The sequence below is a fragment of the Dyadobacter ginsengisoli DSM 21015 genome (assembly GCF_059568735.1).
In genome coordinates, this window is sequence record NZ_JCANTY010000001.1 from 605,016 (window position 1) to 1,066,388 (window position 461,373).

Consider the following 461,373-nt stretch of genomic DNA (forward strand, 5'->3'; position numbering starts at 1 on the left):
AAACTAAAATCCGTTGCATATGATGAATTCTTAATATTAGCATTCAATGAATAGACTGGATGCCGGGCACAAGGATTTGGATAAGCAAAAAAGCGCTGCCGAAGAGAACCCGGCAGCGCAAAGTGCAGTGTAGTAATATAATAGGAGATCGGTCCCGACGCTATTTTGTCTTTTCCAAACGCAGAATGTAGTCGATGCCATCGATAAACTCGGCACCGTGAGTCAGCTTGTCGGAAGTAGGGTCGTATTCCCAGATGTAGTCCTTCTCGGCCGCATTGACAGCAATGTACGCTTTGCCATCTTCCACCACCACAGCCTGCACCATCCGCTCGCCCTGGTCGGCCGGCAAGTCTAACTTTTTGATGAATGCCCCGTTTTTAACATCGATCACAGAAAATGAGTGCACTGCGTCAATCGACTTACCGGCTACGCGGGTCCGCACGATCGCTTTCCCGTTTCCGATGTACCACATCGCGGCGCCCATTCCGTTGCTGACCTTCGAAGAAAAATCGAAGTAGTAAGTCGGATCGAGGGTTGTAGCACCATTTTTGATGCGGTAAACAACCGAGGGAGATTTGTAGTCATACCCGCTTACAGGATCACTGATGAAATAAATGTCGCCGTTCTCATCCTTGAACGATGCGGGTGCATACACGATGGGCCCGCCCGCCGTTGTAGTACGCGCGTCGGTAATGGTACTTTCCACTTTCATCGACGGATAGTTCACAACTGCTACATTGAAGTCGGGATTAACCGGCAGCGGTTCCTTCCAGTCGGAGAACGAATAGCCGTAGCCGACGAAGAGTTTGCCGTCGCGGTATTCTGCGAACCCGAAACTGTAACCGGTGAAGCCGGCCGGTTTTGCTTTCAGGTCGAGTTTGCCATTGGTAATGGTCATATCCGCCGTTTTGATGATCGCATAGCGGCCTTCGCCTTCGGCTTCACCAAAGATCACGAGCGTCTGATCGTCCACCCATGCATAGGAACTCCAGTTCAGGTAAGTAAAAGGTACTTCCTTGTCGGTTACGAGTGCGCCGTTCTGGACATGGTACTTCCCGAGGCGGCCGCTGCCGAAGTTGGCGTGGTAGTAGAATCCGTCCTTCTGGATAATATCCTGCGCATATACTTTGCCCGTCATTTCGGCCCCGTTGCCTTTGAGGCTGATGGTTCCGCTGGTCAGGGAAGGCACATCGGCAATGTAATAGGCAGTATTGGGCCACGCGCCTACGCACAGAACGGCCGAATATTTGCCTTCTTCTTTCACGGGCTCGTTGCCGTTGGTATCGTCGTCGCTGCAACCGTTGAGGGTGAACGCGGTAAGCGCAATCAGGATCGCTTTCGCCGGGTAGCTTAAAAACTTGTGCATTTTGAGATTTGTATTTAAAATTTGAGGTTGTTTTTAGTGCAGAAAATACCGGAGTTTCAGAGAGAAAGAGCGACCTGGTTTTTGCAGGCGGAAGTTGTCATAAGCCAGGTCGTCGGTCAGGTTGCGGCATTCGGCCGACACATTGTAACGGCCGTCGTGGAACGAGTAGCTCAGTGTTGCATTGTGGATTACCTGGCTCGGGATCGTCGATTTGCCATTTACATTCCCGAATGCTTCCCAGGTCAGGTAGAACCAGTGGACATACTGGGTGTACCAACTGAACTGCAGACGTGAACCTTTGGTGAACACATCGCTTTTGCCGATGCCCAGGTTGGCATTACCAAAAAACCAGGGCTGGTTCGGGATCTTGTTCTTGTAAGTAGCTTCGGGCACATTGGATGTGGTACTGCCGAATTTGGTCATGTTAACCGCACTCTGGTAAGTCGCATTCACGTTGAACGACAGCAGGTCGGCATAGTCGTAGCGCAGTTCCGCCTCGAATCCGGTAACACGCACGCTCGATTTGTTTTCGTTTTTCAATGCTTTGGAGCGCTGGTCGGCTACCGGGTAAATAAAGTCTTTTGCATCGCGGTAAAAACCAGCGGCTTCGGCGAAGAAGCGGTTTTTGCCGGTTTTGAAACCGTAATACGCACCGAGGTTGACATTATCACTGCTCTCGGGTTTCAGGTCGGGGTTAGGTTGCACATTCAGGCCGTCACCGAATACTTCTTCCACTTCCTGCAAGCGGTAGGTATGTTCCAGGGAGAGTTTCACGCCCAGGTCGGCCAATATTTTGTAACGGGTAGCTGCCCCGTAGCCGTAATTCGGAAAGTTGGTGTCGAGTACCTGGTAAGCATTTTCAACCCATTTTTTGCGTTCCAGGCCCAGCCCGTAGTATTTGACAAAAAAAGTGTTCGTCCACTTCTTGTCAAGCAGTTCCTGCTGATAGGCCAACCCTACGATCTGCTTGGTGAGCACGCCCGGCATATCGTCATCCGGCACGATCAATGCATTGTAGCTTTCGTTTTTCAGCCGGTCGAAGGTATAGTTCAGGTTGAATGAATGCTGCTCGTTGAGCGTGTAGCTGACGTTCGCCCGTGTGAATGCACGCGGACGGATGATGTGCGAGAGGGATTTGATGCCCCCCATTTCGGTAGCGCCTTTGGTAGTCCAGGAGCCATCCCAGTAATATTGCCGGAGCAGGGTATCGGCGGTCACATATTTGTCACGGGAGAGCGAAGCGAATACATTCACATCGAGCCCGTTGACGAACAGGTTGCTTTTTTTGTACCGCAGCGTTCCGGTGGAAGACTTGCTTTTTCTCACGACATTGCCATACACAATGGCCTGCTCAAAACCCGTTTGGAGATCCTGACTTCCCTCCGAGTATCCAAATCCCGCATACAGCACATCCGCCCAGCTTTTGTTGGTAATGCCGGCCTCGATCTGTCCCATGCCCGAGCGGTAGTGATCGTGGAAGCGTTTTACATCGGTGGTCACGAAAGTGGCGCCGTTCAGGTCCACGATCTGCTTCCCGTTCCGGATGCCGCCTTCGAGGATCTCGACGCCCTTCATTTTGTAGTTGTTGTCCGAATAGTTGAAGAACCCGCTCGCTTTAATTGTAATGCCTGTCGGTTTGTGGACGTACTGGGTTGTCAATGCCGAACGGTGCGTGTTAAACGATCCGAAGCTGTGGCTCAGGTCGAGGTAATTGGTCTGCTTCTGGTTGGTGATCACATTTACCGCGCCACCCATGGCATCCGAACCCAGTTGCACGGGCACCACTCCTTTGTACACTTCGATCCGTTCCGAAAGATTGACCGGGATATTGTTCAGCGACATCGCGCTGCCCATGACTTCCATCGGGACGCCGTCGATAAAGTACTTTACGGCTTTACCTGAAAGCCCATTGATGGAAAAATTGAAGTTGGACCCCAATCCGCCCTGCTCGCGGATACGGACGCCGGCGCTGCGGTTGAGGACCTGGTTCAGGTCGGCCGTCGTGTTGGCAAACTGTTTCGTCTCGATCGCATTGACCGTAAAGGGTTGTTCCTTGATCTCCTGCGTTTTGGTTTTCCCAAAAACGGAGACCTCCCTGAGGTTTTGCTGGTTTTCCTGTAACTGAAAAGAAAGCGAGAGCAGTTTACCGGATTGGATGTGAATGCTCTGAGAAAATGCTTTGTAACCCATCAGGGAGACCTGGATGGTATATGTCCCTGGCTTAGGGGCTGTCAATGTAAAAGAACCGTCGGCATCGGTGGTAGTTCCGATGGCCGTTTTGACTAATGAAACAGTGGCTCCCGGAAGTGCCTCTCCGGCTTCGGTTTTGACGAAACCCGATACAACGGGCGACTTTTGGGCGACAACGGCAAAGCCACCGATCGCGCATGTAATCAGGAGAAATAAACGTAGGAGTATACTGCGTGGCATGAGGTAACAGATGGTATATCACCTCTTAGTAGCAAAGCACGAATAGAACCGAAGGTCGGCCTTTAAAAAAATAAAATTTAATAAGGCTCAGTCGTAAAAGCCGCAGCGTTTCTTGATTTTCATTTTTAATAGCGGATCGGTGTGATCATTCAAATTTTGCGGACTGTATAAGCTGATAATCTTCGATATACTTCACCATAAGGTTATCAGCGCCTCCCGCTTTGGCGATCGCGATGAGGTCTATCTCCTTATCCCGTGCGGTTTCGTTCCAGGCGGCGTCATGCGACTTCTCCGTAAGTGCGTTGAAACTGAGGTTTTGATTTTCGAGTACCGACTCTTCGATGCATTTGATTTCCGATTCGGAAAGATGGTCCGTATCGAGATCCGCAAAATGTCTTAGCCATCAAAATACATCTTTTTCTCCGGGATTTATGCAGCCCGTCCATAATTCCCGCCCATCATTTCTTAACACTTTCATAAACTGTGGCCATGCGCTGCCTCAGTAATTTTGCCGCTCCTGTTGCTTGTACATGAAATAACCACCGAATACTAAACCCATGGATTCAAGAAGAGAATTTCTCAAAAAGGCGGCGATGCTCGCCGGCGGCACTGGTCTCGCAAGTTTTCTGCCTGAGTCGGTGCAGCGTGCGATGGCGATCAGCCCCGACCCCAACACCACTTACCTGGACGCAGAGCACGTAGTGATCCTGATGCAGGAAAACCGCTCGTTCGATCACAGCTACGGCAAATTGAAAGGTGTGCGCGGCTTCAACGATCCCCGGGCCATTGATTTACCTAATAAGAACAAAGTATGGTTGCAAACCGACCTGAAAGGCGATACGTATGCGCCATTCCGCCTGGACATTAAAAATACCAAGGCCACCTGGATGCATGACCTGCCGCACTCCCGCGAATCGCAGGTAGACGCTTATAATGGCGGGAAATATGATAAATGGCTTACTTCCAAGCGCTCAGGGCACAAGGAATATGCCGAAATGCCGCTGACGCTCGGCTATTACGACCGCGAGGATCTTCCATTCTACTATGCCCTGGCGGACGCTTTCACGATCTGTGACCAGAATTTCTGCTCGTCTATGACGCCGACGCACCCGAACCGCTATTATCTCTGGTCGGGCACCATCCGCGAAAGACCGGACATGGATTCGCTGGCGGTAGTGCGGAACAGCTACTATTCCATCAATAAACCGGTGAAATGGAAGACTTTTCCCGAGCGTATGCAGGAGGCCGGTATCAACTGGAAGTTTTATCAGAACGAAGTCGGTGCGGTGGTGCAGTTCCATCCCGGAGTGGGTTCCTGGCTGAGCAACTTCGGATGTAATCCATTGGAGCGTTACGCGCAGTATGGTGTGAAATATTCGAAGGATTTCATCCATTATGCGCAGCTGGAGGTGGAAAAGATTAAAACAGATTTGCCTGCCTTGAAAGGAAAGATCGAAGCGGCGACGGGGGCGGAGAAAGACAAGCTGACCAAGTCCTTGGACCAGCGCAATGCATTGCTGGAAAGGCTGGAAACGGACCTGGCCGAACACAGTGAAGAGAATTTCAGGAAGCTCTCGGTATTCCGGCAGGAACTTCACCATAACGCATTCGTGACGAACCGCAACGACCCGGATTACCTTAAAATCACGTCGTTGACCTATGAGGAGGGCGGAGAGAAACGTAAAATGGACATGCCGAAGAGCGATATCTTCTACCAGTTCCGCAAGGATGTCAATGAAGGCAAACTGCCGGCGGTTTCCTACCTGGCAGCACCTCAGAATTTTTCGGACCACCCGTCAGCCCCATGGTATGGTGCCTGGTACATTTCGGAAACGCTGGATATCCTGACGAAAAACCCGGAAGTCTGGAAAAAGACCATTTTTATCCTTTGTTACGACGAAAACGACGGTTACTGCGACCATATCCCGCCATTTTCGATTCCGAACCCGTTCAAGCCGAACTCCGGGAAAGTATCGGAAGGCATCGATATTAAAGCCGAATACGTAACGCTGGAACAGGACGAAAGCCAGGTGCCCAAAGCGAATGCGCGCGGCGGTGCGATCGGGCTCGGTTTCCGTGTACCGCTGGTGGTGGCCTCGCCCTGGTCGAGGGGAGGGAAGGTGTGCTCGCAGGTTTTTGACCATACCTCCATCATCCAGTTTCTGGAAGAATTTACAAGTCATAAGTCCAGAAAGCAGGTCCGCGAAACCAACATTACCGAATGGCGCCGGACGATCTGCGGCAATATAAGTACGGTCTTCCAGCCCTACGATCCGTCGGTCTACAAGAAACCGACCCCGGTGAACCGCGAAGAGATCCTGACGACCATTCACAAAGCCCAGTTCAAAGAGGTTCCGGCGAATTTCAAAGCATTGTCAACCAGTGAAATCAGCAGGATCAATGCGAATGCTGCGGGATCGGGGCTTTTGCCCAGGCAGGAACCGGGCACACGACCTTCCTGCGCCATTCCATACGAATTGTATGTAGACGGTAATCTTTCGGCAGATAGGGCCACTTTCGAAATCCGTATGCATGCAGGTAATAAAGTATTCGGCCGGAAATCAGCCGGGGCTCCTTTTATTATCTACGCCATGAATCCCCACGAAGGTGAGGTACTCCGGGTTTGGAATTACGCGGTCAAGGCAGGTGATACACTGACCGAGACCTTTAAACTGGCTGATTTCGAAGACGGGAAATACCATTTGCGGATTTACGGCCCCAACGGCTATTTCCGTGAATTTGCCGGAAATGCACAAGAGCCTGGTGTAGCGGTAAGTTGTAAATATGTTTTGGATCAGAAAGGAAAGCCAACGGGCGACCTGGAACTGATCGCCATCAACCTGGGAAAGAAGGTGCTGACGCTTCAGGTAACCGATAATGCTTATCAGCAGAAAAATGTCGAAGTAAAACTACCTATTGAGGGAACGGTAAAAACGCTCATTCCGGCAGCCAAAAGCCATCAATGGTATGATTTCAATGTACAAAGCGGATCGAAGGAAACTGTAAGACGCTTTGCAGGACGGGTTGAGACGGGTAGGGAGGGTGTTACCGACCCTTTTATGGCTCGGTAACCGTTTGGCTATCAGAGGTAGACATTTCTCAACACCACCTGTCCATTATTCATGAAAACAGCATCCCATACCGTGCATTTCTCGGCTTCCCCGGGAAATGGCACGCAGGTCAATCTTGCGCTCGTCAAAGTGTTTGGTATAACGACGGATTCACCGCAACTGATTGCGGAAACGGAAGTGAATTCCTCTGCATTTGACCTCGATATTCCTGCGAACGATTCCGGGTTTTACTACATTGTATTGACTGTGAAGTCATATAGTATGAACAACACCTCATACGAAATAGGTAGCCGAAACATATCTTTGCTGGCGGTTTTTGATGAGTCGGTTGATGTTGTTTCTGTTGGAGCACATTCCACAATCGCCTGTGCGTATGCATTTGCGCGGTTTACCGGCGTGGACGATCAGGGCATGTTGGAAATCAAGGGAGAAACACGCCGTCTGCGCATTGCGTACGGGATGAAGAATAATTTTGTTTACACAGAGGGGACGATCTCGAAGGTGATCTCTTCATCGCCTAATGGACTGGAAACCAATAGTTACGCACTGTTTAATTTTCTGTCTAACCTCTTGTATTACAGCCTTACGGAATCGGCTGTATATCAGCAGTTTCTGGCATTGGCATCACCGGACAGCATCGCCAAGTCGTTTCTGAGTGCATTGATGCATTTGGTATACAAACCTTTCAGCAATGTCCAGCCTATTTATGAACTGATCAGTTCGCAGACGCAGGTATTCGAACCATCATTACCCGGCCTGGACCTGCCGTCGCACAAAACACCGATCCCCGACCAATGGACGCTGACTGTCAAATGCAATGACTCGGGCGCGCAGAATTTTCTTCCGAGCGGATTAGCCTTCGTGGTTTTTGATAAGGAGGATAAGGCATGGATCACCAACAATTTTCGTGCAGGAACGGCTTTTTCGGGCACACACGCGCTGGTACTCAATTCGGACGGCTCGCCGAATGCGCTCTCACCGTTGTTCGGGGGCGGTATCCTGGGTTCGGGATTTGGTGCGGCCATACATCCTTCACTGGAAACGATCGCGATCGGCAACTTCGGCTGGGGGCCTTCCGACTTCAATCCTGAAACCGGCAGCGTTTCGGTGTTTTCGTATGACGGAAAGGCGCAATGCCCGACCAATGGCTTCACAAACGGTATTTGCCGGATACAGGGTCTGACTTACGACAACCAGGGCAACCTCTGGATGGGCTCCATCGGTAATCAAAAGCCTTTCGCACCGGCACCCGATGGCCTTTACAGCTTCCCGAATCAGAATAGCGCGGTAGTCGTATACCTGGGTGGCGATCCCAACCGCATGATTTCGTTCGATAATTTCCTGGGCAAACCCAGCCCATATCACAACACGTTCGACGTCGTGATCGACAACGAGGGAAATGGCATCGTGTCGAACATCGGCAACGACGATTATGGGTTACAGTCCTCGGTTTACAAATTCAAAATTGAAAATGACGAGCTGGTGTGCCTCGGCTACTGGGTGAGCGATTATGTGAACGCCCGCAACCCGGCGTCGGTGGGTTATGAGCAGCTCAGACAGGTGACCGTGAATGCGCAGAACGAGATTTTCGTGGGAGGTGTCACCAGCAGCCGGGTAGTCAAGCTCGATCCGACCCTTAAAAACGTGCTGAAAGTGTTTACAAAAAATGTTCACGCCGCCTGGGGCGTGCGGATGGACAAGGCAGGCGTGCTCTACATCGCCAATTTTGCGCAGGAAACAGGCCGCAGCAGCGCAATAGACAGCCTGGATATGCACGGGCCATTCGGTGTGACGGTGATTTATAATGAGGATGAAAATACTTCGCAGATGATGACCCTGCCCACGGGCGGCGCGGGGGTGACCCTTGCGAATGGCCAACCGCTTTACGGCAGCCAGGCGGGCCCGCTGGGACGTGCCTTCAAGCCCTGCTATGAGCCGATTATGCGATTAACTTCAACCAATGTGGATGGGGCCGGCAATGTCTGGGCGATGAATAACTGGAAACCGTCTATTTATGAGGATATCAAAGACAATCCGGGCGGGGACGGAGTGGTGATTTTTGTGGGTGTGGCGGAACCGTCGTGAAGGATAGGAGGTAATTGAATGAATGAACGAATGGGTGGCCCGTTCCAGGGCGGCTCGTTCCACGGAGGCTCATTAAACCATTGACACTTCCATGATCCAAAAACTGTTTCTGTTAAGCGCCGTACTGATCTGTCAGAATGTTGTGGCGCAAAAAGGTACTGATAATATTTATGCCCGGCAGAACCTTATTGCCTGGTGCATTGTGCCGTTCGATTCGAAAGAACGGAACCCTGAGCAACGTGCCGAAATGCTGAACAAACTCGGATTTACGATGCTCGCGTACGACTGGCGGGAAAAGCATATTCCGGAATTCGACGCCGAGCTGGAGGCGTTGAAAAAGCATCGAATCAAGTTGCAGGCATTCTGGCTCTACTCCGGGCCCCACCCCGAGAATGACAAAAACCTGCCCATTATCCTCGATTTGCTGAAACGGCACAATGTCAGGACGGAGATCTGGTGCATGATCGGCGGGATCAGGGATCTGGATAAAATGACGCAGCAGCAGAAGGTGGAAGCGGTAGCGAAACCGGTTGCCTACATTGCCGACAAAGCCGCCGAAATTGGTTGCACGGTAGGTTTGTACAACCACGGCGGTTGGTATGGGATGCCAGAAAACCAACTGGAAGTGATGAGCTATTTAAAAAGACCAAATATCGGGATAGTCTATAACCTGCATCATGCGGAAGAAGATATCGGGCGGTTTCAGGAGTTTTTTCCGAAAATCCTGCCGCACCTGATGGCCGTTAATCTGATGGGGCTTAAAAAAGGCAATCCGGTGAAAGTGGTACCGATTGGTGAGGGAGACGCCGAGGCTGAGATGATCCGCGTGATCCGCGAGAGCAACTACCGCGGCCCGATCGGCATTATCAACGAAGAAACTGCGCCCGACGCGGAAGTCGGACTTACGATGAATGTCGATGGTTTGAAAAAGATACTCAAAGAGCAGGGCGACCATGCTGCCCTGAAAACTTTTAAATAGGGAGAAGGGAGGAGGGAGGGGGAAGAGTTATTGCTGCATTTCTCTTACTTCGGCGTAGCCGTCGAATTCGTAGATGGGACAACCTGCGGCAATGGTCGTGGCTTCGTCGAGGTCTTCGGCTTTGAGGAGCAGAAATCCGCCGATAATTTCAGTACCGGTCTGATGAATGCCCTCGCTGGTCTGCCCATCCTTGATAATGCGGCCGTTGAGCGTCAGTCCGCTGCCGCCCGCGAGCTTGCCTTTCGCCCCCCATTCGGCAAACCATTTCGACCAGTTTTCACGATGTGCTGCGATCGCTTCGTCGGTGTGGGTGCCCTGGCGACCGTCGGGTTCACGGAAAATGACAATGTAATTCTTCATAGTTTTCGGATTGAAGTGAATAACCCAAAAATAGCGCCTCTCCGCAATCGGTGCGTACGTAGCAAGCTGAATTTAATCACTATTTAATACCCTGTCACCTGGCCCTGTTCTGTTCGCTTTCCCCTGTCGATCTGCTGTTGAATGTAATTTTTCCGGACCGCCCGAACCGGTAGTTGGCACTGACGCCAAAGTATGCGGTAGAGTAGGTACGGTGGTAATAAATGTTGGTCTGCCCCACGCTGTATTTTCCATGGACGTGGCTTTGGTGGAATATGTCATTGGCGGTCAACCGGATTTTGAGTGCATTCTTGAAAAAATCCTTTTCCAGGCCCACCGTGATGGTGGAACGGCTAAAATCATTGTATAGTCCCTGTGACCTTTTGCTGAGGTACCACGCCACCAGTTGAATCTTAAACAGATGGTTTACATCCAACGTATTGTTGGTATAGGCGTAGACCTGCGGTCTGGGTTTGAGGACCCCGAATCCGTATTGGTTATCAACCAGGTTGTTCCGGCTCACCGTCACGGTGTTTGTCGTACTCCACCAGTTGAGATTGAATGTGGCTGAGGCGGTCAGGAAAAAAGAATGTTCCCTGGCCAGATTGATGCCTTTCAGCACATAGCTGTTCGGCCCGTCGCCCCGTAATGCGGCGCCGCTGAGCCTGTCTTTCGTATAGGTGTAGCCCCCGCGCAGATCGAGCTGCCTGAACTGGAAACCGGTCTCGAACGTATGGATCTTTTCCGGTTTGAGATTGGGGTTACCCTCGATGGTCGTGAACGGATCCTGATAGATCACAAAAGGGTTAAGGGCCTGATAGCGCGGACGGGTAATCTTGGAAATATAGGAAATGCGGCTTTGCAGCCCATTCGTGAAGTTTTTACTGATAAAAAGGTTTGGGAATACATTAAAATAACGGTCACCGATGTCTTGTCCTCCCCGCGCGGTGGTGTTAAGGGCGTAGCTTGTCCATTCGCCACGTGCTCCGGCACCAAACCGCACATGGCCCTTCAAACTGCCCTGATAATTAAGATAAGCGGCAGGCACCTTTTCAACATAACGGAAATGGCTGCTCAGGCCCGGATCCGGTGCGAATGGGCCGTCTTCCACGGAAACCAGGAAATCGGTGCCCGAACCATTGTCCGCATAGCTGAATTTTGCTCCGGTTTCCAGCCTGCCGCCGTGGCGAAGTGCTTTGGTATAATCAGCCTGTGTGCTCGAAATGTTGATGCGTATCCGTACATCGTTGAGCAGGTGCCGAACGGACGTGCTGTCGCTGACGAGGCTGGTTTCGCCGATCCGGTCATGCTGGTCGGTCCGGAAGCGGGCATACTGGCTTCCGATAAACCATGCCGAGCCCAATGTGTCCAATGCCTGTTGGAAATTGAGGGTAATGGCGTGGTTCCAGCGTTTTTCATCCTTCGCGATCCGGCTTTGGTAGAAACTGGTACCCGAAACATCCGTAAGCGCATTGCTGCTGTTCTGGCTGCCACCCTGACTGTTCAGATTCCCTTTGTAAGTCAATGATACATAGCTGTTTTCTTTTAAGTTAAGCTGGGCACCGATGCCGAAGTTGGAATAGTTGCGCATTTTGCGTTGCCAATCGGTGGTGAGGTCAGAATGCAGATATTCGGTCGGAGAAGGCCGGGTACGTGTGGTATGGAGCACTTCGCGGTCGTTGCCGGTTTCGTCCGCATAATTGGCTTGCAGGGAGAGCCTGTTGTGCATGTATTGCAGATCGGCCAGCGTGTTGAGCTCGCTTCCCGCGAATTTGGTATAGGCATATTGCTGGGTTAGCGAACCGGTCGTGCCACTAACGTTAACGGATTTGGTGATGATGTTAATCACCGCTTTGCCTTCCGCATCGTAACGGGCCGAGGGGTTTGGGATCACTTCCACCCGGGCGATCCGGCTCACGGGAATGGCCGCCATCTGTTCGTAGGGGATGGCCTGTCCATTCAGGAAAATCATTGCTTCACCCCGGCCCACGACGCCCACCCGCCCTTCGGCGAACGTAATGCCGGGCGATCGTTCCAGCAGCTCGGTGGCCGAGGTGCTGGCTGCCAGAATGCTGCCGGATACCTGTATTTCGGTGGTGCCGTTTGCGCCCGGCGTCACGAGCGGTGCCTGCCCGCGCACGGTTACGCCCGCGAGCGCCTGCACCTGTTCACGCATGACGATCGTGCCAAGGTCGATCTGCACACGGCCTTCCCGGTGAATGATGATGGTTGTATCGGACAGGCCGACGCTACTTAGCCGCAATGCGACGGAATTCTCACTGATGCCGGTGAAAGTGATGCGGCCGTCTTCGAACGGGGCGCCCTGCAAAAGCGTAGAATCGGGCAGTGCGAGCAGGCGGCCATAAACCGCTATGGATTGCTGGTTTGCATTGGCGGTGCGGCCGGAAACCGAGTAGTGGTTCTGGGCAAGCGAGATTTGGGAAAGCAGGAGTGCAATAGAGATAATGACGCCGGAAAATTTCATGGCTGTTGACAATGGATTTGGTTTGAAGCAAAAATCCAAAGCCTGCCGTTTCCGGAGGTGTGTAAAAGGTGAATCAGGAGTACGGATTTATAAATTCGTACTCCGGCTAGTCGGTAATGGCTTGATTGACCGTTTGTTGGTAGCCTGACGGCGTCACGCCCTTCACCTTCTTGAATGCTGCAAAAAATGTTGATTTGGAATTGAATCCCACCTCATAGCCAATCGCTTCAAGGGTGAGATGCTGGTCGGTGGTGATCATTTTACAGGCTTCTGCAATCCGCCATTCGTTGACATACGTCGTGAAATTCTTGCCGAGATGGTCATTCAGCAGCGCCGAAAGCTGGTGGCCGGAAGCTTGTATCTCCCGTGACAGGTCGTGTAATTTCAGATCGGGATTTTTGTAAATGGCCTTCTCGGTCATCACCTTTTCGAGTTTGTTCAGCCATATTTCTGCATCGCTTTCATTGAGTTTTTTGGTGACGGGTTTATCGGGCAACAGCAAAAAAAGCTCGTCGGTCTTCTTTTTGTAAATCACGAGCGTCACCATCAGATAGAGGATCAGTGAGAAGGCAATAGAACCGCTGATGTATGAAGCAAACGGGGCGTTCACCAATGAGGAAAAATACAGGAGGAATATCAGCACATTACCCATGAAAATCATCGAAATCCAGGTTTCAGCCGGTTTCATGTTATAGGACCGGCTGAACAGTTTTTGAAGCAGCCCGCGAATCAGAATGCCGGACCAAAGCAGGAACACGAACCATTGCAGGTAGATGACCCGGGCTATTACTTTATTCCACAATACCGGGTACTCCGAATAGGGGAAGCCGATCCCGACAACCAGCGTGAGGGCCGCCAGCACAACGAGCGTCCAAACCCAGCTTCTGGGCATTTTTTCTATCGGTGTAATAGCGGAACGAACGAAATAGTACAGGAACGGACCAATGAAGAAGCAGGCCGACAATCCGATCTGGAGGTATATTTTGGGCAGCTTCCCGTCGAAATACAGGCATACCGATTTGGCAATACGGACGCTCGATGCGAGGAGCAATGCGCCCAGGAAGTCATTGGCGAGGTATTTCTTTTGGGTAAAAAACAGGAGGAATAAACCGAGTAGTAGCCCGTTGAACGCGCCGAGTGCACTGAAAAAGAACAGAATCTCTTTGCCGATATCCATATAACAGAACAGATTATACTCCAAATGTAACTGATAGGCAACCGGTTTTCAAACAGGAATGGCGCCTTGTCCGCTTTGAAAGTATGAATGTTCAAAATCGGACATTAATCCGGGTTCGCTGACCGCCCAAACCGGTCCAGCGTGGCTGAATACATTTTTTTTAATTTGGCATGGCATTTGCCCGACATTATCGGAATAAATCATTGTTGCCATGAAAAGAACATTTCTGGGTGAGCTGGAAGAGGTGGTCCTGCTGACGGTCGCGATATTGGACGAAGAAGCCTACGCGGTAACCGTTGCACAGGAGCTCGATCAAAAAACCGGCCGCTCCCTTGGGTTCAGCACCGTACATACCACCTTGCAGCGGTTGGAAGAAAAAGGCTATCTGTCGTCCGAAATGGGCGGAGCCACTGCCGAGCGCGGAGGTCGTCGCAAACGTTTTTTTCGTGTGACCGCATTCGGTCGCAGGGCATTACGCGAAGCGAAAGAGGCGAGGGAAGCATTGTGGAATGCCATGTCGCCGCAGACACTTCAGTTGATGGCGAATTGATATGAAGCAAAAATCACACGCCGCCGTAAAACCGCCGCGCTGGGCCGATTGGCTGATCGCGCGCTGGTCGCATCCCGACGCCCGCGAGGAATTGCAGGGAGATATGCTCGAAATGCACGCCTACTGGGTCGAAAGCCACGGTAAAAGAGTTGCCAACCAGAAATACATCCTTAGCGCCATCCGGTTGATGAGACCATTTGCGCGCCCCCAAAGGACAAAAAACTATTCCGAAACCTATTCATTCAGTCCGGCCATGATCCAGAATTATTTCAAAATCGCGTTCCGTAACCTGCTCAAAAGCAAGTCATTTTCGGCCATCAACGTCCTTGGTCTCGCTTTGGGAATGGCATGCAGTCTCATCATCATGCTCTGGATCCGCGACGAGCTGGCTGTTGACGGTTTCCATGCCAACAAGGATCAGTTGTACCGTATTTATATGCGCGAATATTTCAGCGGCAAGGTACAGGGCGTGATCTGGACCCCGGGACCGCTCGCCGACGAGCTGAAAAAGTCGGTGCCCGAAATCGAGATGACCACGCCATTTTCCTGGCCCGGGCAGCAAACCTTCTCGGTGGGTAACACCATCCACAAGCAGGAGACGAATTGGGCAAGCGGTGATTTCTTTAAAATGTTCAGTTATCAACTCCTGCAGGGTACACCCGAAGCCGCATTGCGCGACCGCAACAGCATAGCCATTTCAAGGAATATGGCTGAGGCGTTTTTTCACAGCCCCGAGGCAGCAATGGGAAAGGCCATCCGGTTCGATAACCGCAAGGAAATGACGGTCACCGCCGTTTTCGAAAATATCGGAGCCAACAGCACATTGAAATTCGACTGTCTTATGACCTGGGACGCCTACACGGATGACAACGGCTGGGCAAAAGAATGGGGTAACACCGATCCGGTGACCTTTTTCAAACTGCGAAAAGATGCCGACCCGGCAAAGGTGGAAGCGAAACTGCTCCATTTGCTCGATAAAACCAACCGCGACGCCGGCAAGCCTTTCAAGACACAGCTCGCCATGCAGCCCTTTCATGACTATTACCTGAACAGCAATATCAAGGACGCCAAAATGGATGGCGGACGCATCGAATACATCCGTCTGTTCAGTTTTGTAGCGGTGTTTATCCTGCTGATTGCCTGTATCAATTTCATGAATCTCGCTACCGCACGTTCCGCATGTCGCGCGAAGGAAGTGGGTGTACGCAAGGTAGTTGGCGCAATGCGTTCGATGCTGGCGGGGCAGTTTATGGGGGAGGCGTTCCTGATTGCGCTCCTGTCCATCGCGCTGGCGGTGGTGCTGGTTGCATTACTGCTGCCCGCATTCAACAATCTTACCGGCAAACATATGATATTGCCCGTTTCAGAACCATCATTCTGGGGCATTATCGCCGGCCTGCTGGCCGTTACCGGATTGCTGGCGGGCAGTTACCCGGCGTTGTTTCTGTCCTCGCTCAACCCGGTACGCATTCTCAAAGGAACCTTGAAATTCGACTCCGGGTCGGTTTGGGTACGGCAGGGGCTGGTGGTGTTTCAGTTTGGGTTGTCAGTGATCTTGATCGTCGGCATGATCATTATTTACCGGCAGGTAGGTTTTGTTCAAAGTAAAAACCTGGGTTTTGACAGGGACAATCTGGCCTATTTCCCTATCGAAGGGGAATTATTCAAAAAATATGATCTCCTGAAAGAAGAGCTGTCGCAGATTCCGGGTGTTAGGGATGTAACGCACATGACTGCGACACCGGCCTCTAATGGTAACGGTACTGAAGGCATTTCCTGGCCGGGCAGCGATCCAAACGCGCAGGTAAGGTTTACACCACTTGGCGTAGGTTACGGGTTTGCCCAAACGATGAAACTGCAAATCGTGCAGGGCCGCGATTTCTCCAAGGCTTTCGCTACGGATTCGACAGGCTTTGTCATTAACGAAACGGCATGGAAGGCAATGGGCTTCAAAGACCCGATCGGGCAGCCGATCAAATGGGGAAATGCAAAAGGAACGATCATTGGCGTGCTGAAAGATTTTCACTTCCAGTCGCTGCACACGGCCATCCGGCCCATGATCGCCTACCTGGGTGCCCGGCAACCGCAGGGTAGTGTCGTGATACGGATCGAGGCGGGTAAAACGCCCGAAACGCTGGCATCGGTAGATCAGGTGTGCAAAAAACTCAACCCGAATGTGCCGTTCACCTATGCATTCACGGACCAGGAATACGCCAGGCAATACCAAAGCGAGCAGGTCGTAGGCAAGCTGGCAGGGTACTTTGCTTTTCTGGCGATCTTCATCTCATGCCTCGGATTGTTCGGTCTGGCGGCATTCACTGCCGAGCAACGTACGAAGGAGATCGGCGTCCGGAAGGTGCTGGGTGCTTCGGTAACGGGCATTGTCGGATTGCTTTCCAAAGATTTTCTGAAACTGGTCCTCATGGCGATTGTGCTGGCATCGCCCGTGGCTTGGTATATTATGAGGCAATGGCTGCAAGGTTTCGCCTATCAGATCGATATCGAGTGGTGGATGTTCGCATTGGCAGGCATCATATCGGTGCTGATCGCGGTGTTCACAATCAGTTTTCAGTCGGTCAGGGCAGCGATGATGAATCCGGTGAAGAGTTTGAAGAGTGAGTAGGAGAGTCGGTATACTTTTGGATACTGCCTTCCGTCCTGATTTCGGAATCTAAGTGTTGATTTGCTGGTTTATCTTATTGAATGCGGATATTTAGAATGCCACGAAGGTGCAGGGATGGTGACGAATTTGGAACTGTACATTTGCGTTAATTCGGGGCAGGCAAAAGCCGCAGGAAAGTTAATCAGCATTATCAAACATCATGGAAATAGGAATCAGTATGTTCGGGGATTTGGCTTTTAACAATGCCACCCGTTCTTTTCAGTCGCCTCAGGAGCGCTTGCAGGACATGTTGGAAGAAATTAAGCTGGCCGATGAGGTCGGGTTGGACGTATTCGGGATCGGTGAACACCACCGGCCGGACTTCGCCGTATCAACACCTGAGATCATCCTCGCTGCGGCGGCTTCGATTACGAAAAATATCAAACTTACCAGTTCGGTAACCGTTCTGAGCTCTTCCGATCCGGTGCGGGTTTATCAGAATTTTTCGACCGTCGACCTGATTTCGGGAGGCCGTGCCGAGATTACAGTCGGCCGGGGAAGTTTCATCGAGTCATTCCCGCTTTTTGGTTATAATCTGGATGATTACAATGGGCTGTTTTCCGAAAAGCTGCAATTGCTAAAAGAGATCAATGAGAACGACGTCGTTACCTGGAAAGGCAAGTTCCGCGCCACGCTCGACCGCCAGGAAGTATTGCCAAGGGCGGTGGATAATCGGCTCGATATCTGGATTGCTGTCGGAGGTACGCCTCAGTCGGTGGTAAGGGCGGCACGGATGGGTTATCCGCTGATCATCGCGATCATCGGCGGTATGCCTTCCCAGTTCAAACCATTTTTTGAATTATACAAAACGGAATACCTGGAAGCAGGCCATGACCCTGCCAAAATGCAGCTGGCTACCCATTCACACGGCCTGGTAGGATTAGATGGTCATGCATTGTCCGACCTGTATTTCCCTTCCTACGCCAGTCAGATGGACCGGGTAGGGAAGAGCAGGGGATGGGCCCCGTACACCCGTGCACAGTTCGAAGGCGGACAGAGCCGTGAAGGCGCGTTGTTTGTAGGCGAACCCAACGAGGTGGTCGATAAAATACTTTATCATCAGGAGATGTTCGGGCTGACCCGCTTTCTCATGCATACGGACGTGGGGGCGCCTGCGCACAAAGACCTGATGAAGTCCATTGAACTGCTCGGAACGCATGTTGCACCGGCAGTTAAAAAGGCTTTGGCTGTAAAATAACGGAGGTTTTGAAACGGGTGACGCAAACGCACCCGTTTTTTGTCGCAACGGGCATCGTTCCGTCTCCCGTAAACCTGGCAACTTTGTAACATCAATCAATCACTAAAAAACACAAAGGAAATGGAAACGACAACACAACCTGTAACCATCGAAGCTACAATCAACGCACCTATCGGACAAGTGTGGGAGCAATTCAACGGTCCGGAACACATTACCCAGTGGTGTGCCGCCTCAGACGACTGGCATGCGCCCTATTCTGAAAACGACCTGCGCGTAGACGGAACCTTCAAAACCACTATGGCCGCCAAAGACGGCAGTTTCAGCTTCGATTTCGGCGGTGTGTATACCAGAGTGGAGGACCAACGCCACATCGCCTATACGATGGGTGATGGCCGGAAGGTAACGGTGTTATTCGAAAAGGATGGCGATGCCACGAAAGTGGTCGAAACATTTGATCCTGAAAATACCCACCCGGTCGATTTCCAGCAGGCAGGCTGGCAGGCGATACTGGATAACTTTAAGAAATACGCGGAAGCGAATTAAAAAGGGGTTTAAACTGTGAAAGCCGGGCTGATCTGTCGAGATCGGTCCGGCTTTTTTTGCGCTATAATAAAGGCTACGACGCTCGCCAGGGCATTGTACCGACAGCCTGAGACTACACACAATATCTCCGGACCATTTCCAGATCATATCGCTTCCGGCGGGCAAGCTGATATAAAAACGGCAGAAATGGATTGATCAACGCCTGTTTGCCGCAAAGCCGCATGTCGCTGATTGTGAGGATGACGGAGGCTTTCAGAAGGTCGTTCCAGCTTTTCATTTCTGCTTTCCCTTCGTTGGCCAGACCGTAGAGCATGCGTAACGAATACTCGAAGCCTTCGTGCCCGGGTTCGATGACGCACCGGAACCGGACCGGCTTTCTTCCCGGATTGGAGAAATTGTGCGGCATTCCAATGGGTACCGTAAAGGCTTCACCGGGTTCGAGGAGCAGTTTGTTTTTGCCCGCGGTGACTTCGAGCGCGCCTTCGAGGGGAATGAATGTTTCGGTAAAATTCCGGTGCGTATGCAGGTCGTTGCCGCCGCCGGGCCTCAGTTCCACCTCCAGCTCGGTGATCTTGTACCCGCTCTCACGCGCTGTGGTCAGGAATGTGACCGTGTAGTCCGGATTGGAGATCACCGTGGGGAGGGTACCCGTTAGGTTCTGTTCGATAAAAGTTTCCATGGCTGTTTTGAATGGTTTGAATGGATGGTACAAAATAACCGGATGAGCTACGGAAAGACGATGGCACTTTACGCCAGGTATGTGGCACTTCACGCCATTTTTACCGACTTTGCGTAAGATAAAGACTTGTGTTCTGACGGTCGTTTCGCTCGCCGTTCCCATGTACACGGGAAGGTCCATCATGACCCGCTTAAGAACTTTTCCTTTTTTTAGCCTGCGTTTGCTGTTAGTTTCCATGGCTGTTTTTAATAGACTTTGACCACGCAGCAAAGTAACCGGTCCGGCGGGCGGAAGCCGTTGCTGTTTTGCACCATGAAATTGTAGTTCACGTCATTTTTTAGGGATATGTATGCAACAGTCCGCGTTCTAAGGAATATCATATACGCCGCTGTGGCGAAGGGGGGCAATCTCACGCGCCTATGTGCCATGTTGGGCATTACGCAGGCCGATTTAAATGATGCCGACAGGCGGATCGAAGGATTGAAGCCGGTGGTGGATCTCTGGAATGAGGTGGTATCCGGCACCGGCGACAGGGCATTCGGGTTGCATATGGGGCAGGGGAACAACCCGTCGATCCTGGGGGTGCTGGGGTACCTCATGCAAAGCTGCCGCACGATGAAGGAAACTTATGCAGAGATCGTCCGGTATCAGCAGACTGTGTCCGGCTGGATCTCGTATGACTATCTTTCAGGCAAACATTTCGAGCTCGTTTTTAGAGTAAACCCGCTTTGGGAGCATGCCTCGCCGGAAACCGCGCGACAGGCCATTGAAATGGCAGCAAGTGGCGCACCGAACTACATCTATATCTTCACCGGCAGGCGGATTTACCCCGAGCGCGTCGAATTCGCCCACAAGAGTCCGGTACCGGCGGGGGAGTATGAACAGATATTCAAATGCCCGGTCGCTTTTGGCAGAGAACAAAACCGGTTGATCTTCGGGCCTGGCCTGGGCGACATGCCGCTGATCAGCGCGGACGAGTCGTTGCACGCTTCTTTTGCCCAGATTCTCCGAGATAAATGCGCTGCCAGCGGCCGGTCGAGTCGGTTCAGCGAACAGGTCCGGACCGTCGTTACCCGTGATTTCGCCGGGAAAACTCCCTCGCTCGAAGTCATCGCCGCGCACATGAATGTCAGCGAGCGCTCATTCCAGCGGTATCTGCGGCAGGACGGGGAAAGTTACCGGTCGCTGGGTGCCAAGATCAAGAAAGAGCTGGCGTTCAATCTGCTGAAAAATACAGATGCCACCGTGCTTGCGATCTCCGAGGTGCTCGGCTACACCGAACCCAGCGCGTTTCATCGGGCGTTCAGGAACTGGACCCAGACCAGCCCCGTCCGTAAAAAGCAGACCCTTCACTGAGCAGAAAAAAGTAGATCGCCATTCGCAGGACTTTATTTATTTTTGAAGGCTGTATTCAAAAGTAAATGCAATCCCGTACCACTTTCCCTCTGACAAACCGACAGAAGTGGCAGCTCGGCCTCGGTCTTGCGGCCATTTACGTGCCGATACGTATCTATATGAACGTATTGCAGATCGACATACCTGGTCTGCTGCACCGGTTGCCGTTGTGGATGGTGGAACTGCTGTTCAGCGTCGCGTTTTTTACGCTTTGGATCAATGTGGTCGAATGGCTGCAATATTATACTTCCAAGTTTTTCGGGGAAGACTTCCTGGAGCGTTTCGGTCTGCTGAACCAGTTGCTTACCTTGTTTTTTGCCATTGCTTTGGCTATGATTTTTAACCACTGGTACCGGTATCTCTGGCACTTCATGGAAGCGGTTTGGGATAAAGAGAGCCTGCATGTGCTTCCGATCATATTGAATGAATCACCGGTCCAGAAAATCCGGGCCAATACCAGCATTACGGTTCTGGCGCTGATGGCGGCCTATTATCTGGCGGCAAACCGGCGCGTGTACGAGCGCCTGCAGCAGGCGGTCATTAACGAGGAGCGACTGGAAAAGGAGAATGCCAAGGCCCATTTCAATGCATTGAAAAACCAGGTCAGCCCGCATTTCCTGTTCAATAATTTCAGCGTGCTGACGACGCTCGTGGAAACGGATCAGGAGCTCTCGGTACAGTTCATCAACCAGCTTTCGAAGGCTTACCGCTATATCCTGGAAAAATCAGAATATGATTCGATCAAGCTGGCTACGGAAATGGAATTTTTGGAAACTTATATGTTCCTGCTGATGATCCGGTTCGAGAACAAGCTGAATCTCGATGTGCAGATTTCGTGTCAGGAGAAAGAGAAATATTCGATCGCCCCGCTTACATTGCAGTTGCTGGTAGAAAATGCAGTGAAGCACAACCGGATGTCGGCCAGCAGTCCGCTGCTGATCACGATCCGGGTCGACGATGAATACCTGGTGGTCAGCAATCCCATGCAGGTGCGCGACCTCCCGGAAGTATCGACGCGTCTGGGCCTTCAAAATATTGTAAACCGGTACAAATTGCTGATCAATAAACCCGTCATGGTCGAAAAGGACCGGGGCTGTTTTACCGTGAAAGTGCCCTTGATTTCATGAATGTCCTGATTATAGAAGATGAGCCGCTGAGTGCTAACCGTCTGGAAAGCCTGGTCAATAAGTACGATCCCAAGATCCGCGTCATGGCGAAGCTCGCCTCGGTGCGAGAAAGTATCCAGTGGCTGGAAGACGAGGCCAACACCCGGCCCGACCTGATTTTCATGGATCTGCACCTGGAAGATGATCTGGCATTCAAGATCATCGATGAGCTGAACCTGACGATCCCGATCATTTTCACTACTGCGTACAGCGAGTATACCCTCAAAGCATTCAAGGCCAACAGCATCGACTATCTGCTCAAACCCGTGGACAAGTCGGAGCTGGCTGCGGCGATTGACAAATACACCGCATTGCATGCCAAAACGCAGCCTGTGCCGGACTTCGCGGCACTGATCGCGATGTATCAGGCGTCCGGAGAAGAGGGACATAAGGAGCGGTTCCTGGCATCAGCGGGATCCAAATTGTTCAGCATCCGGACCAGCGATATCGCGTATTTCACCATTGAGCAAAAAGCCACGTTTCTCCGGACTTATGACGGTCAGCATCTGGCGATGGATTACAGCCTCGACAAGTTGATCCAACTGCTCGATCCCAAGGAGTTTTTCAGGATCAACCGCTCGCTGATCATTGCATTGAACAGCATCCGCTCCATCTACACCCTATCGGCCGGCAGGCTGAAACTGGATTTGAATCCGCCGATGTCTCAGGAGGTATTCGTGAGCGGCGATCGCATGACCGATTTCAAACAGTGGCTGGGTAAATAACCGTACCTCCTTTTTTCTTTCTTCCAGATTATGCGGGCATTCGGCGCGGGAAAACTGTCATTGGGCTTCTTTTGTTTCGTTGTTTAACTGTTGGGGAACATATTTGATTTGCAGACCTCCGACCTGCGCTGCGCTGTGGCAACCTGGCCATCGTTACGACCCGTCGGAATCTGTCAGAAACCGAACTATTCCTAAATCCTCAACCAACGTGAAAGAATTCCATATAGATCAAACCCTGACCCTCGTCAGTTGCGAGGCGCAGGAGCTCGAACTCACCACCCGCTTCGGGGGCCAGTTTGGTATCATCATGATTATGGAAGGTGAAGGGGTCTTTTACGCTGGGGGCGAATCCTGGCATTATGAGAACCACCGTGTTTTCCTCTTTTCACCCGGGCAGAACTGCCATTTCACCGCGTTTTATAAAACTACCCTGCTGACGATCTTCTTCGACCCGTTCCGTATTGCAGGCGCGGGGGACCCGGCGAATGGCCTGAACGGACTATTCAGAAACGTGCAGGATATTTTTTCAACCCTCCATTTGCCTCATTACAAAGAATTTCAGGATGACCTGGACCGGGTTTCTTTGACACAGCTTTCCCTGCTGATAGAGCATGAACTGATCCATTCCAGGGAAGCGAGCCGTGACCTGCTGGTGAGCAGTGTGTCGGTGATTGTCGGTCTGATGGCGAGAAACCTGGGGCGCTCGGCACATTCGGAAAACTTATTGCACTACAATGATGATACCAGCCGGGTTCTGGCGTACGTGCGCACCCGGCTTCGCGAGTACGAGCACCTGACGATCCAGGAAATTGCCGTGGAGCTGAAAATCTCTCAATACAATCTCAATAAACTGATCATTAAAGGTACCGGCGAAACTTTACGTGCCATTATTGCGCGCTACCGTACAGAGCTATTGAAGGGCCCGCAATTTGAATTACAATGACAGTGGACCAGGCCACCGTTTTTCGCAACTGATCAGGCGATAAGCCGAACATTTTCTTGAAGGCAGTTTTTCCATGAGCCATTTGCCGGGCGATGTACCGAATGTTTTCCGGAAATCTTGCTTGAAGAAAGTTAGGCTTCGGCCGGCCGGGTAGCTGAACCTTTGGAGACTTACATTGCGGTTCATAAACTCGGCCATGGAACACGAATGAGTGGTCAGGCTTTTGCTGTGGATGTGATGTTTGGGGACTCTTGTTCCATCAGGGTTTGGCCGTAGCGGATGAGCTGGTCGATGGCGGGAAGGGCCTGGCGGGCTCTTTCGGTGAGTTCGTATTCTACTCTTGGCGGCTTTTCCCTGTAAATGTGCCGGACTACCATTTGTTTCTTTTCAAGATCGCGGAGATGCGTATTAAGCATTTTGTCGGTAACGTGCGGGATGGCGTTTTTCAGGTCGCCATAGCGTAACGGGCCGTTGCGAAGTGCCAGGATTACCGGAATTTTCCAGGTACCACCAATGTAGGCCATTGCGAATTCGACCGGGCTGTAATAGATCCGTTTGTCGTGGATGAAATCTTGCATAGGCCAAAATAAGTGAATTGTCGGATAGCATATCGCGGCCTGTTCCTTTATCGTCAAAAAAGTATATAAAGGGAATCGTAAAATGCATTCTGCTAGGTTTGCGGTTCGAACCAAAATCAAAATTATGAACGACAAAAACTGGATCACCACGCCGGTGCTTCCCTGCAAGGCGATTGGGGAAACGCTCTTATTTTGGGAAAATCTCGGTTTCAGGACCACTTACCGGCAGGACCGGCCCTATCAGTACGGGGTGGTTGAACGCGGTGGACATGAACTGCATTTTGTGAGGGTGAAGGGGACTGAGGCGGGGTATACCGGGTGTCTCATCATGGTTCGCGATGTGGCGGAAGTCCACACCGCATTTTGTGCAAGCCTGAAAAAACAACTTGGACGTGTGCCACTGACCGGCATTCCGCGTATTTCGAGGATGAAGCCCGGGCAGAGCCGCTTCACGATCACCGACGTTTCAGGGAATGGTGTGATTTGCATTCAAATCGGAGAGCTGGACCAAACGGCGTATGAAACGACGGATCAAACAGCGGTGACGGCCCTGCAAAAAGTTATGGCGCTTGCATTGCGGTTGAGAGACTTTAAAGAGGATCACCTGGCTGCCGCAAAAGTACTGGACACCGCTTTCGGAAAACTGGAAGACGGTGCGTCCGTAAGTGATCAGGCAGAGGCATTGGTGATCAGGAGCGAGCTGGCGAGGGTACTGGAAGAACCCGACCGGCAGACTGAATGCGAAACGCTTATTGCCGGGCTCGGTATCGCGGATGATGATTTACAGCAGTTGCGGCAAAAGCACTGCTGGGGCGAATGATGTTGTTGGTGATAACACCAACAACACCAGCAATGGCCTCGATGTTGTTGGTGTTATCACCAGCAACGTCGCCGCTGTGTATTCCGGTTAAAATCAGTCAATAAATGATTAAAACCAGAAACGTACACACTGGATTTTTCGGGTAATTTTGGTAAAATCCATTTTTATCATCCTGAATCCTATGAACTATATGTACGTGACGCAAGCGCGTTGGGCGATTTTTCTTTTATGCTGGTCGATAGCACCCGGTGTACTGGCCCAAAACTCCAAAGAAAAATTTAACCTATATGAACAAACCAGCGAGGTAGCTGGACTGGTCATCCAATACGCGCAGGATATACGCGCGATCAAATATTTTTACGGCCCCATGCCCACCGGAGGGCGGGGCCCCATGGGTGGGGCTCAGGTGTTGGATTCGCCGGAGCAGCGCAAAAGACTACGGGAGGTCGATCAGGACTATCTCGGGAAACTGTCGAAACTGGACTTTGGCGCCATGAGCACCTATGGAAAAGTGGACTACATTCTGCTCAAACGCAATATTGACGATCATTTACTTACACTTGCGCAGGAGGAAAAAGAATATGGAGGGATCGAAAAGTACATTCCATTCGCTACCGGCATTTACGCCCTGGAAAAGGGGCGCCGACGCGGCGCCACTGTCGATGGTCAGGTGGTGGCCGGTCAACTGAACCAGCTTCTGAACGAAGTAAAAATGGCCGGAGAGGTGTTTCGAAAAGTGGAGTCGCTGGATATGCCTCTGGCACAAATGGGTACCGATGCGGTAAACGGGTTAGAAGCACGTTTGAAAAGTACGTTCGATTTTTATAACGGTTATGACCCCATGTTTACCTGGTGGGTACCGAAACCTTACAAAGCGCTGGACAGCACATTGCTGGCTTACGGAAAGCTGATCCGGAGCAAGGGCAAGCTCAATACAACCCAGAAAGAGGACGCAAGCGGAATCAAAGGAGTTCCTATTGGGCGGGAAGAGCTGATCCGCCAGTTGAAAACGGAGATGATCAGCTACACGCCGGACGAGCTGATCGAACTTGCCAACAGGGAATTTGCATGGTGCGATCAGGAGCTTTTAAAAGCATCGGCTGAAATGGGTTTTGGCAAAGAATGGAAAAAGGCGCAGGAAAAGGTGAAGAACAGCTACGTGCCCGCCGGAACCCAGCCCGAACTGATCATGAAGCTTTACAATGATGCCAAGGAATTTATTCTGAAGAACAACCTCATCGATTATCCCGGGATAGCGGACGAAACCTGGGGAATGCAGATGATGACCCCCGAAAGGCAGCTGGTCAATCCTTTCTTCCTGGGTGGCAGGGATATTATCATTTCCTATCCTACCAATACCATGGCGCATGAGGATAAGCTGATGAGTATGAGAGGGAACAATCCTTATTTCTCACGGTCGACCGTGCATCACGAGCTCGTGCCGGGGCATCATCTGCAGTATTACATGAACAGCCGCTACAAGTCGTATCGCAGCGATTTCCGCACTCCGTTCTGGACGGAGGGATGGGCGTTGTACTGGGAATTGTTGTTGTATGACAAAGGTTTTGCCAAAACACCCGAAGAGCGGATCGGGATGCTGTTCTGGCGGATGCACAGGTGTGCCCGTATTATCTTCTCCCTGAACTACCACCTTGGTAAATGGACGCCGCAGGAATGCATCGATTTCCTTGTGGATCGTGTGGGGCACGAGCGTGCGAATGCGGAAGGTGAAGTCAGGAGGTCATTTGAAGGGAATTACAGCCCATTGTATCAGGTTGCCTACCTGATCGGAGGCTTGCAGTTGTTTAGTTTGAAAAAAGAGCTGGTGGATAGCGGCAAAATGACTTTCAAACAATTTCATGACGCGGTGATGAAGGAAAACAACATGCCTATCGAGATGGTCCGGGCGACATTGATCAACCAGCCGCTCAAACCCGATTTCAAAACCCAGTGGAAGTTCTATTCATTTCAATAATCCTTCTTTTTTAAATGTCAGGAATTGCTCAAAGTTTACTGGGGTTGCTGTTGTTGATGGGCGCAGCGTCATCGGCAAAGGCTCAGAAAGACCAACCTATACGCTTCACCGTTTCGATGGACAATCCGTCCAGCCATACTTTTCATGTCATCATGGAATGGAGCACCAACGGAGCCGACAGCACGTTGCTCAAAATCCCGGACTGGACGCCGGGCTATTATCAACTGATGGATTATGCTTCGAACATCGACCATTTTGTCGTAAAAGACGAAAAAGACAAAGTGAGGCGCTGGAGGCGGTCGGGCAAAACGGGTTGGCTGGTCGGGACGAAGGGGGCAGGGAGCCTCCGCGCGGAGTATGACGTTAAAACTACCCGTAAATTCGTGGCGACGAGTTATCTCGATGAGGAGCACGGCTACATTACGCCCGCCAGTATGTTTATGCATGAGGCAGGCAAGATCGCAGTGCCCTCCGAAATCACTATCCGCCCCTACGACGGCTGGAAACGTGTCGTCACGGGCCTCGATTCCGTTGCAGCGGAAAGGTTCAAGTATATCGCCCCGAATTTTGACATCCTGTACGACAGCCCGTTTCTGATTGGTAACCTGGAAGAGCTGCCCGGATTTCTGGTCAAGGGCATTCCGCACCGTTTCATCGGCTACAAACTGGGTAATTTCGATAAGGCAAAGCTGATGGGCGACATTCAGAAGATCGTCGAGAAAGCATCGTCACTGATCGGAGACATACCTTATCAGCAATATACTTTCATAGCAATCGGGCCCGGGCAGGGCGGCATCGAGCATTTGAACTCGACTACGATCAGTTTCAGCGGCGACCAGTTGAACTCGCGCGGGTGGAACGGAATGCTGGGTTTTATCACCCATGAGTATTTCCATCATTACAATGTCAAGCGCATCCGCCCCATTGAGCTCGGGCCATTCGATTACGACAATGGCAGCAAAACCAATATGCTATGGATATCGGAGGGTCTTACTGTTTATTACGAGCCATTGATCATGCGTGAAGCTGGGCTGATGGGTGAGGAAGCGTTTCTGGATTTTTTCAAAAGGCATATCAGCGATGTAGAAACCAAACCCGGCAGGCTATTTCAAACCCTTGCGCAGGCTAGCGCCGAGACCTGGTCCGACGGGCCTTTTGGCCGTACCGGCGACGCGGTGAATAAAACCATTTCCTACTATCAGAAAGGCCCTGTGGTAGGTATGCTCTTCGACCTGGCGATCCGGCACGAAACAAAGAACAAACGCTCCCTAGACGACGTGATGCGGAAATTGTACCAGGATTTTTACATTAAGAAGAACCGGGGATTCACCGAGGAGGAGCTCCGAGCGACTATCGAAGCTGTCGCCGGTAAAAAGCTGGACGAGCTATTCAGCTACATCTACACCACCGCCGGGCCGGATTACAAAAAGTACCTCGGCTACGTCGGGCTGGAAATCGATGTGACGACTGAGAAGCATTACGGGACGTTTGAGATTACGAAGAAGTCGTCGCCCGATGCTTTGCAGCGGGAGATATTCAGGAGTTGGAGTCGGGGGAAGTAAGATGTCGTAGTTTTAAATTAACTCCAATGAAGTGATTCTTTCAAAATGCCTCTTGTTTAAGGTTGCAAGAGGCATTTTGTTCAAAACAGCGGTCGCGGCAATCAGAAGGTCCGGAATGGCGATTTGTTTTCTTTCACGTTTAAGTGTTGCATTAATGCAAATCGCCAAGTCTACTGAAATTTCCAAAGCCGGTATAACTTCTATATTTGCGAAAATCGAATCCCAAAGTTCAAGCTGCTGATCTGTTGCTCCTGAATAGATTTCCTACTTAGCTATGACAGATGTTGCAAACTTGAACTTTTGATCAGTCAGCTTCATCCATTCCGTTCGATCTTTATTAGTTTTTCGAAAGTAGTCGATCAGAATAGAGCTGTCCGCCAAGACTTTTTTTACCTCCATTTTGACAACACTTTCCTGTTATGTTCAATGGCTTTTGTCTGCTCTTTTGTGGCAGTAGGTCCATTTCTTAACAGGGTAGCAAAGTCTGTGTTGGGTTGTTGAGTCTTCGTCTCGTTTTCAATGATTGCTTTTAGTCGCTTCAATTGACTCGCAGGTAATTTTTTAACGACGTCAACAAGCTGATCGAAAGTCACGTCTATTTGTGCTTGCATAGTGCTGTTGTTGAAAGTGTTATTTGATCAGTAGCTCAAATTTACGACATTTTCTGCGGAGCACTACCCCCGCAACGCCTCCACTCCCTCCACACTTTTCACCAGCTCTTTACCCAGCACCCGGTTACCCGTTTCAGTTATCAAAAGGTTATCCTCAATGCGAATGCCGGTAAAATCACGGAACATTTCCAGTTTGTCATAGTCAATAAATTGTGCCAGTTTTTTCTCGGCCTTCCAGCGGTCGATCAGGGTGGGGATGAGGTACAGTCCGGGTTCGACAGTGACGACGAAGCCGGGTTCCAGGGCGCGGCCCAGGCGGAGGGATTTCCAGCCGAATGTTGTGCCTTTTTTCAGGTCGTCGGTGTAGCCCACGTATTGCTCTCCCAGGTTTTCCATGTCATGCACGTCGAGGCCCATCATGTGGCCGAGACCGCATTGGAAGAACAAGGTATGTACATCATGCTCCACGGCTTCGGCGGGGTCGCCTTTGACAACGCCCATTTGCTTCATGCCTTCCAGGAGTTTGGTAGAAGCCAGCTTGTGTACGTCCTTGAACAAAACCCCCGGTTTGCAGGCCGCAATGGCTGCTTCCTGCGCATTAAGAACGATTTCGTACATTTCCTTCTGAATGGTCGTGAACGCCTTCCCGACCGGAATCGTCCGCGTGAGGTCGCCGCAATAATGCATCGCAGTTTCGGCCCCGGCGTCGCACAGGGCCATTTGGCCTTCGCGGAGCGCGAGGTCGCGGGCGTGGGTGTGCAGGATTTCGCCGTTTACCGTCAGGATAACCGGGTAGGAGATATCGCCGCCTTGTCCGATGGCCATGCTTTGCAGTTTGCCTGCGATTTCCTTTTCGGTCATGCCTGCGCGGGTGTTGCGCATGAAGGATAAATGCATGTCAACGGAAGTGTTGACGGCCTTTTCGATTTCCGCCACTTCTTCTTCCGATTTATATGAACGCATCGACACGATCGCCTTGATAAGGTTCACGGATGCCTTTTGTGTCGCCTCGGAAGGATTAATATGCAGCCATTCCTGCAATTTCAGGTAATGCTCGCCGCGGTATGGCGGCAGGAAATGAATTGTTTGCCGGCGGGATAATGCGTCTTTCAGAAAACTTCCGACGGCGGAGGCCGGTTTCACTTCGGTAACGCCCACTTTGGCAGCTTTTTCCGAAATCGCTTCTTTTGGCCCGGTCCACACGATGTCGTCGATCGTGAGTTCGTCGCCGAAAATGATTTCCCGGTCGTTATCGAGGTCGATGACGGCAGTGAGCGACGCCTGGTCGATGCCGAAATAATAAAGGAACGTGCTGTCCTGACGGAATGGATATACGTTGTCCCGGTAGTTCATCCCGCTTTCCTCGTTGCCGAGAAGCAGGATCAGGCCGCTGCCGAGTTTTGATTTAAGTGTCTGTCTGCGGTTTAAGTATGTTGATTTAGAAAACATGGGATAAAATGGTTTTGGAATACAACAAAAAATTTGCCCACCGAAGCAAATATACTTTGTCCGGTGAGCAAAACAGAAATACCTAACCCAAATTAATAGCTGTATCAGTAACCCGGATTCTGTTTCAGGTTCGGGTTTTTGTCGATTTCATTCTGCGGGATCGGGAAGAGCGCGCGCTGCACCGTTTGCGGACGGTGGTTGAACCATTTTTTGGTTTCGTAAGCCCCAAAACGAATCAGGTCCTGGCGGCGGTGCGCTTCGGCAGCAAATTCCCAACCCAGCTCGTCGAGGAATCGGCCGAACTGGATGTCGTCGCCTCCCTGGCGCTCGGTAATAGTGCCGTCCGTTGCCTGGTAGCCATAGTTATACCGGCTGCCCTTCGCCAGATCGGCCGCGGTAACCGTCGCTTTGGCGGGAGTGCCTTTGAATGCACGCTGGCGCACCTGTGTAACCAGTTCCGCTGCCTCGGCGGCTTTGCCCGTGCGAAGCAGACCTTCGGCCTTGATCATCAGCACATCGGCGTAGCGCAGGAACGGGAAGTCATTGTCGAGGCTGCCGGTTGCATTCGGCTTGATTTTGTATTTACCAATGCGGTAGCCATCCGTTGAAGCTGTTTTTTCCATGCCGGGGACAGTCTTGTTGTACGTAATGACCACGGCGCCGGTTGCGGCACTTTTCTGGGGGCCCATGATCCAGGTATCGGCCAGGCGGCTATCCGCGGCGTCGTAGGTGTCGATAAATTGCGGAACGGCGCAGTTTCCACCCCACGGGCCGGCGTTCATCGGGTATACCGATCGGCTCAATGGGTCGAGGGTTTTCATGTGGATCTGATTGCCTGTTCCGTAGATTTCGTCATAGGGAATAGCAAATATGATTTCCTTGGAGTTGAAGTTGGTCCAGGTGAAAACATCGGAATAGTTGGCGTCCAGCACATATTTGCCGCTTTTGATCACATCATCGGCTTCCTGGATCGCCTTCGCCCATTCGGCTGTGCCCGTGTAGACCTGCGCATTGAGATATATTTTGGCCAAAAGCGTTTTTGCGCCCCATTTGTTCATCTGGCCATAAGTAGTGGTCGCATTCTCGCTCAGGTTTGGCAGCGATTCCGTCAGTTCTTTTACCACAAAATTATAAACCTCTTTGCGCGTGCTTTGCTTGGGCAGTGTGACGTCTTTAAAATCAGTTACAATAGGCACATTGCCATGATTATCCAGCAAAAGGTAATAGGCAAATGCACGCACGGCGCGGAGTTCAGCGATGGTAGCTTCTTTGCCGTTGGCAATAGGCAAGTCGCCGTCCTCGATCTGGGAAAGCACGCGGTTCACCGTGGTAATGCTGGCAAAAGCCTGGCGCCAGGCATTTTCGGGCTGCCATTGGAGCGAGGTCCAGGCGTGCTGGTGCATGCGGCGATAGGTGCCGCCATCGTCCCAGCCGTTGGGCCGCACGGGCGTGATGATCGCGTCGGCGGCTTCTTCCTGCAAGTCGAAATAGCCCTGCCAGCCGAGCATCAGCGAGCGTAACGACGAATAAACGGGTGCTACGATGGCCGGAAGATCCTTCTCTGTTGGCTGGTAACTGCTTCCAAGTACTTCCGAATACACTTGTTCGTCGAGGTCGGTGCAGGAGTAGAGCGGCGCCCCGGCGAGCAATGCGGCGAGGACCGCGTATCTTATATTTTTATTTTTCATTGTTTGCGAGAGTTGAATGATCAGAATGTGACGCTCAGGCCGGCAGTGAATGTCCGGGTGGTCGGGTACTTGTCGCGATAATCGCTGCCCGGTGCGAAACCTGTGAAACTTACCCCTTCCGGATCGATACCGGTGTAGCCGGTAATGGTCGCCAGGTTGAGGCCCGATACGAAAATACGCGCGTTCCTGACGCCTTTGATGGTGTTGGCAGGCAATGTATAGCCGAAGGTCACGTTGTCGATTTTCCAGTAGTCGCCTTTCTCGATATAATGCGACACATACACGAGGTCGCTGGTCAAAACCTTACCGTCGATGGGGTCGTAGGCGGATTTGAGCATGTTGTAAGCCTTGTTGCGCGGGTTACCGTAGAACATGCCCTGGAAGTTCAGGATATCGAACCCGAATGCACCGCGCATGTTCACAGCGAGGTCAAACTGCTTGTAGCGGATGTTGTTGTTCCAACCCACAATGTGTTTTGGAATACCATTGCCATAATACTGGCGATCCTCCGGCGTCGCGTCGGCAATAGGGATCACTTCGCCATCCTTGTTTTCAACGAGCCAAGCACCCTTGTCGTCAACACCTACGCTCTTCCAAACGAAGAAACGGCCGATCGGTTCGCCGACTTTCACGCGGTGTGTGCTGACCTGGATCGGTTCGCCCGTGTAACCCGCGTCGAAAAAGTCGTTCGCTGCCTGGAACTGGTCGTTCGAAAGGCTCACGAGCTTGTTGCGGTTGGTAGAGTAGGTGAATCCGGTATTCCACTGGAAATTACCGGTCTGGACCGGCACGATGTTCAGTAACACCTCAACCCCCTTGTTCTGCATTACTCCGGCATTGATGAACATGCTGCCCGTCAGGTAAGGCGGCACAGGGACCGGGAAGTTATAGAGCAAATCTTTCACCTTCCGGCTGTAAAAGTCGATCGAACCGTTAATGCGGTTTTTCATGAAACCGAAGTCTACACCAGCATTATATTCCTCTTTTTTCTCCCAGCGCAGGTCGGGGTTGAAGTTACGGGCAGGCACGAAGCCCGGTACCCATTTGCCGCCAATGAACGCACCCTGTCCGCGATCGAAATTATAGCTGATCTGCGACATGTACGGGTTGTTCGCGATCGTACCCGTTACACCAATACCCGCGCGAAGCTTGATATCGGAAGACGCGCCAAGCCCGCCCATAAAGCGTTCCTTGCTGATGCGCCAGCCGATAGATGCCGCCGGGAATGTTCCCCATTGGTTATTTACCCCAAAGCGTGACGAGCCTTCGCGGCGCACGCTGGCCATGAAGAGGTATTTGTCGTTCAGGCTGTACGTTACCCGGCCGAAGAAACCTGCGAGTTGCCATTTGTTTTTAGTACTGCTCATGCCGGCCTGCCCTTTTTGCAATGCACCGCCTGCACCGAGGTTGTTCCAGTCGTAGGCATCAGTCGGGAAATCCCAGTTGTTGGCCGCGAATGCTTCATAGGTAGCCTCCTGCCAGCTGTATCCGCCAAGGACCGAGAAACGGTGTTTACCAATTGTTTTGGAATAATTTCCTGTGAATTCGAGCAGGTTTTCGTTGTTGGCGTAAGTATTGCGGAATGCCGTCGCATTCTGGTTGCTCAGGCGCGTGGCCGTGTGGTTAAATGTGGTTGAGCCGCCTTCGAGGTTGCTGTTCTGAACATTAGACACCAGCAGCTTGAAGTTCAGGTCGTCGATAGGCGCGTAATCCAGGCTACCGGACATCCGCATTTCCTTGAACGAGCTTTCAAAGTTCGATTCGTTGAGCAGCGATACGGGGTTTTCGTAGAAGTAACCGTCACGCTCCTGCCACTTACCGGCATCGGTGCGCACGCGGTCGGTAGGGTTGCGGATAATGGCCTGGCGGTAGGCATAGCCGTAGGCAGCGTCGTCGTTCGCGGGGGAAACCGCCCCATTCGAACGGGTAATGCGGTTGATGATCTGTAAATTGGTTTTCAGCTTGTTTTTGAACATGGCATGGTTCACGTCGGCGCGACCGGTGAAACGGTTCTGGCCCGATCTCAGGAATATCCCTTCCCAGTTGCGGTAATTGACCGACCCGGTAAAATTAGTCGTGCTGTTGCCGCCGAAGAATGTGAGGTTATGGTTGTGGCTCACGGGTTTTTGCATAATCTCTGAAAGCCAGTCGGTATTACCGCCGTAGTCGGTGTAATCGATGCCTTCTTTAATCTTCTGGCGGTAATCGTCGCCGGTAAGCAGCTCGGGGCGGCGGGCGATCGACTGGATGTTCACATAATTGGAATATTCCACCGTAGCACGTGAATTCGCCCGGTTTTTACGGGTTGTAATCAAAATAACCCCGCCGGTGGCGCGTGTACCGTAAATAGCCGCTGCCGAGCCGTCTTTCAGCACGTCCACCGATTCGATGTCTTCCGGTGCCACGGTATTAAGTCCGCCCGGAATACCGTCGATCAGGATCAGCGGATTGGTCGCACCCTCAATGGAGTTGATACCCCGCAAATTGATCTGCGTATTGGCGGTAGGAGAGCCGCTGGGCGTCGTAATGCGTAACCCGGCCACTTTTCCCTGCACGAGCTGAGCAGCGTCCCGCACGGTTCCCTGTACGAAATCCTCCCGTTTGATACTGGCCACGGAGCTCGTCACATCGCCCTTTTTCTGGGTACCATACCCGATCACCACCACTTCCTGCAATTGTTTCTGGTCGGGCGCCAGTTCCACATTGAACTCGCTCTGGTTGCCCACGGCCACTTCCTGGCTCACGTAACCAATATAGCTCAGGATCAGCACGGCGTCCTCAGGCACGCTCAGCTTGAACTTCCCGTCTGTGTCGGTGGCAGTACCGACGGTGTTTTTTCCCTTCACGATGATGGTCACACCGGGCAGCGGGTTCTGGTCCTCGGCGGACACCACTTTGCCGGAAATCTGTCGGTCGGCGGTGAGCGCCAGGGCATTTTCGCTCAGGAAACAGGCGACCGCCGCCGCGAGGAGGCAAAAGCGGTGCAGTTCCCGGATCAGGCGGGATAATGGTCTTTTCATACAATTGGAGTTAGATGGTGAAACTTATTTTGAGGGTAACTACTGCACTTTCATCATGCCGTTCATGATCCGCCAATGGCCGGGTACCGTACACAGAAACGGGTAATCGCCGGGCTTGTCGGGTGCGATGAACACCAGCGTCGCATTGCCTTCCGGGCTTACAAGTTCTGTCGCGTGCAGTACTTCGGGTATTTTGGGTACATAGTTGAGCGCGATCGCATTGGACTCCCGCGCCAGCAGGTCGGCTGCATTGCCTACTTTTTCCAATGTTCCGGGTTTAATAATGAGCAGGTTATGCTGCATAAAATCCGGATTCGTAAACTGAATCGTCACTTTCTGGCCAGGCTTTACAGTAAATGTTTTCTGGTCAAACTTCATTTCATGCTCGATCACTTTGAGCTTCACGGTAACCGGTGTGCCTTTGCCTTTTGGTATTTCCAAAGGCGCTTCCGGATTGGTGTGCGAAACTTTTCTTTCTTCCTTGTTATGGACCACCTGGTTGAGCTGCAATGTGCTCTTAATGTCCAGCCAGCCTTTCAATCTTGCATTATCCGCATATTCACCCACCTGGTTTCCATCGCGTAAATCGCGTCCCAGCCTGATGTCGTCGGGCGTGAAGGGTTGGTGGAAAAGGCCGGCGGCATTGCCCGTTACCGGTGTTTCATCCTCGATCGCGAGCGTCATTTTGCCGCCTTCCGAGAGTGTTGCAATGGCATTGAAGCGCTCGTCGGGCAGTTTTCTGGTAGAAGTGATTTGATATGATTTCCCGTCCTGCCGTACGAGCCAATGCAATTTTCCGTCCTGCATATATAGGCTATACCCATTCTGCCGATTGCCTTGTGACACTGCCACGCCGGAGAGTTCTTCTTGTGCCTTGGTAATGATCGCTTTGATTTTGAGTTCTTTATGCGAAACGTCGGGCGGGTAAATAGGCGGGGACCAGAGATTCAGCACATAGGTCTCTTCGATCAGTCCGCGCTCGATCCTCGCTGTTAATGTCGAATCTTTCAGCTTTGCAGCCGCTGCTTTGAAACCGTTTTCATGTTTAATAACCCCTGAAAAAATAGCTTGTGCAAGGTATTCATCAGCTGCATTCTGAGAATCCTGACCAGCGAGGTAAAGCATTCGGCCAATTTCTTCCGAAGCGGGCAGGTCAGTCAATGCCTGCACGGTGGCGAGCCTTACTTTCAGATCCGGATCGCTCAATGAATTGGTCCATTTCAATGCGGAAAGCGTTTTGTCGTTGCGTGGCAGCAGTTTTACCGCTGTTTTCCGTACGCCCGCCGCCGGGTGGCGCATGGCTCGCACCAGCGTGTGATAAGCTTCTTCATTAGGACCCGTGAAGGCGTCCAGGCCGTCCAGCGTCCATAATGCGTGTACGGCAGGACTGTTCAACCCGATCTCATCCATCGACTGGCCGTTCACCAGTTTGATCAGATCCGGTATCACTGCCGTATTTTTCGATTCTACGATCAGCCGCTGCGCCGTGGTGCGCCAGAACATGTTGTCGTTTTTCAAACCAGCCACCAGGCTCATCGCATCGTTCTTATCCAGTTTGGGGTAGGGATTCGTTTTGGCATTTTTCCAAACGACCCTATATATACGTCCGTGCTGATTGTCGCGCAGCGGATTGATGTACGCATTGCCTTTACCATTTTCGAAACCGCGCGGGGTAGGGTTGTGCTGAATGATGAAACTGTACCAATCGGCTACCCACACCGCACCATCCGGGCCCACTTCCGCGTGTACGGGTGAGAACCATTCGTCGGCGCTTGCCAGCAGGTTAAAGCCGTTCTTTTCTTTAAAACCCGCACCTTTCGGTTTCAGCAATGCCTGGTAGAGCAAACGCCCGGTTGGTTCGCAGACGAACGCAGTCGAGTTCCAGTACGATTTCGGGAAGTTGCGGGCCGTATAAAGGTTATGCCCTGCCGCAGCCGTAAACCCGCCGTGAAAATCCACCTGGCGTAATGCAGGCGTCAGGTAATTCATTTCGTAATGCGAATCCAGTTTGTAAACCGTATTGCCGGAACCGTCTGCTACTGAGCGCTTCACGTATTCGAGTGGCATGGCGAAATGCCCGCTGTAATTGCCATTGGCGGTTGAAATAAATACTTCAAAATCCTCGGAAAAACCCAACCCCCAGGTATTATTGGAAGTGCGGCCAATGTATTCCAGATTTTTGCCATCATTGTCGAAGCGGTAGATGCCCTGACTGAAATTCAGCTGCTTATCGCTATTCGTTCCGCGGAAACCCGCGTAGCCAAGCACGCCCCAGATCTTGTTGTCCAAACCATATTTGAGATTCGACGGCCCTGCGTGCGTGTCGCTTTTGCCCCAGCCGGAAATGATGTTTTCGCGGATATCGGCCTTGTCGTCGCCGTTGGTGTCTTTCAGGAAAACGAAATGCGGTGCCTGCGCCACGATGATGCCCCCATTGGCGAATACGAGGCTGGTCGGGATGTTGAGGTTATCGGCGAAAACCGTGAATTTGTCCGCCTTGCCGTCCCCGTCGGTGTCTTCGCAGATTTTAATGCGGTCCTTACCCATGCCGTCCTGATCGCGGACTTCGTTAGGATAGTCCTGTGTTTCAGCGACAAACAGCCGGCCGCGCTCGTCCCATGCCATGGCGATGGGTTTTACAATGTCGGGCTCGGAGGCGAACAGTTTCAGCTCGAAATCGACCGGTACCTGTGTCAGTTTCTGTGATTCTGCCGGGCTTAGCGGCTGCTGGAATTTCGGGGCCGGGTCGCGCTTTTCGTAGTTGGGAACGTTGGCGTCGGTGTAGGTAGGTTTGGTTAAATTAAATTTCTTTAAACGCTCCCTCGCATCGTCGCTGACGGCCCACATAATGCCGTTTGCCACCAGTTCTTGGAATGCAGGCTGCTTCCACGTGCGCTCGTCGTGGCCGTAAGCGGTGTAGAACACGCGGCCTTTGCCTTGCGTACGCACCCAGGTCCACGGCTCGTGATGATCACCCTCGACGCGTTCTTGCAGTACGATAATGTCCGGGTTCAGCTTGCTATGCACATAAGTTTCGTCCCAGGTTTCGAACGTTTTCCAGCCCTGCATAACCGGGTGGTCGGCCTTCACGATGGGCGCCGTAAATGTTCCGTACTTGTGCGAGCTGAACTGCCCGCCCACCGCTTTGATATACCAATCCGAGTTCTGGAAGCAGAAAGAAGCCGCGTGGAGCGGGATAAGCGCTCTGCCGCTTTCGACAAATGTCTTCAATGCAGCCTCCTGAGCGGGGGTAATGGTGTTATGGTTGGCGTAAATCACCACGCCGTCGTAATGGGCGAGGTTTTCGGTGTTCAGCGCATTCGGGTCGGACGTGTAAGTGAGGTTAATGCCTTTCTGGAACAATGGCAGCGATAGCATTGGAAAGTATTTTTCCGAGAAATGATGACGGCTGTCGTGGCCAAGGAAAAGGAGTTCTATCCGACGCGCTTCGGTCGGTTCTGCCGTGGCGGCAGCCCGCCCAGCAGGCCCGCGCTTCTGCGCACAGCCTGCGAAAAGCATTTGAAGAACGGCGAGAAGAAGTAATGTTTTTTTCATGGATGACAATATGCTTTAAGCTGTAAGCACTATGCTTTAAGCTGTTTTTTTCAATGGACTATAGTGTGTTTTGTATTATTTTAAACAAATCTCTCCAAGCTGGCAGCAGGCCGCCATTGCTGATTATCCCTTCATAACCGTAAGCCAAAAGCCTATCGCTTATAGCCTATAGCCTAAAGCCTATCACTTACACCCACTACCGCCCCAGCGTCGCTGACTCGGCGACGATTTGCCTGTTTCTGCTCGGAGGATTTACACCTAAAAGTTTTTGTACAAAAAAGTCCCTTTTCTTCCGCCGTCCGTAAGGCCCGCCGTCGCTGTGGCCCATACCGGGTATTACCAGCAAGTCGAACTCCTTATTCGCTTTGATTAATGCATCAGCTACGCGGTAGGTGCTTTCTGGCGGCACGTTGGTGTCCACCTCGCCCACGATCAGCAGCAGGTCGCCCTGCAATTTCGTCGCATTGGTCACATTCGATTGCTCGTCGTAATGCTTTTCAACCGGGTAGCCCATCCATTGCTCATTCCACCATTGCTTGTCGACACGGTTGTCGTGGCAGCCGCATGCCGAAACCGCCGCGTCGTAGAAGCCCGGGTGGAAGAGCAATGCACCCAGCGAGTTTTGCCCGCCGGCAGAGGTCCCGTACACGCCTACCCGGGTTGAGTCCACCTGAGGATATTTTTCGGCCAGCGCTTTCATCCACGCAATGCGGTCGGGGAAGCCGGCATCGGCCAGGTTCTTCCAGCATACGTCGTGGAATGCCTTGGAGCGGTTGTAAGTACCCATTCCATCCATTTGGACCACGATAAAGCCCAGCTCGGCCATACTCTGCATTTCGCCGTAATGCCTGAATGCCTTCGGGACAAAAGAGTCTTGCGGCCCGGCGTAAATGTTTTCGACGATCGGATATTTCTTTTTCGGGTCGAAGTTGCTCGGACGGTACACGATGCCCCAGATGTCGGTCTTGCCGTCGCGGCCTTTGGCTTTGAATATCTCGGGAAGTTTGAAACCCAGTGTGAGGTATTGAGAAATATCGGCTGTTTCCAGCTTCATCACTAAGGAGCCGTCGATGGTTTTGCGCAGCTCGGACACCGGCGCGCTCGTCATGGTCGAGTACGTGTCTACGTAATAAGTGCGATCTGGTGAAAAGGTGAGCTGGTGGGTTGCCTTCGCGTGGTCGGTGAGTTTCACCAGGCCTGTTCCATCGAACTTAATGCGGTAATAATGAATGTGGTAGGGGTCTTCGTTCGCATTCATTCCGCTGGCTTTGAACCACACTTCGCGTTTCTGCGTATCGACGCTGTCGATGTCGCGCACCACCCATTCGCCTTTCGTAACCGGATTTTTGATCTTGCCCGTCTGCTCGTCGACAAGGTAAATGTGCCGCCAGCCATCTTTTTCCGAAACCCATATAATTTCATGATTGTCAGGCTGGTAATGCGTGTAAATCATGTTCTGGTAAATGAATGTATCGGTCTTTTCGTCGATGATATGCTTTGTAGCGCCGTTAGTAGCATCCACTTCGATTACCCGGAAGCGCTGGTGCCCGCGGTCCACTTTTTCATAGGTGAAATGCGTCGCGTCACCCTTGCGCCAGCGGATCACCGGCGCATTAAAAAAGTCGATCACTTCGGATTGAACCTTCACGGCCTTGCCGCTCTGCGCATCGATCACGTGCATTTCATAGCTCGTGAATTCGTCGCCGGGCTGTGCATAACCCCTCGTTTTTACCTCTCCGCGCGTGGTATTGGGTAATGATGAAAAAATAATGCTGACCTGGCGCTCGTCCCGCGGATCAATGCGGTAGCAAACGATGTAGCGGCCGTCGGGCGACCAGCTGATCTCGCCATAAGGTTTGAGCGGATTGCCGTCGTAAGTCAGTTGCTTGCCTTCTCTTCCATCTTTTTTACCTAAATAAATATTGCCATTTCTTACAAATGCCTTCGTCTGCTTGTCGGGTGAAACGCTGTCGGCCCGGAAACGCCCCCAGCGGCTGAGTTGTTTGGTCCAGCCGGTTTCTTTGGGTTTGGGCAGGTTGGGCTTGTCGATCTTTTGAGCCGTATGGGTTTCCGTGTCGTAAGAGAACCATTTGCCTTTGGTTTGCAGGATCAGTGCATGCTTTTCAGGATCCGGATGGATTTCCTGGATCCAAAGTTTTGTTGCCGAAAATGTCGAATCGTATGCTTTTGTTAATGCAGCGGCCACCCGGGCATTATCGAATAAGGGCATTCTTTTGCTTTCGCCGGGCCGGACGATCAGATATTCGGTTAAACTGTCCTTTAGTACATTCCGGTACCAGAACGATTGTCCGTCGGCCAGCCAGTTGGGCTGCACCGAAGCTTTGAGCACACTTCCTTTGGTCAGCGAGTCCATGAGTGCCATCCTTTTATAGGAAGCTGCAATCTCGGCAGGAGCAGGATGGTAAGCGGGCAATGATCTCTGGGCCTGCGCGGGCATTCCCAGGCATGCCGCAGCAAGGGTGTAAGGGTAGAATCGTTTACTAAAGGCCAGTTTCAGGTTTTTCATTGCTGATTATGTGGTATTTACGAAATATTCCCGGGCACTATAGAGCTGTCTGCTGCATGATGTGCGGCAGTATCCTATCGGTTTCGGGGATATTATGTATTTGTAAAATTAGCGGGTCGGAAAACCAAAAACTTGATGTGAATTAGCGGCTTTTTTACCGATATTAACTTATTTCTGTCAGTAATTCCGCAAATCTGTGAATTTGGGTGATTTTATTTGGTTTTTCTTCAAAAATGGCGAATAAAGGGTGGTTTGCTTTTTTTTGACTTAGGTCAATGTTTGCGAGGTCTGGTCGTAGGAGCTTTGCAAAATCATTTATCTAAATACTACTTCATGAAGAAGAAACATTTCAAGTACATCAACACCCTCTTCGTCGTCATACCCATGACACTCATTATGGCATTTGTCGGGCTCATGCGTAACTATGGTTTCGGGGAAGACTGGTTTTTAAAATTCCTCAAAGCATGGAGCGTCATGCTGCCGGTCGCGTATGCGGCTGCTTTCCTGATCATTCCCAATGCACGCAAACTGGCTGAGAAAGTAGCCTCAAAGTCTTAATTTAGCGGTTCCAATTTTTTGCCGCATATGTACGACCAGCTTGCACGCTATATTCAGAACCAGATTGACATCGGAGCCGACGACCTGCAGACCATCCTTTGCTATTTCAAACCGCTGAAACTGGCCAAGAATGAGCTGCTGCTACGACAAGGCGAGCCCAGCCAGCGGACATTCTTCGTTGGCAAGGGCTGTTTAAGGGTTTACTTCAACAACGCGGAAGGACAGGAGGCTACCCGATACCTGGCCTTTGAAAACCAGTTCGCTACGGCACTCGTGAGCTTTATCAGCGAAGAACCTTCAGCGGAATACATCCAGGCCGTCGAAAAAACGGAGGTGCTCTGCATTACCCATAAAGACTTCTACCATTTAATGACCGTCGTGCCGGGTTGGGATCGGTTTTACCGGAATTACCTCGAACATGCCTATGTGATCAATACCCGGCGTCTGATGTCGTTCATTACCCTCGATGCACGGGAACGGTACCGGCAGCTGCTTGAACAGAGCCCGAAGGTGGTACAAAGGTTGCCCAACAAACTCATCGCATCTTACCTCAATATTTCGCAGGAAACTCTGAGCAGGCTGAAAACTAAAATCTGAATACGATGGACGCAACATTTTTGCTTGAAATAACCGGATGGGTCGGGGTTGCATCCTATGTACTCGCCTATTTGTTGCTGACGATCGGCGTATTGAAGCCAAGCGGATATCCCTTCCATTTGCTGAACATGGTAGGCGCGGCCAGCCTAATCGCCTACTCGCTCGAATATGGCGATAAGCCTAATGTCGCCGTCAATGTGATCTGGCTGATGATCGGGATGGGTGCCGTGATCCGGAAACTGGCCCGGAGGTCATTCCGCAATCACTGAGGTTTCTGTCAGGCGGAGGATCGATAATGCCTGCTGCCGGTATTTGCCCAGTCGCACCTCGTATTCCTGCTTGTCGGAAACGAGGCTCAGGTAAAAGTAAGCCCCGTCGATGAGGACGAAGATATTGTCTGCCGCCGTTTCCACATCTTCGACATCCAGTACGCCATCCTGCCTGCATTGCTCAATATGCCCGGTCAGCAGTTCCCTGAGCGAATCCAGCAGCTTTTTATAAAGGTCCCGCACTTTGGGGTCGTGGAATGTCATGGCATAGCATCCATAAAACAGCCCGTCGTCGAACAGTGCATTCCATTTTTTGGAGAAAATATTGCTGATGATCTCCAGTAGCGCCTTTTTGGGGTCGTCGGCATTGGCTGCGCTGACCTTATAGATCAGTTTGTACTTGTCGAGGATATAATCTATCAGCCCGTACACCAGATCTTCCCGCGTCTGGAAATAGTGGATAATGAGGCTGGGGTTTATTTCCATTTTCGCCGCGATCTTGGCAATGGAGGTATTCTCCAGGCCATTCTTCCTGGCCAGGTTGTAAAATACTTTAATGATCTCCTTCTTCCTTACTTCTTTAAGACTCTTTCTGCCCATGCTGATCCGGGGTATAACGGATTGCCAATATACGGATTTTTGCGGAATACGGAAGTTTGGCGATTGTTTAAAAATTAATTGAACATTCATTCAATTTATGATCACAATCAGGTAACTATTTTTTAATATTAGCGTAACTTTTGATTAGGACATTTGCATTCCGAAAATGGCCCAAAAGATCATTAAACGTAAATATTATTGATGATGAAAAGTGTACCTAAACCTTATTGCGCAAGGCTGCTGCAAAGCCTGCGAATGGTGGTGATTTTTGCGCTCGGCTGCGTGATACCCGCATCCGCGCAAACGACCCTCAACGCCGGAGCTCACGGTAAAATCTCCGGAACCGTGACCGACGGCAAGGATCTCCTGCCGGGTGTGAATGTGGTGATCAAAGGCTCCCAGAAAGGGACCATCACCGATCAGAACGGCCAGTACAAGATCGATGGTGTTTCCGGTAACGACGTCCTCGTTTTCTCTTACATCGGCTACAAAACGCAGGAAGAGCTTGTTAAAGGAAGAAGCGAGATCTTCGTGACGATGCAGGCCGACCTGGGCAATCTCGAAGAAGTGGTGGTGATCGGTTATGGCACGGAGAAAAAGGTGAATATCACCGGTGCCGTGGACCAGATCTCCGGCAAGCAGTTCGAAGCACGGCCGGTCGCTAACGTGATGCAGGGCCTGCAGGGTGTAAGCCCCGGACTAAACATTACGTATCAGAGCGGCACGCCCGGGACCGTCCCTAACTTCAACATCCGCGGCTTTACCTCCATCAATGGCGGTGAGCCGCTGTTTGTGATCGATGGCATCGCGGCGGCGAGCAGCCAGGATCTGCTCCGCCTGAACCCTTCCGATATCGCCACCTTCTCGGTGCTGCGCGATGCGGCTTCGGCGGCCATTTACGGTGCACGTGCTGCATTTGGTGTGGTGCTGATCACGACCAAGCAGGGGGGAAGGGGTAAACAGTCCATTACCTATAACAACTTCTTCTCCTGGGGACAGCCTACAGTGCTGCCCAAGCCGGTAACCGATCCTTATATTTATTCCCGGGTATTGGAAACTTCGACGGACAATACGCCCTGGGATTATGTCAACTATTCGGATGAATATTATGCCTGGGCCAAGCAGCGCTCCGACGATCCTTCCGTGCCCGACACGCGCATTGACCCGAGCGATCCCACCAAATGGGCCTACATGGGCAACAACAACTGGTACGACTACTTTTTCAACAAAAGAAGCTTTTCCCAAAACCACAGCATCGCATTTACAGGCAGTGCCAAAACGGCCAACGAACGCACAGTAGGCTACTACATTTCAGCTGATTATAACCGGGAGGGCGGGCTGAACAAACTTACCGACGACTACTGGAACCGTTACTCTTCCCGCGCAAGACTCGATTTTGCACCTTTGAAATGGTTGAAACTGGATAATAACCTCTCCATTTACCGCACCGAACGCGCTGTGCCCACAGCCGACATTACGGATATTTACTATTTGCAGCCCACGCAGGTAGCGGTCAACCCGGATGGTACCTGGGCGAACACAGCCGCGGGTAATCTCGCGGGACGCCTCACCGACGGTGGTAAAAAGGGCGAGGATATGTTTGGTTTTCAGAACATTTTCCGTGGTATCGTAACCGCGCTGAATGGCGACCTGCAAGTGACAGGGTCGGCGAGTTTCAAGCGCGAGCAGTGGAAGTACCACGAAGATGCCCTCGTCTACGAGATCGGTTATGGCCCGGGGGACGTCAGGAAAAGCGTCGGTACAGGCTACGTGATGGACAAAAGTGGTACGCTGGTCAATAATGTGCTCGACCTGTTCGGAAATTATACCAAAACCCTGGGATCGCACCGGATCAACCTTTTGGCCGGATATAACCAGGAATCCTACGGCTACAACACGACCCAGGCGCGCAAAACGGGTGTGATCTCGCCCACCTTGCCGTATCTCAGCATCACCAGCGGTAGTGCAACGGCTTTCGGCGGAGATAGCAGCTATGCGACGCGCAGCTATTTCGGCCGGATCAACTATACTTTCAAAGACCGCTATATTATCGAGGCGAATGGTCGCTACGATGGCTCTTCCCGGTTCCCGTCCAGCAATCGCTGGGGCTTTTTCCCGTCGATATCGGGCGCGTGGATCGCAAGTTCCGAGTCTTTTGTAAAAAATGCGATGCCGTTCTTCCCGACCTTGAAATTGCGGGCCTCGTATGGTGACCTCGGCAACCAGAATGTGGCCTACTACGGATTCCGTCAGGTTTTGCCTACTGGACTGTCGGGCTACCTGATCGATGGCGAAAGGCAGCCTGTCATTGCAGGGGCACCTCAGCTGAATATCGATCCTGCCAACTATACCTGGGAGCGCGTATCGACCCTGAATTTCGGGGCTGATCTGGGTGTGCTGAAAGATCGTGTGACACTGGGCTTCGATTACTATATCCGTAATACCAAAGACATGCTTACGGGTGGACAGGAGTTGCCCGGTACGCTCGGAACCGTGGTCCCCAAGCAAAATGCGGCCGACCTGCAAACCAAGGGCTGGGAACTTACACTGGGCTTCAACGATTCCTACACCGTCGGTGCGAAACCATTGAATCTCAATGCAAAACTGATCCTGTCCGACTCCCGCTCTTTTATTACGCGTTTCAAGAACGACCAGGAATCGTTTTCCGCGAATTACCGCAAAGGTCAGGAGGTCGGCGAGGTCTGGGGGCTTACCAACGATGGCCTTTTCAAGAACACGGACGAGATCGCGAAGCTGAACGAAAACGACATTGTTCCCTGGGGAGCGCTTGAAATTGTCCCTGGCTGGCCGAAATACAAAGATCTTGACGGCGACGGACGCATCACGCGCGGGCTGTCGGCAAAAGACCCGAAAGACTTATCGGTCATCGGAAATACTACGCCACGCTTGCGCATCGGTTTCAACCTAAGCGCCGACTGGAACGGATTTGACTTCTCGGCCGTGCTGCAAGGTGTTTTAAAAGGCGATTATTACCCGCAACATTACCTTTATTGGGGACCCTACCAACAGCCTTATGCCAATGTTTATCCCTGGAACCTGGATTACTACCGCGGCCAGGCCGACTCGGAGCAGCAGCGTGCGAAGCATTCGAAATCCTACATCGATGCCGGTCTCGCGGATGCCAATACCGATGCAAGCTTACCAGTGCTGCAATCGTGGCTGGCGGATAACAACTTTGGAGCGGGCCTCGACATTCCGCAGACCAAGTACCTGCTGAGTGCCGCTTACCTGCGTGTGAAAAACCTGACCATCGGCTATTCCCTGCCTGCCTCGTTGCTCCAAAAGCGCAATATTGGTCGGGTGCGGGTGTTTGCGAGCGGGGAGAACATCTTCGAGTTCTCGCAGCTCAAAAAGTACTTCGATCCGGAAGTGATCACGGGTAGTGATACATTCAAAAGTTCGAAAGGCTTTTCTTATCCGTTCCAGCGCAAATTCGCATTCGGTGTCAACGTCGAGTTCTGATCTATACCTTAATCCGTATTACAATGAAAAAACATATTTTACTACTGTCGCTGCTCATCGGGGCCAGTGCATGCAACGACGACTTTCTGGACAAATATTCGCAGACCAGGATTTCCCCGGAAGTATTTTTTAACAACGAGCAAGACCTGTCGCTGTACATTAACGGGTTGCTGAGTATGCCTGGTGCAGGTTCCTACCTCAATGACCAGGCTACCGACAACGCGACCACCACCGGCGCGGTAGAAATGAAGGTGATTATGACGGGCTCGCCAAGCTCGCAGACGATCACCGGCGGCTGGGACTGGAGCCGGCTGCGGAACATCAACTATTTCCTCGACAATTACCAGAAAGCGCAGGTAGCTGCCGATATAAAAGCACATTATGCCGGTCTGGCGCGGTATTACCGGGCGCAGTTTTACCTGGATAAAGTTGCGCGCTTTTCGGATGTACCCTGGTTTTCAAAGACATTGAGCCCTGATAACACGGACCTCTACAAACCGCAGGACCCGCGTGCGACCGTCATGGATAGCGTCATGGCCGATCTTGCCTATGCGGCGGCGAATGTCAGGGACGAAGAGCTGGTGCCCACAGGGACACCAGGCAAATGGGCGGTGATGGCCCAATATGCGCGTACGGCTCTTTTTGAAGGCACTTATCGTAAATATCATCCCGAACTCAACTTACAGGCGACAGCCGGCAAGTTTCTGGAAACGGCAGCGGGCGTATCGGCGGACATTATTGCTTCCGGGAAATTCGCGATCCACAATACGGGTAAACCCAATGCCGATTATGCCGCGCTGTTCAACAGCCAGGACCTGACTCAAAACAAGGAGGTGATTTTACTTAATGCCTACGATCAGGGAAAACAGGCAGGAGGTAACGTCAACAGCACCGTTTTCGGCGACTACGAGCAGGCACCCTCGCGCGACCTGGTGCAAACCTACCTGATGAAAGACGGTTCGCGCTTTACGGATATTCAGGGTTACCAGCAATTCGGCTTCGTAAAGGAATTTGAAAACCGCGACCCGCGCCTGGGTCAGACGCTTGTGTACCCGGGCTGGGTGCGGGTGCCGGATGCGGCGCCGTACATTCAGCGTTTGAACAAGAACTTCACCGGTTACCACCAGTTGAAGGGTTATATGAATACGACCGACAACAATACGCTCAATGGTGCCGATTTCCCGGTGTACCGTTATGCAGAGGTGTTGCTGACCAACGCGGAAGCGAAGGCCGAACTCGGGACGCTTACGCAGGAAGACCTGGGAAAATCGGTAAACCTGCTGCGTAAGCGGGTGGGCTTGCCCGATTTGCAACTGGCAGCGGCCAATGCGAAACCCGACGCTTTTCTGGCAGAGAAATATCCCAACGTGACCGGCGCAAACCGCGGAGTGATCCTCGAAATACGCCGTGAAAGACGTGTGGAATTTGCATTCGAAAATTTGCGGTTCAACGATGTGATGCGCTGGCAGGCAGGTAAGCTGCTTACCAGGATCCCGGAAGGAATGTATTTTGCCGGGCTGGGTAAATACGACATGACCGGCGACGGTGTTGAAGATATTATCCTGATCGACAAGAGCAAGACGATTCCTGACGAAAAGGATAAGGAAAAGAACAAGCTGGGTGTTGCATTGATCTATTACCGCGCAGGAGCCATTGGTGAGGACGTGACGGTGTATCTCAAAAACGGCACCGGAGGCGGGACCATGGTGACCGAAACGGCTGTGCGCAAATTCGAGGATCCCAAGTACTATTACCGCCCGATCCCGCAGAAGGAAATGCTGCTGAACCCGAAATTGAAGCAGCTGTTTGGATGGAATTAATTTAAAATTTGAATACCAATACAATGAACAGACGTTCCTGGATCCGGGATACCGGACTATTGACGGCTGCTTCGCTGACAGGCCCGGCTGCAAAGTCCGGGCTTGTTGCCGATAAGCCGGTACTGAAAATCGCGCACATCACCGACGTGCACATCCGCGAAGGCGACGACGCGCCGAACCGTTTCAAAAAGTGCCTTGCCGACGTTTTGAAACACAAACCCAATTTCTTCCTCAATGGCGGGGATTCCATTCACGCGGCCGACTATAAAGACGTTACCCGCGAAACCATGCTTGGTTACTGGAAGCTTTGGGACGAATGCACGGCGAACCTCAAAGGTTACGAGATCCATAGCTGCATCGGGAACCACGATCCCTGGTGGGCGGCCCCTTCCAGAGACGATGAAATGTATGGCAAGAATTATGTGGTGAAGCGGCTCAAAACACCGGGGCGCTATTATAGTTTTACCAAAAAGAACTGGCACTTCGTGATCCTGGACGGCAACAACGACCATACCGCGCTCGATGACGAGCAGTACCAATGGCTCGAAGCGGACCTGGCTAAGCTTGCACCGGGTACTTTCGTGCTCCTGATGTCGCATTACCCCATCCTGGGCACAACGCCGATGCTTGCGGGTGGCGGCGGGCATTCGGATTACAAGAAATTGAAAAATCTGTTTTACAAACACCGCGGCAAAGTGCGGATCTGCCTGAGCGGGCACCAGCATTTGCAGGACCATACCGAATATAATGGCGTGCAATATTGCTGTAATGGTGCTATGAGCGGTTTCTGGTGGGGGAAAGGAGATGCCGAGTCGGTTGCACCTTATTATTACCAGGAAACACCTCCCGGTTTCGCGGTGCTGGAACTCTTTGCCGATGGCCGGGTGGTCAATACCTACCATCCGCACGCTTACTGAGGTTGTTGCGCTTTAAAAAAGCCTGTCGTTGTTCCGCGGTATCTCACCGTGAGAACGGCGATAGGCTTCTTTTTTGCAGAAAGTGTTTCAATTTTGACCTAATTTGCATTTTCGTTCAACTGTTCCTAACCCATGTCCTTTCCGGTCCGATTTTATTTCCTGCTGCTCACCGGCATCCTGCTATCTACTTTTTCCCGCTCTCAAAGCATTTCCGTTGCCGACGCCGGCATTCGCGCCGATACTTACGAGAATGTGACCGCCCGCGTCCAGAAATTGATCGACGAAGCGATCCGGGGCGGGCAGAAAACTTTGGTGTTTCCCAAAGGCCGGTATGATTTCTGGCCGGATGGCGCCATTCGGGCCCGGTATTTTATTTCCAATACTGCCACGGAGGCGGAGGATTCGCTTAAAATCAGGACGATCGGCATGCTTTTCAAAAACGCCCGTAACCTGACTTTGGAAGGGAATGGCGCGCTATTTGTTTTCCATGGCAAAATGACGACGATCCTGCTGGACGGGTGTGAAAATGTGACTTTGCAAAACATCCACGTCGATTTCGAACGTCCGAGCATGTCGGAAATGCGGTATGCGCGTGTTTCGGACGGATCTGTTGAACTGGACATTCACCGCGACGCCCGCTATGCTATTCGCGACGGGCGCCTGGAATGGTTTGGAGAAGGCTGGAAAACGACGCATTTCCACGCCGTCGAGTTTGATACGACACTGAAAACCATGCGGTACAGTGATTGGAAAACTTTCAACAACAGCAAAGCGACGGAAATTGCACCTTACCGGGTCCGTTTTGAAACACCCAAAAACTTCAAACCCAAACAAGGCAATGTGCTCACCGTCCGCGATATTATCCGCGACCAGGTAGGCATGCTGATCCTGGAAAGCAAAAATGTGACATTGCAGGACGTAGGTATGCATTATATGCACGGACTGGGCATTGTGAGCCAGTACACCGAGAATGTCACCATGCGAAGGGTAACCTGCGCGCCTCGGGCCGAAACGGGGAGGATCGTCGCTTCGTCTGCAGATTTTATGCACTTCTCGGGTTGCCGGGGAAAAGTTACTGTGGAAGATTGCCGTTTCTCCGGCGCGCACGATGATCCCATTAATGTACATGGCACCAATCTGAGGATTGTAGCAAAACCGGACGCCAACCGGCTCAGGGTGCGTTTTATGCACGGACAGAGCTATGGTTTCAATGCTTTTTTTGCGGGTGACACGGTCGCATTCGTTCATGCGGCTACCATGCAGCGGTTTGCCAATGGCCGGGTGAAATCCGTCGAGCGCGTAACCGATCGTGAGGTGATGCTGACATTTGAAAAGCCGGTACCCGCCGGGCTGGAAGACCACGATTGCGTGGAGAACATGACCTGGACGCCGGAAGTGCTTATTCGCGGCAACCATTTCACCCGTACCAATACCCGTGGCCTGCTGCTCACAACCCCGCGTAAAGCCATTGTCGAAAACAATGTGTTCTTCCGGACGGGCATGAGCGCTGTGCTCATCGAAGCAGATGCGGAGGGTTGGTATGAGTCGGGGCCGGTGCGTGATGTGACGATCCGGAACAACGAGTTTATCGACTGTGCCTATCAGGGCGGCCCGGGCAATGCGGTCATCGCCATTCATCCGTCCAACAAAGTCGCCGATGTGAAGCAGCCCGTACATTTCAATATCCGCATTGAAAACAATGTCTTCCGAACATTCGACTACCCGGTTTTATATGCCAAAAGCACGCAGGGGCTTATGTTTAAAGACAATACGGTGGTCCGGACACAGGCGTTAAGCCCGCAGACGGAACACAAACGGATGTTTTATTTCAATGGCTGCTCGGATGTGGAGATCAGTAATCTGAAACTCTCGGGAGAAGTATTAGGCAAAAATGTGAAGCTTGAAAACATGCCGGTCAGTCAATTGAAAATCACGGGCACTACCCAACTCGCAATAGAATAGGTGACAGCCGGCCGGTTCATGCCTCGTTTTTTTATTCAATTGCCGCCCCTAATTTTACCATTATTTACAAAACCGATATGATGAAGCCTTTTTCCAGACTCATTTTACTAATGCTCCTCATTGTTACTTCTCCGTCAATCGGCCAGAAAAACGCCAGACCACTGGTGCTTTGGTACGATAGCCCGGCCAAAGAATGGATGACCCAGGCGTTGCCGGTCGGCAATGGCCATGTAGGGATGATGTTTTTTGGTGGTCCGTCGGAAGAGCGCCTGCAATTCTCGGAAGGCAGTCTTTGGGCTGGGGGTAAGGGTGCCAACGAGGCTTATAATTTTGGTTTGAAAAAGAATGCGCATCAATATCTGCCGAAGGTGCGGGAGTTGCTTGCGGCCGGTAAAATGAAGGAGGCGCATGAGCTCGCCAACAAGGAACTGACGGGTGTTATCCATGAAAAAAAGGAGAACACGCCATCCAGCGATTTTGGCGCACAACAAACGGTGGGTGATATCTACGTAAAAGTTTCCTCCAAAGGAGCAGCTGAAAATTATCGCCGCGAGCTGAACATCTCGGATGCAACCGGCAAAGTAACTTACGACGCCGGCGGCAGCCATTTTGAAAGGATATTTTTTGGAAATTATCCTTCCAGGGTGATGGTTTACAAATTTAGCTCCTCAACCCCCGAAACATACTCCGTGCGTTTTGAAACGCCGCATCAGAAAGATTATGAGCGGTTTGACAAAAAGCAGTACACTTTTGGCGGTCACCTGAAAGACAACCACCAGGAGTTTGAAACCGTCTACCGCATTGATACCGATGGCAAAACGGCATTCAGCAATGGCGTGCTGACCGTCACACAGGCAAAATCCGTTGTCCTGATCCATACCGTAGCGACGGACTATGTGATGAAGTTTCCGGATTACAAGGGCCACGATTACAAAAAAGCCAATGCGGCGACAATGGCCAAAATAGCCGGCAAGATCTATGCCGCATTATTCGCTGAGCAGCAAAGGGATTACCACAGCCTTTTCGATCGGGTGGCACTGAACCTCGGTGGAGCGCAGCCACAAAATATCCCCACCGACCAGCGTCAGCGCGCATATGCCAAGGGCCAGGCCGACAATGCATTGGAAGAATTGTACTTCCAGTACGGCCGCTACCTGATGATCTCGTCCACCCGCCCGGGCACCATGCCGATGAGCCTGCAAGGCAAATGGAACGACAGCACCAATCCGCCCTGGGCGAACGATTATCACACCAATATCAACGTGCAGATGCTTTACTGGCCGGCCGAGGTGACCAATCTTTCGGAATGTCATTTGCCTTTGATGGATTTCACGCAATCGATTGTGGAGCCGGGCAGGCTCGCTGCCAGGGAATTTTTCAATGCGAAAGGCTGGATCGTCAATACCATGCTGAATGCGTACGGCTACACTTCGCCGGGCTGGGATTTCCCGTGGGGTTTTTTCCCGGGAGGCGCGGCATGGCTTTGCCAGCATTTGTGGGAGCATTATGCATTTACCCAGGACAAAACATTCCTAAAAAATACAGCATACCCGGTTATGAAGGAGGCTTCCGAGTTTTGGATGGATTACCTGACTAATGATGGAAAGGGCCGTTTGGTATCCTCACCTTCCTATTCTCCTGAACACGGCGGCATTTCCACCGGCGCGACCATGGACCACGAAATGGCCTGGGACGTGCTCAACAACACCGCCGAAGCTGCGGCTGTTCTGGGTATAGATGCCGATTTCGCACAAAAAGCGCGTGCTACACGCGATAAGATATTGCCCTTGCAGATTGGTCGCTGGAAACAGTTGCAGGAATGGCGCGAAGATGTGGACGATTCCACCAATCATCACCGCCACGTGTCGCACCTGTACGCATTGCACCCGGGCAAGCAGATTTCGATCACCCAAACCCCGGCGGAAGCAGAAGCGGCCCGCGTCAGTTTGAATGCCCGTGGTGACGACGGTACGGGCTGGTCGCTTGCCTGGAAGGTCAATTTCTGGGCGCGTTTGCAGGATGGCAACCGGGCTCATAAACTCTTCAAAAGCGTATTACGGCCCGTCGCCGACCAGGGTACCAACATGGCCGACGGTGGTGGGTCCTATGCCAACCTCCTCTGCGCACACCCGCCCTTTCAGCTCGATGGTAACATGGGCTCCACAGCAGGTGTGGCCGAAATGCTGCTGCAATCGCAGGCTGGCGTGATCGAACTGCTCCCTGCATTACCAGACGTCTGGCCGGCCGGTTCGGTCAAAGGTTTGAAAGCCCGCGGCAATGTGACGGTGGATGAGGTTTGGGAGAATGGGAAACTGAAGTCGGTGACGCTAACGTCCGGTATCACGCAAAAGCGTGTTTTGAAATACGGTAGCAGAACGGTCGACGCTGAGATCACCGCAGGCAAATCCAAAGTATGGAATGCGGCCGATTTCAAGTAAGTCTCATAGAACCGTGAAAATCGCTTAGCGATGCGACATCGGTAACAATCATGGTGCCGGATATTTTAGGAAATCCGTCGGGTATGTAACAGCAATGTATTGTTGTCGCATGCCCGACGGCTTTTTTTGGAATTACAGATTACTTCGATTTTGCCGACACCCCGCTGCGTTCAACCGGTAAACTTGGTCGTAAAATCGCTTTTACCACCATATTCACCGAAACTCCTGCACGCATGACTCCTGACGATCAAGAACCGTCGTCTGACGCTGCCCATGAAGACCGTCGTTTTTTTCTGAAACAATCCATGGCGATCGCCGGACTTTCGATCGCACCGCCGGGGTTGTTACAAACTACATTCGGACACGAAGAGGTGCCCATTGGCAATGCCGAAAAGGTAAAGTTAGCGCTGACAATTAACGGAAAACGCAAACAGCTTACTATCGATCCCCGGGTTACCCTGCTGGACCTGCTCCGCGAAAACCTTGACCTGACAGGTACGAAAAAGGGTTGCGATTTCGGGCAATGCGGCGCCTGTACGGTCCATGTCGACGGGCGCAGGACATTATCGTGCCTCACATTTGCGGTGATGCAGCACGGCAGGAAGATCACAACCGTGGAAGGGCTGGCCAATGGGGAGCAACTGCATCCGTTGCAGGAAGCCTTTATCAAACATGATGGGTTTCAATGCGGATACTGCACACCGGGGCAGCTGATGTCGGGCATTTCCTGCATCCGTGAAGGCCATGCGGGAAATGCGGACGACGTCCGTGAATACATGAGCGGCAACTTGTGCCGCTGCGGTGCCTACCCGAACATCGTCGATGCGATCCTGGACGTTAAACAGAAAGGAGCGAAGGTATGAAGCCATTTCAGTATCTGCGTCCCAAAAGTGTGCAGGAGGCAATCCAAATGGCCGCTTCCGAGCCAGACGCGCAATATATCGCGGGAGGTACGAACCTGATCGACCTCATGAAGCGGGGTATTACCACACCCGGAACGCTCATCGATATCAATCACCTTCCCTTAAAGAAAATAGAACACCAGACAGACCGGTTACGCATCGGTGCATTGGCTTTAAACAGCGATGTGGCACAAAACAGGCTCGTGGCAACCCGGCAGCCGCTTCTGGCGCAGGCATTGTTGGCAGGGGCATCCGGGCAGCTGCGCAATATGGCGACGATAGGCGGGAACCTCTTGCAACGTACGCGTTGCAGCTATTTCTACGACCTCGCATTACCTTGCAACAAACGGCAGCCGGGTTCGGGCTGCGGAGCGGTTGGCGGCATTGATCGTACCCACGCAATTTTTTTCGGCAGCAATGAATCTCCTTCCTGCATAGCCGTACACCCTAGCGATATGTGCGTAGCATTGGCCGCTTTGGATGCAGTGGTGGTTGTCGCTGGCCGAAACGGAGAGCGAAAGGTTCCGATGCGTACTTTTCATCGGATGGCTGGTGACCATCCGGAAATCGATACGGAACTTGAACAGGGAGAGCTGGTAACCGCTGTCGAGGTCATAGACAATGTACTGGAGCAGACCTATTATTTGAAGGTGCGCGACCGGGCTTCTTATGCTTTCGCGCTCGTATCGGTAGGGGTAGGACTGAAGATCGTCAATGGCCAGATCCAGGATTCGCGGATTGCATTGGGCGGCGTCGCACATAAACCCTGGCGTTTATTGGGAGTTGAGCTTATGATAAGAGGAAAACTGGCGTCGGAAGAATTGTTCAGGCAGGCGGCAGAGCATGCGGTGTTTTACGCGCAGCCGGGGGAACATAATGCATATAAAATCAAACTCACTTCCAATGCGATCGTAACCGCATTAAAAACCGCCGCGGGCATTTCCTGATTGTAGCTATGGAAAACAGGTTTTTTGATCAGGCAGATCCTTCGCTCGACCGTGTCGACGGCAGGGTGAAGGTAACGGGAGCCGCCGCATATTCGGCCGAATATGCGGTGCCCAACCTCGCACATGCGATACTGGTCACCAGTACCATTGCCAAAGGAAGCATCATAGCCATTGATTCCCGTGAGGCCGAAGCCGCGCCGGGAGTGCTGGCGGCGATCAGCCATCTCAACAATCCGGGTGTGCCGGGCTGGCCTGCGACCAAACAGCCGCCTGAGCGGGCGCCGGTCGGTACCGCGTTCCGGGTGTTTTACGACTCCCTGATTTATTTCGACGGCCAGCCGGTGGCGATGGTCGTTGCGGGTACGAGGGAGCAGGCGGTGCATGCGGCGTCACTTGTACGGGTGACGTATCAGAAAGAAGATCATCAAACTCATTTTGAACAAAACCGGGATCGCGCGGCGGTGCCCCTTAACGTGCAGCGGAGCAAAAATTCGCCTTTTGCAGATTATGAAAGGGGAGATAACAATGCCTGGCAAAACGCTGAAACTAAAATTGAAGCAGCATATACCATTCCTACTCAGCACCATCAGCCGATGGAGCCGCATGCGATCATTGCAATCTGGGAAACGGACGACAAGCTCACGGTTTATGATAAAAACCAGGGAGTGAAGTCTGCTCAGGGACAACTGGCACAGGCTTTCAAGCTGCCAAGGGAAAATGTGCAGGTAATTTCGACCTTTATCGGCGGGGCGTTTGGGTCGGGTATCCGCGTCTGGCCGCATACCATTGCCGCGGTGCTGGCGGCTAAGGCAGTGAAGCGTCCGGTTAAACTGGTGCTGGGCCGGGAGCAGATGTTCACTTCCGTCGGATACCGGCCTTATACCCTGCAAAAAATGAAAATGGGGGCCGATAAAAGCGGTAAACTCACTGCCATGGTCCATGAAGGGACTGGGCAGACGTCGACCTACGAGGAACACCTCGAACGTACGGTGCTGGGCACACGCGTCATGTACGCCTGTCCGGCCGTGCAAACGCGCTATCGCCTGCTCAATCTGGACGTAAGCACACCTACGTGGATGCGTGGCCCGGGGGATGCCACGGGTATGTTCGCGCTGGAGTCGGCCATGGATGAGCTGGCATTTGAACTGAAAATTGATCCGCTGGAATTCCGGATGCGGAATTATGCCGAATCGGACCCCGAACGGAACTTGCCCTGGTCGGCGAAGTCGCTGAGAGAATGCTATGAATGGGGTGCGGAAAAATTCGGCTGGAAAAAACGGCGTTTGGAGCCGGGTTCGATGACCGAAAATGGGATGCTCGTCGGCTATGGAATGGCTTCGAGCCTGTATGGCTTTCACCGGCACCCGTCCAAAGCCCGGGCCATCATGCGGGCGGATGGTTCGGTGATCGCCCAGAGCGCAACGATGGACATCGGGCCAGGTACCGGCACAGCCATGGTGCGGATCGCAGCGAAAGTATTGGGCATCAGTCCAAAGAAGGTCCGGTTCGATCTGGGACATTCTAACCTGCCCGATGCACCGGGGCAAAACGGTTCCTCGACGATCCCGAGTGTAGGTTCGGCGGTGTACACGGCCTGTATGTCGTTGAAACAGAAGTTGGTGGCGTTGGCCGGCAGGATGTCGGCAGACTTCAAGTCGGGCGACCAGGTGGTAGCCAGAAACGGAAGGCTATATGCATCTGCTGCGGACACGACCGGAATCACCTATGCCGATATTCTTAAATACCACAAACTCACCGAGCTTGATGTAATGGAAGAATCGAAATCAGGTACCGAACGCGACCAGTATTCGATGTATTCATTTGGCTGTCACTTTGTGGAGGTACAGGTGCAGCCGCTCACCGGCGCTGTGCGCGTCACGCGCGTAGTGACCTGCGCGGATGTAGGCACGGTCATCAATTATAAAACCGCAAGGAGTCAATCGATCGGCGGTGTTGTGGGCGGTATCGGAATGGCTTTGATGGAAGCATCCGTGATGGATCACCGGTTCGGACGCTACGTGACGACTGATTTTGCGGGCTATCACATACCCGTACACGCGGATATTCCGGCTATTGAAGTATATTACACCGACAAACCGGATCAGCATGTCAACCCGATTGGGTCCAAGGGACTGGGTGAAATCGCGATAGTAGGTGTAGCCGCAGCGGTTGCGAATGCGGTTTTCAATGCCACCGGCAAACGTGTCCGGGAGCTGCCCATCACACCCGACAAGCTAATCTGAACCATTCAACGATATTCTTATGAAAAAGCATTTTCCTTCTGTCTTCGTCATTATCAGCCTTATTACCATTGCGCTCTATGGTTTTCAGCAGCGTGGCCCCGGCGGCGGTCTCAAATGGAAGCCCGGCGTTGCGTTATATTCATTCAACAAATTCTCGTTCAAAGAAGCCCTTGACAAAGCCGACAGTATCAACGCAAACTATGTAGAAGGATTCTTCTTCCACAAGTTGGGTGAGGAGTTCAACGGTCACGCTATTCCGGCGTTGACAGACGAGGAAGTAAAAAAAATGAAAGGAATGCTGGACAAGCGGGGGTTGAAAATGAAATCGCTCTATGCCGACGGGAAAACGGAGGACGACTGGAGGGCGAATTTTGTGTTTGCCAAAAAAATGGGGCTGGAATTTCTGAACGGAGAGCCGCAAAAAAAGCATTGGGACGCGATTGAAAAACTGGCCGCCGAATACAAGGTCAAGGTGGCCATTCATGAGCATGCCAAAGGGTCCAGCTACTACTGGCATCCCGACTCGGTGGTGCTGGCCATGAAAGGACGCCCGCATTTCTACGCCTGTGCCGACATCGGCCATTGGGTGAGAAGCGGCCTGGATCCCGTGAAATGTCTGCAAACGTTGCAAGGCAAAATCATTTGCCTGCATATCAAAGACCTGGATGCAGCCGGTAACCTCAAAGCCAACGACGTCATGGTCGGTACGGGCGTGGTGGATTACCCGGCTGTTGTTGCCGAGCTGAAACGTCAGCGTTTTGACGGCTATGTGTACATCGAGCGGGAAGGGAATTGGGATAAAAATATCACCGACGTGGACCACGCGCTCAAATACCTCGACCGATTGAACCGGTAACGGTCGTCAACCCCTGATCCATTTCAGGATCAGGTTCACCACAAAGAGCATCTGAATCGTCGCCAGCGCTACGAGCGCCATGGCAAAGCGTGCATTGGAGTCCTGCCAGGCGCGGTATTCCGGGATGGACATTGGGATGCCGGTATCGGCATTGCTGCCGGTGAGCTGTCCGGCGGTACAGGTCAGGTAAATGACGATCCCGATCGTGCCGAGTACATGCGCCGAAGTAAGCTGGGGGAGACCTGTACGTTGTCTTGTCAACCAGTAAAGCAGGCTGGCAAGCAGCAAAATCCCAATGAAAATCCCTGCGAGCAACCCCATTGAGATAACCAGATAAGTATCATACACTTGTAGTTCGGCAGTATTGTTCTGGCGGATCCGGGCGATCAATCCAAGGATCGGGGCGGTGAGCAGAAGGGGGATGTGGGGTTGCGTTTGGATGATGCTTTTGCGCATGTTCGTTTTTTTTGAGGGCGCAAATTAAAAAATGAAAGTTTTTTGAATGCAGAACTAGGGTATACTTTCAAAATTTTGTCCTGAATACGAAGCCCTGAACCGAACCTGAACGCTGTGATCCCCGAACCATTTGACCCACAACCGGACGAGGACCCGAACCTCGGAAAAACTGCCGAGCCGGGTGGGGCGGAGCGTCTGCACAGCTTGCCGGACAAGGAGTTTTTTATCAGGAAAACCTTTGAAACAGACCCAAAGAAAGGCTATGAATTGCTTTTCAGGACCTATTACATGCCGCTGTGCAGTCATGCCGTGCGGTTTGTTTACAACAAGGAGGTAGCCGAGGATCTGGTGACGGAGATATTTCTCAATTTCTGGAAGAAAAGCGTACACACTTCCGTGACGACGACCTTCCGCGCCTACCTGTTCACGTCAGTCCGTAATAAATGCTTCACCTACCTGCGCTGGGAGTTTCAGAAAATCAGGCAGGAGGAGCTGGACGACAATTTCCTTTCCGACATGCTATCGCCGGATCATATTATGGAAATGGACGAGCTCTATATGCACGTAGAGCGGGTAATCCGGACATTACCGCCGCAGTGTCAGAAGGTATTCGTTTTGAGTCGGTTTGAAGGGAAATCCTACCAGGAAATCGCCGCCAAACTGGATGTTTCGGTGAAGGCCGTGGAAGGACACATCAGCAAGGCATTGAATGTGCTGCGCAGGTCTTTGAAAAAAAATTAACGCAGCGGATCCGATCCGGATAGCAACCTGGAAACCGGTCCCTGACACACAGCATACAGTATCGAATGAAACCGCCATTGTCAAAAGAAGTATTCTTCATTTATTTTTCGGGCCAGGCCACGGTACTGCAAAAGCAGCTGATCGAGGAATGGCTGGCGGATCCCGGTCATGTGGAGACCTATTTCGAATGGTTGCAGGAATGGGAAAACAGCTATCCCCAATTCCTCCCGGATGTAGAGCACGCCTTTGAAAAAGTGCAGGGAATACTCGAAAATGAAGCCGTGCAACCGGAAACGGACGTTCGGCTAGTGCAGCGAACCCACCGTCGGGCAGCATTATGGCGTTGGGCGGCAGCAGTGGTCCTCGTTTCGGGTTTTGCGACCTATTTCTATCGCGACAACGTCTTTTACCAGGAATACCGGACCGGTTACGCTGAAAGCCGCAACCTCAGGCTTCCGGATGGCAGCACCGTCGCGTTGCATCCCAGCACCGGCCTGAAAATGTTGCGCTGGGGTTTCGGATGGTTCAACCGTGAAGTGCTTCTGGATGGCGAGGCGGGGTTTGTAGTCACGCATCAGATCGATCACCAGCCGTTTATCGTCCACACGCCCGATCAGGGCAAGGTAACCGTATTGGGTACCGAATTTTTTGTGTATTCCCGCGAAAAGGGCACGCAGGTAGTGCTGAGCAAGGGGAAAGTACAGATCTCTTCGCCCGGCATGGTCGCGCCGATGAATATGAAGCCCGGAGAAAAGGCTTCGATCCGCACTTCGGGTACCATCGATATTCAGCCACTGACCCTTGTGGAACGCACCAATCCTTCCGCTTGGCAGGAGCACCAGTTCCGGTTTGATCATACCAGTCTGCTCGACGTTACCCGGGAGCTGCATGCGGTATTCGGCTTGCAGGCAGTGGTCGGCGACCAATCGCTCGCCGCGCGGGAAGTAACCGGCACATTCAGGGCGCGACAGGCCGACGAACTGCTGTCGGTACTGGCTGAAATGCTGGATATGACCGTGCAGGTCCGTAACGACGAGGTTTACCTTTTGCCCGATTCACTTGACACCAATTAGAACCCTTTAATTAATTCAATACATCCATGAACCCACATGTACCTCTGACAAAGGCCGTTGGCCTTTATGTCATGCTCAACCTGTTACCGTCGCCGGGGTTCGGACAGCTGCTCGCTTCGGCCCGGCAGATTCCGACCGAAAACCGGCAGGGCCAACCTGTGAAGCTGCGTGATGCACTGCTCAAACTCAAGGAAAGCTATGGCGCCGATATTCTGTTCGAGGAAAAGCTGCTCGACGACCTGAAAGTCCCGGCACAGGCGATCAATCCCACCAAGACGCTCGAACAGAACCTCGATGCATTGCTGGCGTCTACCGGTTTGAAATACAAGAAAATCAAGGACAACACGTATGTGCTCCTCGGTACCCGTGAGCGCAGGAAGAAGGAACCGGCAGTGCCGGTCCGCGAAACTTCGGCATTGCCGGTGGAAAGCCCGGTTGCGTCGCTGGGAACTGCTGCCGCAGGGCAGATGGTGGTCAGCGAAACGACCGTGAAAGGAACGGTCCTTGACACGAAGGGGGAGCCGTTGATCGGCGTGAGCGTGCTCGTGAAAGGCACCACGCGCGGCACGGCCACCGACGTGAACGGAAAGTATGAGCTCGCGGTGGACGATGGGGCGGCGACACTGGTATTCTCATTCGTGGGGTATGTGCGGAAAGAGGTGGTGGTAGGCAGCCAGTCGGAGATCAATGTGACGCTGGCTGAGGACACACAGAACCTGTCCGAAGTGGTGGTGACCGCATTGGGTATCAAACGCGATAAGCGTGCACTAGGCTATTCGGTGCAGGAAATCGGAGGGGAGGCTATTTCTACCGCGAAAGAGGCCAATCTGGCGACGACATTGGCCGGTAAAATGGCCGGTGTACAGGTAACACGCTCTGCTAATGGCGCAGGCGGTTCGTCGCGCGTGGTGATCCGGGGTTCCAACTCGCTTGTTGGGAACAGCCAGCCCTTGTATGTGATCGACGGGATCCCGATGGACAATAGCAATCCCAATTCGCCTTCTTCTACGGGTGGTATCGATTATGGGGATGGAATTTCAAATATCAATCCCGAGGATGTCGAATCGATCTCGGTTCTGAAAGGACCTAATGCGGCCGCCCTATACGGACAGCGTGGCAGCAACGGGGTCGTGCTGATCACCACTAAATCCGGCAAATCCAGAAAAGGGATCGGAATCAAGTACGGTGTCGATTACTCGGTGGGCGATGCATTGGTATTGCCTGATTTTCAGGATGAGTACGGCCAGGGGCTGGATGGTAACTTCACGCATTTTCGCGGCAATGACGGCAAAATTTACACCTGGGCGGCAGCGCAGGCCGGAAATATCCAGGGGATGCCCAAGGTCAGTGGTGGGCGCGACCGGTTTACCCGCGCGAGCTGGGGGGCGCCCATGAACGGGCAGCAATATGAAGACCAATGGGGTAATGTCCTCAATTTCACCCCGCAGCCCAATACATTTCAGACTTTTTTCAGAAAGGAAAAACAACTGGTCAATAATCTGAGCCTGGAAGGTGGAAATGACAACATCAACTACCGGTTGTCGTACGGCAACACGAATATCGACGGCTATACGCCCGGTAACACCCTGAAACGCAACAATGTAAACCTGCGGACGGTGGCGAAAATCACGCCGAAGCTCGAACTGGACGTGAAAGCCAATTATATCGGACAAAAGGGAGCTAACCGGCCTACGGTTTCGGACGCGAGTGACAACCCGGCTTACCTGTTCATCAGCCAGCCCAGAAGTATTCCGATGAGCGTTCTTGCGAATTCGGCCTGGACGGCGGAGGATGTTGCCAAACAACTGGGGTACGGCACAGTGCCGTTTGTGGGAATGGAAAAGACCTACGCGACCAACTCGTCGACCGCCAACCCCTACTGGACCGTGGACCATACCCGTAACGCCGATGACCGTCAGCGTCTGCTGGGGATGATCCGGCTCAGCTACCAGTTCAACGACTGGATCCGGCTGACTGCCAAAACCGGTACCGACTTTTACACGGACCAGCGCCTGCGCTACCGTGAAAAAGGAACCTACCAGAGCGCCAATCGCAATGGTGACATTTCGGAGCAGGTGACGCGCGTGCGGGAGGACAATAGCGACATTTTGCTGTCACTCACGCCGCAACTGTCCAAAGACATCTCGCTCGGCCTGAACCTCGGCGCCAACCACCAGAAATTCTATTCCCGCACCACTGGCAATACCGGTAACGAATTCATCGTGCCCGGCCTGTACGCGATCAACAACACACTGATCAATTCCTATGTGTTTGGGTTGACCGAATCGTCCATTAACTCGGTGTACCTCTCGGGGCAGGTAGGGTACAAGGAATTCCTGTTCCTCGATTTCTCGGCCCGTAACGACTGGTCTTCAACGCTTTCACCGGCCAACAACTCGTTCTTCTATCCGGCAGTGAGCGCGAGCTTCGTGCTGACCGACGCATTCAATATTCAAAGCAATACATTGAGTTTCCTGAAATTGCGGGCATCGGTGGCGCAGGCGGGCAGTTCGGGATCGCCTTACCAGCTCACCGGTACCTATTCGCTGGATCAGGTGGCCCACGGCGGTGTTCCCCTGGCGTCGTTTGCATCCACCATTCCTGATCCTAACCTGAAAAATGAGCTGACGACTTCGATGGAATTCGGCGTGGAAGCGAGGTTTTTCAAGAACCGCGCAGGCCTGGCACTGGCCTATTATAGTGCATCTACCAAAAACCAGATCCTGGACGTACCGCTGCCGCCTGCCAGCACATTCGCTTCCCGGCGGATCAATGCGGGAGAGATCCGCAACCGGGGTGTAGAACTCACGCTGAACGGTACGCCGGTTAAAACTGCCGGCGGTTTTACCTGGGACGCGACTTTCAATTTTTCAAGAAACCGCAATCAGGTGGTATCGCTGGCTGAGGGCGTGGATACTTATGTGCTCGGGGCCGACCGCGGTGTGAACGTCGTAGCCGAACCGGGCAAACCCTTCGGCACCCTGATCGGAAACGGCTTTCAATGGCTGCGCGACGACAGTGGCAACCGGCTGATCGACCCGACGACCGGATTGCCATTGAAATCCAACTCTAAGATCCTCTATGAACTGGGTAACGCATTGCCAAACTGGATCGGTGGTTTTAATAACTCGTTCCGTTACAAAGGCATCACGCTGTCGGGGCTGTTCGATATCAGTCAGGGTGGTAAGATCTACTCCCAGAGTCTCCGGGAAGAGCTTATTTACGGGACCATCAAAAAGACATTGCCCGGCCGCGACGGTACTTATGTGGCGGATGGGGTAGTGGCTTCCAAATCCGACAATGGCACCTGGACCGGAACCGGACAGGCAAATACCAAACAGGTGAAAGCGCAGGATTACTGGAATGTGGTGGCACCGGACAAGGACAATGTAATCCCCGAGGAAATGCTCAATGACGCGAGCTACATCATGTTCCGGGAGCTGACATTGAATTACCAGCTGCCCAACGCATTGATCAGCCGCACACCGTTCAAGAGCATCCGCGCGGGTATTTACGGACGCAACCTGTTTTATGTGCAACGGAAAACAGAAGGTTTCGCACCCGAGGCATCGTCATTCAACGTCAACAACTCGTCGCTCGGCCTGGAATCGACGGCATTACCGTTGTTGCGCTATTTTGGGGTAAGCCTGAATGTGGAGTTGTAATTGTCAAAACCGGAAATTCTTTGAAAAGATGAAAAATATAGTTCAAACGATCCTACTGACCGGCGCGATCTGTCTTACACAGGCCTGTACCGGCGATTTTGAGGAAATCAATACCCCACCTACTTCGGTCACGACCGTCGATCCGGGGCTGGTGCTGTCCAAAGTGCAAAAAGATGCGGCTTTTGCCGAAGGCTACGAGGTGCCCAACAGCCAGTTCGGTTCCTGGGTCCAGCACTGGGCAGGCGGCGTACTGGTATCGAGCTCGCGCTACATCGAGCAGAGCGATAACAACACCTGGGATGCGCATTACACGCTCATCCGCAATATCAGCCAGGTCCGCAACGAGATCCTGAAAGGCAAGGAAAGCGACCCCGCAAGCCGGAGCAAGCTCGCTATTGCCCGCATTGTCGAGATTGCCGTGTGGCAGCGCCTCACCGACCTTTTCGGGGATGTGCCTTATTCCCAAACCGCGCAGGGACCGGAAAATGTGAACACCAAGCCATCCTTTGATACCCAGGAGTCGATCTACAAGTCGCTGATCAACGACCTGAATGCCGCTATTTCGCAACTGACCCCGGGGGATGCGAGTTACGGCAGTGCGGATTTTTATTACAAGGGGGATATTAATAAGTGGAAGAAGTATGCCAATTCGCTGAAACTGAGGCTGGGTATGCGCATCCGCTATGCCGACCCCGCATTGGCGCAGAAAACCGTGACCGAAGCCATGGGGCAACCATTGCTGGCGAGCAGCGCCGACGATGCCACCGTGCCCACTTACAACAATGCCACCAACGCCAATGTACACCCGGTACTCAACCAGTTTTTGGCGGGAAGCCCGGATTTAAAATACCTGGCCGATGGCCTGGTAACCCAGCTTGTGTCGACGGCCGACCCGCGCCTGCCGCGCATTGCCCAGCCGAGCGTGAACTCCGTGAAGGCGGGCACGCCTGCGTACAAGGGCATCGGCGTCGCATTGACGGACGATATCCTGAAGACCATCATTAAGGACGATTACAGCACCGTATCGACGGCCACTTTCTTCAACCGCGATTACAGTCCGGCGATCCCGTGCATGGTGATGTCATTTGCAGATGTTTCGTTTTATAAGGCAGAAGCCGCATTGGAAGGTTGGGGCGGAACGGCGGCGGAAGCAGAAAAGTACTATCAGGATGGCGTGAAAGCCGCATTGGCACAGGCCCCCTATAATGTCACGACGATTCCTGCCGCATTTGAGAAAGAACTCTCCTGGACGGGCCTGACCAAGGAGCAAAAGCTGGAAAAGATCGGTACGCAGAAATGGATCCAGCTTTTCGGCCGTTCCTACGAGGCGTTCATTGAGTGGCGGAGGATGGGATACCCTGCATTGAAACCCGGCCCGTTCCAGGGATCGACCGGGGGCACCATTCCAAGAAGGACCATTTACTCGTCACGCGAGGCGCTTTTGAACAAAACCAATTACGAACAGGCGGTAAGCCGGTTGTCGAATGGTGATTCGTATGTTTCGAAAGTCTGGTGGGACAAAAGATAACATTGTTTCAAACAGGTTAATAAGCGAATAATGAAGCCCGGGATGGATAAATTCCCGGGCTTCCTGCTTTTAAAGACATTGATCCACATTCCCAAATGCATCACCATGAAAAACCACCTGTTTGCAACGGGCCTCGCCCTCTGTTTTGGATTTTTTGGCGGTAGTACCGCTGCGAACGCGCAGAGCGCCCCCGACCAAATGGATCTCTATCTCCTGATCGGCCAATCCAATATGGCAGGCCGCGGACAGACTGACGAGGCTTCCCGCCCGAATTCAGATCAAATATGGGCGATCGACCGACAGAACCAATGGAAAAAGGCTTCCGATCCGCTGCATTCCGACAAACCTGCCGTGGTAGGCGTCGGTCCGGGGCTCACCTTCGCGCAGAAAATCCTCGCCAAAAAACCTGCTCGTCCTATCGGGCTCATTCCCTGCGCGGTAGGAGGCAGCGGCATGGACGACTGGCAACCCGGTGTCAGACATGAGCAAACCGGCATTTATGCTTACGATGAAATGCTGGCAAGGGTAAAGGAAGCGCAAAACCACGGCACTATTAAAGGCATTATCTGGCATCAGGGAGAGTCCGACAGCTCGCCGGAGAAGGTGAAAGCCTATGCAGCCAGGCTTGAAGCCTTTTTTGTAAGATTAAGGAAAGACACGCACACGGAGAATGTGCCGCTGGTAGTAGGAACACTCGGCGATTTCTACGTGGCGGGGCACGTGGAAGCGGCAACCGTGAACCAGATCATTAAAGATTATGCCAAAACCCATCCGCATACATACCTGGCTTCTGCTGCCGGTTTGGTACACAAGGGGGACGACACTCATTTCGACACTGCCTCTGCGAGGGAATTAGGAAAAAGATACGCGGAAGCGTTTTTGAAGGGCAGGGAGTGAATGTATATATGAACACGACAAAAAACGGCGCGCAGCACCTTTGACATGGCAAAGATGCTGTGTCAAACAGGTGCGGCGCAACGCAATACACTTCCGGCTCATTCAAACTCACGCCACGGGTTCCCATCCCTTCGCGTACTCCCGCGACCACAATTTCTCCGCTTCCTTATCCCCGATAATATGCCCGTTTTTCGGGTCGATTTTCAGGTCCCGGCCCACGCGCCAGGCGATATTGCCGAGCTGCATCGCTACTACGCTCTTGAAACCGAGCTCGACGTCGCAGTTGGGTTTGCGGTTATTGCGGATCGCGTCGAGGAAGTCGGCGACGTGCAGGTTGTCCATGCCCAGGCTGGGGCTGGCAAGGTTGCGGCCCTGCATTCCGGCTTCCTCGGTGGGCGAGTTTACTTCTTTTATTAACTTCCCGTCGAGGTCGTACACCTTGTAACTGTCACCGCCGGTGTCGAGACTACCATTTTCCCCGTAGAAAATGATTCCGCGGTCCTGGCCTTCGATCTTGCGGCCATTGGAACTTCTCGACTCCCAGATCAGTGAAATACGGCCCGGATAGTCCATCGCGATCACCTGGGTGTCGGGCGTTTCCCAATCATCCTTGAACTCGTACCGTCCGCCGATCGAGCTGACACGGGTGGGGAAGTCTACTCCCAAGCCCCAGCGCGCCACATCCACCTCATGCGTGCCGTTGTTGAGTGCTTCCCCCGTCCCCCAGTGCCAGAACCAGTGCCAGTCGTAGTGGATCAGGCCGTCCTTGTAGGGCATACGCGGGGCTGGCCCCTGCCATAGCTCATAATCAAGCCAGGACGGAACGGTCCCCGGTTTCAGGAAAGTGGCCTTGCGCTTGTTGGTATACCAGGTTTTGGCCAGGTACACACGACCAATAATGCCCTGATGTAATTGCTTGATGCCTTCTGTGAGCACCGGTGCCGACCTGCGCTGAGCACCCATCTGCACGATGCGCTTGTACTTGCGCGCCGCCTCGATCGCGAGTTCGCCCTCGCGCGGATTGTGGCTCAATGGCTTTTCGACGTACACATGCTTGCCCGCCTGGCAGCCCATGATCGTAAGCGGGGCATGCCAGTGGTCGGGTGTCGCAATGTATATAGCGTCAATGGATTTGTCTTCGAGTACCTTGCGGCAGTCTTTTTCGGATTTGGGTTTGGCGGTCTGTTTCGCCTCCATTACCGCCTGAATGGCCTTGGGAATCGCCCTTTCATCCACGTCGCACACGACACCGACTTCCGCGTTTTTCTGACCGGCGAAAGTCCCGCTCATGCTTTTACCGCGGCTGTTGACCCCGATCGTCGCTACGCGGATCAGGTCGTTGGCGCCGATAATGCGGTTGTAGCTCTTTGCGCTGAAACCCAGCGCCGTGCCGCCGATGGCAATACCCAGCGATCCTGCGGCGGTCGTTTTCAAAAATTCACGTCTGTTTGCCATGACTTATAATGCTTTGATTTTGATGTTTTTGAATGAAACCTCGGCCCCGTGTTCCTGCAACAGGATATGCCCTTTTGCTACCGATCCGAATGCGGGAACAGCCTTATTGAATTTACTAAGTGCCACAGCATCAGTATATACCTTTCCATTTTGGGTAAATTCCAGGATTTTTACGCCATTGAGATAATGCTGCACGTTTTTACCTTTTGCCACAATGCGCAGGGTGTTCCATTGGCCAGGGGCGTTCATTTTCTTTTTGGTTTCGTCAGGCTGCATTACATCGTAGAAAGAACCCGTGAGGTGGTTGGCTTTCTTGTTATCCTCGGCTCGCTTGTCGTCCAGGATCTGGTATTCGAAGCCCAGGTTACCACCCTGTTCATATCGGGTAAAGAAGTATTTGAGGCCGCTGTTGCCTTCAGGCGCAATGTTGAAATCGGCTTGCAGATCGAAGTCGGAGAACTCGCCATCGCTGACGATATCGCCTCCTTTGCCTCCTTTTTGTGTTGACAACGTACCCTTTTTAACCTCCCAGCCAGCAGGTACGGGCTTTCCGGCGGTGGTTTTCCAGCCCTGGGTAGAGGTGCCGTCGAACAGGAGCACCCAGCCTTCTTTCTTTTCTTTCGGAGTGAGCGTGTTGTCTTTCTGGGCGAAAACTGCCGGGACGAGCATCCAGGCCAGCATTCCACCCACGATCACGCGTAATGTTTTGGATTGCATTGACATTAGTAACCAGGGTTTTGTTTGATTTTTTCAGGATTAGACTGGATCACCTGCAACGGGATCGGGAACAGCAGCATGTTGTCGCTCCATGTGGCCGGATTGAAGCCGTTCTGCTCTTTTTGCTCCTGGCTCATGACCACCTTCGCGCGCTCGGTACGCACGAGGTCGAACCAGCGGTGGTTTTCGAATGCCAGTTCCACACGACGTTCTTTTTCGATGGCCAGCAGAAAGTCGGTATCCGAGGAAAATGCCGTGTAGTCGGGCAATGTACCTGCCGCGGTGCCTGTACTGTTGCGCGCCCTTTGGCGGATCTTGTTCAGATAGAGCAGTGCAGTGCTTTGCTGTTTGCCCTGACGCACAAGCGCTTCGGCATAAAGCAGGTAAATGTCCGCCAGGCGCAGCTCGGGCCAGTTGTTATCGTTGTCGGGCGCGACAGAAAACGACACGTCGTAGTATTTCTTAACATACTTTTCGTTGATCTGCTGCCCGCCCGGATCGGACACATAGCCGTCGGCCATCGAAATGGCTTTTCTCGGGTCCCCTTTCTCATAAGCAGCCGATATCGAAGGGGTAGGGGCATTGAAACCCGATTTGTCACCCACCGGAATCACTTCCTTATTGGAAAAGCGGGGAGCGAAATCATTGCTCCACGGGCTGCCCGTCACGATGGGAGCGGGGCCTCCTTTTTTGTACTGTACTTCAAAAAGCGATTCGGCATTGTTTTCGTTTTTTACATCAAAAACTGCCTTGTAATCCGGCAAAAGCGCGTATTGCTGGTCATTGATCACTTCCAGCGACTTGGCTTCCGCCAATGCATAATGCGATACACCCTTTTTGAGCGGATAGCCCGCCATAAACATGTATACCTTTGCCAGCACCCCTTTGGCTCCGCCCATCGTCACGCGGCCGCGGTCGGCGGTGGCGTAGGTAGCGGGCAGGTTAGCCTCTGCGAATTTAAGGTCTTCGACAATGAAGTTGTAAATCTCTTCGGCAGGTGCGCGACTGATGGTGTAGGCCTCCTGAACGGAAATCTGCTTATCGACTTTTGGAACGTCCCCATAGATCCGGACCAGCCAGAAATATACCAATGCGCGCAGGAAACGTGCTTCTGCCTTGTATTGGTTTTTCAACTTCTCGTCCCGGAAGGTAACGGCGTCGATCTTGTCGAGCACCGTGTTGCTGCGCAGGATGGTAATGTAGCTGCGGTTCCAGAGGTTGAGGATGTTCTGGTTGTCCGAAAGCAGTACGTCCCCGAAATTGTCGATGGAAGTCATGTCCTTCGAGCTGCCCGGTACCCAGGAGAATGTCGTATTGTCGGAGCGGATCTCGCCGGTGTAAATGTAAAGCTGATTGTATAGGTCGCGGAGTGAAGCGTATGGCGACATGACCGCCTGGTTCATATCCTGCTCGGTTTTGTAAAAATTCCCCGCATTCATATCGGATATGGGTTGCAGGTCGATAAAGCTTTCCTTGCACGACAGCGACGTCGCGACAAGGAATGCGGCTAGAATATATCTTTTCATTTGAATGGATTTAGCAGGAATGATCAGAATGTTACATTAAGCCCCGCGATGACGGTTCGTGCAGCCGGATAACCCAGGTAATCGCCGCCGCGGGAAAGGCCATTGCCTTCGCTGCTCGTTTCGGGATCGAAACCGGGGTATTTGGTGAACGTGTACAGGTTCTGGCCAGTCACATACAACCGTAGTGAGCGCACTTTAATCCGTTGCAGCAACTCACTGTCGAAAGTATAGCCCAGCGACACGTTGCGGATCCGCAGGAATGATCCATTCTCTACCCAATAGCTCGAAGGCTCTTTCTGCAAGCCTTTCGGATCCCGGTTAGCCCGCAGGATTTCGCCCGAGCCGGGTTCTTCTTCCGACCGCCACCGGTCTTTCAGTTTAGAACGGCCATTGCGGTCGCCGTGGTAAATGCCGATCATGCGGTTAAAAAAGCTGAACAGCTTCGCGCCATGTGAGCCGGTCAGCTGCACATTCAGGTCAAAGCGTTTATAGGAAAAGTCATTTCCAAAACCATAAATGAACTTCGGCTGGTTGCTGCCGAGGAAGGTTTTGTCGGCGGCGGTGATCTGGCCGTCTTTGTTCACATCGATATAGCGCGGATCGCCGGGACGGTCGTTCACGAGGTGCGGTGCAGCGTCGAGCTCAGCCTGGTTTTTGAAAACACCATCATATTGGTAACCAAAATAGGTGGCAATGGGCTGGCCCACAGTGGTAATGAAAGTATTGTTCGCGTTGGGTGCTCCCGCGTAGATGGGGCGCGCATCCGGGCCGAGCGCGAGTACTTTATTGCGGTTAAAGGAAATATTGAAATCGGTCGACCATTTAAATGCACCCACCGTGTTGCGGGTACGGACGAGGTATTCCATCCCCTTGTTCTGTACTTTTCCGATGTTTTGAAGCTGCGTTGCATAGCCGCTGATGGTCGGAACGGGTACGTCCAGGAGCAGGTCGACGGATTTACTGTTATAGAAATCAGCTTCTAGCCGCACCCGGTCGCGGAACAAACCCAGTTCAAGGCCCAGGTTCCATTGCATCGTTTTTTCCCAGCCAAGGAACGGGTTAGGATAATTCAAAGGATTTACCGCATTCACGAGCGTGTTGTTCAGTGGGTAGTAATTCACGACAGTCCGCGCAATGGCGTCGTAATTGCCGATCTTGTTGTTCCCCACCAGACCCCAGCTGCCCCGGATTTTAAGATCGGAGATCTGGCTCACATGCTGCATGAATGCCTCGTTGCTTACCCGCCAGCCGACGGATGCCGACGGGAATGTCCCCCATTTATTTTCCGAACCGAAGCGTGAAGAGCCGTCGCGGCGGATGCTGGCCGAGAACAGGTATTTGTCGTCGTAGGAATAGGTCAGGCGGCTCAGATAGGAGATCAGCGAGTTACGGTATTCGGTACTGGTGCCGCCTACGATCTGTCCGGCGCTCAATGTCCGCACAGCGTCGTTCGGGAAGTTCTGGGCGCGGAGCTGGTTGTATTCACCAAATGATTTTTGGGCCGTGTAACCCGCGAGCAGATTGAGGTTATGTTTTTCGGCCAGTGTTTTGGACCAGGTCAATGTATGCTCATTGAGCCAGTTACCACCCAGCCAGGTCTCGCTGCGCGCATTCGCAATGCGGGGCGCACGGGAGCCGTCGGTATCCACAAATGAAGGCTGGTAGTATTTCAACCGCCGGTTTTCAAGATTGGCGTTCAAGCTGATGCGGTATTTCAGTCCGGGAATGATCTCGTATTCTGCATAAACGGAACCGATCACGGCATTCTTCTTGGTGAAATTCGTCACATTCTCCGCAATGCTAACCGGGTTGGCCACGTCGCCCGCCCAGATTTCCGGGTTGCGTACCTGTGAACCGTAGGTGCCGTCAGCATTGCGCAACGGGTAAATCGGGGGCAGGTACAATGCATACGCCAGCGGACTGTCTTTTCCGTTGGCGAGGTCGTTGTTTTCCGAGTAATAGGAGCTCATCGCCACGCCCACTTCCAGCTTTTTGGTCACGTTGGTCGTGATGTTGGCGCGTATGTTATATCTTTTAAAATCGGTGTTGATCAGAATCCCCTGCTGGTTGGTATAACTTCCCGAAACGGCATATCGTACTTTTTCGGAACCACCGTTTACTGAAAGTTCATGTTTCTGGGTAGATGCATTGCGGAAGATCTCGTCCTGCCAGTTGATGTCCGGAAATTTGGAAGGATCATTAAATGCCTCAGGAATCATGTAAAAGTTGGAATTGGTGTATTTGGACCGCATTTCATTGCTGTCATGGATCGTATGCGCCGGATCGCCGGGCATCGGTGTGCGGTCGAGCCAGGCTTGGTTGTGACCGTCTTTGAAGAACTCGATGTACTCCCTGGTATTCATCATATCGATCTTCCGGGCTACCTGCTGCATGCCGAAGAATGTGCTGAACGAAACGGTAGGGGCACCTGCGCTCCCTTTTTTGGTCGTAATGATCACTACCCCGTTGGCACCTCTCGATCCGTAAATGGCTGTGGACGATGCATCTTTGAGTACCTGAATGCTTTCAATGTCGGAACTGTTCACGAGCGAGAATGCGCTGCTGTCGATCGGGTAGCCGTCGATCACATAAAGTGGCGAGCTGCTGGCTGAAATGGAGCCGGTACCGCGGATGCGGATGCTGAGGCCTTCGCCACCGGGTGCGCCGTTGGTTTGCTGCACCTGTACACCGGCCATTTGTCCCACCAGTGCCTCGCCATAGGAAACAGAAGCTTTGCCTTTCAGTTTATCCGCCGAAATGGTCGCGACGGCGCCCGTCAGGTCGCCTTTTTTTAGCGCACCATAACCGATCACAACCACCTCGTTCAGGGCTTTGCTATCAACTTTCATCGAAACGTCGATGACGCTCTGGTTGCCGACGGTAATCTCCTGAGATACGTACCCGACAAACGACAGGACGAGCACCGACTGGGTATTGCCGACTTCAATGGAAAATTTACCTTCAATATCCGTCACGGTGCCGCGCTGCGTACCTTTTTCCACCACACTTACACCCGGTAGTCCGGCCCCTTTTTCATCGGTAACCCGGCCTGACACCGGCAGGTCCGCCTTTGGGGCCGCTTCCGACCCCGGGCCGTTTCCCGATTGCAGCAGGATTTGCCCGCCTACGAGCCGGTACGAAATGTTGTACGGGCGCAAAACCAGGTTCAGAACCTCGGAAAGTTTGCGGTCGGTGGCCGAAATGCTCACTTTCCGCTCGGCCTGGATGGTGTTGGAACTGTATACGAATTTGACGCTCGCAATATGCTCGATCCGGTCGAGCACCTTCCGGAGCTCCTGGTTCTCAGCCTTGATCGAAATGGCATGATCGAGCAGGTCCTGTGTGCGTACCTCGCGCGCGAATCCGACCGAGATGGCCACACCCATTAATAGCGAATGAAGTAGGGTTATCCTCATAATATGTCGCAGGAGAGGATGAAGAAGTATCGGTTTTTTCATTAAGTTTGGGCGTTTTGTTAAGGTTTTCAGAAAATTCTGGCAAAACCTCTCCCGTTCATCTTCGCAGATGAGGACCCGGCCAGGTTCAGAGAGGGAATCGGAGTCGAAGGTGGTACCAACACATTCGGCTCTTTTTCTTTTTCAGGGAAGTAGTTCAATGCATAGGCAGGTAGTTTGCGTTAAAAAGTTCAGGGTTTTGGAGTCAAGCGTTTGTAAGGATTTAGGAATATCGTTTCGGTTTTAGTTCAAAGCGTTTTACGGGCAGCCTTTGCCGCTCAGGTAAATGCGGGTACCTTTGATGGTGTACGTGGCATTCACCGATGCCGCCATCAGCGCGAGCTGGGTGAACATCGGCTGTTTGTTGATATCGGCGGTAAAAAGGCAGTTTTTCAGCCTGTCGTTGGTTAAAACAATATCGATTCCGTAGGCTTTTTCGAATGTCCTAGCTACTTCGGTGAGCCGCGCATCATCGAAAACGAATGCATTTTTGTAGCTGTCCTCCATGATCGGACGTTTCACGAGCATCGCCATGAAGGTCTTGCTCCCGGGAGTATATTTCACACTCTGGTTGCGGCTCAGGATCACGCCACTGGTAAGGTCTCCCGATGTTGCTTCTTTTTCCTTATCTTTTTGGAATACAGATACCTTTCCGGTAACTACCGACACTTCGACTCCTCTATCGGCGGGTGTCTGGTTCACCCAGAAACTGGTTCCCAATACTTTTGTCGTGATTTCCCCGGAGTATACCAGGAATGGCTTTCGTTCATCCCGCGCAACTTCGAAGAAAGCTTTGCCTCTGAGATATATTTCGCGTTTAGTATTTTGGAAATCAGCCGGATATTCAATCGTGCTTTTCGGCTGCAGGCTCACGCGTGATCCGTCCGGAAGTGGGACCCACATAGGTGCCGCTGTGGCGTTGACCCTGGTAACCAGCTGGCTGGACGCCTCTCCGGTCACGCGATCGCCGGCGTCTCCCGCATTTTTGCGGCTCCACTGATAACCGCCCCAGGCAGCCAGCACGAACATAGCCGCAGCAACCCACCGCCATCTGAAAAAGAAATGCAGCGGTTTGCGTTCCGTGGCCGCTGGGTGTTGTGGCTCAGTCAGGGAGCCCGTTCGTGAGCGGATCGCCCGCCAGAGCCTTTCCTCGGTTTCCTCCGACTGTCGATCGGTCAGGTCCGCTCCGTCGCCATCGATCAATGCGAACCATTGATCCACCAGCCGGGCTTCCCGTTCCGTGCATGCTCCGGAGCGGTAGCGGGTCAGTAACTGATGAAAATGACGTTTGTTCATAGGGCAGGAATGATTTGGATAGAAGACTGAAAAAGTAACCGGTACCGCAAAATAGAAAACTATTTATTCGAATAATTATATCAAATGACTGTATTTTGCCTGAAAATTCTTTAAAATTTACCAGTCGCCAGAAAGGCGAGGATGATGAAGATAAATTCTTTGAGGAGCATTTTGAGCGTCCGCAATGCCTGGGTGATGTGGTATTCGACGGTCCGTTCGGGCATTCCGAGCTGGGAGGATATCTGGCGCACTGTGTTGCCTTCAAAGCGGTTGAGTACGAAGATCCTGCGCGTTTTTTCAGGTAACTGGCCCACAGCCTCCTGCATAGCCTGTTCCAGCTCGTCGAGAAAAAGAGGGTAATCGGGTTCGCTGGGAGAATCTGCGTCGTCGAGCGCGTCGAAGGTTTTGTCCTTGTAATGATCGATAACGCGATTACGGACTGCCGTGAAAAGATAGCTTTGGAGATTTTTAACTTGAAGAGAATTCCTTTTTTCCCAGAGGTTTACAAAGAGATCCTGGACAATTTCGCCGGCGGTGTCTGCATCGCGGGTTTTGGCATACGCAAAGTCGTACAGCCGTTTCCAGTAACGACGGTAAATGTCTTCAAAAGCATGGGGATCGTCACTTCCGAGGCGGTTCAGGAGTTGCGGATCGTCCGGAAGTTGCGGCTGCATGGGTAATCGTACAAAGTGGTTTCGGTTTTTTAACGGACTATATTTTCGGAAGTCCGCGTTTAATAAGCGCGTTTCTGAAAATTCATACTTAAAACGGAAGTCAGGCAGGGTGACACGGCATTTGGTTCGTCAAAGCAGAATAGAGAGGCCGACCGGCACCGTGCCGGTTCCATTCTTTTGATCAGGAAAACTTAAATCATCATCCGTTTCTTATGAGAATCAGACATTTGACGCTCCTTGCTGCACTGGCCTGCGGATCCGCCTCCTTCGCACAAAAAGGGAAGCCGCTTTTCCCCGAGCAACCGGGTATGGTATCCTATACTTTCCGTGCGAGTTTTTCCAAAGACGCCGCCGCCACACTCGATACCCTGAAAGCACTTAAGATCAAGGACATGGAATTTTCAAGCCTGTTTGGTAAAACGGCTGCTGACCTCCGCAAGCTGCTCGATGAACGCGGGATGAAATGCTCGTCTTTCGGGGTAGGGTACGCCGACGCGCTCAACAAGACGCAGGAAGTGGGGAATAATGCCAAAACGCTGGGCGCGAGCTACGTGCGCGTCGCGTGGGTACCGCACAACGGGCCGTTCACCCTCGAAATGGCGGAAAAGACCGTTGCGGATTTTAACAAGATCGGTAAGCAGTTGAAAGATGAGTTCGGCCTGACGTTCTGCTACCACAACCACGGCTATGAATTTGAGAAGCACGGTGACGGCACGTTGATGGACTACATCATCCGCAACACCGATCCGAAATATGTGAGCTTCGAGATGGATTTGCTCTGGACCTATTTCCCCGGTCAGGACCCTGCCGCACTGATCAGCAAGTACCCCGACCGTTTCCGGCTGATGCACATGAAGGACCTCAAAAAAGGAATTGCCGGAAACCTTTCCGGCGGCACCCCCGTGGAAAACGATGTTGCGCTCGGTACCGGGCAGATCGACATTCCCGCTGTGCTGAAAGCAGCGAAGAAATCGGGTATCAAACATTACTATATCGAAGACGAAAGTCCCAGCTATGGCAAGCAGGTGCCGCAGTCCATTGCTTATCTTAGAAGCCTTACTTACTGAACAAAGCCGCGAGACAGAGCCCCTTCCGCTCCAACGCCTGTAACTATACGCATACTTGTTTTTCGGGACTTTCGATTCCGGAAACAGGTATGCGTTTTTGTTATTTGAGAGGTCTTTGAAAACATATACCGGTAAATAAGTGAAAATGACTTTTTAATAATTCAGAGAAATTATTGTATACATTTGGCTCAGGTAATCAACTGCACTTCTTAAATACACGGTCAACGTGTCAGGGCTATGTTAGACAGCTGCCTCAAAGAAATTGTTACCCGCTTCAACGATTTTGTGATGTTACCCAAGACGGTCCTCAACGGGGGTATTTCGGGCGTGTCCGAAGTGCTGGTACTGGCCGACATCGCACGCCACGAAAAGCAGCAGGAAAGCGACGACCTCATGCAGGATAAGCTGATCCTCACACTGATCAGTCTGGAAGAAGAAAACAGCCTTAAAAACAACTACCCTGTCAGGCAGGAACAATCGGTAACCATTATCCAGAAGCCCACCCTTTATCTGAACCTGCATTTATTATTCTCCTCTAACTTCAAGTTGTACACCGAAGCATTGAAGCATCTGAGTCTGGTCTTACAGTTTTTCCAGGCCAATCAGAACATTATTTACACGGACGAGTTCAGCAACACTTATAAGCTGACCTTTTCCATGCATAACATCGGATTTGAGAATTTGCACAATTTGTGGACCGTACTCGGCGGGCATTCGATGCCGTCCGTTATTTACAAGGCTCGTTTACTATTTGTACAGCAGTCACCGCTTGCCGGGGCTGATGTGATCACTAATATCCATTCAAAGGAATATCTCGACCAATAGGACAAAAGATTGCTAATTTTCTTGTTGTATGCTAAGCATTGAATACCGGAAGCTGTGTTCAATCCTGTTTAAGCACGCTTATTATCAAAACAAACGCAGCAGCGACTTCACGCTGGTGCCGACGGTCACGTGCAGGCAGCATTTGGAACAGTATGGACTGATCGTCAGGAAGATCGGCGACAGGGCCGTGATCTTACAGCAAATGAATGGCGCCGCGCCGGAGTATCCGCTCACGGCGCCGGTATGCCTCTCGTTTCTGGTGTACCTGGATAACCCGCTCGTCTGGAACATTACCCAGGTACCAGCGGCAGGACAGGCATTGCGGCAGTTTTATCTGACCAACCTGAAAGAGGATGGTACCTTGCAGGACCAGTTGACGATGCAGGCAAGATTGTCACCGGATGACGCATTGCCCGGATTGAAACCCTCGCGGTTCACCATGGATCTGCCCAAAGGCGCGACCAGCGAGATCCGGATCAGGAGGCTTGTGGCCCCGGACGGGTGGAAGCCCTTCAAAAAAATAGCGGTGGCAGCGGAACAGGAAACCGTGGAGATAGCTTTGCGGGAAGCGGGGTGTTATGAAATTACTAAGGGTTTAGCCGGAGAGACACCCACCGAAATCCTGGTCAGCGAAGATGCCCTGGCTGCCGGCCCGTTCTTCGCTGTCCTGGATTTATGGGTCGATGCGAGTATCCCAGCGGACACAGAACGGATTGCGTATATAGATAATCGTTTGCTTGAATGGCATTATGTGCTGATCGACATCAAAAGCAGGAAAATCCAGTACGGGAATCCCTCCGATATCACCATCAGCTACACACGACACAGCGGGGACTCGGAGTCGCCCGCCGCAGTGAATTTTGCGATGGTGGCCGAAGGCGATATGGACGACAAGCTCAAACAGCTGGTGTCGCAGATCCGTGAGGGAAGCCCGGATTCCGTAGAGAATGTATTTGTATTCAAAAGCGACGTACCAGTGCCGCTGATGGAGCATAGGCCGCCCACGGTCAGGCTGGGGATGAACGGGGTCGCCAATTTCGCAAGCCTGCCCGTGCCCGACATCAGCACGATCCGTATCCGCGGAAACAGTTCCCTGGTTTACTACAACATATAAATCCTGAAACAACTAAATGAATTGACTATGGCTGCATTACCTGATACCCGGATGCCAGGCGTGATCACGCAGGAAATTCCGACGTTACCGCCGTCGATCGGCGCTGTGCCCAGTGCGGTGCCCTGTTTCATTGGCTATACCGAAAAGGCCAGCAAGGAGGGGGAGGACGTGACGCTCAAACCGGTGCGCGTACGCAATATGCGTGAGTATGAGGAGTGGTTTGGGCAAGCTCCGAACCAGCCGATTACGGTAGATCTCGATGAGGCAGTCGATGAAAGCGACCCTGCGAATCCCAGGACAACGCGCGTGGATGTAAGGGCTGTTTCCATCACCGATTTCAAGTTTCGGATGCATTATGCTATGCAGTTGTACTATGCCAACGGCGGCGGGCCCTCGTTTGTGATCTCCGCGGGCAGTCAGGGCGACGGTACCGTGGATCCCAATCAGCTCGTTGCGGGCATCGATGCTGCTAAAAAAGCGAAACAGATCACAATCCTTTCCTTTCCGGATGCCGTTAAAAACCTCAGCGGAAACAATTATTACAGTACTGTGGCCGCGGCTGCATTGCAGCATTGCGACAAAATGAAAAACCGGGTGCTGATCCTCGACGTGAATGACGCCGAGAATGATAACGCTAAAGTGACCGCCAATTTCCGGTCGAAAGTGCCGCAGAGCATCAACCAGAAATATGCGGCAGCCTATTACCCGATGCTGTCGACCACGCTGGATTATAAATTTGAGGATAAGGGCGTTACCGTGCGTTTTCACCGCAAAAACGGAAGTCTCACACCCGATCTTAAAAAAATCAGCGACGCCCTGAATGAGTTCAATGCTGCCGATACCAAGGCCAGGGCATCCACCGAAAAAAGCGGGATGCTGGATCTTGTCAAAACGACCGTCGGACAAATGATTGCGGAGGATGCTGCGGTCCTTCCGGCCAAATTATCGGAGGAAACGCTGAAGGTGGTGAAAAAGAAGTATGACATCAACGGTTGGCCCAAGGAGCTCTCGGATGCCTTTGCGCTTGCCGATGCCAATGCTGTCAAGACAGAAGTGGATACTTTGGTGGCAGCCGCATCGGGAGAAGCAGGAACAGATCAGACCGACGTTACGACCAAGAAAAAGGCTTACACCGACCTGGTTGACCTCGAAAAAGCGAAGCCTTTGAACGAAGGATACTCGTTCAAGCAACTGGATGCGGTAAAGCTGCATAACAACCTGTTTTACAACCGTATCCGCGAAGGTGTGCGTGATATACCCGTGGTGATGCCACCGAGCCCTGCCATTGCGGGTCTGATGGTGCAGACCGACGCCATCCAGGGTGTCTGGAAAGCCCCGGCAAATGCAGGCCTGGCCGCGGTGATCTCGCCGACGGTGGATGTGGACGACGACTTCCACGCCGACCTGAATGTGGATGCCGGCTCTGGCAAGTCGGTGAATGCGATACGGGCTTACGAAGGCAAGGGCATCCTGGTTTTTGGTGCACGGACGCTGGCGGGCAACGACCTGGAATGGCGTTACATTTCGGTGCGGCGCACGTTCTGTTTTATAGAGGACTCGATCGGCCAGGCTATGCAGGACTTTGTTTTTGCCCCCAATACCCGGGACACCTGGATTAAAGTGAAAGCCATGATCAGTAATTTCCTCATCGAGATCTGGAAAGCGGGAGGGCTGTTTGGGAATACGACCAACGAGGCTTTCCAGGTGAATGTAGGTTTGCCTGAAACGATGACAGACGTCGATATCCTCGAAGGGCGGATGATTGTCGAGATCAAACTGCGGGTATCGCGTCCGGCTGAGTTTATCATCCTGCGCTACGAGCACAAATTCCAGGCCAATGCGGCTTAATGTTTTGTTATATCCAGTTTAAAATCAAATTGTTATGGCAGATACCATTTTTTTTCCGATACCGAAATTCCGTTTCAAGGTAAAATGGGATGGCCTCTCGAAGGAGGCAGAGATCGGTTTTACCGAGGTAACCGGCCTGGATTATCAGATCGACCCGATCGAGTACCGCGATGGCATGGATATCAACCTGTCGAAAAGGAAAATGCCGGGCATCCGGAAATTCAGCAATGTCACCCTGAAAAGAGGGGTTTTCAAAGGGTTGAGCGATTTCTACGACTGGATCGATGGCGGTGAAAAAGCAAACGACAAGGCTGTGGTCAAACGTAAAACTTACCGGCGCACCGTCACCGTGACGCTCATGGACGAAGCTGCCACCGAGGTGGTATCATGGACTTTGCAGAACGCTTTCCCGATCAAGGTGCATTTCAGCGACCTCAAAGCCGACGGGAACGAGGTGGCGATCGATACGATCGAGCTCGCACATGAGGGACTGTCGGTCAACTATATCTGACACTGTTTATGGCATTTTATCCCCCGACAGGTTTCCTGTTCAAGGTAAGCATTCAAGGCATACCCGATGCCGAGGCTGATTTTCAGGAGGTGTCAGGGCTGTCGATGACGCTGGAAACGCTGGCGTTGAAGGAAGGCGGCCAAAACCGGTTTATACATCAGCTGCCTGTTCGTACGACGTCGGACAAGCTGGTGCTGAAACGCGGCCTCAAAGCCACATCGTCGCTGCTGACCTGGTGCCGGGAGGCCATCGAGGAATTCTCGTTCAGCCCGAAGGATTTGGATATTTCCCTGCTGGACCCAGGTATCGACGATTCGCTGAGCAATCCGCTGGTTTCGTGGCATTTGTCGCACGCATACCCGGTCAAATGGTCGCTCTCACCCTTCAACGCGATGAACAGCGAACTGGCGATCGAGACGATCGAGATCCAGTACCGTTTTTTCACGAAGACGTTTCCGGAGTAGCCATTGCCGGTGTTATCACCGGCAATCCGATAAAATTCAGTGGCGATCCGATATCAAAATTCAGTGGCGATCCGATATCAAAATTCAGTAGCGAAATCCGATATCAAAATTCAGTAGCGACGTAACATATTATCACCAATGGTCGAAATCAAGGAACTGGTCATTCGTGCCAATTTTAGTGAGCACCCGAAAAGCGATGGCGCCAAAAAGGATAAATCCGGGAAGGACTGTGCGCAGTCCGACACGACAGAGGGCGCCAACGAAGACATCATCGAAGCCTGCGTGCGACAGGTACTGGCCATTCTCGAACGACGAACCGATCGCTGATCATGGAAACACCTTATGTCAACAAGCTCCGGATTGCTTCCGTGCACCTGGACGCCGGCTCGCCGCTGGCGGTCGCGAGTTCGGTGCTGCAATCGCTGGCGGGCGGCATTTTCGAACTGCCCATTAATCCGGAGCAGTACCAACGGACATTTAAGATCAAGCATATTTGCCCGCCGGAGCTTGGGGCCAGCGACCAGGGTAAAGTTTCCCAGTTCAGCCAGGTGGAACCTGAGGTGCTGGACCTGAAATTCACAATCGACGGCACAGGCGTAGTACCGGTGGAGCAACCGGCTATCGACGCAGTGTCGCAGGCATTTATCGCAGGAGGGCCCGATGCGCAGATCGCATTTGTAACGGCAAAGCTCGCCCAGCTGCAGCTCGTCGTGTATGGCATCCAGAGTGACGCGCACAGGCCGCCGTTTATCGTGGTAAACTGGGGAAAGCTCGTTTTTATGGGCGTTTTGCAGGATATGACACAGACTTTCACCCTATTTCACCGCTCGGGACTACCATTACGGGTGGAGGTGAACCTGAAACTCCTCGAATTCAAAATGCCCAACATTGCCGCAGCGGCGATGTCGCTGTTATCACCCGACCTCACGAAAGAGCGGACGGTGAAAGCGAGTGATAACCTCCTCACGCTGTGTGAAGAAATTTACGAGACACCGGATTATTATCTCGAAGTAGCGAAAGCCAACCGGCTGACGAATTTCCGGAAAATCAAGGCGGGCACCGAACTGATTTTTCCGCCCCTGGCGGACTGACTTTTACTTCAACCATTAAAAAACGCACTCCGATGAGCTTAGTAGATGCAGCAAAATCGGCTATTGGGAAGGCCGCGGGAGAGCCCACACATACCGTCAGCATTACCGTGCTGATGGACGGTAAAAATGTGACACAGAAACCCGGCGGCCTGTCATCACTTTCCATTTATAATGAAGTAAACCGCATTCCGACCGCAAAGCTGGTCATTACGGATGGCGATGTGGCGAAAGGCACATTCAGAAAAAGCGGTTCGGCGGATTTTGTACCGGGTAAAAAAGCCGACATCCGGCTGGGTTATCAGAATAAAACCGAAACCATTTTCAAAGGTATTGTCATCCGTCATTCGATCAATGCCTACCCGGGTAAAGCGTCTGTAATGGAGCTGGAATGTAAAGACCCGGCGGTGCGGATGACGATGGTGCGCCAGAGCCGCTATTACCCCGGGAAAAAAGACAAAGATATATTCCGGGAGTTGATTGAAAACTATAAAGACAGCGATATCAAGGTTGGGAAACTGGCAGATACTGATTTTGAGCACCCCGGGCTGGTCCAATACAATTGCACGGATTGGGATTTCCTCGTGTTGCGGGCGGAAGCCAATGGCCTCGTAGTTGTGGTCGACAATGGTACTATCAATGTCATCAAGCCTGAAAAAGCCCCGAAAGCGGACCATACCGTAACCTGGGGGCAGGAAATCATCAATTTTGAAGCCGAAATGGATAGCCGTACCCATTACCCCGATGTCACCACTGCGACCTGGGACCATACCCAGCAAAAAGTGGTGAAGGAAGAAGGTTCCGGCAACTCGGGGGCATCGGGTGGACTGGGAGGGCTGGGAGGCGCGGTTGCCGGAGCGGTCTCAGCCGTAGCTGACGCCGTGGGGCTCGATCTGGGCCTGGAAGACGATAAGCATCATTTCCCGGATGTACTTTTTAAAAAACAAAAACCAGTATTCTTTCACGGTGGTGCGGTGGAAGGCAAAGTGCTGAGCGCCTGGGCCAAGGCGTATAAGGCGCGCGCCGAGCTTTCACAGGTGCGGGGACGTGTGCGTGTGCGCGGAAAGAATTTCAAAACGGCCCAGACCATGGAATTGAAAAAGGCTGCGAGCCGGTTCAATGGTGCGCATTTCATGACCGGGATCGTTCACCAGGTTTTTGCCGGCACCTGGCAGACAGACATTCAGTTCGGCCTGTCGGTAAAAATGCTGGGCGAAACTGCACAGCACCTGACGGCCCCCCAGGCGGGCGGATTGTATGCAGCAGTACAAGGCTTGCAGATCGGGACAGTGACCAAGCTCGAAAGCGACGAGCAGCCCGGAGAAGGCCGGGTGAAAGTGCAGATCCCCTGGGTAGGAGAACAAAAAGGAAGTAGCAAAGAGGGAATTTGGGCGCGGCTGGCAGTGCCAACGGCAGGTAAGGAGCGCGGGTTCATATTCCGGCCGGAGGTAAACGACGAGGTCATACTGGGCTTTGTCAACAATGATCCTAATGATGCAGTCATTCTCGGATCAGCTTACAGTTCCAATAATAAGTCGCCTGTTGCGGCTACCAAAGACAATTTTAAAAAGGGGATTTTCGCCAAAAACGGGATGAAAGTCGTTTTCGACGACGATCAGAAAAGTATTGAAATGACCACCAGGGAAGGCTATTCGGTAAAAGTAAATGAAAAGGACGGTCAGGTGGAAATCCGGCACAAGCAGCAGCAGACTTTCATCAAGCTGACTTCCTCGGGTATCGAATTCGGCAGCGCAGGAGATATTATCATCAAGGCTGCCGGAAAAGTGAAGATAAAAGGCGCCGAAGTCAGACTCAATGACCCGGTTTAACATTTAAAACCCAATCAGGAAATGCCAGCAAATCCGGCCGCACGTCTGAACGATATGCACCAATGCCCGGCACCGATGGAGTCGGGAACGGGGACGCACGTGGGTGGTACCATTGTGGTAACCGGCCTGCGAACAGTGTTTGTCAACGGCTTGCAGGCAGCCACAGCCCAGGACCAGTGCGTTTGCCCCGGGAGTCCGAATATGATCGCGAAAGGGTCGGGGACAGTCTTTTTCAATGGCAAACCGGCTGCCCGGCAGACGGACAGTACCGCGCACGGCGGGAAGATCGCTTCCGGTTCGCCCAATGTATTTATCGGAGATTGAAAACATATGTTATATGGAAACCAATGCATTATACGTCCCGCCTGAGCGAAAGAGCTTTCTGGGTACCGGCTGGGCCTTTCCGCCCGAATTTTCAAAAGAAGGATGCGGGGCATTAACCGTATCCGACGAGGTGGATGTCTGGCAAAGCCTGGAAATCCTTTTCAGTACCAGCCTGCGGGAGCGGCGTATCACGCCGGACTATGGTTGCAGTCTGGAAAACTTCGTATTCGCGGCTATCAACACTTCGTTGCTTTCGCTGCTGGAAGAAATGCTGAAAGAAGCCATCCAGGTCCACGAACCACGGATCAAACTCGAACGGCTGGACATTACGGTCAATGAATCGGAAGGCAGGCTGGATATCCTGGTGAGCTACACCATCCGGAGTACGAATACCCGCTTTAATAAAGTTTATCCTTACTATTACCAGGAGGGTACCAATGTTGATCTTTAAATAATAAGGCCATGGGCATAACCGATCATTCCATCCATCCGCTCGAACGAAATGGCACCACCCAGCGGGAGCGGCTATTGAAAGCCCTCATTCCAGGGTCGCTCGTGCTCGACGATCGCAATATGGCGGATTTGCTGGCCTTTTCGGGGGCTTATGCCAAACAAATCCGCTTCTGGGACGCTGGTAATCAAGCCGCCGGTGATTGGGCCTGTTTCTGGACAGCCGATGCCACCTCGCTGCTCGCGATGATTGCCGCGACGGACCTGGATCAATACCGCATCGGATATCGCCATGGAGAACTGGCATTCATCCGGGCGTGCAAGGCCGAGAAACAGGCGGAGGAAAAGACTATCTGCGGAAAGGCACCGGCGCATTACCTGCCTTACCTTACGGTGAAAATCCATGATTTGGCGGTCAGGATCGCCGGGATATGCGATGCACTGCCCGATTCCCATCCCTTGAAAACGGAAACCAGGTCGATGATCCGTGAAAAACTGGGATTCAATGGGCAACTCAATGCAGGCAGCCCGCTGGAAACCCTGATCAGGTACCATAAGACAGCCAATGAGGTTTTGAAAAAAAATCAAAAGGCGGCAGGAGATCGGAAACCCGATGGTATGCAGGAGATACAGCTACCCGAACCGCTGGCAGAGCTGATCGATGGCTACGGGTTCTGCTTTGCGGACACATCCTGCGGCAAGGCATGGGAGCTCACCGTCGATGATTTCAACTGTATCGATTTTCATCCCGAGCTCACGGCAGATGACCGCGACGCGCTCTGGCAGCTTTTTCTTACATTCTTCAAAATACTTACACTGATAGTCACCAGGGCAAAGAAGGCATTCCAGCAGGCTCTGAACGGCCGCAGCGATCACCCGCCGCATATCGCGCTGTTCCTGGCGTTCGCATTGCTGTTCCGCCGCTACCACCAGGCGGATATGAATGCTATGGCCGACCGGCACCTTGTTTATTATTATCGCGACGTGTTGCGTTTACAGGAGCGCGGCGCCATCCCCGACAAAGTACACATCGTGTTTGAACTGGCGGGCAATGCGGAAGCTTACCGCCTCGAAAATAACACGTTGCTGTCCGCAGGTAAGGATGCAAAAGGGCTTGATCTGCTGTATGCCCTGAGCGGCGAGATGGTCGTCAACAGGGCCTCGCTGGTCGAAAAACAGAGCCTGTATTTTCTCAGATCAGGCGAAAAAGTGATCCCGGTCGCATTGCCTGCTGCGGATCGCAAAGACGGTCTTAAAATAGCCTATGAAAAAGGAAGTAAGGCCTGGCACCCGCTGTCGGGAAAAAGCCTGTTTCGGAAACTGGCCATCCGGGACCGCTTGCTGCGTATGACGGCAAAGCGGGACGAGCGGGTGGAGGACGAGGTGCGAAAAGCAGCTGATAACCTGGAAGCGATCGTCGCGAATCCGGGACTTATCATTTCCACCCCGGAATTGTGGCTGGGAAAAGGAGGGAGACGGAGGATCATGATCACCATTCACGATTGTGATGATCCCGACATACTCTCCCATTTCTATACCGAGATCAGTACGGGAGAAGGAATCTTGCGACTGCATAACCGCCGGTCGTCCAACCTGCGTTTTGATGAAAAGGAGAACAGTTCGGAATACCGTACCAGTCCCAACAAGCCCATCGAATGGCAGATCAGCATGCTCGAATCGGAGGCTTCCATTGCCCCTCTTCCAGGGGACACGGATCCCGAACTCGGGAAGCAGCCATTCGTCCGCCTGCGACTGATCGATGGGGAAGACTACGAAAAAGTTGCTCGGACCACCTATTCCGGCATTCAGGTACAAACATTCAATTCCGGCCTGCGCGACCTGACGTTGCAATTGGGAAGCACGCAGTACCTCCCGTCGTCGGAGATCCCGCTCATCGGCTCGACCATTGCGCAAGAATTTTCGCTTTACATTACGTCTCCGGAAATCTCTCTTAAGAGTTTCTCAGGAGCCGATGCCTTCACATTGAACGGTCTGGAAAACAACGAGCGCAGGCATGGTCCGATCACATTCGGAGCACACGATTTTCTGAAAAAGAAAAAACTCGATACACCCGCGGATGCAGGAGACTTGTTTTACTCGCCGACGTCAAAATTCTCGTTCCTCAGAACAAAAATCACAGTTCCGGAATCGAACAATGAAAGAAAGCCGATTATCATCTATAAGCTTCCCGGCGAGGATATTACATTGTCCTACACATCCGCCGGGATTGAGCTGAAACCACGTGGGGGAAGAAAATCGGGACTATATCATCAGGACTTTTTCGGAGGATATGCGCCGGTGAGAGACCATGCGTTTTTGCCCGGGCATCCGATGCCCGAGCCGGACCCGGTGATCAGTATCGATGCACGCAGAGGCGGTGCGGCAAGTCCGGCAGCCCAGCGGGCCGATGCGGACGGAAATCTGCGGCTGGGCCTTGAAAACCTGGCGCCGGGACAATCCGTTTCCATGCTTTTTCAATGCACGGAAGGGACCGGTAATCCCGACCACATCGCGCCGGAAGAGATCGTATGGTCGTACCTGCGATCGAACGAATGGGTACGCATTCCGGCCACGTTCATCCTGGCAGACGAAACCCTCGGTCTCCGGCAAACCGGTATCATCCGTATACAGGTTCCTTCCGATATCAACAACGGGAATACGCTGGCCGTCGGGCAGGATGGCCGGACCGATCTGTACTGGCTGATGGCCTCGGCTGCCGAAGATCCGGTACGCAATGTTTTTGTAGACGCCCTTCCGATGCTGACCGACATTTATGTGCAGGCCGCGACGGCGGTGTTTCAGAACGACTCCGGTAATGACCTGATCCATTTGGAAAAAGGACTACCCGAGGAATCCATCACGCAGCTGCGGTTCCGTGATCCGGCGATCTCGACCGTCGTACAGCCTCAGGCATCGTTTGGGGGCCGTTTTGCCGAGTCGGGCGACGCCCGGAGCTACTACCGGCGTATCCACGAACGGCTGCGGCACAAGCAGCGGGCAGTTACCGTCTGGGACTATGAGCGGCTTGTGCTGGAACAGTTTCCCAAAATTGCCCTGGCCAAATGCCTCCCGCATACCCGCGACACGAACATCCGCAGGCCCGGGTATGTGACCATGGGTGTGATCCCGTACCCGGGTAACATGACGGGCGACCGGATCTATTACCCGACGTTCAATGCAGGCGACCTCGAATCCTATGAGCGATATCTGAACCGCCATAATTCATTTTTCGTAAGCGGGCAGGGAGGTGGTGTGGAATGCTGCTGTGCAGGTGGCGACGGCTGCGGATGCCACGGCGATGGTACATTGCTGGTAAGCAATGCGATTTTTGAGCCTGTCAGACTACGCGTTTGTGTGCGGTTCAGGGCGGGGCGGGATATTGCCTGGTATAAAAAGCAGTTGAATGAAGACCTCAAAGCATTTCTGGCACCCTGGGCCGTCGACGCTGAACGCCCGATCACTTTTGGTGCCAGGGTGGAGGCAATGGAGCTGCTGCGCTTCCTGGAAAATCTGGACTATGTGGATGTGATCATGGAACTGAAATTCAAGCATTTCCCAGGCCGGGCTGTCTCCGAGGTGGCGGAAGCCGCGATTGATTTTGAAGAAGCCGGGATCATCGAGCCATTTACTTCACGCTCCGTGCTCACGACCTATCTCGATATACTCAATGAAGACAATCCCAATGTCACAGACCATGATATTCAGGTTGTGGAGGATGACGCCTGTTGTGCAGGCTGTAATTAACAATGAACCAAAGACATGGCTAATTCTCTGACCATTCCCCCCAAACTCAGCTATCCGCCCGTGATGGACTACGGTCTGTTACGGCGTGAAGGCTTACGGCACCTCGAACGGCTTGGCTCCGCGATCTGGACGGACTTTAACAGCCACGACCCGGGCGTGACCATTCTGGAAGTGCTTTGTTACGCACTTACCGATCTGGGGTATCGTTCGCAGTTACCTGCCTCGGACCTGTTTGCTCCGGCAGGTGCCGCACGCAGACCGTTTTATACCGCCGCGGAGATATTGACGAATGCGCCCGTCACCGCGCACGACTTCCGCAAGCTGCTGATCGATATCGACGGTGTCAAAAATGCCTGGCTCGAAGCGGATAAAACCAAAACGCCTGTTTTTCAATATGATCTGAACAATGTAGCGTCGCTGGACATTGCCGCCCTTTCCGGATTTTCGGAATACCTGCAGAACTTCACCGATGCAGCCCCGGCCACTATCGATATAGCTTGGTCGGCGAATACCAAAAATCTCTGGAATGCGATTGAACTGGCGGTGAAGGCTAAGGCGAAAAAGGAGGAGATACGCGTCCTGACCGACCAATTCAATGCGGGATGCTGTATGGAGATCGCGACCGCAAAGTTGCCTGATTCGAATAGCGCGTACAGCAAGTCGCTGATCATTTTCCTGGTAGCAACCCGCTTTGAGGAGATCCGTTCCGGTGTGTTGGCCCGGGTGAATGCCGAAGACCCCGATGTGCAGCAGGAGGCGTTCAGTCTGCTGGCAGCTTTGGCTCAGCTCAGGAAAGCACTGCTGACGTTCCGGGAAAACGGTGACAAAACCAGTATCGATCATGTCTATCCCCAGGTAGCGACGCATTCCGGATGGATCGACGGCGTGATAGCTTCGTTCGTGACTTCGGTGTTGCTGAAAGACCGTCTGGTCGCGGTACCGGTAGGGGTAACGGATGTTAAACACCCGGTTTTCAATCCCAGGGGCATTTACAAGATTTTTTTACAGTTGGAAGAAGGCAGAGCAGCCGATCGGGACAGAATACGAAAGGAAGCCTGGCAGCGCCTGCATGCCAATCGTGCATTTTGTGAAGATTTTGGCAGAGTGAAGATCATTGAGAACGTAGGAATCGGCGTGCAGACGACGATCGATATCGCGACCGACGCGGATGTGACCGAGGTTTTTGCCAACATATTGTTTGCTATCGAAACTTTCCTTTCGCCCGCTGTGCAAATGTACAGTTTGCAGGAAATGATGGACCGTTATGCGCAGTTCACATTCAGCACCGACGATCTGATCAGTTTAAGTGAGGCGGGAATGGCCGACGAGCTGGTGCTTGCGCTGGAGCCATTGATCGGGAAAAACATAAAAGGTAAAAAGCAGTGGGAGCAGGCCCTGGAGGTATCCATTGGGGCGGAAGCAGTTTCGGACTATGCGTCGTTGCTGTTCCTGAATGTCGGCAAGCGGTATGAGTCGCATCCGGTGTTTCAAGGGCCGGTGCTGACGCACGGATTCATCGATGACGCCGAGCTGGAAGCGGCTTCCTGGCGACGGACGGTTTACCGCTCGGATCTTTTCAGGGAAATTTCCGGGGTTAGCAATGTGGTGAAGGTGAGGGAACTGAAAGTTCGCAAATGTCCTGCCGACGATGAAAACCCGACGACGGTGGAAAGCGAATGGTGCCTGTCGTTCGATTGTGAATGCCAGCCCGCGTTGGAACTGGATTTTCTGACCGGTTCGGAGAATGGTTGCTCGGAATTTCAATTTACAAAAAACGGAAACCCGCTGGTACTGACCGATTCCATGAAATACGAGGTTTACGACCGGCTGATCCGCCTGCGCGGGCAGTACGCGAAAATCGATCGGAGCGGTCGCCTGGATCTTCCTGTGCCCACGGGCACGCTCTACGATGACCTGGCCGAATATACCAGTATCCAGGAAGAGTTTCCGAGGACCTATCATGTCGGGAGGGAAGGTATTTCCCGTTCGGAAACACCCCGGCGCCAGGCCCAGGCGAAACAAATGAAAGCGTATCTGATGTTTTTTGACCAGATACTTGCGAATTATCTCAAACAGCTCGACCAGGTTCGCGAATTGCTGGCTCTTGATGGTGACCTGTCGCAACCTGCACTCTATCAGCCCCTTTATGACGTACCCCACGCACAGGCATTGTTCCAGGCACTCAGCCCGGGCGGAGACTGGGATGCATTTACAGGTAATGCGGATAATGGCTATCTGCAAGCACTCAAAGCTTTGACGGAGGGTAGCCCTAGCACCATGTCAATGCGCAAGAATCTGATAATGGATCACCTGCTGGCCCGTTTCGGAGAGCAGTTCAATGACTATGTGCTGGAACTATTCCGCATCGAACGGCCCATTGATGACCTGAGCGACGACAGCAGCGAAACCGGTGACTGGCTGGAAGACAAGCAACGTTTGCTGCAAAATCTGCCATTGCTGGGCAGCCGGCGCGGTTGCGCTTTCAATTACCGTGCCGAAGCGCAGGAAGACAACCGCCATTTCTGGGATTCGGTAAATGTGGAAGGCTTCAAACGGCGCGTCATGGCCCAATCAGGAGTGGCCGACTGGTCAAGAAGGACGATCTCCGGCTCCCCGCAGTTTACGGTGGAAGTGAGAAGTGAAATGTTTGAAAAAACGCGGCGCTACCGTTTTGGTGTCAAGCCGGAGGAAGGCGGGGGAGGCCTGCTGTTCAGCAAGGCCAGTTACAGCCAGGCATCCGCGGCCCAAAAGGCAGGCAATGCATTTCTGAACATCTCGGCCTATGCCGAACTATACGACATTTTTGATAACGACAGGGGATTATGGTTTGTAGGTTTCTGGGGCGAGGATGCCGGAAGCGATCGGAATATGGACAATGCGCGGCTGATATCCGAACCGTTCCGTTCCAGTGAAGATGCCCGGAAGCGGCTCGCGGAGATTCTCAGACTTGTGAACCGGGAGCGCCAGAATGACAGTTTTCATGTAGTGGAGCACATTCTGCTGAGGCCGGACGACGAATTTTACCACCTGTTGAAGCCCCATACTTACGGGCCGATGCCCCTGGCCGCGGACATTTACTCATTCCAGTGTACGATTGCTGTGCCCGCCTGGGGCGATCGCTTCAACGAGGAAACGCGTTACCACCGCTTTCAGCAGATCGTCAGGACGGAGCTGCCTGCTCACATTCTCCCCCGGTTCGTGCCGTTGGATCGCAAGCAGATGCTGGATTTTGAAAGTGTCTATTACCAATGGCTGGCCGAAAAAACGAAGGAAACCCCCGACCTTTTCGACCTGCGAAAATCCAGCAACGATCTCATTGATCTTTTGAACCAATATTAACCATCGGCGCCATGCAAACGCAACTACCACCATCGGAAAAGGTCAATGTGTGCATTCACGGTCATGGTATCGTGTGCGGGCTGGCCGCGCAGGTAGGAGAGAACTGCGATGTGATCGTTACTGCCGGAACCGCCATCACGCCGGACGGCACGGTCGTAGGGGTGGGTGCGCACCGGTTCAGGTATTATCTCAAACAGCCTTCGAAAGCCGTACTGGAATACTTTCCGCATCGGTCGGACTCTGGCGGACGTATAAACCGAACCGTTCTTGAACTGTGCGACAGCGGCCGGTTTGATATCAAAACCATGGACCCGCTCAAACCCCAAAGTCCGGAAGACCTGCCAACCTACGATCTGCTGAATGACAAGATACTGGTGATCCTCATTCCCGAATCGGACGGAAAGCAATATTTTGTGTTGGTGGACCCATCGGAACTATTGAGAAAAGAGGAAACGCTCCTGAAACAGGTGGAGTATCTTGCCAGGGAAGAGGCCATTGATCAGACGCAGGGCATATTCGGAAAACCGAAGGAGGCGGTGCATTACCCGCCGGATGTGCTCGAAGCCGTACTGCGGCCTTATTTGCAGCTCAACGAAGTGATCGTACCTCGTTTTGGCTATAAAAAACTGGCGACGATCAGTACCGGGCAGCCATTCGGGCCGGCCAATTTTCAGAATCCGTTTTTGAGGATAAATGCGTTTTCCGACATCTTTCACGAATACAAAGCCATTCTGGATGATCTGCTACCGGAACTACGCGACGCATTGGAAAAATTGCACGCATTATACGGTGCCCGCCTGTCGCACAAGGGCGCAGCTTACTGGGATAAATACCGGAAGATCCTGGTCCGTAAATGGCAAGCATTCCTCGAAGAAGGGGAGCATCTGTATTATATCCAATATTTCTACGACTGGCTTACCGATCTCGTAAAAGCTTATGATGAACTGCGGTTGCATTTGTCGGCGTTCAACGCGGGATGCCATTGTGAAGTGGAAGAACACAAGGGGAACCCGTTCACATTGCTTCGGTTGGGCCCTGTGCTGGGCGCTCAAAGCAGCTACACGCCCGTGCCATTCCGCAACTATTTTCAACCTCCGCTCATCGACGGCGGGAATGCGGAGCGCTGGAACGAGATCCGTTTCCTGCATTGGCGGCTGATGATGATGATCTGGACGTTCGATCTGCCTTTCCTGCGGCTCGATGAGAACGTCCTCCGCCGTGAGCGGTACCTCGTGCCCGCGCAGGAGTTTGAGGATTCCACTGATTACCTGGAAACGAGCAATACCGTCGACCTGCCGGGGGAAGATCCGGGTACGGTCAATTTCGCAGACTTGCCCGTCAAATTCACACCAGGGCAGACGCCCGATTCGGATTTGGGGCGACAGGCGATACCCTACTATTATCCCCTGGATGCCGACAGCCCTTTTTCACTGCATTTGTACTGGAACTACCGCGTTACACAAATGAGGCAAATGCGTCACTTGCATTCTTACAATGCATTCAAGACCAATGATTCGTATGTTTCTCAGGGCGCGGGTAGATATCATACGGACGCCTTGTATCCATTGGCATTCCATCTGCGGGAATATCCGTTCCTGAGGGCGGAGGGACATGTCGGAAAACTTTTCGACGCGGCCAATACCGTGAAAGACATCACCGCAACGATGCAGCGCGATCATATTGTATTCGGGGTGGTGGCAATATCAACGGCGGAGGTCAATGATTTTGTTAATAAAAAGCCAACCAATGCAGCCCGCCCGCCGGGCCTGGGCATGGAGCATGTGGGTGGGTTGGAGCAGGGGCAGACCCTCGTGCTCGTGTATGCGGAAGCCGATGAGCAGATCGAGCTTGTGGAATGTAAAAAAGACACGGCACCTGAGATCGCCGCTAAAACCATCGTGGCGGATTTTACGATTCCCTACCTAGCCCGGAGATAAGCCGTTATGCATGTGATACAACACCTTCGGATCGAGGCGATTGTGCCGGACAGGCCTTCTGTGCAGACCATACAGGATGACCTGGGACGCTGGTGCCGTTCGGAAGCATTCTGGCAACGGTTGTCTGACCGGCTCGACGAGCTGGTACCTGATGATGTTGTATTGTATTTGCCGAAGATCGAAATGGAGATCATGGTCAAAGACCGGGAACATTTTCTGGCCCACCTGTTTGAACAGCTGATCAGCGAGGTGACCAGGGCGATCACGGAACAGGTACCGGTTTCCACTAAGGCACATGGGTACCGGATCACATTATTTTTTCTGATCCACGGGTATCTGCCCGCAGGCAACAGTTATTCGAACGAGCCTCATGTGAGGGCGTTGCTTGAAAACCTCGCCGACCACAACGACCCGGTATTTCAATCGATGCTCTTTGATACGTTGCCGGGAAAACCGCAAATGATTACGCGGTTGCAACAGCATTGGGGGGCCGGTAAGGTCAGGAGGTTTTTGCTTTCATGCCTGCTCGACCGGCAGGATATCGAAGAGCCTCTCAAGTACATTGAAAAATTTTTCACAGCAAACGCTCAGGCCCTGCAAGCGTCTGGCGAGATGGCGGCAAGGTTTGAAAGCCTGGTCTGGGAATATCTCGTAAAACACAGCTTAGGAGATGCCTTGGCCAATCAGGCAGCTTTGGTTGAAACACTAAAACACGTTGCGCATTCGCCAAACCTGGAAGACAGAGCCGGTAAAACAAACGATGAATCTTCCGGACAAGGTAATCAGACACTGTTCTACGTCCGAAATGCCGGCATTGTGGTGCTCGCTCCTTTCTTTCCGCAGCTTTTCAGAGCGCTGAACTGGGTGGAGCACGATACCTGGCGAAATGAAATAGCAATGAGCCAGGCGGTAAGGTTGATCGGGTACGTCTGTTCCGGGAGCCAAGAAGGCTGGGAGCAGGATTGGGTGCTTGCCAAGATCCTGTGCGGCGTGCCGCCCGAAACGGTGATCGATATCGATCTGCCGTTGCCCCGGGAGGCCATCGACTTGTCGGTACAAATGATGGAAGCGGCCATTGATCAATGGAAAGTACTGAAATCGACAACGCCCGATGGGCTGCGAGAATTATTCATCCGTCGGGAGGGTAAGCTGAGCGCCGACGAAGAAGGCACCGGCTGGCGGCTCAGGGTTGAGAAAAAAAGCCAGGATGTGCTGCTGGAACGGCTGCCTTGGGGGATTTCGGTGATCCGGCTCCCGTGGATGGAAACAATGCTGCTAGTAGAATGGTAAATTTTAAACGATACGATCATGCCAGACAACAACAATCCTGCCACCTACACTTACCGGAATGGTAAGAAGGTCGATTTGTATAAAAAGAGCGACGAATTTGTCGTGAGAACGCCCATTGCGGGTGGCCTCCCCGGTACAGACGCGGTCGCTACGGAGCGCGTATCACCCGCCAGTACGCGCATGAACGTGCCTGCGGGCGGGCTCGAAAGGGCGATGACCGAAAGCCGCACCCTTGCGCCTACCCATCATGCCTATTACCAGACCAAAACAGACCAGTCGTTTGACATTACCGACCGCATTCTGGTCACATTCCGGACGTCCCCTTCGGATACAATCCTGGATGCGTTTATTAACCGTTACGCGCTCCGGCAGCTAGCCCGGTACAGCGATACCGAATTTCTGTTCCAGCTCACCAATGACACGGGGATCAATCCGGTGAAGCTTGTGGTGAAACTGACAGAGGATGAGTCGGATATCGCATTTGCCGAGCACGACCTGAACATGAAAATGAACAAGTATGCCATTACATTGCCGATAGACCCGAATTATATTCAGCAATGGCACCTGCATTCCCACACCGCCGTCAGCCCCGATTTCGATCCACGCAGTTCGTCACGGTGCGAGGAAGCATGGCAGCTGCTCGACAGCTATGGGCGTCCCGAGGTGGTGATCGGGCTGTCCGATGATGGCTGCAAGCTCGATCACCCGGATTTCGACTCGCCGGGCAAGTTTGCCGGCTGGGGCTATTTTCAGGGGAACAGGCTGGTCAAGAACATTGATGCAGACGCGAATCCCGCACAGATGCACATTACAGGGGCAAATCACGGTACGTCTTGCGCCGGTGTTATCGGAGGCGAATGCGACGGGGTCCTCACAGTCGGGGCTGCACCAGGTTGTAAGTTGCTGCCGATCAAATGGGAGTCGGACGGGCCTTCATTGTTTATCAGCGACAGTAAGCTTTTTTCGGCATTGAACTATGTTAAAGACAAGGTGGACGTGTTTTCGAATTCCTGGGGTATGTCGCCGGAATCCAACCACGCGATACAGGTGGTCAACTTTATCGACCAGCTTTCCAAAACGGGCGGCCGCCGCGGCAAAGGCATTGTGTTTCTGTGGGCTGCCGGCAATGAAAACTGCCCGGTGGTGCATTCTGGTACCGACGATGTGCCGTTTAACGACGGCTGGGCCTTTATCGCCAATGCATGGCGATGGGTCGGGGTGGAAACGAGCCGGGTATTCGAGCATAACCTGGCCTTACTTCCGGGAGTCATGTACATTGCGGCCCTGGCCGGCAACGCCCAGCGGAGCCATTATTCCAACTACGGTACCAGCATTGCCTTATGCGCTCCCAGCAGTAACAGCCATGCTTATTTCCGGATGCAGGTGCGCGGAAAGGGCATTGTTACGGCCGACGGGGAAAATCCTTTCCTGACCATGGACTTCGGCGGTACGTCCAGTGCCACACCGCTTACAGCCGGAATTGCAGGTCTCGTCATTTCAGCTAACCCGAACTTGACGGCCGCAGAGGTGATCTCCATTTTGAAGCAAACGGCTTCCAAAGACCTTAATTTCAGTGATTATGCCAAAACCCCGCCTGCCAGCTTCGATGCCGACACCAGCTGGGATATTTCGCCGGTAGCGCCCTTTCAGAACGGCGCATTTGCGAACGTGGGCAGTGGAGACGGTACATGGAGTCCCTGGTTTGGGTTCGGGAAAGTCGATGCGCTTAAAGCGGTGCAGAGAGCGATCGGGTCAATCGTCGGGACACTGTCGGTGCGGATACAGTCTGCATTGATCAATCCGAATGGCGTCGACGACGGCAAAGAGGAGGTTACGCTCAAAAATACGGGCGCACAGGACGTCTCTGTCGCCGGTTGGCGTCTGGTGAACCAATCGGCCGGCATGCAGTCCCTGGTAGGTAGCATACCGGCCGGAGGGGTGATGGTGATCCGTTTGGAAAGCAACGACCTTGTGCTAAGAAACAGCGGCGGTACATTGGTGCTGCTGGATGACCAGGGTTTGGAAAAACACAAAGTATCCTATACGGGTCAGCAAGTAAAAAAGGGAGTAGTCACTCTGTTCTGATTGCGGGTTATGCGGCAATTTGTCTCCAAAAACGGAAAGCGGGAAAACACGAAGGCGGCCTCGAAAGCAGCCAGGCCGTTTTTTCAGTCCGGCCCGATCATCAACGAGCCGGGTGACCATTATGAACAGGAGGCAGATTCGCTTGCCGACCGCGTGATGCGGGGGCAGACCGTTCGGCCCGGGCATGGTTTCCGGCATGTTCCGGCCCGGGTCGTGCAATCCAAATGTGCTTCATGCGGGAAGCATCTGGAAGATGAAAGGAGCGGGCAGATCTGCGCCGAATGCGAACATGAACGGATAGCAGGCCACCACGAGCAGCGAGAGAACGCGATACAGGCACCTGAAATAGTGATGGATGTGGCGGAAAGGCCCGGTAAATCCCTCACGCCGGCTTTACGGCATTGGATGGAGAACCGGCTATCCGACGATTTCCGGGACGTAGTCGTTCACGCCGATCCGATGTCGGCCGAAGCGGCGGCGGCGATTCACGCGAGGGCCTATACCCTGGGCAATCACATTGTTTTCGCAGACGGTGAGTACCAGCCCGACACGGAGGCCGGAAAATGGCTGGTGGCGCATGAACTGGTACATGTCAGTCAGCAAAGGGTCATCGGGAAGAGCGTCCAGACACGGGCGGCGAGCGTGGTCGACAAGTTGCGCGACGATAAGGTCGTGAAGGGCGTCGGTACCCTCGATACGATCCTGGAAACGCATACCAGCGCCAATCCTGACAAGGCAGAAGTAAAAAAACTGGCAGCGGGGATCGCCAAAATGAACAAGGGGACCACCGATGACGAGAAACAGGCATTCATTACCGCATTACTGACTGTTGCAAAAGATGTAAAGTCGCCGGAAGAGCTTGATCTGGTGACTGACGTGCTTAAAGTGTCCGGTCGGTATGCCGAAGCCGCGACATTGGCCGTCGAAAAAAAGCATACCCCGGGAAAAACCGCATTTTATGACCTCGACTTTTATGAACAAAATCTAAAAGACGGCCTTTCATGGCTGTCGGACAGTTATCCCGGTATCCGGAAGTTCCTGGACAGCTGGCTCGGGACCTTTGATCTCTACATTTATGGTCCGCTGATCCAGATACAGACTTTATATGCGGGAAAAGACTTCGAAAAGGTTTACAAAAAAACCGTCGAGGATGCCAATAAGCCCGGCGTTTTGAAGGAAAATGAAAGGCTGCTCATCGCACTGGAAGCATTTCGGGGGCTCGATCATGCCAGAAAAGGTTTGCTGGCACAGCTGAGCAAGATCATATCGTCCAAAGAGAACATCGCCGAGGCATTCGCCGATGACCAAAAGAAATCCATCCTTTTGAAATGGTCCGACGAAGTGCTGTCTCCTGAAACCGGTCACCTTTTCCGGGCCATGTTGCCGCGACTCACCGCGGTGATGAAAAAGGCATCGGCATACTGGAAGGGTGTTGGCACGGAGTACAGCCTGATTTTTAGCAACAAGATGTATTTCAAGCTCTATCAGGACCAGTTCAAACAGCATCACGCGCTTTTTGCCAAATACGAGAAACCACTACACGCCATCATGCTGGCTGCATTGCAGCTCGGCGGCAAAGGGGACTTGCCCGATCTTAAGACATATGCCCGGCTCAGAAAGACCGCTTCGGGCAGGCTTTTTAACCTGATTAACGACATCAGCATCGATTTTCGGCAAAAGAGCAGGGAAAAGGGAGACAAGGCGGGTCTGATGGATCTGTACGGGATCTTTCTTAAAACATGGGTTGAAACCCGTTCCGCCCTGACCGTGAATATGGGATCTGACCCGGCGAAAATGGTGGACCGCCAGATTAAGGAAAGGCTGACCCTGGGCAATAATCTCTGGCAAATCGGCGACCTCACGGGCCTGGAAACCATTCGGCAGCTGGGCATCGAAGTGCTCTTTCCAAAAGAGAAGATCGTTTTCGGGGCCAGGCAAACCCGGTCATTTCTAAGCTATGACGAGCCGTTGCAGTGGACCCGGGAGGAGTCCGGAGTGGCCGAAATGATCTCCCAGTTTGTCAAGGAAACCTCGAAAGTCGACGGTTCTCAGGACCTGGCTGTGCTGATGCATTACTACTATAAATCGGTACTGCTTCAGGAAGAAGAAACCATTCTGGTGCGCCTGCTCCGGGAACAGGGCGGCGTCACCGATCATAAAGCTGACCTGGGAGCTTACAAGCCGATCCTCGAACAGGAGAAAAAGCTGCTGAACGAGCAAATGCTGAATAATTTCCAGCAATCCCTCGTTCCGCTCCGGTATGTGGTCAAGGGCATCCGGTTTTCGGTGATCCCAAAGGATGCCGCCGAGTTCAACGAACTGGTCAACAACGATCAGCGGATTCAGAAATCCAAGGAGGATCACTTCAAGGGGCTGGGGCCCGACCATATTACCCTTATATCGCCCGACGTGAACGACCATCTCGCCGCCGGCGGTATTGTGATCTGGATATTCCCTAATCCGGGCGCCTTTACAGGCCGGATGGAGCAGATCCTGCCGGGGCTGGTACCGCCTCCCAACACACCACTCGAATACATCGGTAAGCTGGCCGCTTTCCTGAAAAAGGCGCGGGCCGACAAACATCCGCACGACCTGACGGCAGCAAAAAGAATGCTGGAAACTGAACCGGAAATACGCGTCAGGAAACTGCGACGGCTTGCATTCTCGCATCACCGCAGGGTGGTAGTGGAGAGCAAAATAAGGGACTTGTGGAAGGATTTTGAAGACAACATCGACACCTGGTCAAATCCGCTGACGGCCATCGGTGAAATGACATTCCTTGCCATTCAGGCACCCAAAGAAGACATACAGCTGCAAATGGCGTGTATCATGCTGGAACTGGCCCCGGATATCCATAAGGTGTTGCTGAACCAATCGGTGGCTATGGGAGTCCTGTCCCGCGATACCGACCGCATTGATGTGATCAGGCGCCTGTTGCCCCATGCAGCCGGCGCCGTATCGATGGAAGATGAAGTAAGGCTTCACCGCGACGAGCTGATGCTCGATTATCCGTCCAGCTGGCATCCCGCCCGGGTGGCGGCACTTCGCGAATTGCAAAAGCGCCTGGTACCCCGCTTGCGGGCTGTTTACAGCAACGAATGGATGGAAGCCAGCGTGGACGAACAGACCCTGCGACATACGCGTAGCCGGCGACCGTTTACCACCAAACTCAGCATTCCTTATGAAGGCAAAGTGTACCGCATCGAGAAGGTGTCCCGGAGTTTCTGGTTCAGTCCGGCCTCAGAGCTCGATCCGGGGATGATTGCCTGGGATCAGGGAATGGTCAGGGATATCAACCCAAGTACATTTATCCGGAAAAATGGCGCGGATGAAACCCCTGTGCCGTGGCGGGAGCGAAAAGGAGAGGAGCTGTTTGTATACCTGATCGTGGACCGGTCGGCCAATGTGGAGCGGGTTGTAGTCAAAGATAATGACGATAAAAACATCCATTTCATTCAGAACATCATCGCGATCCATAATAACATGGAAAATCTCCGTGAACTGGGTGAAATCCTGGAAACCGGGGCCGAATGGATGATGGTAGTGGTGTATCTGATACCGGGCGCCGGACAGGCCGTAATGGCCGGTGAGCTCGTGGTGGGCGTGCTGCAGTTTTTGGCCATGGGCGAATTCGACGATATAAAAAAACTCCTTGGCGGCGACGGTGTCAAAATGCTGAGAAGCGGCTATGACAAGATTTCAGGGGTGTTTGAAGCCGACAAACTCTGGGACTTGCTCATCGATGATCAGATTACGCTTCCGCCGGTCAAAACCGAAGCGGCCCCACCTTCAATGTCGGGCGGCATGCACAAGGAGGGTAAGCTGAGGAAGTTTGTTAAAAGACTCAAAAAAATTGGCAAGTACATTTACAGCGGCTTGGAACGTCTTAAAAACTCGTTCAATTTTTTGCTGAAACGCCTGCGGCTCTTTGTACTGAAACACCCGACTCTGCATTCGCTGATCGGCATGATCGGGCAATATATCGAGATCATCAGGGCGAAGGTGAAAATGACCGCTAATATGTTTGGTGACGACGATAAGCCGGAACCCGGTAGTGTCACCGACTTTGGCGCCCAGGCCAGCCAGATGATCGGCCATTTGCAGACATTGGAAGTACCCCACAACATCATTCCGCTGGATGGTATCGTGGATGTGGTGATCACCCTGGTGTTGAAAAAGATCGCAAAAGGACCTAAGAAGATTATCGTCAAAGGAGTACGTGAAGTGTTGGAGCAACTGGGAATCTATGCCAAAATCACCGGGCACATAGCGAAGTACCTGGAGGGAACGTATGTGGACCCCAATAATATCCTTAACGAAATCATTGACAATGAGATCCAGCCCGCAGTACGGAATGCAGGTAACGAGTTTGCCACCACGGCGATGGGCATTCTGAAAGAGATCCCCGGACTGGAAGGGGTGAAGATCGATGCCCCCAAAGGCCCTGCCATAACCAGAGTGGATGCACCGGAAGAATCGGAAGACGAAGACGATATGCCTGATATGCAACCCTACCTATCTTCGCAGGTCCCTAACCGCGAACAAACGGGAGCGTCGTATCCGATGATCAGGGCTTCGCACGGGCAGCGTATGGACAAAGCTGTTGAATCGGATCTTACGCTGCGTTTCGGACAGGATTTCTCACACGTGCGCATCCACACCAACACGCGTATGGACGAGGAGATGGAATCGATCGGAGCCGAGGCACTTACTTCGGGAAGCCATGTCTACCTGAAATCCAACCTGCATATCAACCAGGAACCGGGGCGGAGCATATTCTACCACGAATTGGCGCACGTGATCCAGCAAACGGGCTCCCGTCCCGCTTCGGCACAGCATACCGATTTCCCCGTCAGCGGTAAGCCCGAAGGGGGCATCCGGTCCGAACCGCAGAGCGAGCGTGAAGCGGAAGTATTTGCCCGGGCGGGAAAAGAGGGCGGGGCGGTACCTGCTCTTCAGAAGACATCGCTGCAGGGATATCAGCCCAAAATCGGCGATGTGGTGATGTTTAAGTTTTTCAGGTCAATATCCGATTATCCCAAACTGACCGAAAGTAAACTGACCGAAGTGGTCAAACCGAATGTGTTTGTGGCTTCATTGGGAGCAAGGCTTAGCCAGCCGGAAACAGCGTTTGCCGAACACCTCAATACCGAGCTCAAAGGCAAATTCGGTGCATTGGAATTCACACCGGCGATGAAAGATGGCGCCGACGAGATCAAAAGCCTTTTACAGGGTAAAGACTGGGCAACTTACCAGAAACTTTTCCTGGACATTGTCCGCCGCAGCAAAGTCAAGAAGAAAACAGACAAGAACGATCCATCCAAAGAAGAATGGGAGGTGAATATGGTGCGGGTGAAGGCTGGCCTGGAAGAGGCAATCGCGATTCAGACGGGTATTGTGCTGGATATAGAATTTCCGAAATCTGCGACGATGGCCACGCAATCCCTGGGGAAAGTGAAGGTCCGTAGCCTAATCCTGGACCAGATCAGCCTGAATGCAGGCCTTTGGGAAAAACTCGTCAGGAACACCTTTGTTGTGCGAAAGAGCACGCTGGGTTTCAAAACGAAATATACCGATGCATTGCTGAAAGAATACAAGGACGGGGCCAAATACCTGATCGAGAAACTGGAACCGATCCGGATTTTTACCGGAAAAGGTTTCGGTTTCACCAACAACCTCGCCCGCAACATTGAAAACCACGTTTTTCCAGACATTACGGAACTCGCCACGGGTTCACAGTCCGACCCAATCCCGATATATTGGTACAAGCATATCAAGGATTATCCGCAAAGCATCAAGCTGGCGGGTGTGAATTATAGCATGCGCAGTCTTGCTCGGATTACTTACAACGGTGAAAAAATACAGATCGGGGTGAGTGAAAAATACATTACCAAAGCTGCGGGAGGGGTAAACTCCAAACAAAATGCTACGGTACTCAAACGCAGGACGACCAGCAGCCGTGACCCGGCGATGACCAAGACATTCCGGCTCGCACTGGAAAACCTCGGCTATCCATGGAAAAACGAGGATGTCGACCACGTGAAGGATCTCGGGTTTGGCGGAGACGACGTATACCAGAATTTCTGGCCGCTGAATAGCTTCATTAACCGAACCCCATTCAGGGAACAATGGCTCGTGCGCTATAAAGTGGAATACAAAGAGGGTAAGGACCATAAGGTCGACAGTCTGAAAGAGCTGAAAGACAAGTGGTTTATCATCAAAGGGTATCGCTTGCTGCCCGAATCGCCGGGCGGCCGATGGAGACAAAAGTAGGAATGGATATGAAGGTAAAGCACATACAGGAAGGGGTGATCAGGGCCGTTGCGTGCTCATCCGACGGCCGGTTCGTTGCAGTTGCAGGCAGTGAAGGAGTGACTTTGCTAGCCGGTGATACGATGGATACTGTGAATACTTTTCCAATATCCGGAACCGTGGAATGCGTGGCTTTTTCGCCGGATGGTAGCCGCATTTGCGCGGGCCTGAAAGCGGGGAAAGTGATGATTATGGACGTGGATAACGGTCCGGTGAAAACGATCACGACACAGGCGCCGGGATTTGGCACCGCTGCCTGGTCGCCCGATGGAAAGCGTATATGCCTCGGCCAGTATGAACCTACCCTGACGCTCATCGACACGGGAAGTTGGAAAAGCCAGACACTCGACCCTGATGTGTACGACGATAGCGGTCGGACGGCCGTGCGTTTCACGGCAGACGGCGAAGCGATCCTGAGCACTGCGGGAAGCCAGCTGATGCGATGGCAGAAAACGAGTGCCCGGTATGTAGCCGAGGTCGTTCTCCATGCTGCACAGGCGGGGCGATTTACGGATCTCGTGCCCGGGCTGGATGGTGCATTTGCTGCTTTGGAAGATGCAGAGCCGAAATGCTACCTGCACAAATGGGATTCTGACACGGGAGAGAAAACAAAAGCAGTACAGTTGCCCGACTACTTCTCAAAACTGGGGTGGGGGGAAAATGACCAATGCTTCGTAGCAGGTGAACTGGCCGGTAGCCGCCTGGTGTACCGCACTGCGACCTGGCTGGCCGAAGCATCGCGCGCACCCAAAGATATCGGTCCTTATGCCATTTCCTGTATGGAAGCATTTCCTCTCAGCGGGTTCCTGCTGATCGGCACACGCGAAGGTTTTCTATTGTATTAAAATTGATGAGATGGCTTCTGCACTGAACAACCTCCGAAACTGGCTTGGTATGAAAGACGAAGAAACGGAACCGGAAACACCTCCGGCACTCGCACCGGCGCCGGAAGATCAGCCGAGCATGACCCTGGCCGATACCGGCAGGACTCAATCCAACCTTACCCTTGGCCTGGCGCAGGTAAGGCAGGTGCTGGAAGGCAGGCTGCGGGAGCATTTTGGTAAAGGAGCCTTCAAAATGGCCGATATGCAGCTTTATGACGACGATTCACCTTTGTTCAACAAACTAAGCGAATGGGAATTGTCGGTAGAGGAGTACCTGACGCTCATGATCGCGCTGGCACCGCATTTGCACCCCAACTTTTATGATGCCATCATCCGGCAATTCGTACCCAAAGACAGCGAGTTTCCCGAATTTGGAGGAACCAGGGGCGAGGCGTACCGCGGTATGCTGCCTACCGGCGATACGGTGCTGTTTATGCTCGCCGGGCCGGATCTGCCTGCGAGGATGGCGGTAAGGCGGCACATTCTGGATAGGCAGAACGTGCTGTTCAAAGAGCAGGTGCTGGTGATGGAGGAACCGCCCGCTGGCGAGCCCGACACGAGCGGACGACTGATTATCTCCCGTGATTACATCGAACTTTTTACCACCGGGCAGAAATGGAGACCGAGATTTGGCCCCGGATTTCCGGCGCAACTGATTTCGACGGCTATGGAGTGGCCGGAGCTGGTGTTGTCTGAGCCGCTGCGCGGGGAGTTGGAGCAGATTTATAACTGGTTGAAATACAATACAAAACTAATGGAGGATCCGGCGCTGCAGGCCCGGCTGAAACCCGGTTACCGTGCCTTGTTCTATGGGCCGTCGGGTACGGGCAAGACGCTGGCGGCAACGCTGCTGGGTAAACGCCTGGACCTGGACGTGTACCGGATCGATCTTTCGCAGGTGGTTTCCAAGTACATTGGCGAAACCGAGAAAAACCTCCAGACTCTTTTTGAAACAGCCGCGAACAAGCAATGGATCCTGTTTTTTGATGAAGCGGATGCATTGTTTGGCAAACGGACGGCCGTAGCAAGCTCCCACGACCGGTATGCCAACCAGGAGGTTTCTTACCTGCTGCAACGTATCGAGGACTATCCGGGGCTGGTAATCCTGGCTTCTAATTTCCGTAACAACATGGACGCCGCATTTACCCGGCGTTTTCAGGCCATGATCAATTTTGTAATGCCCACGCCGCACGAACGTACCCTGCTCTGGCGGCAGACTTTACCCTCCACGATCGAGATAACCCCGGATCTGTCGGTAGAGGAACTGGGTGCAAACTTCGAACTCACAGGCGCTTCCATTCTGAATGTGGTCCAGCTTGCGGCAATCCAGGCGTTATCTGCCGGACAGCCGTTGAGCAAAACACTACTGGTGCAGGAGATCCGGAAGGAATATGCCAAGGAGGGCAGAACTTTGTGACTTCACCTCACTCATAATGGATAGAACAGGCCGGTTAAGGACCCCATGATCAGGAAAGTAACCACGATACCTGTCCCGAATATCAGCATGCCCTCTTTTTGAAACCGTATCAGTAACAGATCGTTATCGGAAACCTGCGCAAGCTCCGTACGGCGAGCATAATGCGCACAGGCCAGGTGCAGGAAGGCGCATAGTACCGACAAGGTGTAGTAGGGAATGAAAAATAACTTTTCGGGGTAATGGACTGCCACACCGGCCGCAAAGTAAAAGTCGGTTTCGATGTGCCATTTATAGCGCGCCATCATTACGGCAGCTACATGATTGATCAGAAATAGCGAAAGGTAAATGCCGCTCAAAGTTTGCGCAATCACGTAAAATGGCTGTTTTCGGAAGCCTTTCCTGGCAACAAGCCTTAACCCGCTTGGAATCTGGAAGGCGATGCTGGTGAGCAGGAGTACCTCTACCAGTGGAAATCGGTACACCAGTCTGAAATATTTCATGACCGTGATGTGTAATGCGGGACCACCCAGGGCGAAGAGGTGGTTGGTGAGATGTAAAAGCAGGAACACGGCAATCAGGACACCGCTGATTCGATGGAGCTTTTTGGTATTGGGAAACATGCAGTTGGGGTAAGGGATAAAGATCCGTGTTTTGCGGGCCAACCAGGCCCGGTTGAGTGGCGGGGAGTGGAATGCTAATTTTTGGATGTTTTCGCGGGGTATTCGGGAGTGTAACCGCTCCGGCCGTCTTTGATCAGGAAGAGGAGCAGGACACGGGATGGTTTGTCTTTCAGGTTGTTGGCGGCGAGGGAATGAATGATATTCCTTTTTTCAAAAAACATCTGTCCGGTCTTGAAGATTTCCGGTGCTTTGTGGTCCAGTCCGATCTGCACTTCGCCTTCCAGCACATAGCCAAAGAGGTCGCAGTCGTGCCGGTGGCTTACGGTATCCTTTGCACCGGGGGCTATGGTGAGTACCGAAGATTCGAGTTTGTATCCTTTCAGGTCCGGATCGGTGAGCCATTCGTTTCGAACCGTTTCAAAGGACAGCGGTTCTTTCGCTGTGGCGGGTTGGGCGGGGCTATGGTTGTGCTGAGCGAATGCCGCCGATGCGAAGAAAGAACTAAAAGCAATCATTGAAAATTTCATACGAAGTCCGATTTAAGTGATACAGGTCAAATATACTTGCTGAAAGCGCATCGGAGGTAGACCATTCGTTAATAAACCGGATAGTCCAGCCGGAAAAATGTATTGAATTAAGAAATGCTGACGGCCGGATGTATCGCGAATGCCTTCGTTCAGAAGAATATATTATTGAATTTTTACCACCATTAATTATTATGACATTAATAATATCAATCATTAATAATTACGAAAGCAATTATTAAACGGGAAGCGTATTGGTAAAATGTTTTGCTACTTTTAGCGAAAATGAAATGGATAGAATAAGAAATTGAATCTGTTTCATTACTCCTCTCCCTCCTTGAAAGTACTAATACACGATTATAGGTTTAATTAAGACAAAAGCAAGCGCGGATTGCTTCAATAGTATTTTGATTGAAGAAAAGCGGTCCGGATTTGCGGTTCTATTTATCAATGAATGGATAAATAAACAGTAATAATTAATGTAAACACTAATCCTGTATTGACGATGCTCAACGCAAATGGCAGCCTTGCTTCAGGTCTCTGGACTTACCGGAGCCTGCTCAACAATCCCGATCTCTCGGTTGATTTCAATTCACTGGAATTCGGAAGGGGAAACCTCCTTATCGAAACGACCCCGGCCGGCCGGTTGACCGGAAAGATCTATGATACCGGTTGGGAACTGGAACTGAAAGGTTCTATCCAGTCCGGAAGCCCAGCCACACTCTGGTTTCAGGGCTCCGGAGTCGTCAGCGGCGCGCCCTGGGTTTACGACTACCTGTGCTATCTTGTGCCGTATATACCTAATGGCGTAAAGCAGGTACCCGCGCTGGTGGGTAGCGTCACGCGCGCCATTCCCCATCCCGACGGGCAGGGCGGAACGAGCCCGGCAGGCGTGGTTTGCTCTTTTTACGCGGTGCTGCAACCACCTGTTTCCTGATCCTGGTTTCTTTTCGAAATGGAAAAGAAAGCAGGAGCGGTATCCTGTAACTGCGGGAGTGCAGTACAGGACCAGCATGTCCCGTCTACCGCGGGGAAAGTGACGACTACCGCGAAAGCAGTGCCATCGATTTTAATGAGTGTCCTGATCGCATTCTTTCCGAAGTGCCCGTTTTGCTGGGCGGTTTACATGAGTATGTTCGGAAGTGTAGGGCTTGCAAAACTCCCCTATATGGGTTGGTTGCTGCCTGCATTGATGGTTCTGCTTGCATTTCACCTCGTGATGTTATGGAAAAGAACAGCCCGGCATGGCTACGTGCCTTTTGTATTGAGTTTGCTCGGGTCATTATCGATTGTCGTAGGTCGCACTTACTTTCCGTTGCAGGAATGGGTACTGATTGCCGGAATTGCCTGCATTGTTTCCGGTTCATTATTGAATAGCTTTTTTCAAATCCGTTTTATTAAAGTATAAATCAAATCTCAACAAAATGATGTCAAACCAACCTAATCTTCGTGTAAGACGCTCGCTTGTCGAATTGGAAAATGAATATGCAAATGGAAATAAAAAACCGCTGGAAGATCTGATGCGTGCCTGGAAGGGAATCAAAGCGCTTCCGCCGGATGATGAGAAGTCATTTTTTAAACTTGGCGGCTTCCATGGTGAGCCGTTTCGCGGTGCGGGCTGGGGTAGCAGTGCCTATTGGGGAGGCTATTGCAACCACGGCAACGTCCTGTTCCCGACCTGGCACCGCGTGTACCTCGTGAAACTGGAAGAGGCATTACAGAGCATCGCCGGATGCGAAGAAGTGATGCTGCCTTTCTGGGACGAAACCAGTGACGAATCGATCAATAACGGGATACCCTGGTCGCTGACGGCTGAGAATTTCGAACTGGATGGCCAGACGATCCCCAACCCGCTGCGCTCGTTTATTTTTCCAAAGAATATTACGGATTCCATCAATGGCGATAATCCCAATTACTCCAAACCGTTGGGGTATGAGACGGTTCGCTATCCATTGTCGGGACTGGTAGGGACCGCACAAGACATTGCGAATACCAAAGCGCACAATGCCCAGTTTCCGGACTACACCACCAACGTCGGCATTCTGAATCAAAACGTCAAAAACTGGTTGGGGTCACATATTACGGTAGATGGCAAGATGATCCCGACCAATGTTGCCAAGAAATTCAAGGACTGCCTTGACGCGCCTAATTACACTGTTTTTTCCAATACGACTTCGGCCGGGCAATGGAACTCCGACCGTCAGACGATCGATCCGAACACCGGGCAACCCATTAAAAATGACCCCTATAAGATCGTTGTTCCCCTGGAATCGCCTCATAACAGCATCCACCTGGCCGTGGGCGGTTGCGATGTTCCGGGTTACGACCGTTCGCCGATCGACGGTTCCAATGGTGATATGGGTGAAAACGACACCGCCGGGCTGGACCCGATCTTCTATTTCCACCATTGCAACGTCGACCGCGTTTTCTGGCTTTGGCAGAAGAAACACGGTTTTACCGATCATCTTGAAATTATACCGGAATATCCCGGAACCAACACGGTCGACAGCCAGGGACCGACGCCGGGGATGGCCCCCAACTCCTGGCTCTCGCTGGAAAGCCCGTTGGCTCCATTCAGGAAAGTAGAAAACGGAGTGGAACGGACCTTTACCTCTCTGGACTGTATCAACATTGAAACCCAGTTTGGCTTTACCTATGGTCCGGGCTCGCTCGATAGCCATGCGAAGGTCAATGCACTGGCGGTAACGCCTGCTATTCCGGCCCGCACCATCAAGGTGAGCCGTATCAACCGGGCACCGATCCGCGGATCATTCATGGTTTCCGCATTCCTGACCTACAAAGGTGAACGCCTGCATTTGGGTACCGAGGCTGTTTTGAGCCGGTGGGATGTACAGTATTGTGCCAACTGCCAGACCCATCTGGAAGTAAAGGCATTTTTCCAGCTTCCGCATCCGGAGGGCGAACTGAGCAAAAGCTTGCTCGATGCCGATTACAAAAACGTGGAGATCGAGATCAGAGGAAGAGATGGCGTCATTGCAGGTAGCAATCAGGCCCCGAAGATGCTTAGTGAAACACGGCCAGTGACGGGTTTCCATTTGGAAATTGTTTAGGAAACAGGTTCAAGCCACGCTCGGCGAAGCACGCTGTTTGGAACAAAGCGTGGGTGAATAATGCATTTGGCACCGCAGGTGCCTCCTCACGAGCAAGGAGGCACCTGCGGTGCCAAATGCATTATTGGAGATCGGTCGTTTTTATAAACAGGAAGCCGCCCTGCGGCTGTTAATCAACAGCCTTTTCTGACAAAACCCGTTCACAAAATGCCCTGGATGTTATAAAAACCGCATTTTGCGTGAATAAATTTTGAATAAGCCTGTCCAGTTTAGCCGCCAGCCGCGCACCATCGGGCTTTTTGACATACCCGGGCAACTGATACCCGCCTATGTCGGCAAACTCCCACGGGTGAAAATAAAGCATCAGGTTTTTCCTCTTTTTCAGAGTAAAGCGGCACAATGCGTTGTACCACGCGGTTGGCAGGTTCTTGAACGATAGCCAGAATAAGGGAAACCGGAGATAAGGCGTCGTGGAGCAGGGAAGTTCGATCAGCCCGTTTTCGATGCCTGGCAGTGGATTTCTGCCGAGGAGGTTGTAACGACCTGGCAGCCAGGTGGGATTAATGGACGAGTCATACAGAAATCCCCATTGCCTTAACGCATAGACATCGAATGGCCGTAAACGGGGCATCCGGAAGCCGGAAATGGTTTGACCGCTCACGGCTTCGAGTATTTTTTTGGATTCCAGAATATCCGTAATCCGAAACTCGTGGCCGGGGGAATGATAGAGTGCGTGCGAGGCAATTTCATGTTTTTGAGCCAGATAGCGGACCAGCTCCGGGTTTCTGCGGGCGAAATGGCCGGTCGTAAAAAAAGTTGCAGGTACCTGATGTTTGTCCAGAACAGCCATAACCCGTTCCATGCCTGCAAGGGTCACCTGCATCTGGTCGTGATCCGAAACTTTTTGCCCATACTCTTCCGGAATGTCAAATTCTTCCAGGTCAAAGGTCAGCATTACGAAAGATCGCTCCATATTGCGCTCATGATTGTGATCCGTGCAAAGCTGACGGCTTCTCTGAAAAGTACCTTCATGCTGAAATCAGTAAATACGATGGTCGATTTGGGACAGACCTCTACTTTTTCGATGCCGATGCCCTTCCTGATCAGCTTGCGGATCAGTTCTACTTCAAAGACAAATGTATTGGTTTTGGTTCCCTGGATTTCAGGGAGTATTTCACGCCGCATGCCCTTGATACCCGCCTGAGTGTCGGTAATGTGCCGGTTCAGCAGCAGTCGGTTCATCCATTGCAGTCCCTTTGAAAATAGTCGCCGCTTTAAGGGCAGTTTTTTGAAATACGCACTACTGCGGTTGCCATATACAAACCAGCATTCGGGGTTCCGGTTGAATATCTCCACCATTTCGACGACGGGCTGGGTACCGAACGGGAAATCGATATCGGTGTAGATAATAAAGCGCCCGCCGGCGCGCACTGTTCCCTTGCGGATTGCCGAGCCCTTGCCTTCGTTGACAGGGTTGTCGAGGAACACGACATTCGGTATCAGGTCCAGGCTCGCGAGTTCGGCGCGGTCGAGTCGGGTAGAGCCGTCATTGGAAATAATGTACTCGATGGTGGTTCCGGGCAGTTTTTCGCCAAGCTCGCTGATGCACGCCTGAAGCGTCTCGCACCATCCGGGCGCGGGATTGTAGCAGGGAAGCACGATGCTGATTCCCGGCAGTTCATGGGTTTTCATGTTGTTGATGAAGTAGTAATTGTATTTGAAGAACGACCCAGACGAGCACGCATGGGATCACTTTGATCAGGTAGGGCTCGAAGAAGTTCCGCCGCAGCGCGGGCGGGTATATGTCTGTCGGCGCCAGAATGCAAAACACAAACACGAGCACGATCAACACCGTCGACCATGGCGCCATACGCTGTCGGTTCACGATGTGGAAGAGCACCACGCCCGGAATGGCGATCACATAAGTAGGCGATTCGGCGGCGTGGTTGAACACGATTACCCAGAGCGATGCATAGGCCAACAGCAGCAAACGTTGCTCTAAGGTCCGGTACTGGTTGCGGATAAAGGCCAGGAGCCACGTTATGCCGAACAGTACGAGTCCTGCCAGTTGTACTTTCGTCACGTCGTCGGGCGAAAAGGCTGGGAATCCGATCTTGATCAGTCCCATGATCGAGAAACCGTAGTTTACCTGGTGGTCTTCGACGAGAATGGTGTACCAGTCCTTATAGATCTGGGTAAAATAATCCAGCCCGGTCAAAGGAAGCGGGAGCACGGCAAGGACCACACCCCAAAGCAAAGACCAGGCGATGTAACGGCTTTTGTTGGGATAAAATAGAAACAAACCGGCGTAAATCAGTCCGTAGCCTTTGATGCAGAATGCCAGCAAAGGGAATAGCGCGGCCCATTTTAGTTTGTCTTTTTCAAAAAAAGTAAATGTGAACAGACCCAGCGCAGCAATGAGCGGGTTGGTTTGCTGGCCGTGCAGCGACGTGACGAGTTCAAACAATATGTACCACCAAAAGAAAACCTTTTGCGGGTAGGTGATCGGAAGGCTGCGGACTGCGTAGAATAATGCGGCTGCGCAGCACATCAGCCAGAGTATGAGGCTTATGGGTGTAGGCAGCAGGGAAAACGGCGCGAAAAAGACGCAGAACGAGGGATTATACAAAAAAAGGTCGAAATACTCGTCGGGGTAGCCGAGGTGCAGGTTTTTGTGCCCGATGAGATGCCAGAGCGCCGCCCGGAAAATCTGGAAATTGTTGTATTTGAGAGGGCCTCCGGCGTAATGCTGAACACCGATAATGACGCTGAGCAGGAGGTACACGCCGAGGATTATGTTCTCGCGGGAGAAGAAACCGGAGAGTCGTTTCATTCAAAATAATTTGTTAGAGCGTGGGTTTTGGTCCAAATATATAGGGTGGCAGACCAATGAAAAATGCAAAACCGGGCTGTTGGCATATTCTAATTTTTTCCTAATATTCTGTAATCAAGAGGACGTTGCAGGAAGACGGCAAATCGACCAGGCTTCCGGGAATGGATGCAGAAGGGGGATTAAAGGTTGTAACCTTTACCGAAAATTGATAAACTATTGCACTATTTTGATCATAAAGCACTGCCGATGAACGCTTGGGACTGCGGAATCCCGGGATAATGGGCAAATGTGCAGATTGTCCAGCTAAACCGGCAAATTGTGTAAGCAGAACTGTGGTAGAGGGCCTACTTTTGTGCCACTATTTAGAATGAGTCTATTTATTAATAAAAATAGGCCAAGAAGTTGTAAGAAAAGTCCTGTTCGGTTGACTGGTCCGTTACGCTACTATCAGTCTACAATAACGTACAAACCCTCAAAAAGAAACGAAGTATGATCTGACATTCTCCCACATCCCACCGATATAAAATTGAAGTAAAAAGCCGGATGGCTGGAACCCACCCGGCTTGCTGCGCCAGGGCGCATTACTTGTAAACGCTGAAACATTTAAAGCAATGCAAATTAGCAAAATTCTGCATACAGGGCTTCTTTGTGCCTTGTCATTCGTCGCCTTTGCCCAGCAGGCGGATGTTACATTATCGGGGCACGTCAGGGCGGAGGATGGCGAAACGCTTCCCGGTGCCTCGGTGAGTCTGAAAGGGACATCGCACGGCACATTCACCAACCCCGATGGCAAGTACACCCTCGAACACCTCCATCCCGGCTCGTATCAGTTGCTGATCTCTTTTATGGGTTATCAGACGCAGTCCCGGCAGATCAGCCTGAAAGCGGGGGAACATGCCAAACTCAATTTCAGGCTTGTGTCCGAAACCCGGGAGCTGGAATCGGTATCGGTAATCGGCCGCACCGAAACGAAGGAGATCAACCGGCAGGCCTACAATGTCACGGCGATTGATGCCAAAAAGCTGCAAAACTCGACGCTGGACCTTTCCCATGCCCTCGACCGCGTGTCGGGTGTGCGTGTACGGGAGAGCGGCGGAGTAGGGTCGAATATGAATTTTTCGCTTAATGGCTTCACCGGTCGGCAGGTAAAATTCTTCCTGGACGGTGTGCCAATGGACAATTTTGGCTCCTCATTCCAGCTGAACAACATACCGATCAACCTTGCGGAGCGCGTGGAGGTGTATAAGGGCGTAGTGCCGATCTGGCTCGGGTCTGACGCTTTGGGCGGGGCCGTGAACATCGTGACCAACACCCGGCAGAACAGCTACCTGGATGCTTCCTACTCTTACGGTTCGTTCAACACGCACCGGACGGCGATCAATGCGGGTTTTACCGGTAAATCGGGCTTTACGGCGCAAGTGAATGCTTTTCAGAACTATTCAGACAACAATTACTGGATCAATGTAGACGTCGCGGATGTGCATACCGGCGAGTATTTCCGGAACCAGCGGCTGAGACGTTTCCACGATACCTATCACAATGAGACGGTGATCGCCCAGGTGGGCGTAGTGGGTAAAAAGTTTGCCGACCGCCTGCTGGTGGGTATTACCCTCGGCAAGAACAAGGCCGAAATCCAGACCGGTGCGCGGATGGTGAGCGTCTTCGGACAATGGCACCGCAAAGGCAATATCGTAATGCCGAGTTTGAAATACCAGAAGAAGGACTTGTTTGTGAAAGGCTTGAATGTCAATGTATCTGCCAATTACAACCTGGGCCAGGAACAGAATGTGGATACGGTGTACCGCCGTTACAACTGGTTTCAGCAGTTCAAACAATATGAAGGCAAAGGAAGCGAGCGCGAACGGTCGCTGTACAAATTCCGCAACAACAACGGTCTGGCCACGGCCAATGTGACCTACCAGCTTGATCCCCGGCATTCGGTGACCATCAACAATGTCTACAATACCTTCAACCGGAGAGGGGAGGACGAGCTGTTTCCGGACGCCGCCAAGTATGAGCAACCGCGGATTAATGCCAAAAATGTATTGGGATTAGGTTATAAATTCGATTACAGCGAACGATGGAATACCTCTGCATTCATCAAACATTTCTCTCAGCGCAACAAATATTCCGTCTCCTACAACCCGACCGGCAACTGGGGCGACGAAGCCTTTCTCGTGCAGAAAAACAGTTTCAAAAAGCTGGGCTACGGCATTGCTTCTACGTACTTCTTGTTTAAGAATTTTCAGTTAAAAGGCTCATTTGAAAAAAGTTACCGTTTGCCGGAAACCGATGAGCTCTTTGGTGATCTGCTGAACCTGGAAGGGAACATCAATCTGAACCCTGAAACGAGTAACAACTATAACCTCGGTTTCAGTTACCAGGGTCATATCAACCGGATCCACCGGTTCAGCGTCGATGCCAATGTGCTGTACCGCGATGCGCAGGGTTTTATCCGCCCTAAGTTAAATGCAAACCAGACCAAGCAGGTGATGGACAATCTGGCCGATGTGACCAACTTCGGGGTGGATGGGGAAGTACGCTATTCGTTCCGACAGCTGCTGACCGCCGGCGTAAACCTGACCTACCAGGACCTGCGCAACAATACGCGGTTTGAAGACGGCTACACGACCGAAAGCCCGCTCTACCGGGACCGCATTCCCAACATGCCGTTCATGTTCGGTAATGCCGATGCGGCGGTATTTCTCAAAGACCTGGGCAGGAAAGGCAACACCCTGACATTCGGCTACAACCTGCTTTACGTACACGCCTACTACCTCTACTGGCCGAGCCTGGGCAGCGACAAGCTCGACATTCCGCAGCAGCTGAGCCATGATGTGAATGTGGTATATGCAATGGCCGATGGGAAATATAACGTCTCGCTGGAATGCAAAAACCTGTTCGACTCGAAACTCTATGACAATTTCAGTTTGCAAAAGCCTAGCAGGGGTTTCTATGTCAAATTACGCTATTTCATCAGTAAATAATTCTTATCAATTCAATAATCCAATCAAAATCAGAAAATGAAAAAGTCATATTTGAAGTGGTTTTTAGTAGTGGGAATGGGTGTAGCCCTGGGTGCGTGCAGCAGCGACGACGATAACAATACGCCAACCCCTGAACCGGGTACCGGCACACAGTCGCGGTATGTAGTCGCATCGGCACCGGTAGGCTCACAAGGCGTAGCGGATTACCTGCTCACTACCAGCGATCTTAGCCAGGGAACGATCAGCACCGTGGGCCAGGGTATCGAACAGGATGGTTCCTATCGCTACTACCTGACGCACAAAGGCAAGTTTTTCAGCCTGTTGTACGGCCAGGGCAACCCCGGTGCGGTTACGACCTATGCATTGGATGAAAAAGGCGGACTGGTCAAAACTTCCGACTTCCAGAGCGAAACCGTGCAGGTTTTTGCACCGTCGGGCGACGATATCCTCACTATCAAGGTGCCTAGAAGCGGTAATGAGAGCGCTTCCTGGTTCCGGATCAATGCCGACCAGTCTAAAATCGTAGCGGAAGGGCAGGTCAACATCGTGAAACTCGCGGGCAATGGCGAGCGTGCCCACTTTACCTGGGCTACGCAGGTGGGTGACAAGGTTTTTGCTCCCTACATGAGCATCAAAGGTGCCGCACCGGATGTATTCGGGACCGCTTATCCCGATAGCAGCTGGATCGCTGTTTTTTCCTATCCGTCCATGACACTTGAAAAAGTGATTAAAGACAACCGTACCAGCTTCATCGGAGCCTATTTCAACAATGGTTTGTCGGTGGACGAAAACGGCGATGTATACGCTTTCTCGCCTGCATCGGCTACCAACAGCGGCGTTGCTACCACTACCAAACCTTCCGCATTTGTCCGCATCAAAAAAGGAACTACCGAGTTCGATCAGAGCTATTTCTTCAATGTTCAGGAAAAATCGGGGGGGTATAAAATTGCCAACCAGACCTATCTGGGCGGCGGCAAATTCCTCCTGTACATGTTCGGAACCGTCAATACGGCAACGGGTGCGAAGAAGCTGGCTATCGCAGATGCTTACAATCAGACATTCGCATGGGTAACCGGCGTTCCGGACGTGATCGCGTCCTCGTCGGCATCTTATAACAACAATACGATCAGCGATGACAAAAAGAGTGTTTTTGTAGGTGTAAACACCGACGCCGGAAGCTGGGTCTACACAGTGGATATCGCCACAGCCGTAGCCAGGCAGGGTTTGAAAGTCGAAGGCGGGGCAATTACCGCTATTGTTAAGGTCAAATAGTTTGGGTTTAGAAGTACTACAAACCCCGCCGCCCATCAACGGGCCGAGCGGGGATTTGTTTTGAAACAGCGTCCTATGTCAAGTTTTAGAAAAATTAACAACTGGCTGCATCTCTGGCTGGGCCTTATTTCGGGGATTATTGTTTTCATCGTTTGCGTGACCGGCTGTATCTGGGTTTTCAACGAGGAGATCACCGCGATGCTCGAACCTGCAACGCGCATCGAGAGGCAGAACAAGCCGGTGATCATGCCTTCCCAACTGATGCAGATCGCGGAAGCGGAATACCCGGGAATGAAAGTTTCTTATGCGACCTATCAGCAGGGCAGGGCGATTTATGTGGGGCTGGGAGAACGCCGCGGCCCGAGCGCAACCATTAAAGTGAACCCCTATACGGGTGATGTGGTCAGTAGAAAGATCCATCAAAAAGGCGAAACCGACTTTTTTCGGTGGGTACTCAATGGCCACCGGTTCTTATGGATGCCATTTGAAATCGGCCGGCCGATCGTCAATTACGGCACGCTCGTGTTTGTGGTGTTGCTTATTACCGGACTGGTTTGGTGGTACCCGAAAAAATGGAGCCGAAGCACTGTCGATAAGAGCTTCAAAATTAAATGGAATGGCTCTTTCAAGCGGGTCAACCTGGATCTGCACAATGTACTCGGCTTTTATTCGCTTCTTTTGCTGCTCGCCATTGCCATGACCGGCATGGTGTACGGGATCAAATGGTACAGCGAGGGGCTTTACTGGGTAACATCCGGTGGTGACCCGCTGCCGGGCCGCAACCGGGAAGCGGGATCGGATTCGCTGATGGCCGGAAAATTCTTCTCTCCGGAGCAGGCCATCGACAAAGCCTGGAACAAGGTGATCACCCGGCATCCGAAATCGGAGGGTTTCTATTACTCCTTTCCTGATGTTAAAAAGGCGTCTTCACCCATTTTCGTAACTGTTTATCCCAACAGCGGACAATTTTATAACAATATCGGCTACACATTCGACCAGCATACTGTGAAAGAGCTGCCGCGCGATAAAGTGTACGGCGCGCGTTTCGGCCAGGCAGGATTCGGGACAAAGCTCCGAAAGATGAACTACGATATCCACGTGGGTAGTATTTTGGGTTTCCCCGGAAAGGTACTCGCATTTCTCGCCAGCCTCATAGGTGCGAGCCTGCCCGTGACCGGTTTCCTGGTTTGGTGGGGACGCAAAGGTTTTGGCAAGAAAAAGGGGCGGCAGGGCAAAACCGGGAAATCCGTTGGCAGAGCGGTTTCGACGGGGACAACACCCAGGCAGAAGTTTCAGCCATCGGCGGCTAAAAAAGCCCCGGTTACGGAACAATAGCGGCCCGGCGATTGTCGATAATAGACGCGGCACAGGCGAGCTGAGAATGACAAGAGATATGGAGTACAGAAGTAGCAGATCAAAACAGGAACAACCGCGTGAAATGCAGGCGAACGATTTTCCGCTGCACGACATGGGGGATGCCTTTTTTGCTGTGACGACGATCGAAGATGGCGATGAACATTTTTTTAACGGTGTTCATCGCCACGATTTTTATGAGGTGCTGTGGTTTACCCAGGTCAAACCCAGGCAGTCGCATTACATCGATTTCAATAAATACCCCATTGCCGGCAACCAGGTCTTTCTGCTGCTGCCCGACCAGGTGCACAGCATGGACCAGCGCGACAAACACGGTTTCCTGATGGCGCTTTCAAAGGACTTTTTCGAGCGGCTGATCGGCAATGATATTTTCAAGCTTTTTCAATATTCCACCAGTTTTTCAGTCACCGTTCCCGACTGCCGCATTCCCGTCCTGAATACACTCATGGACCTGATCCGCATTGAATATTTGGAAGCGCAGCGGCCGGCGATACTGGAATCCTACCTGCGGAGCTGGTTTTTGCATTGCATAGAGCTGCAAAAGGAAACCGGCGATATTTCCCCGCGCGATCCGCGCATGCAAATGCTCGTCGAATCCATCGAAACCAATTACCGCAGGCAGCGCAAGGCGGATTTTTATGCCAATGAGCTCTCATTGAGTGCCAAACGCCTGAATGAGCTCACGCGGGAGTCCTTCGGGAAAACCATCAGTCAGATGATCAACGACCGCCTTGTGCTCGAAGCCAAGCGTGAAATAGGATACTTCGGCAAACCCATCAAAGAAATCAGCTATGAACTCGGTTTCTCGGAACCGGCATATTTCACCCGTTTCTTCGGTAAACAAACCGGCTACGCACCGGAGGATTTCCGGAAACGTATGGCGGCGCTTTATGAGTGATGCCAATCATTCAAAACCAGAAAAGAATCCATCCACCTCGTGCTGATTCTCGGGGAAGTTGTACACCTCGGTGATTCGTCCGTCCTCTATTTTCCAAAGCAGGCATGACATTCCCTTGAATGCGGGGTAATCCGGGTTGGTGCTCCAATTGAGGTGGCAATCTATAACGTAATGCTCGTTGGCGCCCATCACGATCGGGCTGGCCCGGAATTCGGCTTTTCCAAGCTGTGCAAAGTATTCCAGTACTTCCGGAATGCCTTTCTTGACCCCGCTGAGCGGATGCCGGCCGGGGATCGACCAGCGAATATCAGGAGAAAGGATGTTTCCGATAGCGGCATGGTCCTCGCTGGCGTAGGCTTCGAAAAAGTGGTGGATCAATGCGATGTTCTGTTCAAATGATTGCATCATGGTATAATTAGTTTTGGAGGCAAAATTAGATGTGCCTATTTTGGGAAAATTATCCTAACAGGACTAATATTTGCTCCAAACGGCCATGCCCCGACAATTTGTAAGCTGTTCTTCTCTCACCGCAAATCCGGAGGAGCCATTTGTGATATACCACCAGGAATTGGGCCGCTTCCATACCGACTGGCATTCTCATGCATACGGTGAGCTGGTGTATGCGGAGCAGGGCTGCATCCATTTGAACGCTGCGGGCAGGAAGTTACTCGTTCCTGGCCGCTATGCCGTGTGGATCCCTCCTGGGACGTTGCACGAAATGTGGTCGGACAGCCCGCATCTGCAAATGCGTGCGGTTTGTTTTCCTCCGGTATGGTCACCCGATTTGAAAGATGAACTGGCGGTATTTCCCGTATCGGGCCTCATGCGCGAAATGATCCGGCATACCGGACAATGGCATCTGGCCGGGCAGGACCGCCGCGAAGTGCACACTTTTCTGCAAGCCATGCAGGATCTGCTGCCATCGGAGCTGTCGCAACGCATTCCGGCTTTCCTGCCATCGACCGCCCACAACAGGCTGGCACCGGTGTTGGACAGCATTCAAAAACGTTTACACAAAAAAGTATCCATTCAGGAGCTTGCACGGGATCATGGCATGTCCGTGCGGACTCTGACACGGCTGTTTACCCAAAATCTGCGTGTGTCTTTTTCAGTCTACTGCAAGATTGCCAGGATCATGAAGGCACTTGAACACATCGAAGAAGGGACATACAATGTCTCCGACCTGGCGATGGCGACGGGCTACGAGAGTCTGGCGGCTTTCAGCAACTCCTTCCTGGAAGTGTGCGGGACGCGACCACTTCAGTATATGAAAAGCCGTTTGCCGGAAACATATTTGTCAGACCCTATCTCAAGATAAAGTGATGGTGGGGCGCCGCTCGCCCACCTGTTGCCGCCATATGGAATAGTAGAGTCCTTTCTGTTCCAGCAATTGCTGATGCGAGCCGGATTCGGAGATTTTGCCTTTTTCCAGTACATAAATGATATCCGCGTGCATGATCGTGGAGAGGCGGTGGGCAATGAGGATGGTCATTTGCTGCCGGTTGGCCGAAATGTCCCGGATTGTAGCGGTAATTTCCTCTTCGGTAAGGGAGTCGAGCGCGGAGGTCGCCTCGTCGAAAATCAGAAGCTGCGGCTGCCGGAGCAATGCGCGGGCAATGGACAGGCGCTGCTTTTCGCCGCCGGAGAGTTTCATGCCGTTTTCACCCAGCACCGTGTCCAGTCCGTGAGAAGCTTTCGCGACCAGGCCCAGCGCTGACGCTTTGCGCAATGCCTCCGTCAGCTCGTCCTCCGTAGCTCCGGGCTTGACGAGCAGCAGATTGTCGCGGATCGTGCCTGCATAGAGCTGTGTGTCCTGCGTTACAAATCCGATCTGCCTCCGCAATGGATTATAGCGAATTTGCGTGGCCGGGGTTTCGTTGAAGTAAATATCCCCGCTTACGGGCGTGTACAGGCCCACGAGCAGTTTCACGAGCGTCGATTTGCCCGAACCCGAAGGACCCGCGAACGCGATCGTTTGTCCGATCTGTACCTGGAAGGAGATGTCGTCGATGGCATTGTACCCCGCTGTTTTATGCCTGAAAATAATGTGGCGGAAACGCAGGCTTTCCAGTTTTCCCAGTTCAATGGAGTCCTCCGGCCGCTTTTCGACCGGCTTCTGCATCAGGAGGTCGAAAGTTTTCAGCGAAGCATCGGCCTCCCTGTAGAGGATGATCATATTACCGAGTTCCTGCAAAGGCGTGAAGATGGCCGTTGAGATAAACTGCATCGCAATGAGCTCGCCGGTACTCAATACTTTACGAAAAATCAGCCAGAGCAGAATAAAAAGGATCGATTGTTTCAGCAGGTTGAGCATATTTCCTTGCAGGAACGACAGCATGCTGACCTTTCGCGCTTTCTGCATTTCCAGCTCGAAAATCCCGGCAGTCAGCGCATTGAGGCGCCTGATCTCGGGAAATGTGAGCCCGAGGCTTTTCACAAGCTCGATGTTCCGGAGACTTTCGGTGATCACACCCGCCTGTCGCTCGGTTTGCCGGTTGATAGACCGCTGAATGCCTTTGATGCGCTTCGAAACCAGGCCCGTCAGCGATCCCAGCAGCAGCACACCGACAAAAAATACCGGCACCAGCAGCCAGTTGCGGTTGATACTGTACCACACCAGGAACCCGACACCCACCAGCGAAGTAAACAGCACATTGATGAAGGAGTTGATAAACCGCTCCGCATCCGTCTTTACTTTTTGCAGCACCGAAAGTGTAGTCCCACTGCGGCTCTCCTCAAACTCCTGGAACGAGAGCCGCAACGTTTGTTTCAAACCATCATTGAAAATAAACATTCCGAACCGTGCCACGGCCTTCCGCATCACATAATCCTGCCCCGCCTTGCAGAGGCGCGCCAGCACCGAAATGCCCAACGCCAACAACAGCCATTTCAGTACACCGTGGATTAGTTCCTGCTCCGTGAGCTGTTGCCGGTTTACGCCATACTGATCGATGATCTTGCCGAAGATCACCGGATCGATCAGCGTTAGCAGCTGGGAGATTCCCGCCAGCACCAATGCGAAGGCAATGAGCGGGTAGTGGGGGCGGAGGTATTTGAGGAGTAAGCGCATGGATTATCTGAATATTTGTGTGCGGGCGTTCAGGTAAGTGGGCACGCAATCTTGCATTCACCTCATCCTCAGCCCGAAATCAAACCGCTTATCGACAATCCTCCGCAAAATCCCGATCTGTCCGCAGTGGTACATGGTGTGTTTGGTGTTCCAGTCGATGGCTTCGAACTTGGTTTTGGCAATGGGGTGCGGAGTAGGGGTTGGTTCCAATGGGTTATTGAGTTCCGCGGGTGTGAGGGTCGCCAGGATGGAGAGTGACTTCTGTTGTATCGTTTTCAGGTCGGCCAGCAGTTGCGGCGGGTTGAATTTTCCCACAGACTGTTCGGCGAAGGAGATAGTGAACAGGTCGCTGTAATCCTTAATGGGCATTTGCCGGAGCATGTCCATCTGATGCCCGCGGATGACCATAATGGAATGGAAGTAATGACTGACGATCAAATGCCCGACTTGCCAGGCTATGCTCGACTCCACAGTGTCGGGGATGATCTCCCATTTTTCGAACGGGATAGTTTCGACCAGTTTGTTGGTCCATTCGTAAGCGTTGGCGTTTTGGTGAATAAGGAGTTCGAGTCCGGTCATAAAATATAGGTAAAGAATTGGTTTGGGTACGTTGAGCGGAATGGCAGACGCTATTTGCATTGGGTGTAAATTGTCTATTTTTGGGGACATCTCAAACGGAATATGAAAGCATTGCGATTGGATAGCACGCATTGCGAGGATATCGACGACTTGCTGGCGGCCATAGAACAGGAATTCAATATCCGGTTTGAAGACGCAGAGTTTTTAAATATGACCACATTAGGTGAAGTCTTCGATCACGTGACATGGAGAATTCCGCTTGAGCACGATGGTTTCTGTACAACGCAAAGCGCTTTTTATAAACTTCGTGCTGCCATTGCCGACATGGGTTACCAGGGTATTGTTACACTCCGGACTGAATTGGAGGATATCATTCCGCATGAGCACAGAATTTCAAAATTCGCTCAGTTTGAAGCAAATCTTGGACTGAAACTGGACGTGCTACGCCCACCGTTTGTCGTTGAGGCCGGGCTCACGTTGATTAGCGTGTTTTCACTGATCGGCGTGTTTGTCGAATGGAAGCTGTTCGGTCCGTTGTTTTTGGTGAGCATATTCGTGTACCAGCTCGCGTGGAAATTCGGAAAGAAATTGCAAATGAAAACGGTCGGTGATCTGGCCAGGACCATGGCTGCTAATCACTACTTTAAGCTCAGACCGGATTGTAAGGCGATCAACCGCAATGAGTTCAGGGAAATCCTGATCAGCAGATTGAACCAGAACTACCTCGGGGAATCGAATTGGGTGACAGCGGAAAGTCGCTTCTAAGCCATTCGGGATAAGCATTCGCCCTGGCTGCGGTTTCCACAACGTGAGACAAGCCGATCTTGTAATGATCAGGCTCGTTAGGTCGTCGTTGTCCTCAATCAGCAAATTTCTCGTTCCGAATCAGAGCAATGAAAATTTCCAGGATCAATTACACCCATTAGGTTAATGCGTAATCTACTAATTCTTACAACATTGTTACTTCATGCCACAAGCTGCCAACGTTTGCGACCGGCCGGTTTTTGGGGGGGCTTCATGCCTCAATTTTGTCTGGCAAACGTTTCCGATGCAGGTCCTTTTGGTGGGACTACTGCGATGTACTGGAAATTGACCGGGGGGTCGGTATTCTCGGAAAAGGATTTGTTCGCATTTGCATCCCAAAATGGTTGGAAATATGTAGATGCAATCAAAGTTCCCGCCGATACGGTCAGTACGTGGGTTTCAGGTGAACCAGTCTTCCCATTTGCCTACACGGATTTTACGGATGATGACATTACCTTAACTGCCTTTCCAAGATGGATCGAATCGGAAATTGTGGTTCACAGATTCAAAACAAATTGGATCGCGGTGGAGCCAGGTAACGTGCGTGAGACAAGGGTTAACGGCTACATCGTGCTCAGTTCAGATAAAAAACAATTATCCGTGTATCACCTCTGGGGTGAATAAGAGATAGACCCCTTTGTGCGTTGGACTTCGCTATCAGAACGTAATTAAAACCGATAATTTATCATGGATAATATCATTAAATTATAGAAGTCTTTCGCTTTTGCGGGTATATTTCTGGGAAACATTTCATCAAGATCAGTACATCCGTGAACCACCTTTACAGCAGCTATTCCGAGGAAGCATTGATGACGTTGATCTGTGAAAACAACGAGGAGCTGGCGTTCAGGGAGTTGTACCGACGGCATGTGCGGATCCTGGTGCATACCGCCATCCGGAAAACAGGCCTGAAAACGGTAGCGGAAGACCTGGTACAGGAAACTTTCGTGAAATTCTGGCTGGGCAGGCATAAATTCGACATCCACAAAAATATCCAGGCCTACCTGCATGGCACCCTCCGTCATTGCATTATCAATTACTATCATCAGGAGCAAAGAAAACAAATTTCGACGCTGGGAGAGGAGGATTTTCTGCCGGATAATGACACCAGCGAGCACCTCGACTTCAACACGCTCCACGAGTTCTATGAACAATCCCTCCTGAAACTCCCCGAAAAATGCCGGGAAGTGTTTACCCTCAGCCGCAAAGGTTACAGCCTGAAAGAAATCGCTGCCCAAATGGAGATTTCAGAAAAAACGGTGGAGGCGCACATCAGCAAAGCATTGAAAATCCTGCGGGTTGAAATGAAGGATTATATCGCGCTCGCGTTGATTTTTCTCCCTTTACTTTGACATATCCTATTTTTTGAAAAAAAATTTCTATTGGACTAAGGGTTCGGTGCCGGTTTTCCGGACTGTATTGTTAGTTGCGCAAATAAGTGTTAAAAATACACCTAAAACCCATGACCCCTGAAACCCTTAAAAGGTACCTCACCAACCAATGCACCGAGGAAGAGCGCAAGCAGGTAAATGAATGGTATCAGCAGCTGGATTTTCCAGCGGAGGAGCCTTTTGCTGACGCCGACGAAAACCGGCTGTATCGCAGCATCCGCTCAGAACTGGAAAGAAACGAACCACAGGTTCCGGTGTGCCCAACCGTGAGCATCTGGAATTACGTAGGCCGCATTGCGGCCGTCTTGCTACTGGGGATGGGTATTTTGTATTGGATGTATCGAAAGCCGGTCAGTGTAGCGCTTGAAACGCCCGGGGCCGTGCCCGGGGAAGTCTCCTTCGCAAACCGGCAGGCGAAGATTATTCCCTATCTGCTGCCCGACAGCACAGTGGTCTGGTTGCATCCCGGCGCGGAGTTGCGTTATGCCCAGACATTTGTGAAGCGGGCTGTGCGGTTTTCCGGCGAGGCCTTTTTCGACGTCAGACGTGACCCGGCGCACCCGTTCATGATCAGCTCGGGCGACATGCGGACGAAGGTGCTCGGGACGAGCTTTAATGTGCGTGCCCTCAAAGGGGACCCTACCTTCAAAATCTCCGTTGTGACGGGCAGTGTGCAGGTGAGCGACGCGAAGAAGCAAAAGGTAGTCGTGCTAAAACCAGCCGAGGAGGTGGTTTTCGAAACAAAATCAAAGCAGCTCACGGTCAGGCAGGTAAAAGAGACAGAGGCAGACAAGGAACTTTGGCAGTCGGCTTCGCTGGTATTCGATGAAACCCCGATGACGGAAGTTGCCGGGCGGCTCATGCATACCTTTCATGTGAAGATCGATTTCGCTGACCCGCATCTGGCCCAATGCCGCCTGAAAGTGGATTTCTCGCAACAACGCCTGCCCGAAATCCTGGACATGATCGATACGCTGCTGGGCAGCACGTACCGGTTGGAAGGGGACCGGATAACGTTCAGCGGGGATGGTTGCCGGTAGGTGTGGCTGTGCCTGGGTGACGCCGGGAATTGAGATCGTACTATTAAACCGTAAATCAATAATCTATGAAAACATAATTACCACCAACCTCTACATTTTGGTCAAAAAAATCAGGAGTGATTGCGACACTCCTGATGGTAACTGACTAAAAACCTCCCTCGAACGTGTGGTTCACAGGCTTGCCGGACGGCAGGCCTGGCGGGATTGTTATTTTCTAACATTTCACCCAGTCAATGTAAAATTATGAAAAAACCTTTTCATCCCTGGCATGGATTGCTACTCCGGATCATGCGCCTGACTTTCTACCAGTTATTATTAATCAGCTTCTGTTCGGTGATGGCGCTGGCCAGTCATGCGCCCGCACAGGAACTGCTGAACCGTGATGTGACCTTAGAGCTGAAAAATGTGACGCTCAACGAAGTATTGAGCCGCCTGGAACAGGATACCAAGGTAAAGTTTGCGTATAGCAGCAACCTTGTCGGCCTGAACCGGGCGGTAACCATCGAGGCACGGCAGGAAAAGCTTTCCATTGTACTCGACCGGCTCCTGGCGCCTCTGGATATCAGTTACCGGGTGCGGAGCAATCAGATCCTGCTCTCACGGGCGCAACGCAAAACCGGCGCACTGCCGGAACCTGCGGCTGTCCCGGGCATCGCTATTGCCGACCGCACCGTGAAGGGCACTGTGACCACCCCCGAAACCAACGAGCCGCTCCCGGGTGTGAGTATCATCCTCAAAGGCACGCAGCGCGGCACCACGACCGACGTAAACGGCAAGTTTCAGCTCGATGTGCCGGATGAGAACGCGACCCTGATCTTTTCTTTTGTGGGTTATTTGTCGCAGGAAATCGCTGTGGGCAACCGCACCGACCTGTCGGTCGCATTGGCGCTCGACACGAAGGCGCTGGACGAGATCGTGGTTGTGGGTTATGGTACCCAAAAGAAATCGACATTAACCGGCGCCATTGCCGCCGTAAAAGGCAGTGACATTGCCGAAAACCCTGTGCCGAACATTTCCAATTCCATTGCCGGCCGCGTGGCGGGTGTGAGCATGCGCCCCAACGGCGGGCAGCCCGGCTCGGATTCGCCGGAGATCCATATTAGGGGTATCGGTACCACGGGTAACAACAAGCCACTGGTGGTGGTCGACGGGGTGATCCGCGACAATATCAACCAGATCGACCCGGGTTCGATTGAGACGGTTACAGTTTTGAAGGACGCTGCCGCCGTGGCACCCTACGGCTTGGGTGGTGCCAACGGCGTGCTTTTGATCACTACTAAAAGAGGGGCTGCCGGAGCACCCACATTGAGTTTCAATGCCTATTATGGCTCGCAAACGCCGACCTACTACCCCAAGCTGCTAGGCGCCCAGGATTATATGCGGCTTAAAAACGAAGCCTATCTCAATGAAAATCCCACCGGGACCCAGCTCCCTTTCGCGACTGACCTGGTGGAAAACTACGTGAACCTGAATCGTGAAGATCCGGACAAATACCCGATCAGCAACACCAAGGAGCTTGTAAACATGAATGCGCCCATGCAGAACTATGCCTTGCAGCTCAGCGGGGGCTCGGAGCGCATCAAGTACCAGACCGGATTGGGCTTTCTGAAACAAAACGGGATGTTCGATCCGGTGAAGTACATGCGTTACAGCTACAACATGAACCTCACCGCGGAGGCGACCAAAACAACGACGGTATCGTTATCGCTGATCGGTTCGGTGGAGCGTATTTCGTCGGTGGACACCGCGGTGTCGGCCGGGAACTTGTTTCGCAACGGATTTAAGTACATTCCGATACGTTCATTGTATTACAGCAATGGTCTCTGGGGGGAATTTGCGGGTAACTCACCGGTGGGTGTGCTGAATGCGGGTTATACCAAAAACGGAAACAACACGCTGCTGACTACGATCGCGATCGAACAGCGCCTGCCGTTTATCAAAGGATTGAGTATTAAAGGGACATTCAGTTACGACCCCAGCCAACGGACCAAGAAAGGGTACCACAAACCATTCTACTACTATACCCAGGACCTGACCACAACGCCATACACCTACAAACGCGAGATCTCCACAGCGGAAGGCGGCGCGGCGGCATTCTCCTGGCTGGCGCAGCAGTTTATCAAAACACAGACATTTACTTACCAGGGATATCTCAATTACCACAACACGTTTGGCAAACACGACTTCACCGGCTTGCTCGTGGCCGAGGCACGGAACAACACTTATGAATTGTTCTCCGCACGCCGCAACAATTTCGCCGTGGATGTGGACGAGCTGAATATGGGTAGTTCCAATAAAAATGATTTCGACAACGGAGGAACCTCTTCAACCGGCAGTCAGATCGGCTACGTGTACCGTGTAGGGTATGCGTACGCGGGCAAGTACCTGCTCGAAGCGTCGGGCCGGTATGACGGGCATTACTATTTCGCACCCGGCAAACGTTGGGGATACTTCCCGGCATTCTCGGTGGGGTGGGTAATTTCCGAAGAGAATTTTCTGAAAAATGGCTTTAACTGGGTCGATAACCTGAAAATACGCGGTTCATGGGGGAAATCCGGGAACCTGGCGGGAACGGCATTTCAATACCTGACGGGTTATAACCTCAATGGTAATGCCTATGCATTCGGTCCGGGAGCCATGGTGCAGGGGGCGGTAGTGCCCAATGAGGCCAACAAAAACATTACCTGGGAGATTTCCAATAAAACGGATATCGGTCTGGAAGCGTCATTATGGAGGGGTTTGCTCACGATCGAGGCCGACTATTTCCACGAAAAACGGACTGGAATGCTGTTGCCACCCGCAGTGAGCGTGCCGGTTGAATATGGTCTTGCGCTCGCCGATGAAAATGGCGGCACTATGGAAAACAAAGGGATAGAGCTGAGCCTGGGGACGAATTACCGGTTTCAGAACGACCTGCGGCTGGGGATCAATGGCAATATCAGTTTTGCCAAAAACAAGATGATCAAGGTCTTCGAAACCGCCGCGACGCGCAACAATCCGAACCGCAGGCGCACAGGCCGGGCACTGGGCACGCAGTTTGGTTATAAAACCGACGGGCTGTTCAGCACCGGGGACGACAAGAACGACGACGGCCTCATCAACGCGGCGGATGGCTATAATGTGACCCAGTTCGGGGTTTTGCGCCCCGGCGATATCCGGTATGTGGACGTAAGCGGCCCCCAGGGTGTACCGGATGGCAAGATCGATTCGAACGACGAAGTCGTGATCGGCAAGCCGGTGTATCCGCTGCTGACCTACGGTTTGAATGCGACCGCCGATTGGAAAGGCTTCGATCTGAACTTGTTTTTCCAGGGCTCATCCCTGGCCAGCCTCGATATCCGTCAGTTTCAGACGATTCCGTTCAATAATAACAATAGCAATTCCAGTTACGAGTATTACGATAACCGCTGGACCCCGCAGACGCAGGACGCACGTTATCCGCGGGCAACCCAGGCACCCTATGCGAACAACACGCAGCTGTCGGATTTCTGGATGACCAGCACGGTGCATTTACGGCTCAAAAACGCCATCATTGGTTACACGATCCCGAAAAACATCGTGAAAGCATTGCGCATCCAGAATGTCCGGGTCTATGCGTCGGGACAAAACTTGCTCACGATGAGTAAGCTGAAATTCATGGATCCCGAGGTGGGTTACACGGACCGTGAAACGGCCTACCCGAACCAGAAGACTTACGTGTTTGGGCTTAATGTGACATTTTGATTTAACAAACAATGATTTGCAAATCAAAGAACCCGACGTTGCTGTCATCCTGAGTGAAACGGCCGTCGCCGCGGTCGAAGGGCCGTGCGATCGTGCCCTTACCCTTCGACGACGCTCGGAAGACAATCCGACAAAATCATAGGAAAATATCAGAACCAATGAAAAAAATAAAACATATCGCCTTACTGGCCCTACTGGGCGTAAGCATTTGCTCCACGTCCTGCGAGGAGGATTTCCTCGACAATGCGAACAAAAGCCGTTTGACCGACGAAATGCAATGGACATCGGAAGGCAATGCGGACCTGTTCCTGAACGACATCTACACGTCGCTGTCCAACAAATGGAACTCGCCGGATAACCTCGACAATTTTACCGACGACAACGATGCCGGTTTCTACTGGAAATCGTACAGCTGGCGGCAGGGGATCGTGGATCCGGCGGTGAACAATGGTACGCCGATGGATCATGCCAATGCCAATGCTACCGATTATGCTTCCTGGGCGGCAGGTTTTCAGAAAATCCGGAAATGCAACCTGTACATCCAGAGAGTGACTGAAAACGCCGCCAACTTTTCGGAAGCCTATCGCAAAAAGCGGATTGACGAGGTCCGTTTCCTGCGCGCCTATTATTACAGCGAGCTTTTCATGCACCTGGGCGGCCTGCCGATCATTACCGAAGTGCTGGACCGCACGACTATGGGTGAGGAAGAACTTTACAGGCCGAGGAACACATTTGAAGAAACCTTTGAATTTATTACCAAAGAACTGGGGGAGATCGTAGCCAACAAACAATTGCCTGTGAAGTACAACAATGGCGATGCCGACGCTGGTCGCGCCACACTCGGTGCGGCCCTGGCGCTGAAAGGCTGGCTCGAACTGTATGCCGCAAGTCCGGCGTTCAATGCAGCGACGCCCGCAGCGGGAGCTGATCCCAACAAACTGGTTGGCTTCGGTAATTTCGATGCCAAACGCTGGGAGCGGGCCGCAGCGACCAATAAGCAGTTTATGGACACTTATGGCGGCAATTATGCGCTTTTTGCCGACCTGAATGCATTCTGGTGGGAGAAAAACGAGTACAATTCGGAAGTGATCTGGGATCGGCAGGTCGTGTCGGTGATCATGGGATCGAACTACGAACAATACGGCGGGCCGGTCTGGATCGACGGGGTGTATTATACCTGGGGTAATTACTGCCCGACGCAGGAGTTGGTAGACCAGTTTGCGATGGCGAACGGCAAGGCCATTACAGACCCCGCATCCGGTTACGACCCTCAAAAGCCATACGTCAACCGTGAAAAGCGTTTCTACGACTTCATTGTGTACGACGGCGCGCCTTACAAGCAGGACTGGATGGCTAAAACCGACACCATTTACACCCGGATCGATAAAGTAAAGCCCTCCAAAAACCAGATCGATTTTGGTACCGATGACGTAGGGAATACGGGTTACTATTTCAAAAAGAAAATCAACCCGCTGAAGCCACGCGGCGGGGCTGCGAGCGGTCAGAACTTTGTGTACTACCGTTATGCGGAGGTTTTGCTGAACTACGCCGAAGCACAGAATGAAGCGGCAGGACCGGATGCATCGGTGTATGTGGCCGTAAATGCGATCCGCAAGCGTTCCAATCTTTCCGAGTTGCCGGCCGGCCTGACGAAGGAGGCCATGCGCCAGGCCATTCGCCGCGAGCGCCGTGTCGAGCTTTGTTTCGAAACAAAACGGTTTTACGACATTGTGCGCTGGGTAATTGCCGAAGACGTCATGAACAAGGATTTCCACGGAATGAAAATCACGAACACCTCGCCGAATGACAACAAGGGCAAATGGGTGTACGAGGTGGTAGGGCTCAACCACCCGCATGTTTTTACCAAAAAAATGTACATGAACCCGGTGCCGCAACCGGTCGTGGACCAGAACAAAAAGATCGTTCAGAATCCCGGATATTAGTAGTACAGGTCAGCCCCGGCCTCATTGAGTAAGTCGGGGCTGATTTTTAGTGATTGCGGATTATATTGCGCCTAACTGGCTTTCAAACCAGGCCGGTGAATCGTTTATATGGCTATAATTTGCGATACGCTTCTGATTATCAATGCATTGATTTTTATCCTGCTGTCGCTCCTGCATGTGTACTGGGCAATGGGCGGGAAGTGGGCAGCAGCGCAGGTACTCCCGCAAGTCCCCGGTGCGGAAGGCGCAAGGGTTTTTATGCCGGGCAAAGGCATGACGCTCGTGGTCGCTGCCGGTTTAATGGGCTTTGCATTGATCCAGATCGGGAATGTCTATAACAATCTGGAAAGCAGGTTGCTGCTGAATGGGTTGCTGGGCACCGGCATTGTTTTTGGTGCGCGGGTGATCGGTGATTTCCGGTATGTGGGCATTACCAAGCGGGTCAGGGATACGACCTTTGCCAGAAACGATAACCGCATCTTTATTCCCCTTTGCCTCTACATCGCTTTGTCGAACCTTTTTGTGTTTTTCTTCTGCGACAACTGACCCGTTTAATAACCAGCTAGGCGTATAGTCATTAGAGAAACACCTGTCGCTACTTTGTTATTCTGTCTGTAACCAGACATGATTTCATTGTAGTTTTTGAAAAAAGAGGAGTGCCTGCTCCTCTTTTTCTTTAAGATCGGGGTCAAAGGAATGTCACCATTAGTATTAATTCCGTAGATTCCGGCAGTTATTTCTTCATTATTTACCAATTCAACGGACCTGACTACACTGTTTTATGATTTTCAAAATTTCCCGGACTTTCGGTAAAACCACTCTTTTGTCCATTCTGAGCGCCACTGCCCTGATGGCCCAATCTCCCGAGAAACATTACCTCATTAAAGCGGGTCAGCTGTATGACTCGGAGAAAAACATTTTTATCAGGAACCAGCAGATTCTGGTGCGTGGAAAAAAGATCGTGAAAGTGGGGGTTAAACTGGAAACGCCGCCGAATACCGAGGTACTGGATTTCAGCAGCGGGACGGTGACTCCCGGGCTGGTGGACGCCCATACCCATTTGCTCACCAATCAGGGATTACAGGAAACGTTAGCGGTGGATGCGGTCATGCGATCGTCGGAAGAGCGGATTCTGCGCGCGGCAGGTTTTGCCAAAAGTTACCTGGCGGCCGGTTTTACAAGCATCCGGGATGTGGGTAACTCGGGCCAGTATCTGGATGTGGAAATGCGCAGGGCCATCGAAAAGAGATATATCAGCGGGCCGCGTATGTTCGTTTCCGGCCCGATCATCGGCTCAATGGACGGCCAGCTTTCGGCGGGTATCCCTATCAAGGAGTTTGATCACATTGCCCGGTCGGAGCAAACGCTGGTAAGTGGGGTGGAAGAAGCCCGGAAGGCCGTCAGGGAGCATATTGCGCGCGGCGTCGATGTGATCAAGATCCTCGCAGTGGGTGACAGGCTCGCACTGGGCCTGGACGAAATGAAGGTGATCGTGGAAACCGCACACCGGGAGCGGGTGAAAGTCACCGCGCATTGTGACCGCGACTGGGCCGTGCACGCCGCCATCGAAGCAGGGGTGGACGGCGTGGAGCACCTCTACGGCTTCAAGGATGCCACGTTGGAAAAGATGGCCCAGAAAGGGATTTATGCTGTGCCTACTTATGCTACCCCCGAACTTCGTGCTCAATACATGGACCACATGCATATCGAATACAAAATGGAGGACCTGAGAAAAGATTTTGAAGGAAGCTTCGGGAAATGGGTAGGGCAGATCAGGAAGGCCGGGGTGATGATCGTGGCAGGGTCCGATGCCTATCTGGACGGCGGTACCAGCCGGGGAGAGAGTGCAAAAGAAACGATCGACGCTTACCGGCAGTCGGGGATGCCGGTAGAGGATGTGATCAAAACAGCAACCGCCAATGCAGCGAAGATATTGGGTATGGAAGGGCAGATCGGTGTGATCAGGGAAAATGCTTATGCGGATATCGCGGTATTTAATGGTGACCTGACCGGGGATTTCCGTAAGTCTCTTTTCGACGTCGAATTCGTCATGAAGGAAGGCGGAATCGAATTCCGAAAACCCAAGCCATAACTAACGCCGGATTTGCAATGCCCCCAAAAAGCGGAACACTTCTTGGGGGCATTTTCACGACGTCTGACAGGAATTTATGCAACTAATACTTGCGTTGTTTCCGGAATTCGACCACCTGCCTGGCTATTTTTCCAAACTGTCTTTCAGTCCTTTTGCGCTCCATGGCATTGCCCTGGTAATGCGCCTGCTCACGCCCGAGTTTCAGATAGCTTTCGTACACCGTCCGCGGCAGCGCTCCGCTTCTGACAGCCGCCGCAACGGCGCAGCCTGGTTCGTGCTGGTGACTGCAATCATCAAACCGACATTCCGAAGCGAGCGTGCCGAGCAAAGGATGGAGCTGGATGCCGTTGTCACCGGCTTCCAGCGTTAATCCGAATTCCCGCATACCAGGCGAATCGATCAGCATAGCGCCGGAAGGCAGGAGCACCAGGTTCCGGGAAACGGTGGTGTGCTTCCCTTTCCGGTTGGCATCGCTTACGGCGCCAGCTTCCTGCAAATCGTAACCGAGTAATGCATTGAGCAGGGTGCTTTTGCCTACACCGGACGAGCCCAGCAACGCGTAGGTCAGGCCCGGCAACAGGTGTTCCGACGCCCATTGCGTGAGACCGGTCTCGTCAACGGCACTGAGCAGCAGTACAGGGCAGTCGTAGCCAAGGCCCATCACTTCCTTCTGGTACTGTTCGGGATCGGGGACGAGGTCTTTCTTGTTCAGCACAACAACCGGCCTGATGCCGCATTGGGTCACCTGTAAAAGGTAGCGTTGCAGCCGCATCAGGTTAAAATCCCGATCAAGACCCTGCACGATCCATACAAAGTCGATATTGACGGCGATCACCTGCTTTTCGGAGGTGCGGCCGGGTGTTTTCCGGCTGAGTTCGTTTTGTCTGGGGAGTACGCCTGTAATAATCCCTTCGTCACCGTACGATTTGAAGGCAACCCAGTCGCCAACCTTCGGGAGGTCCCAGTTGTCGAGGCTATTCAGCAATGTGCCCGCCAGCAATGCATCGATTGTGCCGGTGGCTGTGACCAGCCTGTGTTTGAACCCTTCGATGGCCGTGACACGCCCTGCGTCGAGGCCTTGGGTTGAGTATGAGGCAAAATGATTTTCAAAATGGGTATTCCACCCATAAGATGATAATGATGTCATGTTTGTAAAGTCTGAGCTATGGGCAAAACATCGCCTGTCCGCGCATAGCAGGGGATAAAATGATCAAAGCAGTGGAGAAACGCGGGCCATTCCCGATGTAACAGAGAAAAGACCGGCGTCAGGCCGCAATGTCAGACGATGGGCGATATGTAGTTTCAGACCATGACATAAGGCTGTAAAGATAGCGCTTTATTTTTGGTATTTTCTTCGCATTTCCTCGGTAAAGCTGATGGGAAGATTGTATTTGAAGCGGGAAAATGTGCCTCTTTGGTAAAGGACGGGCCAATCAGGAATAAGCTTTACCACGCGCACTGCTTCCTGGTTCAAAACCGGATCCAGGCCTCTCAGAATTTCGGCCTGGTCGACAATACCCTGATCGTTAGCAGAAAATGCAATGGATACCCGGCCTTCCCTGCCGGCGAGCGGAGGCAGGTTGTTCCAATTAATGGTGGAGTAAACGAAATTTACAAGCAAGGTGGGGTTAGTGAAGAAGACCGACGTTCGTGACTTGGAATTATTAAATTGCTCGATGCGGGCCAGTCTCCCGTTACGAAAATCAACCTCCCATTCTTTTTCAAAGATGAAAAACATATCCAGGCCACGGCAAATAGCCCGTCCGCTTATACCATGCAGGTCCCGATCTGACAAATGCACGGGGAAGGGTCCGTTATCCAGATTTTTGCCGAATAGGATAACAAGCTCCTCGTCGATCTGGCTTTTGCTGGCTTGCCCGCTGTGGACAGCCATGAGTTTGACCTGCTCTCCGACAATTTTCCAGTAGATCCGTTCCCGGTTGTCATTATAATGTTTTCCCAAATGGCGTAGCCGATACTCCTGGCCCTGGGCGTAGGATTCAAACAAATGTTCTCTCAGCGAAATGGTATCTTTTCCGTAAATCAGGTAATCGCTGATCACCATGCAATCAAAGCATTGCCCGTATCCCCGCAGCATACCGGACAAAATGTACAGGATCAGACAAATCCGCAAGCAGCGATTCCGTTGGTCATTGTGCTCTTCCTGCGGGTAAATTTCCTTTTGATATTCAACTTTAATCATGGAAGTTCATAAAGTTTGTTTTTTAGTTTTGTAAATATATATTTAAGAAAATTAAATATAAAAATAACTATGAAAAGTCTCGCGTTTTGCATTCTGATAGTACTTGCAGCCGCTTGTACCCAAAAACCTGCCGATAAGAATGTTGCAATGGAGGTGGATCTCGGAAAACCAATAGATGTCGTCGAGGAGCCCGCGCAGGCTCCCCCGAAAACGATTACGGTTACCATGCCCCGTAAGCTCATCAAAAATGGTCGCGTAGCATTTGAAACGGACGACCCCGCGGGCGTTAGAAAACAAATCGTGGATGCTGCCAGGGCTTTCAACGGATACATTTCATCGGAAAATGAGGAAAAGCGAAGTGACGAAACCAGCTACCAGATAGTGGTCCGGGTGCCGACAGACCGTTTCGATCAGTTTCTTGCTTCGGCGACGAAAGGCGTTTCCGACTTCCGTGAACGATCCATCGAAATCGAGGACGTTACCGAGGACTTCCTGGATCATGAGGCGAGGGTTAAATCTAAAAAAGAAATCGAAGCCCGGTATCGTCAGTTGCTGAACAAGGCATCGACCGTGAAAGACATACTGGAAATCGAGAAGGAAATGGGCGAGATCCGGACAGAAATAGAGGCCAGCGAGGGCCGGTTGAAATACCTGAACGACCAGGTTCAATTTTCGACGCTACGCATCACTTTTTACAAGTCAACGCCTTCCACTTCCTCATTTTCACATGAGATCAGCAAGGCATTCTCCAATGGATGGCAAAGCTTGCGGGTATTTGCCGTGATCCTCGTTACGATCTGGCCATTTGTATTGCTGGCCATTCTGGCGGCGTTTGCAGTGAGATACTTCCGAAAAAAGGTAAGGAGGGATAAGCAGCCTGCCATGGAAACCGGCCCGGAATCGGGGGTGCATTAAGGATGTCCGACACCGTTGCGGCGACCACTACCGGGGGCATATTTTCTCCTCGTTTCATCGCTGAAATCAATAGGATAATTGAATATTTGCCGGTCATGCTTGCCGTGGCGGTATATCACATACCACTCCGGGATCTTTTTAATTACCCGTACCGCTTCTCTGTTGAGCATCGGATTGATGCCCTTTAAGACCGTCAGACTGTCGATCCTGCCCAATTTATTTGCAGAAAACCGGACAAAGACTTTGGTTTGCTGGCCCGAGGGGAAAGGCATCTCGTCCCACCTGATGTTTGTATAGATGAAATCAGTCAGTTTTCTGGTTTCCCGGGCGTATGGAGAGTCCTTCGACTTTGAATTATCATGCGCTACCACCTTTTGCTGCCGGCCTTCGGAGAAAATATACTCTAATTCATTTTCAAAAACCGGATATGGTGCCCAGTTAATGGGAATAATAGGTCCTTTTAATGCAAAAATCGTCCCGCTGAACCAGTCCGCCTTTACTTTGCCATGCTGATATCGGGCACCGAAAATTTTGGTCAGGCCGTTGCGGACTTGTTGCTCGTTAGAACAATCGGAAGATACTTTTACCAGATAAAGCGTTTTGCCCTGAACCTCCCAGTAGGTACGTATCGGCGAATAGCATTTGGTACCGTCACTCCTGTTGCGTCCGCCTAGCAAATTGGATAGCTCGTTGCTGTTCGGAATTAGTTCCCCCTTTTCGGAATGGATCGGTAACGTGTCTTTCTGATAGACCAGAAAATCGACCGGCCAAAATGTCGAGAAAGCAGACAGATCGAATGGAAAGATCACTGTCGCGAAGCAAATCAGCACTGAGACGATTAATACCTGCTGCTTTTTCATAATCAAAAGGGTTGATTTTACATAATTTAAATTAATATAAAAGAAAATTACATAAAAATATACCCTTTTGATTTTTTTGCACAGACACTCTTAAAAATTCCCATCAAACGCCGCTTTTCCCTTCGCATCTTTTAACTCCACCGATTCCACTGCTCCGATACCGGCAAATTTCACGCTTAACCCGTAAATACGTTGTAAAGGCCGGTTGTACGTGGTTTCAAAAACCTTTTTTGTGTTGACAAACAACTGCGCGTGCCGGTTTTTTACCCTCAGTTCGATGGTTCCGCCGTGGGTGAGGTCCGCACCAAGGAAATCGAGGGCGCTGGTGGAGCCGTTGCGGTGGACGTCGGAGAACTGCATCCTGGTCCAGTGTACGCAGCCGGGTTTCATGATCACGATCTGGTGGTAGGTTTCTTCGCCCCCAATTGTGATGCGTACCTCCGAGCAACGCACGCCCGGACGCGGGAGCGAGGTTTTCAGCCGGAGTTTCAGATGGAAATCGTCCCCGCTGATGGCAGTAGGCCGGCTATTGATGAAATCGACGAAGAAGGTTCGGTTTGTATCTACGCCCGCGCGGGATACCTCCTTGGCGCTGACGCCGTAGGTCCCGTTCCGGAACAGAGCCGGCACGTCAACCGGGTACACCCGCGTGGTGTCGTGCATCATGTTGGCGGTGGCCGTCCAGCCATCCGTGTGCAGGTAAACCGTGGCGCTGTCGATCGTGGTACCGTGGTTCCGGAGCGTGGCGAAATAGCGGCCCGGCACCTCATAATAATGCGAATAGATGCTGTCCTCGCCATTCAGCTTTACTTTCCGGCCATCGCCGAAATCGATCAGGAAATCCCCGGCCAGGTCGGCAACGTCTTCAAAACTCCTCAATACAAACACAGCCGAATGCGGGTTTTCTCCGACAGGGTTTTTACAAATCAGCTTAATGTCCGGAGCAGCCGGCTCCTGCCATTTTTTCAATAAAACTACCGCCACTGCGATCAGAACAATGCCGAACGTGACGAGCAGCCATTTACGGTCAATCCTTCTGTTCGCCAGGACCGGAGTTTCAGGCATGGTCCTGCCAGGTACAAGTTGGGGCAATGCCAGCGCAGGTATTACCGTTTCCGCATGCAGTGCCAGCGCATGCTTTTCTACGAATGTATCCCAATCGGGAAAGCCGACGTAAAGGGCCATCGCGTCGCGCGTCGCCTTCTGCGGATAGTAACGGTCGCCGGTTTTTATTTTGCCGAAAATGCGTTTCAGCGTGTTCGGACTAATCTGTACGTGGGTTCTTTTGAAGAGGATATGGCTCAGCCTGACGAAGTCGCTGTTGGTCCATTCCGTGCTGTTGGGCTTGCCATAGGCTTCGCTCACACGTTGGCAGCATTCATCTAGAGGGTCTGAAATGCAGGCCCGGCCTTGTCCATTCTGGGTTGTGTTCATACAATAATGTACTGTATGTCAATGTCTTAAGTTGTCCATAATTCTGAATAACGAACTGGTCAGGTTGATTTAATAATCTCCGTATTGTGCAATTTTATATTTGCTAACTCAAATTTTTAGTCTGCGGCGGACCAGCACGCTTTCCGGCGCAAAACCCTAAATTTTAACAAATATGCGACAAAAAATTCTACTTGGCTTTGCCTTGTTGCTGGGATCGTTGTGCCCGTTGCTTGCCCAATCGAGGCAGGTATCGGGCAAGGTCACCGACGAGGCCTCGCAAGGTCTGCCCGGTGTCAGCATCGTGATCAAAGGCACACAACGCGGAACGGTCACAGACGCGAACGGCGATTACCAGCTGGCGCTGCCCGATCAGGGCTCCGCGATCATGACTTTTTCTTTCGTCGGCTACGAGAGCCAGGATGTCGATCCGGGCAGCCAGTCGGTGCTCAATGTGACCTTGAAACCGGGATACAATGCATTGGCTGAGGTGGTTGTGGTCGGATATGGTACCCAGAAGAAGAAGGACCTCACAGGCGCCATTTCCAGTATCGGCTCTAAAGACGTAGGCGGTCGCCAGACGTTACAGGTATCCGACGCATTGCAGGGCAGCGTTGCCGGCGTATCGGTAACGCGCAGCAGCGGCGCGCCCGGTTCCGGGTCCAGCATTTTGATACGCGGTATCACCACGATCGGCACCAACAGCCCGCTCGTGATCGTGGACGGTGTGCCGGTGAGCAGTATCGACAATGTGAACCCCGGCGACGTAGAGAATATCACCGTTCTTAAAGACGCTGCTTCGGCAGCCATTTATGGCTCGCGGGGAGCGGCAGGGGTGATCCTGGTGACGACCAAACGGGCGAAAAGCGGGCAGGGGGGCCTGGAATACACCTACGAGTACGGCGTGCAGCGCGCCACCGCGACGCCCGGATATGTGGGCGTGCAGGACTATATGCGGTATTTCAACGAACAGGCGGTGAACGACGGAGCAAGTACCGGAGCTTTTCCGGACGCTTTGATAGCTTCCTATGCCGACAGTAACCGCGTCAATCCCGATCGTTTCCCCAACACCGACTGGCAGAAGTCCATCCTGACCCGGCGAAACGCCCCACGTCAGCGGCATGATGTCGTTTTTACAATGGGTTCCGGAAAAATCAAAACCAAGGCCTCTCTGGGCTATGCGAGTGCTGGTGCGTTTTACGACAACCGTTCTTACGACCGGTACCTGTTCCGGGTGAACAATGATATGCAGGTGAATGACAAACTAAGCGTTAACCTGGATGTGTTCTACAAGCGGACGCGCAACGAGGGCAATGCAAACGAGCTGTCGCCTACGCGCTATAACCCTATTTACGAAGCACGTGTCATGCCGCCGATTTATGACGACGTGTATGAGAATGGTCAGCTGGCGGTCGGGAAGGACGGACGTAACCCGTTGGCGCAAGTTCGGAACGGCGGTTTTACCCGGCAGCTATACAACCAGATCGGCGGCAGGATACAGCTTAATTTTAAACCTGTTGAAGGGCTGACACTCACCGCATTGGTAGCGCCCGTCTTTGATCTGGACAAAACCAAGTACTTCACCAAACAGATCCGCTTCGCCAATCCCGACGGTACGCCCGGGACAGTCGTGAACCAGGCGCGCACCGTGCTCTCAGAAGGCCGCTCGGAAGGGGTAAACATCAATGGACAGCTGTTAGCCAATTATGCAAGGGAATTTAACGGCGGGCATTCGCTGGATATCCTGGCGGGTTTTGAAGAAAACTATCGGTCCAGGGATACGCTGGGTGCGTCGCGGAGCGGTTTCGCCCTGACTGATTTTCCTTACCTCAATTCCGGCTCCACCGAGTTACGCGACAATTCGGGCAGCGCTAATGAATCGGGACTGCATTCTTTCTTCGGGCGATTACAGTACAATTTCAAAAGCCGGTATTTCATACAGGGCAACTTGCGCTCGGACATGTCGTCGCGATTTGCCTCGCAGTACCGGCGGGCAGTTTATCCTTCCGTATCGGCCGGGTGGACCCTTTCCGAGGAGAATTTCATGAAAAGCAGCAAATGGCTCTCATTTCTGAAACTCCGGGGCTCCTGGGGAATGGCGGGCAACGAGCGGCTGCTGGATAAGGACGGCAATCCTGCCTATTATCCCTACATGGCGACTATCGACTTTTCCAGCGCATTGTTTTACCAGAATGGCAGTGTCGTGCCCCTGACGGGCGGAGGCCAGCAGGTTTATGCAGTTCAAAATATTACCTGGGAAACCAGCCGGACCGCCGACATCGGTCTTGATGCGGCATTCCTCAACGACCGCCTTACCCTGGCGGCCGATTATTACAAAAAAACGACGACAGATATTCTCCTGCCGCTCGATATTCCGCTATATCTCGGGTATGACAAACCCAACCAGAATGCCGGTACCCTGAATGTGCGCGGCTGGGAGCTGGAAGCGGGCTGGAAAGACCATTTGGGCAAAGTTAACTACTCCGTAGCCGCTAACCTTTCCGATGCCAGGTCCACCGTGGGCGACCTGAAAGGCACCGAGTTTCGCGGGGATCAGATCATCCGCAATGGGAGCCAGTACAACGAATGGTTCGGCTATATTTCCAACGGACTTTTCCAGACCCAGGACGAGATCAATGGCGCGCCTGTCCTGAACGTAACCACCAAGCCCGGCGACGTCCGTTACGTGGATGTGAACAAGGATGGCAAGATCACCACCGACGACAAGGTACTGCTGGGAGGCGCATTGCCCCGTTACCTGTACGGCGGCAACCTCCGCGCCGAGTACGCGGGCATCGATTTCGGGGTCACGTTCCAGGGGATCGCCAAAAAGCTGTCCAGGCTGAGCAGCGAGGTAACCCAGCCGTTTGCCGAAGCGTTCGGTAATATGCCTTCGGATATGGTAGGTAAGTTCTGGAGTAATAACAACACACCGGAGCAGAATCGTGGAGCCTCTTATCCCAGGCTCTCCCGGACCTCGAACAGCGCCAATTATGCCCTTTCGGATTATTGGCTGCTTAATGGCGCTTATTTCCGGCTGAAAAACCTGACGGTGGGCTATACATTGCGCCAGGAACTCGTGAAGCGGGTGGGTGTTCAGTCCTTGCGGCTTTACCTGTCAGCGAGCGACGTTTTCTCGCTCAGTAAATTTCCGAAATACCTCGATCCCGAGTCGGCGAGCTATTCCTATCCCATTGTAAGCACGTTTATGGCCGGAGCGACGATCCGGTTCTGATGACTATTCCTTCCCCACTTTGATTTTAACCAATATGAAAAAAATTGCGGCATTACTCCTCCTGGCAGGCATGAGCGGCTGCCATACCCTGGACCTGGCACCGCTTTCAGAGGCCTCGACCGGTACTTTCTATTCCAACCAGACCGAGCTGGAACTGGCCGTGAATGACCTCTACCGGCTTGCGTTCTGGGGAAATGACAACGAACTGTTCAGCGACAATGAGTGGCACAGAGGCCAGCTGACCAATGCCGTGATCGGCGGCACCATGACCGCTGATGACGCCAACGTGCAGACCTACTGGCTGAATTCCTATAGGGCCATCGCGAGGACCAATTCCTTCCTGGCCAACAAAGACCGTGCTGCGGCCGTGACGCCCGCGGTGGTCATGACGCGGCTGGAAGCAGAGATGCGGCTCATCAGAGCTTACCAATACGCGAGGCTCATCACGCATTTCGGTGACGTCCCTTTTCTCACCGACCCGGTAACGCTGGAAGAATCCTACGACATTGCGCGGACCAGTCAGGACAAAATCCTCGAATTCGTATTCAGTGAACTGGATTTTGCGGCAGCAAACCTGCCCGCAACCTATGCAGCGGCAGAAACCAAAAGGCTCACAAAAGGCGCGGCATTGGCGGTCAAAGCCCGTACCGCCTTGTATTTAGGTAAATGGGCGCTGGCGCGTGATGCCGCGAAGGCCATCATGGATCTGAAAGAGGCCAGCTACGCTTTGCACAGCAGCTATTCCCAGTTGTTTCTGAAAGCCGGCGAAACCAGCAGGGAGCTGATCATCAGCATTCCGCGCGACGAAAAGCAGCAGGTTTTCAATGGGGCTGGCTATGTGCAGGACAATATCTCCCGCAATGCAGGCGGCTACGGCGCCCAGCTGCCCACGCGTGACATGATGGACGCCTACGAATGCACCGATGGAAAGCCTATAGACGAATCGGCATTGTATGATCCCAAAAATCCATTCAAAAACCGCGACCCCAGGCTAAACGCCACCATCGTGGAGTTCAATACGCAATGGCTGGGCTACAACTACATGCCGCACCCCGATTCACTGACCGTATTCAGTTCGAAGGAAAACCGGAGGGTTCCCAACAAAGACAGCCGTGCGGTGGCATCATTTGCCAGTTTTACCGGATTTTTATGGAAAAAGGGCATCGATCAGACCTGGCCCGACCGGCTCGTGGAAGACAATGACGCGATGATCATCCGTTACGCGGAAATCCTGCTGACCTATGCCGAGGCCAAAATCGAACTGGGCGAGATCGATGGGAGCGTCCTCAACGCGATCAATCAGGTGCGGGCGAGGGCCTACGGAGTGGGTGTGGAGCAAACCAACGCCTATCCGGCTATCACTTCCACGCAAGCAACCGCGCTCCGGACCATCCTGCGCAGAGAAAGAAGGGTAGAATTTCCGCGGGAAGGACTCCGGTATATGGACCTCATCCGTTGGAAGCTTGCCGAGAAAATTTTGACAAAACCAGTGGTCGGACTGCCTGATCCGGCGGCCCAGAACCGCACCAAATGGCCGTTTCCCGGCATTACGCCCATCGATGAGGATGGTGTTGCCGATTACACGGGCTTTGGCGCGGATGTCAAATCGATAGCCCAGCGCAGTTTTGACAAAACACGTCAGTACCTCTGGCCCATCCCGGCCGTCGAGCGTCGTGTAAATCCGAATGTAACCCAGAATACCGGATACTGATTTAAACTTTCCCGCACTGGCAGGAAATTCATAGTGCTGATTTTTAACTTAATTATTTTTTGAATGAAGAAGAACCTGATAGGAGTTGCGCTGGCGTTTTTATGGCTGTTTGATACACCAATCACCCAGGCACAGGTCCCGCGCGCTTTCAGTGGCATTTACCCGCATCTGGCTATGTATAACAATGAAGGAGAATGTGGTACGGGCGCCGTGGTGCCCTGGGCGGGCAAGCTCTGGGCGATCACCTATGGTCCGCATTTGCCCTTCGGATCGTCGGATAAACTTTACGAGATCTCGGCGGACCTGAAACAAACCATCAGACCGGAAAGCATAGGCGGTACACCCGCAAACCGGATGATCCATTCCGAAAGCAATCAGCTTTTTATTGGTCCTTACGCCATTGACAAGCAGGGAAATGTACGTGCTATTCCATACAAAGCCATGCCCGGCAGACATACTGGCAACGCCCGGCACCTGACCGATCCGGCAAAAAAGATTCTCTATGGTACGATGGAAGAGGGTTTTTATGAAGTAGACGTGAAAACCCTGGCGCCGAAGATGCTGTACGAAGATGGTAATATCGAAAAAGACAAGGAGACGGGCAAAGCGACTTACCAGACGAAAGGACTGCTGCCAGGCACACACGGGAAGGGTTTCTACTCCGGACAGGGCGTGGCAGTATATTCCAATAATGGCGAACCCGGACGCAAGGCCGAAATACAGTTTGATATCGAATCGGGTTCACTTTCCGAATGGGATGGGAAGACCTGGAAGGTAGTCCGCCGCAATCAGTTTGTGGAGGTAACGGGTCCGGGGGGCATTTACGGCAACAAAAATCCCGAAACCGATCCGATCTGGGCCACGGGCTGGGACCACAAGTCGGTGCTGTTGGGCGTGCGTGATCATGGGAAATGGACGTTTTTCAGGTTGCCTAAAGCCAGTCATAGCTACGACGGTGCCCACGGCTGGAACACCGAGTGGCCGCGCATCCGCAACGTAGGTACGGCGCAGAAGCCTGATTACCTGATGACAATGCACGGCATGTTCTGGAAATTTCCCGCGCAATTTACCTCGCGGCGCAATGCGGGTATCCGCCCGAGGTCTGCTTATCTGAAAGTGATCGGTGATTTTACCCGATGGAACGACGGACTCGTTTTCGGATGTGACGATTCGGCCCAGCGCGAGTTTTTGAACAAAAGAAAAGCGAAAGGCGGGATTGAAGGGCCTGGTCAATCCAATTCCAACCTCTGGTTTACTTCCCTGAGCCAACCCGACCAGCTCGGACCTGATCATGCCGAAGGTTCGGTTTGGATTAATGAGGCAATAAAGGCCGGTGAAAGCTCGGAGCCATTCCTTTTCGCCGGCTGGAAACACCGCGCGGCGTGGATCCGGAATGATGGTAACAACGACGTCCGGTTTGTGTTTGAGGCGGACAAAACAGGAAATGGTCAATGGACTGTACTTAAAACGGTTAGCGTCAAGTCGCAAAGCGCGCTGCGGACGGAGTTTGCCGCAACGGAAGCCGGAGAATGGATCCGGGTCAGGCCCGAACAGCCGACCACCGCGACCGCGCATTTTTCGTACGCATCGGACGATGCCCGGGGTGCGGTCTCAGACCCTATTTTCAAAGGGTTGGGTGCAGTGAACGCGTCGCAGGTGAGCGGTGGCCTTTTATACGGATTGGGTGAAAACCGTCGGGTGCTGGGCCTGGCAGCCGTGAATTTCAACGATGCGCAATCTTCCGCCGTCGGCTATTATGAATTGGGTGGCGACATGAAGCTGGTACCCAAAGAGGATTCAAAAATGCAGACATTCATTCAAAGCAAGTTTGCCATTCCGCAAAAAGTCGTTCGTGTAGAGGCATCTTCGGTGCTGGTTGTGGACGATAAGGGCCGCCGCTGGAGGTTGCCGCTGGGCAACAATGCATTCACGGGCTTAACAGACCAGGGCGCATTGCGCATTTGCCGCGAAGTTGCCACCGAGCGCGACCTGTTCAACTGCCACGGAACATTCTATGAGCTTCCGGCTGAGAATGCGGACGGTTATGCCAAAATTCGCCCGGTATCTTCCCACAACCTGCGGATCCACGACTATGCATCTTACCGCGGCTTGCTGGTGATGACGGGGATCGAGCCCAAAGCCATGCAGAACAGCGGGCACATCGTGGTATCCGACGACCGGAAAGCAGCGGTGTGGGCCGGTGCCATCGATGATCTCTGGAAACTGGGTAAGCCGGTAGGGAATGGCGGCCCGTGGAAGAATACGGTCGTCAAGGCGGGCCAGTTATCGGATCCATACCTGATCGGGTTTTATGACCGGAAGAACCTGAAACTTTCGACGCAATCGAAAGATCCGGTGACAGTTACAATGGAAGTCGATCCCGTCGGAAATGGTCCCTGGATGACGTACAAGACTTTCAGTGTGAAGCCCGGACAGACTGTTTCGTTTGACTTTCTCCAGGGTCTCTCCGCACGCTGGGTCCGCTTCAAAACCGACAAGGATTGCGTGGCGACGGCCTGGTTGGAATATCGGTAATGTCGCCGCGTCGTAGGTACGGAATATGCAGTATCTTTCGGCATTAAAATACCAACGATGGATGCCAGGCAGATTCTTAAAGACCATATTACCAGGACCGTCGAACTGACCGATGCGCAGTTCGACGGTTTTTATGCATGTTTCAAGCATGAATCGCTCCGGAAAGGGCAGATGCTCATCCGGGAGGGAGACCTCGTGACCCGTGAATATTTTGTACTGGACGGATGCCTGAAAACCTATTTTCTGAACGATCAGCTCAAAATGTCGATCCTGCAATTTGCAATGCCTACCTGGTGGGCGTCGGATTATGATGCATTGTACAACCACCATCCGGCCGCGGTGAACGTGGATTGTGTGACGAATGTCGAACTACTCTCCATTTCCGCGGAAGACCGGGAGAAGGTTTGCGCTGAGCTACCTGCAATCAATCACTTCTTTCGCTGGCGGACCAACCGGGGGTACGCGGCTGCCCAGCGGAGATTGCTGTGCCTGATGAACAATGATGCCAAAAAACGCTATGAAACCTTGCTGGCACAATATCCGATGTTGTACCAGCTCGTACCTAAGCAGCTGATCGCCGCGTACCTGGGCGTATCACGCGAGACACTCAGCCGTTTGTACCAATCGGAACGGCAAGCCTGAAATTGTGACCCATATCACACCAAATCACCGGCTTCGACCATTTAATTTGTAACGCGGACATTCACTTCCGGTCCGCGGTGTTTTTTATGTGGAACCAAACCCAAGTTTCCCGCACGCTGGGAATCCAATATCCGATCCTGCAAGGCCCTTTCGGGGGTAATTTATCATCCGTCAAACTGGTTTCGACCGTTTCGAACCTGGGCGGCATGGGTGGATACGGCGCTTACATGCTCCAACCGGAGGAAATCATTACCCTGGATCAGGAGCTGAAACAAGCCACCGGCAAACCCTACAATATCAACCTCTGGGTCTCCGACTCGGATTGGCCGTCCGGGGAGGTTAGCGACGAAGCATTTGAGAAGGCCAAAGCCCTGGTGAAACCGTTCTTTGACGAACTCGGCGCTCCGTTGCCAGCCAAACCCGCCGCCTATCCATCCCGTTTCGAAAACCAGGTAGAAGCATTGCTCACCACCCGGCCACCTGTTTTCAGTTTCATTTTCGGAATCCCGTCCCAGACCATTCTCGACGAATTCCGTAAAAAGAATATCAAACTCATCGGGAATGCCACCACGCTCGATGAAGCCATTGCGCTGGAAAACGCAGGAGTAGACGTGATCATCGCATCCGGTTTTGAAGCGGGCGGCCACCGCCCCTCATTCCTGGAATCGCCCGAAGCCTCTCTGACAGGCACATTCGTGCTTGTACAGCAGATCCGTGACAAAGTCAAAACGCCGGTGGTAGCGGCGGGCGGTATCGCCGACGCGCGCGGCGTTGCGGCTGCGCTGACATTAGGGGCGGAAGGCGTGCAGATCGGGACCGCATTCCTGGCTACCGAAGAGTCGGGTGCCACTGCCTATCACCGCGGTCTGCTGCATTCGGACGCGGCCCGCTACACCACATTGACGCGGGTTTCTACCGGTCGCCTGGGCCGCGGCATTCGCAGCCGCTACACCGAAACACTGGCCGGGCAGAAGGACCTGCTTCCGTTCCCGTTGCAAAACCAGTTTATCGTGCCGCTCCGCAAAGCAGCGACCGAGCAGCAGCAATGGGACCTGATCATGTTCTGGGGTGGCCAGATCGCGCCGGTTTTGAAACATACCAGCGCGAAAAAGCTCTTTGAATCGATCGTCGATGAAGTGCCGGGGTATTTAAAGTAAATCCTGCTTACTCATTCCAGGGCGAGTGCAGAATGCAATCGCAGAAGTTCTTACGCCCGAAATTCGGGATCATATAGGTGCATACATCGGCCTTGATGTTGCCAAACGTCGTGTCGGTTTTGTGCGCGAAACCTGAAAAGAACGTCGGGATGATCTTGTTTTTGAAGTTGTTGCGGGGAAACGCCGCGATGATCTCCTCGCGGTGTGGTGTGCTCAGGTGCTCGTAGCCTTCGCCCATGACATCGAGGCCCACGCCGGAGTAGAGCAACGCAACCTCGGGCTCCTTGTACTCGGCCACACCGATGGTAGTGTGCAGCGCAATGGCATCCCATACCAGTTGGAGGGATTCCTTAGGTAAACCATTGCTTTTTAAAAAGTCGCGCGCGGCGTCGGCACCATCCACTTCGAAACGCTTGTCGGGGCTGCTATAATGCTTCGTCAGGCCGAGGTCATGGAACACGGCGCTGATATACAGCAGTTCGGGGTCGTAGGTCCGCTGTTCGCGGTTGCCGTTCAGCGATGCGAAAAGGAAGACACGTAATGAGTGGTTGTAAATAAACTCGGTGCCATGTTCGAGCAGGAGGTCGGTGGCATCGTTGGCGAGCTGGCTGTCGGGGATGCGGATACCCGCAATAGTATGCAATGACTTGGCAGACATGATTTTATCGATTTTTGTTTCGACAAAATTAGGTGCTCCGGGAAGGCCGGGGAATGTCAGATTTTACGGATCACCTGCCAAAATTGACGAAACGTGTACGATAGTCCTGGGGCGACATGGCTGCATTCTTCTTGAAAAAATGGCTGAACTGCTCGGGTGTGCTGAAATGCAGCAGGTAGGCAATCTCCTTCACGGGCTGGGACGAAAATTGCAGCGAACGTTTAGCCTCGGCAATGAGCTGCCCGTTGATGATCTCCTTAGCACCCTTGCCACCACAACGTTTGCAAATGTCGGTCAGGCGGCGGGCCGGGATGTTCAGTTCACCGGCATATTCCGCCACTTCATGCACCGACTGGTATTTCCGGCTCACCAGATCGATAAACCGCCGGTAGACCTGTTTTTCATACTTGTCAAAACCCGTGCCGGCTTCCGCATGGATATTGGCGATCTTGATCATGATGATTTTGAGGTAGGCAGCCAGCGCGTCCAGCTTGTTATTGTAATCGCTGGCTTCGAACTCATTGTGAAGTGTTTCAAACAGAAAATTCAATTCCTGCAAACTTGCGTCATTTACCGGAAGGCATTGGTTTTCGGCAGCATTATTAAACAAAACGGCCTTGCAGTTACTGGCGCTGTCCGGAGTTTTTTCCCAGAAACAGTCCCCGAAACTCAGCTCGTAGCCGGTCACAACGGAAGATGTAGTATACCGGCAAAGCTGCCCTTTTGAAAGGAGGAAGAGCTTTTTGCCCGTCAATGGAAATGCAACGCCATCGATCTCGATGGTCCCATTGGCCTCGGCAATAAATATAATTCGGTGATAGCCAAGCCTTTCAGGGACAGATGAGGAGCGTTCCGCATTTTCGAGCCGGGTGACTGAAAAGGAATTTTTGATGTCTTGTTCGAAGCGAAAATCCATGTACAAATGCGTGCTATTGCAGAGGTAATCCCAGAAGGGCGTTTAAAGTTCAATGGTCTCTGGCTTCCCATAAATGGCCCGAAGCGGCAATAGGTTCTGTATCCAGGCTATTTCAATTGTTCCAATGAGAAAAATAAACGCATTGAACTTGCTGGCTGGCTGTTATCGTTGGTTAGGAAATGTCACTCCTTCATATCGATGTCGCTGATCATCTTTTTGCCACTTGCCGGGTTACCGGTCGCCCTGTTCCTGTACCTCTACCGCTGGAATATTTTTCATCCTTTAAAAAAAGGCCGGGTTGTGGTCGGAGGACTCGAACGGAGCTTCCTTTATCACCTTCCGCGCCGCCTGAAACCGCATTCGAAACTGGTTGTTGTTTACCACGGCAGCGGGCTGACGGCATGGATGATGCAGATCCTTACAGGTCATGAGTTCGATCTGCTGGCCGACCGGGACCAGGACGCGATCATCGTGTATCCGCAGGGTTTTAAAGGAAACTGGAACGACTGTCGTAAAAACGCGCCGTTTCCCGCCAGACAGGCGGATATCGACGACATCGGCTTCACCCGCCAGCTGATCGATTTTTTCATCCACGACTACGCCGTCGATCCGGAGGAAATTTATGCCGCCGGCTTTTCAAATGGCGGACAAATGGTGATCAGGCTGGCTAATGCGCAACCCGGTTGGTTCAAGGGCTTTGCCGTTATCAGCGCCAATTTACCGACAGAGGACAATAATCAATGCAAAAATATCCAGCAGCCGGTTTCTCTCATTTATTTCAGTGGTATGGCCGATCCCATTATCCCGTATAATGGCGGTGAACTGTTGCTGAATGGGCAAAGTACCGGATCCGTGGAGGGTACCGTCCGGAGCCTCGAACACTGGCTGGAAGCTGCCCAGTGCGACCCGATCCCTCATTCGGTGCGCAAATACCCGGAAAGCCGGATGAAGGGCGCCGCTACGGCCATCCGTGAAAACTACCATTCAGAAAAAACAGGTAAACAGGTTAGTTTTGTCAGGATAACGGACGGTGGTCACACGATTCCTAATGCGAACTTCCGCATTCCGATCCGTTCCATGGGCCATATGAACCGCGATATCGACGCGCTTGCCGTGATCTGGGAGTTTTTTAAGGGGTTGGACGCAATTCACACACACCACCATCATCACCATTCGCATTGAGGACACAACTCATCGGGTCGAGCACGGCAAACGAAGGTTTTCTGTCGGTCGTGACGTGAATGATGGTTTCCGGTTTTGTAAAATGGTATTTGCGTAAGTACAGCGGCTTTGTCTGCGGGTTCCACGCGGAAGGCCGCGTTTCGAAAATGCCGATTTCAAAATCGTCATCTGCCGGAAGTAACCGTGTATGCCCGTCGGTTTCATCCAATTTCTGCACGTGAATTTGTAAAACGATCTCAAACCGGCCATCGGGCAATGACTTGCACGACAATGCTTTCATGCGGTTTTGGTAGATAATCACCCGATTGAAATGACCGTCGATCAGTCTCACCTGTGCGGGTGTGGCGCTATGTACAAGTGCCTGCACGAGATCGGCAGGTAATGGCTTGTGATTTGGATAGCCATATTGATGAAGCAGGGCTTTAAGTGCTTGGTTCACATAGCTTTCTCCCAGTATTTCTTTTAAGTTATAGAATGCCAGGCCACCTTTCTGGTAATGTACAAAAGGCTGATCGTACGTTTGCACCAATGGTAATTCCCGTTCTCCTGCGGCTCCACGAAACGCGAAATAGAGCTGGTTGTCGGCACGCAGGTATTGCTGGAGCAGCATTTTGCCGAAACGTTTTTCAGTGACCATGGCCTCGGTGTACTTCGCCAGCGCTTCTGTGAGCAATGCATCGCCGGGCCCGTAGGTAGGGGAGAGGCGGTTAGCCCACCATTGGTGCGCGGTTTCGTGCGCAATGGTGGCATAGGCATGGTTGAACCGGCTGCTGTCCCGGAAATCACCCATGAAATTGATCCTTTCCTGACTGTAAATAACACCCGGATAAGCTGTTGCCGAGCCGGGATAATGCGGTATTTCGGCCAATGTTAGCTCCGGCAACGGGTATTGGCCGAAATGCATATTCCCGTAGTCGACGGCATCCCGCATGGCCTGCATCATGGCCGGGACATTGCCGGTGTGCATGGGCTGGTGACAAATGCGGAATGTAACACCTTTGTAATATTGATCGATGACGCGGTACCGGGCCGAGGACAATGCAAACATAGGACGCATAGGCTGCGAAGATTTGTAATAAAAATAGCTTCGCTCCTTCTCACGCCAGGTGCTTTCCAACCTCCCCGGCGATACCACATACTGGTCGACGGCTGTCGAGATAAGGTTCTCAAAATCAACAAAATGATAGCTGCGAACGGTCGAGGTGCGGATTGCTCTTTTTGGGAGACCATTCTTTTGCCTGATCTCCGGATTACTGACCTCAAAATCAGCCTGGTAACCCAGGTAGGGTACGTACTTTTCGAGCTCGATATAGGTGCCGTTGGCAATGACGGAGTGCTCGCTGTTAAATGCCGCGAAAGCCGGTCGGGTTACCTGCATCGTAAAATCCAGGCCGATCGTATCCCCGGGCAGCAGCGGTTTTGGCAGGTCATAGGCATAACGCTTGAAGGGTTCATCGAATGCAGCTGCGCGCGCGTCACGAATCTTGAAACGAACTACATCCACCTCAGGATCGGAACCGATCAGCAGACGACTGATCGGGCGGTCCGATTGGTTTTGAAGCAGGTAGCGGCCGCGTACGGCGTATTTGTTTTCATCCGAAAAAAGGTCGGTTCGGAGGCGGATGGCTTTTATCACGGGCTGGGCAGCATTTTCGACGGATTTGTACTTCCGCTCATAGGCGATTTGCCATTGCTCATTGGCCGAGCCGGTTCGTTCGCTGGCTGTGGAAGTGGTTTGGGATTGAATGTAAAATCCGGCAGCTGCGAACAACGCCATACATACCGCACAAGCCAAAACGGAAAGCCGGCCCCATCCCGACAGGCCTGCAAGCAGGCGCGTCCGCCAGGTAGCCTGCCCGCTATCCATCCCCAGGTGCATGCCCGCGATGGCCAGCACGCAGGCACAGAGGAACCAGTATAACATGTAGCCGTGAAAGGATGTGCCATGGACTCCCCAGCCATTAAAATCGGAATATCGCATGCCTGGCGTAATGGCAAACCGGAACAGATAACTCTCCATTCCTAGCCTCCGGGCAAAAATGAAAATGGCGATCAGCAGCCCGCTGACGAGCATTCCCAGGTATTTGTTTGAAAAAATAGTTTGAATAAAAAGGACGAGCACGGCAAAGAGGGTCAGCGGCATTCCGCAGTAATAATATAAAGAGAGGTAAATGCCCCAATCGAAGGAATCGGCACCGGCAAACCATTGCACTGCGGCACCGGTGGCGATATGGACTGTGATCAGTGAGAAGATCAGCGTGGTGAGCACCGCCAGTTTGGAAAGAAAGATGGTCGCGGTGCGCACCGGAGTCGAGAAAATCAATGCCTGCATGCCAAAAGTTTTTTCCCGGTGCATGAGCTCCGCCCCGTAAAAAATAATGAGCAGGAGCGCAGGCCGCACCGCCAGCAGTTGTTCTGCGATGATACCGGTTGTGGCATGGCTACGGATGCCGTAAACCCCGTTGCTCAGGTTTTCGTACAATTCGACGGCGTTGAAAAACACCCAAAGCGCCATCAGCACCGGCCATAACACGTGACCGAAAATGCTACGGACATCGAGCTTCCATTGGGAACGCCAGGTCGCAAGCGGGTAGGTGAGGGTATCGATGCGGGTTCGAACAGGTGAATAACGGGCCGGTATTGGCATGACTGCTTTTTCTTTGTTTCGCTTTTTTGAGCTTTTGGGGTTGGTGATCTCAAATTTGAAACGGATATAGGCCAGACCCAGCAGCACGGCCGACAGACCCATCCACAGCAGACGGTTCAGGAGAAAAGGCGCGGAAAGCGGAAACAATGAGGTATTGCGCATTGCCGTTGACCAATTTCTGGTTTCGCCGAAGAAAGCTGTAAAGCCAAAGGGATCGATCAGAATAGATAAGAAATCCGGGCCGCCCGGTTTCAGCGTCGCACCGGCCAACATAGGTGAGTTCCCAAGGATGGAGCCCACGAAATAAAGGATGAACAGCAGTACACCAGCCGCGTAAACAAAGCGGGCATTGCGCGTGAGCACGGCGGTGACAAATAGGATGGCACTGCAAAAGAAGATGTTTGGAATGCCGAAGGTAAGCAGCGGGTATATAAAGTGACTGATCCTGAAGGGCCCCTGGTGCTCTGCTGCCACATTCGGCATGGCAAGGCCTATACCGGCAAGGGCCAGGACGAGGATGACGCTCATCGCGAGTAAAAGCCCTGTGAGCCGTACCAGAAAATAGGTCGGTTTGCGCAGTCCGGTGGCAAAAATCAGCGGTTCCATATGGTAATGCCCATCGCGCAGCACCACCGATGCACAGGCGAGCGTGACGGTAAAAATGCTGAACAGGGAAAGCAGGCACACGATCATCTGGATTACGTAAGGCGCATTCTGGTGTACGTCGGGCCCGCCGAAGCTGCCGTAGGTCATCAGCATACCCAGCCCGAAGAAAAGTACGGCACCCAGGCGAAAGGTGATCTGGCCAAAATGATATCGCAATTCAAAGCGAAGCAGTTCAGCGAACATGTCGCACCTCCTTTCCTGCGTCGTGGAGCGTGGCGAAATAGACTTCTTCCAATTCGGGTTTCAATGCTTCGAAACCGGAGTCCGGGCGGTGGTCGGAGAGGATATGGGCCTGGATCCGGCCGGCAATGCGGCGGGTTGAAATGACGCGGAAGGCCGCCTGCAACAACAGCAGTTCTTCTTTGACGACCATTTTTCGCCAGACCCGTCCCTGCAACGCATGGGTGAGCGACGCCGGTTTTCCCTGCCATACCACGCGTCCGTCTGCGAGCACGGCCATTTCGGGGCAGAGGTCATGGACATCTTCCACGATGTGTGTCGACAGGATCACGACGATCTGCTCGCCGACCTCGCTCAGCAGGTCATGGAAGCGGTTCCTTTCCGACGGGTCAAGGCCCGCGGTAGGTTCGTCCACGATCACCAGTTGCGGATTGCCAAGCAATGCCTGCGCGACGCCGAACCGTTGCCGCATTCCACCAGAGAAAGTGCTTACAGCCTGCTTGCGCTGGGCATACAGGTTGGTGAGCTGCAACAATGCCGCCACTTGTTCGCCGCGCTGCTTTTTGTCCGCTATTCCTTTTAGCACGGCCAGGTGATCGAGCAAAGATGCGGCTGAAATACCCGGGTAAACGCCGAAATCCTGCGGCAGGTAACCCAGCCGGGAGCGGAGCCAGTGCGGATGGGAATGAATATCCAGATCATCGAACGCCACATTACCGCTGTCGGGCAATGCGAGCGTCGCCAGGATGCGCATCAATGTGGATTTACCGGAGCCGTTGGGGCCCAGCAGGCCGAACAGGCCGTTGGGAATGTCCAGCGAGACTTTGTCGAGGGCCCGTATGCCACCGGGATAGGTCTTGGAGAGGTTGGAGATTTTCAATCGCATGGGATCTGTTTTGAATCATGGAACTCAAAAATCCATACGATTGCCGGGGACGCCAATTAATAATGAAGAGGGAGGACGATCCGGTGACGAACGTCCTGAAACCGGTCATTTCCGCATTGTTGAACCTATGTCACCGGAATCGCGACGGTTGTCATTATTTTTTGGAAGCGACTGCCGCTGCCGGTTTCTTTGCGTCAAACCAATCGGAATCCTATGTTCAGGACACTCACACGCCGGCAGGACAGCCTGCTCTATCTCGGAACCCTTTGCTGGTTATCCATAGCCAACGTCTGGGGGGGCGAGGGCAGTCAATGGCAGGCATACTGGAATGCGCTGTCTGTATCGGTGCTGTTCTGGTTTCCCGGCTTCTGGCTGGCCTGGCAGCGGGAAAGCAAGGCCGAAGGCCGTTTCGAGGGGCGCAGCCGATTTTACTGGCGGCTTTTTTGGGGCTGTTATCTGCCGGTTGTCATGGTCCTTTCAGGAAGTTTGATGCGTCCCGGCGTACAGATGTGGTCGGTCGTTTTTGAGGGAGGGATCTGTCTTGCGGTATTGGAATGCGTGCTCATCCTGACCGGCCAGTACCTGAGTAACCTGCCTGCATTCAAATGGATTCACGCGATAAGCCTCGAAAAGGCGGTGCTGCTTACGATTACCGCATGGGCGATGATACTGGGCGGAATGGCTGTTTCCAGCGTAGATAACCCTGTTTATCACACGAAAGACCAGCTGTTGATTGGTTTCGAGCTCGATCTGTTTAGGATCGTGCGTAGGTTTCCCACGTTCCTGGGTTACACGGCACAGTTGCTGCTGATGTACCTCGCAGGCTTTTTCTTCTTTTACATAAACAGTAAATGGCTGGTGCCGCAGGTCCTGAAAGAGCACGGGGCCTTGCGGTACATGCTTTGCGGGTTAGCCGTCGTAGGGTTTTTCTACCCATTTTTAGGCGTACTGCTGGCAAACCTGCCGCTTAGTAAATTATTGGGCGGCGTATTTTCGTCGTATCCTTTCGATGGAGAAAATGCATTCGGGGCGGTTCTTATTCTCGGGATCAGTCTCCCCGTGCTGCTTGCTATTCAATGGACGCGTCAGAATAATCAGATCAGCGCATTGGAAAAGGAAAAATCCCAGGCCGAGCTCGACTTGCTGAAACAGCAGCTCAACCCGCATTTTTTCTTCAATACCCTTAATAACCTGTACGCGTTGAGCCTGCAACGCTCGGAGCAGACATCCGAGAGCATTCTGCAACTGTCGGACCTGATGCGGTACGTGATCTATAAAGCCAAAGAACCGCTCGTCAGCATTGGCGAGGAAGTACGTTACCTGGAAGACTATCTGCAATTGCAACAGATCCGCCTCCGCAAACACCTCGACCTGCGCTTTGAAAAGGATATTAAGGAAGATGCCGTCAGTATCGCGCCGCTTTTACTGATTGTTTTTGTGGAGAATGCGTTCAAACATGGTATCGAGCAGGCCGAGGGCGATGCATTCCTGCATTTATCGCTGCGGATCGATAGTACATCCCTGTTTTTTGTATGTAAAAATTCAATTGAACCGCAGGCCGACGCACAGGGAGGGATCGGATTGAGTAACTTGCGGAAACGTCTGGCATTGCTCTACCCCGGAAAGTACCGAATGGTCGCCGGAGGCGATGGGCAGACTTTCACCGCCGAACTCGAATTACAATTCGTATGAACCTGCGTTGCCTGATCGTGGACGATGAGCCGCTGGCGCACGACATCATCCTGCGCTACATGGAGGATGTGCCCTTTCTGGAAAAGGCCGGGCAATGCTACCTCGCTACGGAGGCATTCGCATTTCTGAGCAACCATGCCGTAGACCTGATTTTCCTCGATATCCGGATGCCTAAGCTTACCGGCCTCGATTTTCTGCGTACGCTGCGTCAACCCCCGCTTGTGGTCATCGCGTCCGCATACGAGGAGCACGCGCTCGAAAGCTTCGAACTGGAAGTGGTGGATTACCTGCTGAAACCCTTCCGGTTCGACCGTTTCCTGAAAGCCGCCAACCGTGCCCTGGAATTGCATACCCTGCGGAAACAAGGGGCGGCGTCAGCAGCAGTACCCGCGGCATCTGAAATTCCCCTGCAACCCGCCGAGAGCGGGCAGATCTACATCAAATCGGACAAGAAGCTGGTGCAAATGCCGCTGGAAGAGGTTTGTTATCTCGAAAGTCTGGGTAACTATGTCAAGGTTTGGGGGCAGCAGGATTTTTTGCTGACGCAACGCACATTGAGTAGTTTTGAGGAGCAGTTGCCGGGTGAGACATTCATACGCATTCACAAGTCATTTATACTCAATAAAAAATTTGTCCATTACATCGAGGGGAATGTGATCCGCATGCGAAACGGCAAGGAATTACCGCTGGGAAAAACGTTTAAGCATGTCATCAGGATGTTTCCGGGCTAATGATCGGACGGATGTTTTGGTAATATGCTGAGAATAAATAGGGGTGATTTAATAAACTGCGTTTCGAACGGTTGCCAAGGCTCAGGAAGCGTAGTCAAAGCCTTGAAATTTTAACGCGGGCTGGATATATTTGTTTCTACACCTAGTTCCGAAACTGCACCGCCAACTGAATGGAGTCACTCGAATACTTACGTAACGAGATCAAAACCTATTTTCCCGAATCAAAGGAATTACAGCTGTCCGCGGCCTATGACGGTCAGCCACGGTTTAATTTTTACTTCGAAATCGCACCGGAACAGCGCTATCTGCTTTATCTGAACTGGGACGGCGATGGCGACGGCTTCACTTTAAAATGCCTCGAATTTCCCGATGTTGTGACGCTGTGCGAATTGGCCGATGCCTACACAGACAAAGGCTCTAAAATGTTCAATATCGGCCGGCCCGTGGCCACACTCTCATTCGTTTACCGGGGAGCCGACCACCTTTCCGTGACGGGTTTCAGAGGCAGGAACAATCCTGATTCCCGCGAAATCACCGGCCGCCAGATGATGTACACCGTCAATCCGTTCGAGTAGGACATATGTACTATGATGTTCATACACATCAGTCGGCTGATTCAGAGGAGCTAATCCGGGTTCGAAATCTGCACAACGACTTTGAACAAGTACTGAATGGCCGCGTCAGTATGGGTTTGCATCCGTGGTATCTCCATGCGGAAACCCTGCATACGGACCTTCAATCACTGTCTGAACACGCTTCCCGATCCGAAGTGCTGGCGATTGGCGAGTGCGGGCTGGATAAACTGACAGCCACTCCATGGGCATTGCAGGTCGATGCTTTTGAGCCGCAGATCCGGATAGCGGAGGAGCTGGGGAAGCCGCTGATCATCCATTGCGTGAAGGCGTTCCAGGAGACTTTGCATTGCCTGCGTGATGTGAAGGTGCCAGTGATTTTCCATGGCGTCAACAACAAGCTTTCGATTTTGGAACCCGTGATCCGAGCCGGGCACTACCTTTCATTCGGTAAAGTATTGTTGCATATGGACGGAAACATGCACAGAACGTTCATTTCGACACCCATCGAAAAGCTCCTTCTGGAAACCGATGACACCGGCGCCGAAATCCGGGTCATTTATAAATTGGCCGCTCACATCAGGCGGATTCCGGAAAAAGACCTTGTTTTGCAGCTCGAACGGAATTTTAACAAGATTTTTAACATCGGATAATGCAGGATTTTAGCTGGCTTTCGCGGACGGAATTGTTGACAGGAAGGGATAATCTGGTCAAACTGAGTCAGTCACACGTACTGGTGATCGGTTTGGGCGGAGTCGGGTCGTTTGCGGCGGAGTTTATTTGCCGGGGTGGGGTAGGTACCATGACGATTGTGGATGGAGACGTGGTGGATCCCACGAACCGGAACCGACAGTTGCCCGCATTGGCCACTAATCACGGCGAGAGCAAGGCCGATATCATGGCCGGACGCCTCAAAGCGATCAACCCGGAGCTGACGCTGCACGTCGTCAAGACATTCATTACCCCCGACGCAGTGGATCAGATCCTTTCGGCGCATCCCTACGACTATATCGTGGATGCGATCGACAGCGTAACGCCCAAACTGACATTCCTGACCCAGGCATACGAACGCAACATGCGCATCGTGAGCTCCATGGGCGCAGGGGGTAAAATGGACCCGACGAAGCTCCGCGTGGTAGATATTTCGAAGACATTCAACTGCCCGTTTGCCCAGCAGGTCCGGAAAAACCTTAAAAAGGCCCGTATTTACAAAGGGATCAAAGCCGTATTCTCCACCGAGGAACAGATCCGGGAATCACTGATCCTGACCGACGGCAGCAACTACAAAAAGTCGGCTTACGGCACTATGTCATACCTTCCGGCCACCTTCGGCGCCACCTGCGCTTCGGTGGTGCTGAGAGAGCTCATTGGCGAGGAAGTGAAGTGCTAGCGGTGTCAGGACGAATGCCTCTCTTATAGTGATGAACGCCCATGGGTGCGCAAATACTTCGCTTGCCGGCATAGAGCTGGCTCTACCAGGGTATATTGGGTGTTGCGGCACCTGTTCTCCATCGTACAACGGTGTTCGCAAACGAACACTTCAACAACTGTCAGCTTTCTGAAAGGAGCGTTCTGCTCATTTCAGCCCCTTTTGAGACATTGGAAAGCCATTTGCTATACAAATGAGTAGGATAAAACTATTGTGCGATGAAAGGCTCGCAACTGGGAGAATTTGAAGAGATCGTATTATTGACTATCGCGCTGCTTTACGATGATGCTTACAGCGCAGCCGTCGTGGAGGAGCTCAGTCAGCGGCTTGACCGGCCGATGAGTCTGGGCGCCGTAAACGCCTTTTCACGGTAACTGCCGCAGGTGAACAGGCTTTGCATGAAACACGTAAAATTCGAAATGACCTGTGGGCCGGTATTCGTAAAACCGCTTTCGGAGGGAGTTTGGCATGAACGAGAAGAAAAGAGAGCCGGGTAACATTAAAGTGTCCCAACCGCCGCGATGGGCCAGACACTGGCTGGCGCGGACCGCCGCCCCTCATCTGCGGGAAGAGCTCTTGGGTGACATGGATGAATTGTTCCACAAACGTGCGCAACGATATGGTTACGTCAGGGCGCGGCGCATGTATGTATGGGACTTGGCCTTGCTGCTGCATCCGAGGCTATGGAGGCAGGAACCTGCTGCCCAAGCTCATCGCAGCCTTTATAATGACGTTCCCAAGTCGGATCTCCGGACTATATCCATCTTTCACCCGATCATGATAAACTCATATTTTAAACTTGCTTTTCGTAACCTGGCCAGGTACAAGGGATATTCATTCATCAACATCGCGGGCCTGGCCGTAGGGATGGCCGTCGCCATGCTGATTGGTATTTGGATACAGGATGAACTATCGGTCAATAAGCACCATAAAAATTACAGTACGCTTTATCAGGTGAAATTGAACCAAACCTTCGACGGTCGCCGGGGAACACAGGACGTGCTGCCATTTCCGTTGGGTGAGGAGCTTAGGTCTGAATACCCGGATTTCAAGGGAGTGGCGATGTACAAGAACGAAGAGAACCGCTCGCTGATTTTTGGAGACCGGAAATTCATTCGGAGCGGAATGTTCATTGGAGAAGATGCGATTGAGATGTTCTCACTGAACATCCTGAACGGGAAACGGAACCCCTTAAAAGAACCGTATTCAATTGTACTGACAGATGAAATGGCCGGTGCTATTTTCGGCAGGCAGGATCCGATCGGCAAGATCCTTAAACTGGAAAACAAAACCGATTTAAAGGTAAACGCCGTGGTTGCCAAACAGCCGAAGAATGCGACGCTGCAATTTGACTTTTTGCTTCCCTGGCACTTGCAGCACAGCCTGTACGATTGGGTCGAAAAATATGCAAAAACGGATTGGAAAAATAACGACTGGCGCTTGTTCGTCCAACTGAACGACGGTATGAGTCCGGCGCAAACCAACGCTAAAATTAAAGATGTTGTGCTCGATCATCAGGCCGATGATCCTAATGTCAGGAAGTTGGTGAAGCCAGAGATCTTTTTGCACCCGATGGCAAAGTGGCGGCTCTATTCGGATTTTGAAGAAGGGAAAAACACGGGTGGATTTATCCGGTATGTACGGTTATTTGGCGTTTTTGGCTTGTTTATTCTGGTCATTGCCTGCATTAATTTCATGAATCTATCTACGGCGCGATCCGAAAAACGCGCGAAGGAAGTGGGAGTGCGCAAAGCCGTTGGTTCGGGGCGGGAACAGCTGATCGGACAGTTCCTGAGCGAGTCGATCCTGATTGCTTGTATAGCCCTCGTGCTGGCCCTGGGCATTTCCCTGATCTCCTTGCCCTACTTCAACCGACTCACAGAAAAAGCCATGTCCATCGATTTCGGGAACCCTGTTTTTTGGGGCATCACGGCCGCTTTCACCTTGTTTACCGGATTGCTGGCCGGGAGTTATCCCGCGCTGTATTTATCTTCGTTCAACCCCGTAAAGATTATCAAGGGCAATGTGCATGTGGGAAAAGGTGCGTCACTGCCCCGAAAAATCCTCGTTGTCGTTCAGTTCACATTTTCCGTTGCCCTGATGATCGGTACCATTATTATTTACCAGCAGATTCAGCATGGCAAGAACCGGCCGGTTGGCTTCACGAAGGAAGGGCTCATTTCCGTCAATTCCTCCAAAGATCTCCTTGATCATTTTGAAGCGCTGCGCGCAGATCTGCTAGCCACCGGAGCCGTAGCCTCCCTGTGCAAGACCAACTCTCCCCCAACCCAATGGTGGAGCAGTAACAGTGGTTGGGAATGGAAAGGTGCTACCCCGGAAGATAAATCCGTCATTTTTACGACCCTGGCCACGAGCTACGACTACATGAAGACCATGGGTATCAGGCCCAAAGAAGGGCGGGATTTTTCGCGTGACTTTGCCACGGATTCCACTGGTGTCATTTTGAACGAAACGGCCGTCAAACGCATGGGGCTGCAAAATCCAATTGGTGAGACCCTGAAATGGGCAGGCAGGAATTGGACGGTCGTCGGAGTGATCCCCGATATTGTTGTGGAATGGTCGGCCTACCGTGCGGCGGCGCCGATGACGATTATATTTGATAAAAACTGGGTCAGTTTTATTGACGTGCGGATCAATCCCGCAGTGCCTACATCCGTTGCCATTGAAAAGATTGCCCCGATTTTTGATAAATATAATCCGATATATCCGTTCGACTATCAGTTTGCCGATATCGAATATGCCAAAAAATTCAGTTACGAAGAGCTGATCGGCAACCTTTCCGCCATCGTTTCGACGCTTGCTATATTTATTTCCTGTCTGGGTTTGTTCGGACTGGCGTTGTTCATGGCCGAACAGCGGGTCAAAGAAATTGGCATCCGTAAAGTTTTGGGTGCCAGCATAGCCAATGTGTGTGGGTTGCTGTCAAAAGAATTTCTTCAACTGGTCATAACGGCCTGCCTGATCGCATCGCCCATTGCGTGGTATGCCATGAATCAATGGTTGAAAAGCTATACCTACAAATAACGATCGGTGCTGGCGTATTCCTGGCTGTGCTGGCAGTGGCATTACTCATCACCTTTTTGACGGTTGGCTTCCAGGCCCTGAGAGCCGCCTTGCAGAACCCAGTGAAGAGTTTACGAAGTGAATAGGGTGACAAGCTTTTCCCTTCGCGTCGCAAATTGGTGTTAGGGGTGATTTTTAGATTGTCGCGGCCAGATTCTCTTGAGTCCCGGAATGGGTTTTCTGATGATGAGGACCGCTATGTTTTTAATGAAAAGCAACAGAAATGTGATGGCAAATACGGCCATCAGAACGAGATCGATATCCTCAGTCAACCAGCTCATACTATGTAAATGATTTCCTGAATAAAGTTACATACCGGGATGTGTTTTGCAAATTATTTTTACAGTTTTTATTGGAATAATGAAGAAAAACCGCTGTGGTGCAGCTATGGTATGCTTTGTGCATGTAAATGCGGAATCGTGCATGTCGTGCTGACAGACATTCCTTTTACCCGCAATGCGTGTTAAATTTGTGACCGGCACCCGGTTAGAACCGCGGGTAACCGGCATTTTAACAACAGTGACCAGATCAGCCATTTAGCCATGACCATAAAGAATGTAGCGATCATTGTGCCCATCGGGGGCGTTTTGTCCGGGATCGAGATGGTCCGGCACCTTTTTAACGAAGCCAATGATTACCTGGTCACCCTTGGCCGGGAACAGCTTTTCCGGGTGAAACTGACAGGTGCCACGCGCCACGTTTCGTTGAACGACGGGCTTTTTTCAGTGAGAATGGACGCGACGATCGACGAATCCGGACCGGTAGACCTGATCATCATTCCGGCATTGTATATGGACGTGGAAACGCATTTGAGCCAGAATGAGGCACTTATCGGCTGGGTTGCAGAGCAGTACGCGCGCGGAGCCGAGGTTGCGAGCCTGTGTGTCGGCGCATTCCTGCTTGCGAAGACAGGCCTGCTCGATGGCCGTCAATGCACCACGCATTGGAAAGCCGCCCATCATTTTAAAAGAATGTTTCCTGGCATTGCGCTGGTGAAGGAGAAGATCATTACGGATGAGCAGGGTATTTATTCCAGCGGCGGCGGGTTGTCGATGCTCAATCTGATGATTTACCTGGTCGAAAAACATGCGGGCAGGGAAGTTGCGATCTATTGCGCCAAATTCTTCCAGGTCGATATCGAACGAAGCACACAAACGCCCTTTATTATCTTCCAGGGCCAGAAGGAGCACAGCGACGAGCAGATCAAAAAAGCCCAGACATACATCGAAAGTAATTTTGCGGGTCGTATTTCGGTCGATCAGTTGGCAGAGATGCTCGCATTAGGTCGTCGCAGCCTGGAACGGCGTTTCAAGAAAGCCACGTCTAACACATTGAACGAGTACATTCAGCGGGTTAAGATAGAAGCGGCCAAGAAGCACCTTGAATCCGGAGAAAGGAAGATCAACGACATCATGTCTGAGGTTGGGTACTCCGACACCAAGGCTTTCCGGAGCTCGTTTAAATCGATAACGGGCCTGCTTCCCGCGCAATACCGGACGAAGTACAACAAACGGGCGGTGGGTTTGTGATCGGGCCCCACAAGCTTGGTACGGTCGTCAGGCGCGGCCGGATATCACTCATAATTTTCGAAGTACCGGATAAAGTGTGTGGAAGACCGGGCGGGCGGTCTCCGGGTATCCTTTATTCCGGGAATTCCATTTCTGTCTCGGAGAAATGGCACAGGCCGTCCAGCATTTCGCTCAGTTTAAAACCGACTTCCGACAAACTGTATTCCACCCGGCTGGGCACCTCGCGGAAATTGTCGTTGCGAATGATGAGTTTATGCTGTTCGAGCAGCTTCAAACGGTCTGCTAAAATGTTGTCGCTGATGTATTTAAGGTCTTCTTTCAGGCTCGAAAAGCGGGTGTTGCCCTCCTCGATGCTGAACATGACTTCGGTCAGCCACCGTTTGCTGAGCAGGTTGATCAGTTCATTCAACCTGCATTTTTCTTCCAGGAACGTTTGATTGTAGTAATTGGTCGACGTAAGTTTTCTCATATGTTTCGGCTCATTTATATAGGAGTTACTCACAATTTACGGAGATATTGATCGCTTGTCAACCCGGCTCCTTTTTTGCGGGCGTTTTCGGGGAGAGCGGCATCGCTACGCTTCATTCGGGTGAACTGCCGAACTTCCCGGGAAAATAGTATTACTAAACCCGGGTATTATTTAATGGAGGAACTGACAATTTTTGAATTGAATGCGATGTACGAAATGGTGAGCCACAAACTCGAAGCGGTTTTGTTGAATGAACACCATATCACCTGGGAACACTGGGTGCTGAAATGTGCCAACCTGAGCAACGAAACCAAGATATCCTGCTTCCTGCAGGCCGGTACCAGAATTCTACACATTCTTATGCCTCAATAATGCTGCTGCTGGCATAGCGACCGTGTGCGTTGCCTGAGTTGGGGCAGCGTGTTGGATTTTGTGATAGTATTGTGCATTATTTTTATAAAAAAGATGAAAATAGTGGGGTATATATGTCAAAAATGAGTCTCATCTAGAAAAAGTGACAGCTAACACGAGATGAGACCACGCATTACTCCCGATGAAGCTCAGAAACTTTGGAATGACTACCAGTCCGGTGACATGTACGCACTGGCCAACATCATGCAGGGCTATTATTCCGATCTGTTCCATTGGGGTTTGAGGTTGCACGGCGAGCGGGAGTTCGTAAAGGATTGTATTCAGGATACGTTCGTCAATCTCTGGAAAACACACCAGTCGGTTGCACGGGTTGTGAATGTGCGGTCCTATTTGCTGGTGGTATTGAAGACACGCATTCTCCGTGAGCTGTCCAGAAAACATGTCACCCACCAATCGATGCTGTCCGATGAATATTCTTTCTCGGTAGAATTCTCTTCCGACCTGCGGCTGATTGACGAGGAACATGAGGTTTACCAGGTCCGGAAGCTGGAAGGCGTGCTGAACAATCTGTCGGGCCGGCAGAAAGAGCTGATCTACCTCCGTTTCTACCAGAGCCTGAGTTTCGAGCAGATCGCCGAAGTTATGAACCTGAGCCGCCAGTCGGTATATAACCTCCTGCAGAAGTCACTGGGGAATCTCCGAAAGCACTACGACCTCTCTTCCTGAAGCGGGATCTGGCGTATAATGTATAACGTAATTGAAAAACTAAAACCGGAATGAAGCCTTACGAATCGTATACCGTGGAAGATTTTCTGGAAGACGAGAGTTTTCGGCAATGGGTGCGGGGCCAGGGCACGCAAGAGGTTTTCTGGCTGTCTTTTCTGGAAACCTATCCTGCCCAACGCACCGCTTTCCGGGAGGCCGAACACCTCATCCGTGCTGTAAACGTGGATTCTGACCCGATCGGCGAGAAGGAAATACGTGCAGAGGTGGAGCGGTTTATCGCAAAGGCAAGCCGCGAAACCGCCGAAACCGGGTCCTGGCTGAACGACGACGAGGAGGGCGGGTTAATTGTACAATGGAAACGCTGGCTGATGGCCGCGGCGGCAGTTTTTGTACTGGGCGCGGGAATAGGCTGGTATTACTATCACGGTGGTGCCGGCAGGCCCCGGATCGCGTCCGCCAACATCAGTCCTCCAAATTTGGTGAAAACGAGTAATGACACCGGCAAGCCATTGAAAATCATTCTGAGTGACGGTTCGGAGGTAGTCCTCAGCCCCAAATCCTATCTGAATTATCCGTCGGAGTTTGCTGATAGCGCCCGGGTGGTGTACCTGACCGGCGAAGCGGTTTTCTCGGTTAAAAAACAGGGACAAGCCTTTATGGTCTATACAGGTAAAGTCATCACGAAAGTACTCGGTACGCGGTTTCTGGTGAGCGCATTCGACGATGACAAGAATATTACGGTGCAGGTGCAGACGGGCAAAGTGTCGGTGTATGTCGACAAACCTTCGCAAAAAGAGGTGAAAGGATTGATTATCACCGCAAACCAGGCTGCTGTTTTTGAGAAGAATGTCAATCAGCTTTCCAAAACGCTGGTCGAAAACCCCGAAAAGCTCACCCGCGAACCGGTGGAGAGTATTCTGAAATATGATGAGGTGCCGTTGCCGGTAATTCTGCGGGATATTGAAAGATCTTACGGAATACCGGTCCAGTTTGATGTGGAAAGTTTCTGGACATGTAAAATAACGGTGGCTTTCTCGGATGAAAGCATGTATGACAAGTTGAGTACACTTTGTAAAACGGTTTCTGCCAACTATGAAGTTGTCGACGGGCAGATCATCGTCAGCGGAAAAGGCTGCAAATAATGTAATAAAAATGGCAGTGTCAGCCACTGCCATCAGGTTGGAGTATCGAGCGTCCACTCGCCAAAGTTACGCGCCCGGTACCTGCAAGTTCCCGGTTAAAAGAACCATTAACCCTAATCAAAAGTATGAAAAAACGCATTACCAGAAAATTCTGGCTGAAACTTATGAGGTTTTCAATCACACAGAGTTTGGTCATGTTATTGCTCGCGGGCGTTGTATACGCACACACGGGCAGAGCACAGGAATACCTGAACCGCAAACTGACGGTCCAGGTGGAAAACCGCGCCATCAAACAGGTGCTGGCACACATCGAAAAGGAGACGGACGTGCAGTTTGTGTACAGCTCCAATGTGCTGGAAGCGTCGCGGAAAGTGACTATCAAAGTAGTGAATACCCCATTGGAGGAGGTATTGAACAAGCTTTTGAAGCCATTGAAGATCAAATATGAACTGGCGGGGCGAAAGATCATCCTTTCGGCGGGAGACCTTCCGGCAGGCGACAGCGGTCAGCTGCTGCCGGATGCCGGTTTGCTGAACGCTCCCCCCCTGAAAAGCCTGTCCGGAAAAGTTACCGATGAAAAAGGAGCCGCATTGCCGGGCGTGAATATTATCGTCAAAGGCACCCAGCGCGGAACGACAACGAATTCGGAAGGCACATTTCAAATCGAATTGCAGGAGGGGGATGCCGCACTGCTGTTTAGTTTTGTTGGCTACCAGTCCAAAGAAGTGATCCTCGGAAACCAGACGAGCCTGGTGGTGTCGCTTGTCCCCGAAAGCAAGGCACTGGAAGAGGTAGTGGTAACGGCATTGGGTATCAAAAAGGCAGCAAAAAGCTTGGGTTATGCAACAGCCAGCGTGGCCACGGAGGAAATGACGGTGAACCGGACCGCCAATTTCATGAACGCATTGCAGGGTAAAATGGCAGGTGTTAACATCACTTCGCTGGGTTCGGGCCCGGCAGGTACGAGCAAGATCAGGATTCGCGGCCAGTCGTCGTTTGGGGGCAACAATTCGCCGCTGATCGTGGTCAATGGCGTACCGATCGACAATAGTAATTTTGGTGCGCGCGGCGATGGGGCCGATAAGGGCGCGAACCGCACTTCCGACAGCGGGGACGGGCTCAGCAGCATTAATCCCGACAATATAGAATCCATGACCATCCTGAAAGGGGCGGCCGCTTCGGCATTGTATGGCTCCCGCGCCAAAGACGGGGTGATCATGATCACCACGAAAACCCGCGGGGCGGGCATTGGCATCGGTATCGAATTCAATTCCAATTTCACCACCGAAACGCCCTTGGATTACACCGATTACCAATACGAATATGGCCAGGGAGAGAATGGCAAACGGCCGACCACACCCAATCCGACGTCGGGACAGTGGAGTTTCGGTGAGAAGTTTCAGCCGGGCATGACGCAGGTCCTGTTCGACGGCGTGGAAGTGCCCTATGTCCCTCAAAAGCATCAGATTACCGACTATTATCGCCGGGGCAGCACATTCACCAACACCATTACCGTGTCGTCCGGCGGAGAATTCGGCGGTTTTAGCCTTTCGCTTTCGAACCTGGACAACAAAACGATCCTGCCGGGCTCGGGCTATCACCGCAAGACCGTTAACCTGGGTTTCACGCAAACGATGGCCAAAAAACTGACGGTTTCGGGTAATATCAACTATTCCAACGAAGATCGTAAAAACCCGCCCAACATCGCCGAACAGGATTACAGCCCGGTGGTGCTCTACAATATGGCGAACTCCATGCCGCTCGATCTGTTGGAAAAATATGCCACCGATGCGAACGGAAACGAGTACGTCTGGTCGCGTTTTACGAACCGGACAAACCCTTACTTTGCATTGAAACGGTTCGAAAACGTGGAAAAGGACCGCATTTTCGGGAACCTGTCGGTACGCTACAACTTTACCGACTGGCTGTATGCCCAGGTGCGGGTAGGGCAGGATTATTTTGCCCGCGAGCAGGACTACAACCTGCCCACCGGAAGTCAGCGGCAGGCGGCCGCACCGCAGGGGTTCGTCAACGGGCAATATGTGCAGGATACCCGTTCGGTGCGCGAGATGAACACCGACTTTTTGATTTCAGCTAATAAGACATTCGGGCGCATTGGTCTCAATATCAATGCCGGAGGCAATCAGATGTATCGCAAACTGAGCCGACATAATGTGTTTGTGCAGGACTTCTATGTGCGCGACCTGTATACGATCGGCAATGGCCGCCAGCGCGATGCGACTTATGAGTTTTCCAAACGGCAGGTCAACTCTCTGTACGGTGCCGCGGAGATTTCCTACAACGACTTCCTTTTCCTGAACGGAACCCTTCGAAACGACTGGTTTTCGACCTTGTCACCTGCCAACCGGAGCATTGTGTACCCGTCCGTGACCGCCAGTTTTGTGTTTTCGCAGGCATTCACCGCCTCGCTGCCCGCATGGATCTCGTTTGGTAAAGTCCGTGTGGCCTATGCCGAGGTCGGAAGCGACACCGATGTGCAGCCTTATGCCAACAACCTGTTTTACAACATTAATCCACAGCAATTCCCCAATCCCAACGGGGCAGGGCAACCGCTTGCCACGATCAACGGCTCCACCGTTCCGAATGCGGACCTGCGACCGATGCGGGTTTCGGAAAAGGAGGTGGGTTTGGAGCTGAAACTGTTTGAAAACCGGCTCGGACTTGATTTTACATATTACGATAAACTGTCCTCAGACCAGATTTTGCAGGCCCAAACCTCCGATGCCTCGGGTTATCTCACTCAGCTCATCAATGTCGGAAAGGGACGCAACCGCGGACTGGAAATGATGGTGAACGTGACACCCTACCAAACCAAAAATTTTACCTGGAACCTCAATGTCAATGCCGCTTACAATGTCACCAAGACACTCGACCTGGGCGGGAATATCAGCGACGCGATGATCACTGTCGGCACCGGCGATTTTACGGGTGAGCTCCGGCAGGTGGTAGGAAAGCCGATGGGGCAGCTTTATGGCTTCGGCTACCTTCGTGACGACCAGGGACGCCAGGTTTTCGACGCCGGAAACGGCCGTCCGCTACGGACGCCGACGCAGATCGCGTTCGGAAGCGCATTGCCGAAATGGGTAGGAGGGATTACCAACAGTTTTAATTACAAAAGCTTTTCCGCCTCTGTTCTGATCGATTTCAAACTGGGGCATAAGATGATATCTGGGACGAATCACAATGCGTGGCGGCACGGTTTGCTTAAAGAAACGCTACCCGGTCGGGCCGAGGGATTTGTCATTGGTGACGGCGTGAACCCGAATGGGGAAGTGAACCAGACAAAATCGGTGGTACAGGCTTACTATGAAACCGTCCGTTCACAGAATATCGCCGAACAGTTTGTGTACAATGCGGGCTTGTGGCAATTGCGGCAGATTACTTTCGGATACGATTTTTCCCGGCTGCTGCCGAAGAATGTGCCGTTTATCAAAGGAGCCCGGCTGAGTATTGTCTCGAACAATGTGGCTGTGATCAAGAAATGGGTTCCTACCATTCATCCTGACCAGTTTGGTTTTCCTTCGGACAACCTGATCGGCCTGGAAGCGACCGGGCTGCCCATTACCCGGAGTACCGGTTTCAATCTCAACCTGAAATTCTAAGCCAATACCAACCATTGACCATGAAAAAGGCTATTCAAATATTGATCAGCGGGCTGAGCATCACAATGATGCTTTCCTGCGACAGTGGTTTTGATAAAATGAATATCAATCCCATCGCCCTCACCGCCGTAGATCCTGCCTACCAGCTCAATACGACGATCGTCAACAGTGCGCCGGTGTACGGCAATCTCAGCTACGAAACAACGATCGTGAAGCAGATGATCACGCCATTCAGCGGGCAGGGGTCGGCTGCAAACTTTAATCAGGACAACCGGGGAGTGACCTCCGGCAACTGGAACACGTTTTATCGGACCATCATTAAAGAACTGGCGGACGTGACGGGCAAAACAAAGGATGACGCCAGCCGCAGCAACCTGTACAATATGGCGCGGATCTGGAAAGCCTACGCATTCATGATCCTGACCGATACGTACGGAAATGTACCTTATAACGAGGCCGGATTGGGTTTCCTGGCGGGCAACACCAAACCCGCCTATGATAACCAGGAAGCGATTTACAACGATATTCTGAATGAACTCGACGCCGCTTCAAAGGGTCTGGATGCTTCCAAACCGGCGGTAGCCAGCGACGTACTGTATGGCGGCGACCTATCGAAATGGAAAAAACTCGGCCATTCGCTGCTGCTCCGGGCTGCCATGCGGCTTTCGAAAGTAAACCCGACCAAAGCCGCTGAATACGTAGCCAAGGCAGTGGCCGGCGGCGTTATGGCGTCCAGCCAGGACAATGCGGTGATCCGCCACACGGCCAGTTTCAGTAACCCGGTGGGTAGTTCGCTGAATGGAGGACAGTCGGCATTCTATTACCTGGACGAAGAATTTGTAACCTATCTGACGGCCAACAACGATCCGCGGCTGGCGTCTATCGCCGTTCGTTATGTGGGTGCCCAAAGCGGGGCGGACCAGGTGGAAGCCAAAGCCAACCGCGCAGTAAGCGTGCAGATCGGGATGCCGCAAGGGTATGATAATACGACGATCAGCACGGATGTGGCAGCCAAGAAACTGGCAAGTCTTTGGGATTACAGTCAGCTAGACAGGACCCGCATGGCGGCCTTGAACGCACCGAGTTTCCTGGTCACCCATGCACAAACCCAGTTACTGCTGGCGGAGGCAGTTGTCCGCAAATGGGCGACCGGGGACGCGGCAGCGCTCTACGCCGAGGGGATCAGGGCGCATATGCAGCAGTTCGCGATGTATGGCGCAGCGACCGCCATTGGGGAGGCGGCGATGAACGCCTACCTGGCCGCGCACCCTTTGCATGCGGGTAAGGAGCTGGAAGAGATCAACACGCAGTATTGGGTAGCCTCTTTCCTGATCGGCCCGGAAGCGTTCGCCAATTTCCGCCGCAGCGGCTTCCCGGTTCTGAAACCCAATCCATATCCCGGCAGCGATCTTAAAAACGAACCATTTATCCGCAGGCTTACCTACACCGACGCCGAGCTGAACGTGAACCACGACAATGTCCAGAAGGCCATTGCCACACAAGGTCCCGACCTGCTCGATACCCGGGTATGGTGGGACAAGAAATAGCCTTATCGTATCAACCATTGAATTTGGAATGAAAAACCTGAAAAAAAGACTGCAAAACGGGGAAACCCTGCACGGCTGCTGGCTCAACACCGGAAGCTCCCTCACCGCGGAGATCGTCGGCCTCGCCGGCTTCGACTGGGTGCTGATCGACCTGGAACATGGTGCGGGCTCCGAAAAGGACGTGCTGTACCAGTTACAAGCACTCGAACACACCCCTACGGCTGCCATTGTGCGCGTGGAGAGTTCGGAGAGTCAGCGTATTCACCGGGTGCTGGATATGGGGGCAGAGGGCGTGATGTGCCCGAAGATCCTCAATCCTGCCGGGGCACAGAAGCTCGTGCAGGGTTTGCATTACCCGCCGTTTGGCGGCCGGGGCGTGGCCAAAATGGTGCGCGCAACCGGTTTCGGCCAGCATTTTCAGGATTATTATGATAATTCCCGCGCCAACATACTCGGCATTGCGCAGATCGAAACGGTGGAAGTGCTGAACCATCTGGATGACGTGGCGGGCATCGACGGGGTAGACGTCCTTTTCATCGGGCCGGCAGACCTTTCCATGGAGCTCGGTATTTTCGGGCAGTTCGACCACCCGCGATTCAAAGACGCGGTGCGTGAAACCGTAGAAGCGGCCCGGAAAGCAGGCAAAGCGACTGGTATCCTGTTTTTCAATACCAATGAATACGCGGCCTACCACGACCTCGGAATCCGGTTTATCGCATGCGGCTCAGATGCCACTTTTGTGGCCGAAGGCGCACGCACCATGGCCAAAAAACTGAACGACCTTCGCCCATCCTAAATCTGACGTTTCATGACCCTGACTGTTTTTTTGTTCAGCGACCCGTTGTTTATTCTCCTGATTGGTGTGATTATTGTGGTAGGCGGAATCATTTTTCTACAATTGCACCCGTTCCTGGCACTGATCCTGGCCGCATTCGCGGTGGCATTGCTGACGCCCGCGGCGTCCATCGAGGCATTTGCCCTTGCGAAAGGTTCCGCCCCGGCGGCGGCGAAAGCACTGGCAGGCAAAAGTATCGGCGAACGCATTGCGACGGAGTTTGGCAGTACCTGCGGTAAAATAGGTATTCTGATCGCTATGGCCGCCATTATAGGCAAAAGTATGCTGGAAAGCGGTGCTGCGGAGCGCATTGTACGCTCAATGCTGGCGGTTACCGGGGTGCGCAATGCGCCGTTCGCATTCCTGGTGAGCAGTTTTTTCCTGGGCGTGCCGGTATTTTTCGACATCGTAATTTTCCTCATGATCCCACTCGCCAAGGCGGTGAGTATGCGCATCGGCAAAAACTACCTGCTGCTGGTGCTTGCCATTACCGGCGGTGCGGCCATGGCCAATTCCTTCGTTCCCCCGGCACCAGGGCCATTGTTTCTGATCGGGGAGATGAACATTCCTATTGGCATGATGATGGCGGGCGGCACTTTGCTGGGGCTGATCACCATCACTTCCGGGTTTCTTTTCGCCAAATGGGCCAATGCCAAATGGCCGGTGGAATTGCGGGATTCGCTGGATGCCCGCCTGGACGACATCCGTTCGCTGGCCGAACGCGACGACAGTGAGCTGCCACCGCTTTGGTTTTCGTTGCTGCCCGTGCTTTTCCCGCTGGTGCTGATCTGCCTGGACAATATCCTGAAATCGGTCATCAAATCGGGGACGTATGTTCCGGAGTCGGGGCTGGCGCATTTTCTGGTGGATTTTGTGGCCCTTTTTGGAGACAAAAACATCGCATTGGTTACCGGAGGGCTCATCGCATTGGTACTGCTGGCCGTTAGAAAGAAAGGCAGCAAGGACGGTGTTACAACCTTTGTACAGGCTGCCCTGATGAGCGGGGGAGGCATTATCCTCATTACCGCAGCGGGCGGTGCGTTCGGTGGTATTTTACAGCAAACCGGCATCAGTTCCCGTATTGCCGCACTCACGGCGGATTACCAGATGACCCTGATCCCGCTCGCTTTTGTAATCAGCGCAGTCGTACGTACCGCGCAGGGATCCGCGACGGTGGCATTGATCACGGCTTCCGGTATCCTGTCCGGGATGGCTACCAGCGCCCATCTCGAATACCATCCGCTGTATCTCGGGCTGGCGATCGGCTGTGGTTCCAAACTGGTGCCGTGGATGAACGACGCCGGTTTCTGGATCATCGTGAAGATCAGCAACCTCACTGAAAGAGAAGCATTGAAGACATTCTCGCCCATGCTGGTGGTGATGGGATGCGTCGGTTTGATCGTACTGATGATCGCGGCGCGGGTATTTCCTTTGGTTTAATCGATTTAAAACAGATAGTTAATTGAATATGGAGAAAATTGGTTTTATAGGGTTGGGTATCATGGGTAAGCCTATGGCGCTTAATCTGCTGAAAGCGGGCTTTCCGGTGGGTGTGTTGGCAAGCAGCCAGGCATCGGATGCATTGAGAGAGGCCGGGGCCTCGGTATGGCCCGATGCGGCAGCGTTGGCCGCTCATAGCGACGTGATCATTACGATGCTGCCGGATTCGCCGCAGGTAGAACAGGTCGTAAACAGTGGTGTCCTGGTCGGCATCCGCGAAGGAAGCCTTTTTATTGACATGTCTACGATCGCGCCGTCTGTCGCGCGGAATCTTTACAACACCATGCGGGAAAAAGGAGTGGAGGCACTGGATGCACCGGTTTCGGGTGGGCAGGTGGGTGCGGAAGGAGCTACATTGTCCATTATGGTCGGAGGGGAGGCAGGTGCATTCGGACGTGCATTGCCGGTGTTTCAGGCTATGGGTAAAAATATTGTGCATATCGGAGAACCGGGAGCGGGCCAGACGACCAAGGCCTGTAACCAGATGATCGTCGGACAGACGATCCAGGCAGTAGCGGAGGCGTTTACGCTAGCGGGAAAAGCGGGTGTGGATCTTGCCAAAATGCGCGAAGTATTGCTGGGTGGTTTTGCCCAAAGCCGCATTCTGGACCTGCATGGCCAGCGGGTCATCGATCAGAATTTCAAGCCCGGTTTTAAAATCAAACTGCATCAGAAAGACATCAACATCGCATTGCAGACAAGCGAGGAACTTGGCCTCACTTTGCCTGGTACCGAAACTGTGGCAGCGCAAATGCAGGTAGCCATGGAGCAGGGCAGCGGGGAGCTGGACCATAGCGCGCTGTTTCTGGCATTGAAGAAATAAACACTGGTTTTGATTATTCCACCTTAACCAATTCTAAGCATGAAAAGACATCAGTTTGTAAAAGCGCTGGCGGCTGGCTCGGTGGGAGCGGCTGTCATGGGCGAAAGGGAGGCACGCGCCGCTGCGAAGGCCGAACCTAAAAAGGTTTTGATGAAAGTAGGCTGCCAGTCGGGTGGTACAAGTACCGAAAACCTCGAATTCAAGGCGCGGCACGGTGTGTACAATATCGACGGCGGTGCCCCGAAGATCATTCCGGGCAAAGGTTGGGATCTGGATGATTCGATGAAAAAGCGCGAGGCTTGCGAAAAGTACGGAATCAGCCTGGATGCTTACCACTGGCCGCTGGCGTCGTCGGGGATCGATAAAGCAGTGTTTCCCCATGTTATGCTTGGAAAAAGCCCTGAGCGTGACCGTGAAATCGAGCAGTTACAGCAAATGATCATGGTGGCCGGCAAAACGGGTGTTCCGCTTTTGAACTATAATACCACGATATTGCCGGTGTTGCGCACCGGCCGTACCGTCGATCCGAAGCGGGGCAATGCGATTTACAGCACCTGGAACTACGAGGAGGCATTGAAAAAAAACGATCCGAAAACGATCGCCGGAGACGTTTCCGTCGATATGATATTCGAACGCATTACCTACCTGCTCGACCGCTGCCTGCCTGTGGCGAAAGAATACAAAGTGAAACTGGGCAACCACATCGCCGATCCGCCGACACCCGCAGGCTATCGTGGCATTACCCGCTGGAATAGTCCCGATGTTTTTGCGGGAATCAAACGTTTCGCGCAGCTTTATGACAATCCTTATCACGGTTTCAATTTCTGTATCGGCTCCATTGCAGAGGGGCTAAAAGATCCCAAAACCGAAATCCTGCCGATCATCAAATGGGTAGGCGACCGTAAGCAGATCTTCAATATCCATTTACGCAACATCAAAGGGGGCTGGAACAATTTCCAGGAGGTGTATCCCGATAATGGCGATATGAACTTCCTGCAAGTCGTGCGTGCACTGCGTGACGTAGGCTTCGACGGCATGGTGATGCCCGACCACGTCCCGCATCATGAAGCACCGGGCTCGACCAATGAAGCATTTGCGTTCAGTTATGGCTATATCAAGGGGCTCATACAAGCGGCCTCCGACGAAGCCAGAACCTGAAAAGCAGGGTGAAGATCGTCCCGTTTCGTCCTTAACATACAGCGTATTGCATTAGCTTAAAGCACAAACCATGTCCATTATCCACGATATCCGCATTACCCCCATCGCCATCGTTGACCCGCCATTATTGAACGCAGCTGGCCTGCATGCACCCTATGCACTCCGGACCGTCGTCGAGATCGTTACCGACGATCGTATTTCCGGAATCAGCGAAATACCAGGCAACAGTGATATCGACGCTGCCCTGGAAGAAGCCAAATCGCTGCTGATCGGCAGAGATCCCTTCAACCTGAACGCGGTCCGTCAGATACTGACCGGTCATTTTGGTACCGAATCAGCGGCATCGCGAGGAGATGCGCCCTGGGACCAGCGGAAACTGGTACACATTTTCAGTGCGGTGGAAGTGGCTTGCCTGGACATCATCGGCAAGATCACCGACCGGCCTGTGGTGGATTTGCTGGGTGGTAAAATGCGCGATCGTGTGCCATTTTCGGCTTATTTGTTTTATAAATACGAAGGAGCTGGCGGCAAGCTCGAATTCGGCACGGATCCTGCTGCGACGGGCTGGGCAGCTGCCCGGCAGGCCGCGGCACTCGACCCCGCGGGCATTGTGGCGCAGGCGCAGGCGATGTGTAAGGAATTTGGTTTTCAATCCATCAAATTAAAAGGCGGGGCATTCGAGCCACGGGTGGAGGTGGATTCGATGCTGGCCCTGCACAAAGCGTTTGGCTCCGGCGTTCCCTTGCGCATCGACCCGAATGCGATCTGGGAAGTCGAAACCGCTATCCGCTATGGCCAGGAACTGAAAGGTATTCTGGAATACCTCGAAGATCCCGTGCGCGGGCAGGAAAATATGGCGAAAGTGCGTAAAGAACTAGGCATTCCATTGGCCACCAATATGTGTACAACGTCATTTGGAGATATTCCCCGCGCTGTTGAACTGGGTTCGGAGGACATTATCCTGAGCGACCACCATTTCTGGGGCGGGCTGCGGGCCTCCATGACACTCTCGGGCATATGCGAAACCTTCGGTCGCGGGCTTTCCATGCACTCCAACAGCCATTTGGGGATTTCCCTGGCCGCTATGGTGCATCTTGGAGCCGCATTGCCGGAAGTCCCTTATGCGCTCGATACGCATTACCCCTGGCAAAGCGATGAGGTCATCCTCGGTGGTCGCATTCAGTTTGACGAAGGTAGCGTGGCCGTGCCGGCCGGGCCGGGCCTGGGCGTCGAGCTCGACCGGGGGGCATTACAGAAACTGCATGAAAATTACCTCGCCTGCGGCCTGAAAAAACGCGACGATGAAATCGAAATGCAGAAAAAGGTGCCGGGCTGGAAATTCAAGGCCGTGCGCTGGTAATGCGGGTTAGAATTTCGCCATCATCCGGTCAAAGACCTGGCGTTGGTCTTTCATCGCTTTGATCTTGTCATCCGGGTTGGTGTGGCATTCGAGCAGTACCCATCCTTTGTAATCCATTTTGGCAAGATTATCGATGAGCTCGGGATAAGGATAATCGGTTCGGTCGAGCTCGCGCACGTGGCAGGTATCACCAAAATACTTTTTGACCAGATCGAAGTTATATTGAAAGCCCTGTCCGTTCAGATCCTGTTTGTTACAGTTCCAGCAGATTTTGGCGTTGCGGTGATCCGCATAGTCCATGATCTTGCGGATATTGGGCAGCGCCTGGGTTTCCTCGCCATGCACTTCCAGGCGTAGCTGCTGTCCGAAATCCGCCGCATAGCCCGCCAATCCGCGTAGCGCGAGGCCGATCTGTTCCAGGGTTTTCTCGGTGGGTACTTCCCGATGTAGCGCATTGGGTTTGACTTTCACGCCTGTACCGCCCACGTCGGCACTCAGGCGAATAAATTCTTTTGTCCGTTCGATGGATGCTTTCAGTTTGTCCTGATCCGGATAGTCGTATTGCTGGTTGGTGCCCAGTCCTACAACATCGACCGGGCTGTCGTCAAACTGTTTCCGGACTTCTTTTCGCTGTGCGGGCGTGAGGTCGGGCATAACCTTATGCGCATGTTCTACGCGTAGTTCGATGCCGGTAATCTGTGTATCCGTGCAGTTTTTAATAAGGGTAGGTATATCCCAGTCTTTCCCCCAGAGATAAGTCACGAGCCCGAGTTTCATTTTCGGTTTTTTCCAAAAAAGAGAATCGGCTTGTACAAAATCCGGGAGCAGCATGGCTCCGGCTGAAAGGGAGAGGCTTTGAAGAAACGTTTTTCGGTCGATACGCATGGAAGCCGGCTTGGTTTGAATGGTTACAAACGCTCTAAGCCGGCTTTGTTCCAATTCTACCGTTTGGCCGCTTGTTCGATTAAGAAATCCAATGCAGGCTGCTCGGTTAGCGGTCCTGCTTTTACCTCATCACCCAGCAACATCATCTGAGGTGCATTCGGGTTGAATACCGGCCATTGCGCTAAGCCGGTACCATTGGGGTTACCCGTTTTGATGAAATTGACCCAGTAAGCTGCCATTACGTGAGCCAACTGGGCGTCCGTTGCGTCGAGCGGACGTAGTGAGCGGTCGATAAAACGGATGTTATCATACGCATAGGCTACTTCGCCTGTGTGGAATGCACCATAATGCGCGTAAATGCCGGTTGCCGGGAGTTTACGTGTGAACCGGTATACATATGCTGCTTTGTTCTGCCGTGCCTGCGCCACTGCCCAGGAATAGTTCTGCATTCCAAAACTTGCGTCGCGGGCCAGCTCGTTCTGTGAATGAGCTGCTTGTTCGTCGGTTTGGGCAGGGTAATGCTGAAAGAATGTTTGCGCGACAGGTCCAAACATCTGGTTATGCACCGACTGAAATTCCTGGGCGGTTTTCGGTTTCTCCACCGCGTTTTCGTTCTGGTTCCAGCCGGTCAGCAGCGCCACCGGATTTTGTTTTCCTGACTCATAAATGGCCGCAACAGACTCTGGTAGAACAAAGCCGTCGGTGACAGGTCCGCGGAAAGTAAATACGTTCTTCAGGATTTCCCCGGAGGGTACTTTTCGCAATGCGGCGAGGGAGGTCGCGTTCAGCTTTTCCCCGGCTTTCAAACCCCCTTCTTCGGCCTGTTTCAGGGATGGATAATTTCTGCCAAAACCTGCGCCGCTTTCCGCAATCGCTTTATTGAACAATCCTTTTGCCTGCGGGCTCACTACGAGGCAGTTGACACTCATCGAGCCGGCCGACTGCCCGGCAATCGTCACATTATTGGGGTCGCCTCCAAATTGGGCGATGTTCTTCTTTACCCATTTCAAGGCAGCGATCTGATCCATCAGTCCATAATTGCCCGACGCATTTTTGCCGGATTCCCTGGTCAGTTCGGGGTGTGCAAAAAAACCGAATGCACCCACCCGGTAATTGATACTCACGAAAACAACACCTTTCCGCGCGGTAGCCTCACCATCATAAATGGCGCATCCTGCGCCGCCGCTTACAAACCCACCGCCATAAATCCAAACCACTACCGGCTTTTTCAGAGTACTTTCCCCCTGTTTCTCCGTCCATACATTCAGGTAGAGGCAGTCCTCGCTGATCGGTGTTTTCGGAATCAGAAACTCGGCGCTCCACATGCTGAATGGTGCCGGCTCGCTCTGCATCGGACTCGGCCCGAATGCGGCACATGCCCTGATCCCTTTCCAAGGCTTTACCGCCTGGGGGGCTTTCCAACGCAAGTCGTCTACCGGCGGCGCTGCAAACGGAATACCTTTGTAGATGCGTATCTGGCCGTCGGCACTGGTGGTGCCGGATATCTTTCCGCCTTCGACGCGCAGCGTATCGGAGGCGTGCAACGACCATTGCAAGCTGCAAAAGATCAAGGTAAGCAGCAGAAAAGCAGGGTTTGGCGCGTAAGGTTTCATTCGTACAGGAATAGTTTATAGCGCAAGTTCGATTTTATTTTTGACATGCTTGCTTTCTTCCTCGCGCATCGATTCATTCCGCATCAGGTCGTCCTCCTTTGACTTTTGCAGCAATCTGAACCACCACGAAGCTGGTATCAGCCCGTTGGAATGCAATTCCAGACGAACCAGGAATTTCTCCGGCGGTATGCGGTGACCATTCAGGTATTGGCTCAAAACCTCCGGCTTTACATCCACATCATCAGCGAATTCCCTGTCTTTTTTTCCTGAATGCGGATGTACCCATTGAGGAAATAGCGGAAGTCCCAATGCGCTTCATAATCGTTGTCGTCGATCCTGCTGCGGATCTGATATTTGATTTGAAGCATTTTACCATATTTTTCTCCCTCAGGCGTTCGGTTTGCGATTTGTCTGCGGCGCATGGCATGGAACTCGGCCAGATCCTTTTCTGCCTGTTCGAGATCATCGGGACGAATAGGGAAGACAAATGCATCCGCCAGTTCTTCCAATGTATGTTGTTCAAATAATCTCTTGATGGTCTTCAATTCCTTCTTTGTCGCTACTCTCATGATACGCATGGATTAGAATCTTAGAATTGATTGTATCTGTAAATATGCAAGTGCCGGTATTTCTGAAACCGTACTTTCGCCGGTAGTGATTGACCAGATGGGTCTTTGTGGTCAGATATACATAACCCTCGAATCTGGCTTTGATAAGATCTGGCCGACAGGAATTTTCGAACGGAGACTTGAAGCTGATTACGGGAATGTAAAATTCAGGTTGAGCGGGAGTCTGCGTCATTAAAATACGCGCTGGTCGGCCTTTTCAGAGCATAACCTAATTTTAATCATGAAGGAAATCGATCGTCGGGAGTTCATTAAAATGTCTGCGGGAGCAGCCGGGGCAGGAGCTGCATTGAATTTGCTGCCGCCATTGATACGAAAAGCATTGGCCGTTAAGGCATACAACCCTACGAAAACCATCCAGGACGTGCAGCACGTGGTGATCCTGATGCAGGAAAACCGGTCATTCGATCATTACTTCGGGGCGATGCGCGGTGTGCGGGGCTTCGGAGACCGCTTCCCGATCCCGCTGGAAAGCGGTAAAAGGGCATTTGTCCAGTCGGATGGTAAGCGCGAATACACCCCTTATCGGGCCGATAAAAAGACGGTCAACGCCGCACTGGTGAATGGTACCCCGCATGATTTCCCGGATACACAGGCTGCATGGAACCAGGGTAAATACGGCTTCTGGCCGATGTTTAAAACACCATACTCGATGGCGTACTATACGCGGGAAGAGATTCCTTTCCAGTACGCGCTGGCGGAGTCTTTTACAGTATGCGACGCTTATCATTGCTCGATCGCCACGGGGACGGGTCCAAATCGCATTGTGTTCTGGTCCGGGTCGAACTTTGATCCGAAAAAGCGTGCAGCTGGTATCAACTGCACGGATGCGGATTCGGAGCCGGTGAACCTGCGTTGCTGGGTAGAAGGCAGGATGCCGGATCCCGGATACACGTATCGCGGCAATGCATTCCAATGGGACACGATTCCGGATGTATTGCAAAAAGCGGATATCAGCTGGCGCATTTACCAGGATCCGAACGATAACTGGACTGGCGCCATGCACGGCTGCCTGGCTTTTGAAAGTTTCCGCAATGCCAAACCTGGCTCGCCGATCTATGAGAACGGGATGAAACACTGGTCGATCGCTGACCTGACAGACCATGTCAAAAACAATACATTGCCGCAGGTAAGCTGGATACTGCCCTCGCAAAGCAATTCCGAACACCCGAGCGGTCCTTCGAGCCCCAATCGCGGAGGAGATTTTACGCATCAGGTACTGACTGCTATTACTTCCAATCCAGAGGTATGGAGTAAAACTGTATTTTTTCTCACGTTCGACGAAAACGACGGGTTGTTCGATCATTTGCCGGCCCCGGCGGTGCCCTCCTTGAATACAGACGGCACGCTGGCCGGGAAATCGACGATCGATTTGGCCGGGATGTACTTCCATAACGATAAAGGGACCTCGGAATTCCCGAATCCATTTCATGAAGCAAGTATGAAAAAGGGGGGACCCGTGCGCAACCGGATTTACCAGGACAAACGCGACACCATTACCGGCAGCATCCGTCCGTGGGGAATGGGACCGCGTGTGCCGATGTACGTTATTTCGCCGTGGAGCAAAGGTGGCTGGGTAAATTCCGAAGTGGCTGACCATACCTCGGTAGGCCAGTTTCTTGAAAAGCGGTTCAAAGTAAAGATCCCGGCGATCAGTCCATGGCACCGGGCCGTGAGCAGCGACCTGACGTCGGCTTTCGACTTTGTAACACCAAACGATCCCGTGTTTCCGGCACTGCCCGCAACGTCCGACTACGCCGGCATCGAAGAAGCGTCCAGGCAACTGCCCAAAGCCACTGCCCCCGAGATTCCCGGCCCTTTATTCCAGGAAAAGGGAACGCGTTTCTCCCGTGCGCTTCCGTATATCTTGCATACACACGCGAAAGTGCGTGCGAATGCCATTGTGCTGCAATTTACAAATGCAGGTACGGCGGGCGTGGTGTTTCATGTGTATGACCTCAAACACCTCGACCGCATCCCACGGCGCTATACCGTTGAGGCGGGAAAATCGCTGACGGACGAGTGGAACCTGAGCGCGGATTCGGGTGCTTACGCACTGGAAGTTTTCGGTCCGAACGGTTTTTTCAGGAGTTTTGCCGGCAATAGTCATGCAAATGGGCCTGAAATCAGGGCAGTTTATGACGAGAAGAAAGGTAAGATCCTTCTTCAACTGGAAAATCCGGGTTCTTCGGCAGTGGAAGCGATGATCAGCTCCAATGCGTATGAAAAAGGGAAGTCCTGGACTCTCAAATTACCCGCTGGGGGCAAGGCAAAACATGAACAGCCGAGTGCCGCTCATGGCAACTGGTACGATTTGACTATCAGCGTTAAATCAACCGGCCATTATCAGCGGCGAATGGCCGGACGGATCGAAACGGGAAGGCCGGGCATCAGCGACCCGGCCATGGGGACTGAACTTTAACGGGGGTTCAATTAAATGGTTGTCCGGTGCATAAGTCCGCACCGGACAACCTTTTTTTGAGATACTACAAAAAACACTGTAGCGTTCCGGCGGCGACGCACGTCATGTGATTGAAACCAAAATACTCAATCCATGAAAAATATCCTGAAATGCCTGCCTGTAACACTTTTCGTAGCATCACTTCTCGCGATTGTTTCCTGTAATCACAAAAACGAAAAAGTTAATCCTAACCCCGATGACGGCGGGAAGGGAGCGTCCCTGGAATACCAGCGCCTCATGAATGCCCGCGGGAATTCCGATGGCGTCCGGTTTGAAATTTTGGATGTGAAGCTGGAACAGAATGATTTGTATATCAAAGTGAAGGGCGGCTGCTCGGCGAACGACTATAAAACGGTATGGAACGGACTGATATTTGAATCCTATCCGCAGCAGATCCACCTGGTGGTGGCCAACGAAAGCGGGAACGATTCCTGTGACCCCAAAGGTGAGTATACTTTGAAAGTGGATCTGAAAGCATTGCTTGGCGATACATTCAATCCAACCGACTTTGTCGTAACGGTGTCAAACGGATCAAAGGTTCAGGACAAACTCGTAGATGAAGACGGGGTTGTTTCGAGCAAATAAAATCTAACAGACACTGACCAACGCCGCCACACTCGTTCGCGAGTGTGGCGGTCAGACATTCGCCGACTTTGGACTTTCTGACCTCATCATCATTGCTGGAACCGGAACTTATTGAAGGCTGCCGCCGGGGCGATGCGCGTAGCCAGGAAAAGCTGTTCCGTCACTTTTACGGGTTTGTGATGGGGATTTGCCTGCGTTACGCCAGCTCCCGCCAGCAGGCACAGGAAATGCTGAACGACAGTTTTCTCAAAGTGTTCGAAAAAATCATCGAGACTACCGACATCCAGGTCTTTCGGGCCTGGCTTCGGCGTATCGCGGTCAATACCGCGCTGGATCATTACAGAAAAGAAAAAAGACGCACTGAGCGGTTGGAAACCGGCGTAGATGAAACGGATCTGGCAGTGAACGGGGATGTGATCGACCGCATGTCGGCAGAGGATATTATCGCATTGCTGCAGGAAATTCCGGAGACCTATCGTCTGGTTTTCAACCTGTATGAGATCGAGGGGTACAGTCACCAGGAAATCGGACAAATGCTGTCGCTGCCGGCTGCTACCAGCAGGACGTACCTCACACGGGCGAAACAGCGTATGCAGTGGCTATTAAGACAAAGAAATACGTAGCACACGATGGAAAAGGACGATTTTACCCGCAAACTGAAAGACCGTCTCACTGGTTTCGAGTCCGGTATTCCTCCTGGCGCCTGGGCGGCCTTTGAAGAGCACAGGCGTCAAAAGGAAGATAAAAGACCCATTGCAGGATGGTGGTTGCTAGCGGTCGTCGTGCTCCTTATTGGCGGGATCGGCATAGGTGTCTGGCGTGGATACCATGTCAAAAACAATGCGCATTCGCTGTCCGGGTTGGCTGTAAAAGCGCAGCCAGTACCGCGGGCGCCGAATGAGGCAGAAGGAACCGGGAGAGCAGCGGTTCGAGACACGGGCCTGAAAAATATGGCTGATCGGAGGGTGGGCGGGCGAAAAGCACCGCATAGCAGCACCACGCCATTGCCGTTGCTTTCAGATACATTGTCGGTGATTCTCCCGCCTGAGGCCGGCAGGTCGCCCGGTTTTTTGGAACCATTACCTTTTAGTAACCAGCATGTTAGTCTGCGGTTGCCTGATATTACAATACCCGGTACGCCGGAAGCCGAGGCACGCCGCAAATACGCTGTGGTGTGGGGCGGAGGCTTTTCGTTTCAAACCAACTTTACCAGGGCATCACAGAACCGGTCCTTCCCGGGCCTGATGCTCACCGCCGGATTCCCGGTGACACAAAAGCTGATGATCCGGGCAGGTCTTTCAGCAGGACAATCGGCAGCGGTGGTTGAAAACAAGCTGCCGCAGCTGGGAGGGAGCGGTGTGAAATGGCTCAACAAAGGCGTTTACCGGTGGTGGAATGTGGATGTTCCGTTGGAAGTGCAATATAACTTTGTAAGGAAGCCGAGCTCCGCTTGGTATGCTGCCATTGGCCTCACTTCCTCAGTCAATTGGAGGGAACATTACGAAGAACAATATCGCGACGACCGCACCATCCTTACTACGGTTGTGCTTGAAAACGGTGAAATCAGGGAAGTGGAGAGCCTTGTAACGGAAGTCGAAAACCGGACAGGCAATTCGAATGAAGGGCCTCGATGGCAGCCACTCACCTTCGTCAATGCGTCCGTAGGCATTCAACGCCGGTTTTCTCCCCGAATGCTCATTCTGGCGGAGCCCTTCGTCCGATATCCGGTTACCGGCGTTACAAGCAGGCATTTGAAATTCACATCACTCGGTGTACAGCTGAAAGTGTCTTTTCAACGTCCCTGAGCGGGCGTCGCTTAGCCGTTGCATTCGTGATGCGGCAAAAAGCGCCTTCGTGCGTAGCAAAGTAAAAGGGCTGCCTCCCTACAAGACAGCCCCGGTCGTTTAGCGTGTGTGACAATATTCAGAATCTAGGAATAGTCATCGTTGAGGTTCGAAGAGCAGGGGGAAAAACTGTCCCTGAAGTTTCTCTCCTTTGGGAACGACAGGCACGCCGTCCAGCAGCGGATTGTCCGTATCGGAGGCGGTACCATCGGCAAAAACATTGATCACAAATGCGCGCCTCGATCTTTCAGACTTATTCTCATAGGAGCCGTGAACCATCAGCGGGTGGTGGAATGTACCGTAGCCCCGTTTCATTTCAATGGGGACCGGTTTGAACTCCGCCTTTTGGTCTTCGGTAAGGTATTGCATCAGTCCTTCCATATCGCCGGCCAGTTCGGGCTTGTCGAGCAGGCCCCAGCGATGGCTTTTGGGTACATAGTAAAGGCATCCGTTTTCGATCAGCGAATCATCGAGGCCGGTCCAGCAGGTAAGGTGCTGCATCGGAACTGAGCGTGTCCAGTAGGAATAATCCTGGTGCCAGGCCACTACGCCGCCGTGGCGTGCAGGTTTGCAAAACAGCTGGTCGTGCCAGAACCGCACGGCTTTGCCGCCCAGCAACTGGCTGGCTGCCATCACGAATGCAGGATTCCAAAGCACATCGTGAAACCCATCCGTGACGCGCCAGGCGCCTAACGCGTGCAGAAGTACTGCATTCGGATCCAATGATTCATTGGAGTGAAATTCATAATATAAATGATGTCCGGGGTGCGTCGGATCTGTGGCAATGGCCAGTTCTTCATTCAGGATGTCGACCTGCCGGTCATTAAGTAATTTGATATTCGACAAATAGCCGTTTTCGTGATAAAATGCTACTTGCTCATCGCTAAGGCGGTACTGCTCCCATTCTTCGGGGGTGGAGGGTTGTCTGAAAAGGTCGGACACCAGTTCGTGATATCTGGAAAGGTCCCGGGTTGCTACTTCCATTGTGTATGGTTTGTGATAGTGTCGAATGCAAATATGGCCGAACGAATCGGCTTTCAGATTTGCTGATCTTGATCAATAAATAACTTATTTTGTAATATTATCGGTGAGTTGGCTGAGTGAGGTGCCTAAATAGGTTATAATTGATTCGTCAGAAGGAATGAAAGCGCAGTTTGAAGTATTTACGCCGCTACCCGAATCTTCCTTCCGGATCTTCGGATACGAGGTCGAGGAGTTCGATGCCCCCTGGCATTATCATCCGGAGTATGAGCTTACAGTCATCCTGCAAAGCCGTGGGATCCGCTACGTGGGCAATAGTATGGAGAGTTTCGAAGCCGGCGACCTGGTATTGCTTGGCCCAAACCTGCCGCATTGCTGGAAAAACACGCCGGACAACGCCGGTACCGCAAGTTCGATCGTGGTGCAATGGCCTGAACAACTCCTGGGCGACAAATGGCTCGATGTACCCGAGCTGAAGTCTATAAAGCGGTTGCTGCAATTGGCCGCGCAGGGTATTCGGTTCGATCAGGAGGTATCGGTGCGCGTAAAGCCCGTGCTGGCCGAAATGCTGGAAATGCAGCCTTTTGCCCGGTTGATGAAGTTTATGGAAGTACTGGAACTGCTGGCTGGTGTTAAAAACGTCCATTTTCTGTGCGAGCAGGGGTTCGCCTATCCGCTTAACTACGAAGACAACCAGCGCATTAATACGGTTTACAACTACATACGCGAGCACTACGCAGAACGCATTACGCTCGCGATGGTCTCGGCCTTAGTGCATATGAATGAAGAGGCATTCTCGCGCTTTTTCAGCAGGATCATGCAAAAACCATTGTTCACTTTTCTCAATGAATACCGCATTAATATGGCCTCGAAAATGCTGATCGAGACCGACCTGCAGGTTGCGGAGATCAGCTACGCCTGCGGATACGAGAGCCTGCCGTTCTTTTTCAGGCAATTCCGTAAGTTCGGCGGGGTCACGCCGGCAACCTACCGGAAGCAGTTCCGCTCGACGGAAGCGGTCAATGCTTGATCATTGACCGCGGTGCGAGGTTACCTTGCTTTCGTGAAGGCTTTGAGCTGTTTTGTATCGAAAGTTACTTCCACGATGGCTCCTCCCGCGCCCGACTGGTCGAATCGCAACGTTCCCGCGAGGTGATCCGGCGTGTCGGTCGTGAGCGTCAGCGCGTCGTTTTGCGCTGTGCCGGAGTACTGGACGAGCTGCTTGTTGAGGCTAATCCAGTAAAGCAGGCGGGGAGCGGCGTCCAGATCTACCTGCAGGCCTTCTATGTATTGATCAACACAGTTCATGGCATTGCATGATTTGATCTTATCATCAAGGCTTGTGGCGGTAAAGATCAGTCGCCGGATTTTCTTTTTGTCGTCGAATGCATCTGGCCCGGTAATGAAGTGCGCGAATTTGAGGTCTGTTTCCAAAGACTTGCTGCCGGTTTTGTAGGTCAGTTTTCCTTTTGACGGCTCCGTGCCGGTGACGAATGCAAACAGACACCATGCAAGCGCCCAAAGGGACAGTCGGACTGCGGACAGTCGGCGACTGAGGTAGTGGTTCATTGTTTTCATCGGGATTTCGTTTAGGTTAGGATATTGGATTTATATGTAAAAGGTATAGAAAAATCTTTTTATAGTTCTATTGTCAAACAGGTTGAACGGATTTTTTACTTCGGCGGAACATTTGAGCCAAATCAGCTGTGCGGTCAAAAAAGTTTCTTGGTGTACAGTTCCGAAAAGACTGGATCGTCCGGATTGAAACGCTTACGGATAATGGGTTGGTTTGCTCGTCCAAAAGCGGGTTTTACGGCACGATTGCGATATTTCGAGTAAATAATTAAAAAAAAGTGCTTAGCCGAGTAGTAAACTTCGGGTAAGTACCTGTAATCTGTATATCCATTTCCTAAATCAAAAAATCACGTACATGGAAAAAAAGAATACCGTTAAAGAACAGTCTTCTTCTTCGCGAAGGGATTTCATTAAAGCGGCCGCGGGTACCGCCGCAGGTTTTATGATCGTTCCCCGCCACGTGCTGGGCAAAGGATACGTGGCACCCAGCGATAAGCTGACTGTTGCAGGGGTAGGTGTGGGTGGAAAAGGAACGTCCGACCTCGCCAATTTCTTCAAAAGCGGTAAGGCGGATATCGCCTATCTGTGCGATGTGGATGACAGGCGTGCAGTCACCTCAGTTAAGAATTTTCCCCTGGCCAAATACTACAAGGATTGGCGGGAAATGTTTGAGAAAGAATCCAAGAACTTCGACGCGGTTTCGGTTTCAACACCTGATCATACGCACGCGGTCGTAGCAATGGCAGCGATGCAGCTCGGCAAGCACGTGTATGTACAGAAGCCGATGACGCACGATATTTACGAGGCGCGCATGCTCACGGAGGCGGCCGAGAAACACAAGGTGGTAACCCAGATGGGTAACCAGGGTTCATCAGGTGACGGTGTGCGTCAGCTGCATGAATGGTACGATGCCGGCATTATCGGCGACGTGCATACCGTTTATATCTGGACCAACCGGCCCATCTGGCCTCAGGGTATTCCCTGGCCGACAGACAAGCCTGCTGTTCCCAAAGAGCTCGACTGGAATTTGTGGCTGGGGACGGCTCCTTACAAAGATTACGTGGAAAATCTCATTCCGGGTAGCTGGCGCGGATGGTGGGATTATGGAACAGGTGCACTCGGTGACCTGGGCTGCCACCTGATGGAAGCGCCGTTCCGTGTACTCGACTTGAAATATGCGGTCGATATGCAGGCAAGCGTAGGAAGTGTTTTTACCGCTTTTGGTAAGAGAGGTATTTTCCCCGATAGCTGCCCGCCATCGAGCCACGCCACACTCACGTTCCCGAAAACGAAAAAAACGAAAGGACAGGTAACCATGCACTGGATGGACGGCGGTATCAAGCCCGAACGTCCGGTGGAGCTCGGCCCGAATGAATTGTTTGGCGATGGCAACAGCGGTATTTTGTTCGTAGGTACCAAAGGTAAAATGATGGCCAGTGAATATGCGGCCAATCCGCGCCTGTTGCCGCTCTCGCGTATGGAGGAAGTGAAAGTGAAACAAAAGTTTGCACGTGTTCCGGGATCTGCGGACGGCCACTATGCACAGTGGGTCGAAGGCTGTATTGCCGGCTACGGTAAAATGGACCTCAGCTCGCCGTTCGAACGGGCAGGTCCGCTTACAGAGGCGATCCTGATGGCAAACCTCGCAATCCGCGGGGCCGATCTGCCGAAACCGCGCGCAACCGGTAACGGATTCGACTATCCGGGGTCGAACCTGAAAATGCTTTGGGATTACAAAAACATGAAGGTGACCAACTACGACGAAGTGAACCAATGGGTACGTCGTAATTACCGCGAAGGTTGGAGTTTGGGAGTTTAAAAATAAGTGCGAAGTGTATAGAAAAGCCCTCCGGTTCATTTCGGAGGGCTTTTTTGCATTATAACCTGAAAAGTTTCTTTGCATTCTCATACAGGATCTTCCGCTCCATGGCTTTCGATGCGGAGAGCTTCCGGATTTCCAGGATCGTTTGAGAGCCCTGGCATTTTTCGCCGGAACCAATGTGGTCGTCGCAATCGCTGCCGTAGAGCAGTTTGTCCTGATGTCTTTTGAGGAAATCGCGGGCGTGGTCCTCGTCCCGGGTCATGGAAAGTAACCCCGACCCGGCCGACATATCGCCGTACATGTTGGGATAGTCGCTGAGCAGCCGGTCGGTAAGGCCGCCGGGTGTGACCTTGGTTTTGGGGTAAAGAACGCTCTGGTCGCCGTGATTTTTATCAATATTGGCCCACCACGTCTGTGCGTGGCCGATGAAATTCACTTTGGGATATTTTTCGAGCATTTTCGGGAAACGTTCGAAATTATAGTTGAACATCTGGAATTGCCAGTGCATCAAAACAGGTACCTGGTAGTCTTCGGCCAGCTGGTAGATCAGCTGCATTTCCCTGCTGTCACAATCGAGCCCGAATTTGAGTTCGCCGATCACCACGCCGCCCATTTTGAGGTACTTTTCGATTTCCTTCACGGCATCCGGGAGGTCGGGTACTTCATTGGCGCCAAAGGTAAATTCACCCGGGTGTTTTCGGGCAATGGCATAGCACACATCGTTACCGGTGCATTTCGCCTGTAATCCATTCGTCTTTCCCATATGCGTAGACATGCCGAATGCGGGCGTGCCTGCCGGAAGCAGGATCGTTTGGGTAATGCCCATTGCCCGCTGGTGCGCGATCAGTACGTCGTGAGGGCGTCCGGCATAGTCGGTATGCTGGTGAATATCGATAATGGGTTCTTCCGGTGCGAAGGCCGAAGCCATCGTGCTACCCAGCAGCAGGGCCCCGGTTCCTGCGAAAAATTCACGCCTCGACAGGTGGGCGGTATTACGATCCATGGTCATGCTATTTTGAAAACGGTTGCGGACGGTTGTGCTCCGGCAGGCGGTCGAAGCACGGTTTGATGACTTGCCATGCATTCTCTGCCAGGATTTTCTTTTTCACGGCGAGGGGAAGTGTGGAAAATACCAGCCAACCGAGCTGCTGGCGGGGATCCCGCATCGGGAGGTCGGAGCCGTAGAGAATGCGGTCTTCCCCCGCACCGGCCGCAAGGTATTCGATCACGCCGAGGGGCACCGGTGTAAGCGTGATTTCCGCGAAAACATTCGGATATTTTTTCATTGCCGCAATGGCCATATCCGCCATTTTATAACTCCCGCCGGCATGGGCGATCACCCAGCGTACATCGGGGTACTTTTTCGCCAGCGTCTCCACTTCAAGCAGGTCTGACCGAGAATTATGGATCAGGCCGTAAAATTTGTTTTGATTACCATATTCCCACCAAACGTCATAAACCGGGTCATGAAATTCAAAACCATAGAACTGGTAAGGTTTCATGCCGATAAACCGCTTGTCGGCATACACCCCGGCGATCATCTTCTGGAGTTCTTCCTGGCTGTAATGGCTGGGATCGAATGTCGCCAGCCCCCAATATCCCTTGGGGGCGGCATCGAGCGCCTCGGCGGTGCAGGGGTTACCGGCAATCGCATTCTGGCTTACCACGCCGTTCCAGCTCATGATCCCGCCGCCCTGGTATCCGAGGCGCTTAGCCATTCCGAAAATACCCTTAGGGCCGCCGTTTTCCATTCGGTAGGTCCATCCGCCGCTATTGATGCCCTCGTGCAGCATGTGCATATGCATATCGATCACAGGCACAGGCACGGGCGAGCCCGCCCGTACCGCGCGCATGAGGATATCTTCATTCGGGTTTTCGCGCAATGCAGGTTTTTGACTGAGCTTCAACAGGCGCATCAGGTTGCTTCCCGCCACTTTGGCGCGGTCGGCTTCCGGGATGGCTGCATAGTCAACATAGGTACGGTGCGCTCCGGCAGACATGGTGGGGCTGTTCGAAGCAAAAATCAGCTGATCGGTACAGCCCGTACGGTGCAGGTATTCGATCCCCTCGTTGATCTGGAAATTATCGAAGCTGATGTGCAGGTTTTTGTATTGCTGTACCAATGGCAGCACGTAGCGCTGCTCGTTCCAGACGGCACCGGTGAGCAGGATCGGTAGCGTCGGGTAACGGTTCAGGAATTCCTCCACGTCTTCCCAGGTACCCAGTTCGCCGCCGGTCGTGATGGTCAGTATTTTGTTTTTACTCAAATACGCAAACAATGGCGCGCAATGCCGTGCTTTCCAATTCCATGCATTTGTTTTCGGGTGAATACTTACGGCCCGGATATTGTGTTCCGCCATGCGTTTACCCAATTCGGCGGGCTCAGGGAACTCGCCGGTCTGATGCGGCATCACATTCCAGAGCGCGAACAAATGCGGATGGGGCTCGATCATCCGGCTCAGTTCGAGATTGGAATACATCAGATCATAATTGACCGACTGGGTATAAGCGACCAGCGCGGCAGATATCGAGCATTGATCCATGTCTTTCAGCAGGTCGTCCAGCCTCCATTGCTCTGCCGGATGCTTGTATTTGCGCGGGCCAATACGTGTAAACCCGTCAAAATAAATACGGCCCTGAGCAGGCTGTTCAGGACTTAAACCTGCCTCCCGGCCATCCCCGACAAACCCGGACAAAACAGTTGAACCAAGCCCCATCGCGGCATTGGCTTTCAGGAAATCGCGGCGGCTGAATGGCTGATCTGGCATATTGCTATTTGTTAAACCTGTGGTGCCCAGTACGTACAATGCCCCCCGGGATTGACAGGGCCGGTAAACAACAGGCAGCCGCCACATGCCTGGCCTTCTTTGGCGGGAACCCATAGTTTGCAGTTATCGCATTGGCTGTCGGGCAGCGGTGACTGGTTCGTATACCCCAGCGACTTCCGCTTCTCGACGTCCGTTGGAATCACGCCGGTCAGGTCGCTACATGGGTCGGCCTGGGCGGTGACCGCTTTGGCTGGGGGTACTTTTTTCGAACTCGTGCATTGCGCCAGTATACCGGTGGTGGCAAATGCACCAGCCGACAAGCAGCTTCGCAGAAAACCCCGCCGGTTGGAAATCGTACTCATACAGATATGGTGTTCTTGGTGAATCAAGTTTGGGTACGTCAGCAGTCGCTTACTCGATATTCAGCGTTTTTCTAAGTTCCGCTGCCTGCCGTTTTACGTTTTCGGAACCCTGGCTTTCCAGTTTCCGGAGGTTTTTGGCCACCGCTTTTTCCGGTTCGCGCTTATTGGGCGACTTTCGGGCGCCTCTGTTCAATCCGGATAGCACGGCTATGGACCATTCGTTGCCTGGTACCTGGGTATTAAGCAATTCCAATATTCCCGCTATTTCGTTCTTTCCGTTTCTGGCCGCGGCGATGTAGGCATAGTCGTCCAGAAATTTCAATTTCCCGGGAGAAGCGGTATTGAAAAAGTGCTTCCTTTCTGCAAGCATACGGATCAGTTCAGGGGATGCGCCTGTGTTGGAGCTCAGCACGGCCAGTCTCCACGATGCATTCTCCGCATTGTTTTCCGCGCAAACCGCCAATGCCGTCAGCGCTTCTTTTCCGGTAAACTGGCCGGTGCTGAGGCATGCCTGATAAGCAACCTGCGGTGCCGTGTCGCCGGTGAGCCGGATGATTTCAGGGAGGAAGGTCGGATATTTTTCGGCGAGGATCACCGCATGCTCTCGTACACCCGGGTGCGTATCGTTCAATGCTTTTTTGACCACCGATTCCTCCAAGGCGTCTAATGCATCCAGCGTGTACATTGCATGCAGGCGCGTGCGCGGGTCACTGTGATCGACGGCCATTTTTTTAAGTATTGTAACCAACGATTTATCCTGCTTTTCAACGAGCACGCGCTGCGCATTCAGTCGCCACCATTGGTTGGGATGTTCGAGCAAGGTTACCAGTTCGACCGGGTTTTTGTTACTTAGGTCGGGTAATGCTGGCGCCCGTTTCGGGCCTTCTTTGGGGAAAATGCGCCAAATACGGCCATACTGTTCGCCCTTGGCAAAGTCCATGTCTTTTTTGAGGTCCTCGGGAATGGAAACCGGCGTTTCGATGTGCTGGCGGTACATATCCACGATGTAGAGATAGCCATCGGGGCCCAAGGTGAGGTTGGCGGGACGGAACCATGGGTCGGTGGCCACCAGGAACTCCCGGTCCTTTTCTCCGGCATCACGACTGGCAGTGAATGCAGGGTTGCCGTTCACGCTCGTCATGACGTCGCGGTGGACGAGGTTACCCGCTACTTCACCGGTGAAAACCGACCCCTGAAAGGCTTTGGGAAAACCGTCGCCCCCATAAAAGGTGCCGCCGGAAGCACCTGTGAAATGATCCCGGGCGTATTCGGTGTAGCCGCTTTTCAGCGAGTCGTATTTAGCCTGGCGGCGGTCGCTGCGTTGCTGGCGCCAATAGGGTGTTTGAGATTTCTGAAACATTGCCAGCTCGTGGTCCGAGATATTTACGTCGCTTCGGAAAGAAGGGAGGTAGTCGTGCCGGTGCAGGTAGCGCCAGGCAATGGGCGATTGCTGAATGTGCAGGGTGTTCTGGGTATAAAATCGATGGCCCCATTCATCCATAGCTAGCCCAAATTGCCCGTTGCCGGACTCTACCTCAAATAACTTTTTGTCGAGCCGGAACCTGAAATTACCGCCCGCTACATTCAGCGGCGGAACGTCGGGCCGGAGCGGGGAGGTGATCATGCCGCTCTGGCCGCTGTTGTTGGCGTAGATCCAGTTATCGATGCCGTACCGCATGCTGGTGATCTGGGCTTCGGAATTTTTTGCAAAAAAACCGGTGAAAAGCACCTCCCGGGTATCTGCCTTGAAATCATGGTTGGTATCGCGCAGCAGCAGGATATCCGGTGCAGCGCAAACGATCAGCCCGTCTTTATAGGGTAGGGCGCTGGTCGCGCTCGGCAATCCATCGGCGAACACATAGGAGTGGTCCGGCTTTCCGTCACCGTTGGTATCTTTCAGCAAACGGATGCGTCCTTTGAAACGGCCGGGTTGCGCGTCATAAGGGTAATCGCCCATTTCGATCACAAATGCATTGCCCGCAGCGTCGAATACAAGGTCAACAGGGGACAGGACGTCCGGCTCGGTGGCGAATGGTTCGATGTCGAACTCCTCCCGGAGCTGAAACGTTTTTGCCGATTCAGCCGGTGAGAGGGCGTCGCTATACCGCTTCTGGGCCACGGACTGAAATGAAAACAGGGCCAGACCCGCTACTGCTATTGTTTTCAGTTGCATCATTGCTCAAAGGTTTAGGATAAAGTGGCGCGTGTACGTACCCGAATCCGGATCGAAATAAGGACAATCGGGTTGCAGGCAAATCTATTAAATTGAAGAGTAGGAAAAGAATATTTTGACATAAAAAGTTTACGAAAATAAAATATTTTAGTTTACAAAAAATTGCATCAAATTTGTTCTGTTACGCTATTTGTCAGGAAGGAGGATTTTACGGGGAATGCAAGTGGTATAAATAGCAAGGGTCGATACATTCCTTTTTCAGATACTGATATTTGTGTTTAATTTCTTGTTAACAAAAACATGGACCTGAATTCTATCGGACGCAGTTTTCGGAAAAGTATCCCGCCAGGTATCACAAAGACAATGAGGTATGCGTATTTACTATGCTTTTTTGTATGCCTGCATCGCCATGCAACAGGGCAAATATCAACCCGGGATGGGCTCGTAATCCCGCTCTATGTGCCTGTCCCCGAGCGCACGCCGCATTTTCCGCTCAAAACGGCACGGACGATCTTTCACGAAACCGACATCATGAAAGCCCGGACCAACCTGCTGCGGTACGCCGGGGCACGAAAAGTCCGGGACGAAATACTCAAATCCGCCGATCCCTGGCTGGCCAGATCCGATTCCGCCATTATCGCATTAATGCCTGACGCACGGGTCCCCCGCGCTTTCGATCTGAACCCGAAAGGCAGTCCTGTACATGGCGACCGGGTTTTCAAGGTGGGAGGCACCTACCCCTGGATCGTCGACCCCGATCATCCATTGCAGGTAAAGTCACCGGTCGACGGCCAGGTATTTCCTTCCAACGATTACCTGGCTTATTACCAGAGCGATTTTAAAGACAAAAAGGGCCTGGAAAACGCTTATGCCGACGATGGCTGGGGCTGGCTGGCGCCCGACGGCGAGCGTTACTGGTTTGTTGCTTATGCCAATCAATGGATGTGGAAGGCGCATATCGAGCCGGCTTTTGCGAATCTCGCACACGCGTACATCCTCACGGGCGACAAGCGGTATGCGCATAAGGCAGCGGTGATGTTATACAGGCTGGGGGAGGTATACCCATCGATGGACCATGCCAACCAGTCGCGGTATGGACTAATGGAGAAGATGAAAGGGCATACTTACAATGGCAAGATCCTGAACCTGATCTGGGAAACGAGCCTGATCCAGAATGCGGCCGAGGCTTACGACGCCGTTTGGGATAGCATCGACGAGGATGTTGCGTTGCAAAAGGCGGTCGGGAAAAGTGGAGAACAGATCCGCTCATTCATCGAAGCCAATGTGCTGGAAGATGCATTGGACGCATACATGCAACGAAAAATCCAGGGTAACTACGGCATGCATCAGATCGCACTGCTCTATATCCTGCTCGCCAGGCAAAACATGGATACCGGGAAATACCTGCACATGATCGTAGAGGAGCCGGGCGAAAGCCGTGTGCAGGCGGGGCTGCGGTACGCGCTGTACAACATGATTTTCAGGGATGGGCAGCCGCTGGAGGCGCCGCATTACAATATGCTGACCGTGGAGAAAATCACGAAGTTTGCCGACATGCTGCGCGCGAACGGAATGGACCTTTTTGGTGAGGCAAGGGTAAAGGCATTGCTGAACAGCCCGTTGGAAATGGTGGCGATCGGCAAATTTACGCCGGGCATCGGTGACAGCGATTCAGTGCTGGGGTCGCTGGTAGGGCAGGACCCGGATGTGTACCAGGTAGGCTATGGCACCTACCGAGATCCGAGGTACCTGACCTGGTTGTCGGCAGTGGGTAAAGCAGGTGAACATTCGTTTTCCACCTTCGGGTCACTGTTCCGGGATGTATTGCCGGAAGCAGCCCCATTGGCGGGAGGGAAAGCATTGCCGGCACGACCGTCGCATTTGCTAGCCGGTTATGGCATGGGAATCCTGAGTAACCGCGCGGATGCCGCCGCTTCGACATTCAACTATGGCTTCAAAGGCACGCATTATCATTGGGACTTCCTGAACTTTGAGCTCTTTGCCAACGACCAGAAAATGATCCCTGACATCGGATATCCGGATGCGATGAACGAATACGTGAAAGAGGTGTATACCTGGTCGTTCAACACCATATCCCACAATACCGTGGTCGTGGACGCCCAGCGGCAGGTTAACAATGTTCAGGGAGTTTTACACGATTTTAGTTCTTCGCCATTTGCGAGGAGTATGGACGCATCTTCGGCTACGTATCCGCAGACGAACGCCTACCGCCGCCACCTCATGATGGTTGATGTGGATAGCGCGCGAAGCTATATAGTAGATTTTTTCAGGGTTTCCGGTGGCAGGCAGCACGATTATACATTGCATGGGCCACCCGGGACATTGTCGATGGAAGGCCATTGGAGCGAAAAGCAGCCGGGCACGCTGGCTGGCGCGGATGTTCCTTTCGGCGAGATTTACGATAATCCGCGCATGGGTGCGAAAGCGTACACGGGAAGTTACTGGAATTATAAAGGCTCTGGTTATCAATACCTTTTCGGTGTTCAAAAATTGAATGCCGGTAATGCCTCGCTGACGTACAGCCATGTTTTGGATCCGGGAGCGAAGATAGATGTTCATATTCTTCCGCAACCAGGCCAGGAGGTTCTGGTTGCCGACGGCTGGGACAAGCCGCGTGCGAAGAGCCATCTCCTGAAATTTGTGATCGCAAGACGGAAATCAGCCAATGACGCTCCTTTGCAGAGCATATTTACAGGTATTATAGCGCCTTACCGGGGAAGCCGGGTGGTTAGTTCGGTCCGCACGTTGCTCACGGCCCGGGGTGCTGCGGTAGAGGTGAGACGGGCCGGGGGCAGCGATGTGGTGATCAGTGACACGACTAATGCCAGAAAGACGATCCCTGCATTCGGAATCGAGACCGATGCACATGCCGCAGTTGTGAGTTTCGACAGCAAAGGCGCATTAGAGCGGGTGTTTTTCAGCAAAGGGAGTTATTTGAAAGTCAGGGGAAGGTTGTTCAATGCCACAGCAGTCGAAGGGACGGTGACAGCCATTGATTTGAAAAACCGCAAAGTGACCGTTTCTTTGAAAGGGAAAACCCCGGCAGTGATACCGGACGGCACGATTGCTCATTTTACCAACTCGTGGAGAAGCACAGTACATCCTGTTCATTCGGCCAGGATGAATGGGAATATTCTTTCTTTTGAAACAGAGGATGACCTGCTGATAGGCCGTGCCCATACGGTCCGCAATACCGGAGACTCGTTGGTTACGGATACCAACCTGCCTTTTGCTCCACTATACACAGGAGCATCGCTGCTGGACCGTGACCTTTCGCCCCTGGCAATCCTGAAAACTGTGGAGCGAAACCTGCTCATTCCGGCCGGTAAGATGCTGCGTGTTCCGCAGTCGGGCGAAGACGTCTGGATTGCTAATCTCGGTGTGGGAGACCGCGTCAGGATCAACAGCCATTTTCATTGGCAACGTTAATAATTTGTTAAAACAAACCCCTGGAATGTGCCCCTGCGCCGATGATTCTGTATTATTAGGCCCGACATCTTCATTTTGTTTATTTCTGGTAGTATTTCAAGTAAAAAAGTCAGTATACCATGTTAATCCCGTGCTTCATGAAGATGTCCGCCACATCCGGAAGTGCATTTCCGTAACGTTCCAAAACCACCGATCCCATTGAAAGAGGCTAATTCCGATATGCTGTTGTGGAGCGCCTTTCAGCATGGCGATCAGGAAGCATTTGCCTCGATTTACCAGAAATACATTGACGAACTGCTCAGCTATGGTTATCGCGTTACCTCCGACCGTCAGCTGATCCGCGACAGCATTCAGGATCTCTTCCTGAATATCTGGCAGCGGCGGGAACATCTGGCGACGACCGATTCTATCAAGTTTTACCTTTTCCGCTCGCTGCGGAACCGCATTGTCAGGAATCTTGAAAAATATCCGGAACGGTTGCATGCCGACATTGGCCTGGTGGCCGATCTGGCCGGGGAACGCAGCGATTTTGATGGAGGCATGCTAAGCGATGAAGGACCTGCCGACAGCTTTGAAAAGCTTGCGGAAGCGTTGAACCGTCTTTCACCCCGTCAGCGGGAAGTTATCCAGCTTCGTTACCTTCACGGATTTTCTCTCGAAGAGGTGTCCGAAATGATGCATATGAATAATCAGTCGGTCCGCAACCTGCTGCACCGCGCCATTACCCATCTGAGGCTGTATTTCGAGACGGCCGGAGGATTGCTGGTATTTCTTTCGCATTGGACTGCATAAATTATTCCGATCACTGAGTACAAACCCGCATGCTGCCGGTTTAGGGTAGCGAAAGGTTTTTACCATGACAGAAAAATACCAGACCTACACATTAGCCGACTTTATGCAGGACGATGCGTTCATCCAATGGGTGAAATCGCCTGACGTTACCCGAGATGCATTCTGGCAGGGCGTCACGGATGCATATCCCCATCAGAAAGAAGTGATTGCCCAGGCCAGGCAAACCATCCTGGATCTTGCGAAATTGTCGAAGCCGGGCTATGATGCCCGGGAAGCCGGTCTCATCTGGGAGCAAATCCGGCAGCAAATGGACGGCACGCCGGTTGTGCGGCCCGTGTACCGCTTGCGCTGGTTCCGGTATGCGGCTGCCGCGGTGGTGGTATTGGCGACAGGTTGGGCCGTGCAGCGATGGAACCGTACTGCTGAATCGGCCTATGTACAGCGCACCGAAATACTGGAAAGCCAGCGGGAAGAGGTCAATGAAACCGGTTCTCCCCGGACGGTAGCATTACCGGATGGTAGCCAGGTAACCCTCGCGCCAGGCAGCCGGATCAGCTTTACGAGCCATCTGAACGGGGCGAAACGCGAGGTGTATCTCTCGGGAGAAGCATTCTTTGATGTTCAAAAAGACCCTTCGAAGCCATTTTTTGTCTACGCGGACGAGCTCACAACCCGCGTTCTGGGGACAAGCTTTACAGTGAGAGCATTTGAAGAGGAAAATACGGCCACCGTTCAGGTGCGGACGGGGAGTGTGTCCGTTGTGGCACGGGCAACACGCAAGATGCAGTCGGTCGTGCTTTCTCCGAATCAGCAGGCTTCTTTTTTCAGGAAAGAAGCAAGGCTGAGCATGGGACTGGTGAGCGCACCGCAACCGGTGATCTCCCAGGCAGCATTGGCCAGGTTTACATTCAACAATGCACCCGTGAGCGTCATTTTCGATTCGCTGGGCAAAGCCTACGGCATCGATATCGTGTATGACCGGGAAGCGGTAGCTGCTTGCCGGCTCACGTCGTCGGTGCAGGAAGAATCGCTTTTTGAGATGCTGGGCGTAATCTGTGAAGCCATTGAGGCCGATTACCAGGTAGTGGGCGGGAAGATCCGCATTTCAGAACCGAATTGCAATTGACCATCCTATATGAACCCGAACCTAAACCCGAATCCGTCTATGACAGAATAGCCATTACACCATAAAAAAGCCGGCAACGGTTCCGACGTTACCGGCTCAGGCTCCTTACCGAATGCGCTGTGTACATCCAATTCCTTTTGGGTGCAAGGAGTGTTATTGTCTCTTTTCAAAAACAAGAACCGGTTTAAACGTAATGAAAAAAAAGCTATTTAACTATCAAATACTCCACGAACTGATGCGCTTTTCCCTGATGCAGCTCTGTATTGCAGTGAGTATAGCAACCGTTTCGATAGCGGGTAAGGCGGGCGCGCAGGACCTGCTGAGCCGCCGTATCAGCCTTAACGTTCAGAATCAGAGCGTCGTGCAGATACTGACTTCCATCGAGAAGCAGGCACAGGTGCGCTTTACCTACCGCCCGGAGCTGATCACCGAAACCAGGAAGTACTCGTTTGAAGTGAATGATGAGAAACTGGCGAAGGTACTGACGGAAATCCTGGACCCGATGCGGCTGAAATACAAGGTAATGGGCAAACAGATCGTCCTGACGCCGGTGAAAGGCGGAGGGACATCATCTCTGGACGGTGAAATTACCCCCGGGCTTCGCTCAGCCCCTGCGCGGACGGTTACCGGCAAGGTTACTTCCGCCAAAGACGGCGCGCCGCTACCGGGTGTCAACGTTCTCGTGAAGGGAACCCAGACAGGCACTTCCACGGATGTGGCGGGTAATTTTTCCATTGAAATAACCGACCAAGGCGCGGAGCTGATCTTTTCCTACATCGGTTTCAACAGTCAGAGCGTGGAAGTAGGCAGCCAGAGCGTGATCAGCGTCAGTTTGCAGGAGAGTGTGGAGACGTTGAAGGAGGCGGTGGTAACCGCGATGGGCATTACCCGCGACAAGCGCTCGCTCGGCTATTCCGTCGGTAATGTGCAAGGCGAGGCATTAACGCAGACACCTCAGAACAATGTGTTGAACGCACTGTCGGGCAAGGTGGCCGGGGTACAGATCTCGCAGATGGACGGTACAGCCGGGTCGACGGTGAACGTCGTGATCCGGGGAGCGAATTCGCTCAACAGCGATAACCAGCCGCTTTTTGTAATCGATGGCGTGCCGGTGGCCAACAAACTGGACAACGGCTTTGCGGGCGCGGATATGGGCAATGCCATTTCAGACATCAACCCGAACGACATCGCCAATATTTCGGTCCTGAAAGGTCCCAGCGCGGCGGCCTTGTATGGCTCGCGTGCAGGCAACGGGGTTATTTTGATCACAACTAAGTCGGGCCGGGGTGCGAAGAAAGGCCTGGGCGTCTCTTTCAATACGGCGATGGTATTGGAAGTTCCGCTGAAATACGTGCCGGTGCAAAACAAATTCGGGTCTGGAAAAACCGGCGCGCACATTCTCGAAGAGCAGGAGAACGAAAGCTGGGGGCCTCGCCTGGATGCGGGGGAGCAATGGGTGCAATGGAACAGCAACGGGCAGAAAGTGCCGCTGGTTTCCTATCCCAATCGTTTCAAGGACTTTTTCCGGACCGGTACCACGAATACCAATAATGTCTCTGTTAACGGAAACTACGACAAGGGGAACTTCCGCCTTTCGGTGGGTAATATGAAAAACAAGGGGGTCGTGCCGAACACCGACCTTTCGAGGCTCACTTTGGCATTGAACACGACCTACAATCTGACCGACAAGCTGCGTGCGCAGGCCAATTTCAACATATCCGAATCGGGTTCAGACAACCGTCCGCTCATCGACGCCAGCCGTAATTCGCCGGTGCGGAGCATTTACGAAATGGGAGCGCAGGTGAACATCCTGGATCTCGAAGATTACTGGGTACCGGGGCAGGAGGGAATCCAGCAGCGTGTGTACAAGTCGAAGCAGAATAACCCCTATTTCATTGCCTATGAAAACCCCACGGGCTTCAAACGCAACCGGACGGTGAGCAAATTGCAGCTCGACTACGACATTACCAGCGAGTTTTCGCTCATGGGGCGCTTCTCGCGTGACGCGTACGAGGAAAAGCTCGAAGCCAAAAAAGCATATAGCAATTTCGAAGCCACCAAGGGCGGGTATGAGGTGGAAATGAACGACCGGAAGGAAACCAACCTCGATTTTATTGCCAGCTGGAAGAAGAATTTCACTGAAATATGGAGCCTGAATGTGCTCGCAGGGGCGAACCGGTTGGAACAGCGCTCCAACTTCATCAATAATGCCACCACGGAGCTCGTAACACCAGGGTTATACACCATTGCGAATGGCGCGCCGGGGACCATCATATACAATAGTGAATGGACACGCAAATTGCTTTACGGGGTTTACAGTTCTGCGTCCATCGGCTTTCGGAACGTCGCTTTTCTGGATCTGACCGCGCGCAATGACTGGTCGAGCACATTGCCCAAAAACAACCGTTCGTACTTCTACCCTTCGGCTTCGCTGAGCGTCATTCTCTCGGATGTGTTCACATTACCATCGTGGATCTCCCTGGCGAAATTCCGTGCCGGGTCCGCCCAGGTGGGTAATGATGTGGGTCCTTACAGCCTTAGGCAAACTTACCTGGCAGATACCGACTGGGGCCCGTCGAAGCGGATGTATCAGAACGATATCCTTAAAAACAATAACCTGAAACCCGAAATATCCAGCGCGAACGAGATCGGGCTTGACTTGAAATTCCTCAAAAACAGGCTGGGTGTGGAGGGGACATATTATATGCGGAATAACAAAAACCAGGTGCTGACGATCGGGATACCTATTGAGTCCGGTTCGAGCAGCAAGCTGATTAATGCGGGACTCGTGCAGAGCCGGGGTTTTGAACTCGGGATCCACGCGACGCCGGTGGAAAGCGGCAATTTTACCTGGGACATCAATCTCTCGTTCACGCGCAACCGCACGCGCATCAAGCGTCTGGCCGAGGGTATTACCTACTTCTCGTTCAACTCGTACAGCGGCGCGGAAGTGCGTACGTACGTGGGCGGGGACGTGGGGGACATTTACCAGCAACCTATGCTGAAAGTGACGGATCAGAACTCGCCGTATTATGGTTACCCGGTACTTACCAGCGGTGGTTTGTACCAGACCGATACGGATATCAACCATATTCAGAAAATCGGGAACTACAATCATGACTTCCTGATGGGGATCCAGCAGACGTTCCGTTATAAAAATTTCAGCCTGTTTGCCAATATAGACTGGCGTCAGGGCGGGTCGTTCTATTCTAACACCATGATGTTCCTGGGTAACAACGGCCAGTTGGAAGAGTCGCTTACCGGCGTACCGTACGACAGGAACGTTCCGATCGACCAGCAGATCAAAGCCAATCCGGAGGCATTCCTGGGCAAATGGGTGGGTGGCCGCAATGCCGAATATGGCGGTTTCGATGCCTGGACGGGCACCAAAAAGGATACCCGTGTGCAGGATGCCAGCTTCAATGTGGGTGTAAGGTCGTCCAAAGATGCGGAAGGTAACACCACTTACGTCGAGAACATGGGTGGGGCCGGTACCGTCTGGCTCGATCCATTCAGTGCCTATCGGTATTCTACACGGCCATTCCCGAGCGAAAACATGTACAGCGCCACGTATGTAAAATTGCGCGAGATCGCCATTACCTATCATTTGCCTAAAAGCCTGGCCGAAAAGCTCAGATTACAGAATGCATCGGTTTCCGTTGTAGGTAACAACCTGTACGAATGGACCGCCGCCGGAGTGGGGATCGACCCGGAGCGGGCTTTCCGCCAGAGTGGTTCGGCGTGGATGCAGGGTGTGGAGTATTATAATGTAATGCCCTGGACGGGTTCTGTGGGATTGAAGCTGAATGTGGATTTTTAAACGATTGTCATGATGAAAATTTCTAGAATCAAATATATGCTGACAGCCGTTTTCGCGCTGTTGTTATCGAGCTGTGAAGATCTGAGTAAAGTGAATGAGAATCCGAATAGCCCGGAGGAGGTTTCACCCAGCTACATTCTGAGCTACGTGCTGACACACTCGTCGAGGGCCTACTATTCGCTGGGCGCAGAAGGTTCCGACCTCTCCGGTGCCATGCAGTATATTCAGATGGGAACGAATGAAGGTGCTACGAAAATAAACCAGTACGGCTGGTCGGCTTCGAGCTGGTCGGAATATTATAACATTCTGAAAAACAACGACCTGATGTACCAGTATGCGGTGCGGGACAACAATCGTTTCTTTCAGGCGATAGCCCTTACGATGAAATCGTTCGTATTTGGATTAATGACGGACCTATTTGGCGACATTCCCTATTCGGAAGCGCTTAAAGCGGCCAGCGAACAGTACTATCCGCAATACGACAACCAGATCGACGTGTACAAAGGCATTCTCACCGACCTGAAACAAGCATCGGCCCTGCTCGGCAGCCTCGGTACTACCGACGTGGTAAGTGCAGGATCGGACGTTTTGTATGGCGGGAAGGCGGCCAGCTGGCGGAAGTTCGCGAATGCATTGCGGATGCGCTATGCCATGCGGCTGTCGGCCCGGAAGGCGGAACTGGCTGCCGCGGGGATAGACATTACCGCGGAGTTTAAAGATGCAGCCGGAACGACTTTCACCGCCAATGCGGATGACGCTTCTTTGGCATTCCTGGGTACGAACCGGGATAATTCAGCAGCGGGCGGGCTTTTGAATGCGAGTAACCCGTTGTATTACATCAAGCCGTCGAAACCTTTTATTGAGAAACTCTCGGCAATAGGCGACCCGCGCCGCGACCGGTGGTTTCAGCCGGTACTGAACAAATGGGACGTGAATGTGACGACTGCGGTGGATAAGACGGTAACGAATGCATTCGGCGAACCCTACACCGTGAAATACATGCCCGCCAAGCCGGCGCAGAATGTGGACACATCCTTGTACGTCGGCCTGCCGGTTGGATTGGCGGTGGTGGATGCCGCTTCCTACAACAAGGGCAGCGACGGAACCGCTTATAACCCGGAACGGAGCCCTTACATTTCGTTCCTGCATAACCGCTACCGGGCCAACAGCGAGGCCTATATTAAAATGAACCTGATCACTTATGCCGAGGTGGAGTTTATGCTTGCGGAAGCTGCGTTGGAAGGCTGGGGCGTATCCGGAACGGCGGAAGACCATTACAAAAGCGCTATCAAAGCCTCCATGGACAAATACGGCGCCCAAATGGCCACCGGTTTTAGTTTTGACAAATATTATACGCAAACCGGCGTCAGTCTGGCCGCAGCTGTCAATAAGCTGGAAAGAATTTCGGAACAGAAATGGATTGCTGGCTGGCTGAGCATCGAACCGTGGTTCAATTGGCGGAGAACGGGATATCCCGCCCTGAAAACCGGCCCGGCAGCCCAGTTTGGGGCGGCAATCCCGGTGCGGTTCGTGTATCCGATCGCCAATGCGGACGTCAAGTACCTGGTCAATTACAATGCAGCGGTGGAAAAGCTCGAAACGACGAGCTTCGTACCCACGGGGCAGAGCAAGGACCATCAATATTCAAAAATGTGGCTGCTGAAAGGAACGTCGGCGCCCTGGTAAAATGCGGCTCAGGCCGGTTTAATAGTATGTATTTTAAAAAATCAATTTCAAAATTCCTCATCTCGGGTGCTCTGGCGGCGGGAGCGTTAAGCGCGGTTTTGGCACAAAACGCAGATTTGTATGCACCTTCCTCCATGCCGGATCGCATTGTACTCAATGTCACCGCAGACCCGTCTGCCTCTATGGCCGTCAACTGGCGAACCTCGGAAGCCGTACCGGAGGGCTTCGCCGAAATCGCTGTCGCAGAAGCCGATCCCCGCTTCGTTGAAAAGGCAAAGCGGGTGAAAGCCACAACCGAGCGGCTGGCCTGGGAAGGTACACCGACAGCCAACTATCATTCCGTCATTTTCGAAAACCTGCAACCCGGTACCAAATACGCGTACCGGGTCGGCGGGGAGCAGGGATGGAGCGAATGGATCCATTTCATGACGGCCGGTGCCCGCAACCAGAAGCTTTCATTTATCTACTACGGCGATGTGCAGGTGAATATCTCTTCGTTGTGGTCGCGCGTGGCGCGTGAGGCCTACGCCAAGGCGCCGGACGCGCGTCTGGCCATTTACGCGGGTGACCTCATCAACAAGGCGAACCGCGATGTCGAATGGGGCGACTGGTTCCGGGGAGGCGGCTTCATCCACGCCATGATCCCCGCATTCCCGACGCCGGGTAATCACGACCATTTCGACACGCCGGAAGGGATTAACACCACTTCGGTGTTTTGGCGACCTCAGTTTACATTGCCCGAGAACGGCCCGAAAGGGTTGGAAGAAACCTGCTACTATGCAGATGTTCAGGGGGTAAGGTTCATTTCGTTAAACTCAGACCAGGTGGATGTTTCGGAGAAATGGACGGAGATTCAGAAAGTCTGGCTGGAAGGGATTCTGAAAAACAATCCGAACCGCTGGACGGTCATTACTTTTCATCACCCGATTTTTTCACCCAAAACTACCCGCGACAACAAGCGCATGCGTGAAACCTTCAAGCCATTGTTCGATCAGTACCGGGTGGATCTGGTGTTGCAGGGGCACGATCATACGTATGCGAGGGGCATGGCACGCATCCCGATGGCTGAAAAAGGGAAGCAGTCGGGTACGATGTACGTCGTGTCCGTGAGCGGGCCCAAAATGACTGACTCGAATGTCGAACGTGCGGCGTGGATGGACCGGTCGGCTATTTACACCCAGCTTTTTCACGTAGTAAATGTATCGGCCGATAAGCTTTCCTTTGATACCTATACCGCGACCGGCGAGCTCTATGATGCTTTTGACCTGTTGAAACAAAAAGGGAAGATCAATCGCATAGTGGACCGCATTCCTGTGGGCGTAGCCGAAAAAAGATAAATTTAATCCAGACACAAACTCCTGATGAAGCGCATTTCCTTTTTTGCATTGCTCGGTGTGTTATCGGCATCCGTTTTACTTGCGTTGCGACCGCCTGTTGAGGAGGAGTTTCCGGCCGAGATCGTGAAGTTCAGGGCAGGCGCCGGCAATCCGTTGTTCAAAGGAACCGGCGACGTGAAAACCTGGGACGAAAAGATCCGCGAGCGTGGTTATATCCTGCATGAAGGCGGAAAGTACTATATGTGGTACACCGGGTACACCAAAGCAACAGGCGAGGATATGAAGTACCTCGGCCTTGCTACCTCTGATGACGGACTGAAATGGGCCCGATATGCCAACAATCCGATCCACACCACATTATGGGTGGAAGACATGTGCGTGCTGAAAGATGGTAATACCTATTACATGTTTGCCGAAAGCAAGGATGATATCGCGCATTTGCTCACGTCGACGGACCGCATTCACTGGAAAGACCAGGGGGCCATTGACATCCGGATGAAAAACGGGCAGCCGATCAGCAAAGGCGCGTACGGAACACCGGCAGTCTGGAAAGAAAAGGGTATCTGGTATCTTTTCTATGAACGCAACGACGCCGCCGTATGGCTGGCGACGAGCAAGGACCTGAAAATATGGACACACGTACAGGACGAGCCCGTGCTGAATGCAGGTCCTGAGCAATACGACGCGTTCGCGGTGGCGATGAACAAGATCATTCAGTACAAAGGGCTTTACTACGGCTACTACCATGCCTCCGCATTCAAGGATTGGCGGGAATGGTCGATGAACGTGGCGGTGTCGAAGGACCTGATCCATTGGAAAAAGTACGAAGGCAACCCGATCATCGGCAACGATGCGTCCAGCGGCTTCCCGGTTTTTGACGGAAAGCAGTATCGTTTTTATACGATGCACCCTGATGTGCGGGTGTATTTTCCGGAAAAATAAGGGTAAACCATTGGTTTTTTTCAAAGCATTGCAACCTGATAAACAAAGGTTTGCAGTGCTTTTTTTGTTTTGAAATGAAAAAATACCATTCAAATCGCCACGCTCCCGACGGACGCGAGTGTCTTTGTATCTGGAACCGCAAAACGCTTAACCGTTCACCTGCCTGACACCTTTTATGAAGAAGCTTTTATCAATCGGCTGTTTACTAATGCTCATCGTGTGGCATTTTGGTTGTTCCAAACAGGAGGTGCCAAAACAGGATCCCAAACCTGTGCCTGTAAAGCTCAACAGGGATTCAGTGGAGTACGCGCTTTACAAGCCACTGTATGTAGCAGAGGCTTATCGGTTTATCGGTAAAGATTCCGTGGATTTGTTCAAACTGGATACACTTTACAATTTTTACAGAAGAGCAATTTATCTGCAATTCCACATGGATACCGGTTACATCAATTTTTGGAGTGGTAATCCCGTTCCCAACACGTCGATGCCTGGAAATTCCCTTACGTTCAGCGTCAGGATCCGCGTCCAGCTGCCCACGGGCCTGCGCGCATATTGGGACGAGGAAAAAGGTACTGTCAGGGTAGAGAGCGAGAGAGCCGAGCGCACATTTCCAATGATCGTCCTCGGGAAAAAAGGCTATCTCGAAACATCTTCCTTGGTGAACTATCTGCATTGGGAGCAAGCCGCGGCGGCGAAAGTGAAACCCCGGATGGTATTTATATACGAAAATGAAGATCCAAGGCTGGGCAAGGTAACTTATAAGCTTATTCTTAAGCCCATGTATGAGTACTACCGCGAACCGCTTCAACAAGCGTATGCAAGCTTTGTTGTATTCTGAACTTACTTATACCATGAAAAAGCTGATTCTATTGACCTTTTTGGTGACCGCGGGGCTGGCACAATTTAGCTGCTCAAATGATGGAAAAGACCAGCCCGATCCCAAACCGGAACCTGTCCGGCTTGATCGTGATACGGTTTCCATGTGGCTTGGCAGGCGGTCGTTCTATGTAACGGATTCATGGCGTTTCGTGGGGAAGGATTCGGTCGATATGTTTAAGGAAGATACTTTACTGCGGGCCTACACGAATGCGGCCTACCTGAATTTTTTCGTCGAAAAGGGAAAGGGGCAGCTGATGTTTCATGGTGGACATCCTATTCCCAACACGGAAATGCCGGGTAATGCGCTTACTTTTAGTCTGAATATCCGGATCTATCTCCCGACGCAAATGAGCTTACAATGGGATGATGAAAAAGGGACGCTGGGTGTTGAAACCATAGGGACGACCAGTTACCTGCCTATGATTGTGCCAGGCAAGAAAGGATATCTGGACCCGTCCAGTTTCAATGTTCGCATGTCGCTCGAAGAAGCGAAAAAGGCAACCGTCAAGCCGAGTATGCGGTTTATCTTCGAAGATGATGATCCCAGGCTGGGCAAGGTTACTTACAAGGTTACGCTGAAACCGATGTACGAATATTACCGGGCACCCATGCAGCAAAGCAATGCGAAGTTTGTGGTGTTTCCTTAAAATGAATTGTTTGATTACGAAGTACTAGTCTCTTTTTTGGGTAAATTTCTGAATATGAAGCCCCTCGCTCTTATAACCGCTCTTGCACTGGCTATTTGCAGTTGTAATAACCTTAATGATCTTCGGCCGACTGACCCGGGCAAGGAGATTCCTGAGGCGGCCGTGAAGGTGGTCAAAGACAAATTCCCGAAAGCGGAAGAGCTCGTTTTCAAGCCGATCCTTCAAGACAAAATATGGGAAGTGAAGTTGAAATCGGAGTCCGATCGCTATTCCTCTCTGGTGGATTATGGCAAAATGTGGGAGACTTTCAAAGTGTCGGTGGATGGCGTGCCGGCCGTGTTGCAGGAATCGTTGCAAAAAACAGCGTTCGGTAATGGTACGTTGTCGGCGTATACGACCGCTTTTTTCGCCGCGTCTGCCAAAAATAAACTGATGTACCATTTTAACGGCGAAAATTACTCGTTCGAATGGGCCGGGGTGAATCCGTCAAGCAACAGTTGGGCTTCATTCGACCCGGCATTGTATCGGATCACCACTTACGAAAGAGCTGACCTCCCCGCATTTGTATCGGACACCATCAGGGGCATACCCAATATGAACTTCGTCACAGCGCAGACCTGGGTCAGGCTGGATTACTCCAAGCTCTACTATGTCATCGGTTCGAATAACACTCAATCAGAACGGGTATCGATGCTGTTTGATGAAAAAGGGAAGTTGCGATGGAGCAGCACCGCCTTCACTGAACCCGGTGTTACCGGCGTACCATCAAACCTGGAAACAGTTCCCGCCCCAATCCAGCAATATGTAGCGAGCCTTCCGGAACTTGCCGGATTTGCATACGAAAGAAAACTGGTAAGCAATTACCGCGGGCTCACCAGTTATTACATCACCTTAACAGCCAATACCGGGCGGTGCGAGTTGTACTTCGATCAGGATTTCAATGTGTTGAACAAAAAATATGCTGTAATATTATACTAAAAAATAGTAATTAATTAAGTTTAGTCAAGTTCCTGAGCCAACGTTCCTAATGAAATTCTTTCTCTCAAAAAAATACGACAGCGTAGCCAGCCTCGTGAAAGCCTGCCAGAAACAGGAGCCGAGGGCGCAGACTGTATTTTATGAGCGATACAAAGCCAGGATGACGGGTATCTGTCGTCGTTACGCGCGGACAGTGGCGGAGGCCGACGATATTTTCCAGGACGCATTTGTGAAGATATTCAACAATATCGGCGACCTGAAAGACCCGGATGCGGTGGATAGCTGGGTAAAAGTGACGGTGATCCGGACAGCGATCAATTACTATAACCGCACCACGCGGCAGGAGGAGCTGCACAGTACGATCGACGGGATGGAATGGCAGATCGAATCGGACGACTACATCCGGATGATCGATCAGATGAATATGAGGGACCTTGTCGAAGTCATCAACGAGCTTCCTGATAAATACAGAACGGTGATCAACCTGCATTTGATTGACGGCTATACACACACCGATATCGGTGAAATGCTGGGTATTTCGGACGCGACTGCACGGTCGCAGTTTATGAGAGGACGTAACCTGCTGATGAAAAAACTGGAACTAAAAGGAATAGTACATCATGAAAACTGCTGAGGACAAATTTAACGAAGCCCTGCGCGACGTCCTCAAACGAAAGTTTGATGACTATGAAGAGCAGCCCAATCCGGGTGCTTACGCACGCATACGTGCGCGTTTGAAACCGTCACGGGGCTGGAAATACTGGTGGCTGACAGGTCCGCTGTTGCTGATCACCCTGTCGGGATTGTTGATGAACTGGTACCTGAACGAAAGTAATGCGCCATTCAGCGTATCAAACGATAAAAAAGCCCCTGTAACGTCGCCCGTGAACGAGGCCCCCGAACGCGTGACTGCCCATGAGCGTGCAGCAGCTATGGAATCGGACCGCGGCATCGCATCCGTGGAAACGCATTCCGAGGCGGCATCGCGGATCAACGCCGCATCACGGCACAAGGCGCCCGGGCGCAAAGAACTTCCGGTGCCGGTCACAGATAAAAAAGTAAACGTTTTTGGTAAAAGACCTGATCGGAAGCCGGCAACGGGTAGCATAACAGGGGTTGACAGGAAGGTCGAAGGCGCTGCGATTAGCCAAAGCCGCATTAGCAGCGCCAGGCGCTACGACCGTGCCGAAGGCCCGCAGCAGGGCATTTTGGACTATGATATAATGAGCGCTGCACTGCCGGAGACCATTCCTGAGGCTGTGGATTCTGCCGAGAACGCGTTTCTACTGAACGAACTCGCAGGAATGCCGTTAACGGAGGCACCCATACCGCTTCACCTGCGTAATGTGGTGTCCCCCACGTATAAGCCTGCGAAAGCGATCGTGACCAATCCGGCCAGAATTGCCTGGCTTTTCAATGTATCGGCATTGCATTCGTACCAGATCCTGACGGTGCCGTCCTCGGCGGCGAAGGATTTTCAGAATTTCAGCTTTCCGTCATTGTTTACAGCCCGGTCCATGGGCTATAAATTCAGCGGCGGGGCAGAGCGAAAGGGGATTCAGGTGCAGCTGCATTACAGTCATTTCAGGCAAACGTATTCGTACGAAATCGCCAATAACAATTACCTCGTCAAACCCGACGAAAAGGGTGAGTACCACACGGTACGCCAGGGCGACAGAATGGAGGAGGACAGGAGATTTTCCATGCTCGGCATTGGTATCGCAAGGCAATTACGCTGGGGCCATTCACCGGTCAGCCGGTTCTACGCGGCTTTCGGTCTGGAATATTCACATGCTTTGAACACCAGGCAGAGCCTGGGGTGGGTGAGCCTGGGATTAGGAAAACAATTTGCCGTCAGTCGGAACACGGCATTCAGCATCGGCCCTTATGCAGAATTTAGTCCGGTTAAGGTCAAAGGTTTCGCAAACCCGTTCTACTATCAGCCGTACCGTGTGGGGATCTCTGCCGGGCTTCGTTTTGTAAAGCCCTGATCCGCTCCGGCTTGGTCCCGGCAACGCCTTGCCGGGACCTTTTTTATTTCTAAAAAAATCCCGGGAAGCAATTCATGATCTGAACAAAAAATAACTACATTTACGGGCACGTGCCCGTAACGTTTCTAAACCTATTCTGACCCATGATCCAATCATCTACTTCACGAAGAGATTTTATTGCCACCGGTCTTGCCGCTATGGCGGGCGCCGGGCTCACCAGTGCCCTTTCACCAGCCTGGGGAAAGCCCGTCCGGCCTGCCGACAAAATCAGGCTGGGCATGATCGGTACGGGTTCCAGGGGAGCCGGCCTGGCGACGCTGATCAAAGAAATGCCTGACTTCGAGTTGGTTGCCTGCTGTGACATTATCCCTGAAAATTTACAAAAAGGGCTCAGCCTTGCCGCCAAAAGCGCAAAGGGTTACACCGATTACCGCAAGCTCCTGGACGACAAGGGCATCGACGCGGTCGTAATTGCAACACCGCTTTACCTGCATTATCCAATGGCAGTAGCCGCACTGCAGGCCGGGAAGCATATATACCTGGAAAAATCGATGACTTACGACATACCGCAGGCCATCGACCTGGTCAAAAAGGTGAAGACTTCGGGCCTCGTTTTCCAGATCGGGTACCAGTACCGCTATTACGGGCTTTACCATCGGGTGAAGGAAATCATCAGGGAGAACTGGTTGGGCAGGATCACGCATTTCGAATGCCAGTACAACCGCAATTCCAACTGGCGATTTCCCGTAAAAGATCCAAAAATGGAGCGGGCGGTCAACTGGCGGATGTACCGCGAGTACTGCGGAGGGCCGCTTTCGGAACTTTGCGCGCATGAGATCGACGTGGTGAACTACCTCGTGGACAGTCATCCGGTGAAGGTGGTGGGCCTGGGAGGGATCAATTACTGGAAAGATGGGAGGGATACCTATGACAATATTCGCACCGTTTACGATTATCCCAACGGCATTAAGGCCAGTGTCACTTCTGTTTTGTCCAATGCTTATAATGGATACAGTATCAGGATATTAGGTGATAAAGCTACCGCCGAGATCCTGCGGGACAAGGCACTCATTTATCCGGAAACGACCAATCATGCCAAAGGCGTTGTTGACGGTGTCACCGGTGCCACCATAGCCGTCACCACCCAAGGCACGGGTGTGGAACTGAAATTCGGGAAGCCCGGAGAAGAACAGCTTGAACCGACGGTTTTCGCATTGAAGGATTTTGCCGAATGCGTAAGAACAAAAAAGCAACCGATGTCAAACGTCGAAACGGGCCGGGACGGCTCGATCGCGATACACATGGGCAATGCGGCTGCTGACACGGAGTCGGTTCAATACTGGAAGCCGGAATATTCAGCCTGATAGCGAATGGGCGACATCACCACATCGGACAAAACGTGGAAGGGCCGACGCAAGGGGCTTTCACGGAAGCCGAAGCCATTGTTGGTGTTATCACCGAAGCCGTTGTTGGTGTTATCACCAACAACATCGGCCCTGGCCATGCTACTTCTATTTTTCTGCATCGCATCCCGCCCGCATTCCGGCACGTTCCGGATCACCGGTCAGGCACAGGGTACCACATACGGCATTACCTATTTTGCCGAAAAAGCATGTGTCAGGCAGGAGGAAATCGACAGCATATTTAAAACCCTCGACACCTCCCTTTCCATTTACAAACCAGGCTCGCTGATCAACCGGTTCAACGAATCGGAACATGGGGTTATCATGGATACCCATTTCGAGCGGGTCATCCGGAAATCTCTGGACGTTTTTAGGATCACCGGTGGTGCATTCGATGTCACAGTGTACCCGCTTGTGCGGATGTGGGGCTTTGGAACGAAGGAAATCAATGCACTACCCGACAGCACGGCCGTCCGATCGGCATTGGCCTGTGTAGGGTCCGGGAAGCTGGCTTTCAAAAACGGCAAGCTGGTTAAAAAGCTGCCTTGCGTAAAAATCGATGTCAACGGCATCGCCCAGGGTTATTCAGTGGACGTGGTGGCTGGTTTTCTGGAATCGCGGGGTACCGTCAATTACATTGTGGAAGTCGGCGGTGAAATCCGTGTCAGGGGTAAAAAATATCCTGAAAACGAGGCCATGACAATCGGGATCGAAACACCGTCGGCCAACGAATTTGAGCAGGCAGGCATTCGCGAGATCATCAGGATAGGCGAGGGCGCCGTTACCACCTCGGGCAGTTACAGAAAGTTCCGGGAGGCCGGCGGCAAACGCCTGTCACACATTATCGACGCCTCGACGGGCTATCCTTCCCAAAGCGAAATTATCAGCGCGACGGTCGTCGCGCCGGATGCCATTACCGCCGACGGCTTCGACAATGCATTGCTCGCAGCGGGCCTTACGCGCGCATTCGCGATTCTGCGTGAAGCGCCGCGTGTGGAGGCATATCTGATTTACAAAAAGCCGGATGGAACCGTGGCCGACACGATGTCCGCGGGCTTCCGGCAATACCTCGTTCGGTAGCGTATCATAAAACATCCATTTCCCTCCTCATAATCAGCATAATCGGTTTTCGAGAACGTTATCGGTACTATTTTTGCCGATTTGCGTGGATGCCGATCGATTTACTTGTAACATTGCTATAAGCCGAAATTAAATACTGCCTGATGCTGAAAATGCATTAGAAATGACTTCGTAAGCTGCATTGCGAAGCTGGATGTATTGTGCCTGAGATTTTAACCGGTGACTTCTGATAACCCATTTTTCAAATCCTAAACACAATTTCTATGCATGTAAGACTACCGATCCCGAAATGGGCCCGTATCCTCGTTTTTGTTGTATGGCTGAGCCCGCTGGCCGTGCTTGGACAAAATCTGAAAGACGTGACGGGCGTAATTACCGACAGTTTGAATAACCAGGGACTTCCCGGCGTGACCGTCGTCGTGAAAGGAACCCAGCGGGGTACCACCACCGATGCAGAAGGCCGTTACAGCGTACAGGCCGCGACCACCGACGTGCTTTCATTCAGCTATGTGGGTTATGTGATGAAGGAGGTGCAGGTAGGCAACCAGTCTGTCATCACGGTCAGCCTGAAACCCAGTACCAATGCGCTCGACGAACTGGTAGTGGTAGGTTATGGCACGATGAAGAAAAGCGATCTGACCGGCGCCGTAATCCGGATCGATTCCAAAACATTCAAAAACCAGCCGATGACCCAGCTTACGGATATGCTCACGGGGACGGTGGCGGGTTTCAATGCGAACCAGGCGACCACGGCCGCGGGAGGAAGTTCGCTGCAAATCAGGGGGCCGAAGTCGCTTACCGCCAATTCCAGTCCGATGGTCGTCATGGACGGGGTGATTTTCAATGGCAGTATCGCAGACATCAACCCGGCGGACATTGAAACCATGGACATTCTGAAAGATGCCAGCTCGGCGGCGGTTTTCGGTGCAAGGGCAGCAGGCGGCGTCATCTTGATCACTACCAAAAAGGGAACCACGGGCAAGCCGGTCATCCAGGTGTCTGCGAACGTGGGTACGGCCCAAACCGCGAACGACTTCCGGCCTTTCGATGCGCAGGGGTATCTTTCGTTCCGTCGCGACCTGCTTCGGGCCACCAATCCCGATCGTCCTGGTTTTTATTATGACAACCCGGGTACGCTACCGGCAGGTGTTTCGCTGGAACAATGGCGGAACGCGAGCAATAACCCGCAGGCGGATAATACCCAGGAGTGGCTCAGCCGTCTGCGCTTTTTCCCGGTCGAGACGGAGAATTACCTGGCGGGGAAGACGGTAGATTGGTACAAGGAAGTGATCCGTACCGGCCTACGCCAGAACTACGACGTCAGCATAGGAGGCGGCTCCCAGAACGTGACTTATTACTGGTCTTTGGGCTACCAGAACAACGAGGGAATATTACGGGGCGACAAATTTTCGACCATTCGTTCCCGTCTCAATGTAGATTTCAAGGTCACCGACTGGCTGAATGTGGGTGTCAACAGCCAGTTTGCCGACCGGGACGAGAGTACCGTGCCTGCCAACCTCGGGCAGATGTTCATCATGAGCCCTTACGGATCGATGTTCGATGCCAATGGCGACGTCTCGTGGTATCCGAATAGTTTCGCGGTGGCCAATCCGCTGATCAACTACTACGGGCAGGAAAGGTTAAAAAAAGTGAATACCCTGTTTGCATCGCTGTACGGGAAGATTAAGCTGCCTTTTGGTTTGGATTACAAAATATCCTTTCAGCCCCGCTATGAGACATCCAAAGATTACAACTTCTGGTCTTCCAAAACGCTGGACGGTGGCTCCACGCGTTCGGGAGGATACGGAACCCGCGCCGATGCTTCAACCTACGAATACATCCTCGATAACCTGCTGCATTGGAACAAGCAGTTTGGTGTTCACCAGTTCGATGTCACATTACTTTACAGTGCCGAGCGGAACCGTGGCTGGTACTCCAAAATCGCCAACCAGACCTTTGTGCCGAATGAGAACCTGGGTTTTCACGGATTGCAATATGGCACCAGCCCGGCCCTGGAAACGAACGATACCCAGATCACCGGGGACGCAGCGATGGCGCGGATCAACTACACCTTGCTGGACAAATACCTGATCACCGCGTCCGTGCGTCGCGATGGCTTTTCGGCATTTGGTACCAAGCAGCCGAGAGCCGTTTTTCCGGCAGCCGCGTTGGCGTGGAAGATATCCGAAGAGAAGTTTTTTAACATCGGATTTGTCAGCCAGGCGAAGCTGAGACTGTCCTGGGGTGTGAATGGTAACCGGGATATCGGTGCCTATTCTGCCTTGGCGCAGCTGCTGTCGGCCATGTATTATGACGGTACCAATGTGCAGGTAGGCGTTTACAACACCTCGCTGGCGAACCCGAATCTGGTTTGGGAAAAAACAAAATCGATCAACATGGGGCTGGACGCCAGTTTATTGAAAAACAGGATCGACATGAGCGTGGAATATTATGACATGACCACCACCGACCTGCTCATGAAACGCCTGCTGCCCGAAATCACCGGTTTCAAGGACATTACAACCAACCTGGGCTTGCTGGGGAACAGGGGTTTCGAAATGACAATCAACACCATCAATACCGAGAAGGCCAATTTCTCGTGGCGCAGCGGACTGGTTTTTTCGTTCAACCGCAACAAGATCAAGCGTTTGTTCGGCGATTACAAGGAAGAAACTGTCAATGGTAAAACGGTACGGAGTGAACTTCCCGACTATTCCAATGAATGGTTTCCCGGCCAGGCGATCGATCGGGTATGGAATTACAACGTGACGGGTATCTGGCAAACGGCCGAAAAGGATGCTGCGGCCGTGTACAAATTGCAGCCCGGCGATTTCAAAGCGACGGACGTCGATGGCAATGGCAAGTACGAGGCCTTGATGGACAAGCAGTTTATCGGTTACCGTCAGCCGCGGTTCCGGATCGGTTTGCGGAATGAATTTACTTTCTGGAAAAATTTTACAGCCAGCATTTTTCTGCGGAGCGAGCTCGGGCACATTGCGCCGTTTGCCGAAGGGTTGCGTATGGGAGGATCCGATACTTACGACCGGCGGAATACCAATGATTTTCCCTACTGGACACCTGAGAACCAGATCAACGACTACGCGAGGCTTAATACAAACACCAATGTGTTCGGCGGCGGGATCAAGGTTTACAAGAAGCTTTCGTTCCTGCGCGTGCAGGACGTTAATGTGGGCTATTCTTTGCCAACGGAACTTGCTAAAAAGCTGAAAGTGAACAATGTCCGTATTTTCGCATCCGCCCGCAATCTGCTGACCTTCACCAAATGGCCGGGATGGGATCCTGAAGCGTGGGATCCAGACGGTTTCAATATACCGATGCCGAAGAATTTTACGGTTGGACTTAATCTCTCATTGTAACCAGCATTAACCCAGACATTATGAAAATCCGTATCCAGACATACCTGATCCTTTTTGTTTTGCTGCTCGGACAGTCTTCCTGCGATAAAGACTGGCTGAAACCGGAGCCTTTGTCGTTTTTCAGTCCCGAAAATGTGTTCGTTGACAAAGCGGGCATGGAGGCATTACTAATTACCATGCGCAAGGACCTCAAAAACGAGTGCACCGGCACCATGCCGAACCTGACAATGGAGTTTGCCGCTTCCGATCTCGCGTCGCCCTGGTCTCAGCTTGATTTCTATAACCTCACGCCCAACACTGATCAATACTACCGGTTTTTGAAGATGTTTACCGAGATCTATTCCTCCATCAAAAATTGTAATGTTCTGATTAGCCGCATTGACGAGATCAAATGGCAATCGGACCAGGACCGGAACGCCATTCTGGCCGAAGCGCTCTGGCACCGGGCTTACTGGTATTACCGGCTTGTTAACTCCTACGGCGATGTGCCGTTCCTGGGTGGGGAAATCCAGGAAGCAAAACTCGATTTTCAGACGCACAGCCGGTGGACGATTCTTTCCAAGATCCAATCCGATTTGGAGTATGCCGCCGAATGGCTTCCTGTAACGGCCAAGCCCGGCGTGATCACAAAAGGGGCCGCCAATCACCTGCTGACGAAAGTTTATCTGGCCAACCTGGAATACGATAAGGCCATTGAAATCGCGAACAAGGTCATTAACGGTCCTTATGCATTGATGACCCAGCGTTTTGGCGTCGATGCGGCAAAGGGCAGTCGGAACCTGATCTGGGACCTGCACAGGGCCAAGAATTTCAGCATTGCGCAAAACACCGAAACCATCCTGGCAGCGATCGACCGCTACGAAGCCCCACCGGCCGCCCGTTCGGTTGGTTTGTACACAATGCGGCTCTACAATTGCCAGTGGTTCCAGCCGCAGGTGCTTGACAGCCAGGGCAAGCCCGGCATGGTGGCCAGCGGACCGATGTACGATTCACTGGGCCGCGGGAATGCCAATATCAGGCTTACGGGTCATTATCAGTATAATATCTGGTCGTACAAAGGCGATAACTGGCGTACGACACCCGATTTGCGGCGGGCTGATATCAACTGGGTGGACATTCACGAGCTGAAATACAACAATCCGGCGTCTGTGGATTTTGGAAAACCTATCAATACCAAATTCCTCGCCGCGCAGGTGGATACCTTCAAGCATGTGTATGCGATGCCGCATTACATCATGTTTAACCCGCAGGACGATGCCAAGGCGACACCCATGGGAGGGAACGGGGACTGGTATATTTTCAGGTTGGCCGAAACTTACCTGCTAAGGGCCGAGGCATATTATTGGAAGAACCAGTTTGCATTGGCTGCCGACGATATCAACAAGGTAAGACAGCGGGCCAAAGCGCTGCCGATCTCTGCGGGAGAAGTAACGATCGATTTCATCCTGCACGAGCGTGCACGGGAGCTTTTTGCCGAGGAACCTCGCCATTCGGAACTGGTACGCATTTCCTACATCATGGCCAAAGCGGGTTTGAATGGGTATAGCCTGAATAATTTCAGTGAAAAGAACTTCTATTTCGACCGCGTGATGCGTTACAACAATACCTATGAAAAGAAAATACAATTGTTGGGCAACACGGCGAACATGGCGCCTTTTCACGCATTATGGCCTATTCCTTCACTCGTCATTACGGCGAACACCAAAGGGGTGATCAATCAGAATGCAGGGTATGACGGTGCGGATAGGAATGTACCGCCGCTTACAAGTATTGAATGACCCTCCGTGGAACGGCCCCGTGGAACTGCCGCAGTGGAACTGAAACTAGTAATGTTTCACTGCGGCTCATTCAGTTATTCGTCATTCAAAAAAGGATCGGGTGTTTTGAGACGTAGACGGTGCCGTTGGGATCGTTGCAGTATTTGAAATCCTCTCCTTCGCCGCAAATCGGGGCAGAACCGGTCACGTATAGCCGTGATTGGGGATCGAAATAGACATTGATAAGCTGATGATGAGCGGGCAGGGAAATCCTTCGGCCGCTTTCCGATTTGATACCAACCGTCTGGATATAGCTTCCGGTTTGTATGATATCGATACCAAATACAATGCCGTTTCCGGAGTAGGCATAGTTGATAGGCACTTTCCAGGCATCCATGGCGGCCCTTCTACGCACCTGCCGCCAGGTGAGGCCATGATCGGCGCTGTACCAGGAAGGTTGGCCTGCGAATGAATTACCAAGGACGGTGCTACTGCCGTATTGGCTCTCCAAAACAAAAAGCGTGTCTTGCTGTTCCATAAAACCGAAAAGACCTACCTGCGCATTGTAATTGGTCGTCGTCCAGTTTTTACCCTTGTCGGTGGTAAGGTAAATTTTAAAGCCGGTCGTGATCACGAGGGTATCGTCGATATTGCCGTGAACAGCCTTGATATCGCGGTTATCCGGAGCCCTCAGGACATACCAGTCTGGGTTTTCCGGATCAGGGGCCGGACTGTCTTCTTTTTTACAAGAAATAAGAAATATAAATGCTGCGAGGATGAGTAATGCATGCTTCATGGCCGGTAAAACAGTTTTGTACTAGTGTAGGTGATCGGTTACAAGTTAGCCATTAATCGCTTTTGTTTCGGAGGTGGTTGTGAAAAAATGTAACGGCTGCCGGTCAGAATATCTTCTCAGAATCTTATGCAGTAACCATCCATGCAACATCTGGCGGGGAGAGTTGTCTTTGTAACCGTTATCTGAAATCGAAAAGAATTTTCTGAAATCAAAACGTGCGGCCTTCATATGCTCAAACCCTTTACAGTATTTTCGCGTCTTTTTCTTCTCGGGCTGATCCTGAATACTCAGTTAGTTCACAATGGCTTAGCACAGTCAAGTAGTCCCGAACTCGACAGCATGGGATTTAATATGGGTAAAGAAAACTGGAAGGCAGCTATGCATTGGGCGCTGAAAGCGGGTGAAGCCAACCCTAAGGAAAAAAGCTGGCGATACCTGAATGCCGCCGACTTCGCCAGCCGGGACAGGAATAGGGAGTTAGCCCTTCATTACGCCGGGCTGGTGGTGAATTCCGAGATTGCCACCAAGGCGGGTTTTGGCAAAAGTTTTGACTGGTTGCGGGACGATCTGCAATGGCAGGCACTTATGAGCCAGGTGAGTGCCCTCAGAGAGCAGGAGCGGCAGGAAAAGATCAAGGCGAGTTTGCCCTTTCGCAGCTATCAGCAGGAGCTTGGTTTACAAGCCAACCGGCACGTTGATTCTCTATCTCAGATCAAGTCGGCGGCTGCGCTGTACAAAGCCATCCAGGAAGGCCGTCCGAAACATCATTACACCCGGAATGGAAGGTATGTATATGCGTGGGCGAAATTGGCGGACAGCCTTGAATTTTCTTACCTGATCCAGCTGCCACTGAATTTCGATCCGGGTCGCCCGCATCCCCTGTTGGTAGTGCTTCACGGTGCCGTAGGGCGGCAGTCGCGCATCCCGGATGTGTCGGATAGTACTACGGCTTTTGTTCCCTTTGGCAGGATGTTTATGCAAAAGGCAAGTGAATCAGGCTTTATCGCCGTTTTCCCGAATAGCAGCGCGCGTTACAACTGGATGATGCCCGACGATGGCTTTGAGCTGGTGCCGGAGCTGGTCCGGCAGGTGAAGCATTTGTATGCCATCGACGATAGCCGGGTTTATGTTACCGGCCACTCCAACGGGGCCACCGGCGCATTCTCTTACCTGATGAAACAGCCGGGCTTGTTTGCGGCCTTTTCGGGGTTGAACAACCGTCCGCAGGTGCGTACCGGCGGTACATTTTTCAGGAATGCATTAAACCGTTCTTTTTATAATGTCGCCACCGACTATGACTATTATTTTCCACTGGAAGGGCATAGAGCGGTAACCGGCCTGGCGCAAAAATTGGGGATTGACTGGCGAAACCAGGAAATCAGCGGGCACCGGTCTCACGGATATCTGATCAATACAAAAGATAGTTTAGCGCATCAGGTATACGGACCGCTTTTTGATTATATGTCGGGTCAAACACGTAACCCTTTCAAAAGCAATTTGTATTGGGAATGCGATGATACGAAACACGGCCGCTGTGATTGGCTTGAAATAGCTAAGCTGGACACTGCAAGACGTGCTGCCGTATGGCAAAGCCCTGTTAATGTTGCTGCTACCGGCTGGCGCGATATGATGAACCCCGCAGTTTTGCTGGATAGTACCTCTCAGGCATTTGAATTACCAAGACAATCCGGGGCGGTACAGGCAACGTATGCCCGGAACCGTTTTGACTTGAAAACATCCCGTGTCGGGAAGGTCAGGATCTATTTGTCACCGGAAATGGTTGATTTGAAGCAAAATGTTAAGGTCGCTATCAATGGCCGGACCGTATTTGACGGCCCGGTCGACATGGACCGTTCCTTTATGCTCAATCAATACCGGCGGGAAATGGACCGGCAGGCGGTTTGGGTCAATTCATTGGAATTGACGGTTCCATAATACTTGGTTTCAAAAGACTTAAATCACGCTATTCCGAAGTCAGCCTTTGCAAGTCCGAAACTGAAAGCCGGTAGTTAAGCTGGGCGGCAAGCAAATCGGCCTCGGCCTTTGCGAGCAGCGACCGGGTGTTCAGAATATCCGCTTGCAGGTTCAGGCCGGAGGTTTGCTTGTCGTTCTGCACTTTCAGTTCTTCGGTGCGGTAATGCACCGCCTTCTCGGCAACGGCGATTAATGCTGCGGCCTGGCTTAGTTTGCGGTGTGCTTTGGAGACATCGTTTTTAACCTGGTCCTGCGTATGGGCTACATGCTCACGAGCCTGCTGGCGAAGCAGTTCCCGCTGCCGGATCACCTGCTTGTTGGCGATCAGGTCCTGTATGTTCCATTTGAACTGCGCACCTACGAACGGGTTGTTGGTCGGGTAGAGTAGGTTACCGGTCTGGTAGGAGTAACCTGCCACGAGTCCGATGTCCGGCCGATTGCTTTGTGAAGCGGCTTTGATCGCCTGTTCTGTTTTCAGTACGGTCAGGTTGGCGATCTGGATGTCGGGGTTTCCGGCAGATGCATTGGCCAGATAGGTGTCGAGCGCAGCGGGCGCGGTGGTTAAGGCGGCAATAGGTGATAGGGAAAGGCTATCGGCCTGAATCCCCGTAAGCTGTTTGAGATCGGCGGAATAATCTTCCGTCTGAATGTTTAGCTTCAAAAGGTTTTGTTCTTCGTCGGCGATGTTGGCCTGTAAGCCGGCCTTGTTCACGTCTATCGTTTTGCCAGACAGCAATGCGCTTTCGACGTCATAAAGGCGCATCTGGGCGAACTGTATTTTGGCACGGGCCTCTTCTTTCTGTTTTTCGGCAATCAGCAATCCATAGTATAATTTTTCGATGCCCTGCCGGATTTGCAGCGACGCTTTGAGCTGCTCTTTCCGCGCAAGTTCAGCATCGGTAGTGGCGATGGCGATGCCGGTATTGATCTTTCCCAATTGAGTGATGGGCTGATAAACCGTCACACCGGCATTGAAATTGTGGTGCTTACCCAATGCGAATGTCTTTTCCTCATTAGGTAGTTCAACGGACGTCCCGCCGAGCGGCAACGCGCCAAACGAGCCCTGAGGGATCACCAGCGAACCGAGGTTGGGATTGTATTGATAGGCCGAATTGACGGTTGCGATAGGGTATCTCTTGATTTTATCCTCGGCGATTTTCGCTTCCTTTTCCGTAACCTGAAGTTTTCTCACATTCAGCAGATGATTGTTCTGTAATGCAAGATCTACTGCCTGTTCGAGCGTGAGCGGCTGCGCCTGTTGTGCGTATGCGGGCATCGCGGCGGCGAGCAGGACTAATATGGGGAGCAATGACTTAGTTTTCATGGTGTTCAGCAACAGGTGTTACCATCAGATCTTTTTTATCGTGCGGCTTGATCATCGCAATGTACAGCACCGGGACGGTCAGCAGGGCCATCACCATCGACCAGATCACGCCTACGGCGATCACACTCGCCAGGGGGCTCCACATCGGTGAGCCTGAGAGGATCATCGGCAGCACGCCGATTGCCGCCGCCATGGCCGTCAGGAAAATCGGTCGCAATCGCCGTTTTCCCGATTCGATCGCCGCTGTACGGATATCCATCCCGTGTCCCAATAGCTCGTTGGTATGGTCGACGAGGATAATGGCGTTCCGTACCACGATGCCTGAAAGGCTGATCAATCCCACGAATGCCGTGAAACCGAAGTTGTTGTGGGTAATATAAAGCCCGATCAATGCGCCGAAAAGGCTGAGCGGAATCGTGAGCATCACGAGTGCGGCTTCTTTCAGGCTGCGGAACTGGAACAGCAGGATGAAGAAAATGAGTACCAAACTGATGGCCAGCACCACGATCATCTGGCTGAACGTCTCATTCTTGTTGAATTGCTCACCGCCGTACTCGATCCGGTATCCGGCAGGTAGGGGTATTTCGGCTATTTTGGGGCTTATCTCTTTTACCAGATCGGCAGGAAGCACATCGCCTTCCGTTTCACTGAGGATCGTGAGCGTCCTGACTCCGTTGCGGTGCATGATCTTGCCCGTTTGCCATTGCGGTTTCAGCTCGGCGATCTGGCGCAGGGGAACACTCGCGTCCGTTACGGGCGATGCCAGATAGATGTTTTCAAGATTGTCGGACGACTGCCGGTTGCGCTCGTCGAGCCTGAAAACAATATCGAGCGGGTTGTTGCCTTCATACATCGTCGAAATGGGCGCACCGTTGAAGCCGGTGTACACCATTTGGGAAATGCTGCCGGTCGTGAACCCGAGCCGGTTGGCCTCGTCTTTGAGCTGAATGCTGATCCCGTAGTAATCTTCCCGGAAATCGGGGCGGACCATCGCACTGCCTTCTGCATTTTTAAGAATCTCCTGAACCTGCGTACCGATGGCTTTCAGGCGACTGATATCGTCACCCACGATGCGTACTTCGACGGGCGATTTGTAGGGCGAGCCCTGCTGCATCAGTTTCACCTGCGGTGAGCCTTCGGGGATCAGGGCCGCTACTTTCTTTTCCAGCTCGTGTGCAAATTCTTCAGCAGTCTTGTCGTCCGTCGTATTGATCAGGATCTGGGCATAGTTGGTGACGGGCACTTCCGGTGAAAAGTTGTAGTAAAAACGTGGGGCACTGGTACCGGTAAACGTGGCATAGGAAGTCACCCGCGCGTCGCCTTTGACGAGCTTTTCAGCTTTGAGGATCGCCTGGCTGGTTTTGTCCAGTTTGGTACCGGTGGGCATCCAGAGCTCTACGACAAACTGGTTACGTTCGGCAGCCGGAAAGAACTTCTGTTTAATACCCTGGTACACAAATAGTGAAAGCACGATGGTCAGCAGACTGACGCCTATCGTCACGGCCGAATGCCTGACACACCATTCCAATGCGCTGTTGTAACCATTCTGCATGCGGTCGAGAAGCGATATGCGTTTCTTTTTGTCGGTTTCCCCAGCACTGTGATCGTGAAGGCCTTTTTTGATAAAAGTGTAGCAAAGCAATGGGGTAAGGATCATCGCGACGATGAATGAGGCTGCCAATGCGATGGCTACCGTTACCGGCAATGCATGAATGAATTCGCCGACCGAGCCGGTAAGGATCACCATGGGCATAAAAGAGGCAATAATGGTCACGGTAGCAGCCAGTACCGGCACGACCAGGTCGGTGGCGCTACGCCAGGCCGCGGTCCAACGCTCCACCCCCTCATCGAGCAGCTCCACGTAGTTGTCGGCGATGACAATGGCGTCGTCGACGACCATTCCTAACACGACGATCAATGCGGCCAGGGAAACCTGGTGCAGCTCGATGCCAAATGCATTCAGCAATGCGAACGTTACCGCGATGGTCATGGGAATGGCCATGGCAGCTACGGCGGCAATGCGGATCGGGAGTAGCAGGATCACTACGATGACAACAGAGAAGATGGCCAGGAAGAATTCGCGGATGAAGTGGCTGATGTTTTCGTCCACCAGTTTGGGCTGGTTCACGACGGTTGTCAGCGTCACGTCCGACGGAAGCAGGCGTGCCGTTTCAGCTAGTTTAGCGGTCACTTCTTCTCCGAATTTTACAATGTTGTTTCCCTCCTGCATCTGGATGGCGAGCATCATGGCATTGTTCCCATTCACCGTGGTTTTGCTCGTGGGTTCGGCGTACTGGCGTTTCACTTCGGCAATGTCGCCCAGTCGCACCAGTTCACCCGTTTTGGATGCTCCCACAATCTGGTTGGCAATTTCATTTTCCGTGTTGTAGTACCCCGACGTGTAAAGCGGTGTCTGGCTGGTCGCCGTTTTGATATCGCCGGTCGGGCTGATGACGTTCTGCGATTGCAGCAGCTGCACCACCTGCGAGAGTTTTACGTTGTACTGTGACAATTTTTCCGAACTGGAAGTAACGGTGATCTGCTCTTTCTGTTCGCCGATCCGTTTGATCTTCGACACCGATTTCACGGTGCGCAGGTTATCTTCCAGTTTCTGGGTATAGTCTTTTAGCTGGGCATAAGTGGCTGTATTGCTTTCAATACCGATCACCAGGGCCTCTGTATCACCGAAATCGGAGTTGACGACGGGGCCGCGGACGCCTTTGGGGAAATCTACCGTTTTGGCCACCAGCAGCTGGTGCCGGAGCTTGCTCCAGAACACGTCCGGATTTTTGACATTCTCTCCCAGCTCCACATTCACGACGACCATGCCATCCTGGGTGGTAGAGTAGGTTTTGTCCTTACGGATTTCTTCAAACTGGAAAAGATACTGTTCCAGCTTTTTGGTGACCTGGTCTTCTACCTGGGCGGAGTTGGCCCCTGGGAAATAGGCAATGACCAGGCCTTGTCTGACGGTGATTTTCGGGTCTTCCCGGCGCGGCATATTCAGCAGCGAATAAACGCCTGTCGCAAAGACCAGCAGCAATACCGACAGCGTCACCTGCGGATATTTCAGGGATGATTTGACAAAGTTCATAGCGCGGCTTATTGGGTGATGGAAATAGGCGTACCGTCAGTCAATTTGTTCTGGCCACCGGTTACAACGCGGTCGCCTTCGGTGATGCCTGAAGTTATTTCGATCTGGTTATCGGTCAGCTGGCCGATACTAACCTTTCTTTTCAACGCGATCTTGCGCCCGGGATCGGCTACGAAAACGTAACTCTGGTTATCCTGGTCATGCAAAACGGCTTCGGTAGGCAGTACTAATGCTTTTTTAGACTGGTTGGAAGCAAGAGTCACTTCGGCGATCATCCCCGGACGGATCAGTAATTTCGGATTATTAAGAGAAATCTTGATGGTAAATGCCCGGGAGGCGGCATCGGCAGCAGAACCGACTTCGGTCACCTTTCCTGTGAAAGTCTCGCTCAACGAGGAAACCAGCACTTTGGCTTCCTGACCCAGCTTGATATTATGCAACTCACTTTCCGGGATATACGCATTCACTTTTACTGTACGGATGTCTGAAACTACGAACAAGGGTGTCCCTGTGCCGACGATCTCGCCGACCTCGGTCAGTTTTTTGAGCATGACACCGCTGATGGGCGCATATAGTTTGGTGTCGGAGAGATTTTTGGCGTGCAGCTTCTCCTGTGCCCGGGCCTGCCGCAACCCGAAACCAACTTTGGCAAAGTCGCTTTCGCTCAGGCTGCGACGGTCGTGCATGACTTTCAGGCGGTCGTATTCGTCCTGAACCTGGGCAACCTGCACATCAGCGATTTCCTTGGCGATGCTGTAACTGGCCGGATCGAGGCTTGATAGCAGCTGGCCTTGCTTAACGAGCTGCCCTTCCGATGCGGAAATGTAATTGATCTTACCAGCCACCATAAAGCCCAGCCGGACGGTTTTGTTGCCTTCGACGTTGCCGCTGACCGAGATGCGGTTATTGGCGGAAATGTTCTGCGCCTGTTGGGTGATCACCGGAACCGGTTTTTCAACCGATTTGGCCTGGTCTTTTGGTTTGCTGCAGCCGGTAACAACGGCGAGAGGAAGAAAAAGATAGATGAGATTGCTTTTCATAATGGACGACCGTTAGGTTAAAATCCTGGCGCAAAATTGGCGCCGTTTGATGGCAATGCTTTTGATCTAGATCAAAAAGTAACCTAAGATCGAAATTTTTATCAAACTTTTCCTGCCCGGATCCGGCTCAGCGTTTCCTGTGTGATGCCCAGGTAGGAAGCGATGTGGCCGAGCGGTACACGGAGCATGATATCCGGAAATTTTTCCAGCATGGAGTTATAGCGTTCCTGCGCCGACTGGAACTGGATCGAGTAGAGTTTGTCCGAGAAAGTTTTCACGGCATTGATCATCACGATCCGGCTTAATTTCTGTAACGCATTAGACTCGTCGATGAATTTTTCCAGATCCTGATAGAGAATCGTCCTGACCGTGGCGTTTTCCATGATTTCGGCTCCGTAAGGGGACGGGTTGTTGAAAAAGACACTCTCGATCGAAAGAAAAAATGCGCCGCCGGGGATGAACGAGTGGGTGATATCCTTGCCGTCTTTGATATAGTAAGTGCGCGCGATGCCTTTTTCAATGTAAAATACTTTTTGCGAGAAGTTGTCGGGCGAGAGCAGCCTGTGCCCTTTGGATAGTTCCTCGTTTTTAAAAGCCATCAGGACTTTCGCTTCCAGGTCCGGGGAAAGTGATATATACTGTTTTACAAATTGAAGCAGTTCCATATGCGTACGTACTTGACTCCTCCATGCGGGCGGCGCTCCTAACATAACTATTTCTGGGCAAATACCTGTGCGCTGTTGCCGGATTTAGCCCCGCTTTCACCGCGTTTAAAGTCAAACCGTCCTCACGTATAGTAGGTTAATTGCCAGGGAGCTGATTCCATTAGTTTTGAAGTGTCAAACGACTTCTACACAATTTCTTAAAAACATCAGTTCATGAAAACTTTTAGATTATCGAGCATCCTGTTTATCCTGTGCCTCACTATCCTGACCGCATGCAGCAAAAAGAGCGACGACGTAGATCCTGACCAGGGATCATCTGCCGCGGGCTTCAAAGTGAAAGTAGACGGGAAGGAGTATGCGCCGGATTATTCTTACGCCCTGGCTTCTTTCCCCGGAAAGGACGGGTACTATGCTATCTATGGAATGAATAGTAAAACAAGCGACATCGTCGCGATTGCATTGCCAAACACGGTAAGTGAAGGTACTTTTCCGATCAATGCAGTGAATTTTGCCATGATGACACTGGATAAGCAGGACTTCTCGACCATCAATGGCGGCGACGGCAGCATTACGATTACTAAGAAAACAGCCAGCAACCTTCAGGGAACATTCAGCTTCACCGCCGTGGACGCTACCGGCACACTTAAGCGCACACTGACGGAAGGTAGTTTCAATGTCGGCGTCCGTTGATATCGTCTCCTTCCGTTACAATCATTTCGCAGTTGGTCTCATCAATACAGCCTTATCAATCATATTATGAATGCTTTTATAGGATTGGGCCGACAGGATCGCTCAGATGCCGCCGTTCGCCCGGCACATATTTCGGTGCATCACATGGGCCGGACCGTCAGCATTGGTATCGATCACATTACATTATTCGAGGGGGACGGCAATTATACCTACCTATATACGCATACGGGAACAAAGTATCTGATATGCAAAACGCTCAAATCCCTGGCAGTCAGTCTGGATAATAATTTTATTCGCGTGCATAAGTCATTCCTGATCAATTCGGATTATGTCGTGGGTTATGCAGCGGATGGCCGGGCACTCAAAATGCGATGCGGAAATGAGGCGGTTGTGAGCAGGCGAAAAACGAAGGAGATCATCGAGCTGTTCCGCGCACGACTTCCGATGATCCGCGCATAGTTTTGATGCAGGAGGGGAAGGGCGACTAGGAGCTTTGGCGGTGCCGAAACTCCCGGTTTTGTTTGTTAATGGGCTAATGCACCAATTTGCGGTCACGGATCACGCGCACCAGCGCTTCTGAAATTTTGGCGTGGCCGGAAGCATTGATGTGGCCGTCGATCGGATAGTAGTCTTTCGCCGACAACAGGTTGTGAACCGGAAGAAAAAACAAATGCGGATCACCGGTTCTGCCCGCCTCCGCCTCAAATGCTTCTATGATTTCGGGTTGAATGGGGAGGCCGTCCAGGTGCGTCACGACGATATTCCCCTGATAAAACTTCCTGATCTTCGCCAGCGACCTGAAAAAGTACTCCGTATGGATTTTGATCTCAGCCAGTGTTTTTTTCGCGGGCGGAGCTCCCTGCGGAAACGGTTTTCCATTGATCCACGCATGCAATGCTCCCCCAATTTCACGGACGACTGCCACGGGGCTGGTCCAGATACGCTTCAAGAGACCTTTTTCCCGTACAAAAAAATAGCTGAACCGCATGGGGTAGTACGTTTCGTTGATCCGGTTAAAAATGGTGGTGTTTTCGAACTTTTCCGGGGTCAGCAACTGGCCCTGTGCATTTGGCTCGTTGCGCGCCTCATTCTCCTCCCGGTCGTTCTCACAATACTGCAGTACCACCAGCTGGCAGGAATCCCTTTTTATTTTAGAGAAAAGAACCATTTCCCGGAATGTGCCATAGGAAGAAATACCCGCATTTAATGTCCGGACACCCAGTTTTTTCTCCGTAAGGGCAGCATAGGTCTGTTCCTGCTCGACGCCCCAGCCCATCGTGAACGAGTCGCCAAGGAAAACGAGCCCGGGGTTATCGAGTGAACTTTCGTCGTCGCGCACCCCGAGGCTGTTGATCCGGTATAAATTGCTGTATTCAAGACCTGCATGTATATTTTCGCTGCCGGGGCGGAGCACATACCCAAGCTCGGGCGAATAGCTGCTGAAATGGCGGTTGAACTGGATCACGTCCCTATAGTTGACCCACTGGCCGAGGATACCGGTCTCATGATAATCCGCAGCGCCATTGACCTTCATGGTATGCCGGATGTAGCAAAAGGAGAGCAGTTCCATCAGGAGCGGTATCAGGAATGCGGACCAGAGCGGAAGTTTCAAAAGACGCGCCACACCCAGAAAGAGCAGGACGAAGGCAATGGGGACTATCGCTTTAAAGATCAGGATGGTGAAAACGTAGTGTGTGAAAAGTTGCCATCGGTAAATGGTAATGGCCAGCAGGAGATAACCCGAGAAAACGGTTATCAGCCCGATTTGTCTTTGCGTCATAGAGTAGGTGTATGGTTTACGTGGCGAATTTAGCCTGTTGCCTACAAACACGACACATGACAGAGTGACTATTTTCTTAATATTGTTTAATTTTTTATTAAATTTTTATAATTAATTGATTATCTGAGGGATAGCTGCTCATTAAAGTAAAAAGCAGGTTACACTTGCGTATAACCTGCTCCGGCATATGTGTTGGAAAGCTATTTCAGCGCCTGACGGATCGCGGCACCTGCTTGCAATAATGCTCCTTGTACGGCGGGAACGGCAGCAAGTGGGTTGAGTAAACCGTAATCGTGAATGAGTCCCTGGTACCTCACCAGCGTGGTTTTAACGCCGGCTGCTTCGAGTTTGCGGGCGTACGCTTCGCCTTCGTCACGCAGTACATCGTTTTCTGCGGTTTGGACCAGAGCGGGAGGCAGGTCTTTCAATTGCTCAGTAGTGGCTTGCAACGGCGATGCATACCGGTGTTTTCTGTCTGCGGGATTGGTGGTGTAGTTGTCCCAGAACCATTTCATCATGTTTTTGGTCAGGAAGCGACCCTCGGCAAACTGGTTGTACGACGTAGTTTCGAAGTTGGCGTCGGTTACCGGCCACAACAGCACCTGCAGTTTGATTGCGGGACCTTGTTTGTCTTTGGCCATCAGCGCAGTTACCGCGGCCATATCGCCACCGACGCTGTTACCGGCTACGGCCAGTCTGCTTCCGTCGACATTGATCTCGTCGCCATGCGCGGCTACCCATTTGGTGGCGGCGTAAATTTCGTTGATCGCTACGGGGTATTGCGCTTCGGGTGATGGAGTATAGTTCACGAAAACCGCCGCTGCGCCTGAATAGACGACCAGATCGCGGACAATGCGTTTGTGGGTAGGAAAATCACCGAGTACCCAACCACCGCCGTGGATGAAAATGAACACAGGTAGTTTTTCGGTGGCGCCAGCGGGTTTTACAATATCGAGTTTGACGGTGATGCCGTCCTGGGTGATGGTTTTTTCACTGGTTTCAATCCCCGACAAATCTACTTCGACCGAATTCTGCGCGCCCACCAGCACGTTACGGGCGTCAGCGAGGGAGAGTTGTTCCAGCGGAGTACCGCCGCCTGAATTCAATGCATACAGAAATGTTTTTACATCTTCAAAAATGGCAGGGTCGTTGGCTGGGTCGATGATATTCAGAGTTTCCATGATCTAAAAAGGTTTTGAGATTTGAATATTTGTTTCGTTTCGTCTTGTTGTGCTTGATTTGATAGGACAAAACTAGGCCAGCGGGAGACCGGAAACATTAACCTAGGTTAAGAAAAGTGGAAAATGAGGAAAAAATTTTGAGGGCGACTTTTAAATTAAAAACGGAGCCTCGACAATCCTGTCCAGAAATATTCGGAGGCTTCCGGGATGAAAGATAAGCATGTACGCCAGTCCGAAAAGCGCACCGTACAAATGCGCGTCGTGACCAATGTTACTATCGCCTTTTTTGCTTTGATAATAGGAGTAACCCAAATAACCGAAAGCGAAAAGGATAAAATAAATCGGGATAATGAATTTTAGATAAATCACCGACCACGGCTGAAACAGAACCATGACAAACATGATCGCTGACACCGCACCACTAGCCCCGACGGCGGCGTACTGTGGATTGGCCTTGTTTTTTTGATATGAAGGTAGTGACGAAAAGAGAATTGCCATGAGGTAGAACACTACAAATTCGGTGGGCGAGAGAATGCCCTTTTCGACTTCACTCCCGAAGAAAAATAACGTGAGCATATTGAAAAGAAGGTGGCCGACATCGGCGTGGATAAACGCGTGACTGACGAGCCTGTACGCTTGGGACTTGTCCTGCTGCATCTGGTAGGGGACCAGCGTAAGACGGTCGAAACTCTCCCTGTTGGAAAAGCATAACAGGGAGAGAATGACGGTTAATGCAATTATACCTAATGTGATCAACTTTCTGGCGTAGGTTCAGTGTCGGAATTGCTTGACTCGGCCATTTCAGGCTCGCTTTGCGGTTTCTTTTTCCCGAACAGACCTGCGATTTTGTTCCGGATAGCGCCGAAAAACAAGCCAATTCCTAATATTACAAGTTTGATGTTTTTAAGTACTAGGGCGAGGATGCCTGCTTTTGCGAGCAGTTTGCCCGCAACCAAGCCCCCGATCGTATACGCAGCTACCTCATCCACCTCGGGATCGAAGTCAATGTAACGACTTCCCTCGTTGAATTTTGCGATGTGAATAATGTCAGGAATGTGTTGTTTGATGTCCGAAATCTGACCGATCGTACCTACCGCGTTAAGGCTCAGAATCCCTCTGCGACCAAGGATTCGTACGTCATAGTTTAGTGTTGTATCGATAGCGTCACCGAAAACCATTGACTTTGCCCAGTGCAGGATATTGTTTCCCTTGTCGTAGTAGGGCTTGGAGGCCCAGCCGATCATATGTATTGGACCAAATCCCTGTTTTTGACGCTCATCGTTTTCCGCTGCTTCGCTTTCCTTCATTTCATCCATCATTTCGTCGTAATCCATGTCTGCAGCGTCTTCATCCTTCACAAACCCGGATTTTTCATAGGAGACAATGAACGCCCAGGCGGCAGGATCGGCGATGGAATAATCCTGTTTGACAACCATACCGAGTAAATCGTCTCGCCGCGGATTACCCCAAAAGTCGAATACGACAAACTCCGCGTCCGATTTAGGCATAAACTTATAACCAGCCGGTATGGTAAGCTTTACTTCGGAACTGACTTCTACCGAGCCTGTTTGATACTTTATTTGTTTGTCGCGCTCGATCACTTTTTGAAGTTCGGCCTGCATGTTAGCCTGAGAAGTGTCGGCAAGAGAAGAATCCGTCTGGGCTCTTAGTGATGGTAAAGAGAGCAGGACAACAAAAAACACTGATAGAAATCTGATCATAGGAAGGATAAGTTGATAAGTATTTTGCGAAAATAATGGAAATTTCCGCGACTCCGAACTCCCATGTAACCGATTGAATAAAAAAAATCAGGAGGATATTGCTACTCCAACCGCTTCACAATCCACGGTAGCGTCAGGCCCTGGCCTATTAATGTAAACAACACAACGGCCACCGAGATAAAGATAATCGCATCGCGCATGGGAAAAGGTGTGCCGTCGTGCAGGTGCGTGGGGAGACCGATGGCGATGGCCAGCGAAACGATGCCGCGCATGCCTGACCAACTGATAATGAGGCTGTTTTTGAAATCGAGTAATGCGTTTTCACTGATCCTGCCACGACCGCTTTCGAAGCCTTTTTGCAGGTTGGCCCGCTGCCAGAAAACCCGGATCATGCGCAGGACGAGCGCTATGATCGTAATAATGAGCGCGTAACCAATGTAGGGAAGGAGCTGATCGCTGCTGATATTCTTGATCACGTACGGGAATTGCAGCCCTATTAATATAAATATGAGGCCGTTGAGCAGGAATATGATGATATCCCAAATGCTTTTGGATTGCTGTTTGAGGCGATCGGGGAATATTTTCTTGCTGAAATCGGCAATGCCCAGGCCGAGGATCACGACGGCGATCACCCCGGAGACTTCCAGTTCTTCCGCCACCCGGTAGGCGACGAACGGCATCAGGAGCATCATCCCGATGGTAGCCTGCGCATTGTGGTGGATTCGCATGATGATAGCGCCCAGGACGCGCGCGATGACCAGCCCGACAATCGCCCCACCGAGGAGAAGGACGGCGAATTCTGCGGAGGCTTTCCAGAATATGAATGCCGAGCCGGTCACCGCCGCTACCGAAAACCGGTAAGCGACCAGTGCAGATGCGTCGTTGACCAGGCTTTCACCTTCCAGAATCGTATTGGTTTTGGAAGAAAGTCCAAGGCCCTTGGTAATGCTCATGGCGGCAACGGCGTCGGTAGCCGACAATATGGAGCCGAGAACGAACGCCAGCGGCCAGGTCATGCCTGGAATAAGATAGTAGGCGACGGCCGCGATACCGGACGCGGTGATGAATACCAGCGAAATGGCAAGGGTGCCGATGGTATTGATATTGGTCCTGAAATCCTGGAAGTTGATATTGAACGCGGCGTCGTAGAGCAGCGGCGGCAGGAAGATCAGGAAAACTACTTCGGGATTGAGCTCGATGACGGGCAGGGTAGGGATGAAACCAATGGCGATTCCGGCGGTGATGAGCAGGACAGGGTAGGGTATTTTGACGCTGTCGGCCATGGCGGAAAGGCCGATCATGATGGTCATAATAAAGATAACGATACTGTAATTCTCCATAATACTGATATGCATATCCGGGCGTGTGACCAAATCTAAGGATGATTGTGAAAAAAAGGGTTTCCATGCCTGAAAATCGGGCGTGACGGTTTTGTTCTATTTTGAGGGACGGGTGGCTTCTAGTTTTGCCTTAAACAAAAACAAATAAAACAATGATAGCCATTACAGGAGCAAACGGAAATCTTGGGAAAGCCACCCTTTCCTTTTTATTGAAAAAGACATTACCCCAAAACATCGTCGCTATCGTGCGTGACGCTGAAAAGCTCGCAGAGTACGCGGGTTCGGGCATACACATCCGTACGGCCGACTACGAAGATCAAGAGTCGCTGGAAAAGGCGCTGACAGGGGTGGACAGGTTGTTGCAAATCTCTGCTTCGGCCACGGGTGTGCGTGCATTGGCGCAGGAGACGCGCGTCGTGCATGCAGCGGCGAAATGCGGCGTGCAGGAAATTGTTTACACGAGCACGCTTTTCCCGCATGAGTCGGCGCATTTCCATGCGGCCCACGTTTGTCGGAATACCGAGGGACTAATCCGTCAGAGCGGCATGCGATACGTCTTTTTCCGCAACAGCATGTACCACGAAACGATCCCCCTGTTTATCGGTGAAGCCATGGGCGATGGCCGGATCTTCTATCCGTCGGGTAGCGGACGTGTGAGCTTCGCGTCGCGGAAGGACATTGCCGAGGCGCTGTCCAATGTGCTTACCGGGCCTGCATTCGACAATGCTACGCACGACATTACAGGGGCGGAAACTTTTAGTTTTGCCGACATTGCATTGACTTTGAAGGATATAGCAGGTTATCAGGAGGCCGGGCATACCGATATTTCCGCAGAGGATTACCGCAAGGGGCTGCTCGGCTTTGGCCTGGGGGAAGAAGAGGCGGGCTTTTACGCAAGCATGGCCGACAGCATCCGGGCCGGGGAGTTCGAAAAGACGCACCACTCGCTGGAAGGCTTCCTGGGCCGCAAACCGGTTGGTGTTCAGGAGTATCTGAAAGAATTGTTTTAAGAAAATCGGTAACTTGCCGTATCAGTATATCAGCCATGAAATATCATCAGATCCAGCCGCCACCCCATTTGCAAGACTACGTCCGGTACTACTGGGCACTGGAAAGCTCGGGCCGGCCCGATGAGCAGATTCATTTCGTGACCATCGCCGACGGTTCACCCGGCATAGTTTTCCAGCAATTCGAGGGCGCGTCGTTTCAGGAGGGGAAACAACTTTCGCCTGTGTATATGTACGGGCAATCGACCGCGCATACCCGCATCGTTTCACCGGCCACTTTCAGCACAATAGGAGTTTACTTTTATCCGCATGCCCTGAAATCCGTATTCGGAATGGATTCCCACGAGCTGACCAACGATTGCCTCGATCTGGACCTGTTCCTGAATGGGAAGCGGCTCATCGAGCGGCTGAGAAGCACCTCCGATGTGGAAGAAAAGGCCAATATCCTTTCTGAATGTCTTTGGGAGCAGATTTGTAGCAATGACCATACCCTGCAAGCCGCGACGCGTTATGCATTACAGCGGATCATTCAGTCGCAGGGTAATATTTCGATGAAGGACCTGCGGCAGGAGTTGCAGATCTCGGAGCGCACCCTGGAAAGGCGTTTTCAGGAAGGTATCGGGCTATCACCGATGCTGTTCGCGCGCATATGCCGCTTTCAGGCATCGCTCAACCAGCTCCGCAGCCAGTCGTACGATAAACTTTCCGACATCGCCTTCGAGCAGGAATATGCCGATCAGTCGCATTTTATCCGCAATTTCAAAGAGTTCACAGGGCTTACGCCGTTTCAGTTCAGGAAGAGCATGCAGGAAACTGTCGAAAATTTCCCGGTACTGGTTCAGTCATAGGCAATTACATTATTCAGGATTTTCCATTCAAACCGGGCCGAAACAGGGTGGTGGTCCGATAGCGGCAACCCTTTTGCGTTGGTGAACATAGCCTTCTCCAATGCATAGGCGGCCGGTTTGAGCTGAATGAATGCACTGCTGCGGAAAAGTATCTTGTCGATCGTCTCACATGAATCGGTCAGGCTGAGGATGTCGCTGGCAGGAATGGCGTCGCTGCGGAACGGCAGCTGGTTCTTGCAATGAAAGCTAATCCAGGGGTCCGCGAGGCCATTCTCCTTCAACAACCAATCCACATTATCCCGGCCGAAGCTGTAACGGCCATTCAGATCGCCCATAACGATCACCGCATCGCCGGTTGAATGGAGCCGGATGTAAGTCGATAGCTGCTCCATATTGCGGCGTCGCGCCAATGCGGCGCGCGGATGGTTGTAGGCGTTGGCGTGCACGTTGTAAAAGTCGATGAAGTGGCCAGGGGCGATTTCAATGCGTGTATAGGTGAAACCTTTGGGGGTGAAACAGTCGGCGCCGGTGCAGTCGGTCCACGCGATGCGGCGGAGATCTTTGACCGGGAATCTGGAAAGGGTATTGAGGCCGTCGCCGGTCATGACGGCCCCCTTGCTAAGGGTGCGGAAGGGGTGGTTGTTGCCAGCATTATACAGGTATTGGTTGTAATTGAAATCCTCCTGCACATGCGCGATATCGAAACGGTTGAGCAGGCGGCCGACAGCGGAAATGCTCTCTTTTCTCGGGGTGACGGCGCTGCAAATGAGTTGGGGAAGGCCGGCAATGTTGTAAGTGATGACGGAAAAGCGGCCTGCATACAGGGAATCGGGGGGCAGTTGCGTTGGATTGTAACCGGATTTCCCGGTGTGTTCGCGGGCTGCGGGAGTGGCTTCGGAAAGAAAGAGAAGGATAAGCAGCCAGGAAACGGATTTGAAGAACCTGTTTTTGTCAAGAAGTAAAGGTGACCACATAACATGCCGGTTGGTATGCCCAAAACTACCAGCATATTATGGCCCGGATGATTCCAAATTGTTAACATTACATTATTTTTAGGGAACTACCATGGCAGCCGCCGTTCGCGGATGTACAGGTCCGCCCTCCGTTTGGTTCATGTTAACAAATTGGTAAATATCTCCGATGGCCGGAAATATCGCCTCGGGGCATTTAATTTTGCAAATGGAGCATACTTTCTACTTGCGTCGACAGCTGTGAAAAACGCCTCGGACAGTCATATTTTCGGAATGATCATCAGCGAAGGCAGCTTATCCGCCTTTGCCGAACTTTTTGAGCGTTACTGGCAACGGCTCTATGTGAGGGCCTATGCACGCCTCGAAAACGAGGCTGATGCGAAGGATTGCGTCCAGGAGGTTTTCATGACGATCTGGACGAGGCGTGAGTCACTTACCATGCCGGTTTCCGTGGCCGGCTACCTCCATACCGCAGTCAAAAACAGAATCTTCAACCTCTTTCACGCGCGGCTTACCGACGAGAAACACCTCCTCGCGTATGCGCACGAAACGCAGTTTCATGATGAACCCGATCATCATTCGGCCGGATTCGAAGAGCTCGCATTGCTGATTGAAAAGGAGATCGCCTACATGCCCGAACAAATGCGCAGGATCTATCTTCTGAGCCGCGAGCAACACATGACCGGCGTCCAGATTGCCGAACACCTCGCATTATCCCACCAAACCGTCCGCAATCAGATCAGTAATGCGTTACGGCGGATCAAGGAACGCGTTGAGCGTTACCGTAATTCCTGAATTTTTTTCAAAAACATCTGGTACAACCGCCGTTCCGGTTTGTCTTGGCATAAACAAGGCACAAAAATGAACAGGCAACGACTGGCATTTTTATTGGATAAACAAAGAACCGGGACCTGCACGACGGATGAACTCGCCGAGCTGGATGCCTGGTACCACTCCTTTTCCCCGAGGGAGCGGGACATTGAAATGGAACTCGAAAACGAACCCGGTACCGCTGCCCGGATCGGCAGGGATATTCGAGACGCATTGCCCGGTTTTCCCGAGGCCAATGATAGGTTGCCCGAAACCGAAGCGACGCGTGTCATACCGGTACGCTGGGGACGCGTGGCGGCAGCCGTGTTCCTCGCATTGCTGATCGCCGGCGGTATCTGGTGGAAACAGAGACCTTCCGGCGAGGAATATGCAGTGGTATCCACCAAAGATCAACTTACGAAAGTGCTATTGCCCGACAGTTCGGTGGTATGGGTCAAGCCGGGCTCGACACTGAGATATGAGAGGGATTTGAATGGCGACACACGCAACGTGTACCTGAACGGCGAAGCATTCTTCGACGTGTCGCACGATGCATCGAAACCCTTTATTGTGCATACCACCGATTTGAAAATCAGGGTGCTGGGTACGACATTCAATGTGAAGTCGTACCCGTCGGATAAAACGGTGGAAGCGACATTAGTACGTGGGAAAGTGATGGTCGAAAAAAACCAGGCGCCCGAACCAGCCCCCGTTATCCTTGCCCCGAATCAACGCGCCGTGTACTCGCGGGAAGCCGGAACCGTGACCGTCAGCCTGGTTGGCGATGTTCGGGAGATCAGGGTGCTGGATCTCGCGGCGCGTGAGCAACAGAGCATGGTTTTCGAAGCGGTGCCATTCAAAGAAGTGCTGTCCCGGCTCGAAAGCCGTTTTCAGGTCAAAATCCATATCGACAACCGGCAGGGCCTCAGCTGCCTCTTCACGGCGGATTTCGAAAAGGAGAGCCTGGGCGAGATTCTGGACCTCATTGCGCTTTCACATAACGTAGCTTACCATATCAAGGGAAATGAAGTTTTTATCAATGGCAGTATCTGTACAAATGAAGTAAACCCGGACCCGCTTATGAAGCACTGAAACGATCCATAAAAAAACGCCGGAAGTGGTGCGAACACTCCTGGCGTTACAAAGCGATGCCGGGAGTGGCAAGCGCTTCTTGAGATGTTTTATCAAAAAACTTTTGAAAGTATGAAAAAAACTCGACACCCGAGCGAGCGGGGCTTGTATTGCCCGGCATTTCCGGGATGCAACGTCCTACAAAACCTGTTACGCCTGTCCATGGTGACATTAATGCTTCTCTTTTTTGGTTCGCTTTTCCAGGTCCAGGCCGGCCCCGGAAGCGCCCAGCCACAGATATCTATCCTGAAAAGCGGCGTTGCGATCAAAGACCTCCTGAAACAGGTCGAAGCGCAAAGCCAGTACCGCTTCTTTTACAATCATGCCCGGGTCGATGTCTCCGAGAAGGTCAATGTGAATATCAAAGGCGCATCGGTAACGCGGGCGCTGGATGAAATTTTCCGGAGTACCGACATCGGCTATAAAATTACCGGCAGGCAGATCCTGCTTTACAGGCGGATGCATATCCGGCTGGATTCCGTTTCCCTCGATCATCACCGTGATATCCGCAGTGACGTGATCGCGGCGGTCTTCGCCGTCTCCGGAAAGGTAACGGGTAGTGGCGGGGAGCCGATTCCCGGCGTGAACGTAGTTTTGAAAGGTACAACTACGGGCACGTCCACCAATGTCGAAGGTAATTTTTCACTGACGATCCCAAGCGGCAGCGGTACATTGATTTTCTCCTTCATCGGCTATGATACCCAAGAGGTTCCGGTGAATGACCGTGCGGTGCTGGATGTCGTTTTAAAAGAAAATAACCAGGCGTTGAACGAGGTCGTGGTGGTAGGTTACGGTACCCAGAAAAAGGTCAACCTGACCGGTGCACTGTCGACACTGGATATGAAAACGAAGGAAAATACCCCGGTGACGAACACCAGCCAGGCATTGCACGGCGTGTCGGGATTGTGGGTTAACCAGGCGGGTTCCAAACCCGGTGCCGACAATGCGACGATACGGATTCGGGGAGTGGGGACGACCAACAACAGCAATCCGCTGGTGCTCGTGAATGGGGTGGAGTACGATATGAATATGGTCAACCCGAATGATATCGAGACGATCACCGTCTTGAAAGACGCCTCTGCGGCCATCTACGGTTCCCGGGCGGCGAATGGCGTGATCCTGATCACTACCAAGGCAGGAAAGGAAGGCAAAACGCAGATCAACTACAATTTTTCCTATGGCTTCCAGACTCCTACCCGTATGCCCGACGTGGTGTGGGACCCGATCCAGTATATGCAGCTCAAAAACCAGGCATTGCGGAACGAAGGTAAGACAGTCGTGGATTACAGCGACGCGCAAATCGACCAGTACCAGAAGGGAATGGCTACCAATCCTTATGCCTATCCGAACATCAACTGGTTCGATCAGGTCATGCGGAAAGGGAAGCTCAACCAGCACCATTTGCAGTTTTCAGGCGGAAGCGACAAGCTGACTTACAGCCTCGCATTGGGCTATATGAACCAGCAAGGCGTATTGATCGACAATGACAAGGCCGACCGTTACTCCCTGGATCTGAATCTTTCAGCCAAAGTCACTAAAAATCTGCGGGTAGGAGCCAACCTCATCGGCAGTTACCGCCACTCGCAGGAGCCGGTGGACGGTACTTCTTCCTATTTCGGGGCGCTGATGCGCGTGTTGCCGATTTTTACTCCTTACGTACAGGACGGCCGCTATGGTAATGTCGCATTCAGAACGCCGGGGCGGAATTCCATCGAAAATCCGATGAAGCTTGTGAAGGAAGGCCAGCGTACTTACGGCGTGCAGCGCCTTCTCACCAAACTCTACGCCGACTATCAGCTGCCACATAATCTGAAATACAGTATCAATTTCGGTTTCGACAAGCTGGATAGTCTGGAAAGAAGGTTCAACTCGCGGGTGAACACGTACGATCCGCTCACGCTTGCCCCGATGACCTACGGAAATCCAGTGGCCTATAATGCCACTGGGGATAATCTCAACCTGACCTTCTACCAGACGCTTTCCTGGGAACAGACACTGGGCGGCAGCCACAACGTTTCGGCGATGATCGGGCAGAGCTACAACGACTTCGACCGGGGTAAATTTAGTTCCAGCGTCGAAAGCACCCCGGGCAGCACATTGACCGACATCGGCGCCGGTTCCCTGAACCCTGCCGTGGGCGGTGCCGTCACGCGCGACAGGCTAGCGTCCTACTTCGGAAGGATCAATTACGCATTCAAGGAAAAATACCTGCTCGAAGCGGTACTGCGTTACGATGGCTCGTCCCGTTTTGCGCTCGGCAAGCGCTGGGGGCTTTTTCCGGGGATCTCGGGTGGCTGGCGGATCGATCAGGAGGATTTCTTCCGTTTGAAATTCATCAACCTGCTGAAACTACGCGCTTCCTGGGGCAAGCTGGGTAACCAATCGGTGCCGTTGTACAGCTACCTCAATGTGGTTTCACTCGGGGGCGACTACTCTTTCGGAGGGGTGATCCAGCCCGGTGCCGCCACCACCGCCTACAACGACCCGGGTATTTCGTGGGAAACGACCGCGAACTACAATGCGGGGATCGATCTGGAAGCATGGTCGGGCAAGCTGGGAGCGGAGTTTGATATTTTTACACGCAAAACAACCGGTATCCTACGTCAGGTAGCGATCCCTTCGCAGGTAGGCGCCCTTGCGGGGCCTTCGCGCAACATCGGGGCTGTGAACAACGCCGGTTTTGAACTTTCGCTGAGCCACCGTAACCGCATTCAGGATTTTCGGTATGAGCTGCGGGCTGGTTTGAGTTATGTCAAAAATGAAGTGAAAGACCTGCGCGGAGAAACGGTAATCGATGGCCGCCGGATCCTTAAAGAAGGCGCGCCTATCGACGCATATTACCTCTATCAGGCCGACGGGATCTACCAGACGCAGGATGAAATCAAAAACAGTGCGACCGTCAGTAGCGCCGTTAAACCGGGTTATCTCAAATACAGGGATGTTAATAACGATGGGAAGATCAATGGCGACGACCGCATGGTAACCGGCTCATCGATTCCGAAGTGGAATTACAGCTTTATGATCAACCTGTCGTACAAACGGTTCAGCCTGAATACCTTCCTGCAAGGTGTGCAGGGTATCAGCATTTATCCGACGGCCAACCTCGCCTACCCGGTTAACAACGGTGCCGGCCTCACCAGGGAATGGGCCACCGACTCGTGGACCCCCCAGAACACCGGGGCACGCCTGCCGATCCTGACCACGCCGCAGGGTGCTTCCGAAAACTACCAGAACTCGACATTCTGGCTTCGCGACGCTTCTTACTTGCGGGTACAGAACGTTCAGCTGAACTATGCATTCCCGGAACAATGGCTTGGCAAGGCTAAAATCAGCAAGCTGAACGTGTTCTTCAATCTTCAAAACTTTTTCACTTTCTCGAAGTACAAAGACTCTGACCCCGAACGAAACATCAGGCAGGATACCCTGTATGATTATCCATTGCTGAAAACAGTGAGTTTTGGTCTGAGCGCTTCATTCTGATATGCCTATGAAAACCTTGAAAAATATACTCTGCATTGCATTAAGCGGGTTGCTGATGACCGGCTGCGGCAACGATATCCTCGATACCGATCCCAATGACCGTTATTCGAAAGAAACCTTCTGGACCACCGAAGCGAATGCGGCGATGGGATTGAATGCCTGCTACTCGGTGTTGCGCACAACGGGCGCATACGGCGGGACTGCCACACCCCTCTGGGAAGAAACAGCCACCCCCAATGCCTATAACTACGATAATTCGGGCGGGTGGAACGTGATCGCTGCCGGTACGCAGACTGCCACCAACTCTGGCATCGTGGGCTCCCGCTGGGACGACAGCTACCGTGGGATAGGTCGCTGCAACACCCTGCTTGCCCGGATCGATCCCATTCAGATGGCGGACGCAACGAAAGACCGTATGAAAGCGGAAGCCATGTTTTTGCGTGCGCTTTTTTATACCAACCTGGAAATGTACTATGGCGGCGTGCCGCTGATCCTCGGCGAGCCCGACCCGAACGAGCAGGCCTCACTCCCGCGTAACACGCGCAATGAAATCGTGCAGCAGATCCTGAAAGACCTCGACGCCGCAGCGGCCACATTACCTGTCAAATATACGGTGGCGGGAGACGTCGGCCGCGCCACAAAAGGTGCTGCGATGGCGTTAAAAGCACGGGTACTGCTTTTTGAAGCGAGCCCGTTGAACAACGTTTCCGGCGATAAAGCCAAATGGAAACAGGCAGCCGACGCCGCGAAGGCGGTTATGGATCTGGCCGGTACTGGCTATGCTTTGTTCCCGGACTACCGCAAACTGTTTTTGCCCCAGAACGACAACAGCGTAGAGTCGGTTTTTGATGTGCAGTTCATCACGCCGCAACAAGGAAGTTCATTCGATCTGATTGGTCGTCAGTATAATACGAATGCGCCTGTTCGCGACCTCATCGACGCCTACCTCATGAAAGACGGTTTACCACATTCCGCGTCGCCCCTGTACAATGCCGCGAAGCCTTACGAAAACCGCGATCCGCGCCTGTACCAGACGATCGTATACCCCGGTGACACCTTCCAGGGGGAACTTGTCACACCGGCGCGTTTTGTGGTGACGGGCTATGGTACCAAGAAGTATACCGTGTATGACAAAGAACCCAACAGTAACAACATCCAGGGCGATCGCTCGGAGATCAATTACATGGTGATCCGTTTTGCGGATGTGCTGCTGATGTACGCCGAAGCTCAGAATGAAGCGGCAGGCCCGGACGCCGCCGTCTATTCGGCTTTGAACCAGATTCGTACCCGTGCCGGAATGCCTCAGGTAGCCGGTGGGAAAACACAAGCCGAGTTGCGTGAGATCATCCGCCTTGAACGCAGGATCGAGCTCGCGCAGGAGGGTTTCTACTACAATGACATCCGCCGCTGGAAGACGGCGGAGAAGGTTTTGAATGCTCCCGTCCTGACCTATGACAACAAAACCATCATGACCCGTACCTTCAACCCGGCACGCGACTACTGGTGGCCGATCCCCGACGTCCAGCGCGACCGTAATCCAAGCCTGGAACAGAACGCAGGATATTAATAGCATAAATGGCCGGAAATGCAGCTGCTTTCCGGCTGTTTTGTTGATTTTTATTGAAAAGAAATTGCCTTATTTAAAACTGACCAATAACCCTTATGACAAATTTTAAAACAGGCCGAACGCTCGTATTCCTGTTGTTTTCCCTGAACCCGGTATTCTCCCAATCGAAGAAATCGTTCCTCGTCTGCGGCGACAGCAAGGTGCTGATGGTGGACTACAACCAGTCTAAAGACAGCATTCCTTCGGTGGCGTGGTCATGGGACGCGCACGCAGCGATGGATCTGCCCGAGCAATTCCGCACGAAAATGTTCAACACCATGGATGACTGTAAACCCATCCGGGGCGGTAAGCAATTGCTGGTATCGTCTTCCGGCGGGGCGATAGCCATTGTCAATGTATCCGACAAAAAAGTGGTCTTCCACGCGGCTGTCCCTAACGCGCATTCAATCGCACTGCTGCCCGATAACCTCATTGCCGCTGCGGCTTCTACCCACAAAACAGGTAACAAAATCATGCTTTTCAGCGCCGGTCAGCCCGATAAGCCGTTGTATACCGACAGCCTGTATTCCGCACATGGCCTTGTCTGGAACGAAAAGCGGAAAAGTCTTTTTGCATTGGGTTACGATGTGTTGCGCGAATACAAGATTATCTCTAAAAACAGTCTGAAAATGGTAGCCCACTGGAAAATACCAGGCATAGGCGGCCATGAACTGCAGCCCGCGGGCGACAACGGCGATCTCTTCGTGACCGAACACCATGGAACGTGGCGCTTTGAACTGGTAACGGGGCAATTCAAAAAGATTGAAAGCTTCCCGGACGGGGAAAATATCAAGAGCCTGGGCCGTAACCGGGCAGGACAGTACATTTACACAGTCCCGGAAGAAAGCTGGTGGACGTTTCATGTCCGGTTTCACAACCCGGCGCGCGTATTCGCATTCCCGGACCTGCATGTGTACAAGGCGCGGTGGTTTAGCGAGTAAGCGATGCGGTATGCTGTCCGCGTTTTAAATTATTGTTATGATCAGGGCATTATGCGACTGCCGAACGTCATTTAAACGGATATTTGCGGCATTCGCCGGTCACAACCATCCAATCAGCCTGCCGGCAACGCATTTTTTATGAAAAAGTTTTTCCGACCATTACTTCCCCTTTTTGCACTTTTACCTTGTGCCGCTTCTGCCCAGACCAATACCGAAAACCCGCTGAATCGCGCGCATTCGCATAATGATTACATGCAGGCCGCGCCATTCGCGCTGGCTTATCAGAATCAGTTTGGTTCGGTGGAAGCCGATGTGCATTTGCGTAACGACACCCTGTTTGTCGCGCACGACGCGAAGGACATCAGCGCCGACCGCACTTTTGATAAGCTCTATTTGCAGCAGATTGCAAAGCAGGTCGGTAAAAATCAGGGCAGCATTTATCAAGACAAAAGTCGGGTAATGACGCTGCTTGTCGATCTGAAAACGGCTTCACAACCGACTTTGCTGGCATTAGTCAGGGCATTAAGCCCCTATCAGGAACTACTGCTCCCGAAAGGCACTGTCAAAGTGGTCGTGAGTGGCGATACACCTGCCCCCGGACAGTTTGAGCAATATCCTGCATTCATCTTTTTCGACGGTAGGCCGGGCATTACCTACACCCCCGCGCAGGCACAGCGCCTGGGCATGATCAGTCAGGATTTTCATCGTTATTCGCAATGGAATGGCAAGGGTATCCCGGTAGAAAAGGACCGGAAAGCCATTCAGGATGTGATCGCCGCGGCTCATGCCTTGGGTAAGCCGTTCCGTTTCTGGGCGAGCCCGGATAATATCAATGCCTGGAAGATCCTGATGAGCCTGGGAGTAGATTACGTCAATACCGACCATGTGGCCGAGCTGGGAGCCTTCCTGGCTAACCGAAAAAATGCGGAGTACCAAGGTAAGGAAGCTTACCAGCCCTACCAGCCGACGTATAAGAACAATGATGCCATGGGCAAGGTGAAAAACATTATATTGCTGATAGGGGATGGGATGGGGCTGGCGCAGATCCATTCCGGGCTCACGGCGAACCGCGGACAGCTGAACCTGGGCCGTTTCCTGAATATCGGTTTTTCGAAGACGGCATCTTCCGACAATTACATTACCGATTCCGCCGCAGGGGCCACCGCATTTGCAACGGGTAACAAGACCCGCAACCGGGCCATTGGGGTAGACTCGAACCTCGTTGCCGTTCCTTCGATCATCCGGCAGGTAAAGGCATCGGGCCGGAAGGCCGCGCTGATCTCGGCGGGCGACATTACCGATGCAACACCGGCCTGCTTCTACGCCCATCGTCCCGAACGCAGCATGATGGACGAGATCGCAACGGATTATCTGAAAGAGCCGGTGGACGTGCTCATCGGTGGCGGGTATAGCCATTTTGCCAAAACCAAAACAGCTGATTCGCTGAAAGCACGCGGCTTCCAGGTCTCCAATGACTGGAAAGAGCTTGCTGGTATGAAGGCCCCGTTCGTTTTGCTGGATGACAAGCATGTCGTTTCCATGCTTCATGGCCGGGGGGATTTTCTGAAAGATTCATTTCAAAAAGCACTGCAATCCCTTCAATCGAACCCCAAAGGCTTTTTTATGATGGCTGAGGGCGCACAGGTGGATTACGGCGGCCATGCCAACATAGTTCCGTACGTAGTGACGGAAATGCTGGATTTCGACAAACTGGTAGGCGAGGCGCTGCGTTTTGCAGATTCCAATGGCGAAACACTGGTGATCGTCACCGCAGATCACGAGACGGGTGGTCTCACATTGCTGGATGGCAACCTGAAATCGGGCTATGTCGACGGGCACTTCAGTACAGGCGACCACACGGGCATTATGGTGCCGGTGTTTGCGTATGGTCCCCATTCGCTGGATTTTCGCGGCGTTTACGAGAATACCGAGATTTACCACAAAATGAAGAAGTTGCTTACCAAATAAGTTGAAATAACGTCAGAGGTTGGTGAAAACACCAACACATGCTACTCCGGGCTGCGGGGCTTCCAGAATTTCAGGAAGTGCCCGCAGCCCATTTTTTATGCACAAGTGACTTTTCGTGCAACGTCCGCTTTTAAAATATTGACATTTTATAGTTATATTTTTATATTCTCGCCGTTTATCTACTAGTTTTGCCGGATCTTTTCTGAAAACCATTGAAAATCGAAGCGTTACATAACGAGGCGGAGCTTCTGACCCAAATCGCGGCCGGTAGCGATACGGCGTTTGCCGCGCTGTTTCATTGGTATCGCGACAAAATTTATTCGGTAGCATTACGTCTTACGCATTCCACATTCCAGGCCGAGGAGGTTGTTCAGGATATTTTTTTGAAGCTGTGGGTCAAAAGGGAAAGCCTTGTCGCAATCGCCTGCTTTGAAGATTACCTGTTCATCATGACCCGTAACCATGTTTTTTCGACTCTGAAAAGAATGGCGCGGCAACAGCAGCTCGTGGACGACCTGCAACTGGAACTTCCCTCCGCCGAGGACACGACCTATAACCGGATGATGGACCTGGAAATCGAAGAGATTCTGCACCAGGCTGTGGAACTGCTTCCCGCGCAGCAGAAACAGATCTACCTGATGAGCAAGGAGCAGGAACTGAAGCGTGAGGAGATTGCCAAAACGCTGCGTATTTCGTCAGAAACCGTCAAAACACATCTCGCCCGCGCATTGCGCCACATCCGTGCTTACAGCAAGCTGAGGCTGGACCTCACCATTTCCTGGCTGCTGTTTTTCCTGTTAAATTAAATTAAAAACTTTTTTTTGTCTCATTGTCCCCCGTAAGTCGCTGGCAGGAGTCTTTATGGTTGAAGCACCGGTACTGCGCGGCCGTAATCCTGACTATCTATGCAAAATCAACGCCTGGACGATTTGTTTTTCCGGTATTGTGAGAAAAAAATAACCGACGACGAACGGGAAGAGCTCATGACCATGTTGCTGGCGGACGAGAACCGGGAGCAGATCAACGGCCTGATCGACCAATTCATACGCAGCGACGATTCGGGACAAAAGCTGTCTGCCGAAACGGCGGACGATATTCTCAGCTCCATTTTCTCGGCGACGTCGCAACCCGCTCCGCCCGACACCCGAGAGGCGGAACAGGACGAAACCCGGGTGCGTCCGATGTGGCTTTTCAGGCTTGCAGCGGCGTCGGTGGCGTTGCTGCTCCTGTATGGCGGATACAAATGGTCCAACGTTCCCAAAGCGGTGGCACCGGTGGCAACGCTGAGCAGCGTGTATGGCGACGACGTGCCGGCAGGCGGCAACAAGGCAAGCCTGACCCTTGCCGACGGGCATACCTACGACCTGACCACCATTACCGAGGGCAATCTTTCGGGCCAGCCCGGCACGAAGATCAATAAATCGAAAGGGGAGATCACCTACGGGCAATCGTCGGGCAAAGATGCGACCATAGCATTCAATGTATTGAAAACGCCTCTCGGCGGTCAATATAAAATCGTGCTGCCAGACGGGTCGCGAGCCTGGCTTAATGCCGGATCGAGCCTGAAATATCCGACTGCATTTTCAGGACCGCACCGCGATGTAGAAATGACAGGTGAAGTGTACTTCGAGATAGAACCTGATAAAAGCAAACCTTTCCAGGTGCGTGTCACGGATCGGGAGCGAAATGGAAAGGATATGGAAATCACAGTATTGGGCACGCATTTCAACATCAGCTCCTACGGTGACGAGCCCACGATGCAAACCACCTTACTGGAAGGTTCAGTACGTGTGAAGAAGAATGAGGTAACGAAAGTGCTGGCGCCCGGTCAGCAGGCGAGAGTGGCTACGGGTGAGTCGGTGCCGGATATCGCAGTGAAAACCGTCGACGCAGAAAGCGTGGTAGCCTGGAAAGAAGGCCGTTTTGAGTTTAATGGCAACATTCGGGAAATCATGAGGCAGATTTCGCGGTGGTACGACCTGGACGTGAAATACGAGGGGAATGTCGAAAGAAAATCATTTGCCGGAACGATCTCCCGGAAAAACAATGTGTCGGAAGTGCTCAAAATGCTCGAACTGACGGGCGGCATCCAGTTTCGGATTGACGACCGGCGAATAACCGTGAGAAATACAGACTGATCAATACCTTCAACTTAACCCTGATATACCATGAAATCCCTGAATTCTTCCTGACGACAGTTGAGAAGGGTTGATCTGAAAAGACCGGATGCGTTGCGACCGCACCCGGCCTGACCTGATTAGTCCTGAGATCATTGGACAACGATACATTCACTTTAATCAAGCATACAAAACTATGAAATTTGTATACAAGGGCAAAACTGCCTCTTGGGTGGCGTATATACTTATGCGTTATAGAGAGAGAGCGTGCGCCGTCAAACAACGAATCGACTTTGGTAAAGTCCTCCTGACGATGAAATTGACCGTATTCATATTATTGATTGGTACGTTACAGGTGCTCGCAGAAGATACCTTCGCCCAGCAGGTGTCCTTTAAAAAGAAGGATGCGACGCTGTTGGAGGTGCTCAAAACCGTGCGGAAGCAGACGGGCTACCTCTTTATCTGCGACCTGGATATGCTCGGCCAGGCCGACAAGGTCAGCATTAACGTCACCAACGCCCCTTTGAAGGAAGTGCTGGACGCCTGTTTTGCCGGGCAGCCATTGACCTACAACATTGTGGACAAGACCATTATCGTTAAAAGGAAGAAGGAGCAACCCCGCAAAACCAGGGAGCAGGCGAGCCTCCGGGAGCCCTTCGCATTTATGTCCGACCCGGTATTGAAAGACCGCATGACGGAACTGATGCGTAAAAAGGTAAACCTTCAGACCATCTTCGACATCAGCGTCAGTGGAAAGGTGACCGACGAAAAAGGCGAGCCGCTGGCGGGGGTGAATGTGATCCAGAAAGGTACTCAGCGCGGGACTTCCACCGACGAGAAAGGAACTTTCAATATCGATATTACCGATGCAGACGCCGTGCTGACGTTCTCGTTCGTAGGCTTTACTTCCCAGGAACTGATCGTCGGAAGACGGAGCCAGATTGACGTCACTTTGAAGATCGATAACAAGGCACTGGAAGAAGTGGTGGTAGTGGGCTATGGCACCCAGAAGCGCTCCGACCTCACCGGATCGGTATCGTCTGTGAAGGCGGAGGATATCAAAAGCCTTCCCGTACGCAGCGTGAATGAGGCGTTGCAGGGGCGTGCGGCGGGTGTGCAGGTGACCCGTACCGACGGTTCGCCGGGCGGAGGTGCCGATATCGTGATCCGCGGGGTAGGCTCCATCGGCGGAATGGCGCCGCTCTACATCGTGGACGGAATCCGGATGTCGGCAGGTAACAACTTCAATTTGCAGGACGTCGAATCGATTGAAATACTGAAAGATGCCAGTGCGGCGGCCATTTATGGTGCGCAGGCGGCGGGTGGTGTGGTGCTCGTGACCACGAAACGAGGCGTCGCTGGTTCTGATAAAATGAATATCAATTTCAATGCCTATTATGGTGTACGCCAGCCCCGCAACCTTTACAGCATGCTCAATACGCCGGATTACATCAAAGCCAAGGCGGCTTCGGGGGTAAATACCAGCGGTTGGGGCGATCCGGCGACTTTGCCTGACAATGACTGGGCGGATCAGATCTACCGCAATGGCAGCGATCAGAGCTATTCGCTCTCCCTTTCCGGGGCAACTGCCAAAACCAACTATTACCTCTCCGCCAACTACCAGCGCGAAGGCGGTACCATCATCGACAACTGGTTCGAGCGGTATGGCATCCGTTCCAATGCGGATTTCAAGATCAACAACCGCCTGAAAGTAGGAGAAACGCTGTATGGCTGGCGCACAGGCAACAATCCGGTGCAAACCAGCACATTTCCGTTCCGTTCGGCGCCATTAATACCGGTGTACGACCCTACCAACCCCGTAGGCGGCTGGGCCAAGACCGGTACTTTTTTCACCGGCCCCAACCTCGTGGGAAACGAGTATATCAACCACGCCAAGAATATCCAGTATGCATTGGAAGGGAATATCTATGCAGACTGGGAAATCGTGAAAGGCTTGAATTTCAGGTCGACTTTCGGGGCGTCGATTTACAGTGCGGCGAACTATAAGTTTACCGAAGCCTATGATTTTGGCACGCTCAAAAACCTCAATGCATTCCTGAGCCGCGACCTCAATAATTCCCGCAACCTGACCGCAAACTTCGTTTTGACCTACAACAAAATGTTCGGCCGTCACGAGATCAAGGCCATGGCCGGTTACGAAGCCTACCAATCGGATCTGAGCAATCTGCACGGCGAAGCACAGGGTTTTCAGGTAATTACTTACAACCTCGGGATGACGACCAATCCAAGTACTTACAAGGCAAGCGGTGGGGAATTCCCGCAGACCAGACTGCTGTCTCAATTCGGGCGTATCAATTATACGTTTGCGGACCGGTACCTGTTTACTGCCAACGTCCGCCGAGACGGTTCCGATCGCTTTGGGCCCGCGAACAAATGGGGGGTGTTCCCCTCATTCTCCGTTGGCTGGAAAATGAGCGAGGAAGCATTCGTGAGGGATAATTTCTCCCAGGTTTCGAACCTGAAACTACGTGCCAGCTATGGGAAGCTCGGCAGTACCAGCAGCATTCCGCAATACACCTACCAGTCTTCTTTCGGAGGGAGTGGCGGGACCAACATCCTCGGGCTTCCGGATGGCAGCCGGTCCAAAGGGTATGCATTGACGGCCCAGTTGCCGAATCAGAATATCAAATGGGAGCAGGTGAACCAGACGGACATCGGCCTGGACCTGGGCTTGTTCAAGAATGCATTGAACATCACCGCCGACTGGTACAGCCGCCAGACCCAGGACATGATCTACCAGGTTCCTGTGCCGGTCTCGGCGGGCTTCTATGGAACCAGCGGCGTGTTTACAAACATTGGTCAGATGAGCAACAAGGGGCTTGAACTGGCTGTGGACTACCGCGGCAAGGTCAAAGACTTTACCTATTCCATCAGCGCCAATGCGGCATTCAACCGCAACCTTGTGAAACAGCTGAGCGGCACGAACAATAATCCGATCAACGACGGTGCCGCGGGTGATTACCTGGAAAGTACCGTAACGCGCACGCAGGCGGGTAAGCCGTTGAGCCAGTTTTACGGCTATATCGTCGAAGGCCTCTTCCGAAACGATGCCGACGTAGCCTCGCTGAACCAGAAAGCACAGGAAGCCGCCGCAGCCGCCGGCAAACCTACCACCGGCGTTTTCTATCAGAATGCGGGTACCGGCGCGGGTGACCTCCGGTTCCGCGATGTGAATGGTGATGGCCGCATTACCATCGATGACAAGACTTACATTGGTAACCCCTGGCCGAAAATGACCTACGGCTTCTCCCTCAATCTCGGCTGGAAAGGCATTGATTTACAGGCGATGTTCCAGGGTGTTCAGGGTGTGGACGTATTTAACGGAAACAAATACTACACCCAGTTCTTTGTAGGAGATTATAACACGACCAGGGATATTTTCAATACTTCCTTTTTCAATGGAAATGGCCTTACAGACCAACCAAGAGTAGGAACGACCGACGCATCGGGCAACTACGTGCGCGACCCGAATTCGAACTATACCCGTATTTCCTCATTCGTGGTGGAGAATGGCTCTTTCCTGAAACTGCGGAACCTTCAGGTAGGGTATACCTTGCCATCCGCGCTGGTGAAGCAATGGAAAATGAGCGGTTTGCGGATCTATTTCCAGGGGCAGAACCTGCTGACATTCACAAAGTATTCCGGATTGGACCCCGAAGTGCTGGGACGCAATGGCACTACGGCACGCGGACTGGATACCATTTATTCCTATCCACGCACGAGACTCATTTCAATGGGTATCGATCTGAATTTCTAAACGATTTTAACAGCTAGCAAGGCTATGAAAATATTTCAAAAACTTCTCCTGCTCTTTGTGCTGACCGGAATGGCGTCATGCAGCGACGACTTTGTAAATGTCGAAAATCCGGGAGCACTTGCACCGTCGCAATACCCGGCATCGGTGGCGGATCTTGAACAGTTGCTGACAGGCGTTTACGCTACCCAGCATGCTACGGGCTTGTTTGGTCACACGATGCTGGCGAAAAATGCCTTCCTCTGGGATCATACCACCGATCTGAGCTGGCAGGGAACGCCCACCTGGATCCAGATGGGGCAGAACAATTCGCAGCCCAACGATAGCTTCCTCTACGACAACTGGCGCGAACTGTGGCGCGGTGTTCAGCGTGCGAACACATTGCTGGCCGGTGCCGAAGCCTACCGCCAGAAGGCACCTCAGGATGGCGCGACAGTCGATCTGATCAAGGGGCAGGCATTATTCCTTCGGGCGTGGTATTATTTCTATCTGATCACTACCTGGGGAGAAGGTTTTAATGCGGGTACGGATGGGGCCAAAATGGGGATTCCGATCATTACCGAGGTGGCTTCCGGGTTGGATGAGACACAAGTGCCGCGCAAGACGGTGAAGGAAGGCTGGGACTTCATTATCGGGGATCTCAAACAAGCGGAGACACTCCTCAAAGGTGCGAACTGGACCGGTGCGACTGACAAATACAAAGTTTCCGGTTGGGCTGTAAAAGGCTTTTTAGGTAAAATATACGCCTATCAGGCGGATTGGACCAATGCGAAGACGTATCTCGGCGATGTGGTAACCAACAGCGGCAAGTCACTGGTTTCGTTCGATGTTTATAAAGACATGTTCAATGGTAAAAACGAGTTTACCTCCGAATCGCTTTTCGAGATCAACCTGAATGTAGACATGACCGCCCGGGGAGGTGACGACCAGTCGATGGGATCGAGCATCGGGATGGTGATCGCGCCGACCTATGTAAGCGACAATGGCGGACAAGCGGCTTCGGCATGGTCCAATGTGTTTCCGCATGCCAAAAATATCGCACGGTTCGGGTTCAATGAAGGGCATTATTTCAAACCCGGAACGACGAGCGCGAACATTGCGAATGTAGATCCCGCTTACATTACCCGTTCTGTGGAAGCCCGGAAGAAACAAACCGTGGACCCGCGCCTGTGGGTGGCCTGTTACCAGCCATATGTGGATTCGATGATCGTTAGTGGTAAAAAACGCCCGATTTCGCACTATCTGGACATTAGTGAACTGGACATGGAGGCATGGAGCTTTCGGAAATTTACCAATCCGACCGGTACTGAAGCGGAGATCAATATGTCGAGCGGAGCCAATATTCCCTGGCTGAGGCTGGCCGATATTTATTTGCTCTACGCGGAAACGCTGGCGAAGTCGGGAGATAACGCCATGGCTTTGGAATACATCAACAAGGTGAAGCGGCGAGCTTACGGGCTGCCGGTCAATGCACCGTCGGCGGTGGATTACAAAAGTCTCACCGACCAGACGAAAGCGAGCGACGCCGTCCTGAAAAACGACCCGCTCAAATATGAGCGCTGGGCAGAACTCTTTGCCGAGGGGCATTGGTGGCTCGATGTCCGTCGCTGGCAGATCGGCGACAAGGAAGCGGCTTATTACCAGCGTATTCGCGGCGGAACCATTCAATGGGATCCGACCGACTATGCCCAGCCGATCCCGATCAATGAAATCACGTCGAATGTAAACATGCGGCAGAACCCGGGGTATTGATGGCGGCAGTCTAAGGGGGCATTGGCGGATGCTTGAAGCGATATGTGATAACGTTGAAGTAGATCATTCTGAACGAATGTCGACCTGAGGGTTAAATAGCATGCCTAAAAAATCAATACCTCCTGAGGTTTTTGCTTTATCACAGCAGGTTACTACGGTGCGCTGCACTCCCTGTTTTCATTGCTGAATTATCGACCAATATTACGGTGCTCCGCGGCCTTACAGTTGAGGCGCGGAACGTCGCAATATTGGTAATACTGACATTTAGGTCTGTTTTACCTAAACCAAAATTGCTATTTCATGAATGCCAACCAACACGAAAGTGCCGGGCCGTATGCGCGGTTTTGGCATTGGCTGGGTATTTGCGTGGTGCTTGTCACGCTGGCGGGCACGCGGTCGGGCGAGGACGGCCGCAATACAGATTGGGTCGCTTATGGAGGGAACAAGGCGGGTAATCGCTATTCGCCATTAACGCAGATCAATCTGAACAATGTGAAACAACTCCGGGTAGCCTGGGAATATGATGCCTCGAAGCTTCCGGAAGGTGTTGCGGCCCCGCGGCGGCCGATGGAAATCCAGTGCCAGCCGATTATTGTAAAAGGTATCCTGTACGGAACGACGCCGCATTTGAGCCTTTTTGCATTGCGGGCGGATACCGGTGAGGAGCTTTGGCGGTTCGATCCCTTCAAGGATGGTACGCCGCGTTTCCATGTGAGCCGGGGTGTTATGTACTGGGAAAGCGGACAAGATAAGCGCATACTCTACACGGCAGGGAACCAGCTGTTTGCGGTGGATGCTGCGGGCGGGCGGCTGGTGGAAACATTTGGAAACGGTGGGAAGGTGGATCTGAGCGAGGGAGTCACCGGTCGTCCCGGGCGTGGGAGCGATAAACTTTCGGTCGATGCGACGTCGCCGGGCGTGATTTACAAAGACATCCTGGTGATTGGCTCGCGCGTATCCGAGTATGGGGATGCGGCGCCTGGCCATATCCGCGCATTCGATATCCGTACCGGGAAGCTCAAATGGACTTTTCATACTGTGCCGGAACCCGGTGAACCCGGACATGATACGTGGCCGGAAAATGCCTGGAAACGTATTGGAGGTGCCAACAACTGGGCTGGCATGGTGCTGGATGAAAAACGAGGTGCGGTGTATTTCGGTACGGGTTCACCATCGGTGGATTTTTACGGGGCCGACCGGGCGGGGAAGAATTTGTATGCCAATTGCGTGATTTCCCTGAATGCAGAAACCGGCAGGATGAACTGGTACTATCAAACGGTACACCATGATCTCTGGGACCGGGACATTTCATGCCAGCCTAACCTTATCACGGTCAAACGCAAGGGCAAGAAGGTCGATGCGGTAGCGCAGGCGACAAAGGATGGGTTGCTCTTTTTGCTGGACCGGGATACCGGTACACCATTGTTTCCGGTAGAAGAACGCTCAGCTTGGGCAGATTACCAACTTCCCGGGGAGCGTCCCTGGCCCACACAGCCTTACCCGTTGAAACCCGCACCTTTTGCCCGTCAGGTTTTTACTTTGGACGAAATCACCGACCGTACGCCCGAGGCGCATGCATTTGTGAAAGAGAAATTTGCCCAGACCCGTTCGTGTAACAAATACATGCCGCCGAGCAAGGAAGGAAGTCTTTACCTGGGCATTGGGGGTGGTGCCGAATGGGGTGGCAATGCGGCCGATCCGGATGGGATCCTTTACCAGAATTCGAACGAGATGGTGTGGGACCTCAAAATGATGGATTACAGCGGTCCGCGGAAAGCAGGGGCATCGCCCGGCCAGCTCGTGTACATGCGCAACTGCGCGGCGTGCCATCGTGCCGACCGGCAGGGGAGCGGACAGGAGTACCCCAGCCTCGCGCAGGTAAGCAGCAAGCTGAGCCGCGATGAGATCGGCAACATCATCAAAAGCGGGCGGGGGCGGATGCCTTCATTCCAGCATGTTTCGGAGAAGGAGAGGCAGGAACTGGTCGACTTTCTTTTGAATAAGGAAAATAAGACCATGGCTGTTCTGAAAATCATGGTTCAGGCGAAGCGCCGGTTACCAGGCCGCAGAGTGATTTTCCGTACATACCGCCTTACATCAACAATGGCTGGACGCGTTTCTTCGATCCCGATGGCTATCCGGCGATCAAACCGCCCTGGGGAACGCTCAACGCCATCGACCTCAACACCGGCGAATACCTCTGGCGTGTGCCATTGGGTGAGTTCCCTGAGTTAACTAAAAAGGGCATACCCATTACAGGAACTGAAAATTACGGCGGACCAATTGTTACAGCTGGTGGATTGGTATTTATCGCAGCAACTAAAGATGAGCGCATTCGCGCATTTGACCGAAAAACGGGGAAGACAATATGGGAGTATCAGCTGCCCGCGGGCGGCTTCGCAACGCCGGCTACTTACATGGTCAATGGGAAACAATATGTGGTGATAGCGGCAGGCGGTGCAAAAAACGGCCATAAGCCAGGAGGAAAATACATGGCATTTGCGTTGCCCTGATCATGTGCCCCAAACCTGTAGTTTTTCAAAATGCGGAATGTTTTCGGAGGTGATTTCAGTGAGCGCTTTCCCCCATGAAAAACGATGTGCGATTGGACTTATTGTTAGTGGTAAAATATATATTAAAATATTGATTTACAGGTAATTAGTAGATTTTTGTTCGCATATATTCGTGCCCGAATTAACCTTAAACTATCATGATGAAAGAAGAAAAAGCCCTTCGTGCAGGTCCATCAAAAATTGAAATCGTGTATCAGCGAATGGGTTCGCCGCGTGATCCTGCCGTTTTCCTGATCATGGGCAGTGGGGGGCAGCTGATCGCCTGGCCGGATGGCTTTTGTGCTGAACTGGTCCGCCGGGCGGAGGCAGCGGTCTCCTGAAACCGATTATTGAATCATTAACCGTATTGAATGACTATTCCTGACCCATAACCATTTCCTGACCTTTTAACCAATTGAATCCTAATCCAAAAACTCATGAAGAAAAATAGCTTTGAGCCTGATGAAAGCCGCCGTAATGCATTGAAAATGCTCAGTGCCGGATCGGCCGCCGGAATACTGGGTTTCCTTGGCGCGGCCGACCGTGCTTACGCCCGGGGTGGAGACCCACGCGAGCATTATATGACACCCGCGTATGCGAAGGGATTGGCCCCCGTGAAAATCAAAAGCGTGAAAGCCATCGCCACCGCGCCCCAGGGATCGAACCTTATTGTGGTAAAGGTGGAAACGACCGAGCCCGGGTTGTACGGTCTTGGCTGCGCCACATTTACCCAGCGTGCCGTGGCGGTGGTGACGGCCATCGATACGTATCTTAACGAATTCTGCGTCGGCAAGGACGTCGATAATATCGAGGACATGTGGCAGTCGACGTACGTGAGTTCCTACTGGCGGAACGGTCCGGTACTGAACAATGCATTGAGCGGGCTGGACGAGGCACTATGGGACATCAAAGGCAAGCGCGCCGGAATGCCGGTATACCAGTTGCTGGGAGGTAAGGCGCGTTTCGCGATCCCGTGTTACACCCACGCCAACGGCAATACGCCGGAGACTGTGGCAGAAGATGTACAACGCATTATGGACCGCGGTTTCAAATACATCCGCATTCAGCAGGGTGGATACGGTGCTGTGGGGGCCACAGAGCAGAAGCCGGATTTCAAGGCGGCGGGCTTCGGCGGTGCTACTGACAATTACATGAACGAAAGGGCCTATCTGAAATCGGTACCCAGGCTATTTGAAGCGGTGCGTAAGAAATGTGGAGAGGAAATAGAATTGCTTCATGATATTCATGAGCGCGTGCAGCCGATGGATGCCATCAATATGATCCGTGCGTTGGAAGAATACCGCCCCTTCTTTATAGAGGATCCGTTTTCACCCGAAAATATGGGCTGGTTCAAACAGCTGCGGCAGAGCACCACGGTACCCATCGCAATGGGCGAACTTTTCAACAACATCAATGAATTCCGTGATCCGATGGCGAACCAGTGGTTCGACTACATCCGTTGCCATGTGTCACAGATCGGCGGCATTACACCGGCGATGAAGGTGGCGCGACTGGGGGAATGGTTCAATATCAAAACGGCCTGGCATGGGCCGGGGGATGTTTCTCCCGTGGGTCACGCGGCGCACGCGCACGTCGACCTCGCGGTCTGGAATTTCGGTATTCAGGAAGCCGTGAGTTTCAATGATAAAACGCAGGCTATTTTCAAGGGCTGTCCCACGATGAAGGACGGCTATATGTCGGTAAATGAAGTACCGGGACTGGGCGTGGATATCGACGAAAAAGAAGCGGCTAAATATCCGATAGGCACAAAATCAAACTGGCAGGTTCGTAAATTTGACGGGACGATCATCCGGCCTTAGAGCACCGGAAAGCGGTCGGCCATACAACATCATCAATCGCGCGAATGAACCATAAACGCCAGTTTCTTTTTAAGATCATTGCCGTGTTAATGCCCTTTCTGGTGCTGATCGTACTGGAAGGGGCATTGCGACTGTTTGGCTTCGGCCACGATTTAAGTGTATTTGCCGCTGACCCAGGCCGGAAAGGTTATCTGGTCTTGAACCAACACGCGTCCAAGCGCTATTTCTCAAATCAAAAGAATGCGACTTTCGGCAATTCCGAGTCCTTTCCGGCAAAGAAGTCTCCCGGCACCATGCGCATTTTCGTATTGGGCGAGTCGACGACTATTGGCTATCCCTACATGAACAACGGCTCGTTCCACCGCTGGTTGCAATACCGGCTCATGCATACTTATCCCGAGCGGGATTTTGAGGTCATCAATCTCTCCCTCACAGCCGTCAACTCGTACACCGTGCTGGATTTTGGCAAAGCGGTCCTCGACTATGAGCCGGACGCCGTGCTGGTTTACACGGGGCACAACGAATATTACGGTGCAATGGGCGTAGCAGCCACGAAGGGTATTGGTCACAACCGCTTTCTGGCACGCCTGCTCATGCATTTGCGGGAATACAGGATTACCCAGCTGCTTGCATCGGCTATGGATGCCGCCGGAGAGATGGTAGCTGGACAAAAGACCGACCTGCGCGAAAACCTGATGAAACGCATGGCGGCCGACCAGCAGATCGCCTTCGGCTCGGAAGCTTATCAGGCCGGGGTCGTCCAATTCAGGGCGAATATAGACGAACTGGCGAAGGTCATGAGCGAGAGGCACGTACCGTTGCTGATCAGCAATCTGGTTAGTAATGAAAAAGACCTGAAACCCTTTGTCAGCATTTCCGGGAAGGACGGAGATTCGGCAGATGAGCATTATAAGGCCGGTATGGAAAAATACAATAAGGGCGATTCTATTGCTGCCAAAACGGAACTGGTAACGGCCAGGGAACTGGACGCATTGCGTTTCCGCGCCCCGGAAGCTTTGAATGGGGCGATCGGGGAAATAGCAGGCCGGTATAAGGGTGTTACTGTTATCGATTCCAAGGCAGTTTTTGAAAAACATTCTGTTCAAAACATTCTTGGAAAAGAAACGCTGCTGGAACATGTGCATCCTAATCTGTTCGGTTATGCGTTGCTGTCCGAAGCATTTTATAATGGGTTGAAACACGCAGGCCTGCTCCCGCATCCATCACGGGAGATCTCTTTTTCAGATTTGCGAAAACAAATGCCGGTTACGGCTGTGGACTCACTGAAAGGAGAGTATGAAGTGATGATCCTCCGGGAAGGCTGGCCGTTCAATATCCCGATGCCTGCGGAAGAAAAGCGGGAAAAAACGGAGGAAGAAAAGCTCGCAGGGGCGCTGGTAGTCAAACAAATATCGTGGCGTGATGCCATGGCACGGCTGCAAAAGCATTACGCTGCCTCAAAGGACACAGCAGGAATACTCCGTGTAGCGGAAGCACTGGCCCTCGATGATCCGTTGAATCCGATGCATTTCGAACAGGCCGGTAAACTGAGCGCGGTGCTCGATCTGAACGGCCGGGCCGTTAGCTACCTGGCAAAGGCGTTCCGCATGGAAAGCAGTTTCGAGCGTGCGCGAATGCTTTTTGTATTACTTCTGAAACTGGACAAACCGGCAGAGGCATTGCCTTATGTAGCCTACGCAGCGGCCCATAACAGTGCGGGGTTTAGTCTTAACGAGTTACATAGCTTTGTGCAGCAGCTGGTTGAAATGAAAAGGAGATTTGGGACGGATAGTAATAATGTAATACTGAGCAACCAGCTCGCAGAAGGCTACCTCAAATTCGCCAATGTGGCGGCGGCGGAAAAGTATATTATGAAAACATTGCGGATGGATCCCGACAATGCGGTTGCATTGGGTTTACTGAAAGAGACTAAGCGCATTGGGAAGTAGATCCCGGAAGGCTTACAAGCAGGAGGCATCGTCGAGCGTCCTGGCACACGTGACACAAAAACTCGGCCCGGAGGTGATTGCTCCCGGGCCGTTTGTTCGCTGATGAAGAGGTGATTCCACCGGATGTTATGATCCCTGCTATTTGCCGATGTTCCTGAAAAACGATACTTCCCCATCGGTTTTGACCATCAGCACATTTGCCTCCTTGCCTTTGGAAACGGTCACGAAATAGTGATCTGCGTCGTCGAACTGGGTGCCGTAGAGGAGCATGTTGGTGTCATTGTTCTGATTGTCTTTGTATTCCACCACCGCGCCGATCGCATAACCTTTGAAGTGCTTGCGGATATCTTGCTGGGCCTTAGCAGGAATGTCGGCGAATTTTTTGTCGGCCGTGGTGCCCACCAGCATGAAGCGGCCATCATAATAGGCAGTTTGTTTTTGTCCGTCTTTGGTGAATGTCGCTTCGTCGAACTGCGGGCCTCTTACCCATTGCACGTCGGACGGCTGACCGAAGTCGGCATAAAAACTGTCTTTGGAGCGTGAACTTACATTGCCGCGATTTTCAGCGTGGGCTTCCACCCGGGCCTCTTTTCTTTCTGCTTTGTGTTCTTTTTTGGCGTCTTTGGCAAGGGTTTGAGCCTGAGTTTGGACGCCTGCGACAGCCATTGCGGCGATGATAGCGGATGTGATGAAAGTTTTCATTGTGATGCTATGTTTTGGTGATTGATGCGTTTGAATGACCCAAAACTATCGGGTGAGCCCAAGCCTGGAAACAGGGAGTAGGCAGAAGGGCAGAAAGAGTCGGTGAAAGCCGGTAAAGTGTCTTTGCAATATCTTTTTTTCCTTACATTGGTTTCCGTTTCCTCCAATCTAACCGCCTGTTCCCATGAATTGCCTGGTCATCGACGATAACATCATCGCACGTACCACTTTGAAGCAACTTGTCAAACAAGATCGTGACCTGGTACTCACAGGCGAATGCGAAAATGCGATGGATGCTTACCGGAAGATCATGGATGAACCGGTGGACCTGCTGCTGCTCGATATTGAAATGGAAGGCATGACGGGTATCGAACTCGTGAAAAGCCTTGGAAGCAAAAATCCGGTAATCATTTTCACCACTTCCAAAAAGGAGTATGCCGCCGAAGCCTTCGAACTCAATGTGGCTGACTACATCACCAAACCGGTAACGCCAGCACGATTTTTGCAGGCGGTGGAAAAGGCAAAGGAAATTTTCAGGAGTAAGAAGCAGGAAGTGAAAATAGAGGAAGATGCATTCCTTTTTATCCGGGATTCCAGCATTGTACGAAGGTTGAAGATCGATGATGTCCTGTATGCCGAAGCGATGGGGGACTATGTGAAACTCTATACCGCGGAGAAGTTCTATTCCGTGCATTCCTCTCTCAAAGAAGTGGAAGGCAAACTGCCGGAGTCGAAGTTCCTGCGCGTGCACCGTTCGTTCGTCGTGCAGGTAGGGAAGATCGATACCATGGAGGGCGGCACGCTGATCATCAACCGGAAGATGGTGCCCGTCGCTGACACGTACCGTGCGGCGTTGAACCGGCGGTTGAATATTTTGTGAAGTTGTGGGGATGGTGTGATCGATGCTCGATGTGTAATGGCGGCTACCGATGCAAAACTGCTCCCTGCCGACTTAAAACGGTATTCCGGCGACCGTCTCTTGAAGAAGACTACTGCATCAGCTAAATTGAATCTCCATTCAAAGGAATCGATTCTATGAGAGTCAGGACGCTTGTTATATACATTACCATCGGGTTTGTGGTCGCGGTGCTGGCGCTGATCGGGGCGCAGTATGTGATGCGGGGGAATGTGAGGGAGCTGATCCGCGGAAATGAGAATCTCCTGAATGAGTACCGCCTTAGCAACGTACTGGTGGGCCTGCAAAAGGACCTGTTGCTCATGGATAATCATATGAAGACGGCGATCAGCACAGGAGATTCGGGTAAGCTGATGGAGTTTGAAAAGGACGCAGCAAAGGTCAGGCAGGACCTCGGTGCCCTGCAAAGAAAAGGGACCCCCGCCGCCTCGGTAAAATACCTCCCCGAACTGGGTTCGCTGGTCGACCGGAAAATCGAATACAGCCACGAGCTTATCGACAGTTTCTACCACGCAGGCAAGCCCGTACCCGAGCACCTGATCGCAGGCAGCCGCGCCATCCGTCTTTCAGAACAGATCAGCCGGTTTACCCACCGCATTGACACCAGCGGGCGCGTCGCTTTGGCGGAGCGGGTCAAGTCGGTCGACCAGAGCGGAAAACGCGTATTGCATTGGAATTTGTATGTCATTGTGCTCGTGCTCGTTGTACTGACCGCCGTTTTTGTCGTAATCATCGACCGGATGAAAAAGCAGGCGGAGCTGATCGGCCAGCTCAATACCAGCGAGAAGAAGTTGAAACAGGCGGTACTGGTCAAAGAAAACTTTCTCGCCAATATGAGCCATGAGATACGCACGCCGCTGAATGCGATATTAGGCTACACGAATCTGCTGCAAAAGAAAAAACTCGACGATGATACGCGGCTCCATCTCCACACGGTACAGCAGTCGGGAGAAACGTTGCTTTCGATTGTGAACGACATTCTCGATCTCTCTAAAATCGAATCGGGGATGATGCGGATCGAGTACGTGCCGTTCAGTCCCGAGGCACTGGTGCATTCGGTGACGACCCTTTTTCACCACCGTTCGGTCGAAAAGCACGTGCCACTGGTGGCCTCGTTCGACCCGTCCGTTCCCGAAATGCTGAGCGGAGATCCCACTCGGCTCACCCAGATACTTGTCAATCTGGTCGGAAATGCATTCAAGTTCACAGCCCACGGCGAAATCAACCTGCGGGTAGCTGCCGTGCCGGACGGCGAAGAGCAGGTAATGGTTTCTTTTGAAGTGAGCGACACCGGCATCGGGATCGGACCTGAGCAACTGGAAACTATTTTCGAGCGGTTCCGGCAGGCGGAGGACTCGACTACGCGGCAGTATGGCGGCACGGGACTCGGGTTGTCGATCGTCAGGGACCTGGTATACTTGCAGGAAGGGAATATTGCCGTAACCAGCGAAGAGGGGAAAGGCACGTCGGTAACCGTGACGATTCCCTATCGCGTCGCGCATGGCGCGGAAACAGGCGTCACCGGCATTCCGGACGCGGAGGCGCATCCGCAGCAAACGGGCCTGCGGGTACTTATCGCCGAAGACCACGAGATCAACCAGGGCCTGATGACACGCCTCATGCAGGAGCGCGGAATTGAAAGCAGGATTGCCGGCAATGGAAAGGAAGCCATCGACATTCTTCAAAACGAATCCTTTGATCTCGTATTTATGGATATTCAAATGCCTGTCATGGACGGTTATGCTGCTGCACGGGCCATCCGGGACGATTTAAAGCTGGATATGCCGGTCATCGCCATGACTGCCCATGCCATGGAAGGGGAGCGGGAAAAATGCCTGAGCTTCGGGATGAACGACCATATTTCGAAACCCGTACGTGAAAGCGAACTCGATCGAGTGTTCAGGCGCTATGGTACGCCGGTCGTCAATGGGAATTCGCAACCGAACGGCACTCCGCGAGGCAATTTCAAAGTCATCGACCTAGGTTACATGAGGGAGATCAGCAACGGCGACAGTATTTATGAGAAACTAGTAACCGAACAGTTTCTCCACCTCATGCCCCGCGAACTGGAAGCATTGTCGGCCGCGGCGGCCAAAAGAGACCTGCGGGAGGTCCGGCGCATCGCGCACGGCATGAAAACGACCATTTCGATCATGGGTTTAAATCCGCTGTTGGACGACGATCTGGATGCATTGGAAAATGAACAGCTGAACAATAATGGTACCGGCGACCGGCTGAATAAGGTACTGGCAATTTGTAAAAGTGCATTGGGTGAAGCCGGCGTGCTTTACGGTCGGCTTCAAAAGGACTAAGGCAGGTTGGCTGCGACGCAGCGGCAATAGTATTTAGCTTGTCAAAGTAATTGGATAAGTGATTTATGGTTTACTTTGTTGCGATTTCAATCCAATGACTTTGAGAATGTTCAGTAATAAGTTGCTGTGTGCTTTTGTCCTGCTATTCATATCTGCTTTTGCCCATGCACAAATACGCTTTGAAAAAGGGTTTTTTATCAGTAACGATAACATCAAAACAGTTTGTAGCATCCGGAACGTGGATTGGGATAACAGTCCTTCATCGTTCCGATACCAGTTGCCGGGTAGTAACGAAGTGCTCGAAGGCACGTTACAGGAGGTCCGGGCCTTCGGGATAGACCGGGATTACTCGTATGTGCGCGCCCTTGCGAAGGTGGATCACAGTTCGACCGATGTAAACCGGCTTTCCAATGGCCGCAATCCTGAATGGCATGAGGAACTGGTGTTCCTGAAAATACTCGTGGAAGGAGAGGCGAAGCTGTTGCAATATAAGCGGAGCGAGATCAGCCAGTTTTACTACCAGAAAGCCGACTCTTTGTATATTCCGCTGGTATTCAGGCGGTATATTGATGGTGAGGGCAAACCGGCGACTAATTTCGGTTTTCGCCAGCAACTACTGAACGACTTTCCCTGCCAGGGCATTACACAGCTGCAAATTGAACGGACTACTTACCGCGACAGCGATCTGATACGCTTTTTCGAGCGTTACAATGCCTGCCACAGTCCCGGGGCTGCAACGACCGTGGTAAGGGCAAAAAGAAATGTTTTCAATGTGAAAATTACTTCAGGGGCAGATCTGACGATGCTTTCGACCCGGAACTTTACATTTACTGACAACGGTCAACGAGAGAAAAGTGCGGTTTCGGCGCGGATCGGTGTGGAAGGCGAGTATTTTGCACCGTTTCATAAAAACAAATGGTCGCTTCTGGCTGAACCGAGTTTTCAGTATTATAAATTTCCATTAGCGCTGCCGGCAACCGCACCGGCATTTAATTTCGATGTCAGCTTCTGGACCCTGGAAGTGCCGATCGGCATCCGTCACCATTTTTATTTTACCGACAAAACCAAACTTTTTGTAAATGTGCTTTATGCATGGACTGTGAAGGAGCAAGCCACAGGCAAGGAGGATGATAATGTCGATCATCGGGTCATTGCCGGCTCCAATTTTGCAGGAGGGGCGGGAATCGGCAGCGGCCGTTTCAGCCTCGAAGCGCGCTACTATTTCGAGCGCAGCCTGTACGCATACCGCGCACGGATTGATCTGGATTATGCCAAAGCATCGCTCATTCTCGGTTACAGGCTCTTCGGGAAGTAGTTTCCGGTTACCCGATGGTAGAACCGCCGTGCAATTGGGTTTTAATGCATATCATTTCCTGAATCCTGCATGAAGCCGCAACTCGCACAGGTACGCTGGTACCGGATTATCCCCGTTGTTTTTGTCACATACAGCCTTGCTTACCTCGATCGCGCCAATTTCGGATTCGCCGTCGCAGGCGGGATGGCCGACGACCTGGACATCGATCCCAACACCTCGACCTTACTGAGCTCGCTGTTCTTCCTGGGCTACTTCTTTTTCCAGATCCCCGGCGCGCATTATGCCGCCACCCGTACGGCCAAGAAGTTGATATTCATCTCGTTGATCCTCTGGGGAGGGTTAGCCGCGGCGACCGGGATGGTCAACAATACCACAGTACTCATTGTGATCCGCTTCATGCTCGGTGTGGTGGAGAGCGCTGTAATGCCTGCGATGCTGATATTGCTTAGTCAATGGTTTACCAAAGAAGAACGCTCCCGCGCCAACACATTCCTGATCCTCGGGAATCCCGTGACGGTGTTATGGATGTCGGTGCTCTCGGGTTACCTCATCGACTCGATGGGCTGGCGGTGGATGTTCATTTTACAGGGCGCACCGGGCATTGTCTGGGCATTTATCTGGTGGAAACTCATCGACGAGCGGCCCATGAATGCAAAGTGGCTGACGGAGGAAGAAAAAGTGGCCGTAGAAGAGAAACTGAAAGCCGAGCAGGCGGGTATCAAACCGGTCAAAAACTATGCGGAAGCATTCAAATCGACCAAAGTGATCCTGCTGTGCCTGCAATACCTGCTATGGAGCGTGGGTGTTTACGGCTTTGTGATGTGGTTGCCTTCGATCATCAAGGCGGCCCCGAATATGAATATGGTCACCACGGGCTGGCTGGCGGCGGTACCTTATGTGTTTGCGGTGATCGGGATGCTGGCCGCGTCCTATTTTTCGGATAAAACGGGCAACCGGAAGGTATTCATCTGGCCGTTTCTGCTTGTTGCAGCGGTATGCCTTTATGCGGGGGTCTGGATCGGTGCGGAACAGTTCTGGCTCGCCTATGTGCTGCTTGTGATAGCCGGCGGGGCATTATACACCCCTTATGGTCCCTTCTTTGCGGCCATTGCCGACATATTGTCCAAAAATGTGATCGGTGGGGCGATCGGGCTGATCAACAGTCTGGGCGCCCTGGGCTCTTTTGCGGGATCTTACCTGGTGGGTTATCTCAACAGTGAAACGGGTAATTTCAACGCATCCTACACATTAATGGCGGTGGCGCTGTTGCTGGCAACGATCATTACGATGCTTGTCATCCCGTCGCCGGTTGTCAGTTACAAAGTGCCGGAAGAGGTGTGATATTCCTATTTTTAATAGTACAGTACGGTTAAGTTCCGCTACTTCGGGTCTTTGTATCCTAGTAATTACTCTGCTTAAACACTTAACTCAAAGTAAATGAGAAGAATGAAGGTGCCGGTACTGCCGGTTTATGTGTTCCTGTTGTTTTTAGCCCTCGTCTACGGACCCACCATCGCACAAAACAAAAGCCCGGTCGGCAATACAGCATTCACGCTGAAAGATGGCGACCGCGTGGTTTTCCTCGGGAATTCCATTTTTGAGAACGATTTCCAGTATGGTTATCTCGAACTCGCATTGACTACCCGTTTCGCCGACAAGGGAATTACCTTTCGGAACCTCGGCTGGACCGGCGACAATGTTTGGGGAGAAGCGCGCAGCACGTACACCAATCCGCCGACACCCTACGAGCACCTCATGGAGGACATTACCAAGGCGGCCCCAACCGTCGTTTTCCTAGCATACGGAGGCGTGGAGGCGCAGGAGGGACAAGCAGGTGTAGTGCATTTCAAAGAAGGCCTCATCAAGCTGATCGACAAGATCGACGCGCTGGGGGCGAAAACGGTGCTGCTTTCCACCATTCCGGTCGTTTCCAGCGATACCGCGCAGCATATCAACCATCGCAATGCCGATCTTGAATTGTATTCCAAAGCGATTTCCGATGTGGCCTCCCAGCGCGGCAAGCAGTTTATCGATATTTACAATCCGGTGCTGAATACTGGCAAAAAAGCCGATATCATCGAAAACACCGTCCATTTGAACGAAGCAGGCTACTATTACCTCGCAGATGTGCTCGAAAAGGCATTAGGCCTGCCCGGCGACCGCGAGACTTCGACGATTACCATTGCCAAACCGACGCCCTATTCTTCGAACGTCAAAATCCTGACCGACAGCAAGGATAATAATGTGATTGCGCGCTTTGTGGCAGCGGACAAATACTTACCATTGCCGTTTCCACAGGCCAGCAGCTGGGTAGGCAACGATGCCAATGTGGTCCGGATCGTCGGTTTGAAAAAAGGATACTACACGCTCACAGCCGCTAACGAGCAGGTGGCCACCGCCTCCGCGAAAGAGTGGGAGAAAGGTGTGGAGATCAAACAAGGCCCGCAATTCGAGCAATCGGCGCGGATCAGGGAGATGATTATTCGTAAAAACGAGCTGCATTTCTTCCAGTACCGGCCATTGAACCAGACCTACATCATCGGTTTCCGCAAATACGAGCAAGGCCGCCATGTGCAAGGCCTGGAAGAGCAGAACATTCTCATCAAATGGCTGGAAGGGCAGATCATTCTGAACTCCGAACCGAAGGAAGTGGTGTACGAGTTGCGGAAGTTGGAATGAGGGACTTCGGCTGTCAGTAGTCGGCTATTGGCAGCCGGTTTCAATGCTCGTGACACAAAAAAAGGTGCAGCGCACCGCAAAATTTGTAACAAACCGAAAGCCGAAGACTGACAGCCTTTAAAGAAACGTAAAAAAGGTGCAGCGCACCGCAAAATTTGTAACAAAGCCGAAAGCTGATAGCCGACGGCCGACAGCCCAAATATGAGAAAACTACTATACGGAGCATTGCTCCTGCCTATGGTCCTGCTAACCTCCTCGACGGAGCCTGAGCAGCATCCATTCAACCTCGACCCTGATGTAGAGAAGGAGCAGAAATCCTTCAAAGTGGCCGATGGTTTCGAAGTAACCCTTTTCGCAGCCGACCCGATGGTAGCGAAGCCCATCCAGATGAACTGGGACAATGAAGGCCGCCTCTGGGTGGTCAGCAGCACGGTGTACCCGCATTTGAAAACCGGGGAGTCGGCCAATGACAAGATATTTGTACTGGAAGATACCGATGGAGACGGAAAAGCCGACAAATCGACCATTTTCGCCGAAGGGCTGATCCAGCCGACGGGTATCCTTCCTGGTGACGGCGGGTGCTATGTCGCCAACTCCACCGAAATTCTGCATTTCGCAGATACCGATGGCGATGGCAAGGCCGATAAAAAGCGCCGCATCCTGAATGGTTTCGGAACCGGCGACACACACCACCTGATCCACACTTTCCGCTGGGGACCCGAGGGACGGATGTATTTTAACCAGTCCATTTACATTTACAGCCACGTCGAAACGCCGTTCGGCATCAAGCGCCTGGAAGGGGGCGGGGTGTGGCAGCTCAACACGCGTAACCTGGACATGGATGTGTACGCACGCGGGCTCGTAAATCCGTGGGGGTTGCAGTTTGACCGGTGGGGGCAATCCTTTCTGACGGACGGGGCAGGCGGAGAAGGTATTAACTATGCGTTTCCGGGTGCTACTTTCGTGACTGCACCAGGTGCTGCACGCCTGCTGCGCGGGCTAAACCCGGGGCAACCGAAGCATAGCGGCCTGGATGTGGTTTCCGGCAGGCATTTGCCCGATGCCTGGCAGGGGCGGATGATCACCAACGATTTCCGCGCTAACCGTATCAACAGTTTCAAACTGGAAGAGCAGGGAAGCGGCTACGTTTCCAAGCAGACCGACGACCTGATGTGGTCCGACAACGTTGCGTTCCGTCCGGTGGACATCAATGTGGGGCCGGATGGCGCCATTTACGTAGCCGACTGGTATAACCCCATAATTCAACACGGAGAAGTGGATTTTCACGATCCGCGCCGCGACCAGCAGCACGGCCGTATCTGGCGGATCGTAGCCAAGAACCGTCCGCTCGTGAAGAAACCGGAACTCGCCAAAGCGGGTGTTTCAGAATTGCTGGAATCATTGAAGCTTCCCGAAGAATGGACGCGCCTGCAAGCTAAACAGACATTGAAAGCAAAAGGAGCCAAAGAAGTGATCCCGGCGTTGCAGAAATGGGTTGAGGGATTGGATAAAAACGATGCGCAATATGAGCACAACCTGCTCGAAGCGCTTTGGGTTTATCAGACCATGGAAACCATTAACGAACCGGTCCTGCTGAATTTGCTGAATGCCAAAAGTCACAATGCCCGGGCGGCCGCTTTGCGTGCAATGGCGCTATGGTACCCTAAGGTATCCAACGTCCCGGCGTTGCTGGCTAAAGCCGTAACCGACAACCATCCACAGGTCCGCCTGGAAGCGGTGATCGCATTGCGTAAGACCAGGACGGCCACCGCAGCGAAAACCGCATTGACGGTACTTGACGCGCAAATGGATGAATTCCTGGATTTCGCATTGTGGCAAACCGTCCGTGAACTGGAACCGGTGTGGGTATCCAAACTGAAATCCGACGCCAACCTTTTGGGAGACGCCAAAAAGACATCCTACGCCTTGAAATCCGCGACCAGCCCTGAAGCTGCTGCATTACTTACCGGATTGTACCAGAAAGGTCAGGTGCCGGAAGAATATCAGAAAGACGTACTTGCGTCCATTGCACGTTTGGGCCAGCCAGCCGACCTGAACATGCTGCTCGATCTGGCCGTTCAGAATAACAACAAAAATACCGCAGCACAGCTGGCTGCACTGGAAGAAGCCGGAAGCCAGCGCCACGTGGCCCCCAACAAAAATCCCGAGCGCATTGCCTCGCTGATCACCAGCGATGACGAAGCGGTAAGCCTGAGCGCGATCCGTTTGATCGGGCTGTGGAAGTTAGCATCATTGAACGACCGTCTCACAGGGCTGGTCCAGAATGGCAATCCGGCTACGAAAAAGGCGGCGCTGGGTGCTTTGGGGGCTATTGACAAACCCAAAGCCCTGCAACTCGTCACCGATCTGACTGGTCCGAAAAATACACCGGAAGTGCGCATTATCGCGGCCGCTCAATTGGCGGACCTGGATGCGAAAGAAGGAGCCCGCGTGAGCGCAGAGTTGATGCGGACTTTGCCGGAAGGCACCGATATGTCGGATCTGTTCCTGGCATTTATTCCTTCAAATCCCGGTTCAGCGGCATTGGCCGATGCCATCGCTGCCAGGAAGATCCCGGAAGCCGTGGCTAAAAGAGGTCGCGTGCTGGTGCAGCAGCGTGCCGGCTGGACGCGTCAGAGTATCGACGAAATTGCTGCATTGAAAAAGGCATTGGAAGCATCAGGCGGGTCGATACCGGCCCCGAAAATGCCGCAGGACCTGGATGATAAAGCCATCGAAGGCCTTGCCAAACTGGCCAGGGAAAAAGGGGATGCCGCCAAGGGAGAACTGATTTTCCGTAAAACGGAGTCGAGCTGTACGACTTGCCATGCCATTGGGGGCGCGGGAGGGCTGATCGGCCCGGATCTGAGCAGCCTTGGTACCAGTTCGCCGGCGGAAACCATTATCCGTTCGATCCTCTATCCGAGCACATCCATCAAGGAAGGCTACGACCTGAAGCGCGTCGTGAAAAAGGACGGCTCAGAACTGATGGGTTATCTGGCGTCTGACGGGGCCAATGAAATCGTCATCCGCGATGTGACCGGAAAGGAAGTGTCGATTGCCAAAAGCCAGGTGCAGGTCATGGAGAAAGTTCCTGGTTCATTGATGCCTCCGGGCCTCACCGCCAGCCTAGACCGTGACCAGTTCGTAAACCTCATCGCATTTCTTACCAAATTGGGCGAGCCTGGCGATTTCCGTGTGCCTAACACGCGTTTTGTACGCAGATGGGAAAATGTCACGCTAAGCAAAGACCTCGCCGGCAAATTCTCAATGGAAGGCTCCGTCATCGCAGGCAAAGGCGCAAAGGTGATCACGGCACCGATGTACAGCAAAGTCTCCGGTGAACTGCCGGTCGAAGACCTGTCCGAAATGCAGAACAGCACAGGAAAGCCATTCAGTATCGTCCGTTTTGAGATAGAAGCATTGACGAAAGGGCCGGTTACCTTTGGTCTGAGCAGCGCCAGCGGTATCACGGTGTATAACGGCAACAAGCTTGCCAGGATTACTGGAGGTACGATCACTACCGATCTTGCGCAGGGCATTCAGCCTATTACACTCGTGATCGACCGGAGCATCGTGAAAGAGGGTGGTTTGAAAGTAGAGTTGAAGGATGTTAATGGCGGCGCGCAGACGCGGTTGAAAATGGGGAGGTAATGACATTAGCATAGTCTAGCTGACAAAACAGTTTGACTATGCTAACTTCCTTCAATATTTACAGCTTGTTGAATACACTTTTTGTGGAGAGCCTTATAATATCCCAAATTACTCAGTTGGTAATCGGTCATCAAAAAAGTAAAATTTTAGACTGATTTTTACGTACATACGGGAACTATAAGGTCCAATTCAGGAAGGTGTGTTCAATGATGTTCGAAAATGATAAAATGGAGCAGGAGACTTGGAGTGAGTCGGTGGAACGATTTCGAAAGGTCTTTACTTTTACGATTGAGCGAGTAAAGGAGATAGAACTCGAAGGTTATGGATCCTTTGAATTTAGTAAACCTGAAAGCATAGAATCGTTGCAGGCGCTGGAAGTTTATATCGGCTTTAGTATACCAAATTCGCTAAAAGACTTTTGGTTAACTCAGGGCTCTCTTCGAATTGGCACTAGAGGACATAGAACTGCATTTGAGGTCTATTGTGTCAGAAATGGTCAATCCATGACTTTTAAGAAATTTTGGGAGCTTATTGATGTAGAATTAACAAGTTTGCTGGGCGAGTTCCTCTCTATATCTGAAATTGCTGAGTTAAACCAAAATTACTTCGTTTTTGGCGAAATATTTCTGGGTGACAGCAATCGTGAGTATCTATACTTCACTAAATACGGGTCGTTCGGAACATTAGTAATTTATCATGATGACGATAGTGGGCTGATTGGCCTTAGACAGATGATCGCCGGGAAAGGAAATTTTTTTACTAGCCTTGATGAACTATTTTCATACTGCATGAATCTGAAAATTGATAGGATTTACGAATGGATGAAGGATCATGACGCTTTATAAAATACTTAAATCATTAATTCAGGCTAACACAATGGCATCCAGTTTGAATGCGTAAATAATACGGTCTTATGATTTTCCGACAATGCTTTTGGAAAAGAAATGGACAGATTTTTGACGTTTGCCCTCCAATGGAACGGACCTTCAAGCCCCAAATGTCGTTCAAATACATATAGAAGGTGGCCTGTTCAAATTTTCAAACGCTCCGAATGTTCACCGCCTTCCGCAAGTAAATTTCTTCCCACATTTGTTTTAGTACTAATTACATCATTAATCAATTTCCAAAACATCATGTTCAAAAAATTACTGGCCCTGGCTCTGGTGATCGGAAGCGCGGTTACGGCGCATGCACAGCAGTTCAAGGCGTTGCTCTTTACTAAAACTGCTGGTTTTCACCACGTTTCTATCCACGAAGGCGTGGCCGGGATCAGGAACCTGGCATCGAGGCATAATTTCTCGGTCGACTGGCAGGAAAATGCCGATGTTTTCAATGATAAAAGTCTGGCTAACTACTCGGTAGTGATCTTTCTGAACACGACAGGCGATATCCTCAACGACGCTCAGCAGGCGGCACTCGAAAAGTATATTAAAAGCGGAAAAGGCTGGGTAGGCATTCACGCTGCGGCGGATACGGAATATGACTGGCCTTGGTATGGCAAGTTGTGTGGCGCGTATTTCAAAACCCACCCGGCGCAGCAAACGGCCTTCCTGGACGTTAAAGACAGCAACTTCCCGGGCCTGGAACGCTTTCCCAAACGCATGATGTGGACCGACGAATGGTATGAATACAAAAAACCGTTGAATGCCGACGACCTGAAAGTGCTCATCACGATCGATGAAAAGACTTATGATCCTAAGACCAGCCAGGGAACCGGCATGGGAGACCACCCGATCGCCTGGTATCACAACTTCGACGGCGGCCGCGCATTCTACACCGGCCTGGGCCACATCGGTCTGGTTTATTCCGACCAGTCATTCCTGGATCACCTTTATGGCGGCATTTACTGGGCGGCGACAGGTAAAGGACTGAAATAATGTAGCGCTATGGCGGTCATACCCGAAAGGTTTAGCTGGGCAGCAGAACTTATGGACATCCGCCCGGATGTCCATATTCTTGAAATCGGCTGCGGGACGGGCATTCTGGCCGAATGTATATGCAAGAGAATGCATCAGGGCAGTTTCCTGGCCATCGACCAATCGGCGCCTTCGGTCGAGAAGGCCGTGAAGCGAAACAGACAGTTTGTCGATGAGGGGCTGGCCGAATTCAGAGCTGAACCGGTTATGGATGCTGGCTTGCCTCCCCGGCATTTTGACCTGATCGCCGCGTTCAATGTCAATATTTTTTGGCAAGGGCGCGGAAAAGGGGCACATGACGAAGAGCTGGCCATGATCCGGGAGACATTAAAACCGGGTGGCCAGCTTTTCGTTTTTTACCAAAGCCCTTTCGACCTCACGCTCGTGGACGCGGAGCCCATTCGCGCCAGTCTACGTGGCAGTGGGTTTCTTGTGAAAAGGGAATATATTAAGAAACTGTCGCCTACTTCGGCGGTTTGTCTGGTTGCTACTCGCTAAACAACTTCACCGTGTAATCCAGCAAAGCCGTGTCGCCAATTTTTCCGTGACCGGGTATCACTACTTTTGCATCGGGATATTTTTCCTTGATCTTCGTCACGGTGGCGGGCCAGGCTTTTACGTTGGCATCTGCCAGGTTGCCTTTGGTCGCATCGAGTTCCTTGATGAGGCATCCGCCGAACATGATCTTTTCGTCGGGGAAATAGCCGATAATGTTGTCGCGCGTATGTCCTTCACCGTAAAATGCTGCAAGCACTTTCTTTTTGCCAACTTTCAGGTCGAGCCGATCGTCAAAACCTTTTTGAGGAACGGGAAATTTCCGCTCCTTGTCGAATGCAATTGTCTTATTCGTCGCATATGATGGGATTCCGTGCTCGTGAAATGCCTTCAACCCACCTACGCAATCCTCATGAAAATGTGTCGCGATGACGGCCTTTACTTTGCAATGCAGGCTGTCCTCGACCCAGCGTATTACCCTTTCGGAAGTGGCGTCATCCGCCGGTGTATCAAAAATCACCGCCTCGCCGCCATCGAATACAATGAGGCCGTTGCAGGGCACTTTGCCGAAGCTTTCGGTTTGGAGATAGGTTAGGTGCGTGTAGGCGTGGTCGCTTACTTTTTGAAGGACCAGGTCGTCGGTCTCGAAGCCGTTGACAGGTGTTTGCGCGTAGGTGATGGTGGAAAGTAAAATGAGGAAAATCGAAAGTAGGTACTTGGGTGTCATGGTAATTGTAATGAAAGAGTGAAAGAATTTGCCAAAAGGCAAGATAATCGGAATCAACGATTATTCAACGACGTGATTTAGAAGTTACTCATTCGGGGGATTTTTTAAATTTATAATAAAAACTATGAGCTTCTCAGAACGACATATCGTTGAAACCTATTCGGGACTGTTTGAAGGCCAGAGCTCTTCGAGTAAGATGGAGCTGATCGGGAAACTCACGAGATCGCTCAAAACGGAAGAATCTGTGCGTGAAACTCTTTTTTTGAGTCTTTAGTGCATTTAGCGCTGAAAAATCAGCAGAGGAGGTCGTCACAAATATCAAATAGAGCAGCGCTGGACGCATTTATAGCCGGGCTTACTATCATCCCGATATTTGGCTCAATACCGCTCTATGTAAAAAGAGAAAGTACGGTTGAGAAAAATGGGTAAGCCGATCAATGATGAATTCGATTTACTTATAGGGGTTACCGCGATACAGCATGAGTTAGTTTTAGTTATTGATAATGAAAAAGACTTTACGCTCCTGAACGGGATTCACATGGAGAACTGGTTTCTGCGGATGTGATTGGTATAGCAGCATCGTCCGATCCTTTTTACTACATTACCATTAAAAACGGATCTATGCAAACACTCTCCACCATCCTCGTCGCCCTCGTCGCGCTCGAACATCTTTACATTCTCTACATTGAAATGTTTGCCTGGGAAACGAAGGGCAAGGAAACCTTCAAAGGCTCGCTCGCGCCGGAGCTATTTAAACCCACCAAAACCCTGGCCGCCAACCAGGGCCTGTACAACGGCTTCCTCGCCGCCGGCCTCGTCTGGTCGCTTTTTATCACCGATCACCACTGGAAGCTCTACGTCGGCGTTTTCTTCCTTACGTGCGTGATCGTCGCGGGTGTGTACGGGGCGCTGACGGCCAGCAAGAAGATATTTTTTGTGCAGGCATTGCCGGCGATCGTGGCTTTGGTGGTGTTACATTTGTGAGCGGTGAAGGTCGGGGCATTGTCTGTTGTCCTCGCATGAGTCGCTGTCCAAAATTTGAATTCAATACATCATGGCAGTCAATTTGGAACCTACGGCAGAAATGCTCGATGAAGATCTTTATTGGGACATCGTCGCAAGATCACTTGAAAATAGCTCGGATGAGGAAGAACAGGAGGAATTTCTAATCGATGAAATCGGCAAACTGACCCCGAAGGAAATGGTGGGTTTTCGCTTGCGGACGGACTGCTGTACAAAAGCTATACTTCCGAAATGTGGTGCGCTGGCTACATCATGAATGGTGGCGCTTCGGATGATGGTTTTGAGTATTTCAGGAACTGGGTTATTTCCAGAGGAAGGGATGTCTATTACAAAGCCAAGAAAAACCCCGATTCGCTGATCACGGAAGTAAGCGACGACATCGAATTTTATGAGTTTGAAACTTTCTGGTATGTTGCACTCGAAGCATTCCAGCAGCAGACCGATGAGGATTTGTACGATTACATAGATCACGATCATTTTCACACTTCCGAAGGGAGTTATCCTCCTATTGAATTTAATTGGAGTGATGAAGATCCGGGGGTATGAAGGCGATTTGCCCGGCGCTGTATGAGCGGTTCGAAGGGTAGGTGACAAGGAATTGAACTATGTTGCCAAGATCTCCGTGAGGTGAAAGCTGAATACGCCCAATGCAGCAGAAATAATGTAGAACAACTACCCAAGGCTCTCCTTGAAATTGCGGATATCCAAAAGGCGACATCAATCTACTCTGCCGATGGATAGACGAACATAGCCGGCCGCTTTCTCTTATTAATTAGCTTCTACAAATGGTATAATATTGATTTTAACATAGCCCGTTCGGGATGCATCTGACCTGTTTCAGGCAGATCCGCACTGACAATGGCATGTATGGCCAGGGGTTTATTTTAAAATCAAATTGACTATACACATGAGATTAAGCGGTTATTCTGTTCCCAATGTAAAATCCGGACCTGATGAAAATGAATGGATTGCCAGTCTGGATCCGCTCCATGCCGACGATGTGATTGCAATGCTTCCGGACCTGAATGAGAAGCGGGATATTAGTGGAATTATCTCCATGGCCAGGCTGATCATACCCGCTGAACCGGATTTGCAGGGCTTCGGTTACCATGAAGCCAATGCGGCTACCCGTGATATCGGCATTTTACTGGGTTCCCTTAAAAGGCACGGGGTAGAGCCTCAAAGCGTCATAGAGAACCTGGCAGGTAAAATGCAATGGCTGGCGGGGAAAACATTTCTGCCTCCACGGGACACGCTGCTGCATTACACCGTTTGGAATCCCGCCGATCGCAGAAGACGGACTTACACCGGTACCGCTGATGAGATGTATCTCATAGACAGTGTAGTGATGGCCATGGATCCGCTGGCTTGTGCGATCCGATTGCTGAGAAAATTGCACTATACTTCCATGCGCTCCGCGGCTTTTAAAGAGATCTGTGAAAATGTAATGAGTTGTTTTCAGAAAGTAATTGAGGGCATCGTGCTGGCCCGCCGGAAAGTATCCCTTTCGTATTTCTCTTCGGAGCTACGCCTTTATTTTGACCCCATTACGCTGGCCGGTCAGCAATACCTCGGACCCGGTGCGGTGGAGATGCCGATGTTTGTGTATGATCATTTACTCTGGAGCAGCGATTGCAAAGACCCTGAATACACGATTTTCAAAAGAACCTACCTGCCCTATGTGCATCCTGAAATGCGTGGGATCTGCCATGAATTCGAAAGCAGGGACAGTTTGTTGGGCAAGTGTTTCAAAAATATAGTCCATGACCATATCGGCTTCGATCCGTTTGTCCTTGAATCGATGCAGGCGCTTCGTTTATGTTTCCAGCAATTGAAAAGTTTTCGAATGCCGCACAGGAAAGTGGCCGAGGAGGCGTACCATCATGTAAACGAGGATGGCAATGCCGCCGAATGTGTAGAAACAGGGCACCACGAATATCGCAGTAACGGCAGCGGAGGGTATTCCCCTGGCATCCTTTCCCACATCGTCGAATTGACTAATTCCAAAATTGCGAAACTGGATGCTTACATAGCGTTTTATCAACTGAAGTTGAAGCCTGTTGCTTATCCGGGGTAAAAATTTATTCGATAATCTTTAACCCAAATCCATAAACCTCCTCGTCGCCCCGGGCGATTTTAGGATTGTTAGTAATGATGAATACCGAATTGGCGATGGCCAGTAAGGCAACGAGACTGATAACGATCCCCGGGCTGCTCCAGAGGCCGAGAATGCCCGTAAACGTGCCGACGAAAACTACCCCATACCAAATCAGCGACCAGGTGATCTGAAAATTCAAAATGCGTTTGCCCAGTTCGTTGGCACCGGTAATGCTGTTTCTTTTGTACATCCAAAGCGCAAACGGGACGAGCATATTGCCCAGCGGAATAAACCAGAACGACAATGCGGAGAGGTTCATGAGTTTGAGAAATCCCTGGTCTTCATACATGGTTGCGGGTACCTCCGTCGTCGCTGCTGAAAGTTCTTCTACGGGTACATCCAACGCCTGTGCGAGCAGGCGCAACGTTTCTCCGCGCGGTATCACATTCCCGCTCTCGATGCGCTGCAAGGTCCGCAGATTGATCCCCGCGTGTTCGGCAAGGCTTTCCTGCGAGAGGCCCTTCGCCTTCCGTAAAGTCCGTATTCGTTCGGAGATGGTCTGATTGTTCATATTGAAGTTGTTTTGGGTAAATTTAAGGGTTTTGGATAAGGAATGATAGCGGCATTTTTACGGCTTTTACATTTAACGGAGCTGTTTAGATCTTTTAGTTTCGGTCCTGTGACCCTGAGCGAAGCGGCCGGCGCTGACACCTCGTTCGAGATTCCTTTTACAATGCGTAACATTCCGGCATTCAGCCAATACCTTCAGATCATCCCACCGATCTTCAATAATCTCCTCCTTCTTTTTCCGGCTCCAACCTTTCACCTGTTTTTCAAAAGCAATCGCCTGTCGTACATCCTTGAATTCGTACGAAAACACAATTTCAACAGGACGTCGCGTGAAAGTATACGATCCGGAATCCTTACCCGAGTTATGCTCCGCCAGCCGCCGTTCCAGATCATTAGTGACGCCGGTATAGTAACTGTCATCCGCACATTTGGCAATGTAGACGTAGTACGATTTCATAGGATAGTGTGTTAGGTTGTTGTTTTGTAAAGGATTAGGTGTGGGGTAATCTAATGATGATCAGGTTGAAAATGCGAAATGCTGCTGTTTTGTGGTGGTATGGACTGTCTTCGGCGCTCAGGCTGACATTTCTTATATGTTCGTTTTTAAAAACAATATGTAAAACGGTAATGTCATGCTGAGCGCAGTCGAAGCATATTGTCGCGATGCCCAAGAAACATGTTGCGGTATGGACTGCCTTCGACCGCCCGGCGGCCCGGTCCGCTCAGGCTGCCATTCCTCCACAGTGGCACATTCTCCTTAAATCTTCCCCATTCTTCCCATCCATTCATTATATTTAACCATCACCAAAAAACCTTTTCACTCCGTTCCCATGCGACACCTTTTCAAAAAGACATTCATTCCCATATTATTCTCAACCCTCGCCGTAGTGCCATCGGAAGCCCAGCAACTCATGGGCTTCGGGACGGAGGCGGCGAAGAAGGAATTGGACCTCGAAACAACTTTCGACAAGCACCTCCAAGCCAACAACCTCCGCGACTGGATGAAGCGGATGACAGCCTATCCGCATCAGCTCGGTTCGGCATATGGCCTTAATAATGCCCTTTTCCTGCGTGATAAGCTCGCTTCCTGGGGTTTTGATGCACGGCTCGATACGGTGCACGTGCTTTTCCCGACGCCCAAAGTGCGCGTTCTAGAACTCACCGAGCCGACCAAATTCAAAGCCGCATTAACCGAAAAACCATTAAAAGAAGACGGTACTTCCGCGCAGACGAAGGACGTGTTGCCGCCTTACCATGCCTTTTCGGCCAATGGCGATGTGACGGCCGAGCTCGTGTTTGTGAATTATGGCGTGCCCGATGATTATGAGGAGCTCGCCAAACTTGGCGTGGATGTGAAAGGCAAGATCGTGATCGCCAAATATGGCGGGTCGTGGCGTGGTATCAAACCCAAAGTGGCTTACGAGCATGGGGCGATTGGCTGCATTATTTATTCGGATCCGAAGGAAGATGGCTATTTCCAGGGCGACGTATATCCCAAAGGGGCATTTAAAAATGAGTCGGGCGTGCAGCGTGGGTCGGTGGTGGACTTGCCGCTCGCGCCGGGTGATCCGCTGACGAACGGTTTTGTGGCCGATGCTGAGCATAAGCGGCTGTCGGTGGAAGAGGCGCCGGCGATGATGAAGATCCCCGTACTGCCGATTTCGTATGGCGATGCATTGCCGTTGCTCAAAGCGTTGGGCGGTCAGGTGGCGCCTGCGACGTGGCGGGGCGCGTTGCCGATCACGTACCACGTCGGTCCGGGGCCGGCGAAGGTGCATTTGAAACTGGAATTCAATTTCGATATCGTGCCCTGTTACAATGTGATCGCGACGCTGAAAGGCAGCGAGTTTCCCGATCAATGGGTGATCCGCGGTAACCACCACGACGCCTGGGTGTTTGGCGCGGCCGATCCTGTGAGTGGGGCCGTGGCCGAGCTCGAAGAGGCGCGGGCATTGGGCGAATTGGTGAAAACTGGCTGGAAACCAAAGCGTACCATCGTCTATTGCTGGTGGGACGGCGAGGAGCCGGGTTTGCTGGGCTCGACGGAATGGGTGGAAAAATACCAGTCTATTTTAAAGGAAAAAGCGGTTGTTTACCTCAATTCCGATGGTAATGGCCGCGGATACCTGGGCGCAGGCGGGTCGCATACGCTCGAAAAATTTGTGAACCAGGTGGGCCGCGACGTCACCGATCCCGAGAAAGGCACGAGTGTGATCGACCGCCTGCGCTCGCGCACGATCCTGAACGGCAGTCCGACCGCCAAACAGGAGGCCCGTACCCGCGCCGACCTTCGCATTGGCGCACTCGGTTCCGGTTCCGACTATACGCCGTTTATCCAGCACCTCGGCATCGCCTCGCTCAACATCGGTTATGGCGGCGAAGATGCCGGCGGCGATTACCATTCCATTTTCGATTCGTACGACCATTACACCCGCTTCAAGGACGGTGAATTTGTGTATGGCGTAGCGCTCGCCAAAACCATGGGCCGCTCCGTACTCCGTTTCGCCAATGCGGATGTGCTGCCATTCGATTTCAGCAACTTCGCCAATACGGTGCAGGTTTATGCTTCCGAAGTAAAAAAGGAGCTCGAAGCCGCCCGCACGAAGGCCGAAGACCACAACAAAACCCTCGCCGAAGGCCGCTTCGAAGCCGCCGCCGACCCGAAAGACCCATTCGTGAAGCCAACCCCGATGTCGGTAGCCCCATACCTCAACTTCGCGCCGCTGGATAATGCATTGGTGGCATTGGAACAAAGCGCCAAAGCCTACGCCTCGGCTTTTGCAAAACTCGCTTTGCTTCCTGCGGATAAGTTGAAGGAGTTGAATGAGATTTTGTATAAAACTGAAAGGAAGCTGATCCATGCGGATGGGTTGCCGCGTCGGCCGTGGTATAGGCATCAGATTTATGCTCCGGGGTTTTATACGGGGTATGGGGTGAAGACGTTGCCGATGATCCGGGAGGCGATTGAGCAGAAGAATTGGAAGGAGGCTGAGGAGGGGATTTTGCGGGTGGCTGGCGTCTTGGAGGGGTTTGTGGGGGAGGTTGAGCGGGCTGTGGGGGTGGGGAGGTGATATTCATTAGTGATGCTTCGTCGAATTAACATTGTTGTAATTATTTTGGTTGTCTCTTGTTTTTCAACTTTGAACACACAAATGCTCCATAATCATTACCAATGAATTACTGGTTTAACCGAATAATAATTGCATGACTATTGTTGAGTAGAGATTAATATCTAAACACTTCTCGCCTTAGTAATAGAGTGATTTTACCCCTCGCCAGTGATTATATTATGTTTATCAAAAGCATTGACATTAAGAAGTTTCGTGGATTCCAGGATTTATCCTTCGGCTTAGGAAAAAACATAACTGTAATAGCCGGACAAAATGGTACTCAGAAAACTACCTTACTGGGGATATTGAGCCAACCATTTACGATTACTGATAAAGATAACCCATTGTCTGGCGAAAAGCCGCTTTGTGGAGGAAACTATAAGTCATTATTCAGTGAGAAATTTAAACTTTCAGAAGAGTTTGACATTCCACAGGGACACGAGTGGACACTTAAGCTAGAAAACGAGCTTGAACCTGAATTTACCGTTGAAAGTATAAGGCGGGACGCTAAGAAACCAGGCATTAGATTCTGGAAGAAGGGTGATCGGTCGAAAGGTTCAGGTTATATACAGTTGCCTGTGATTTATCTAAGTCTTTCTAGGCTCTTTCCGATTGGAGAAGACGCAAGCATTGGTTCCAGCGACGAAATAACCTTATCCCAACAGGAATTTGAATTTTATCAAGAGTGGCATAACAAAATCTTGCTCATTCCTGATGTTGAGATGATGCGCGTTGACTACCTTGCTAGCAAGCAGAAAAATACGCTAGGTGCCAATACTAGTTTTTACGATTGGAGATTGAACTCAGCCGGGCAGGATAATATTGGTAAGATCCTGTTGGCTATATTATCATTCCGACGTTTACAGGAAAAGCATAGAGAAGTATACAAAGGCGGAATATTGGCAATAGATGAGTTAGATGCAACTCTTTATCCCGCATCACAGATTAAACTCGTCGAAGCTCTGAGAGTGTTTTCTTCGCGTTACAGAATCCAGATAGTGTTTACAACTCACTCATTATCAATTCTAGAAAAGTTATGTGGACTACAAGCAGACAAGAAAATCTCAGGACAAGTAAACGTTATCTATTTGCAAAAGGTTAATTCAAGCGTTGTGGCCGTTGAAAGTATTTCCTATGAAAGTATTAAGAATAGGCTTAACGTTGTGTTATCAGAAAACCCAAAAAGCATAAGAGTTCCCATTTTTTCGGAAGACGAAGAAGCACGAATCTTTTGTAAAGCCCTACTCAAAAGACGTTCGAGGGATCTAGCCTACTTGGAGTGCAAATTGGGCTGTGAAAATCTTCTTGAACTGGCTAGGAAACAGATAGTTGGATTCCGATTCCCTGAGTCTCTCATAATTTTGGATGGTGACGTCAGGGGATCTGCTGCTAAAATGAGGTCTATGTCTCAACACAAAAATTTCTTAATATTACCAGGCGAAAAATCGCCTGAGAGGCTCATTGCGGAGTTTTTGTACTCATTACCAGATGATTCCGAAATTTGGCGAAGTATCAACCCTGACTATTCAAAGCAATTCGTCTTCAAAAATTTCTCTCGCGGCGAAATAGAGTCAAGTAGGGAAAAGGCAAAGGAGTGGTTTAGCCAGCAGAAGGATTATTGGGGCAAGAACTGCACGAAAATTATTAATCCCTGGATTGAACGAAATTCTGGTATTGTCGACTCTTTCCTTGAAGAATTTGATGACATCATGTTTAACATACGAAAATCCTTCTCATAGCAAGTAATATGGATCAAAAGGTGATTTCCATTGATATAAGTAAACTTGTCTTGTGGACTGAAAATCCACGCGATCCTATTGATGCAGATGCAAGCGATCAGGATATTGTTGATAGGGCACTGGAAGACAGGTCATTAAAGTGGACGTTACCTAAGTTGGCAAAGGAAATGGGTGACTATTTCGATTTTAGCGAACTGCCCACGGTTGTCTATCATGGTGACCGCCCAGTTGTCTATGATGGGAATCGGAGAATAATTCTTGGAAAAATAAAACATGGACTGGTTACCGTTCCAAAGGGCACCGCTCTTAATATTCCAGATTTTCCAAAAGAAATCCCATGTAATGTTTGTATTGAGAAAATTGCACTGAACAATGTACTAAGGAAGCATAGTGAATCTGGATCTTGGCAACCGTTGGAGCGAGACATCTTCCTGTATAAGTTCATGGGCAGAGAGAAGACACCTTTCCTAATTTTAGAAGAAGATACTGGAATTATCAGCGCAAATAAGCACTTGAATCAACGATTTGTTAAAGAAGAGATTTTCAGGGAAGACACTTTGAAATCACTGGGTTTTGCCATCTCTAATGGACACCTTCATAGCGTTCATGCCGATGACGAAGGCAAGTCCATATTAGCGGATATCTCTAGAAAGATTCAAAGCGACACAATCAGTACGAGAAAGAATAGAGGGAAGGTATTGGAGGTTCTCGACCTAGCGTCGCAACAGTTAATCGACCAAAACAGAACTAAGAAGGTACATTTGTCCAAGTTTAAGTTCTCTGCTGAGTCGAAAAAAACTAATCCGAGGTTAACCAAGCGGACGGAAACTAAGGCTATTGAGCTCTTTGGTGGGAAGTTATATTTAAAGATTGGTGAAGTAAGTAATCTATATAGAGATATATGTGACTTGTATTCGTTTTATATCTCAAAAAGGGTTGAATTGTCTCAATCATTCCCGAGCTTAATAAGAATGTCCCTCCGCCTTTTGTGTGAAACGGCGTCAAAGGATAAAAAGAAAAAGTTGGAGGACTACGTTAAGGAACATGCTGAACTTGCTAAAAGTCAACTGAATCAAGACTTGAAAACAACATTGGCAAATCAAAATGTGAGACCTGAAAGTCTAGTTCAATTGCTACATACCGGGGCACATAATTATCAATCCAGTGCTAATATGGATCAAACGATAGCGATGTCTATCTTGATAGGCGCCATTCTAAATATTACTCATGGAAAAACGGAATAAGGCAACAATTCATTATTCGCCGCTAAGGTATCCAGGCGGAAAAAATTGCATATTTCCTTTTGTTGCAAAGCTCTTTTATGAGAACGATATGGTGGGGGCGAGCTACGCAGAGCCATATGCTGGTGGTTCTGGTCTAGCGCTCCGCTTACTTTTTGAAGGTTATGTGAATCATGTGTATATCAATGATTTAGATCGATCAATTTATTCTTTTTGGGTAAGTATTCTTAATAGGTCGGTAGAGTTTTGCGAGTGGCTGATGGAAGTTGACGTGTCGATTGATAATTGGGGTAAATACAAGGAAATACAACAGAATTCCGAAACGACAGACTCTTTCGAACTGGCTAAATCAACTTTCTTTTTGAATCGGACAAATGTGTCGGGGGTAATAAAGGGCGGAGTTATAGGCGGTCGGGAACAAAAAGGAAAATATAAAATTGATGCTAGATTCAATAAAATAGATTTGTGCGAAAGGATTCGTAAGATAGCTGAAATGAGCGATCATATTACTGTGTCGAATAATGACGGCTTAGAATTCATAAATCAAATGAATCGATTGAGGAAGGAAGTGTTTATTTATTTAGACCCTCCATATTATCAAAAAGGAGCTGATTTGTATATGAACTTTTACGCTGCGGACGATCATAAGCGGTTATCTCATCACGTACGCAAAATGAGAAAGCGGTGGATGGTCTCCTATGATAATCACGACTTCATTTTAAATTTATACAGCAATTTGAATAAGATCTCATACAGCCTTTCGCAGGCGGCTTCAAATCGGGTTGGCGAGGAAATTTTGGTATTCTCGGAAGGTCTTCATTACATGGATTCAATAAGAAAATTAAAAACACCAGTAATGCTCTAAACGTGGGATACTTTGGTGTGTGGGCAGTTATGAGAACTGGCAGGAGATTTTCCTCTTCAGCTATCAATATTTATATAACTGGGCTTCTAAGTTGTGAAAGTAATTGATTTTCACGTTGAGTAGCGAACTTGCCTGAGTTGGTTCAAGGCTGCCGCCACGAAAAGCGTCCAGAACGGTTTGAGTAAATAATCGACTGTTTTTCTGAATTTGTAATAAATAGTAGTTTGGTCCGCTAGCGCTCTCTTTTTGTTTGGCCTTTTTCTCTTCGTGTTTGAGAAGAAAAGCCTTGAACTCCGCGTCTGCCACCATTTTCAAAGTCTTGTATTGATCAAGTGAAATCAGGTTCAAATTCAATGCACGAACGAGCAATGCAAATGAGCTTACGCCGAATGTTTTTGCGACACTGAAAACTTGCGATGCAGATAGAAAGATGTGGCTGCCTAGATTTGTTATCAATCGGCTAGGAATCAATGCGTTCGCTGCTACTTCATTACAGAACAATTCTACCGGATGCAGGCGGTCCGCCTTTTGGAAACCTGGCTCAACATCGGCAGAGATTCCCGTAGCCGCAATCCAGATGTGTGCGAGCTCGTGAACAAGCGTAAATAGCTGAGGCGCAGCCCAATCTTCGGAATTGATGAAAACAAAAGGCGCATGAGGATCGGCGATTGCAAATCCTTGCAGTTCATCACTGTCTAAGGTCAGATGGGAGTTTATAAAGCTGGTTCTCGAAATGAAAATTCCTTTCGCTTCTGCTTTGTCGATCCATTCCTTTATCGGATTTCCAGTGACGTATTTGCCCGGAGAAATGGAAAGCGTGTTCAGAATGTCTTGCGCGACGTCCGCAGGATTATCTTTGATGGTAAAGCGACCGACAAAAGGAAATTTTGCTTCGCTGTTTTCTCTGTTGGTCTCGCTGATCCAGGCTTGTTTCTGCTGAATTTCGCGAATCATGAAAACGGAACCGGTGCTTAGTGATTTCGAATCGCTTCGGCGGAAGTCTTGCAATGGTTGAAAGTCCCGTGGAATGTCGGGGAGAAAGAATAATGCGAATGGCCTTTTGTAAGCTTTTGCCAAAGTTTGGGCCTGTTTGATTGTTGGTTGGCTTGCTCCTGCCTCCCATTCCAACAATCTTTCTGCCGGAACATTGACCTTCAATGCTGCTGTTTCAGCTGTCATTTTCGCGGATTCGCGGGCCCACTTAAAAACGATAGGTGTGATGTATGCCTTGTCTGCCATGAAGTTTGAGGAAGGTATTTTAATGTTGTTAAGGCAGTTAGAGCTGGTGTCTACTCTTTTGTAGAAACCAACAACTCCCGAATATCCACCTTCAAATACACCGAAATCTCATAAAGTGTCTCCAAAGTTGGTTGTACCTCATTCTTAGACCAGCGCGAGACAGTAGTTTCAGTTTTTCCTAAATGCCGGGCTAAGTCTTTGCCAGATCTTTCTTTTTCAACTAGCACCAATTTGATTCGATTTAAGCGCAATTTTGCCACGAGATGCTCATTTATGGTCATTTCGTGTAAATAAAATATAAAATTTCCGCAAAGATAAAACCATTCATTTTGTAAATAAATTAAAGTTTTATGTTGATTTACTTTGTAATTAGTACAATATATCATAGTATTGAACTAAAAATTGAAGCTATGACACACGAAAAAAAACCTTCAAACCCTGCCGAGCGGCAGCTAACCGTCTACCGAAAATACGTCCCGCGCGCATGGTACAAGTACGCGGTCATGCCCGAGATCAGGCTCTGCGGTAAATGGCTGCATGAAGCAGGTTTTGAATGCGGCGACGAAGTGACGGTGCGGTGTTTTGGGAATAAATTGGAGATTACGTTGAACCCGGAAGAGGAGGCTGAGCCTGCGCCGGTTCGGAAGCGATGACGCGGAAATTACGGTCGCGGCACATCGGCAAATGAATATTTAATGGTATTATGCGGAAAAATCGGTGTCGCTTTATGAAGGTTTTTCTGCCTCTTGTTTTCTGCATGATCGTTTTTTCGGTGAGCGGTCAGTCCTTGCCTCAGGGCGATTTAAAAGTGTTTTCCAAAAACGATTTCAAAATTTCCTATCCTTCGGCATGGCGCGTCGATACGTCCGGTACCATGAACTCGAAGGTGTTTTTCTTTTCGCCGCTGGACGGTCCCGAAGATAAATTCAGCGAAAATCTGAATGTGATGGTCCAGAATCTGGCCGGGCAGCCGATTGATATTCAGAAATATAAGGAAATTTCGGAGCAGCAGATCAAGGTGATGTTCAGCGATGGTAAAATGGAGGAGTCGGAAGTGGTGAACGCCAATGGCCGTGAAGAATACCATCTGGCCTACGAGTTTTCGCAGGGGATATTTAGATTGAAGGTATTGGCGATATGCTTTATCCAAAACGACAATGCTTACCTGGCAACCTTTACCAGTGAAGCGTCCAAATTTGATCGTTACCGGGCGACTGCGGAGAAGATGCTGGGAGCGTTTGCGTTGAAGTGAGAGGCGAAAGGCCTTCGATTGCCCGCCTTCGACTACGCTCAGGCTGACAGCGTGCAAAATGTCAGCCTGAGCGGAGTCGAAGGCGGGCCCTACCGAAAAAAAACCTACATAATCAGGCTGACAGCGTGCAAAATGTCAGCCTGAGCGAAGTCGAAGGCGGGCCCTACCGAAAAAAACTACCTAATCAGGCTGACAGCGTGCAAAATGTCAGCCTGAGCGTAGTCGAAGGCGAGCCCTACCGAAAGAACCCCTACTTAATCTTAAACAACTCAATCGCATTATCCCTCAGCAGCCTCCGCGCGATATCTATCGCCTCGGCCTCCGTCAGATAAGCGTCGCGGACCTTTTCACTCAACACTTTTGAGACGATAGCCCTAGCGATGAGCGAATGTGCGTACGTGCCTTCGACGTTGTGGTAATCGCCGCCGAATGCCATGATTTTGTTCGCGGGGACGGTTTCGAGCCATTCGTGGAGGTAGCGCTCACTGTATGAGGGCGAGATGATGGCCGACCAGCACATGTCGATGTAGACGTTGCGGAATGCCTTCGCCTGCGTGGAGAGGATGCCGCCGTACGGGAAGCCGCCGTGGAAGAGGACGAATTTCACATCGCGGTATTGGAGGAAGAGGTTGGCGAGGTGCGACGGGTTGGCATTGTCGATGATGTTGCCGTCGCCGGATTGCAGGCCGGTATGGAACTGAAACGGAATGTTGTTCTTGCGGACGAGCTGGATGATCTGGTGCATGACGTAGTCCTGGAATGGTTTTACGTCGTTGAATGCGAAGGTTTTATCGCCCGGACTGTTCATGAGTCTCGCGAAAACGCTGTCGGCGACGGACTTGGGCGTGTCTTCGTACTTCAACGTCCGGTGGTAGGCCAATGCCGATTTGACGCCGATAATGCCCCGGCCCATCGCCTCCTGAAACGCCCCGGCGAGGATCGCAATGTAGGAATCGAGGTCGGAAACGGGCGCATTGTACTCCTTACCGAGCGCGAGCACTTCCTGTTTGGAATGAATGCGGATGAAGGCATCGAACTTCTCCACATACCTGAACATCGGGTTCGCCGAGCGGCTTTTCTCGACGTCCTGGATCGCATATTTGATCTTCGCACGGTTTTTCAGCACATAATCGTACCATTTGCCATTGTAAGATTCGCGCAGCTTTTGCGAAAGCAGCAACACCGTCGAATCGTTGAGGTCCTTCATGCCATAAAGCCTGTCGATCGCCAGCAGTACGGTACGGTTATACGCGGTGTTTTTGGATGCTTCGAAAAACGGCTTGATCCGCTTCCATTTCTCGATCACGGTGTATTTGTCGGTCAGCAGCTCGGCGAATTCCGGCTTGCCCATTCCGGCGGATTTAATATCGTCATCGGCATAATGAAAAAGCAAATGCATAAAGTCGATCGGCCCTTCTTTCGGCACGTCGGCTTCTTCCATCAAATGCTCGTGGGTATCGACGATTTCGAGATGATCGACGTAGGTTTTAATGCGGGTTTCAAAGCCGGGTTTCGGTTTCGGGCGCAGGGCGATTTGGGAGAAGGTTACGAAGGGCAGGAGGGTTAGTAATGCGACGTTGCGTGTTGTTCGGAAAATGTTCATTGGGAAAGTGTCAGGATAATTTGCAGTGAAATGATTGCTTGACACTATTACCGATGGTTTTGTGATTGATACCACTGGGAAATGAAAAATCCCTTCGAAGGTCAAAGATGGAGCTCGACATCCATGCTCACATGAAGAATGCGGATAATTTCGATGACGTAATCCGAGGACTTTCGGAAGAAGATATTATGCTTGACACAAAGGGTTTTATAATACCCTTTGCGAATCGCGTCGATTGGTTTGGCCTTCGCTTTGCCGTCCGCAATGGCTTGGAAGCAACTGAATAATCCGTCAAGATACTTTTCCGCCTGCTCCACCGACCAAGTGTTTTCGGTATAATCCCAAATATCCTCTAAGTCTGATTCGGCTCGACGAGCCAGGCGATATAATCCCATTTACGATTTTCTTTTTGCCCGCATTCTGGCTTTAAATTCCTCCGGGTCGAAGTCTTCCGCCCAGCCGCTTTGCTCGCCTTCTGCTAATGCCTGTCTCAAAAGCTTCAATTTTTCTTCTTCTCTTTCAAGCAAGCGCAGACCAGCCCTTACAACCTCACTCGTGGAGGCATAACGGCCGGTTTCAATTTGATTTTGAATGAATGTGTCAAAATGAGGACCGATGGAAATGGATGTGTTCTTCGTCATGATAAATCGTGCTGAGTCGCTGATTTAATAAAAGTACCAAAAATTGGTAACATTTACGCACAAAAAAATCCCTTCGGAGATTGGAGGGAGGGGGCGTTGTTCGGTATGGACTGTCTTCGACCGCCGGGCGGCCCTGTTCGCTCAGGCTGACATTACGCACATTGTCAGCCTGAGCGGAGTCGAAGGCGGGCGGTCGAAGCGCATACCCAATGTCACTTCACCGTATACCAATCCCTAACCCGCACATCAATCTTGCTATCCTTCTCATTCACCAATTTCTTAAATGCCTCGGTGTCGCTAAAACCATTCTGCCCGCGATAATGGTAAGGATAAACCACCTTCGGTTTGAATGCCAAAACGGTAGTGGCAGCCTCGTTAATATCCATCGTATAAGGCAAATTCATGCAAACAAACGCCACATCAATATTTTTCAAGGCTTTGATTTCCGGGATGCCCGATGTGTCGCCGCTGAGGTAAACCGATTTGCCGCCCAATTTGAGGATATAGCCGTTACCGCGGCCTTTGGTGTGGCGTGAATCTGCGGTTTCGGGGAGGTTGTACATTGGGACGGCGGTGATGCTAATGCCGAGCTTTTCCGTGGTTTGGCCATTGGCGAGGACGGTGGTTTTGGCTTTCAATGCGTCGGACATTTTATCGACTACGGCTTGTGGGGCCACGATGATGGTGTTCGCCAAGTCGAGGGCGTCGAGCGAGGTTGGGTCGAAATGGTCGCCGTGGATGTCGGTGATCACGATCAGGTCGGGTTTGGCGATGCCTTTGAAGGTCTTATCACCCTGGTACGGGTCGGCGTAAATGGTTTTGCCGTTCCAGGTCAATGCGAGCGTGGCGTGGTTGAGCGGCTGGATTTTGAGCGGACCATTGGAGGTCGGAATATCGTCAGGTTTGGGAAGTTGGGCCCAGCAAAGCGAGGCCGCGAACAGGAGTAAAAGTGTGAACGTAGTTTTCATCAGGTGTTTCATTTTTGGTTGATCAAATTTAGGGTTTGCCGGACGTCAATCAAGCTTTGCGATAATTTTTCATTGCTTTTTAATCGCGAAGTGAAAGAACTGGCTAGCTTGCAAGTCGATCGGTTACAGCTTACTCAAATGACTGGATATTGTAAAGTGGCGCCGCGATGGGCGCGGTTTGTGTTCTGTTTTATATCAATACTAATAACTAGTCGTGCCCACCAGGCGCTGGCCCAGGAGTTTGTTGTAGCACCGTTTAATTTTAATATCCAAAATGGCTCCTACACGCCTGCAAGCACGAATGCGAAGGCGCTTGCGGAAGTGAAAACGGAAATACCGCCTCAGACTTTCATGCAAAGGCCTGATCCGAATTTATCGCTTCTATATCCGCAGTCGGGCGGTATTTTGCTTTTTAAGTCAAAGAATTTGAAAGACTTAACTAATGTAGCCGGTAGACTGACCAATCCGTCTATGGCTGTGGTTGACACCATTTTTCACAATCAGGTTTATCGGCAAAAAGTCGATGGCGTCGAAAAGTATTCTTTTGATATGTGCTATGCCTTGCTGATTGACGGCAAGCGCTACTATACCGATTTCCGGCCTCATACCGTCGATTACCGATATCCGCTGGTGTATCACAAACAACTTTTCATGGTAGCTTCGCAAGAAATGGGCTACGAAATGTACGCCGACAAAGGCTATCCCGAACATTTCCACATCGCCGTTTTCGACCTGCAAAATGGCGGGATCAAAACGCGTTTCGTGAGCGAGGAATTACCATTTCATTATGGTTACGAATTTCTTGATGAAAGCGACAATGCCATTAAGTCGGAGTACAAAGTCGCAGATCAGAGTTTTTGGATTGAAATTCAGGGACTTAATGAGACTTATAAGGGTGTTTGGAATGGAAAGGAGTTAAAGCATTTGAAATAATAATGGCGACTATCCATTTGACCACATCGATCCATGCTCCTATAAATGCGTGTTTTGACGCCGCACGGAGCGTAGATGCGCATTTGTCATCAGCAATAGGTACGAATGAGAAGGTGATTGCCGGGAGAATGACCGGGTTATTCGAAGCGGGCGATATCGTCACATGGGAGGCGCGGCACCTCGGTATCAGGCAGCGGCTTACCGTGGAAATCAGCAGAATGATCGAACCGACATTTTTTGAAGACAAAATGCTGAAAGGCGCTTTCAAAAGCATGCGTCATGAACATCATTTTGCCGAGGGAAATGGCTTTACGATGATGACCGACCTATTTCAATACGAGACACCGTTTGGTATTTTAGGTGCGCTTTTTGATAAGTTATATTTGGAGAGTTACATGAGAAGATTCTTGCAGAAGAGGAATTTGCATTTGAAACGGGTGCTTGAACGAGCTTAACTATTTTCCAAAAGTCACTTTTTAACGCAATCCGTCTATCTTCGCGCCCTATTTTTAACTCCAAACAACACCAATGAAGTATTTTTCCCGGATTACCTTTTTACTCCTGTTTCTGATACCAGTGCTGACCACCGCGCAGCAGACCGAGGAGGTGAAAGTCAAAAACACATTTAACGCTTATAAATCCGGACAAAGGTGGGGAAGCTGTCGAACAGGTTGATACGAAGACGATAGCCTACTATGGCAGTATTCTGGAAATGGTGAAAACAGCGGATTCGTTGCAGGTCGATAAGTCTTCTTTGATGGATAAACTGATGATCCTGATCATTCGCCACCGCATTTCGAAAGAGGAGATTATGACCACAAACGGCAAGCAGTTGCTGGTAACGGCCATTAAAATGGGTATGGTAGGGAAGAGTTCTGTGATGAACAATGAGGTGGGTGTCGTGAAAGTGAATGGGAATTTCGCTTCGGGAGAACTTTTGGTGCGTGGGCAGAAAACGCCGCTCGCATTTGAGTTTCATAAAGAAAGCGGCGCATGGAAGCTGGACCTCACGGCAATTTTCCCGGCGGGCGAGGCGGCGTTTCGTCAAATGGTGAAGCAAAGCGGCGAGCCTGAAAATGAATATTTGTTGTCGCTGATCGAACTGACAACGGGCAAGGAGCCAGGGGCGGAGGTTTGGGTGCCCACCAAGCAGCGATAATGTCATAATGCCTCCCAACCTTTCAAAGTATCTTCACCGAAGCCAAAATCTCCAAAATTACATCCTCGTTTTTGCTCCGGCCATAAATGCTGAGTTTCCGGAAATCATCGACTTTCATATACAGGCCGATCAATCCTTTTCCGGGTGTTTTTGGTCTGACGGTGAGGGTTTTATAGCCGCTTTGGATGGATTCGGTGCGGTAATGGGTCGCATCGGTTTCTTTGGTGAAAGGGTAGGAGTACATGCCCATGTCGTACCGGAGCGTGTCTTTTCCGTTGGTAATGCCGCCTACTTTGGAATCGTAGCCCTGCGCCTCGAATTTCTTCCAGCTGGATGGTGCTACAAATGAAAAATCGTCGAAGGACATGGGCGTTGGTTCGTCCTTTTTGCAACCCAGGATCAGAAGAAGCGCGAGAATCGGTAGAGAGGTCTTCATAGCTTTAAGAGGGAGAATGTGAGGTAGTTCGAAGACCAAAATGCGTGGAACTTGGTTGGAAGCCGCGCCGCATTGCCCCGTGAAATGCATTCAAGGCACTGTCATGCAAGTACCTTGAATGCTGAGAAATTTTACGCAATCGGCGCTTCTTCTTCCGGAACCGGCGGTTGAACGGTTGCTCCTTCGAGTTGTTTCAAAACGTGCGATACAACAGGCCTGCAACTGAAAAGGTATGCGTGGTGCTTCATCAGAAAATCCTTCTCCCAGAAGGTTTTGAGCAGGTTAATGCTGCTGTAATCGCCAGTCCTTGCTTTCATCATCGCCTCGTCGTCGTTGTCCAGGAAACCGTAATACAGGGGATCCGGCGCGGGATCGGTGCTTTCGTTAATGATATCCAGCACATTATGGAAATTAAAACCTTCTTCGAGTTTTAGATTAGGATCTTGTTTGAAGATTTCGTCGCCGTAAGAGCCCAGGTTACGAAAATCGGCCGTCAGGCCTTCGGCATCGGGACGAGGATCAAAGCTGGCGGTGTTTTCGTTCAGGTTAAACTGTTTGGAGCTCACATACAGCAGGTAGTCGCTCGGGTCGTAATAAATGTGCACGTGCTTGCCGAGCTGTTTCAGCGGCGTGTAATTGTAATGAAAATGCGGGCCTTTGAATTTTCTCCGCATATTTCTCAGCTGCACGCCTCCCTGCTGCACGGCCAGGTGCGTCACGTCCGGGGCCATGAGGAAGATGTTCTCGAAAATGCCTGTCGGAATGGTATGGCCGTCGCCCGGATTGATCATGCCGTTCAGCAATTGATGGCCGAATGAATGCACGACAAGGTTCAGCGTTTTGCCTGCTTCTTTCAGCTTTCGTGAGAGCACTTCAAAATATTCAAACAATCCATTTCGCGTAAACTGCTCGCCGTAACCGATCGAGCGGTCGTCGGCTTTTTTGCGCCAGCCGTAGGACGGCCAGCCGAAGTAAAGCACATTCGCCACGCTATTTTTGGGGTGTGCGAGGTAGCTTTGGACGAATTGGGGCACAAGTTCCAGTTTGAGGCCTGGTTCCCAGTCGAACCCGTGAATGTAAACAAAAACGTGTTTTCTCGATTCCGGCAACCTGCTCACAGCCTGTGTCACGCCCGTAGCCCATACCTCCGGGAACAGTTCTGTGACCCGGAAATCGCGGTTCGGGGAAGGAGGGAGGTTGGCGAAAAAGAGCTTGTTCGGCGCATCGGCCATATCGATGATCGGGATGCCTGCATTGTGGGCGCGGTAGCAAATGAAAAAGTTGGATTTGTCAAGGTCCGAAAGGCCCGAATACGCATTCAGTTCCACTTTGTTGCCAATCACCTTGTTGCCGTCGTCGGCGATATACCACAATATGCGATTTTGATATTCTGCACCGACGATGCGTACCCTGGTGCCCTTTGTGTAAAAAGGCTGGGAGTTGTTTTGGCCGCGGCGCTGCGATTGCTGGTTCAGGTCGTCGTTAATAATTCCTTCCATAAAGAGGTGGTTGGTTCGGTGTCAAGCTATTTCTACAATTTAGGAAGGAATTCAAAGGCCCTCAATGGTTTATTATTAAGCGGTAGCGTGGGCTGAAGATTTATTAAAAAGCCCTTCCTACCGACACCGTTGGCCACGGGATCAACACATTCTGAATTTTGTAAGATCTACTCCAACTGATTCTTTTGGAATCATAGGCAACGGGGAAGAGCGCATTGATCCGTACCAGCCATTTACCGTTCACAGGCTGGTGGCGGTAGCCGACACGCAGGGCAGTGTACCAGGAGGCCGATTTGCCGACCAGCTTCTGATCGTTGTAATGATGGACACTGCGCTTGTCCTGCAACATCACCTGAGTTCCCGCTTCCCAGTGATGCTTTTCTCCAAGGCTGACAGTCCCGAAATCGAGAATGGCAACTTTTTGGGTGCTATTTCCCAGGGGCTGCCACATCCCGCCGACGTTCATGTTCCACGCCAGGTGACGTCCCTGGAAAAGGATCCTTTCGTATTGAATAGAAAGCGGTACAAAGAAATCCTCCCTGCCACCAGTCGAGAGCTGAATGCTGTTGCGTTTTTGAAAAGAATAATCCGCATTTTGTGCCCTAACGGCGTAAGAAACCAAGGCAATGGCGATGAGAAGAGCAGACTTTTTCATGGTTGACAGCGGTTGGTGAAACGTGATGTGCTATTTGGTTACTTAAAGCGGATTGTTTGCGATAATATACTCATTGTTATTAGGTTATGACGTGTCCCGGTGTCGGCATGTTCTTTTTTGCAGATTAAGAGCCTGGAAATTGTCAGGTTGGCACGGTTTTGGCTCATCACCGAACAGAACCATCCAACACCAAAGATGAAAGTGATTATTTCAATGTTACTCGCTGCCTCGATTCTGACAGCCTGTAACTCGCACTCCGACAAACAGGAAGCGTTACTGAAATCACAGCAAAAGACCATCGATTCCATGCGTGTAGCCATGGAGAAGCAGGCGATCATAGACTCTATGAATACCCTTCAGGCGCAACGAGAGGAGGCCGAAAAGTGGGAAGAAAATGAGAAAAATGAGGCAACAAGCCACAACCAGGCGGCTGTGAGTGCCGCGGCACCTGCACCGGCCAAAAAGAAATGGAGCCACACCGCCAAGGGCGCGGTGGTAGGAGCAGGTACCGGGGCGATTACCGGAGCGATCGTCAATAAGAAACGTGCCGAAGGCGCATTGATCGGTAGTCTGATCGGTGCGGGCGTAGGGGCGGGTACCGGCGCGATCGTCGATCATTCGAAAAAGAAACGTCAGGGGCAGTAATGCCATAATTAATTAAAGCATGCCGTAGCCAGCATATTCACGGGCTACGGCATGTTCATTTACCAGTTTCCAGTACGCCTTAGCTGGTGTTATCACCAGCCAATTCGGTCATTTACGTCTACGCCTTAGCTGGTGTTATCACCAGCGAATATGGTCATTTGACCAGTTACGATTATTGCGCCTTAGCTGGTATTGTCAGCAGCCAATACGGTCATTACGCCTTAGCTGGTGTTATCACCAGCTAATACGGTCATTTGACCAGTTCAGGCGTAAGCATTTCTTCCCTTCCACTCCGCGGCAATCTGAAAACATCCCCATTCGCATTGGTTATGTAAATATGCGATTCTGACGGCTTGCGCCCGTGGCCATCGGCCCAGATCGCGTAAAAATCGGGTTGCGCTTGCATGGGCTTGCGTACGTAGGAATGGTTCATCGGGCTATTCCGGGTAAGCTGTTTTTCCAAACGCCATTGTTTGCCGCCGTTATTGCTCCGCCACATGGCTACCTCGCCTCCGGGATTGTAAGCCTGCGGGCCATCGACACTCGGGCCGATCACACGGAAAACGTTTTTCGGTTCTGCATAAACAGAGCCCATGTCATAGTTATTGTCGGATGTGGTGACGACGTTCCCTTCCCAGCCTTTTCTTCCAGGCCGGTACAATGTCCATTCTCGCGGACCGTTGGCAGGGCCGGCTTCATAACCTTTGCTTGAAATGATGAGGATGGCGGGTTTCCCTTTCCGGTCGAAAGTGATGTCCAGCAGGTAGCAATTCTTTTTCTCGCTCGCATAGTCATGCACCCTCGCGGGGTTTTGCGGATCGGTTAGCGGTAATTGGGCGATTTCACCGTCGATGGTCTTCCAGGTCTGGCCAAAATCGGCAGTTTCGAGATAATGCAGGTTCGTACGGTAGTTCAGTCCTTTGCCTTTGGGGTGATAGTCGAATGCCACACCGATTTTTCCGTTTTGCTCCGCGCTGATCTGGTAATGTCCTTCCTCGATGTGTGCCAGTACTTTCCATTCACTCCATTGTACACCGTCGCGGGTTGTGTTGAAGCCGATCACTCGCTGTCCTTTCTGATTGTATTTGGTAAACAATGCAATAAAGCCCTTGCCTTTGACGGGATACACCTGGAAATAGGAGAAATTGTTGAAAGGCTTCCCCGTTCCGTTCACGAGTTCGGTTGCACGGACCGTCTCAAAGCCGCTGATATCAAAAGGCTTTTTGCTTTTATGAATGTAGGACGGACGCGAAATGCCGTGCGAGGTCGAGAATATCCAGACATAACCCTGGTCGTCGAGCGAAATGACCGGGTTGTCGTGCGCGTCCGTCGTTTTTTTGTCGAGAATGGTCAGCGGATTAGCAACTTTTCCGGTTTTATGGTCGAAGTAAGATACGTTGTGGAGCAAAGTGGAATTGGTACTGTCGGTGCCGCCAAAACAGAAGAATGTTTTGTCAACAGCTTTGGCGTAGACCGCAAATGGCCGGTGATTGGCGGGATAAACGGCTAAGCCGCCCGAATATTTGTAAACATACTCGTCATTCGAAGGCTGATTCATATACCAGATACCCCTGAAACCATCGGCTTTTTTCATGACCAGCGTGGCTTCGGCGTATTGATTGTCGGCGTGTTGGGCATGTGAGGCGATGCAAATGAGGAATGCAAGAGCGCTAAGCCAGCAGTGGGCACTTATTTTAACCATCATCAATAAGTATACAGTTGATTACATATATTTAAAAGGCAGTCTTGAACGGCCAGCTACTGGTAACAAGCCGGATCCTGCCGCAAATGACCCTTGCAGTATACCTTGTAAGTCTGACAACCGGTGTTAGATTTACAAGGCGAATTTTGTCTGAAAACCTATCAAATCATAGCAGAATGGCCTGGAATCCAAATATCTATAATCAATTCAAAACAGAACGTTCCGCCCCGTTTTTTGACTTGCTGGCAATGCTGGAACGCAAATCCGTTTCCGATGCGGTCGATCTGGGCTGCGGCACCGGCGAACTGACGCAGCATCTGGCGGCGGCGTTGCCGGGTGCTCATGTTTTGGGCGTGGATTCTTCCCGGGAAATGCTGGAAAAATCGGCAGTGTTAGCGACCGAACGGCTGCGGTTCGAATGCATTTCGATAGACGGTTTGCTGGCCAGCGGACAGCCATGGGATGTCATCTTCTCGAATGCGGCGATTCAATGGGTGCCCGACCACGCGTCGTTGTTTCCGAAACTGATTGCCGCTATCCGTCCGGGCGGGCAGTTGCTGATTCAGATGCCGAACCAGCACCGCAATATTTCGAACCGCCTACTGCATGAATTGGCCGAGCGGGAACGATATACAACAATGCTGCAGGGCTGGGACCGATTGTCACCAGTGCTGGGGATTGAAGATTATTCGGAGTTGCTTTTCGAAAACGACGCTAAATCGATCCATGTGTTTGAGAAAGTGTACCCATTGGTGCTTCCGGATGTAAATGCCCTGCTGGAATGGGTATCCGGTACGGCTTTGATCCCTTACCTGGAAAGGTTGGGCGAGGAAATACGGGACCGTTTTGTGCAGGATTATAGAGATCTGCTGCGTCAACATTTCATCAAAACTCCTGTCTTTTACCCGTTCAGGAGAATTTTGATGGCGGCGACATTTTGAGTAAAGGCGCAGCTACACTACCTGGGTTTTCGCTATATTTAAGCAGTGGACACCATGGTAATCAACATATTAAACCCGAAAGCTGCCAAGTTTTTGCAAGACTTGGAAGACATGGATCTTATTTCTATTCAGAAACCGAAAGAATCCGGTTTCATTTCTACCATGAACAAGCTTCATTCTCAATCTGACTCAACCCCGACTTTGGAAGAAATTACTGCCGAGGTTGAACTGGAAAGAGCGAAGCGATATGTCGGATAGTCCTGCAAAGGTCATCATCGATACAAACCTTTTGGATTAGTTTCTTGGCGATCGATTCCCAGGCCGATGCACTCATAACGGGCGACGCGGATTTGTTGGAATTGGTGCATTTTGGCAATACCAAAATCGTCACGATGACCAGTTTTATAAACAATATTTGAAAAGCGCGGCCGCTAATCCGACCGCACTCTTCAAATTGTCAACTCGCTGCATACGCCCCTGCAAACCGCTTTGCGAAATCTTCGAGTTTGAAGGTGCTGGTGATTTCAGGCCGTTTTTTCCAGTAATCTTCCTGCATCGTGCCGTTGCGTAGCGCCTGGCCCATTTCCATGTAGAGACGTGCGAAGACATCATTCAAGCCTGCCTGTACCATGCCATTATACGCATCCTCATCAGAGAAAGTAATCCACGGAGTTCCTTCTTTACCCACGGATGCACCTAACACCGACGCAATTTCCGACGGATCGCGTTCGTCGCTGGCGATATAAATGATGGTTTCGGTCTCGGTAAATGGTGTTAATAACGCTTCTGTGGCCGCTTTGGCAATGTCGTCGGTGTCGGTGAGGACCAGTTTTTCGCCCGTGTTCCCAAAATTGCTTCCGGCAATGCCCGCGTTTTTGATCAGTCCGATCTGGCTGTAAAGGTTACTGAAGAAGTAAGAAGGACGAAGGATTTTCAGCTGCAAATCCGGAATGCCGGCGAGCTTTTCTTCGAGATAACCCAATGCATCGATCGGTCCCGCACCCTTACGCAGGTGTGAGCCGATGCTGCTCAGGAGTACGATGCGCCTGATACCTGCCGATTGAACCGCCTGTACGTACTTATCCGCAACTTCAAGCTGGAATGCGCCATAGTCGGCCAGTGCAAAATCGCTGGGTATCATCAGGTAAGCGATGTCACCGCCTTTGAATGCGGATTCCAGGAACGCGGTATCCCGCACAGATCCGATGGCTGCCTCTGCACCCAGACTTTCTATCTGTTCTTTTTTACCCGCATTGCTGCTGATGACGAGTACTTCGTGACCGGCTTTGATCAAATTCTGTGTAACGGGCAGACTGATGTTGCCCAAAGATCCTGTGATGATATATTTCATGTCCTATAATTGTTTTTTGATGCAGCAAAATTATATTTGTACTTACTTTTTGACAAGTACTTACCCGAAAGTATGTATGACTAAGATCAAGGAAAATTCAACCTATAATGCCAATCGTGAAATCGTGATGCAGGAATGTCCCGTCACCTATGTCATGAACAAGATCGGTGGCCACTGGAAACCCATTATTCTGTACCACCTCCTTGCCGGCAGCAAGCGATATAGTGAGATTAAGAAAGCGATGCCGCATATTACCGAAAAAATGCTGATTCAGCATTTAAAACAGTTGGAAAATGATCGGTTACTGATCCGGGAGGCAAAACCGGTAGTGCCGCCGTATGTTACCTATACGCTCACCGACGGTGGTCGGGAGCTTGAAACGGTGATCAATGCAATGGCAGAATGGGCGTACAAGGATATGCGCCGGGTGCAGGACTTTGCGGAGGCTGAAATGGTTGCGTAACTGTCCGGGCAACCTGTTTGACCAAAATAATGAACCCTGCTGACATAAGGTTGTCACCAGGGTGCTTATTTTGCGTTTCAAAAAACGGATTTGAAATGAAAGTACACACCACCAACTACGAAAACACATTCGTCGAAGTGGCCGACGACTGTCCGGCTTCATCCGGGGAAGTGCCGCCAATGAAAGGCGATGGCAAGACGATTGCGGGCATCCAGTACGATATGATCAGCAAAAATCCCTATAAGTTCACATCTGATGACGTGCTATTCCAGGTTTTTGCCGAGCGAAAAGACTTGACGGCAAGCGAACTGGAAGAGGCAAGAAAGCAGTTCTTCTCCAAAGGACAGGCTTGCATGCGCGCATCCCCGCTTACGAAACGCTACGGCTGGGGCGTTCACAACAACGAAGAAGGGAAGATAGCGATTTATGGCTGTGATACGCCTGAATACAAGCAATTTGTGAAGGACGAAGAAATGAAAACTGTCAAAGCCATGAAGTCGAGTCGGTAGGCCGGTTTGGTAAAAAACATGAATGCCGGGCATGAGCGTTGATATTGTGGGTTAAAGGCGCTTAAATTTGGATGTTTTCAACCTCATCGCTTTTATCGCATCCAGCTCATATGCCTGTTCATTTCCCAGTACGCTTCCTCGTAATTGTTTTTGTATTCCAATGCGCTTTTGCAACGCGTGCTTTTGCCCAAAAATCGGATAGAAGCCAATCTGTCAAACTGGATACATTAACCTGGATGGACACATCGCGTCACCGTCCCATACCGGTGGCCTTCTTTACTCTTCAGAGGGAAGCGCCGGTCGCAAAACAAAGGGTAGTGATCCTCAATCATGGTTACGGACAGAATATGGGTGGTGGCTATATTGCTTATTCATCCGTTGCGAATAAACTGGCGACTGAAGGCTATTTCGTCGCCAGTATTCAGCACGAACTTCCTACCGACAGTCTGCTGCCGATGAAAGGCGTACCGCAGGTTGTCCGGCGGCCATTCTGGGACAGGGGCGCGGATAACATCCTTTTTGTCATCAACCAACTCAGAGCGAACTATCCGACTTTGGATTTTAAACATATCACCTTGATCGGACATTCCAACGGCGGCGATATGGTTGCATTATTTCCACAAAAATATCCGGGTATTGCGGGCAAGGTAATTACGCTGGATAACCGCCGGATGGCGCTCCCCCGGGGCACGAAGCCACGCATTTATTCACTCCGTTCGAGCGACCAGCCTGCCGACGAGGGTGTTCTCCCGACAGAAGCGGAGGTGAAGGTAAACAAGATCACGATCGTCAAACTACCCAATACCAATCACAATGATATGGACGACAGCGGCACGGAGAGCCAGAAGAAGGAGATCAATGATTACTTGCTGAGATTTTTAGCAGAGTAACGGGCATTGAAGAGCACTTGTTCACCAGGCTTTTGGAGAAACAGCGAACAGGTTGGAGCAGAGTTTTTTATATTTACATCACTCCTCGTCCACTGCCGCCATGAAACAATCTGTTTACATTACCACCCTGTTATTTGCAGCCGTGTCCTGTTGCCTGGCGCAGCCGGCGATGGTAATCGAGCCGGTTGCATCCGGATTTATAAGACCGGTAAAAGTCACTCATGCAGGCGACAGCCGGCTCTTTGTGGCGGAGATCGGCGGGAAAATCAAGATCATCCAAAACGACAATATTCTTTCACCGCCGTTCCTCGATATCGGGGCCAAGGTCAACAACCCCGATTGGGCAGGAATTTTCAGCATCGCTTTTGACCCCGCATACCAGTCAAACGGCTATTTCTACGTCATGTACGTCGTGAAGGACCTTTTCGAGGTGCAGGTATCACGTTTCACCCGCTCCGCAGGCAACGCTGACGTTGCCGACGCCAGTTCGGAGCAGAAGGTGATTACGGTCCCGTATACCGATGTCCTCGGCGGCCACCGGGGCGGGGATATGGTTTTTGGGAGAGATGGCTTTCTATATGTTTCAACGGGGGATAATGGTCCTGGCTCTCGGGGAGTGACCGGTGATCCTGAAAATAATGCCCAAAATACCACCCGCCTGTTTGGTAAACTCTTGAAGATCGACGTCCATACTGCTTTGCCCGTCACACCAACCCCGGACAAAATTTTAGCAGTGGGTCTTCGCAACCCATGGCGGTTCAGTATCGACCGGTTGAACGGCGACTTCTGGATCGGCGACAATGGTCAGGACGGCTGGGAGGAAATCAACTATCTGAAATATCCTTTTGAGATAATAGCCCCTAACTTCGGTTGGAGCTGCCTGGAAGGCAATCAAAGCTATACGGCATCCCATTGCGCACCAGGCACCACCTACCAGGCGCCGAAGGTGACGTATCCCGGTTTTACCAACAACGGTGGACTCGACGCGTCGGTCATGGGTGGTTATGTGTACCGAGGAAGCCGCTATCCTTCACTGAAAGGTTACTATTTCTTTGGAGACTATGCGTCAGGGAAAATAGGGTTTGTGAATCCGTCTGGTGTTGCAACCGTAAATTCGGGCCTCAGCTATTCTTCATTGATTTCCTTCGGAGAAAATCAAGTGGGTGAGTTGTATCTGCTGTCGTTTCTGAACGGGACGCTGGCGCGTATGACGAGCCCGGACGATCCTTTGCCGGTAAAGCTTACATTTTTCCGGCTCCAGTGGCACGAGCGGTCCTTTGTGTTGGAATGGAAGACCTCATTTGAAAGCAATTTCGCCCACTTCGATCTGGAACGGAGCGACGACGGGCGTCATTTCAAATTACTGGAACGCATTACGCCGTTGGGAGCAGGCCGGACCTATTCATTCCCGGATCATACGTCGACAGCGAAAACCAGCTACTACCGGCTCAAAATGACCGATATGGACGGTAGTTACTCATATAGCAAGATGGTCGCAGGGATTAGCGGGCGGGCTGCGGGGCTTTTTGTATATCCAAACCCGGTTTTAAACCGGTTTCAAATTGAAGGCGTTCGCAAGGATTCGCGCATCGGGCTGTACAATGCGGCAGGCGATATGCTCTGGTCGGGAAATTCGGGGGCCGACGGGCGTATGCCCCTGGATCTGAGTGGCCGGGCGGCGGGGATTTACACGGTGACCGTCGATGAAGATGCTGCGGGCCTTCAGAAGAGTATTAAAATCATAAAAAAATGAGTGTGAATACGCTACGAATCACCATTTTTGATTCGAAATCACTCTAAGCCCTGAAAGTCCTGAAACCGGGCAAAGCCTGACCAACCCCCGGGCCTTTTCAATAATATTTAGCGTATTTTTGTCGATATCCACATCCTTTGCAGCATTTTATGAAAAAATTGGGTCTCGTAGGTGGTATGAGCTGGGTTTCTACCATTGATTACTATCGTTTTATCAATGAGGAGGTAAACGCCAGATTAGGCGGTATCCATTCCGCGGAATGCATAATTTATTCGGTGAATTTCAATGACTTTGTAACCAATAATACAGCCGGCCTGTGGGACCGCACTTTTGATTTACTGCTGACCGCCTGTCAGAATTTGCAAAAAAGCGGTGCCGAGGCAATTGTGCTTTGTGCTAATACAGCGCACGCTGTGGCCGACCGGCTGGAGCAACACATAGAGTTGCCCATTATTCATATTGTTACTGCGACGGCAGAAGCGATCCATCAAAAAGGTATGAAGAAAGTAGGCTTATTGGGGACAAAATTTACGATGGAAATGGATTTTTACAAGGATAAGATTCGGAGCCTGGGTATTGAACCGATGATCCCGGAGAACCAGGAAAAGCGGGACTACATCCAAGAAACATTGCGAGACGAGTTGGGGAAGGGGATCATCAAAGACGAAACCCGCCGGGAATACCTGAAAATTATCCACGGACTCATCGCTCAAGGCGCAGAGGGTATCATCCTGGGTTGCACCGAAATTCCGATGATCATCAGCCAGGAAGATGTGGAAGTGCCGGTCTTTGACACCACCAAAATTCATTCAAATGCGGCGGTTACATTTGCATTAAGCGCGCAATGACATAAATTGGGGGAAAATCAGCAGCAAGGAAGTAATATGGCATGAGAAAAATTATTCTGGACCTGGCCGTTTCACTCGACGGTTTCATTGAAGGGCCCAACGGAGAGATCGACTGGATCGTGATGGATGACAGCCTGGGAAATGGCCTGGTCGATTTCCTGAAAGAGATCGATACAATCTTTTACGGACGCGTAAGCTATGATCTCTGGGGACAGTACCAACCGGACGAAAATGCCTCGGAGTCAGAAAAAAAGCTCTGGGCAGCGGTTCACGAAAAGGAAAAGTATGTTTTCTCTCATCATCCGAATTTGGACGAAAAAGCGAAGTTCATCAGTACGGATATCGTTTCAGAAGTAGAGGGGATCAGGCAGCAGCCGGGTAAAGACATCTGGTTGTACGGCGGCGGTTCGCTGATCACTACCTTCATCAATCATGACCTGATTGATGTGTACCGGTTGGCGGTGTACCCTGTGATCCTAGGAGAGGGTAAACCGGTGTTCAGCGGGATCCGGAACCGGGTGGGCCTGAAACTGGAAGTCGTAAAATCCAGTCCGATAGGAGTGACAATGCTGCAATACTCAAGAGATCGCGCGGGCTGACCTTTGTTTGGTTGCCGGGAAAACTGGGTTCCTGTACCCGGGCTGATCCGGATTTGGGAACAATGAGACAGCTCAGCAGTGATATGAAATACCGAAAGGGGCCGCATTTAGCAGGAGAGTTTTTGTTTTGAAGTTGGATTTTATTTTTTATTGAAGAAAGGGGCCTTCCAATCACGAGTAATCCAAGTCCGGGATTCGTTTATTGATGGATTGGCCAACAAACTACACCTGCGTTAGGGCTTGTTGAATTGGAGAATTTGTAGTCATAAAACGGACCCGTCCGAAAGATAAGCGGCCACTGCCGGGGGCTGTTGAGGAATAGGGAGTGGTGAGACTTATTTTAAACCGTTTTATGACGGCTATGAGCAAAGACAACATACATCGAGCCTGGCGGGTCTAAAACCCGAGTTAGTAACACATGATTACCTTCCAAAAATCAAAGTTTATTAGTACAATCTTCTTTTTTATTCTGGTAGCGGCCATTTCCGGCCTTTACATATTCTATTTCCATTATTTCAGAGTGAATTATCCCCTCCATGAGGACAGTCTCATGGCTACATTTGTCCGTGAATGGGATTCGAGTTCTTGGGCGAAACGGCTGGACAACTGGGGTAAATTCACTTTCGGCCATCGGTATTACTATGCAAGGGCAGTTTCTTTGATTTCGGCCAAATTGAATGACGGAAAATTGGATCTTACCAGTACGATGACCGGCGGGATCTTGATGTCTTTTTTCTATCTGATAACATTTGCGTGGCTGTTTGTAAAATGCAGAATTCAAGTCATGTATCTGCTGCCCGCGGCGTTTTTGTTGTTTAATCCACAGCTGAGGTGTTATATTTTTTGGGCATTGACTAACCAATTGTACCTGCCTTCGCTCCTTTTTTCCATTATTGCTATTATGCTCGCAGCAGGAAAAGGTATGATCCGCTTCTTTCTGGCAGTTCTGAGCGCTTTAATAGCTGTTGGCAGTTTTTCCAGCGGCCTTTTGGCATTACCCGCTGTTTTAGTGGTTTTGTTGCTTCAAAGAAAATACATCCAGGCGGGTGTGTGGATGGCTATCGCTGTCGCGGTGTATGGACTGTACTTCCGAAACTATAACAATGTAGGCTGGGGGACCCCTACCATTCACGTTTGGGACCCGGGATTCACCTATTTGTACCGGATTCTCTATCTCCTGGCATGTACAGGGAACACGATTGCATTCGATACCGGGAATGTGCTGTCCGAGACGATCCTGAAAACAAAATTCTGGCCGCCCATCCTGTTTGGTGCGCTCTGCTGGGCGACATTAGGCTACGGAATATTTGTTGCGTGGTTTGGCTCTCTGATGCCGCAAACTTTGGTCGGCCGCCGCTTTCCGTCCTGGGCCAGTACTTCCCGGAACCAACAGGAATGGTTCGCAAAGAACCCGGAGATAAGACTATTTTTTACAGTTGTTACAGGTTTGCTGCTTGCGACGACATACCTGATCGTGATTGGCCGTACCAACATGAAGGACGGGAATCATATTTTTGAAGCGAGGTTAAAGATCTACCCCATTGTTACCCAAATTACCGCCTATTGTATGGCGTTAATGTTAGTACACCGCAGCAGGCGGGTACGCAAATGGTTTTTTGCAGTTGCGTTAATAGGGGCGACAGGTGTCTGGGCTTATAGCTATTATTTCTTGATCGCTGTTACCAACTATGAATCAAAGAACTTGTGGGCGCAAACGTTTAATTACCGACACAACAAGGATTCCTATCTGGCCGATTTTGGGACCTGGGGCGGAAGGACTCAGCAGGAGGCGAAAAGGCATTATGAACCAGCCCTTGCTGCCGGGGCGTTGGATCTTGATTTTTATGATTTTTTGAAAAATGCAAAACCGACCTCGGATACCGTCAGCATGCCGTCTGTGCGAGTGATACCCGACACGTCAGGAAACTATACGTTTATCCTGCAACCTTCTAATAGCGAGGGGCTTAATAAATACTACGTTTTGTTGCGAAACCAGAATTATGAGTTCGTCCTCGCTCTGAATCCATCCCGAAACTCGATCAGGGAGTTTTTACAGACTGGAATTTACTATGAGGGCGAACCTGCTGCTGGTATAAACAGGATCGGCCTGCCGCAGGGCACTTTCCAGGTTGGCGTTTTACATGACGGTGCCCAGCCCAGCTATCGCTATCAAGCCGACAGTATTTCATTTGTGAGACGTCAGAACGACTATTGGTAATCCATCACCATTTTAACACCATTAAAAGATTCATGAAAAATACAGTTGTCCAATGGGTTACGGTCGCATTTTTTGTTGCGCTGCTGATTATCGGATTTGTCATTCATCTCGATTACGGCAACGGAATAGATGACTCTATGGAGCGGGGCTCGGGACTGATAGGCCTGCGGTACATCGATCAAAGGCTGGGCCAGCCTCTCGGAATACCGCAAGGTCATTTGCCCGAATTATTGGAGTATGTTGAAAAGGACCATATCAATGTCATGCAACACTTTATTACGGCTATTCAAATTATAGCCGAGACCAGTGTTACAGGCAAATCGTGGGAGCAGGTCGTGCTTGGGATGCAGCATAACATCGGCAATCCGTTGGGTATGTCTGTCACGCATTTATCATGCTTCCTGATGTTTTTTGCGGGTCTTTTCAGCTTCTACCACATAGTCCTCGACCGTTGGAAAAGCCAGTGGATGGCATTGTGGGGCGTACTACTGCTGGGACTGTATCCCCGCATCTTTGCAGATGCATTCTACAATGTTAAAGATATCAGCCTGCTGTTTCTTTTTTTAGTTGGTTATCGGGTGTTGATGAAGGTGATAGACCAACCGGGATATAAGCATATCGGCTTGCTCGTTGTGCTGAGCGGTCTGGCTGTTGGGTGCCGGATCTTAGGTTTTTTCCTTCCGTTGGTGTCGGCTATTGTATTGTTTCTGATGATACTCGGAGGTTATCTGGGCACGCTTGAAAAATGGCTGCCCAAATTGTTGGTGTTTGGTTTGGGTACCTTGCTGGCGATCTATTTGTTCTGGCCGTTTTTATGGGAAGATCCAATCGGGCATATGATTTATTCGATTAACCGGATGAAGGATTTCCCATGGCGCGGACAGAATCTTTATCGCGGGGAGTTTTTGCCGGCGGGCAAGTTGCCTTGGCATTATTTGCTGGTTTGGATAATCATCACTACGCCACCGGTCTCTCTGCTGCTGATCATTATCGGTTTGGCTATCACAGGCGTGATGTTGTTGCGTCAATTCTTTTCGTTACGCAGCTCCGGTATTTCACAGGTGTTCTTGAAGGATCTTTCCGCATTTTGTCTTGGCATCCTTCCGCTCGCCATGATTGTGGTGATGCGCCCCACGCTCTATGACGGCTGGCGACACTTTTATTTTGCATTTCCTTTTTTGCTGTATTCAGGAATTGCGGTGATGGTGCTGGCAAGCAAACAGGGAAAGCTGCTTCGAAACATAGTGCAGGGATCCGTCATCGTTCAACTCATTGCTACTTGTTATTTTTTGATTGCGGCTCATCCGGTCCAGAATGTCTATTTTAATTTCATGGCTGACGACCCGCAGTTCCGTTACGAACTGGACTATTGGGGGCAGGCGCACCGGAAAGGTTTGGCATATCTGGTCAAAAAACATCCTAGTGGCAAGATCAAATTGGCAATGGACTTCGCTTGCATCAACAACCTCGGTTTTTTGTCGCCTGAGGATATAGCACGGATCGACGTTGTGCCCATTGCGGAAAGTGACTATTTCATGACCAATTTCAGGGGAATACCGACAGATCCCGCACGCGGAGGTTTCGCGTTCGACGTGAGCCTGATGCGGGAAAAGAAGTTTCCTTACAACCTGCCGGAGATATATACTGTAAACAGCCAGAACCTGAAAGTCCTGGCTATTTACAAAATGCGGTAGTTACTGATCCGATGCCGGTACCAGCTTAGCTTTCAGATCCGGATCTTTCATATCCTTATCCAATGGGAACATCGGGTGCTTGATACGTTTGTAAGGTAAGCGTTCGAGGTCCTGATCAACGCCACCGGGCGTCAGGGACAGGATCCAATCCGCACGCATGTTGTAAAGTTCGGGTTCAAGGTAGCCGATCTTGACCACTACGATGTCGGATTTGCGGGGATTTAGCCCCAAACGGGTGAAGTCCGCTTCCTTGTGATAGGGTTTGCGTTTTTTGGTTACGATCACATGTACACTACCGACTTTGACCACCACTTCCGTTTCTGCGTTGATATCGCCATGGTGAATAGCCTCGACGGTTCCGATTAGACGTATCGGCGGCGCAAAACGCGCATCTACTTTTGCTCCGGCGTGTGCGTCGATTTTACCGCCTACACCAGCTTTAACTGCGGCCTCCACTAGTTCAGGTCCGGGAATGGATGCATAAATGAGTGATGGACCATTCTCCGACTTAAATTCGGGGCGTTTCAGGACTTCAGTAATGGTCCAGGTAACATCACCGGCGCCACCCGCCGTAGGATTGTCGCCCGAGTCGCTGATGAAAAACGGGTGCTTGTCACTAGCCAATGCTTTCTCCAGTGCGCCTTTGAGGTGGTCTGTCGGGGCTACGAATGCGAATTCCCTGCGCACATCCCAGAAACTTTTGGCCAGCATTTCGGCGGTTCCGGTCACGGCGGTTTTGTCGTCACCGGTGACCATTACCACGGCGTGATTACGCGGTTCGTCGGCCCAGGCGTAGCCCACCCACATGGCAGCATCTATAATGCCGGGCTGTACCGAGGCAGGCGCCACTTTTGCGTAGAGTGATTTGCCGGGTTCAATGCGGGTACTGGTTTTTTCACCGGGAAGCAGAATGGGGACGGGTATCCAGGCTTTGTAAGCCGGCTTGCCTTTCCCGCTTTCGAGTCGTGAAAGCAGGTTGGCTACCGCACGGCGCTTGGATTGCATGGCATCTTCGTGAGGAGCCATGCGGTAACAGGTAATGAGATCTGTATTTTGGGCCAATCGCCAGGAAACGTTACCGTGCAGATCCATGCAGGTAGAAATCAGCACTTTTTTGCCAATTACTTCGCGTATGCGGACAATTAGATCACCTTCCGGGTCATCGAGGCCTTCGACGCTCATGGCACCATGGATGTCGAAATACAAGCCATCATATGGTCCGTTCTTTTTCAGAAGTTCCAACGTTTGTGTGACCAGAGACTCGTAGGCCTCGCGGGTCACCATACCGCCAGGCAGCGACTTCCCAACCAATGCAGGGAGCCATTCGGCGCGCTTGCGCAGATTGGAATCGGCTGACATGAAAGGGTAGGAGGTAAAGATTTGTTCGCCACGTTTGGCATGAAAAGCAGGTTCCTGCGTCCTTGCGGGCGAAAACGTGCTCGATTCGATACCCAACCCCGCAATCGCTATGCGCGGCAGAGCCTTGGAATTTTTTTCTCCATCAGCAAAAGCCAGCGTTTGCCAGCCTGCCCAAATGAAAGAAATGATCAGGGAAAATGTGATTTTCATATATTATGTTTTAACAAACAGGCTTTTCGCCTCTATTTTGTCTAAACATAATTAAAAATGGCGAAACATGAAGACAGAAGGGTGTTTCAGCAATTCTTCGCCTGCGCAAATTGCTGAACACCCCACCATCTACTTCCTGACGGGCTTCGTAATCCCATATCCGCTCTGCCCATGGAACCAGTTAGCACCTTGTCCAACTAGCCACAAATAGTAATCACCCGGTAAATCGGCTTCGATGCCCACAAACTTCCGATCCGCATTCAGTGGGGTTTCTCCTTCTTTTTGGGTCTTGAAAATAGCGGTGCCTTCATCCACCTCGTCGAACATGGCTACGTACAGTGCCTCCGCGCCGGACATCTTTGCACCGGCGATCTGCTGCCAAAGGAATTCGCCCTTGTTACGGGGGATCTGGTCATAAAGCGATGGGTCGTTTTTGAGATTACCCCAGCTGAAACCGGGAAATACAAGGGGCGCATAATCGATTTTGTTGGTTTTGCACCATTGCATGTCGGCCGGGAGGTTGGGACCCGCAACACCCGCGTAGGTGGAAGCATTGTATCGTCCAACGGCCCATGGCATAACGATATCAGCCTGCTTGATGACGGTGTGAAGCAAAGGCGAGTTCTCTGTGTCGCGGCCGAGTTCGCGCCAGTAATAAGGCACGCCCAAGAGAATGGAAGCTTTTTTCGCAGGGCCTTTTATTTTTTCAATCAGCTTCTGAATATCGGCGATCGTGTATTTCCGGCCGTCATTGAAGCCTACGCCCCATATCGCGAGAAGCGGACGGCCATTGTGCCGGAGGTAGGTCGGGTTTTCCTGGCCATCGAACAACCTGAACAGCTGTTGCAGTTCTTCCCAGTCCCTGACGATGAAATCCATGTCCGCTGACGTTGAGCCACTGAGGTCGTACATGATGCTGATAGCCCGTCCATATTTCTTCGAGGCCTTCAACGCATTGGCAAGAACTTTGTTGAAATGCCGCTTTCCACTTTCTCCCTTTACCTCTGAAACAAACCGCTGCATATATACACCATCAATACCATGCTCCTTCATCCATTTAAAATGCAGGTCGACGCTTTCTTCATCATAAGGGCTATACACTTTGGCCGTTTCGCCATTGGCATACTTGAAAGCGGTATTGTAGGTTTTGGAATACTCCGTCACATCCGGCCAGAAGTCAATGGAGGAAAAGCCGGGTTCGAATTTACCGGCTTTCTGGTAATGGTGCCAGCCGCGGCCTGCACCGTCACCTTCGGCGGTAAACCAGCCCTGGTAGCCGGCCATCACGAGCCCCTTGTAGCTTTTGAATAGTGAATGCGATTCGTCGTATTTTACTTCCCCGACGGGTTTGGGGTCTTCGGGCCTTTTGTCTTCGTCACCGCCTTTGCAACTAACGGAGACGATGGAAAGGCAGAATAGGAGTTTGAGTAATTTCATGGTTGAATTGTTGTCGGCAATTGGCCGTCGGCTTTTGTTTGAATTGTTATGTTGAGTTAAACTGAATGACTAACCAGGGTGTGGGAAAGAAGTGATCAATTTTTGCCGAGGCCGGCCTCGGAGAGGCCTCCTGTTTATAGAGATTTTGCTATAAACAGGAAGCAACTCTGTGCCCGCGTTGGTTTACTATGAACCGGGAGCTGCTCCTCAGTTTTCGATCGGCCAACGATAACCGAAAGCCGACCGTCAAACCCTACAATGCAACCCTTACCGGTTTCGCATAGTTAAACTTCGATTCCGGAGCGTCTATAATAGCGCCGGCGCGGAAAAAGTACTGGTTACCGGTTTTGAGGACGTTACTGTTCGAGGGCAGATCGATTTCCAGCTGGTACACCTTGTTGGGATCGATCGCACCGTTGATCTCCTGCTCGGCCAGTGCCACGCGGATGGGTTCGCCCACAGACGGTTCCGGGTGCGCGTAAAGGCCGATCTTCCTCACATTGTTGATCACTGTTTGCTGCAATTTGAATTTGGCAATAACTTTCGTGCCTACCTTTTCGATGCTGGCTTCTTTCACGCGGATATAAGGCTGCACTTTAAAATCGAGCTTGGTTTCACCTTTGACCGTCACTTCCTGAGCCGCCATCGGTACAAAATTCCCGCGTACCGGCGTGATCGTGTAGGTGTTCGCGAAAATCAGGTTATTGCGGTAAGAACCGTCGTTCTTGATGATCATCGTTTGCTTGGTCTGCGAAGCATAGCCGTGCTCGATGTATTCAATTGTGCTGCCCCGGATAATGTCCTGCTCGACAGGTTCATTGGTATCGACGTCCAGAAACGAGCCATACAGCTGCGAATCAGGCGCAGGGTAGTTATCGACGCTGCATGCACCAGCTGTGAACAACAGCAGCAGGGCAGAAATATGGGTGAATATGCGTTTCATTTTAGCTATCGGCTATCGGCAGTCCGCTGTCGGCTTTTTTTTTGCCTTGGCTTTCCTTGATGAGCCATGTTTGATGTTGTTAACTATGAAATTTTACGGGGCATAGCCGACTGCCGGCAGCCGAAGGCCCCTTCAATACTGTGGATTCTGTACCAATCCATTGGCTCCTATGCCGGGGATGGAGCGGTAGTACTGGCGGTAATCGAATGTGGACGGGTTGCTGCGTGGTACATTCATGCGGACGAAAATGTACTTCGCAGGCGTTACGCGCAGATCGAGGATCGGGAGTAACGCGTGGCGCATTGTGTTGTTGAACAGCGTGTGGTACTCACGACGCCGGATCAGGTCCCAGAACCGCTTGTTTTCAAATGCCAGCTCGACCCTTCTTTCGCGGATCACATTATTGATCGTCAACTGGATCTCGGTCTTATGCCCGGCGCGGCGACGGATGTCGTTTAATGCCTTCGCACCTTTTACTTTGTCCCCGGTTCCGCTTTCGGCAATGGCTTCGGCGTAGTTCAGCAGGATTTCGGCATAACGAAAGTCGGCGAAATCGGTGATACATTGGTTCCAGCCGGGCGCGATGTTGAGGCCTTCATTTAAAAACTTCTTGAAACTCACGCCGGTACGCGTGTTGTTGCCACCCCAGGTATCGAAGCCCGAATATTGCGTACGGTCTCCCGAGCCATAGGTATAGTACGTTTTGCCGTTGTGTGTGAACGGCTCTCCACCCATGACCTGCGCACTGCCATCCGGCTTGACGAAACCCGCCTGGATCACGATTTTCTGACCTTTCCAGGTCGTGCCCGGCAGGATCATCGTAGCCCACATGCGCGCGTCCTTGCCTTTGAAAATATCGTTTTCAGTGTCGAAGCGCTTGTATTGCTTCGCAGCATTGAAGCCGGTATAGTCGGCCTGGTCGTTGGCGGCAGCAGAGGTGGCGAGGGGCGCAGGCTCACCGGGTTTGTCATAGCTTTCGTACGCGTCCATCAGTTCCAGCGTCGGGTTCATACGGCCCGGGTGCGGCCAGCCGTTGGCAGTCTGGTTAGGCTGGAACCAGATGCCGTAGTTGTGTCCCGTTCCTGAGCCTGGTCTTGCGTAGCCTTTGATAAAAATCACCTCTTCCGGTGCATTGTTCGGATCTTCGAACAGCAGGCGATAGTTGTTGGCAGCTTCCTCGGGTGTGGCCGGTGCCGGCTTGTACAATCCGAATTTGCCTGAACTAATGATCGCTTCCGATGCATCGATGGCTGCTTTGTAGTATTCGGCAGCGGCTGCTTTGTCTAATCCCACCAGTTTCTGATCCACGGCTGTACCCGAGATCGGCGCGCGGTCTGCATATTTGGCGAGCGAAGCCGCGTGCAAGGCGGCGCGTGATTTCAGGGCGTAGGCCACCCATTTGGTTGCCCTTCTCTCACCTGAGGGCCACGAATCGCCGAGATTGGCGATGGCTGTATCGCATTCTTTCAGTACAAAATCCCAGGTCTCTTTCTCCGTGCTGCGCGGTACTTTCAGCGCTTCCACGTTTCCTTCGTATTTCTGTACTGAGGTGATCAGTGGCACGCCACCGTAACGTTTGGCCAGGGCGAAGTAGGTGTAGGCACGGATGAATGCGCTTTCGCCGACCAGGGCCTTATTCTCTTCCGCAGTGATGTCGAGCGTCGGGATAATGTCAATCAGGATATTCACATCCCGGATGAGCTTGTATCCCTGATCCCACCATTGAAAGTCATCGTTGCCTATAAAGTCGCCAAACTCAGTATGTACGGCTTCATCGGTGGACATCGCGGGTGCGAAACCACCGTTGTTCGGGTCGCCGGTATTCCAGTTGAAACCCTGGCGAAAGAACGTAAAGTCTTCGATCGGGAGCTGGTAGTACAGGTTAGCCATGTACAATTTCACGCCCTCCGGGTTTGAAAAGAGGTTTTCCCCCTGCAATTTATCCAGCGGCTGTTTGTCCAGCACATTGCCGCAGCTCATTGCGAATAGCAGCACAAACAGGGTTATGGTATGTTTTAAATATTTCATCATCAATCAGTATTAAAATTTGACATTGATCCCGAAGTTGTAGCTTCTCGTCACCGGGTAGGTAAGGCCCGCGCCGAACAGCCCTTCTACTTTTTCAGGATCGAAAGGCTTCACAAACGAATCGGCCCAGGTGAAGATGTTGTGCGCATTCCCATACACGCGAACATCGCTGATCCCGATCTTTTTCAGCCAGCCCAGGTTGAAAGTGTAACCCAGCTGTGCGCTTTTGAAACGCAGGTAGGAGGCATCTTTCCGCCACGCACCGCTTTCGGCATACATGGCACCCACATTGTAGTTGAAGCGGGAAGCAGGCCAGGTGCCGGGAATCCACTGGCCATCGTCGGACTGGCGCCATCTGTCATAGAAATACTCCGGCGTATTGCCGCGGAATGCGAACACTTCGGCATATACCTCGCGGAAACGCACGCTGTACTTGCCTGAGCCCTGGAACAATGCCTTGAAGTCGAATCCTTTCCAGGATGCGTTGAGGGTAACGCCATAATACAGTTTCGGATCACCGCCAAAGAACAGGGGTGTTGCATCGTTGCCATCGATGACGCCGTTGCCGTCTACATCTTTGTATTTGAAGTCGCCCGGGAGCTCGCGCGTGTTGCCAAGGTCTCCGTTTTGGATGGGCGCGTAAATGACTTCATCCTTGTTCTGAAATTGCCCTTCCAGTTGATAGGCCCAAACCACATCGTTCCAGCGGTTGGTCGCCCCGCCGCGCCATTTGTCCATGCTGCTCAGGAACTCGCCACGCTCGACATAGCGGTTCATCGTCCGGGCGTAGTTGAAGTTTCCGGAAATACCATATTTGAAATCACGGATTTGTCCACTGTAAGAGGCCGAGAATTCGATCCCCCGCACCCGGTCGCTGTTCAGGTTTTCTTCCGGTAGCGTGCCTCCGAAAGTGTTGGGAAGCGACACATTCCGACGTGCGAGCAGTCCCTTGCGATCGCGCTGGTACACATCGAATGTCAGATCGATTTTGTTATCCCAAAGACCGACATCGATACCCACATCCTGGATGTTGGATTTGAACCAGGTCAGTTTCTCGTTCACGATCGCAGGAGAGGCTGCGCCGGTGGTGTAGTTGCCGTTGGTAAACTCATAACCGCCGCCACCCGTGAGCGAGAAGCCAGGCACATATTGGAACGGAGCACCTGCATCAGCACCTACCAGACCATAGGACCCTCTCAGTTTCAGCATGGAAATGAAAGGAATGCGTTTCATGAATTCCTCTTCCGTCACCCGCCAGCCTGCCGATACCACCGGGAACAAACCCCAGCGGCGATCGGGATGGTAGCGATACGAGCCGTCATAGCGCGCGGCCACTTCAAGCAGATATTTTTCCTTGAAATCATAATTCAGACGGCCTACATACGACTGGCTGGCATATTCAGACTCGGAACCACTGGTAGTCTGGTTGTTTAATCCCGCCTGATCGATCTGGTCGTTGGTGAAAAATGCATACTCACGTCCCAACCCGGCCCAGCGATTTTTGGACTCCTGCTGCTCGTATACCAGCGTCGCACCGATGTTATGGTTTTGGGCGATCACTTTGTTGTAGAATAACTGACCCTGGAAAGTCACGCGGTTATTGTCGGTGTAGTTGTTGCCAATGCGTGACGGATTGCGCTGCGCATGGGCGGTGTATTTGTCCGTAGCCGCATCGTAGGTATACAAATTGTAAGCCTTCGAAACCGATTTTGCGCGGTAGTTATTGCTATCGTAGGCCACGAGACCCTTGATCCGCAAGCCGGGTACGAATGGGACGGTATAAGTTAATGCGAACGTCGATTGGAAGAACTTGTTAGCCTCCTGAGTGTAACCGGTCAGATCCCTTTCGGCCAGCGCAACCGGGTTGTAGCCACCACTGAGTAATGCCGGGTATTTCGGGTTGTCGTTGGCATAAGGACGCTCGGTGGGCAACGCAATGCGGGTTCCTTTATAGATATTGAAAAAGTTATCTCCCGGCTGGTCGCGCTTATCAAACAACCCTGAAAGAATCAGGTCCGCTTTCAGGTTCCGGGTCAGATCAATGCCGATGTTGGAGCGGAAAGTATATTTCTGATAGCCCATATCCCCGCTTTTCAGCAATCCATTCTCTTTCTGGTAACCAAAGCTGGTAAAATAGGTCACCACACCTTCACCACCCGATGCAGAGAGGAAATGCTGTTGCTGGCTGGACGATTTGTTTAAAGTCTCTTTGTACCAGTCTGTGCCTTCATAACCCGGCGCACCGCTGCGGAACTTCTCGATCTCCTCGGGTGAGTAAACGGGGTTTTCGCCAAGGTTCTTTGCCGCGTCATTCCGCATTTCGGCCCATTGCAATGCGCTGGTCATTTTCGGTACGTCGGTAGGGCTCTGGCGGCCGTACACCATGTTGTAACTGAATTGCGGTTTGCCCGGCTTACCCTTTTTGGTCGTGACGATCACCACGCCGTTCCCGGCACGGATACCGAAAATAGCCGCCGAAGCATCCTTCAATATGGATATGCTCTCGATGTCGTCTGGGTTGATCTTCTGGAATTCGTAACCGCCATCCCGCGCTACACCGTCCACGACATACAAAGGCTCTCCAAAGCCACGTATATTAATATTCGTGCTGAATGAGCCCGGTTCACCTGAGTTTTGGCGGATCTGCACTCCCGCCACCTTTCCTTGCAGGCTTTGTGCAAGACTGGTGTGCGTGGTGGTTTTGATTTGTTCTGAAACGATGTTCGATATGGCGCCCGTCAGTGTCTGCTTTCGCTGGGTACCATATCCCACCACGACCACTTCCTGCAACTCGTCAGTGCTGAGTTCCATTTGTATATTGAAATTCGTCCGGTTGCCGACAGCGATTTCCTGGCGTTTGTAGCCCAGGAAGCTGACAATGATCACCGAACCGGACCTGGGCACGGAGAGGGAAAATTTTCCACTGGCATCAGTGGTAGTACCTTTCGTCGTGCCTTGTAATACAATGCTGGCGCCGGGGATTGCGCCGCTTTTTTCATCCTTTACCTCACCGCTGATGAGCGTTTCATCGGAGGCGGTCTGTGCGAACGCGGCTGCCTGTACGAGCAGTGCGAGGCACCATGCCGCACAAACGTGCCAGAGGAGGCTCTGGTAGGTGCGTCGGCACAGGGGTTTTGATAGAAGTTGTTTTTTCATACCGTAGGGTTAATGTTCCTGTTCGTTTAAGTAAATGAATAGATTGGTTTTGGGATGGTACGGCCCGCGCCAGGGCCGCTGATCGTTTTGTTTATACACATAGTTTCTCTTTCCCTGCACGGCCGGTGCGGGGATCTCGCCGTAGTTAAATAGTGAATGGAATGAATGATAAGCGGTTGGCCAACCATGGGGTCAAAGTAATCGGGAGCTGATTAAGAAATGGTTAACAAACCATTAATGGCGCGCTTAATCAGACCGTTTTTTACATTATCCCGGTAAAATATTGGGCGATTTCGGGGTTGGGCAATAAAAAAGGTGCTCCGCCAATCTGACGGGGCACCTTTTTTATTCATCTATCGGCTATCGTTTCAACCCGGTATTCTCGTGATGATCCGGACAGTGGTCCCAATGTCCCCGGTGCTGCCAGGGCCCGCCGTGTGACGGACCGCCGCGGAAGGCGAAGATGTTCATCATTATGAATGCGAAAATGACGGCGATGGCCGCGATGCGTGCGCCGATGGTCAGGCTGCGGCGTTTGGAGAACGGTCCGTAAATGTAGCCGATGATGAATACCATACAGGCTACGAACAGAATGCGTGCGAAAATCAAAAATCCGAAAAACATGGTTTTGTTAATTTAAGTGAAACAATGATGAAGCGCATGATTATTTAAGCAGCACTTCGCTTTCGGCTTTGCCCCAATGCGGAGCAATACTGAATGTAGTTGCTGTGAGTTGCTGAATGGCTTTACCTGCAAGTTCCCTGGCCAGTGCTTTGTCGCCTCCCCACAATTTGGGCGTGTAATATTTCGTCCAGGCTTCCAGATATTGCGCCCTCGGGTTTTCAGGATCGAGTTTCTGGGCTTTTTTCAAAAACTGGTCAGAGAGCGGTCCGAACTGACGTCCCTGGGTCATCGGGTTGATAAAAACCCTGGTCCGGTAGATCATCGCCTGCACAACGTAGATTTCGGCCAGTACTTTACTGTCGTTTTTGGCCAGTGACTCGCTTTTTTTGATCTGCGCTTCCCCCCGGATGCTGTAAGGCTCGATTTTCTCGCCGTCGTCTTGGAGCAGGAAACCGGTTCTCGCATTGCAGAAGGCGGCATAGTAATAGGGTAGCCACTCTGTTTTTTGGGCATTGCCAAGCTGTACGAAAGTTTTCTCCAACTGCTGGAAATCGTTAACGGATCTGGCCTGGTCCAGTCTCTTCACAGCGGTTTCAAGCTGTGCATTGTGATCTGCGTTTTGCGCAAAAGTGAATGCGACGGTGCAAATGAGCAGGATGGCGGTGATGAGGCTTTTCATGGGATTTTGAATTTTGAATGAATGAATGGTTTTGATTTGATGGGTGACTTTTGACTTTCAACTCTTGAACTCCATTAGCCTCCGTCGAGTAAGTCTTCGGTCCGGTCGATGCCCAGGCTCATGAAGATGCCAATGAAGTAGAGACGGGTGGCCGGGAGGGTGATCGGGGTTCTGAACTGCCCGTTGTAGGCGTAGTTGTAGCCGAAGATCTGTTTTGAGCCGAGGAGATTGTTGGCGCCGAACGCGATACCGGAGTAGTCTTTTACCTTCGACTTTTTGAAAAAAGTCATCAGTTTTGTCACGTGCAGGTTCAGTACATTGTAAGGCTTCGCCGTTCCCGAGTCGTAAATGCGGGTGCCATGGTCGTCTCCTGCGCGGATGTCATAGTAAGGGCGGCCGGAAGCGTAGGAGTAGGAGACGTTCACACTGGTATTGCTATTTTCAAAGAACCGTTTGATCGCGACGGTGAAGGTATGCGGGGTGGTGAACGACGGGCGGATGCTTTCCGGATAATTGAGATAATTCCGTTTGGTATCCAGGTAGGTGTACGTAACCCAATAATCGAGGTTTTTGACCGTTTTCTTGTCCCGCCAGAAGAGTTCCAGGCCTTTGGCATACCCGTCGCCGCTGTTGGAAATATCGGGTTGTGTTTTGATCAGGCTTTTGTACTTTTTGTAGTAGAGCTCCGTTCTGAACAACCGGTTGTTGGCTTTTTTGGAATAATTAAGAACATAATGCTCGGCACGGGAAAAGCCGAGGTCCCGATTTTGAAACAGATACTGGTTTTCGGGCTTTTGGTAGAAAATCCCGTAAGCGAGGTTGAGCTGCTCCCCGTTTCCGAGGCGGTAAGCGATGCTCAGCCGCGGAGCGATTACGGCTTTCCGCAGCAGCGACGCATACTCGGTGCGAAGCCCGGGCCGGGCGGCCATATGTTCGCCGATTCGCAGGTCTCCTTCCACGAAAATGGCTGACAGATGGTCTTTCAGGCTCATAACGTTTCCATTGTAAACCTGCCGGTCGCCGAAATAAAATGTCTCCTCGCCAAAACGCAAGGCCTGGTTACGACCGAAAGTACGTGTCAACACGGCCCGTCCCTGCGCGAAATGAGAGCCGACTGAAATGTCGCTGTTTTTGGTCACGAACGGGACATGCGGTAGGGTAACAGGCGTGTTATTTTCGGTGAGCAGGCGGTTCCGGATCGTATTTTTGTCAAATGTGTACGCCATTCCCGCATCGACGCGCCAGTCGGCTCCTAAATCGGTCCGGTAGCTTAATGTGCCGTAAATATTGGGATTGCGGAGTTTAAAATCGGTGCGGAGCGACGTGCTGTCCACATCGGCGTTGCGCATGCCGATCCTACTTTCGGCAATGGCCACGTAGCCCTTCACCATCCCTGTTTTTCCGGTTTTGAACCGGACATTCGCATTGCCGTTGATGTACTGCGGGCCCTGGTAGTAGTCGGGGCGCTGCCTTACAACCTGGTTGTACAAATGCTGGTTGCTGTACCCGAATCCGCCGCCGTAGCTGCTTCTGCTGGATTTCGACAAATGCTGGAACCCGGCCCCAAGGTTGGATGGAAAAATGCTGAAATTGGCCGAGCTTTTTTCCGGAAGATCAATGCTCTCCAGGATCAATGCACTGCTCATCGCCTGTCCGTACAGGGCTGAATAGCCGCCTGTATTGAACAACACTCCTTTGAAAAGGAACAGGTTAATGCGCGCCGGCTGCATAATCCCCGGCACGGAGGCGTAGTTGGGGTTTTTCATGAGCGTACCGTCGACGAACATTTTGGTTTCCTCATTGGTCCCGCCCCTGACAAAAAGACCTTCGCGCTCGCCGATCTGCTGCGAACCGGGCAGAGATCGCAATGCATTGGAAATGTCGCCGCCATTGCCCGCTACCGTGTACGCGTCGATGGGCGTGAGCGAGGCACCTTTGGCCTTGTCGCTTGCTTCGAAGCTCCCCGCGCTTACGGTGACGGCCTCGAGGGTGTTGGCGGCGTCTTCCAGGACTACGGAAAGCGTCAGCGCAGTGTCCGCCACGGCAATTTTTTGTGAAAATGGCTTGAATCCGAGGGATGTTACCAGGAGCGTCTGGTGGCCCCTTTGCGAAAGTATAAAACTGAACTTTCCGAGACTGTCGGCGACAGTACCGGTCTTCGTCCCCCTGATGCGCACATTCGCTGACGGGACCGGGTCGCCGAGCGGGCCTGTGACCTCGCCGCTGATGCGGGTTTGCCCACGCGCTGCCAGTGAGAGCAGCAGTCCGGCGACCAATAGCTGGGTTGTGAATACGCTGGTTATCATGGCTTTGTTTTTTTTGACCAAAGCTATGGTGCATTTCCGCGCCGTGCAGGTGAAGTAGACCAGCCGGGGAGAGGCTGCGACGAAACCGTCGATTGTCGCGACGACTAATCCTGTCCCGTGTTCAGAAATTTGCGGATATTGTCTTTGAAAGAGTCACTGACCGGGATTTCATGCGGGCCGATCATCACGAAATCACGCTTGATGGCTGTGACTTTTTGGGTGGCTACGAGATAGGATTTGTGGGTACGGATGAATGCGGGTTCCGGTAGTTTTTCTTCCAGGGCCTTGAATGTAATGCGGGTTATGACCGGTTTGGGCGTTGAGGAAAGGTGTATTTTGACATAATCCTTCAAACCCTCCACCCAAGCGACGTCTGCCACCTCGATTTTAACCAGCGAATATTCCACATTTACAAAAAAATCAGGTATTGCCGCTCGTCCGGCCACAGCAGCGGATGGCTGGTGTTTGAGCCGGAACAATTCATAAGCCCGGTTACACGCTTTCAGAAAGCGCTCCATGCTCACGGGTTTGAGCAGGTAGTCGACCACATTCAGTTCAAAGCCTTCCAATGCATATTTATCATAGGCTGTCACCAGGATTACCAAAGGTGGGTCCGGCAGGGTTTTCAGGAACTGAAGCCCGCTCAGCCGTGGCATCTGGATGTCGAGGAAAAGCAGGTCTATGGATTCGTTTTGCAGGATTTCAATAGCTTCCAGTGCATTGCGTACAGTTTTAACGAGTGTGAGATAAGGTACCTGCCGGATATTGTCCGCAAGCAGTTCGAGTACCAGTTTCTCATCGTCCACAGCCAGGCAGCGCATCGTGTTCATAAGGTAAGATTGAAATGGACCTGAAATACATGGTTGGAATCGTCGATGTGCAGCTGATGCCTGCCGGGGTAGAGCAGCAGGAGGCGTGTGCGTACATTGTCCAGTCCGATACCGGAATTGTCGTCGACGGCATTCCCGGGGCTGCTGTCGTACGGATTGGTTACTTTGAGGCTGAGCCGCTTGTCGGCGACCGATAAATCGATGTCGATATAAGGATCGTCCAGCCAGGAAGCGCCGTGCTTGAATGCATTCTCGACGAAGGGGGTCAGCAGCATCGGTTCAATAGGTAATTCACGGGCCCCGGCGTCTATTTTTACATGCATTTCAATCCGGATTGAGTCCGAAAAACGCAGTTTTTGCAGCTCTATATAGCTTTTTAGATAATCGGCTTCCTGCTGTACGGTCACGCGCGAAGCCTGTGTGTCGTACGTCAGGTAACGCATGAGGTCGGATAGCCGGATCAGGGCACCTTCGAGCCGGTCAGATTTTTGTCTGGCCAGCGACACCATGTTGGTCAATACATTGAAGAGGAAATGCGGGTTGATCTGCGACCGGAGGAATTTTAGCTCGGCACTCATTTGCTGGGCCTCATGTTCTTTCCGGATATGTTCTTTCCGGATACTATCGATGATGCGCCTGTAGACTATGCTGGCTACAAACACGAAAAGCGAAGGGGCAAATACAAACTGGCCCGATCCGCTTATCATGACATCGGGGTACCAACGGGTGACGAGCTGGTATTTGATCATAAATGAGAACGCGATCAGTAGCATCGCCGCGGGCACATAAAGCCACCACCGCCAACTGTGGGCCAGGTTGGGATAGAGGTAGAATGCGTTCACATAGAAAATGCCGGCGTGGATCACGCCTGCGATCGTAAAGAAAGAGCCGGGTATGCCGCCAATGCGGTATTGCTGGCTGGCCGACGATAGCAAATAAGGAAGCAACAGGATAACCGACCATATGGCGATATGAATTGCAATTTCACGTCTCTGCGCTTTCGTTGTAGCCATTTTGCATGGTAGAAAAGCCAAATATAAAAAATCAGGCGGAGAGAAACTCCCCGCCTGATACCGTTAACCTAAACAACATTTCGATTAAGAATGCATATTGGTGTCGTATTTTATCGGTTGATCAGCACTTTGCGGTTCGTAACCTCGCCATTTTTGTGCGTGATCGTCAGAATGTACATGCCTACAGGCAGGTTCTTCACGTCAATGCTTTTAGAAACATTCTTCCCTGAGCGATATACCGAAAGTCCGGTCATGCTGTGCAGTTCAACGGATTTGACCTGGTTCCAGTCTGTGCTTTTCAGGTTCAGGACTTCTGAAACCGGGTTAGGGTAGAATTCGGATCGCAGCGCGATGTCGCTGAAACGGACATTGATGACCTTGCTGTAAGCGAAAGTTTTATCCAGATCCACCATTTTCAGACGATAGAAATTGTCACCATCCATTGGCTTCTTATCTGCAAAGGAATAGGAAACCAGCACGTAACTCTCGGTTTGTGATTTCTGGGTGCCGATGGTTTCCCATTTCTTGCCGTCGGTGCTGCGTTGAATTTCGAATCGGTCGCTGTTGGTCTCTTCTGATGTTTTCCATTTCAGGGAGACGGTATTTTCAACTCTGGCTCCGGAGAAATCAACCAGCGTCACAGGCATCGCACAGTTTTTGAAAGCTGTCAGAGTGGCCTTGCAAGTTCCCAGGGTGGCGGTAATGATCGCTGTTTCATTGGTTGGAATACCGGTTACCGTATTGCCATTTACGGTTCCCTTGTCGGTTGTGATCACCGAACCGGCCGTCGCAGTGAAGAAAACAGTATAGGTATTCAGATCGGGCGTACACGAGTACTCGGCGCCGGAAAGGGCGATGGTAGGGACTTCGTTTACGTCGATGGTGGCTGTTTGGCCTGCTATCACTGTGGATGCACCACCCGCACCGCTCACGTTGGTGAGGGCATATGCAAATGTTCCCAGAACGCTGGTCGGTGCGTTGACAGTCGCCGTGGTATTTGCCCCGGTTGTCGTTACCTGCTGATCTGTGCCTCCATTGATCTTGTAAGTGAATGTGAAAGGCGCGATACCGTTGACTGCGGTGAATGTGATAACGGGTTGCGTATCATTCTGGCAGACGTCGGCGGTTCCGGAAATAGTCGCTGTGAGGTTGTTAGCCACGGTGATGGTGGCGGTCTGAGCCGACGGAGGAGTCCGTAAACAGGATTGTGCATCCGTTACGCTCACGAGCTCGTAAGTGAATGGCCCGACCGTAGTAGTGGGCTGGCTTACCGTAGCCGTTGTCTGAACACCAGTGGTTGAAACCGTCTGATTACTGCCGCCATTTACCTTGTAAGTAAATGTATAAGGCAGGGTACCGCCCGTTGCTCCGAACGTCACGACCGGCGCGGGTGCTCCCTGATTGACGGTAGTGGTTCCTGTCAGAGAAGAACCCGTGATCTGATTGACGGTCAATATCGCGGCCGCAGAAGTGACATTGTTACATGGATTCGAAATAATACATTGGTATTCAGACTGGTTATCGGCGGAAGGTACATTGGTAAGTGTCAATGTCGCATCATCAGCAGTTGGGTTTGATCCCACCGTAATGTTCGAGAATGAACCACCGAATGGTTTTTTCTGCCATTGATACGTCACGCCCGCTTGCGAAGTGGCTACGGTAAACGAAGCACCCGCACCTGCGCAGATCGTTTGTGCATCAGGCTGGTCTGTTACCGGCGGTATCGGGGTTGGGGTTACCGTTACCGTGAACGAGCAGGTAGGGGCGGTTCCAATGCCATTTGATGCGGTTACCAGTACGGTAGTCGGGCCGGCCGGGAATGCGTATGGGAATGTGATCGGGTTGCCGCCTACGGTGTAAGAAATGGTAGGTGCCGGACATCCATCTGCGGTGGCCGTGAATGTTTGTGTGGATGTACAAGTTCCCGGGTCAGGCGAGAATGTCTGGTTGCCAGGGCAGAAAGTGATGACCGGCGTCGAGGTCACCGTTGTAACCGTCGGGTTATTAGAGCCTGCAACGTCTGGGTCGTCTGTCAGCACATTGGCGAAATTGCTGCCCGAAACAGTGCCCTGTGTCGAAAGCTGGCAAACCGAAGCCGGAATGTTATTGTTGATTGTGACCCTAAACTTGATGGTCGTGCTCTTGCCGGCAGGTAACGTGAAACCGCTTCCTGTGCCATTTACCGTTACGGTCTCACCAGCCTGGGTTGCCTCGGTTCTGGCAGGACTCGGAGAAACGGGCTCGGTTACCTCATCGATAACGGGCACGGCCGCAGGTGTTGCGATTGCGACCTCAGGTTTTGCTTCGGTGGCTGGCGTTGCGATCGCTACGTCAGTCTTTTGCTCTTCGACAGAAGTGGTTGCAGGTGCGACCAACCCTTTTTCTTCCAATACTTCGACAACGCCCTCGCGGCCGAAGACGAGAGCACCCGGCGTCGCACACGTTGCGCCGAAGGTAAATGTTCCGGGGCCGCTTTGAAGGGCCCGGCCTGTCGGTGTATTACCACCATTATCCCACACGCTCACAACGGTAGCACCGCTTCCCTGCGAACGTATTGTGGAGCCGACATTGCCGGACCGGGCACGATAGGCGAAGTTGGTAGGCACCGAGAGTGTGACGGCATTGCCGTTCACATTGGAGCAAATTATGGCGTTGTTAACATCTGGCAGTGCAGCGCCAGGTGCATTTACGTCGATACCATAAAAAGCGACAGGCGTGGTTAACTGAACACTATTGTTGAGAAACGTAAAGTTACTCGTGGAGCCGCCCCTGACGTTTGAGCTCGTGCTGATACCATGTACGTTCTGCACATTCGTAACGGTGTTGCCCTCGATCAGGACGGTAGCCCTCGCTTGGTTAGCACCCGCGATGACACCCTCTGTCGAAACGACAATCCCGGATACGGCATTAGAGCCAGGTAAGTTGTTTGTTGTATTGTTTTTGATAGTTCCCTCGACAAAACCGTTCGCCCCTGCAAACGAGTTGATCCCGATTCCGCCGTTGTGCTTCACGCTATTGCTTTCTATATTGTATTTCGCCGTGGCGTTGTTGAATGCAGAAATATCAATCCCCCGACCTACACCACTGCCCGGATCGACCGTAGCGTTTTTGATTTCGGCTGTCATCAACGCGTTATCATTGGCAAATACTTCAAAACCGGCAGTCCGGCAGTTCAGGAATTTTGAATTGTTCTGAACCTTTACCTTCATATTCGAAGTACCGTAACCTATCACTTGCAGACCGGCAGCGCCGTCAGCATCCTGGAATGTGGAGTTGTCGACGGTCAGCAATGTCATATTGGTACTGAAATTGGCGAAATAAGCTACACGGCCTCCCGGATCGGTGAAGGTTGAATTCATGATCGTGTTGGTGCCTCCGGTATTTACTGCAAAAATACAGCCTTCGAACGTGTTTGCGGGCGAGCCCGACGAGCCGACAGAGCCATTGGTGAAATTGAAATTACTGGAAGCCCGAAGGTTAATACCTTCCTGAGCTACCGTTCCGCTGATGGCAACGCGGTCCATCGTCAAGCCATTTGTATTGAATGCATGCACTGCTGCGAAGGCACCTGAGTTGTCCATGTCGGTCGGAGTGCCTGATGGCGTAGTACCGTCATTCTGGTTGGCATTCACCAGGTTCATGTTTTTGAGCGTGATGCCGGTGGTATTCAGCAATTCGATACCCCGTTGCGCGATATTCTGGATAGTTCCCCCGCTTCCGGCGGTAGTTCCGCTGCCCGACACCTGGAAAGTCCCGGCGGTACCGGAAATGATCATCCCTTTATTTCCCCCGTTTGCATTTACCGCCGTAAGGTTTACGGCGAGGGTAATACCGCCCGAAATGTCGAGTGCCGGTATATTGGTACTGTTGTTCGCTGTCAGGGTTCCGGAACTGATTGTAAGGCTACCGGTAACAGTCGAAAGCTTGATCGGGCTGACGGTGCCACTGGAAACGGTGGACGATACCTGGCCGAAAGTAGCAGCCAGCTGTTTGTTTGAAATATTAAGCGCGGAGCCGGTGCCGGTCAGGTCGATCTGGCTTGCAGTGAACAATCCGGAAGCGCTACTCAGAAATTTGGCACCGGAGCTGTTGCCGATATTGAGCCCCTGTACGGTGGCTATGCCCGACAAGGTGAATACATTGCCGCTGGTATTGGTAAGGTCAGGGCGGGTGCCGTTAACCGGTGGAAGCAGGTTGCTGCCGCTGGGAGCAGAAAGGCCTGTAAGGGTGAGCAACGTTGATCCGGCGGTGCCTGCCCCTTGCCCGAATACCTTTTGGTTGTTACGGACGGTGATGCCGCCGTTGTAGGTTCCGGCGTAAATGAATATAAAATGCCCGTCTTTGGCATGGTTAACGCCTCCGTCATTGATCGCCTGGAATGCGTTCAGCGTATTGAACGGCTTCGCCAGTGTTCCGGTACCGCCAGCCGCAGCACCATCGTCGATGAACCAGATGGCGCTGGTCACGGTAATGCTTACCGTCGCCGTGGAGGTCATCCCGGAGCCATTCTGGATGTTATAGGTGAATGTGTCGGTACCGATGTAACCCGCCGCAGGTTCGTAGGTGAACGCCCCGGTAGCGGCTGTAACGGTGGCGGTTCCGCCATTGGCACTCGTGATGGTCGTCGAGCCGCTGAGGCTCAACGCGGTACCGGCAGGGCTCACGTCGTTGGTGAAGAGCCCCTGACCCGCATCTATATTGATCCCAACGTTCCCGATGGTCGAGTAGCTGTCATTCACCGCGATGGGGCTAGCTATCACAGACCCGGGAACCAGTGTGGTATTGATGTCGATCGTTTCGGTGAATGTCGTTCCGGTAGCCGGATCGGGCCCGCCGTTTGCGATAACTACCGTGTATTCAAGCACACCACCTGCGGTAGCGCCGCCACTGATGACGGCGTCGGTGTTTGTAGCGGTGATGCTCGGTGCGAGGAATGCCCTTGCACCCGATTTTTTCCGTGCCCTTGCAAAAGGCACTTTCTCTTGTGATTTTTTGTCGGACTTGCTTTCCGGTTTCGCCACCCATTCATGGGGAGTTGGCGTGTCGCCGGAACGCTTACTGACCATTTCGGCCCCCGACGCCAGCAAGGCCACGCCTGCCAGATAGAAGTAGAAATTTCTCATGGTCTCAGTTTGAAGAATAGGTTTCGAATCATAGGACTAATATTGAGGTGACCGGGACAGCCCGGTTAAGAAAAAACAGCTTCGTAGCGCGTGCCCAGCGGATCCTGGGCTATGGGAACCAAAAAAATATCGAGGTATTTCCCGTTCGGGTGAACCACCCTGAAAACCCCTTGTGCAATAACCCTGTGATCGCCATTGGTCCGAAATTCCACTGAAAATGAGCTCCTTTCGAGGGGAGTATAGCCATTCAGTTCAGTTACGGCCACAATGGTGGACGGCAGGGAAAAATTTTGTGCGAAATGGATTACGACCGGTTCGCCGGTCAGGGCCCGAAATTCTGCTGCGGTTACCTGGCTTAAATCGTATGTTTCCATTCCATTAAATGATAAACTCCATTGGTTTCACTGATTTTTTTAAATCCAAGGCGGGTATACAGATTCTTGGCCGGATTAAAGGCTTCTACATGGATAGTGAGCGGCCTTTCCAGGTCTGCTGCCCTGTTCATGAGATCTTTAAAAATAGCCCGTCCCAATCCGCGGTTCCGGAATTCGGGCAGGATACTGATGTCAATGATCCGCATACCCCTTCCTTGAAAATTCTCGTGGAGGTAAAGCCTCCCGATGGTTTTGTTTTCAAATTCAATAACCCAGAAATCGGCACCGATGTAATTTTTCTGATAGTATTCGTGCTGCGCTTCGAACTGGCTTTTCAAGAATTCCTTTTTCATGAGATCAGTCCAGGACGGAACCCTCTCCATCTCTGCTTCCCTTGTACTGGCATAAACTTCGCTGAGAAAAGGAGCGTCTTTTGACGTAATCGGCCTTAATGCAAGAGCGGTATTGGTAAGCTTCATTGTTTATCGATAATCAGAAAAATAGGATCAAATGCCGATCAGTGCCTGTCAGGGGCGCTGCGGGAAAACACCTTGTAACGCGATACAGAAATTCACGGTTATATAGGGCATCATATTATTGTGCGGCTGACTGCCACCATACAGCGACAGGGCCTGGAAGTGCATCGTCGCATTGGGTGCCCCGGTGGCATAAATACTCCCCTGCGTGGAAAATCCGAGCGCACTGCCGGCAGGCGTCTTGATTTCCGCAGCTTCCGGTGCTGCATTCATCGTGTGGGTATGGAACGGTATTTCGGTTTGAAGCAAGGTCACATTTTCCACACCCGACATCTCTCCAAGGTCACGGAGCGAAAGTCCCGGACCCTGGCCGGGTTGCATGGGTGAATTGCCCTGCATATCGGGCAACGCAAACGTGGATTTGCCGTCACCACCATAAGTGGTTCCTAACAATGAAAACAATGCTGTGTTCTGCGAGATGGGCATCAGTTGTCCGTTACAAAATGCCCAGCCGGTGGGGGGGAAATTGAAAGGAAATATTCTTATCTCTGCTACGAATGGATCCATTTTGATTGATTGGGTTTGAGTTTTATAATAGCCCGTCGCCGGAGCCTACGTCTGTGATGGAAATATCCCGAACAGGGATATGATAAAATTGATGCACAAAAAAGGCTGCACATTCGTGTGCGGCTGACTACCACCAATCGGATTGATTGCCTGCGGCGCCATCGGTTGAGCGGGCGTGCTCACAATAAAGGCGTTTGTCGTGCTGGAAGTCCCGATAACGGCGTTTTTGGGGCTTGCCACATCGGCACCATTGGCGGACGCCAGAAAACCGTGCGTATGCGATGGAATCTGCTGTATTGTGAGGGTGACGTCTTCGGTTCCGGCCGCTTCGCCGATGGTATAGGTGCTGCCGCCTGCGAGGCTGCCTTGATGGACGGGCAGGCGTCCCTGCATATCAGGCAACCGGAAAGTTTCCTCGCCGTCGCCGCCGTAAGTTGTTCCTATCAATTGGAAAAGGACTTCGTTTTCAGATATTGGGAGTGTCTGTCCTTCGCAGAACAACCACCCGTTAGGTGCGAAGTTGCCTGCAAATAGTCTGATTTCTCCCACATAAGGCTGTGCCATACACTTTGGGGGTTTTGTTTTGGTTAAAAGAATAGAATTAGCTTCCAGACGCTAGTTACGGCTCGGGAAAATACCTTGCAGCGCAATGCAGAAGGTGATCACCAGGAAAGGCTGCAGGTTATTGTGTGCCTGGCTTCCACCAACGCTCGAAAGAGTCGCGGGGTTGAGCGCTCCGAGTGCACCCGGGACCGTCGAATAAAAGTTGTTGGGCAAAGTGTTGGCCAGATAGGCGCCCGTAGGGTCATTTAAATTCGAAGGGCCCGAATCGATGGCATTAACAACATGGTTGTGCTGCGGCGTCTCCTGCATCGTAATCGTGTGAGCCTCCTGCCCGGCCTTCTCGCCGAGGTCATGGCCGTTGCCAAAGTGAATGGGCACCCTGCCGCGGAAATCCGGCAATGCGAAATTGGTCTGCCCGTTACCACCATAGGTAGTTCCCAACAGGGCAAACAATGCCTGATTCTGGTTGATCGGGAGAAGTTGCCCGTTGGCAAGCGCCCAGCCTTTTGGCGCGAAATTGAAACTTACCATCCGGATCTCAGATAGAAATGGTTCTGCCATAGAAAAAATAGGTTAGATTGATGGATTACGTAAACACTGACTATGCGCTGCCGGCAATGGGCAGATGTCGACGAAGTGTAATTGAAATACGCGTTGATGGGAAGTGTTTTCCCAGGGCAGACTTGATCCGATCAGGAGGATGCCCGTAAAACAGCAATGGAAAATGCAGAGGATGTAGAAGTTTTTTTCATAGAGAGAGGACGTCGGTTCAGGTTTGTAAAAATAGTACTTCAATATTAACGATATATAATGATTTTAAGGAATGATCTTACTTATCGGTCAAATATTTTCTACATAAGTGATCTACAATTTACTTCTACATTTTCTTGTAATATATTGATTTTTAATTAGTTAAATAAATTTTTTGGAAGTAAAAATTTATTTAACGGAGCAATATTTTGTAGACATGCTCGAATAGTGATAAGATACCAGAACACAGGACCAAAAACCGGAAACAGATAATAGGTTGGCCGGGTATTAAGAATCGCAGGTGCCTGTCTTTGAATGCTAATCAGGTATACTTATAAAAGTACTTCTATGAGACCGGTAAAGGCCATCGTAATTGCTATCCTCTGTTGCATCCAGGTGAAAGCGCAGACTTATACACTCAGTGAAAACAAGCGATACCTCGCGAAGGATGGGAAGCCTTTCTTCTGGCTTGGAGATACGGCCTGGGAGCTCTTCCACCGGTTAAACCGGGAGGACGCGGACTATTATCTTCAGAAAAGAGCAGCACAAGGTTTCACCGTGATCCAGGCCGTTGCACTGGCTGAATTCGACGGTTTGGAGGTACCCAATCCGTATGGTGACAGGCCATTAACAAATAACGATCCCACAAAACCAAACGAGGCTTATTTCCGGCATGTCGACTATATCATCGACAAAGCCGCGCAGCATGGTCTCACGATCGCCTTTCTTCCTACCTGGGGAGACAAGGTTTTTAAAAATACCTGGGGAAAGGGGCCTGAGATCTTCAACGAAAACAATGCGCGGATCTATGGCAAATGGCTCGGAAACCGATATAAATCCAAAACAAACCTGATCTGGGTCCTGGGCGGCGATCGCCAGCCTAGGAAGGATAGTCGTGACGTTGAAATCTGGCGGGCAATGGCCGCTGGAATTGCGGAAGCGGCAGGAGGGAACGACAAAGTGCTGATGACCTACCATCCGCAGCCCAACAAGGAAGGGGCGAGCGAGTGGTTTCACCAGGACGAGTGGTTCGATTTCAACATGTTCCAGACAGGGCACTGCCGGGATTCTCCGGTGTATGAAAATATCCAGAGATCCTACAACCGCGAACTCGTGAAACCGGTACTGGACGGGGAGCCTGTATACGAAGACCATCCCATTTGTTTTAATGCGAAGGAAAATGGGATTTCGAGTGCTTATGACGTGCGGAAATCGGCATATCTGGATTTGTTCGCGGGTGCTTTCGGACATACCTACGGGTGTCACGATATCTGGCAAATGTACTCGCCCGACCGGGAGGCTGTAAACGGTCCGCATGTGTATTGGCAGCAAGCACTGGACCTGCCGGGAGCGACAGAGATGAAATTCGTCCGCAGACTGATCGAATCCCGCCCGATCACCGACCGCGTGCCGGATCAGTCCATAATTGTCGAAAATGCATTAATAGCCGCCGAACGTGTTCAGGCGACGCGGGGAAAAGATTACCTTTTTGTGTATTCTGCGAGCGGCAAGGCATTCTCGGTTAATCCCGGTAAAATATCAGGTTCACAGCTGACAGCGTTTTGGTACGATCCCAGAAATGGCAAGGTGAAGGACGCCGGGAAGGTCGATCAAGGTGCGGTGAATAAGTTTATGCCGCCTACATCGGGTTACGGCCACGACTGGGTGCTGGTGATTGACGATGCTGCCAAGGGATATGCGAAGCCCTAAAAATTGCCGCCTTTCTGCTGATGGTCTTGGAAATTTTGCAGTAATTCGGGGTTTAATTTTACTTAATAAAGAAATTGGATAACCCCAGGGCACTCAACTGCCCGCTTTCGGACCATGGAAAAGGATCTGGCACGCTGGAAAAGATTCAAGGATGGCGATGTCGACGCTTTCGAAGCGATCATCCGGGGGGAATTCCGTGCCATGTTCGAATACGGGACCCGTTTTGTCCACGACCGTGATACGCTGAACGACTGTATCCACGACCTGTTTGCCGCGCTCTGGGACCGCCGCCGGCACATTGCCGACACCGACCAGATCCGGCCTTATCTGCTTAAAAGCCTCCGAAACCGCTTGTTAAAGGAAAAGGAACGCGCACAGGCCCTGACCGGCTTTGATCGTACTCATGACTACCCGCATGCGGATGAGGATGCGGAAACGCGTATGATCAGCATCGAAACAGCAGACGAACGTCGCAAGCAGGTGGGATCGGTGCTGCATAGCCTCACGCCCCGGCAACGGGAGATCATCCACCTCAAATTCTTTGAGAACCTTTCGCATGAGCAGATCGCCGATGTGCTCGACATTTCGCGGCCGGCGGTCGCCAACCTGCTTTCCCAGGCCCTGAAACTCTTCCGGGCCAAATGGCATACCATTTTGCCTCTACTGATCGTAAATTTATTTATTTGATAATCAGGTATTTGTGTTTGTATTGGAACTCTTTTAGAAAAAATCTTCATTTTTTTGATGATGATTCCCGCATTCGCAGATTATCCTCCTGTAAACACCACAATTATGGTGTTTTATTATGAAATACTATAAAGATTACGATCTCGAAGATTTCCTGCAGGACGACAGTTTCCGGCTCTGGGCAACAGGACAGAGTGACTCCACTGAAAGTCTTTGGGAAGAAATCGCCCGTCTCTATCCCGATAAAAAAATCATTATGCAGCAGGCCAGGGACCTGATCCTGACGTGGACGGAACATATCGCCATCGTAACAGATCAGCAACTGGAAGACCAGGTACAGCGCATCCTGCACACGACGCAGAGCGGCGCTGAGGAGCAGAACGACGTGTGGCCGCTCCGGCGTTGGCTGTCCGTAGCGGCCGTGATGTTGCTGGTTACCGGGCTGGGATGGACACTCTGGCTGAAAACCGGAAATGAACGGACGGCAGTATCTCCCGGTCGGCATTATGTACTCAAAACCGATGCTGCCATGAAGGAAGTCGCCAATGCGACCTCGAAACCTATGACTGTGAGACTACCTGATAACAGCCAGGTAAAGCTGGCCCCTTCGAGCCGTATCAGTTATTCGGAGTCGTTTGTTCAGGACAAAAAACGGGAAGTGTATCTTTCCGGCGAGGCATTCTTTGACGTCACCCGGGATCCTCAGAATCCTTTTTTTGTGTATGCCAATGGTTTGGTGACGAGAGTTTTGGGAACCAGTTTTTTTGTGAAGGCTACGGATACCAATGTGGAAGTGCTGGTGCGTAGCGGAAGGGTGTCGGTACTGCCGCTGAAAGATATCGAAAATCCAAAGGAGCAAAGTACCGAACTGCTGCTCACCCCCAATCAGCAGGCCATTTTCTCGGTCAAAGACAACATTATTTCCAAATCCATTACCAATATGCCGCTGGAATTGATTAAGCCTGATCCGGAAGCAGGCTTTGTATTCGAAAACCAGCCGGTGAGTAAAGTGTTCTCCGCATTGGAGAAAGTATATGGCATACCGATCATCTACGATGCTGCCGTGATGGAGGATTGCTCGTTGCGCGTAGAGCTCAGCAACGAACCATTCTTCACGAAGCTCGATATCATCACGCAGACGCTCGGGGCGTCATACCGGATCAGCGACGGCCAGGTCGTTATTTCCAGTGAAGGTTGTCATTAATCCAATTGAACCCCTAACCCTTTAACCCCATCCTATGAAGAGAACCTGATAGCATGCAAAAAGCCGGGAACGGGTCCAGCGTTACCGGCTTTGAAAAATTCCTCTCCATTAAGCAAAACTTAAAGCCCCCGAAAGGGAGCGAGGAAGGCCTTTGTCGTTTGTGAACACCAAAAAACCATCGTAAAAGTATGAAAAAAAATAGTATACCATTTAAATATTTGGTAACTGCGATGAAAGTTACATGCATACCATTTCTTGTGTCTTTGTTCTTCCAGAGCCTGGCCATTGCCAACGACGGCGTGGCCCAGGAGATACTGAACAGGGAAGTGAGCCTGCAAGCCAGGCAGCAGGATCTGAAACATGTGCTGACCACGCTGGAAAAAACAGCGAAGGTTAAATTCTCGTATATCCCGTCGCTGATCGTCAATCAGAAAGTGACCGTCGATGTATCCAATCAGAAGTTAAGTAAAGTATTGAAAGAATTGTTCGTCCCGTTACAGATTCACTACTCGGTGTCGGGCAATTACATTATACTGATCCGCAAGCCGGATGAATCGTTTTCAGAATCTCCCAAATTCCTAAACCCTGTTCCATTACCCTATCTGCATCCCGTCGACATTGCCATCAAAGGCAAGGTCACGGGATCAGATAACAAGGAGGGGCTGCCCGGCGTGAGCGTGGTGATCAAAGGTACTCAGCAGGGTGCCATTACCGGAGGCGATGGAAGTTTCGATATCGTGGTCCCCGACGACCGTGCGGTACTCGTTTTTAGTTTTGTAGGCTACATCTCGCAGGAAATCCCCGTCGCGAACCATTCCGCGATCCACGTCGCGCTCGATCCGGACATCAAGGCTTTGAGTGAGGTGGTCGTGACGGGTTATACCACCCAATCGCGTCGGGACATTACCGGCTCGGTGAGTGTGATCGATGCCGAAAAGCTGCTATCTGTCCCGGCAACGAACCTCGCGCAGCAGTTACAGGGACGCGCTGCGGGCGTAACGGTGGGTACGGACAATACACCCGGAGGCGGGGTGGCAGTACGGGTACGTGGATACGGCACGCTGGGTAACAACGACCCGTTGTATATCATCGACGGCGTTCCGACGAAAGGTAACCTCAACACGATCAATCAGAACGACATCGAATCGATCCAGATCCTGAAAGACGCGTCCTCTGCCTCCATTTACGGTTCGCGGGCTGCCAACGGCGTGGTGATCATCACTACCAAAAGAGGTAAGACCGGCGTGCCGAAATTCACATTCGACGCCTATTTCGGCGTACAGAGGCTGGCCAAGAAAATGGACCTGCTCAATACCAGGGAATATGGGGAATACTTGTGGCGCAGCAAGAAGAATGCGAATGTAGTGAATCCCACAACCGGTAACCCGGAGCATGCGCAATACGGAAAAGGAGCGGAGCCTGTCATTCCGGATTACATTATCCCGGACGGCGCTTCCGCGGGTGATCCGCGTGTGAATCCGGCCAATTACAGTTACGACCGTTATACCGACCCACAGTTTGGCAAAACCAAATTCTCGATCACCAAAGCCAATAAGGAGGGTACCGACTGGATGGAAGAAGTATTCGACACCGCCCCGATCCAGAATTATCAGATGGGCGTTTCGGGTGGTTCGGAAGTGAGCCGTTACTCGTTTTCAGGTAATTATTTCAATCAGCAGGGCATTTTGATGTACAATGGCTACAAGCGCTATTCGGTACGTGCCAATACGGAGTTCACCATTAAAAAGAAACTGCGCATCGGGGAGAACCTGCAAGTGGCTTATGGCAGACGCCAGGGCAACTATGGAAATAACAGTGAAACCAGCCAGGTTTCGAACACCTATCGTGCGCAACCTATTATCCCAGTGTACGACATCGGCGGTAATTTTGCCGGGACGCTGGGCAGTAACCTGGGGAATGCGAATAATCCTGTGGGCCAGCTCGTGCGCAATAAGGAAAATGGGTACAAAGACCTCCGGCTGTTTGGAAATACCTATGCGGAATTTGATATTCTCAAAAACCTGACTGCCAAAACCAGTTTCGGCCTCGACCTGACGGCCTCTGCCGGGAAATACTACACGCCCGTGGAAGTTGAACTGGCCCACGGCACGAACGTCAATAGCCTGAGCGAAAACCGGAGTTACGGCTATTCCTGGACCTGGACCAACACCCTGACGTACGATAAGACATTTGGCGAGTCTCACCATTTGAATGCATTCGTAGGTCTGGAATCGATCGATTCTTTCGGTGATTTCATCAATGCCTACCGGCAGGGTTTCTTTTCCAATAATGTGGATCTGCGCTATATCGATGCCGGAAATCCGGCCACTGCGACCAACAGCGGCTATGCATCGTCGTCGTGGTCACTGTTTTCCTACTTCGGGCGGGTGGACTATGCATTCGATGACAAATATCTTCTGCAAGCCACGCTGCGCCGGGACGCCTCTTCGCGGTTTCAGGCTGCGTCACGTTATGCTACTTTCCCGGCAGCAAGCGTAGGCTGGCGCATTTCGAAGGAAAGCTTTATGGCAGGGGTCGATTTTATCAGTGACCTGAAACTGAGGGCCGGCTGGGGACAAACCGGTAACCAGGAAATCGGGGATTTCAATGCATTTTCAACGTATCAAAGCAATCCAAACAGCAGTGGCTATGGGTTGGGAAGCAGTCCTGTTGGTTATGTACAGGGTTTCGACCTGGGTAGATTTGGTAATCCAAAGGCGAAATGGGAAACTACGTCGACCGTGAATGTAGGTCTGGATGCGAATCTGTTCAAAGGCAAGTTTGATTTGAGCCTCGATGTATTCGATCGTCAAACCAAAAACCTGTTGTATACCAAAGCCTACGACCCACGCCTGGGCGACGCCGCTATCCCTGCACAGAATATCGCTTCCCTGCAAAACCGGGGCGTCGATCTTGGCCTGAATTACAATGGCAATGCGATCGACGGGCAGCTGACTTACAGCATCGGTGTCAATTTCTCAACCTACCGCAACAAGATTATCGCGCTGGATCCGCAGAACCCCAATGACTTTCTGCCTGGTTTCTCGCTCCGTACCCCGCCTGTGACCCGCTCCATCGCCGGACGTCCGATTTCTTCTTTCTACGGGTACATCATCGATGGCATCATGCAGAACGAGGAAGAAGTGAAAAGCCACGCCAAGTTTCCGGGCTACTACGATTCCAACATTTACATCGATGGCCGGAAAACGCAGGGGGTAGGCAAGTTCAAATACCGGGATATCAATAACGACGGCATTATCAATGCGCAGGACCAGACCTATATCGGAAGCCCGCACCCGGATTTCACTTACGGTATCAACGCGAATGTAGGTTATAAAAACTTTGACCTGACCATTTTCGCACAGGGTGTGCAAGGCAACGATATTTTCAATCACGTACGTTACTGGACCGATTTCGAGGTATTTCAGGGAAATCGCTCCACGCGGATGCTTTACGATTCCTGGCGGCCCGATCATCCGAATGCGAAGCTGCCCATTCTCGACGCCAACGATGCACAAAGCGGAGAGCCTTCCACTTACTTCGTAGAAAACGGCTCCTACCTGCGGTTTAAGAACATCCAGCTGGGCTACACGCTTCCAAAATCGATGCTGAGCCGGATCGGTGCAGACCACCTGCGCATTTATGTCCAGGGGCAGAACCTGCTCACATTCACCAAATACACCGGTCTGGATCCGGAGATCAACCTGCGGAATTTTAACAGTGGTTCCGACCGGCAGATCGGCGTGGACGAGGGGGTTTATCCTACGCCCAAATCATTCATCGTAGGGGTTAGTATCGGTTTCTAAAATTGATGATCATGAAAAAAATATTCATACCTGTTTTATTGCTTATTGCATCTTCCTGCGGCGATAGTTTTCTGGAAAAAAGGCCTCAGGGGCAGTACAGCCCGGAAATCATCACCACCACTTCCGGAATAGAAGGAGCGCTGGTAGGGGTATATGCATTGCTCGACGGCATTGGAACAAGCGGCGTGACGACCTGGCACGGGGCGGTGTCAAACTGGATTTTCGGCAGCGTCGTGTCGGATGATGCCTATAAAGGTTCGGACGCCGGAGACCAGCCCGAACAGACGTTCCTCGAAAGGTACGTCTGGCTGTCGACCAATACCCACATTTATGGAAAATGGAGGACGTTGTACGACGGCATTGCGCGTGCCAACGATGTGCTGAAAACGTTGCCCAAAGTAGAAGGAATGGACGAGGCGCGCAGGATGCGGATACAGGCCGAAGCACGCTTTCTGCGCGGACATTATCATTTCGAAGCCAAGAAAATGTGGGGCAATATTTCATACATCGATGAACAGACCTGGGATCCGGAAAACCCGGAAAGCGTGCTGATACCCAACACTGTGGACGCGTGGCCGAAAATCGAGGAGGATTTTAAATTTGCTTCGGAAAACCTGCCCGAGACGCAAACCCAGCCAGGGCGGCCCACAAAGTACGCGGCACTGGCCTATCTCGGCAAATGCCATATGTACCAGGGATTTCCGAAGGGCCAGCCCAATGCGCAGCATCTAACTGCGGCTAAGGAGGCATTGCTGAAAGTAGTGGCGAGCGGAAAGTACAAGCTTGTGGACCACTTTCACGATAATTTCGCGGCGGAAACCCGGAACAATCCCGAGTCGATCTTTGAGGTACAATATACGGTCACTGCGGCGGATGGGTCGGGTGGGAACCAGGGCGACGAGCTCACATATATGTATCCCAACGGTCCCGGCGGATGCTGTGGTTTCTACCAGGCTTCCCAGAATCTGGTGAATGCCTATAAAACCGACGAAAAAGGTCTGCCTATGATCAAGACTTTCAATGATGTGGATGTGAAAAATGACGAGGGATTATTGTCGTCTGCGCCTTTCGAACCCTACACAGGCCGACTCGATGCCCGGCTGGATTGGACGGTGGGTCGGCGCGGCATTCCATACATTGACTGGGGAGTGCATCCGGGCCGCTTCTGGATTCGTGACCAATCTTATGCGGGTCCCTATTCATCCAAAAAGCAGATCGTGAGCAAAGCGGAATCCGGTAAGACAGGCAATCCGCGGTTAAGTACCAATAATTACCGGCTCATGCGTTACGACCATGTGCTGCTGTGGCTGGCCGAATGTGAAGTGGAGCTGGGTAACCTTGAAAAAGCCCGCGAGTACGTGAATATGATACGTAAGCGTGCGGGTAACCCCGACGGATTTGTGAAGACCGACGACGGAAAGGCAGCGGCCAATTATGTGGTAGGGCTTTACAACGATCCATGGAAAGACGCTTCCGCCGCCCGTGATGCGGTGCGCTTCGAGAGCCGGCTGGAATTTGCCATGGAAGGGCACCGTTTTTTCGAACTGGTTCGCTGGGGTATCGCGGTGCCGGTCCTGAATGCCTATCTGGACAAGGAGAAAAACCTGCGGACCTATCTCAGCGGCGCGAAGTTTGAGGAGAAGCACCAATACTATCCGATTCCTCAGCAGGCCATCGTTTACAGCACAAAAGGTGGACAGGCTTCGCTCGTTCAAAATCCGGGATACTAGATACTTATGCCGATCTGTGGAGTATAAGTGCCTTGCAGATCGGCATTAAATGAATTAAATTAGATTAAGGAACAGGGATGAATGTGCTTTTGATATGATGTAGCGCTTCACATGCCTGCCACCCATTAATAGTTGTTATCAATGCTGAATACCTGGTTAAAATATTGCTTGATGGTCCCGGTTGCCGGATATATTTTCATCTCCTGCGACAAGAAGGTGGACCTGCCCGACGATGTAGCTGCTGAAATGGCGACGCTCGTTGCACCGGTTGACTATACCTACGATGTCAAACCGATCCTTTCCGATCGCTGTTTTGCCTGCCATGGACCTGACGCTAACCACCAGAAGGCCGGTTTACGGCTGGATGTGGCCAAGGTTGCCTACGAAAAAACCGGCGAGAACGGATTGAAGGCGATCAAACCCGGAAAACCCGGAAGCAGTGAGCTGGTGCACCGCATTCTTTCCTCGGATCCGGACGTGATCATGCCAACGCCCGAATCGCATCTGTCGCTCACCGCCCGCGAAAAGGCTATTCTGATCCGTTGGGTAGAAGAAGGGGCCGAGTACAAGCCGCACTGGGCTTTTACGAAGGTGACCAGACCGGAACTGCCTGAGGAGAAAAATGCGAAATGGGGAAAAAACGACATTGACCGGTTTATTCTCAAAAAACTGGAAGACAAGAATCTGAAACCAGCGCCCGAGGCGGATAAAACGACATTGCTGCGACGGGTATCGCTGGACATCACCGGCCTGCCGCCGACGCCGGAAGAAGTACATGCTTTCCTGAATGATAAATCACCCGATGCTTACGAAAAGGCAGTAGACCGGCTGCTCGCATCGCCGCATTATGGCGAACATATGGCCGTGCCATGGCTGGATGCTGCCCGCTATGCCGACACGCATGGCTACCAGGACGACGGGCTCCGCACCGCATGGCCTTTCCGCGATTGGGTGATCAATTCGTTCAACAAAAATCAGCCGTACGACCAGTTTGTAACCTGGCAGTTGGCCGGCGACATGTTGCCCAATCCGACGCGGGACATGATGGTTGCGACGGCATTTAACCGGATGCACCAGCAGAGCCAGGAGGGAGGGATAATTCCGGAGGAGTACCGTGCGGCCTATGTTTCCGACCGGGTCGATACTTTCGGCAAGACATTCCTCGGCATTACCGTGGAATGTGCGCGCTGCCACGACCACAAGTATGACCCGATCAGCCATAAAGACTATTATTCGCTTTACGCATTCTTTAATAATAACGATGAGAATGGGCAGATCCCTTACAACGGGGAAGCCAGTCCGGCCGTTACGTTGCCCACGCCGGAAGCCGATGCAAAACTGAAATTCATTCACCAGAACCTCGCCCGGGAGCAATCGGCAATCGAAACCAATGCTGCCGGCTATGAACGTAACTTCCAGCAGTGGCTGGTAACCGCACGAACCGCGCCCGAAAAAGCATTACTTCCCGAAAAGGCCGACCTGCTGGGCCATTTTACATTCGACGAACCCAAGGGCAAAGAGTTTCAGAACCTGGCTGATCCGAAACACAAAGCCCATGCGGAGGGGGACGATAGCCTTTCCAATGTGGCTTCGCGGAACGGACGGGTAGGCAAGGCGCGCTATATTTATGGGGAGAATGCGGTGAGTTTTGGCGATAAATTCGCATTCTTCGAACGGAACCAGCCATTCAGCATCAGCATCTGGCTCAACCTGCACGATCCTTCCGTGAGCGGCTCGCTGCTGCACAAATCCAACGGCGTCATGAACGGCTACCGCGGCTGGAACGTCTTCCGCGAAAAAGACGGACGCATTCGTTTGACAATCAGTCACGTATGGCCCGAGAATGCCATTGAAATACAAACCTTGGATAAATTCCCGATGAACAAATGGACGCAGCTGGGCTTTACCTACGACGGGATGAGCAAGGCCGCCGGACTGAAACTGTTTGTAAACGGGCAGCAGGCAAAAGTGACAGTCCACAACGACCACCTCACAGAGAGCATTCTGTACGGTAAAAACAAAACCAACTGGTATGTCGACAAACTCAATATCGGGCGCCTGTCGGATCAGCGGACCAAGAATTTCGAAGTAGATGAGTTCAGGATCTACACCCGGGCGATCAGTCCGCTGGAAATGAGGGGAATGTACACGCTGAATAATGAACTGCTAACGGCACTTAAAACCCCTCCGGCGCAGCTGAAACCCGATCAGGTAACATCGCTGAGAGATTATTACCTGACCAATATTGACGCCGGGTTCAGGAAAATAATGGCCGGTTGCCGTGCTATGATCGGCGAGGAAACCGAGATCTTGGACAAGCAGATCGACGTGATGGTCATGAAGGAGCGGAAGTTCCCGCGCAAGACCTTCATCCTGAACCGTGGCGCCTATGATGCGCCTGGTAAGCCGGTCACCACGGATACCCCCGATGCATTCTTCAAGATCCCGAAAGAATATCCCAAAAATCGCCTGGGCCTTGCCAAATGGCTACTCGATAAAGACCATCCGCTGTTTACCCGTGTAACTGTGAACCGTTTCTGGATGATGTATTTCGGGAAAGGGCTGGTGATTTCGAGCGATGATTTTGGTAACCAGGGCGAGCTCCCTACGCATCCCGAATTGCTGGATTACCTGGCGGCCCGGTTTCGTGAATCGGGTTGGAATGTGAAAGCCATGCAGAGGCTGATCGTCACTTCGGCGACTTACAGGCAATCGTCCCACACGAATGCCAACGACCCGGACCCTGATAACCGCCTTTACGCACGTGGCCCGAGCTACCGCATGAGCGCGGAGCAGATCCGCGACAATGCTCTGGCATCGAGTGGCTTGCTTACGCGCAGGGTGGGAGGTAAGAGCGCATATCCCTATCAGCCTGCGGGCCTGTGGGAGGCGCTGGCGACCCGTAACGAGGTTACTTACAAGCAGCAACACGGCGATAGCCTCTACCGCAGGAGCCTTTACACGATCTGGAAGCGTAGTTCGCCACCGCCGATGATGCTCAATTTCGATGCCGCGGAACGGCATTTCTGCATTACCAAACGGCAAAAGACCAGCACACCGTTGCAGGCACTGGTGGTGATGAACGACCCGCAGTTTGTGGAAGCTTCGCGGGTGCTGGCGCAAAATATGCTGAAAAAGGGCAAGACGATCGATGAGCAAATCGACTATGCATTCACCGCATTGACGGGCCGCGAACCGGACGTGAAAGAAAGAGTGATCCTGAAAGAATTGTACGACGAGGAATTGAAGGATTTCAGCCATAATCCGAAGCGGATGAAATCGATACTGACCGTGGGTGAATATCCGCTGGACAAATCCCTGAACCCGGCGCAACTGGCTGCGGGGACAATCGTGGCCAGTACGGTAATGAATTTTGATGAATTTTTGATCAAGCGATAAAAATCAGAATAATGAGCTTTTACAGAGAACTTGAAAACCATGTCCACGAACAGCTGAGCAGGCGCAACTTCCTGTCGAAAACCAGCCTGGGACTTGGTGCGGCGGCGATGGCATCGCTTTTAAATGCAGATAACTCGATGGCCAAGAAGGCCGTCGAAGCCGGGAAGGAAGCAGCGGGATTGCCGATCGGCCATCCACATTTCGCTCCCAAGGCCAAAAGGATCATTTATCTGTTCCAAAGCGGGGCACCTTCCCAATTGGAGCTGTTTGACTATAAGCCCAAACTGGAAGAAATGTGGGGGAAAGACCTGCCGGAATCCGTGCGGAAAGGGCAGCGCCTCACCGGGATGACCGCAGGGCAAAGCAGTTTCCCGTTGGCGGCGTCGCGCTACAAATTCGACAAGTATGGGGACAATGATATGATGATCAGCGAATTGATGCCCTATACTTCGAGTATCGTCAACGACGTGACGTTCATCCGTTCGATGTTTACGGAAGCGATCAATCATGACCCGGCGGTGACGTTCTTCCAGACGGGCAGCCAGCAGGGCGGGCGTCCTTCCTGGGGCTCGTGGGTGAGTTATGGGCTGGGCTCCGATAACCAGAACATGCCCTCATTCGTCGTATTATTGTCGAAAGGAAGAGGAGGCGACCAGCCATTGTATGCCAAACTGTGGAGCAACGGTTTTTTGCCTTCAGTGCATCAGGGCGTTGTCTTCCGCTCGGGCCCGGATCCCGTTTTTTATCTCAATAATCCGGAAGGTATCGATCGTACCAGTCGCCGGCGCATGCTCAACTCGCTCGCCAAGTTGCAACAGGGGCAATTTGAAAAGATCCTTGACCCGGAAATCAACTACCGGATGGCGCAATATGAAATGGCCTACCGGATGCAGACCGCCGTGCCGGAAACCATGGATATTTCCAACGAGCCCGACTATATCTTCGACTTGTACGGAGAGGAATCGCGCAAGCCGGGCACATTCGCGGCGAACTGCCTGCTGGCGCGGAAGCTCATCGAAAAAGATGTCAAATTCGTACAACTTTATCACCAGGGCTGGGACCAGCATGGTAATCTTCCGAACGATATCAAGATCATGGCCAAGAGTGTGGACCAGGCGTCTGCCGCGCTGATCACGGACTTGAAGCAACGCGGATTGCTGGACGAAACACTGGTCGTGTGGGGTGGAGAGTTCGGCCGCGGTGCCTACTCGCAGGGTAAACTCACGCGTGATAACTACGGACGCGACCACCATCCGCGCAGCTTCACGATCTGGATGGCTGGTGCGGGTGTCAAAAAGGGCTTTGTATACGGACAGACCGATGATTTTGGCTATAATGTTATCAAAGACCCCGTACACGTGCACGATTTTCAGGCCACTGTCATGCATTTAATGGGCGTTGACCATGAACAACTTATTTTCAAACATCAGGGGCGCCGCTACCGCCTCACCGACGTACACGGTAAAGTTGTAAAACCATTATTGACCTGACATCCTGATATGATGCTATTGCTTGATTCCGAATGGGCGCTCTTTCTGGGGCGCTTCCACCCCCTTATTGTGCATTTGCCAATCGGTTTTTTTCTGATTGTCGTTCTTCTTGAAGTATTGGACAGGACCGGTAAACAAGTTGTTGACCAGGCGGTTGTGAATATAGTGCTGCTGTGTTCCGCGCTCGGGGCCACGCTCTCGTGTGTATTGGGGTACATGCTGGCGTCCCCGGGTGGATATGACGAAGTGCTACTGGCTAATCATATGTGGAAGGGTATTGTGCTCGCCACCGTTACCTGGCTATGCTGGTTCCTGAAATCGGGCGTGTTCCGTTCCCGCGCAGCTTTTACTTCCGGGCTGTACCTGCCACTTCTTGCAATTGCATTGTTGCTGACCATGGCCACCGGGCATGACGGCGGCTCTTTGACGCACGGAGAAGAGTATCTTACCCAACTTACCCCCGAGCCGATCAGAAGCCTGGCAGGCATGGAGCCTGCCGCCCCGCGCGGACAAACAAAGCAACCCATTTCCGACATCCAAAAGGCTGTGGTATACCGTGACATTGTACAACCGATTCTGCAAAACAATTGCGCGAGCTGTCACGGTCAGGGCAAGCGGAAGGGAGACCTGCGCGTGGATGGGTTGGACCACTTGCTCAAAGGCGGGGAGAATGGCCCTGCACTCGTGGGCGGGAAGTCGGGTGAAAGCGAAATGATCAAACGGTGCCTTCTTCCCGAGGATGACAAGCTGCATATGCCTCCAAAAGGGAAAACGCAGCTTTCACCGGAGGAGCTCACATTACTTTCATGGTGGATCGATCAGGGAGCGCCGGAGGACAAGCGCGTAGAGGAATTGAAACCAACGCAGCAGGTTGAACCCGCATTGGCGGTATTGAAAGACACAGGCGGAAATTTAAATACCACAAGCGGGGAAAAGCAGGTCGCGGCCAAAGCCGTTCAGGTTCGGCCAGCTCCGGAAGGAGCATTGAATGCACTGAGGAACGAAGGATTAGTGGTAAGTACCGTTGCCAGTAACAGTAATGTGATAGAAATAAGCGCTGTAAATCACAACGGCTTTAACGATGTGCAAATGGCGTTACTAAAACCGGTTTCAGAACAGGTGATAACCCTCAAACTGGGAAATACCGGTATTACCGATCGGTCGTTGAAGGAAATGGGTGTGATGAAGAATTTAACACGGATTTATCTTGAAAATACTGCAATTTCCGATGCCGGGATGGCCGCGTTGAAAAGTAATATGCCCAATCTCGAGTATGTAAACCTGACCGGCACGAAGATCAGCAATGCCGGCTTGATGGAATTGGCGGATAACCCGAACTTGAAGAGGATATTTGTGTGGCAATCCGCAATCACCGATGACGGTGTTGCCGCAGCACGGAAAAAACGGCCGGATGCGCAAATTGAAACCGGGGTGAGCGAGCAGTCCGTTGCGGAGTTTGTGAAGCTCGGGCAGCCCGGTAAACAATGACCTTTTAGCTGAAAAGCCAGCGGAAAATGACGCGTACCGCACCAGCGACATACCATATCGAAAAAAGCCAGAACCCCAAGGCCATTCCGGCGAAGACGTAGACCAGGAGGTAATTGCCTTGCAGGTGGACATTTTCCGGATCTTTGGGATCGTAATGGAGCGTCACTTCTTCCCCTATCTGGTAAGCGGGCGGGTTGCGGGCTTCCGAGCTGTGAAATACACGTTCCGTTCCTTCTTTGGTAAAATAGCGGATCGATGGCGCCAGGGGATATTCACGGGGTTTCAAACGATGGAGGTCGATCACCGTTCCTTTTGTTTCGATTCCATTCTCGATGAGGTTGCGGCTATTACGGTATATCGTATACGAAATGCCGGCAAAAAGGGCGCCGATCAGGAAGAACAACAGGATGAAGAGCTCAAAACCGGGGACTTTGGTAGTTTCCATGCGTTTGGGGGAATCAGAGCCAGTTGATGATCTGCTGTAAAGTGCCTTCAAACCGCTGAGGTGGCGCTGCGGGCGCTTTGGAGAAGGAATAGGAGCCGCGGGCCGCGGTACCGGTGCCGCCTTGAAGGTCGAGTTTCAGGTCGCAATATACGCGACCCGGGTAGAGCCGGGTTTTAAGCTCGACAGTAGAGTCGTCCAGCCAATGGATTTCGTCGGCGCTCCATGTTGAAGGCATTTCGAACATCAGCTGGTTATCGTGCATGCGGTAGATGCCGGGTTCGTTGATCCAGTGGCTCATGCGCACTTCATAGGAACTGAACCGGACTTCGTAGGTTTTTTGGGGAGAAATAATGGCATCCATCGGGATACGGGGAATATTGAGTTGTATAAGCAGGTTTACTTTTTGGGCGCCGGAATCAGGTAGATCAGAAATGAGAGGAGGCCGAGTACGCCGAGGATGATGCCCATCCATTTGTAAAAGGGCAAAACATAGGGTTTGAATCTGATGAAAATCCCGGTGCCGATCATTCCGATAAAAAGTACAATAACACCCAGAACGACCATCAGCACAAACAACGAACCTACACCCGAATCGCGTGAATCGTGATAGCGGATGGCATTGCACAAACCGGCAGTGATAACGCATACGCCGACCAGACCGGAAATGCCTATACGCAGCAACCACCAGCCCAATCCGCTCTGTGACCAGGTCAGCGGATGAAACGATACGATGATCGCCAGGAGCAGTACGAACCACGCAACGGTTTCGAGCCGGGCATTGCCCGACTCGGTAGCTGGTTGATTAGGCGCTATAACGAGCAGCATAACGCCATACATCAGCAACCAGGAAAGTTCGGGACCGAGGAGGAACGTTGTAATGCGATTGGTATTCATGGTCAGAACGGCTTGTAATCTTTTACATTGGCCTGTAACTCGGCAAGCATAGCTTTGAGTTTGATATCGAGCTCAGCAGCAGCCGCTTTGTTCTCCGATTTCTGACTGAAAACTTCCAGCGTGGTACTGCGGCTGCTGGTCATTTCCTGGAATTCTACATTGGCAACCGATGCCCGGTACTTGCGGTTGGCACATTCGACGGAAAGAACATAGCGGAATTGATAAACACCACCCGCTGAGTTCTCCGAGCGGGGAATCGTGAGCACAATGTGCCCCTGTGTGACCAGGTCGCCGGTATCTTTATCGGAAACCAGCGTTTTGTTGTCCGGAGCAGCCTGGCTGATCCACAAACGGGCGCGCCGAAAAATGTCGGTGAGTGAAACACTGCCACAGTCGACGGTTTCGGTGTAACTGATTTTACCATTCATAGCTGTAAGGATGGAGTGCGCGTGCGCAGAACCGATCATGCATGAAAGCACGACGATCAAAATGGATTTTGACATAAGTGTGAGATAATAAATTGGTTATGGTCCGAATTGGTCGTGCAAATTTGCATGGAATCCACGGAGTCCGCAAATTTATTGATCTACCGGTAAGCCAGCTCCAGGACGGTAAGGCACTTATTACCGATCCGATGCGATCAGCTTTTCCAGCGCCTTTTTACCGTCTTCATTACCCGGTGACAAGGCGATCGACTTTCTGTACATGGCAATGGCGGGTTCCTTTTTCCCGAGTTTGGCAAGCGCGTGTGCATAGCTGTCATATGCATTGCCGCTTTTTGGAAACAATAATGTGTTGATCTTAAAGACTTCGAGCGCGCAGGCTTGCAACACCGGAGACTCGGCTCGCAGCAGGTCAAAGCCCAGTCGGTTGATTTCCAGTTCGTCGACATGGTAATGGGCACTGTCGTTTTTCAGCGCATTGAATGTTGCGGCGGCAGCGTCGGCCCCCTTGGTCGCCAGGGTTTCTCCGTAGATACGCGCCAGGGATTTTGTCAGCCTGATGGACGGAGGAGCGGCACCGTTCAGAATGTTGGAGACGCCAATCATAACCTGGATCGGGTTGTTGTCGGCATTGTCATAAAGCAGGATGGTCTGGTCGCGGCTCAGGTTTTTGTGAAGTACCGTTGACAGGCCGACGATGTGTCCGTCGTGAAATGCAAAACGATCGAAAGGCGCGGTTTTACTGGTATAGACATTCCATCCGAGCCCATAGGAACGTGTGCTGGCGCCCATGAAAAACGTTTTACCGGAATTGAGCACCAACGGTTTGAATGCTTCCTCCATTGTTTTCCGGCTGATCAGTTTCTCCCCATGCAATGCGCGGTCGAAGTTTTGAAGGTCTGCAAGCGTACTGACCACATTGCCGGGGCCGGACAATGCACCGAGGTTGTAATAGGTATACTCCCGTGTGCGGTCGAGTGAGTCCACCTGCGTGTAGACCTGTGTGTACATGTTCGTGCGAACGTAACGGGTTGTGTTGCGCATACCGGGCAGCCGTACATACGAATGCTGCATGTTTGCGGGCTCAAACACGCGTTCCCGCATGTATCTGTGGAATGGCATTCCGCTTACTTTCTCCACAAGCAGCGCGAGTAAGGCATAGTTTGCATTGTTGTACCGCCAGTTTTCACCCGATTTGAAAAGCAATGGCAGTTTTGCGGCCATCAGGTGAGCGTAAGCCTGCTGGTTGGTAATAAGCTCGTCCGGATGCGCCTGCACATATTCCTCCTCATACCGTTCCAGGACCGGAAGGCCGGAGGTCTGGTTTAGTAAATGGCGGATGGTTATGTCCGGGTACGCAAAGTCATCGAAATAACGGCGGAGTGGTTCATCCAAGGCAATTTTTCCCTTCTCGACCAGTTGCAGTACCGCGATCGCCGTAAAGGGCTTGGATACCGATGCCAGATTGAACCGCGTTGTGTCCGAATGCACCACGCGATTTGCCCGGTCGAAGTAACCAAATGACTTTTGGTAAACAGGCTTGCCCTGCTCCGTGACCAGCACATTTCCATTGAATAGTTGATGCGTGGCCAGCGACGTCATAAACGAATCGATTCGCGCGATCCGGGAATCGGCATTCCGGGAATCGATGTTCCGGGAATCGGTATTTTGTGAAAAGCAGGGGAGGCTCAGTAGTCCGATAACTAAAAGTAAGAAGTTCCTTTTCATGACATTGGGCTCGTTTAACTCGTTTAATAAGAATTTTTTCTTAGAATAATGAATTGATTTTCAGTATTGTCGCAATGGTAAGAATATTTTCTTATATCTAAGAATTATTTCCTACTTTTTCTCAGAAATTTTTCTTAGGTTTGGAATATGAAAGATAAAAATCAGGACAAACCGCGGGTGGAACCGACCAAATCGGAACTGGAAATATTGCAGGTGCTGTGGGAATTTGGCCCGTCGACTGCCCGTTTTGTGAACGATCACCTGAATGCGCACAAGCGGCAGGTGATCTATATGTCGACGTTGAAACTGATGCAGATCATGGTCGAAAAAGGGTTGCTGAAAAAGGATGAAAGTCAGACGAGGCACATTTACAGTGCTGTCCAGGAAGAGAATAAAACGAAAGGTTTTTTGCTGGACAAGTTTGTCGATACGCTCTTCAACGGATCGGCCGGTAAGCTGATGATGCAGCTCCTGGGCAATAAGGAGATCTCGGAGCAGGAGATGGCTGTGTTTAAGGAGGTAATCAAGAAGATTGATCAAAAAAACTAAGATGCAATGCTGGATTTTACATTTTCGTGGCCGGAAGGGGCTGTCCGGGCTGTTTGCTGGACGTTGATCCATTCGCTCTGGATCGGCGTTTTGGTCGCTGGGGCGGCCGCATTGGTTATGCTGCTCACGCGCCGCAGTGCCGCATGGGTGCGTTATATGTGGCTTTGCGGCTGCCTGATCGCCTTCGCGTGGGGCACTGGTGCGGTGTTGGCAGAGGAATGGCGGTTACGGGAAATTTCCGGGATCAAAACAAACCTGTCGGCACTCTCTCATCTCACTCTGACCGAGCAATATATGCCTGTTTTGTTCAGTGCGGATCAGTCTGCCGGAAATGCAGCAGCGAGATGGGTGAATGAGTACGCGATACCTATTTTTGGAGTATGGCTACTCTTTTTCTTTTTCAAAACCCTCAAACTGACCGGCGGTCTGCTGTATGTCAAGCGCATTCGCGGCAGTGCTACCGAACCGAATCTGGATGAATGGGACGACCGGTTGGCGATGCTGGCTGCCAGAATGGGCATTACCAGGCCGGTTAAACTGCTGGAATCCCGGCTGGTGAAAGTGCCGGTCACCATAGGTCATTTCAAACCGTTGATCCTGATTCCCGTCGGGATGCTTTTACAACTGCCGCCCGGGCAGATCGATACGATTCTGATGCACGAGCTGGCACACATTTTCCGACGGGATTATCTGATCAACCTGATCCAGCGCCTATTGGAAGCGGCCTTTTTCTTCAATCCCGGGCTGCTGTGGCTTTCCGGACTGATCCGGGAGGAACGGGAGGCTTGCTGTGACGATATGGTTTTGGTGCATTGTCAACGTAAAAGCACCTATCTGGAAGCATTGCTGGCTTTTCAACCGGTTCAAGAGCCAAACGCATTTGTGCTAGGCTTACGCGGCAATGCGTTGATGAGCAGGTTCAACCGACTTGTTTACCAACGGAACAGACGTCCCGATGCGTGGGAAGTATCCTTGTTACTGGCCGGTTTTCTGCTCTTTTCTGCATTCAGTTACATGCCGCGGGTGAAAAGGGAAACGCTTTTGTCTGTACCGAAAACCGTCCATGCGAATCAGGTTGAAAGCCGGGATGCCGGAAGCGTAACAGCGAAATCGCCATTTGCCTTTCCGGCCGGGAAAATAAACCCGAAAGTCTCGAAACCCGTTCGCGATGCCGCCTTGCATTCGGGCGGTACTGTGTCAGGAATAGCGCCGAAAAGCGGTACAGACACGCTGGGCCGAATCGTCAGCATTCGGTTTATCGATAATAACCATGATCTTCTCAACCGGCATATGGTCGTCCGGGATGAGGCGGGGCAGGTTATTGAGCCGGTATTCCGGGATAATGTGCTGGTATCGCTTCTCATCAACGGGCAGGCCATCCCGGAGAGCGACTTTGAAGGGTACCGGCAATGGGTCGCTGCCATCGATCAGGCATGGGCGGAGGCGCGCGCGCGTAAAGAGCAGATATTGTCCGCTTCAGGGCACGGAAAGGAAAAAAGGGGCTTTAAATGAACTGTCCTAGTTTTCTTTGGCGTACTTGTTCCGATATTCGATGGGTGTCAGTCCTGTTACCTTCTTGAAAACGTCGCGGAATGCCTTCGTGTCGGTGTAGCCCACGTCGTACATTACTTCTGTTACATTCTTGCGTGATACTTCGAAACTCCGCTTGGCGGCCTCTACGCGCACGCGGCGCACATATTCATTAATGGTATTGTTGGTCGCCGTCTTGAAACGTCGCTCGAAACTTCTCCTGCTCACGCTTGCAATGTCGGCGAGATCGATGATCGTCAGTCTTTCGGTGTAATTATTTTCGATGTACTGCTGTGCGGCGAGAATACCGTCGTCGTTGTGGTTTTTCTGGCCTTTGAAGATCGTGAATGCCCGCTGATCGTCACGGTCGATGTCGATGGCGAAGTACTTGGCCGACAGGATCGCAATGTCGCGGCTGGTATATTTTTCCAGAATGTAAATCAGCAGGTTCCAGATCGAATTAGCCCCGCCGCTGGAATAGACCTTTCCTTCGTCGGTGATGATTGTACCATCCACGACTTCGACCTGCGGGTATATTTCTTTGAATTCATCGTAATAGGCCCAATGCGTCGAGCATTTCTTTCCATCGAGCAGGCCGGTTGCACCCAGCAGGAATGCGCCGAGGCAAAGCGATGCGATTTCAGAACCTTTATCGCGCATTTCGAGCATCCAGGGAATGGCCGGCCGGTCGAGTTCGACGGACTCACGCAGGTTACCACATAATGCCGGGATTACAATCAGATCCGTTTTTGCGACTTCATTCAGCAGCTTGTCGATGCGGATGGTGTACTCCCCGTCCTGTGCCTTGATATCGTGGTTCATACCCACGAACTCCACTTTGAACATCGGCTCTTTGCCCGAAGCTTTCAGAAAATCATTGGCGGTGTTAAAAAGCCGGTATGCGGGTGAAACGGCTTCAATGTAGGAGCACTGGGGGACATATACCGAGATATGTTTCATGACGATTTGGATTTAGAAGGTGTAAATATAGAAAAATATTCATTTGGCATTTTCCCCCCTTGTGATAGGCGTATTCACACCCTAATAATTTCTGTTCAACCGTGCAATTTTGTACCGTCGGCCGATCAGCAAACTAAAAACCAAACCACTCATCAGATGAAAATCATGGGTACGCCTTTCGGTCTGAGGAACGATAAAATCAAGAAGCCTGAAATGCCTATTTTGATTATCGATGGCGATAACGGCGGCGTACTCGCATCCGAATTGACAGCTATCATTGTCTCTTTTTTGAATTAAACCATTCACCTTCAACCATTACACCATGAGCAGTTTATCAACCACCCAAGGCATTATTCCCTTTCTATGGTTTGACGGCCGCGCCGAAGAAGCCATGAACTTTTACACGTCCGTTTTCCCCGATTCAAAAATCAAAGCGCTTAAAAAGTGGGGGCAGGGCGGTCCATTCCCTGCTGATCAGGTGATGATGGGTTCAATCGAGATCAATGGGCTGACGATGCATATGTTCGACGCCGGACCTATGTTCCAGTTTACCGAAGCGGTTTCTTTTTTTGTATCCTGCAAAAATCAGGAAGAAGTGGATCACTACTGGAACACCCTCACAAGCAACGGCGGAGAAGAAAGCATGTGCGGCTGGCTGAAAGACAAATTCGGACTATCGTGGCAGATCGTGCCGGACGTGATCAGTGAATGGTTCAAGAGCGGTGATCCGAAGCGCGTAGGGCAGATGTTCCAGGCGCTGGGCCAGATGCGGAAGCTGGACATTGCCGAGTTGGAACGCGCTTACAATCAATAAATGAGTCTGATGGCGATTTATCCCTTCCTTACATTCAACGGCAATTGCAGAGAGGCAATGCGTTTTTACCAGTCGTGCTTCGGCGGCGAGCTGCAATTCACCTATCTGGGCGATACTCCTGGCGGGAAGCAGTTTCCGATGGAGATCCGGGAATTGGTATTGCACGCAAGCCTTGTGTCGGAGCACGTCCGGCTCTTTGCGTCAGACCTGGGTGGTGAGGATGGGGTATCGTCGGGGAACAGTATTTCGCTGTGGATCAGTATTACCGCACCGGAGCAGCTTCAGACTGTTTTTGGCAAGCTGGCCCGGCGGGGAGAAGTAACTGCACCGCTGTCTGCCGAGACATTCAGTGGCCAATGGGCCACGCTGACCGATCGCTATGCGGTGCAATGGATTTTTTCGGCTGGCGGAGGCGCTTAAGGCGGGTTTTGTTTAATTTTGTATCTGAAAAGGAACGGTTTTTATACTACCGTTCCTTTTTGCCTATTAGCCAACTTTAAACCATTCTGATGAGAGAGCAGGAGTACATCCGTATCCGCGGTGCGCGGGAGAACAATCTCAAAAATGTTTCACTGGACATTCCGAAACGCAAAATCACCATCTTCACCGGTGTCTCCGGTTCGGGGAAATCATCCATCGTTTTTGACACCATCGGCGCGGAAGCGCAACGCCAGCTGAATGAGACCTTCAGCATGTTTATCCGCAACCGGCTGCCGCGCATCAGCCAGCCGGAGGCGGATGCGATCGAAAATCTGTCCACCTCCATTGTGATCGACCAGAAGCGACTGGGCGGAAATTCCCGCAGCACCATGGGCACCATTACTGATATTTCGGCGGTGCTGAGGTTGCTCTTTTCCAGGCTTGGGCAGCCTCATGCCGGGTTTTCCAATACATTTTCATTCAACGATCCGGCCGGTATGTGTCCGGAATGCAATGGGTTGGGTAAAAAAGTGGAGGTCGACCTGGACAAGTTCCTCGATCCTACCAAATCACTGAACGAGGGCGCGATCCTTTTCCCGACTTTCGCTGTCGGTAGCTGGTACTGGAAGGCTTATACATTCTCCGGGATGGTTGATAGCGAGAAGAAGCTGGAAGATTATTCCGATGAAGAAATGCATATGCTGTTGTACGGAAAAGGTACCTACGAATCAAACTACAATGGAATGACGTTCGCGACCAAGTACGAAGGCCTGGTCGACAAGTTCAACCGGTTGTACATTCAGAAGGACAGCAGCGAAATCTCCGAAAAAACCATTAAAAAAGCGGAGCGTTTTCTCAGGTACGGCGCCTGCCCCGCGTGCAAGGGCGCACGTCTGAATCAGAAGGCACTCGATAGCAGGATCCACGGGCTGAACATTGCAGAAATGTCGGCATTGGAGGTGTCGGAATTAGTCAAAATCATTCAGACAATACACGATCCCGTCTCCAAACCCATGATTGACACGCTCACCGACCGGTTACAGCATTTGGTCGACATTGGACTGGGTTATCTGAGTCTCGACCGGGAAACGGGGACGTTATCAGGCGGGGAATCGCAGCGCATTAAAATGGTGAAGCACCTCAACAGCAGCCTCATCGACATTACCTATATTTTTGATGAACCCAGCATTGGCCTGCACCCGCGCGATGTGCACAGGCTGAATGAGTTGCTGCAAAAACTGCGCGACAAGGGCAACACGATCCTCGTAGTCGAGCACGACCCCGACGTGATCCGCGTCGCCGATCATATTGTGGATGTCGGCCCGAAGGCAGGCAATGCGGGCGGAGAGGTAGTGTACATCGGTGATTTCAAAGGGTTACTGGACGCGGATACGCCGACGGGACGGTTTATGAAGCGGAAGGTGCGGATTAAGGGTAGCTTTCGCCAGCCGACGGGTGCATTGAAGGTCAGGAATGCGAAACTGCATAATCTCAAAAATGTGTCGGTGGACATTCCTACAGGTGTTTTTACTGTCGTGACCGGTGTGGCGGGGTCGGGGAAGAGCTCGCTGATCAATGGGGTTTTCCTCTCGCAACACCCGGAGGCCATTGTAATAGACCAGTCGGCGGTGGGCACGTCAATCCGCTCTAATCCGGCGACCTATACCGGCATTATGGACGATATCCGAAAGTTGTTTGGCAAAACAAATCATGTGAGCCCTTCGCTGTTCAGTTTCAATTCGGATGGAGCCTGTCCGGAATGCCAGGGACTGGGGTTCATCTTCACCGACCTGGCATTTCTGGAACCCGTCAAGACAGTTTGTGAGACTTGTGAAGGAAAACGTTTCAAGCCCGAGGTGCTGGAATTCAAGGTGAATGGCAAATCCATTACCGACGTACTCGATATGCCTGCCGAAGAAGCCTTGCTTTTTTTCAAAAACAAGGACATTGTACACAAGCTAACGGCGATGAACCAGGTAGGCCTGACTTACCTGACGCTGGGCCAGCCATTGAGCACACTTTCGGGAGGAGAATGTCAGCGCATCAAACTGGCGGGTGAGCTCCATAAAAGTGGCACTATCTATGTCATGGACGAACCTACTACCGGCTTGCATATGTCCGACACCGGCCATTTGCTCGAAATCATCGACCATTTGGTTGATCAGGGCAATTCCGTGATCGTGATCGAGCATAATACAGAAGTCATGAAAAACGCGGACTGGATCATCGACCTTGGCCCGGAAGGAGGACATAAGGGTGGTCAGGTTCTGTTTGAAGGCACGCCGGCGGATTTGTCAGGAGCGGAAGGCTCTCTTACAGCACAGTATTTGCGGGAGGGTAAATGATTTTATTTGTTGTCCCGTTCAGCCCCTCGAATGTCTCATTTCCCCAACTCCGGCACTTGTTGGGTTGATTAGCTTTGCAAAACTATCATCTACTCAATAGCAGCATAATGGAAAAAATCGAGCACATCAATTACATAAAGGCGCCCATTTCAAAAGTGTATGAAGCTTTAACCACCGGGGAAGGACTGGGCAGCATTTGGACGACGGATTTGACCGTGACGAACGAGATCGGTGCTGCCAGCGATTTCGGCTTTGGCGACGACGATCGCGTGTTGATGAAAATCATGGAGTTAACTGAAAACAAACGCATTGAATGGCTCTGCACCCATTCCGACCCCGAATGGATAGGTACCGGTGTTTCTTTTGATTTGTTTGAGCGAAAAAATGGAGTCACCGCTGTCGTTTTGAAGCATTTCGACTGGCGCGAGCTGACCGAGTTCTATCAATGGTGTAACTACAACTGGGCCATGTTTCTCCTCAGTTTAAAGGATTATTGTGAAAAAGGGAAAGGACTGCCGTATCAGGAGCGAGAGTTTTAGTGAGGCTTATTGTTTGTCAACCTGGTCATACCAGTAAAACAAACACGGAATATCCATTGACGGCCGAGCAAATCGTCGAGTTTTTCAAGGATTTTGCGGTTGAAACGATTGCAATAGAGCGGTTGTACACGGACCTGGTGCTGCACTACATTCGCCCGACCGAAAACTGGAATCTGTCGCCCAGGGACATCGCATGGGTAATCGAGCAGGGCGAAATGGTGACGGACCTTATCCGGAGAATCGACCAGTACAAAAAGGGGATACCAATCGCTACTCGCTGAAATTGTCATAGTAAGTGAAATCCTGCGTGATCTTGCCATTCTCGATCGTGAAAATGGTGCAAATCGGCAGCTTAAATGTGGTTTTGTCTGGAGCTGTGCCCGTGGAAATGAATTCGACGATGACGTGCTTGTCCCCGGAGGGATATACCGTCACAACGCTGTCGCGGACATCATGAAAGATTTGTTGCAGCTCGCCGTATTTTTTGATAATCTGTTCGTTGCTTTGTTTCACCATGCCTTCTCCGAGCGAAGGGTCTTTAAAATCCGCACTTTCCGCGTACATCGTCGCCATTTTACGCCAGTCGTGGTTGTTGAAGTGCTCGAAATATTGTTGGACGATCTTTTCGTTCTCAGCGCTCGGAGCCGCTGATGTTTCCTGTTTGGCTTCCTTGGGTTGGCAGGCTGCTAACCCGATCAAAATCGAAAGGATGGAAAGGTTTTTCATGCGGTACGTTGGCGGTTAATGGGTTGTATAATACACATTTACTTTAAATAGCCGTTGTCCCCCAGCCAATCTGCCATGCGTTGCGGCCAGGATTTGATACTCTGCCATGGGGAGCGGTTACCCATATTGAAGCCATGGTCGCCCTTGGTGTACAGGTGTGCTTCCACCGGAAGTTTGGCTTCGCGGTATTTAACGAGCAGGCTGGCAGTGGTGACGCCGCAGCAGGGATCGTCGTTGGCGGCGAGCAGGAATGCGGGAGGGGCGTCGGCAGGTACCGTTTCGGGAATGCTCAGCGGACCAGGGTAGATCAGCATCTGGAAATCCGGCTTGCCATCCAGCCTGTCGACGGGATCTTTGGCATGGATATCGCCTTTGCCGGAAGTGTAGGCGACCGACGCAACCACTTCACCTCCCGCCGAAAACCCAAGCATTCCGACACGGGCCGGGTCGATGCCATATTCTTTCGCCCGGCTGCGTACCTGACGCATCGCACGCAGCGCATCCTCGCGCGGGTGCTTGTCCAGTGAGTAGGGGGAGCCTTCTTCACGCGGCAGACGATATTTCAGTACAAAAACGGTAATCCCCAATTTGGCCAGATACTCCGCCGGTTCGACACCTTCGGCATTGTAAACCAGCAGGCGGAAACCACCGCCCGGGCAAACGACCACTGCCGTTCCATTGGCTTTTCCGGCAGGTGGTGTAAATACCTGCAAAGAAGGGTTATGAATATTTTTGACCCAGTAATCCTTTGCAGATTCCGGCTCATTACGCTTGTTCTCAAAACCCGGCGCACCGTTTTCCCAGAGCGGGATGATTTTGCCGGCGGTGGCCTGCGACCAGCTTCTGAGCGGTACAATGGCGCATGTGATCGCGACGGCTGCAATGCGAATAATGAGTAGAAGTTTCATGGTAGCGGCGGTTTGAACGAGCTTGTACGGTCCGTGCTTATTAAAGTGACAAAAATCACTTCTTTACCTGCCGGATACATTCTGTGCATCACTTTTTGGCATAAACAACTTTAAATCGTTCAGAAATTGGCGCGCAGGCCCACACCCGCCTTCACGACCTCCCCAATTCCCAAGGAGCCGGGGTTCAGCGCATAACTGACCAGGTACAGGTCATTTGAATTGAGTTCGAGATAGGCGCTGACGGACTTGATCCCCACAGTCCGGGCCAAACGATACGTTAATGACGACTCGGTAGCCAGATGCAGGCGTAACGCCGGTTTCCACCAATAATAATTCGGCGGGTAGCGCGACGGAAGCTGGAAAAAGTAGTTGTTCCCCAATTGATAGCTCACTTTGAAGCCTACATCCAAAGGATTTATATAAAATTGCTTGCCTGCACCGACCCGGACGGGCCGGTAGAAAACAGCCCCGGAGAACAAATGCAACGTCCCTCCCTTGTCCGGAGGTACATACCCGTACTGCACGCCCGCACGCAGGTGATGCCTGAACAAATCATAACCTGCGCCAATGCCCATCCAGCCGTTGCTGCCCGCGTATTGGACGTGGGTAAAATCGGGAACCAGCTTCCGGGAGAACTGGGCATGGCTTGCGCAGGCAACTCCCATTGCGAGGAGCGCAGTCAGTGTCGGACGGATAGTCATATCAGTAGTCGACGATCGTTTTCAGTACAGTACCGTTTATTATTTGAAGCAGTACAAATGCACGCTGCCCGAAGGAGAAGCTGGTTATATAGTGCACGTTGTCGTTGAAAGGGTAGAAGTCCTGGTGCTGGTGGACGTGGCCGTGCAGGGAAAGCAAAAGGTTTGGGGTTTTGTGCAAGAGCTCCGTGTAAGGCTGCACGGACTTTTCACCAAATTCCATCGTATTGAATGGCGGGACATGCGAAACCGTAACGATGTACTTTGCGTGCTCGTTATTTCGCAGTTCACCGGCAAGCCAACCGAGGTCCGGAACGTTTTGACCGGGAGCTTCCAGGCTATTGGTGTTGTGGGCAATGAACTTGATACCGCTATATACAAATGAATAATTCAGCGGGCCAAACATCCTAGCAAATACCTGCCTGCCATTGGCTACCATATCGTGGTTGCCGATAACGCCAAAATAAGGAGCTTGCAGCGCCGATAATCTTTTATGCACCCATTTGAATTCCTGCAACAAGCCGAAATCCGAAATATCCCCTGCCAGCAACACCAGATCGATATTTTTCAGGCTGTTCACTTTCCTCACAAACCGCTCCTGCTCGTCATACCAGCGCTGAGTATCACCGGCAAAAACGATGGTTACCGTATCATCTTCCGCATTCCTTCGCAGTTTGGTCAGGTTTTGCGCATTCAGTTCGGAAGGGGCTGAACGGTCGGATGATTGGTTGGGGCTGAATTCGAAATGGCCGCAGCCCGCCATGGTGAATGTGAAGAACAGGCTTCCCGCGAGCCGGGTTTTTCTGAGCCATTTTTGTCGTTTGTATTTCATGGGTGTTGATGATTAATTGGTTTCATTGACTTTCGCGACCCTGTCAATTTCCCGGAACACCGCTTTCAAAGGAACCTGCTGGTCAATCAGGTGTTCGAGCATCAGGAGGCTGTCGGATGGAAAGGGGCTCGGTCGCTTATGAAGCGCGTAGTAGAGCATATCCCGGTCGTCCCACAATTGTCTTATTTCAAGAACCATATTTTGCGCCACATCCACTTTCTGAGCGGCGCATTCTTGCCTGAGGTTCATGAGTTGCCAGGTAATCTTGATACGCACCCGGTAATATTTCATTTGCGATGTTTTTGTCATAGGTTCATTTCCGATAGGATGCTGAATCAGAAAGAGCAGGATCAGTATTACGGACGTAGCAATGCCGGCCCAGTGTTTCGCGGTCAGCTTCATGGGTAGTGGATTGGGAAATACTGATACAGATGCCGGAGTGTCAGAATGCCAGCCCCACGGCGATATTAGTCTTGAAACCGAAATCGGTTCGGTCTGTTGTCAAGTAGTCCTGTACGTTGTATGAGGTATTGAAATCGAAATAGCCGTGGCGAAAAAGCCGGAGCTGATAACCCAGAAGGGGGCCGACGTGGATTGCCCGGGTTGTTCTATTGATATTCTCCGCCTCGTACCGGAAAAAACGATGGCCCCCTTTGTAATACACGTAGGCGCTGTTAATGCCGGCGTAAGGTCCCGAAAAGCCATTTCCGCCTTTGCCGCGGAGCCGCTGGACCTTGCTGAGAAAGTAGTACCGCGGCTGTATGGAAAGCGCGGCCGTTTTTTCTTTCGACCGGACATTGACATACCCAAACCAGGTATACGGGCCAGGGGCTTTGATTTCATTGAAGCCGTCGCTGTAATCGGCATTGAGCTGAAAGTTGATCGTGAATGCTGACGACGCGATTTTCTGTTCGTAAGCAACGCCGGTGCGCGTCCTGATCATGTATGGCCCCAGGGTAAGCTCCGGAAGACGGACCTTCCATTGACTGGACAGATATTCATCGCACAAAAACACGTCGCAGAGCGGCCCGATCTCCGCTTTTTTCCAATCCCCGAATGCAAAGCCGAAACTGGCCTGAGTCGACAGATCCCAATTGTCGAAAACTCCGTAGTGGAAAAACGGCGTGCCCTGCTGCAAGGCAACGGCAAAGTCCATGAAGCCATGATTCAGGAACCGCCTCTGAAAACCCAATTTAAGGCCAATACGGGGATCGTCGTCGCGGGTGCTGGGCATATTGTAGAAAATTGCAAGGTAGTTTCCACTGAAATTATTGGCGGCTTTCCCGGTTCGTATCCGCTTTCCCATTGCCATAAACCAGCGCAGCTGGGCATCCAACACCGTGTTTTGGAAAGATTCGCGGAACGGCGTTTTCAGGTCGTAGTAGGGAAGGTGCCCGGCCAGTGCAATGGAGAATGCGGGTAAAAACTTGAATTCATATCCCAGTTGCAACGACGTATTATTGAAAGTCCGATCTTCCGAAAGCGCAAATGTCCTGGCCTGGTAATACTGCGACAAACCTATTTTAAACATATGCCTTGTGGGCACTTTGGTCATGAACACATTGTCGTACCGGTCGAGGAAGCGTTGCTTCGTCAGTGTGTCGGATTCTTCTGCGTACGAAATCCGGATGGTGTCCTGCGCATGTGCTACCAGCGGACGGGCTGAAACAAGCAGGAAAAACAACAAGCCTTTTTGCATAGGTTTACAATAGGGGTGGGATTGAGTTGTAATGTAAACGTATGATCGAATAGGCCGTTGGTTTAGTGTTTTTGAAAGTCAGGTAGTGGAGAGGAGGGTTATTTTATTTGTTCATGACTAATAGTAAAGCACCCATTATTTTATCGTGACCCGGCCAAATTCGGCATTGATGTCAACGTTGGCCAGCTGGTTTTTCGAAAAGAACGCTTCTTTAAAATCGGAGGAGTTACGCTTCCACTTAAAGCCATTGGGCAGTTTCATCGTGGCATAAGCGCTGTTGATGGTGTAGTCGAAGTGCTGCCAGTTTTTCGCAAGCAGCGTCACTTCCGCCTTCCTCGAATGGATACCAAGGCTGGTAAGGCCATTTGCAGGGTAAATTTCGACGTTCCCGTAAACAGCGTCCACCTTCACCGCTCCGGAGATTTGTTCGAGGCGAACATTGGTGTGGTCACTGGCGAAAGAAAATGCCCCGGTAATTTCATCTCCTTTGAGTTCGCCGAATGTGGTATTCAGCAGTCCTTTGCCGCTTATTTCTGAAATGTTGGTCGTGCAGAAGTCGGCTTTCAGGGTAAGTTGGTTGGTAAGTCCTTTCAGGTTGATGGTCCCGAATGAATTTTTAAGATCTACGGCACACGACGGCGGCAAGTGGATGGTGTAGCGCGCTTTGAGATTGGATAAGGGCTTGTTTTCGCCGTCTTTCAGTACGATGTAGTTTCGTAAAAAATAATCCTTCCCGTTCCGGTCGGCGATATATTGGAACTTGGAAAGATCCTCTGTAGCAACAGCCCGGCTGGGGTGACGTGCCGACAGCTCCATGACGACCGATATGTCGGACTTGTCCCAGGTTACCATTTCGATGTCCGCTTTTTCGGCGGTGATGTAAAGTGTGCGTACAGCGGGGCCGCCGATAGTCCTTTCAATTTTTTTTGTGGCTACCTGCAGCGTGCCTTGTGCATTCGCCGAACTGTTCAGCAGAACCCACCAGAGAAGGGCCGTCAGCAGGTTAAGCCAATGTGGTTTTGGTTTCATGATGTTTGATGCTAAATCATTTTGGCCATTTTATTTAAAATCAGAGCTTTCTGCTGCTCCACATCGTTGAACTGCCGCATCAGTTCCGGCTCGGTATTGAAACTGCCGATGGCCTGCTGCAATGCTTCCGAAGCCGAGCTTAACCGCTCGTATTCCTGTCGCAAATGCCTGTAATCCTGGCTGTCGCATACGAGGGTCTCTGTTTCGCAATAAGCCTTCAGTTTCTGATACTGCTCGTCGGTGACCAGATGAGTGTCAGTCTGCAGGCGCATATCTACTAATTCCTCGGTATAGGAAATCCGTGAGGCGGTTTTGGTCCTGATAAGAAGCAGGCCTGCAGAAATCACGATCATGGCCGCGGCTGCATATCCCCACACAAACCGCCGGCGTGCCGGTTGGCGGATTATTAATGTCCATAACCGTTCATCCGGTTCGTACTCCGGCATTTGCGACAATGCGGCTTGGAGCGGAACATCGTTCATTTTTTGCCTGACAGCCTCCCATACGTTTTCTTCCGGTTCGTATTCCCGAAGATCCCGGATCGCATTTTGTAATGTCTTATGATTTGTTTCCATTATAAACGTCAGTTGGCGGAAAGCATCGCGCGGAGCTTTCTTTTGGCATAAAATAGCTGCGATTTCGACGTACCTTCGGAAATGTTGAGCATCACGGCAATTTCACGGTGTGTGTAGCCTTCCACCTCGGAAAGAACAAAAATGGTCCTGAACCCGTCCGGGAGCGATAACACCGCTGTTTCCAGGTGAGCTGCATTGATATGGGACTCGCCCCAGTCGATCACTTCACCGGTGTAGTCTTCCACATTCTGCCACATCACCATTTTCTTTTTCTTCGTAGACTTTCTGACGACGATCTGCTTGATCCAGGCACCCAATGTCGCTTCCGCCCTGAACTGGTCGAGATGCCGGAAAACATCCAGGAACGCGTCCTGCAATACGTCGTTGGCGTCGTCAAAATCACCGGTAATGCGGTAGGCAAGCGTGTACATTGCTTTTTTATAGCGGTCGTACAGTTGTCGTTGGGCAACCCTGTCGTGTAAAAGGCATCCTGAAATCAAATCAGCCTCCGAAGTCATGCGATGGTTTTTAGCGTATTCGGGTTAAAGAGGCCGCAAGATCCGGAAATGGTTGTATGGAGATAAAAAAAATGTAACCGGAGATCGATTATTTTTGAAAATAATTTTTTATTTGACTGATAATCAATGGAATATGTGCTATTGTTGATGACTTCTGACGCTGTCTGTAATCTGGTAGCCGACAGCGCGTTCCGCTTTTTTCAACCGATAGACAAACCAGTATCTTGCGACACGCCCGTTCCGTCGCTGGGTGATGGTTGCCGCCTTTTCGATGGACCGGAACGCATCGCCATATAGTTCGACCGGGTTGGTAAAGTTGTTGGAGGGGGAGATGTACCACGCGTCGGCGCCTGCGGGTATGCGACCGTAAAGCTTGTTCAGCCAGCAGAACTGATGTAAATCGTTCAGTTCGCCCACGCCTATGAAGCGCATACCTAACGGATAGGCGACGTGATAATAAATGTGTGCGCCTGGAAACCATTTATGAACCACAAGAGGGGCGTCCCGGCGTATCTTGCCGGAGACGATATCATCATTCCTCAGTTTCTCAAAAGCCGGTAGGAGCTGTTCCCAACCGGTGATATCCAGTGTAGCATCACCTGAGCCGGTTTTGGGGAACGGTTTCGGGCTCATGGTGCCCGGATAGCTTTTGATCAGTAAAGGGCCGGCAATGAACACGAATGCAATCACAGTTACGCAAGCATTCAGCATTTTGAGGTAAAGACGCCTTGCGGGATTGTCCACCTGGATTTCCACCCATGCGGCAGCCACAAGCATCAGGCCAATGAAGCCCGGTCCGCTCCAATGCGGTAGCGTATCGCGGAAAATTGAAACGAGCGTCGTACACAATATAATGGGGATACTGCACCACAGGAGTAAAGCCATTGCCGAGGCATCCAGGAAATTCTGTCGCCGCGCGATCACGCGCCCGGTCAGGACAAAGAGCGTGATCTGCACCGGATTGGCATATAATATCTGACCAATCAGCGTACGGAAGAATGCTTTCAGGTCAATGCCCTGCTCCGTTACCGTAACGCGTTCACTATGAAAGCGCCAGGTGACGAAATCATTGCTGATGTTCCAGAAAAGAATGGGCGAGGCGATGAGCACCGTTATCGCAATCGATACATATAAGTAGGGACTTTTCAGCAAGCCACGCCGGTCGATGATAATGAAGCCTAAAAATCCAAACCAGAGAAACACGCCATGCACCTTGCTCATGACTGCGAGGCCGATCCACAGACCTGTCAAAAGCAGGTTTTTATGAATTACCAGCGGCCGGCCCGACTGGATCGTTCGAAGCATGGTGCACAAGGCTGCCAGCCAGAAAACCAGCTGGACCGAGTCGGGAAGGATGAAAATGCCCGAGATGATGCTCGTGTAAATGGAGGTGTTATAGAGCAATGCCGCAATCAGGCCGGTGCGACGGTTTTTGACAAGCTCGCCGCAGCGTGCAATGAGCCAGGTGTTAACGGCCGCCGCAATAATGCCCGGCAGCCGGACCATTACCTCGTTGTTTAGTTGCAGGTTGAAAGTGAATATTCGGATGAAAGCGCCTACCAGCGGCGGATGGTCGAAATGGTTCCAGTCGGGCAGGACTGCGTAAGTGAAATAGTAAACCTCGTCGTTACCGAGGTTGATCAGATTGGCGATGAGCAGCCGGATAAGGGTGAATACGAGGATGAGCGAAAAAAGGGGTTTCTGACCGGCTTTCAAATCAAGCATAAGCAATGGTTTACATAACAGGGACATCTTTATTTACAGCTGGCTGCCTTCTGGCGGCCCGCTTTGGTTCTTTCGTAGTGAATCTGGCGACCAACGCGGCCCATATAAAAAGAATGAAAGTCCCCAGCAGCCGAAAAAGATTCGTTTCCAGCGTGTTTTCTGAAACCGGTAGTGCTGGTTTGGCATTCGGATCGGTGAAGTACACCGGGTTGAGGAAAATAGTGGTACCATTGTCGTAGATAAATGTGGCCCGCGCATAATGGTCCCCGGGTTTGATACGGTAGCTAATGCGGTCTGTATTTTGCGCTTTTATCAGAATCCTGCCGTTCTGCCCCGTCAGCGATACTTCCTGAGCGGTCCGGCTCATTTGTATCTCCATGTGATCTGCCTGTACGGTCACATGCAGGAGGCCAGGGAGGGAAGCGTGCTGCTGGTCTTTGCCTACGATCACGCCGTAACTTTGACCTGTTTTCAAGGCTCTGATAACATCTCCGGCAGAATTATGCCGGACATTTACAAAAGTACAGCGGGTGCCCAGCCTGTCTTTGGAAATGACATCGTGGATATCATCGTCCCCCACAATAAATGCCCGCCTGCCTGCCGAAAGGGCTGCATCCCACTCTTTTGTCGAGGTAACGGACGGGTTAAGGACTTCCATGCAGTCATAGTTTGTGAGCAATGCAAGGTCCCCGGGCGTATACCCGTTGCGTAACGCCGGATGGTTCAGAATAACCAGGTTATGGGGTTCCGTAAGCAGGTTTAATAGATGCTGTTTATTGTGGAGTGTTTGCGGAAGGACGTAATCCAGCCACCTGACGTATTTGCTTCCGAGCACGAGCTGATGGGTTTTGCGAATGTTATAGCCGTGCTCATAGGCTGGGAGATAGTTGGTGTGTTTGTGGCCGGTGGAGTCGATATGATGATAATTGGACACACAATGCACACCATAACCGAGATCCTCGTAAGCACGATGCACGTCTTGCGGCGTTCCATGGCCGTTTGTAACCCCGCTCCATGCTTTTGCGTGTGCGTGAAAGTTACACTTGGTCCATTTGGAGGAATCGATGGATTCGTAGGGATTGGTGATCACCGGCCCCTGAAACGGGGCTAGCGTATGAAACTGGTAGCGGGGGCAAAAGAAAAACTGTTGTACAACGAGCCAGAGGGCGAGGGAGGATATGACAATCAGGGCAATGCGTAGTGCTCTCATAGTGTGGTAAAGTTGGCGTTCTAGTATTAAGTCAATATTGGCTAAATGAAAACTTTTGATGTGTTTATTAATACTTAACTTTTTAGAGTGATTGAGTGGAGCCTTTCCAATGAGCTGTTTTGAAAGTTTTGTTAACAGATTCAACTATTTGTTAAATATTAATTAACACACATTCGGCCCGGGCTGCCAGTAGGATGAATATCTTTGTTGCACCGGAATAGATGACTATGCAGTTATCAAGCAACTCATATGCGCTATCAAACGGTCGGAAATTATCGATGGGTGGTAAGGATGGGATAATAAAATTTGGCGTGTTTCTTGTATTTAAGTTAAATAATATTTTACTTTCGTTATTCAACCGGAGAACATTTTGAAACTGAGCTAATCTGACATTGTTTAGTATTTGTTCACATATTTGCCTTGCCTGATGAGGTACATTCAGTTCGCGCTGTTTGACTGAGACGATTAATGGCGTCCCCGTACAGCTCTGCTCTGTCTTTCCTGATCACTGCATCGAAGGTTCGACAGCCTTCGTGGAGACCTGTTGCCTACTGAATATCAGCCAATTAATATATCACTCATGAAAAGAAACATTACTAGTCCAAAACGGACGCATCCGGCCGGATGCTGGTCTGTCGCATTGACATTGTGGATGGGCATGCTCGGCGCTCCGGCCATCGCCGGTAAGGGGCCGTTGCTCCCGGGAAGTGTGTATCCCGGGAGGGTTAAAATGGATTCGTATAGTATAAGCCGTTCGGATGGCCGGGGCAAAACCGACGCGGAAACGACGGTGACCGGCAAAGTAACTGACGGCGCGACCAGGGAAGGTCTGGTGGGTGTGAATATCCTGGTAAAAGGTACCTCGCGCGGAACCGTGACCGATGCAACGGGCAGCTACGTGCTTCGCACGGACAGCGAGAAAGATACGCTGGTCTATTCATTCCTCGGGTTTGTGAGCCAGGAAGTCGCTATCGGCAAACGCAACGTCATCGATATCGCATTAACCGCGGACCAACGCCAGCTCAGCGAGGTGGTAGTGACGGCTTTGGGTATTAAAAAAGAGAAGAAGGCGGTGGGTTACGCGGTTTCGGAGGTAAAAGGGGCGAGCATGGTGAAGGCCCGCGAACCGAATGCGATCAGCTCACTAACGGGTAAAGTGGCCGGTTTAACCATTGCGCAAAGCACCGATCTCTTTTCCAGCCCGAAAGTAAACCTGCGTGGGCGCACCGGCGTTTTGTATGTGGTCGATGGTGTGCCCGTAAACACCGACTCCTGGAACCTCAGTCCGGACGATATCGAGACATATTCGGTCCTGAAAGGCGCAAGTGCGGCGGCTCTTTATGGTAACCGCGGACAGAATGGCGCGATCATCATTACCACTAAAAAGGGAAGCGGTGCTAAAAAGGGATTTACGGTCGATTTCAATTCCAGTACCCAGTTGCAGACCGGTTTCAACGCCATTCCGAAATACCAGACCGAATATGGTCCCGGAAGTGACTTTCAGTACGCGTTCAAAGATGGCCGGGGCGGCGGGATCAATGATAACGACTACAATATCTGGGGTCCGCGTTTTGAAGGGCAGCCCATTACGCAGTATAACAGCCCCAAAGATCCTTCCACCGGCGAGCTGGTTCCCATTCCCTGGCTTGCGAGAGGGAAGGATAACTTCAAAAACTTCCTGCGCAATGGCCTGTTGAGCACCAATAACCTCGCTATTTCCAGCAAGAGCGATTTCGGGGATTTCCGGTTGTCGGTATCCCAGATGTTCCAGCGGGGGCAGATGCCCAATACCAAACTGGGTACTACCAATGTCAATATCTCAGGGGGGATCAATGCAGGCAAAAAGCTCCGCTTTGACGCGAGCATTAACTACAACCGCCAGTATTCACCCAATTACCCGACGCTCGACTATGGTCCCGCCAGCCCGGTTTACATATTTACCGTTTGGGGCGGCGTGGATTACGATGTCAATGATTTGCGCAATTACTGGCAGCCAGGCAAGGAAAATGCACAGCAGTTTAACCGGGAATACACGATCTACGATAACCCCTGGATGACGGCTTATGAGGCTTTGAAAACGTACTACAAGAACGACGTTTACGGGTTTCTGCAAATGAATTACAAGCTGACGGATCACCTGACATTCAATGCCAGGACCAACGTCAGCACCTGGAACCGTAACCGGAGCACACGCGCCCCGATTTCTTCCAACCTGTATAACTTCGGCTTCCCGAACCAGGCAGGCGGTTATTCCGAAATCTATGACACGTTCTGGGAAAACAACACCGAGGCTTCTTTTAAATATGAAAACCGTTTTGGAAAGGACTTTGGCCTCAATGCCTCGTTGTACGGTAACCTGCGCTCGGTGAAAGTGACTTTATTGAATGGTATCACCTCCAAAGGACTGATCGTGCCGGGTGTTTATGACCTTTCGAACTCGGCGCAGCCGGCTACATCGGCCAACGACCAGGCCAAACGCTGGGTAGGCAGCGTGTACGGCTTTGTGGATATGGATTACAAGGACTTCCTGTTCCTGAGCCTGACAGGGCGTATGGACCGTTCGAGCACGATGCCGCAGAAAAACAACACCTATTTTTACCCGTCGGCTTCGCTGAGCGCGGTGCTTTCCGAAGTAATCGATCTTCCGCAAGCTGTTTCATTTGCAAAGCTGCGTGGCTCCTATGCCAACGTGGCCAGCGATTTTGTAGACGAAGATTACCAGTATGAAATTTACAAATTGCTTCCGACTTACAGTAACTCGGGCCGCTGGAACAATTCTTACACGGGTGTGAGTTACACGGGAACGCTTTACAGCGACAATTTGGAGGCCGCGCGGGTTAAAACATTTGAACTCGGTCTGGAAATGCGTTTCCTGCACAACAGGCTCGGGTTTGATGCCGCTGTTTTCAGGAATGTCGAAGGGCCGGGGATCGTGAGCGTGCCAACCTCGATCACCTCGGGAGTGGCTGGTGTGCAGCGCAACGCATTCACCTATGTACGTAAAGGTGTAGAGCTGAGCGTGGACGGAACCGTCGTTAGAAATGAAAACTTTACCTGGAACGTATCCGCCAACTGGTCCACCAATCATAAATGGCTGGACAAGATCGACGGCGTGCAAAATCGCGATGGTAACATTCACGTAGGGGAACGTGCGGACGCCTATTACATCAAAGACTTCCAACGTGACCAAAACGGCAGCATTATCGTGGGGTCAAATGGGATGCCCGCTTACAATCCCTACAATTCCAAAATCGGTTACTACGACAATAAGTTTACGGCGGGGATCAACAACACTTTTACCCACAAATCATTCACGCTGAGCTTCCAGGTGGATGGTCGTTTTGGAGGAAAGGTGAATAACTATATGTATACCAAGCAGTTTGGTAGCGGAACGGCGCCGGAGTCGGCCAATGAGTTCCGCCTGAAAGACTGGAACAACCGCGATAATTCCGACTACAAAGGATCGGTGATGACCGACGGAATGCGCATTGTCAAAGGCCAGCTGAACACGGATCAGGATGGTAATGTGATCTCCGACACCCGTGAATTCGAAAAAAATAATGTGCCGGTGTTGTGGCAGGCCTGGGCGACCAACTACTATCAGTCGGGTTACGTAGCTGCCAAGAACCGGACCTACCTGAAACTGCGCGAGGTGGTAGTCACTTACAACTTCCCCGCGAAACTGCTGGCCAAAACCCGCTTTGCCACAGCAGCCAGCATCTCGCTCGTAGGACGTAACCTGTTTTATTTCACGGGTAAATACACGAAAAACATCGACCTGGACCAGTTTACGGGCGCAACCGGAAATTCAACGAGCTTTCAGACGCCTTCTGTCAAAAGTTTCGGTGCTAACCTGAACCTGACTTTTTAATCGCAATCCATATGAAAAAGCTTACATATATTTTTCTCTCCATCGCATTGGGCCTGGGGAGCTGCCAGGACATCGACACCCTGCAAAAAGACCCCGGCGCGATCACCAACCCTTCGGCTGATCTGATCTTGACAGGTATTCTTCTGAATGCATCGGATGCACCGTGGAGCACCGACCATCGCCATAATCAGTATATGACGCAGAATGAGGCCTATTACGACGGGCAGGCCTACGGCTGGACTACGGGTGCCTTCGACGCTTATACGCCGCTCCGGAATATCAACCGGATGGAGATTGAGGCCGCAAAGGCGGGTGATGTAGCCGTACACTACATTACGCTGGCGAAGTTTTTCAAGGCTTATTTTTACAGCCGGGCCACGGAGATGTTTGGCGATATCCCGATGTCGGAGGCAATCCAGGGTGCCAGCGAACAGAATTTCAAGCCTAAATATGACAGCCAGAAGGATGTTTACATTCAAATCCTGAAATGGCTGGACGAGGCCAATGCCGAAATGCCAGCGCTCATCGCGAAGAAACCGGCGATATCGGGGGACTACATATATGGTGGTGATCTGGTGAAGTGGCAAAAACTGGTCAATTCCTTCCGGCTGCGGGTTTTGATCGGATTGAGCAAACGCGCCGACGACACGCCCGACCTGAATGTAAAACAGCAGTTTGCAGCGATCGTCAACGATCCGGCCAAATACCCGCTCATCACGACGAATGCCGACAACTTCCAGCTCATTTACAATACCATTAACACTTACCCATTGTGGCCGAGTAACGGTGTGGTGGTCAAGAACGACAAACGCAACACGCTGGGGGCTACGTTTGTGGACATCGCCAAAGCGACCCGCGACCCGCGTTTGCTCGTGGTAGCATCACCCGCCGATGCATTGAAAAACAATGCAGACCCGTTCCTGCGTTATGGCGGCGGCAAAACCGGTGACCTGCAATCGACGTTGCTTGACGAGGCAGGGAAAGGGATGTTGTCTATGATCAATTTTGATTATTGGGAGGCATCTGCCGCAGGAGTACCTGCGATCCAGCTTGGCGCACATGAAGTGCATTTCAACATCGCGGAGGGTATTAACCGCGGCTGGGCATCGGGCAATGCGGCTGATCATTACCAGAAGGCGATCGAGGAATCGATGAAGTTCTATAATATTTCAAAAGCAGACATCGATGGCTTTCTGGCAAAGAATGCCTACCCTGGCAACAATGAAAAGGGGCTGCATAAAATCCTCGAACAGAAGTATATGGCTTTCTTCGAAAATTCGGGACGGCAGGCTTTCTACAACTACCGGCGCACAGGCATTCCGACCTTCAGTATAGGCCAGGCGAATGCCAACAATAACCAGATCCCGGTTCGCTGGGCCTACCCGACAAGCGAGTACACGACCAACGAAGCGAATGTAAAAGCGGCGTTAAAAAACCAGTTCAATGGAGCGGACACGCAGAACAGTGTGATGTGGCTGACGAAATAAAAATGCGCTTCCTCCGGCCGACACTTAGTCCGGGGGAAGTTTGTTACTTTTCCGGACTCTTAACCTTAACATTATGAAAAATAGATTACTGATCTTGATGCTAACGGCACTGAGCTTCACTGCCCTGGCGCAAACCAAAACTAAAAATGTGGTCATGATTTCCATTGACGGCTATCGCTGGCAGGAGATTTTCCGGGGCGCCGATTCTGCGCTGTTTTTCAATAGGAAGTACCGTCAGCAGGATTCCGCCGCTATGGTTGCGAAATACTGGGCCAGAACTCCGGTCGAGCGGCGCGTCAAATTGATGCCTTTCTTTTGGGGAACAATCGCCGGGAAAGGGCAGCTCTACGGTAACCGGGACCTGGGTAACCTGGTCAATGTCCGGAATAAATACTGGTTTTCGTACCCGGGCAGGAGCGAGACACTATGCGGATTTTATGACGAGAAGATCAACAGCAATGATTTCCCCAACAATCCGAACGAAAACGTCCTCGAATTCCTTAACAAGCAAAAGGGGTTTGAAGGAAAAGTTGTGACGTTCGCCTCCTGGGATGCTCTTTCCCGTATTATTAACCGGGACCGGAACGGAATGCTGGTGAATATTCCGGGTGAAAAGGTAAAGGGAGCGAAATTGACAGAGGCTCAGCATCTGGCTAACGAGCTCCAATATTACCTGCCCGAGTATTTTGGTAAAACGGTGCGGTTCGATGCGCATACGTTCGCGCTCACGAAGTCGTATGTGCAGGCGAATCACCCGCGTGTGCTGCATATCGATTTTGCCGATACCGACGAATTCGGCCATCACGGCCAGTACGACGCATTTCTCGACGGAGCTCACTATCTCGACGCGATGATTGCGAGCCTGTGGGAAATGATGCAGCAAGATAATTTTTACAAAGGCAACACCACATTCATCATTTATCCTGATCATGGACGCGGTACCGGGGACAAATGGACCAGTCACGGAACTTCCGCGCCGGGCTCGAACGAAACCTGGATGGCGGTCATCGGGCCGGATACGCCGGCTACGGGCGAAGTGAAGGCTGCCGGGCAGATCTACCAGGATCAGTTCGCGCAAACAGTTGCCGGCTTGCTCGGGTTCAAGTTCACCGCCAATCACGCGGTAGGAGAACCGGTAAAAAGTGTTTCGAAATAAATCAGACAACGATACAATGGACCGTAGGGATTTTATCAGAAACCTGGGTGTAGCGGCCGGCAGTATGGCCGTTTATCAGAATTCATACTCCATTCCCTCCAATGTGCCCGGCAAACCTCAGCAGATTCGCTTTGGCATGATTTCGGACCTGCACCATTTGCAGTTTGGCCAGGAGGAGGTCAGGCGACTGAGCGGATTCATGGATGACGTAGCCAAAGTAAACCCGGATTTCATCATTCAATGCGGCGATTTTTGTCGCCATACCCGTTCGGATGGCATTCTGGCGGAATGGAACCGGTATAATGGACCGAAGTATCACGTGCTGGGTAACCACGACATGGATTATTGCAGCAAGGAAACGATCATGCAATTCTGGGGAATGCCGAAGCGCTACTATTCATTCGACCAGGGCGGTTTCCATTTTTTGGTGATGGACCGGAATTTCCTGAAAGAAGACGACGGCACATTGAAGGACTACGACTCGTCGAACTGGGGGAAGCTGCCCTCGCCCAAACGTAGTTTTACCGACCAGGAGCAACTGGAATGGCTGCGTAGCGACCTTGCGAATGCCAAATATCCGGTGGTCGTATTCATGCACCAGCCGGTATTCCTGAGCGACTTTCATGACGAGCTCGGGAATGCGGAAGAGATTCTCCGGATTTTTGATGAAGCCAATTTCAAAGCGGCGCAAGCATCCGGTCCTGGGAGAGTCTGCGCTGTTTTCATGGGACACGACCACGACGACCGGTATGGCGAGCGCAACGGTGTACATTACTTTATCGTCAACAGCGCCACTTATGTGTATACCAAAGGCGGGGCTTACTATTATAAAGACCCGTTGTATGCATTCGTGACCCTGGACACCGCAGGACAGATGACCATCGAAGGCAGGAGCACTGTTTATAGCCCCGCCGCACCCGATCGTGTGGCTTCGACGTTCCCGACGAAGATCAGTGATCATCAAATCAAGTTATAATTGGGTGATTCCAAGTTGCCGGATTGAATAAGGGACAAAGGCGGGGGAAGGCTGTTCTTAATCCAAAATTAATGCTATGTTTACACACTCTGACAGCGTTTTTGCTAGCTTGGATTAGTCAAAAACGCTGTTATGGACATAGTAACTATCCAAAAGGCTGAGAATGAACAGCCCCATGTAATGAAGTCTAATTACCCGCAAAAATTCAATAAACCTGTCTTTAAACGGGACGTTCCCGATGATTCCTTTAAGTTTCAGCCTGCTCCGGCGCCGACCGGAGAATATCCCTACCACCTGAACCTGGAATCGGTTCTGTCACTTCCCGATCCCGATAAGCTGGCATTTCACATGGTCGGTGACACCGGCAGTATTCGCACACCTGATTTCCAAAAACTGGTAGTGGGTGAAATGGTAAGACAATACGAAGCCGCCGACGATACAGGCTATGAACCGCGCTTCCTGTTTCACCTCGGTGATGTGGTTTATAATTTCGGAGAGGCGAGTGAATATCAGCGGCAATTCTTCGAGCCCTACCAAAAGTATCCCGGGCCGATCTTCGCCATCCCAGGCAACCACGACAGCGACATAAATCCCGACAGCCGCGTGAACTACCATAGTCTGGATGCTTTCAAGGCCGTTTTTTGTGATACCGAATCCCATACGGTCTCTTTCAGCGGTAATGCCGAGCGGAAAAGCATGGTGCAGCCGAATGTATATTGGACGCTGGTTACGCCGCTTGCCAATATCATCGGTATGTATTGCAACATAACGAAGTTTGGGGTGGTCACGAGCGATCAGCGTGAATGGCTGATCCATGAGCTGCGCGCAGCCGACAAGGAGCGACCTGGTAAAGCCCTCATCCTCTGCCTGCACCATTCGCCCTATTCAGCGGATATCAACCACGGTTCGAGTATTCCGATGATCGAATTGCTGGAAAGCGCTTTTGAAGAAACCGGGATATACCCTGATATCGTGTTCAGCGGGCATGTGCATAATTACCAACGTTTTAGCCGGCATTACAAAAGCGGACGTGTGCTGCCCTTTATCGTGGCAGGAAGCGGAGGCTACGATGAGCTCCATCCCGTTGCTTACACCAATGACTACCGTTTTACCAGCGAGCTTCCATTATTTGACGGCGTGAACCTGGAAGCAAGTTGTGATACGAAACATGGTTTTTTGAAAGTGCTACTTGAAAGGACTGCGGATGGTATCATAATGGTCATCGAATTTTACACGCTGCCGCACGAGCGGCGCATCGAGCCTGGCAAAATAGCAGCATTGGAAGACAGACTGGTTCTGAGAATTTAATTCGCGGAGCTGTTGCTTGGGTTAATTCCGGCTGTAAATGTATTCCTGTTCAAGCAGTTTTTTGTTTCCTGCCAGGATCTGATATTTTTTAGCAGGAAGCCCGTTATCGAGATAGTCGTAAGTATACCGCACTTCTGCATGGACGGAACCTCCGTTCTGAAAAAGTGTTTGGATGACCGTGACATTGTTTTTGGACGGAAACCGCGAAAAGTCCGGTGTACCCGTGAGGCCGTGGTAGGGATTAGGGTGGTTATCGTACTCGAAAGCGGTTTCCTCCATTACCTGGTCTGTGAACGGGTCGAGCGTCTTGGTCCGGATGATGTTGCCATCTTTCAGGTAGAGTAAAATGTGTTGTGATTTATTACTCACCAGATTCAGTTCCGTGATCATCACCATGTCTTTTTCCGGATAGGAATAGGAGCGGGTAAAATGCTGCTTATCCGGCCTGGACCGGAATTCTTCATATTCTGCTTCAACCAGCGAATCTTTTTTGTACTGATAAGTGAAAGACGCAAGTCTCGGGTCGGCTCCGTTGTGCTGTGCGATCAGCTTTCCGTTCCCGTATACGTAGGAAGTGACAAAAAGCGTATCGCCATTTATTTCAAGCTGGATTTCCTTCTCGAGCAGGCCGATGGGTGTATAGGTATAATCGACGGTATAATGCGATTGATCTATAAAAAAGAAATGGCTGGATTTGAGCCTGGTATCGACGGCGTCAAGACGGTCATCCGGAGCGGTGGAAGGTTCGGAGCAGGCAGCGCAAAGCATTACCAGCAGGAGCAGGAGTTGAGTCGGTTTCATTGTTCAATGGCTAATTTCCTAAACAGATTCCCCCTGACTGGTAATGGTTGTAACCGAACCGTTTAATTTTAAATTTTAACCGGCTATTTTCCCATCCAAACCTTAAAATCAACCACCTTCTCGCGGCTAACGAGGACTTCCTTGTTGTGGGCCGGGCGCAATGTCAGGGCCAGACGGTTACCGAAATAGGGGTCTATCTTGTCCACCGAGCGGTGCGTGATCATCATGCTCCGGTTCACCCTGAAAAAACGGGCCGGATCCAGTACTTCAGCCAGTTCGTCGAGCGTGTAATCGACGAGCATTTTTTGGTTGGTATCCGTCATGAAAAAACTGTAACGGTCGTCGGTGAAGAAATACGCAATATCACCGACCTCGATAGAGAGCATTTTCTGTCCCTGCTTCACCAGGAAACGCTGTCGGTATTCTACCGCAGTGGTCTTTTTAAAGTCTTCGAGCAACTTACGGATACCGGCCAGGGAGTCGTCCGCTGGCTGTCCTTTCATTTTTTCGTATTTCTGCAAGCTGCGCAGCAAATCGTCACGGTGGACCGGCTTCAAGAGATAGTCTATGCTGTTGTGCCTGAACGCCTGCAATGCGTATTCATCATACGAAGTTGTAAATATGATGGAACTGGACACGTCGATCCGGTTGAAAATCTCAAAACTTTGTCCGTCGGAAAGCTCGATATCCAGGAAGATCAGGTCGGGGTCGGGCTTACCGGCCCGGCGGTTTTCGCTAACCCAGTCGACGGTTTGTTCGATACTGTCGGTGATCCCGGCAATGAGGAGCTCCGGCGCTACTTCACCCAGCATTTTTTTGAGCCGGCGAACCGACAGATCTTCATCTTCGACAATAAGTGCGTTCATTTTTCAGGAAATCAGTGGTAAAGTAACGGTAAAAAACTCGTGGTTGCTTTCAATGAGGGGGTGAGGTAATTCCGGCCGATATTCGCCCAGTAATCTATATTTACTCAGGATATTGGCCAGTCCCACCTGCGTAGACTCAATGTGCTCGACCCCCGCGGTGAAACTCTTCTTTTGTAAATTGTTACGGATCATCAGACGGCCCTCCACCGTGCTCAAAATAAAAATGGTCAAGGGTTTACTCGCCCTGATCACATTATGCTTGACCGCATTCTCCACCAGTAATTGAAGCGTAAGCGGCGGGATCCGGTGGTCCAGATACAAATTTTCCACGTGAATGTATAGTTTCATTCCTTCGCCATACCGGGTTTTAAGTAAATGCCCGTAGGATTCGATGAATGACAACTCCTTTCTAAGCGTCGTCAGTTGACTGAAATCACCTTCTTCCACTGATGAGTGATTGGTTTGCAGGAGATAGCGGTAAACGCGGGCCATTTCGTCCACAAACTCTTCTGCTTTCTCCGGGTCTTCCCCGATCAGGGCCGAAAGCGAATTCAGCGTATTGAACAGAAAGTGAGGACTGATCTGCGCTTTCAGGCTCTCCAACTGGCCGTTGACATTTTCTTTCAGCAACCGCTCTTTATTTACCTCTTGCTGTTTCCATCGCCTGATCGCATGGAATGTTTCCACAATACCGGACAGCAGCACTACAATTCCGAGATTCACGATGTAAAGGATTATAACACTGTGAACCGTAGCCGTGGAGCCGAAAATGCGCGTTCCCATATAAAACCAGGCGATGGGAATGAGCGCCGCCGCCGACCATGCCGCATGTGCTATGAAGCCTGCGATGATTCTCTTTAAGGTCTGATCCAACCCCGCGTACCGTTTGGCTATTTTCCGGTTCACCGCCGATTGTACAAAAAATGTGGTGATCAGGATCGTTGTGTTGAGCAGGGCCGCACCTGTAAAAATCTTCCAGTCGCGAAAGCTCTCCGGACCTACCAGCAGGTAGTTGAAAAGAATCAGGAACACGGGCATCGAAAGCGCATAGGCCCAGCGATGCCTGGATGGCAGTATTCCCAAAAACTTTTCCGATACACTCTTTTTCATGGTCAGGTTTCAGCCGGGATGGTGCGTCAGTCCGTCAGGCATGGTTCAAAAATAGGGGAATGCGTGAACAAGCGGATCGATTTGTTGTATCAAGTGCATTTTTATTGGCATGAATTGTCATTCCTGCAGGTGTCGCATTCGTCCCGTGCGTCACTCCGGCAAGAGCGGCACCGTAACGCAGAATTCGCCTGCGGATTGGTCTACGGAAACCTCCCGTTCCGTGAGTTTAAGATACCGGGCAGCAAGCCCGCGAAGCCCGACATGCGTGGCGTTCAGCGTCCGGTGGCGGGTCTGAATGTCGTTTCTGATCAGCAGCGTCCTGTTTTCGGTAAGTTCTACGCGGATCGAGAGTGGTCGGGAGGCCGATAGTACATTATACTGGATCGCGTTGTCAAGCAATATCTGAAGGGTCAGGGGAGGCAGCATCAGGTCCGGAGAGACCGCCTCTGGCTGAATGACATGCAGACCCTCCTGATACCTCACTTTCATCAGCCGGGTATAGACTTTCAGGAATTCGAGTTCGGTGTGAAGCGGTACGAGTTCGGTTTTGGCTGCCTGCAACATATACCGGTAAATCCGCGCCAGATCTTCCACAAAATTTTCAGCTTCGTCGGGTGCTGCGCTGATGAGTGAGGACAGTGTATTCAGGCTGTTGAACAGAAAATGGGGATTAACCTGACCTTTCAATGCATCAAACTGATTTTCCAGCGCTATTCTTTCCAGCTTTTCATTTTCGGCCTCATTTTTTCGCCATTGTTCGAGTGAATGAAAAAGAGCCATCACCGCACAAAGGAACACATCGAACACCAGGCCGGCCGCGATGACCGGGAAAACGGTCACGAGATTAAACGTGACGGCGAGGCCGGGGATCAGGCTGTACAACCACACGGTAAACAATGCAAGCACGGTCGTGAGTGCGCCCACGAGGAGCAGCGTAGCCGCCAGCCGCCTAGACGTCTGGTCCACTCCGGGAAAGCGTGCGATCATTCTCCGGACCGCCGTCGTGAGTGTGATGACGGTAATCCAGTACAGTACAAAAATAAGCGCCGTGGCGATGAGGAAGATGCGGAGATTGGTAAAGTAGTTCTGTCCTGTAAAGAAAAGATTGCCCGCGACGAGAAACACCGGCATCATCGCCAGATGGTACCACCATTCGTATCGGGAAAAGAAAGAGGGCTTCATGTAATACAGGGAACAGCAACAGTCAGGGGCAAAAATAGATGAAATTGGCCGGTGTTGCGAGTAATCTGGTCTAACCTGATTATCTGGTCAAATCCTTGCGGGGCAATAGCTTTTTTTAGAATATAGTTTAGATAAAACACCGACATGTTTGGATTATTCCTGCCTGGGAATTTTTTATATCCGTTTACATGATCATCAGTTTGTAATTAAACTAAATAGGATATTTCTTTGCCAAACGGCTGTCCGAACCAGTTTCAGCGCATTTGAGCGGATTTCCCGGCTGAATTTACACAACTTCTGATCCATGTCGCAGAAAAAGACGGTCCTGAACAAAATCATAGGCACATTGCATCTCTGGCTGGGGCTTGCCTCCGGGATCGTCGTGGTATTGCTCGGGCTATCGGGAGCCTTGTATGTCTTCGTGGATGAAATAAAGCCGCTGGTGTATCAGGACAGGCTTTTTATTCAACCTGAAAGCAAGCCCAAACTGCCGCTAAGTCAATTGCTGCGGGCCGCCCAGGATGCGGTGGGTGCCAAAAGACCGGTTACAAGGGTTGAAATATCGTCCCAACCTGACAGGACATACATTTTCCGGGCATTGAAAATCGATAAGGAAGGGTTTTCGCATTGGGACTACTATAAATATTACTATCGGGCATATGTCAATCCCTATACCGGGGAAGTTGTGAAACTTGAAGACACGAAAAATGAATTCTTTACGGTCGTGCTCGGGCTGCATATGCACATGCTCTTCGGAGAAAAGATCGGGCATGCAGTAGTGAGCTATTCGGTGCTGGCATTTGTGTTGATCCTCATTTCGGGGCTTGTACTCTGGTGGCCGAAGAAATGGAACAAAGGCAACGTGGACAAGAGCTTCAAAATCAAATGGAGCGCGAAATGGAAACGTGTCAACTATGATCTGCATAATGTACTGGGATTCTACGCATGTATCATTCTGATGGTGAGTGCGCTGACGGGGTTGGTTTGGGCTTTCGAGTGGTTTGAGAACGGCGTACGTGCCATTGCCGACGGTGGAAGACAAGTGAAAGTGCCAGCCGTTTTTTCCGACACCACCCGGCCGAAAGAAATAGCTGCCGTGGATCGGGTTTTTGAAACCCTGCAACGGGATCAACCCAATGCTTATGGCTATCTCATCAATTTCCCCGCGACCGGCAAGCTCCCGGTTAATGCATCCACCTACCTCACGGGCAGTAACCGCTACGATCGTATACAGGGGCAGTATGACCAATTTACCGGTAAACAGCTCCGTTCGCGATCATTTGGCGAACTCACCAACGGAGAACAGATCTACGCTTTGAACTTCGACCTCCATGTAGGCGCGTGGGCCGGACTGCCGAGCAAGATACTGACCTTCTTTGCGGGGCTGATTTGCGCCAGCCTGCCTGTTACCGGGTTTGTGATCTGGTGGGGCAGAAGGAAGAAGAACGGCAAGGAGAAACCGGTTAGGTCGCGTAAACCTGTGAAAGTTGCCGCTGAATAGCAGTTTATCGGCGACTACCCGGCCTGCCCGAGAAAAAAGAACAGCCCGATTACGGCGATCACGAATATCAGCCATCCCCAGAACAGGCGGGGGGAGGGCATGGGTCCGTCGGTCAGGACGCGAATGCCGAGCGGCAGGAATGCAATGCAAAGGCAACCCGTGGCAACGAGCGACATGACCGTCCCACCTTTCAGCACACCGATCATCAATACCGACATCATTGCCAGGGCAACCACTGCCCAGGGTTGCAAAGTACCCGACAGCCAGGCTCCGACAGCCAGTACAGCCCAGCCGAAAAGGATCGCCCCGGATAACGTGGAGATGATGTGAAAAGAACCATATGACTGCCCTACGACCTCCGTGGCCCTGGGCAGGGTCAGGATATTCACGAGCTGGAACGCAAGGTGGTTGATACCCGAATGAAACGTACGCGCAAACAACCCAAACAAGACTAACCCGCCGCCCCAGACGGCCCACAGGGGCCTGGTTTTGCCGATGAGGTTTGCGAGTGTTATGATGGCCGGCCATAGGAGGATGTTACCTGCCAGAAAAAGGCTGTAAGCGGTGAACATCAGCGTCGGGTGGTTTTGGAATGCCCGGAGCTGTTCGGGAAAGAAAAAATCGAACCGGAATTTCAGGACCTCACCCGTCAGCAGCAGCGCGGGTGCCAGTACCAGTGACACACCTCCCAGCCATCGGCCGGGAAATGTGAAATGGTGGGGTGCGTCATCAAAAGTTTTCATGGCTAATAGTTTTGACACAAAGCTATGTAATGCTTGGTACTATGCATTGCATACTACACGACTGGTCGTTACCAGGGCTGAATGGTTGGCTATAAATAGTTCTTCCCGCCAGTGACAGCATTTGAATGTGGATTGCGTGCTCCGGTGGGAGATCGTGCAGTAAATGAAGCGGATCGGGCCGAAATCACGAAATAATGTAGAGCAATGACGCAGATAGTCGACGTAGGTCTATTCTTTGAAAGTCAGTTTCACCACGTAGCCGCCACCCGGCGCCATATGTATTTTCAGATGATCCTTCCTGGTTAATATAGATTCAGACAAACGGTAATCGGCCGGGTAACGGTCGGCATTAACGCCGTCTTCACAAATTGTGGCCTGATAACTACCTTCTCCCAGGAATTGGAACGGAATAGTTAAATCGCGGGCAGTGGAGTCGGTCATGGCGCCGACGAACCAATCGGTGCCTTTTCGCCGGGCTGTGACGATGAAATCGCCGACTTTGGCATCCAGGATACGGGTATCGTCCCAAACAGTCGGGATACTACCGAGCATTTCCATGAATGCAGGTTCATTCATCCCTTGCGAAGGATTGCCGGCGAAGAACTGGATAGGGCTTTCGTACACCACGAACATGGCGAGTTGCTGGGTACGGGTTGTCAGCGACATTACATTTTCTGGTATTGCATGAAAACCTTTCGGCGTTGCATTGTTGAGCATACCCGGCTCGTAGTCCATCGGCCCGCTGAGCATCCGGATGAAAGGAAGGAGCAGGTTGTGATCCGGGGTGGCTTTGGCACTCCACATATTGTACTCCGAGCCCAGCACGGCCTCGCGCGCAATGGCGTGCGGGAAGGTGCGGTTAAAGCCGGCGGGTTTGAATGCGCCATGGAACATCAGCATCAGTTTGTGACGGGCACAGGCTTCGGCGATCTTATAGAAAAACTGTACGGCTTTCTGATCGTCACGGTTTATAAAATCGGTCATGATAAAATCCACACCCCATTTATTGAACTGATCCAATGCCGGTTCAAGTTGTTTTTCAAGGGTCAATGCCAATGTCCACATGCTGACGCCGATGCCCTTGCTTTTGGCATACGACATGATCTCATCCATATCGATATCCGGATTGATCTTGAACAGATCATTGTTGTCGCTCCAACCTGCGTCCATCATAATACGTTCAAAACCAAATCTTTTGGCGAAGTCGATGTAGTATTTGTAGGTAGCCGTGTTGATCCCGCTTTTGAAGGGCACATTGAAAATATTGGAAGTGATGATCCATTCATCCGTAGCCTTGCCTGGCTTGACCCACGAAACATCGGGTACCCGTGAAGGGCTTGCCAGCCGGTACACGAGGTCGTTGGCAGGCAGATCCTTATCCGTTTCCGCGATCATGAGCACCCGCCAGGGGAAACTCCGCGTGCCTTTGGTTCGGGCAATATAATCGGCACGACGGCTCACGTAGCGCGTGGAATAGAGCTCGCTGGTCTCTTTTTCTTCGACGGGGTAGGGGGCAAAACGACCCGTCAGTGCCTGTGAACCGGTGCCGGTGAGGAACATGCCCGGGTAATCTTCCAGGTCGGATTCGGTGATGGCTATTTTGGGGGAGGCATCCGGGGCGATGAGTACCGGGCTGAAAAAGAGATTTTTGGAGGTGATGTTCTCCATCGTTTTGAGGGTATATGGCTCCTCGAAACTCGTATGGTAAATGTCCATCCCACCCGGTGGTACTTCGGGGTAATACACCGGGTGGGCGGCTGGAAAATGAAATGCTGCCGTTTCTGAGTGAACGGTAATACTGTCTGCAAATGCCGTCGTGATCCGGTAGGCGACGCCGTCCTCATATGCCCTGAAAATGACTGAAAATCCATTCCCCAGAGTCACTTTCAATGCGCGGTAATGATTCGGAATGTTTTTGCGCTTTTCGGGAACAGGCGAGATGATGTTCTCATGGACGAGTCTTTCCGTAAACCGGGGCTTGGAGAGATTATCCGAGAGCTTTTTTCCGTGAATTAACGCCATGTCGATCTCGGACGGAGAAACGATCAGCCGGTCTTTGAAATAAACACTATACCGGAGTTGCTTCTGTATCTGCACCTCGACGCGAATTGTCCCACCGGGGGAGCTGAACGATCGGGTTGCCTGTGCAAACAGTTGCAGATTTGAGAGGAATAAGAGGCTTAGTAGTAGTAGTTTTTTCATGGTGAGTATCATCCCGGGCTATGTGTTTTGCAATGTACGGGATAAATGGGTTTGAAAAAGAAGGTACGGAGAATTAACAACCCGGGTTCTGTGCTGGTACGCTGCCCGTGAGCGCAAGCCTTCCCGAGGCTCATCATGCCGACGCATGGACTGATGCCGGCATAATATCTCCGGTTTCCCCTGGTTAAATTGTAACTGAATTAATACTTACAAAAAGGATTTCGTTTATAGCTGCCGTTATGAAATTCGTATTCGTTTAGGTGCTGAGGGAGAGTTGCTTTTAGGTTTTAACATTGCCGCGTAGATGGATACCGCTACGTCGGGATTATATAACTTAAAGTTTAGGTGAACAGCCAATTATTTCTACAAAGTAAAATTGCGCATGGACTTCTGAATTTTCGATCGGTGAATCAAAATTATGCATCGAATTATTCCCTGCCTTTTTCTTTTTCCATTTGTTCACATGTGCCCTTTGAAATACAAATAATTCTGCATTTGGGTTTTGGATTTTGTAACCGCACGGCGCCATCTGGTTGGCTTCCATGGCAAATGACAGCGCTTTTTGTGTATATTAAAACGGTATTAAAATATGAATTGCAACGGACTGGTTTGCAAAGTGTGGTCCGAATGAAAAACTGAAAAACCGGAGGGAAAGAAGGCTTTGCAATGGCGGGTGCCATGCACCTATTTAAAATCAATTTACGAATCATCAAAGGGGCCGATAAATAAAAAGAATGGCGGTGATAGAAATAGTGGAATTAAATTTTTCAATTTTTGGACCATTATTTATTACAAAAAAGTATTTTAATAAAATGTTAAGTTCATTACTTTTGCGAAAGTAATAATCCACCAGCAACCCGTTATTTATTTATGAAAGCACGAGCAATTAAATTCTTTTCACCTGAAGAGAATGTTTCAGTAGTTAAAAAAACACAGGAGCAGCCAAAACCAACAGGCTACATTTCAGCTTCGGGAAAACTGGTTCTTCCTCCGAAAACACTGGAAGAATTGGGTATCGAAGCGGAAAATAGCCGTTTCAAAATCGGGACACAGCAAGGTAAAAGAACACTGAAGTACCTTTACCTGATCCCCAGTACAGAGGAAGAAGGAACATTTGCATTGACCAGAAGCGGTCGTGGGTATTCCATTCCGTTGGAGCTGATCCTTCGCAAGGGTGGTGTTGATTTCGAAAACACGAAGTTCGTTTTTGAAATAACTCTTTTTAATTATGATGAAGGAGTTGTAGGCTACGAGCTGGCGCTGAGTACCGAGGAGCCCAAGCCTGCGTACACCGGTAAACCCCGGGGTCGCAAGCCTAAAAATGCCGTGGTAGCGGAATAAGGTAATTTCAGGGTCCGTTTAACGGACCCTTTTTTATTTATTTACCTTCTTGAAAATCAATGCATTCGGGAGGTTTGTTGCCCTTTATTCAGATCCGCATTTCCCATTTTTCCTCTTCCCATTTGCATGCCTTTGTAAATTGTAAACCCGCATTGTTTATTTTGACCGTCTCACAGGTTATGCGCTGTGGCATGATATTACCAAAAACCATTTCCTGGTTTGGGTACCTTTAAATCCAGGGTTTGTCCGTGAAAAATACGGCAAATAAAGTTGGGGTGGACTTTATTTACTCCAATGAACGTTGACCGGTCAGATTAACGAGGGTTATTCCCGGAGATGATCTTAGCAGGAAAAATATTTGTCGGTGTATTATGCATGATCCTGTACTTTGAAATACTCGGAGCGGGAAGGAAATGACCGCTAATGGTTCAATGCGTTTCTGACCGGTTCAGGAATTCCGAACAGGTTTTTTCTGCTATCGCTGGCAAACCGCCTTTCCGCAAAACCGGCATTGACCAGCCAGTTGAGTGATTCATAGACAGTCGCGGGACTGATCTTAATCCCGCGACTGCGCATCACTCGCCAAAGCGTATCCCCGTCTGTGAATTCATCGGATACCAGCAGCTGATCAGCGACGATGATCCGTTTTTCGGCTAGTCTGATCTTATTATTTACACAATACGAATTGATTTGTTCGGACAGGGACATGCGATGTGATCTGCGATTGACACTACTTGGTTACCTCCACGAGCAAGGTGGCGCTCCGCCAGAAAGCCTTGTAATCCTTGCCATTGTGCTTGCCTTCTTCTTTCCAGCTCTTGGATGCTTCGATGTAGTAGGTTCCCGGCCAGAGCGGCACAAATTCAGCAAGCCCTTTTTCATCGGTGCTGATCTGCTTGCTCCATCCCGACGGGGAGGCCACAGTCACATATAGTTTTTCATTTCCATTGCTTTTGAAAAGTCCGCGCAGGTTCAGGGGGCTGTTTACTTTGTAAGTCTTAGCAGGATCCGCGAACAGGCTCAGTTCTGTGCCGCCCGCAGCTGCATTATTGCCTGCATCTGCTTTCCCAACGGTCACAATCGCGCTCGCATTGAATTGATAGACCGTCGTACCGCCCAGTTCTTTTGAAGTGTGTCCTACCGCTATCGTGTATACGCCCTGTTGGTCGGGTGTAAATTCGGCGGTGAAATGATCGTCCGCTGCGGTGGTCGCAAGTTTGGTCCGTTTTTGATCGGGTGCTACCAGCCAAAGTTCAAAATCCTTCACGTCGGAATACCATTCGCTTAATTTTTCAGGTTTATCGCCTGGCTCCGCATAAATGATTTTGACGGTTTGCTTTTGACCGGCTTTACCTTTTGGGGCCGTCTGAATCCAAAGCGCGTGTGCGAAAAGCTGAGCGGAACAGCAGATCAGGAAAGCAGTAATTAGAAATTGTTTTTTAAACATGAGATAAAAATGAGTAGTAAATGCAGCAGGAAATGATATTCAGACTGCGTTGTGGATTTGCAAATATAATTTATTTATAATAAGTCCAAATAATATTTACTGCAAAAAATGCCTCAGTCAAATGTTTTTATTGTGGGTCACAAAACAAAAAAGCTCCCGGTGTGATTCCGGGAGCTTCTGACACAGGTCTTTATGCGTTGCTTGTCAATACAATTTTGTGGCCAAAGATCGTATCATCGGCGTGTGACCGGGTATATTAATAAACGATGCTCATCCGCAGTGCCCGCAGACCGCTGAGCCCCTGCAGGTCTTCGAGTTCCAGTTCTTCCAAGGCCGGTTCGAGTGCGTTGGTTTCCTGCAAATATTGGATAAATGGCAGGTAATCCTCCACATCACGGCGGTGGAAATAGATGAGCGCGACTTTGTCGGGTTGGGTAAGGCGTTCCTCCGAATTCCTGATCCGCACCTTGTCGATCCGCTTTTTGATCATCTGATACCGGATATTGTACGCCCCTTCCACATCGAACTTACGTTCATCGGCGCGGAAACTAATGTCGATCATATGGTTGTGAACAAAAATCAACTGCGTTGTATGCAGTTCCTTCGGGATTTCAGCGAGCAATTCCCGGGCCCGTTTAGCTACTTCTATCATCGAAGAGAGCTGCCAGAGTCGCAGGTTTTTGAGATGGAAATGGCTGAACGACTTCTCGGGGCTGATCGATTGTCCGATGTAAATATCGTATTCGATACCATCCGTCCTGAACTTTTCGAAATAGCAGGGAAAGGATTGCTGGAGTCCGTCTTTTTCGTCTTCAAAATACCGGTTCACGGCCGAATTGATCAGCTCCATGGAACGGTCGAGTTCCTCGCGGTGCTGGTGTACTTTCCCGTGCGCAGGATGCGAGGTCTCGATGTAGGAATCGATCAGTTCGTTAGTGCGCGAGTCCTGTTGCGACAAATGCATCAGATAATTCTTCGACTCCTCGTTGAGAAAGATATTGAGATTATTTTCGGAGGTACTGTTAAGTTCGCCGCCGCTGATGGTCTGCTGCCATTTGGCACAATGGAAACGCAGCTCCTGCATGAGCGATGACCGGTCGAATGGCTGCAAGGCTTCCAATAGCTGTGCGAGCAGGTTGAGATAATTTCCCAGATCGGTTCTGATCGCGTTGTTCCGTTCGGCGGTGGAATTCCGAATGTCGACGGCACCGTACAACGGGTACACGTCATAAAAACTGATGTTTTCGGTGACTTCCGGCAAGCCTTTTTTGCGGCGATGCAGATAATGCCAGGCCGCCTCATTGAATTTCCATTGAACAGCCGGCTGTATGGAAGTGAATTTTTCCTTAATGATATTTTCCAGCTCGATGTTGAATTCCTCGATGTAGATATTCAGGAGCTGGGCCACGGGCGCAAAAGCCATGTCCAGCTGGGCAAGCGTCTTTTCGTCGAACCGTTCCTCTTCCCAGGTGTGCATACAGAGCACCCCCACCACCTTCTGGTCCACGAAAAGCGGTATCAGCGCCAGCGACCTCACACCGGCATTCCGGAATGGGTTGAGCCAGGCGATTTTATTTTCTTCTTCTCCCTGTATGTCCGGCGAGAAAAACGAAACCGGCTTGGCGGCATAGCCCTCCGCCTGCCTGCGGAATTCCTCTGGCGTGAGCCTGTTTTCACCCCATATCTGGAATAGAATACCTGTTCCGGCTTGCTCGTATCCGTACACCGCTTGTCCGTTCACGCGCACGAACGGGAAGAGGTCAAACTCGATACGGTTGTTCTGTACCAGCGTTTTCAGCGACTGGATAATGCGCTGGTAGCGCGCCGGGCTATCGCCGGGCTTTCGGTTAAAGCGCACTTTCTTGATATTTTCCACGGCCATTTTTGCGGTCACATCCGAGACCGTAATGACTGCAAAGCCACGGAATCTGAACATGTCCAGCGGCAGTACTTGCTGCAATAGCACATGCCCGTTGTCTTCGCTGAAATGCGAGTAAATTTCAACAAAATTCAGCTCGGGCAGGGGCCGTGTCGCCGTGATTTCCACGAAATCGGGGTTTACCAGGACTTCATAATAGCGCAAAAGACCCGTGTCCGCATGCGTCCAGGCATGGTATTGCTGGATTTTAGCCGGTACCTGAAAATTGTAAAGCCGGTGCAGGATCATCGTGTAGATCATGTGCAGGCGCTCACGCTGGTAGTCGACCGGCGTTTTCTGGATATCGAACTGCCCTTCCAACCCGATCGGTTTGGCGCCCAGCATTTCATACAGCAGATCTGTGCCGTAGAAGATCTTGGGATTGAGGGGAAAGCTCATTCCCCAGGCCAGTTTCTCCTCCGGGATCAGCGGCGCTGAAAGTACTGAGTAAATGCGTTCATAAAAATCCCCGTACGAATGGGTATCTTCGAGAGGGACATCCTCCCGTGGAAGGTTGTTGTTGCTGAAATAATCCAGAATGGATTGATAAAATGAAGATTTCAATGTCTTCTCTTCACTTATTCGCTTTTCCAGGTGCCGGATGAAGGGCATAAAGGAGATCGCAGCGTCGATATCCAGCGGAATGGCTTTATTCGCTGATACATCCAGTACTTCGTTTTTCATGGTGCTATGGTGGCATTGGGAGCCTAAATATACAATACACCTATTTAATAAAAGCGAATCCCGGCACAACTTGCCGGGATTCGGAAATGCATTTCAGGATGGAACCGGGGTCAATGCGTTAGGCTGGTCTCTTTGTAGATCCCACGGTCCATGGTAATTCCGAGTCTTTCCATCATAGCCGCGGGATTGAAGCCTTCCTGCCGGTAGGCAGCCTGTACGGCTTCTTTGGCTTGGTCCAATGCCGCCCGGCTTGCCCAGATCGCTACCGTCACGAATTCGAAGTCCCCGTTTTCGGAAGTCCGCTCGTAAATATTGTCTTGAATGAATCCTGGTATTGTGCAGATTATCTTGCGGTTAATGCCGACCCGTTCGATGAATTCTTTCCGGGATGCGACGGGAACGGTGAATTTGTCTATAAAACTCACTTCGTTCGGTTGTGACCGGCGTATGGGGTAATGAGAACGCTCGTCGCTGGGGTAGGCCGGGGTGCCGGGCGCATGGTGAATCGGTTGCATAGCTGTTGGTTTTTTGTTTACACAGCTCCTGGCCAGCGAAGACGAATTCTTGTAAAAAATCATTGATTTACCAGAAAACGGGTGATTTCAAAAATTCAGATGGCGTTCGTCCGGTGAACAGTTTAAAATCCTTATTGAAATGAGGTTGATCAAAGTAACCGGCTTCCAGGGCAGTGTGGATGGGAGAAGCTCCTGCTATCCGTCGGAAACGTTTTTCAAAAACATCCTGACTAATGTACAGCGAATCGGCCAGCTCCCTGATTTTTACCTGGCCATTTGCATTCCGGATCTTTTCGATGGCCGTTAAAATCAGTTTGTCGGCGGTCGTGTCGCGGATCAGTCTTGTTAAAAACTGTTCAATCAGCCTAATCCGGTCCGTGTGAGATGACATTTCAGCCAGTTGTTCTTCCAGAAGGCCCATATTGCGGAAGCCATCGAGGCAGTCCATGGCTACGCTGGCCTCGCTCAACAGATGAAGCGGCTCGCGCAGAAAGGGTGTAATGCCACCTGCTTTGAAAATAACCAGCAGGTTGACGGTCCCTGCTCCGTAGTGGATATTCCGCCCCGATTTTCGCAACCCCGACACCACCAGCGGGTCGAGCGGGCGGGTGGTCCCATGGAAATCCATTTGCACGCTACCGCGTAGCCTGAAAGCCATGACGGCGGATGTGTCGGGTAACACCCGGTTGATCGTCTCCTCAGCGGTCTCGATGACAAGGTAGGATTTGACGAACGGGTCCAGCAGCGGGGTAGGAAAGTAGGTCTGCATCTTCATGAACCCTGGGAACGGGGAAGCGCAGTCATCAGTTCCCGCGGCCTGTCATTATTGTATTGAAATGACTGTTTTGGGATAATTCTTATATCCTACGGCGGCAATCAATCCAGAATCACATCACCATGCCGACTAGCAACCCTGAAATCATCGAGCTGGCGCATACGGACCGACCGGCAAGCGTATTACCCATCTTCCGATCCGTTTCGATATGGTTTGTAATGGCTACGTAAAAGTGTATCACACTTCCGGATTTTTGTATAAGATGCAGGCCGACGCAGCCCGGTAAATTTGTCTCATTAAAACACATAAACATTTTTAGTGATGTCAAAGACTATTTTTATTACCGGCGCTTCCAAGGGATTCGGCCGCATATGGGCAGAAGCTTTTTTGCAAAGAGGAGATAAAGTGGCAGCGACTGCCCGTAATACCGATACATTAAAAGACCTCGTGGCACAGTATCCCGATACGCTGCTGCCCATCCAACTGGATGTGAACGACCGGGCCGCCAGCTTCGCAGCGATCAGTAAGGCTAACGAGCATTTCGGCCGCATCGATGTCGTGATCAACAATGCCGGTTACGGCTTGTTCGGTACCATCGAGGAAACCAGTGAGCAGGAAGCCCGCGATCAGATCGAAACCAATGTCTTCGGTTTGCTCTGGGTTACGCAGGCCGCCATTCCGGTGCTTAGGGCACAGGGCGGTGGACACATCATCCAGGTATCGAGCGTATTGGGGGTTGCTACCCTTCCGGTTTTAGGCCTCTACAACGCCTCTAAATGGGCCGTGGAGGCGATTAGTGAAACACTCGCTTCGGAAGTGAAAGATTTCGGTATCAAAGTAACCATCGTAGAGCCCAACGGTTTCGCGACCGACTGGGGCGGTGCCTCGGCTATTCATTCCGAGCCGATCGCATTGTACGACGGCGTTAAGGAGGCACTGTTCTCCGGATTCACCGAAGAAACGATCGGTAAGCCAGAAGCGACTCCCGAGGCGATCCTGAAAGTCGTGGATGAAGAAAATCCGCCATTGCGAATTTTCCTGGGCAAAGTAGGGTTACCATGGCTGAGCCAGGTTTATACCGAACGCCTCGCGACGTGGGAAGAGTGGAAGGAAGTAGCCGATGCAGCGCACGGTGTTGTAACTGCCTGATAATCGATCGGAGATATTTAGTTAAAATTACAAATCTGCACCTGTCACGGGTGCAGATTTAAACGTTTCAAAACCATGGAACACTATAAAAGCATTAGCGAGCTGCACCGCGCCAGCAGCTATCCGGGTCCCGAAAATCCGTTGATCAGTATGCTTACCTGCGACGAATTGAGCAGCTGTACACTCGGGCACCGGGAGTTTACGACCGATTTCTATATGATCGCCTTCAAAAAGATCAAATCTGGTCATGTCCTGTATGGGCGCACGAAGTATGATCATGAGAATGGCTCGATGCTGTTTGTAAAACCGCGGCAGGTCATTGAGATGAACAATATCGAACTGGAAGAAAAGGGATTTATCCTGTATGTCCATGAGGACTTTCTGAACGGACATCCGCTGCATTCGGAAATCCGCAAATACGGTTTTTTCGATTATGAGGCCAATGAAGCCCTGCATTTGTCGGAACGGGAGGAGCAGATCATCTGGGACCTATTTGCCAAGATCCAGACGGAATACTACAACAATACCGACGAATATAGCCGCGACATCATGCTCACGCACCTCGACTCGATGCTGAAATATTCCCAGCGTTTCTACAAACGTCAGTTTATTAACCGCACCCAGCTTTCGGGTACCACCGTATCCCGGTTCAATGAAAGTCTGGCTGGGTATTTCGAGGGGGGCAAATTCCAGGAAAACGGCCTTCCGTCGGTCAAAATGATGGCCGATATGCTCAATACGTCGCCGAGGTACCTAAGCGACCTGCTCAAACAGGAGACCGGTAAGACAGCCATCGAACTGATCCACATTTTCCTGGTGTCCGAGGCTAAAAACATGCTGCTGAGCTCGGATAAAACCGTTGCTGAAACGGCCTATTTACTGGGTTTCGAGAACCCGCCCTACTTTTCAAGGTTGTTCAAAAAGGAAACCGGCGTCAGTCCGAACGAGTATAAGAAACGGGTGGAATATCCGGGACAGCCAGGTATGGCGTGATTACCTGGGAATGTGCATATTGATTTGCTTGCCGTTCTCATCATAGTCCCGGGATGTGGTGGGGTTGCCTTCGGGGCCATTCTTCTCCTTCATCAAAACCCATATCACAGGAGGAATTCGGAAGGGTTTCGACGAACTCGTCCGCCATGTCTCCCTTAAACTGTTCTATAATATTGATTTTCAGGATACCTGTGCCGGGTGTTTCTTCACCGGGTTTTTGTTTGACAGGGATGTCGGCGGTAATTTTCGCCAGTGCCACGAAAGTATATGGCGTGAGCTGCTGAACACTGTCAACACCCTCGTAATAACTACTGCATTTGCAGGCCTTTGCAGGCACATACAGGAGTGCCAGGGCAAGGATGAATCCATAGATGTTTTTCATAGTATTGCTCCGGTTAATTGCTTTCGCACGCCGTCAAATATATTGAAACTGAATTTTGTAAACTTTAATTTACTTTAATATTTCCGGACAAAAAATAGCAAAAACCGCCAGTGCTGCGTTCTAATACCTGATTTGTGAATTTAATTCACTTATTTGGTCGGTTTATTGAACATTATTCTGGAATTGCATGATTGATTTGAAGCCGGGGAAATACCGGCGTCGCATACTGTGGTTATGGCGGTCGCTGGGGATCGGCCTTGTTTTGCTGATCTTTTACATCGTAGCTGTCAACTACAACTTTTTATGGCTGTTTGGCGGTATGCCGGACCTGATTGCGCTCGAAAACCCCAAAAGTGAAGTGGCTTCGGAACTCATTTCGGAGGATGGAAAGTCGCTGGGCAAATACCTCATTGAAAACCGCTCGCCGGTCGAGATCTCGGAGATTTCCCCCAACCTGATCAATGCATTGCTGGCTACGGAGGACACCCGTTTCATCGGCCACTCCGGTATTGATCCGCGAAGCCTGCTGCGCGTTGCGAAAGGCATATTGACCGGTAATTCCAGTTCGGGCGGTGGGAGTACGCTTACCCAGCAGGTCGCCAAAAACCTGTTCAATACCCGTTCGGAAGAGTTTGAAGGTGCATTGGGAAAAATCCCGGGTGTCCGCATCGTGATTGCCAAAACCAAGGAATGGATCCTCTCGATCATCATCGAAAGGAAATATACCAAACAGGAGATTATGCAGATGTACCTCAACACCGTATCGTTCGGGAACAACGCATTTGGTATTAAAGTGGCGGCCAAAACTTATTTCGACACCGAAGTTTCGGACCTGAATATCCCCCAGTCGGCATTGCTCGTGGGCATGCTGCAGAACCCGACGATCTATAACCCGGTACGCTTCCCGCAGAACGCTACCAACCGCCGGAACACAGTGCTGGCCCAGATGGCCCGCTACGATTACATTACCGAAGACGACTTTAACGAGCTGAAAGAAAAGCCGCTTGGCCTGGATTTTGCGATGGAAACGCACGCGAATGGCCCGGCTCCATATTTCTGGGAATCGATGCGTGGTTATCTCAAAGCATGGGTAAAAGTGTATAACGAGGAGAATGGTACCGACCTCAACCTCTATACCAGCGGGCTCCGGATCTATACCACCATCGATTCGCGTATGCAGACCTACCAGGAAGAAGCGCTGACCCGGCATATGAAGGAGCAACAGAAGATATTCAACGAGCACTGGAAGGGACGTAACCCCTGGATTGACGAGAATGGAAAGGAAATTCCCGGGTTCATTAATACCGCCGTGCGTCGCCTTCCTTACTTTAACCTTTTGAAAAATAAGCTGGGCGAGGAAGAGGCATGGAAAGTGATGAACAAGCCTTACAAAATGAAAGTCTTCTCATGGGACGGGGAGAAGGAAGTGACCATGAGCCCCATTGACTCCATCAAATATTATAAACGTTTCCTGCGTGCCGGTATGATGGCCATGGACCCGCGCAACGGGCACGTGAAAGCATGGGTAGGGGGTATTAATTTCAAATATTTCCAATACGACCACGTAAAGCAGGGCAAAAGGCAGCCAGGTTCGACATTTAAACCGTTTGTCTATACCGCAGGTCTGGACAAGAACTTTATCACGCCTTGCGAGAAGATCATGGATTCGCCGGTCACATTTCAGGGCGGGATCGACGATGTGATGGAGGATTATACTCCCAAAAACTCCAATGGCGTATATTCGGAACAACCGCTTTCGCTGCGACAGGCGTTAGGGAAATCGGTGAACTCGGTGACAGCCTATATCATGAAAATGGTGAAAGCCAATACCGTGGTGGACTATGCGCACAAGCTGGGCATTACCAGCGAATTGCCGGCAACCCCGGCACTTTGCCTTGGGACGGGGGAAGTGTCAGTGTACGAAATGGTCTCGGCTTATTGCTCGTTTGCCAATGGCGGGTACAAAGTAATGCCGATGACGATCCTGCGTATCGAAGACCGCCACGGCAAGCTGCTGGGCGAGTTTCATGAGCAGCAAAGCCAGGAGTTGAATGAGAACATGGCCTATAATATGTTGTACCTCATGCGCGGCGCCGTCGAGGATGCAGGAGGCACTGCCGGACGTTTGCGGCAATATGGCGTAACTGACGGCAATGAGATCGCCGCTAAAACCGGAACGTCCCAGCATCATTCCGATGGCTGGTTTATGGGTGTGACGCACAACCTCGTAGCAGGTGTGTGGGTAGGCGGAGAAGACCGCAGTATCCACTTCCGTACGCTCGCGCTCGGGCAGGGCGGACGCGTGGCGATGCCGGCCTGGGGCGCATTCATGCAGAAAGTCTATAATGACCAGACGTTGGTCCAATATCGGAAAGGACCCTTCACGAAGCCCGCGAATTTCGTAAGTGAATGTACAACGTCCCAAAGTGACAGCACCGACGTGTATACGCCTCCGGCCAAGTCGGACGATGAAGGGGTTTTGTTTTAAGTAACGGGGCAGGTTTTGAGAAGCCTGCCCCGGGTTTTAGTTAGCTTTCAGAAGGTTTGATGTTCTGATTGACACAAAACAGGTTACCCGGATCGTACCGGTGTTTGATGCGGGAAAGCTTTTCAAAATTGCTTCCATAAGTGGACCTGACACGGTCGGAGCCCTCGTCCATCATAAAATTGACATAGGCTCCGCCTGCGCCATGCGGATGGAGTTCCTCCCAGTAATCGCGGGCAAAACGGGTGACCAGTTCCTTCTCAGTAGGGTCGGGACTGATGCCGACAATGACCATCGACCAGGTGGCGTCCCGGTAGTTCCAGGCCGTATCCTCATTGCGTACCCTTGCCGCGGCGCCGTTGACCGGGTAAAGGTGCATGCCGGAAAAAAAATTGGGGATTTTGTGAGCGTGGCGGATGTGTACATCCATGACTTCGGAGCTGAGGTGTTTGACAAAATCTCCTTTCCAGTACCATTGCATGCCTGGCGCGAAGAGATCGTCGAACATGCTTTGCAGCGCTGGCACGGGTAAAGGCCCTGTGGCGTCGATCAAAGGTTGCCGGAACTTTCGGACGGCATCAAAAACCTCGTTGGCTTCTTCTTCATCGATACAACTCCATACGATACCGCACATGGTTTCGAGGTGGTACTGCTCCGGAAACATGGGCGCCGGTGGTATTTTATGGAAGGCGAAAAAGCCGCCGACACTTTCCGGGGCTTTTGTGATAAAATCCTGGTACCATTCCATCATCGCCTTAGCGTCGTCCATATGCCAGAACATCGGTCCTCCGTAAACCGTATGTACCGGATGTGCCCGGAACAGGAATGAAGTCACTACCCCAAAATTGCCTCCGCCGCCCCGGATTGCCCAGAAAAGATCGGGATGCTCGGTGGCCGAAGTACGCACGACATTGCCGTCGGCCAATACCATCGTGGCTTCCAGCAGATTGTCGATGGTGAGGCCGGCAAACCGGGTCAGGTGGCCTAGCCCGCCGCCCAAAGTGAGACCACCGATGCCGGTAGTGGCATTGATTCCTGTGGGCACAGCGAGTCCGTGCGGGTGCGCCGCAGCATCCAGATCGCCCAGCAGGCAACCTCCCTGCGCCCGCACGGTTCGGGCGTCAGGATCTACTTCCACATGCCTCATTAGCGAAAGATCAATGACTAACCCTCGGTCACATACGCCAAGGCCGGCGCCATTATGCCCACCTCCTCTTACCGCCAGCAACAGGTGGTTTTCACGGGCAAAATTCACAGCCCTGACCACATCGTCCTCGTCCGCGCAACGGACGATCAGGTCGGGGTATTTATCAATCATTCCATTGTGGACACTGCGGGCGGTATGATAATCCGGATCGCCGGGGGCGATCACGCGGCCACGAAAGCCGGGCTGGGCGAGGGCAGGAGAAATTGTTTCCATAAGTGCTACGGGGTTTGACATGAAAAACAGTGTATTACGGCACGTGGAGTGCGCCGGGTATCGGATGTGGGTAAATAACTGACGCGGGCTAGGCGTAAGATTGCGTTTTTCGGAAATGGAGGGGCGATGTGCCGAACCGTTCCTTGAATACGCGGCTGAAATGCGACGTATTCTCAAAACCGCTCTCGATGGTGATCTCGTTAATGCTCTTTTTAGTGGTGAACAGCAGTAGTCGTGCGTAGTCGAGTCGTCTGGCGATCAGCCATTTGCCGGGCGAAATGTAGAAAAGCGTTTTGAATTCCCTTTTAAAGGTCGCTAAACTCCTGTTTGAAATCCTGGCGAATTCGGGCAGGGGCAGGTTGTACATATAATTGGCTTCCATTACCTCCAGAAGGGATGCTTTTTTCTGGTTGGCAGTGAGGCTTACGGGGTATGGCGACGAGAGATTGTTGCGGTTGGCCATGATCGGAGGAGTGGTTGAAAATAGCGACGATTTTGCTGGCCTACGGACAATCGCTGTGAACGAGAGTCATTCCCTTGCAGGCAAGTTGCTTGTGTACCCCGGGCAGGTACCGACGAAATTCATATCCTTTGATCATCTTTGCGTCTGTTTAGCTGGCAGAAGATGGCAGAAGTCACCTGAGTGATTACTTAGCTATTCAAAAATAAGTGTTATTAGTGACGAATTTTTTGCTGTGGAGCTCAAAAAATGTCTTTGATGATCAAATATCCGGATGATCGTTTTTAACCTGTTGACAAAGCGGTCTGTCAGGTTTAGTTTTATAGTTGAAATGTAACGTTCCCTGCCTCGCATAACCTGTCTGTAACAAATTGAAAGATCCATCGCAATGGAAATGGTTCCGCCCTGTCCTGATCGTAACCTGGGCATTGCTGCTGAACCTGTTTCTGGTCCAGAAATTTGTCGGTAGTAACTGGAAAAGCCTCACGATCACGCTTGCGTGGCTGGGCTGTGCGCTCATTACCTGGAAGGTCATGGCCGAATGGAGCAGGAAATGCCGAAGGCGATACCCCGACATCGGGCAAACCAGAAAGCGCATTACCGCAACATTTACAGGCTATCTCTTGATCGAGGTCCTGAGCCAGGCGCTCTTTTTCCTGCTGATGTACTTCGCCCGGTGGGACTGGGAGGTGTTCACCGTCAGAGAATACAGCATTTACATGACGTTGTGCGTCGTGTCACTCTTCTCGGTAGGCGCATTGTATGAACTGATCTATTCGCTTAGCCAGTATGGCGTAGCGTTACAAGAAGAGGAAGCCATCAAAAAAGTGGGGTTGCAAAACCAGTTCGATAGCCTGAAAAGTCAGGTAAACCCGCATTTCCTTTTCAATAGCCTGAATTCCCTTTCCGCCTTGATCGAAGAGGACCGCGTGAAGGCGAATGCGTTTCTGGATGAACTATCCAGCGTATACCGGTACCTGTTGCATACCAGCGACAATGGATTGTCGTCTGTCAAAAGCGAGAACGATTTTATCACATCCTATCTTTTTCTCACAGGGATCCGGTATGGTGATGCCATCGATGCGAAAATCGAGATCGATGATGCCTACTGGGGCGCTATGTTGCCCACGCTGACCCTGCAGATGCTGGTGGACAACGCCATCCGGAACAATGTCGTGATGAAACAAAGGCCATTGAAGTTATCCATTGCCACGGGGGACCAGTGGCTGGAGGTGAAAAATACGATCCAGCCCAGGAATGTGAAAGCGGCCCGAGAGGGACTGGAATTGCTGATCGCGCGGTTCCGGGACCTGGGAATGGAGCCGCCGCTTTTGTTTGACAACGGGGAGGTTTTCTCGGTCAGGGTACCGGTAGCTGCCCGTCAGCAATCCGTAGACAGTTTACGATCATGAGAATAGTTACCTATACCAGACAGGACATCTGGATCGCCGTTTTCATCCTGCCCGCCTACATTCTTCTGATGAATTACCTCCTTTTGGGAGAGCTTTACTTTGCCCGTGCGGGCGTGTTCGTGAAAGCGACGGTCATACTTTTCGTTATCATCGGGCTGGCATATCAATTTATTCATGCCCGCATTGGCGACTGGTTCCGGAACAGGTACTCTAATTTCAGGGAAACCCCGAAGCGGATGCTGCTCATGATCCCTGTTCATATATTTGTCAATGTACTCATCATCAGCGGGCTGTTTTTTGGGTACGAATGGGTTCAATTCCCCGGTTATACTTTCGATCCTGCCAGCTATGAGTGGGCCCTGGCGCTTGGCGCGTTAATGAACGTTGTCGTGACCTGCATTCACGAGGGCGTCTATGCATTTGAATTGTGGCAGCAAAAACTGCTGGAAACGGAGAAGCTCCGGAAGGCCAATCTTCAGACCCAGTTCGAAAGTTTGAAACAACAGATCAATCCTCATTTCCTTTTTAATTGCCTGAACTCACTGTCGTCGCTGATCGAAGAAGATCCGGACCTGGCGACCCAGTTCATCGACGAAATGAGTAATGTGTACCGGTACCTGCTCCGCAGTAATGAGTCGGAACTGACGACCCTCGACTCGGAGCTGAAATTCGCCGGTTCTTACTTTCATTTGCTGAGCACGCGTTACGGGAGCAACCTGCGTCTGGAAGAAGACATCGATCCGACGTACCGGAGCCACATGCTGCCACCGCTTACACTGCAGTTGCTGATGGAGAATGTCGTGAAGCACAATGTGATCATGCCGCAGCAGCCATTGTATATCCGGCTCATGACTACCCCGGAGGGCAGGTTGGTCGTATCCAACAACCTCCAAAAACGTACGGTCACGGTACCGTCCAGCCGTATCGGGCTGGCCAATATTGCCACCAAGTACGATCTCCTGGGGCAGGGCGAAATCAGTATTGAAGAAAACCGGCAGTCATTCTCAGTCAGCCTGCCGCTTCTTGCACTGGCCTGAGCGCTACCTGGCGGGGAGCTGATCGAGCTTCGCACGCGTGGTTGCCGACATCCTACCCGTATGCGCGATTTCATGTACTGCTGTTTGCACCGGGGCCGAGATTTGCGAGGGCGGGAATGATGAATGATAATCCTCACTATTGATCCTTTTACTACGCAACAAATCAGTCAGTTCCAGAATCGGTGTGTGATCTGTTACTATTGGTTGGGGCTCAAACTCATCGGAATAGCCGGTGATGTCCCGGTCTTCATTGATACAATTGTTCAGAAAGTAAAACGAAGGTGCGCTTAGTGGCGGCACTGTAACACGGATCGTTTGCACCACCAAGCCATTCTGAGATTCGTCGTCCACCGAAATGAAGACGGTACCGGCGGGAATGGTCACGGTAATGGGCTGGGGCCTGCTGTTGGAAAAACGGATACAGAAGCGTACCGCGCCACCGTTGCCGTAAATGCGTTTTTCCTGAAGTGCTTCGTTCATGCATTCGGTGTCCCAACGCGGTTTTCCTACGACCTCGATGCCCTCAGGAAACACAAGCAACCTGCCGGTAGGACGCTGTCGGGAGCTGCCGAAACCCGGTGCAGAAGACTTGACGGCGTCTGGTACCGGAGCAGAATGAATGCAGCCGGCAAACAGGGCCGTCATGATCCATAACTGAAGCGAACGTCGCATTATATCTTCTTGAGTTTCATAATGCATTTGATCGCCTCGCTTTCACCGTCTTCGGGCAGCAGGTTGAAACGCACTTTCAGGGTGGTTTGGGTCAGTTCCAGTACTTCCCAGTCGTCTTTTTCGAGTCCGTTGGGTACACTTTTCATTTTGATGAGCTTTGTTACCTCGTCGTAAGTCCAGTCCGCGGAATAGATTTCCTGCTCCTCGTCGTCATTGCATCGCAGGTCACCGGTATTGGAGACAAACTTCCCTTCTTTTTTGAATATAATAAAGTCGTCCAGGTCGCACGGGATAAGCAACTGCATCAGGTCGGTCTCCTTCTCGCCGTCTTCATCCAGATCCAGGGGTTTGACAAGGTCCCAGGTTTCGGTCTTCCATTTTTTGTCGGCGAAGGTCAGTTTGGGCGGCTCCGGTGTTACGTCCTTAGGATCGTCTTTGCAGGCTAGCGTCGAAGCTGCGAGCAGGAGCGTGAAGGCAATGGTAGAGAAATGATTCATGGCTAACAGATTTTTGTTTTGTTGTGTCAAAATTAGGCCGGACAGGCAGGAAGGCCATGGGCATTGCGGTTCAAACGGGAGAACCGCAGCATGAAACGCACAAGGCGGCGCATAAACTGTCAGTAGAATGTCTTATGCCGCCGAATAGTGACGGAAATGAAGGTTTCAAAGGGACTGACGCTTCAATGCCGCATAATACCGTTTCGGGGAAGTAATGTGTGTTTCTATCGTGCGGCCATTTCAGGATTTCTTTATTTTGACCTAACTTTTGCCCCTATTCACAAGAACCGGAAACCAATTTATGAATGTATTATTGATCGAAGATGAAGATCTGGCCGTAAGGAAACTCTCCAAACTATTAGCTGAAATTGACAGTGCCATTCAGATTGTCGGAAAGTCGGCAAGCGTGCAGGAATCCGTTGAATATCTTAAGAACAACCCGGCGCCCGACCTGATCCTGATGGACATCGAACTGGCCGACGGGCAGAGTTTCGAGATTTTCGACCAGGTTGAAGTGGAATCGCCGGTGATCTTTACGACGTCTTATGATGAATATGCCCTGCGTGCATTCAAGGTCAACAGCATCGATTACCTTTTGAAACCCATCAAACGACAGGAACTGGAAGCGAGCCTGGCCAAATACAACCGGCTGACGAAGGGCTCCGAAACGGAAACGGCGAAAAATCCGGGTAATCTGGACCGGGAGGCCATCGATTCCCTTGTGCAGCAGCTGCGCCAGCAAATGCAGCCATCCGATTACCGCAAACGCTTCCTGGTTAAGCATCTGCAGCAATGGATACCGGTGGAGGTCAGTGACATTGCCTATTTTTATTCGGAAGAGGGGACAAGCCTTTTCAAATCCCGCAACAATCAGAAATTTCCGGTAGACTATACATTGGACGAGCTCGAAAAAATGCTCGATCCGGAACGCTTTTTCCGGGCCAACCGGCAGTTTATCATCAGCGTAAACTGTGTGCAGCAGATCAATCCTTATTTCAATAACAAGATCAAGCTTACACTGACGCCGATGCCTGACAGCGAGGTTATTATCAGCAGGGAAAAGGCGATGGACTTCAAAAAGTGGCTGGGAAAATAGGACTCCGGCGTCGGCGCTGATGCGCGGATTCTGACATTTCATGCATGCTTTATGACACTTCGGGCAGGATAGCAATGGGAGGAAGAGCTGCTCCGGGCAATTTTGTAAGGCCGGGGTAAAGTTCCGGCAGTTTCTTCCAATCTATAATGTCAAAAAGCCATGTTAAAAAAGATCCTGAAATGGACCGGCCGGATCGTGCTGGTCATTGTACTGCTCGCACTGGGCTATTACACCAAAGCTTATTTTGCCGTTGAAAACCGCCGGGCGATCGTTTATCCGATCAAGCCCCTCCAACTCGACATTCGAACCGACTCCGCCACCCTCGCGTTGGGCAGGCGCCTGGTGACGACCAAAGGTTGCGATGACTGCCATGGCAAAGATCTCGGCGGGCGGGTGATCTTCGCGCAGAAGGGAATGGGGCGCCTGGTGGCAAGGAATCTAACGAGAGGAAAAGGCGGCATTCCAAAGGACTACAGCACAGAGGACTGGGTCCGCGCCATCCGGCACGGCGTTCAGCACGACGGTACGCCGTTGGTTTACATGCCCGCAGGTGATTACAATCAGCTCAGCGAACAGGACCTGACCGCCATTGTCGCCTACTGCGCACAGGTGCCGGCCGTCGATCGCCAGAACCCGTCCACAGAGATTGGGGTAGGAGCGGTGATCCTTGCAGATCTGGGCGAACTCGAACTTTTTGAAGCCGAAAGGATCGATCATGAGGCAGCACCGCCGGTGGTTGTACAGGAAGGCGTCACGGCCGACTTTGGCAGATATGTGGCGCAGGTGTGTACGCATTGTCACCAGCCCAACATGAAAGGCAAACCGGGCGAGCACGGAACACCCGACATTTCTTCCACCGGCGGCGCCGGTAAATGGACCGATGAGCAGTTTTTCAATACCCTGCGTACCGGCAAGCGCCCGGACGGTACCGAGCTCAAAGCCCCGATGCCCTGGCAAATGACGGCAGCATTCTCGGATACCGAAATGCGTGCTTTGCGTACTTATCTGAAAAGCATCTGACGGGGCCGATCCAAATTGGCAGATGGGCTTATTGGTGATGTCCGGTGGCATTCCGGCCGACGCGTCCGGCTACGGAACAATCATTTTGAAACTGTAAGATACATTTTACGGATCCTCGGGAGGGTTCTTCGCGGATGACGTTGCACATGTCATGAATTATGCAGAACTTGACGGCCTTCAATACTCAAACTGTCTTCCTGTTTCTTGCCTGGACCGCTCTCCGGGAAAAGCCTCTACGTTCAACTGTCCTCACCCGCTATGTGCAAGAGGGCGATTATCGTTGTGAAGTTTTTGGCCGAATAACCCTATGAGCAAGATCAAATGTGTCATTCTTGAAGATGAGCCTTACGCTGTAAGTGTGCTCGAATCGTACATCGGCGAGCTGGATTCCCTTCAGTTGACCGCCACCTTTTATAATCCGGTTGATGCGCTGATGTACCTGCTGCAAAACAAAACGGATGTGCTGTTTCTGAATGTGCAGCTACCTAATGTAAAGGGATTGGACTTTCTGAAGTTGATTCCGAGTCGTCCGAAAGTCATTTTCCTGGCGGCGGCGAATTACCGTTATGTGAATATGAAGGAGAGCCATATTCTGGGTTGCCTGCTCAAACCCTTTCGGTTTGAGGCGTTCCTGCGGTACATCGACAAATGTTTTGAAAGTATCCCCCCGGAGGTTTGCCTGGTGACGTCATCTCTCGTATACAAATCAGAGCGTCGCGCCAGCGCACCGTTTATTTACCTGATATCGGGAAAGGCGGTGATCAAAGTGTTCCTAGACGATATCCTGTATGTGGAAGGGGTGAAGACCTGTGCGCGGGTGACGACTGTAAATGGTCAGATATTCGTTCATCAGGGCCTGGCAGAGATCCAGGCATCCCTTGCCAGGAGAGGTTTTCTGCGGATTCACCGGTCATTCATCGTAGCCCGGAGCAAGATTACCGCGTTCAGCGATCATGCGATCGAGGTAAACAACTGTATTCTGCCAATCAGCGGCCATTACCGCATTAAAGTTCTGAAATCGCTACGAGCGGGCACAAAAAACGTATAAGCATTGGATTCAAAAAAGATAGTCGTATTTTGACCGCCTAATCCAATCTTTTCAAACATGGGAAAATTTGTAATTTCAAAAAGATCTAATGGCGAATTTCAGTTCAACCTGAAAGCTGGCAACGGTCAGGTGATCCTGACCAGCGAAGGTTATACAACCAAAGCGGCATGTGAAAACGGCATTGAGTCCGTGAAGAAAAATTCACAGGATGATGCCCGTTTTGAGCGTCTTACCTCGAAAAACGACAAGTACTACTTCCTGCTGAAAGCTACCAATGGGCAATCCATCGGAAGCAGCGAAATGTACGAAAGCGTGGCGAGCCGCGATAATGGGATCGAATCAGTAAAAAAGAATGCTCCGGACGCTGCGACAGACGACGAGACGGCTGCATAAAGATTGATAAATGTAAAAAACGCAGGGCGCCAAACGGTCCTGCGTTTTTTGTTTTGGAGGCGACGCTATTTTTGGTACAGTAATTGTATTGCGTATATACATCAAAAACAGACCGGTATGGTTTCCGACTTTAATAATCGTGTTCGTCAGGTGATATTTCTGCTGACAGTGACCACGTTGGCAGTGATTGTTTTCAAACAGCTATACATTTTCTTTCCTGGTTTCCTGGGTGCGCTTACGCTATACATCCTTTGCAGAAAGTACTATTTTCACCTCACCGAGCAAAGGAAGTGGAACAAAAGCATCACTGCGATTTTGTTTATGGTGATTTTCATGGCCTGTATCGTGGCGCCCGTGTATTTTTCCCTACAAATGACCTACTCGAAGATCGACGATATTCTGAAAGACCCCGAGCAGATCAATCATGCCATCGATGCCATATCCGCGCAGCTTCGTGAATGGACGGGGCAGGATTTGCTGACAAAGGAAGCCACTGCCGACATCCGCAAAAAAGCAGCCAGCTTTATTCCCGGCATCCTCAACAGCTCGGCGACCATGCTCGGTAACCTGCTGATGATCCTCTTTCTTGCATTTTTTATGTTTCAAAATGGCCGGCACATGGAGAAGACGCTGGAACATTTTATACCGCTGCGGCCAAAAAACGTGCGTTTGCTCGCTGACGAAACGATCGGAATGGTAAGGGCCAATGCATTGGGTATTCCATTGATATCCCTGATCCAGGGGTGCGTGGCGCTGCTGGGATACTGGATATTCGGGGTGAAGGACTTTATACTGCTGGGCCTCATTACCGGCATCTTTGCTTTCTTCCCGGTGATCGGAACGGCGATGATATGGCTCCCGCTGGTAATCTATCTGTTCTCGTCCGGCGAAAACGGTAAGGCGATCGGGCTGTTGATTTACAGCATTGTAATTATTGGCAATATAGACTACGTGGCGCGCATTACATTCCTGCAAAAAGTCGGTAATGTACACCCCGTGATCACGATCCTCGGACTGATCGCCGGCTTGAAACTCTTCGGCTTCTGGGGCTTTATTTTCGGGCCGCTGCTGATCAGCTACCTGTTGCTGCTGGTCAGGATTTATAAAAGCGAATTCAGTGAGTCTCAGAAACATACCGCGACCACAACGGAATAGGCCCGCCACCGGTAATAATACCGGAAACGGGCCTTGCCGTATTGTCTGTCAGATTTCGGTATCGCCCTTGGAATCAATGGGGTAATCCGTAAAATCGTTGGGCTGGCCGGACCATTTGTAGATGACCTTTTTGAAGCGCAGGTCGTTGACGATCCCATATATATTCTTCATGAAATCCTTCTGTACTTTCTCAGGCTGAAACATGTCGCCTTCGAAGGTCAGAACCTCCTGATGATCCCCCGAAACTTCGATGGCGATATGCTGCTGGTCGAGTACTTCCTTTTTGGACTCGACATAAGCGCTTCGCAGCTCAGGAAAATCCCGTTCCTGTACTTTAACCATCTTCCTTTTCAGGACTTCACGCTGGTTACTGATCTTCTTGTCCTTGTTAGTCCTGGCTTCATTGTAAAGTGCCATGTTCGATTTATGCCAGGAGAGCCTGGTGGCAAGATCCGTATCGGTGTCGCCTTGTTGAAGTTTGAGGTCGATATCGCTGATCTTGTTCTGAAGAAAAAGCGCCATGTTTTTATTGGCCGCCTTGTTCACCGGCTTTGGCGAGTAAAAATAGACACTGATACCAATGGCAATGGCAGCAAACACCAGATACACGAGATATCGGTAGGACCTGGTTTTGGGTTGATGATGAATTTCCATGTTTTCCTGGGTTTTCATTTGTATTACACGTACCAGTTTTCAAATAATATGCCAGAATGCATTGGAACGGATTTTTACGCAACCGGGCTATTTTCAGTACATGCATTTTTAATTATGAAAATCCAGCAGTTTTATAACAAGGCTTACATATGGGTCCTGGACACAGGGCCTTCGGTACTCATCGGTATTGCGGTATTGATCATAGGATTCTGGCTCGTGCGCATGCTCTCACGCTGGCTCACCGCCTACATGAACCGGCAAAACATAGATCCGTCGCTTACACCTTTTCTTTTAAGTCTGTCTCTCACCACGTTACGGGTCCTGCTGATCATATCGGTCATGCAGATCGTCGGCATTCAGATGACCGTTTTTGCCGCTTTGATCGGTGCGATCGGAGTTGCGGCCGGTCTGGCGCTGTCAGGAACGCTGCAGAACTTCACCAGCGGCGTCCTGATACTCATTCTCAAACCCTTTCACGTAGGTGATAACATCGTTGCACAAGGGCAGGAGGGGACTGTGCAGGCGATCAAGATCTTCTATACCGTAGTGAGGACCTACGATAACCGCACCGTTGTGATCCCAAACAGCAAACTTTCCAACGAAGTCATCATCAACATCAGCGGATCGGGCAACCGGCGACTGGATGTGGAGATGAAATTCAGCAACAGCATTGATTTCGGTGTCGTCAGGGATATCGTGAACAATGTACTGGATCGTGCCCAAAGTGCCCTCAAAGTCCCCGAAAGAAGAATAGGAATTTCGTCCATTGAGCCGGATGGCTACAAGGTCATGGTGAATGTCTGGCTCGATGCACATGGCTTCGTCGACAACAAAATGGTGATTCAGGAAAAGCTGATGGAAGCTTTGAAAGGCTCCGGGTTAAAACTGCCGGGGATGGGTTAGTCAATTTTTTGGTTTCATGGGGCGGGCCAGGTAATTCAAACTTCGGATTTAAGAATATCCGTCAGCTCACGCCGGAATATTTCGCCGTAGATGTTGTTGTACTCCCTGGCGAAGCTCTCGAATGTGCTCTTTGCCAGCGAGTGTTTGCCCAGCAATGCGAACGACTTACATTTGAGGATCATCGCTTCTTCATTGACCGGATCAAAATAGAAAATATTATTGGCAAGCCGGATCACAAATTCCGGATCCTCGGCAACGGCCATGCTGCCTGCAAATGTCAGGTAGGTATTGACCGCGATATTCGAAATCTCGGACTTGAACGAATCCAGCCATTCGTATTCCACATTGGCCAGAAAGCTGCCCTTGCCGGTAATGCCGATCAAGGCTTCTATCATGGGGCGGCCGATGTGCTGAGCAGAAGTAATGTTCAAAAAATCGAGATAGTCAATACTGATCCCATTCGGATCAAAATCCAGCTTCCAATGCCCGGCAGCCATCGCGATCTGGGCATGCTCCAGATTGGCGAGTATCGCTTTGAGTTTCGTCAGATTCACCGACCGGTTATTCCTCGCACTCTCTGTGGTTTTATCAAACCAGAGGAGCTCACGCAGTTTGTCGGAGTTAATACCCCTTTTCCACCGGATCGTGTACAACAGAATTACCAGGAACAACTCTTTGATCAGCGGTGTAAAAGCCTGTGTAATGTCGTTACCGTCCCGGTCGTAGAGCTGTAAATCTCCAAAAAGGCTGATACTGTTTTTGCCGGGCGAATAGGCAGAAGGTAACGATTTGAGATCGACAGGACGTGTTTTCTCTATTACGCCTTCCGACGGCGGGACAACGGCGGATGCAGGAGCGGACGCCCGCTTGCGACGACGGGATAAAATCCACAACGCCGCAATAGCCAGCAGACAGAGGCCGGCGCCTATTATGAGTCCGATGCTGACATCCTTGTTCTCCGCCAGATTGGTTTCTCGCGGGGCTTCGCCCACGGGCATCAGCAATGCATACAAGTTCACGACAGTCTGTTTGTCGTCATCACCCCGGGTCATGGTGACGGTGGTAAGCGACTTGCTGTCCGGACAATAATAGAGATCAGCGAATGAATGGGTGTCGTGGAAGGAATATGGGATTGGGGTTGCCTGGGAATGGAAATCCGCTTTTGTCAGGGAGCCTTTTACAAGTTGCAATGCCGAATTATAACGGTTTTTCGGAAATGTGAGCGCATAAAAGCTGTCTTCCGAAAAGACGAGGGAATTGGCGAACGTCAGATCTGCGAGTTCAGCATCGGTGTCGTAGACTTTCCGGAATTGGCGTTTGCCCGGTTCGAAAAGCAGCAGGTGATTCCAGTTCCTGGGGTTGAGGATCTGCTGGCCCGTCATGCTTCCGTATCCGCCCAGAATATACATGCCTTGCGTACCGGCGCCGCCGCCCGCCAGATAGCGGGGTGTGTAAATGCTCGTGTCAATGGGTACCGCAGTCCAGGCTCGGGTGGGGAAATGGTACCTGTGGACCCGGTTCTTGTAAGTGAGGTGCCCGTAGCCGCCGAAAACATATAGGGAAGAATCGACCGCAGAATAGAACTTGTTGGAATGCCAGTATTCCGTTGAACTCTCCGGAATCGGGAATAGGAAGTTGTTGTCCCAGGATTGGGTCGCAAAATCAAAACGGGAAACGCGCTGCTGGTCGACATTGTAGGTATAGAGCTGACCGGTAGTGGTGTCCACAAATGCCTGATTGCCCTTCGCCAGGTGTAGCTTGCCCGACTGGTATGGATACGAAACCGTGACCTGGCTCGGGATGGAGTAGGTGTACAGGCTGTCTTCCCTGATCAGATAAAAAATCTCCTTCTTCTGGTCGATGGCCGTGCAGGCGAATCCGTTTGTCACCAGACGTTTGCGAGGCTGCCAGGCCTGATGCAACCGTGCAATCCAGACCGGATTGGTCACTTCGGCTGCGGTTTTTCCCTTTTCATTACGGGCGAGGGCTCCGTCATCTTCCCGAAGGGGCCACAGGTCCGTCAGCTTGCCGTCGCGGATCAGGGAAATGTCCCTGAGCTTCATCGGCGGCACGTCGGTCGTTTGAAACGCCTTGTGCTGATTGGCCCCAAAAAACACCTGGTAGCAGGTATTGGGCGTTGTTTCAAGGGATTGTGTGAACGTTTTACCCGCCGCATGGATTGTCAGCGTTTTTTTTGCGGTATTAAGTCGCACCGAAAAAGCATTCCATTCTCCGAAAAGGGTCTGGTCCGGAATGTTGAATGCAATAGCGGACAGCTTATCACCTGTGATCAATCGGAAACGGCCATTTGCCGCGGCGGTACCGTTGTCGTAGATAAGATCGATATTGTGCTTGTCGTTGCCGATGAGCCGGAATATATAGCCGAAATAGGTTTTTTGTTTGGGAACAAATGAAAGATCGAAGGTTAGTTCGAGGCTTTCCGAAAAGCAAACGGGTTTGCCGGGGGTTATATGGAGGGCCGTGCGCTGGTCCTGCATGACTTCATAGCTGGCAAAGCGCAGGCCGTTCGGCTGGCCGGATACCGTGATGCCCGTCATCAGAAAAAGACTGGTAACAAAAGCAAGGAGAGGAAAGCGGAATTTCATTTTCGGGTTTAGGGGTGATATCGGGCAGGTTCCGCAGATTTGCCTGTTACGGGCATTGGAATGTCTCATATGCGGTCAGGCCGATTTCAAAGTAATACGCAGTGCAAATAATACACAAAAGTTAAAAAAAACTTGAAATAATATAAGGCCGCAATGGAGGTAACCAAAAAATATGCGCCCCGACCGTGTCTGGCCAGGGCGCATATCGACTGCTTAATCGGGAAAAGGTTACGGTTTGATAATTTTCTTTTCGGTGCCATTGATCCTGACAATGTACGTGCCCGACGGCCAGGTACTGATATCGAGGTCAAAATGAGGCTTATCAGGAGCCGAGGAATGCATTTTCCGGCCGGATGCATTCACGATATCCACTCGGAGTATCCTGGTATCCGACCGCACTGCCAGTCTGGAAGCAGCCGGGTTGGGATATACACTTACTTCAAATGACTTCGCGACTTCGGTGGTTACGATGCTGCTGTAAGCGTAGGTGCCGTCAAGATCGACCATTTTCAGGCGATAGTAGAAACGGCCGCCGGGAAGATTGTTGTCTGCATAAACATAAGCATGTTCCGAAGCCGCATTCTGGTGTGAATTTACTTTTCCGATGCTCGTGAAGGCGCGGGCGTTGGAGCTTCGCTGTACTTCAAAATGGGAACTGTTGGATTCCTGCGAGGTTTGCCAGGTAACCTGCACATTGTTCTGTTCGGGTTTCGCAGTAATGTTCACGAGCGTTACCGGCAAAGGCTGCCCGGCGGCGGTGCTCAATGCATTGGGATAAAGGGGTACCGACAGGCTATTGGAAGCCTTACCTGCAAGCACCTTTTTGGTGTATCCGCCGATGGCCATGTACCAGTCGGGTGTGAGGTCATAACCGTCGGCATCGAGCGAGAGGAACCAGGTATCGCCGCCTTTCGGAGTGTGGTCCGAGAACTTTTCCATTTTGAAGAAGGATGTCGATTCGTCTACTTCATCAAACATCGCGAGGTATACCATATTCGCTCCTTCATTGATCACGTTCTGAGATTGTTGCCACAAAAAACTGCCTCCGTTGCGTGGAATCGAGTTTTTGATTGCCGCAGACGGATTGTTACGCACCGTTTGGAGGTTGAACCACGAAAATCCCGGGAAAATAACCGGCATATAGTCGATATTCTTGGGTTGAACATAGGCCATGTCGGGTCTTACCGAGCTGATCGCGAATGCATTGGCGCCGCTTTCATTGCTGTACCGGCCTACCGACCACGGACTGATCACGTCTAGCTGGTCGTAAACGGCCAGCCATTCGGCGGTGTGGGTACGCCAGTTATTGTTGAGTCCACCCATGATGGTAGCGCGGTACCTGGGTGCGTCTGTCGGGTCGGTGGGGTCGCCGTCGCGGAACCATTTTACGAGCTGATCGGAGCGTGCCGCAGTCGCTTCCGGACTAGACGCCAGGCCAAGTCCCCACAATGCAACGAGCGGGCGGCCCTTGTGCCAGAGATAATTACTTTCCGAAGTGACACCCATTTCATCCACGAGGCGTTTCCAGTCTGCGATAACAGCCTCCGTAGAGGTAGCGTCCGCACCCGAGAGGTCATACATGATCGCATATACGCGATCGTATTTCAGGCTGGCCGTCTGCACATTTTGTATCACCTTTTCGAAATGCCGGGGCACGCGGGAATCGCCGGTCCGGAAGTTCTGAAGAAACCGCTGCTGGAATACGCCGTCTACCTCGTGCTCCCGCATCCATTTGAAATGCTGGTCGACGGTGTTGTAGTTGTAGCTGGAAAACAGCTTGGCAGGTGTGCCATTGCTGTAAACCATATTGGTGGCCACCAGCTCGTTTTGCGGATAATCACCCAGATACGGCCACATATCCACGGTGGCGTTGGCATGGTCCGGGGCGCCGCCGAACCAGTGCAGCCACCAGTTGTGTGCAGGGTTGCCGTCGGTAGGCAGGCCAAACCATCCCTGATAACCGAACATAACCTTGCCATTTAGCGAGTTGTCGGAGGGGACCGGAGTGGTAGCGGCTGCCGGTTCGTAAAACTCGATTTCATCCACACGTGCCGTAATGGGTGCATTCAGTGGCTGGTTGATACGGAAGAAATTAATGGCCGAGAGGTTGGGATTGCCACTTTTGGAGGCATCGGGCAAATGCAGGATCACGTGATTCCAGCCATTCTGGATCTTCTGGCTGCCCAGAGGCCAGCGGTATGCATCCGTCCCGGCTTGGCCCGACGATGAAAAGACAATGCTGCCGCTACCGGTAAATTGGGCGGCGTCCGATACAAAAAGCCAGAATTTAACCATCCCGTCGGCCTCGCTCACCGTCGTGTTGAATGGGGCGGCATTGTAGCTAAACCAGTCGGCACCTGAGCCGGTTTTGGCAATGGAAGCACTGCCAAGGATTTTATTGCTCGCGTCGGCGGTCACGACATCGCTGCCCGACCAACCCGTGGTAACGTCGGCAGCGGAGAAGATCTTCGCCCCAACGAGATCGCTGCCCTGATAACCCTTTGTGAAACGGATGTTGTCGATCTTAATCATAACCGACTCCCCCGCATTAACAGGTTTGTAATACCTGAAAAAATTAATGGCCGCCAGATCCGGGTTTCCCTGCTTGCCTGCCGCGCTCAGCCGGAGTACGATGTTGTTCCAACCATTGCGGAGATTCACGCTACCGGTCCCCCAGTTGTACTCGTCGGTGTCCGGGTTACCGGAGCTCGTGATCTCGAACTGCCCTCCCGAGGCACTGAATTTGGCGACGTCCGAAACGTAAAGCGAGAATTGGAGGTAGGCGATATTCAGTTCGGCAGGGGCGATGCCGCTGTTGATGGGCGTGCTGAAATTCCGGCGGAACCGCTCCGTATTTCCTCCTTCCGATTTAACCGAAAAACTTCCCTGAACAGGCGCGTCGCTGTCGAGGCTTAATGTATTTCCACCACCTCCCCAGCCGGTAAGCGATTCACAATCATCCACGGGTACCACCTGCGCATGAGCGTTCAGGATTGCCGCGAGTAACAGGAGCAACAGTAAACAGTGCTTTTTCATTGCGTTAAGATTATGGTTTGAGATTTGCGTAAACATCCGGCTGCAGACACCTTGCCGGACCGGATCAAATCTAGGCGCAGACCCATAATTTTAGCTTAACTATAAATTAATAAAGAATAAATGGGAAAAAATTTCGGCTTTAAACAGCCAATTAAGTCCAAATTAAGTCCCGGTTAACGCTCCGCCTTTTACTTAGCACCCGGATTTACAATTACCTCCGTGTAACTTTTTCTTTCCAAAAAACAATTATGAAAAAAACTCTATCCATCCCCCTATGGGTGATGCTCATGGCATTGTTGTGCCATCTCCATGCACCTGCGTATGCGCTAGGGACCGGTCATCCTCCGGTCGTTGCGGTCGACGTATCCGGAACTGTCAAAGATGAAAAAGGCGAAGGTATTCCGGGTGTGAATGTGCTTGTAAAAGGAACTACGACAGGTACGACGACGGACGTCAATGGCCGGTTTACGATACAGGCCGGATCTGCCGGCGATATCCTGGTGTTCTCTTTTGTAGGTTATGCCAAACAGGAGGTTGAGGTGGCGGGGAAAAGCGTCATCGACGTAATCCTGGTTGAGGACAACAGGAACCTCGACGAGGTGGTTGTGGTGGGTTACGGTACCCAAAAGAAAGTGACACTGACGGGCGCCGTCGTTTCGGTGAACAGCCAGGAGATCGTCACGACCAAAAACCAAAACGTTCAGAATATGCTCACCGGCAAGTTGCCTGGCTTGCGCGTGGTGCAGAAATCTTCCGAACCCGGGGATTTTAATTCCAACCAGTTTGACATCCGCGGCTTCGGTAATCCGCTGATTGTGATCGACGGTGTGCCGCGCGACAACATTTCACGCATTGATCCGAACGAGATCGAAAGCGTCTCCATTCTGAAAGATGCCGCTGCGGCCATTTACGGGGTGCGGGCCGCGAATGGCGTGGTGCTTGTGACGACAAAGCGCGGTGCGAGCGGACGTGCGAAGATCGAATATGCGATGTATTACGGTAGTCAAACCGCCCTGGGCCTACCGAGGCCTGTTGGCGCCATCGAGCGTTACACGCTCATGAACGAGCGGAGCATGCACAATGTCAACAGCCCGGTGATCCGCTATTCGGAATCGGACTTTGCCCCTTACCGCGAAGGAAAACTGCAAAGTACCGACTGGTATGACCTCGTCATGCAGAAGCATGCCCCGCAGCAGCAGCATAACCTGAGCGCCAGCGGAGGAACCGCCGACGGCCGGGTCGATTACTTTATCAATATGGGTTATATGTACCAGGAGGGTTTCTGGAAAAGCAAAGACCTGAATTACGACAAATACAATTTGCGCTCGAATGTCAATGCGCAGATCACGAAGCAACTGCGCGCTTCGTTGAAGTTGAGCGGGATCATCGACACGAAAAATAGCCAGCAGGCGGGCGGCATGCACGAAATCTACGGGCCGCTCTGGAGAGCCCAGCCCAATGAAACCAATTATGCGAACAACAACCCGGATTATCTTTTCAAAATGGCCGCTGGCCATCCGGTTGCATTGACTACCGCCGACATTTCGGGTTACCAGCAGGACAATAACAAATGGCTGCAAAGCCAGTTTTCACTCGAATACACCATCCCGCAGGTAGAAGGGCTGATGGCCAAAGGGATGTTCAGCTACGACACGCGTATTAACTCCAACACCAATTATAAAAAGTCATACAATCTCTACGATTACAATGCATCGAACGGCACCTACGCGCCTTTTGCCAACAATCTGCCCGATCAGCTCACGCGGACGTACAATGCGCTCCCGTCGACATTGATGCAGGTTTCGCTCAACTACAACCGCACTTTCGGGGAAAAACACAATGTGGGCGCACTGGTACTCTACGAGGAAAGCACCCGCAGCAGCGACAATTTTTACGCAAGCCGTGAGCTGGGGATCCCGATGGAATACCTTTTTGCCGGGAAAGCACAGAACCAGATCGGCAGCAGCAATATCAACAACATCTGGAAAAATGCGAACAAAGGGCTGGTAGGCCGTTTGAACTACGATTTCAAAGGCAAATACATTGCCGATTTCAGTTTCCGGTACGACGGTTCGTCCAAATTCCCGGTCGACAAACAATGGGGTTTCTTCCCGGCAGTATCGGCCGGCTGGCGCCTGTCGGAAGAGGCATTTATCAAAAACAATGCATTCTTTCATTTCCTGGATAACCTTAAAATCCGGGGCTCATACGGATCGATGGGAGACGATGGCGCCTCGTCCTATCAATTTGTTTCCGGATATGACTATCCTTTCAATGGGAACAGCCAGGCATTGGCCGGTGGATACATGTTCGGCGGGGCGTTCGTGAACTCGCTGGGCTTTCGCAACTCGCCCAACCCGAACATTTCCTGGTACACCGTCAAAACTGCTAATGCCGGTCTGGACGCGGGTTTCTGGAATGGACTGGTGGAGGTTACCTTTGATATTTTCCGTCGCAACCGGACCGGCCTGCTGGCCAACCGACTCATGTCCCTGCCCGGTACATTCGGGGCGACGATGCCGCAGGAAAACCTGAACAGCGACCAGACGAGCGGATTCGAAGTTTCGGTTTCGCACCGCAAACGCATCAACCAGATCCGTTACAATGTGTCAGGAAACCTTTCTTTGACCCGTACCAAAAACATCTACATTGAGCGCGGCCTTTCAGGCAACTCTTATGACAACTGGCGGAACAACCGGAGCAACCGCTTCAACGACGTCTGGTTCGGATGGGGTTACGAAGGCCAGTTCCAGTCGTACGAGCAGATCGCTACGCACGACAGTTATGCAGGCCGTGCCACATTGCCCGGCGACTACATTTATGAGGATTGGAACGGGGACGGCACGATCGACGATATGGACCGGCACCCGATCGCAACGACCATTAACCCTGCCAGCACGACGACGGTTGGTGGCGATGCGAAAAAGAACCACCCGCTGATGAACTTCGGCTTCTCGGGTTCGATCGACTATAAAGGGTTTGACCTGAACATCCTGTTCCAGGGAGCAGCGCTTTCCTACGTGGCCTACGGGGAGCAATTGCGCGAACCGCTGGCCTGGGATGGCAATGCGCTGTCGTTTTTCATGGACCGGTGGCACCCGACCGATACCAATGCGGATCCCTACAACCCGAACACACAATGGGAGCCCGGCTACTATGCCTACACCGGCACCGTGGCCGACGAGAACTCGGTGCGCAACATCCAGAATGGCGCTTACCTACGTCTCAAGAGCGCGGAGCTAGGCTACTCCTTGCCTAAGGACCTGCTGAAAAGAGTAGGTGTGCAGGGACTGCGTGTGTATGTCAATGGCTATAACCTGCACACATTCACAAAGGTAAAGGGCCTCGATCCCGAACACCCCTCGGAGTTGTACGGCTATATGTATCCGATTAACAGGACGATCAACATCGGTGCCAGTATCAGTTTTTAATTCAAATCAGGATGGTATTTCAAATGAAAAATATAAAATACGCATTGGCGCTCCTGCTGTTGGGCGGAACCTATGCCTGCAACGAACTCGATATTCCTCCGATCAATGTGGTCCAGGACCAGGACGCATTCTCGGATGCCGGTATGCAGGCCTACATGGCTGCATTGTACAGCCGGATGCCCATTGAAGACTTTAAATACAGTGCCCAGGAAGGTACCGAGGGCTTTGATACCTGGAATAACATTGCGACACCTGCCCTGAACACCGGTGAGAATGCGAACCGCAACAACGGTGGTTTTGTGAACCCGGCGCGCGGTTATTGGAAAAGTGGCTACCAGGTGATCCGCAATGCCAACTACCTCATCCGGGAACTGCCTGATTACGTTTCGTCGCTCACGCAGCCGAAAGTCGACAAATGGATCGCTGAGGCGCGCTTCGTTCGGGCATTCGCCTATTTCGCACTGGCGAAACGTTATGGCGGTGTGCCGGTTACCGAAGAAGTGCAATCGTTGAACGGCAGTTCGCTGGAATCGCTGCAAATACCGCGCAGCAGTGAGCAGCAGGTGTACGACTTTATCCTCGCGGATCTCGATTTTGTGATTGCCAATATGCCCGAAACCAGCGAACAGTCGGGGCGGGTGAACAAAAACATTGCGGCCGCATTCAAGTCGCGGGTGGCTTTGACAGCCGGTTCCATTGCGCGGTATGGCAATCCCTTCGTGAAGGATGGGGTGATGCTTTGCGGGATTCCGAAAGAGAAGGCCAATGATTATTTCAAAGCCAGTTTCCAGGCGGCAAAGATGATCGAGGGTAAATATTCGCTTTATACCAAAAAATGGTCGGCAGCAGACAAGGTTGCAACGGCTGACAATTATGCGGACCTTTTTCTGGACACTTCAAGTCCCGAAACGATTTTTGCGAAGGGCTATTCCTATCCCGAAGCCGTACACAGCTTCGACGCCGTTTACGCACCGCCGCATATGACGTCCACTTACGGCGACCGTTTCAATCCGACTCTCGATTTCGTGGAGCTGTTCGACGGACTGCCCAAAAATGCGAAAGGGCAGCTGAAAACGACCGACGACAAAGGCAACTACGTTGTGTTCGACTATGTAGAGCAGCTTTTCGAAAACTGCGAGCCGCGTTTGCGGGGTACTGTGCTGCTGCCAGGACAGCCGATCAAAGGCGTGCGGACGGACTTGCGCCGTGGCACGCTCGCTGAGTCGGTTGATCCATCGATCCCCATTCCGAAGTTCATTCCCGAGGATATGACCAGCGGCTATAATTCCAACGCCTTTTACAATACCAATGTCAAACAGTCGGGCACCTGGAATAACCAGACGCCCATGGTATTGTCGAACGGGCAGTCCATTAACCCCACCGGCCTGGACGGCCCTACATCTGCGAACAATGCGACCATTACCGGTTTCCATGGCCGCAAATGGCTCATGCCCAACCTGGCACCCTCGGCGACAGCATTACACCGGTCGAACCAGTCGTGGATCGAGATCCGGTATGCGGAAGTACTCCTCAACCGGGCGGAAGCCGCATTGGAACTGCACCAGAATGGCGTCACCGAGGTAGATGGTGTGGCGTTGCTGAACGACGCTTTTGAAAATACCAACAAAATCCGGACCCGCGCAGGTGCGGTGTTGCTCAAAAGCACTGCCGAGCTGTCGTCTGCACACCCGCTTGCGCCTGGCACGGGTGTAGGCTCGTACGTACTGGCACCTACACGCGGTTTGCAGCTCGTGCGTATCGAGCGGAGAAAGGAGCTTGCTTTTGAGAACAAATTATGGTGGGACATGCTACGGTGGCGCACGGCTGATGCGGAGGTGAATGCGCGGATTTGGCGTAAATGCAACCCTTTCCTGTTCGCCAAAGGTGCTGTGGCTGAAACCAATGACTACATTCGTGGCAAATACATTTTCGATTGCCGGTTCGAGGAGCGGAGTGCGAGATTTACGGTGGCTACCAAAAATTACTACGAAGCTATCCCGGGAGCTGAATTGATCGCTAACCCGAAACTGGTTCAAAATGAGCAATATTGATCACTGAAAATGAATTTAACAATGAAAAGTTTTCTCTATTTCCTATTCATCCCGGTCGTGCTGTGTGCTTGCAGGATCGACAATGTGGACGCGCCCGATGCTACTTTTGAAGGCCAGCTGGTGGATGCGGCCGGTGTCGGTATTCAGTTGGAACAAGGAGCATCGAGTGCCCGCCTGAAACTCGAAGAGCTGAGTTGGAGCAATACGCCCCTGCCCATGTACCTCAATCTGAAACAGGATGGGTCGTTTATCAATAACAAGCTGTTTCCGGGAAATTATAAGGTAACACCAGTGGAGGGACCTTTTTATCCCGTGGCCGAAAAGGTCGTCGACATTACCGGCGCTACCCGGCAGGACTTTACGGTAACCCCTTACCTGAATGTGGATTGGGTAGGGGAACCGACGGTGAATGCGGATAAAAAGCTGTCGGTTACTTTTAAATTTACCGGCAATCCTGCGCCGGAAGGTCTTACCAAACCTAATCCGCTCGATTACCAGCTCTTTATCTCCACCAATCAATATGTCGGAAACAATAATTGGGACAATACCGCGGTGGGAGCCGTAGTGCCGGTCACTGTGGAGAAGGAGGGGCAGCAGATCACGATTGCTTCTTCGGTAGCCATGAAATATTCGACTATCTACTATGTGCGGGTCGGTGTACGCGTGAACGATGCTTATAAAAAGTATAACTACACAACAATCAAGACCGTAAAGGTTCCTTAGTTTATACGCAGAGGTAGTGCAGGCCCCCGGGATCGTTGATCTTTGGGGGCTTTGTTTTACAGTGCGTCCGCATCGCGGATATAGAGCAAATATCTCGGCTCAACCGTTTTAAACCGTTTTGCCTGATCCAGAAATCCGTATTTCAGGCGGGTCACATGAAAGTGTTCGGGAGCAGCGCGGATTTCCGCGCCTACACCGGACCGGATCAGGCTGTCTGCGACAGCGGCATTGGTATACAGGTAACAAGGTGCATCGTCAATGAACTCGTCGAGGGATTCGCCGTTTTTGATCAGTTTCACTTCTCCCGGAGAGTAGAATTCGAAGCTGTAAGAAAAGGAGCCATAGGCGGCGACAGGCAGATGCCGGTTCCGTTCCGGTATAACCCGCGCGGCCTGCATTCCCGATTGGTATTTGAACAGGAACGGGTAAAAGAACTGAAACAGAAATATATACAGGATGGCTGCCATGGCGTACCCTTTGAACAAAAGTTGTTGCATTGCATTACGGTAGCGGATGACGCTCACTGCGAACACGATCGCCAGCGCAATAGCTGCAGCTACAATGCCATTGCTGATGCCGGTGATGTACAGTAACACCGAAATGCAAACCAGCGTAGCGACCATCAGCACAGTTTGTATTGTGATGAGGGGCGCGAGCCGTGAGCGGTTTGCGAGCTGCTGGAAGAAATAAGCGGTAATCATCGAGAAATACGGGAATTCGATCACCAGGTAATGCGGAAGCTGAAACCTCGATAACGAGAAAAGCAGGAAGGTCAGTAAGGTACTTCCATACACCACCCAGCGAATGGAGTCTCGGTTCCTTTCGAATCTCAACAGATATACAATGCCTCCGATAAGGCCCACCGACCAGGGAAGGAATGCCCATAACGTGGTGTGCAAAAAGAAGGTGACGTCGCCCTTGCCTTTGATGGGGCCTGTATTGAAAAAACGGCCGAACTGGCTGTCCCAAAAGAAGAAACGGATGCCCGAAACATGGTGCCGCCCGAATACGGTTTTCTCGGGATGCAGGTCGAACTGGACGTAGAGGCTGTACAGTTCGGGCAGGATGAAAACAAAGCATAAAGCAAGCATCAGCCACCAGCGGTAATTTTTGAATTCGCGGAACTGTCTGGTAATGAGCCAGTAAATAACCCATCCACCGTAGAGCGTGATGATGACAAAAATACCCTTGGTCATGATGGCGCAGGCGGCGAAGAGTGCAGCCCACACGAGATGCGACCCATGCGCTCTTGCATGTACGCGCAGCATGTGCCAGGTCGCGCCCACGATGCAGGCTGTCAGGTAAGGTTCTGCGCGCACGTCGAAGTTGGCAAGGGTGCTGTGCAATGCGACGGTGTATATCAATACTGCTATTTTGGCTACGTCATCATTGTATAAATTCTTGGCAATGAGGTAAGTGTACCGCAGGCTCAGCAGCCAGAAGAGGAATGCGGGGAGTTTGTACGCAAAACCCGTAATGCCAAAGACCTTATAACTGATGGCGGCCATCCAGAAAGGGAAATGCGGCTTGTCCAGCCAGTCGTGGCCGTCACCATGGAGGTTGACCCAGTCGTTGTGCAGCACGATGTGCTTGGATATGGTCGCATACAACGCGCCATCGGGTTCGATGATGTCGAGCCAGAGGCCGGGAATGTTAAGTAAGATACCGGCCAGCAGCAGCCACGGGAAATAACGATGCAAAAATGGGTCACGGTTGTTCATAACGTTGCGTATTTCGGGGAGACGGCACGTTTAAATGGTGTATGCTCCCCGATGTACGCACGAAGGTTTGAACTTGTGACGGTTATGTGCTGAAATAAGCTGTTATTTAATTGTTAACAACGTGCATCTGGGCGTTTTAACTACCGATCCCGGACGGTTTTCGTTGCCCCACGCGGTGAGTACGTTCAGCACCGGTTCCAGGCTTTTCCCCATATCGGTGAGCTGGTATTCCACACGCGGCGGTACTTCGGGATAAACTTTACGGCTGATGAGCCCGGCACTTTCCAATTCGCGCAGTTGTAAAATAAGAATGCGCTCCGAAACTGCCGGCATGCTGCGCCGGAGATCGCTGTACCGCATGGCGCCGTAAGCCAGCCGCCAGAGAATGGAAGGCTTCCAACGGCCGCCGATCAGGTCTAACGTGTAGGCCATGTCACAATTTCCATTGATCAGCAATTCGTTTTCAAGGTTCGTGGAGCTCTGTTTTCGCATAACTTACATTTATGTTAGTACTTGATAATTATGTTAGTACCTGTAAAATTAAGAGTGTCTGGATACTTTTGCAATGAAACAAAACAATTTATAATCATGCAAAATCTGAAAGACAAGGTCGCATTCGTAACAGGAGGATCAAGGGGAATCGGGGCCGCCATTGTGCGCAGGCTCGCTGCCGAAGGAGCGAAGGTGACTTTCACGTACGTCAGCGGTAAAGAACAGGCCGAAGCATTGGTGAAGGAACTCACAGGTGAGGGGTTGAATGCGGTTGCAGTGCATTCCGACAATGCAAAGGAAGGTGCCGTTTCTGCGGCCATAGATCAGGCGATCGAGCATTACGGTAAGCTCGACATCCTTGTCAATAGCGCGGGTGTGTATGTGGGCAAAGCATTTGAGGAGCACACGATTGAAGATTACGACTTTGTAATGAATGTCAATGTGAAATCGGTTTTTGAGGCTTGTCTGACCGCTTCGCGCAAAATGGAACGCGCCGGACGTATCATTACCATCGGTAGCTGCATGGCCGACCGCGCGGCAGTCCCGCAGGCCACGCTGTATGCGGCGAGCAAATCAGCATTGTCGGGTTTTACGAAAGGGCTTTCGCGTGATCTCGGGCCAAAGGACATCACCGTCAACCTGATCCAGCCAGGTCCTGTAAATACCGATATGAATCCTGAGACATCCGAGTTCTCCGATTTCCAGCGTGGCATGATGTCGATCCCGAAATATGGCCGTCCCGAGCATATTGCCGACGCCGTTGCGTTCCTCGCGAGCCCGGCCAATAGTTACACGACAGGCTCGGTGATCACCATCGACGGCGGGACGCTAAGTTAGCCTGTTGGATCGGACGGATTAGTTTTCAATATTTGCCGCAACCATCAGGCCGCAAGCATTGGAAAACGAATCAGCATTATACCGGATGATCCTGGACCACGTTCGGCGACGTATCGACCTGACGGACGCTGAGCAGGCCTACTTTATTTCCCTTTTGAAGGTCCGCCAACTGCTTCCGCGGCAATACCTGGTCCAACAGGGGGATATCTGTCAATTCGAAAGTTATGTATGCAAGGGTTTTATGCGTTCTTTCTATGTGGATGAGCGCGGGAATGACCATACCCTTCATTTTGCCATGGAAGACTGGTGGATTACGGACTCCACCAGTCTTCATTTGCAGACACCCGCATTGCGGAATATCGTGGCATTGGAAGCTTCGACCTTATTGCAGCTCGAAAAGCAGGATCTGGAACAATTGTACCGCGACATCCCGGCGTTCGAAAGATTCTGGCGCATTATGGAACAGAAAGGGGCCATTGCGCAGGACCAGCGCATTCTGAACAGCCTCTCCATGAACGGAGCCGAACGTTACGAAGCGCTGATTGCCAAATACCCCACGCTCGAACAACGCATGCCGCAACGGCATATCGCATCCTATCTCGGTATTACACCGGTGTTTCTCAGCCAGATCCGCAAACAGAAAAGCCGGTCGCGTTAAACTAGTTTAATGTGTTTTATTAAACTACTTAAACGAGCCTGCCCTGGTCGCTGCCATACATTTGTAAGCAAAAAAAGTGTATGGAAACGACAGGGAAAAGCATTTTTGACAATACGTATATTTTAGGTAATGCACTAAAAAACAGGTTAGTAGTGGCGCCAATGACCCGGTGGAGTGCAGACGATAACGGCGTACCGACGAGGGAAATGACTGATTATTACGAAGCATTCGCAAGGGGCGGTTTTGGAATGATCATCTCCGAGGGAACCTACACCGACGCGCTTTTCAGCCAATCCGACTTACGGCAACCCGGTATATCGAACCGCCGGCAAATGGAAGGATGGAAGCGTGTGGTGGAGCGTGTGCACGCGCATGGTGCTTGCATTGTGAGCCAATTGATGCATGCGGGTGCATTGCGGCAAATGAGTAACCACACGATTGCGCCGTCGGCGGTGCGGCCCGTTGGCACACGTGTACCGGAGCACGGCGGTCTGACGGGACCGTTCCCCGTACCGGCAGAAATGTCCCTGGCCGATATGGCCGATATTCAGGCCGGATATGTCCGGGCTGCGCAACTGGCGGTGGAAGCAGGTTTCGACGGAATCGAGATCCACGCAGCCAACGGCTATGTTTTTGATCAGTTTATCACGCCGCATACCAACCTTCGCACGGATGCGTACGGAGGCGGCACGCGCAACCGCCTGCGGTTTTTGATGGAGGTGTACCGGGCCATTAAGATAAGCGTACCCGCCGGTTTTATGGTCGGTATCCGCATTTCGGAAAGTAAAGTGAACGACCTGACCTACCGGTGGCCGGGTGGTTCTGAAACAGCACGGAGTATTTTCGGAATTCTGGCGGAAATCGATCCCGACTATGTGCATATCGCCGCTGAAGGCGGCCGGTGGGACCGTGAGGCACTTTATCCCGATGGCCTGTCTTCGACGGGGATTGCGAAAAGCCTTTTAAGATCGCCCGTGATTGCCAATGGAGGAATGCACGACGTAGCGCTTGCCCAGTCGCTGCTGAACAGCGGCCAGGCGGATCTGGTATCGATAGGCCGGGCCGCGATCGCCAACCCCGACTGGCCGCGACGTGTGGCCGCCGGTGAGCCGGTTGTTCCGTTTTTCAAAGCGCTCATTACCCCCAGCATTACTTTGGAACACGCACAAAAGGTGATGCATCAGTTCAGGCAACCGCTGGTTTGATCTTGCAAAGCCATAAAACGGCTATTTGGCAGCGAAATCAGGCCGCTCGAATACCTCAGCGACCGGCCTGGTTTCGACCCACCAGATCCTGTCGAGTGCAGGGTCATAGTACCGTGCGAGTTTTCCTTTGAGCAACACTACTTTCTTGATCTCCTGGGGGAGGGGCATCAGGTTGCTGCTGGCACCGTACACCTGCCGGAAGCCATCCAGTAAATATGGTTCCTTTACGAGTGCCGCTATGTCAAATTTCCTGGTGTCAATTATTTCGATATTTCCTTTTATCAGTGCTACCGGAGGGGCGTCGCGATGGATAGGGAAGGTAATATAGGCGATTTCCGAAGAGATACCATTTTGATACCAGACACGGTGTTCCTGCGCATTGGATAGCATATAAGGATAGCTCCGGAATGCTTCGTTGATTTGCTGATAAGTTGCTTTTTTACCATTGAGATACAACTTCGTTTTGCCTTCATAGCCCATCAATTCTTTTTTGCGGTCGAAATAGCCAGTCTTGTAAAGTGTAATGACCCCTTTCGGCCAGGGATTGTTTTCCCGGAATTCTACTCTCAGACGGTTTTCAGCTAGGAATGGTGGCAGGTTGTTACTTAAGTAGGCTTTTAACTCAGTCTTTACATTTTCAGGATGATAGGAGTCGTAAAAGGGGCTGGAAGGAACGCTGTAAGCAGAAAGACGGTGTCCGGCCATCACTTTTTGCGGGAGGAACCAAATGTCAAACCCATCGCCGAATGCATAATCGGCCTGATAAGTTTTACCGCCGGCAAAAGGAGCAAATTCGCCCCCATCGTAAGTGAGGTAGTAGCTATGCATTACTTTGGGTTCCGCTTTGGCTGTGACTTCGGCAAAATAGAAGCCGTCGGCATCAGTTCGGATCGTCTTAATGAATTTTTCGTCGTGTGAGAGTCTAAGTGGCAGGTTGGCGACAGGTTTTCCGGTTTTCGCGTCAAGCAAAAGCCCTGACAAGTGCAGTATTTCTTTGGGCGCCCTTTTGCTATCGTTTTTCGGACCGACCCACATTATCCGCCCTTTCATCAGCACTTCTTCATTGGGCAAATCCTGTCGGAAAGCCACGAGCAATACTGCGAGCAAGGGGATGATAAACAGAAAACAGGATAGCAATATGCGCGGGCTGCCAGCCTTGTTCATCATCACAATACGCTGTTTCAGCGAGATGAAACCAAAGTGATTGGCGAGGCGAAAAGCCGGGCCTACGGCTGTTTTAAGCAGGAGGTACTGGTAATTTTTGGTGTCGGCATGGTTTTCCACCACCTTATTGTCGGCGATATATTCGAGGTTTTGGCGAATGGCCTGGCTGATCATCCACACGAACGGATTGTACCAGTTGACAATGCACAGCAGCTCCGACCAGATCACATCGAATGTATGCCTCTGCCGGACGTGTATATATTCGTGCAGGATCATGTCCTGTAATTCGTCGGGTTCGTGTAAATGCGGATTATAGAAGATCGATTTCCCAAAAGAGAACGGTGGTATTTCGTCGTCAAAATGATAGAACCGGATGCCGTCGTTGGAAAAGAGCGTCGATTTGCTGCGGATTCTGTTCAGAGAAACGATATGCAGCACCAGCCGGCATGTCATTACGAGCATACCCGCAATCCAGGCGATGACGAGCCAGTCTCGCGTATCCCATGCATTGGTCGTCTGAGTCTCCGGGGTTAGGTCAGCGCGGTGGGCAGGTGGCGGTACCGCGAGGCTTATAATTGGAATGCTGTGCACGATCGCGTGCGCGGGGGTATCTTGCGGGTACTCGCGCACGCGATTGCCGATATCGACAAAGGGTACCGCGAAACACAGGGCAGTGTACAGAATCAGATACCACCGATTCCATTGAAAAAATGTAAGCTTGCGCAGCGCGAAGTGATAAAACAAGGCAATCAGCGCGAAACTAACGGATAATTTGAGCAGGTAATCCGGAAATGGCGACATGGCTGTGCGGTTTTGGCGTTCATTTTTTTCCTTCGATCAGCCCGATGATATCCCGAAGTTCATCGGCGGATATTTTATTCTTCTGTACAAAAAAACTCACAAGTTCCTTGTAGGAGTTTTCAAAATAGTCCTTGACCACATTACCCATAAATTTCTGTTTGTAAGCTTCCTCCGTTACAGCGGGGGCGTACAAATAGGCATTGCCGATCAGCCGGCTGCTTAAATACCCTTTCTTTTCCAGGTTTTTGACCGTCGATGCGACGGTGGTGTAAGGCGGAGTGGGGGGCGTCATGACGGCCATAAATGACTTGACACTGCCCTCGCCGGTTTTCCAGGCGGCGAGCATGGCATCCTCTTCCTGTGCTGTTAGTTTTTCCATCATTACGAATTTTTCGTAATTCTACGAATGTTTCGTAAATAACAAAAATATTTTTCTTAAAAAAACAGGAGGAAGGCGTCAGATCCCCGGATTCTGGCTTTTGTAGAACTGCACCTTTTTGAACATTTCGATGAGGGTCGAAACTTTGAGTTTTTCAAAAATGCGTGCCTTGTATGTACTTACCGAACTTTCGGTCAGGCTGAGTTTGATGGCGATTTCCTTGGTCCAGTAGCCTTCGATCAACATGTCCATTACTTCCAGTTCACGTTGGGAGAGGTGTTCCAGGGGGTTTTCGCCATTGGGTTTGTTTTCGAGGGTGTTTCGCAACAATTGTTGCTGTACAGCCATGCTGATGTAATTGCCTGCTTCGAGCATCGACAGGATGGCTTTCTTGATCTCATCCTGAGATGCATTCTTCGACAAAAAGCCGTTTGCTCCGGCCTTGATATAATGAAGGGCGTAAATTTCTTCTTCGAGGCTGGAAAAAATCATGATCAATACCTTCGGCTGTATTTCCCTGATCCTGGGGATCATAGTAAACCCTTCGCCATCCGGGATGTTGATATCCAGTACGACCAGGTCGATGGGATGCTGCGTCAGTTGAGCCAGCGTCTCACTGAACGACCCTGCCTCGTAAACCGCCACCGGATTCAGCAAATCAAGAATCAAGAACCGCGTGGCAAGCCTGACAATCGCATGGTCTTCAACCAGTAAGATTTGTTTCATTTGTTTAGGAGGACTTATATTCAGTTTAGACCGGCTGTAACTTTCTGAATGCCAATGGTTATCAAATAAGTGCAGTAAATATTAAGTAAAATTCCTATTACTTAATGTAAAACTTATTCAGCGGTCTGTACAAGTTTACAGTTTATTGACGGGTTCGGCAAAAAAAAGTTCACAACAAACCAATAAAAAAACGTGCCCGCATATGCCTTCGCCAGCTCATATTGTAGCCCTGCAAACGGAGAGAGGTAATTAGTTAATGAAAATCACAAGAGTGATGACATCTTAAACGATGAATTCTATTTGCAGATACCAGAGATATTTCTACAAACTATTGATTAATTATTTTGCTTGATTTGTATCAAATTATGTAATTTGTCGAAATAAATTAATTCTATTAAAAGTAAATGTATTTTTACAATCTGCTAGATTCACAGCTGATCGTGTTTTTGCCTTTAATCCGCCATGAACATATTAATTATCGAAGATGAGCCGCTGACGGTTTTGGGGTTGAGACAAAAAATAACTGAAATCAATCCACAGGCTGAGATCGAGACTGCTTCATCTTTTGAAAAAGGTTTCGAGATCGCGGGCCGTCATCCTTTTCAGCTGACGATCCTGGATATAGACATACGGGGTAAGGCGGGAACGGGGGCTGTGCAGCGCATGAAGACGGGATTCCCTGAAACAGCCATTCTAATCATCACCGATCTGGATGAAAGGGTTTATGGACTGCCTTATATGAAAGCAGGCGCGGACGGGTTTCTCTGGAAACTTGCGTCTTCGGTTCAGTTCGAGGAGGCGATCCGGGCGATGATGGTAATGGGGAAGTTTGCTAGTGTCGCATTGCAACAATTGATAATCCAGGAAAGCCAGCTGCATCGTTCGACACGGTATGTCAATCCGCTGATGAACATTTCGGACCGGGAGCGGGAAGTGATGAACTATCTGATCGACGGCAAATCGACAACTGAAATCGCGTCAGCACTGAACATCAACAAAACCACAGTAGGTACGCATAAAATGCGCATTCTGAAGAAAATGCAGGTAAGCAGCCTGATTAAGCTGATCGAAAAAGTTACCATGCTCAGCTGACCTGCCGGCAGTGTTCAGCTGAAATACAACTCGAAATCGGTGGTATCGGTTTGCGAGACCCGGATCCGGACACGGATCAGCGCGGCGATCTCCTTGACGATAAGCAATCCCAGTCCCGTGTTTCTCCCTGACACAGTCCCGCTCGCGGAGCGGTAGTTTTCCTGGTTGAAAAGATTGACGATCTCCTGTGGCATGGGTGTGCCATTGTTGGTCACCGTCAGTCGCAAGCCTTCCTCATATTGCTCTGCCTTAACCCGGATCAACCCGTCTCTTGTAAATTTTGTGGCGTTATCGATCAGGTTATGGATGATGATGGCAAGTAACTGGAAGTCGGAATGAACGGTCATTGTTTCCGGAATTTCGTTGACCAACCGGTTGTTTTTTTGTTCGATGACGTTTTTAAAAATCTCGTACTTGGCGATCGTGAGTTTTCGGAGGTTGACATCTTCCAGGACGAGGCTTTTGCCATACACATTGGCTTTGGTGTAGTCGAGCAGGTCTTTCATCAGATTACTCATATTTTGTGAGGAGTTGGCGATCACATCGCCGATCTCTGTCACGAGACCATATTGTCCTTTCCGTACCATAGGCCCGATTTCCGATGAAGTACGGTTGATGTAGTTAAGGGGCGTCTGAAAATCATGGGTCATGGAAGTGAGCAGGCGAGATAGTACATGCAGCTGGCGGTTGACTTCGTTGTTTGAAGTTTTCAGGTCTTTCAATGTCCGGTCCAGGTCAAGCGTTCTTTTAGCTACTTTAAGCTCTAACCGGCGGTTTTCCCGCCTTACTTTTTTAAGTTTGAGAAGGTTGTAACCATAGATGGCGAGTAAAACCAACACGGCGAAAGACAAGCGGGCCCACCAGGTTTCGTACCAGAGGGGCGCCACAATAATCACCATTTTTCTGATTTTGTAGTTCGACGGGCCAAAACCATTGATTTTTCTGACAAACAGCGTATAGTTCCCTGAGTTCAGGGTGGAAAAAGTAATGCTCACATCCCGGCCTGGAACCGGAACCCAGTCTTTCCCCGTCGGTTTGGCATGGCCTTCCATCAGCGCGTAGGAGATCTGAAGGTCGTAGGGATGCCCGAAATGCGGGGTAGCCATCGATAGCGTAATACGTTTCGGATTAGAGGGCAGGCGTATCGTATCGCCCCGGATGAGAACTTCCACGCCAGATTGCTCGGCTTTATCGAAAAATATCGATGTGGATGGCGTACTAATGCTGTCGATCACTTCGGGGCGAAACCAGACCAGGCCTTTCAGGGAGGGTAGCGATACATAGCCATTGCCTAGCCTGACTGCACAGGGCTGGCATCCTCCGTTGAATTCGTTGGTTACAAATCCGTCGTTTTTATAGTAGTATTCATAAAATATTTCTTCCGGTGCACCGGGGAATCGTTTCATAGCATGTCCGAGGAGGTCATTTCTGCTAAACCTGAAAAGCCCTTTGTTCGTCGTGATCCAGAAGAAGCCTTGCCGGTCTTCGAAAATGCAATGCGCAGAAGCGAGATACCTGTTTTTGTCGGAAGTAAGCTGGACTATTTTGCCTTCCGAGATTAGCATAATGCCTTTGTCCGCCACAGTAAGCCAGGTTTCGTCTATCCCGCGGACATAAATGCTTTTGATATAGAGTTTTTCTGTTCCCTTTATCAGCAAGCACTTTTTGGAACGGAGGCTTACATCGTGCAAACCATTTTCGGTACCGACCCAAAGACTTTCAGCAGATCGCTGTGTAATGTAGGAGATACCTTCGAAGTTTCCTTTGGCAAATAGTTGCGGTGGATCAAAACGGGCTTCGGGTCTGATACAGTATAGTCCGGCCCAACGCAGACCCACCCATATCGTACCGTTTTGATCCTCATAAATGGATTTGATCTCTTCGCCCATCTCCCAACTCCGGATCGGTTTGGTGCTGTTAGGATAAAAAACCACCAACCTTGTCGCTGATTTGACCCATAGAAACCCTTTCTTGTCCCTGATCATACCGCGGGTGTCCCAACTATGCGGAAGCTCGAATGGAACACGGCTGTGAATGGTGTGGTTTGTTTGGGGAGCCAGTCCCAGGATAATACCCAGCGGAGTGATGACACTGTTTTGATCGTGGGGCACCTGTGCATAGAAAACGTTGTCCATTTCATCCCTGGATGGATAGAGCAGGGTTCGAAATTGTTTTTTACGGAGCACAAACAGTCCCTGCGTAATGCTGCCGAGATAGAATATTTTCCGGGGCTCGTCGTAGTAAACGCATTTGACATTGCGCGATTCGAGATTGAATCCCTCGAACATGAGCGTGGTGACCAATTCTCCATTGGAGCCCGGTTCAATGCGATACAATTTCGCATTGGCATAAAAAAAGGCTTGGTCCGCCGGAGAATTCCAATAGAGTTCCATGCTGGCGGGCTGGTTACGATAGGTGGGGTCCAGGAGAATGTCTCCGGTGATCTTCTGTTTTTCCGCACCACCCGGTGTAAGGCGAACGACGTTCCTGTTGGCATCAAACTGATACAGTTGCCCGCCCAACGAAAACAGGTTCCAGAAGTTATCGATTCTGAGCCGGATCGAACCCGTCTTTTTCCATTGATCATAGCAATCGACGCGATCATGCATGCAGACAAAAAAATGGCCGTTACCAAACGCCGACGGGATAAGATAATACTTTAAATTGGCGTCGTGGATGTTAAACGGCAGGCCTAAGGTGATCATCGTCGTTTGGTAGCCTTTGTTTAAATAGGGGAGCCGGCCGGTCTGGTTGCGCGTGTGGAGTGAATCGACCACGGCGGTTCCGCCTGCGATCCGGACCCAATTGCTGCCGTCGGAAGTGGTGAACGCCGCAGTGGACCGCTTGTTCGTACCCGCCTCCATGCCCGGATGGATGACGTAGAAGCGGTTGCTTTTGACGTTAAGGTTTCTGCGGTCAAAAAGATAAAAGTTACGGCCGTCGAATCTGACAAGCCCATTTTCCGTTGCCATCCATACAAAACCCTCGCTGTCGCCGACGATGCTTTTGACACTGTTTTGAGGCAGTCCGTTCTCGTCCGTATATTGTGTAAGGTATAGTGGTTCGGGCAGGGCTTCCTGAGCCCATAGCGGAATAAATAGCAGACCGGCTATTGCAGTAGCCAGCAACCCAAAGAGTTTTTTCACTCGGATTCCTGAATGGATGTTCAACTAACTGGTTGTGAGGGGTAGTGACGGCCACACCAATAAAGATGCTATCCGATCGTGTGAGTAAATAAATAGAAAAAAAAGTCGATATACAATCGATAAGTTTCTACAAACACCTTGGTAACTATTTTCTGAATATATGCCTAATATTGCGGAATATATATCTTGCAAGCCTCTGTCTGTATCGATCAGCACTTCTATGAAATTTTTATGTATCGAGGATCACCCGCTCATATTGCTGGGACTCAGAATGGTCCTTGCCGATTTTAACCCGCTGGCAACGATCAGCCACGCCGAAACTTTCCAGGGCGGTCTGGCGCTCCTGGAACAGGAACGCTTCGATCTGGCGGTGCTTGATATCGATATCCCTGGCGGAGAAAATGTGAGAATGATGCGGATCTTGCGGGAAAAACAGGCAGGCCTGCCAATTCTGATCCACTCTGCCTTCGACGAAAAGATCTATGCATTGCCATACCTTCAGGCAGGTGCTGATGGCTTTATTTCCAAGCAGGCTCCTCAGGATGAGTTCAAGTCGGCTGTCGGGGCCATTCTCGATCATGGCCGCTATGTGAGTTATGAGGTACAGCAGATTTTCCTGTCGAGTTTTTCTGAGCCGGGCGGCCGGTCTTCAGGTAATCCTATTTTTACTTTGTCGCCCAGGGAACGGCGGGTGATGCAGCTTATGACCGAGGGGAAATGGACGAAGGAAATCGCCGCGATCATGGACTTGAAGGAAAATACGATAAGTACGTACAAAAGACGAATTTACGACAAGCTGGATGTGAAGGATCCGATCGAATTGTCAAAAAAAATAGCGTTGTTTAAGTAACAACGCTATTGATGTCAGGGGAAAGCCCTGCTATTTCGCAGGCCTTTTGAAAATAGCAGGATCAACCGGTGTATTAATTGTTATTTTGCTGGTAATGAACGACATTGTTCCCATTTGCGGATTGCTGATTTCCATGGTGTTAGGGAATTTCACGCCATCCACTTCTTTGTAATCCGTCATTTCGATTTCGCCGTCCTGCCCGTTCATCGATACCTTTACCTTGTTGACCAGAAAAGTATTCGCATCCAGATATTCGTCGATGACCTGTCCGTCCTTGGTAGTCAGTTTCAGGTGAAATACTTCCTTTTTGTCAACTGTTTCTTTTCCAATCAGTTCGACTTTATTGCCTTTGCCTTTATAATCGACAAGGCCTCCGAATGGATCCAGCGAACTCAGTTGTTGTTTTACCTGATCTTCGGGCATATCCTCAGGTTCTCCGGTACCGCCCATCATCGTCGGACGGATCATCCACCCTTTGGAATCGTCAACAACCTGGACCATGGTGTTGCCCATGACGGTAGATTCATTCCGAACCGATTTGCCTACTACAAGGGTGGTTTTATTGGGGATTTCCATTCCCTGGACTGCAAGCGACCGCTCAGTAACCACGGTATTAACGGCCTTGATTTTGTCGAGACCTCCCAAAGCAGTCACATGCTTATCGACGATTTCATCTACTGTCTGTGCGTAAGAAGCCGCGGAAACGAATACCGCTGCCATTGTCCAAATTAGTTTGTTTGCTTTCATACCGAAGTTTTATTTGAGTTAAAAAGGCTTGTATTAGATTGGAATAAGGTCGAGGGCTATCTCGGGGCACTTCCGCCGCCGCTCTGGCCTCCGCCTTGCTGCTGGCCGCCACCTTCACTCTTCACATCGTCGTTATTGACCGATTTGGCTTTCCGCTTCGGCGCGTCCATGGTCATTTTACCGATTTTGTAGGTAAATGTAAGACGGAATCCGCGGTTATACATATAAATGTCGTTTACCTGGTTGAATTGGAGTGAGTTGAGTTCGGTATGCATTTTGAAGCGTTTGCTCAGGAAGTTTTCAGCAGCTAATCCCAGGCTGGCTTTCTTGTTGGCAAACTCTTTTTTTACACCCACCGTATAGAATCCAAAACCGCCTTGCTTACCCTGTAACTGTATTTGTGTGCCCTGCATAAATCCGAACGCCTGGGCTCCCCAGCCATTTCCGAATGTGGCTTGTGAGAACAAACCTCCGCTGACGTTCACGCCGTCATTGTCGATTTTTTGCGACAACCCATTCTGGCCAAGGGTTTGCCCGGTGAGGGTCGTATAGAACACGTTTGCGAAAACCCCGAAATTGATCTTGGACGTTGCCGCAATGTTGGCAAAAATATTGGCGCCATAAGCGTGCTGCTTACCAATGTTTTCATACGTCGTTACAATGGCCCCCGCGAGCGTGTCCGAGGGATTGCGTACCTGCGTGATGGCATTGTTGGTGACCCTTCCGAAGAAGGTAGCATTCACATAAGTCTTTTTGATATTCTTGCTCAGGCCGACTTCAAAGTTGTTGGTCAGTTCGGGACGAAGTTCCGGATTTCCGATCGTAATGTTCTGCGGGTTGGCCGAGTTGAAGTTCGGATTGAGCTGTTGCAAGCCCGGACGCTGGATACGACGGTTGTAGCCCAGTTTAACGGTGGTACCTTTAAAGGTTTTCGAAGCATTGATACTCGGTACCAGCACACCATAGTTACCCACGCCCACAACTCCCTCATTGGTACTCGCGTCGATGAAAGTATGTTCGTACCGCAATCCTCCCTTGAAAGTATATCGTTTCTTGGTCGTGTAGGTATAAGACGAGTACGCTGCCGCGATGTTCTGGTGATAGGTCAGGTCTCCCGCCGGTTGGTCGGTCTCAGGACGGAAGTCTCCGGTCGCTTCGGCAATCAGGAAGCTGTATTTACTTTTTACTTCCCGGAAAATGCCTTTCCCTCCGAATTCCAGCAACTGGTTTTTCTTAATGGGTGTCTGGTAATCGGTTTGGAATGTGAATTCCTCATTGGTGCTTTTGTTGAGGTTTTTCTGCCGACCGGTGAGCTGCCGGTCTCCGTTGAGCAGGTCCGCATCAAAGTCATTGGTGAGGCCATTGCGGCTATAAAGCGTGGAGACGCTCCATTCCTGCTGAGGCTTGAAGGTATGCAGGTAATCGACGTTTACGTCCACCGTTCCCGACAGGTTTTTCGCATCCACATTTCTGGTCGATTCGGTGTCCGTGGTTCCCGTTTTCATCAGGCGCGTTACAAGGTCCTGCTGGTTGGTGAAATTGCGGACGCCGTATTTGACGCCAGCGGTCAGACTCTGATTTTTAGCGATGTCGTAGTCAAAACCAAGATTATAGTTACCAAACAGTCCATGACTCGAACCATCGCCGGTTTGCCGGGTGGTCGTGGTCACGTTTTCAACGGTACTGGTTTGTTCCAGTCTGGTTTTGGTGATGGTGTTGTACATGCCGCGACCGAACCCGCCGATGGTAAAACCGGCCTTGCCTTTGCGGTAGCCGCCATTCAACGCCAGCATCGAACCCCGGTTTCCAACGCCGGCATCGACATTCAGATTCAGTCCCTGCAGCGAGTTCTTTTTGGTAATAATGTTGATGATCCCGCCGGAGCCTTCCGCATCATATTTGGCGGATGGACTGGTGATGACTTCCACCGATTTGATCTGATCGGCCGGAATCTGTTTCAACGCGTCGGCCACGCTGTTGGCGATGATGGTACTGGGTTTGTTATTAATAAGTACCTTAATGTTTTGGCTGCCGCGGAGCGACACATTCCCGTCGAGGTCAACGGTGAGCAACGGAACCTTGCGGAGAATGTCCGTTGCGTCGCCCCCCTTGGCCGTGATATCCTTTTCCGCATTGTACACGAGCCGGTCCACTTTCTCTTCGATCAATGCGGCCTGTCCGGTTACAGTTACTTCGTTCAGCGTTTTGGTATTGGATGCCAGCGTGATCGTGCCCAGATCAAGCTCCTGACCTTTTGCCAGCTTGATATTGTCGATGGTTTTGTTGCCGTACCCAATGAAAGATATCAACACTTTGTATTCTCCCGCGACGATCTTTCCGATTGTGAATTTTCCCTTTTCGTCTGCAACCGTGCCATCTACTGCCTGCCCGTTGCCCTTGCTGTATAAGGCAATGCTCACAAATTCAATAGGTTTGGTGGAAGTCGAGTCGACAATGGAGCCAGTCAGTCTGGCCGATCCCTTGGGGGTTTGGTCGCCGGCTGTTCCCGGCAATGCTTTGGGCTGACTGCTTCCCGTCGTCGGAAATTGTGCGAATGCCGGAGACAGGAACGAGCATGTGAGAATGTAAATAATGAGGAGAAATCTGGTCATCTTCATGGTTTTGTTATTAGCGGCACAAAAATGGTTCGAAGAACCTGCGCCGGAAAGTAAATTATGACAAAGGCTAAAATAAGCGGGATGGATGCTGAGTTGCGTCCGATGGACGATGGCTACCCAGGAAACGAACAGGTGCAGGTCCCGATGCAAGTTCTTTGTGTGGACGCATTTGTTTGAATTCGGAGGGATCGGTTTACTTACCCGAAATGCACGAATACTAAGAAATTGCGCAACTTACTGAACGGTTCAGGCATTCTTGTCTTTAATTACACAATTTGCAACGTTCGAAATAATCAATTTCCCTGTTTCACCGTGTATCTGTTCAATCGCCTGCGCATTCGTTTCCTGCTGATGCTGGTAGCTCAAACCGGATGCTATGGGCAGCTACCGGATTTCAATGTCCAGTTGCTCAATGACAAGAACGGTATCCAGACTTCGAATGCATCGCGGATCATCCGTGACAGGACTGGTTTTTTGTGGATCCTTTCACCGAGGCACTTGCAGCGATTCGACGGCCAGAGCGTCAGGCGAGTCGATACGGCCGGAGAGGACCTGCTAGACATGGCATCGGACGGTTCGGGAACGCTGTGGGTAGTGTCGGAGAAGGAAATAAAACGATACCGGAACGACCATCGCGGCCTGCTTAAGGTAAAAACGGATGGGCCACGTCTCGAACCGCTGAATAAACTCAACAAACTGCAGATCACACCGGATGATGCGATTTGGGCGAACGCAGGCAGGGGATTGTACCGGTATGACGGGCGCACGGACTCGTTTCGTTTTCACCAGCTTCCCGGTTTGCAGGACCATTACTATTACCGGAGGATTTTCAATAGCCGGGGTTACCAGCTTTACCTGGCAGATATCCGGACGGTGTTTTGCTACGACACGCGGAAAAAGATTGTACGCAGTGTGCCATTTGAGTCTGCGAGGGCGGTAGTTCCCGTTAATGATGACATTGCCTGGGTGAGCACTTCGTTGCACCACACTTTTGAAATCAACTTTGCCGACGGTTCGGTCAGGCGGATCCCGCTTTTGGATACAGCGCACCCGTTGGGCATCCCCCTCGCCGAGCTGATCAGCTTTACCGCGCTGGGAGCGGGTAAAGGCCTGGTCAATACCACCAAGGGGTGCTATCTCTATCATGAAAAAGACAGGACATTCTCACGGGCAGTTATTTTTGATTCAGGCAAATCTTTGCCCAATGACGAAAACTACTCGGATTTCCGCGATCCTGACGGCACGCATTGGATACTTTCTCAGGATGGAATTTTGTTTTTCAGACCGGAAGCGCACACCATTGGCTGGATCAATGGTTTCGCCGGTAACCAGCAAAGCCCTGCCAATAATATCAAGGCGCTGGCAGAGGATAGTCAGGGAAATATATGGCTGGGGACGTCAGGCGGCATCTCGGTGCTCGATGTCCGAACCGGGCAAACCGCTGCAGTGCATGACAAACAATCAGGCGCATTTACTTCCGAAGTCCGTGGCCTGCTATTCGACGGGAAGAACCTCATTGTAGCACCCAGCCGGGCATTGCCCATGGTTTTGGACCCGGTAAGCCGTGCCTTCACCGACGTGATCTATCCGGAGGGTGCGATCGGGCGACGCTTGCGTGCGCGGCTGCGGGACGATCTTATCGCGACAATTGTACGAATGCCGGATGGTAATTTTCTGGTGGTCGGTGAGAGCGTCTGTTATCGCATTGAGAAAGGCAGTTATCGTATCCGTGAAGTGTATTTCAGGGGCGTGGAGCGTATCGTTCAGACTGTCGCGCAGGACGCCAGGGGCAATTATTGGATGGGAACCTATCAGGGCCTGCTCGTCGTGGATGACCAGTTCACGAACGCGGTGAGCGATTCCGGTTTTTCGCCGGGCAATCTGGTCAGTGCGGTGCTCATTAGAAATGATTCGACGGCCTGGTGCGGCTCCGTCGGCCTGTATGAGGTAACCAAAAAGGGCAAAGAACTGAAAAAGAAGTTGATATTTCCGGAGCTCCGGAACCAGCGCATTGCCATGATCCGTCAGGACCGTTCCGGGCGGGTGTGGATAGGTAGTGACGACGGACTATACCTGCTGAACCGCGAAGCGGATAAGCTCCAATGGTTTGATTTTCGGGATAATATTCAGAACAGGAGATTTAATTACAACAGCGTCCTCGAATCGGCAGATGGCAATATTTATATCGGGGGCCTCAGCGGATTGAACTATTTTGATCCGGATAAGCTCAAATTCAGGGAGGAACGATTGAATGTCGTGATCACTTCGGTGCGGGTCAACCAGGATGACTCGATCCCGATTGGAAATACCCCTCCGCTACAATTGAACTGGAAGCAGAATTCCATCGAAATCCAGTTCCTGACCCCATATTACCGCAATCCGCAGAAACTGATGTACCGCTACCGTCTCGCGGGATTGGACGATAACTGGGTCGATAATGGCCGCAGTAACCGCGTGCGATTTTCTTCATTGTCGGGAGGAAGCTATGCATTCACGGTTGGAGCCAGTCTGGATGGCGTAACCTGGTGGGAGACGGCAGCACCATTTGCATTTACCATTCTTTCACCATGGTGGGAGCAATGGTGGTTTGCGGTATTGTGCGTATTTGGAACAGGCGGTGCCTTGTATGGGCTGTTTCGCTGGCGGGTGACGCGGATTCGTCGGCAGACTACCCTTCGCGAGCATATGGCAGAGCTGGAAATGAGGGCTTTGCGTGCACAAATGAACCCGCATTTTATTTTCAACTGTCTGAATTCAATCAACCGTTATATCGTCAAAAGTGACAATGCTACTGCCTCGCTCTATCTGACCCGTTTTGCTAAGCTTATTCGTCTGATACTCGACAATTCAAATAGCAAGAAGGTTCTGTTATCGAATGAGCTGGAGGCATTGAAGCTATACATCGAGATGGAGCGGATCCGGTTCGACAACCAGTTCGAATACCGCATAGAGGTCGGCGAAGAAGTGAATCCCGATTCGGTGCAGGTCCCCTCGTTAATTATTCAGCCTTATGTTGAGAATGCGATCTGGCATGGCCTGTTGCATATGGAAAACAGCGGTAATCTCTGGATCAGGCTTCGGATGATTGATGAGAGTGTGCTGGAATGCGTGGTCGAAGACAATGGGATAGGCCGTGAAAAGGCTGGGGAGTACCGAAGCAAATCCGCTACGGGCAGGAAATCGTTGGGTATGAAGCTAACGGAGGACCGCATTGCCGTGTTGAATCAGTATGCACAGACCAATGCGAGGGTGGAAATCCTGGACCTGAAAAATGAAACCGGAGAACCATCGGGAACCAGGGTGACGATCACGATACCCGTGTAATGGAAATCAGGATAACCTTGATAAAAAAGAAGATATGATCAAATGTGTAATCATCGACGATGAGAATAACTGTCTTGAGATGCTCGAATGGTTGTTGAAGACCTACGCGCCATCGGTATCTGTAGCGGCGATGTGCAGCTCGGGGGAAAAGGGTATCGAAGCCATTCGCGAACACCGTCCCGACGTCATTTTTCTCGACATTGAAATGCCAAAAATGAATGGCTTCGATATGCTGGAAAAATTTGACAAACTGCATTTTGACGTAGTATTTACGACGGCTTACGACAAGTTTGCGATCAAGGCATTTAAATACAGTGCATTGAACTATCTGCTGAAACCTATTGACCCGGATGACCTCAAAGAAACCATTCGCCGGATCGAGGAAAAGCGAAACGTACCATCGCGAGAGCAGATCGAACTTTTATTCCAGAGCGTGCAACAGATGAAACCAACACCCATCCGCATTGCGCTCACTACGGGCGACGGGATGATCTTCGTTCCTACCCATGACATCCTTTATTGTGAAGCGGAAAGCAACTACACCAGCGTCGTGCTGGCGAGCGGCAGGAAAGTGGTGGTGTCGAAGGTGCTCAAAGATATTGATGAAGCATTAAGCGGCCCCGATTTTTACCGGATACATAATTCGTTCCTGATCAATCTGAACCGTATCAAGAAGTTTGTGAGAGGGGAGGGCGGATATGTGGTCATGGACAACGATGTGGCGATCAGTATTTCGCGGTCGCGCAGGCAGGAGTTCATGGAAATGTTTGCCCGTTTCTGATTTTCCCAAAAATTGTCTTGCAAGTGTTTTTAAGAAATGGTTGTGATTCCGCTGGGATTCTATATATGATGCTAATTTGCTCTAAATCGCTGTTTCCCCACTTCGCCCACCGAGGTTAACGAATCGGTTAATGGATCGAATGAGCTAGTTTGATTCAGTTTGGTCAAGTGTTTTTACGTCAAATTTACGACTTTTTGCTTTTTACTATTCCACTTAATAGTTCCCCTCGTATCTAAATTACGTTGCTCATGATTGTCGGTGAAATTTTATATTAATCCTATGAATAACATAAAATTATAGTTATATATGCAACATGATAAATATAATGCTTCATGTTTACTCAGCACTTGAATGTGCTCGCTCAAGCGCTGCGTTTTGAACGAACTTATAGCGAAATATTTGCCTTAGAAGTTAACTTGTTGAAAATAAATAGCTTGAATGCTCGTATTTCTTTGCTAGCTATTAACAAACCTAATTTGATAATTTGCCCGTAGGCCATTTTCTCTTCAGAGAGTTGGCCAAATTGAAAAAAATATTCGGTGGAACCCATTGTTAACCTCTATTGAGTAGTACTGTATGCGTTACGCATGTATGTGGTCAAAGATTTTTTACCTAGTATTAATTTTCGTAGCAACAGCTGTTTTTTGTTTTGGGCAAAGTCCGGAATAAAAATTACATTGTCGTACGCGACTACAAGATTGCAACTACTACCGTAAGTGGCAATATTAAGGATGCTACACAACAAGTCAGTTATTTAGACGGTCTTGGTCGCAACTGGCAGCAAGTTTCGGCTCATTCAAGCCCGGAGATTTCTGGCACAATTCCTTCGGATATTATTAGCAGCTATACTGAATACGATGGGGCCGGAAGAATATCAAGGGTTTACGGATCCTATCCGATGCAAGGGAACGGCATCGCTCAGGTTAACGCCGGGGCTAGCTCCGTTAGCTATTATAATAATTCAACCCATTTTTGTCTTCCGAATAGTCGCGGCTATACTTTAACAGAATACGAGGAAAAGCAAACGGCGTAACCTGGGATAATCTCATTTATAGCTATGATAATTGTAACCAACTATCAAAAGTAACAGACAGCGGAAGTGCAAGCGATGGTTTTAAAAACGGGTCATCCGGAGACGCGAACGACTTTTCGTATGATGGAAACGGAAACATAATTCAGGACAGTAACCGTGGTATTGGCAATGGGAATTTGAGATACAATGTGTTAAATCTCGTAAGGGAAATTGTTATTAATCATGTTACGCTTCAGTATCATTATGATGCAGCCGGTTCCAAATTGAGAATGAGTAACTCGAACGGGGCAGTCAACACCAAATATGCGGGATCATTTGAATACGACCAGAGTAATTACCTAACCCGAATAGCCACGGAAGAAGGGCAAATATCTATAACTAGCAATGGGAATGAATACGTTTTTGAATATTACCTGAAAGATCATCTTGGAAATGTGCGCATGGTAATGAGTGAAGCGGGAGCAAAGGTACAGGAGACGGAATACTTTCCCTTTGGGTTGGCGATACCCAAGACAGCAGGGATGAATAAGTATCTTTATAACGGGAAGGAAAAGCAGCCGGAGACTAACTGGCTCGACTATGGCGCAAGGATGTATGATCCTGCCATAGCAAGGTGGACGGTTGTCGATAGATTCTCTGAAAAGTTTATCAATACATCACCTTATAACTACGTATTAAACAATCCTATTTCGAACATCGACATAAACGGCGATACCACATATAGGTTCGATGGTACTTCTGGCGCTTATTTGGGGATGTTTGACGTAGACGTGGCAGGTCAAGTGGGGTCTTATGGTTCCAACGATAAGCAAGGCGAATGGGAGGGCCAAAACTTTAATTTTGCCGACCCGGTTGATGATTCTCAGGATATTAGAAATGGGACTATTACAAATATCACTTTTGTAAGTGAAGTAGACATTCAAGCAATGATGAGCGAACAAGGAGCTTTTGAATCTGGGAAAACGAATTTTGCATGGGAAAGCCAGGGTGGAGGAGACTTTGATTATTCGAATACAATACTTATCAAAAATTATCCTGGTGCAAATTATAATGGTGCTTCATCTAATACCCTGTTTCTTCCCAAAGGGGAAAGCACCGCTCACAATTTCATGAATTTCGGAAACTACCTATGGGGTGCAACCGGGTATGCTGTAGGTTTTGGCTACGGAGAATTACAAGTTGGAGCCCATGCAAATAGTTTGTTAAATCCGGGACGAAATGGTTATCCGTCACAATGGGATTCAAAAGATGATCAGCGTTCGATAGTAAAAGGGATATATCGTGCTCAATTAAACGGTTATAGAAATCTAAGAAAATGAGAACAAGATCTATATTTTTAATGTTATGTGGGATTTCTTTCTGTGGATGTGCACTTGAGGAAAGTCTTAAAGAAAAATTTGACGACTTAAAGACTATTGACTACTCCGAATTTAGGGACATGAGTATAGTAAACCGAAAAGGTATTTATCTAGTCACTTATCATGGGACAATGCACAGAGTAAAGACGAGTCTTTTTGCTAACAAGATATCCTCGGTTGAACTTGCTTCTGGAAAGAACAAAAAGGTACTATGGACAAAGGAAGATACGGCTCATGTTGCAGGTGCATTGAAATCTTTTGACGAGATAGGAATACTAGCATTATCCGTTGATAAAAATGGGAATGTCGACCTTACGCTCCCGTGGTATGATAGATGTACGTACTATTTTCTTAAGTTGTTGCCTAACAATACGCTGGAGGATATTAAGAAGCAATATTATCAAAGATATGAAGCTAATTGGTATCTCGATAAAAAATGCTCGGAAAGATAAGATAGCGGTCTTCCTACGCCGTCCCAATGTAGGTTTATCTAAGCGTCGACTCCCCGTACAGTGCTCTCACGTCTCGTAACGTTGCTGGTTTGCGAGAAAAGGATGTGTTTCTGAGGAAATTTTAAGAAGGTAGTGTTTGAAAGAATTGACAAGCTAGAAATTCATAATAGGTTCTTAGAAATGGACCGCAAAGTTAGGAAGAATAAGGCTATTTGTGCTCTGTTGATGTTCATATTGTCTTTTTTTTTCTATTATCCATCGTTTTGAGTATATTCTTCGAAGGATATTACCTATGACCAGTATTTACTCATCCGATATAGGCAAAGGCCATTTTTTATGCATTAAACTGACGTAATGGGTCATCCAGTAACCTAAAATTAGTAATTGTAAATACATTCAATGGTGCTCAAATGAAAAAACATTTGCTTGCCTATTTCCTTTTGCTCTCAATACTTGCGCTTCCAGGTCTAGCTTTTAGCCAGATTGTAGGGCGTGCCATTAGGATTGTCAGTCCAGCTGAGGAAAATAGAAATAATCTCAGTAAAGGATTGTCAAACATTCAGGTAAAGGCTTACGGAATATCAAAAACCGGCAAACTGGAGATCATCGCCCAGACTCAAACCGATACCCAGGGCAACTACTTTTTAAATGTTACGCTTCAGTATCATTATGATGCAGCCGGTTCCAAATTGAGAATGAGTAACTCGAACGGGGCAGTCAACACCAAATATGCGGGATCATTTGAATACGACCAGAGTAATTACCTAATCCGAATAGCCACGGAAGAAGGGCAAATATCTATAACTAGCAATGGTAATGAATACGCTTTTGAATATCACCTGAAAGATCATCTTGGAAATGTGCGCATGGTAATGAATGAAGCGGGAGCAAAGGTGCAGGAGACGGAATACTTTCCCTTTGGGTTGGCGATACCCAAGACAGCAGGGATGAATAAGCATCTTTTATAACGGGAAGGAAAAGCAGCCGGAGACCGATTGGCTCGATTATGGGGCGAGGATGTATGATCCGACCATTGGAAGGTGGATGGCTGTCGATCCAATGAGTGAGTACTATGAAAGTTGGAGTCTATTCAACTACGTATTCAACAATCCGACCAATTGGACAGATCCTGATGGCCGGTGCCCCACTTGCAAAGGAGGAGATGATGTTTATGCGCCAGGGGCTGTTGTTGAGAATCAATATGGGAGTTGGGTTTATAAAGGAGAGGGGCAATGGGATACAAAGTGGCTTGCGCCGCCCACTGGCCCCAATGGTCAAACATTGGCATCTGGCGCAGTCTCTCCTGTACAAGTTGAATTTGCAATCCTGGCACCTGCTTCGCTACCATTTAAAACTGGCTCGAAGGTTTTAAATTTCGGCTTGGAGGCCTTGAATCCGGTCAGTGGATTTGGCTTGGCAAAGGGCGGACGAACCTTGCTGCAAAGTGCTGGTGAACACTCTTTAAAAGTACTTGGCGAGCGGTCACTTGCAAATACTCTAAGCAAGGTTCGTTTTACGAGTAAAGCAGTAGAAAAAGTGGTAGAGCATTTAGGTAGGTTTGGGCCGGATGCCGCAAATGCCAAGATGGTAGAAAGGTTGAGAGCAATTGCAGGGGGACCAACGCAAGCAACCGATGCGGATAGGAAGTTTTATACTTACGAGCTACGAGAAATGGTAAGAATGCGGGTTACCGGTGCTGCAAACGGTTCAGTCAATGGAAATGGATTTAACTCCGCTGCATATGACGCTGCACATGGATCTACACTACGAGAATATTAGGGGATATGAGAACTTATTATATCATCCAAATGCAATTGAGGCAGCAGTAGCGGCGGGTGGTTCGTTTCACTGAAATTCAAATTGATATATGGATATAGATAGAATTTTGCCGCTAGTGCTGGCAAAAAAGAATAGGGTGAGTTATCGCACTCTAAGATTTTGGATGGATAAGAATTATTGGGATTATATGATTGAGGATCAGGGCGAACGATTTAGGCAGACGATAGACAGACTTGTCGATGAACAATATTTAGGTTATACCGAATTTGTGGAGCCAGATGCCCCAAATTGGTGGGGGTATTATGTTACCGATTTGGGAATAGCGTATCTTAAAGACCATAATCTACATGAGTAAGTAGAAATACCCGATTGGAACGAGAATGGCATCGATACAAATCCTTTATGAGATGCTAAGCCATATAGGTTTATCTAAGCGTCGACTCCACCCGTAAAGTGCTCAAGCAGCTTGCAAACGCGTTTCGATTGTAAAAGGGAGGCTTACTTACTCATCCGATATAGGCAAAGGCCATTTTTTACGCATTAAACTGACGTAAAGGGCCATCCAGTAACCTCAAATTAGTAATTGTAAATACATTCAATGGTGCTCAAATGAAAAAACATTTGCTTGCCTATTTCCTTTTGCTCTCAATACTTGCGCTTCCAGGTCTAGCTTTTAGCCAGATTGTAGGGCGTGCCATTAGGATTGTCAATGCGGAGGGTTTAACAGGACTATCCGGACTGGCAGATTACGCTTACCAGGAAAAATTAGTGCCTATGACAAAAATGGAAACATTAAATTATTGGAACGAAAAGCAAACGGTGTAAACTGGGATAATCTCATTTATAGCTACGATAATGGTAACCAACTATCAAAAGTAATAGACAGCAAAAGTGCGAGCGATGGTTTTAAAACGATTCATTCGGAGACGCGAATGACTTTTCGTATGATGGAAGCGGAAACATAGTTCAGGACAGTAACCGTGGTATTGGCAATGGGAATTTGAGATACAATGTGTTAAATCTCGTAAGGGAAATTGTTATTAATCATGTTACGCTTCAGTATCATTATGATGCAGCCGGTTCCAAATTGAGAATGAGTAACTCGAACGGGGCAGTCAACACCAAATATGCGGGATCATTTGAATACGACCAGAGTAATTACCTAACCCGAATAGCCACGGAAGAAGGGCAAATATCTATAACTAGCAATGGTAATGAATACGTTTTTGAATATTACCTGAAAGATCATCTTGGAAATGTGCGCATGGTAATGAATGAAGCGGGAGCAAAGGTACAGGAGACGGAATACTTTCCCTTTGGGTTGGCGATACCCAAGACAGCAGGGATGAATAAGTATCTTTATAACGGGAAGGAAAAGCAGCCGGAGACTAACTGGCTCGACTATGGCGCAAGGATGTATGATCCGACCATTGGAAGGTGGGGAGTAGTGGATCCGCTTGCAACGAAGAACCATAAGGTGTCGGGCTATTCATATGTGCTTAACAATCCAATGCTATACAGCGATCCCTTGGGGTTGGATACGCTGTCAGCCAACGCTGCCAGTTTGGCCTCGGTAAAAAAAGGAGATGTAGTTGTATATACAGATCCTAACACAGGAGCAAAGACTTCTGAGACACAAAGTGCTGGCGAAGCAACGGTCAAAGGACAGCGTGGCAGCAGTCAGCCGGCATCTATGACGTTGATATTTCCAGAAACGTTTGGGCCAACTTTCCGGCCTGGTCCGACGCCTGTATCGATCCCTCGGGCTGCGCCGTTGCTAATTCCGGTGGCTTACGATGCGCTTGATAAATTTTTAAAAAGCCCGTCGGCCATAGAAGACATTGCCCAGTTTTTGGAGAGAATCGGGGTGGATAGCGAGATTTTAAGAGGGCCGGTTTATCGAGATGCCAAAGAGTCAAAAAAATCGGGAAAGGAAAGGGGCAGCGACATTCCTGAATGGGCTGCAGGTAGTAGGCCAACGGCAGGGGAAAAACCAACATCTTTTGCTAAACGGCTTCTTGATGAAAAATATGGAGTAGGAAAATGGAAAGAAGGGCCTAATACAGAATATAACAAGTTGAAAAAGTATGCAGAACGTAATAGAAGATAATTCGCAAGATGGCAAGAGTTTCTGGATCATTGGTTGGAAATTGGCATTGTGCAACTCAGAGCCGGATTTTTACATGATATTCCTTCCGGGCGAGCAGGATACACCCCTTGTGAGGAAAGGGCAAATAGTGCTGTTTAGTAAGGAAGGTTTAAAGAAATTCGTGGATGGACAAGCGGCAGAATATGATGATTTTCAAAATTTGATTGATTTGGTTTGTGACATTGGTTTGGCTTTGGAAAAAATTACTAGGCGGAAAGTCGATAGAGAAGCAACAATTTTGAATGTTCTTAATTTTTTACTGGATGCGGCTCAAGTGTTGCCAGTGAAAATTCCTCAAAAATCGAAGAGAATTGTTTATAAGTTTGCAGACTATCTCACTTTCAATACAAATATTGATTCTTTCTTCAAGAATGACCAAAGCAGACACGATGTTCTTGCGGCCGTTTATACGCTTTTGGGACTAGTTATTGCAAATTCATCTGTTTCTCAAGAGGTATAGAACCACCGCTTGAAATCCACCATAGGTTCTTAGAAATGGACCGCAAAGTTAGGAGGAAGAAGGCTATAACAAGATTCCAAATGACGTCAAAAGAAATAAAGCCTATCAGTTGTCAAAAAAATATTGATAAGATTCCGTAAAATATATCAATGAATAAAGGGGTTCACTACAGGTGCCAGTAAATTGGCCGGTAAATTGAGCCCGTATGGAACAATTTTGACGGCTGGTTTACTGGCAACGAATTTTCAACTGACACATGGGACGCCAATACTATTATAAATGCTGGTCTAATTGTTGCAGGGGCAGCGGCAGTCACATTTGGAGCACCAGTGGTTGTAACGGGGATTGCGATTTATGGTATCGCAGACTATACTTTCGACATAGGTGATGCCCTAGATAAAACATTGGCAGGAAATCGGATTTTTGGAAGCCATAATTATTATTAGATGAACGAACAGGTAATATTGAACTACTACAGTCTCTCTGCATGGCTAACTGGGGCAAAAAAACAGCAACTATATAAAAACGGTACAATATTTATGCTGGGTAGTTTTCTGTTTTTTGTGGAAATATCTGTTATTGTCATAATTATATCCTACTTACCATTTAAAGTTGATGGGTACTTTTTAGCCATAGTGATTTTATTTTCAGGCCACTATATATTTTATGGTAATTTTAAGAGGGCGGTGTTTGAAAGAATTGACAAACTGGAAATCCACCATAGATTCTTAGAAATGGACCGCAAAGTTAGGAAGAAGAAGGCTATTTGTGCTCTGTTGATGTTTATATTGTCTTTTTTTTTATTACCAATCGTTTTGAATATATTCTTCGAAGGATATTACCTATGACCAGTATTTACTCATCCGATATAGGTAAAGGCCATTTTTTATGCATTAAACTGATATAAAGGACCATCCAGTAACCTCAAATTAGTAATTGTAAATACATTCAATGGTGCTCAAATGAAAAAACATTTGCTTGCCTATTTCCTTTTGCTCTCAATACTTGCGCTTCCAGGTCTAGCTTTTAGCCAGATTGTAGGGCGTGCCATTAGGATTGTCAGTCCAGCTGAGGAAAATAGAAATAATCTCATTAAAGGATTGTCAAACATTCAGGTAAAGGCTTACGGAATATCAAAAACCGGCAAACTGGAGATCATCGCCCAGACTCAAACCGATACCCAGGGCAACTACTTCTTAAATGTTCGCGAAGGAGAATCCGTAAAACTGGTTTTTGAGGAAGGATCAAACAAATTCCAGAGTAATCGTTTCACGCCACAGATACGCTTTGTAAAAAGCCCGGCAACGGATATTAACTGGGAAGTTTATCAACCTGCCTATTATGTTTCAGGCAATCCCTATCTGGTTGCCCCGGTTTAGATACGCGATCAACCGCCGCATCTTTGTAGCTAAGCTTTTCACTCTTGGGGCTCTTTGGAGCCGACAAGGGAAATGACCAGAAAGCCCAACCTAAAAAAAAATTGATTTCAGAAAATGGCTGAATAAACCGGTGCTGGCAATGTTAGCCATTATCCGGTCCGAAAAAGCACTCAGCGGGTGGCTGAAGGAGGTTACATTAGAGAACATGCCAGACACCGAAGTTATATTGCCTGCATACGAGCTACCGATTGGCTCGCTGAAAAGATAACTATTTGAGAACATCTCGCGCATACTGGTAACATGACTGACATCCCAGTTTTAATATTAGGCGTAATTCGATTGCCTAATTCAATAGCCGGATAATAAATTGCCGGTTAATAATACCTTGTTTTTATTTAATGGTTTGTTTGTTATGTATTAATAATCAGTTAGTTGTAATTTGATTTCGATTAAATGCCCCGCCTCAAAGCAGGGCATTTTTCGTTTTTGTCGATCTGCTCAATAATACTGCCAATCACTCAACATCCGGATAAGCGGCTCCCCTTCGCGTATAATTTTGTCGTGTCGGGAGAGGTAGCCAGCTCCCCGCGACAGATTCCAAATCTATTCAAACCAGTTTTAAAACTTAGTCATGAAAAATCTTTTGAAAAACGTTCGCTTGACGACCATCGCTTCCATATTGATGATCGCACTCATTTCTTCCTGTAAAAAAGATGACGAACCAACGCCTCAGGGAAACCTGATTTTTTACACCAACTACACGCCCGAAAAATACGACCGCATTGATGTGATCGTAGATGGCAAGGTACTTGGCTCCCTTTCTCAAACCGCTGCGGCACGACCTGAATGCAATGCGCCGGGAAGCGCGTCGGTCGTGAGCCTTACGCTGCCGGTTGGAACTTATACTGTTTCAGGGAAACGTTACAAGGGGGGCGAGCAGGTAGGAAACTGGAAAGCGAGCTCGGCAACCCTCACCGTTGAGGAGTGTAAACGGATCAGACTTGTAGAGTAGATGCGTGAAACGTAGGCGGGATTAAATCGTTGTCAACGAACACAGCTCCACGGTATTGCCGTGGAGCTGTGTTCGTTTTCGGGCCAGCCGGTCGCCTGCTGATCTCGGGATTTTACGATTGGTCGAATAATTGCCTAAAAAATATCTACAATAAGTAGTAATTTTACTACAAACTAGCTTACTTGCGTAATCTTTAAGCTCCCTTCATGCTAGAATTTCCTCAGGCAATCCGAAACTTATTCTTATGCGTATATGATCTCACAATGGATCGGTGCGATGATTTTTGCATTGATATTGTTATCCCTGGTTTTCGTTTGGATACGATGGCGTTATTTTCGCCTCGATTACGCCAAGCGGGCGCTGGAAAGGCAAGTGGCTGATCTTTCCCGGCAATTGGAATACAGCAATGGCCTCAAACAGAAGATCACTATGATGATTGCCCATGATCTCCAGTCGCCGCTCCATTTCCTGAACCTCCTTTCCGACCATGTAGCGCGGTTTGCTGCCAATAATCAGCTGCCGGAAGTGAAGGCTGGCACCGAGGAGATCAGAAAAGCAACCGGCAATATCCACGCCTTTGTAAAGGAGGTCAATTTATGGGCGCGTTCGCAGCATGAAAATTTTCAGGTGGCAAAATATGCCTTCGAATTCGATGAACTGTTCGCAGAGTTAGAGCAGTTTTTTGCAGAGATGTTGCTAATTAACGGTAACCGGCTTACAGGACAGTACCCCAGGGATATATTCATTCATACCAACCGTGACATTCTGAAGGCGATCCTGCGTAATCTCATCGACAATGCCAACAAGCATACTAACCAGGGGAAAATCACCGTGGCGATTGAGCACGACCGGAAAGGGAGCCCAATACTGGTCGTTTCGGATACAGGCTCCGGCATGTTACCTGCCGACTTACTTCGAATCACGCGGCGGATCAATAATCCCACTGCCGATATCCCGGTAGAATCCAATAGCCGGCTTGGATATCAGATCATCATCGACTTTGCTTATGCGCTCGACTACACCCTCTCGGTTTCAAGTACAAGAGGTAAGGGAACATCTGTCGTTATTTCAGGACTGATATGCAAAGGTCCCATCCAGTCGCGACTCCATTCATCCAATATTGTAGGCATCTGCCAGCCTGATTAGCTCCGTTTTGGTTTCAATGTTCAATTTCTGGAATATCCTGCGTTTGAATGTGTTGACCGAGGTATATTGAACCTGAAGGATCTCGCTGATCTGCGTTACGGTATAATCTTTGACCAGATACATCGCAACCTGGAATTCTCTGGGCGCCAGTTCGTCAAATGGGTTTGCCGCTTTTCCCTGAAGTGTTTCATTGATGAGGATATCGGCGAGGTTGGGGCTCGTATATTTTTTCCCCGCCGTGATCATCTTCACGGCTCTCGCCAGTTCATCAGGAGGAGAATCTTTTTCCAGGTAGCCGTGGGCACCCTGTTGCAATGCACGCTTTCCAAAAATGCGCTCGTCATTCATCGACACGACCAGGATCTTTACTTGCGGATGAAACTCGCGAATCCATTGCAACAGCAGGGGAGAATCCGTTTCCGGCATGTTAAGATCCAGCAGCAGGACATCATATTGGTCGCTTTCAAGCCGCGCCTTCACTGAATCTCCATCCCAGCTTTCCTCAATCAGGCTATCTTTAAAGTAGTTGTGAAGTGCCAATTTCAGGCCGTAGCGTACCAGAGAGTGGTCGTCGGCTATTAGTATTTTTAGCATAATAGTACGTTGAGAAGCAAAACTGCCGCAATATTGGCACATTTGGAACGCTTCTGCAAATTCTGACACTCCGAAACGGTTACATCCTGATCCAGGCAGGGCGCTTACCTGTAAACGACCACAGCAAAAGCACAAATTGCGGTTGTCCGGCAGGGAATTGCAATGTTCAAAAATGAACAGGTTGTCTTGTGATATTCACGGTTTATTTTATTGATTTTTAATTAGTTATGCTCTGATTGTTCTGCTGGCTCACTATTTGTACGATAAAATATAAACAAATAGGGAGTGGCAATCCGTATAGGTCCGGAAGTCGGTGAGAAATACATGCTGAAATTGGAAATTGCTGCGCCAGGTACTATTGCAAAAAGAAAATTATGAAAGACCAACGAAACAACGGACCGTTGGATAATCCGGGACCGCCCCGCTGGGCGCGGCTGCTGCTGCGATGGCTGCACCCGGAAAATACCCTCGAAGAGGTGGAGGGTGATCTCCACGAGCTTTACGATTACTGGTATAACCGAAGTGGACGCTATCAGGCAACGGTCCGCTATATCCTGAATGTTTTCTCCGTGCTTCCGCCACTTGTATTGCGCCCGCGCCGGGCCGAGTCATTTTCACAACCTTCTTTCCTGCATGTCATGATGATCCGTAATTATTTCAAAGTTGCCTGGCGCAATCTTGCTAAAAACAAGACTTATTCTTTCATCAACATTACCGGTCTTGCCACCGGAATGGCGGTAGCAATGCTGATAGGCTTGTGGCTCCACGACGAGCTTGCATTCAATAAGTCGTTCCGAAACTATGACCGGATCGTGCAGGTCATGCAGACCCAGAATCTGGGCGGCGCGCTTTCCACGCAGACACAAGTGCCTGCGCCATTGGGCCGCGAGTTGCGGCTCACCTACGGGAGCCATTTCAAGTACCTCGTCTCATCTACTGTGGCCGAAAGCCATGTTCTTGCTTACCGGGATAAGAAGTTCAATGAGAAAGGCCGGTTTATCGAACCGCAGGCTCCGGATATGCTCACACTCGATATGGTTCGCGGAACGCGTGCAGGACTCTCGGACCCTGCGTCGGTACTGCTGTCGGAGTCAGCGGCGCATATTCTGTTCGGAACGGAAGATCCGGTTAATCAGGTAGTAACCCTTGATAATCATATGGCGGTCAGGGTGACGGGTGTATACCGCGACCTGCCCCGCAATTCAGCTTTTGCGAGTACCGGTTTTATGGCGCCCTGGGAGCTTTTTGTAACGGAAGTAAGCTATGGAAAGAAAAACAGGGACGAATGGAACAACAACTTCGTGGAGGTTTTCGCGCAAATCGCCGACCAGGCCACTGTTGAGGCTGTCTCTGCCGTTATCCGAAACGTGCGGCTGGATAAATTGAGCGGCGAGGCGCGCCATGTGCACCCGGCCGTTTTTCTGGATCCAATGAGCCGCTGGCACTTGTATTCCGAATGGAAAGATGGATTTAATACCGGCGGCCGCATTCAGTATGTGTGGCTCTTTGGTATTGTTGGCGCATTCGTTTTGTTCCTGGCCTGTATCAATTTTATGAACCTCAGTACAGCCCGGGCTGAAAAGCGGGCGCGGGAGGTGGGCGTCAGAAAGGCGGTAGGGTCGCTGCGCGGACAGCTGATCGGTCAGTTTTTTAGTGAATCTTCGCTGGTTGTCTTCCTGGCATTCGTCATTGCGATCGGATTGGTGCAGATAGCCTTGCCGTTCTTCAACGAAGTGGCGGATAAGAACATCGTCATTCTGTGGATGAATCCATGGTTCTGGCTGATTGCCGTCACTTTCTGTCTGGTTACAGGTTTGCTGGCGGGCAGCTATCCCGCATTATACCTCTCATCCTTTAAAGCGGTGCATGTGCTGAAAGGGACTTTTCGGTCGGGGCGCCTTGGATACATCCCGCGTCAGGTACTCGTCGTCGTGCAATTCACGGTATCGGTTACCCTGATCATCGGCACGGCGATCGTGTTCAGGCAGATACAGTTTACCAAGGAACGTCCGGTAGGCTATGATCGGAGCGGCCTTGTGATGGTGGATATGCCGACGCTGGACATTCATAACCATTTTGAATCGTTCCGTAACGAATTGCTGGAAACCAATGCGATCGTGGAAGTTACCAAAACGACGACGCCATTGACCGAAAAGCGGCAGAATGAAACCGGTTTTACCTGGCGCGGGAAGGATGTAAACCGTGACAGGCCGTTTGTCACATTCGGGGTCACACATGAGTTCGGGAAAACGGTGGGGTGGCAGATCACCCGCGGCAGGGATTTTTCCCGCGTACACTCGACCGACGCGCTGGCGGTGATCCTCAATGAGGAGGCAGTCCGGTTTATGGGACTGAAAAATCCGGTGGGGGAAACGATCAAATGGGGCGATCAGCCTTTGCACGTGATCGGCGTGGTGAAAGGAATGGTGATGGAATCGCCCTACGAGCCTGTGCAGCATGCGATTTATTACATTGCGCCCTGGCCTGCCTATGTACTGACGATGCGTCTCCGCCCGGGTGCTGGCGTGACGGACGCATTGGATAAAGTGGAAAAAGTATTTAAAAAATATGCTCCGGCAGTTCCGTTCGACTATCGTTTTCTGGATCAGGAGTATGACGCCAAGTTTCGCGCGGAGGAGCGGATCGGGCAGCTCGCAGGCTTCTTTACCGTGCTGGCGACGTTCATATCCTGCCTGGGATTATTCGGGCTTGCGTCGTTTGTTGCCGCCCAGCGGACGCGGGAAATTGGGGTCAGAAAGGTGATGGGGGCTTCTGTCTGGAACGTTTGGACCCTGCTGTCCCGGGATTTCATATTGCTGGTACTGGTGGCGCTCGTCATTGCGTCGCCGGTTGCTCACTATGTGCTGTCGGGATGGCTGCAACGGTACGAATACCGAACAGGTCTGCCTTGGTCGGTATTCATATGGTCAGGTGCAGGTGCACTGGCAATTACGATGCTAACGGTCAGTTTCCAGAGTCTGAAAGCAGCGATGATGGATCCGGTGAAAAGTCTCCGGGCGGATTAGGTAATGCCCGGAGCTTTCACCCTTGTTCAGAACAATACCCCTGAGTAGCTTTTCATCTTTTCCGGCACTTCGGGGTCGTCCAGCATTTCTTTCAGGTCGATTTCTATATTTCGGATGATGGTGCCCACGGGCGTATCATTGAGCAGGCCTTCAAACGGGTTTTCGCTGATGTCGCCAACATATTCCATGAACATAAAAACCCAGGAAACGATCATGTTGAACGGGATCAGGAGAAACATGAACTTTTCCCCGAGATCTACAAACTGAGGTAGCAGTCCGAATGGCAGCAGCGTCATGAAAACGAAAATGAACAGGGTAGAGGTGGTGGCGTATTGCCGGGGAAATGGCGTGTTTTTGATCCGTTCGCTCTTTCCCTGCTCGTCATAAAGCTTGGAGATCAGGTCCTGAATAGCGACATGCTGAAACGGATCCAGAGAACCCGCACGCCGGAGATCCCGTATGTGCTGGGACTGCAGATCGAGTATCTGCGTGGCTAAATTCTTCTTCCCGCGGATAGCCGCCAGGTCATTTTCGGAAAGGTGTCTGGCTATTTCGACGTCACAGGGCGTTTGAGAGCCCGTCAGTGCTTTTCGTTGCCGTTCGCTGGCGCGGTCCGTATGTTCCCAGTTGGTCCGCTGGGCCATCGCATTTTTCAAAGCATACAGCCAGGCGATATGCCGGTAGATGATCACCTTATTTTCAATCGCGGCCGATACGCGGTCCGAATCGGGCGAACAAGTGGTGAAAGACCTTACAGAGGCACTGAAAGACCGGCTGTGATTGGTAATGGCCCCCCATACTTTCCTCGCCTCCCAGCTCCGGTCGTAGGATTGGTTGTTCTTGAAACCCACAAAAAAGGCAGTGGCAGTACCGACAAGCGAAACAGGCAGCCAGGGAATCGCAACCCATT

At 51.3% G+C, this 461,373-nt stretch carries 362 protein-coding genes and 1 pseudogene (1 of these 363 cut by a window edge); 224 read left to right on the top strand and 139 right to left on the bottom strand.

The features are described 5' to 3' along the window. Nucleotides 1–160 precede the first annotated feature (160 nt). On the bottom strand, nt 161–1,366 hold the full coding sequence (locus BP71_RS01965) for a DUF4374 domain-containing protein (protein WP_496376044.1): 1,206 nt from the start codon (nt 1,364–1,366) through the stop codon (nt 161–163). Nucleotides 1,367–1,399: 33 nt separating this feature from the next. Beyond that, complete coding sequence (locus BP71_RS01970) at nt 1,400–3,796, bottom strand: TonB-dependent receptor (RefSeq protein ID WP_496376046.1); 2,397 nt, start codon at nt 3,794–3,796, stop codon at nt 1,400–1,402. A 557-nt stretch (nt 3,797–4,353) separates the two neighbouring features. Here BP71_RS01970 and BP71_RS01975 point away from each other — a divergent pair. The 3 genes from BP71_RS01975 to BP71_RS01985 all read left to right on the top strand — a co-directional run bounded on the left by BP71_RS01975 (nt 4,354) and on the right by BP71_RS01985 (nt 9,931). Beyond that, nucleotides 4,354–6,867, top strand: a complete 2,514-nt coding sequence (locus tag BP71_RS01975) for a phosphocholine-specific phospholipase C (RefSeq protein ID WP_496376048.1) — start codon at nt 4,354–4,356, stop codon at nt 6,865–6,867. A 51-nt stretch (nt 6,868–6,918) separates the two neighbouring features. Next, complete coding sequence (locus BP71_RS01980; RefSeq protein ID WP_496376050.1) at nt 6,919–8,952, top strand: hypothetical protein; 2,034 nt, start codon at nt 6,919–6,921, stop codon at nt 8,950–8,952. A 91-nt stretch (nt 8,953–9,043) separates the two neighbouring features. Continuing rightward, nucleotides 9,044–9,931: a sugar phosphate isomerase/epimerase family protein gene (locus tag BP71_RS01985; RefSeq protein WP_496376052.1), complete on the top strand. Its 888-nt coding sequence runs from the start codon at nt 9,044–9,046 to the stop codon at nt 9,929–9,931. 27 nt (nt 9,932–9,958) lie between these two features. Here BP71_RS01985 and BP71_RS01990 read toward each other — a convergent pair whose 3' ends face one another. From BP71_RS01990 to BP71_RS02000, 3 genes are all read right to left on the bottom strand, one after another. Next, the gene (locus tag BP71_RS01990) at nt 9,959–10,291 is read right to left on the bottom strand and encodes a YciI family protein (RefSeq protein WP_496376054.1); all 333 of its coding nucleotides are present in this window, start codon (nt 10,289–10,291) and stop codon (nt 9,959–9,961) included. A 94-nt stretch (nt 10,292–10,385) separates the two neighbouring features. Then, complete coding sequence (locus BP71_RS01995) at nt 10,386–12,773, bottom strand: TonB-dependent receptor domain-containing protein (protein ID WP_496376056.1); 2,388 nt, start codon at nt 12,771–12,773, stop codon at nt 10,386–10,388. Nucleotides 12,774–12,879: 106 nt separating this feature from the next. Further along, nucleotides 12,880–13,950 carry a helix-turn-helix domain-containing protein gene (locus BP71_RS02000; RefSeq protein WP_496376058.1) on the bottom strand — a complete coding sequence of 357 codons (1,071 nt, stop codon included), beginning with the start codon at nt 13,948–13,950 and terminating at the stop codon, nt 12,880–12,882. Nucleotides 13,951–14,161: 211 nt separating this feature from the next. On the opposite strand from BP71_RS02000, the gene BP71_RS02005 reads away from it, so the two are divergent. The 4 genes from BP71_RS02005 (at nt 14,162) to BP71_RS02020 (ending at nt 18,903) form a co-directional block, all read left to right on the top strand. Continuing rightward, the gene (locus BP71_RS02005; protein WP_496376060.1) at nt 14,162–14,500 is read left to right on the top strand and encodes a PadR family transcriptional regulator; all 339 of its coding nucleotides are present in this window, start codon (nt 14,162–14,164) and stop codon (nt 14,498–14,500) included. Between the two features lies 1 nt (nt 14,501). Beyond that, nucleotides 14,502–17,123: an ABC transporter permease gene (locus BP71_RS02010; protein WP_496376062.1), complete on the top strand. Its 2,622-nt coding sequence runs from the start codon at nt 14,502–14,504 to the stop codon at nt 17,121–17,123. Nucleotides 17,124–17,322: 199 nt separating this feature from the next. Further along, entirely contained in the window at nt 17,323–18,360 is a 1,038-nt protein-coding gene (locus BP71_RS02015; protein ID WP_496376064.1) for an Atu2307/SP_0267 family LLM class monooxygenase, read from the top strand. A 120-nt stretch (nt 18,361–18,480) separates the two neighbouring features. Then, entirely contained in the window at nt 18,481–18,903 is a 423-nt protein-coding gene (locus tag BP71_RS02020) for an SRPBCC family protein (protein WP_496376066.1), read from the top strand. Nucleotides 18,904–19,015: 112 nt separating this feature from the next. Here BP71_RS02020 and BP71_RS02025 read toward each other — a convergent pair whose 3' ends face one another. Beyond that, entirely contained in the window at nt 19,016–19,819 is an 804-nt protein-coding gene (locus tag BP71_RS02025) for a cupin domain-containing protein (RefSeq protein ID WP_496376068.1), read from the bottom strand. A gap of 108 nt (nt 19,820–19,927) precedes the next feature. Here BP71_RS02025 and BP71_RS02030 point away from each other — a divergent pair, with 108 nt between their 5' ends. From BP71_RS02030 to BP71_RS02045, 4 genes are all read left to right on the top strand, one after another. Next, complete coding sequence (locus BP71_RS02030) at nt 19,928–20,938, top strand: AraC family transcriptional regulator (RefSeq protein ID WP_496376070.1); 1,011 nt, start codon at nt 19,928–19,930, stop codon at nt 20,936–20,938. Nucleotides 20,939–21,003: 65 nt separating this feature from the next. Next, complete coding sequence (locus BP71_RS02035) at nt 21,004–22,104, top strand: sensor histidine kinase (protein ID WP_496376072.1); 1,101 nt, start codon at nt 21,004–21,006, stop codon at nt 22,102–22,104. After that, complete coding sequence (locus BP71_RS02040; RefSeq protein ID WP_496376074.1) at nt 22,101–22,868, top strand: LytR/AlgR family response regulator transcription factor; 768 nt, start codon at nt 22,101–22,103, stop codon at nt 22,866–22,868. Before BP71_RS02035 ends, BP71_RS02040 begins: the two co-directional genes overlap by 4 nt. 208 nt (nt 22,869–23,076) lie before the next feature. Then, complete coding sequence (locus tag BP71_RS02045; protein WP_496376076.1) at nt 23,077–23,811, top strand: AraC family transcriptional regulator; 735 nt, start codon at nt 23,077–23,079, stop codon at nt 23,809–23,811. Between the two features lie 215 nt (nt 23,812–24,026). On the opposite strand, the gene BP71_RS02050 is transcribed toward BP71_RS02045, so the two are convergent. Then, nucleotides 24,027–24,389 (bottom strand): winged helix-turn-helix transcriptional regulator, encoded by a 363-nt coding sequence (locus BP71_RS02050; protein WP_496376078.1) that lies wholly within the window; start codon nt 24,387–24,389, stop codon nt 24,027–24,029. Nucleotides 24,390–24,513: 124 nt separating this feature from the next. Between BP71_RS02050 and BP71_RS02055 the strand changes: the two genes are divergently transcribed. The 3 genes from BP71_RS02055 (at nt 24,514) to BP71_RS02065 (ending at nt 28,746) form a co-directional block, all read left to right on the top strand. Next, complete coding sequence (locus tag BP71_RS02055) at nt 24,514–25,209, top strand: DUF8817 family protein (protein WP_496376080.1); 696 nt, start codon at nt 24,514–24,516, stop codon at nt 25,207–25,209. Between the two features lie 181 nt (nt 25,210–25,390). Beyond that, a complete protein-coding gene (locus BP71_RS02060) occupies nt 25,391–27,184 on the top strand; it encodes a DUF885 family protein (protein WP_496376082.1) in 1,794 nt (597 codons plus the stop codon). 14 nt (nt 27,185–27,198) lie between these two features. After that, nucleotides 27,199–28,746, top strand: coding sequence for a M61 family metallopeptidase (locus BP71_RS02065; RefSeq protein ID WP_496376084.1), 1,548 nt, complete (start codon nt 27,199–27,201; stop codon nt 28,744–28,746). A gap of 12 nt (nt 28,747–28,758) precedes the next feature. Here BP71_RS02065 and BP71_RS02070 read toward each other — a convergent pair whose 3' ends face one another. The 7 genes from BP71_RS02070 to BP71_RS02100 form a co-directional block, all read right to left on the bottom strand. After that, on the bottom strand, nt 28,759–29,007 hold the full coding sequence (locus BP71_RS02070) for a type II toxin-antitoxin system VapC family toxin (RefSeq protein WP_496377741.1): 249 nt from the start codon (nt 29,005–29,007) through the stop codon (nt 28,759–28,761). 128 nt (nt 29,008–29,135) lie between these two features. Then, nucleotides 29,136–29,357: a hypothetical protein gene (locus BP71_RS02075; RefSeq protein WP_496376086.1), complete on the bottom strand. Its 222-nt coding sequence runs from the start codon at nt 29,355–29,357 to the stop codon at nt 29,136–29,138. A gap of 63 nt (nt 29,358–29,420) precedes the next feature. Next, nucleotides 29,421–30,806 carry an aminopeptidase P family protein gene (locus BP71_RS02080; RefSeq protein ID WP_496376088.1) on the bottom strand — a complete coding sequence of 462 codons (1,386 nt, stop codon included), beginning with the start codon at nt 30,804–30,806 and terminating at the stop codon, nt 29,421–29,423. Nucleotides 30,807–30,910: 104 nt separating this feature from the next. Then, on the bottom strand, nt 30,911–32,494 hold the full coding sequence (locus tag BP71_RS02085; RefSeq protein ID WP_496376090.1) for a RagB/SusD family nutrient uptake outer membrane protein: 1,584 nt from the start codon (nt 32,492–32,494) through the stop codon (nt 30,911–30,913). 20 nt (nt 32,495–32,514) lie between these two features. Then, nucleotides 32,515–35,514: a SusC/RagA family TonB-linked outer membrane protein gene (locus tag BP71_RS02090; protein ID WP_496376092.1), complete on the bottom strand. Its 3,000-nt coding sequence runs from the start codon at nt 35,512–35,514 to the stop codon at nt 32,515–32,517. A gap of 39 nt (nt 35,515–35,553) precedes the next feature. Next, nucleotides 35,554–39,069, bottom strand: a complete 3,516-nt coding sequence (locus BP71_RS02095; protein ID WP_496376094.1) for a PVC-type heme-binding CxxCH protein — start codon at nt 39,067–39,069, stop codon at nt 35,554–35,556. A gap of 196 nt (nt 39,070–39,265) precedes the next feature. After that, nucleotides 39,266–41,596, bottom strand: coding sequence for a S9 family peptidase (locus BP71_RS02100; RefSeq protein ID WP_496376096.1), 2,331 nt, complete (start codon nt 41,594–41,596; stop codon nt 39,266–39,268). A gap of 333 nt (nt 41,597–41,929) precedes the next feature. Between BP71_RS02100 and BP71_RS02105 the strand changes: the two genes are divergently transcribed. From BP71_RS02105 to BP71_RS02115, 3 genes are read left to right on the top strand one after another with little or no spacing between them, the layout of a single operon-like run. Beyond that, nucleotides 41,930–42,154 (top strand): DUF2798 domain-containing protein, encoded by a 225-nt coding sequence (locus BP71_RS02105; protein ID WP_496376098.1) that lies wholly within the window; start codon nt 41,930–41,932, stop codon nt 42,152–42,154. Nucleotides 42,155–42,181: 27 nt separating this feature from the next. Beyond that, nucleotides 42,182–42,751 (top strand): Crp/Fnr family transcriptional regulator, encoded by a 570-nt coding sequence (locus BP71_RS02110; protein ID WP_496376100.1) that lies wholly within the window; start codon nt 42,182–42,184, stop codon nt 42,749–42,751. Between the two features lie 5 nt (nt 42,752–42,756). Beyond that, on the top strand, nt 42,757–43,020 hold the full coding sequence (locus BP71_RS02115; RefSeq protein ID WP_496376102.1) for a CBU_0592 family membrane protein: 264 nt from the start codon (nt 42,757–42,759) through the stop codon (nt 43,018–43,020). Here the strand turns inward: BP71_RS02115 and BP71_RS02120 are convergent. Next, complete coding sequence (locus BP71_RS02120; RefSeq protein WP_496376104.1) at nt 43,003–43,620, bottom strand: TetR family transcriptional regulator; 618 nt, start codon at nt 43,618–43,620, stop codon at nt 43,003–43,005. The two genes, BP71_RS02115 and BP71_RS02120, sit on opposite strands and share 18 nt — an antisense overlap. Before the next feature lie 204 nt (nt 43,621–43,824). Here BP71_RS02120 and BP71_RS02125 point away from each other — a divergent pair, with 204 nt between their 5' ends. The 9 genes from BP71_RS02125 to BP71_RS02165 all read left to right on the top strand — a co-directional run bounded on the left by BP71_RS02125 (nt 43,825) and on the right by BP71_RS02165 (nt 59,188). Then, nucleotides 43,825–47,103 (top strand): SusC/RagA family TonB-linked outer membrane protein, encoded by a 3,279-nt coding sequence (locus BP71_RS02125; RefSeq protein ID WP_496376106.1) that lies wholly within the window; start codon nt 43,825–43,827, stop codon nt 47,101–47,103. Nucleotides 47,104–47,126: 23 nt separating this feature from the next. After that, a complete protein-coding gene (locus tag BP71_RS02130; RefSeq protein WP_496376108.1) occupies nt 47,127–48,923 on the top strand; it encodes a RagB/SusD family nutrient uptake outer membrane protein in 1,797 nt (598 codons plus the stop codon). Nucleotides 48,924–48,946: 23 nt separating this feature from the next. Continuing rightward, the gene (locus BP71_RS02135; protein WP_496376110.1) at nt 48,947–49,840 is read left to right on the top strand and encodes a metallophosphoesterase family protein; all 894 of its coding nucleotides are present in this window, start codon (nt 48,947–48,949) and stop codon (nt 49,838–49,840) included. A gap of 132 nt (nt 49,841–49,972) precedes the next feature. Next, nucleotides 49,973–51,802 carry a right-handed parallel beta-helix repeat-containing protein gene (locus BP71_RS02140; RefSeq protein ID WP_496376112.1) on the top strand — a complete coding sequence of 610 codons (1,830 nt, stop codon included), beginning with the start codon at nt 49,973–49,975 and terminating at the stop codon, nt 51,800–51,802. 77 nt (nt 51,803–51,879) lie between these two features. Then, nucleotides 51,880–54,240 (top strand): glycoside hydrolase family 95 protein, encoded by a 2,361-nt coding sequence (locus BP71_RS02145; RefSeq protein WP_496376114.1) that lies wholly within the window; start codon nt 51,880–51,882, stop codon nt 54,238–54,240. Nucleotides 54,241–54,473: 233 nt separating this feature from the next. After that, a complete protein-coding gene (locus tag BP71_RS02150) occupies nt 54,474–55,103 on the top strand; it encodes a (2Fe-2S)-binding protein (protein WP_496376116.1) in 630 nt (209 codons plus the stop codon). After that, on the top strand, nt 55,100–56,089 hold the full coding sequence (locus tag BP71_RS02155; protein WP_496376118.1) for an FAD binding domain-containing protein: 990 nt from the start codon (nt 55,100–55,102) through the stop codon (nt 56,087–56,089). Before BP71_RS02150 ends, BP71_RS02155 begins: the two co-directional genes overlap by 4 nt. Before the next feature lie 8 nt (nt 56,090–56,097). Next, the gene (locus tag BP71_RS02160; RefSeq protein ID WP_496376120.1) at nt 56,098–58,332 is read left to right on the top strand and encodes a xanthine dehydrogenase family protein molybdopterin-binding subunit; all 2,235 of its coding nucleotides are present in this window, start codon (nt 56,098–56,100) and stop codon (nt 58,330–58,332) included. Nucleotides 58,333–58,351: 19 nt separating this feature from the next. After that, nucleotides 58,352–59,188: a sugar phosphate isomerase/epimerase family protein gene (locus tag BP71_RS02165; RefSeq protein ID WP_496376122.1), complete on the top strand. Its 837-nt coding sequence runs from the start codon at nt 58,352–58,354 to the stop codon at nt 59,186–59,188. Between the two features lie 6 nt (nt 59,189–59,194). Here BP71_RS02165 and BP71_RS02170 read toward each other — a convergent pair whose 3' ends face one another. Continuing rightward, nucleotides 59,195–59,644, bottom strand: coding sequence for a hypothetical protein (locus BP71_RS02170; protein WP_496376124.1), 450 nt, complete (start codon nt 59,642–59,644; stop codon nt 59,195–59,197). A gap of 114 nt (nt 59,645–59,758) precedes the next feature. Here BP71_RS02170 and BP71_RS02175 point away from each other — a divergent pair, with 114 nt between their 5' ends. From BP71_RS02175 to BP71_RS02195, 5 genes are all read left to right on the top strand, one after another. Then, nucleotides 59,759–60,385 (top strand): RNA polymerase sigma-70 factor, encoded by a 627-nt coding sequence (locus BP71_RS02175; RefSeq protein WP_496376126.1) that lies wholly within the window; start codon nt 59,759–59,761, stop codon nt 60,383–60,385. Between the two features lie 65 nt (nt 60,386–60,450). Next, nucleotides 60,451–61,458, top strand: coding sequence for a FecR family protein (locus BP71_RS02180; RefSeq protein ID WP_496376128.1), 1,008 nt, complete (start codon nt 60,451–60,453; stop codon nt 61,456–61,458). 26 nt (nt 61,459–61,484) lie between these two features. Further along, nucleotides 61,485–65,123, top strand: coding sequence for a SusC/RagA family TonB-linked outer membrane protein (locus BP71_RS02185; protein ID WP_496376130.1), 3,639 nt, complete (start codon nt 61,485–61,487; stop codon nt 65,121–65,123). 28 nt (nt 65,124–65,151) lie between these two features. After that, a complete protein-coding gene (locus BP71_RS02190; RefSeq protein ID WP_496376132.1) occupies nt 65,152–66,651 on the top strand; it encodes a SusD/RagB family nutrient-binding outer membrane lipoprotein in 1,500 nt (499 codons plus the stop codon). A 30-nt stretch (nt 66,652–66,681) separates the two neighbouring features. After that, entirely contained in the window at nt 66,682–67,548 is an 867-nt protein-coding gene (locus BP71_RS02195) for a sialate O-acetylesterase (protein ID WP_496376134.1), read from the top strand. 108 nt (nt 67,549–67,656) lie between these two features. Here BP71_RS02195 and BP71_RS02200 read toward each other — a convergent pair whose 3' ends face one another. From BP71_RS02200 to BP71_RS02225, 6 genes are all read right to left on the bottom strand, one after another. Then, nucleotides 67,657–69,003, bottom strand: a complete 1,347-nt coding sequence (locus BP71_RS02200) for a Gfo/Idh/MocA family oxidoreductase (RefSeq protein ID WP_496376135.1) — start codon at nt 69,001–69,003, stop codon at nt 67,657–67,659. 3 nt (nt 69,004–69,006) lie between these two features. Then, nucleotides 69,007–69,726 carry a 3-keto-disaccharide hydrolase gene (locus tag BP71_RS02205; protein ID WP_496376137.1) on the bottom strand — a complete coding sequence of 240 codons (720 nt, stop codon included), beginning with the start codon at nt 69,724–69,726 and terminating at the stop codon, nt 69,007–69,009. Then, nucleotides 69,726–71,246 carry a RagB/SusD family nutrient uptake outer membrane protein gene (locus BP71_RS02210; protein ID WP_496376139.1) on the bottom strand — a complete coding sequence of 507 codons (1,521 nt, stop codon included), beginning with the start codon at nt 71,244–71,246 and terminating at the stop codon, nt 69,726–69,728. Before BP71_RS02210 ends, BP71_RS02205 begins: the two co-directional genes overlap by 1 nt. A 23-nt stretch (nt 71,247–71,269) precedes the next feature. Continuing rightward, complete coding sequence (locus BP71_RS02215) at nt 71,270–74,704, bottom strand: TonB-dependent receptor (RefSeq protein WP_496376141.1); 3,435 nt, start codon at nt 74,702–74,704, stop codon at nt 71,270–71,272. Between the two features lie 255 nt (nt 74,705–74,959). Beyond that, nucleotides 74,960–75,997: a FecR family protein gene (locus BP71_RS02220; RefSeq protein WP_496376143.1), complete on the bottom strand. Its 1,038-nt coding sequence runs from the start codon at nt 75,995–75,997 to the stop codon at nt 74,960–74,962. 110 nt (nt 75,998–76,107) lie between these two features. Continuing rightward, nucleotides 76,108–76,671 carry an RNA polymerase sigma-70 factor gene (locus tag BP71_RS02225; RefSeq protein WP_496376145.1) on the bottom strand — a complete coding sequence of 188 codons (564 nt, stop codon included), beginning with the start codon at nt 76,669–76,671 and terminating at the stop codon, nt 76,108–76,110. A 212-nt stretch (nt 76,672–76,883) separates the two neighbouring features. On the opposite strand from BP71_RS02225, the gene BP71_RS02230 reads away from it, so the two are divergent. From BP71_RS02230 to BP71_RS02320, 19 genes are all read left to right on the top strand, one after another. After that, entirely contained in the window at nt 76,884–77,738 is an 855-nt protein-coding gene (locus tag BP71_RS02230) for a sugar phosphate isomerase/epimerase family protein (RefSeq protein WP_496376147.1), read from the top strand. A 237-nt stretch (nt 77,739–77,975) separates the two neighbouring features. Further along, the gene (locus BP71_RS02235; RefSeq protein WP_496376149.1) at nt 77,976–78,563 is read left to right on the top strand and encodes a Pvc16 family protein; all 588 of its coding nucleotides are present in this window, start codon (nt 77,976–77,978) and stop codon (nt 78,561–78,563) included. 28 nt (nt 78,564–78,591) lie between these two features. Further along, entirely contained in the window at nt 78,592–79,677 is a 1,086-nt protein-coding gene (locus BP71_RS02240) for a hypothetical protein (protein WP_496376151.1), read from the top strand. A gap of 27 nt (nt 79,678–79,704) precedes the next feature. Continuing rightward, nucleotides 79,705–81,525, top strand: a complete 1,821-nt coding sequence (locus BP71_RS02245; RefSeq protein WP_496376153.1) for a phage tail sheath family protein — start codon at nt 79,705–79,707, stop codon at nt 81,523–81,525. A gap of 34 nt (nt 81,526–81,559) precedes the next feature. Further along, on the top strand, nt 81,560–82,036 hold the full coding sequence (locus BP71_RS02250; protein ID WP_496376155.1) for a phage tail protein: 477 nt from the start codon (nt 81,560–81,562) through the stop codon (nt 82,034–82,036). Between the two features lie 8 nt (nt 82,037–82,044). Continuing rightward, the gene (locus BP71_RS02255) at nt 82,045–82,500 is read left to right on the top strand and encodes a phage tail protein (protein WP_496376157.1); all 456 of its coding nucleotides are present in this window, start codon (nt 82,045–82,047) and stop codon (nt 82,498–82,500) included. A 138-nt stretch (nt 82,501–82,638) separates the two neighbouring features. Continuing rightward, complete coding sequence (locus BP71_RS02260) at nt 82,639–82,827, top strand: DUF5908 family protein (RefSeq protein ID WP_496376159.1); 189 nt, start codon at nt 82,639–82,641, stop codon at nt 82,825–82,827. Nucleotides 82,828–82,829: 2 nt separating this feature from the next. After that, the gene (locus BP71_RS02265) at nt 82,830–83,591 is read left to right on the top strand and encodes a CIS tube protein (RefSeq protein WP_496376161.1); all 762 of its coding nucleotides are present in this window, start codon (nt 82,830–82,832) and stop codon (nt 83,589–83,591) included. Nucleotides 83,592–83,623: 32 nt separating this feature from the next. Continuing rightward, nucleotides 83,624–85,417, top strand: coding sequence for a phage baseplate assembly protein V (locus BP71_RS02270; protein WP_496376163.1), 1,794 nt, complete (start codon nt 83,624–83,626; stop codon nt 85,415–85,417). Nucleotides 85,418–85,438: 21 nt separating this feature from the next. After that, nucleotides 85,439–85,741 (top strand): PAAR domain-containing protein, encoded by a 303-nt coding sequence (locus BP71_RS02275; protein WP_496376165.1) that lies wholly within the window; start codon nt 85,439–85,441, stop codon nt 85,739–85,741. Between the two features lie 13 nt (nt 85,742–85,754). Continuing rightward, on the top strand, nt 85,755–86,192 hold the full coding sequence (locus tag BP71_RS02280) for a GPW/gp25 family protein (protein WP_496376167.1): 438 nt from the start codon (nt 85,755–85,757) through the stop codon (nt 86,190–86,192). An 11-nt stretch (nt 86,193–86,203) separates the two neighbouring features. Then, entirely contained in the window at nt 86,204–89,935 is a 3,732-nt protein-coding gene (locus BP71_RS02285) for a baseplate J/gp47 family protein (RefSeq protein WP_496376169.1), read from the top strand. A 15-nt stretch (nt 89,936–89,950) separates the two neighbouring features. Further along, nucleotides 89,951–93,274, top strand: coding sequence for a hypothetical protein (locus BP71_RS02290; RefSeq protein ID WP_496376171.1), 3,324 nt, complete (start codon nt 89,951–89,953; stop codon nt 93,272–93,274). Between the two features lie 11 nt (nt 93,275–93,285). Continuing rightward, nucleotides 93,286–95,211, top strand: coding sequence for a hypothetical protein (locus BP71_RS02295; protein ID WP_496376173.1), 1,926 nt, complete (start codon nt 93,286–93,288; stop codon nt 95,209–95,211). A 12-nt stretch (nt 95,212–95,223) separates the two neighbouring features. Then, nucleotides 95,224–96,501 carry a contractile injection system tape measure protein gene (locus BP71_RS02300; protein WP_496376175.1) on the top strand — a complete coding sequence of 426 codons (1,278 nt, stop codon included), beginning with the start codon at nt 95,224–95,226 and terminating at the stop codon, nt 96,499–96,501. A gap of 18 nt (nt 96,502–96,519) precedes the next feature. Further along, a complete protein-coding gene (locus tag BP71_RS02305; protein ID WP_496376177.1) occupies nt 96,520–98,586 on the top strand; it encodes a S8 family serine peptidase in 2,067 nt (688 codons plus the stop codon). Between the two features lie 9 nt (nt 98,587–98,595). Then, nucleotides 98,596–104,859 carry an eCIS core domain-containing protein gene (locus BP71_RS02310; protein WP_496376179.1) on the top strand — a complete coding sequence of 2,088 codons (6,264 nt, stop codon included), beginning with the start codon at nt 98,596–98,598 and terminating at the stop codon, nt 104,857–104,859. Next, on the top strand, nt 104,844–105,743 hold the full coding sequence (locus BP71_RS02315) for a WD40 repeat domain-containing protein (protein ID WP_496376181.1): 900 nt from the start codon (nt 104,844–104,846) through the stop codon (nt 105,741–105,743). Before BP71_RS02310 ends, BP71_RS02315 begins: the two co-directional genes overlap by 16 nt. A 10-nt stretch (nt 105,744–105,753) precedes the next feature. Further along, nucleotides 105,754–107,199 carry an ATP-binding protein gene (locus BP71_RS02320; protein WP_496376183.1) on the top strand — a complete coding sequence of 482 codons (1,446 nt, stop codon included), beginning with the start codon at nt 105,754–105,756 and terminating at the stop codon, nt 107,197–107,199. Nucleotides 107,200–107,210: 11 nt separating this feature from the next. Here the strand turns inward: BP71_RS02320 and BP71_RS02325 are convergent, their stop codons facing one another. Both BP71_RS02325 and BP71_RS02330 read right to left on the bottom strand, forming a co-directional pair. Continuing rightward, nucleotides 107,211–107,861: a succinate dehydrogenase/fumarate reductase transmembrane subunit gene (locus BP71_RS02325; RefSeq protein WP_496376185.1), complete on the bottom strand. Its 651-nt coding sequence runs from the start codon at nt 107,859–107,861 to the stop codon at nt 107,211–107,213. A gap of 32 nt (nt 107,862–107,893) precedes the next feature. Further along, nucleotides 107,894–108,346, bottom strand: coding sequence for a cupin domain-containing protein (locus tag BP71_RS02330; protein WP_496376187.1), 453 nt, complete (start codon nt 108,344–108,346; stop codon nt 107,894–107,896). A gap of 502 nt (nt 108,347–108,848) precedes the next feature. Here BP71_RS02330 and BP71_RS02335 point away from each other — a divergent pair. The 3 genes from BP71_RS02335 to BP71_RS02345 are packed head-to-tail and all read left to right on the top strand — an operon-like array spanning nt 108,849 to nt 111,414. Continuing rightward, complete coding sequence (locus BP71_RS02335; RefSeq protein ID WP_496376189.1) at nt 108,849–109,280, top strand: hypothetical protein; 432 nt, start codon at nt 108,849–108,851, stop codon at nt 109,278–109,280. An 18-nt stretch (nt 109,281–109,298) separates the two neighbouring features. Beyond that, nucleotides 109,299–109,751, top strand: a complete 453-nt coding sequence (locus BP71_RS02340; RefSeq protein ID WP_496376191.1) for a hypothetical protein — start codon at nt 109,299–109,301, stop codon at nt 109,749–109,751. A 16-nt stretch (nt 109,752–109,767) separates the two neighbouring features. Then, entirely contained in the window at nt 109,768–111,414 is a 1,647-nt protein-coding gene (locus BP71_RS02345; RefSeq protein WP_496376193.1) for a tyrosinase family protein, read from the top strand. Between the two features lie 169 nt (nt 111,415–111,583). On the opposite strand, the gene BP71_RS02350 is transcribed toward BP71_RS02345, so the two are convergent. The 3 genes from BP71_RS02350 to BP71_RS02360 are packed head-to-tail and all read right to left on the bottom strand — an operon-like array spanning nt 111,584 to nt 114,247. Continuing rightward, nucleotides 111,584–112,387, bottom strand: a complete 804-nt coding sequence (locus BP71_RS02350; RefSeq protein WP_496376195.1) for a polysaccharide deacetylase family protein — start codon at nt 112,385–112,387, stop codon at nt 111,584–111,586. After that, nucleotides 112,369–113,106, bottom strand: a complete 738-nt coding sequence (locus BP71_RS02355) for a glycosyltransferase family 2 protein (protein WP_496376197.1) — start codon at nt 113,104–113,106, stop codon at nt 112,369–112,371. Before BP71_RS02355 ends, BP71_RS02350 begins: the two co-directional genes overlap by 19 nt. Continuing rightward, a complete protein-coding gene (locus tag BP71_RS02360) occupies nt 113,093–114,247 on the bottom strand; it encodes a glycosyltransferase family 87 protein (RefSeq protein WP_496376199.1) in 1,155 nt (384 codons plus the stop codon). The genes BP71_RS02355 and BP71_RS02360 overlap by 14 nt, the downstream gene beginning before the upstream one ends. Before the next feature lie 611 nt (nt 114,248–114,858). Between BP71_RS02360 and BP71_RS02365 the strand changes: the two genes are divergently transcribed. The 4 genes from BP71_RS02365 to BP71_RS02380 all read left to right on the top strand — a co-directional run bounded on the left by BP71_RS02365 (nt 114,859) and on the right by BP71_RS02380 (nt 120,778). Then, nucleotides 114,859–117,234, top strand: a complete 2,376-nt coding sequence (locus BP71_RS02365) for a TonB-dependent receptor (protein WP_496376201.1) — start codon at nt 114,859–114,861, stop codon at nt 117,232–117,234. Nucleotides 117,235–117,270: 36 nt separating this feature from the next. Then, a complete protein-coding gene (locus tag BP71_RS02370; protein WP_496376203.1) occupies nt 117,271–118,506 on the top strand; it encodes a DUF4374 domain-containing protein in 1,236 nt (411 codons plus the stop codon). A gap of 75 nt (nt 118,507–118,581) precedes the next feature. Next, nucleotides 118,582–119,841, top strand: a complete 1,260-nt coding sequence (locus tag BP71_RS02375) for a PepSY-associated TM helix domain-containing protein (RefSeq protein WP_496376205.1) — start codon at nt 118,582–118,584, stop codon at nt 119,839–119,841. A gap of 58 nt (nt 119,842–119,899) precedes the next feature. Continuing rightward, nucleotides 119,900–120,778, top strand: coding sequence for a helix-turn-helix domain-containing protein (locus tag BP71_RS02380; protein ID WP_496376207.1), 879 nt, complete (start codon nt 119,900–119,902; stop codon nt 120,776–120,778). 6 nt (nt 120,779–120,784) lie between these two features. Here BP71_RS02380 and BP71_RS02385 read toward each other — a convergent pair whose 3' ends face one another. Next, nucleotides 120,785–121,186, bottom strand: coding sequence for a nuclear transport factor 2 family protein (locus BP71_RS02385; RefSeq protein ID WP_496376209.1), 402 nt, complete (start codon nt 121,184–121,186; stop codon nt 120,785–120,787). Nucleotides 121,187–121,271: 85 nt separating this feature from the next. Between BP71_RS02385 and BP71_RS02390 the strand changes: the two genes are divergently transcribed. After that, complete coding sequence (locus BP71_RS02390) at nt 121,272–122,096, top strand: AraC family transcriptional regulator (RefSeq protein ID WP_496376211.1); 825 nt, start codon at nt 121,272–121,274, stop codon at nt 122,094–122,096. On the opposite strand, the gene BP71_RS02395 is transcribed toward BP71_RS02390, so the two are convergent. Continuing rightward, nucleotides 122,088–123,848, bottom strand: coding sequence for an ABC transporter ATP-binding protein (locus BP71_RS02395; protein WP_496376213.1), 1,761 nt, complete (start codon nt 123,846–123,848; stop codon nt 122,088–122,090). The two genes, BP71_RS02390 and BP71_RS02395, sit on opposite strands and share 9 nt — an antisense overlap. A 57-nt stretch (nt 123,849–123,905) precedes the next feature. Continuing rightward, nucleotides 123,906–124,487, bottom strand: a complete 582-nt coding sequence (locus BP71_RS02400; RefSeq protein ID WP_496376215.1) for a DinB family protein — start codon at nt 124,485–124,487, stop codon at nt 123,906–123,908. 42 nt (nt 124,488–124,529) lie between these two features. Between BP71_RS02400 and BP71_RS02405 the strand changes: the two genes are divergently transcribed. The 8 genes from BP71_RS02405 (at nt 124,530) to BP71_RS02440 (ending at nt 135,420) form a co-directional block, all read left to right on the top strand. Beyond that, complete coding sequence (locus BP71_RS02405; protein ID WP_496376217.1) at nt 124,530–125,192, top strand: hypothetical protein; 663 nt, start codon at nt 124,530–124,532, stop codon at nt 125,190–125,192. A gap of 252 nt (nt 125,193–125,444) precedes the next feature. Beyond that, nucleotides 125,445–125,855, top strand: a complete 411-nt coding sequence (locus BP71_RS02410) for a hypothetical protein (RefSeq protein ID WP_496376219.1) — start codon at nt 125,445–125,447, stop codon at nt 125,853–125,855. Between the two features lie 146 nt (nt 125,856–126,001). Then, nucleotides 126,002–126,583: an RNA polymerase sigma factor gene (locus BP71_RS02415; RefSeq protein ID WP_496376221.1), complete on the top strand. Its 582-nt coding sequence runs from the start codon at nt 126,002–126,004 to the stop codon at nt 126,581–126,583. A 110-nt stretch (nt 126,584–126,693) separates the two neighbouring features. Next, complete coding sequence (locus BP71_RS02420; RefSeq protein WP_496376223.1) at nt 126,694–127,662, top strand: FecR family protein; 969 nt, start codon at nt 126,694–126,696, stop codon at nt 127,660–127,662. A gap of 243 nt (nt 127,663–127,905) precedes the next feature. Continuing rightward, nucleotides 127,906–131,385, top strand: coding sequence for a TonB-dependent receptor (locus BP71_RS02425; protein ID WP_496376225.1), 3,480 nt, complete (start codon nt 127,906–127,908; stop codon nt 131,383–131,385). 158 nt (nt 131,386–131,543) lie between these two features. Then, complete coding sequence (locus BP71_RS02430) at nt 131,544–133,328, top strand: RagB/SusD family nutrient uptake outer membrane protein (RefSeq protein ID WP_496376227.1); 1,785 nt, start codon at nt 131,544–131,546, stop codon at nt 133,326–133,328. Nucleotides 133,329–133,436: 108 nt separating this feature from the next. Then, nucleotides 133,437–133,874, top strand: coding sequence for a DUF3995 domain-containing protein (locus tag BP71_RS02435; RefSeq protein ID WP_496376229.1), 438 nt, complete (start codon nt 133,437–133,439; stop codon nt 133,872–133,874). Nucleotides 133,875–134,109: 235 nt separating this feature from the next. Further along, a complete protein-coding gene (locus BP71_RS02440; RefSeq protein WP_496376231.1) occupies nt 134,110–135,420 on the top strand; it encodes an amidohydrolase family protein in 1,311 nt (436 codons plus the stop codon). Nucleotides 135,421–135,502: 82 nt separating this feature from the next. On the opposite strand, the gene rsgA is transcribed toward BP71_RS02440, so the two are convergent. Both rsgA and BP71_RS02450 read right to left on the bottom strand, forming a co-directional pair. Beyond that, nucleotides 135,503–136,567, bottom strand: coding sequence for a ribosome small subunit-dependent GTPase A (rsgA, locus tag BP71_RS02445; protein ID WP_496376233.1), 1,065 nt, complete (start codon nt 136,565–136,567; stop codon nt 135,503–135,505). A 189-nt stretch (nt 136,568–136,756) separates the two neighbouring features. Beyond that, complete coding sequence (locus BP71_RS02450; protein WP_496376235.1) at nt 136,757–137,623, bottom strand: energy transducer TonB family protein; 867 nt, start codon at nt 137,621–137,623, stop codon at nt 136,757–136,759. 69 nt (nt 137,624–137,692) lie between these two features. On the opposite strand from BP71_RS02450, the gene BP71_RS02455 reads away from it, so the two are divergent. Continuing rightward, a complete protein-coding gene (locus BP71_RS02455; protein ID WP_496376237.1) occupies nt 137,693–138,538 on the top strand; it encodes a DUF4349 domain-containing protein in 846 nt (281 codons plus the stop codon). On the opposite strand, the gene BP71_RS02460 is transcribed toward BP71_RS02455, so the two are convergent. Together BP71_RS02460 and BP71_RS02465 are read right to left on the bottom strand one after the other, a co-directional pair. After that, nucleotides 138,535–139,398, bottom strand: coding sequence for an energy transducer TonB family protein (locus BP71_RS02460; protein ID WP_496376239.1), 864 nt, complete (start codon nt 139,396–139,398; stop codon nt 138,535–138,537). The two genes, BP71_RS02455 and BP71_RS02460, sit on opposite strands and share 4 nt — an antisense overlap. Before the next feature lie 90 nt (nt 139,399–139,488). Beyond that, entirely contained in the window at nt 139,489–140,832 is a 1,344-nt protein-coding gene (locus BP71_RS02465; RefSeq protein ID WP_496376241.1) for a hypothetical protein, read from the bottom strand. A 172-nt stretch (nt 140,833–141,004) separates the two neighbouring features. On the opposite strand from BP71_RS02465, the gene BP71_RS02470 reads away from it, so the two are divergent. The 5 genes from BP71_RS02470 to BP71_RS02490 all read left to right on the top strand — a co-directional run bounded on the left by BP71_RS02470 (nt 141,005) and on the right by BP71_RS02490 (nt 150,109). Beyond that, nucleotides 141,005–144,064: a SusC/RagA family TonB-linked outer membrane protein gene (locus tag BP71_RS02470; protein WP_496376243.1), complete on the top strand. Its 3,060-nt coding sequence runs from the start codon at nt 141,005–141,007 to the stop codon at nt 144,062–144,064. 34 nt (nt 144,065–144,098) lie between these two features. Further along, nucleotides 144,099–145,775, top strand: a complete 1,677-nt coding sequence (locus BP71_RS02475) for a RagB/SusD family nutrient uptake outer membrane protein (protein ID WP_496376245.1) — start codon at nt 144,099–144,101, stop codon at nt 145,773–145,775. Nucleotides 145,776–145,838: 63 nt separating this feature from the next. Further along, entirely contained in the window at nt 145,839–148,310 is a 2,472-nt protein-coding gene (locus BP71_RS02480) for a hypothetical protein (RefSeq protein WP_496376247.1), read from the top strand. A 57-nt stretch (nt 148,311–148,367) separates the two neighbouring features. Further along, complete coding sequence (locus BP71_RS02485) at nt 148,368–148,952, top strand: Crp/Fnr family transcriptional regulator (RefSeq protein WP_496376249.1); 585 nt, start codon at nt 148,368–148,370, stop codon at nt 148,950–148,952. 86 nt (nt 148,953–149,038) lie between these two features. Continuing rightward, entirely contained in the window at nt 149,039–150,109 is a 1,071-nt protein-coding gene (locus tag BP71_RS02490) for an NAD(P)H-dependent flavin oxidoreductase (RefSeq protein WP_496376251.1), read from the top strand. 7 nt (nt 150,110–150,116) lie between these two features. Here the strand turns inward: BP71_RS02490 and BP71_RS02495 are convergent, their stop codons facing one another. Both BP71_RS02495 and BP71_RS02500 read right to left on the bottom strand, forming a co-directional pair. Continuing rightward, entirely contained in the window at nt 150,117–150,767 is a 651-nt protein-coding gene (locus BP71_RS02495) for an HD domain-containing protein (protein WP_496376253.1), read from the bottom strand. A 70-nt stretch (nt 150,768–150,837) separates the two neighbouring features. Beyond that, nucleotides 150,838–151,683 (bottom strand): helix-turn-helix domain-containing protein, encoded by an 846-nt coding sequence (locus BP71_RS02500; RefSeq protein ID WP_496376255.1) that lies wholly within the window; start codon nt 151,681–151,683, stop codon nt 150,838–150,840. A 198-nt stretch (nt 151,684–151,881) separates the two neighbouring features. Here BP71_RS02500 and BP71_RS02505 point away from each other — a divergent pair, with 198 nt between their 5' ends. Next, on the top strand, nt 151,882–152,865 hold the full coding sequence (locus BP71_RS02505; RefSeq protein WP_496376257.1) for a CE1 family esterase: 984 nt from the start codon (nt 151,882–151,884) through the stop codon (nt 152,863–152,865). Here BP71_RS02505 and BP71_RS02510 read toward each other — a convergent pair. Together BP71_RS02510 and BP71_RS02515 are read right to left on the bottom strand one after the other, a co-directional pair. Next, nucleotides 152,813–156,361, bottom strand: coding sequence for an ABC transporter permease/M1 family aminopeptidase (locus BP71_RS02510; RefSeq protein WP_496376259.1), 3,549 nt, complete (start codon nt 156,359–156,361; stop codon nt 152,813–152,815). The genes BP71_RS02505 and BP71_RS02510 overlap by 53 nt on opposite strands. Continuing rightward, nucleotides 156,351–157,244: an ABC transporter ATP-binding protein gene (locus tag BP71_RS02515; RefSeq protein WP_496376261.1), complete on the bottom strand. Its 894-nt coding sequence runs from the start codon at nt 157,242–157,244 to the stop codon at nt 156,351–156,353. The genes BP71_RS02510 and BP71_RS02515 overlap by 11 nt, the downstream gene beginning before the upstream one ends. Before the next feature lie 213 nt (nt 157,245–157,457). On the opposite strand from BP71_RS02515, the gene BP71_RS02520 reads away from it, so the two are divergent. From BP71_RS02520 to BP71_RS02555, 8 genes are all read left to right on the top strand, one after another. Next, the gene (locus BP71_RS02520) at nt 157,458–158,936 is read left to right on the top strand and encodes a sensor histidine kinase (protein ID WP_496376263.1); all 1,479 of its coding nucleotides are present in this window, start codon (nt 157,458–157,460) and stop codon (nt 158,934–158,936) included. Continuing rightward, the gene (locus BP71_RS02525) at nt 158,933–159,667 is read left to right on the top strand and encodes a LytR/AlgR family response regulator transcription factor (protein WP_496376264.1); all 735 of its coding nucleotides are present in this window, start codon (nt 158,933–158,935) and stop codon (nt 159,665–159,667) included. The genes BP71_RS02520 and BP71_RS02525 overlap by 4 nt, the downstream gene beginning before the upstream one ends. Before the next feature lie 170 nt (nt 159,668–159,837). Continuing rightward, nucleotides 159,838–160,242: a hypothetical protein gene (locus tag BP71_RS02530; protein WP_496376266.1), complete on the top strand. Its 405-nt coding sequence runs from the start codon at nt 159,838–159,840 to the stop codon at nt 160,240–160,242. Between the two features lie 5 nt (nt 160,243–160,247). Beyond that, complete coding sequence (locus BP71_RS02535) at nt 160,248–160,892, top strand: TatD family hydrolase (protein WP_496376268.1); 645 nt, start codon at nt 160,248–160,250, stop codon at nt 160,890–160,892. Beyond that, on the top strand, nt 160,892–161,629 hold the full coding sequence (locus BP71_RS02540) for a tRNA threonylcarbamoyladenosine dehydratase (protein WP_496376270.1): 738 nt from the start codon (nt 160,892–160,894) through the stop codon (nt 161,627–161,629). Before BP71_RS02535 ends, BP71_RS02540 begins: the two co-directional genes overlap by 1 nt. Nucleotides 161,630–161,886: 257 nt before the next feature. After that, a complete protein-coding gene (locus tag BP71_RS02545; RefSeq protein WP_496376272.1) occupies nt 161,887–162,042 on the top strand; it encodes a hypothetical protein in 156 nt (51 codons plus the stop codon). 94 nt (nt 162,043–162,136) lie between these two features. Then, nucleotides 162,137–164,713, top strand: coding sequence for an ABC transporter permease (locus tag BP71_RS02550; protein ID WP_496376274.1), 2,577 nt, complete (start codon nt 162,137–162,139; stop codon nt 164,711–164,713). Nucleotides 164,714–165,294: 581 nt separating this feature from the next. Beyond that, nucleotides 165,295–166,281 (top strand): GlxA family transcriptional regulator, encoded by a 987-nt coding sequence (locus tag BP71_RS02555; protein ID WP_496376276.1) that lies wholly within the window; start codon nt 165,295–165,297, stop codon nt 166,279–166,281. A gap of 112 nt (nt 166,282–166,393) precedes the next feature. Here the strand turns inward: BP71_RS02555 and BP71_RS02560 are convergent, their stop codons facing one another. Next, nucleotides 166,394–166,750: a winged helix-turn-helix transcriptional regulator gene (locus BP71_RS02560; protein ID WP_496376278.1), complete on the bottom strand. Its 357-nt coding sequence runs from the start codon at nt 166,748–166,750 to the stop codon at nt 166,394–166,396. A 174-nt stretch (nt 166,751–166,924) separates the two neighbouring features. On the opposite strand from BP71_RS02560, the gene BP71_RS02565 reads away from it, so the two are divergent. The 10 genes from BP71_RS02565 (at nt 166,925) to BP71_RS02610 (ending at nt 179,836) form a co-directional block, all read left to right on the top strand. Continuing rightward, a complete protein-coding gene (locus BP71_RS02565; protein WP_496376280.1) occupies nt 166,925–167,122 on the top strand; it encodes a hypothetical protein in 198 nt (65 codons plus the stop codon). Between the two features lie 159 nt (nt 167,123–167,281). Further along, nucleotides 167,282–167,848 carry an RNA polymerase sigma factor gene (locus BP71_RS02570; protein WP_496376282.1) on the top strand — a complete coding sequence of 189 codons (567 nt, stop codon included), beginning with the start codon at nt 167,282–167,284 and terminating at the stop codon, nt 167,846–167,848. 50 nt (nt 167,849–167,898) lie between these two features. Then, complete coding sequence (locus tag BP71_RS02575; RefSeq protein ID WP_496376284.1) at nt 167,899–168,990, top strand: FecR family protein; 1,092 nt, start codon at nt 167,899–167,901, stop codon at nt 168,988–168,990. A gap of 125 nt (nt 168,991–169,115) precedes the next feature. Continuing rightward, nucleotides 169,116–172,613 (top strand): SusC/RagA family TonB-linked outer membrane protein, encoded by a 3,498-nt coding sequence (locus tag BP71_RS02580; protein ID WP_496376286.1) that lies wholly within the window; start codon nt 169,116–169,118, stop codon nt 172,611–172,613. 20 nt (nt 172,614–172,633) lie between these two features. Further along, complete coding sequence (locus tag BP71_RS02585; RefSeq protein WP_496376288.1) at nt 172,634–174,160, top strand: SusD/RagB family nutrient-binding outer membrane lipoprotein; 1,527 nt, start codon at nt 172,634–172,636, stop codon at nt 174,158–174,160. A 28-nt stretch (nt 174,161–174,188) separates the two neighbouring features. Next, nucleotides 174,189–174,956, top strand: coding sequence for an HpcH/HpaI aldolase family protein (locus tag BP71_RS02590; protein ID WP_496376290.1), 768 nt, complete (start codon nt 174,189–174,191; stop codon nt 174,954–174,956). Between the two features lie 12 nt (nt 174,957–174,968). Then, nucleotides 174,969–176,435 carry a GntP family permease gene (locus tag BP71_RS02595; RefSeq protein ID WP_496376292.1) on the top strand — a complete coding sequence of 489 codons (1,467 nt, stop codon included), beginning with the start codon at nt 174,969–174,971 and terminating at the stop codon, nt 176,433–176,435. Between the two features lie 28 nt (nt 176,436–176,463). Then, the gene (locus BP71_RS02600; RefSeq protein WP_496376294.1) at nt 176,464–177,318 is read left to right on the top strand and encodes an NAD(P)-dependent oxidoreductase; all 855 of its coding nucleotides are present in this window, start codon (nt 176,464–176,466) and stop codon (nt 177,316–177,318) included. A 39-nt stretch (nt 177,319–177,357) separates the two neighbouring features. Further along, nucleotides 177,358–178,476 (top strand): mannonate dehydratase, encoded by a 1,119-nt coding sequence (locus tag BP71_RS02605; RefSeq protein ID WP_496376296.1) that lies wholly within the window; start codon nt 177,358–177,360, stop codon nt 178,474–178,476. A gap of 70 nt (nt 178,477–178,546) precedes the next feature. Then, complete coding sequence (locus BP71_RS02610) at nt 178,547–179,836, top strand: enolase C-terminal domain-like protein (RefSeq protein ID WP_496376298.1); 1,290 nt, start codon at nt 178,547–178,549, stop codon at nt 179,834–179,836. A gap of 6 nt (nt 179,837–179,842) precedes the next feature. Here BP71_RS02610 and BP71_RS02615 read toward each other — a convergent pair whose 3' ends face one another. The 4 genes from BP71_RS02615 to BP71_RS02630 are packed head-to-tail and all read right to left on the bottom strand — an operon-like array spanning nt 179,843 to nt 182,903. Next, complete coding sequence (locus BP71_RS02615) at nt 179,843–180,721, bottom strand: sugar phosphate isomerase/epimerase family protein (RefSeq protein WP_496376300.1); 879 nt, start codon at nt 180,719–180,721, stop codon at nt 179,843–179,845. Nucleotides 180,722–180,777: 56 nt separating this feature from the next. Next, nucleotides 180,778–182,334 (bottom strand): carboxylesterase/lipase family protein, encoded by a 1,557-nt coding sequence (locus BP71_RS02620; RefSeq protein ID WP_496376302.1) that lies wholly within the window; start codon nt 182,332–182,334, stop codon nt 180,778–180,780. 15 nt (nt 182,335–182,349) lie between these two features. After that, on the bottom strand, nt 182,350–182,550 hold the full coding sequence (locus tag BP71_RS02625) for a hypothetical protein (protein WP_496376304.1): 201 nt from the start codon (nt 182,548–182,550) through the stop codon (nt 182,350–182,352). An 11-nt stretch (nt 182,551–182,561) separates the two neighbouring features. Beyond that, nucleotides 182,562–182,903, bottom strand: a complete 342-nt coding sequence (locus BP71_RS02630; protein WP_496376306.1) for a hypothetical protein — start codon at nt 182,901–182,903, stop codon at nt 182,562–182,564. Between the two features lie 280 nt (nt 182,904–183,183). Here BP71_RS02630 and BP71_RS02635 point away from each other — a divergent pair, with 280 nt between their 5' ends. The 4 genes from BP71_RS02635 (at nt 183,184) to BP71_RS02650 (ending at nt 187,811) form a co-directional block, all read left to right on the top strand. Then, nucleotides 183,184–185,382: a phosphocholine-specific phospholipase C gene (locus BP71_RS02635; protein WP_496376308.1), complete on the top strand. Its 2,199-nt coding sequence runs from the start codon at nt 183,184–183,186 to the stop codon at nt 185,380–185,382. Nucleotides 185,383–185,514: 132 nt separating this feature from the next. Continuing rightward, the gene (locus BP71_RS02640) at nt 185,515–186,006 is read left to right on the top strand and encodes a hypothetical protein (RefSeq protein WP_496376310.1); all 492 of its coding nucleotides are present in this window, start codon (nt 185,515–185,517) and stop codon (nt 186,004–186,006) included. A gap of 44 nt (nt 186,007–186,050) precedes the next feature. After that, complete coding sequence (locus tag BP71_RS02645) at nt 186,051–186,629, top strand: RNA polymerase sigma factor (protein ID WP_496376312.1); 579 nt, start codon at nt 186,051–186,053, stop codon at nt 186,627–186,629. Nucleotides 186,630–186,635: 6 nt separating this feature from the next. Further along, on the top strand, nt 186,636–187,811 hold the full coding sequence (locus tag BP71_RS02650; protein ID WP_496376314.1) for a porin family protein: 1,176 nt from the start codon (nt 186,636–186,638) through the stop codon (nt 187,809–187,811). Nucleotides 187,812–187,946: 135 nt separating this feature from the next. Here BP71_RS02650 and BP71_RS02655 read toward each other — a convergent pair whose 3' ends face one another. After that, complete coding sequence (locus BP71_RS02655; RefSeq protein WP_496376316.1) at nt 187,947–188,834, bottom strand: phytanoyl-CoA dioxygenase family protein; 888 nt, start codon at nt 188,832–188,834, stop codon at nt 187,947–187,949. A gap of 157 nt (nt 188,835–188,991) precedes the next feature. Between BP71_RS02655 and BP71_RS02660 the strand changes: the two genes are divergently transcribed. Continuing rightward, a complete protein-coding gene (locus BP71_RS02660) occupies nt 188,992–189,861 on the top strand; it encodes an AraC family transcriptional regulator (protein WP_496376318.1) in 870 nt (289 codons plus the stop codon). Between the two features lie 20 nt (nt 189,862–189,881). On the opposite strand, the gene BP71_RS02665 is transcribed toward BP71_RS02660, so the two are convergent. Continuing rightward, nucleotides 189,882–190,409 carry a hypothetical protein gene (locus BP71_RS02665; protein WP_496376320.1) on the bottom strand — a complete coding sequence of 176 codons (528 nt, stop codon included), beginning with the start codon at nt 190,407–190,409 and terminating at the stop codon, nt 189,882–189,884. Between the two features lie 352 nt (nt 190,410–190,761). Between BP71_RS02665 and BP71_RS02670 the strand changes: the two genes are divergently transcribed. Next, the gene (locus BP71_RS02670; RefSeq protein WP_496376322.1) at nt 190,762–192,225 is read left to right on the top strand and encodes a Gfo/Idh/MocA family protein; all 1,464 of its coding nucleotides are present in this window, start codon (nt 190,762–190,764) and stop codon (nt 192,223–192,225) included. 58 nt (nt 192,226–192,283) lie between these two features. On the opposite strand, the gene BP71_RS02675 is transcribed toward BP71_RS02670, so the two are convergent. From BP71_RS02675 to BP71_RS02690, 4 genes are read right to left on the bottom strand one after another with little or no spacing between them, the layout of a single operon-like run. Then, nucleotides 192,284–193,231, bottom strand: coding sequence for an amidohydrolase family protein (locus BP71_RS02675; protein ID WP_496376324.1), 948 nt, complete (start codon nt 193,229–193,231; stop codon nt 192,284–192,286). Between the two features lie 7 nt (nt 193,232–193,238). Beyond that, nucleotides 193,239–194,996 carry an amidohydrolase family protein gene (locus BP71_RS02680; protein WP_496376326.1) on the bottom strand — a complete coding sequence of 586 codons (1,758 nt, stop codon included), beginning with the start codon at nt 194,994–194,996 and terminating at the stop codon, nt 193,239–193,241. An 11-nt stretch (nt 194,997–195,007) separates the two neighbouring features. Then, nucleotides 195,008–195,358 (bottom strand): high-potential iron-sulfur protein, encoded by a 351-nt coding sequence (locus BP71_RS02685; protein ID WP_496376328.1) that lies wholly within the window; start codon nt 195,356–195,358, stop codon nt 195,008–195,010. Between the two features lie 49 nt (nt 195,359–195,407). Further along, entirely contained in the window at nt 195,408–197,534 is a 2,127-nt protein-coding gene (locus BP71_RS02690) for a PVC-type heme-binding CxxCH protein (RefSeq protein ID WP_496376330.1), read from the bottom strand. Nucleotides 197,535–197,831: 297 nt separating this feature from the next. Here BP71_RS02690 and BP71_RS02695 point away from each other — a divergent pair, with 297 nt between their 5' ends. The 13 genes from BP71_RS02695 to BP71_RS02755 all read left to right on the top strand — a co-directional run bounded on the left by BP71_RS02695 (nt 197,832) and on the right by BP71_RS02755 (nt 216,543). Further along, nucleotides 197,832–200,981, top strand: a complete 3,150-nt coding sequence (locus BP71_RS02695) for a heparinase II/III domain-containing protein (RefSeq protein ID WP_496376332.1) — start codon at nt 197,832–197,834, stop codon at nt 200,979–200,981. A 198-nt stretch (nt 200,982–201,179) separates the two neighbouring features. Beyond that, nucleotides 201,180–201,773, top strand: coding sequence for an RNA polymerase sigma factor (locus BP71_RS02700; protein WP_496376334.1), 594 nt, complete (start codon nt 201,180–201,182; stop codon nt 201,771–201,773). A gap of 64 nt (nt 201,774–201,837) precedes the next feature. Further along, nucleotides 201,838–202,899 carry a FecR family protein gene (locus BP71_RS02705; protein WP_496376336.1) on the top strand — a complete coding sequence of 354 codons (1,062 nt, stop codon included), beginning with the start codon at nt 201,838–201,840 and terminating at the stop codon, nt 202,897–202,899. Between the two features lie 193 nt (nt 202,900–203,092). Beyond that, nucleotides 203,093–206,719, top strand: a complete 3,627-nt coding sequence (locus tag BP71_RS02710; RefSeq protein ID WP_496376338.1) for a SusC/RagA family TonB-linked outer membrane protein — start codon at nt 203,093–203,095, stop codon at nt 206,717–206,719. 12 nt (nt 206,720–206,731) lie between these two features. Continuing rightward, nucleotides 206,732–208,405 carry a SusD/RagB family nutrient-binding outer membrane lipoprotein gene (locus BP71_RS02715; RefSeq protein WP_496376340.1) on the top strand — a complete coding sequence of 558 codons (1,674 nt, stop codon included), beginning with the start codon at nt 206,732–206,734 and terminating at the stop codon, nt 208,403–208,405. Nucleotides 208,406–208,431: 26 nt separating this feature from the next. After that, entirely contained in the window at nt 208,432–209,742 is a 1,311-nt protein-coding gene (locus tag BP71_RS02720; protein WP_496376342.1) for a purple acid phosphatase family protein, read from the top strand. 24 nt (nt 209,743–209,766) lie between these two features. Next, nucleotides 209,767–210,684 (top strand): glycoside hydrolase family protein, encoded by a 918-nt coding sequence (locus BP71_RS02725; protein ID WP_496376344.1) that lies wholly within the window; start codon nt 209,767–209,769, stop codon nt 210,682–210,684. A gap of 175 nt (nt 210,685–210,859) precedes the next feature. Next, nucleotides 210,860–211,522, top strand: coding sequence for a hypothetical protein (locus BP71_RS02730; protein ID WP_496376346.1), 663 nt, complete (start codon nt 210,860–210,862; stop codon nt 211,520–211,522). 13 nt (nt 211,523–211,535) lie between these two features. Continuing rightward, on the top strand, nt 211,536–212,210 hold the full coding sequence (locus tag BP71_RS02735) for a hypothetical protein (RefSeq protein ID WP_496376348.1): 675 nt from the start codon (nt 211,536–211,538) through the stop codon (nt 212,208–212,210). 54 nt (nt 212,211–212,264) lie between these two features. Then, nucleotides 212,265–213,188: a hypothetical protein gene (locus tag BP71_RS02740; RefSeq protein ID WP_496376350.1), complete on the top strand. Its 924-nt coding sequence runs from the start codon at nt 212,265–212,267 to the stop codon at nt 213,186–213,188. A gap of 49 nt (nt 213,189–213,237) precedes the next feature. After that, nucleotides 213,238–213,822: an RNA polymerase sigma factor gene (locus BP71_RS02745; RefSeq protein ID WP_496376352.1), complete on the top strand. Its 585-nt coding sequence runs from the start codon at nt 213,238–213,240 to the stop codon at nt 213,820–213,822. Continuing rightward, nucleotides 213,809–215,179, top strand: a complete 1,371-nt coding sequence (locus BP71_RS02750; protein WP_496376354.1) for a hypothetical protein — start codon at nt 213,809–213,811, stop codon at nt 215,177–215,179. The genes BP71_RS02745 and BP71_RS02750 overlap by 14 nt, the downstream gene beginning before the upstream one ends. A 143-nt stretch (nt 215,180–215,322) precedes the next feature. Further along, entirely contained in the window at nt 215,323–216,543 is a 1,221-nt protein-coding gene (locus tag BP71_RS02755) for a Gfo/Idh/MocA family protein (protein ID WP_496376356.1), read from the top strand. Here the strand turns inward: BP71_RS02755 and BP71_RS02760 are convergent. Then, complete coding sequence (locus BP71_RS02760; protein WP_496376358.1) at nt 216,513–216,683, bottom strand: hypothetical protein; 171 nt, start codon at nt 216,681–216,683, stop codon at nt 216,513–216,515. The two genes, BP71_RS02755 and BP71_RS02760, sit on opposite strands and share 31 nt — an antisense overlap. Between BP71_RS02760 and BP71_RS02765 the strand changes: the two genes are divergently transcribed. From BP71_RS02765 to BP71_RS02775, 3 genes are all read left to right on the top strand, one after another. After that, complete coding sequence (locus BP71_RS02765; RefSeq protein WP_496376360.1) at nt 216,682–217,662, top strand: FAD:protein FMN transferase; 981 nt, start codon at nt 216,682–216,684, stop codon at nt 217,660–217,662. The two genes, BP71_RS02760 and BP71_RS02765, sit on opposite strands and share 2 nt — an antisense overlap. Nucleotides 217,663–217,925: 263 nt before the next feature. Continuing rightward, complete coding sequence (locus BP71_RS02770; RefSeq protein ID WP_496376362.1) at nt 217,926–221,039, top strand: SusC/RagA family TonB-linked outer membrane protein; 3,114 nt, start codon at nt 217,926–217,928, stop codon at nt 221,037–221,039. Between the two features lie 20 nt (nt 221,040–221,059). Next, the gene (locus BP71_RS02775) at nt 221,060–222,817 is read left to right on the top strand and encodes a RagB/SusD family nutrient uptake outer membrane protein (protein WP_496376364.1); all 1,758 of its coding nucleotides are present in this window, start codon (nt 221,060–221,062) and stop codon (nt 222,815–222,817) included. A gap of 85 nt (nt 222,818–222,902) precedes the next feature. Here BP71_RS02775 and BP71_RS02780 read toward each other — a convergent pair whose 3' ends face one another. After that, nucleotides 222,903–223,592 (bottom strand): hypothetical protein, encoded by a 690-nt coding sequence (locus BP71_RS02780; protein ID WP_496376366.1) that lies wholly within the window; start codon nt 223,590–223,592, stop codon nt 222,903–222,905. A gap of 228 nt (nt 223,593–223,820) precedes the next feature. On the opposite strand from BP71_RS02780, the gene BP71_RS02785 reads away from it, so the two are divergent. After that, nucleotides 223,821–225,527: a hypothetical protein gene (locus tag BP71_RS02785; RefSeq protein WP_496376368.1), complete on the top strand. Its 1,707-nt coding sequence runs from the start codon at nt 223,821–223,823 to the stop codon at nt 225,525–225,527. A 28-nt stretch (nt 225,528–225,555) separates the two neighbouring features. Here BP71_RS02785 and BP71_RS02790 read toward each other — a convergent pair whose 3' ends face one another. The 4 genes from BP71_RS02790 to BP71_RS02805 all read right to left on the bottom strand — a co-directional run bounded on the left by BP71_RS02790 (nt 225,556) and on the right by BP71_RS02805 (nt 231,689). Further along, entirely contained in the window at nt 225,556–226,890 is a 1,335-nt protein-coding gene (locus BP71_RS02790; RefSeq protein ID WP_496376370.1) for a TolC family protein, read from the bottom strand. After that, nucleotides 226,880–229,984 (bottom strand): efflux RND transporter permease subunit, encoded by a 3,105-nt coding sequence (locus BP71_RS02795; protein ID WP_496376372.1) that lies wholly within the window; start codon nt 229,982–229,984, stop codon nt 226,880–226,882. Before BP71_RS02795 ends, BP71_RS02790 begins: the two co-directional genes overlap by 11 nt. 8 nt (nt 229,985–229,992) lie before the next feature. Then, on the bottom strand, nt 229,993–231,024 hold the full coding sequence (locus BP71_RS02800) for an efflux RND transporter periplasmic adaptor subunit (RefSeq protein WP_496376374.1): 1,032 nt from the start codon (nt 231,022–231,024) through the stop codon (nt 229,993–229,995). A gap of 101 nt (nt 231,025–231,125) precedes the next feature. Continuing rightward, nucleotides 231,126–231,689 (bottom strand): Crp/Fnr family transcriptional regulator, encoded by a 564-nt coding sequence (locus BP71_RS02805; RefSeq protein WP_496376376.1) that lies wholly within the window; start codon nt 231,687–231,689, stop codon nt 231,126–231,128. Between the two features lie 213 nt (nt 231,690–231,902). Here BP71_RS02805 and BP71_RS02810 point away from each other — a divergent pair, with 213 nt between their 5' ends. Both BP71_RS02810 and BP71_RS02815 read left to right on the top strand, forming a co-directional pair. After that, nucleotides 231,903–232,379, top strand: a complete 477-nt coding sequence (locus tag BP71_RS02810; protein ID WP_496376378.1) for a DUF6252 domain-containing protein — start codon at nt 231,903–231,905, stop codon at nt 232,377–232,379. Nucleotides 232,380–232,445: 66 nt separating this feature from the next. Next, nucleotides 232,446–232,838 (top strand): LytR/AlgR family response regulator transcription factor, encoded by a 393-nt coding sequence (locus BP71_RS02815; protein WP_496376380.1) that lies wholly within the window; start codon nt 232,446–232,448, stop codon nt 232,836–232,838. A gap of 73 nt (nt 232,839–232,911) precedes the next feature. Here BP71_RS02815 and BP71_RS02820 read toward each other — a convergent pair whose 3' ends face one another. The 5 genes from BP71_RS02820 to BP71_RS02840 form a co-directional block, all read right to left on the bottom strand. After that, nucleotides 232,912–234,159: an SGNH/GDSL hydrolase family protein gene (locus BP71_RS02820; protein WP_496376382.1), complete on the bottom strand. Its 1,248-nt coding sequence runs from the start codon at nt 234,157–234,159 to the stop codon at nt 232,912–232,914. A gap of 200 nt (nt 234,160–234,359) precedes the next feature. Continuing rightward, nucleotides 234,360–235,340 (bottom strand): alpha/beta hydrolase, encoded by a 981-nt coding sequence (locus tag BP71_RS02825; protein WP_496376384.1) that lies wholly within the window; start codon nt 235,338–235,340, stop codon nt 234,360–234,362. Between the two features lie 150 nt (nt 235,341–235,490). Beyond that, nucleotides 235,491–236,096, bottom strand: a complete 606-nt coding sequence (locus BP71_RS02830; RefSeq protein WP_496376386.1) for a rhomboid family intramembrane serine protease — start codon at nt 236,094–236,096, stop codon at nt 235,491–235,493. Then, complete coding sequence (locus tag BP71_RS02835) at nt 236,093–237,061, bottom strand: DUF2167 domain-containing protein (protein ID WP_496376388.1); 969 nt, start codon at nt 237,059–237,061, stop codon at nt 236,093–236,095. The genes BP71_RS02830 and BP71_RS02835 overlap by 4 nt, the downstream gene beginning before the upstream one ends. Before the next feature lie 101 nt (nt 237,062–237,162). Continuing rightward, the gene (locus tag BP71_RS02840) at nt 237,163–238,416 is read right to left on the bottom strand and encodes a Na+/H+ antiporter (RefSeq protein WP_496376390.1); all 1,254 of its coding nucleotides are present in this window, start codon (nt 238,414–238,416) and stop codon (nt 237,163–237,165) included. A 137-nt stretch (nt 238,417–238,553) separates the two neighbouring features. On the opposite strand from BP71_RS02840, the gene BP71_RS02845 reads away from it, so the two are divergent. Then, nucleotides 238,554–239,411, top strand: coding sequence for an NAD(P)H-binding protein (locus tag BP71_RS02845; protein WP_496376392.1), 858 nt, complete (start codon nt 238,554–238,556; stop codon nt 239,409–239,411). A 35-nt stretch (nt 239,412–239,446) separates the two neighbouring features. Further along, nucleotides 239,447–240,256 carry an AraC family transcriptional regulator gene (locus BP71_RS02850; protein WP_496376394.1) on the top strand — a complete coding sequence of 270 codons (810 nt, stop codon included), beginning with the start codon at nt 239,447–239,449 and terminating at the stop codon, nt 240,254–240,256. Here the strand turns inward: BP71_RS02850 and BP71_RS02855 are convergent. Beyond that, the gene (locus tag BP71_RS02855) at nt 240,247–241,230 is read right to left on the bottom strand and encodes an endonuclease/exonuclease/phosphatase family protein (protein WP_496376396.1); all 984 of its coding nucleotides are present in this window, start codon (nt 241,228–241,230) and stop codon (nt 240,247–240,249) included. The genes BP71_RS02850 and BP71_RS02855 overlap by 10 nt on opposite strands. 270 nt (nt 241,231–241,500) lie before the next feature. Here BP71_RS02855 and BP71_RS02860 point away from each other — a divergent pair, with 270 nt between their 5' ends. The 15 genes from BP71_RS02860 to BP71_RS02930 all read left to right on the top strand — a co-directional run bounded on the left by BP71_RS02860 (nt 241,501) and on the right by BP71_RS02930 (nt 265,128). Then, complete coding sequence (locus tag BP71_RS02860) at nt 241,501–242,022, top strand: sigma-70 family RNA polymerase sigma factor (RefSeq protein WP_496376398.1); 522 nt, start codon at nt 241,501–241,503, stop codon at nt 242,020–242,022. A 66-nt stretch (nt 242,023–242,088) separates the two neighbouring features. Next, on the top strand, nt 242,089–243,129 hold the full coding sequence (locus tag BP71_RS02865; protein WP_496376400.1) for a FecR family protein: 1,041 nt from the start codon (nt 242,089–242,091) through the stop codon (nt 243,127–243,129). Between the two features lie 111 nt (nt 243,130–243,240). After that, nucleotides 243,241–246,648: a TonB-dependent receptor gene (locus tag BP71_RS02870; protein WP_496376402.1), complete on the top strand. Its 3,408-nt coding sequence runs from the start codon at nt 243,241–243,243 to the stop codon at nt 246,646–246,648. 7 nt (nt 246,649–246,655) lie between these two features. Continuing rightward, entirely contained in the window at nt 246,656–248,215 is a 1,560-nt protein-coding gene (locus BP71_RS02875) for a RagB/SusD family nutrient uptake outer membrane protein (protein WP_496376404.1), read from the top strand. Nucleotides 248,216–248,310: 95 nt separating this feature from the next. After that, the gene (locus BP71_RS02880; RefSeq protein ID WP_496376406.1) at nt 248,311–249,195 is read left to right on the top strand and encodes a DUF6528 family protein; all 885 of its coding nucleotides are present in this window, start codon (nt 248,311–248,313) and stop codon (nt 249,193–249,195) included. Nucleotides 249,196–249,333: 138 nt separating this feature from the next. Continuing rightward, a complete protein-coding gene (locus tag BP71_RS02885) occupies nt 249,334–251,163 on the top strand; it encodes an alkaline phosphatase (protein ID WP_496376408.1) in 1,830 nt (609 codons plus the stop codon). 212 nt (nt 251,164–251,375) lie between these two features. Continuing rightward, on the top strand, nt 251,376–251,969 hold the full coding sequence (locus BP71_RS02890) for an RNA polymerase sigma factor (RefSeq protein ID WP_496376409.1): 594 nt from the start codon (nt 251,376–251,378) through the stop codon (nt 251,967–251,969). A gap of 99 nt (nt 251,970–252,068) precedes the next feature. Further along, nucleotides 252,069–253,301 carry a FecR family protein gene (locus BP71_RS02895; RefSeq protein WP_496376411.1) on the top strand — a complete coding sequence of 411 codons (1,233 nt, stop codon included), beginning with the start codon at nt 252,069–252,071 and terminating at the stop codon, nt 253,299–253,301. A gap of 175 nt (nt 253,302–253,476) precedes the next feature. Then, nucleotides 253,477–257,058, top strand: a complete 3,582-nt coding sequence (locus tag BP71_RS02900; protein WP_496376413.1) for a TonB-dependent receptor — start codon at nt 253,477–253,479, stop codon at nt 257,056–257,058. A 24-nt stretch (nt 257,059–257,082) separates the two neighbouring features. Beyond that, the gene (locus BP71_RS02905) at nt 257,083–258,807 is read left to right on the top strand and encodes a RagB/SusD family nutrient uptake outer membrane protein (protein WP_496376415.1); all 1,725 of its coding nucleotides are present in this window, start codon (nt 257,083–257,085) and stop codon (nt 258,805–258,807) included. 300 nt (nt 258,808–259,107) lie between these two features. Then, complete coding sequence (locus tag BP71_RS02910) at nt 259,108–261,042, top strand: c-type cytochrome (RefSeq protein ID WP_496376417.1); 1,935 nt, start codon at nt 259,108–259,110, stop codon at nt 261,040–261,042. After that, nucleotides 260,952–261,320, top strand: a complete 369-nt coding sequence (locus tag BP71_RS02915; RefSeq protein WP_496377742.1) for an outer membrane protein assembly factor BamB family protein — start codon at nt 260,952–260,954, stop codon at nt 261,318–261,320. Before BP71_RS02910 ends, BP71_RS02915 begins: the two co-directional genes overlap by 91 nt. A gap of 197 nt (nt 261,321–261,517) precedes the next feature. Beyond that, complete coding sequence (locus BP71_RS02920; protein ID WP_496376419.1) at nt 261,518–261,700, top strand: hypothetical protein; 183 nt, start codon at nt 261,518–261,520, stop codon at nt 261,698–261,700. 96 nt (nt 261,701–261,796) lie between these two features. Then, complete coding sequence (locus BP71_RS02925; RefSeq protein WP_496376421.1) at nt 261,797–263,179, top strand: enolase C-terminal domain-like protein; 1,383 nt, start codon at nt 261,797–261,799, stop codon at nt 263,177–263,179. A gap of 44 nt (nt 263,180–263,223) precedes the next feature. Further along, nucleotides 263,224–265,128 (top strand): SGNH/GDSL hydrolase family protein, encoded by a 1,905-nt coding sequence (locus BP71_RS02930; protein ID WP_496376423.1) that lies wholly within the window; start codon nt 263,224–263,226, stop codon nt 265,126–265,128. A 138-nt stretch (nt 265,129–265,266) separates the two neighbouring features. Here BP71_RS02930 and BP71_RS02935 read toward each other — a convergent pair whose 3' ends face one another. Beyond that, nucleotides 265,267–265,830, bottom strand: coding sequence for a hypothetical protein (locus BP71_RS02935; RefSeq protein WP_496376425.1), 564 nt, complete (start codon nt 265,828–265,830; stop codon nt 265,267–265,269). A gap of 184 nt (nt 265,831–266,014) precedes the next feature. Between BP71_RS02935 and BP71_RS02940 the strand changes: the two genes are divergently transcribed. The 9 genes from BP71_RS02940 to BP71_RS02980 all read left to right on the top strand — a co-directional run bounded on the left by BP71_RS02940 (nt 266,015) and on the right by BP71_RS02980 (nt 279,120). Beyond that, nucleotides 266,015–266,710, top strand: a complete 696-nt coding sequence (locus BP71_RS02940) for a LytR/AlgR family response regulator transcription factor (RefSeq protein ID WP_496376427.1) — start codon at nt 266,015–266,017, stop codon at nt 266,708–266,710. A 155-nt stretch (nt 266,711–266,865) separates the two neighbouring features. Further along, the gene (locus BP71_RS02945; RefSeq protein WP_496376429.1) at nt 266,866–269,058 is read left to right on the top strand and encodes an ATP-binding protein; all 2,193 of its coding nucleotides are present in this window, start codon (nt 266,866–266,868) and stop codon (nt 269,056–269,058) included. 106 nt (nt 269,059–269,164) lie between these two features. Continuing rightward, entirely contained in the window at nt 269,165–270,373 is a 1,209-nt protein-coding gene (locus BP71_RS02950) for a hypothetical protein (RefSeq protein ID WP_496376431.1), read from the top strand. A gap of 69 nt (nt 270,374–270,442) precedes the next feature. After that, nucleotides 270,443–271,714 carry an MFS transporter gene (locus BP71_RS02955; RefSeq protein ID WP_496376433.1) on the top strand — a complete coding sequence of 424 codons (1,272 nt, stop codon included), beginning with the start codon at nt 270,443–270,445 and terminating at the stop codon, nt 271,712–271,714. Nucleotides 271,715–271,810: 96 nt separating this feature from the next. Next, a complete protein-coding gene (locus BP71_RS02960) occupies nt 271,811–273,052 on the top strand; it encodes a GDSL-type esterase/lipase family protein (RefSeq protein WP_496376435.1) in 1,242 nt (413 codons plus the stop codon). Between the two features lie 201 nt (nt 273,053–273,253). After that, nucleotides 273,254–276,706, top strand: a complete 3,453-nt coding sequence (locus BP71_RS02965) for a PVC-type heme-binding CxxCH protein (protein ID WP_496376437.1) — start codon at nt 273,254–273,256, stop codon at nt 276,704–276,706. 227 nt (nt 276,707–276,933) lie between these two features. Next, nucleotides 276,934–277,551 (top strand): hypothetical protein, encoded by a 618-nt coding sequence (locus BP71_RS02970; RefSeq protein ID WP_496376439.1) that lies wholly within the window; start codon nt 276,934–276,936, stop codon nt 277,549–277,551. Between the two features lie 288 nt (nt 277,552–277,839). Continuing rightward, nucleotides 277,840–278,583, top strand: a complete 744-nt coding sequence (locus tag BP71_RS02975; protein WP_496376441.1) for a ThuA domain-containing protein — start codon at nt 277,840–277,842, stop codon at nt 278,581–278,583. Between the two features lie 9 nt (nt 278,584–278,592). Continuing rightward, the gene (locus BP71_RS02980; RefSeq protein ID WP_496376443.1) at nt 278,593–279,120 is read left to right on the top strand and encodes a class I SAM-dependent methyltransferase; all 528 of its coding nucleotides are present in this window, start codon (nt 278,593–278,595) and stop codon (nt 279,118–279,120) included. On the opposite strand, the gene bla is transcribed toward BP71_RS02980, so the two are convergent. Then, nucleotides 279,110–279,844 (bottom strand): subclass B1 metallo-beta-lactamase, encoded by a 735-nt coding sequence (bla, locus tag BP71_RS02985; RefSeq protein WP_496376445.1) that lies wholly within the window; start codon nt 279,842–279,844, stop codon nt 279,110–279,112. The two genes, BP71_RS02980 and bla, sit on opposite strands and share 11 nt — an antisense overlap. A gap of 124 nt (nt 279,845–279,968) precedes the next feature. Between bla and BP71_RS02990 the strand changes: the two genes are divergently transcribed. The 5 genes from BP71_RS02990 (at nt 279,969) to BP71_RS03010 (ending at nt 282,944) form a co-directional block, all read left to right on the top strand. Beyond that, entirely contained in the window at nt 279,969–280,118 is a 150-nt protein-coding gene (locus BP71_RS02990; RefSeq protein ID WP_496376447.1) for a hypothetical protein, read from the top strand. Nucleotides 280,119–280,465: 347 nt separating this feature from the next. Continuing rightward, nucleotides 280,466–280,828, top strand: a complete 363-nt coding sequence (locus tag BP71_RS02995; RefSeq protein WP_496377743.1) for a DUF1304 domain-containing protein — start codon at nt 280,466–280,468, stop codon at nt 280,826–280,828. A 70-nt stretch (nt 280,829–280,898) separates the two neighbouring features. Further along, nucleotides 280,899–281,123 carry a DUF4240 domain-containing protein gene (locus BP71_RS03000; protein WP_496376449.1) on the top strand — a complete coding sequence of 75 codons (225 nt, stop codon included), beginning with the start codon at nt 280,899–280,901 and terminating at the stop codon, nt 281,121–281,123. Beyond that, the gene (locus BP71_RS03005) at nt 281,099–281,413 is read left to right on the top strand and encodes a DUF4240 domain-containing protein (RefSeq protein ID WP_496376451.1); all 315 of its coding nucleotides are present in this window, start codon (nt 281,099–281,101) and stop codon (nt 281,411–281,413) included. The genes BP71_RS03000 and BP71_RS03005 overlap by 25 nt, the downstream gene beginning before the upstream one ends. Before the next feature lie 361 nt (nt 281,414–281,774). Further along, nucleotides 281,775–282,944, top strand: coding sequence for a monodechloroaminopyrrolnitrin synthase PrnB family protein (locus BP71_RS03010; RefSeq protein ID WP_496376453.1), 1,170 nt, complete (start codon nt 281,775–281,777; stop codon nt 282,942–282,944). Nucleotides 282,945–282,948: 4 nt separating this feature from the next. On the opposite strand, the gene BP71_RS03015 is transcribed toward BP71_RS03010, so the two are convergent. After that, a complete protein-coding gene (locus BP71_RS03015; RefSeq protein WP_496376455.1) occupies nt 282,949–283,536 on the bottom strand; it encodes a magnetosome magnetite crystal formation protein family in 588 nt (195 codons plus the stop codon). A 72-nt stretch (nt 283,537–283,608) separates the two neighbouring features. Next, nucleotides 283,609–283,992, bottom strand: a complete 384-nt coding sequence (locus BP71_RS03020) for a GIY-YIG nuclease family protein (RefSeq protein ID WP_496376457.1) — start codon at nt 283,990–283,992, stop codon at nt 283,609–283,611. 373 nt (nt 283,993–284,365) lie between these two features. Here BP71_RS03020 and BP71_RS03025 point away from each other — a divergent pair, with 373 nt between their 5' ends. The 4 genes from BP71_RS03025 (at nt 284,366) to BP71_RS03040 (ending at nt 290,490) form a co-directional block, all read left to right on the top strand. Then, complete coding sequence (locus BP71_RS03025; protein ID WP_496376460.1) at nt 284,366–286,606, top strand: M28 family metallopeptidase; 2,241 nt, start codon at nt 284,366–284,368, stop codon at nt 286,604–286,606. A gap of 218 nt (nt 286,607–286,824) precedes the next feature. Further along, a complete protein-coding gene (locus tag BP71_RS03030; protein ID WP_496376462.1) occupies nt 286,825–288,384 on the top strand; it encodes an ATP-dependent nuclease in 1,560 nt (519 codons plus the stop codon). 8 nt (nt 288,385–288,392) lie between these two features. Further along, nucleotides 288,393–289,628 (top strand): hypothetical protein, encoded by a 1,236-nt coding sequence (locus tag BP71_RS03035; RefSeq protein ID WP_496376464.1) that lies wholly within the window; start codon nt 288,393–288,395, stop codon nt 289,626–289,628. Then, nucleotides 289,612–290,490, top strand: coding sequence for a DNA adenine methylase (locus tag BP71_RS03040; RefSeq protein WP_496376466.1), 879 nt, complete (start codon nt 289,612–289,614; stop codon nt 290,488–290,490). The genes BP71_RS03035 and BP71_RS03040 overlap by 17 nt, the downstream gene beginning before the upstream one ends. A gap of 63 nt (nt 290,491–290,553) precedes the next feature. Here BP71_RS03040 and BP71_RS03045 read toward each other — a convergent pair whose 3' ends face one another. Beyond that, nucleotides 290,554–291,729 (bottom strand): ImmA/IrrE family metallo-endopeptidase, encoded by a 1,176-nt coding sequence (locus BP71_RS03045; RefSeq protein ID WP_496376468.1) that lies wholly within the window; start codon nt 291,727–291,729, stop codon nt 290,554–290,556. A 50-nt stretch (nt 291,730–291,779) separates the two neighbouring features. Beyond that, the gene (locus tag BP71_RS03050; RefSeq protein WP_496376470.1) at nt 291,780–292,115 is read right to left on the bottom strand and encodes a helix-turn-helix transcriptional regulator; all 336 of its coding nucleotides are present in this window, start codon (nt 292,113–292,115) and stop codon (nt 291,780–291,782) included. Nucleotides 292,116–292,139: 24 nt separating this feature from the next. Here BP71_RS03050 and BP71_RS03055 point away from each other — a divergent pair, with 24 nt between their 5' ends. Next, nucleotides 292,140–292,382, top strand: coding sequence for a SymE family type I addiction module toxin (locus BP71_RS03055; RefSeq protein WP_496376472.1), 243 nt, complete (start codon nt 292,140–292,142; stop codon nt 292,380–292,382). A gap of 74 nt (nt 292,383–292,456) precedes the next feature. Continuing rightward, nucleotides 292,457–292,981, top strand: a complete 525-nt coding sequence (locus tag BP71_RS03060) for a PsbP-related protein (RefSeq protein WP_496376474.1) — start codon at nt 292,457–292,459, stop codon at nt 292,979–292,981. A 250-nt stretch (nt 292,982–293,231) separates the two neighbouring features. Here the strand turns inward: BP71_RS03060 and BP71_RS03065 are convergent, their stop codons facing one another. The 4 genes from BP71_RS03065 to BP71_RS03080 form a co-directional block, all read right to left on the bottom strand. Then, nucleotides 293,232–294,584, bottom strand: coding sequence for an amidohydrolase family protein (locus tag BP71_RS03065; RefSeq protein ID WP_496376476.1), 1,353 nt, complete (start codon nt 294,582–294,584; stop codon nt 293,232–293,234). Nucleotides 294,585–294,685: 101 nt separating this feature from the next. After that, a complete protein-coding gene (locus BP71_RS03070) occupies nt 294,686–294,979 on the bottom strand; it encodes a type II toxin-antitoxin system RelE/ParE family toxin (protein WP_496376478.1) in 294 nt (97 codons plus the stop codon). Beyond that, complete coding sequence (locus BP71_RS03075) at nt 294,980–295,225, bottom strand: type II toxin-antitoxin system ParD family antitoxin (RefSeq protein WP_496376480.1); 246 nt, start codon at nt 295,223–295,225, stop codon at nt 294,980–294,982. A gap of 212 nt (nt 295,226–295,437) precedes the next feature. Continuing rightward, nucleotides 295,438–296,193, bottom strand: a complete 756-nt coding sequence (locus tag BP71_RS03080) for an MBL fold metallo-hydrolase (RefSeq protein WP_496376482.1) — start codon at nt 296,191–296,193, stop codon at nt 295,438–295,440. A 138-nt stretch (nt 296,194–296,331) separates the two neighbouring features. On the opposite strand from BP71_RS03080, the gene BP71_RS03085 reads away from it, so the two are divergent. The 3 genes from BP71_RS03085 (at nt 296,332) to BP71_RS03095 (ending at nt 298,285) form a co-directional block, all read left to right on the top strand. Further along, on the top strand, nt 296,332–297,126 hold the full coding sequence (locus tag BP71_RS03085; RefSeq protein ID WP_496376484.1) for a hypothetical protein: 795 nt from the start codon (nt 296,332–296,334) through the stop codon (nt 297,124–297,126). 2 nt (nt 297,127–297,128) lie between these two features. Next, the gene (locus tag BP71_RS03090) at nt 297,129–297,581 is read left to right on the top strand and encodes an SRPBCC family protein (protein WP_496376486.1); all 453 of its coding nucleotides are present in this window, start codon (nt 297,129–297,131) and stop codon (nt 297,579–297,581) included. A 257-nt stretch (nt 297,582–297,838) separates the two neighbouring features. Further along, nucleotides 297,839–298,285, top strand: coding sequence for a hypothetical protein (locus tag BP71_RS03095; RefSeq protein WP_496376488.1), 447 nt, complete (start codon nt 297,839–297,841; stop codon nt 298,283–298,285). Between the two features lie 22 nt (nt 298,286–298,307). Here the strand turns inward: BP71_RS03095 and BP71_RS03100 are convergent, their stop codons facing one another. The 3 genes from BP71_RS03100 to BP71_RS03110 all read right to left on the bottom strand — a co-directional run bounded on the left by BP71_RS03100 (nt 298,308) and on the right by BP71_RS03110 (nt 300,875). Further along, nucleotides 298,308–298,721, bottom strand: coding sequence for a hypothetical protein (locus BP71_RS03100; RefSeq protein ID WP_496376490.1), 414 nt, complete (start codon nt 298,719–298,721; stop codon nt 298,308–298,310). Nucleotides 298,722–298,852: 131 nt separating this feature from the next. After that, complete coding sequence (locus tag BP71_RS03105) at nt 298,853–300,220, bottom strand: alpha/beta hydrolase (RefSeq protein ID WP_496376492.1); 1,368 nt, start codon at nt 300,218–300,220, stop codon at nt 298,853–298,855. 103 nt (nt 300,221–300,323) lie between these two features. Further along, nucleotides 300,324–300,875, bottom strand: a complete 552-nt coding sequence (locus BP71_RS03110) for a hypothetical protein (RefSeq protein ID WP_496376494.1) — start codon at nt 300,873–300,875, stop codon at nt 300,324–300,326. A gap of 195 nt (nt 300,876–301,070) precedes the next feature. Here BP71_RS03110 and BP71_RS03115 point away from each other — a divergent pair, with 195 nt between their 5' ends. Then, nucleotides 301,071–301,520, top strand: coding sequence for a glycine zipper family protein (locus BP71_RS03115; protein ID WP_496376496.1), 450 nt, complete (start codon nt 301,071–301,073; stop codon nt 301,518–301,520). 250 nt (nt 301,521–301,770) lie between these two features. On the opposite strand, the gene BP71_RS03120 is transcribed toward BP71_RS03115, so the two are convergent. Beyond that, a complete protein-coding gene (locus BP71_RS03120; RefSeq protein WP_496376498.1) occupies nt 301,771–303,225 on the bottom strand; it encodes a BNR-4 repeat-containing protein in 1,455 nt (484 codons plus the stop codon). Between the two features lie 173 nt (nt 303,226–303,398). On the opposite strand from BP71_RS03120, the gene BP71_RS03125 reads away from it, so the two are divergent. Continuing rightward, nucleotides 303,399–304,163 carry a methyltransferase domain-containing protein gene (locus tag BP71_RS03125; protein ID WP_496376500.1) on the top strand — a complete coding sequence of 255 codons (765 nt, stop codon included), beginning with the start codon at nt 303,399–303,401 and terminating at the stop codon, nt 304,161–304,163. Nucleotides 304,164–304,620: 457 nt separating this feature from the next. Here BP71_RS03125 and BP71_RS03130 read toward each other — a convergent pair whose 3' ends face one another. Beyond that, the gene (locus BP71_RS03130) at nt 304,621–305,514 is read right to left on the bottom strand and encodes an SDR family oxidoreductase (protein ID WP_496376502.1); all 894 of its coding nucleotides are present in this window, start codon (nt 305,512–305,514) and stop codon (nt 304,621–304,623) included. Nucleotides 305,515–305,590: 76 nt separating this feature from the next. Here BP71_RS03130 and BP71_RS03135 point away from each other — a divergent pair, with 76 nt between their 5' ends. The 8 genes from BP71_RS03135 (at nt 305,591) to BP71_RS03170 (ending at nt 314,488) form a co-directional block, all read left to right on the top strand. Then, nucleotides 305,591–305,977 (top strand): winged helix-turn-helix transcriptional regulator, encoded by a 387-nt coding sequence (locus tag BP71_RS03135; RefSeq protein ID WP_496376504.1) that lies wholly within the window; start codon nt 305,591–305,593, stop codon nt 305,975–305,977. Nucleotides 305,978–306,072: 95 nt separating this feature from the next. Further along, a complete protein-coding gene (locus BP71_RS03140) occupies nt 306,073–306,486 on the top strand; it encodes a DUF6157 family protein (RefSeq protein WP_496376506.1) in 414 nt (137 codons plus the stop codon). Nucleotides 306,487–306,803: 317 nt separating this feature from the next. Further along, a complete protein-coding gene (locus tag BP71_RS03145; RefSeq protein WP_496376508.1) occupies nt 306,804–307,376 on the top strand; it encodes an alpha/beta hydrolase in 573 nt (190 codons plus the stop codon). A gap of 100 nt (nt 307,377–307,476) precedes the next feature. Further along, complete coding sequence (locus tag BP71_RS03150; RefSeq protein WP_496376510.1) at nt 307,477–309,129, top strand: PQQ-dependent sugar dehydrogenase; 1,653 nt, start codon at nt 307,477–307,479, stop codon at nt 309,127–309,129. 149 nt (nt 309,130–309,278) lie between these two features. Beyond that, nucleotides 309,279–309,977 carry an aspartate/glutamate racemase family protein gene (locus BP71_RS03155; RefSeq protein ID WP_496376512.1) on the top strand — a complete coding sequence of 233 codons (699 nt, stop codon included), beginning with the start codon at nt 309,279–309,281 and terminating at the stop codon, nt 309,975–309,977. A 41-nt stretch (nt 309,978–310,018) separates the two neighbouring features. Continuing rightward, nucleotides 310,019–310,576, top strand: coding sequence for a dihydrofolate reductase family protein (locus tag BP71_RS03160; protein ID WP_496376514.1), 558 nt, complete (start codon nt 310,019–310,021; stop codon nt 310,574–310,576). 418 nt (nt 310,577–310,994) lie between these two features. Continuing rightward, a complete protein-coding gene (locus BP71_RS03165; RefSeq protein ID WP_496376516.1) occupies nt 310,995–312,794 on the top strand; it encodes a hypothetical protein in 1,800 nt (599 codons plus the stop codon). Nucleotides 312,795–312,826: 32 nt separating this feature from the next. Then, the gene (locus tag BP71_RS03170) at nt 312,827–314,488 is read left to right on the top strand and encodes a glycosyltransferase family protein (RefSeq protein ID WP_496376518.1); all 1,662 of its coding nucleotides are present in this window, start codon (nt 312,827–312,829) and stop codon (nt 314,486–314,488) included. Here the strand turns inward: BP71_RS03170 and BP71_RS03175 are convergent, their stop codons facing one another. The 16 genes from BP71_RS03175 to BP71_RS03250 form a co-directional block, all read right to left on the bottom strand. Next, complete coding sequence (locus tag BP71_RS03175) at nt 314,489–316,057, bottom strand: M81 family metallopeptidase (RefSeq protein ID WP_496376520.1); 1,569 nt, start codon at nt 316,055–316,057, stop codon at nt 314,489–314,491. A gap of 129 nt (nt 316,058–316,186) precedes the next feature. Then, on the bottom strand, nt 316,187–317,494 hold the full coding sequence (locus BP71_RS03180) for a glycoside hydrolase family 99 protein (protein WP_496376522.1): 1,308 nt from the start codon (nt 317,492–317,494) through the stop codon (nt 316,187–316,189). 253 nt (nt 317,495–317,747) lie between these two features. Further along, nucleotides 317,748–318,437: a DUF3823 domain-containing protein gene (locus BP71_RS03185; RefSeq protein WP_496376524.1), complete on the bottom strand. Its 690-nt coding sequence runs from the start codon at nt 318,435–318,437 to the stop codon at nt 317,748–317,750. 132 nt (nt 318,438–318,569) lie between these two features. After that, a complete protein-coding gene (locus BP71_RS03190) occupies nt 318,570–320,465 on the bottom strand; it encodes a RagB/SusD family nutrient uptake outer membrane protein (protein WP_496376526.1) in 1,896 nt (631 codons plus the stop codon). 12 nt (nt 320,466–320,477) lie between these two features. Then, nucleotides 320,478–323,621 carry a SusC/RagA family TonB-linked outer membrane protein gene (locus tag BP71_RS03195; RefSeq protein ID WP_496376529.1) on the bottom strand — a complete coding sequence of 1,048 codons (3,144 nt, stop codon included), beginning with the start codon at nt 323,619–323,621 and terminating at the stop codon, nt 320,478–320,480. Between the two features lie 360 nt (nt 323,622–323,981). Next, nucleotides 323,982–324,245, bottom strand: coding sequence for a hypothetical protein (locus BP71_RS03200; protein ID WP_496376531.1), 264 nt, complete (start codon nt 324,243–324,245; stop codon nt 323,982–323,984). A 40-nt stretch (nt 324,246–324,285) separates the two neighbouring features. Continuing rightward, complete coding sequence (locus BP71_RS03205) at nt 324,286–324,924, bottom strand: hypothetical protein (RefSeq protein ID WP_496376532.1); 639 nt, start codon at nt 324,922–324,924, stop codon at nt 324,286–324,288. A 74-nt stretch (nt 324,925–324,998) separates the two neighbouring features. Continuing rightward, the gene (locus BP71_RS03210) at nt 324,999–327,230 is read right to left on the bottom strand and encodes a TonB-dependent receptor (RefSeq protein WP_496376535.1); all 2,232 of its coding nucleotides are present in this window, start codon (nt 327,228–327,230) and stop codon (nt 324,999–325,001) included. A gap of 104 nt (nt 327,231–327,334) precedes the next feature. Continuing rightward, nucleotides 327,335–328,060 (bottom strand): LytR/AlgR family response regulator transcription factor, encoded by a 726-nt coding sequence (locus BP71_RS03215; RefSeq protein WP_496376537.1) that lies wholly within the window; start codon nt 328,058–328,060, stop codon nt 327,335–327,337. After that, complete coding sequence (locus BP71_RS03220; protein WP_496376539.1) at nt 328,057–329,073, bottom strand: sensor histidine kinase; 1,017 nt, start codon at nt 329,071–329,073, stop codon at nt 328,057–328,059. The genes BP71_RS03215 and BP71_RS03220 overlap by 4 nt, the downstream gene beginning before the upstream one ends. 110 nt (nt 329,074–329,183) lie before the next feature. Further along, on the bottom strand, nt 329,184–334,196 hold the full coding sequence (locus tag BP71_RS03225) for an Ig-like domain-containing protein (protein ID WP_496376545.1): 5,013 nt from the start codon (nt 334,194–334,196) through the stop codon (nt 329,184–329,186). Between the two features lie 65 nt (nt 334,197–334,261). Beyond that, nucleotides 334,262–334,570: a DUF6916 family protein gene (locus BP71_RS03230; protein WP_496376547.1), complete on the bottom strand. Its 309-nt coding sequence runs from the start codon at nt 334,568–334,570 to the stop codon at nt 334,262–334,264. Then, entirely contained in the window at nt 334,552–335,049 is a 498-nt protein-coding gene (locus tag BP71_RS03235) for a GNAT family N-acetyltransferase (protein WP_496376549.1), read from the bottom strand. The genes BP71_RS03230 and BP71_RS03235 overlap by 19 nt, the downstream gene beginning before the upstream one ends. Before the next feature lie 48 nt (nt 335,050–335,097). Continuing rightward, nucleotides 335,098–335,613 (bottom strand): phage tail protein, encoded by a 516-nt coding sequence (locus BP71_RS03240; protein WP_496376551.1) that lies wholly within the window; start codon nt 335,611–335,613, stop codon nt 335,098–335,100. 45 nt (nt 335,614–335,658) lie between these two features. Beyond that, on the bottom strand, nt 335,659–336,177 hold the full coding sequence (locus tag BP71_RS03245; protein ID WP_496376553.1) for a phage tail protein: 519 nt from the start codon (nt 336,175–336,177) through the stop codon (nt 335,659–335,661). A 51-nt stretch (nt 336,178–336,228) separates the two neighbouring features. Next, nucleotides 336,229–336,738, bottom strand: a complete 510-nt coding sequence (locus BP71_RS03250) for a phage tail protein (protein WP_496376555.1) — start codon at nt 336,736–336,738, stop codon at nt 336,229–336,231. 537 nt (nt 336,739–337,275) lie between these two features. On the opposite strand from BP71_RS03250, the gene BP71_RS03255 reads away from it, so the two are divergent. From BP71_RS03255 to BP71_RS03290, 8 genes are all read left to right on the top strand, one after another. After that, nucleotides 337,276–338,637, top strand: a complete 1,362-nt coding sequence (locus BP71_RS03255; RefSeq protein WP_496376557.1) for a glycoside hydrolase family 140 protein — start codon at nt 337,276–337,278, stop codon at nt 338,635–338,637. Nucleotides 338,638–338,751: 114 nt separating this feature from the next. Then, the gene (locus BP71_RS03260; RefSeq protein WP_496376559.1) at nt 338,752–339,324 is read left to right on the top strand and encodes an RNA polymerase sigma factor; all 573 of its coding nucleotides are present in this window, start codon (nt 338,752–338,754) and stop codon (nt 339,322–339,324) included. Between the two features lie 118 nt (nt 339,325–339,442). After that, entirely contained in the window at nt 339,443–340,528 is a 1,086-nt protein-coding gene (locus BP71_RS03265) for a FecR family protein (protein WP_496376561.1), read from the top strand. Between the two features lie 230 nt (nt 340,529–340,758). After that, the gene (locus BP71_RS03270; protein ID WP_496376563.1) at nt 340,759–344,334 is read left to right on the top strand and encodes a TonB-dependent receptor; all 3,576 of its coding nucleotides are present in this window, start codon (nt 340,759–340,761) and stop codon (nt 344,332–344,334) included. An 11-nt stretch (nt 344,335–344,345) separates the two neighbouring features. Then, complete coding sequence (locus BP71_RS03275) at nt 344,346–346,064, top strand: RagB/SusD family nutrient uptake outer membrane protein (protein ID WP_496376565.1); 1,719 nt, start codon at nt 344,346–344,348, stop codon at nt 346,062–346,064. A 171-nt stretch (nt 346,065–346,235) separates the two neighbouring features. Then, entirely contained in the window at nt 346,236–349,463 is a 3,228-nt protein-coding gene (locus BP71_RS03280; protein WP_496376567.1) for a DUF1553 domain-containing protein, read from the top strand. A gap of 11 nt (nt 349,464–349,474) precedes the next feature. After that, nucleotides 349,475–350,953 (top strand): DUF1501 domain-containing protein, encoded by a 1,479-nt coding sequence (locus BP71_RS03285; protein ID WP_496376569.1) that lies wholly within the window; start codon nt 349,475–349,477, stop codon nt 350,951–350,953. Nucleotides 350,954–350,962: 9 nt separating this feature from the next. Continuing rightward, the gene (locus BP71_RS03290) at nt 350,963–352,441 is read left to right on the top strand and encodes a c-type cytochrome domain-containing protein (protein ID WP_496376571.1); all 1,479 of its coding nucleotides are present in this window, start codon (nt 350,963–350,965) and stop codon (nt 352,439–352,441) included. A 4-nt stretch (nt 352,442–352,445) separates the two neighbouring features. Here BP71_RS03290 and BP71_RS03295 read toward each other — a convergent pair whose 3' ends face one another. The 5 genes from BP71_RS03295 to BP71_RS03315 all read right to left on the bottom strand — a co-directional run bounded on the left by BP71_RS03295 (nt 352,446) and on the right by BP71_RS03315 (nt 355,951). Next, nucleotides 352,446–352,886 carry a DUF3592 domain-containing protein gene (locus BP71_RS03295; RefSeq protein WP_496376573.1) on the bottom strand — a complete coding sequence of 147 codons (441 nt, stop codon included), beginning with the start codon at nt 352,884–352,886 and terminating at the stop codon, nt 352,446–352,448. Nucleotides 352,887–352,899: 13 nt separating this feature from the next. Beyond that, the gene (locus tag BP71_RS03300; RefSeq protein WP_496376575.1) at nt 352,900–353,247 is read right to left on the bottom strand and encodes a hypothetical protein; all 348 of its coding nucleotides are present in this window, start codon (nt 353,245–353,247) and stop codon (nt 352,900–352,902) included. Nucleotides 353,248–353,282: 35 nt separating this feature from the next. After that, on the bottom strand, nt 353,283–353,780 hold the full coding sequence (locus BP71_RS03305) for a hypothetical protein (protein ID WP_496376577.1): 498 nt from the start codon (nt 353,778–353,780) through the stop codon (nt 353,283–353,285). 2 nt (nt 353,781–353,782) lie between these two features. Continuing rightward, nucleotides 353,783–354,283: a DUF4468 domain-containing protein gene (locus BP71_RS03310; RefSeq protein ID WP_496376579.1), complete on the bottom strand. Its 501-nt coding sequence runs from the start codon at nt 354,281–354,283 to the stop codon at nt 353,783–353,785. A 120-nt stretch (nt 354,284–354,403) separates the two neighbouring features. Further along, nucleotides 354,404–355,951 carry a serine hydrolase gene (locus tag BP71_RS03315; RefSeq protein ID WP_496376581.1) on the bottom strand — a complete coding sequence of 516 codons (1,548 nt, stop codon included), beginning with the start codon at nt 355,949–355,951 and terminating at the stop codon, nt 354,404–354,406. A gap of 147 nt (nt 355,952–356,098) precedes the next feature. Here BP71_RS03315 and BP71_RS03320 point away from each other — a divergent pair, with 147 nt between their 5' ends. Continuing rightward, nucleotides 356,099–356,500 carry a BlaI/MecI/CopY family transcriptional regulator gene (locus tag BP71_RS03320; protein ID WP_496376583.1) on the top strand — a complete coding sequence of 134 codons (402 nt, stop codon included), beginning with the start codon at nt 356,099–356,101 and terminating at the stop codon, nt 356,498–356,500. Between the two features lie 6 nt (nt 356,501–356,506). Next, a complete protein-coding gene (locus BP71_RS03325) occupies nt 356,507–358,012 on the top strand; it encodes a M56 family metallopeptidase (protein ID WP_496376585.1) in 1,506 nt (501 codons plus the stop codon). Between the two features lie 6 nt (nt 358,013–358,018). Here BP71_RS03325 and BP71_RS03330 read toward each other — a convergent pair whose 3' ends face one another. Then, nucleotides 358,019–358,990 (bottom strand): GlxA family transcriptional regulator, encoded by a 972-nt coding sequence (locus BP71_RS03330; protein ID WP_496376587.1) that lies wholly within the window; start codon nt 358,988–358,990, stop codon nt 358,019–358,021. Nucleotides 358,991–359,146: 156 nt separating this feature from the next. Here BP71_RS03330 and BP71_RS03335 point away from each other — a divergent pair, with 156 nt between their 5' ends. From BP71_RS03335 to BP71_RS03360, 6 genes are all read left to right on the top strand, one after another. Beyond that, a complete protein-coding gene (locus tag BP71_RS03335; protein ID WP_496376589.1) occupies nt 359,147–359,287 on the top strand; it encodes a hypothetical protein in 141 nt (46 codons plus the stop codon). Nucleotides 359,288–359,312: 25 nt separating this feature from the next. Continuing rightward, complete coding sequence (locus BP71_RS03340; protein WP_496376591.1) at nt 359,313–359,804, top strand: VOC family protein; 492 nt, start codon at nt 359,313–359,315, stop codon at nt 359,802–359,804. A gap of 9 nt (nt 359,805–359,813) precedes the next feature. After that, the gene (locus BP71_RS03345; RefSeq protein ID WP_496376593.1) at nt 359,814–360,224 is read left to right on the top strand and encodes a VOC family protein; all 411 of its coding nucleotides are present in this window, start codon (nt 359,814–359,816) and stop codon (nt 360,222–360,224) included. A gap of 89 nt (nt 360,225–360,313) precedes the next feature. After that, nucleotides 360,314–362,569 (top strand): ATP-binding cassette domain-containing protein, encoded by a 2,256-nt coding sequence (locus tag BP71_RS03350; protein ID WP_496376595.1) that lies wholly within the window; start codon nt 360,314–360,316, stop codon nt 362,567–362,569. A 107-nt stretch (nt 362,570–362,676) separates the two neighbouring features. After that, nucleotides 362,677–363,108 carry an SRPBCC family protein gene (locus tag BP71_RS03355; protein ID WP_496376597.1) on the top strand — a complete coding sequence of 144 codons (432 nt, stop codon included), beginning with the start codon at nt 362,677–362,679 and terminating at the stop codon, nt 363,106–363,108. 56 nt (nt 363,109–363,164) lie between these two features. Continuing rightward, entirely contained in the window at nt 363,165–363,389 is a 225-nt protein-coding gene (locus BP71_RS03360; RefSeq protein ID WP_496376599.1) for a hypothetical protein, read from the top strand. Here the strand turns inward: BP71_RS03360 and BP71_RS03365 are convergent. The 11 genes from BP71_RS03365 to BP71_RS03415 all read right to left on the bottom strand — a co-directional run bounded on the left by BP71_RS03365 (nt 363,379) and on the right by BP71_RS03415 (nt 373,028). Beyond that, nucleotides 363,379–363,834 carry a nuclear transport factor 2 family protein gene (locus tag BP71_RS03365; protein ID WP_496376601.1) on the bottom strand — a complete coding sequence of 152 codons (456 nt, stop codon included), beginning with the start codon at nt 363,832–363,834 and terminating at the stop codon, nt 363,379–363,381. The genes BP71_RS03360 and BP71_RS03365 overlap by 11 nt on opposite strands. Nucleotides 363,835–363,872: 38 nt before the next feature. Beyond that, nucleotides 363,873–364,742: an alpha/beta hydrolase gene (locus tag BP71_RS03370; RefSeq protein WP_496376603.1), complete on the bottom strand. Its 870-nt coding sequence runs from the start codon at nt 364,740–364,742 to the stop codon at nt 363,873–363,875. A gap of 119 nt (nt 364,743–364,861) precedes the next feature. Continuing rightward, on the bottom strand, nt 364,862–365,443 hold the full coding sequence (locus BP71_RS03375) for a hypothetical protein (RefSeq protein ID WP_496376605.1): 582 nt from the start codon (nt 365,441–365,443) through the stop codon (nt 364,862–364,864). Between the two features lies 1 nt (nt 365,444). Continuing rightward, the gene (locus BP71_RS03380; protein ID WP_496376607.1) at nt 365,445–366,272 is read right to left on the bottom strand and encodes a metallophosphoesterase family protein; all 828 of its coding nucleotides are present in this window, start codon (nt 366,270–366,272) and stop codon (nt 365,445–365,447) included. Nucleotides 366,273–366,284: 12 nt separating this feature from the next. Next, a complete protein-coding gene (locus BP71_RS03385; protein WP_496376609.1) occupies nt 366,285–366,674 on the bottom strand; it encodes a hypothetical protein in 390 nt (129 codons plus the stop codon). 40 nt (nt 366,675–366,714) lie between these two features. Continuing rightward, a complete protein-coding gene (locus BP71_RS03390) occupies nt 366,715–367,971 on the bottom strand; it encodes a hypothetical protein (protein WP_496376611.1) in 1,257 nt (418 codons plus the stop codon). Nucleotides 367,972–368,106: 135 nt separating this feature from the next. Then, nucleotides 368,107–369,000 carry a DUF4097 family beta strand repeat-containing protein gene (locus BP71_RS03395; RefSeq protein ID WP_496376613.1) on the bottom strand — a complete coding sequence of 298 codons (894 nt, stop codon included), beginning with the start codon at nt 368,998–369,000 and terminating at the stop codon, nt 368,107–368,109. 11 nt (nt 369,001–369,011) lie between these two features. Then, complete coding sequence (locus tag BP71_RS03400) at nt 369,012–369,575, bottom strand: hypothetical protein (protein WP_496376615.1); 564 nt, start codon at nt 369,573–369,575, stop codon at nt 369,012–369,014. A gap of 8 nt (nt 369,576–369,583) precedes the next feature. Then, nucleotides 369,584–370,093, bottom strand: a complete 510-nt coding sequence (locus tag BP71_RS03405; protein ID WP_496376617.1) for an RNA polymerase sigma factor — start codon at nt 370,091–370,093, stop codon at nt 369,584–369,586. A gap of 138 nt (nt 370,094–370,231) precedes the next feature. Further along, nucleotides 370,232–371,818: an ArnT family glycosyltransferase gene (locus tag BP71_RS03410; RefSeq protein ID WP_496376619.1), complete on the bottom strand. Its 1,587-nt coding sequence runs from the start codon at nt 371,816–371,818 to the stop codon at nt 370,232–370,234. A 10-nt stretch (nt 371,819–371,828) separates the two neighbouring features. After that, nucleotides 371,829–373,028, bottom strand: coding sequence for a CehA/McbA family metallohydrolase domain-containing protein (locus tag BP71_RS03415; RefSeq protein ID WP_496376621.1), 1,200 nt, complete (start codon nt 373,026–373,028; stop codon nt 371,829–371,831). 580 nt (nt 373,029–373,608) lie between these two features. On the opposite strand from BP71_RS03415, the gene BP71_RS03420 reads away from it, so the two are divergent. The 5 genes from BP71_RS03420 (at nt 373,609) to BP71_RS03440 (ending at nt 381,826) form a co-directional block, all read left to right on the top strand. Next, on the top strand, nt 373,609–376,899 hold the full coding sequence (locus BP71_RS03420) for a SusC/RagA family TonB-linked outer membrane protein (RefSeq protein ID WP_496376623.1): 3,291 nt from the start codon (nt 373,609–373,611) through the stop codon (nt 376,897–376,899). Between the two features lie 11 nt (nt 376,900–376,910). Further along, complete coding sequence (locus BP71_RS03425; protein ID WP_496376625.1) at nt 376,911–378,386, top strand: SusD/RagB family nutrient-binding outer membrane lipoprotein; 1,476 nt, start codon at nt 376,911–376,913, stop codon at nt 378,384–378,386. A 73-nt stretch (nt 378,387–378,459) separates the two neighbouring features. Then, a complete protein-coding gene (locus BP71_RS03430) occupies nt 378,460–379,542 on the top strand; it encodes an alkaline phosphatase family protein (protein WP_496376627.1) in 1,083 nt (360 codons plus the stop codon). A 16-nt stretch (nt 379,543–379,558) separates the two neighbouring features. Then, a complete protein-coding gene (locus BP71_RS03435; RefSeq protein ID WP_496376629.1) occupies nt 379,559–380,518 on the top strand; it encodes a metallophosphoesterase family protein in 960 nt (319 codons plus the stop codon). 132 nt (nt 380,519–380,650) lie between these two features. Beyond that, complete coding sequence (locus BP71_RS03440) at nt 380,651–381,826, top strand: metallophosphoesterase family protein (protein ID WP_496376631.1); 1,176 nt, start codon at nt 380,651–380,653, stop codon at nt 381,824–381,826. Nucleotides 381,827–381,847: 21 nt separating this feature from the next. Here BP71_RS03440 and BP71_RS03445 read toward each other — a convergent pair whose 3' ends face one another. The 4 genes from BP71_RS03445 to BP71_RS03460 form a co-directional block, all read right to left on the bottom strand. Further along, on the bottom strand, nt 381,848–382,627 hold the full coding sequence (locus tag BP71_RS03445; protein WP_496376633.1) for a hypothetical protein: 780 nt from the start codon (nt 382,625–382,627) through the stop codon (nt 381,848–381,850). 83 nt (nt 382,628–382,710) lie between these two features. Next, nucleotides 382,711–383,493 (bottom strand): LytR/AlgR family response regulator transcription factor, encoded by a 783-nt coding sequence (locus BP71_RS03450; protein WP_496376635.1) that lies wholly within the window; start codon nt 383,491–383,493, stop codon nt 382,711–382,713. Nucleotides 383,494–383,496: 3 nt separating this feature from the next. After that, nucleotides 383,497–384,603, bottom strand: coding sequence for a sensor histidine kinase (locus BP71_RS03455; RefSeq protein WP_496376637.1), 1,107 nt, complete (start codon nt 384,601–384,603; stop codon nt 383,497–383,499). Between the two features lie 150 nt (nt 384,604–384,753). After that, nucleotides 384,754–385,785: a sensor histidine kinase gene (locus BP71_RS03460; protein ID WP_496376639.1), complete on the bottom strand. Its 1,032-nt coding sequence runs from the start codon at nt 385,783–385,785 to the stop codon at nt 384,754–384,756. 304 nt (nt 385,786–386,089) lie between these two features. On the opposite strand from BP71_RS03460, the gene BP71_RS03465 reads away from it, so the two are divergent. After that, on the top strand, nt 386,090–387,286 hold the full coding sequence (locus BP71_RS03465) for a PepSY-associated TM helix domain-containing protein (RefSeq protein ID WP_496376641.1): 1,197 nt from the start codon (nt 386,090–386,092) through the stop codon (nt 387,284–387,286). 14 nt (nt 387,287–387,300) lie between these two features. Here the strand turns inward: BP71_RS03465 and BP71_RS03470 are convergent, their stop codons facing one another. Together BP71_RS03470 and BP71_RS03475 are read right to left on the bottom strand one after the other, a co-directional pair. Continuing rightward, nucleotides 387,301–388,029 (bottom strand): hypothetical protein, encoded by a 729-nt coding sequence (locus BP71_RS03470; RefSeq protein ID WP_496376643.1) that lies wholly within the window; start codon nt 388,027–388,029, stop codon nt 387,301–387,303. A 228-nt stretch (nt 388,030–388,257) separates the two neighbouring features. Next, complete coding sequence (locus BP71_RS03475; protein ID WP_496376645.1) at nt 388,258–390,231, bottom strand: glycoside hydrolase family 97 protein; 1,974 nt, start codon at nt 390,229–390,231, stop codon at nt 388,258–388,260. Nucleotides 390,232–391,101: 870 nt separating this feature from the next. Between BP71_RS03475 and BP71_RS03480 the strand changes: the two genes are divergently transcribed. Continuing rightward, on the top strand, nt 391,102–391,572 hold the full coding sequence (locus tag BP71_RS03480) for a hypothetical protein (protein ID WP_496376647.1): 471 nt from the start codon (nt 391,102–391,104) through the stop codon (nt 391,570–391,572). 420 nt (nt 391,573–391,992) lie between these two features. Here BP71_RS03480 and BP71_RS03485 read toward each other — a convergent pair whose 3' ends face one another. The 5 genes from BP71_RS03485 to BP71_RS03505 all read right to left on the bottom strand — a co-directional run bounded on the left by BP71_RS03485 (nt 391,993) and on the right by BP71_RS03505 (nt 396,911). Then, nucleotides 391,993–392,280 (bottom strand): transcriptional repressor, encoded by a 288-nt coding sequence (locus BP71_RS03485; RefSeq protein ID WP_496376649.1) that lies wholly within the window; start codon nt 392,278–392,280, stop codon nt 391,993–391,995. 22 nt (nt 392,281–392,302) lie between these two features. Continuing rightward, a complete protein-coding gene (locus tag BP71_RS03490; RefSeq protein WP_496376651.1) occupies nt 392,303–393,019 on the bottom strand; it encodes a DUF4198 domain-containing protein in 717 nt (238 codons plus the stop codon). A 256-nt stretch (nt 393,020–393,275) separates the two neighbouring features. Next, entirely contained in the window at nt 393,276–395,621 is a 2,346-nt protein-coding gene (locus BP71_RS03495; protein ID WP_496376653.1) for a GAF domain-containing protein, read from the bottom strand. A gap of 110 nt (nt 395,622–395,731) precedes the next feature. Then, nucleotides 395,732–396,136 (bottom strand): antibiotic biosynthesis monooxygenase, encoded by a 405-nt coding sequence (locus tag BP71_RS03500; protein ID WP_496376655.1) that lies wholly within the window; start codon nt 396,134–396,136, stop codon nt 395,732–395,734. A gap of 67 nt (nt 396,137–396,203) precedes the next feature. Then, nucleotides 396,204–396,911, bottom strand: a complete 708-nt coding sequence (locus BP71_RS03505) for a DUF6597 domain-containing transcriptional factor (protein ID WP_496376657.1) — start codon at nt 396,909–396,911, stop codon at nt 396,204–396,206. A gap of 321 nt (nt 396,912–397,232) precedes the next feature. Here BP71_RS03505 and BP71_RS03510 point away from each other — a divergent pair, with 321 nt between their 5' ends. Then, on the top strand, nt 397,233–398,060 hold the full coding sequence (locus BP71_RS03510; RefSeq protein ID WP_496376659.1) for an SDR family oxidoreductase: 828 nt from the start codon (nt 397,233–397,235) through the stop codon (nt 398,058–398,060). 75 nt (nt 398,061–398,135) lie between these two features. Continuing rightward, a complete protein-coding gene (locus BP71_RS03515) occupies nt 398,136–399,053 on the top strand; it encodes a helix-turn-helix domain-containing protein (protein WP_496376661.1) in 918 nt (305 codons plus the stop codon). 40 nt (nt 399,054–399,093) lie between these two features. On the opposite strand, the gene BP71_RS03520 is transcribed toward BP71_RS03515, so the two are convergent. Further along, nucleotides 399,094–399,435 carry a hypothetical protein gene (locus BP71_RS03520; protein WP_496376663.1) on the bottom strand — a complete coding sequence of 114 codons (342 nt, stop codon included), beginning with the start codon at nt 399,433–399,435 and terminating at the stop codon, nt 399,094–399,096. A gap of 187 nt (nt 399,436–399,622) precedes the next feature. Here BP71_RS03520 and BP71_RS03525 point away from each other — a divergent pair, with 187 nt between their 5' ends. After that, the gene (locus tag BP71_RS03525; RefSeq protein WP_496376664.1) at nt 399,623–401,923 is read left to right on the top strand and encodes a penicillin-binding protein 1A; all 2,301 of its coding nucleotides are present in this window, start codon (nt 399,623–399,625) and stop codon (nt 401,921–401,923) included. A gap of 40 nt (nt 401,924–401,963) precedes the next feature. Here the strand turns inward: BP71_RS03525 and BP71_RS03530 are convergent, their stop codons facing one another. Next, a complete protein-coding gene (locus tag BP71_RS03530; RefSeq protein WP_496376666.1) occupies nt 401,964–403,340 on the bottom strand; it encodes an FAD-binding oxidoreductase in 1,377 nt (458 codons plus the stop codon). 88 nt (nt 403,341–403,428) lie between these two features. Then, nucleotides 403,429–403,803, bottom strand: a complete 375-nt coding sequence (locus tag BP71_RS03535) for a helix-turn-helix domain-containing protein (RefSeq protein ID WP_496376668.1) — start codon at nt 403,801–403,803, stop codon at nt 403,429–403,431. A 368-nt stretch (nt 403,804–404,171) separates the two neighbouring features. On the opposite strand from BP71_RS03535, the gene BP71_RS03540 reads away from it, so the two are divergent. After that, nucleotides 404,172–405,212, top strand: coding sequence for a sensor histidine kinase (locus tag BP71_RS03540; protein ID WP_496376670.1), 1,041 nt, complete (start codon nt 404,172–404,174; stop codon nt 405,210–405,212). Next, nucleotides 405,209–406,249: a sensor histidine kinase gene (locus BP71_RS03545; protein WP_496376672.1), complete on the top strand. Its 1,041-nt coding sequence runs from the start codon at nt 405,209–405,211 to the stop codon at nt 406,247–406,249. Before BP71_RS03540 ends, BP71_RS03545 begins: the two co-directional genes overlap by 4 nt. A gap of 3 nt (nt 406,250–406,252) precedes the next feature. Here BP71_RS03545 and BP71_RS03550 read toward each other — a convergent pair whose 3' ends face one another. Together BP71_RS03550 and BP71_RS03555 are read right to left on the bottom strand one after the other, a co-directional pair. Next, a complete protein-coding gene (locus tag BP71_RS03550) occupies nt 406,253–406,921 on the bottom strand; it encodes a hypothetical protein (protein ID WP_496376674.1) in 669 nt (222 codons plus the stop codon). Continuing rightward, nucleotides 406,921–407,418 (bottom strand): hypothetical protein, encoded by a 498-nt coding sequence (locus BP71_RS03555; protein WP_496376676.1) that lies wholly within the window; start codon nt 407,416–407,418, stop codon nt 406,921–406,923. Before BP71_RS03555 ends, BP71_RS03550 begins: the two co-directional genes overlap by 1 nt. 301 nt (nt 407,419–407,719) lie before the next feature. On the opposite strand from BP71_RS03555, the gene BP71_RS03560 reads away from it, so the two are divergent. The 5 genes from BP71_RS03560 (at nt 407,720) to BP71_RS03580 (ending at nt 412,130) form a co-directional block, all read left to right on the top strand. Then, nucleotides 407,720–408,514, top strand: coding sequence for a LytR/AlgR family response regulator transcription factor (locus tag BP71_RS03560; protein WP_496376678.1), 795 nt, complete (start codon nt 407,720–407,722; stop codon nt 408,512–408,514). 159 nt (nt 408,515–408,673) lie between these two features. Next, the gene (locus BP71_RS03565; RefSeq protein ID WP_496376680.1) at nt 408,674–409,534 is read left to right on the top strand and encodes a cytochrome c; all 861 of its coding nucleotides are present in this window, start codon (nt 408,674–408,676) and stop codon (nt 409,532–409,534) included. Between the two features lie 307 nt (nt 409,535–409,841). Beyond that, nucleotides 409,842–410,582 carry a LytR/AlgR family response regulator transcription factor gene (locus BP71_RS03570; RefSeq protein WP_496376682.1) on the top strand — a complete coding sequence of 247 codons (741 nt, stop codon included), beginning with the start codon at nt 409,842–409,844 and terminating at the stop codon, nt 410,580–410,582. 57 nt (nt 410,583–410,639) lie between these two features. Continuing rightward, a complete protein-coding gene (locus BP71_RS03575; protein ID WP_496376684.1) occupies nt 410,640–410,975 on the top strand; it encodes a YegP family protein in 336 nt (111 codons plus the stop codon). Nucleotides 410,976–411,092: 117 nt separating this feature from the next. Then, entirely contained in the window at nt 411,093–412,130 is a 1,038-nt protein-coding gene (locus BP71_RS03580) for an AI-2E family transporter (RefSeq protein WP_496376686.1), read from the top strand. Between the two features lie 48 nt (nt 412,131–412,178). Here the strand turns inward: BP71_RS03580 and BP71_RS03585 are convergent, their stop codons facing one another. Next, nucleotides 412,179–412,784: a hypothetical protein gene (locus BP71_RS03585; protein WP_496376688.1), complete on the bottom strand. Its 606-nt coding sequence runs from the start codon at nt 412,782–412,784 to the stop codon at nt 412,179–412,181. A gap of 114 nt (nt 412,785–412,898) precedes the next feature. On the opposite strand from BP71_RS03585, the gene BP71_RS03590 reads away from it, so the two are divergent. Beyond that, nucleotides 412,899–413,687 (top strand): mechanosensitive ion channel family protein, encoded by a 789-nt coding sequence (locus BP71_RS03590; protein WP_496376690.1) that lies wholly within the window; start codon nt 412,899–412,901, stop codon nt 413,685–413,687. A gap of 35 nt (nt 413,688–413,722) precedes the next feature. Here the strand turns inward: BP71_RS03590 and BP71_RS03595 are convergent, their stop codons facing one another. After that, complete coding sequence (locus BP71_RS03595) at nt 413,723–416,293, bottom strand: galactose oxidase (protein ID WP_496376692.1); 2,571 nt, start codon at nt 416,291–416,293, stop codon at nt 413,723–413,725. A 228-nt stretch (nt 416,294–416,521) separates the two neighbouring features. Beyond that, complete coding sequence (locus BP71_RS03600) at nt 416,522–419,329, bottom strand: T9SS type A sorting domain-containing protein (RefSeq protein ID WP_496376694.1); 2,808 nt, start codon at nt 419,327–419,329, stop codon at nt 416,522–416,524. A gap of 248 nt (nt 419,330–419,577) precedes the next feature. On the opposite strand from BP71_RS03600, the gene BP71_RS03605 reads away from it, so the two are divergent. From BP71_RS03605 to BP71_RS03615, 3 genes are read left to right on the top strand one after another with little or no spacing between them, the layout of a single operon-like run. Beyond that, the gene (locus tag BP71_RS03605; protein ID WP_496376696.1) at nt 419,578–422,760 is read left to right on the top strand and encodes a SusC/RagA family TonB-linked outer membrane protein; all 3,183 of its coding nucleotides are present in this window, start codon (nt 419,578–419,580) and stop codon (nt 422,758–422,760) included. 23 nt (nt 422,761–422,783) lie between these two features. Next, a complete protein-coding gene (locus BP71_RS03610) occupies nt 422,784–424,811 on the top strand; it encodes a RagB/SusD family nutrient uptake outer membrane protein (RefSeq protein ID WP_496376698.1) in 2,028 nt (675 codons plus the stop codon). Between the two features lie 21 nt (nt 424,812–424,832). Further along, nucleotides 424,833–425,534 (top strand): DUF3823 domain-containing protein, encoded by a 702-nt coding sequence (locus BP71_RS03615; RefSeq protein WP_496376700.1) that lies wholly within the window; start codon nt 424,833–424,835, stop codon nt 425,532–425,534. A 56-nt stretch (nt 425,535–425,590) separates the two neighbouring features. Here BP71_RS03615 and BP71_RS03620 read toward each other — a convergent pair whose 3' ends face one another. Together BP71_RS03620 and BP71_RS03625 are read right to left on the bottom strand one after the other, a co-directional pair. Continuing rightward, a complete protein-coding gene (locus BP71_RS03620; protein ID WP_496376702.1) occupies nt 425,591–427,255 on the bottom strand; it encodes an ArnT family glycosyltransferase in 1,665 nt (554 codons plus the stop codon). Between the two features lie 102 nt (nt 427,256–427,357). After that, a complete protein-coding gene (locus tag BP71_RS03625; protein ID WP_496376704.1) occupies nt 427,358–427,747 on the bottom strand; it encodes a winged helix-turn-helix transcriptional regulator in 390 nt (129 codons plus the stop codon). A gap of 96 nt (nt 427,748–427,843) precedes the next feature. On the opposite strand from BP71_RS03625, the gene BP71_RS03630 reads away from it, so the two are divergent. From BP71_RS03630 to BP71_RS03640, 3 genes are all read left to right on the top strand, one after another. Beyond that, nucleotides 427,844–428,584 (top strand): SDR family NAD(P)-dependent oxidoreductase, encoded by a 741-nt coding sequence (locus tag BP71_RS03630; RefSeq protein ID WP_496376706.1) that lies wholly within the window; start codon nt 427,844–427,846, stop codon nt 428,582–428,584. A 58-nt stretch (nt 428,585–428,642) separates the two neighbouring features. Next, on the top strand, nt 428,643–429,242 hold the full coding sequence (locus BP71_RS03635; protein WP_496376708.1) for a Crp/Fnr family transcriptional regulator: 600 nt from the start codon (nt 428,643–428,645) through the stop codon (nt 429,240–429,242). Nucleotides 429,243–429,322: 80 nt separating this feature from the next. Then, nucleotides 429,323–430,447, top strand: a complete 1,125-nt coding sequence (locus BP71_RS03640) for an oxidoreductase (protein WP_496376710.1) — start codon at nt 429,323–429,325, stop codon at nt 430,445–430,447. A gap of 21 nt (nt 430,448–430,468) precedes the next feature. On the opposite strand, the gene BP71_RS03645 is transcribed toward BP71_RS03640, so the two are convergent. From BP71_RS03645 to BP71_RS03655, 3 genes are all read right to left on the bottom strand, one after another. Beyond that, complete coding sequence (locus tag BP71_RS03645) at nt 430,469–432,412, bottom strand: M56 family metallopeptidase (RefSeq protein WP_496376712.1); 1,944 nt, start codon at nt 432,410–432,412, stop codon at nt 430,469–430,471. Between the two features lie 19 nt (nt 432,413–432,431). Beyond that, nucleotides 432,432–432,791, bottom strand: coding sequence for a BlaI/MecI/CopY family transcriptional regulator (locus BP71_RS03650; protein WP_496376714.1), 360 nt, complete (start codon nt 432,789–432,791; stop codon nt 432,432–432,434). Between the two features lie 78 nt (nt 432,792–432,869). Further along, nucleotides 432,870–433,517, bottom strand: a complete 648-nt coding sequence (locus tag BP71_RS03655; RefSeq protein ID WP_496376716.1) for a response regulator transcription factor — start codon at nt 433,515–433,517, stop codon at nt 432,870–432,872. 462 nt (nt 433,518–433,979) lie between these two features. On the opposite strand from BP71_RS03655, the gene BP71_RS03660 reads away from it, so the two are divergent. Continuing rightward, nucleotides 433,980–434,609, top strand: coding sequence for a LuxR C-terminal-related transcriptional regulator (locus BP71_RS03660; protein ID WP_496376718.1), 630 nt, complete (start codon nt 433,980–433,982; stop codon nt 434,607–434,609). Between the two features lie 14 nt (nt 434,610–434,623). Here the strand turns inward: BP71_RS03660 and BP71_RS03665 are convergent, their stop codons facing one another. Then, nucleotides 434,624–437,755: a sensor histidine kinase gene (locus BP71_RS03665; RefSeq protein ID WP_496376720.1), complete on the bottom strand. Its 3,132-nt coding sequence runs from the start codon at nt 437,753–437,755 to the stop codon at nt 434,624–434,626. A gap of 220 nt (nt 437,756–437,975) precedes the next feature. Between BP71_RS03665 and BP71_RS03670 the strand changes: the two genes are divergently transcribed. Beyond that, nucleotides 437,976–438,605: a response regulator transcription factor gene (locus BP71_RS03670; protein WP_496376722.1), complete on the top strand. Its 630-nt coding sequence runs from the start codon at nt 437,976–437,978 to the stop codon at nt 438,603–438,605. Nucleotides 438,606–438,635: 30 nt separating this feature from the next. Here the strand turns inward: BP71_RS03670 and BP71_RS03675 are convergent, their stop codons facing one another. Together BP71_RS03675 and BP71_RS03680 are read right to left on the bottom strand one after the other, a co-directional pair. Further along, nucleotides 438,636–439,325 carry a LolA-like protein gene (locus BP71_RS03675; protein ID WP_496376724.1) on the bottom strand — a complete coding sequence of 230 codons (690 nt, stop codon included), beginning with the start codon at nt 439,323–439,325 and terminating at the stop codon, nt 438,636–438,638. Between the two features lie 83 nt (nt 439,326–439,408). Then, complete coding sequence (locus BP71_RS03680; RefSeq protein ID WP_496376726.1) at nt 439,409–441,970, bottom strand: TonB-dependent receptor; 2,562 nt, start codon at nt 441,968–441,970, stop codon at nt 439,409–439,411. A gap of 312 nt (nt 441,971–442,282) precedes the next feature. On the opposite strand from BP71_RS03680, the gene BP71_RS03685 reads away from it, so the two are divergent. The 13 genes from BP71_RS03685 to BP71_RS03745 all read left to right on the top strand — a co-directional run bounded on the left by BP71_RS03685 (nt 442,283) and on the right by BP71_RS03745 (nt 454,685). After that, nucleotides 442,283–445,294, top strand: a complete 3,012-nt coding sequence (locus BP71_RS03685; RefSeq protein ID WP_496376728.1) for a sensor histidine kinase — start codon at nt 442,283–442,285, stop codon at nt 445,292–445,294. Between the two features lie 34 nt (nt 445,295–445,328). Then, nucleotides 445,329–446,075 (top strand): LytR/AlgR family response regulator transcription factor, encoded by a 747-nt coding sequence (locus BP71_RS03690; RefSeq protein WP_496376730.1) that lies wholly within the window; start codon nt 445,329–445,331, stop codon nt 446,073–446,075. Nucleotides 446,076–446,724: 649 nt separating this feature from the next. After that, entirely contained in the window at nt 446,725–447,108 is a 384-nt protein-coding gene (locus tag BP71_RS03695) for a DUF6443 domain-containing protein (protein ID WP_496376732.1), read from the top strand. Between the two features lie 269 nt (nt 447,109–447,377). Further along, a complete protein-coding gene (locus BP71_RS03700) occupies nt 447,378–448,427 on the top strand; it encodes an RHS repeat domain-containing protein (protein ID WP_496376734.1) in 1,050 nt (349 codons plus the stop codon). Then, nucleotides 448,424–448,918 (top strand): hypothetical protein, encoded by a 495-nt coding sequence (locus BP71_RS03705; protein ID WP_496376736.1) that lies wholly within the window; start codon nt 448,424–448,426, stop codon nt 448,916–448,918. Before BP71_RS03700 ends, BP71_RS03705 begins: the two co-directional genes overlap by 4 nt. A 410-nt stretch (nt 448,919–449,328) precedes the next feature. Next, nucleotides 449,329–449,886 (top strand): RHS repeat domain-containing protein, encoded by a 558-nt coding sequence (locus tag BP71_RS03710; RefSeq protein ID WP_496376738.1) that lies wholly within the window; start codon nt 449,329–449,331, stop codon nt 449,884–449,886. A gap of 49 nt (nt 449,887–449,935) precedes the next feature. Further along, the gene (locus BP71_RS03715) at nt 449,936–450,697 is read left to right on the top strand and encodes an RHS repeat protein (RefSeq protein WP_496376740.1); all 762 of its coding nucleotides are present in this window, start codon (nt 449,936–449,938) and stop codon (nt 450,695–450,697) included. A gap of 88 nt (nt 450,698–450,785) precedes the next feature. After that, nucleotides 450,786–451,052: a hypothetical protein gene (locus BP71_RS03720; RefSeq protein ID WP_496376742.1), complete on the top strand. Its 267-nt coding sequence runs from the start codon at nt 450,786–450,788 to the stop codon at nt 451,050–451,052. Nucleotides 451,053–451,306: 254 nt separating this feature from the next. Further along, nucleotides 451,307–451,522, top strand: coding sequence for a hypothetical protein (locus tag BP71_RS03725; RefSeq protein WP_496376744.1), 216 nt, complete (start codon nt 451,307–451,309; stop codon nt 451,520–451,522). Nucleotides 451,523–451,790: 268 nt separating this feature from the next. Beyond that, nucleotides 451,791–452,807, top strand: coding sequence for an RHS repeat domain-containing protein (locus tag BP71_RS03730; protein WP_496376746.1), 1,017 nt, complete (start codon nt 451,791–451,793; stop codon nt 452,805–452,807). Continuing rightward, on the top strand, nt 452,785–453,306 hold the full coding sequence (locus BP71_RS03735) for a hypothetical protein (protein WP_496376748.1): 522 nt from the start codon (nt 452,785–452,787) through the stop codon (nt 453,304–453,306). Before BP71_RS03730 ends, BP71_RS03735 begins: the two co-directional genes overlap by 23 nt. Nucleotides 453,307–453,752: 446 nt before the next feature. Beyond that, the gene (locus BP71_RS03740) at nt 453,753–454,154 is read left to right on the top strand and encodes a hypothetical protein (RefSeq protein WP_496376750.1); all 402 of its coding nucleotides are present in this window, start codon (nt 453,753–453,755) and stop codon (nt 454,152–454,154) included. 114 nt (nt 454,155–454,268) lie between these two features. Further along, a complete protein-coding gene (locus tag BP71_RS03745) occupies nt 454,269–454,685 on the top strand; it encodes a hypothetical protein (RefSeq protein ID WP_496376752.1) in 417 nt (138 codons plus the stop codon). A gap of 90 nt (nt 454,686–454,775) precedes the next feature. Here BP71_RS03745 and BP71_RS03750 read toward each other — a convergent pair. Beyond that, nucleotides 454,776–454,991: pseudogene (locus tag BP71_RS03750) on the bottom strand (BspA family leucine-rich repeat surface protein); the annotation flags it as partial. A gap of 325 nt (nt 454,992–455,316) precedes the next feature. On the opposite strand from BP71_RS03750, the gene BP71_RS03755 reads away from it, so the two are divergent. Beyond that, nucleotides 455,317–455,697: a hypothetical protein gene (locus tag BP71_RS03755; RefSeq protein ID WP_496376754.1), complete on the top strand. Its 381-nt coding sequence runs from the start codon at nt 455,317–455,319 to the stop codon at nt 455,695–455,697. 252 nt (nt 455,698–455,949) lie between these two features. Next, entirely contained in the window at nt 455,950–456,843 is an 894-nt protein-coding gene (locus BP71_RS03760) for a sensor histidine kinase (protein ID WP_496376756.1), read from the top strand. On the opposite strand, the gene BP71_RS03765 is transcribed toward BP71_RS03760, so the two are convergent. Further along, complete coding sequence (locus tag BP71_RS03765) at nt 456,808–457,437, bottom strand: response regulator (RefSeq protein WP_496376758.1); 630 nt, start codon at nt 457,435–457,437, stop codon at nt 456,808–456,810. The two genes, BP71_RS03760 and BP71_RS03765, sit on opposite strands and share 36 nt — an antisense overlap. 374 nt (nt 457,438–457,811) lie before the next feature. Between BP71_RS03765 and BP71_RS03770 the strand changes: the two genes are divergently transcribed. Further along, the gene (locus tag BP71_RS03770; RefSeq protein WP_496376760.1) at nt 457,812–460,463 is read left to right on the top strand and encodes an ABC transporter permease; all 2,652 of its coding nucleotides are present in this window, start codon (nt 457,812–457,814) and stop codon (nt 460,461–460,463) included. Nucleotides 460,464–460,489: 26 nt separating this feature from the next. Here the strand turns inward: BP71_RS03770 and BP71_RS03775 are convergent, their stop codons facing one another. Beyond that, nucleotides 460,490–461,373, bottom strand: the 3' portion of a protein-coding gene (locus BP71_RS03775; RefSeq protein WP_496376762.1) for a bestrophin family protein. It continues 118 nt past the right edge of the window; 884 of the gene's 1,002 nt are visible here — the last part of the coding sequence; its start codon lies beyond the right edge, outside the window; it ends in the stop codon at nt 460,490–460,492.

What these genes read in the sequence shown, in the direction of transcription:
- BP71_RS03135 (WP_496376504.1), top strand. Translation starts at nt 305,591, where the DNA reads ATGACTAAGATCAAGGAAAATTCAACCTATAATGCCAATCGTGAAATC.
- BP71_RS02860 (WP_496376398.1), top strand. Translation starts at nt 241,501, where the DNA reads ATGATCATCAGCGAAGGCAGCTTATCCGCCTTTGCCGAACTTTTTGAG.
- BP71_RS03175 (WP_496376520.1), bottom strand. Translation starts at nt 316,057, where the DNA reads ATGAAAATCACATTTTCCCTGATCATTTCTTTCATTTGGGCAGGCTGG.
- BP71_RS03025 (WP_496376460.1), top strand. Translation starts at nt 284,366, where the DNA reads ATGCGACACCTTTTCAAAAAGACATTCATTCCCATATTATTCTCAACC.
- BP71_RS02505 (WP_496376257.1), top strand. Translation starts at nt 151,882, where the DNA reads ATGTCGCTGATCATCTTTTTGCCACTTGCCGGGTTACCGGTCGCCCTG.
- BP71_RS03130 (WP_496376502.1), bottom strand. Translation starts at nt 305,514, where the DNA reads ATGAAATATATCATCACAGGATCTTTGGGCAACATCAGTCTGCCCGTT.
- BP71_RS02500 (WP_496376255.1), bottom strand. Translation starts at nt 151,683, where the DNA reads ATGGATTTTCGCTTCGAACAAGACATCAAAAATTCCTTTTCAGTCACC.
- BP71_RS02570 (WP_496376282.1), top strand. Translation starts at nt 167,282, where the DNA reads ATGAGACCACGCATTACTCCCGATGAAGCTCAGAAACTTTGGAATGAC.
- BP71_RS03155 (WP_496376512.1), top strand. Translation starts at nt 309,279, where the DNA reads ATGAAAAAATTGGGTCTCGTAGGTGGTATGAGCTGGGTTTCTACCATT.
- BP71_RS03440 (WP_496376631.1), top strand. Translation starts at nt 380,651, where the DNA reads ATGGACATAGTAACTATCCAAAAGGCTGAGAATGAACAGCCCCATGTA.
- BP71_RS02865 (WP_496376400.1), top strand. Translation starts at nt 242,089, where the DNA reads ATGAACAGGCAACGACTGGCATTTTTATTGGATAAACAAAGAACCGGG.
- BP71_RS02510 (WP_496376259.1), bottom strand. Translation starts at nt 156,361, where the DNA reads ATGTTCGCTGAACTGCTTCGCTTTGAATTGCGATATCATTTTGGCCAG.
- BP71_RS01965 (WP_496376044.1), bottom strand. Translation starts at nt 1,366, where the DNA reads ATGCACAAGTTTTTAAGCTACCCGGCGAAAGCGATCCTGATTGCGCTT.
- BP71_RS03670 (WP_496376722.1), top strand. Translation starts at nt 437,976, where the DNA reads ATGAAATTTTTATGTATCGAGGATCACCCGCTCATATTGCTGGGACTC.
- BP71_RS02775 (WP_496376364.1), top strand. Translation starts at nt 221,060, where the DNA reads ATGAAAATCCGTATCCAGACATACCTGATCCTTTTTGTTTTGCTGCTC.
- BP71_RS02120 (WP_496376104.1), bottom strand. Translation starts at nt 43,620, where the DNA reads ATGGGCAGAAAGAGTCTTAAAGAAGTAAGGAAGAAGGAGATCATTAAA.
- BP71_RS02615 (WP_496376300.1), bottom strand. Translation starts at nt 180,721, where the DNA reads ATGCGTATCGACCGAAAAACGTTTCTTCAAAGCCTCTCCCTTTCAGCC.
- BP71_RS02690 (WP_496376330.1), bottom strand. Translation starts at nt 197,534, where the DNA reads ATGATGCAACTGAAAACAATAGCAGTAGCGGGTCTGGCCCTGTTTTCA.
- BP71_RS03520 (WP_496376663.1), bottom strand. Translation starts at nt 399,435, where the DNA reads ATGAAAAACATCTATGGATTCATCCTTGCCCTGGCACTCCTGTATGTG.
- BP71_RS02215 (WP_496376141.1), bottom strand. Translation starts at nt 74,704, where the DNA reads ATGAAAAAACCGATACTTCTTCATCCTCTCCTGCGACATATTATGAGG.
- BP71_RS03275 (WP_496376565.1), top strand. Translation starts at nt 344,346, where the DNA reads ATGAAAAAAATATTCATACCTGTTTTATTGCTTATTGCATCTTCCTGC.
- BP71_RS02520 (WP_496376263.1), top strand. Translation starts at nt 157,458, where the DNA reads ATGTTCAGGACACTCACACGCCGGCAGGACAGCCTGCTCTATCTCGGA.
- BP71_RS02990 (WP_496376447.1), top strand. Translation starts at nt 279,969, where the DNA reads ATGAGCTTCTCAGAACGACATATCGTTGAAACCTATTCGGGACTGTTT.
- BP71_RS03210 (WP_496376535.1), bottom strand. Translation starts at nt 327,230, where the DNA reads ATGATAACCAGCGTATTCACAACCCAGCTATTGGTCGCCGGACTGCTG.
- BP71_RS03220 (WP_496376539.1), bottom strand. Translation starts at nt 329,073, where the DNA reads ATGGCTACAACGAAAGCGCAGAGACGTGAAATTGCAATTCATATCGCC.
- BP71_RS03535 (WP_496376668.1), bottom strand. Translation starts at nt 403,803, where the DNA reads ATGGCCAACCGCAACAATCTCTCGTCGCCATACCCCGTAAGCCTCACT.
- BP71_RS03680 (WP_496376726.1), bottom strand. Translation starts at nt 441,970, where the DNA reads ATGAAGATGACCAGATTTCTCCTCATTATTTACATTCTCACATGCTCG.
- BP71_RS03215 (WP_496376537.1), bottom strand. Translation starts at nt 328,060, where the DNA reads ATGAACACGATGCGCTGCCTGGCTGTGGACGATGAGAAACTGGTACTC.
- BP71_RS03190 (WP_496376526.1), bottom strand. Translation starts at nt 320,465, where the DNA reads ATGAAATATTTAAAACATACCATAACCCTGTTTGTGCTGCTATTCGCA.
- BP71_RS03205 (WP_496376532.1), bottom strand. Translation starts at nt 324,924, where the DNA reads ATGAAAAGCCTCATCACCGCCATCCTGCTCATTTGCACCGTCGCATTC.
- BP71_RS02380 (WP_496376207.1), top strand. Translation starts at nt 119,900, where the DNA reads ATGGAGTACAGAAGTAGCAGATCAAAACAGGAACAACCGCGTGAAATG.
- BP71_RS03640 (WP_496376710.1), top strand. Translation starts at nt 429,323, where the DNA reads ATGGAAACGACAGGGAAAAGCATTTTTGACAATACGTATATTTTAGGT.
- BP71_RS02395 (WP_496376213.1), bottom strand. Translation starts at nt 123,848, where the DNA reads ATGCGCTTACTCCTCAAATACCTCCGCCCCCACTACCCGCTCATTGCC.
- BP71_RS02155 (WP_496376118.1), top strand. Translation starts at nt 55,100, where the DNA reads ATGAAGCCATTTCAGTATCTGCGTCCCAAAAGTGTGCAGGAGGCAATC.
- BP71_RS02140 (WP_496376112.1), top strand. Translation starts at nt 49,973, where the DNA reads ATGTCCTTTCCGGTCCGATTTTATTTCCTGCTGCTCACCGGCATCCTG.
- BP71_RS02105 (WP_496376098.1), top strand. Translation starts at nt 41,930, where the DNA reads ATGAAGAAGAAACATTTCAAGTACATCAACACCCTCTTCGTCGTCATA.
- BP71_RS03195 (WP_496376529.1), bottom strand. Translation starts at nt 323,621, where the DNA reads ATGAAAAAACAACTTCTATCAAAACCCCTGTGCCGACGCACCTACCAG.
- BP71_RS02725 (WP_496376344.1), top strand. Translation starts at nt 209,767, where the DNA reads ATGAAGCGCATTTCCTTTTTTGCATTGCTCGGTGTGTTATCGGCATCC.
- BP71_RS03070 (WP_496376478.1), bottom strand. Translation starts at nt 294,979, where the DNA reads ATGGGATTATATCGCCTGGCTCGTCGAGCCGAATCAGACTTAGAGGAT.
- BP71_RS03265 (WP_496376561.1), top strand. Translation starts at nt 339,443, where the DNA reads ATGAAATACTATAAAGATTACGATCTCGAAGATTTCCTGCAGGACGAC.
- BP71_RS02180 (WP_496376128.1), top strand. Translation starts at nt 60,451, where the DNA reads ATGAAACCGCCATTGTCAAAAGAAGTATTCTTCATTTATTTTTCGGGC.
- BP71_RS02735 (WP_496376348.1), top strand. Translation starts at nt 211,536, where the DNA reads ATGAAAAAGCTGATTCTATTGACCTTTTTGGTGACCGCGGGGCTGGCA.
- BP71_RS02245 (WP_496376153.1), top strand. Translation starts at nt 79,705, where the DNA reads ATGGCTGCATTACCTGATACCCGGATGCCAGGCGTGATCACGCAGGAA.
- BP71_RS02820 (WP_496376382.1), bottom strand. Translation starts at nt 234,159, where the DNA reads ATGACGCAAAGACAAATCGGGCTGATAACCGTTTTCTCGGGTTATCTC.
- rsgA (WP_496376233.1), bottom strand. Translation starts at nt 136,567, where the DNA reads ATGACATCATTATCATCTTATGGGTGGAATACCCATTTTGAAAATCAT.
- BP71_RS01990 (WP_496376054.1), bottom strand. Translation starts at nt 10,291, where the DNA reads ATGAAGAATTACATTGTCATTTTCCGTGAACCCGACGGTCGCCAGGGC.
- BP71_RS02800 (WP_496376374.1), bottom strand. Translation starts at nt 231,024, where the DNA reads ATGAAAAGCAATCTCATCTATCTTTTTCTTCCTCTCGCCGTTGTTACC.
- BP71_RS03045 (WP_496376468.1), bottom strand. Translation starts at nt 291,729, where the DNA reads ATGGCAGACAAGGCATACATCACACCTATCGTTTTTAAGTGGGCCCGC.
- BP71_RS02305 (WP_496376177.1), top strand. Translation starts at nt 96,520, where the DNA reads ATGCCAGACAACAACAATCCTGCCACCTACACTTACCGGAATGGTAAG.
- BP71_RS03140 (WP_496376506.1), top strand. Translation starts at nt 306,073, where the DNA reads ATGAAAGTACACACCACCAACTACGAAAACACATTCGTCGAAGTGGCC.
- BP71_RS03375 (WP_496376605.1), bottom strand. Translation starts at nt 365,443, where the DNA reads ATGACTATCCGTCCGACACTGACTGCGCTCCTCGCAATGGGAGTTGCC.
- BP71_RS03430 (WP_496376627.1), top strand. Translation starts at nt 378,460, where the DNA reads ATGAAAAATAGATTACTGATCTTGATGCTAACGGCACTGAGCTTCACT.
- BP71_RS03365 (WP_496376601.1), bottom strand. Translation starts at nt 363,834, where the DNA reads ATGAAAAACCTTTCCATCCTTTCGATTTTGATCGGGTTAGCAGCCTGC.
- BP71_RS03525 (WP_496376664.1), top strand. Translation starts at nt 399,623, where the DNA reads ATGATTGATTTGAAGCCGGGGAAATACCGGCGTCGCATACTGTGGTTA.
- BP71_RS02995 (WP_496377743.1), top strand. Translation starts at nt 280,466, where the DNA reads ATGCAAACACTCTCCACCATCCTCGTCGCCCTCGTCGCGCTCGAACAT.
- BP71_RS02975 (WP_496376441.1), top strand. Translation starts at nt 277,840, where the DNA reads ATGTTCAAAAAATTACTGGCCCTGGCTCTGGTGATCGGAAGCGCGGTT.
- BP71_RS02810 (WP_496376378.1), top strand. Translation starts at nt 231,903, where the DNA reads ATGAAAACTTTTAGATTATCGAGCATCCTGTTTATCCTGTGCCTCACT.
- BP71_RS03180 (WP_496376522.1), bottom strand. Translation starts at nt 317,494, where the DNA reads ATGAAATTACTCAAACTCCTATTCTGCCTTTCCATCGTCTCCGTTAGT.
- BP71_RS02385 (WP_496376209.1), bottom strand. Translation starts at nt 121,186, where the DNA reads ATGATGCAATCATTTGAACAGAACATCGCATTGATCCACCACTTTTTC.
- BP71_RS03055 (WP_496376472.1), top strand. Translation starts at nt 292,140, where the DNA reads ATGACACACGAAAAAAAACCTTCAAACCCTGCCGAGCGGCAGCTAACC.
- BP71_RS02290 (WP_496376171.1), top strand. Translation starts at nt 89,951, where the DNA reads ATGGCTAATTCTCTGACCATTCCCCCCAAACTCAGCTATCCGCCCGTG.
- BP71_RS02610 (WP_496376298.1), top strand. Translation starts at nt 178,547, where the DNA reads ATGTCCATTATCCACGATATCCGCATTACCCCCATCGCCATCGTTGAC.
- BP71_RS02425 (WP_496376225.1), top strand. Translation starts at nt 127,906, where the DNA reads ATGAAAAAACCTTTTCATCCCTGGCATGGATTGCTACTCCGGATCATG.
- BP71_RS03240 (WP_496376551.1), bottom strand. Translation starts at nt 335,613, where the DNA reads ATGGATCCATTCGTAGCAGAGATAAGAATATTTCCTTTCAATTTCCCC.
- BP71_RS02760 (WP_496376358.1), bottom strand. Translation starts at nt 216,683, where the DNA reads ATGGCCAGGGCCGATGTTGTTGGTGATAACACCAACAACGGCTTCGGT.
- BP71_RS03460 (WP_496376639.1), bottom strand. Translation starts at nt 385,785, where the DNA reads ATGAAGCCCTCTTTCTTTTCCCGATACGAATGGTGGTACCATCTGGCG.
- BP71_RS02100 (WP_496376096.1), bottom strand. Translation starts at nt 41,596, where the DNA reads ATGAAAAACCTGAAACTGGCCTTTAGTAAACGATTCTACCCTTACACC.
- BP71_RS03000 (WP_496376449.1), top strand. Translation starts at nt 280,899, where the DNA reads ATGGCAGTCAATTTGGAACCTACGGCAGAAATGCTCGATGAAGATCTT.
- BP71_RS02145 (WP_496376114.1), top strand. Translation starts at nt 51,880, where the DNA reads ATGATGAAGCCTTTTTCCAGACTCATTTTACTAATGCTCCTCATTGTT.
- BP71_RS02450 (WP_496376235.1), bottom strand. Translation starts at nt 137,623, where the DNA reads ATGATTAAAGTTGAATATCAAAAGGAAATTTACCCGCAGGAAGAGCAC.
- BP71_RS02850 (WP_496376394.1), top strand. Translation starts at nt 239,447, where the DNA reads ATGAAATATCATCAGATCCAGCCGCCACCCCATTTGCAAGACTACGTC.
- BP71_RS03405 (WP_496376617.1), bottom strand. Translation starts at nt 370,093, where the DNA reads ATGACTTCGGAGGCTGATTTGATTTCAGGATGCCTTTTACACGACAGG.
- BP71_RS02635 (WP_496376308.1), top strand. Translation starts at nt 183,184, where the DNA reads ATGAAGGAAATCGATCGTCGGGAGTTCATTAAAATGTCTGCGGGAGCA.
- BP71_RS02595 (WP_496376292.1), top strand. Translation starts at nt 174,969, where the DNA reads ATGACCCTGACTGTTTTTTTGTTCAGCGACCCGTTGTTTATTCTCCTG.
- BP71_RS03590 (WP_496376690.1), top strand. Translation starts at nt 412,899, where the DNA reads ATGAAAATCCAGCAGTTTTATAACAAGGCTTACATATGGGTCCTGGAC.
- BP71_RS03560 (WP_496376678.1), top strand. Translation starts at nt 407,720, where the DNA reads ATGAATGTATTATTGATCGAAGATGAAGATCTGGCCGTAAGGAAACTC.
- BP71_RS03490 (WP_496376651.1), bottom strand. Translation starts at nt 393,019, where the DNA reads ATGTTTAAAAAACAATTTCTAATTACTGCTTTCCTGATCTGCTGTTCC.
- BP71_RS02460 (WP_496376239.1), bottom strand. Translation starts at nt 139,398, where the DNA reads ATGAAAAAGCAGCAGGTATTAATCGTCTCAGTGCTGATTTGCTTCGCG.
- BP71_RS02925 (WP_496376421.1), top strand. Translation starts at nt 261,797, where the DNA reads ATGAAGAAAAATAGCTTTGAGCCTGATGAAAGCCGCCGTAATGCATTG.
- BP71_RS02115 (WP_496376102.1), top strand. Translation starts at nt 42,757, where the DNA reads ATGGACGCAACATTTTTGCTTGAAATAACCGGATGGGTCGGGGTTGCA.
- BP71_RS02680 (WP_496376326.1), bottom strand. Translation starts at nt 194,996, where the DNA reads ATGCCAGATCAGCCATTCAGCCGCCGCGATTTCCTGAAAGCCAATGCC.
- BP71_RS02540 (WP_496376270.1), top strand. Translation starts at nt 160,892, where the DNA reads ATGCAGGATTTTAGCTGGCTTTCGCGGACGGAATTGTTGACAGGAAGG.
- BP71_RS02795 (WP_496376372.1), bottom strand. Translation starts at nt 229,984, where the DNA reads ATGAACTTTGTCAAATCATCCCTGAAATATCCGCAGGTGACGCTGTCG.
- BP71_RS03575 (WP_496376684.1), top strand. Translation starts at nt 410,640, where the DNA reads ATGGGAAAATTTGTAATTTCAAAAAGATCTAATGGCGAATTTCAGTTC.
- BP71_RS01980 (WP_496376050.1), top strand. Translation starts at nt 6,919, where the DNA reads ATGAAAACAGCATCCCATACCGTGCATTTCTCGGCTTCCCCGGGAAAT.
- BP71_RS02330 (WP_496376187.1), bottom strand. Translation starts at nt 108,346, where the DNA reads ATGAAATTTTCAATGATTGCTTTTAGTTCTTTCTTCGCATCGGCGGCA.
- BP71_RS03255 (WP_496376557.1), top strand. Translation starts at nt 337,276, where the DNA reads ATGAGACCGGTAAAGGCCATCGTAATTGCTATCCTCTGTTGCATCCAG.
- BP71_RS03455 (WP_496376637.1), bottom strand. Translation starts at nt 384,603, where the DNA reads ATGAAAAAGAGTGTATCGGAAAAGTTTTTGGGAATACTGCCATCCAGG.
- BP71_RS03415 (WP_496376621.1), bottom strand. Translation starts at nt 373,028, where the DNA reads ATGAGAGCACTACGCATTGCCCTGATTGTCATATCCTCCCTCGCCCTC.
- BP71_RS03250 (WP_496376555.1), bottom strand. Translation starts at nt 336,738, where the DNA reads ATGGCAGAACCATTTCTATCTGAGATCCGGATGGTAAGTTTCAATTTC.
- BP71_RS01995 (WP_496376056.1), bottom strand. Translation starts at nt 12,773, where the DNA reads ATGAAATTTTCCGGCGTCATTATCTCTATTGCACTCCTGCTTTCCCAA.
- BP71_RS03480 (WP_496376647.1), top strand. Translation starts at nt 391,102, where the DNA reads ATGAAAGCACGAGCAATTAAATTCTTTTCACCTGAAGAGAATGTTTCA.
- BP71_RS03230 (WP_496376547.1), bottom strand. Translation starts at nt 334,570, where the DNA reads ATGGAAACATACGATTTAAGCCAGGTAACCGCAGCAGAATTTCGGGCC.
- BP71_RS02515 (WP_496376261.1), bottom strand. Translation starts at nt 157,244, where the DNA reads ATGCGATTGAAAATCTCCAACCTCTCCAAGACCTATCCCGGTGGCATA.
- BP71_RS03050 (WP_496376470.1), bottom strand. Translation starts at nt 292,115, where the DNA reads ATGATATATTGTACTAATTACAAAGTAAATCAACATAAAACTTTAATT.
- BP71_RS02465 (WP_496376241.1), bottom strand. Translation starts at nt 140,832, where the DNA reads ATGAACACAACCCAGAATGGACAAGGCCGGGCCTGCATTTCAGACCCT.
- BP71_RS03300 (WP_496376575.1), bottom strand. Translation starts at nt 353,247, where the DNA reads ATGGATGCCATTATTTCTCCCCAAAAAACCTACGAAGTCCGGTTCAGT.
- BP71_RS03390 (WP_496376611.1), bottom strand. Translation starts at nt 367,971, where the DNA reads ATGCAAAAAGGCTTGTTGTTTTTCCTGCTTGTTTCAGCCCGTCCGCTG.
- BP71_RS03115 (WP_496376496.1), top strand. Translation starts at nt 301,071, where the DNA reads ATGAAAGTGATTATTTCAATGTTACTCGCTGCCTCGATTCTGACAGCC.
- BP71_RS03425 (WP_496376625.1), top strand. Translation starts at nt 376,911, where the DNA reads ATGAAAAAGCTTACATATATTTTTCTCTCCATCGCATTGGGCCTGGGG.
- BP71_RS02930 (WP_496376423.1), top strand. Translation starts at nt 263,224, where the DNA reads ATGAACCATAAACGCCAGTTTCTTTTTAAGATCATTGCCGTGTTAATG.
- bla (WP_496376445.1), bottom strand. Translation starts at nt 279,844, where the DNA reads ATGACACCCAAGTACCTACTTTCGATTTTCCTCATTTTACTTTCCACC.
- BP71_RS03555 (WP_496376676.1), bottom strand. Translation starts at nt 407,418, where the DNA reads ATGAATCATTTCTCTACCATTGCCTTCACGCTCCTGCTCGCAGCTTCG.
- BP71_RS02270 (WP_496376163.1), top strand. Translation starts at nt 83,624, where the DNA reads ATGAGCTTAGTAGATGCAGCAAAATCGGCTATTGGGAAGGCCGCGGGA.
- BP71_RS03745 (WP_496376752.1), top strand. Translation starts at nt 454,269, where the DNA reads ATGAAAAAACATTTGCTTGCCTATTTCCTTTTGCTCTCAATACTTGCG.
- BP71_RS03445 (WP_496376633.1), bottom strand. Translation starts at nt 382,627, where the DNA reads ATGAAACCGACTCAACTCCTGCTCCTGCTGGTAATGCTTTGCGCTGCC.
- BP71_RS02440 (WP_496376231.1), top strand. Translation starts at nt 134,110, where the DNA reads ATGATTTTCAAAATTTCCCGGACTTTCGGTAAAACCACTCTTTTGTCC.
- BP71_RS03715 (WP_496376740.1), top strand. Translation starts at nt 449,936, where the DNA reads ATGTATGATCCGACCATTGGAAGGTGGATGGCTGTCGATCCAATGAGT.
- BP71_RS02340 (WP_496376191.1), top strand. Translation starts at nt 109,299, where the DNA reads ATGGAAAAGAAAGCAGGAGCGGTATCCTGTAACTGCGGGAGTGCAGTA.
- BP71_RS02035 (WP_496376072.1), top strand. Translation starts at nt 21,004, where the DNA reads ATGCAATCCCGTACCACTTTCCCTCTGACAAACCGACAGAAGTGGCAG.
- BP71_RS03110 (WP_496376494.1), bottom strand. Translation starts at nt 300,875, where the DNA reads ATGAAAAAGTCTGCTCTTCTCATCGCCATTGCCTTGGTTTCTTACGCC.
- BP71_RS03760 (WP_496376756.1), top strand. Translation starts at nt 455,950, where the DNA reads ATGATCTCACAATGGATCGGTGCGATGATTTTTGCATTGATATTGTTA.
- BP71_RS03545 (WP_496376672.1), top strand. Translation starts at nt 405,209, where the DNA reads ATGAGAATAGTTACCTATACCAGACAGGACATCTGGATCGCCGTTTTC.
- BP71_RS02785 (WP_496376368.1), top strand. Translation starts at nt 223,821, where the DNA reads ATGCTCAAACCCTTTACAGTATTTTCGCGTCTTTTTCTTCTCGGGCTG.
- BP71_RS03345 (WP_496376593.1), top strand. Translation starts at nt 359,814, where the DNA reads ATGGCGATTTATCCCTTCCTTACATTCAACGGCAATTGCAGAGAGGCA.
- BP71_RS02025 (WP_496376068.1), bottom strand. Translation starts at nt 19,819, where the DNA reads ATGGAAACTAACAGCAAACGCAGGCTAAAAAAAGGAAAAGTTCTTAAG.
- BP71_RS02825 (WP_496376384.1), bottom strand. Translation starts at nt 235,340, where the DNA reads ATGGAAACTCTGAATATCATCGACCCAGCCAACGACCCTGCCATTTTT.
- BP71_RS02555 (WP_496376276.1), top strand. Translation starts at nt 165,295, where the DNA reads ATGACCATAAAGAATGTAGCGATCATTGTGCCCATCGGGGGCGTTTTG.
- BP71_RS02530 (WP_496376266.1), top strand. Translation starts at nt 159,838, where the DNA reads ATGGAGTCACTCGAATACTTACGTAACGAGATCAAAACCTATTTTCCC.
- BP71_RS02695 (WP_496376332.1), top strand. Translation starts at nt 197,832, where the DNA reads ATGGACCTGAATTCTATCGGACGCAGTTTTCGGAAAAGTATCCCGCCA.
- BP71_RS02030 (WP_496376070.1), top strand. Translation starts at nt 19,928, where the DNA reads ATGTATGCAACAGTCCGCGTTCTAAGGAATATCATATACGCCGCTGTG.
- BP71_RS03170 (WP_496376518.1), top strand. Translation starts at nt 312,827, where the DNA reads ATGAAAAATACAGTTGTCCAATGGGTTACGGTCGCATTTTTTGTTGCG.
- BP71_RS03040 (WP_496376466.1), top strand. Translation starts at nt 289,612, where the DNA reads ATGGAAAAACGGAATAAGGCAACAATTCATTATTCGCCGCTAAGGTAT.
- BP71_RS02470 (WP_496376243.1), top strand. Translation starts at nt 141,005, where the DNA reads ATGCGACAAAAAATTCTACTTGGCTTTGCCTTGTTGCTGGGATCGTTG.
- BP71_RS02490 (WP_496376251.1), top strand. Translation starts at nt 149,039, where the DNA reads ATGTGGAACCAAACCCAAGTTTCCCGCACGCTGGGAATCCAATATCCG.
- BP71_RS02950 (WP_496376431.1), top strand. Translation starts at nt 269,165, where the DNA reads ATGTTCAGTAATAAGTTGCTGTGTGCTTTTGTCCTGCTATTCATATCT.
- BP71_RS03730 (WP_496376746.1), top strand. Translation starts at nt 451,791, where the DNA reads ATGAGTAACTCGAACGGGGCAGTCAACACCAAATATGCGGGATCATTT.
- BP71_RS02365 (WP_496376201.1), top strand. Translation starts at nt 114,859, where the DNA reads ATGCAAATTAGCAAAATTCTGCATACAGGGCTTCTTTGTGCCTTGTCA.
- BP71_RS02360 (WP_496376199.1), bottom strand. Translation starts at nt 114,247, where the DNA reads ATGAAACGACTCTCCGGTTTCTTCTCCCGCGAGAACATAATCCTCGGC.
- BP71_RS03765 (WP_496376758.1), bottom strand. Translation starts at nt 457,437, where the DNA reads ATGCTAAAAATACTAATAGCCGACGACCACTCTCTGGTACGCTACGGC.
- BP71_RS03470 (WP_496376643.1), bottom strand. Translation starts at nt 388,029, where the DNA reads ATGAAAACTTTTGATGACGCACCCCACCATTTCACATTTCCCGGCCGA.
- BP71_RS02405 (WP_496376217.1), top strand. Translation starts at nt 124,530, where the DNA reads ATGAAAGCATTGCGATTGGATAGCACGCATTGCGAGGATATCGACGAC.
- BP71_RS03030 (WP_496376462.1), top strand. Translation starts at nt 286,825, where the DNA reads ATGTTTATCAAAAGCATTGACATTAAGAAGTTTCGTGGATTCCAGGAT.
- BP71_RS02455 (WP_496376237.1), top strand. Translation starts at nt 137,693, where the DNA reads ATGAAAAGTCTCGCGTTTTGCATTCTGATAGTACTTGCAGCCGCTTGT.
- BP71_RS03420 (WP_496376623.1), top strand. Translation starts at nt 373,609, where the DNA reads ATGAAAAGAAACATTACTAGTCCAAAACGGACGCATCCGGCCGGATGC.
- BP71_RS02670 (WP_496376322.1), top strand. Translation starts at nt 190,762, where the DNA reads ATGGAAAAAAAGAATACCGTTAAAGAACAGTCTTCTTCTTCGCGAAGG.
- BP71_RS03305 (WP_496376577.1), bottom strand. Translation starts at nt 353,780, where the DNA reads ATGAATACCAATCGCATTACAACGTTCCTCCTCGGTCCCGAACTTTCC.
- BP71_RS02605 (WP_496376296.1), top strand. Translation starts at nt 177,358, where the DNA reads ATGAAAAGACATCAGTTTGTAAAAGCGCTGGCGGCTGGCTCGGTGGGA.
- BP71_RS02085 (WP_496376090.1), bottom strand. Translation starts at nt 32,494, where the DNA reads ATGAAAAATAAAAATATAAGATACGCGGTCCTCGCCGCATTGCTCGCC.
- BP71_RS03625 (WP_496376704.1), bottom strand. Translation starts at nt 427,747, where the DNA reads ATGCGAAAACAGAGCTCCACGAACCTTGAAAACGAATTGCTGATCAAT.
- BP71_RS03090 (WP_496376486.1), top strand. Translation starts at nt 297,129, where the DNA reads ATGGCGACTATCCATTTGACCACATCGATCCATGCTCCTATAAATGCG.
- BP71_RS02960 (WP_496376435.1), top strand. Translation starts at nt 271,811, where the DNA reads ATGAGAAGAATGAAGGTGCCGGTACTGCCGGTTTATGTGTTCCTGTTG.
- BP71_RS01985 (WP_496376052.1), top strand. Translation starts at nt 9,044, where the DNA reads ATGATCCAAAAACTGTTTCTGTTAAGCGCCGTACTGATCTGTCAGAAT.
- BP71_RS02150 (WP_496376116.1), top strand. Translation starts at nt 54,474, where the DNA reads ATGACTCCTGACGATCAAGAACCGTCGTCTGACGCTGCCCATGAAGAC.
- BP71_RS02790 (WP_496376370.1), bottom strand. Translation starts at nt 226,890, where the DNA reads ATGAAAACTAAGTCATTGCTCCCCATATTAGTCCTGCTCGCCGCCGCG.
- BP71_RS02525 (WP_496376264.1), top strand. Translation starts at nt 158,933, where the DNA reads ATGAACCTGCGTTGCCTGATCGTGGACGATGAGCCGCTGGCGCACGAC.
- BP71_RS02095 (WP_496376094.1), bottom strand. Translation starts at nt 39,069, where the DNA reads ATGAAAAAAACATTACTTCTTCTCGCCGTTCTTCAAATGCTTTTCGCA.
- BP71_RS03335 (WP_496376589.1), top strand. Translation starts at nt 359,147, where the DNA reads ATGAAAATCATGGGTACGCCTTTCGGTCTGAGGAACGATAAAATCAAG.
- BP71_RS02200 (WP_496376135.1), bottom strand. Translation starts at nt 69,003, where the DNA reads ATGGCAAACAGACGTGAATTTTTGAAAACGACCGCCGCAGGATCGCTG.
- BP71_RS03435 (WP_496376629.1), top strand. Translation starts at nt 379,559, where the DNA reads ATGGACCGTAGGGATTTTATCAGAAACCTGGGTGTAGCGGCCGGCAGT.
- BP71_RS03315 (WP_496376581.1), bottom strand. Translation starts at nt 355,951, where the DNA reads ATGAAAAGGAACTTCTTACTTTTAGTTATCGGACTACTGAGCCTCCCC.
- BP71_RS01975 (WP_496376048.1), top strand. Translation starts at nt 4,354, where the DNA reads ATGGATTCAAGAAGAGAATTTCTCAAAAAGGCGGCGATGCTCGCCGGC.
- BP71_RS02220 (WP_496376143.1), bottom strand. Translation starts at nt 75,997, where the DNA reads ATGAACAAACGTCATTTTCATCAGTTACTGACCCGCTACCGCTCCGGA.
- BP71_RS03515 (WP_496376661.1), top strand. Translation starts at nt 398,136, where the DNA reads ATGGAACACTATAAAAGCATTAGCGAGCTGCACCGCGCCAGCAGCTAT.
- BP71_RS03705 (WP_496376736.1), top strand. Translation starts at nt 448,424, where the DNA reads ATGAGAACAAGATCTATATTTTTAATGTTATGTGGGATTTCTTTCTGT.
- BP71_RS03035 (WP_496376464.1), top strand. Translation starts at nt 288,393, where the DNA reads ATGGATCAAAAGGTGATTTCCATTGATATAAGTAAACTTGTCTTGTGG.
- BP71_RS02770 (WP_496376362.1), top strand. Translation starts at nt 217,926, where the DNA reads ATGCATGTAAGACTACCGATCCCGAAATGGGCCCGTATCCTCGTTTTT.
- BP71_RS03485 (WP_496376649.1), bottom strand. Translation starts at nt 392,280, where the DNA reads ATGTCCCTGTCCGAACAAATCAATTCGTATTGTGTAAATAATAAGATC.
- BP71_RS02685 (WP_496376328.1), bottom strand. Translation starts at nt 195,358, where the DNA reads ATGAGTACGATTTCCAACCGGCGGGGTTTTCTGCGAAGCTGCTTGTCG.
- BP71_RS02545 (WP_496376272.1), top strand. Translation starts at nt 161,887, where the DNA reads ATGAAAGGCTCGCAACTGGGAGAATTTGAAGAGATCGTATTATTGACT.
- BP71_RS02015 (WP_496376064.1), top strand. Translation starts at nt 17,323, where the DNA reads ATGGAAATAGGAATCAGTATGTTCGGGGATTTGGCTTTTAACAATGCC.
- BP71_RS02480 (WP_496376247.1), top strand. Translation starts at nt 145,839, where the DNA reads ATGAAGAAGAACCTGATAGGAGTTGCGCTGGCGTTTTTATGGCTGTTT.
- BP71_RS02320 (WP_496376183.1), top strand. Translation starts at nt 105,754, where the DNA reads ATGGCTTCTGCACTGAACAACCTCCGAAACTGGCTTGGTATGAAAGAC.
- BP71_RS02980 (WP_496376443.1), top strand. Translation starts at nt 278,593, where the DNA reads ATGGCGGTCATACCCGAAAGGTTTAGCTGGGCAGCAGAACTTATGGAC.
- BP71_RS03660 (WP_496376718.1), top strand. Translation starts at nt 433,980, where the DNA reads ATGAACATATTAATTATCGAAGATGAGCCGCTGACGGTTTTGGGGTTG.
- BP71_RS03010 (WP_496376453.1), top strand. Translation starts at nt 281,775, where the DNA reads ATGAGATTAAGCGGTTATTCTGTTCCCAATGTAAAATCCGGACCTGAT.
- BP71_RS02065 (WP_496376084.1), top strand. Translation starts at nt 27,199, where the DNA reads ATGTCAGGAATTGCTCAAAGTTTACTGGGGTTGCTGTTGTTGATGGGC.
- BP71_RS02720 (WP_496376342.1), top strand. Translation starts at nt 208,432, where the DNA reads ATGTATTTTAAAAAATCAATTTCAAAATTCCTCATCTCGGGTGCTCTG.
- BP71_RS03395 (WP_496376613.1), bottom strand. Translation starts at nt 369,000, where the DNA reads ATGAAACCAAAACCACATTGGCTTAACCTGCTGACGGCCCTTCTCTGG.
- BP71_RS03340 (WP_496376591.1), top strand. Translation starts at nt 359,313, where the DNA reads ATGAGCAGTTTATCAACCACCCAAGGCATTATTCCCTTTCTATGGTTT.
- BP71_RS02060 (WP_496376082.1), top strand. Translation starts at nt 25,391, where the DNA reads ATGAACTATATGTACGTGACGCAAGCGCGTTGGGCGATTTTTCTTTTA.
- BP71_RS02240 (WP_496376151.1), top strand. Translation starts at nt 78,592, where the DNA reads ATGCTAAGCATTGAATACCGGAAGCTGTGTTCAATCCTGTTTAAGCAC.
- BP71_RS03285 (WP_496376569.1), top strand. Translation starts at nt 349,475, where the DNA reads ATGAGCTTTTACAGAGAACTTGAAAACCATGTCCACGAACAGCTGAGC.
- BP71_RS02410 (WP_496376219.1), top strand. Translation starts at nt 125,445, where the DNA reads ATGCCTCAATTTTGTCTGGCAAACGTTTCCGATGCAGGTCCTTTTGGT.
- BP71_RS03450 (WP_496376635.1), bottom strand. Translation starts at nt 383,493, where the DNA reads ATGAACGCACTTATTGTCGAAGATGAAGATCTGTCGGTTCGCCGGCTC.
- BP71_RS03330 (WP_496376587.1), bottom strand. Translation starts at nt 358,990, where the DNA reads ATGAAACATATCTCGGTATATGTCCCCCAGTGCTCCTACATTGAAGCC.
- BP71_RS02170 (WP_496376124.1), bottom strand. Translation starts at nt 59,644, where the DNA reads ATGCGCAAAAGCATCATCCAAACGCAACCCCACATCCCCCTTCTGCTC.
- BP71_RS02265 (WP_496376161.1), top strand. Translation starts at nt 82,830, where the DNA reads ATGGAAACACCTTATGTCAACAAGCTCCGGATTGCTTCCGTGCACCTG.
- BP71_RS02190 (WP_496376132.1), top strand. Translation starts at nt 65,152, where the DNA reads ATGAAAAATATAGTTCAAACGATCCTACTGACCGGCGCGATCTGTCTT.
- BP71_RS03710 (WP_496376738.1), top strand. Translation starts at nt 449,329, where the DNA reads ATGAAAAAACATTTGCTTGCCTATTTCCTTTTGCTCTCAATACTTGCG.
- BP71_RS02335 (WP_496376189.1), top strand. Translation starts at nt 108,849, where the DNA reads ATGCTCAACGCAAATGGCAGCCTTGCTTCAGGTCTCTGGACTTACCGG.
- BP71_RS03380 (WP_496376607.1), bottom strand. Translation starts at nt 366,272, where the DNA reads ATGAAATACAAACGACAAAAATGGCTCAGAAAAACCCGGCTCGCGGGA.
- BP71_RS03610 (WP_496376698.1), top strand. Translation starts at nt 422,784, where the DNA reads ATGAAAAATATAAAATACGCATTGGCGCTCCTGCTGTTGGGCGGAACC.
- BP71_RS03510 (WP_496376659.1), top strand. Translation starts at nt 397,233, where the DNA reads ATGTCAAAGACTATTTTTATTACCGGCGCTTCCAAGGGATTCGGCCGC.
- BP71_RS02010 (WP_496376062.1), top strand. Translation starts at nt 14,502, where the DNA reads ATGAAGCAAAAATCACACGCCGCCGTAAAACCGCCGCGCTGGGCCGAT.
- BP71_RS02125 (WP_496376106.1), top strand. Translation starts at nt 43,825, where the DNA reads ATGAAAAGTGTACCTAAACCTTATTGCGCAAGGCTGCTGCAAAGCCTG.
- BP71_RS03605 (WP_496376696.1), top strand. Translation starts at nt 419,578, where the DNA reads ATGAAAAAAACTCTATCCATCCCCCTATGGGTGATGCTCATGGCATTG.
- BP71_RS02090 (WP_496376092.1), bottom strand. Translation starts at nt 35,514, where the DNA reads ATGAAAAGACCATTATCCCGCCTGATCCGGGAACTGCACCGCTTTTGC.
- BP71_RS02745 (WP_496376352.1), top strand. Translation starts at nt 213,238, where the DNA reads ATGAAATTCTTTCTCTCAAAAAAATACGACAGCGTAGCCAGCCTCGTG.
- BP71_RS02355 (WP_496376197.1), bottom strand. Translation starts at nt 113,106, where the DNA reads ATGAAAACCCATGAACTGCCGGGAATCAGCATCGTGCTTCCCTGCTAC.
- BP71_RS02840 (WP_496376390.1), bottom strand. Translation starts at nt 238,416, where the DNA reads ATGCATATCAGTATTATGGAGAATTACAGTATCGTTATCTTTATTATG.
- BP71_RS02665 (WP_496376320.1), bottom strand. Translation starts at nt 190,409, where the DNA reads ATGAAAACAATGAACCACTACCTCAGTCGCCGACTGTCCGCAGTCCGA.
- BP71_RS03100 (WP_496376490.1), bottom strand. Translation starts at nt 298,721, where the DNA reads ATGAAGACCTCTCTACCGATTCTCGCGCTTCTTCTGATCCTGGGTTGC.
- BP71_RS02650 (WP_496376314.1), top strand. Translation starts at nt 186,636, where the DNA reads ATGGAAAAGGACGATTTTACCCGCAAACTGAAAGACCGTCTCACTGGT.
- BP71_RS02235 (WP_496376149.1), top strand. Translation starts at nt 77,976, where the DNA reads ATGTTAGACAGCTGCCTCAAAGAAATTGTTACCCGCTTCAACGATTTT.
- BP71_RS02495 (WP_496376253.1), bottom strand. Translation starts at nt 150,767, where the DNA reads ATGTCTGCCAAGTCATTGCATACTATTGCGGGTATCCGCATCCCCGAC.
- BP71_RS02660 (WP_496376318.1), top strand. Translation starts at nt 188,992, where the DNA reads ATGAAAGCGCAGTTTGAAGTATTTACGCCGCTACCCGAATCTTCCTTC.
- BP71_RS02255 (WP_496376157.1), top strand. Translation starts at nt 82,045, where the DNA reads ATGGCATTTTATCCCCCGACAGGTTTCCTGTTCAAGGTAAGCATTCAA.
- BP71_RS02165 (WP_496376122.1), top strand. Translation starts at nt 58,352, where the DNA reads ATGAAAAAGCATTTTCCTTCTGTCTTCGTCATTATCAGCCTTATTACC.
- BP71_RS03280 (WP_496376567.1), top strand. Translation starts at nt 346,236, where the DNA reads ATGGTCCCGGTTGCCGGATATATTTTCATCTCCTGCGACAAGAAGGTG.
- BP71_RS03085 (WP_496376484.1), top strand. Translation starts at nt 296,332, where the DNA reads ATGACTGGATATTGTAAAGTGGCGCCGCGATGGGCGCGGTTTGTGTTC.
- BP71_RS02710 (WP_496376338.1), top strand. Translation starts at nt 203,093, where the DNA reads ATGAAAAAAAAGCTATTTAACTATCAAATACTCCACGAACTGATGCGC.
- BP71_RS02310 (WP_496376179.1), top strand. Translation starts at nt 98,596, where the DNA reads ATGCGGCAATTTGTCTCCAAAAACGGAAAGCGGGAAAACACGAAGGCG.
- BP71_RS03735 (WP_496376748.1), top strand. Translation starts at nt 452,785, where the DNA reads ATGCAGAACGTAATAGAAGATAATTCGCAAGATGGCAAGAGTTTCTGG.
- BP71_RS02275 (WP_496376165.1), top strand. Translation starts at nt 85,439, where the DNA reads ATGCCAGCAAATCCGGCCGCACGTCTGAACGATATGCACCAATGCCCG.
- BP71_RS02580 (WP_496376286.1), top strand. Translation starts at nt 169,116, where the DNA reads ATGAAAAAACGCATTACCAGAAAATTCTGGCTGAAACTTATGAGGTTT.
- BP71_RS03185 (WP_496376524.1), bottom strand. Translation starts at nt 318,437, where the DNA reads ATGAAACGCATATTCACCCATATTTCTGCCCTGCTGCTGTTGTTCACA.
- BP71_RS02780 (WP_496376366.1), bottom strand. Translation starts at nt 223,592, where the DNA reads ATGAAGCATGCATTACTCATCCTCGCAGCATTTATATTTCTTATTTCT.
- BP71_RS02955 (WP_496376433.1), top strand. Translation starts at nt 270,443, where the DNA reads ATGAAGCCGCAACTCGCACAGGTACGCTGGTACCGGATTATCCCCGTT.
- BP71_RS03465 (WP_496376641.1), top strand. Translation starts at nt 386,090, where the DNA reads ATGTCGCAGAAAAAGACGGTCCTGAACAAAATCATAGGCACATTGCAT.
- BP71_RS02250 (WP_496376155.1), top strand. Translation starts at nt 81,560, where the DNA reads ATGGCAGATACCATTTTTTTTCCGATACCGAAATTCCGTTTCAAGGTA.
- BP71_RS02910 (WP_496376417.1), top strand. Translation starts at nt 259,108, where the DNA reads ATGAATGCCAACCAACACGAAAGTGCCGGGCCGTATGCGCGGTTTTGG.
- BP71_RS02940 (WP_496376427.1), top strand. Translation starts at nt 266,015, where the DNA reads ATGAATTGCCTGGTCATCGACGATAACATCATCGCACGTACCACTTTG.
- BP71_RS03600 (WP_496376694.1), bottom strand. Translation starts at nt 419,329, where the DNA reads ATGAAAAAGCACTGTTTACTGTTGCTCCTGTTACTCGCGGCAATCCTG.
- BP71_RS03245 (WP_496376553.1), bottom strand. Translation starts at nt 336,177, where the DNA reads ATGGCACAGCCTTATGTGGGAGAAATCAGACTATTTGCAGGCAACTTC.
- BP71_RS03290 (WP_496376571.1), top strand. Translation starts at nt 350,963, where the DNA reads ATGATGCTATTGCTTGATTCCGAATGGGCGCTCTTTCTGGGGCGCTTC.
- BP71_RS02230 (WP_496376147.1), top strand. Translation starts at nt 76,884, where the DNA reads ATGAGAATCAGACATTTGACGCTCCTTGCTGCACTGGCCTGCGGATCC.
- BP71_RS02620 (WP_496376302.1), bottom strand. Translation starts at nt 182,334, where the DNA reads ATGAAACCTTACGCGCCAAACCCTGCTTTTCTGCTGCTTACCTTGATC.
- BP71_RS02590 (WP_496376290.1), top strand. Translation starts at nt 174,189, where the DNA reads ATGAAAAACCTGAAAAAAAGACTGCAAAACGGGGAAACCCTGCACGGC.
- BP71_RS02715 (WP_496376340.1), top strand. Translation starts at nt 206,732, where the DNA reads ATGAAAATTTCTAGAATCAAATATATGCTGACAGCCGTTTTCGCGCTG.
- BP71_RS02110 (WP_496376100.1), top strand. Translation starts at nt 42,182, where the DNA reads ATGTACGACCAGCTTGCACGCTATATTCAGAACCAGATTGACATCGGA.
- BP71_RS02845 (WP_496376392.1), top strand. Translation starts at nt 238,554, where the DNA reads ATGATAGCCATTACAGGAGCAAACGGAAATCTTGGGAAAGCCACCCTT.
- BP71_RS02295 (WP_496376173.1), top strand. Translation starts at nt 93,286, where the DNA reads ATGCAAACGCAACTACCACCATCGGAAAAGGTCAATGTGTGCATTCAC.
- BP71_RS03350 (WP_496376595.1), top strand. Translation starts at nt 360,314, where the DNA reads ATGAGAGAGCAGGAGTACATCCGTATCCGCGGTGCGCGGGAGAACAAT.
- BP71_RS02755 (WP_496376356.1), top strand. Translation starts at nt 215,323, where the DNA reads ATGATCCAATCATCTACTTCACGAAGAGATTTTATTGCCACCGGTCTT.
- BP71_RS03495 (WP_496376653.1), bottom strand. Translation starts at nt 395,621, where the DNA reads ATGAAAAACGAAGTACTGGATGTATCAGCGAATAAAGCCATTCCGCTG.
- BP71_RS03075 (WP_496376480.1), bottom strand. Translation starts at nt 295,225, where the DNA reads ATGACGAAGAACACATCCATTTCCATCGGTCCTCATTTTGACACATTC.
- BP71_RS03105 (WP_496376492.1), bottom strand. Translation starts at nt 300,220, where the DNA reads ATGGAAGGAATTATTAACGACGACCTGAACCAGCAATCGCAGCGCCGC.
- BP71_RS03530 (WP_496376666.1), bottom strand. Translation starts at nt 403,340, where the DNA reads ATGGAAACAATTTCTCCTGCCCTCGCCCAGCCCGGCTTTCGTGGCCGC.
- BP71_RS02040 (WP_496376074.1), top strand. Translation starts at nt 22,101, where the DNA reads ATGAATGTCCTGATTATAGAAGATGAGCCGCTGAGTGCTAACCGTCTG.
- BP71_RS02535 (WP_496376268.1), top strand. Translation starts at nt 160,248, where the DNA reads ATGTACTATGATGTTCATACACATCAGTCGGCTGATTCAGAGGAGCTA.
- BP71_RS03650 (WP_496376714.1), bottom strand. Translation starts at nt 432,791, where the DNA reads ATGGAAAAACTAACAGCACAGGAAGAGGATGCCATGCTCGCCGCCTGG.
- BP71_RS02880 (WP_496376406.1), top strand. Translation starts at nt 248,311, where the DNA reads ATGACAAATTTTAAAACAGGCCGAACGCTCGTATTCCTGTTGTTTTCC.
- BP71_RS03615 (WP_496376700.1), top strand. Translation starts at nt 424,833, where the DNA reads ATGAAAAGTTTTCTCTATTTCCTATTCATCCCGGTCGTGCTGTGTGCT.
- BP71_RS02895 (WP_496376411.1), top strand. Translation starts at nt 252,069, where the DNA reads ATGCAAAATCAACGCCTGGACGATTTGTTTTTCCGGTATTGTGAGAAA.
- BP71_RS02655 (WP_496376316.1), bottom strand. Translation starts at nt 188,834, where the DNA reads ATGGAAGTAGCAACCCGGGACCTTTCCAGATATCACGAACTGGTGTCC.
- BP71_RS03505 (WP_496376657.1), bottom strand. Translation starts at nt 396,911, where the DNA reads ATGAAGATGCAGACCTACTTTCCTACCCCGCTGCTGGACCCGTTCGTC.
- BP71_RS02945 (WP_496376429.1), top strand. Translation starts at nt 266,866, where the DNA reads ATGAGAGTCAGGACGCTTGTTATATACATTACCATCGGGTTTGTGGTC.
- BP71_RS03620 (WP_496376702.1), bottom strand. Translation starts at nt 427,255, where the DNA reads ATGAACAACCGTGACCCATTTTTGCATCGTTATTTCCCGTGGCTGCTG.
- BP71_RS02280 (WP_496376167.1), top strand. Translation starts at nt 85,755, where the DNA reads ATGGAAACCAATGCATTATACGTCCCGCCTGAGCGAAAGAGCTTTCTG.
- BP71_RS03550 (WP_496376674.1), bottom strand. Translation starts at nt 406,921, where the DNA reads ATGCGACGTTCGCTTCAGTTATGGATCATGACGGCCCTGTTTGCCGGC.
- BP71_RS03160 (WP_496376514.1), top strand. Translation starts at nt 310,019, where the DNA reads ATGAGAAAAATTATTCTGGACCTGGCCGTTTCACTCGACGGTTTCATT.
- BP71_RS02870 (WP_496376402.1), top strand. Translation starts at nt 243,241, where the DNA reads ATGAAAAAAACTCGACACCCGAGCGAGCGGGGCTTGTATTGCCCGGCA.
- BP71_RS02225 (WP_496376145.1), bottom strand. Translation starts at nt 76,671, where the DNA reads ATGCAGCCGCAACTTCCGGACGATCCGCAACTCCTGAACCGCCTCGGA.
- BP71_RS02885 (WP_496376408.1), top strand. Translation starts at nt 249,334, where the DNA reads ATGAAAAAGTTTTTCCGACCATTACTTCCCCTTTTTGCACTTTTACCT.
- BP71_RS02815 (WP_496376380.1), top strand. Translation starts at nt 232,446, where the DNA reads ATGAATGCTTTTATAGGATTGGGCCGACAGGATCGCTCAGATGCCGCC.
- BP71_RS03150 (WP_496376510.1), top strand. Translation starts at nt 307,477, where the DNA reads ATGAAACAATCTGTTTACATTACCACCCTGTTATTTGCAGCCGTGTCC.
- BP71_RS02135 (WP_496376110.1), top strand. Translation starts at nt 48,947, where the DNA reads ATGAACAGACGTTCCTGGATCCGGGATACCGGACTATTGACGGCTGCT.
- BP71_RS02005 (WP_496376060.1), top strand. Translation starts at nt 14,162, where the DNA reads ATGAAAAGAACATTTCTGGGTGAGCTGGAAGAGGTGGTCCTGCTGACG.
- BP71_RS02935 (WP_496376425.1), bottom strand. Translation starts at nt 265,830, where the DNA reads ATGAAAACTTTCATCACATCCGCTATCATCGCCGCAATGGCTGTCGCA.
- BP71_RS03500 (WP_496376655.1), bottom strand. Translation starts at nt 396,136, where the DNA reads ATGCAACCGATTCACCATGCGCCCGGCACCCCGGCCTACCCCAGCGAC.
- BP71_RS03165 (WP_496376516.1), top strand. Translation starts at nt 310,995, where the DNA reads ATGATTACCTTCCAAAAATCAAAGTTTATTAGTACAATCTTCTTTTTT.
- BP71_RS02420 (WP_496376223.1), top strand. Translation starts at nt 126,694, where the DNA reads ATGACCCCTGAAACCCTTAAAAGGTACCTCACCAACCAATGCACCGAG.
- BP71_RS03020 (WP_496376457.1), bottom strand. Translation starts at nt 283,992, where the DNA reads ATGAAATCGTACTACGTCTACATTGCCAAATGTGCGGATGACAGTTAC.
- BP71_RS02565 (WP_496376280.1), top strand. Translation starts at nt 166,925, where the DNA reads ATGGAGGAACTGACAATTTTTGAATTGAATGCGATGTACGAAATGGTG.
- BP71_RS02560 (WP_496376278.1), bottom strand. Translation starts at nt 166,750, where the DNA reads ATGAGAAAACTTACGTCGACCAATTACTACAATCAAACGTTCCTGGAA.
- BP71_RS03260 (WP_496376559.1), top strand. Translation starts at nt 338,752, where the DNA reads ATGGAAAAGGATCTGGCACGCTGGAAAAGATTCAAGGATGGCGATGTC.
- BP71_RS02600 (WP_496376294.1), top strand. Translation starts at nt 176,464, where the DNA reads ATGGAGAAAATTGGTTTTATAGGGTTGGGTATCATGGGTAAGCCTATG.
- BP71_RS03630 (WP_496376706.1), top strand. Translation starts at nt 427,844, where the DNA reads ATGCAAAATCTGAAAGACAAGGTCGCATTCGTAACAGGAGGATCAAGG.
- BP71_RS03675 (WP_496376724.1), bottom strand. Translation starts at nt 439,325, where the DNA reads ATGGCAGCGGTATTCGTTTCCGCGGCTTCTTACGCACAGACAGTAGAT.
- BP71_RS02345 (WP_496376193.1), top strand. Translation starts at nt 109,768, where the DNA reads ATGATGTCAAACCAACCTAATCTTCGTGTAAGACGCTCGCTTGTCGAA.
- BP71_RS03385 (WP_496376609.1), bottom strand. Translation starts at nt 366,674, where the DNA reads ATGAAGCTGACCGCGAAACACTGGGCCGGCATTGCTACGTCCGTAATA.
- BP71_RS03755 (WP_496376754.1), top strand. Translation starts at nt 455,317, where the DNA reads ATGAAAAATCTTTTGAAAAACGTTCGCTTGACGACCATCGCTTCCATA.
- BP71_RS02260 (WP_496376159.1), top strand. Translation starts at nt 82,639, where the DNA reads ATGGTCGAAATCAAGGAACTGGTCATTCGTGCCAATTTTAGTGAGCAC.
- BP71_RS03355 (WP_496376597.1), top strand. Translation starts at nt 362,677, where the DNA reads ATGGAAAAAATCGAGCACATCAATTACATAAAGGCGCCCATTTCAAAA.
- BP71_RS02855 (WP_496376396.1), bottom strand. Translation starts at nt 241,230, where the DNA reads ATGTGGTCACCTTTACTTCTTGACAAAAACAGGTTCTTCAAATCCGTT.
- BP71_RS02920 (WP_496376419.1), top strand. Translation starts at nt 261,518, where the DNA reads ATGATGAAAGAAGAAAAAGCCCTTCGTGCAGGTCCATCAAAAATTGAA.
- BP71_RS03585 (WP_496376688.1), bottom strand. Translation starts at nt 412,784, where the DNA reads ATGGAAATTCATCATCAACCCAAAACCAGGTCCTACCGATATCTCGTG.
- BP71_RS03770 (WP_496376760.1), top strand. Translation starts at nt 457,812, where the DNA reads ATGAAAGACCAACGAAACAACGGACCGTTGGATAATCCGGGACCGCCC.
- BP71_RS03645 (WP_496376712.1), bottom strand. Translation starts at nt 432,412, where the DNA reads ATGTCGCCATTTCCGGATTACCTGCTCAAATTATCCGTTAGTTTCGCG.
- BP71_RS02640 (WP_496376310.1), top strand. Translation starts at nt 185,515, where the DNA reads ATGAAAAATATCCTGAAATGCCTGCCTGTAACACTTTTCGTAGCATCA.
- BP71_RS03080 (WP_496376482.1), bottom strand. Translation starts at nt 296,193, where the DNA reads ATGAAAACTACGTTCACACTTTTACTCCTGTTCGCGGCCTCGCTTTGC.
- BP71_RS02705 (WP_496376336.1), top strand. Translation starts at nt 201,838, where the DNA reads ATGACAGAAAAATACCAGACCTACACATTAGCCGACTTTATGCAGGAC.
- BP71_RS02185 (WP_496376130.1), top strand. Translation starts at nt 61,485, where the DNA reads ATGAACCCACATGTACCTCTGACAAAGGCCGTTGGCCTTTATGTCATG.
- BP71_RS02740 (WP_496376350.1), top strand. Translation starts at nt 212,265, where the DNA reads ATGAAGCCCCTCGCTCTTATAACCGCTCTTGCACTGGCTATTTGCAGT.
- BP71_RS02130 (WP_496376108.1), top strand. Translation starts at nt 47,127, where the DNA reads ATGAAAAAACATATTTTACTACTGTCGCTGCTCATCGGGGCCAGTGCA.
- BP71_RS03565 (WP_496376680.1), top strand. Translation starts at nt 408,674, where the DNA reads ATGTTAAAAAAGATCCTGAAATGGACCGGCCGGATCGTGCTGGTCATT.
- BP71_RS03700 (WP_496376734.1), top strand. Translation starts at nt 447,378, where the DNA reads ATGAGTAACTCGAACGGGGCAGTCAACACCAAATATGCGGGATCATTT.
- BP71_RS02000 (WP_496376058.1), bottom strand. Translation starts at nt 13,950, where the DNA reads ATGGATATCGGCAAAGAGATTCTGTTCTTTTTCAGTGCACTCGGCGCG.
- BP71_RS03740 (WP_496376750.1), top strand. Translation starts at nt 453,753, where the DNA reads ATGAACGAACAGGTAATATTGAACTACTACAGTCTCTCTGCATGGCTA.
- BP71_RS03295 (WP_496376573.1), bottom strand. Translation starts at nt 352,886, where the DNA reads ATGGAAACTACCAAAGTCCCCGGTTTTGAGCTCTTCATCCTGTTGTTC.
- BP71_RS03400 (WP_496376615.1), bottom strand. Translation starts at nt 369,575, where the DNA reads ATGGAAACAAATCATAAGACATTACAAAATGCGATCCGGGATCTTCGG.
- BP71_RS02675 (WP_496376324.1), bottom strand. Translation starts at nt 193,231, where the DNA reads ATGGATCGTAATACCGCCCACCTGTCGAGGCGTGAATTTTTCGCAGGA.
- BP71_RS03235 (WP_496376549.1), bottom strand. Translation starts at nt 335,049, where the DNA reads ATGAAGCTTACCAATACCGCTCTTGCATTAAGGCCGATTACGTCAAAA.
- BP71_RS02730 (WP_496376346.1), top strand. Translation starts at nt 210,860, where the DNA reads ATGAAGAAGCTTTTATCAATCGGCTGTTTACTAATGCTCATCGTGTGG.
- BP71_RS02210 (WP_496376139.1), bottom strand. Translation starts at nt 71,246, where the DNA reads ATGAAAAGATATATTCTAGCCGCATTCCTTGTCGCGACGTCGCTGTCG.
- BP71_RS03125 (WP_496376500.1), top strand. Translation starts at nt 303,399, where the DNA reads ATGGCCTGGAATCCAAATATCTATAATCAATTCAAAACAGAACGTTCC.
- BP71_RS02765 (WP_496376360.1), top strand. Translation starts at nt 216,682, where the DNA reads ATGCTACTTCTATTTTTCTGCATCGCATCCCGCCCGCATTCCGGCACG.
- BP71_RS02750 (WP_496376354.1), top strand. Translation starts at nt 213,809, where the DNA reads ATGAAAACTGCTGAGGACAAATTTAACGAAGCCCTGCGCGACGTCCTC.
- BP71_RS03580 (WP_496376686.1), top strand. Translation starts at nt 411,093, where the DNA reads ATGGTTTCCGACTTTAATAATCGTGTTCGTCAGGTGATATTTCTGCTG.
- BP71_RS02400 (WP_496376215.1), bottom strand. Translation starts at nt 124,487, where the DNA reads ATGCAAATAGCGTCTGCCATTCCGCTCAACGTACCCAAACCAATTCTT.
- BP71_RS03060 (WP_496376474.1), top strand. Translation starts at nt 292,457, where the DNA reads ATGAAGGTTTTTCTGCCTCTTGTTTTCTGCATGATCGTTTTTTCGGTG.
- BP71_RS03015 (WP_496376455.1), bottom strand. Translation starts at nt 283,536, where the DNA reads ATGAACAATCAGACCATCTCCGAACGAATACGGACTTTACGGAAGGCG.
- BP71_RS03720 (WP_496376742.1), top strand. Translation starts at nt 450,786, where the DNA reads ATGGATATAGATAGAATTTTGCCGCTAGTGCTGGCAAAAAAGAATAGG.
- BP71_RS02905 (WP_496376415.1), top strand. Translation starts at nt 257,083, where the DNA reads ATGAAAATATTTCAAAAACTTCTCCTGCTCTTTGTGCTGACCGGAATG.
- BP71_RS02050 (WP_496376078.1), bottom strand. Translation starts at nt 24,389, where the DNA reads ATGCAAGATTTCATCCACGACAAACGGATCTATTACAGCCCGGTCGAA.
- BP71_RS01970 (WP_496376046.1), bottom strand. Translation starts at nt 3,796, where the DNA reads ATGCCACGCAGTATACTCCTACGTTTATTTCTCCTGATTACATGCGCG.
- BP71_RS03475 (WP_496376645.1), bottom strand. Translation starts at nt 390,231, where the DNA reads ATGAAAAAACTACTACTACTAAGCCTCTTATTCCTCTCAAATCTGCAA.
- BP71_RS02080 (WP_496376088.1), bottom strand. Translation starts at nt 30,806, where the DNA reads ATGTTTTCTAAATCAACATACTTAAACCGCAGACAGACACTTAAATCA.
- BP71_RS02630 (WP_496376306.1), bottom strand. Translation starts at nt 182,903, where the DNA reads ATGAGAGTAGCGACAAAGAAGGAATTGAAGACCATCAAGAGATTATTT.
- BP71_RS03270 (WP_496376563.1), top strand. Translation starts at nt 340,759, where the DNA reads ATGAAAGTTACATGCATACCATTTCTTGTGTCTTTGTTCTTCCAGAGC.
- BP71_RS02970 (WP_496376439.1), top strand. Translation starts at nt 276,934, where the DNA reads ATGGAGCAGGAGACTTGGAGTGAGTCGGTGGAACGATTTCGAAAGGTC.
- BP71_RS02205 (WP_496376137.1), bottom strand. Translation starts at nt 69,726, where the DNA reads ATGTCAATGCAATCCAAAACATTACGCGTGATCGTGGGTGGAATGCTG.
- BP71_RS02160 (WP_496376120.1), top strand. Translation starts at nt 56,098, where the DNA reads ATGGAAAACAGGTTTTTTGATCAGGCAGATCCTTCGCTCGACCGTGTC.
- BP71_RS02350 (WP_496376195.1), bottom strand. Translation starts at nt 112,387, where the DNA reads ATGGAGCGATCTTTCGTAATGCTGACCTTTGACCTGGAAGAATTTGAC.
- BP71_RS02020 (WP_496376066.1), top strand. Translation starts at nt 18,481, where the DNA reads ATGGAAACGACAACACAACCTGTAACCATCGAAGCTACAATCAACGCA.
- BP71_RS02195 (WP_496376134.1), top strand. Translation starts at nt 66,682, where the DNA reads ATGAAGCCCGGGATGGATAAATTCCCGGGCTTCCTGCTTTTAAAGACA.
- BP71_RS03325 (WP_496376585.1), top strand. Translation starts at nt 356,507, where the DNA reads ATGCTGGATTTTACATTTTCGTGGCCGGAAGGGGCTGTCCGGGCTGTT.
- BP71_RS02575 (WP_496376284.1), top strand. Translation starts at nt 167,899, where the DNA reads ATGAAGCCTTACGAATCGTATACCGTGGAAGATTTTCTGGAAGACGAG.
- BP71_RS03690 (WP_496376730.1), top strand. Translation starts at nt 445,329, where the DNA reads ATGATCAAATGTGTAATCATCGACGATGAGAATAACTGTCTTGAGATG.
- BP71_RS03320 (WP_496376583.1), top strand. Translation starts at nt 356,099, where the DNA reads ATGAAAGATAAAAATCAGGACAAACCGCGGGTGGAACCGACCAAATCG.
- BP71_RS02435 (WP_496376229.1), top strand. Translation starts at nt 133,437, where the DNA reads ATGGCTATAATTTGCGATACGCTTCTGATTATCAATGCATTGATTTTT.
- BP71_RS02315 (WP_496376181.1), top strand. Translation starts at nt 104,844, where the DNA reads ATGGAGACAAAAGTAGGAATGGATATGAAGGTAAAGCACATACAGGAA.
- BP71_RS02370 (WP_496376203.1), top strand. Translation starts at nt 117,271, where the DNA reads ATGAAAAAGTCATATTTGAAGTGGTTTTTAGTAGTGGGAATGGGTGTA.
- BP71_RS03570 (WP_496376682.1), top strand. Translation starts at nt 409,842, where the DNA reads ATGAGCAAGATCAAATGTGTCATTCTTGAAGATGAGCCTTACGCTGTA.
- BP71_RS02965 (WP_496376437.1), top strand. Translation starts at nt 273,254, where the DNA reads ATGAGAAAACTACTATACGGAGCATTGCTCCTGCCTATGGTCCTGCTA.
- BP71_RS02055 (WP_496376080.1), top strand. Translation starts at nt 24,514, where the DNA reads ATGAACGACAAAAACTGGATCACCACGCCGGTGCTTCCCTGCAAGGCG.
- BP71_RS02805 (WP_496376376.1), bottom strand. Translation starts at nt 231,689, where the DNA reads ATGGAACTGCTTCAATTTGTAAAACAGTATATATCACTTTCCCCGGAC.
- BP71_RS03370 (WP_496376603.1), bottom strand. Translation starts at nt 364,742, where the DNA reads ATGAAACTTCTACTCATTATTCGCATTGCAGCCGTCGCGATCACATGC.
- BP71_RS02430 (WP_496376227.1), top strand. Translation starts at nt 131,544, where the DNA reads ATGAAAAAAATAAAACATATCGCCTTACTGGCCCTACTGGGCGTAAGC.
- BP71_RS03225 (WP_496376545.1), bottom strand. Translation starts at nt 334,196, where the DNA reads ATGAGAAATTTCTACTTCTATCTGGCAGGCGTGGCCTTGCTGGCGTCG.
- BP71_RS03200 (WP_496376531.1), bottom strand. Translation starts at nt 324,245, where the DNA reads ATGTTTTTCGGATTTTTGATTTTCGCACGCATTCTGTTCGTAGCCTGT.
- BP71_RS02550 (WP_496376274.1), top strand. Translation starts at nt 162,137, where the DNA reads ATGAACGAGAAGAAAAGAGAGCCGGGTAACATTAAAGTGTCCCAACCG.
- BP71_RS02585 (WP_496376288.1), top strand. Translation starts at nt 172,634, where the DNA reads ATGAAAAAGGCTATTCAAATATTGATCAGCGGGCTGAGCATCACAATG.
- BP71_RS02900 (WP_496376413.1), top strand. Translation starts at nt 253,477, where the DNA reads ATGAAATTTGTATACAAGGGCAAAACTGCCTCTTGGGTGGCGTATATA.
- BP71_RS02390 (WP_496376211.1), top strand. Translation starts at nt 121,272, where the DNA reads ATGCCCCGACAATTTGTAAGCTGTTCTTCTCTCACCGCAAATCCGGAG.
- BP71_RS03120 (WP_496376498.1), bottom strand. Translation starts at nt 303,225, where the DNA reads ATGATGGTTAAAATAAGTGCCCACTGCTGGCTTAGCGCTCTTGCATTC.
- BP71_RS03095 (WP_496376488.1), top strand. Translation starts at nt 297,839, where the DNA reads ATGGTGAAAACAGCGGATTCGTTGCAGGTCGATAAGTCTTCTTTGATG.
- BP71_RS02375 (WP_496376205.1), top strand. Translation starts at nt 118,582, where the DNA reads ATGTCAAGTTTTAGAAAAATTAACAACTGGCTGCATCTCTGGCTGGGC.
- BP71_RS03725 (WP_496376744.1), top strand. Translation starts at nt 451,307, where the DNA reads ATGAAAAAACATTTGCTTGCCTATTTCCTTTTGCTCTCAATACTTGCG.
- BP71_RS02075 (WP_496376086.1), bottom strand. Translation starts at nt 29,357, where the DNA reads ATGCAAGCACAAATAGACGTGACTTTCGATCAGCTTGTTGACGTCGTT.
- BP71_RS03595 (WP_496376692.1), bottom strand. Translation starts at nt 416,293, where the DNA reads ATGAAATTCCGCTTTCCTCTCCTTGCTTTTGTTACCAGTCTTTTTCTG.
- BP71_RS02475 (WP_496376245.1), top strand. Translation starts at nt 144,099, where the DNA reads ATGAAAAAAATTGCGGCATTACTCCTCCTGGCAGGCATGAGCGGCTGC.
- BP71_RS02875 (WP_496376404.1), top strand. Translation starts at nt 246,656, where the DNA reads ATGAAAACCTTGAAAAATATACTCTGCATTGCATTAAGCGGGTTGCTG.
- BP71_RS02485 (WP_496376249.1), top strand. Translation starts at nt 148,368, where the DNA reads ATGGATGCCAGGCAGATTCTTAAAGACCATATTACCAGGACCGTCGAA.
- BP71_RS02285 (WP_496376169.1), top strand. Translation starts at nt 86,204, where the DNA reads ATGGGCATAACCGATCATTCCATCCATCCGCTCGAACGAAATGGCACC.
- BP71_RS03310 (WP_496376579.1), bottom strand. Translation starts at nt 354,283, where the DNA reads ATGTCAAAATCCATTTTGATCGTCGTGCTTTCATGCATGATCGGTTCT.
- BP71_RS03005 (WP_496376451.1), top strand. Translation starts at nt 281,099, where the DNA reads ATGTGGTGCGCTGGCTACATCATGAATGGTGGCGCTTCGGATGATGGT.
- BP71_RS02835 (WP_496376388.1), bottom strand. Translation starts at nt 237,061, where the DNA reads ATGATCAGATTTCTATCAGTGTTTTTTGTTGTCCTGCTCTCTTTACCA.
- BP71_RS03065 (WP_496376476.1), bottom strand. Translation starts at nt 294,584, where the DNA reads ATGAACATTTTCCGAACAACACGCAACGTCGCATTACTAACCCTCCTG.
- BP71_RS03655 (WP_496376716.1), bottom strand. Translation starts at nt 433,517, where the DNA reads ATGAAACAAATCTTACTGGTTGAAGACCATGCGATTGTCAGGCTTGCC.
- BP71_RS03410 (WP_496376619.1), bottom strand. Translation starts at nt 371,818, where the DNA reads ATGCTTGATTTGAAAGCCGGTCAGAAACCCCTTTTTTCGCTCATCCTC.